Annotated in this window: 430 protein-coding genes, 5 tRNA genes, 1 other RNA gene, 12 pseudogenes, 2 riboswitches and 2 other annotated features (2 of these 452 cut by a window edge); of the genes and pseudogenes, 270 read left to right on the top strand and 178 right to left on the bottom strand. The window is 39.4% G+C overall.

Going from position 1 to position 461,373, the window contains the following annotated elements:
- Window positions 1–104, bottom strand: partial view of an NAD(P)/FAD-dependent oxidoreductase gene (locus AC6IZR_RS07150; protein WP_497848355.1) — the beginning only. 865 nt of this gene lie to the left of the window's left edge; only the first 104 of its 969 coding nucleotides appear in the window; it begins with the start codon at window positions 102–104; its stop codon lies beyond the left edge, outside the window.
- Between the two features lie 179 nt (window positions 105–283).
- Between AC6IZR_RS07150 and rpsU the strand changes: the two genes are divergently transcribed.
- Complete coding sequence (rpsU, locus tag AC6IZR_RS07145) at window positions 284–460, top strand: 30S ribosomal protein S21 (protein ID WP_000048054.1); 177 nt, start codon at window positions 284–286, stop codon at window positions 458–460.
- Window positions 461–561: 101 nt separating this feature from the next.
- Here rpsU and mscL read toward each other — a convergent pair whose 3' ends face one another.
- A complete protein-coding gene (gene mscL, locus AC6IZR_RS07140) occupies window positions 562–942 on the bottom strand; it encodes a large conductance mechanosensitive channel protein MscL (RefSeq protein ID WP_480993142.1) in 381 nt (126 codons plus the stop codon).
- 215 nt (window positions 943–1,157) lie between these two features.
- Between mscL and dnaG the strand changes: the two genes are divergently transcribed.
- From dnaG to AC6IZR_RS07070, 14 genes are all read left to right on the top strand, one after another.
- Window positions 1,158–2,936, top strand: coding sequence for a DNA primase (dnaG, locus tag AC6IZR_RS07135; protein ID WP_497848354.1), 1,779 nt, complete (start codon window positions 1,158–1,160; stop codon window positions 2,934–2,936).
- A 2-nt stretch (window positions 2,937–2,938) separates the two neighbouring features.
- Window positions 2,939–4,048 carry an RNA polymerase sigma factor RpoD gene (gene rpoD / locus AC6IZR_RS07130; protein ID WP_003014120.1) on the top strand — a complete coding sequence of 370 codons (1,110 nt, stop codon included), beginning with the start codon at window positions 2,939–2,941 and terminating at the stop codon, window positions 4,046–4,048.
- A 171-nt stretch (window positions 4,049–4,219) separates the two neighbouring features.
- The gene (locus AC6IZR_RS07125; protein ID WP_004220168.1) at window positions 4,220–4,549 is read left to right on the top strand and encodes a metal-sulfur cluster assembly factor; all 330 of its coding nucleotides are present in this window, start codon (window positions 4,220–4,222) and stop codon (window positions 4,547–4,549) included.
- A 171-nt stretch (window positions 4,550–4,720) separates the two neighbouring features.
- Window positions 4,721–5,428, top strand: a complete 708-nt coding sequence (locus tag AC6IZR_RS07120) for an ABC transporter ATP-binding protein (RefSeq protein ID WP_497848353.1) — start codon at window positions 4,721–4,723, stop codon at window positions 5,426–5,428.
- 9 nt (window positions 5,429–5,437) lie between these two features.
- On the top strand, window positions 5,438–6,232 hold the full coding sequence (locus AC6IZR_RS07115) for a hypothetical protein (protein ID WP_497848352.1): 795 nt from the start codon (window positions 5,438–5,440) through the stop codon (window positions 6,230–6,232).
- 103 nt (window positions 6,233–6,335) lie between these two features.
- Window positions 6,336–6,684, top strand: a transfer-messenger RNA (tmRNA) gene (gene ssrA / locus AC6IZR_RS07110).
- 10 nt (window positions 6,685–6,694) lie between these two features.
- Window positions 6,695–6,782 (top strand) — tRNA-Ser (locus tag AC6IZR_RS07105).
- A gap of 83 nt (window positions 6,783–6,865) precedes the next feature.
- The gene (locus AC6IZR_RS07100; RefSeq protein ID WP_480993139.1) at window positions 6,866–9,967 is read left to right on the top strand and encodes a DNA polymerase III subunit alpha; all 3,102 of its coding nucleotides are present in this window, start codon (window positions 6,866–6,868) and stop codon (window positions 9,965–9,967) included.
- Window positions 9,968–10,051: 84 nt separating this feature from the next.
- On the top strand, window positions 10,052–11,065 hold the full coding sequence (gene pfkA, locus AC6IZR_RS07095) for a 6-phosphofructokinase (RefSeq protein WP_021152956.1): 1,014 nt from the start codon (window positions 10,052–10,054) through the stop codon (window positions 11,063–11,065).
- 69 nt (window positions 11,066–11,134) lie between these two features.
- Window positions 11,135–12,640, top strand: coding sequence for a pyruvate kinase (pyk, locus tag AC6IZR_RS07090; RefSeq protein WP_013903352.1), 1,506 nt, complete (start codon window positions 11,135–11,137; stop codon window positions 12,638–12,640).
- 166 nt (window positions 12,641–12,806) lie between these two features.
- A complete protein-coding gene (gene lepB, locus AC6IZR_RS07085) occupies window positions 12,807–13,367 on the top strand; it encodes a signal peptidase I (protein ID WP_003006560.1) in 561 nt (186 codons plus the stop codon).
- A 99-nt stretch (window positions 13,368–13,466) separates the two neighbouring features.
- The gene (locus AC6IZR_RS07080) at window positions 13,467–14,108 is read left to right on the top strand and encodes an amino acid ABC transporter permease (protein ID WP_023917742.1); all 642 of its coding nucleotides are present in this window, start codon (window positions 13,467–13,469) and stop codon (window positions 14,106–14,108) included.
- Window positions 14,109–14,120: 12 nt separating this feature from the next.
- Window positions 14,121–14,750, top strand: coding sequence for an amino acid ABC transporter ATP-binding protein (locus AC6IZR_RS07075; RefSeq protein WP_497848351.1), 630 nt, complete (start codon window positions 14,121–14,123; stop codon window positions 14,748–14,750).
- Window positions 14,751–14,759: 9 nt separating this feature from the next.
- Window positions 14,760–15,587: an amino acid ABC transporter substrate-binding protein gene (locus tag AC6IZR_RS07070; protein ID WP_497848350.1), complete on the top strand. Its 828-nt coding sequence runs from the start codon at window positions 14,760–14,762 to the stop codon at window positions 15,585–15,587.
- Window positions 15,588–15,768: 181 nt separating this feature from the next.
- Here AC6IZR_RS07070 and AC6IZR_RS07065 read toward each other — a convergent pair whose 3' ends face one another.
- Entirely contained in the window at window positions 15,769–16,959 is a 1,191-nt protein-coding gene (locus AC6IZR_RS07065) for a cation diffusion facilitator family transporter (protein WP_150905788.1), read from the bottom strand.
- 152 nt (window positions 16,960–17,111) lie between these two features.
- On the opposite strand from AC6IZR_RS07065, the gene pcrA reads away from it, so the two are divergent.
- From pcrA to AC6IZR_RS07050, 3 genes are all read left to right on the top strand, one after another.
- Window positions 17,112–19,397, top strand: a complete 2,286-nt coding sequence (gene pcrA, locus AC6IZR_RS07060) for a DNA helicase PcrA (RefSeq protein WP_497848349.1) — start codon at window positions 17,112–17,114, stop codon at window positions 19,395–19,397.
- Between the two features lie 369 nt (window positions 19,398–19,766).
- A complete protein-coding gene (locus AC6IZR_RS07055; protein WP_201037173.1) occupies window positions 19,767–21,041 on the top strand; it encodes a DUF2130 domain-containing protein in 1,275 nt (424 codons plus the stop codon).
- 33 nt (window positions 21,042–21,074) lie between these two features.
- Entirely contained in the window at window positions 21,075–21,845 is a 771-nt protein-coding gene (locus AC6IZR_RS07050; protein WP_497848945.1) for an alpha/beta fold hydrolase, read from the top strand.
- Window positions 21,846–21,876: 31 nt separating this feature from the next.
- Here AC6IZR_RS07050 and AC6IZR_RS07045 read toward each other — a convergent pair whose 3' ends face one another.
- Window positions 21,877–23,193 (bottom strand): FAD-containing oxidoreductase, encoded by a 1,317-nt coding sequence (locus AC6IZR_RS07045; protein ID WP_497848348.1) that lies wholly within the window; start codon window positions 23,191–23,193, stop codon window positions 21,877–21,879.
- A gap of 181 nt (window positions 23,194–23,374) precedes the next feature.
- Here AC6IZR_RS07045 and truB point away from each other — a divergent pair, with 181 nt between their 5' ends.
- The 13 genes from truB to AC6IZR_RS06980 all read left to right on the top strand — a co-directional run bounded on the left by truB (window position 23,375) and on the right by AC6IZR_RS06980 (window position 35,842).
- Window positions 23,375–24,271, top strand: a complete 897-nt coding sequence (truB, locus tag AC6IZR_RS07040; protein WP_497848347.1) for a tRNA pseudouridine(55) synthase TruB — start codon at window positions 23,375–23,377, stop codon at window positions 24,269–24,271.
- A gap of 4 nt (window positions 24,272–24,275) precedes the next feature.
- A complete protein-coding gene (locus AC6IZR_RS07035) occupies window positions 24,276–25,196 on the top strand; it encodes a bifunctional riboflavin kinase/FAD synthetase (protein ID WP_497848346.1) in 921 nt (306 codons plus the stop codon).
- Window positions 25,197–25,367: 171 nt separating this feature from the next.
- Window positions 25,368–25,769 (top strand): Spx/MgsR family RNA polymerase-binding regulatory protein, encoded by a 402-nt coding sequence (locus tag AC6IZR_RS07030; RefSeq protein WP_021152971.1) that lies wholly within the window; start codon window positions 25,368–25,370, stop codon window positions 25,767–25,769.
- Window positions 25,770–25,781: 12 nt separating this feature from the next.
- A complete protein-coding gene (locus tag AC6IZR_RS07025; RefSeq protein ID WP_003003480.1) occupies window positions 25,782–26,060 on the top strand; it encodes a UPF0223 family protein in 279 nt (92 codons plus the stop codon).
- Window positions 26,050–26,820: an inositol monophosphatase family protein gene (locus tag AC6IZR_RS07020; RefSeq protein WP_497848345.1), complete on the top strand. Its 771-nt coding sequence runs from the start codon at window positions 26,050–26,052 to the stop codon at window positions 26,818–26,820. Before AC6IZR_RS07025 ends, AC6IZR_RS07020 begins: the two co-directional genes overlap by 11 nt.
- Window positions 26,821–28,125, top strand: coding sequence for an RsmF rRNA methyltransferase first C-terminal domain-containing protein (locus AC6IZR_RS07015; protein WP_497848344.1), 1,305 nt, complete (start codon window positions 26,821–26,823; stop codon window positions 28,123–28,125).
- 107 nt (window positions 28,126–28,232) lie between these two features.
- Window positions 28,233–29,099: a phosphate ABC transporter substrate-binding protein PstS family protein gene (locus tag AC6IZR_RS07010; RefSeq protein ID WP_049474794.1), complete on the top strand. Its 867-nt coding sequence runs from the start codon at window positions 28,233–28,235 to the stop codon at window positions 29,097–29,099.
- Between the two features lie 16 nt (window positions 29,100–29,115).
- The gene (pstC, locus tag AC6IZR_RS07005; RefSeq protein ID WP_014713132.1) at window positions 29,116–30,027 is read left to right on the top strand and encodes a phosphate ABC transporter permease subunit PstC; all 912 of its coding nucleotides are present in this window, start codon (window positions 29,116–29,118) and stop codon (window positions 30,025–30,027) included.
- Complete coding sequence (gene pstA, locus AC6IZR_RS07000) at window positions 30,017–30,901, top strand: phosphate ABC transporter permease PstA (protein ID WP_003006597.1); 885 nt, start codon at window positions 30,017–30,019, stop codon at window positions 30,899–30,901. The genes pstC and pstA overlap by 11 nt, the downstream gene beginning before the upstream one ends.
- A gap of 10 nt (window positions 30,902–30,911) precedes the next feature.
- Complete coding sequence (gene pstB, locus AC6IZR_RS06995; protein WP_497848343.1) at window positions 30,912–31,715, top strand: phosphate ABC transporter ATP-binding protein PstB; 804 nt, start codon at window positions 30,912–30,914, stop codon at window positions 31,713–31,715.
- Window positions 31,716–31,744: 29 nt separating this feature from the next.
- Complete coding sequence (gene pstB, locus AC6IZR_RS06990; protein WP_049496099.1) at window positions 31,745–32,503, top strand: phosphate ABC transporter ATP-binding protein PstB; 759 nt, start codon at window positions 31,745–31,747, stop codon at window positions 32,501–32,503.
- Between the two features lie 12 nt (window positions 32,504–32,515).
- Entirely contained in the window at window positions 32,516–33,169 is a 654-nt protein-coding gene (gene phoU / locus AC6IZR_RS06985) for a phosphate signaling complex protein PhoU (RefSeq protein WP_003003266.1), read from the top strand.
- Window positions 33,170–33,298: 129 nt separating this feature from the next.
- On the top strand, window positions 33,299–35,842 hold the full coding sequence (locus AC6IZR_RS06980; RefSeq protein ID WP_497848342.1) for a M1 family metallopeptidase: 2,544 nt from the start codon (window positions 33,299–33,301) through the stop codon (window positions 35,840–35,842).
- 532 nt (window positions 35,843–36,374) lie between these two features.
- Here AC6IZR_RS06980 and AC6IZR_RS06975 read toward each other — a convergent pair.
- Both AC6IZR_RS06975 and AC6IZR_RS06970 read right to left on the bottom strand, forming a co-directional pair.
- Window positions 36,375–37,652: a sensor histidine kinase gene (locus tag AC6IZR_RS06975; RefSeq protein ID WP_497848341.1), complete on the bottom strand. Its 1,278-nt coding sequence runs from the start codon at window positions 37,650–37,652 to the stop codon at window positions 36,375–36,377.
- Window positions 37,652–38,362 (bottom strand): LytR/AlgR family response regulator transcription factor, encoded by a 711-nt coding sequence (locus AC6IZR_RS06970; RefSeq protein ID WP_070666125.1) that lies wholly within the window; start codon window positions 38,360–38,362, stop codon window positions 37,652–37,654. Before AC6IZR_RS06970 ends, AC6IZR_RS06975 begins: the two co-directional genes overlap by 1 nt.
- 106 nt (window positions 38,363–38,468) lie before the next feature.
- Here AC6IZR_RS06970 and AC6IZR_RS06965 point away from each other — a divergent pair, with 106 nt between their 5' ends.
- Together AC6IZR_RS06965 and AC6IZR_RS06960 are read left to right on the top strand one after the other, a co-directional pair.
- Window positions 38,469–39,425, top strand: a complete 957-nt coding sequence (locus AC6IZR_RS06965) for an ABC transporter ATP-binding protein (RefSeq protein WP_497848944.1) — start codon at window positions 38,469–38,471, stop codon at window positions 39,423–39,425.
- Between the two features lies 1 nt (window position 39,426).
- Window positions 39,427–40,149, top strand: coding sequence for an ABC transporter permease (locus tag AC6IZR_RS06960; protein WP_371494573.1), 723 nt, complete (start codon window positions 39,427–39,429; stop codon window positions 40,147–40,149).
- Between the two features lie 141 nt (window positions 40,150–40,290).
- Here the strand turns inward: AC6IZR_RS06960 and AC6IZR_RS06955 are convergent, their stop codons facing one another.
- A complete protein-coding gene (locus tag AC6IZR_RS06955; protein WP_070666117.1) occupies window positions 40,291–40,824 on the bottom strand; it encodes a biotin transporter BioY in 534 nt (177 codons plus the stop codon).
- A 204-nt stretch (window positions 40,825–41,028) separates the two neighbouring features.
- On the opposite strand from AC6IZR_RS06955, the gene AC6IZR_RS06950 reads away from it, so the two are divergent.
- From AC6IZR_RS06950 to AC6IZR_RS06930, 5 genes are all read left to right on the top strand, one after another.
- Window positions 41,029–41,568, top strand: a complete 540-nt coding sequence (locus AC6IZR_RS06950; RefSeq protein ID WP_497848340.1) for a hypothetical protein — start codon at window positions 41,029–41,031, stop codon at window positions 41,566–41,568.
- Window positions 41,569–41,703: 135 nt separating this feature from the next.
- Window positions 41,704–42,384 (top strand): response regulator transcription factor, encoded by a 681-nt coding sequence (locus tag AC6IZR_RS06945; RefSeq protein WP_003011876.1) that lies wholly within the window; start codon window positions 41,704–41,706, stop codon window positions 42,382–42,384.
- Window positions 42,368–43,729, top strand: a complete 1,362-nt coding sequence (locus AC6IZR_RS06940) for a sensor histidine kinase (RefSeq protein ID WP_049515589.1) — start codon at window positions 42,368–42,370, stop codon at window positions 43,727–43,729. Before AC6IZR_RS06945 ends, AC6IZR_RS06940 begins: the two co-directional genes overlap by 17 nt.
- Before the next feature lie 29 nt (window positions 43,730–43,758).
- Entirely contained in the window at window positions 43,759–44,139 is a 381-nt protein-coding gene (gene gloA / locus AC6IZR_RS06935; RefSeq protein WP_497848339.1) for a lactoylglutathione lyase, read from the top strand.
- Between the two features lie 109 nt (window positions 44,140–44,248).
- A complete protein-coding gene (locus AC6IZR_RS06930) occupies window positions 44,249–45,631 on the top strand; it encodes a polysaccharide deacetylase family protein (protein ID WP_302692456.1) in 1,383 nt (460 codons plus the stop codon).
- A gap of 42 nt (window positions 45,632–45,673) precedes the next feature.
- Here AC6IZR_RS06930 and AC6IZR_RS06925 read toward each other — a convergent pair whose 3' ends face one another.
- Entirely contained in the window at window positions 45,674–46,759 is a 1,086-nt protein-coding gene (locus tag AC6IZR_RS06925; RefSeq protein WP_118095658.1) for a DEAD/DEAH box helicase, read from the bottom strand.
- Complete coding sequence (locus AC6IZR_RS06920) at window positions 46,756–47,736, bottom strand: Gfo/Idh/MocA family protein (RefSeq protein WP_497848338.1); 981 nt, start codon at window positions 47,734–47,736, stop codon at window positions 46,756–46,758. Before AC6IZR_RS06920 ends, AC6IZR_RS06925 begins: the two co-directional genes overlap by 4 nt.
- 127 nt (window positions 47,737–47,863) lie before the next feature.
- Between AC6IZR_RS06920 and AC6IZR_RS06915 the strand changes: the two genes are divergently transcribed.
- The 16 genes from AC6IZR_RS06915 (at window position 47,864) to AC6IZR_RS06840 (ending at window position 65,868) form a co-directional block, all read left to right on the top strand.
- On the top strand, window positions 47,864–48,574 hold the full coding sequence (locus AC6IZR_RS06915) for a glycosyltransferase family 2 protein (RefSeq protein WP_049472007.1): 711 nt from the start codon (window positions 47,864–47,866) through the stop codon (window positions 48,572–48,574).
- A gap of 1 nt (window position 48,575) precedes the next feature.
- A complete protein-coding gene (locus tag AC6IZR_RS06910) occupies window positions 48,576–48,911 on the top strand; it encodes a DUF2304 domain-containing protein (protein ID WP_049472006.1) in 336 nt (111 codons plus the stop codon).
- On the top strand, window positions 48,895–50,178 hold the full coding sequence (locus AC6IZR_RS06905) for a lipopolysaccharide biosynthesis protein (RefSeq protein WP_497848337.1): 1,284 nt from the start codon (window positions 48,895–48,897) through the stop codon (window positions 50,176–50,178). The genes AC6IZR_RS06910 and AC6IZR_RS06905 overlap by 17 nt, the downstream gene beginning before the upstream one ends.
- Window positions 50,162–50,944 carry a glycosyltransferase family 2 protein gene (locus tag AC6IZR_RS06900; RefSeq protein ID WP_497848336.1) on the top strand — a complete coding sequence of 261 codons (783 nt, stop codon included), beginning with the start codon at window positions 50,162–50,164 and terminating at the stop codon, window positions 50,942–50,944. Before AC6IZR_RS06905 ends, AC6IZR_RS06900 begins: the two co-directional genes overlap by 17 nt.
- Window positions 50,945–51,043: 99 nt before the next feature.
- Entirely contained in the window at window positions 51,044–52,018 is a 975-nt protein-coding gene (locus AC6IZR_RS06895; RefSeq protein WP_497848335.1) for a glycosyltransferase family 2 protein, read from the top strand.
- 56 nt (window positions 52,019–52,074) lie between these two features.
- A complete protein-coding gene (locus tag AC6IZR_RS06890) occupies window positions 52,075–53,001 on the top strand; it encodes a glycosyltransferase family 2 protein (protein WP_497848334.1) in 927 nt (308 codons plus the stop codon).
- Between the two features lie 65 nt (window positions 53,002–53,066).
- Window positions 53,067–53,918, top strand: coding sequence for a dTDP-4-dehydrorhamnose reductase (gene rfbD / locus AC6IZR_RS06885; RefSeq protein ID WP_023026990.1), 852 nt, complete (start codon window positions 53,067–53,069; stop codon window positions 53,916–53,918).
- 107 nt (window positions 53,919–54,025) lie between these two features.
- Window positions 54,026–55,174: a beta 1-4 rhamnosyltransferase Cps2T gene (gene cps2T, locus AC6IZR_RS06880; protein ID WP_497848333.1), complete on the top strand. Its 1,149-nt coding sequence runs from the start codon at window positions 54,026–54,028 to the stop codon at window positions 55,172–55,174.
- Window positions 55,171–56,112: a glycosyltransferase family 2 protein gene (locus AC6IZR_RS06875; protein WP_497848332.1), complete on the top strand. Its 942-nt coding sequence runs from the start codon at window positions 55,171–55,173 to the stop codon at window positions 56,110–56,112. Before cps2T ends, AC6IZR_RS06875 begins: the two co-directional genes overlap by 4 nt.
- The gene (locus AC6IZR_RS06870) at window positions 56,112–56,918 is read left to right on the top strand and encodes an ABC transporter permease (RefSeq protein WP_003003247.1); all 807 of its coding nucleotides are present in this window, start codon (window positions 56,112–56,114) and stop codon (window positions 56,916–56,918) included. The genes AC6IZR_RS06875 and AC6IZR_RS06870 overlap by 1 nt, the downstream gene beginning before the upstream one ends.
- On the top strand, window positions 56,918–58,141 hold the full coding sequence (locus tag AC6IZR_RS06865; RefSeq protein WP_049482481.1) for an ABC transporter ATP-binding protein: 1,224 nt from the start codon (window positions 56,918–56,920) through the stop codon (window positions 58,139–58,141). The genes AC6IZR_RS06870 and AC6IZR_RS06865 overlap by 1 nt, the downstream gene beginning before the upstream one ends.
- A 12-nt stretch (window positions 58,142–58,153) precedes the next feature.
- Window positions 58,154–59,503: a glycosyltransferase gene (locus AC6IZR_RS06860; RefSeq protein ID WP_061590797.1), complete on the top strand. Its 1,350-nt coding sequence runs from the start codon at window positions 58,154–58,156 to the stop codon at window positions 59,501–59,503.
- Between the two features lies 1 nt (window position 59,504).
- Entirely contained in the window at window positions 59,505–61,250 is a 1,746-nt protein-coding gene (locus tag AC6IZR_RS06855; RefSeq protein WP_497848331.1) for a rhamnan synthesis F family protein, read from the top strand.
- A gap of 10 nt (window positions 61,251–61,260) precedes the next feature.
- Window positions 61,261–62,748, top strand: coding sequence for a DUF2142 domain-containing protein (locus tag AC6IZR_RS06850; RefSeq protein WP_049471995.1), 1,488 nt, complete (start codon window positions 61,261–61,263; stop codon window positions 62,746–62,748).
- 23 nt (window positions 62,749–62,771) lie between these two features.
- Window positions 62,772–65,297 carry an LTA synthase family protein gene (locus AC6IZR_RS06845; protein ID WP_497848330.1) on the top strand — a complete coding sequence of 842 codons (2,526 nt, stop codon included), beginning with the start codon at window positions 62,772–62,774 and terminating at the stop codon, window positions 65,295–65,297.
- Between the two features lie 94 nt (window positions 65,298–65,391).
- Window positions 65,392–65,868 (top strand): EbsA family protein, encoded by a 477-nt coding sequence (locus AC6IZR_RS06840; RefSeq protein ID WP_049471993.1) that lies wholly within the window; start codon window positions 65,392–65,394, stop codon window positions 65,866–65,868.
- Window positions 65,869–65,877: 9 nt separating this feature from the next.
- Here AC6IZR_RS06840 and AC6IZR_RS06835 read toward each other — a convergent pair whose 3' ends face one another.
- The gene (locus AC6IZR_RS06835; RefSeq protein WP_003006690.1) at window positions 65,878–66,078 is read right to left on the bottom strand and encodes a ferredoxin; all 201 of its coding nucleotides are present in this window, start codon (window positions 66,076–66,078) and stop codon (window positions 65,878–65,880) included.
- Between the two features lie 45 nt (window positions 66,079–66,123).
- On the opposite strand from AC6IZR_RS06835, the gene AC6IZR_RS06830 reads away from it, so the two are divergent.
- The 16 genes from AC6IZR_RS06830 to AC6IZR_RS06755 all read left to right on the top strand — a co-directional run bounded on the left by AC6IZR_RS06830 (window position 66,124) and on the right by AC6IZR_RS06755 (window position 80,005).
- On the top strand, window positions 66,124–66,579 hold the full coding sequence (locus tag AC6IZR_RS06830; RefSeq protein WP_497848329.1) for an SAG1386/EF1546 family surface-associated protein: 456 nt from the start codon (window positions 66,124–66,126) through the stop codon (window positions 66,577–66,579).
- 14 nt (window positions 66,580–66,593) lie between these two features.
- On the top strand, window positions 66,594–67,274 hold the full coding sequence (gene cmk / locus AC6IZR_RS06825; RefSeq protein ID WP_031574170.1) for a (d)CMP kinase: 681 nt from the start codon (window positions 66,594–66,596) through the stop codon (window positions 67,272–67,274).
- Window positions 67,275–67,297: 23 nt separating this feature from the next.
- Window positions 67,298–67,428: a sequence feature (ribosomal protein L20 leader region), on the top strand.
- 16 nt (window positions 67,429–67,444) lie between these two features.
- Complete coding sequence (gene infC, locus AC6IZR_RS06820; protein WP_003003721.1) at window positions 67,445–67,975, top strand: translation initiation factor IF-3; 531 nt, start codon at window positions 67,445–67,447, stop codon at window positions 67,973–67,975.
- Between the two features lie 33 nt (window positions 67,976–68,008).
- On the top strand, window positions 68,009–68,209 hold the full coding sequence (gene rpmI, locus AC6IZR_RS06815) for a 50S ribosomal protein L35 (RefSeq protein ID WP_003003453.1): 201 nt from the start codon (window positions 68,009–68,011) through the stop codon (window positions 68,207–68,209).
- Window positions 68,210–68,258: 49 nt separating this feature from the next.
- Window positions 68,259–68,618 (top strand): 50S ribosomal protein L20, encoded by a 360-nt coding sequence (gene rplT / locus AC6IZR_RS06810; protein ID WP_000124830.1) that lies wholly within the window; start codon window positions 68,259–68,261, stop codon window positions 68,616–68,618.
- Between the two features lie 104 nt (window positions 68,619–68,722).
- Window positions 68,723–69,190 carry a deoxycytidylate deaminase gene (locus AC6IZR_RS06805; protein ID WP_049490930.1) on the top strand — a complete coding sequence of 156 codons (468 nt, stop codon included), beginning with the start codon at window positions 68,723–68,725 and terminating at the stop codon, window positions 69,188–69,190.
- Between the two features lie 168 nt (window positions 69,191–69,358).
- On the top strand, window positions 69,359–69,793 hold the full coding sequence (locus AC6IZR_RS06800; RefSeq protein WP_497848328.1) for a hypothetical protein: 435 nt from the start codon (window positions 69,359–69,361) through the stop codon (window positions 69,791–69,793).
- A gap of 708 nt (window positions 69,794–70,501) precedes the next feature.
- Window positions 70,502–71,731: an ABC transporter permease gene (locus tag AC6IZR_RS06795; RefSeq protein ID WP_497848327.1), complete on the top strand. Its 1,230-nt coding sequence runs from the start codon at window positions 70,502–70,504 to the stop codon at window positions 71,729–71,731.
- A 395-nt stretch (window positions 71,732–72,126) separates the two neighbouring features.
- On the top strand, window positions 72,127–73,317 hold the full coding sequence (metK, locus tag AC6IZR_RS06790) for a methionine adenosyltransferase (protein ID WP_497848326.1): 1,191 nt from the start codon (window positions 72,127–72,129) through the stop codon (window positions 73,315–73,317).
- Window positions 73,318–73,509: 192 nt separating this feature from the next.
- Window positions 73,510–74,769, top strand: a complete 1,260-nt coding sequence (gene murA / locus AC6IZR_RS06785; protein ID WP_201037148.1) for a UDP-N-acetylglucosamine 1-carboxyvinyltransferase — start codon at window positions 73,510–73,512, stop codon at window positions 74,767–74,769.
- Window positions 74,770–74,825: 56 nt separating this feature from the next.
- On the top strand, window positions 74,826–75,377 hold the full coding sequence (locus tag AC6IZR_RS06780; RefSeq protein WP_497848325.1) for a GNAT family N-acetyltransferase: 552 nt from the start codon (window positions 74,826–74,828) through the stop codon (window positions 75,375–75,377).
- Window positions 75,370–76,647, top strand: coding sequence for a CBS-HotDog domain-containing transcription factor SpxR (spxR, locus tag AC6IZR_RS06775; protein WP_497848324.1), 1,278 nt, complete (start codon window positions 75,370–75,372; stop codon window positions 76,645–76,647). The genes AC6IZR_RS06780 and spxR overlap by 8 nt, the downstream gene beginning before the upstream one ends.
- 20 nt (window positions 76,648–76,667) lie before the next feature.
- Window positions 76,668–77,528, top strand: coding sequence for a methionyl aminopeptidase (locus tag AC6IZR_RS06770; protein ID WP_049490935.1), 861 nt, complete (start codon window positions 76,668–76,670; stop codon window positions 77,526–77,528).
- Window positions 77,529–77,611: 83 nt separating this feature from the next.
- Window positions 77,612–78,583, top strand: coding sequence for a YihY/virulence factor BrkB family protein (locus tag AC6IZR_RS06765; RefSeq protein ID WP_497848323.1), 972 nt, complete (start codon window positions 77,612–77,614; stop codon window positions 78,581–78,583).
- Window positions 78,584–78,836: 253 nt separating this feature from the next.
- Window positions 78,837–79,301, top strand: coding sequence for a MarR family winged helix-turn-helix transcriptional regulator (locus tag AC6IZR_RS06760; protein WP_497848322.1), 465 nt, complete (start codon window positions 78,837–78,839; stop codon window positions 79,299–79,301).
- Entirely contained in the window at window positions 79,298–80,005 is a 708-nt protein-coding gene (locus tag AC6IZR_RS06755) for a B3/B4 domain-containing protein (RefSeq protein WP_497848321.1), read from the top strand. Before AC6IZR_RS06760 ends, AC6IZR_RS06755 begins: the two co-directional genes overlap by 4 nt.
- A gap of 25 nt (window positions 80,006–80,030) precedes the next feature.
- Here the strand turns inward: AC6IZR_RS06755 and AC6IZR_RS06750 are convergent, their stop codons facing one another.
- The gene (locus tag AC6IZR_RS06750; RefSeq protein WP_223325701.1) at window positions 80,031–80,474 is read right to left on the bottom strand and encodes a GtrA family protein; all 444 of its coding nucleotides are present in this window, start codon (window positions 80,472–80,474) and stop codon (window positions 80,031–80,033) included.
- A 28-nt stretch (window positions 80,475–80,502) separates the two neighbouring features.
- Window positions 80,503–80,609: riboswitch (PreQ1 riboswitch) on the top strand.
- Between AC6IZR_RS06750 and AC6IZR_RS06745 the strand changes: the two genes are divergently transcribed.
- The 4 genes from AC6IZR_RS06745 to pulA all read left to right on the top strand — a co-directional run bounded on the left by AC6IZR_RS06745 (window position 80,607) and on the right by pulA (window position 86,508).
- Window positions 80,607–81,116 carry a QueT transporter family protein gene (locus AC6IZR_RS06745; protein WP_003006740.1) on the top strand — a complete coding sequence of 170 codons (510 nt, stop codon included), beginning with the start codon at window positions 80,607–80,609 and terminating at the stop codon, window positions 81,114–81,116. It overlaps the preceding riboswitch by 3 nt.
- 85 nt (window positions 81,117–81,201) lie before the next feature.
- Window positions 81,202–83,160: an NAD-dependent DNA ligase LigA gene (ligA, locus tag AC6IZR_RS06740; protein ID WP_201037143.1), complete on the top strand. Its 1,959-nt coding sequence runs from the start codon at window positions 81,202–81,204 to the stop codon at window positions 83,158–83,160.
- 9 nt (window positions 83,161–83,169) lie between these two features.
- Window positions 83,170–84,132 (top strand): diacylglycerol kinase family lipid kinase, encoded by a 963-nt coding sequence (locus AC6IZR_RS06735; RefSeq protein ID WP_003006748.1) that lies wholly within the window; start codon window positions 83,170–83,172, stop codon window positions 84,130–84,132.
- A gap of 78 nt (window positions 84,133–84,210) precedes the next feature.
- Window positions 84,211–86,508 carry a type I pullulanase gene (gene pulA, locus AC6IZR_RS06730; RefSeq protein ID WP_497848320.1) on the top strand — a complete coding sequence of 766 codons (2,298 nt, stop codon included), beginning with the start codon at window positions 84,211–84,213 and terminating at the stop codon, window positions 86,506–86,508.
- Window positions 86,509–86,562: 54 nt separating this feature from the next.
- On the opposite strand, the gene AC6IZR_RS06725 is transcribed toward pulA, so the two are convergent.
- Window positions 86,563–88,722, bottom strand: a complete 2,160-nt coding sequence (locus AC6IZR_RS06725; protein ID WP_497848319.1) for an LTA synthase family protein — start codon at window positions 88,720–88,722, stop codon at window positions 86,563–86,565.
- Between the two features lie 230 nt (window positions 88,723–88,952).
- On the opposite strand from AC6IZR_RS06725, the gene AC6IZR_RS06720 reads away from it, so the two are divergent.
- From AC6IZR_RS06720 to AC6IZR_RS06580, 29 genes and pseudogenes are all read left to right on the top strand, one after another.
- On the top strand, window positions 88,953–90,116 hold the full coding sequence (locus AC6IZR_RS06720) for a class I SAM-dependent rRNA methyltransferase (RefSeq protein ID WP_497848318.1): 1,164 nt from the start codon (window positions 88,953–88,955) through the stop codon (window positions 90,114–90,116).
- A complete protein-coding gene (aroD, locus tag AC6IZR_RS06715) occupies window positions 90,113–90,790 on the top strand; it encodes a type I 3-dehydroquinate dehydratase (protein WP_049474751.1) in 678 nt (225 codons plus the stop codon). Before AC6IZR_RS06720 ends, aroD begins: the two co-directional genes overlap by 4 nt.
- Entirely contained in the window at window positions 90,780–91,649 is an 870-nt protein-coding gene (gene aroE / locus AC6IZR_RS06710; RefSeq protein WP_497848317.1) for a shikimate dehydrogenase, read from the top strand. Before aroD ends, aroE begins: the two co-directional genes overlap by 11 nt.
- Before the next feature lie 113 nt (window positions 91,650–91,762).
- Window positions 91,763–92,836, top strand: a complete 1,074-nt coding sequence (aroB, locus tag AC6IZR_RS06705) for a 3-dehydroquinate synthase (protein ID WP_497848316.1) — start codon at window positions 91,763–91,765, stop codon at window positions 92,834–92,836.
- A 6-nt stretch (window positions 92,837–92,842) separates the two neighbouring features.
- Window positions 92,843–94,009, top strand: a complete 1,167-nt coding sequence (aroC, locus tag AC6IZR_RS06700) for a chorismate synthase (RefSeq protein ID WP_497848315.1) — start codon at window positions 92,843–92,845, stop codon at window positions 94,007–94,009.
- Between the two features lie 16 nt (window positions 94,010–94,025).
- Entirely contained in the window at window positions 94,026–95,132 is a 1,107-nt protein-coding gene (locus AC6IZR_RS06695; protein ID WP_497848314.1) for a prephenate dehydrogenase, read from the top strand.
- A 100-nt stretch (window positions 95,133–95,232) separates the two neighbouring features.
- Complete coding sequence (locus AC6IZR_RS06690; RefSeq protein WP_497848313.1) at window positions 95,233–95,571, top strand: YlbF/YmcA family competence regulator; 339 nt, start codon at window positions 95,233–95,235, stop codon at window positions 95,569–95,571.
- A gap of 172 nt (window positions 95,572–95,743) precedes the next feature.
- Window positions 95,744–97,027 carry a 3-phosphoshikimate 1-carboxyvinyltransferase gene (aroA, locus tag AC6IZR_RS06685; RefSeq protein ID WP_497848312.1) on the top strand — a complete coding sequence of 428 codons (1,284 nt, stop codon included), beginning with the start codon at window positions 95,744–95,746 and terminating at the stop codon, window positions 97,025–97,027.
- Window positions 97,020–97,505: a shikimate kinase gene (locus AC6IZR_RS06680; RefSeq protein WP_497848311.1), complete on the top strand. Its 486-nt coding sequence runs from the start codon at window positions 97,020–97,022 to the stop codon at window positions 97,503–97,505. Before aroA ends, AC6IZR_RS06680 begins: the two co-directional genes overlap by 8 nt.
- Entirely contained in the window at window positions 97,496–98,350 is an 855-nt protein-coding gene (gene pheA / locus AC6IZR_RS06675) for a prephenate dehydratase (RefSeq protein ID WP_497848310.1), read from the top strand. The genes AC6IZR_RS06680 and pheA overlap by 10 nt, the downstream gene beginning before the upstream one ends.
- Complete coding sequence (locus tag AC6IZR_RS06670; protein WP_497848309.1) at window positions 98,347–99,660, top strand: LCP family protein; 1,314 nt, start codon at window positions 98,347–98,349, stop codon at window positions 99,658–99,660. Before pheA ends, AC6IZR_RS06670 begins: the two co-directional genes overlap by 4 nt.
- Before the next feature lie 62 nt (window positions 99,661–99,722).
- Window positions 99,723–101,081 carry a 23S rRNA (uracil(1939)-C(5))-methyltransferase RlmD gene (gene rlmD, locus AC6IZR_RS06665; protein ID WP_497848308.1) on the top strand — a complete coding sequence of 453 codons (1,359 nt, stop codon included), beginning with the start codon at window positions 99,723–99,725 and terminating at the stop codon, window positions 101,079–101,081.
- Between the two features lie 689 nt (window positions 101,082–101,770).
- The gene (locus AC6IZR_RS06660; protein WP_013903423.1) at window positions 101,771–102,493 is read left to right on the top strand and encodes a MurR/RpiR family transcriptional regulator; all 723 of its coding nucleotides are present in this window, start codon (window positions 101,771–101,773) and stop codon (window positions 102,491–102,493) included.
- A gap of 8 nt (window positions 102,494–102,501) precedes the next feature.
- Window positions 102,502–103,254, top strand: a complete 753-nt coding sequence (locus AC6IZR_RS06655; protein WP_013903424.1) for a MurR/RpiR family transcriptional regulator — start codon at window positions 102,502–102,504, stop codon at window positions 103,252–103,254.
- Between the two features lie 148 nt (window positions 103,255–103,402).
- Entirely contained in the window at window positions 103,403–104,833 is a 1,431-nt protein-coding gene (locus tag AC6IZR_RS06650) for a 6-phospho-beta-glucosidase (RefSeq protein WP_003003486.1), read from the top strand.
- Window positions 104,834–104,845: 12 nt separating this feature from the next.
- Window positions 104,846–105,148, top strand: coding sequence for a PTS sugar transporter subunit IIB (locus AC6IZR_RS06645; RefSeq protein ID WP_001020606.1), 303 nt, complete (start codon window positions 104,846–104,848; stop codon window positions 105,146–105,148).
- Between the two features lie 10 nt (window positions 105,149–105,158).
- A complete protein-coding gene (locus AC6IZR_RS06640; RefSeq protein WP_041818169.1) occupies window positions 105,159–106,472 on the top strand; it encodes a PTS sugar transporter subunit IIC in 1,314 nt (437 codons plus the stop codon).
- Window positions 106,473–106,485: 13 nt separating this feature from the next.
- Complete coding sequence (locus tag AC6IZR_RS06635) at window positions 106,486–106,806, top strand: PTS sugar transporter subunit IIA (protein ID WP_013903427.1); 321 nt, start codon at window positions 106,486–106,488, stop codon at window positions 106,804–106,806.
- 29 nt (window positions 106,807–106,835) lie between these two features.
- Window positions 106,836–108,230, top strand: a pseudogene (gene gtfA / locus AC6IZR_RS06630) (sucrose phosphorylase).
- 294 nt (window positions 108,231–108,524) lie between these two features.
- Complete coding sequence (locus AC6IZR_RS06625; RefSeq protein WP_497848307.1) at window positions 108,525–109,277, top strand: CPBP family intramembrane glutamic endopeptidase; 753 nt, start codon at window positions 108,525–108,527, stop codon at window positions 109,275–109,277.
- A gap of 88 nt (window positions 109,278–109,365) precedes the next feature.
- On the top strand, window positions 109,366–109,857 hold the full coding sequence (locus AC6IZR_RS06620) for a nucleotidyltransferase (protein ID WP_070666001.1): 492 nt from the start codon (window positions 109,366–109,368) through the stop codon (window positions 109,855–109,857).
- A 93-nt stretch (window positions 109,858–109,950) separates the two neighbouring features.
- Window positions 109,951–110,112: pseudogene (locus AC6IZR_RS06615) on the top strand (VOC family protein); the annotation flags it as partial.
- 21 nt (window positions 110,113–110,133) lie between these two features.
- On the top strand, window positions 110,134–110,457 hold the full coding sequence (locus tag AC6IZR_RS06610) for a TfoX/Sxy family protein (protein ID WP_070665998.1): 324 nt from the start codon (window positions 110,134–110,136) through the stop codon (window positions 110,455–110,457).
- Between the two features lie 245 nt (window positions 110,458–110,702).
- Window positions 110,703–111,131, top strand: coding sequence for an aminoglycoside 6'-N-acetyltransferase (gene aac(6'), locus AC6IZR_RS06605; protein WP_497848306.1), 429 nt, complete (start codon window positions 110,703–110,705; stop codon window positions 111,129–111,131).
- 120 nt (window positions 111,132–111,251) lie between these two features.
- Window positions 111,252–112,142 (top strand): aminoglycoside phosphotransferase family protein, encoded by an 891-nt coding sequence (locus AC6IZR_RS06600; RefSeq protein ID WP_227197513.1) that lies wholly within the window; start codon window positions 111,252–111,254, stop codon window positions 112,140–112,142.
- Window positions 112,143–112,259: 117 nt separating this feature from the next.
- Entirely contained in the window at window positions 112,260–112,877 is a 618-nt protein-coding gene (locus AC6IZR_RS06595) for a DNA alkylation repair protein (protein ID WP_013903434.1), read from the top strand.
- Window positions 112,878–113,559: 682 nt separating this feature from the next.
- Window positions 113,560–115,101, top strand: coding sequence for a streptosactin export ABC transporter GggC (gene gggC, locus AC6IZR_RS06590; RefSeq protein WP_227197512.1), 1,542 nt, complete (start codon window positions 113,560–113,562; stop codon window positions 115,099–115,101).
- A 143-nt stretch (window positions 115,102–115,244) separates the two neighbouring features.
- Complete coding sequence (locus tag AC6IZR_RS06585) at window positions 115,245–116,030, top strand: alpha/beta fold hydrolase (protein ID WP_414382320.1); 786 nt, start codon at window positions 115,245–115,247, stop codon at window positions 116,028–116,030.
- Between the two features lie 21 nt (window positions 116,031–116,051).
- The gene (locus tag AC6IZR_RS06580) at window positions 116,052–116,906 is read left to right on the top strand and encodes an ADP-ribosylglycohydrolase family protein (protein WP_497848305.1); all 855 of its coding nucleotides are present in this window, start codon (window positions 116,052–116,054) and stop codon (window positions 116,904–116,906) included.
- A gap of 104 nt (window positions 116,907–117,010) precedes the next feature.
- Here AC6IZR_RS06580 and AC6IZR_RS06575 read toward each other — a convergent pair whose 3' ends face one another.
- Genes AC6IZR_RS06575 through AC6IZR_RS06565 form a run of 3 tightly spaced genes read right to left on the bottom strand, consistent with a single transcriptional unit; the run spans window position 117,011 to window position 119,339 of the window.
- Window positions 117,011–117,727 (bottom strand): ABC transporter permease, encoded by a 717-nt coding sequence (locus AC6IZR_RS06575; protein ID WP_497848304.1) that lies wholly within the window; start codon window positions 117,725–117,727, stop codon window positions 117,011–117,013.
- On the bottom strand, window positions 117,724–118,539 hold the full coding sequence (locus AC6IZR_RS06570; protein ID WP_070577937.1) for an ABC transporter ATP-binding protein: 816 nt from the start codon (window positions 118,537–118,539) through the stop codon (window positions 117,724–117,726). The genes AC6IZR_RS06575 and AC6IZR_RS06570 overlap by 4 nt, the downstream gene beginning before the upstream one ends.
- Window positions 118,536–119,339: a MerR family transcriptional regulator gene (locus AC6IZR_RS06565; RefSeq protein ID WP_497848943.1), complete on the bottom strand. Its 804-nt coding sequence runs from the start codon at window positions 119,337–119,339 to the stop codon at window positions 118,536–118,538. The genes AC6IZR_RS06570 and AC6IZR_RS06565 overlap by 4 nt, the downstream gene beginning before the upstream one ends.
- A gap of 424 nt (window positions 119,340–119,763) precedes the next feature.
- On the opposite strand from AC6IZR_RS06565, the gene relB reads away from it, so the two are divergent.
- From relB to AC6IZR_RS06545, 4 genes are all read left to right on the top strand, one after another.
- Window positions 119,764–120,057 carry a type II toxin-antitoxin system RelB/ParD family antitoxin gene (gene relB / locus AC6IZR_RS06560; protein ID WP_049497549.1) on the top strand — a complete coding sequence of 98 codons (294 nt, stop codon included), beginning with the start codon at window positions 119,764–119,766 and terminating at the stop codon, window positions 120,055–120,057.
- Window positions 120,050–120,388, top strand: a complete 339-nt coding sequence (locus AC6IZR_RS06555; RefSeq protein ID WP_497848942.1) for a type II toxin-antitoxin system RelE/ParE family toxin — start codon at window positions 120,050–120,052, stop codon at window positions 120,386–120,388. The genes relB and AC6IZR_RS06555 overlap by 8 nt, the downstream gene beginning before the upstream one ends.
- A gap of 524 nt (window positions 120,389–120,912) precedes the next feature.
- On the top strand, window positions 120,913–121,299 hold the full coding sequence (locus AC6IZR_RS06550) for a hypothetical protein (protein WP_049487687.1): 387 nt from the start codon (window positions 120,913–120,915) through the stop codon (window positions 121,297–121,299).
- Between the two features lie 36 nt (window positions 121,300–121,335).
- A complete protein-coding gene (locus AC6IZR_RS06545; RefSeq protein ID WP_497848303.1) occupies window positions 121,336–122,091 on the top strand; it encodes an alpha/beta fold hydrolase in 756 nt (251 codons plus the stop codon).
- Window positions 122,092–122,253: 162 nt separating this feature from the next.
- Here the strand turns inward: AC6IZR_RS06545 and AC6IZR_RS06540 are convergent, their stop codons facing one another.
- Both AC6IZR_RS06540 and AC6IZR_RS06535 read right to left on the bottom strand, forming a co-directional pair.
- A complete protein-coding gene (locus AC6IZR_RS06540; protein WP_014713206.1) occupies window positions 122,254–123,039 on the bottom strand; it encodes a CPBP family intramembrane glutamic endopeptidase in 786 nt (261 codons plus the stop codon).
- Between the two features lie 4 nt (window positions 123,040–123,043).
- The gene (locus AC6IZR_RS06535) at window positions 123,044–123,931 is read right to left on the bottom strand and encodes a helix-turn-helix domain-containing protein (protein WP_485648269.1); all 888 of its coding nucleotides are present in this window, start codon (window positions 123,929–123,931) and stop codon (window positions 123,044–123,046) included.
- Window positions 123,932–124,343: 412 nt separating this feature from the next.
- Between AC6IZR_RS06535 and AC6IZR_RS06530 the strand changes: the two genes are divergently transcribed.
- From AC6IZR_RS06530 to AC6IZR_RS06455, 16 genes and pseudogenes are all read left to right on the top strand, one after another.
- The gene (locus AC6IZR_RS06530; protein ID WP_003003382.1) at window positions 124,344–124,544 is read left to right on the top strand and encodes a helix-turn-helix transcriptional regulator; all 201 of its coding nucleotides are present in this window, start codon (window positions 124,344–124,346) and stop codon (window positions 124,542–124,544) included.
- Window positions 124,531–125,049, top strand: coding sequence for a DUF3278 domain-containing protein (locus tag AC6IZR_RS06525; RefSeq protein WP_049487679.1), 519 nt, complete (start codon window positions 124,531–124,533; stop codon window positions 125,047–125,049). The genes AC6IZR_RS06530 and AC6IZR_RS06525 overlap by 14 nt, the downstream gene beginning before the upstream one ends.
- Window positions 125,050–125,133: 84 nt before the next feature.
- Window positions 125,134–125,574 (top strand): GNAT family N-acetyltransferase, encoded by a 441-nt coding sequence (locus AC6IZR_RS06520; RefSeq protein WP_497848302.1) that lies wholly within the window; start codon window positions 125,134–125,136, stop codon window positions 125,572–125,574.
- Window positions 125,575–125,760: 186 nt separating this feature from the next.
- Window positions 125,761–126,780: a DNA/RNA non-specific endonuclease gene (locus AC6IZR_RS06515; RefSeq protein WP_497848301.1), complete on the top strand. Its 1,020-nt coding sequence runs from the start codon at window positions 125,761–125,763 to the stop codon at window positions 126,778–126,780.
- A 119-nt stretch (window positions 126,781–126,899) separates the two neighbouring features.
- Window positions 126,900–127,076 carry a hypothetical protein gene (locus tag AC6IZR_RS06510; protein ID WP_003017298.1) on the top strand — a complete coding sequence of 59 codons (177 nt, stop codon included), beginning with the start codon at window positions 126,900–126,902 and terminating at the stop codon, window positions 127,074–127,076.
- Window positions 127,076–127,687 carry a Fic/DOC family protein gene (locus AC6IZR_RS06505; protein ID WP_497848300.1) on the top strand — a complete coding sequence of 204 codons (612 nt, stop codon included), beginning with the start codon at window positions 127,076–127,078 and terminating at the stop codon, window positions 127,685–127,687. Before AC6IZR_RS06510 ends, AC6IZR_RS06505 begins: the two co-directional genes overlap by 1 nt.
- A gap of 256 nt (window positions 127,688–127,943) precedes the next feature.
- Window positions 127,944–129,695, top strand: coding sequence for a glycoside hydrolase family 13 protein (locus AC6IZR_RS06500; RefSeq protein WP_497848299.1), 1,752 nt, complete (start codon window positions 127,944–127,946; stop codon window positions 129,693–129,695).
- Window positions 129,696–129,772: 77 nt separating this feature from the next.
- Window positions 129,773–131,121 (top strand): IS3 family transposase gene (locus AC6IZR_RS06495; protein ID WP_497848284.1). Its coding sequence is split into 2 segments (ribosomal slippage): window positions 129,773–130,214 and window positions 130,214–131,121, totalling 1,350 coding nucleotides; the frame shifts between segments, so codons are not numbered across the junction.
- Between the two features lie 94 nt (window positions 131,122–131,215).
- Window positions 131,216–131,755, top strand: a complete 540-nt coding sequence (locus AC6IZR_RS06490; RefSeq protein WP_497848298.1) for an RDD family protein — start codon at window positions 131,216–131,218, stop codon at window positions 131,753–131,755.
- Between the two features lie 61 nt (window positions 131,756–131,816).
- A pseudogene (locus tag AC6IZR_RS06485) lies at window positions 131,817–132,260 on the top strand (8-oxo-dGTP diphosphatase).
- A gap of 282 nt (window positions 132,261–132,542) precedes the next feature.
- Entirely contained in the window at window positions 132,543–132,854 is a 312-nt protein-coding gene (locus tag AC6IZR_RS06480) for a hypothetical protein (RefSeq protein ID WP_497848297.1), read from the top strand.
- A 196-nt stretch (window positions 132,855–133,050) separates the two neighbouring features.
- Window positions 133,051–133,827 (top strand): Ltp family lipoprotein, encoded by a 777-nt coding sequence (locus tag AC6IZR_RS06475; RefSeq protein WP_497848296.1) that lies wholly within the window; start codon window positions 133,051–133,053, stop codon window positions 133,825–133,827.
- Between the two features lie 201 nt (window positions 133,828–134,028).
- Window positions 134,029–134,916, top strand: a complete 888-nt coding sequence (locus AC6IZR_RS06470) for a DUF4300 family protein (protein WP_497848295.1) — start codon at window positions 134,029–134,031, stop codon at window positions 134,914–134,916.
- Window positions 134,917–134,919: 3 nt separating this feature from the next.
- Window positions 134,920–135,339, top strand: a complete 420-nt coding sequence (locus tag AC6IZR_RS06465; RefSeq protein ID WP_497848294.1) for a hypothetical protein — start codon at window positions 134,920–134,922, stop codon at window positions 135,337–135,339.
- A gap of 18 nt (window positions 135,340–135,357) precedes the next feature.
- Complete coding sequence (locus tag AC6IZR_RS06460) at window positions 135,358–136,113, top strand: CPBP family intramembrane glutamic endopeptidase (RefSeq protein WP_497848293.1); 756 nt, start codon at window positions 135,358–135,360, stop codon at window positions 136,111–136,113.
- Entirely contained in the window at window positions 136,110–136,859 is a 750-nt protein-coding gene (locus AC6IZR_RS06455) for a CPBP family glutamic-type intramembrane protease (RefSeq protein WP_497848292.1), read from the top strand. Before AC6IZR_RS06460 ends, AC6IZR_RS06455 begins: the two co-directional genes overlap by 4 nt.
- Window positions 136,860–136,908: 49 nt before the next feature.
- On the opposite strand, the gene AC6IZR_RS06450 is transcribed toward AC6IZR_RS06455, so the two are convergent.
- Window positions 136,909–138,257 (bottom strand): IS3 family transposase gene (locus AC6IZR_RS06450; protein ID WP_497848284.1). Its coding sequence is split into 2 segments (ribosomal slippage): window positions 136,909–137,816 and window positions 137,816–138,257, totalling 1,350 coding nucleotides; the frame shifts between segments, so codons are not numbered across the junction.
- 251 nt (window positions 138,258–138,508) lie between these two features.
- Here AC6IZR_RS06450 and AC6IZR_RS06445 point away from each other — a divergent pair.
- The 3 genes from AC6IZR_RS06445 to AC6IZR_RS06435 all read left to right on the top strand — a co-directional run bounded on the left by AC6IZR_RS06445 (window position 138,509) and on the right by AC6IZR_RS06435 (window position 141,958).
- Complete coding sequence (locus AC6IZR_RS06445) at window positions 138,509–139,180, top strand: ankyrin repeat domain-containing protein (RefSeq protein WP_497848291.1); 672 nt, start codon at window positions 138,509–138,511, stop codon at window positions 139,178–139,180.
- Window positions 139,181–139,360: 180 nt separating this feature from the next.
- Entirely contained in the window at window positions 139,361–140,869 is a 1,509-nt protein-coding gene (gene glpK, locus AC6IZR_RS06440; protein WP_497848290.1) for a glycerol kinase GlpK, read from the top strand.
- 324 nt (window positions 140,870–141,193) lie between these two features.
- Window positions 141,194–141,958, top strand: coding sequence for a (S)-acetoin forming diacetyl reductase (locus AC6IZR_RS06435; protein ID WP_445285087.1), 765 nt, complete (start codon window positions 141,194–141,196; stop codon window positions 141,956–141,958).
- 115 nt (window positions 141,959–142,073) lie between these two features.
- Here the strand turns inward: AC6IZR_RS06435 and AC6IZR_RS06430 are convergent, their stop codons facing one another.
- The 3 genes from AC6IZR_RS06430 to AC6IZR_RS06420 all read right to left on the bottom strand — a co-directional run bounded on the left by AC6IZR_RS06430 (window position 142,074) and on the right by AC6IZR_RS06420 (window position 144,090).
- Entirely contained in the window at window positions 142,074–142,316 is a 243-nt protein-coding gene (locus tag AC6IZR_RS06430; RefSeq protein ID WP_003016441.1) for a type B 50S ribosomal protein L31, read from the bottom strand.
- Window positions 142,317–142,476: 160 nt separating this feature from the next.
- Window positions 142,477–143,049 (bottom strand): lantibiotic ABC transporter permease, encoded by a 573-nt coding sequence (locus tag AC6IZR_RS06425; RefSeq protein ID WP_497848289.1) that lies wholly within the window; start codon window positions 143,047–143,049, stop codon window positions 142,477–142,479.
- Between the two features lie 96 nt (window positions 143,050–143,145).
- Window positions 143,146–144,090, bottom strand: coding sequence for a DHH family phosphoesterase (locus AC6IZR_RS06420; protein WP_497848288.1), 945 nt, complete (start codon window positions 144,088–144,090; stop codon window positions 143,146–143,148).
- A 124-nt stretch (window positions 144,091–144,214) separates the two neighbouring features.
- Here AC6IZR_RS06420 and AC6IZR_RS06415 point away from each other — a divergent pair, with 124 nt between their 5' ends.
- From AC6IZR_RS06415 to AC6IZR_RS06375, 9 genes are all read left to right on the top strand, one after another.
- Window positions 144,215–144,904 carry a hypothetical protein gene (locus AC6IZR_RS06415; RefSeq protein WP_497848287.1) on the top strand — a complete coding sequence of 230 codons (690 nt, stop codon included), beginning with the start codon at window positions 144,215–144,217 and terminating at the stop codon, window positions 144,902–144,904.
- Between the two features lie 116 nt (window positions 144,905–145,020).
- On the top strand, window positions 145,021–145,464 hold the full coding sequence (locus AC6IZR_RS06410; RefSeq protein WP_009730912.1) for a flavodoxin: 444 nt from the start codon (window positions 145,021–145,023) through the stop codon (window positions 145,462–145,464).
- Window positions 145,465–145,527: 63 nt separating this feature from the next.
- On the top strand, window positions 145,528–145,800 hold the full coding sequence (locus AC6IZR_RS06405; RefSeq protein WP_414391318.1) for a chorismate mutase: 273 nt from the start codon (window positions 145,528–145,530) through the stop codon (window positions 145,798–145,800).
- Between the two features lie 46 nt (window positions 145,801–145,846).
- Window positions 145,847–147,010: a chloride channel protein gene (locus AC6IZR_RS06400; protein WP_204372682.1), complete on the top strand. Its 1,164-nt coding sequence runs from the start codon at window positions 145,847–145,849 to the stop codon at window positions 147,008–147,010.
- 123 nt (window positions 147,011–147,133) lie between these two features.
- On the top strand, window positions 147,134–147,481 hold the full coding sequence (gene rplS / locus AC6IZR_RS06395; protein ID WP_003016418.1) for a 50S ribosomal protein L19: 348 nt from the start codon (window positions 147,134–147,136) through the stop codon (window positions 147,479–147,481).
- 42 nt (window positions 147,482–147,523) lie between these two features.
- Window positions 147,524–147,595 (top strand) — tRNA-Arg (locus AC6IZR_RS06390).
- Between the two features lie 1,565 nt (window positions 147,596–149,160).
- Window positions 149,161–149,448, top strand: coding sequence for a hypothetical protein (locus AC6IZR_RS06385; protein ID WP_230310769.1), 288 nt, complete (start codon window positions 149,161–149,163; stop codon window positions 149,446–149,448).
- 289 nt (window positions 149,449–149,737) lie between these two features.
- Complete coding sequence (locus AC6IZR_RS06380; RefSeq protein ID WP_497848286.1) at window positions 149,738–150,706, top strand: YdeJ family lipoprotein; 969 nt, start codon at window positions 149,738–149,740, stop codon at window positions 150,704–150,706.
- A 115-nt stretch (window positions 150,707–150,821) separates the two neighbouring features.
- A complete protein-coding gene (locus AC6IZR_RS06375) occupies window positions 150,822–151,634 on the top strand; it encodes a PrsW family glutamic-type intramembrane protease (RefSeq protein ID WP_497848285.1) in 813 nt (270 codons plus the stop codon).
- A gap of 280 nt (window positions 151,635–151,914) precedes the next feature.
- Here AC6IZR_RS06375 and mnmE read toward each other — a convergent pair whose 3' ends face one another.
- A complete protein-coding gene (mnmE, locus tag AC6IZR_RS06370; protein WP_049499157.1) occupies window positions 151,915–153,288 on the bottom strand; it encodes a tRNA uridine-5-carboxymethylaminomethyl(34) synthesis GTPase MnmE in 1,374 nt (457 codons plus the stop codon).
- Between the two features lie 400 nt (window positions 153,289–153,688).
- On the opposite strand from mnmE, the gene AC6IZR_RS06365 reads away from it, so the two are divergent.
- Window positions 153,689–155,037, top strand: a protein-coding gene (locus AC6IZR_RS06365) for an IS3 family transposase (RefSeq protein ID WP_497848284.1) whose coding sequence is annotated in 2 segments (ribosomal slippage) — window positions 153,689–154,130 and window positions 154,130–155,037 — 1,350 coding nt in all. Because the reading frame shifts where the segments join, the coding sequence is not laid out codon by codon here.
- Window positions 155,038–155,086: 49 nt separating this feature from the next.
- Here AC6IZR_RS06365 and AC6IZR_RS06360 read toward each other — a convergent pair.
- Window positions 155,087–155,575 carry a hypothetical protein gene (locus tag AC6IZR_RS06360; protein ID WP_049487983.1) on the bottom strand — a complete coding sequence of 163 codons (489 nt, stop codon included), beginning with the start codon at window positions 155,573–155,575 and terminating at the stop codon, window positions 155,087–155,089.
- A gap of 205 nt (window positions 155,576–155,780) precedes the next feature.
- Here AC6IZR_RS06360 and rpiA point away from each other — a divergent pair, with 205 nt between their 5' ends.
- The 9 genes from rpiA (at window position 155,781) to AC6IZR_RS06315 (ending at window position 163,637) form a co-directional block, all read left to right on the top strand.
- The gene (gene rpiA / locus AC6IZR_RS06355; RefSeq protein ID WP_497848941.1) at window positions 155,781–156,452 is read left to right on the top strand and encodes a ribose-5-phosphate isomerase RpiA; all 672 of its coding nucleotides are present in this window, start codon (window positions 155,781–155,783) and stop codon (window positions 156,450–156,452) included.
- Window positions 156,453–156,544: 92 nt separating this feature from the next.
- Window positions 156,545–157,756, top strand: a complete 1,212-nt coding sequence (locus AC6IZR_RS06350) for a phosphopentomutase (RefSeq protein ID WP_014713238.1) — start codon at window positions 156,545–156,547, stop codon at window positions 157,754–157,756.
- Window position 157,757: 1 nt separating this feature from the next.
- A complete protein-coding gene (locus AC6IZR_RS06345) occupies window positions 157,758–158,303 on the top strand; it encodes a DUF1697 domain-containing protein (protein ID WP_497848283.1) in 546 nt (181 codons plus the stop codon).
- Window positions 158,304–158,315: 12 nt separating this feature from the next.
- Complete coding sequence (locus AC6IZR_RS06340) at window positions 158,316–159,125, top strand: purine-nucleoside phosphorylase (protein ID WP_497848282.1); 810 nt, start codon at window positions 158,316–158,318, stop codon at window positions 159,123–159,125.
- 4 nt (window positions 159,126–159,129) lie between these two features.
- Window positions 159,130–160,362, top strand: coding sequence for a chloride channel protein (locus AC6IZR_RS06335; RefSeq protein WP_497848281.1), 1,233 nt, complete (start codon window positions 159,130–159,132; stop codon window positions 160,360–160,362).
- Complete coding sequence (locus tag AC6IZR_RS06330; protein ID WP_497848280.1) at window positions 160,359–161,072, top strand: type 1 glutamine amidotransferase; 714 nt, start codon at window positions 160,359–160,361, stop codon at window positions 161,070–161,072. The genes AC6IZR_RS06335 and AC6IZR_RS06330 overlap by 4 nt, the downstream gene beginning before the upstream one ends.
- 355 nt (window positions 161,073–161,427) lie before the next feature.
- Entirely contained in the window at window positions 161,428–162,138 is a 711-nt protein-coding gene (gene deoD / locus AC6IZR_RS06325) for a purine-nucleoside phosphorylase (RefSeq protein WP_497848279.1), read from the top strand.
- A complete protein-coding gene (locus AC6IZR_RS06320; protein ID WP_497848278.1) occupies window positions 162,138–162,905 on the top strand; it encodes a Gbs1250 family HEPN protein in 768 nt (255 codons plus the stop codon). Before deoD ends, AC6IZR_RS06320 begins: the two co-directional genes overlap by 1 nt.
- The gene (locus AC6IZR_RS06315; RefSeq protein ID WP_497848277.1) at window positions 162,906–163,637 is read left to right on the top strand and encodes an NAD-dependent protein deacylase; all 732 of its coding nucleotides are present in this window, start codon (window positions 162,906–162,908) and stop codon (window positions 163,635–163,637) included.
- Window positions 163,638–163,819: 182 nt separating this feature from the next.
- On the opposite strand, the gene AC6IZR_RS06310 is transcribed toward AC6IZR_RS06315, so the two are convergent.
- A complete protein-coding gene (locus tag AC6IZR_RS06310; protein ID WP_013903495.1) occupies window positions 163,820–164,728 on the bottom strand; it encodes a LysR family transcriptional regulator in 909 nt (302 codons plus the stop codon).
- Between the two features lie 243 nt (window positions 164,729–164,971).
- On the opposite strand from AC6IZR_RS06310, the gene AC6IZR_RS06305 reads away from it, so the two are divergent.
- The 21 genes from AC6IZR_RS06305 to AC6IZR_RS06205 all read left to right on the top strand — a co-directional run bounded on the left by AC6IZR_RS06305 (window position 164,972) and on the right by AC6IZR_RS06205 (window position 184,557).
- Window positions 164,972–166,408, top strand: a complete 1,437-nt coding sequence (locus tag AC6IZR_RS06305) for a DUF6688 domain-containing protein (protein WP_497848276.1) — start codon at window positions 164,972–164,974, stop codon at window positions 166,406–166,408.
- 185 nt (window positions 166,409–166,593) lie between these two features.
- Window positions 166,594–167,400 carry a dihydroorotate dehydrogenase electron transfer subunit gene (locus AC6IZR_RS06300; RefSeq protein ID WP_497848275.1) on the top strand — a complete coding sequence of 269 codons (807 nt, stop codon included), beginning with the start codon at window positions 166,594–166,596 and terminating at the stop codon, window positions 167,398–167,400.
- A gap of 9 nt (window positions 167,401–167,409) precedes the next feature.
- Window positions 167,410–168,348: a dihydroorotate dehydrogenase gene (locus tag AC6IZR_RS06295; RefSeq protein WP_497848274.1), complete on the top strand. Its 939-nt coding sequence runs from the start codon at window positions 167,410–167,412 to the stop codon at window positions 168,346–168,348.
- 179 nt (window positions 168,349–168,527) lie between these two features.
- Window positions 168,528–169,220 carry an orotidine-5'-phosphate decarboxylase gene (pyrF, locus tag AC6IZR_RS06290; protein ID WP_003011715.1) on the top strand — a complete coding sequence of 231 codons (693 nt, stop codon included), beginning with the start codon at window positions 168,528–168,530 and terminating at the stop codon, window positions 169,218–169,220.
- Between the two features lie 267 nt (window positions 169,221–169,487).
- Complete coding sequence (gene pyrE, locus AC6IZR_RS06285; protein ID WP_003014772.1) at window positions 169,488–170,120, top strand: orotate phosphoribosyltransferase; 633 nt, start codon at window positions 169,488–169,490, stop codon at window positions 170,118–170,120.
- A gap of 145 nt (window positions 170,121–170,265) precedes the next feature.
- A complete protein-coding gene (locus AC6IZR_RS06280; protein ID WP_497848273.1) occupies window positions 170,266–170,865 on the top strand; it encodes a hypothetical protein in 600 nt (199 codons plus the stop codon).
- Between the two features lie 56 nt (window positions 170,866–170,921).
- Window positions 170,922–171,413 (top strand): DUF3592 domain-containing protein, encoded by a 492-nt coding sequence (locus AC6IZR_RS06275; RefSeq protein ID WP_497848272.1) that lies wholly within the window; start codon window positions 170,922–170,924, stop codon window positions 171,411–171,413.
- Window positions 171,414–171,538: 125 nt separating this feature from the next.
- Window positions 171,539–173,041 carry a glycosyltransferase-like membrane protein gene (locus tag AC6IZR_RS06270; RefSeq protein ID WP_497848271.1) on the top strand — a complete coding sequence of 501 codons (1,503 nt, stop codon included), beginning with the start codon at window positions 171,539–171,541 and terminating at the stop codon, window positions 173,039–173,041.
- A gap of 278 nt (window positions 173,042–173,319) precedes the next feature.
- Entirely contained in the window at window positions 173,320–173,973 is a 654-nt protein-coding gene (locus AC6IZR_RS06265) for a uracil-DNA glycosylase (protein ID WP_497848270.1), read from the top strand.
- A gap of 9 nt (window positions 173,974–173,982) precedes the next feature.
- On the top strand, window positions 173,983–174,447 hold the full coding sequence (locus AC6IZR_RS06260) for an NUDIX hydrolase (RefSeq protein ID WP_497848269.1): 465 nt from the start codon (window positions 173,983–173,985) through the stop codon (window positions 174,445–174,447).
- An 11-nt stretch (window positions 174,448–174,458) separates the two neighbouring features.
- A complete protein-coding gene (locus AC6IZR_RS06255; RefSeq protein WP_497848268.1) occupies window positions 174,459–175,727 on the top strand; it encodes a dihydroorotase in 1,269 nt (422 codons plus the stop codon).
- A 14-nt stretch (window positions 175,728–175,741) separates the two neighbouring features.
- Window positions 175,742–176,584 (top strand): SGNH/GDSL hydrolase family protein, encoded by an 843-nt coding sequence (locus AC6IZR_RS06250; protein WP_497848267.1) that lies wholly within the window; start codon window positions 175,742–175,744, stop codon window positions 176,582–176,584.
- Window positions 176,553–177,185, top strand: coding sequence for a YpmS family protein (locus AC6IZR_RS06245; protein ID WP_497848266.1), 633 nt, complete (start codon window positions 176,553–176,555; stop codon window positions 177,183–177,185). The genes AC6IZR_RS06250 and AC6IZR_RS06245 overlap by 32 nt, the downstream gene beginning before the upstream one ends.
- 654 nt (window positions 177,186–177,839) lie before the next feature.
- Entirely contained in the window at window positions 177,840–179,402 is a 1,563-nt protein-coding gene (locus tag AC6IZR_RS06240; protein ID WP_497848265.1) for a 2-isopropylmalate synthase, read from the top strand.
- Window positions 179,403–179,414: 12 nt separating this feature from the next.
- The gene (leuB, locus tag AC6IZR_RS06235; RefSeq protein ID WP_497848264.1) at window positions 179,415–180,452 is read left to right on the top strand and encodes a 3-isopropylmalate dehydrogenase; all 1,038 of its coding nucleotides are present in this window, start codon (window positions 179,415–179,417) and stop codon (window positions 180,450–180,452) included.
- A 1-nt stretch (window position 180,453) separates the two neighbouring features.
- Complete coding sequence (locus tag AC6IZR_RS06230) at window positions 180,454–180,732, top strand: DUF1294 domain-containing protein (RefSeq protein WP_041826301.1); 279 nt, start codon at window positions 180,454–180,456, stop codon at window positions 180,730–180,732.
- Between the two features lie 24 nt (window positions 180,733–180,756).
- The gene (leuC, locus tag AC6IZR_RS06225; protein ID WP_497848263.1) at window positions 180,757–182,139 is read left to right on the top strand and encodes a 3-isopropylmalate dehydratase large subunit; all 1,383 of its coding nucleotides are present in this window, start codon (window positions 180,757–180,759) and stop codon (window positions 182,137–182,139) included.
- Between the two features lie 11 nt (window positions 182,140–182,150).
- Window positions 182,151–182,741, top strand: coding sequence for a 3-isopropylmalate dehydratase small subunit (gene leuD / locus AC6IZR_RS06220; RefSeq protein ID WP_118398047.1), 591 nt, complete (start codon window positions 182,151–182,153; stop codon window positions 182,739–182,741).
- A gap of 98 nt (window positions 182,742–182,839) precedes the next feature.
- Window positions 182,840–183,625 carry an L-threonylcarbamoyladenylate synthase gene (locus AC6IZR_RS06215; protein ID WP_003003291.1) on the top strand — a complete coding sequence of 262 codons (786 nt, stop codon included), beginning with the start codon at window positions 182,840–182,842 and terminating at the stop codon, window positions 183,623–183,625.
- Window positions 183,626–183,724: 99 nt separating this feature from the next.
- Entirely contained in the window at window positions 183,725–184,090 is a 366-nt protein-coding gene (locus AC6IZR_RS06210; protein ID WP_497848262.1) for a hypothetical protein, read from the top strand.
- 56 nt (window positions 184,091–184,146) lie between these two features.
- On the top strand, window positions 184,147–184,557 hold the full coding sequence (locus AC6IZR_RS06205) for a hypothetical protein (protein WP_497848261.1): 411 nt from the start codon (window positions 184,147–184,149) through the stop codon (window positions 184,555–184,557).
- Between the two features lie 58 nt (window positions 184,558–184,615).
- Here the strand turns inward: AC6IZR_RS06205 and plsY are convergent, their stop codons facing one another.
- The gene (plsY, locus tag AC6IZR_RS06200; protein ID WP_049473029.1) at window positions 184,616–185,260 is read right to left on the bottom strand and encodes a glycerol-3-phosphate 1-O-acyltransferase PlsY; all 645 of its coding nucleotides are present in this window, start codon (window positions 185,258–185,260) and stop codon (window positions 184,616–184,618) included.
- Between the two features lie 187 nt (window positions 185,261–185,447).
- Here plsY and parE point away from each other — a divergent pair, with 187 nt between their 5' ends.
- The 10 genes from parE (at window position 185,448) to AC6IZR_RS06150 (ending at window position 195,365) form a co-directional block, all read left to right on the top strand.
- Window positions 185,448–187,397, top strand: coding sequence for a DNA topoisomerase IV subunit B (parE, locus tag AC6IZR_RS06195; protein ID WP_497848260.1), 1,950 nt, complete (start codon window positions 185,448–185,450; stop codon window positions 187,395–187,397).
- A 19-nt stretch (window positions 187,398–187,416) separates the two neighbouring features.
- Entirely contained in the window at window positions 187,417–188,244 is an 828-nt protein-coding gene (locus AC6IZR_RS06190) for a hypothetical protein (protein WP_497848259.1), read from the top strand.
- An 87-nt stretch (window positions 188,245–188,331) separates the two neighbouring features.
- Window positions 188,332–189,150 (top strand): aminoglycoside 6-adenylyltransferase, encoded by an 819-nt coding sequence (locus AC6IZR_RS06185; protein ID WP_497848258.1) that lies wholly within the window; start codon window positions 188,332–188,334, stop codon window positions 189,148–189,150.
- 172 nt (window positions 189,151–189,322) lie between these two features.
- Window positions 189,323–191,776, top strand: coding sequence for a DNA topoisomerase IV subunit A (gene parC, locus AC6IZR_RS06180; RefSeq protein WP_497848257.1), 2,454 nt, complete (start codon window positions 189,323–189,325; stop codon window positions 191,774–191,776).
- A gap of 175 nt (window positions 191,777–191,951) precedes the next feature.
- Window positions 191,952–192,974, top strand: a complete 1,023-nt coding sequence (locus tag AC6IZR_RS06175; protein WP_497848256.1) for a branched-chain amino acid aminotransferase — start codon at window positions 191,952–191,954, stop codon at window positions 192,972–192,974.
- Window positions 192,975–193,209: 235 nt separating this feature from the next.
- On the top strand, window positions 193,210–193,440 hold the full coding sequence (locus tag AC6IZR_RS06170; RefSeq protein ID WP_003003589.1) for a DUF2969 domain-containing protein: 231 nt from the start codon (window positions 193,210–193,212) through the stop codon (window positions 193,438–193,440).
- A gap of 52 nt (window positions 193,441–193,492) precedes the next feature.
- A tRNA-Tyr gene (locus AC6IZR_RS06165) sits at window positions 193,493–193,573 on the top strand.
- A 49-nt stretch (window positions 193,574–193,622) separates the two neighbouring features.
- Window positions 193,623–193,694: transfer RNA gene (locus tag AC6IZR_RS06160), tRNA-Gln, on the top strand.
- 168 nt (window positions 193,695–193,862) lie between these two features.
- A complete protein-coding gene (gene rpsA / locus AC6IZR_RS06155) occupies window positions 193,863–195,062 on the top strand; it encodes a 30S ribosomal protein S1 (protein WP_003011990.1) in 1,200 nt (399 codons plus the stop codon).
- 231 nt (window positions 195,063–195,293) lie between these two features.
- Window positions 195,294–195,365: transfer RNA gene (locus AC6IZR_RS06150), tRNA-Arg, on the top strand.
- Between the two features lie 94 nt (window positions 195,366–195,459).
- Here AC6IZR_RS06150 and AC6IZR_RS06145 read toward each other — a convergent pair.
- Window positions 195,460–196,446, bottom strand: coding sequence for an L-lactate dehydrogenase (locus AC6IZR_RS06145; protein ID WP_414352836.1), 987 nt, complete (start codon window positions 196,444–196,446; stop codon window positions 195,460–195,462).
- 198 nt (window positions 196,447–196,644) lie between these two features.
- On the opposite strand from AC6IZR_RS06145, the gene gyrA reads away from it, so the two are divergent.
- From gyrA to radC, 4 genes are all read left to right on the top strand, one after another.
- Window positions 196,645–199,101 (top strand): DNA gyrase subunit A, encoded by a 2,457-nt coding sequence (gene gyrA, locus AC6IZR_RS06140; RefSeq protein WP_497848255.1) that lies wholly within the window; start codon window positions 196,645–196,647, stop codon window positions 199,099–199,101.
- A gap of 13 nt (window positions 199,102–199,114) precedes the next feature.
- The gene (locus tag AC6IZR_RS06135) at window positions 199,115–199,858 is read left to right on the top strand and encodes a class A sortase (protein WP_014713268.1); all 744 of its coding nucleotides are present in this window, start codon (window positions 199,115–199,117) and stop codon (window positions 199,856–199,858) included.
- Between the two features lie 170 nt (window positions 199,859–200,028).
- Window positions 200,029–200,307 (top strand): hypothetical protein, encoded by a 279-nt coding sequence (locus tag AC6IZR_RS06130; RefSeq protein WP_049474901.1) that lies wholly within the window; start codon window positions 200,029–200,031, stop codon window positions 200,305–200,307.
- A 54-nt stretch (window positions 200,308–200,361) separates the two neighbouring features.
- A complete protein-coding gene (gene radC / locus AC6IZR_RS06125) occupies window positions 200,362–201,045 on the top strand; it encodes a RadC family protein (protein ID WP_497848254.1) in 684 nt (227 codons plus the stop codon).
- Window positions 201,046–201,247: 202 nt separating this feature from the next.
- On the opposite strand, the gene AC6IZR_RS06120 is transcribed toward radC, so the two are convergent.
- The 6 genes from AC6IZR_RS06120 to AC6IZR_RS06095 all read right to left on the bottom strand — a co-directional run bounded on the left by AC6IZR_RS06120 (window position 201,248) and on the right by AC6IZR_RS06095 (window position 205,307).
- Window positions 201,248–201,895 (bottom strand): redox-sensing transcriptional repressor Rex, encoded by a 648-nt coding sequence (locus AC6IZR_RS06120; protein WP_024055729.1) that lies wholly within the window; start codon window positions 201,893–201,895, stop codon window positions 201,248–201,250.
- 129 nt (window positions 201,896–202,024) lie between these two features.
- Entirely contained in the window at window positions 202,025–202,240 is a 216-nt protein-coding gene (locus tag AC6IZR_RS06115) for a DUF4649 family protein (protein ID WP_049490891.1), read from the bottom strand.
- 1 nt (window position 202,241) lies between these two features.
- Window positions 202,242–202,589, bottom strand: a complete 348-nt coding sequence (locus AC6IZR_RS06110) for a DUF1831 domain-containing protein (RefSeq protein ID WP_009730974.1) — start codon at window positions 202,587–202,589, stop codon at window positions 202,242–202,244.
- A gap of 9 nt (window positions 202,590–202,598) precedes the next feature.
- A complete protein-coding gene (locus AC6IZR_RS06105) occupies window positions 202,599–203,711 on the bottom strand; it encodes a cysteine desulfurase family protein (RefSeq protein WP_497848253.1) in 1,113 nt (370 codons plus the stop codon).
- A 9-nt stretch (window positions 203,712–203,720) separates the two neighbouring features.
- Window positions 203,721–204,677, bottom strand: coding sequence for a ribose-phosphate diphosphokinase (locus tag AC6IZR_RS06100; protein WP_003007186.1), 957 nt, complete (start codon window positions 204,675–204,677; stop codon window positions 203,721–203,723).
- Window positions 204,678–204,749: 72 nt separating this feature from the next.
- Window positions 204,750–205,307, bottom strand: a complete 558-nt coding sequence (locus tag AC6IZR_RS06095) for a CYTH domain-containing protein (protein WP_497848252.1) — start codon at window positions 205,305–205,307, stop codon at window positions 204,750–204,752.
- A gap of 95 nt (window positions 205,308–205,402) precedes the next feature.
- On the opposite strand from AC6IZR_RS06095, the gene yjbM reads away from it, so the two are divergent.
- The 5 genes from yjbM (at window position 205,403) to mutY (ending at window position 210,155) form a co-directional block, all read left to right on the top strand.
- Entirely contained in the window at window positions 205,403–206,074 is a 672-nt protein-coding gene (gene yjbM, locus AC6IZR_RS06090) for a GTP diphosphokinase (protein ID WP_003003504.1), read from the top strand.
- Window positions 206,058–206,876, top strand: a complete 819-nt coding sequence (locus AC6IZR_RS06085) for an NAD kinase (protein WP_282188909.1) — start codon at window positions 206,058–206,060, stop codon at window positions 206,874–206,876. The genes yjbM and AC6IZR_RS06085 overlap by 17 nt, the downstream gene beginning before the upstream one ends.
- Window positions 206,873–207,766 (top strand): RluA family pseudouridine synthase, encoded by an 894-nt coding sequence (locus AC6IZR_RS06080; RefSeq protein WP_497848251.1) that lies wholly within the window; start codon window positions 206,873–206,875, stop codon window positions 207,764–207,766. The genes AC6IZR_RS06085 and AC6IZR_RS06080 overlap by 4 nt, the downstream gene beginning before the upstream one ends.
- 21 nt (window positions 207,767–207,787) lie before the next feature.
- Window positions 207,788–208,762: a phosphate acetyltransferase gene (gene pta / locus AC6IZR_RS06075; protein WP_021153149.1), complete on the top strand. Its 975-nt coding sequence runs from the start codon at window positions 207,788–207,790 to the stop codon at window positions 208,760–208,762.
- 247 nt (window positions 208,763–209,009) lie between these two features.
- The gene (gene mutY / locus AC6IZR_RS06070; protein ID WP_497848250.1) at window positions 209,010–210,155 is read left to right on the top strand and encodes an A/G-specific adenine glycosylase; all 1,146 of its coding nucleotides are present in this window, start codon (window positions 209,010–209,012) and stop codon (window positions 210,153–210,155) included.
- Between the two features lie 795 nt (window positions 210,156–210,950).
- Here the strand turns inward: mutY and AC6IZR_RS06065 are convergent.
- From AC6IZR_RS06065 to AC6IZR_RS06045, 5 genes are all read right to left on the bottom strand, one after another.
- Entirely contained in the window at window positions 210,951–211,298 is a 348-nt protein-coding gene (locus AC6IZR_RS06065; RefSeq protein ID WP_247923262.1) for a DUF6568 family protein, read from the bottom strand.
- 257 nt (window positions 211,299–211,555) lie between these two features.
- The gene (locus AC6IZR_RS06060; protein ID WP_497848249.1) at window positions 211,556–213,271 is read right to left on the bottom strand and encodes a phospho-sugar mutase; all 1,716 of its coding nucleotides are present in this window, start codon (window positions 213,269–213,271) and stop codon (window positions 211,556–211,558) included.
- A gap of 150 nt (window positions 213,272–213,421) precedes the next feature.
- Window positions 213,422–213,982 carry an ECF transporter S component gene (locus AC6IZR_RS06055; protein WP_497848248.1) on the bottom strand — a complete coding sequence of 187 codons (561 nt, stop codon included), beginning with the start codon at window positions 213,980–213,982 and terminating at the stop codon, window positions 213,422–213,424.
- Window positions 213,979–214,518, bottom strand: coding sequence for a phosphopantothenoylcysteine decarboxylase (gene coaC / locus AC6IZR_RS06050; RefSeq protein ID WP_497848247.1), 540 nt, complete (start codon window positions 214,516–214,518; stop codon window positions 213,979–213,981). Before coaC ends, AC6IZR_RS06055 begins: the two co-directional genes overlap by 4 nt.
- Before the next feature lie 10 nt (window positions 214,519–214,528).
- Window positions 214,529–215,206, bottom strand: coding sequence for a phosphopantothenate--cysteine ligase (locus tag AC6IZR_RS06045; RefSeq protein WP_497848246.1), 678 nt, complete (start codon window positions 215,204–215,206; stop codon window positions 214,529–214,531).
- A 175-nt stretch (window positions 215,207–215,381) separates the two neighbouring features.
- Here AC6IZR_RS06045 and AC6IZR_RS06040 point away from each other — a divergent pair, with 175 nt between their 5' ends.
- The gene (locus tag AC6IZR_RS06040) at window positions 215,382–217,052 is read left to right on the top strand and encodes a formate--tetrahydrofolate ligase (RefSeq protein ID WP_497848245.1); all 1,671 of its coding nucleotides are present in this window, start codon (window positions 215,382–215,384) and stop codon (window positions 217,050–217,052) included.
- Between the two features lie 68 nt (window positions 217,053–217,120).
- Here the strand turns inward: AC6IZR_RS06040 and AC6IZR_RS06035 are convergent, their stop codons facing one another.
- The gene (locus AC6IZR_RS06035; protein WP_497848244.1) at window positions 217,121–218,464 is read right to left on the bottom strand and encodes an MATE family efflux transporter; all 1,344 of its coding nucleotides are present in this window, start codon (window positions 218,462–218,464) and stop codon (window positions 217,121–217,123) included.
- A gap of 96 nt (window positions 218,465–218,560) precedes the next feature.
- On the opposite strand from AC6IZR_RS06035, the gene AC6IZR_RS06030 reads away from it, so the two are divergent.
- On the top strand, window positions 218,561–219,115 hold the full coding sequence (locus AC6IZR_RS06030) for a GNAT family N-acetyltransferase (RefSeq protein ID WP_003011957.1): 555 nt from the start codon (window positions 218,561–218,563) through the stop codon (window positions 219,113–219,115).
- Window positions 219,116–219,299: 184 nt separating this feature from the next.
- Here AC6IZR_RS06030 and AC6IZR_RS06025 read toward each other — a convergent pair whose 3' ends face one another.
- Complete coding sequence (locus AC6IZR_RS06025; protein WP_497848243.1) at window positions 219,300–220,328, bottom strand: YdcF family protein; 1,029 nt, start codon at window positions 220,326–220,328, stop codon at window positions 219,300–219,302.
- A gap of 135 nt (window positions 220,329–220,463) precedes the next feature.
- Between AC6IZR_RS06025 and brnQ the strand changes: the two genes are divergently transcribed.
- The 3 genes from brnQ (at window position 220,464) to AC6IZR_RS06010 (ending at window position 223,468) form a co-directional block, all read left to right on the top strand.
- A complete protein-coding gene (gene brnQ / locus AC6IZR_RS06020; RefSeq protein ID WP_003007219.1) occupies window positions 220,464–221,780 on the top strand; it encodes a branched-chain amino acid transport system II carrier protein in 1,317 nt (438 codons plus the stop codon).
- Between the two features lie 395 nt (window positions 221,781–222,175).
- Complete coding sequence (gene ccdA2 / locus AC6IZR_RS06015) at window positions 222,176–222,883, top strand: thiol-disulfide oxidoreductase-associated membrane protein CcdA2 (RefSeq protein ID WP_003007221.1); 708 nt, start codon at window positions 222,176–222,178, stop codon at window positions 222,881–222,883.
- A gap of 24 nt (window positions 222,884–222,907) precedes the next feature.
- Complete coding sequence (locus AC6IZR_RS06010; protein WP_497848940.1) at window positions 222,908–223,468, top strand: TlpA family protein disulfide reductase; 561 nt, start codon at window positions 222,908–222,910, stop codon at window positions 223,466–223,468.
- A 30-nt stretch (window positions 223,469–223,498) separates the two neighbouring features.
- Here AC6IZR_RS06010 and AC6IZR_RS06005 read toward each other — a convergent pair whose 3' ends face one another.
- The 3 genes from AC6IZR_RS06005 to AC6IZR_RS05995 are packed head-to-tail and all read right to left on the bottom strand — an operon-like array spanning window position 223,499 to window position 226,316.
- Complete coding sequence (locus AC6IZR_RS06005) at window positions 223,499–224,743, bottom strand: NAD(P)H-dependent oxidoreductase (protein WP_201089186.1); 1,245 nt, start codon at window positions 224,741–224,743, stop codon at window positions 223,499–223,501.
- Between the two features lie 18 nt (window positions 224,744–224,761).
- The gene (locus AC6IZR_RS06000; RefSeq protein ID WP_021153165.1) at window positions 224,762–225,367 is read right to left on the bottom strand and encodes an NADPH-dependent FMN reductase; all 606 of its coding nucleotides are present in this window, start codon (window positions 225,365–225,367) and stop codon (window positions 224,762–224,764) included.
- A 25-nt stretch (window positions 225,368–225,392) separates the two neighbouring features.
- Window positions 225,393–226,316: an FAD:protein FMN transferase gene (locus AC6IZR_RS05995; RefSeq protein WP_497848242.1), complete on the bottom strand. Its 924-nt coding sequence runs from the start codon at window positions 226,314–226,316 to the stop codon at window positions 225,393–225,395.
- Window positions 226,317–226,540: 224 nt separating this feature from the next.
- On the opposite strand from AC6IZR_RS05995, the gene nox reads away from it, so the two are divergent.
- The 15 genes from nox to ilvD all read left to right on the top strand — a co-directional run bounded on the left by nox (window position 226,541) and on the right by ilvD (window position 243,995).
- On the top strand, window positions 226,541–227,917 hold the full coding sequence (nox, locus tag AC6IZR_RS05990) for a H2O-forming NADH oxidase (protein ID WP_003001563.1): 1,377 nt from the start codon (window positions 226,541–226,543) through the stop codon (window positions 227,915–227,917).
- Between the two features lie 361 nt (window positions 227,918–228,278).
- Window positions 228,279–229,823, top strand: a complete 1,545-nt coding sequence (locus AC6IZR_RS05985; RefSeq protein ID WP_497848241.1) for a ClC family H(+)/Cl(-) exchange transporter — start codon at window positions 228,279–228,281, stop codon at window positions 229,821–229,823.
- 110 nt (window positions 229,824–229,933) lie between these two features.
- Window positions 229,934–230,806 carry an iron uptake system protein EfeO gene (efeO, locus tag AC6IZR_RS05980; RefSeq protein WP_497848240.1) on the top strand — a complete coding sequence of 291 codons (873 nt, stop codon included), beginning with the start codon at window positions 229,934–229,936 and terminating at the stop codon, window positions 230,804–230,806.
- Window positions 230,807–230,811: 5 nt separating this feature from the next.
- A complete protein-coding gene (gene efeB, locus AC6IZR_RS05975; RefSeq protein WP_049488783.1) occupies window positions 230,812–232,017 on the top strand; it encodes an iron uptake transporter deferrochelatase/peroxidase subunit in 1,206 nt (401 codons plus the stop codon).
- Window positions 231,995–233,680: an FTR1 family iron permease gene (locus tag AC6IZR_RS05970; protein WP_497848239.1), complete on the top strand. Its 1,686-nt coding sequence runs from the start codon at window positions 231,995–231,997 to the stop codon at window positions 233,678–233,680. Before efeB ends, AC6IZR_RS05970 begins: the two co-directional genes overlap by 23 nt.
- Window positions 233,667–234,386, top strand: coding sequence for a twin-arginine translocase subunit TatC (tatC, locus tag AC6IZR_RS05965; protein ID WP_201087620.1), 720 nt, complete (start codon window positions 233,667–233,669; stop codon window positions 234,384–234,386). The genes AC6IZR_RS05970 and tatC overlap by 14 nt, the downstream gene beginning before the upstream one ends.
- On the top strand, window positions 234,386–234,583 hold the full coding sequence (locus AC6IZR_RS05960; protein WP_497848238.1) for a Sec-independent protein translocase subunit TatA/TatB: 198 nt from the start codon (window positions 234,386–234,388) through the stop codon (window positions 234,581–234,583). The genes tatC and AC6IZR_RS05960 overlap by 1 nt, the downstream gene beginning before the upstream one ends.
- 714 nt (window positions 234,584–235,297) lie before the next feature.
- The gene (locus AC6IZR_RS05955) at window positions 235,298–235,915 is read left to right on the top strand and encodes an SAP domain-containing protein (protein WP_497848237.1); all 618 of its coding nucleotides are present in this window, start codon (window positions 235,298–235,300) and stop codon (window positions 235,913–235,915) included.
- Window positions 235,916–236,230: 315 nt separating this feature from the next.
- A complete protein-coding gene (locus AC6IZR_RS05950) occupies window positions 236,231–236,755 on the top strand; it encodes a hypothetical protein (protein WP_497848236.1) in 525 nt (174 codons plus the stop codon).
- Between the two features lie 30 nt (window positions 236,756–236,785).
- Entirely contained in the window at window positions 236,786–237,511 is a 726-nt protein-coding gene (locus AC6IZR_RS05945) for an alpha/beta fold hydrolase (RefSeq protein WP_497848235.1), read from the top strand.
- Window positions 237,512–237,693: 182 nt separating this feature from the next.
- Window positions 237,694–238,677 carry a GMP reductase gene (gene guaC, locus AC6IZR_RS05940; RefSeq protein WP_037607889.1) on the top strand — a complete coding sequence of 328 codons (984 nt, stop codon included), beginning with the start codon at window positions 237,694–237,696 and terminating at the stop codon, window positions 238,675–238,677.
- A riboswitch (purine riboswitch) is annotated at window positions 238,667–238,762 on the top strand. Its footprint overlaps the gene before it by 11 nt.
- A 90-nt stretch (window positions 238,763–238,852) precedes the next feature.
- Window positions 238,853–239,434 (top strand): xanthine phosphoribosyltransferase, encoded by a 582-nt coding sequence (locus AC6IZR_RS05935; RefSeq protein ID WP_003001484.1) that lies wholly within the window; start codon window positions 238,853–238,855, stop codon window positions 239,432–239,434.
- Entirely contained in the window at window positions 239,434–240,696 is a 1,263-nt protein-coding gene (locus AC6IZR_RS05930; protein ID WP_021153180.1) for a nucleobase:cation symporter-2 family protein, read from the top strand. The genes AC6IZR_RS05935 and AC6IZR_RS05930 overlap by 1 nt, the downstream gene beginning before the upstream one ends.
- Window positions 240,697–240,806: 110 nt before the next feature.
- Window positions 240,807–242,150, top strand: coding sequence for an MATE family efflux transporter (locus AC6IZR_RS05925; protein WP_497848234.1), 1,344 nt, complete (start codon window positions 240,807–240,809; stop codon window positions 242,148–242,150).
- A 126-nt stretch (window positions 242,151–242,276) separates the two neighbouring features.
- Window positions 242,277–243,995: a dihydroxy-acid dehydratase gene (gene ilvD, locus AC6IZR_RS05920; RefSeq protein WP_497848233.1), complete on the top strand. Its 1,719-nt coding sequence runs from the start codon at window positions 242,277–242,279 to the stop codon at window positions 243,993–243,995.
- Window positions 243,996–244,053: 58 nt separating this feature from the next.
- Here the strand turns inward: ilvD and AC6IZR_RS05915 are convergent, their stop codons facing one another.
- The gene (locus AC6IZR_RS05915; protein ID WP_001117401.1) at window positions 244,054–244,236 is read right to left on the bottom strand and encodes a 4-oxalocrotonate tautomerase; all 183 of its coding nucleotides are present in this window, start codon (window positions 244,234–244,236) and stop codon (window positions 244,054–244,056) included.
- 114 nt (window positions 244,237–244,350) lie between these two features.
- On the opposite strand from AC6IZR_RS05915, the gene AC6IZR_RS05910 reads away from it, so the two are divergent.
- From AC6IZR_RS05910 to AC6IZR_RS05870, 9 genes are all read left to right on the top strand, one after another.
- Window positions 244,351–244,935, top strand: coding sequence for a thymidine kinase (locus AC6IZR_RS05910; protein WP_129299271.1), 585 nt, complete (start codon window positions 244,351–244,353; stop codon window positions 244,933–244,935).
- Window positions 244,936–244,956: 21 nt separating this feature from the next.
- Window positions 244,957–245,436 (top strand): GNAT family N-acetyltransferase, encoded by a 480-nt coding sequence (locus AC6IZR_RS05905; protein WP_497848232.1) that lies wholly within the window; start codon window positions 244,957–244,959, stop codon window positions 245,434–245,436.
- A gap of 9 nt (window positions 245,437–245,445) precedes the next feature.
- Window positions 245,446–246,525 (top strand): peptide chain release factor 1, encoded by a 1,080-nt coding sequence (prfA, locus tag AC6IZR_RS05900; protein ID WP_003007273.1) that lies wholly within the window; start codon window positions 245,446–245,448, stop codon window positions 246,523–246,525.
- Window positions 246,525–247,355: a peptide chain release factor N(5)-glutamine methyltransferase gene (gene prmC / locus AC6IZR_RS05895; RefSeq protein ID WP_497848231.1), complete on the top strand. Its 831-nt coding sequence runs from the start codon at window positions 246,525–246,527 to the stop codon at window positions 247,353–247,355. The genes prfA and prmC overlap by 1 nt, the downstream gene beginning before the upstream one ends.
- On the top strand, window positions 247,348–247,959 hold the full coding sequence (locus tag AC6IZR_RS05890) for an L-threonylcarbamoyladenylate synthase (protein WP_195423222.1): 612 nt from the start codon (window positions 247,348–247,350) through the stop codon (window positions 247,957–247,959). Before prmC ends, AC6IZR_RS05890 begins: the two co-directional genes overlap by 8 nt.
- Before the next feature lie 38 nt (window positions 247,960–247,997).
- Window positions 247,998–249,254: a serine hydroxymethyltransferase gene (gene glyA / locus AC6IZR_RS05885; RefSeq protein WP_070586197.1), complete on the top strand. Its 1,257-nt coding sequence runs from the start codon at window positions 247,998–248,000 to the stop codon at window positions 249,252–249,254.
- 8 nt (window positions 249,255–249,262) lie between these two features.
- Entirely contained in the window at window positions 249,263–250,237 is a 975-nt protein-coding gene (locus AC6IZR_RS05880; protein ID WP_070586198.1) for a nucleoid-associated protein, read from the top strand.
- Entirely contained in the window at window positions 250,237–250,839 is a 603-nt protein-coding gene (locus tag AC6IZR_RS05875) for a lysozyme family protein (protein ID WP_023918108.1), read from the top strand. The genes AC6IZR_RS05880 and AC6IZR_RS05875 overlap by 1 nt, the downstream gene beginning before the upstream one ends.
- Window positions 250,840–251,077: 238 nt before the next feature.
- The gene (locus tag AC6IZR_RS05870) at window positions 251,078–252,088 is read left to right on the top strand and encodes a DUF1002 domain-containing protein (RefSeq protein WP_070586199.1); all 1,011 of its coding nucleotides are present in this window, start codon (window positions 251,078–251,080) and stop codon (window positions 252,086–252,088) included.
- Between the two features lie 399 nt (window positions 252,089–252,487).
- On the opposite strand, the gene guaA is transcribed toward AC6IZR_RS05870, so the two are convergent.
- A complete protein-coding gene (guaA, locus tag AC6IZR_RS05865) occupies window positions 252,488–254,053 on the bottom strand; it encodes a glutamine-hydrolyzing GMP synthase (RefSeq protein WP_003012033.1) in 1,566 nt (521 codons plus the stop codon).
- 128 nt (window positions 254,054–254,181) lie between these two features.
- Here guaA and AC6IZR_RS05860 point away from each other — a divergent pair, with 128 nt between their 5' ends.
- From AC6IZR_RS05860 to msr(D), 24 genes are all read left to right on the top strand, one after another.
- Entirely contained in the window at window positions 254,182–254,880 is a 699-nt protein-coding gene (locus tag AC6IZR_RS05860) for a GntR family transcriptional regulator (RefSeq protein WP_003016564.1), read from the top strand.
- Window positions 254,881–255,118: 238 nt separating this feature from the next.
- On the top strand, window positions 255,119–256,396 hold the full coding sequence (locus AC6IZR_RS05855) for a glycosyltransferase (protein WP_497848230.1): 1,278 nt from the start codon (window positions 255,119–255,121) through the stop codon (window positions 256,394–256,396).
- Entirely contained in the window at window positions 256,393–257,361 is a 969-nt protein-coding gene (locus tag AC6IZR_RS05850; protein ID WP_070586201.1) for an NAD-dependent epimerase/dehydratase family protein, read from the top strand. The genes AC6IZR_RS05855 and AC6IZR_RS05850 overlap by 4 nt, the downstream gene beginning before the upstream one ends.
- Window positions 257,345–258,172, top strand: coding sequence for an MBL fold metallo-hydrolase (locus AC6IZR_RS05845; protein ID WP_497848229.1), 828 nt, complete (start codon window positions 257,345–257,347; stop codon window positions 258,170–258,172). The genes AC6IZR_RS05850 and AC6IZR_RS05845 overlap by 17 nt, the downstream gene beginning before the upstream one ends.
- Window positions 258,138–259,403 (top strand): F390 synthetase-related protein, encoded by a 1,266-nt coding sequence (locus tag AC6IZR_RS05840; RefSeq protein ID WP_497848228.1) that lies wholly within the window; start codon window positions 258,138–258,140, stop codon window positions 259,401–259,403. The genes AC6IZR_RS05845 and AC6IZR_RS05840 overlap by 35 nt, the downstream gene beginning before the upstream one ends.
- A gap of 12 nt (window positions 259,404–259,415) precedes the next feature.
- Window positions 259,416–260,360 carry a 3-oxoacyl-[acyl-carrier-protein] synthase III C-terminal domain-containing protein gene (locus tag AC6IZR_RS05835; protein ID WP_070586204.1) on the top strand — a complete coding sequence of 315 codons (945 nt, stop codon included), beginning with the start codon at window positions 259,416–259,418 and terminating at the stop codon, window positions 260,358–260,360.
- Window positions 260,361–260,440: 80 nt separating this feature from the next.
- Window positions 260,441–260,773: a putative DNA-binding protein gene (locus AC6IZR_RS05830; RefSeq protein WP_003001435.1), complete on the top strand. Its 333-nt coding sequence runs from the start codon at window positions 260,441–260,443 to the stop codon at window positions 260,771–260,773.
- Between the two features lie 2 nt (window positions 260,774–260,775).
- A complete protein-coding gene (locus AC6IZR_RS05825; protein ID WP_031573261.1) occupies window positions 260,776–260,991 on the top strand; it encodes a hypothetical protein in 216 nt (71 codons plus the stop codon).
- Between the two features lie 17 nt (window positions 260,992–261,008).
- Entirely contained in the window at window positions 261,009–262,580 is a 1,572-nt protein-coding gene (ffh, locus tag AC6IZR_RS05820) for a signal recognition particle protein (protein ID WP_070586205.1), read from the top strand.
- Window positions 262,581–262,646: 66 nt separating this feature from the next.
- Window positions 262,647–263,414, top strand: a complete 768-nt coding sequence (locus AC6IZR_RS05815; protein ID WP_070665792.1) for an alpha/beta hydrolase — start codon at window positions 262,647–262,649, stop codon at window positions 263,412–263,414.
- A 105-nt stretch (window positions 263,415–263,519) separates the two neighbouring features.
- Window positions 263,520–264,503, top strand: coding sequence for an acetylxylan esterase (locus AC6IZR_RS05810; RefSeq protein ID WP_497848227.1), 984 nt, complete (start codon window positions 263,520–263,522; stop codon window positions 264,501–264,503).
- A gap of 428 nt (window positions 264,504–264,931) precedes the next feature.
- The gene (locus AC6IZR_RS05805; protein WP_490220077.1) at window positions 264,932–265,954 is read left to right on the top strand and encodes a hypothetical protein; all 1,023 of its coding nucleotides are present in this window, start codon (window positions 264,932–264,934) and stop codon (window positions 265,952–265,954) included.
- A complete protein-coding gene (locus AC6IZR_RS05800) occupies window positions 265,941–267,422 on the top strand; it encodes an LA2681 family HEPN domain-containing protein (RefSeq protein ID WP_497848226.1) in 1,482 nt (493 codons plus the stop codon). The genes AC6IZR_RS05805 and AC6IZR_RS05800 overlap by 14 nt, the downstream gene beginning before the upstream one ends.
- A 540-nt stretch (window positions 267,423–267,962) precedes the next feature.
- Window positions 267,963–268,562 (top strand): hypothetical protein, encoded by a 600-nt coding sequence (locus tag AC6IZR_RS05795; RefSeq protein WP_490220078.1) that lies wholly within the window; start codon window positions 267,963–267,965, stop codon window positions 268,560–268,562.
- Between the two features lie 286 nt (window positions 268,563–268,848).
- Window positions 268,849–269,550, top strand: a complete 702-nt coding sequence (gene pcfF, locus AC6IZR_RS05790; protein WP_037606813.1) for a lantibiotic protection ABC transporter ATP-binding protein PcfF — start codon at window positions 268,849–268,851, stop codon at window positions 269,548–269,550.
- 4 nt (window positions 269,551–269,554) lie between these two features.
- Window positions 269,555–270,295, top strand: a complete 741-nt coding sequence (gene pcfE / locus AC6IZR_RS05785) for a lantibiotic protection ABC transporter permease PcfE (RefSeq protein WP_049492839.1) — start codon at window positions 269,555–269,557, stop codon at window positions 270,293–270,295.
- Window positions 270,295–271,035 (top strand): lantibiotic protection ABC transporter permease PcfG, encoded by a 741-nt coding sequence (gene pcfG / locus AC6IZR_RS05780; protein WP_490220079.1) that lies wholly within the window; start codon window positions 270,295–270,297, stop codon window positions 271,033–271,035. The genes pcfE and pcfG overlap by 1 nt, the downstream gene beginning before the upstream one ends.
- A gap of 72 nt (window positions 271,036–271,107) precedes the next feature.
- Window positions 271,108–271,767: a response regulator transcription factor gene (locus AC6IZR_RS05775; protein ID WP_004252839.1), complete on the top strand. Its 660-nt coding sequence runs from the start codon at window positions 271,108–271,110 to the stop codon at window positions 271,765–271,767.
- Complete coding sequence (locus AC6IZR_RS05770; RefSeq protein ID WP_049497530.1) at window positions 271,758–273,125, top strand: sensor histidine kinase; 1,368 nt, start codon at window positions 271,758–271,760, stop codon at window positions 273,123–273,125. The genes AC6IZR_RS05775 and AC6IZR_RS05770 overlap by 10 nt, the downstream gene beginning before the upstream one ends.
- A gap of 527 nt (window positions 273,126–273,652) precedes the next feature.
- On the top strand, window positions 273,653–274,531 hold the full coding sequence (locus AC6IZR_RS05765) for an aminoglycoside phosphotransferase family protein (protein WP_490220080.1): 879 nt from the start codon (window positions 273,653–273,655) through the stop codon (window positions 274,529–274,531).
- A gap of 889 nt (window positions 274,532–275,420) precedes the next feature.
- Window positions 275,421–276,623 carry an Abi family protein gene (locus AC6IZR_RS05760; protein WP_497848225.1) on the top strand — a complete coding sequence of 401 codons (1,203 nt, stop codon included), beginning with the start codon at window positions 275,421–275,423 and terminating at the stop codon, window positions 276,621–276,623.
- Between the two features lie 1,000 nt (window positions 276,624–277,623).
- Complete coding sequence (locus AC6IZR_RS05755; protein ID WP_000873143.1) at window positions 277,624–277,794, top strand: hypothetical protein; 171 nt, start codon at window positions 277,624–277,626, stop codon at window positions 277,792–277,794.
- A gap of 385 nt (window positions 277,795–278,179) precedes the next feature.
- Entirely contained in the window at window positions 278,180–279,397 is a 1,218-nt protein-coding gene (gene mef(A), locus AC6IZR_RS05750) for a macrolide efflux MFS transporter Mef(A) (RefSeq protein ID WP_000417519.1), read from the top strand.
- 119 nt (window positions 279,398–279,516) lie between these two features.
- Window positions 279,517–280,980: an ABC-F type ribosomal protection protein Msr(D) gene (gene msr(D), locus AC6IZR_RS05745; protein ID WP_000420313.1), complete on the top strand. Its 1,464-nt coding sequence runs from the start codon at window positions 279,517–279,519 to the stop codon at window positions 280,978–280,980.
- A gap of 117 nt (window positions 280,981–281,097) precedes the next feature.
- Here msr(D) and AC6IZR_RS05740 read toward each other — a convergent pair whose 3' ends face one another.
- From AC6IZR_RS05740 to AC6IZR_RS05725, 4 genes are read right to left on the bottom strand one after another with little or no spacing between them, the layout of a single operon-like run.
- Window positions 281,098–281,397: a DUF5960 family protein gene (locus tag AC6IZR_RS05740; protein WP_001072467.1), complete on the bottom strand. Its 300-nt coding sequence runs from the start codon at window positions 281,395–281,397 to the stop codon at window positions 281,098–281,100.
- On the bottom strand, window positions 281,384–281,752 hold the full coding sequence (locus tag AC6IZR_RS05735; RefSeq protein WP_000567222.1) for a hypothetical protein: 369 nt from the start codon (window positions 281,750–281,752) through the stop codon (window positions 281,384–281,386). The genes AC6IZR_RS05740 and AC6IZR_RS05735 overlap by 14 nt, the downstream gene beginning before the upstream one ends.
- A 12-nt stretch (window positions 281,753–281,764) precedes the next feature.
- Window positions 281,765–282,100: a DinB/UmuC family translesion DNA polymerase gene (locus AC6IZR_RS05730; RefSeq protein WP_000806926.1), complete on the bottom strand. Its 336-nt coding sequence runs from the start codon at window positions 282,098–282,100 to the stop codon at window positions 281,765–281,767.
- Window positions 282,097–282,342: a hypothetical protein gene (locus AC6IZR_RS05725; RefSeq protein ID WP_001813542.1), complete on the bottom strand. Its 246-nt coding sequence runs from the start codon at window positions 282,340–282,342 to the stop codon at window positions 282,097–282,099. Before AC6IZR_RS05725 ends, AC6IZR_RS05730 begins: the two co-directional genes overlap by 4 nt.
- Window positions 282,343–283,242: 900 nt before the next feature.
- Between AC6IZR_RS05725 and AC6IZR_RS05720 the strand changes: the two genes are divergently transcribed.
- The 6 genes from AC6IZR_RS05720 (at window position 283,243) to xerS (ending at window position 291,942) form a co-directional block, all read left to right on the top strand.
- Window positions 283,243–284,511, top strand: coding sequence for a site-specific integrase (locus tag AC6IZR_RS05720; protein WP_490220082.1), 1,269 nt, complete (start codon window positions 283,243–283,245; stop codon window positions 284,509–284,511).
- A gap of 3 nt (window positions 284,512–284,514) precedes the next feature.
- Window positions 284,515–286,365, top strand: a complete 1,851-nt coding sequence (locus AC6IZR_RS05715; RefSeq protein ID WP_490220083.1) for a hypothetical protein — start codon at window positions 284,515–284,517, stop codon at window positions 286,363–286,365.
- Window positions 286,362–288,032, top strand: a complete 1,671-nt coding sequence (locus AC6IZR_RS05710) for a hypothetical protein (RefSeq protein ID WP_497848224.1) — start codon at window positions 286,362–286,364, stop codon at window positions 288,030–288,032. The genes AC6IZR_RS05715 and AC6IZR_RS05710 overlap by 4 nt, the downstream gene beginning before the upstream one ends.
- A complete protein-coding gene (locus tag AC6IZR_RS05705; protein ID WP_497848223.1) occupies window positions 288,025–288,738 on the top strand; it encodes a hypothetical protein in 714 nt (237 codons plus the stop codon). Before AC6IZR_RS05710 ends, AC6IZR_RS05705 begins: the two co-directional genes overlap by 8 nt.
- Window positions 288,739–288,746: 8 nt before the next feature.
- Window positions 288,747–290,594 (top strand): zinc-ribbon domain-containing protein, encoded by a 1,848-nt coding sequence (locus AC6IZR_RS05700; protein WP_118398346.1) that lies wholly within the window; start codon window positions 288,747–288,749, stop codon window positions 290,592–290,594.
- A 277-nt stretch (window positions 290,595–290,871) separates the two neighbouring features.
- Window positions 290,872–291,942: a tyrosine recombinase XerS gene (gene xerS / locus AC6IZR_RS05695; RefSeq protein ID WP_497848222.1), complete on the top strand. Its 1,071-nt coding sequence runs from the start codon at window positions 290,872–290,874 to the stop codon at window positions 291,940–291,942.
- Between the two features lie 180 nt (window positions 291,943–292,122).
- On the opposite strand, the gene AC6IZR_RS05690 is transcribed toward xerS, so the two are convergent.
- The 43 genes and pseudogenes from AC6IZR_RS05690 to ptcA all read right to left on the bottom strand — a co-directional run bounded on the left by AC6IZR_RS05690 (window position 292,123) and on the right by ptcA (window position 341,701).
- A complete protein-coding gene (locus AC6IZR_RS05690; RefSeq protein ID WP_497848221.1) occupies window positions 292,123–292,884 on the bottom strand; it encodes an ABC transporter permease in 762 nt (253 codons plus the stop codon).
- Between the two features lies 1 nt (window position 292,885).
- Complete coding sequence (locus AC6IZR_RS05685; RefSeq protein ID WP_497848220.1) at window positions 292,886–293,812, bottom strand: ABC transporter ATP-binding protein; 927 nt, start codon at window positions 293,810–293,812, stop codon at window positions 292,886–292,888.
- 223 nt (window positions 293,813–294,035) lie between these two features.
- Window positions 294,036–295,169 (bottom strand): hypothetical protein, encoded by a 1,134-nt coding sequence (locus AC6IZR_RS05680; RefSeq protein WP_497848219.1) that lies wholly within the window; start codon window positions 295,167–295,169, stop codon window positions 294,036–294,038.
- A gap of 70 nt (window positions 295,170–295,239) precedes the next feature.
- Window positions 295,240–295,866: a putative bacteriocin export ABC transporter gene (locus AC6IZR_RS05675; protein WP_497848218.1), complete on the bottom strand. Its 627-nt coding sequence runs from the start codon at window positions 295,864–295,866 to the stop codon at window positions 295,240–295,242.
- Window position 295,867: 1 nt separating this feature from the next.
- Window positions 295,868–297,877 carry a DUF1430 domain-containing protein gene (locus tag AC6IZR_RS05670; protein WP_497848217.1) on the bottom strand — a complete coding sequence of 670 codons (2,010 nt, stop codon included), beginning with the start codon at window positions 297,875–297,877 and terminating at the stop codon, window positions 295,868–295,870.
- Window positions 297,878–298,096: 219 nt separating this feature from the next.
- Window positions 298,097–299,086, bottom strand: a complete 990-nt coding sequence (gene lplA, locus AC6IZR_RS05665) for a lipoate--protein ligase (RefSeq protein WP_497848216.1) — start codon at window positions 299,084–299,086, stop codon at window positions 298,097–298,099.
- Between the two features lie 68 nt (window positions 299,087–299,154).
- On the bottom strand, window positions 299,155–300,861 hold the full coding sequence (gene lpdA / locus AC6IZR_RS05660) for a dihydrolipoyl dehydrogenase (RefSeq protein ID WP_021153221.1): 1,707 nt from the start codon (window positions 300,859–300,861) through the stop codon (window positions 299,155–299,157).
- A 39-nt stretch (window positions 300,862–300,900) separates the two neighbouring features.
- Window positions 300,901–301,944, bottom strand: a complete 1,044-nt coding sequence (locus tag AC6IZR_RS05655; RefSeq protein WP_021153222.1) for a dihydrolipoamide acetyltransferase — start codon at window positions 301,942–301,944, stop codon at window positions 300,901–300,903.
- Window positions 301,945–302,383: 439 nt separating this feature from the next.
- On the bottom strand, window positions 302,384–303,376 hold the full coding sequence (locus AC6IZR_RS05650) for an alpha-ketoacid dehydrogenase subunit beta (RefSeq protein ID WP_023026810.1): 993 nt from the start codon (window positions 303,374–303,376) through the stop codon (window positions 302,384–302,386).
- 16 nt (window positions 303,377–303,392) lie between these two features.
- Entirely contained in the window at window positions 303,393–304,361 is a 969-nt protein-coding gene (locus tag AC6IZR_RS05645; protein WP_070666546.1) for a thiamine pyrophosphate-dependent dehydrogenase E1 component subunit alpha, read from the bottom strand.
- Between the two features lie 219 nt (window positions 304,362–304,580).
- Window positions 304,581–305,747: an ATP-grasp domain-containing protein gene (locus tag AC6IZR_RS05640; protein ID WP_497848215.1), complete on the bottom strand. Its 1,167-nt coding sequence runs from the start codon at window positions 305,745–305,747 to the stop codon at window positions 304,581–304,583.
- Between the two features lie 21 nt (window positions 305,748–305,768).
- Entirely contained in the window at window positions 305,769–306,509 is a 741-nt protein-coding gene (locus AC6IZR_RS05635) for an esterase family protein (RefSeq protein ID WP_418620254.1), read from the bottom strand.
- A gap of 38 nt (window positions 306,510–306,547) precedes the next feature.
- Window positions 306,548–307,375 (bottom strand): alpha/beta hydrolase, encoded by an 828-nt coding sequence (locus AC6IZR_RS05630; RefSeq protein ID WP_497848214.1) that lies wholly within the window; start codon window positions 307,373–307,375, stop codon window positions 306,548–306,550.
- Between the two features lie 93 nt (window positions 307,376–307,468).
- Window positions 307,469–308,803, bottom strand: coding sequence for a methylenetetrahydrofolate--tRNA-(uracil(54)-C(5))-methyltransferase (FADH(2)-oxidizing) TrmFO (gene trmFO / locus AC6IZR_RS05625; protein ID WP_497848213.1), 1,335 nt, complete (start codon window positions 308,801–308,803; stop codon window positions 307,469–307,471).
- 154 nt (window positions 308,804–308,957) lie between these two features.
- The gene (locus AC6IZR_RS05620; protein ID WP_497848212.1) at window positions 308,958–309,662 is read right to left on the bottom strand and encodes a DUF3307 domain-containing protein; all 705 of its coding nucleotides are present in this window, start codon (window positions 309,660–309,662) and stop codon (window positions 308,958–308,960) included.
- On the bottom strand, window positions 309,646–310,323 hold the full coding sequence (locus AC6IZR_RS05615) for a SatD family protein (RefSeq protein ID WP_497848211.1): 678 nt from the start codon (window positions 310,321–310,323) through the stop codon (window positions 309,646–309,648). Before AC6IZR_RS05615 ends, AC6IZR_RS05620 begins: the two co-directional genes overlap by 17 nt.
- A gap of 106 nt (window positions 310,324–310,429) precedes the next feature.
- On the bottom strand, window positions 310,430–312,517 hold the full coding sequence (topA, locus tag AC6IZR_RS05610; RefSeq protein WP_414364437.1) for a type I DNA topoisomerase: 2,088 nt from the start codon (window positions 312,515–312,517) through the stop codon (window positions 310,430–310,432).
- A gap of 86 nt (window positions 312,518–312,603) precedes the next feature.
- Window positions 312,604–313,452, bottom strand: a complete 849-nt coding sequence (gene dprA, locus AC6IZR_RS05605; protein WP_195311533.1) for a DNA-processing protein DprA — start codon at window positions 313,450–313,452, stop codon at window positions 312,604–312,606.
- Between the two features lie 60 nt (window positions 313,453–313,512).
- On the bottom strand, window positions 313,513–314,442 hold the full coding sequence (locus tag AC6IZR_RS05600) for an ROK family protein (RefSeq protein WP_497848210.1): 930 nt from the start codon (window positions 314,440–314,442) through the stop codon (window positions 313,513–313,515).
- 3 nt (window positions 314,443–314,445) lie between these two features.
- Window positions 314,446–315,213: a ribonuclease HII gene (gene rnhB / locus AC6IZR_RS05595; protein WP_497848209.1), complete on the bottom strand. Its 768-nt coding sequence runs from the start codon at window positions 315,211–315,213 to the stop codon at window positions 314,446–314,448.
- Window positions 315,200–316,051 carry a ribosome biogenesis GTPase YlqF gene (ylqF, locus tag AC6IZR_RS05590; protein WP_414372884.1) on the bottom strand — a complete coding sequence of 284 codons (852 nt, stop codon included), beginning with the start codon at window positions 316,049–316,051 and terminating at the stop codon, window positions 315,200–315,202. Before ylqF ends, rnhB begins: the two co-directional genes overlap by 14 nt.
- A 115-nt stretch (window positions 316,052–316,166) precedes the next feature.
- Window positions 316,167–316,505 carry an ATP cone domain-containing protein gene (locus AC6IZR_RS05585; RefSeq protein ID WP_003001449.1) on the bottom strand — a complete coding sequence of 113 codons (339 nt, stop codon included), beginning with the start codon at window positions 316,503–316,505 and terminating at the stop codon, window positions 316,167–316,169.
- 177 nt (window positions 316,506–316,682) lie between these two features.
- Window positions 316,683–317,618 carry a 4-hydroxy-tetrahydrodipicolinate synthase gene (dapA, locus tag AC6IZR_RS05580; RefSeq protein WP_480992958.1) on the bottom strand — a complete coding sequence of 312 codons (936 nt, stop codon included), beginning with the start codon at window positions 317,616–317,618 and terminating at the stop codon, window positions 316,683–316,685.
- A 139-nt stretch (window positions 317,619–317,757) separates the two neighbouring features.
- Window positions 317,758–318,834, bottom strand: a complete 1,077-nt coding sequence (locus AC6IZR_RS05575) for an aspartate-semialdehyde dehydrogenase (RefSeq protein WP_497848208.1) — start codon at window positions 318,832–318,834, stop codon at window positions 317,758–317,760.
- Window positions 318,835–318,979: 145 nt separating this feature from the next.
- Window positions 318,980–319,531 (bottom strand): LemA family protein, encoded by a 552-nt coding sequence (locus AC6IZR_RS05570; protein ID WP_134974377.1) that lies wholly within the window; start codon window positions 319,529–319,531, stop codon window positions 318,980–318,982.
- Window positions 319,528–320,529 carry a DUF3137 domain-containing protein gene (locus AC6IZR_RS05565; RefSeq protein WP_371494929.1) on the bottom strand — a complete coding sequence of 334 codons (1,002 nt, stop codon included), beginning with the start codon at window positions 320,527–320,529 and terminating at the stop codon, window positions 319,528–319,530. The genes AC6IZR_RS05570 and AC6IZR_RS05565 overlap by 4 nt, the downstream gene beginning before the upstream one ends.
- Before the next feature lie 365 nt (window positions 320,530–320,894).
- Window positions 320,895–322,469 carry a cardiolipin synthase gene (gene cls / locus AC6IZR_RS05560; protein ID WP_497848207.1) on the bottom strand — a complete coding sequence of 525 codons (1,575 nt, stop codon included), beginning with the start codon at window positions 322,467–322,469 and terminating at the stop codon, window positions 320,895–320,897.
- A gap of 105 nt (window positions 322,470–322,574) precedes the next feature.
- On the bottom strand, window positions 322,575–323,084 hold the full coding sequence (locus tag AC6IZR_RS05555; protein ID WP_003015000.1) for a GNAT family N-acetyltransferase: 510 nt from the start codon (window positions 323,082–323,084) through the stop codon (window positions 322,575–322,577).
- A 112-nt stretch (window positions 323,085–323,196) separates the two neighbouring features.
- Window positions 323,197–325,224, bottom strand: coding sequence for a right-handed parallel beta-helix repeat-containing protein (locus AC6IZR_RS05550; RefSeq protein WP_497848206.1), 2,028 nt, complete (start codon window positions 325,222–325,224; stop codon window positions 323,197–323,199).
- 190 nt (window positions 325,225–325,414) lie between these two features.
- Window positions 325,415–327,193 (bottom strand): ABC transporter ATP-binding protein, encoded by a 1,779-nt coding sequence (locus AC6IZR_RS05545; RefSeq protein ID WP_023918195.1) that lies wholly within the window; start codon window positions 327,191–327,193, stop codon window positions 325,415–325,417.
- 14 nt (window positions 327,194–327,207) lie between these two features.
- Window positions 327,208–328,944, bottom strand: a complete 1,737-nt coding sequence (locus AC6IZR_RS05540) for an ABC transporter ATP-binding protein (RefSeq protein ID WP_497848205.1) — start codon at window positions 328,942–328,944, stop codon at window positions 327,208–327,210.
- Window positions 328,945–329,121: 177 nt separating this feature from the next.
- Entirely contained in the window at window positions 329,122–329,571 is a 450-nt protein-coding gene (locus AC6IZR_RS05535) for a hypothetical protein (protein ID WP_497848204.1), read from the bottom strand.
- Between the two features lie 108 nt (window positions 329,572–329,679).
- A complete protein-coding gene (locus tag AC6IZR_RS05530) occupies window positions 329,680–330,132 on the bottom strand; it encodes a hypothetical protein (RefSeq protein WP_003007432.1) in 453 nt (150 codons plus the stop codon).
- 149 nt (window positions 330,133–330,281) lie between these two features.
- Complete coding sequence (locus tag AC6IZR_RS05525) at window positions 330,282–330,725, bottom strand: hypothetical protein (protein WP_497848203.1); 444 nt, start codon at window positions 330,723–330,725, stop codon at window positions 330,282–330,284.
- Window positions 330,726–330,939: 214 nt separating this feature from the next.
- A pseudogene (locus AC6IZR_RS05520) lies at window positions 330,940–332,151 on the bottom strand (tyrosine-type recombinase/integrase).
- Window positions 332,144–332,392, bottom strand: coding sequence for a DUF3173 family protein (locus AC6IZR_RS05515; protein ID WP_003003182.1), 249 nt, complete (start codon window positions 332,390–332,392; stop codon window positions 332,144–332,146). The pseudogene AC6IZR_RS05520 and the gene AC6IZR_RS05515 overlap by 8 nt, the downstream one beginning before the upstream one ends.
- 96 nt (window positions 332,393–332,488) lie before the next feature.
- Window positions 332,489–334,420 carry a DnaB-like helicase C-terminal domain-containing protein gene (locus tag AC6IZR_RS05510; protein ID WP_497848202.1) on the bottom strand — a complete coding sequence of 644 codons (1,932 nt, stop codon included), beginning with the start codon at window positions 334,418–334,420 and terminating at the stop codon, window positions 332,489–332,491.
- Between the two features lie 285 nt (window positions 334,421–334,705).
- Window positions 334,706–335,629: a hypothetical protein gene (locus AC6IZR_RS05505; RefSeq protein ID WP_371608626.1), complete on the bottom strand. Its 924-nt coding sequence runs from the start codon at window positions 335,627–335,629 to the stop codon at window positions 334,706–334,708.
- 347 nt (window positions 335,630–335,976) lie between these two features.
- On the bottom strand, window positions 335,977–336,603 hold the full coding sequence (locus AC6IZR_RS05500) for a hypothetical protein (protein ID WP_497848201.1): 627 nt from the start codon (window positions 336,601–336,603) through the stop codon (window positions 335,977–335,979).
- Window positions 336,604–337,217: 614 nt separating this feature from the next.
- Window positions 337,218–338,009, bottom strand: coding sequence for a hypothetical protein (locus tag AC6IZR_RS05495; protein ID WP_497848200.1), 792 nt, complete (start codon window positions 338,007–338,009; stop codon window positions 337,218–337,220).
- 104 nt (window positions 338,010–338,113) lie between these two features.
- Window positions 338,114–339,226: an agmatine deiminase gene (gene aguA / locus AC6IZR_RS05490; protein ID WP_497848199.1), complete on the bottom strand. Its 1,113-nt coding sequence runs from the start codon at window positions 339,224–339,226 to the stop codon at window positions 338,114–338,116.
- 39 nt (window positions 339,227–339,265) lie between these two features.
- Window positions 339,266–340,624, bottom strand: coding sequence for an APC family permease (locus AC6IZR_RS05485; RefSeq protein ID WP_497848198.1), 1,359 nt, complete (start codon window positions 340,622–340,624; stop codon window positions 339,266–339,268).
- Window positions 340,625–340,687: 63 nt separating this feature from the next.
- Window positions 340,688–341,701 carry a putrescine carbamoyltransferase gene (gene ptcA / locus AC6IZR_RS05480; RefSeq protein WP_003016617.1) on the bottom strand — a complete coding sequence of 338 codons (1,014 nt, stop codon included), beginning with the start codon at window positions 341,699–341,701 and terminating at the stop codon, window positions 340,688–340,690.
- Window positions 341,702–341,924: 223 nt separating this feature from the next.
- Here ptcA and AC6IZR_RS05475 point away from each other — a divergent pair, with 223 nt between their 5' ends.
- Window positions 341,925–342,896, top strand: coding sequence for a response regulator transcription factor (locus AC6IZR_RS05475; RefSeq protein ID WP_485780921.1), 972 nt, complete (start codon window positions 341,925–341,927; stop codon window positions 342,894–342,896).
- Between the two features lie 1,130 nt (window positions 342,897–344,026).
- Here the strand turns inward: AC6IZR_RS05475 and AC6IZR_RS05470 are convergent.
- The 4 genes from AC6IZR_RS05470 to AC6IZR_RS05455 form a co-directional block, all read right to left on the bottom strand.
- Complete coding sequence (locus AC6IZR_RS05470) at window positions 344,027–344,818, bottom strand: hypothetical protein (RefSeq protein WP_083279696.1); 792 nt, start codon at window positions 344,816–344,818, stop codon at window positions 344,027–344,029.
- A gap of 215 nt (window positions 344,819–345,033) precedes the next feature.
- Window positions 345,034–345,609 carry a hypothetical protein gene (locus tag AC6IZR_RS05465; RefSeq protein ID WP_070465082.1) on the bottom strand — a complete coding sequence of 192 codons (576 nt, stop codon included), beginning with the start codon at window positions 345,607–345,609 and terminating at the stop codon, window positions 345,034–345,036.
- Window positions 345,610–345,619: 10 nt separating this feature from the next.
- Window positions 345,620–346,153, bottom strand: a complete 534-nt coding sequence (locus AC6IZR_RS05460) for a hypothetical protein (RefSeq protein ID WP_497848197.1) — start codon at window positions 346,151–346,153, stop codon at window positions 345,620–345,622.
- Entirely contained in the window at window positions 346,146–346,478 is a 333-nt protein-coding gene (locus AC6IZR_RS05455; RefSeq protein ID WP_497848196.1) for a hypothetical protein, read from the bottom strand. The genes AC6IZR_RS05460 and AC6IZR_RS05455 overlap by 8 nt, the downstream gene beginning before the upstream one ends.
- Before the next feature lie 352 nt (window positions 346,479–346,830).
- Between AC6IZR_RS05455 and AC6IZR_RS05450 the strand changes: the two genes are divergently transcribed.
- Window positions 346,831–347,175: a hypothetical protein gene (locus AC6IZR_RS05450; protein WP_497848195.1), complete on the top strand. Its 345-nt coding sequence runs from the start codon at window positions 346,831–346,833 to the stop codon at window positions 347,173–347,175.
- 301 nt (window positions 347,176–347,476) lie between these two features.
- Here AC6IZR_RS05450 and AC6IZR_RS05445 read toward each other — a convergent pair whose 3' ends face one another.
- Window positions 347,477–347,845, bottom strand: a complete 369-nt coding sequence (locus AC6IZR_RS05445) for a hypothetical protein (RefSeq protein ID WP_070465090.1) — start codon at window positions 347,843–347,845, stop codon at window positions 347,477–347,479.
- Window positions 347,846–348,357: 512 nt separating this feature from the next.
- Here AC6IZR_RS05445 and AC6IZR_RS05440 point away from each other — a divergent pair.
- From AC6IZR_RS05440 to AC6IZR_RS05415, 6 genes and pseudogenes are all read left to right on the top strand, one after another.
- Window positions 348,358–348,672: a hypothetical protein gene (locus AC6IZR_RS05440; protein ID WP_070465241.1), complete on the top strand. Its 315-nt coding sequence runs from the start codon at window positions 348,358–348,360 to the stop codon at window positions 348,670–348,672.
- A gap of 11 nt (window positions 348,673–348,683) precedes the next feature.
- Window positions 348,684–349,760 (top strand): ATP-binding protein, encoded by a 1,077-nt coding sequence (locus tag AC6IZR_RS05435; RefSeq protein ID WP_070465243.1) that lies wholly within the window; start codon window positions 348,684–348,686, stop codon window positions 349,758–349,760.
- Between the two features lie 286 nt (window positions 349,761–350,046).
- Window positions 350,047–350,361, top strand: coding sequence for a hypothetical protein (locus AC6IZR_RS05430; RefSeq protein ID WP_497848194.1), 315 nt, complete (start codon window positions 350,047–350,049; stop codon window positions 350,359–350,361).
- A gap of 211 nt (window positions 350,362–350,572) precedes the next feature.
- Entirely contained in the window at window positions 350,573–351,250 is a 678-nt protein-coding gene (locus AC6IZR_RS05425; protein ID WP_497848193.1) for a replication protein, read from the top strand.
- A pseudogene (locus AC6IZR_RS05420) lies at window positions 351,241–351,501 on the top strand (helix-turn-helix domain-containing protein). Before AC6IZR_RS05425 ends, AC6IZR_RS05420 begins: the two are co-directional and overlap by 10 nt.
- Before the next feature lie 65 nt (window positions 351,502–351,566).
- Window positions 351,567–352,783, top strand: a pseudogene (locus AC6IZR_RS05415) (site-specific integrase).
- A 350-nt stretch (window positions 352,784–353,133) separates the two neighbouring features.
- Here the strand turns inward: AC6IZR_RS05415 and AC6IZR_RS05410 are convergent.
- The 3 genes and pseudogenes from AC6IZR_RS05410 to AC6IZR_RS05400 form a co-directional block, all read right to left on the bottom strand.
- Window positions 353,134–353,331: a hypothetical protein gene (locus tag AC6IZR_RS05410; protein ID WP_497848192.1), complete on the bottom strand. Its 198-nt coding sequence runs from the start codon at window positions 353,329–353,331 to the stop codon at window positions 353,134–353,136.
- A 47-nt stretch (window positions 353,332–353,378) separates the two neighbouring features.
- Window positions 353,379–353,753: a hypothetical protein gene (locus AC6IZR_RS05405; RefSeq protein ID WP_049518570.1), complete on the bottom strand. Its 375-nt coding sequence runs from the start codon at window positions 353,751–353,753 to the stop codon at window positions 353,379–353,381.
- Window positions 353,743–354,063 (bottom strand): annotated as a pseudogene (locus AC6IZR_RS05400) (ATP-binding cassette domain-containing protein); the annotation flags it as partial. The pseudogene AC6IZR_RS05400 and the gene AC6IZR_RS05405, both read right to left, overlap by 11 nt.
- 279 nt (window positions 354,064–354,342) lie before the next feature.
- Between AC6IZR_RS05400 and AC6IZR_RS05395 the strand changes: the two are divergent.
- Window positions 354,343–355,209 (top strand): helix-turn-helix domain-containing protein, encoded by an 867-nt coding sequence (locus AC6IZR_RS05395; RefSeq protein ID WP_049518568.1) that lies wholly within the window; start codon window positions 354,343–354,345, stop codon window positions 355,207–355,209.
- Between the two features lie 747 nt (window positions 355,210–355,956).
- Here AC6IZR_RS05395 and AC6IZR_RS05390 read toward each other — a convergent pair.
- From AC6IZR_RS05390 to AC6IZR_RS05360, 7 genes are all read right to left on the bottom strand, one after another.
- Window positions 355,957–357,096 (bottom strand): AAA family ATPase, encoded by a 1,140-nt coding sequence (locus tag AC6IZR_RS05390; RefSeq protein ID WP_497848191.1) that lies wholly within the window; start codon window positions 357,094–357,096, stop codon window positions 355,957–355,959.
- Entirely contained in the window at window positions 357,097–357,885 is a 789-nt protein-coding gene (locus AC6IZR_RS05385) for a DUF6414 family protein (RefSeq protein ID WP_497848190.1), read from the bottom strand. It lies immediately after the preceding gene.
- A 14-nt stretch (window positions 357,886–357,899) separates the two neighbouring features.
- The gene (pezT, locus tag AC6IZR_RS05380; RefSeq protein WP_497848189.1) at window positions 357,900–358,667 is read right to left on the bottom strand and encodes a type II toxin-antitoxin system toxin PezT; all 768 of its coding nucleotides are present in this window, start codon (window positions 358,665–358,667) and stop codon (window positions 357,900–357,902) included.
- Window positions 358,667–359,143 carry a type II toxin-antitoxin system antitoxin PezA gene (pezA, locus tag AC6IZR_RS05375; RefSeq protein WP_462128475.1) on the bottom strand — a complete coding sequence of 159 codons (477 nt, stop codon included), beginning with the start codon at window positions 359,141–359,143 and terminating at the stop codon, window positions 358,667–358,669. Before pezA ends, pezT begins: the two co-directional genes overlap by 1 nt.
- 128 nt (window positions 359,144–359,271) lie before the next feature.
- On the bottom strand, window positions 359,272–360,882 hold the full coding sequence (locus tag AC6IZR_RS05370) for an ATP-binding cassette domain-containing protein (protein ID WP_497848188.1): 1,611 nt from the start codon (window positions 360,880–360,882) through the stop codon (window positions 359,272–359,274).
- 239 nt (window positions 360,883–361,121) lie between these two features.
- Complete coding sequence (locus AC6IZR_RS05365) at window positions 361,122–362,369, bottom strand: MFS transporter (RefSeq protein WP_313790550.1); 1,248 nt, start codon at window positions 362,367–362,369, stop codon at window positions 361,122–361,124.
- A 289-nt stretch (window positions 362,370–362,658) separates the two neighbouring features.
- The gene (locus tag AC6IZR_RS05360) at window positions 362,659–363,525 is read right to left on the bottom strand and encodes a helix-turn-helix domain-containing protein (RefSeq protein WP_497848187.1); all 867 of its coding nucleotides are present in this window, start codon (window positions 363,523–363,525) and stop codon (window positions 362,659–362,661) included.
- 397 nt (window positions 363,526–363,922) lie between these two features.
- On the opposite strand from AC6IZR_RS05360, the pseudogene AC6IZR_RS05355 reads away from it, so the two are divergent.
- Window positions 363,923–364,168: pseudogene (locus AC6IZR_RS05355) on the top strand (tyrosine-type recombinase/integrase); the annotation flags it as partial.
- Window positions 364,169–364,525: 357 nt separating this feature from the next.
- Here AC6IZR_RS05355 and AC6IZR_RS05350 read toward each other — a convergent pair.
- From AC6IZR_RS05350 to AC6IZR_RS05315, 8 genes and pseudogenes are all read right to left on the bottom strand, one after another.
- A complete protein-coding gene (locus AC6IZR_RS05350; protein ID WP_497848186.1) occupies window positions 364,526–366,100 on the bottom strand; it encodes an ATP-binding cassette domain-containing protein in 1,575 nt (524 codons plus the stop codon).
- A gap of 682 nt (window positions 366,101–366,782) precedes the next feature.
- Window positions 366,783–367,544 (bottom strand): ABC transporter permease, encoded by a 762-nt coding sequence (locus AC6IZR_RS05345; RefSeq protein WP_003002964.1) that lies wholly within the window; start codon window positions 367,542–367,544, stop codon window positions 366,783–366,785.
- A 1-nt stretch (window position 367,545) separates the two neighbouring features.
- The gene (locus AC6IZR_RS05340; RefSeq protein WP_497848185.1) at window positions 367,546–368,472 is read right to left on the bottom strand and encodes an ABC transporter ATP-binding protein; all 927 of its coding nucleotides are present in this window, start codon (window positions 368,470–368,472) and stop codon (window positions 367,546–367,548) included.
- A gap of 157 nt (window positions 368,473–368,629) precedes the next feature.
- A pseudogene (locus AC6IZR_RS05335) lies at window positions 368,630–368,770 on the bottom strand (ATP-binding cassette domain-containing protein); the annotation flags it as partial.
- 281 nt (window positions 368,771–369,051) lie between these two features.
- Window positions 369,052–370,182, bottom strand: coding sequence for a hypothetical protein (locus tag AC6IZR_RS05330; protein WP_497848184.1), 1,131 nt, complete (start codon window positions 370,180–370,182; stop codon window positions 369,052–369,054).
- Window positions 370,183–370,218: 36 nt separating this feature from the next.
- On the bottom strand, window positions 370,219–371,109 hold the full coding sequence (locus tag AC6IZR_RS05325) for a C39 family peptidase (RefSeq protein ID WP_049498805.1): 891 nt from the start codon (window positions 371,107–371,109) through the stop codon (window positions 370,219–370,221).
- A gap of 14 nt (window positions 371,110–371,123) precedes the next feature.
- A complete protein-coding gene (locus AC6IZR_RS05320) occupies window positions 371,124–372,257 on the bottom strand; it encodes a hypothetical protein (RefSeq protein WP_497848183.1) in 1,134 nt (377 codons plus the stop codon).
- A gap of 499 nt (window positions 372,258–372,756) precedes the next feature.
- On the bottom strand, window positions 372,757–373,605 hold the full coding sequence (locus AC6IZR_RS05315; protein ID WP_497848182.1) for a helix-turn-helix domain-containing protein: 849 nt from the start codon (window positions 373,603–373,605) through the stop codon (window positions 372,757–372,759).
- Window positions 373,606–373,775: 170 nt separating this feature from the next.
- Between AC6IZR_RS05315 and AC6IZR_RS05310 the strand changes: the two are divergent.
- From AC6IZR_RS05310 to AC6IZR_RS05295, 4 genes and pseudogenes are all read left to right on the top strand, one after another.
- Window positions 373,776–373,943 (top strand): annotated as a pseudogene (locus AC6IZR_RS05310) (hypothetical protein); the annotation flags it as partial.
- 47 nt (window positions 373,944–373,990) lie between these two features.
- Window positions 373,991–376,000 (top strand): DUF1430 domain-containing protein, encoded by a 2,010-nt coding sequence (locus AC6IZR_RS05305; protein WP_497848181.1) that lies wholly within the window; start codon window positions 373,991–373,993, stop codon window positions 375,998–376,000.
- Window positions 376,001–376,002: 2 nt separating this feature from the next.
- Window positions 376,003–376,638 (top strand): ABC transporter ATP-binding protein, encoded by a 636-nt coding sequence (locus tag AC6IZR_RS05300; RefSeq protein WP_497848180.1) that lies wholly within the window; start codon window positions 376,003–376,005, stop codon window positions 376,636–376,638.
- Between the two features lie 346 nt (window positions 376,639–376,984).
- Complete coding sequence (locus AC6IZR_RS05295) at window positions 376,985–377,347, top strand: hypothetical protein (RefSeq protein ID WP_455452555.1); 363 nt, start codon at window positions 376,985–376,987, stop codon at window positions 377,345–377,347.
- Window positions 377,348–377,591: 244 nt separating this feature from the next.
- Here AC6IZR_RS05295 and AC6IZR_RS05290 read toward each other — a convergent pair.
- Window positions 377,592–377,660 (bottom strand): annotated as a pseudogene (locus AC6IZR_RS05290) (peptidylprolyl isomerase); the annotation flags it as partial.
- A 1,164-nt stretch (window positions 377,661–378,824) separates the two neighbouring features.
- Between AC6IZR_RS05290 and AC6IZR_RS05285 the strand changes: the two are divergent.
- Complete coding sequence (locus AC6IZR_RS05285; RefSeq protein ID WP_455452553.1) at window positions 378,825–379,688, top strand: helix-turn-helix domain-containing protein; 864 nt, start codon at window positions 378,825–378,827, stop codon at window positions 379,686–379,688.
- Window positions 379,689–379,697: 9 nt separating this feature from the next.
- Here the strand turns inward: AC6IZR_RS05285 and AC6IZR_RS05280 are convergent, their stop codons facing one another.
- The 3 genes and pseudogenes from AC6IZR_RS05280 to AC6IZR_RS05270 form a co-directional block, all read right to left on the bottom strand.
- Entirely contained in the window at window positions 379,698–381,281 is a 1,584-nt protein-coding gene (locus AC6IZR_RS05280) for an ATP-binding cassette domain-containing protein (protein WP_455452551.1), read from the bottom strand.
- A gap of 512 nt (window positions 381,282–381,793) precedes the next feature.
- Window positions 381,794–382,480, bottom strand: a complete 687-nt coding sequence (locus tag AC6IZR_RS05275) for a LexA family transcriptional regulator (RefSeq protein WP_497848179.1) — start codon at window positions 382,478–382,480, stop codon at window positions 381,794–381,796.
- A gap of 8 nt (window positions 382,481–382,488) precedes the next feature.
- Window positions 382,489–382,686 (bottom strand): annotated as a pseudogene (locus tag AC6IZR_RS05270) (ImmA/IrrE family metallo-endopeptidase); the annotation flags it as partial.
- A gap of 641 nt (window positions 382,687–383,327) precedes the next feature.
- Here AC6IZR_RS05270 and AC6IZR_RS05265 point away from each other — a divergent pair.
- Window positions 383,328–383,558 carry a hypothetical protein gene (locus tag AC6IZR_RS05265; protein ID WP_045760127.1) on the top strand — a complete coding sequence of 77 codons (231 nt, stop codon included), beginning with the start codon at window positions 383,328–383,330 and terminating at the stop codon, window positions 383,556–383,558.
- A gap of 426 nt (window positions 383,559–383,984) precedes the next feature.
- Here AC6IZR_RS05265 and AC6IZR_RS05260 read toward each other — a convergent pair whose 3' ends face one another.
- Both AC6IZR_RS05260 and AC6IZR_RS05255 read right to left on the bottom strand, forming a co-directional pair.
- Window positions 383,985–384,356 (bottom strand): hypothetical protein, encoded by a 372-nt coding sequence (locus AC6IZR_RS05260; protein ID WP_003004846.1) that lies wholly within the window; start codon window positions 384,354–384,356, stop codon window positions 383,985–383,987.
- 141 nt (window positions 384,357–384,497) lie between these two features.
- Entirely contained in the window at window positions 384,498–388,337 is a 3,840-nt protein-coding gene (locus AC6IZR_RS05255; protein WP_497848178.1) for an SEC10/PgrA surface exclusion domain-containing protein, read from the bottom strand.
- A gap of 160 nt (window positions 388,338–388,497) precedes the next feature.
- Here AC6IZR_RS05255 and AC6IZR_RS05250 point away from each other — a divergent pair, with 160 nt between their 5' ends.
- The gene (locus AC6IZR_RS05250; protein ID WP_013903620.1) at window positions 388,498–388,824 is read left to right on the top strand and encodes a helix-turn-helix domain-containing protein; all 327 of its coding nucleotides are present in this window, start codon (window positions 388,498–388,500) and stop codon (window positions 388,822–388,824) included.
- A 69-nt stretch (window positions 388,825–388,893) separates the two neighbouring features.
- On the opposite strand, the gene AC6IZR_RS05245 is transcribed toward AC6IZR_RS05250, so the two are convergent.
- Window positions 388,894–389,313, bottom strand: a complete 420-nt coding sequence (locus AC6IZR_RS05245; protein WP_497848177.1) for a hypothetical protein — start codon at window positions 389,311–389,313, stop codon at window positions 388,894–388,896.
- Window positions 389,314–390,167: 854 nt separating this feature from the next.
- Here AC6IZR_RS05245 and AC6IZR_RS05240 point away from each other — a divergent pair.
- Both AC6IZR_RS05240 and AC6IZR_RS05235 read left to right on the top strand, forming a co-directional pair.
- Window positions 390,168–391,133 (top strand): site-specific integrase, encoded by a 966-nt coding sequence (locus AC6IZR_RS05240; protein ID WP_497848176.1) that lies wholly within the window; start codon window positions 390,168–390,170, stop codon window positions 391,131–391,133.
- Between the two features lie 152 nt (window positions 391,134–391,285).
- Window positions 391,286–391,549 carry a tryptophanyl-tRNA synthetase gene (locus AC6IZR_RS05235; protein ID WP_497848175.1) on the top strand — a complete coding sequence of 88 codons (264 nt, stop codon included), beginning with the start codon at window positions 391,286–391,288 and terminating at the stop codon, window positions 391,547–391,549.
- Between the two features lie 240 nt (window positions 391,550–391,789).
- Here the strand turns inward: AC6IZR_RS05235 and rplL are convergent, their stop codons facing one another.
- The 32 genes from rplL to AC6IZR_RS05075 all read right to left on the bottom strand — a co-directional run bounded on the left by rplL (window position 391,790) and on the right by AC6IZR_RS05075 (window position 427,405).
- A complete protein-coding gene (rplL, locus tag AC6IZR_RS05230) occupies window positions 391,790–392,158 on the bottom strand; it encodes a 50S ribosomal protein L7/L12 (RefSeq protein WP_003001622.1) in 369 nt (122 codons plus the stop codon).
- Window positions 392,159–392,232: 74 nt separating this feature from the next.
- Window positions 392,233–392,733 carry a 50S ribosomal protein L10 gene (rplJ, locus tag AC6IZR_RS05225; RefSeq protein ID WP_003016269.1) on the bottom strand — a complete coding sequence of 167 codons (501 nt, stop codon included), beginning with the start codon at window positions 392,731–392,733 and terminating at the stop codon, window positions 392,233–392,235.
- A 38-nt stretch (window positions 392,734–392,771) separates the two neighbouring features.
- Window positions 392,772–392,906, bottom strand: a sequence feature (ribosomal protein L10 leader region).
- A 61-nt stretch (window positions 392,907–392,967) separates the two neighbouring features.
- Window positions 392,968–393,762: a formate/nitrite transporter family protein gene (locus AC6IZR_RS05220; RefSeq protein WP_497848939.1), complete on the bottom strand. Its 795-nt coding sequence runs from the start codon at window positions 393,760–393,762 to the stop codon at window positions 392,968–392,970.
- A gap of 168 nt (window positions 393,763–393,930) precedes the next feature.
- Window positions 393,931–394,632 (bottom strand): glucosaminidase domain-containing protein, encoded by a 702-nt coding sequence (locus AC6IZR_RS05215; RefSeq protein ID WP_497848174.1) that lies wholly within the window; start codon window positions 394,630–394,632, stop codon window positions 393,931–393,933.
- A gap of 149 nt (window positions 394,633–394,781) precedes the next feature.
- A complete protein-coding gene (gene yihA, locus AC6IZR_RS05210; RefSeq protein WP_497848173.1) occupies window positions 394,782–395,384 on the bottom strand; it encodes a ribosome biogenesis GTP-binding protein YihA/YsxC in 603 nt (200 codons plus the stop codon).
- 11 nt (window positions 395,385–395,395) lie between these two features.
- The gene (clpX, locus tag AC6IZR_RS05205; protein ID WP_003001797.1) at window positions 395,396–396,628 is read right to left on the bottom strand and encodes an ATP-dependent Clp protease ATP-binding subunit ClpX; all 1,233 of its coding nucleotides are present in this window, start codon (window positions 396,626–396,628) and stop codon (window positions 395,396–395,398) included.
- Between the two features lie 208 nt (window positions 396,629–396,836).
- Window positions 396,837–397,346: a dihydrofolate reductase gene (locus tag AC6IZR_RS05200; RefSeq protein ID WP_070586774.1), complete on the bottom strand. Its 510-nt coding sequence runs from the start codon at window positions 397,344–397,346 to the stop codon at window positions 396,837–396,839.
- Between the two features lie 146 nt (window positions 397,347–397,492).
- Entirely contained in the window at window positions 397,493–403,948 is a 6,456-nt protein-coding gene (locus tag AC6IZR_RS05195; RefSeq protein WP_497848172.1) for a GEVED domain-containing protein, read from the bottom strand.
- Window positions 403,949–403,967: 19 nt separating this feature from the next.
- On the bottom strand, window positions 403,968–405,413 hold the full coding sequence (locus tag AC6IZR_RS05190; protein WP_497848171.1) for a CshA/CshB family fibrillar adhesin-related protein: 1,446 nt from the start codon (window positions 405,411–405,413) through the stop codon (window positions 403,968–403,970).
- Between the two features lie 202 nt (window positions 405,414–405,615).
- Complete coding sequence (locus AC6IZR_RS05185) at window positions 405,616–406,455, bottom strand: thymidylate synthase (RefSeq protein WP_497848170.1); 840 nt, start codon at window positions 406,453–406,455, stop codon at window positions 405,616–405,618.
- A gap of 90 nt (window positions 406,456–406,545) precedes the next feature.
- On the bottom strand, window positions 406,546–407,505 hold the full coding sequence (locus tag AC6IZR_RS05180; RefSeq protein ID WP_462128467.1) for an ROK family glucokinase: 960 nt from the start codon (window positions 407,503–407,505) through the stop codon (window positions 406,546–406,548).
- Between the two features lie 86 nt (window positions 407,506–407,591).
- Complete coding sequence (locus AC6IZR_RS05175; RefSeq protein WP_024055631.1) at window positions 407,592–408,110, bottom strand: hypothetical protein; 519 nt, start codon at window positions 408,108–408,110, stop codon at window positions 407,592–407,594.
- A 9-nt stretch (window positions 408,111–408,119) separates the two neighbouring features.
- Window positions 408,120–409,988, bottom strand: coding sequence for an ABC-F family ATP-binding cassette domain-containing protein (locus tag AC6IZR_RS05170; RefSeq protein ID WP_497848169.1), 1,869 nt, complete (start codon window positions 409,986–409,988; stop codon window positions 408,120–408,122).
- Complete coding sequence (locus AC6IZR_RS05165; RefSeq protein WP_462128465.1) at window positions 409,985–411,196, bottom strand: CCA tRNA nucleotidyltransferase; 1,212 nt, start codon at window positions 411,194–411,196, stop codon at window positions 409,985–409,987. Before AC6IZR_RS05165 ends, AC6IZR_RS05170 begins: the two co-directional genes overlap by 4 nt.
- The gene (gene dapB / locus AC6IZR_RS05160; RefSeq protein ID WP_277838709.1) at window positions 411,193–411,960 is read right to left on the bottom strand and encodes a 4-hydroxy-tetrahydrodipicolinate reductase; all 768 of its coding nucleotides are present in this window, start codon (window positions 411,958–411,960) and stop codon (window positions 411,193–411,195) included. The genes AC6IZR_RS05165 and dapB overlap by 4 nt, the downstream gene beginning before the upstream one ends.
- A gap of 10 nt (window positions 411,961–411,970) precedes the next feature.
- On the bottom strand, window positions 411,971–412,819 hold the full coding sequence (locus AC6IZR_RS05155) for a DegV family protein (RefSeq protein ID WP_462128464.1): 849 nt from the start codon (window positions 412,817–412,819) through the stop codon (window positions 411,971–411,973).
- Window positions 412,820–412,822: 3 nt separating this feature from the next.
- A complete protein-coding gene (locus tag AC6IZR_RS05150; RefSeq protein WP_003001888.1) occupies window positions 412,823–413,197 on the bottom strand; it encodes a DUF1149 family protein in 375 nt (124 codons plus the stop codon).
- 132 nt (window positions 413,198–413,329) lie between these two features.
- Complete coding sequence (locus AC6IZR_RS05145) at window positions 413,330–415,297, bottom strand: PTS fructose transporter subunit IIABC (RefSeq protein WP_497848168.1); 1,968 nt, start codon at window positions 415,295–415,297, stop codon at window positions 413,330–413,332.
- Window positions 415,294–416,205: a 1-phosphofructokinase gene (gene pfkB, locus AC6IZR_RS05140; RefSeq protein WP_462128462.1), complete on the bottom strand. Its 912-nt coding sequence runs from the start codon at window positions 416,203–416,205 to the stop codon at window positions 415,294–415,296. The genes AC6IZR_RS05145 and pfkB overlap by 4 nt, the downstream gene beginning before the upstream one ends.
- The gene (locus AC6IZR_RS05135) at window positions 416,202–416,945 is read right to left on the bottom strand and encodes a DeoR/GlpR family DNA-binding transcription regulator (RefSeq protein WP_003001800.1); all 744 of its coding nucleotides are present in this window, start codon (window positions 416,943–416,945) and stop codon (window positions 416,202–416,204) included. Before AC6IZR_RS05135 ends, pfkB begins: the two co-directional genes overlap by 4 nt.
- A gap of 227 nt (window positions 416,946–417,172) precedes the next feature.
- Window positions 417,173–419,494 carry a CAP domain-containing protein gene (locus tag AC6IZR_RS05130; RefSeq protein WP_497848167.1) on the bottom strand — a complete coding sequence of 774 codons (2,322 nt, stop codon included), beginning with the start codon at window positions 419,492–419,494 and terminating at the stop codon, window positions 417,173–417,175.
- A 138-nt stretch (window positions 419,495–419,632) separates the two neighbouring features.
- Complete coding sequence (trmD, locus tag AC6IZR_RS05125) at window positions 419,633–420,349, bottom strand: tRNA (guanosine(37)-N1)-methyltransferase TrmD (protein ID WP_003007469.1); 717 nt, start codon at window positions 420,347–420,349, stop codon at window positions 419,633–419,635.
- A complete protein-coding gene (gene rimM / locus AC6IZR_RS05120; protein ID WP_070675786.1) occupies window positions 420,339–420,857 on the bottom strand; it encodes a ribosome maturation factor RimM in 519 nt (172 codons plus the stop codon). The genes trmD and rimM overlap by 11 nt, the downstream gene beginning before the upstream one ends.
- A gap of 36 nt (window positions 420,858–420,893) precedes the next feature.
- The gene (locus AC6IZR_RS05115; RefSeq protein ID WP_070675480.1) at window positions 420,894–421,676 is read right to left on the bottom strand and encodes an alpha/beta fold hydrolase; all 783 of its coding nucleotides are present in this window, start codon (window positions 421,674–421,676) and stop codon (window positions 420,894–420,896) included.
- A gap of 75 nt (window positions 421,677–421,751) precedes the next feature.
- The gene (locus AC6IZR_RS05110) at window positions 421,752–422,084 is read right to left on the bottom strand and encodes a MazG nucleotide pyrophosphohydrolase domain-containing protein (RefSeq protein WP_003001737.1); all 333 of its coding nucleotides are present in this window, start codon (window positions 422,082–422,084) and stop codon (window positions 421,752–421,754) included.
- Between the two features lie 42 nt (window positions 422,085–422,126).
- Complete coding sequence (kphA, locus tag AC6IZR_RS05105; RefSeq protein ID WP_003001620.1) at window positions 422,127–422,366, bottom strand: RNA-binding protein KphA; 240 nt, start codon at window positions 422,364–422,366, stop codon at window positions 422,127–422,129.
- 20 nt (window positions 422,367–422,386) lie between these two features.
- Window positions 422,387–422,659: a 30S ribosomal protein S16 gene (gene rpsP, locus AC6IZR_RS05100; protein WP_003007475.1), complete on the bottom strand. Its 273-nt coding sequence runs from the start codon at window positions 422,657–422,659 to the stop codon at window positions 422,387–422,389.
- Window positions 422,660–422,782: 123 nt separating this feature from the next.
- Window positions 422,783–423,472, bottom strand: coding sequence for a pyrimidine 5'-nucleotidase PynA (pynA, locus tag AC6IZR_RS05095; protein WP_155124859.1), 690 nt, complete (start codon window positions 423,470–423,472; stop codon window positions 422,783–422,785).
- Window positions 423,472–423,966, bottom strand: coding sequence for a YkgJ family cysteine cluster protein (locus AC6IZR_RS05090; protein ID WP_003001664.1), 495 nt, complete (start codon window positions 423,964–423,966; stop codon window positions 423,472–423,474). The genes pynA and AC6IZR_RS05090 overlap by 1 nt, the downstream gene beginning before the upstream one ends.
- 309 nt (window positions 423,967–424,275) lie before the next feature.
- The gene (locus AC6IZR_RS05085) at window positions 424,276–424,920 is read right to left on the bottom strand and encodes a hypothetical protein (protein ID WP_497848166.1); all 645 of its coding nucleotides are present in this window, start codon (window positions 424,918–424,920) and stop codon (window positions 424,276–424,278) included.
- A gap of 154 nt (window positions 424,921–425,074) precedes the next feature.
- Window positions 425,075–426,901, bottom strand: coding sequence for a translation elongation factor 4 (gene lepA, locus AC6IZR_RS05080; RefSeq protein ID WP_031577086.1), 1,827 nt, complete (start codon window positions 426,899–426,901; stop codon window positions 425,075–425,077).
- Between the two features lie 66 nt (window positions 426,902–426,967).
- Entirely contained in the window at window positions 426,968–427,405 is a 438-nt protein-coding gene (locus AC6IZR_RS05075) for a GNAT family N-acetyltransferase (RefSeq protein ID WP_497848165.1), read from the bottom strand.
- A 195-nt stretch (window positions 427,406–427,600) separates the two neighbouring features.
- On the opposite strand from AC6IZR_RS05075, the gene AC6IZR_RS05070 reads away from it, so the two are divergent.
- Genes AC6IZR_RS05070 through pepT form a run of 3 tightly spaced genes read left to right on the top strand, consistent with a single transcriptional unit; the run spans window position 427,601 to window position 430,397 of the window.
- Complete coding sequence (locus AC6IZR_RS05070) at window positions 427,601–428,356, top strand: LexA family transcriptional regulator (RefSeq protein ID WP_497848164.1); 756 nt, start codon at window positions 427,601–427,603, stop codon at window positions 428,354–428,356.
- Window positions 428,353–429,174 carry a Cof-type HAD-IIB family hydrolase gene (locus AC6IZR_RS05065; protein WP_497848163.1) on the top strand — a complete coding sequence of 274 codons (822 nt, stop codon included), beginning with the start codon at window positions 428,353–428,355 and terminating at the stop codon, window positions 429,172–429,174. The genes AC6IZR_RS05070 and AC6IZR_RS05065 overlap by 4 nt, the downstream gene beginning before the upstream one ends.
- A 2-nt stretch (window positions 429,175–429,176) precedes the next feature.
- Window positions 429,177–430,397, top strand: coding sequence for a peptidase T (gene pepT, locus AC6IZR_RS05060; RefSeq protein ID WP_497848162.1), 1,221 nt, complete (start codon window positions 429,177–429,179; stop codon window positions 430,395–430,397).
- Window positions 430,398–430,434: 37 nt separating this feature from the next.
- Here the strand turns inward: pepT and AC6IZR_RS05055 are convergent, their stop codons facing one another.
- The 18 genes from AC6IZR_RS05055 to AC6IZR_RS04970 form a co-directional block, all read right to left on the bottom strand.
- A complete protein-coding gene (locus tag AC6IZR_RS05055; RefSeq protein WP_497848161.1) occupies window positions 430,435–432,174 on the bottom strand; it encodes an ATP-binding protein in 1,740 nt (579 codons plus the stop codon).
- Window positions 432,171–433,262 (bottom strand): carbamoyl phosphate synthase small subunit, encoded by a 1,092-nt coding sequence (locus AC6IZR_RS05050; RefSeq protein WP_497848160.1) that lies wholly within the window; start codon window positions 433,260–433,262, stop codon window positions 432,171–432,173. Before AC6IZR_RS05050 ends, AC6IZR_RS05055 begins: the two co-directional genes overlap by 4 nt.
- Window positions 433,263–433,386: 124 nt before the next feature.
- The gene (locus tag AC6IZR_RS05045) at window positions 433,387–434,310 is read right to left on the bottom strand and encodes an aspartate carbamoyltransferase catalytic subunit (RefSeq protein ID WP_497848159.1); all 924 of its coding nucleotides are present in this window, start codon (window positions 434,308–434,310) and stop codon (window positions 433,387–433,389) included.
- Between the two features lie 46 nt (window positions 434,311–434,356).
- Complete coding sequence (pyrR, locus tag AC6IZR_RS05040; protein ID WP_003001719.1) at window positions 434,357–434,875, bottom strand: bifunctional pyr operon transcriptional regulator/uracil phosphoribosyltransferase PyrR; 519 nt, start codon at window positions 434,873–434,875, stop codon at window positions 434,357–434,359.
- 261 nt (window positions 434,876–435,136) lie between these two features.
- Window positions 435,137–435,772, bottom strand: a complete 636-nt coding sequence (locus AC6IZR_RS05035) for a Pr6Pr family membrane protein (protein WP_497848158.1) — start codon at window positions 435,770–435,772, stop codon at window positions 435,137–435,139.
- A 224-nt stretch (window positions 435,773–435,996) separates the two neighbouring features.
- Window positions 435,997–436,332: a zinc ribbon domain-containing protein YjdM gene (locus AC6IZR_RS05030; RefSeq protein WP_003016288.1), complete on the bottom strand. Its 336-nt coding sequence runs from the start codon at window positions 436,330–436,332 to the stop codon at window positions 435,997–435,999.
- 128 nt (window positions 436,333–436,460) lie between these two features.
- Window positions 436,461–437,213 (bottom strand): HAD family hydrolase, encoded by a 753-nt coding sequence (locus tag AC6IZR_RS05025; protein WP_150906196.1) that lies wholly within the window; start codon window positions 437,211–437,213, stop codon window positions 436,461–436,463.
- Entirely contained in the window at window positions 437,188–437,592 is a 405-nt protein-coding gene (locus tag AC6IZR_RS05020) for a PaaI family thioesterase (protein ID WP_003016342.1), read from the bottom strand. Before AC6IZR_RS05020 ends, AC6IZR_RS05025 begins: the two co-directional genes overlap by 26 nt.
- 83 nt (window positions 437,593–437,675) lie before the next feature.
- Window positions 437,676–438,773 carry a hypothetical protein gene (locus AC6IZR_RS05015; RefSeq protein WP_497848157.1) on the bottom strand — a complete coding sequence of 366 codons (1,098 nt, stop codon included), beginning with the start codon at window positions 438,771–438,773 and terminating at the stop codon, window positions 437,676–437,678.
- Window positions 438,774–438,776: 3 nt separating this feature from the next.
- On the bottom strand, window positions 438,777–439,481 hold the full coding sequence (locus AC6IZR_RS05010) for an ATP-binding cassette domain-containing protein (RefSeq protein ID WP_497848156.1): 705 nt from the start codon (window positions 439,479–439,481) through the stop codon (window positions 438,777–438,779).
- Window positions 439,482–439,772: 291 nt separating this feature from the next.
- Window positions 439,773–440,243, bottom strand: a complete 471-nt coding sequence (locus AC6IZR_RS05005; protein ID WP_414333412.1) for an 8-oxo-dGTP diphosphatase — start codon at window positions 440,241–440,243, stop codon at window positions 439,773–439,775.
- Between the two features lie 26 nt (window positions 440,244–440,269).
- Window positions 440,270–440,701, bottom strand: a complete 432-nt coding sequence (locus AC6IZR_RS05000; RefSeq protein WP_414333410.1) for a hypothetical protein — start codon at window positions 440,699–440,701, stop codon at window positions 440,270–440,272.
- Between the two features lie 513 nt (window positions 440,702–441,214).
- The gene (locus tag AC6IZR_RS04995) at window positions 441,215–441,838 is read right to left on the bottom strand and encodes an NAD(P)H-dependent oxidoreductase (protein ID WP_497848155.1); all 624 of its coding nucleotides are present in this window, start codon (window positions 441,836–441,838) and stop codon (window positions 441,215–441,217) included.
- A gap of 93 nt (window positions 441,839–441,931) precedes the next feature.
- Window positions 441,932–442,429: a GNAT family N-acetyltransferase gene (locus tag AC6IZR_RS04990; RefSeq protein WP_497848154.1), complete on the bottom strand. Its 498-nt coding sequence runs from the start codon at window positions 442,427–442,429 to the stop codon at window positions 441,932–441,934.
- A 12-nt stretch (window positions 442,430–442,441) separates the two neighbouring features.
- A complete protein-coding gene (uvrB, locus tag AC6IZR_RS04985; RefSeq protein ID WP_497848922.1) occupies window positions 442,442–444,430 on the bottom strand; it encodes an excinuclease ABC subunit UvrB in 1,989 nt (662 codons plus the stop codon).
- 262 nt (window positions 444,431–444,692) lie between these two features.
- A complete protein-coding gene (locus AC6IZR_RS04980; RefSeq protein ID WP_497848921.1) occupies window positions 444,693–445,382 on the bottom strand; it encodes a hypothetical protein in 690 nt (229 codons plus the stop codon).
- Window positions 445,363–446,175 carry a hypothetical protein gene (locus AC6IZR_RS04975; RefSeq protein WP_497848920.1) on the bottom strand — a complete coding sequence of 271 codons (813 nt, stop codon included), beginning with the start codon at window positions 446,173–446,175 and terminating at the stop codon, window positions 445,363–445,365. Before AC6IZR_RS04975 ends, AC6IZR_RS04980 begins: the two co-directional genes overlap by 20 nt.
- 1 nt (window position 446,176) lies before the next feature.
- Window positions 446,177–446,887, bottom strand: a complete 711-nt coding sequence (locus AC6IZR_RS04970; protein ID WP_497848919.1) for an ABC transporter ATP-binding protein — start codon at window positions 446,885–446,887, stop codon at window positions 446,177–446,179.
- A gap of 158 nt (window positions 446,888–447,045) precedes the next feature.
- Here AC6IZR_RS04970 and AC6IZR_RS04965 point away from each other — a divergent pair, with 158 nt between their 5' ends.
- Window positions 447,046–447,717, top strand: coding sequence for a response regulator transcription factor (locus AC6IZR_RS04965; protein WP_070846492.1), 672 nt, complete (start codon window positions 447,046–447,048; stop codon window positions 447,715–447,717).
- Window positions 447,702–448,778, top strand: coding sequence for a sensor histidine kinase (locus tag AC6IZR_RS04960; protein ID WP_497848918.1), 1,077 nt, complete (start codon window positions 447,702–447,704; stop codon window positions 448,776–448,778). Before AC6IZR_RS04965 ends, AC6IZR_RS04960 begins: the two co-directional genes overlap by 16 nt.
- A gap of 102 nt (window positions 448,779–448,880) precedes the next feature.
- On the opposite strand, the gene AC6IZR_RS04955 is transcribed toward AC6IZR_RS04960, so the two are convergent.
- Window positions 448,881–449,819 (bottom strand): CPBP family intramembrane glutamic endopeptidase, encoded by a 939-nt coding sequence (locus AC6IZR_RS04955; RefSeq protein WP_497848917.1) that lies wholly within the window; start codon window positions 449,817–449,819, stop codon window positions 448,881–448,883.
- A gap of 262 nt (window positions 449,820–450,081) precedes the next feature.
- Between AC6IZR_RS04955 and AC6IZR_RS04950 the strand changes: the two genes are divergently transcribed.
- Both AC6IZR_RS04950 and AC6IZR_RS04945 read left to right on the top strand, forming a co-directional pair.
- On the top strand, window positions 450,082–452,262 hold the full coding sequence (locus tag AC6IZR_RS04950) for an amino acid ABC transporter substrate-binding protein/permease (RefSeq protein WP_049517815.1): 2,181 nt from the start codon (window positions 450,082–450,084) through the stop codon (window positions 452,260–452,262).
- Complete coding sequence (locus AC6IZR_RS04945) at window positions 452,262–453,002, top strand: amino acid ABC transporter ATP-binding protein (RefSeq protein WP_003007564.1); 741 nt, start codon at window positions 452,262–452,264, stop codon at window positions 453,000–453,002. Before AC6IZR_RS04950 ends, AC6IZR_RS04945 begins: the two co-directional genes overlap by 1 nt.
- A gap of 242 nt (window positions 453,003–453,244) precedes the next feature.
- Here the strand turns inward: AC6IZR_RS04945 and AC6IZR_RS04940 are convergent, their stop codons facing one another.
- The 6 genes from AC6IZR_RS04940 to AC6IZR_RS04915 all read right to left on the bottom strand — a co-directional run.
- Window positions 453,245–454,987 carry an ABC transporter ATP-binding protein gene (locus tag AC6IZR_RS04940; protein WP_497848916.1) on the bottom strand — a complete coding sequence of 581 codons (1,743 nt, stop codon included), beginning with the start codon at window positions 454,985–454,987 and terminating at the stop codon, window positions 453,245–453,247.
- Window positions 454,984–456,711 carry an ABC transporter ATP-binding protein gene (locus tag AC6IZR_RS04935; protein WP_497848915.1) on the bottom strand — a complete coding sequence of 576 codons (1,728 nt, stop codon included), beginning with the start codon at window positions 456,709–456,711 and terminating at the stop codon, window positions 454,984–454,986. The genes AC6IZR_RS04940 and AC6IZR_RS04935 overlap by 4 nt, the downstream gene beginning before the upstream one ends.
- A 116-nt stretch (window positions 456,712–456,827) precedes the next feature.
- A complete protein-coding gene (locus AC6IZR_RS04930) occupies window positions 456,828–458,027 on the bottom strand; it encodes an MFS transporter (protein ID WP_497848914.1) in 1,200 nt (399 codons plus the stop codon).
- A 78-nt stretch (window positions 458,028–458,105) separates the two neighbouring features.
- Entirely contained in the window at window positions 458,106–458,822 is a 717-nt protein-coding gene (locus AC6IZR_RS04925) for a DUF1003 domain-containing protein (RefSeq protein WP_497848913.1), read from the bottom strand.
- Window positions 458,823–458,890: 68 nt separating this feature from the next.
- Complete coding sequence (asnS, locus tag AC6IZR_RS04920) at window positions 458,891–460,237, bottom strand: asparagine--tRNA ligase (RefSeq protein ID WP_497848912.1); 1,347 nt, start codon at window positions 460,235–460,237, stop codon at window positions 458,891–458,893.
- A 148-nt stretch (window positions 460,238–460,385) separates the two neighbouring features.
- Window positions 460,386–461,373, bottom strand: the 3' portion of a protein-coding gene (locus AC6IZR_RS04915; RefSeq protein WP_254726764.1) for a pyridoxal phosphate-dependent aminotransferase. Its footprint extends 191 nt past the window's final position; 988 of the gene's 1,179 nt are visible here — the last part of the coding sequence; its start codon lies beyond the right edge, outside the window — the gene reads right to left on this strand; its stop codon occupies window positions 460,386–460,388.

Genomic DNA, 461,373 nt, shown 5'->3' with positions numbered 1-461,373 from the left:
GAATCAATCAGTTTGACTTTAACTTGGCGCATATTGCCATAAAAAGCAGCAAACAGACCAACTGGTCCGCCCCCAACAATCGTAATATCATAAATTTCTGACATGGTATCTCCTTCAGGGTTTTCTTTGTTTCCATTGTATCATAAAATAGGAAGAATGAAAAAGTCGGAAAAAAGAAATGGCATGAAGGTTAGGAAGGCTAGAAAAGTTTTAAAAGATCTTGACAGCACCTTTAAAGTGTGATAAAATAATTAAGATTTTAGGCTTGAAGGGAGTGAAAAATATGTCAAAAACAGTAGTACGTAAGAATGAATCTCTTGACGATGCTCTTCGTCGTTTCAAACGTGCGGTTACTAAAGCTGGTACTCTTCAAGAAACACGCAAACGTGAATTCTATGAAAAACCTTCTGTAAAACGTAAACGTAAATCAGAAGCAGCTCGTAAACGTAAAAAATTCTAATTGAATACAGAAACAGACTTCGGTCTGTTTTTTGTTTTTTATCATCCATCAAAGACAAAAAAACCGACCTTCTAGCTAGAAGATCGGATCTTTTTATCTGATTATTTGTTTGCAAGCAAGTCGCGGATTTCAGCAAGCAACTCTTCTTGAGTAGGAGCAGCAGCTTCTTCTTCGACAGCTTCTTCTTTTTTACCAAGGTTTTGTGCTTTTTCAGCAGCTTTAACGATAAAGAAGAGAACAGTTCCAATGACGATGAAGTTGATTACTGCGCTCAAGAAGCTACCGTAAGCAACACCGTTCCATGACAATTCAGCGATTTTATCAACACCAGCAGCTTTCAAAGCTGGGTTCAAAATAAGTGGTGTGATGATATCGTTAACAAGTGATGTCACGATGGCACCAAATGCAGCCCCGATAATCACTGCAACAGCAAGGTCAACAACGTTTCCACGAAGGAGGAAAGCTTTCAATTCTTTTAACATATCCTATATATGTCCTTTCATAATAATTTTTTACTACGATAGTATAACGGAAAAATATGCGACTGACAAGAAATATGCCTAATTTTTTTAAAATTAGTGATAAAGGTTGAAAATCTTTTCTTTTCTGTGTGAAATCGGTAGGAAAAAATTTACTTTTACTAACTTTTAGTATAAAATATAAAGTGATAATCTATGGTAAAATGGAGGCACTGTTTATGGTTGATAAAGAGCTGATTGCAGAAATTAAAAACAGTGTAAACATTGTTGAAGTCATTGGAGAAGTTGTTTCTTTGACCAAGGCGGGCCGTAATTTTTTAGGCCTCTGTCCTTTTCATGGAGAAAAGACTCCCTCCTTTAATGTCGTTGAAGACAAGCAGTTTTACCATTGTTTCGGATGTGGTCGCTCTGGAGATGTCTTTAAGTTTATTGAGGACTACCGTGGAGTTGCCTTTATGGATGCGGTCCAGATCGTAGCGGAAAAGGCTGGCATTGCGCTTCAGTACCAGGCAAGACCTGCCCAATCAGCGTCTGTCAATCCAAACCAAGAACTTTATGAGATTCATCAGGAAGCTAGTAAGTTTTATCAAGCGATTTTGATGACGACTAAGATGGGGGAAGAAGCGCGAAACTATCTGCATGAACGTGGTCTGACGGATGAGGTGATCCGACATTTTCAATTGGGCTTAGCACCAGCAGAAGGAAATTATCTCTATCGAAATCTCTCTGAGAAATTCTCCGAGAAAGTCATTACTGATTCGGGTTTGTTTACAGTCTCAGATGCAGGAACGGTTTTTGATGCCTTTCAGGATCGGATCATGTTTCCCCTGACGGATGATAGTGGACGTGTCATTGCCTTTTCTGGTAGGCTGTGGAAAATGACGGAGGATGGTAGTCATCAAGCCAAGTACAAGAATAGTCGTAGTACCCGTCTATTTAATAAAAGTTATGAACTCTATCATTTGGATCAAGCCAAGACGAGTGCCAAAAAGCAACATGAAATGTATATCATGGAAGGCTTTATGGATGTCATTGCGGCATATCAAGCTGGGATTGAAAATGCGGTCGCCTCTATGGGGACAGCCTTGACACCAGAGCACGTCCAGCACCTGTCTCATTTTACCAAAAAGGTCATCTTGACCTATGATGGGGATAAGGCAGGACTTGAAGCAACAGCTAAGGCCTTGGATGTCTTGCAGGATCTGGAGTTGGAGATCGTCCGTATCCCTGATCAGATGGACCCTGATGAATACCTCCAAAAGACGTCCCCAGAAGATCTAGCTACCCTCTTGAAGAATTCTCGAATCAGTAAGGTTGAATTCTTGATGCACTACTGGAAACCCCAGTATATTGAGAACTTGCAGGCGCAAATTGAGTTTGTCGAAAAGCTGGCACCGATGATCGCCCAGACGCGCTCCATTACAGCGCAAAACACCTATATTTATAAGTTGGCCGATTTATTGCCGGACTTTGATTACTTGCAGATTGAGCAAATTGTCAATAATAGTCGTTTGCAACAACGGCAGGAGGCTCAAAGTGGTGGACGATCTAAAACATCGTATTTTTCAGTGGAGCTCTTGCCGAATCGTGGGATGACGCGCTTGATCAAGGCAGAAAATCATTTGTTAAGTAGGATGAAGGATTTTCCAATGGTGCTCAATGATTACCGTTTGCGATCTGATTTTGCCTTTGACACGCCGGAGTTACAGATCTTGTATCAATTGCTCTGTCAAAATGGAGAAGTCACCTCTCAGGATTTATCTGAGCAGCCTGAAGGGGTCCAGCACGCCTGGTACCGCATGTTAGAAGAAGATTTACCAGATGAGATAGCAGATGGTGAGTTAGAAGAAGTAGAAGCGACACGGAATCGTGAGCTTCTTCGCAAAGAAAGTCAACAAATTGGAAATAAAGTGAAGGAAGCTTCCTCGACTGGGGATGCGGAAAGAGCTTTATTGGAACTCGAGCGCTTAATCGCTCAAAAAAGAAGAATGGAGTAGGAATGGCTAAAGAACAAAAAGATATTACAACATTGGACGTTCAAATTGCAGAATTTATCCGCAGTCATAAGCAAAGTGGGACTGCTACAGATGATGAAATTAATGATCAGTTGGTTATTCCTTTCACACTGGATGCAGATGGTATTGAAGATCTCCTGCAAAGAATTCAAGATGCAGGGATTTCGATCACTGATAAAGATGGCAACCCAAGTGCGCGTGTGTTGAACAATGAAGAAGAGCCAGAATTGTCAGATGAAGAATTGCTTGGAAGTAACTCAGCCAAGGTCAATGACCCAGTGCGGATGTACTTGAAAGAAATTGGGGTCGTTCCACTTTTGACCAATGAAGAGGAACAAGAATTGGCCATTCTGGTAGAACAAGGGGACCTGGAAGCCAAGCAACGTCTAGCAGAAGCCAACCTTCGTTTGGTTGTTTCCATTGCGAAACGTTACGTTGGTCGTGGAATGCAATTTTTGGATTTGATCCAAGAAGGAAATATGGGCTTGATGAAGGCCGTTGATAAGTTTGACTATACCAAAGGGTTCAAGTTCTCTACTTATGCTACTTGGTGGATCCGTCAGGCCATCACTCGTGCCATTGCAGACCAAGCGCGTACCATTCGGATCCCTGTTCACATGGTGGAAACCATTAACAAGTTGGTTCGTGAACAACGCAATCTCTTGCAAGAATTGGGACAAGACCCAACACCAGAACAAATCGCTGAGCGCATGGATATGACACCTGATAAGGTGCGTGAAATCTTGAAGATTGCTCAAGAGCCTGTTTCTCTTGAAACTCCAATCGGGGAAGAAGATGATAGCCATTTGGGCGATTTTATCGAAGATGAAGTGATTGAAAATCCAGTAGACTACACCACTCGTGTGGTTCTACGCGAACAATTGGATGAAGTCCTCGATACCCTGACAGACCGGGAAGAAAATGTTTTGCGTCTTCGTTTTGGTCTCGATGATGGAAAAATGCGGACTTTGGAAGATGTGGGGAAAGTCTTCAACGTGACCCGTGAACGGATTCGTCAGATCGAAGCCAAAGCCCTTCGCAAACTCCGCCATCCAAGCAGAAGCAAACCATTGCGTGACTTTATAGAGGATTAAAAAGATCCTGCGGATCTTTTTAACCCGAGCCAAGAAATTCGAAAGCGAGGAAGATCCTGCAGACCTTTTTAACGGTCGCCTAGAAATGAAGAAGCGACCCAGATCCTGCGGATGTTTTTAACCCGAGCCAAGAAATTCTATCGAGAGTAAAATAGCAAAAAAGGAAGTCATATGGCATATACAACTGAGCAAATTGAAGAAATTAAAAATAAAATCTTAAATGCTTTGGAAGAAGTAATCGATCCGGAGCTTGGGATTGATATTGTCAATTTAGGTCTTGTCTACGAGATCCATTTTGACGGTGAAACTGGAGCAACCATCATTGATATGACCTTAACGACCATGGGGTGTCCATTAGCGGATCTTCTGACAGATCAGATTCATGATGTTTTAGCAGAAGTAGAAGAAGTGACATCAGTGGATGTGAAGTTGGTCTGGTACCCTGCTTGGACGGTTGAAAAGATGAGCCGTTATGCACGGATCGCACTTGGAATTAGTTAACCATTCGATGCATCAAAATAAATCAGAGGTTGGGGTTTCCCTAACCTCTGATTTATTTATCCCTATTTTTTTGAACAAGCATTTACAAATTCTTAGCAAATTTTCAGATAAAGTTGCAATCATCAAGGGGACAGGGTATAATAGCATAAATAGAAAATAAAGGAGATTTACATGAATCAGTATCCTTTGGTCTACTTGGACCATGTGACAAAGAATTATGGGCATGAAGTTGCTCTCATGGATGTTAGTTTGAACATCCAACCTGGCCGTATTATTGGTCTTTTGGGTCCCAATGGTAGTGGGAAAACAACCATCATTAAATTGATCAATGGTTTGTTGCAACCAAGCCTTGGAAATATCTATATTCATGGGCAATTACCATCCCCAGCTTCTAAAAAAGTGGTTTCCTATTTGCCAGATACAACTTATCTGAATGAAAATATAAAAATTATTGATGCTATTAACTATTTCCAAGATTTTTATGCAGATTTTAATGTCCAACGAGCTTACCAATTGCTCAACGATTTGCATTTGCATCCAAATCAAAAATTGAACAGCCTTTCAAAAGGGAACAAGGAAAAAGTGCAATTGATTTTGGTGATGAGTCGTGAAGCTGACTTGTATGTTCTTGATGAACCAATCGGTGGGGTCGATCCAGCGGCGCGTGATTATATTTTGCGGACCATTATTCAAAACAGACGTCCAAACTCTTCTGTCTTGATTTCTACTCACTTGATTGCTGATATTGAGCAAGTTTTGGATGAGGCCATTTTCATCAACCAAGGAAGAATCCTCTTGCATGAAAATACGACTGTTATGCGCAATCAACACGGAAAATCAATCGATGAGATCTTCCGTGATCAATTCCGTGTTTATTAGGAGGAACCCATGTTTGGTAAATTATTAAAATATGAATTTAAATCGACAGCTAAGTGGTATTTATTGATCACCCTGATTGCACTAGGTTTGTCAGTGATTACAGGTGTTGTTGGTGGAAGTGCTACAAACGGTTTTGTGGATATGGAAACCAATAGTATGCAAATCATAACAGGGACTCTTGGGATTCTCATTTTTGGAGGAGTCATTGGTCTTTATCTTAGCAACTACTATATTATTATCCGTCGTTTCTATTCCAACTTATACGGACGTGAAGGTTACTTGACCTGGACCCTTCCAGCTAGCCCGCATGCGATCATTTTGTCTAAATTTGTGGGAGCTTTAGTAGCGAGTCTTTACTGCCTATTCCTTCTATTTTTTAGTGGTTTTATCACAATTATTGTGATGGGCGCTGTCATTGGACAAGACCTCTCTCCAGTATTTAGTATTATCGCTGAGGCTTTTAGTCATTCTATTGCTTATTGGATTATCGTTTGGTGGATTTTTACCACTGCTTCAGGAATCCTTTTATTCTATGTATCGATTGCACTTGGCCAACTCTTCCAAAATCGTCGTGGATTTAAGGCCATTCTGTTTTTCTTTCTTTTGTGCATTGTTTTAAGTATCATTGGTACAGCAGTCAATCCATTAAAAGATTCATATGCTGTCGGGTCTGCATTGGTTTATGGAAATATTGATGATTTTGGACCTAACTTCATCCCAGGTCTTATCTATGAAGTTATCAAGATTGTTTCTATGTACTTCACCATTCACTATATCAGCAAGTACAAGTTGAATCTTCAATAAGAACTGCAAATTGAGCAAGGAGCTTCCCGGTGGAAGCCTTCTTGTTCAATTTTTTTCTTTTGCATTTTTAGCTACATTTTGATATACTAATTGTATTCGTTTTGGGGTCGTTACGGATTCGACAGGCATTATGAGGCATATTTTGCAACTCATCTAGCGGATGTAAAACGCCAGTTAAATATAACTGCAAAAAATAATAATTCTTACGCTTTAGCTGCCTAAACACCAGCAGGCGTGACCCGATTCGAATCGCTCGTGTTTGATGACAGGTCTTAATTTTAGCGAGATACGATCTAGCTTTGTCTAGGAGTTAGATAAGAGATTGATAGACTCACAGGTACAGGGCTTGAGTTATGTGTCGTGTAGCTGTTAAAAGAAGACATAACCTATGGTTGTAGACAAATATGCTGGCAGGTGTTTGGACGTGGGTTCGACTCCCACCGGCTCCATATTTTTATTCATGGAAGATTACTCAAGAGGCTTAAGAGGCCGTGTTGGAAACGCGGTAGGCGTGTAAAAGCGTGCGTGGGTTCGAATCCCATGTCTTCCGTTGTTGAGACATCATTGTGTAGCAGTGGTGTTTTTTTGTACAAAAAAGAGTCCCAAAAATAGACAAGTGAGGGAGGAGAAAAAGTGATTGCACAGCTAGATACCAAATCAGTCTATACTTTTATGGAAAGCCTTGTGACCATAAAAGACTATGTCCAAGTGGCTAAAAGTATGGGGTATGACGCATTGGGAATCATGGATGTAGATAATTTGTATGGTGCCTATGAATTTATCGAAGCCTGTCAGGCCCAAAAACTCAGCCCCTTGGTCGGTTTAGAAATTGGACTAGAGGTTGACAATGAAACAATTCCGCTTCGGATGATCGCCTTGTCAACGAAGGGCTACCAGAATCTGATGAAGATGTCGACCGTCAAAATGATGGGGAAGAGCAATTGGGAGGATGTGAAGCACCTAACAGAAGAAGTAGCAGTTATTGTCCCAGCTCCTTTTGCTAGTGGAGACTTGCCGCTTGGTCTAGATTACTTCATCGGAGTTTTTGCGGATACGCCGGATCAAGAGTTTAGTCACCCTGTGCTTCCTCTTCATACTGTGCGTTTCTTTGAGGCTGGGGATGTGGAAGCCATGCAGATGCTGGCAGCCATCAAGGACAATCAAAGCTTGACAGAAACAGGGCCAATTGATCCTACAACAGTCCTAAAAACTCCTCAGGATTTAAAGAATGATTTTGCAGAGCGATTTCCGCAAGCTATCACAAATCTGGAAAAACTTGTCCAAGGAATTCAATATGACATTGATACCCAGTTGAAATTGCCTCGCTTCAATCCTCAGAAACCAGCTGTTGAGGAACTGAGAGAATTATCCCAAGCGGGTCTTCTTCGAAAGAACTTGACCAATCCGGTCTATCAAGAACGTCTGGAGCATGAATTAGACATTATTCACCAAATGGGCTTTGATGATTATTTCTTGATTGTCTGGGACCTTCTTCGTTTCGGACGGAGTCAAGGCTATTATATGGGAATGGGACGTGGGTCTGCTGTAGGCTCACTGGTAGCCTATGCCCTAGAGATTACAGGGATTGATCCTGTGGAGAAGAACCTCCTGTTCGAGCGCTTTTTAAATGTGGAGCGCTACACCATGCCGGATATTGATATTGATATTCCTGATATTTATCGTCCAGAATTTATCCGCTATGTGAGAGACCGTTACGGGAGTTACCATGCAGCTCAGATCGTGACCTTTTCAACCTTTGGGGCCAAACAAGCCATTCGAGATGTCTTTAAACGTTTTGGAGTACCAGAGTACGAATTAACCTCCATTACCAAGCGGATTGGCTTTAGGGATACACTGACGACAGCTTATGAACAGAATCTAGCTTTTCGACAAGTGATTCATAGTCGAGCAGAATTTGAACGTGGCTTTGAAATTGCCAAAAGAATAGAAGGCCAACCTAGACAAACCTCGATCCACGCGGCTGGTGTTGTGATGAGTGACCAGGATTTGACGGATCACATTCCTCTCAAGTACGGAGAAGATATGTTTGTCACCCAGTATGATGCCCATGCGGTTGAAGCCAATGGTCTGTTGAAGATGGACTTTTTGGGTCTGCGAAATTTAACCTTTGTTCAGAAAATGAAGGAAGCAGTTTATGAAAAGTATCAAGAGGAGATCGTGATTGAAGCCATTGATTTAGAAGATCCAGCAACCTTGGCCTTGTTTGCTGCTGGAGATACCAAGGGCATTTTCCAATTTGAACAGGCTGGAGCCATTCGCCTCTTGAGACGAGTGAGACCCAATCATTTCGAAGAAGTGGTAGCGACCACCTCTCTCAATCGTCCAGGGGCTAGTGATTACATTGACAATTTCGTCAAAAGAAAGCATGGCCAGGAAAAAGTTGACATTCTGGATCCAACTATTGAAGAAATCTTACGGCCCACTTATGGGATCATGCTCTACCAAGAGCAGGTCATGCAGGTTGCCCAGCGTTTTGCAGGATTTAGCCTGGGGAAAGCCGATATTTTACGTCGGGCTATGGGTAAAAAAAATGCGGCTGAAATGCATCAGATGGAAGACGATTTTGTCGCAGGTGCTCTTAAACTTGGGCATACGGAAGAAAAAGCTAAAGAGGTCTTTGCGATCATGGAAAAATTCGCAGGCTATGGGTTTAACCGTTCCCATGCCTATGCCTATTCTGCCTTGGCCTTTCAGATGGCCTATTTCAAGGTCCATTATCCAGATGTTTTCTTTGATGTCATGCTCAATTATTCGAGCAGCGATTATCTGACAGATGCTCTCCAGTTTGATTTTAAAGTCGCGCCATTATCCATCAACACCATCCCTTACAGAGATAAGTTCCAGGATCGAAAAATCTACTTGGGAATGAAAAATATCAAGGGACTCCCAAGAGATTTAGCATATTGGATCATTGACAATCGTCCCTTTGAAAGTGTCGAAGATTTTATTTTACGACTCCCCAATCAGTATCATAAATTGCCTTTGTTAACACCTTTAGTGGAGCTTGGATTGTTTGATATTTTTGAAAAAAATAGACGCAAGGTGCTTCACAATTTGCCGAATTTATTTGTCTTTGCTGATGAGCTAGGCAGTTTGTTTGCGGATTCTAACTATTCCTGGACAGAAGCGGAGGACTATAGTCAGGCTGAAAAATATGAGAAGGAAGAGGCCATTATTGGTGTCGGGCTCAGTACTCACCCATTGGTTGCGATTGGGCAAACGAGTCCCTATGAGATCCAACCAATTTCTCAATTAGTTCAAGGAGAGCAGGCACGCATTCTCATTGAGGTACAAAACATTCGAACGATTCGAACCAAGTCGGGCGATCTCATGGCTTTCTTACAAGTCAGTGATACAAAGAAAAAATTGGATGTGACACTTTTCCCTGAAACCTACAATCGATTTTCCTCCTTGATAAAAGAAGGCGGCTTTTATTACTTGACAGGGAAGATACAAGAGCGTGATGGGCGCTTGCAGATGATTCTAGCAGAGGCACAACTGGCAACCAATGAAAAGTTCTGGATCCAGTTGCTCGATCATCGTCAGGATAAAACGATTCTTTCTATCTTGAAAAAATATCCGGGCCCATATCCTGTGATATTACGCTATGAAGACGAGAAAAAAACTCTTCAATTGAGGGGCTATACAGTCCAGAAAAACAAAGAATTGGAAGATGAACTAAAGAATCTCGTTATGAAAACGATTTATCGGTAAAAACTGCGAAAAATACGAGAATTTTAGTCTTCTTTGTGTTATAATTACGTAGAATGTAAAAGAAAAAAAGGAGCAAACAACGAAATGAAACGTATTGCTGTTTTAACTAGTGGTGGAGATGCCCCTGGAATGAACGCTGCCATCCGTGCAGTTGTTCGTCAAGCAATTTCAGAAGGAATGGAAGTTTTCGGTATCTATGATGGATATGCGGGAATGGTTGCTGGTAAAATTCAGCCCCTTGACGCCTCATCTGTTGGAGATATTATTTCCCGTGGTGGTACCTTCCTTCATTCAGCTCGTTACCCTGAATTCGCACAACGCGAAGGTCAATTAAAAGGGATCGAGCAATTGAAGAAACACGGGATCGAAGGTGTTGTCGTTATTGGTGGAGATGGTTCTTACCATGGTGCGATGCGCTTGACTGAGCTTGGATTCCCAGCTGTTGGTCTTCCTGGTACGATCGACAACGATATCGTCGGAACTGACTTTACAATTGGTTTTGATACGGCAGTCACAACTGCAATGGACGCGATCGATAAGATCCGTGATACTTCATCTAGTCACCACCGTACTTTCGTTATCGAAGTGATGGGACGTAACGCTGGAGATATCGCTCTTTGGGCAGGGATTGCATCTGGTGCAGATGAAATCATCATCCCTGAAGAAGGATTCAAGATCGAAGATGTTGTTGAGAGCATCAAAGAAGGTTACGCAAAAGGTCGTACCCACAACATCATTATCTTGGCTGAAGGCGTGATGTCTGCAGATGAATTTGGTAAAGCGTTGAAAGAAGCTGGTGATGAAAGTGACCTTCGTGTGACTGAGCTTGGCCACATCCAACGTGGTGGTTCACCTACTGCGCGTGACCGTGTTCTTGCTTCACGTATGGGAGCACATGCAGTTAAATTGTTGAAACAAGGAATCGGTGGTGTAGCCGTTGGTATCCGTAATGAAAAAATGGTTGAAAACCCAATCCTTGGTAAAGCAGAAGAAGGAGCCCTCTTTAGCTTGACAGAAGATGGTAAGATTGTGGTAAACAATCCACATAAAGCTGATCTTGGTCTTGCCGAGTTGAACCGTAGCTTGTCTTCAATCTAATTTTATTTCATAAATTCGTTAACCTTGTCTTAAAAAGACAGATATATTTAAAAAGGAGTCATATATATCATGAACAAACGTGTAAAAATCGTTGCAACTTTAGGTCCTGCGGTAGAAATCCGTGGCGGTAAAAAATTCGGTGAAGATGGATACTGGGCTGAAAAACTTGACGTTGAAGCTTCAGCACAAAACATTGCTAAATTGATCGAAGCTGGTGCGAACACTTTCCGTTTCAACTTCTCACACGGTGACCACCAAGAACAAGGTGAACGTATGGCGACTGTTAAACGTGCAGAAGAAATCGCTGGTAAAAAAGTTGGTTACCTTCTTGATACAAAAGGTCCTGAAATCCGTACTGAATTGTTCGAAGGCGAAGCTAAAGAATATTCATACAAGACTGGTGAACGTATCCGCGTTGCTACAAAACAAGGTATTAAATCAACTCGTGAAGTGATTGCTTTGAACGTTGCTGGTGCGCTTGACATCTTTGATGACGTTGAAGTTGGACACCAAGTATTGGTTGATGATGGTAAATTGGGTCTTCGCGTTGTAGAAAAAGACGCTGCAAAACGTGAATTCGTTGTTGAAGTTGAAAACGATGGTATCATCGCTAAACAAAAAGGTGTAAACATCCCTAACACTAAGATTCCTTTCCCAGCACTTGCTGAACGCGATAACGACGATATCCGCTTCGGTTTGGAACAAGGTATCAACTTCATCGCAATCTCATTCGTACGTACTGCAAAAGACGTTCAAGAAGTTCGTGCTATCTGTGAAGAAACTGGTAACAGCCACGTTCAATTGTTTGCGAAAATTGAAAACCAACAAGGTATCGAAAACTTGGATGAAATCATCGAAGTTACTGATGGTATCATGATCGCTCGTGGTGACATGGGTATCGAAGTACCATTCGAAATGGTTCCAGTTTACCAAAAAATGATTACTTCTAAAGTAAATGCTGCTGGTAAAGTTGTTATCACTGCAACAAACATGCTTGAAACAATGACTGAAAAACCACGTGCTACACGTTCTGAAGTATCTGACGTCTTCAACGCTGTTATCGATGGTACTGATGCTACAATGCTTTCAGGTGAATCTGCAAACGGTAAATACCCACTTGAATCTGTAGCTACAATGGCGAAAATCGACATGAACGCTCAAACACTTTTGAAAGAATATGGTCGTTTGAATCCAGCTTCATTCGAACGTAACTCTAAGACAGAAGTTATGGCTTCAGCTGTTAAAGATGCTACAAACTCAATGGATATCAAATTGGTTGTAACCTTGACTAAGACAGGTCACACTGCACGTTTGATCTCTAAATACCGTCCAGATGCTGATATCTTGGCATTGACATTTGACGAATTGACAGAACGTGGATTGATGTTGAACTGGGGTGTTATCCCAATGTTGACAGATGCTCCTTCATCAACTGATGATATGTTCGAAATTGCTGAACGTAAAGCAGTTGAAGCTGGTCTTGTTAAATCTGGTGATGATATCGTTATCGTTGCTGGTGTACCAGTTGGAGAAGCTGTTCGTACAAACACAATGCGTATCCGTACAGTACGTTAATAGAAAATTATATCTAAAAGCCTTGCTGGTTGGTCCGAAAGGATCGACCGCGAGGTTTTTTCTTTTTCTTCTGGTGTGTGTTGATAAGAATTCTCACTAATGCTTACTTTCTCTTTTTTAAAGATCAAAAACATGGTATAATAAATAAAAAGGAAGGGAGACATACATGCCAAGGAGAGATTTAATTAGAAATGTCATCATTGTCGGTGTACTGGTTTTGGCACTGATTTTGCTTCGAATCTTTGTATTTCATCCATTTAGTATCAATGATAAAATGGCTAATGCTTCTGTAAAAACTGGAGATCTTGTGGTAGCGACTAGAAATGCTCAGGTAGATCGCAGTGATTTGGTCTTATACAAGGTCGGTGGAAAAGAATACCTTGGACGTGTCATTGCCAAAGAAAACGACGAAGTCAGCTACGTAGATGACGTCCTCTATTTGAATGGACAGGCAACACCAGAACCTTACCTGAATAAAATGCTGAACAAACACCTAGCTGCTCCAACGAGTAATGGGTATTATACGGATGATTTCTTCTTATCAGAGTTAAAAGGGACCAAGGCTGGTCGTGTCCCATCCGATACTTATCTGGTCTTAAATGATAACCGTGGAGATACAGAAGATAGCCGTGAGTTTGGTTATATCCATAAAAATCAGATCGAAGGAGTCGTGAATCTACGTCTCTATCCTCTCAATAAATTTGGATTTATAAAAGTAGAAGAATAGCCGAAAGGCTATTTTTTTTATAAATATCAAAATAAACTAGTTTTTTTTTCATTTTTGTGGTAAGATGTTCATTAAATAATTTTTTAGGAGGAGAATGCTATGCAGTATGCTTTGGAAATTTTACCAAGTTTGTTAAAGGGAGCAAGCCTCACCTTGCAAGTGTTTGCTTTCGTATTGATTTTATCGATTCCGCTAGGAATCGTTGTTGCTTTTTTGCTTCAGTTGCGCTCAAAGATCCTGCATGGACTCCTAACGATTTATATCTGGATCATGCGAGGAACTCCTCTTTTGCTTCAGTTGATCTTTATTTATTACGTCCTTCCAAGTATTGGGATTCGGATTGATCGCTTGCCTGCAGCTATCACAGCCTTCACTCTCAATTATGCAGCCTATTTTGCGGAAATCTTCCGTGGAGGAATTGTCGCCATTCCGACAGGTCAGTATGAGGCGGCCAAGGTCTTAAAATTGAGTTCATGGCAAACAATTCGCTATATCATTTTGCCTCAGGTGGTGAAGATCGTTCTTCCAAGTGTCTTCAATGAAGTCATGTCCTTGATTAAAGACACCTCCTTGGTCTATGCTCTGGGAATTAGTGATTTGATCCTGGCTAGTCGGACGGCAGCCAATCGTGATGCCAGTCTAGCGCCTATGTTTTTGGCGGGAGCTATTTATTTAATCCTCATTGGGATCGTGACCATCATTGCTAAGCGAGTTGAAAAGAACTTTTCATATTATAAATAGGAGGAGAAGCATATGTTAGAATTAAAACAAATTTCGAAACGGTTTGGGGATAAGCAGATCTTATCAGATTTCAATCTTCTCGTTCCTGAAAAACAAATCGTCGCCATTGTTGGTCCTTCTGGGGGAGGAAAGACCACCTTGCTTCGCATGTTAGCTGGTCTTGAAACCATTGACTCAGGTCAGATCATCTACAATGGTGAAAATTTGCCTCTGGATGCCTTAGAAAAACGAAATCTTCTCGGTTTTGTCTTTCAAGACTTTCAATTATTTCCACATTTATCGGTCATGGAAAACCTGATCCTGTCTCCTGTTAATACCATGAATGTGACCAAGGAAGAAGCGAGTAAAAAAGCCATGAGCTTACTGGAGCGTTTGGGACTTGAACAACATGCGGATGCTTATCCATTCTCTCTATCTGGTGGTCAGAAGCAACGGGTGGCATTGGCTCGTGCTACGATGATCGATCCAGAAATTATTGGCTATGATGAGCCGACTTCGGCTTTGGATCCAGAATTGCGATTAGAAGTTGAGAAGTTAATCTTGCAAAACCGTGAACTGGGGATGACTCAGATCGTTGTTACCCATGATATTCCATTTGCAGAAGCAATTGCGGATGTTCTTCTCAAGGTTGAGCCTAGATAGGAGGAGAGGATGAAACGAGTAATACCATGGCTGCTAGGTGTCCTTAGTCTCGCTCTTCTGACTGCCTGTGGACAAACAGTGAGTGATCCTAAAGTGGACAACTGGCAAAAATACCAAAAAGAGCAGTCCATCACGATTGGTTTTGATAATACTTTCGTTCCCATGGGCTTTGAACAAAAAGATGGAACCTATGCGGGTTTTGACATTGATTTGGCCAATCAAGTCTTTGAATCTTATGGGATTCATGTCAACTGGCAACCCATTGATTGGGATATGAAAGAAACGGAACTGAAAAATGGGACCATTGATGCCATCTGGAATGGCTATTCTGCAACAGATGAACGTCGGGAAAGTGTTGCTTTTACCAAGCCCTATATGAAAAATGAACAAGTCTTGGTCACTAAGAAAGCCTCTGGGATCCAATCAGTAGATGGAATGAAAGAGAAACGATTAGGTGCCCAGACCGGATCTTCCGGCTATATGGATTTTGAAGCCAATCCTAAAATCTTGAAAAATAAGGTCAAAAATCAAAAGGCTACCCAATACCAGAGTTTCAACGAGGCGCTGATCGATCTTCAGAATGATCGGATCGATGGCCTCTTAATCGACCGTGTCTATGCCAACTATTATCTGCAAACGGAAGGAATCTTAAAAGACTACAATGTCTTTCCTGTCGGTTTTGAGACAGAATCCTTTGCGGTAGGGGTGCGCAAGGCGGATAAAACCTTGAAGAAAAAAATTGATGAAGCTTTCGTAAAACTCTATCAAAAGGGCCAGTTCCAAAAGATCTCTAAGAAGTGGTTCGGAACGGATGTAGCAACAGACGACATCAAGTAAAAAAGAGAGTGGGACAGAAATCGGTAATTCGTTAGAATTCGATTTCGTCGTCCCACCTCCGCACAGTTGAGTAGGGCTGTAAAAGCTGATGAAATCAGCGTAGTAGAGCCCACTCAACCACTGCGTCTTGCTCGACAATCCAAAAATAATTGAGAGGCTAGGACTTTTGTCCCAGCCTCTTTTAGTCTGTTTTATTAGTAATTTGATGGAAAATCTTTTGCCAAGTTTCGTGGCGACGCCAGAGACTGGTATGGATTTGACCGTCTAGTTCATAGCGTATGAGTTTGGTTTTTTGACTGATGGACTCCAGTTCAAAGTTTTGGAATTGAACTTGGTCGCTTGCGAGAGCCTCTATTAATTCTGCCTTGTTGTGTTCGTGACCGGTATCGTCAATCAAGGTATAATTGTCCGCTAGCAATGTATCAAACTCTTGCTTAGCATAGAGGCGTTTTTCGTAGGTTAAGAGTTTCTTTTCAACGTTTTCGATCAACTCATCCTCAGGAATTGAGCTAGGTTCTACATGGACATCAATGTCAAAGACTCCAAATTCTTCTTTCAGGAGATCCTCGACTTCTTCTGTGATCGCATGGCTTTCATAGACGGAAAGATCGGGATTCATCTCCAAGACAACGTCCAGATAGATATTGCTTCCGTAGGTCCGTCCGCGTTGGTATTTCACACGCGCAATCTTAGGGAGTTTTAAAATAGCTTTTTCGTAATCTTCGAGGAGACTATCGTCAAAGCCATCTGAAAGACTAAAGGAAGATTCCATAAAGATATCGTAGGCTGTTTTGAGGATAAAGAAGGTGATGATGATGGCTACGATTTTATCGACAATTGGATAGTTAAAAGCACTAGCAGCGATCGCGATCGACGTTCCAAGAGATGTGACGACGTCTGAAAGATTGTCTTTTGCGGCTGCTTTTAAGGCTTTAGATTTGGCTCGTTTGGCTAAGCGAAGATTGTAGAAATAAACGCCTAGCATAACAAGGGCTGAAACCACTCCGACACCAGCGCCAAGTGGATCAATGCTAACTGTTTCATTGCTGAAGATCTTTTGGAGGGTATCGCGTAAGACATCAAAACCGACATAAAACATAATGATGGAGGTGACTAGACTAGCTAGATCCTCAATTTTCCAGTGACCAAACTTGTGATCACGGTCAGCAGGTTGGCGAGCGAGACGAATCCCAATGAGCAGGGCAGCATTGCTGATAATATCTGATAAGTTGTTAAATCCATCGGCTACCAAACTAGAGGAGTGAAGCAGATGGCCAGTAGCTAATTTTGCTGAAGAAAGTAGTAAATAGGCTAAAATACTGATGATGGCACCACGTTCGGCCAGTTTTAAGTTACTGTATGGTTTTTCCAAAATTTCCTCCTACAACCTCGGATATGAACCTGTTTTCTTTAAGCTACTATTATATCGTTTTTGGAAGGGAAATTCAAATGAGTCCTTTTTTAAAAGAAGCTAGGCCGGTTTTTGTGGTATAATAGAACGATTGAATGAATGAGGAGTATGAGATGAATCCTTTATTGAATGGTATGAATGATCGCCAAGCAGAGGCGGTCCAAACGACAGAAGGTCCCCTCTTGATCATGGCGGGGGCTGGTTCTGGTAAGACACGTGTCTTGACCCACCGCATCGCTTACTTGATCGATGAAAAAATGGTCAATCCTTGGAATATTTTGGCCATTACCTTTACCAATAAAGCTGCTCGGGAGATGAAGGAGCGGGCTTATCAGTTGAATCCAGCCACCCAAGACTGCTTGATTGCCACCTTCCACTCCATGTGTGTGCGTATCCTCCGTAGAGATGCGGATCACATTGGCTACAATCGCAATTTTACCATTGTCGATCCAGGTGAGCAACGGACCTTGATGAAGCGGATCTTGAAGTCCTTGAATTTGGATCCAAAAAAATGGAATGAACGGACCATTTTGGGGACTATTTCCAATGCCAAAAATGACTTGATCGATGAAGTGGCCTATGCCGCCCAGGCTGGAGATATGTATACCCAGATCGTCGCTAAGTGTTATGAGGCTTATCAAAAGGAACTCCGGCAGTCAGAAGCGGTAGACTTTGATGATTTGATCATGCTGACCCTGCGTCTCTTTGATCAGCATCCAGATGTACTGACCTACTACCAGCAGAAGTTCCAATACATCCATGTGGATGAGTACCAAGATACCAACCATGCTCAATACCAATTGGTCAAACTCTTGGCTTCTCGCTTTAAAAATATCTGTGTTGTTGGGGATGCGGACCAGTCTATTTATGGTTGGCGGGGAGCGGATATGCAGAATATCCTGGACTTTGAAAAGGATTATCCTGACGCCAAGGTCGTTTTGTTGGAGGAAAATTATCGTTCCACTAAAACCATCCTGCAAGCTGCCAATGATGTCATTAAAAACAATCGCCACCGCCGTCCGAAGAATCTCTGGACACAAAATGAAGACGGGGAAGAGATTGTCTATTACCGGGCTAATGACGAGCAGGATGAAGCGGTCTTTGTTGCTAAAACGATTGAAGAGCTGAGTCGCGAAGCTGGCTACAAGCACCGTGATTTTGCTGTTCTCTACCGGACCAATGCCCAGTCACGGACCATTGAAGAATCGCTGCTCAAATCCAACATTCCCTACACCATGGTAGGGGGCACCAAGTTCTACAGCCGGAAGGAAATTCGGGATGTTATTGCTTATCTGAACTTGATTGCCAACCTCAGTGACAATATCAGTTTTGAGCGCATCATCAATGAACCTAAGCGTGGAATCGGGCCAGGTACAGTGGATAAGATTCGTGACTTTGCTCAAATGCAAGAGTCTTCACTCCTGGATGCTTCAGCCAATATCATGCTCTCAGGCATCAAAGGAAAGGCAGCCCAAGCCATCTGGGACTTTGCCAATCTCATTCTTGATTTAAGAGAAAGATTGGACCAGCTGACCATTACAGAGTTGGTCGAAGAGGTCCTTGACAAGACAGGTTACATGACGGCCCTAACCAATCAGAGAAATTTGGAAAGTCAGGCCCGCATCGAGAATATCCAAGAGTTCCTGTCTGTTACCAAGAATTTTGATGAAAATGGTGAGACCGTCGAAGACGAATCGGGTGTGGAAACCTTGAGCCGTTTCTTGAACGATTTGGCTTTGATTGCCGATACAGACGATGGGGCTCAAGAAACTTCAGAAGTCACCTTGATGACCCTTCACGCGGCTAAAGGATTGGAGTTTCCAGTCGTCTTCTTGATTGGAATGGAAGAAAATGTCTTTCCTCTTAGTCGTGCGGCTGAGGATCCAGATGAGTTGGAAGAAGAACGTCGTCTGGCTTATGTGGGGATCACGCGGGCAGAGAAGGTTCTCTTCTTGACTAATGCCAATTCACGTTTGCTCTTTGGACGGACCAGCTACAACCGTCCGACGCGTTTTATCAATGAAATTAGCTCGGATTTATTGACCTACCAGGGCTTGGCCCGTCCAGTCAACACTAGCTTTAAGGCTTCTTATAGCAATGGAGGCGGAACGACCTTTGGAAAAGGCATGAGCCTGTCGCAAGCCCTTCAAGAGCGCAAGAGACAAGCAGCCCCAAGTGCTCTCACGTCATCAAGTCTCCCCTTTGGCAATAGCAACCGAGCGGGTGCCAAAGAAAGTGTCGCTTGGACCATTGGCGACATTGCCATTCACAAGAAGTGGGGCGAAGGGACTGTCCTAGAGGTCTCTGGTAGTGGCAATACCCAAGAGCTCAAGATCAACTTCCCAGAAGTGGGTCTCAAAAAACTCTTGGCTAGTGTCGCGCCAATTGAGAAGAAATAAGTCGAGATCAGGAAGCGAAGTTCACTGTTTCAGATTATAAACAAGCAACCTCTATTCAGAGATCTTAAGTTATTACTGAATGAGACTATTGAAAAAGGATATTTTGGAACTAGTTCAAAATAGATTGAGACTTTTCGCCGTGAGGAAAGCACCAGAAACGCATTGGTTTCTGGTGCTCGGTAGATTTGAGACGCAAGGCTCAAATCTAAGGTATGGAATCCCAAAGGGAGTCGCTACCGTCCGTCCTCACTTAAGGAAAGTCTCTATAAAAAAATGAATATTTACTTAAAACCAGCAAGCCTCGTTTGCTGGTTTTGATTTTACTGGTGGCATGATATAATATACTAAGAATAGAGAAAGAGGCATACTATGAACGAAATCAAGTGCCCCAACTGTGGGGAAGTCTTTACAGTCAACGAAAGTCAATACAGCGAACTCTTGTCACAGGTACGGACAGCAGAGTTTGACAAGGAAATTCATGAGCGAATTCGGCAAGAGTTGGCTTTAGCAGAGCAAAAGGCCCTTAATGAGCAGCAAGAGAAGTTAGCAAAGAAGGATCAAGAAATTGCTCAGTTACAAAACCAGATTCAACAGTTTGATACTGAAAAAGAATTGGCTAAAAAAGAGGTGGAGCAAACAGCTAGCCAAAGCCTGCTAGAGAAAGAAAAAGAAGTGCAAGCACTGGAGAATCAGTTGGCCACCTTGCGCTTGGAACATGAAAATCAGCTGCAAAAGACGCTTTCTAATTTGGAGAAGGAGCGTGATCAGGTACAAAACCAATTGCTCCTTCAAGAGAAGGAAAATGAACTGTCCCTAGCTTCTGTCAAGCAAAACTACGAAGCCCAGCTAAAGGCAGCCAATGAACAGGTCGAGTTTTACAAGAATTTTAAGGCCCAACAATCAACCAAGGCCATTGGGGAAAGCTTGGAGCAGTATGCGGAAAGTGAATTCAACAAGGTTCGCAGTTTTGCCTTCCCAAATGCCTATTTTGAAAAGGACAATAAGGTCTCTGCACGTGGGTCTAAAGGCGACTTTATTTTCCGCGAGTGCGATGAAAATGGGGTGGAGATTATCTCCATCATGTTTGAGATGAAGAATGAAGCCGACGGGACAGAGAAGAAGCATAAGAATGCCGATTTCTACAAGGAATTGGACAAGGACCGTCGGGAAAAGAACTGTGAGTATGCCGTTTTAGTAACCATGCTTGAGGCAGATAATGACTACTTTAACACAGGGATTGTCGATGTTAGCCACGAGTATGAGAAGATGTATGTGGTCCGTCCTCAGTTCTTTATCCAGATCATTGGGCTCCTGCGCAATGCGGCCCTCAATTCCCTTAAATACAAGCAGGAATTGGCGCTTGTCCGTGAACAAAATATTGATATTACCCACTTTGAAGAGGACCTAGATGCCTTTAAAGTAGCCTTTGCTAAGAACTACAATTCGGCTTCTGTCAACTTTGGCAAGGCTATCGATGAAATCGACAAAGCCATCAAGCGGATGGAAGAAGTCAAGAAATTCCTCACCACATCAGAAAACCAACTTCGCCTCGCTAACAACAAGTTGGATGATGTTTCCGTTAAAAAATTGACTCGGAAAAATCCAACCATGAAAGCTAAGTTTGATGCTCTGAAAGGAGAATAATCTTTGTATTCAGCTAAGAACGCTACCTTGTCCATGAATGGGAAAACCATGGACTATGTGATATTTGGAAAAGGAAAGGACGCTCTAGTAATTATACCAGGCTTGGGGGATGGGTTGCAGACCGTTAAAGGAAAGGCACAGCTCTTTTCTCTCTCGTATCGTCTACTTGCTAAGCGATATAAGATCTATGTTTTTTCTCGAATCAATGAGTTGAGACAGGGCTATACGACGCGGGATATGGCAGCAGATGTAGCAGAAGCAATGGAGACACTAAACCTAGATACCGCTTATGTTATGGGGATTTCACAAGGTGGAATGATTGCCCAATGGTTGGTGGCGGATTTCCCTGAAAAGGTACAAAAGATCATTTTAGCTGTGACCACTGCAAAACCTAGTCAACTTGCTAGAGAACGAATTGAGCATTGGCAAAAACTTAGTCAATCTGGAAATTTTAAGCATCTCATGCTGGATATTGCAAAGCATTCCTATACGCAAAAGAGCTATCAAAAGTGGCGGTTGCTTTATAATATTATGGGTCGCTTGGGGCGAATCAAAGATGAAAATAGAATAGCCATTCAGTCTCAGTCTTGCCTGGAACATAATAGTCGTGAGGTCTTAAAGGAAATTCAGTGTCCAACCTTTGTCCTTGGTGCGCTTGAAGATGATGTGATTGGTGTGGACGGATCCAAGGAACTGGCAAAAGCGATTTCGGATTGTCAACTCCTCATTCTTAAGCATTCTGGGCATGCTCTTTATGAAGAAAATAAAGCATTTCAAGAGGCTGTCTGTGGATTCTTAAACTAAAAAACGCTGGAAAAATTTCCAGCGTTTTTAGTTAAATCGCAAAGAGATCGTTTAGGTTTTCTGCCATGGTTGGGTGGGTAAAGATTTGTTGTGCGATGTAAGTATAAGGGATCTTGTTGTCCATCGCCATGGTGATCAGATTGATGATTTCGCCTGCAGCTTCTCCAAAGAGCGTCACTCCAAGAATTTCTTTAGTTTCTGGGTTGACCACGGCTTTGAAGGCCCCTCGAAGGTCTGCATTGACGTGTCCACGAGGCATGGCAGCAACTGGCAATTCTTTAACAGCAACTGGAAGTCCTTTGTCACGTGCTTCTTGCTCGGTCAAGCCGACTTGGGCAAGTGGAGGAGCAATAAAGAGTGTTGTCGCATAATTTCTACGAGTTTCAAGATTGTAGCTACCATCGCCTGTAAGATAGTTGAAGACGATGCGGAAGTCATCGAGTGACATGTAGGTGAATTGAGGACCACCATTGACATCCCCAACTGCAAAGACACCAGGGACGCTGGTTTCCAAATGACGGTTGACTTGGATCGCTCCACGATCAGTGACTTGGATATCTGTGTTTTCAAGACCAAGTCCAGCTGTGTTTGGTTTACGTCCTGTTGCGTAGAGAAGGATATCAAACTCGAAGTCTCCCTTATCTGTGACAACCGTTAAGCTGTTTTGGCCATCTTTGATTTCTTGGGTATGAACGCCTTGCAAGAATTGAATACCGTCTTCTTCAAGGTAGCCTTTTGCAAGAGCTGCAATGCTGGGCTCGATCCGTGGCAAGAATGTTTCAGAAGCATCCAATACCGTTACTTGGCTGCCCAAGGTATTATAGAGATGAGCAAATTCCAATCCGATAGGTCCACCGCCAAGGACGCCGAGGCGTTTAGGTAGGTTTTCCAAACGTTGAATGCCGGTCGAATCCACAGCAAATTTGCTTTCAGCTAATCCTGGGATTGGAAGAATAGTTGGCACAGCACCAGTATTAATAATAATGGTTTCAGCTGTCAATTCTTCCTTTTCATCTCCAGCTTGAATTTCGATGACCTTGTTAGAAACGAAACGAGCTGTCGCGTCGATAATATCTACACCAGTTCCAGCAATAGTTGCATAGTTCTTGCCGTTGAGACGAGTAGTGACTGCATTTTTCTCATTCATGGCTTGCTCAAAATCCAAGCCTTTTTCTGCTGCAACAATCAAGGTCTTGGTTGGAATACAAGCGATATTGATACAAGTACCACCATACATAGACTTGCTCTTTTCAATCAGAGCAACTTTTTTTCCTTGGCTTGATAATTTCGCTGCGAGTGTTTTACCAGCTTTACCAAATCCAATCACAATAACATCATACATTAACATATGTTACACCTTCTTTCGATTTCTATTGTATCAAACCCGTTTTAAAAAGTCTGAAATCTGCTACGGGATTTTTTAGGAGGTCATGGGAAGGGGGAAAGAGGGACAAAAAGTTTTGTTTCATGGTATAATGAAGGGTCGGTAGCCCGGATGGTCACACAAACAGTTAGAAAGAGCAAATCAGATGGACGGAATTATCAATGTAAAAAAAGAAGCAGGCATGACCTCACATGATGTGGTTTTTAAACTGCGAAAAATCCTGGGAACTAAGAAGATCGGCCATGGGGGAACGCTGGATCCGGATGTGGTGGGAGTGCTTCCGATTGCAGTTGGCAAGGCGACCCGGATGGTCGAATTCATGCAAGATGAAGGCAAGGTCTATGAGGGAGAAATCACTTTAGGATTTTCTACCACGACGGAGGATGCCAGTGGGGAAGTCATAGAGCGGACCCCAGTGGAAGCCCCTTTAGATGCAGAAGAGGTGGACCGCATGATTGCCCAAATGGTGGGAGAAATCGAGCAAGTACCACCTATGTATTCAGCAGTCAAGGTCAATGGACGTAAGCTCTATGAATATGCGCGGGCAGGAGAAGAAGTGGAACGCCCTGTCCGACAAGTAACCATTTATGAATTCACGCGCACCAGTAAGATTAGCTATGAAGAAAGTCTAGCCCGTTTTCGTTTCCGAGTCAAATGCAGCAAGGGCACCTATATCCGGACCTTGTCGGTGGACCTTGGTCAAAAACTGGGCTACGCCGCCCATATGTCTCATCTGACACGAACCAGTGCTGCCGGTTTGTCACTGGATGATGCCCTGACCCTGGAAGAGGTTGCTGAAAAAGTAGGGCAAGAAGATTTGAGCTTCCTTCACCCACTTGAAATTGGCACCGGGGATCTTGAAAAAGTAGAGCTGACAGTCGAAGAGGTTGGCGAAGTCCAAGTGGGACGCTTTATTCCTGTTGAGAGTGAAGCCAGAGAGTTAGCTGCTTTTTACCAAGGGAAATTGGTAGCCATTTTAGAAAAAAGAGAAGAACTTTACAAACCTCGAAAAGTTTTTCTAACAGAAAGTGTGTTACAATAAATTCATGAATATTCGTACGATAACTACTGCTAACCAGATCCATTTGGAGAATGAGACAGTTTTGGTTCTGGGCTACTTTGATGGCCTGCATCTGGGGCATCAAGAACTCTTTAAAAAGGCGCGTCAGATAGCAGGTGAAAAAGGCTTGAAGGTCGCTTTGTTAACCTTTCCTGAATCTCCTAAGTTAGCCTTTGTTCGCTACCAACCAGAATTACTGCTTCATTTGCAGAGCCCTGAGGATCGGTTCCAAAAATTAAACGAATTAGGAGTGGATGAGCTCTTTCTCATTGATTTTACGACCGATTTTGCTTCTAAAACAGCCAAAGAATTTGTCGACCAATTTGTCAAAGCCTTGAGAGCTCGGGTCTTAATTGCTGGATTTGATTATAGTTTTGGCTCTGATAAGAAAACTGCCTCTGACTTAGCTACTTATTTTGATGGGCAAGTGGAAGTCATTTCTCCTGTATTGGATCAGGGGGAAAAGATTAGTTCGACCCGCATTCGTCAAGCTGTCCTAGAAGGACGCGTCAAAGAAGCTGCCCGTCTACTTGGCCACCCTTTATCTAGTCGGGGAATCGTCGTGCATGGGGATGCGCGTGGCCGAACCATTGGCTATCCTACTGCCAATTTAGCGCAAATTGATCGGACCTATCTACCATCAGATGGGGTTTATGTAGTTGATGTTGATTTTAAAGGGCAGATCTATCGAGGCATGGCTTCTGTCGGAAAAAATGTCACCTTTGATGGAAAAGAGCTTCGTTTCGAAGTCAATCTCTTTGATTTTTCTGGAGATATTTATGGCCATACTTTGACCATTCATTGGTTGGATAAGATACGAGAAATGGTCAAATTCGATGGGATCGATCAACTAGTGGCTCAATTGAAAGAAGATGAAGCAATTTCACGAAACTGGACCAAGGATTAGGAGCTTACCTAATCCTTTTTTCTAGCTTTTTCTTGGAAAAAATGAAAGGGATTTCTTTTTTTCGCTGAAATTTAGAAAAATCGTCGAGAAATCAAAAAAGCGCTTTTCAAGCACCTAATTTTTTTGTATAATAGAGTCAGATAGTTATATATAAAAAAAGAAGTGAACCACATGATTACATTATTTTTATCGCCGAGTTGTACATCATGTCGAAAAGCTCGGGCTTGGTTAAAAAAGCACGATGTTCCATTTAAAGAACACAATATTATGACAAGTCCTTTGAGCAAACAGGAGTTGACAAGTATATTGGCCTTGACCGAAAACGGAACAGACGACATTATTTCAACTCGTTCAAAAATTTTTCAAAAATTGGATGTTGATGTTGAAGATTTATCGATTTCAGCCTTGATCCGTCTGATTGAGGAAAATCCAAGTCTCTTGCGGAGACCGATTATTTTAGATAACAAACGCATGCAGATTGGCTTTAACGAAGATGAAATTCGGGCCTTCTTGCCACGGAGTTATCGCAAACAAGAGTTACGCTCTGCCACTCTAAGAGCAGAAATAAACTAAGAAGTATGTCGAATGCAAAAAAATTATAGTTACCCACTGGACTTATCGTGGAGCACTGAAGAGCTTGCTTCAGTGCTTTCTTTTTTCAATAAAGTTGAAGAAGCCTATGAAAGTAAGGTAGAGGCCAAAGAATACATGGAAGCCTACCGCGCTTTTAAGAAGGTCGTGCCTAGTATCGGAGAAGAAAAACGTCTCGGACGGGAGTTCGAAGAAGTGAGTGGTTATTCTCTCTATCGTGCGACCCAGGCTGCAAAGCAAAAAGAGGAAGGATGGTTTTCTCTTGAAGAATAAGTTAGAGTTTGCCAAACAAATCGTTTTAGAGGCTGGAGACTACTTGCGTCTTCATCTCCATGATGACTTGATGATCTCAAAAAAGACTGGGCCGACAGATTTAGTAACCCAGATGGACCAACAGGTTCAAAAGGATTTGGTTGAAAAAATCACACATCGCTACCCAGAAGATCGGATTTTTGCGGAGGAAGATGGCCTTCGTTCACCGATTTCAGAAGGGTCCGTTTGGGTGATTGATCCCATTGATGGGACCAATAATTTTGTGACCCAAAAGGAAGATTTTGCGGTGATGGTGGCCTATTTTGAAGACGGAATTGGTCAGTTTGGCCTGATCTACGATGTGATGCGGGATCACCTTTTTTACGGGGGTGGAGAATTCCCTGTTTATCGCAATGAGGTTGAACTGACACCCTTTGTGGACCAACCTATGGAAAACTTTCTGATTGCTTCAAATGTCGGCATGCTTGAGAAAAATGACTGGGGCATGGCCGATCTTGGTATGGATTCTCTTGGCATTCGGGTCTACGGAAGTGCCGGTATTAGTTTTTCAAAAATTCTCTCAGGTGGGATTCTAGCTTATTTTAGCTACATCTGGCCCTGGGATTATGCTGCAGCTGCGATCATGGGGGAACAGTTGGGCTATACCGTTTTAAATCTAAATGGAGATAAACCCAATTACCAGTCAGTGGAACCGATTATGATGGTTCCAAAAGTGAAGTTAACAGAAATTCAAACCTATCTTAAGAAAGGGAGAAGTTAAATGAATTTTCCCAATGGTTTTAAAGAAAAATACCAGCATCTTCTAGGTGAGGATGCTGCTGCTTTTTTTGCGACCTTTGAACAAGAAGCAGTATCGGCCTTTCGGACTAATCCCTTGAAAGAAGCGCAAAAAGCATTTGATGATCCGATTCCCAATACCCCTTGGGGCCATTATGGAAAGGTCTCAGGAAAATCTATCGAGCACGCAACGGGCTTGGTCTATTCGCAAGAGCCAGCAGCTCAGATAGTGGCCCAAGTCGCCCAGCCGAAGCCAGGAATGAAGGTCCTGGACTTGGCCGCAGCTCCTGGCGGAAAGACGACCCAACTTTTGTCTTATTTGGACAATCAGGGACTCTTGGTCTCCAATGAAATCCACAGGGGCCGCTCGAAAATTCTTGTAGAGAATGTCGAACGCTTTGGTGCGCGAAATGTGCTGGTGACCAATGAGTCTGCCGATCGTCTGGCCAAAGTTTTCTCAGGCTTTTTTGATCTGATTGTACTAGACGCCCCGTGTTCAGGTGAGGGGATGTTCCGTAAGCAACCAGATGCCATGGACTATTGGTCCATCGATTATCCTCGAGAGTGTAGTCTTCTTCAAAGAGAGATTCTCGAGGATGCTCTCAAGATGTTGGTCCCAGGTGGTTCCTTGGTTTATTCAACCTGTACCTGGGCTCCTGAGGAAAATGAAGAGATCGTATCCTGGCTTTTGGAAAACTATGATCTGGAATTGGAAATTATCGAGAAGATCAATGGTATGGCAGAAGGCATTGACCATCCAGAAACGGCGCGCATGTATCCACATCTCTTTAAAGGGGAGGGACAATTTGTTGCTAAGTTCCGTTATCTAGGAGAGAATCGACCTGCCAAAATCCCTTCCAAAAAGGACCAATTATCTGCGGAGCAAAAGAAATGGTGGCAGGAGTTTGCTAAGAAACACTTGAAGATCACTCTAGAAGGTGTTCTCGAAACCTTTGGGGACGAACTCTACTTGGTTCCACTTGGTTTACCAGATTTGCGCAAAGTAAAAATTGCCCGAAATGGTTTGCACCTAGGGACCTTCAAGAAAAATCGATTTGAACCTAGTTTTGCCCTGGGCCTTGCTCTGAAACCGAGTGAGGTCAAAGAGACTATTTCGATCACGCCTGAAGACTTTGTTCATTATGTGGCGGGAGAGACGGTTCAATTGAGGGAAACGCATCCAAATGGATGGTACCAGGTCCTTGTCGAAGGCAATGGTTTGGGCTTTGCCAAAGTGACCGGACAGACCCTGAAAAATTTCTATCCAAAGGGGCTTCGTTTTAGGTAAAATGCTGGGCAAAGAACCCGTTCTATGATATAGTGGAAGTACAGGTTTTTTTGAAAAAAACTTGTCAAAATCATAAGTGAAATAGTGAAATATCAAGGAGACATGATTTGAAAAAGTCTAAAAAGCTGATCCTAGGACTAGCGACGATCGCATTAGCAGGAAGTTTATCTGCTTGTGCGTCTTGGATCAATCGCGGAGAATCCATCACTGCTGTCGGATCGACTGCCTTACAACCCTTGGTTGAAGGAGTAGTAGATCGCTACATTGAAGAACATCCTGGTAAGATTGTAAATGTACAAGGAGGAGGTTCTGGTACAGGACTTTCACAAGTTCAATCAGGCGCTGTGGACATCGGAAATAGTGACCTCTTTGCAGAGGAAAAATCTGGGATCGATGCCTCTAGTCTGGTCGACCATCAGGTAGCCGTAGCAGGAACAGCCATCATTGCCAATAAAAATATCTCAATTGACAATTTGACAACGGAGCAATTGCGAAAGATCTTTACGGGTGAATATACCAACTGGAAGCAATTGGGAGGTCCAGATCTTGAAATCACGATTGTGAACCGGGCGGTTGGTTCTGGTAGCCGTGCTGTCTTTGATGCCATTATCATGGATGGCAAACAACCCAAGCAGGCTCAAGAGCAAGACTCTAATGGAATGGTGAAAAACATCGTTTCTCAAACGCCAGGAGCCATCTCTTATCTGGCCTTTACCTACTTGGACAGCAGTGTCAAAACCATGAAGCTTAACGGTTATCAACCAACTAAAGCCAATGTTGTCAACAATAACTGGCCGATCTGGTCTTACGAACACATGTATACGAAAGGGAAACCCAATGAGTTGTCTAAAAAATTCATTGACTACATGATGACCGATGAGGTTCAGCAAAAAGTTGTTGGCAAGATGGGTTATATCCCGATCAATGACATGAAAGTAACCCGTGATTTAAAAGGGAATGTGTCAAAAAAATAACAGAATTAGGTAAAAAATGAACGAAGTAGCAAAAAAAATGCTGACGAAATCAAAAAACTCCCGCCTAGAAAAATTTGGGAAAACCATTACTTTTCTATGCATGAGTTTGATTGTTGTCGTCGTTGCCATGATTTTGATTTTCGTGGCCCAAAAAGGTTTATCGACTTTCTTTGTCAATAAAGTCAATATCTTTAGTTTTCTATTTGGGAGCTCTTGGAATCCTGCTGCAAAGGAATTCGGAGCCCTACCAATGATTCTAGGTTCCTTTATTGTAACCTTGCTTTCTGCCCTCTTGGCAACGCCGTTTGCCATTGGTGCAGCAGTTTTCATGACAGAAGTCTCTCCTAAAGGAGCTCGTTTCTTGCAACCAGCGATTGAGCTTTTAGTGGGGATTCCTTCAGTTGTTTATGGATTCATTGGTCTTCAAGTGGTCGTTCCATTTACGCGTAGTCTCTTTGGAGGGACTGGTTTTGGGATTCTCTCAGGGGTCTTTGTCCTCTTTGTTATGATCCTGCCAACTGTCACCTTTATGACGACCGATAGCCTCCGAGCTGTACCCCGTCATTATCGGGAAGCTAGTATGGCCATGGGAGCGACCCGCTGGCAAACCATTTGGCATGTCACGCTCAAGGCAGCTCGCTCTGGAATCTTTACAGCGGTCGTCTTTGGAATGGCGCGTGCCTTTGGGGAAGCCTTGGCTATCCAGATGGTGGTCGGAAACTCTGCAGTGGTGCCAACCTCGCTCACAACACCAGCTTCCACCCTCACCTCTATTTTGACCATGGGAATCGGAAATACCGTCATGGGTACGGTCAATAACAATGTTCTTTGGTCACTCGCCTTGGTATTGCTCCTCATGAGTCTTGCCTTTAACAGTGTGATTAAACTGATTACGAAAGAAAGAGGTAAGAAGAACTATGCACGCTAAACGAATGGATAAAATTGCGACAGGAGTGCTGTATGCTATTTCAGGGATCATCGTTGCGATTCTTGCCTCATTAATCCTTTATATTTTGGTCCGTGGCTTGCCCCATGTATCTTGGCACTTCTTGACTGGGAAATCTTCTTCTTACCAAGCAGGAGGAGGGATCGGAATTCAATTGTATAATTCCTTCTTCCTCTTGGTCATTACCTTGGTGATTTCCTTCCCACTTTCTCTTGGAGCTGGGATTTACCTTTCTGAGTACGCTAAAAAAGGGCGTTTGACCAATTTGGTTCGTACCTGTATTGAGATCTTGTCTTCCTTGCCATCTGTTGTTGTAGGTCTCTTTGGTTACTTGGTCTTTGTTGTCCAGTTCAAATATGGATTTTCGATCATTTCAGGGGCCTTGGCCTTGACCGTCTTTAACCTACCTCAGATGACCCGTAATATCGAAGATAGCTTGCAGCACGTCCATCATACGCAGCGCGAAGCAGGTCTAGCACTGGGCTTGTCTCGCTGGGAAACTGTGATCCATGTTGTGGTACCAGAAGCTCTTCCAAGTATTATCACTGGGGTCGTCTTAGCCTCAGGACGGATCTTCGGGGAAGCCGCTGCCTTGATTTATACAGCAGGTCAATCGGCTCCAGCTCTTGATTGGTCAAACTGGAACATCTTTAGTGTGACGAGTCCGATTTCGATCTTCCGTCAGGCTGAAACCTTAGCCGTCCATATCTGGAAGGTCAACAGTGAAGGAACCATTCCAGACTCGATCGAAGTCTCAGCTGGTTCTGCCGCCGTTCTTTTGATCTTTATCTTGATCTTTAACTTTGGAGCCCGCAAACTCGGAAGTTACCTCCATAAAAAACTAACATCTGCTTAAAGGAGAAGAAATGTCAAAATACAATTGGGATGAGAGACACATCATTACTTTTCCTGAAGAAAAGGTGGTCCTATCGACCAAAGATTTGCATGTCTATTATGGAACGAACGAGTCCATCAAAGGCGTCGACATGCAGTTTGAAAAAAATAAGATTACAGCCTTGATCGGTCCTTCAGGATCTGGGAAATCAACCTATCTTCGTAGTTTGAACCGGATGAATGATACCATCGATATTGCTCGTGTTACGGGTGAAATTTGGTATGAAGGAATCGATGTTAACCGTCCAGATATCAATGTTTATGAAATGCGCAAGCACATCGGGATGGTTTTCCAACGGCCCAATCCTTTTGCTAAATCGATTTACAAAAATATCACCTTCCCGCATGAACGTGCTGGGGTGAAAGACAAGAAGGTCTTGGACGAATTGGTCGAAACTTCTTTGAAACAGGCAGCCCTATGGGATCAGGTCAAGGATGATCTTCACAAATCAGCTCTAACGCTTTCAGGTGGTCAACAGCAACGACTTTGTATCGCGCGGGCTATTTCTGTGAAGCCAGATATCCTACTCATGGATGAGCCAGCTTCAGCACTTGATCTGATCGCAACAGCGCAATTAGAAGAAACCATGCTGGAGCTGAAGAAGGATTACACCATTGTCATCGTGACCCACAGCATGCAACAAGCAGCCCGTGCTAGCGATTATACCGGTTTCTTTTATCTGGGAAACCTCATCGAGTACGATAAGACTTCGAATATTTTCCAAAATGCGAAATTGCAATCGACCAACGATTATGTATCGGGTCACTTTGGATAAAGTAATATGACAACAAAAAGGAAAATAGAATGACAGAACCAATTTTGCAAGTCAAGGACTTGTCGGTTTATTACAATAAAAAGAAGGCTTTGAATAGTGTCTCTTTGGATTTTGCTCCAAAGGAGATTACAGCCTTGATTGGTCCTTCAGGATCAGGGAAATCTACCCTTTTAAAAGCCATTAACCGCATGGGGGACCTTAACCATGAGGTCACCACCACAGGGACCGTCCTCTACAACGGTCACAATATCTACGGACCACGGACCGATACGGTCGAATTGCGTAAGGAAATCGGAATGGTCTTCCAACAGCCAAATCCCTTTCCAATGTCCATTTATGATAATGTGACTTATGGGTTGATGATTAATGGTGTCAAGGATAAGGCTGTCTTAGATGAGGCAGTTGAAACCTCTTTGAAACGCGCTTCCATCTGGGATGAAGTCAAGGATCGCCTGCATGATTCAGCTATCGGACTTTCCGGTGGTCAGCAGCAGCGGGTCTGTGTAGCGCGGGTTCTTGCGACTAGTCCAAAGATTATTCTTTTGGATGAACCAACTTCAGCGCTGGACCCGATTTCAGCTGGTAAGATTGAAGAAACCTTATATGGACTAAAAGACCGCTACACCATGCTCTTGGTGACACGCTCCATGCAGCAAGCGAGTCGGATTTCCGATAAAACAGCCTTTTTCTTGGATGGCGATTTGATTGAGTACAATGACACCAATGAAATGTTCTTGAACCCAGCTAAGAAAGAAACAGAAGACTATGTCTCTGGTAAATTTGGATAGGAAGAAAATAAAATGTTACGAGTTCAATTTGAAGAAGATTTAGAGAAGTTGCATAACCAGTTTTATGCAATGGGAAATGAAGTGTTGAGTCAGATCAACCGTACGGTCCGCGCTTTCGTTACCCATGACCGTGAATTGGCCCGCCAAGTTATCGAAGATGATGCGGAGATCAACGACTACGAAGTGAAGTTAGAGCGCAAATCCTTTGAGATTATTGCCCTTCAACAGCCCGTTTCACAAGACCTTCGTGTCGTGATGACTGTCTTAAAAGCGGTCTCTGACTTAGAGCGGATGGGTGACCACGCAGTATCAATTGCCAAGGCAACCATTCGCATGAAAGGGGAAGTCCGTATTCAATCTGTTGAGGAAGAGATCAGCAAGATGGGCCGTGAAGTCAAAGATTTTGTCGAAGCGACACTAGATGTTTACCTCAAAGGCGATGTGGATTTGGCCTATGAAGTTGCGACACGAGACGAAGTCATCAACCATTACTTCGATAGCATCCAAGAATTAGCAACAGAAGAAATTCGGAAAAATCCAGAGTCCATCGTGACTGGACGGGATTATTTCCAAGTGATCAACTTCTTGGAACGTATCGGAGATTATGCAAAAAACATCTGTGAGTGGGTGGTTTACTTCGAAACAGGTAAAATTATCGAAATGTAAGATCATAAAGTCTTTTCGATATCAGACAGGCATTGTCATGCTTGTCTTTTCTTTTATCTTAACTTTGTGATAAAATAGTTTTATGAGGGCTTTTCATTGGAAAGCATGAAACATTTAAAGGAGGAAATTATGCAAGCAGTTGCACATTTTGTAGAAACATTCGTTCCAGAACATTACGAAGTGTTTTTGGATTTAAGTCGTAAAACCAAGACCTTTAGCGGTCGTGTGGTGATCACAGGTCAAGCCAAGGCGGACAAGATCTCGCTTCACCAAAAGGATTTGATCATCGAAACAGTAGAAGTAGCCGGTCAAGCCCGTCCATTTACGGTTGATAATGACAATGAAGCAGTCTATGTTGAATTGGAAGGAACAGGTCAAGTGACAGTTACTCTGACCTATTCTGGTAAGATCACAGACAATATGACAGGGATTTACCCATCTTACTACAGCATTGATGGCGTGAAGAAGGAAGTCCTCTCTACCCAGTTTGAGAGCCATTTTGCGCGTGAAGCTTTTCCAAGTGTGGACGAGCCTGAAGCCAAAGCAACTTTCGATCTTTCTGTGAAGTTTGACCAAGAAGAAGGAGAAATCGTTCTTTCTAACATGCCTGAAATCGATGTGGAAAACCGCAAAGAAACAGGTATTTGGAAGTTTGATACGACTCCACGTATGTCTTCTTATCTCTTGGCCTTTGCAGCTGGAGATCTTCAAGGAGTGACAGCTAAGACCAAGAATGGAACCCTAGTCGGTGTCTACTCTACCAAAGCTCACCCATTAGAAAACTTGGACTTCTCATTGGATATTGCCGTTCGTGCTATTGAATTTTATGAAGACTACTATGGCGTGAGGTATCCAATCCCTCAATCCCTTCATATCGCCCTTCCAGACTTCTCTTCAGGAGCGATGGAAAACTGGGGCTTGGTAACCTACCGTGAAGTCTACCTTCTAGTAGATGAAAACTCTACGGCCCAAAGCCGTCAAACAGTAGCCTTGGTGGTGGCTCACGAATTGGCTCACCAATGGTTCGGAAACCTCGTGACCATGAAATGGTGGGATGATCTCTGGTTGAATGAAAGCTTTGCCAATATGATGGAATATGTCAGCTTGGATGCCATTGAACCAAGCTGGAATATCTTTGAAGACTTCCAAACAACTGGAGTGCCTGCTGCCTTGAAACGCGATGCTACAGATGGCGTTCAATCCGTCCATGTGGAAGTCAAACACCCAGACGAGATCAACACTCTTTTTGACCCAGCAATCGTTTACGCTAAGGGTAGCCGTCTTATGCACATGCTTCGTCGATGGTTAGGCGATGACGCCTTCCGTAAAGGGTTGAAGATCTACTTTGAAAAACACCAATACGGCAATACTATCGGTCGTGACCTTTGGGATGCTCTTGGGCAAGCTTCAGGTCGTGATGTCGCAGCCTTTATGGATTCTTGGTTGGAGCAACCAGGATACCCTGTTGTTTCAGCTTCTGTGGAAAACGATACCTTGATCATCCGTCAAGAGCAGTTCTTCATCGGAGAAAGAGAAGAAAAAGGACGCAAGTGGGTTGTTCCGTTAAATAGCAACTGGACGGGTATTCCAGATACCTTGGAAACTGAAGTCTTAGAAATTCCAAACTACAGTGCCTTGAAAGCAGCTAACAGCGGAGCTCTTCGCTTCAATACAGAAAATACAGCTCACTATATCAGTGACTACCGTGGGGAATTGTTGGAAGACATCCTTGCTGACCTTGCTAGCTTAGATAGCACTTCGAAACTACAAGTGGTTCAAGAACGCCGTCTCTTAGCGGAAAGTGGTCAAATTTCTTATGCAAGCCTCTTGCCAGTGATTGAACACTTGACAGAAGAAAGTTCCTACTTGGTTGTTTCAGCTGTTTCGAGCGTCTTATCTGGAATCAGTCTCTTTGTGGATGAAGGAACTGAAACAGAAGCTGCCTTCCATGAGTTGTTGAAACGCTTGAACCGATACAACTTTGAACGCTTAGGTCTAGAAGCTAAGCCTGGTGAAACAGAAGAAGACGAAAAAGTTCGTCAGCTAATGATTGCTAATATGATCAAGTCCAATGATGAAGCTGCAAAAGCTCAAGCGAGCGCTATCTTTGAAGCACATGCAGATGATTTGGAAAAACTTCCAGCTGCCATCCGCCTGCAAATCTTGGTCAACCAAATCAAGCACCAGGAAACCAAGGAGCTTAGCCAACAATACCTGGATACTTATGTTAAGACAGTAGATGGGAACTTTAAACGCCAGTTGGCGGCTGCACTTTCTTATACCAAGGATGAGGAAACTTTGGAAGCTCTATTGAAGGAGTGGAAGAACAAGGATGTGGTGAAACCTCAGGACTTGGCTATGAGTTGGTACTACAACTTCTTACACGATGACTTTACCCAAGGAAGAACTTGGACTTGGGCGCGTGAAAACTGGGATTGGGTCAAGAAAGCCCTCGGTGGTGATATGAGCTTTGATAAGTTTGTCATCTATCCAGCTAACTGTTTCAAGACCCGTGAACGGTTGAATGAATACAAGGCCTTCTTTGAGCCTCAATTTGATGATATGGCGATCAGCCGTAATATCAAGATGGGAATTAAAGAAATTGCAGCTCGTATTGATCTTATCGAGCGGGAGAAAGCAGCAGTAGAAGCCGCTATCCTTGCGACAAAATAGATTGAAAAAAGATGCTACAGAATTCATTCTGTAGCATCTTAGAATGTAGACAACGTCATCTTTGAAACTTTCCTTAGGTGAGCACGGACGTCAGCGAACTTCTTTGAAGTTCCATGACTTAGTTTTGAGCCTAAGGTCTCAAAACTCCCGAGTGCCTGAAACAATTGTGTTTCAGGCACTTTTCTCACGGCGGAAAGTTTCAGTGTATATTTGATTGAGACTTAAAAAATATATTATTTTAATTTTTGGGGCATCATTTAGGTTGGTTAATGATAGTTTAACTACATCCTAATGGAATGGGAAAGAAGTCCTCTCTTTTCAATTTTTCCACCCCCGCATAGATACAACAGTCTGGAAGAGTGTTGGAGGTTGCAGATAAAGGAAATACTGTTTGCGTCACCTCAAAGCAGTGCTATGAGCAATCAACCAATGTGTCAAACTGTTATTTCTATCTAACATCAAAGGCTGGACAGATTTTGCCCAGCCTCTTTTTTATAAATGACCTGAATAAGACCTCAAAGGAGAAGAATCATTAGTTTACTGGACTTGGTAAGAGGATCTCCGTTCGATAATGGCCATTTTCTTTGAATCGTTTGATAGTTCCTTGGTATTCTTGTACTAGGGCATCAACGTTTCGTAAGCCCCAACCATCTCTTTGACGTGTTTTACGAGTCTCTTGTTCCTGTTCATTAAAGGTATTGTTGATCGAAATAAATAGATTTTGTTGAAAATAACGTATATTCAGAGACAATGTTCTCTCTGATTTATCAGTCAATCGAAGACAGGCTGAAATACTATTATCTAAACAATTTCCTAAAATAACAGCTAGAACATCTGGCTGAATAGATAACTCTTGTGGGATAAAGCAGTTAATTTCCAATTCAATTTCATCTTCCACATCGTGCAGTTTTTGATTCAGTAAATAATTAACCGTTGGATTTTTTGAGTAAAAGGTTTGTTTTCCTGAAATACTATCGGTTAACGATTGAAGGTACTCTCTAGCCTCATCAGGATTTTCTTCTAGAAGTGCCAACAGAGTTAAATGTTTATTTTTTAAGTCATGCCGAAGACTTTGCAATCGTTGGTATTCCTCTTGAGACTGTTGTGTTTCTCTTAATTGGAATTGAAGCTGTTCTTTATCTAATTTATTTTGATAATCAGCGTGCTGTTGTTGAGAAAGATGTAGGGTAAAATAAAGTGAGGAAAACGACAATACAATAAGAGACAAGAGTGAAATGACAGAAAGATAATCTGGTCCAAATACTTGCCCTTGAATAGCTGATACAGTAAAGGCAAAAATAATCGATAAAATCGGCACGATAAATAGATACAGCCAATTTCTTTTAGATGTTGCCATGCCTAACTTTTGATGTGTTCGGAATAACTGTCGAAGAACAAGTGTTATGACGGTTGAAAAAAGAAAATTAATGGCAAGGTAACCACTAATCAGTCCTAAATTTTTCGATACTTTTGACAGTGGAAGAAAAAGTTGGATAACTTGATTGAGGACAGCTCCTGCTAATAATGTCAGGCTTGTCTGTAAGAATATCCAAAAGGAAGAATCACGAAAGGAGTAGCCAAAATAGAGTCCTACAAGAGAGGATTCTACAATACTCAGAAAGAGATTGCTCACTAAAAAAACGCGACTTTCTAAAAATATAAACACAAAAGCCACATGAAGAAGAAAGCAACAACAAAGGAGTAAAAGTGTCTTTTTTGATTGTTTACTTTTGGATATTGACCTAAAAAATAAAACACTTGCCAGAAATAAGTCGAACAAGATACTAATGATCCGCAATCCTATTAGCATTAGAAATTCCTTTCACTGAGGTAGTTATAGTATTTTTCTTTAAAAGAAGACTGGAACTTACGACTAATTGGAAGTGAATGCTCCTCGGTTCCATTTAGCAAAATAGTCACTGTTTTCGCATCAAAATCTTTGATATATTTGGGATTTACAATATAAGAAGCATGAATTTGAATAAAATAATCAGGTAGTTTATCTAAAATGTCTTGAGTTTTCAGTAAGGACTTATAGGTATCTGCTAGCGTGTAAATAAAAACGGATCGCTTATCTTTCTCAAAATAGGTAATGTCACTTAAAGGAATAGAGTAACTTTGTTTTCCAAATGAGAAGTTAAAGATGATTTGTCCTAAATCTAGATAACGTAAAATTCTGTCTACTACCTTATTTAGTCTTTGAGGTTCAATTGGTTTTACTAAGTAATCAAAAGTCTGCACTTCAAAAACTTGTTCCATGTAATCACGATAGCTGGTCACAAAAATAATGGGGATAAAAGGATTGAACTGCCGAATTTCACGAGCAAGGTCAATTCCAGTAATTTGTGGCATATCAATATCCAAAAAGACACAATGAGTATCCCTTGTTAACTGCTCTAACATCTTTTGTGGATTGGTATATAGTTTTGTTTCTACAGGAACCTTGTCGTAAGAAAGTAAATACTGTTCTAACTGACTAGCATCTCTAGTTGAGTCATCACAAATAACGACGTTTAACATAAGTCCCCCTTATCAAATTGAGTTGGCTAATTATGACACTAAAATGGTAAATCATGACGTAAACCTTGGAAAGTCATATGTTTATTATACAATAATCTTATCAAAAATGAAGGAAGCTGGGAAAATCTTCTCAGTCTTGAGTGATGAGATGAAGACATTTGCGACACTGACTATTAGAGATTTGACAAAATCATTCGATAAGCAACATTTTGCTAATAATCATATTTCCTTAGAAATAGAAGCTGCTAAAATTACAGCTTTTTTAGGACACAATGGCGCTGGTAAGTCCACCCTCTTAAATCAAATGATTGGTTTTACCAAACCTGATCAAGGAGACGTTTGCTATGGAGATATTTCTTTTGTTCAAAATCGTAAACGAGCTCGCTCAATGATGAGCTATATGTCTCAACAGTATGCCCCACTTGAGAAATTGACGGTGGAACAAAACTTAGAAATGCTTGGAAGAATGAGAGGGTTAAACACCTTGGATTTGCAAAAAGAAATGGATCAGCTCTTAACCGAGTTGGCCATTAAGGAGTACCGGGCAAAACAAGGAAAGGACATTTCAGGTGGTTTAAAGCGCCTGACCTCTTTTGCAATGGCTTTAATCGGATCTCCGACCATCATTCTTCTTGATGAGCCGACGAACGATGTTGATCCAATACGTCGTGAAAAACAATGGCAATTATTACAGAAGCTAGCGCATAAAGGTCATACCATTATTATCGTGACGCATAATCTCTTAGAAGTTGAAAAATATGCTGACAACTATGCCTTATTTAACCATGGGAAGTTAATCAAATCAGGACCAGTTCAGCAAATAACCTATCAAAAACAGTATCAAATATCATTTGAGTTTAGAAATAAAGATAGCTTAGCTCTATTTCAAGATTACACCATTATCAATGGTTCGATCTGCCAGATTGAAATAGAAGAGAAGGAGTTAACGAGACTGCTACCAAAAATCACACAGGAATTGGATAGAAAGAATATTTTCAATCTGTCACTTACTCAGAAAAACATATCCATTTCAGATCTTTATAGAGAGGAGTTGACAAACTGATATGACTCAATTTTTTTACTTACTTCGTTGGAACTATCTTCGTCAAAAAGATCTATTTCTACTCTTTACGCTAGCTCAGGTTCTGTTATCCATTTCACTTCTTTTTGGTTATCCACTAGTGATAGGTGAGATTGATACGACAGCTGCCTACTATCTCTCTTCTGGTTCAGTTCTGATAGGAATTATTTCTATTGGCTGTACTATCTCATCACCTGTTATAGCAAATGCGAAGTCAGAAGGACATGTAGACTATGTACGAGCCCTTCCAATACCACGAATTCTGATTTCCTTAGCAGATCTTTGGATGTGGATGATTGCTATTTTACCTGGAGTGTTCTTTTCTGTTATACTGGGCTATTTTCGTTTTTCTGTCCGCTTAAATGTATCTATTCTGGCTGTTTTCATCCTATTTCTGATCTGTCTTACAATGATCAGTCTTGGATTTGCCATTGCGTATACTTTTTCTCCCAATATTGTCACGTTGATGTCTCAGTTGATTCTTATGATTGGTTTGATGTTTTCACCAATCATGTACCCTGCAAGTCGTCTTCCGGATTGGATAAACCATCTCTACCATATTTTTCCTTTTGTCCCTTCTGTCAACCTCCTACGAGCTTGCGTCTATAGTCATGGTCACGTCTCATTTTTTGACTTCACTATTCTGATTATCTGGATTTTGCTAACACAGTTACTGATCTTGAGAGTTCTTTATAAGGAAAAATAAAGGAAGGAGGTTAGATAGAAGGTTCTTCTATGAAACAGTCATCCATTTAAAAGGAGTTCAATTGAAGAGATATACCTACAACAAAAAGCAACAACTGTGTTCAGATGTTGCTTATTTTAGTATGTTCGTACCCTTTGTATCTTATTTGAAATACCAGTGGTGTTTGAGGCTGGCAAAAATCGCCTTGCTGGTGATCGTGATGATGATCAGTTTGATGAGGTCGGCAAGGATAAAGGGAGCAACGACTAAAGCAAATGCTTTTTGGATATCGGTATGCGTGACCAGCATAAAGCCGATAGCTCCAGCTACAAAGAGGAGAGCACTACTGAACAAATTAGCAAGGAAAATGGTCAGCACGCTGGATTTAGCATTTGTAAATAGAGACGTGATCCATGCTCGGAATGGGAAGAAGAGGAGGAAACCAGCAGTAGGGCCAAGGAAATGCGAAGCACCACTAGCACCACCTGCCAATACTGGGAAACCTAAGAAGCCTAGAAGTAGGTAGAGGCAGACTGTGACAAAGGCATGACTGGGTTTATAGATGGTCCCGATAATCCCGATCATGAGCGTTTGCAGGGTTAAAGGAATTGGACCAAATGGAAGGGTAAATTGAGATAGGACGGAGATCATAGCTACTCCAATGGAGATGAGCACTAAAGGAAAGATTTTCTTCATAACAGTTAACCTCTATTTTAATTTATGGTAACTATTCTACAATATCGGTTTCATCCTGTCAATACTCCCAGTCGTTTTAGGTTGTTTTAAGTAAAAATATAGGCCTGTTTAAGACTTCTAAAGTATAATCGCCTTACTTAAAGGATCGAGCTCCCTTTAAAATTTAAAAGACAAGTACTTGTAAAAAAGATAAAAGGTAAAAAGATGAATCAAAAAGAAACAAAACAAGTTGTCGAAACGCAAGAATCAAAAGAAAAAATGGTTGTCCTCAAACGAAGCCCTAAGTGGTGGATTGGCATGGCAGCAGTTGGTGGATTGTTGGTCGGTGCTGGAAGTGGCTTTGGTGTCGGTGTCATCGCCTCTCAATCTTCCAATAACCAACAATTTTCTCAACCGGTCCAAACGGGTCAGAACCAAGGATCCAATCAGCAACAAAATAGTCAAAATGGCCATGCTTCACAAGGAAACCAGCAAAATGGCGGCCCACAGGATGGCGGCCCTCAAGGCGGTGGTCCACAAGGTGGTGGCCAAGGACAAGGCGGCCCGCAAGGTGGCGGTCCTAGTCAGATGCCACAAGAAGGCAATGGTGGCCCACAAGGGAATGGTCCAGATAATGGCATGAACCAATCTGGCGGACAAGAAGGGAACCAGGGTTCCTCTAAAAAGTCCAATAAGAAGAATTCAAAAAATAAAAATAAGACGAGTGATAGTCAAAGTAACAAAGAAAACACGACAAACTCATAGGATTAGCCTTCCTCAGGCAGGCTGAATTTGATCATAAAACCAAGTTCTAAACTATAGGAAATGAAGGGAAGTCGTGTTATAATGGTTAAGAATAGATTAGAAAGACTCACTCACGAAAGAGAAGAGGATACGACAATGATTAAAATTCTATTGGTCGAAGATGACCTTGGTTTGTCAAATTCAGTATTTGATTTTTTAGATGATTTTGCGGATGTCATGCAGGTCTTTGACGGAGAAGAAGGTCTTTACGAAGCAGAAAGCGGGATCTATGATTTGATTTTGCTGGACCTGATGCTTCCTGAAAAAGACGGTTTCCATGTCTTGAAAGAATTGCGTGAAAAAGGCGTGACAACCCCTGTTTTAATCATGACAGCCAAAGAAAGTCTGGATGACAAAGGACACGGCTTTGAGCTGGGGGCAGACGATTACCTCACCAAGCCTTTCTACCTAGAAGAACTCAAGATGCGGATTCAAGCCCTCTTGAAGCGCTCAGGAAAGGTCAATGAAAACACCCTTAATTATGGCAATTTGAAGGTTAATTTATCCACTAATTCGACTTACGTGGACGATAAGGAAGTGGAACTTCTTGGGAAGGAATTTGATCTTTTGGTCTACTTCCTTCAAAACCAAAATGTCATCCTTCCAAAGACACAGATCTTCGATCGTCTTTGGGGCTTTGATAGTGACACAACCATCTCTGTTGTTGAGGTCTATGTTTCAAAAATTCGTAAGAAATTAAAAGGTACTGATTTCGTTGAGAACTTGCAAACATTGCGCAGTGTGGGGTATATCTTAAAAGATGCTAACCAGAATTAAGAAAACCGTCGGGGAAGATGATTTTTCCTACTTCATCCGATATTTTGGGCTCTTTACTTTGATATTCTCAGCCATGACCCTGATTATCATCCAGGTCATGCGCTCGAGTCTCTATACAACGGTCGATGAGAACCTCAAGACTCTCAGTCAGGATCCCTACTCACTTGTAGCGATTGCTTATCGAGACCAGCGACAGTCAAATACCAAAGGAGATGATAATGATCATGAGATGATGATCCCAGATCATGATAAATCAGAACCTAAAGGGGATGTCACATCCAATACCACTGTTGTTTTGCTCAATAAAAAATATGAAAACTTGACAACCGGTAATGGGTTTTTAAACTTCAAAACGGTGACGTTTGGTCGAAAGCTCCTCAACAAGGTTTCCCAGCTTCAAATTACAAATAGCTATGGGAAAAAAGAAAGTTACCGGGCCTATATGGCAGAGTTGAGTTTATCTGATGATGAAAGTGATAGTGATATCAAGTATGCGGTTGTCATGACCAATATCAGTCAGCTAGAGCAGACCAGTGAAGAGCACGAAAGCCAAATCGCCCTTGTCATGATCTGCTTCTGGGGAATCTCCTTATTTGCGAGTCTCTTCCTTGCCCGTCTTAGCGTTAAGCCGCTTCTTGAGAGTATGCAAAAGCAAAAGGCTTTCGTGGAAAATGCTTCCCATGAGTTGCGGACGCCTTTAGCAGTTCTGCAAAATCGCCTCGAAACGCTTTTTAGAAAGCCTGAAGCGACCATTATGGAATCGAGTGAGAATATTGCATCCAGCTTGGATGAAGTTCGAAATATGAAGCTCTTGACCACCAACCTTCTTAACATTGCCCGAAGAGATGACGGCTTGAAGCCGGAGATGGAAGACATCGAACCAAGCTTTTTCGATCAGACCTTCTCGAATTTTGAGATCATTGCGGAAGAAAATGACAAAATTTTCCGAGGAGACAATCAGGTGGACAAAGTCATTTGTTCTGATAGAACGCTCCTCAAGCAATTGATGACTATTCTCTATGACAATGCCTTGAAATATACCGATGAAGATGGCGAGATCCAGTTTGAAGTTCAATTGAAGGATAAAAATCTTCTTTTGAGAGTGCTGGATAATGGTCCAGGGATTCGAGATGAGGATAAGAAACGGATCTTTGATCGTTTTTACCGGGTCGACAAGGCCAGAACCCGTCAGAAAGGTGGTTTTGGTTTGGGGTTATCCCTCGCTAAGCAGATTGTAGAAGCCTTTAAAGGGACCATTCAAGTCAAAGATAATAAACCAAAAGGGACCATCTTTGAAGTGAAATTATCCATTAAGACGGAAAGTCGTAAAAAAAATCGTTCATAATCTTTAAAAAATAGAAAAGAGGAAAACCTATGAGTTCAAAAATGTTGCACACTTGCCTTCGTGTGGAAAACTTAGAAAAATCAATCGCTTTTTACCAAGATGCTTTTGGTTTTGAAGAAAAACGTCGGAAAGATTTTCCAGACTACAAGTTCGCGATTGTTTATTTGGCCTTGCCTGGAGATGACTATGAGTTGGAATTGACTTACAATTATGATCATGGTCCATATGTCATCGGAGATGGCTATGCTCATGTCGCCTTGAGTACTCCTGATCTAGAAGGTTTGAATGCGGAACACAAGGCTAAAGGCTATGAAGTGACGGAACCAAAAGGTCTTCCAGGAACGAAACCGAATTACTATTTCGTTGTAGATCCGGATGGATATAAAGTAGAAGTCATTCGCGAAAAATAAGAGGGATTAAAAATAAGGGCCGCTGTCGGCTACGACAGTCGCCCTCTTTTTATGAAACCATTTACAAAAAAGGAATGTTTTTTCGAGAGAAATTTGCTATAATAAAGTTATGAGATTAAAACACACGAAAACTATTTTATTAATCATTACAAATCTCCTTTTACTGAGTCTTTTGTATATTGGCTATCAAAAGATTCAAAGGGTTCGTGAACAAAAAGCCTATCAGGATCAGTTTGCTAAGGTTACCCAACTTGAGAAAAGCTCTGAAAAAGGGAAAGATGTTCAAGTTCAGGAAGGGATTTTAGGAACTTCTTATGTGACGGCTTATTATCCTACTAAGGATGGACAGCCTGTTGAGATTGTGAAAGAGAAGATCCAAGAAGACCTTCAGCGTCTAGGATCCGATGAAAAAACCAAAGAACCAAAGCATTTGACCTTCTACCATAGTGAAGAAGCAGAAGCGCCTTTTGTTGGTTATCACCCTATCCAAATCAAACGGGCTGAATACCAGTACAAAAAAGGGAAATTCATCAAAGATGAGACGGTGAAGTTGCCCCTCTTTTACTTAGATGATGAGAACAATCCTCTGACCCTGAGCCAAGTTTTTGCGGATCCAGATGGAGCCAAGCAGATCTTTTTGGAGGAATTACGGGGAAATCTAGCCTTTCGTCAGTTGGACGAGGAAAGCATTGATCAAATGGTTGCCCACTTCTCAGAGTTGGATTTGAGCCAATGGGAATTCCAATATGAAAAAGGAAATTTCACCATTCCATTTCCAACCAAGGTTAAGGGAGACGATACCTTCACTGTTCCCTTGTCTAAATTCTATGATGTGATTGATACCGATCGCTTGCTTCCTGATGATCTAGCTTCTTACGAATCCTATATAGAAGAACGCCACCGTAAGATGATTGCCCTGACTTTTGATGATGGACCAGATCCAACCACGACTCCTCAGGCGCTTTCTATCTTAAAGAAATACAATGCCAAAGCTACCTTCTTTATGGTCGGAAAAAATGTCAGTGCGAATCCGGATATTGCTAAGCAAGTCCGCAAAGAAGGTCATCAAATTGGGAACCATACCTGGGATCACCCTCAATTGCCAAAATTGAGCTTGGATAATGCCAAAAAAGAGATCTTGGATACCCAAGAAGCTATTCAAAAAGCGACAGGTGTGCAGACTAAGATTACCCGCCCTCCGTATGGAGCCATCAATAACGCCATCCAATACGGTGTCGACCAATCCTTCATTATGTGGGATGTAGATAGCCTAGATTGGAAGACACACAATACGACGGCCATTCTCAATGAAGTGAAAAAAGAAGTCAAACCGGGTTCGATTATCCTCATGCATGATATCCATCAAACCACGATTGACGCTCTACCGACCGTCCTTGACTACCTCAAATCACAAGGCTATACCTTTGTAACGGTGGATGAATTGTTGGATTATCAACTTGAAAGTCATCGCATTTATTACAATGGAAATTAACATAAAAATCCTCTGCAGTTCATTCACTAGCAGAGGATTTTCTTATTCATTTAAAAAGAGTTCTGAATTTTTTAAAACCAGTTCACGTACAGAAGCGTATTTTTTTAAGGATTTGAGTTCTTCTGGGTGGGTGATAAAGGTGATCACATAGCCATCACGCCCCATTCGTCCTGTTCGACCAGCACGGTGGGTATAGGTCTCTACATCACGGGGGATATCGTAGTTAATCACACACTCAAGATGTTCAATATCGATTCCACGAGCGACCAAATCGGTGGCCAGCAAGAGGGTCAGCTGATGGTCTTTGAAGCGTTCCAGAATAACCTTGCGGTATTTGACATTGACATCACTGGCGAGCGATACGGCCTCAACGCCCCGGTATTGTAGTTTTTCTTCAGCACTACCCAGATCAGATAGGCTGTTGAAAAAAGCCAGACCACGAAAATCTTCGACGTAGGCGAGTTTGCGGAGCAATTCGACCTTGTCCCGCTTATCCACTTGCATATAAAAATGTTGGATATTGTCCAAAGAAACTCCATCGACCGTAACGCGAAGAGTATTTTCCTCTAGTTGGTCTGGATCGACCTTGGCTGTGGCGCTCATGTAGATATATTGGTGGTCACGGGGAGCATAGTGGCTGATCTTGTCGACGAAGTGGTACTGAGAATCACTTAGTAATTGGTCGAATTCATCTAAAATGATGGTTTCTACATTCATCATTTTGATCTTTTTCAGCTTGATCAGTTCAAAGATCCGACCAGGAGTCCCAACCAAGATTTCGGGTCCTTTTTTGAGGCGTTCGATTTGCCGTTTTTGACTAGATCCTGAAAGGAAGAGTTGTGTCTGGAGCCCGAGAGGCTCTGCCCATTGTTTGGTGACATCAAAAATTTGTCCTGCTAACTCTGTGTTAGGAGCCAAAATCAAGAGTTGTTGGGCCTTCTTCGGTTTGAGTTTGAGCAAGCTCGGAAAGAGGTAGGCGAGTGTCTTACCAGTACCGGTAGGACTGATCCCGAGGACATTTTCTCCCTCATAAATTGGGGAGAAGATCTGTTCCTGAATTTCAGTGAATGTATCAAATCCGAGTGTTTCTAACTGGTCTTTCCAGCTTTGTGGAAATTGTTCTTTCATTCTTTTTCATCCTTAAATTGTATTCCAGCGCTTTGACGCATCTGGTAGAGGGTTTCATGGACCTGCTCAGCTGTTTGTAACCACTCAAGATAAGCAGACGGCTTTTGATGAGCGATGGCAAGGGCAAAGGCTTCCGCCTCTTCTTGCATTTGGTGTGGGCAGGGCTGGATCGGAAGGTCGATGACCTCTCCAGAATGGCTGACGAAGCGAGCCTGGTTGATGGCTGCTACAGCATTGAGAGTTAGTGTTCCAGTCTTGGTGTAGATTTCAGCAGGTAGATGGCTGGTGATATTTTTCCCTGCCTGAATAGCAACCTGAAAATCTGGATAAATCAAGACACCTTGACCATAGAGATCAACCGAATTGGGTAATTGCTGAGCGGTGTAGTGGCTGGAGAGTGGAGCTCCAAAGAAGCCAATGGCCAGGTAGAGGCAGTAGACTCCCAGATCCATCAAGGCTCCACCTGCATAGATATCTGAGAAAATATTGGGCATCTCACCTGCAAGAAGGGCAGGCAATTTGGAAGAATATTTGGCAAAGGTGAAGTTGGCGCCCAGTATTTCCTGGTTAGAGAGGAAGTCTTTAACTACTTGAAAGGCTGCTTCTTGATAATTTCTGGCAGCTTCAAAGAGATAGACCTGGTGCTCCTTAGCGAGCTTGACCAGTTCTTTCCATTCAGAAGGATTGGTCACAGCCGGTTTTTCAATGATGACATGCTTCTTTGCTAAAATAGCAAGCTTGGCCTGAGCGAAATGAAGAGAATTAGGGCTAGCAATGTAGACCACATCCAGCTCACTGTCTAAGAAGTCGATGACATCCGTGTAGCAAGAGATCACCCCATAAGGCTCACAAAAATCTTGAGCCGTCTTCATCTTTCTCGAATACACAGCCTGCAAGTGATAGTGGCCCGTCTGATGAGCAGCTGTAATAAATTCATGTGAAATCCAACTCGTACCAATAATTCCCAGCTTTAACATAAGGTGTCCTTCCGCAATCGATTCACTCTATTATACCATGAAAAGGGGGAGGGGACAGTATAAAGTAGAAAATATGCACTGATTATTGTATAATGAAGTGATATGCTTAGAAGGGAAAACAATAGGATTGAGAAATTCAGAATTATTGATCATTATTCCTGCTTATAATGAGAGTGGAAATATTGAAAAAACAATCAAGATGATTGAAGAACATACACCTGAATTTGATTATGTCATTATCAATGATTGTTCTACAGATCATACACTTGAAATTTGTCGCAATAACAACTTTAATGTTATCGATTTACCGATTAATTTAGGAATTGGTGGTGCTGTCCAGACTGGTTATCAATATGCAGTTAAAAATGGCTATCAATATGCTGTTCAAGTGGATGGAGATGGTCAGCATAATCCTGAATTTATCAGAAAGATGCTTCAAGTCCTTCAAGAGAAGAATGTGAACATGGTGATTGGCTCTCGTTTCATTGAAAATCAAGGTTTCCAATCCTCCTTCGCGCGACGGATTGGAATTTCATTTTTTGAAAAATTAATTAAGATTTTAACCGGTCAAAAGGTAACAGATCCAACCTCAGGATTGCGGGTGGCTGATCGAAAAGTGATTGAAGAATTTGCTAAACAATATCCAAGTGATTATCCAGAACCAGAGACGATTGTGTCCCTCTTAACCTCAGGCTATTCCGTTGCAGAAGTACCCGTATTAATGAACGAGCGAGAACACGGAGAATCATCGATTACATTCAGTAAGTCTGTTTACTATATGATCAAAGTGACAATGGCAATGCTATTGGCTAGAATTGGTGGAGGATATAAGAAATAACATGTTAAATATTTGGTTAACCCTTATTGTAATTATTTTTATCGTTTATATTCTACGCCTAGTTGCAAAGAAAGTCGTTGAACTGAGAAATGTCATTTCTTGGCTCATTCTTTGTTTGCTATCGTTGCCAGTCATTTGGTTTCCTAATTTGATTGGAGCAATATCTTTATTTCTTGGTATTCAGACACTAAGTAACTTTATTTTTTTATTAAGTACATTTTTATTAATATTTTTAATTTTTTCATTAACTCGTACTGTATCAAAACAATCAGTACAGATTAAGAAATTGTCACAAACGATTGCTTTATTAAGAAGTGAGAATGAAAATGAACAATAAAGTAAATAGGAGTATTTATTTTTGGAATTTTGCAGGAAATATAGCAGCAGCTGCAGTCTCAATATTGTATTTGATTATTGTCTCTCGTTATACTTCCGCAAGTGATGCTGATAATTTTAGTTTGGCTTATGCAATTGGAAACCTATGGGTTGTAATTGGTATTTTTCAAGTTAGAAATTATCAGGCGACTGATTTGAAAGAAACGTACTCGTATTTGGAATATTGGCTAACTAGGGTTATTACAGTTTGTTTAATGTTAGTTTCACTATTTCCGTATTTACTTTTTAGTGGAAATAATGTTGGAAAAGGGGATTTATTTTTAATTATAATCCTAACGGTGCTTTATCGTTCATGTGATGCTTTTTCTGATTTATTCCAAGGATTATTTCAACAACATGAACGTTTAGATATTGCAGGGAAATTAATGGTACTACGTTATGGTTCGAGCACAATCATTCTCCTAATTAGTTTGTTACTTTCAAATTCTTTAATTTTTTCTTTAATTTGTTTATGTTTTTTTAATGTTCTTTTTGTTTTTGGGGGTGATTACGTCCAATCCAAACAAATTAGAACGATACCTTTTAATCAGATTTCATATGCTACATTTAAGCGATCAATTAGTATCATGAAAACTTGCCTTCCCTTGTTTGTTAACGGATTTTTATTGGTATATGTTTTGAATTATCCAAAACAAGTGATTGATAAGTTGCTAGTCGAGGGTGTATTACGTGAAGGTGCTCAAAGGGATTTCAGTATTCTATTCATGCCTGTTTTCTTTATGAGTTTATTTGTATTAGCATTAAGACCGTTAATTACCGATTTGGCAAAACAATGGTCAGAAAAAAAGTTTCATACGTTTAATGCTATGGTTCGAAAGATTATTCTATTACTTATGATTTTGGGACTAGTAGTATCAATACTGGCCTATTTGATAGGGATCCCTATTTTGAATATTATTAGTGGTATTGATTTATCAAATTATAGTTTATTACTTACTATTCTAGTGCTTTCCGGCTTTTTATATTCTATAGCTTCTATCATAGGTGATTTTTTAATTATATTGAGGAAACAAGTCTATCTACTCTATGTTTATATCGCAATGGCGTTATTGACGAATATTCTTACGCCTTTAGCGATGAGGGAGTTTGGCTTGTTTGGAGCGGGGCTTAGTTTTGTTATTGTTATGTTGTTTTACACAATTGCTAGTTGGATTGTCTTTGTAACTATGAGAAGAAAGGAAATTCAAAAATATGACTCAGTGGAATGATCATACATTTGTAATCTGTGCTTACGGGGATAGTCCTTTTTTAGAGGATTGTATAAACTCGTTATTAAGCCAAACCGTAAAAAGTAATATCATTTTGTATACTTCTACTCCAAGTGTATTTGTTGAAAGTATTTGCCAAAAATATGCCATTCCGTTTAATACAAGTGTAGGTGGTGGGATTGGGAAAGATTGGAATAATGCCTTATCTTTTGTTACTACCCAATATGCTACAATAGCCCATCAGGATGACTATTATGAGCCAACTTATTTAATGGAAATTCAAAAGAGGATAACAAAACATAAGGATGCTATAATTCTTTATTCTGATTATTTTGAAGAAAAAAATGGTGAAGTTATTAAACCGACTTCAAATCTAAAAATCAAATCATTAATGTTAAAAACAATCTCATTATTCCCTAAAACTAAGTGGTGGAGAAATCGGATACTTGCTTTTGGAAATCCAATTTGTTGCCCTGCTGTAACTTATAATTTAGAATTGGTTAAGGGCTTTAGATTTGATGAGGAATGGAGAGTTAGCCTAGATTGGCTTGCATGGTATCATTTAGCTAAATTTGATGGTAGATTTGTATATGTCCCCCAAAAATTAATGTGTCATCGTATTCATGAAGATTCTGAAACGAGTAATACCATTAGCGATAATACTCGAACAAAGGAAGATTATATGATGTTTAAACTCTTTTGGCCAAAAGGATTAGCGAAGTGTTTAAATCGATTTTATAAAAAGAGTCAGGATACGAATGGTTAAAGATTGCACACTTGAGGTTAGATAATAAGATATAGGATCTATTATTTTGTTTATCTGCAAATTCTATGAGTAATATTTAAAAATATAAAGGATAAGATTGTGAAAGAAGCACCTAAGATTAGTGTCATTATTCCTGTATATAATGCAGAATTATATCTAAAAAGATGTATTGATTCAGTTTTGAATCAAAGTTTTAAATCGTTTGAAATTATTGCAATTAATGATGGTTCAAAAGATGGTTCGTTCAAAATATTGAATGAATACCAACAATTTTCTCCAAATATTAGAATTTTTAGTCGAGAAAATAAAGGTGCAGCCTATACTAGAAATGAAGGTATCAAGCTTGCAAAAGGTGAATTCATCATGTTTATCGATAGTGATGATTATATAAACCCAGATTACTTGCAGGTGTTTTATGATGAAATATCAAGTGGGATAGATGATGCAGTTATTGGTGGTCTTCAGAGAGTAAACCAAGATGGTAAACAACTATTTTCTATCCAATTGGGTAAAGATAAATGGTCGAAATATAGATCGATTTCACCATGTGCTCGCATCTATAGAAAAAAATTTTTAGTAGATCACGAACTTTCTTTTCCAGATATTCCGCTGGCTGAGGACTTGTTATTCAGCTTAACGGTATATACAAAATCTGAAAATATAAGAACTATCCCATATTGTGGATATAATTGGTTTTATAATGAGAATAGTGCCTCTAATACATTAAATAAAGGATTTAACCCAAATTTAGATATCAAGAATGTACTTGATAAAATTGCAGCGATTATCCCTAAAGATTTTTCTGAAACTAAATTAATTAAATTTTTTATAAAAAAATTTACTCTTTATTGGTTATTGGACGGTGGGAGACATTCTACAAGTGCAGAGTTTTTACGTCAATATAAAGAAATTAATGATTGGATCAGGATAAATGGAATGAAGTCCACTCTTTCTGTTTTTGATCGAGAAATTAGAGATGAGAGGTTTATGGTTAAACTAGCTATCTTTACAATGAACTTGATTGAAAAGCTCGGTTTATTAAAACTGTTTGCAAAACTGTATTGTAAAGGGTAGTTAGAAGATATACAGTTTACTGATAAGTTAGTAGCAGATGTTAATAGGAGCAATGAATGGTTATATCAGTTGTAGTCCCATGTTTTAACGAAGAAGAATCGATTCCATTGTTTTATCGAGAAATGGAACGTGTTCGGATGAAGATGGGAGAAAAGTTTGAATATATTTTTATAAATGATGGCTCTTCAGATGGTACGCTATCTGTTCTTCAAAAGCTACATGTTACAGATTCAAATGTGCACTACCTTTCTTTTTCTCGAAATTTCGGGAAAGAGGCGGCGCTGTACGCTGGACTTGAGCGTGCTAGTGGTGAATACGTGACCGTCATGGATGTAGATCTGCAGGACCCTCCTGAGTTATTGATCGAAATGAAGCAGAAGTTTGAGGAACAGCCGGATTTAGACTGTGTCGGAACGAGACGCGTAACCCGTGATGGGGAACCACCGATCCGCTCTTTCTTTGCGCGAATGTTTTATAAATTGATCAATCATATTAGCCAAGTGGAAATGGTTGACGGGGCGCGTGATTTCCGTTTGATGCGCCGTCCCATGGTCGATGCCATTATGGAGTTATCGGAGTACAATCGTTTCTCAAAAGGAATTTTTGCTTGGGTAGGATTTGAGACAGAATACCTCGAATATAAAAATGTAGAGCGCGTAGCAGGAGAGACGTCTTGGAATTTTTGGTCCCTCTTTAAGTATTCGATTGAAGGGATTGTCAATTTTTCGGATGCCCCATTAAACATTGCCTTTATTGGTGGACTTTTATCTTGGATCTTGGCCTTTATCATGGTGATTCTGATTGTGATCCGTACCTTAGTCTTTGGGGATCCTACTTCAGGTTGGCCATCCCTTATGACAGTGATTCTTTTCCTAGGAGGGTTCCAATTACTAACCATTGGGATTTTAGGGAAATATATCGGTAAGATATTCATGGAAACCAAGAAACGTCCAATCTATGTCATCAAAGAGAAAAGTAAGTAAAAAGCAGAAAACTTCTGCTTTTTTTGCTATAATGATAGGGAAAAAGCATTTGAAAGGAATTTAACATGATTTTAATTACAGGAGCAAATGGGCAACTTGGAACAGAACTTCGCCATTTGTTAGATGAACGAAATGAAGAATATGTAGCTGTTGATGTGGCTGAAATGGATATCACAAATGCAGAGAAAGTAGACGAGGTATTTGCGGAAGTAAAACCAACCTTGGTCTATCACTGTGCTGCCTACACAGCTGTTGATGCTGCGGAAGATGAAGGTAAAGAGTTGGACTATGCGATCAACGTGACTGGTACGGAAAATGTAGCAAAAGCGTCTGAAAAGCACGGTGCAACCTTGGTCTATATCTCAACGGACTACGTTTTTGATGGGAAAAAACCAGTGGGACAAGAATGGGAAGTAGACGATCAACCAGATCCTCAAACTGAATACGGTCGTACCAAACGTATGGGGGAAGAATTGGTTGAGAAGCATGTGTCTAACTTCTATATCATCCGTACAGCTTGGGTCTTCGGGAACTACGGTAAGAACTTTGTCTTCACCATGCAAAACCTTGCGAAGACTCATAAGACTTTGACGGTCGTTAATGACCAACATGGTCGTCCAACCTGGACCCGTACTCTTGCAGAGTTCATGACATATTTGGCTGAAAATCGTAAAGAATATGGTTATTACCACTTGTCTAACGATGCGAAAGAAGATACAACTTGGTATGACTTTGCAGTTGAAATCCTCAAAGATACGGATGTTGAAGTGAAACCAGTGGATTCTAGCCAATTCCCAGCTAAGGCAAAACGCCCTCTCAACTCAACGATGAGCTTGGCTAAGGCTAAGGCTACAGGATTCGTTATTCCAACTTGGCAAGATGCTTTGAAAGAATTTTATAAACAAGAAGTGAAATAAGATCAAATAGAAGCGACCCTCAAGGGTCGCTTTTCTGTTTGGATTAGGCAAAAAACCTAGAAAATGGTATAATTGAATAGACTGTGAATGATTTGAAAGGGAACTCTATGCAACATGTTTTTATTATCGGAAGTCGTGGGCTTCCGGCTCAATATGGCGGTTTTGAGACTTTTGTGGACCAATTGGTTTCGCATCAAGTGTCTCCAGATATCCAGTACCATGTTGCCTGCCTTTCTAATGATCAAGCCTATCATCATTTTGACTACAAGGGTGTGGATTGTTTTACCATTAAAGCCCCCAAGCTTGGGCCTGCGCGTGTCATCGCCTATGATATGATGGCCATCAACTATGCCTTGAAGATTATTAAGAAACAAGGAATTGAACAGCCGATTTTTTACGTCTTGGGCAATACAATCGGAGCCTTTGTGGCGCCTTTTGCGCGCAAGATCCATAAGATAGGCGGACGATTTTATATCAATCCAGATGGACTGGAGTGGAAGCGGGCCAAGTGGGCCAAGCCGATCCAAGCCTATCTTAAGTATTCTGAAAAGATCATGACGCGCCACGCTGACCTGGTGATTTCTGACAACCCGGGTATTGAGTCCTATATCGAGGAAGCCTATCCTTGGTCCAAGACGACCTATATTGCCTACGGAACGGACTTGTCTCCAACCAGCCTAAGCAGTCAGGATAATAAGGTCCGAGAATTCTATCAGAAATGGCAGACACAGGAGAAGAACTATTATTTGATCTTGGGCCGCTTTGTCCCAGAAAATAATTATGAGACCGCCATTCGTGAATTTATGGCCTCTTCCACCAAACGGGATTTGGTGATCATTTGTAACCAGGAAGGCAATCCTTATTTTGAAGAGTTGCGAGCTCGGACTGGATTTGATCAGGATCCACGCGTCAAGTTTGTAGGAACGGTCTATGATCAAGACCTGTTGAAGTATATCCGTAAAGAAGCCTTTGCCTATATCCATGGTCATGAAGTGGGCGGAACCAATCCTGGTCTCCTAGAGGCTCTCGCTCAGACGGATCTGAATTTAGTTTTAGGAGTCTCCTTTAACCAAACGGTTGCTAAGGATTCGGCTCAATATTGGACTAAAGAAATTGGGGATTTGGCGCATTTGATTGATCGGGTTGATTCTTTAGAAGATGTATCTGAATGGGGTCAACGAGCCAAAGCTAATATGAAGCAAAACTTTACCTGGGAAAAAATTGTAGGTGAGTACGAGGAATTATTCTTATCATGAAAGTAAATATCTTGTTGTCCACCTATAATGGTGAACAGTATCTAAAAGAGCAGGTCAAAAGTATCCAAGACCAGACCTATCAAGACTGGCAACTCTTGATCCGAGATGATGGGTCAACCGACGGTACGGTAGAGATTATTCAAGAGTTGGTGGCCAAGGATGAGCGCATTCGCTTTATCAACCAAGGAGCTATCGAAAATCTTGGTGTTATCAAGAGCTTCCATGCCCTTCTGAAATATGAAAAAGCTGATCTTTATTGCTTCAGTGACCAAGATGATGTTTGGCTACCAGAAAAGATTGCCCTTCAAGTAGCAGAAGCAGAGAAGCATCCTCAAGAAGTGCCTTTGCTGGTCTACACAGATTTAAAAGTGGTCGATGAAAATTTGAATGTGCAGCATGAGAGTATGATTCGCACCCAGTCTGATCATGCCAATACAGAATTGATTCAAGAGTTGACGGAAAATACGGTAACTGGTGGGGTAGCCATGATTAACCACGCGCTGGCTGACTTATGGACGGGTCAAGAAAAACATGCACTTCTTATGCATGATTGGTATTTGGCCTTGTTGGCAACTGCATTTGGGAAGCTCATCTATATCGATCGGCCAACAGAATTGTACCGTCAGCACAGTAGCAATGTTCTGGGGGCTCGTACCCTTAGAAAACGGGTTAAAAATTGGGTTCGCCCTCATATTCTTTTTGCTAAATATTGGAATCTCATTGAGTCCAGTCAAGAACAAGCAAAAAATCTATTGGATCTGCCTGTCAGTTCCCAAACTAAAGAAATCATTGAAAACTTTGTCACCATTATGGATGTTCCACTAAAAGAACGTTTGAGACGGATTCGTCAGTATGGTTACCGGAAGAACCGAGCTTTTCATACGGTTGTGTTTACCAGCTTGATTCTGACAAAGTTTGCATATCGAGGTAAAAAATAATGTTTGACGTTTTTAGTCAGAAAAATCGAATTTTATTACGAGAATTAATCAAAACAGACTTTAAATTACGCTACCAAGGATCAGCGATCGGTTATCTTTGGTCCATTTTAAAGCCCCTGATGACCTTTACGATCATGTATATTGTCTTCATCCGATTTTTACGTTTGGGTGGAGATGTTCCCCATTTCCCAGTTGCCCTCTTGTTGGCCAATGTAATCTGGGGCTTCTTTTCAGAAGCCACATCTATGGGGATGGTGTCGATCGTTAGTCGAGGCGACCTGTTGCGGAAGTTGAACTTCTCCAAACACATCATTGTCTTGTCTGCGATTTCAGGAGCAGCCATCAACTTTGTTATTAACCTTGTAGTGGTCTTGATTTTTTCATTCTTTAATGGAGTGACATTTTCTTGGACAGCTTTGATGGTGATTCCGTTGTTCTTTGAGTTGTTCTTGATGGCGACAGGATGCGCATTGATCTTAGCGACATTTTTTGTTCGTTTCCGTGACTTAGGTCAAGTATGGGAAGTACTCCTGCAAGCAGGCTTGTATGCGACGCCAATTATCTACCCGATTACCTTTATTGCAGACCGCAACCCATGGGCGGCTAAGTTGGTCATGATGAATCCCTTGGCCCAAATTATTCAAGACATGCGATACTTCTTGATTGATAAGGCCAACACCCCAGTCTGGCTTTTGGTGGAAAATAAGTTCTTGGTTCTGATTCCTTATGTTTTACCAATTCTTATTTTTGTCGCTGGCTTTGCTTACTTTAACAAACATGCTAAGAAATTTGCGGAGATTCTCTAATGACAGATAAACAAATTGCAGTAAAAGTAGACCATGTCAGCAAGTACTTTAAGTTGCCAACAGAGGCAACTAATAGTCTTCGAACTGCCCTGGTCAATCGCTTCAAAGGAATCAAAGGATACAAAGAACAACATGTTCTTAAGGATATTTCTTTTGAAGTAGAAAAAGGAGATTTTTTCGGGATCCTCGGAAGAAATGGTTCTGGAAAATCGACTCTCTTGAAAATTATTTCTGAAATTTATGTGCCAGAAAAAGGTACCGTCACCATCGATGGGAAACTGGTGTCCTTTATCGAGCTTGGAGTGGGCTTTAACCCAGAGCTGACTGGTCGAGAAAATGTCTATATGAACGGGGCTATGCTGGGCTTCTCGACAGCTGAAATTGATGCCATGTATGATGATATCGTAGACTTTGCTGAGTTGCATGAATTCATGAACCAGAAGCTAAAGAACTACTCATCAGGTATGCAGGTTCGTCTAGCTTTTTCGGTTGCGATTAAGGCCCAAGGGGATATTTTGATTTTGGACGAGGTTCTTGCAGTAGGAGATGAGGCCTTCCAGCGCAAGTGCAACGATTACTTCCAAGAGCGCAAGAAATCAGGGAAAACCACGATTCTGGTTACCCATGATATGGGAGCCGTCAAGAAATATTGTAACAAGGCTGTTTTGATTGAGAATGGTTTGGTGAAGGCTTTAGGGAGTCCAGAAAATGTTGCCAATCAGTACAGTTTTGATAATACAGCTCCTTTGCAACAGGGAGGAGAAGCTAATGGAGCAGGCAATTCCAACCAGGAAGAAAAAGTCTTGGTAGAAAATTTTCAGCTTCAGTTGTTAAGCTCAAACAAATTACGTCCTCAAGATCCTATTCAGTTCCAGATTGATTTTGATGTTCGTGAAGATATCAGGACCTATATCGCTCTGTCTTTAACGGATATTGATCGGAACATTTGGATCTACAATGATAATTCTATGAATCAACTGATGAGTGGAGCTGGACATAAAACGGTTCATTATACTTGTTCACTGCCAACTGTAAATGACTTAAAAATGAAATTGGAAGTGACAGTAAGGGATGAGGAAGGGCAGATGTTGGCCTTTTCAGATGCCACCCAGACTCCACTGATCTTTATCAATCGAGATGATATCGCTTTGGATGATAAATCAGCAATGGATTCGGCAAGTGGCTTAATCCAACGCAATGGAACATGGTCAATGACTGACTAGACTGAGGGAAATATGGAAACGACGCCTTTTGTTTCGATTATTTGTACGGTTTTTAATAAAGAGCCCTGGCTAAAGAAGACGATTGATAGCTTCTTAGCCCAACAAACAGAGTTTGATTATGAGATTATCTTGGTGGATGATGCTTCAAGCGATGGATCTCGTTCTATCATTCATGATTATCAAGCCAACTACCCTGATCTGATTCGTGCCTTTTATCAGGATGAGAATCAGGGAATTTCTAAAACCTGGGTCTCTATCTGTAAAGAAGCACGTGGAAAGTATATTGCCCGCTGTGATGGAGATGATTTTTGGTTAGATCCTTTAAAACTTCAGAAACAGGTTGACTTATTAGAAAGTGAACCTGATTGCAAATGGTCAAATACAGATTTTGATATTTATGATGAACAAGGAACCCTCGTTTCTAAGGCCGGCTTTGCCAAACATACGATTCCATTAGCAGATACCTATGAAAAGATGCTTGCAACAAGAGGGTTTACCATGGCCTCTACATGGCTAGTTGATAGAGATCTGATGTTAGAAGTCAATCAAGAGTTAGACTTAACAACATCAGATGATACTTTCAACCTCCAATTGGAACTCTTTCAACGGACTTCTTTAGCCTATCTGGATGAAGCGACAGTTGCTTATACCATTAATCAAGGATCGGATTCTCGTCCAACTGATTTCAGAAAACTAGAACGCCGATTTCATAAGTTGTTGAAAACACAACTTGAGTATCTTGATAAATATCCAAATGCCGATTATAAAGAGATGACGAAGATCCTTTTAGATCGTAATAATACTTATGAGATTCGTCTTTCCAAACCAATGGATTCTCTTTCACACATCGGAATGGAGTCTGTTACAATTTATTTTGGTGACGAAGAAAATACTTATTCGGAAGATCGTACCATGACCAAACTTCTTCAAAAAGAAGATAGTCTGGCAATCGAAATTCCGAAGGGAACTTCTGTTATCCGAGTTGATCTGTCTGAAAGTCCAAGTTATTACTCTGATGTTGAATTGAGAGATTCTAACGGAAAGGTTTGCTCGCCAGTTTATAGTAATGGTATCGTTACAGATAATTTGTTTCTTTTTAGTGAACCAGATCCTCAATTGATTTATGAAGTTGAAGAAGAAGGTGTGTATCAACTGAGCTATAAAATGATTTCTATAGATAATCCCTCTGCACCGGATTATATTGGAAAAGTTTTTGCTGCCGAAATGTTAGATTGTCAAAATAGTTTGAAAAATCTTGAGGCAGAGTTACAAGCTACGAAAGAAGCATATAATACAGTCATTCATTCACGCCGTTGGACCATTCCAACAAAGATCTTGAAATTCTTTAGAATAAGGAAATAATATGCAACGTTTACTTTTATATGTTCACTACAATAAGTTTAATTTTATTAGTGGGCATGTACTTTACCAATTAGAAAAGATTCGTCCCTTGTACTCACGAGTGGTCTTTATCTCCAATAGTAAGCTACCAGAAGATGTGAAGTCTAATTTAGTAGCACAGCATCTGGTGGACGATATTCTAGAGCGTCAAAATAGTGGCTTTGACTTTGCGGCTTGGCGGGATGGAATGAAGCCAGTCGGCTTTGACCAACTGGCTCATTTTGATTCGGTCACCCTCATGAATGACACCTGCTTTGGACCTCTTTGGGATCTAGAACCAATCTATCAGCGGTTTGAAAATGATAATGAAGTCGATTTCTGGGGAATGACCAATTACCGGAAAGACAAGGATTTTAACGAGCATATTCAGAGTTATTATCTTAGCTTTAAAAAACAGGTTATTGAATCAAGTACTTTCCATGAATTTTGGCAGGGAGTTCAAGACTTTACCAATGTTCAGGATGTGATCGATAACTACGAGACCAAGGTCACAACGAACTTCTTGGATGATGGTTTTCACTATAAGACGGTCTTTGATACCATTCATGAAGACACCACAGGAATGCTCTATCCAGACTTTTCTTACTATAATCCTACAGCGATTCTCAATCATAAGGTTCCTTTCATCAAAGTCAAAACCATTGCAAATAATGAAGGAATTATGCCTTATATTTTTGACGAGTTGGAGCGTGTATCGAACTATCCATTAGACTTGATCCTCAACCACATGTCTATGATTGATCGTCCGGACTATCCTTATCTCTTGTCTCGTAAGTACTTGAAAAACCAGGAATTAGCTGGAGAGTTCGGTAAAAAAGTTGCGGTTCATCTTCATGTCTTTTATGTGGAACTCTTGGAAGAATTTCTAGATGCTTTCCAAGCTTTTCATTTCGCTTATGACTTATGGATTACGACAGATGTAGAAGAGAAGAAGCAGGCTATTGAACAAATCCTTTCTAATCGAGCACAAGATGCGACGGTTGTGGTGACTGGAAATATTGGACGAGATGTGTTGCCAATGTTGCTCTTAAAAGAGCAACTCTCTCGTTATGACTATGTAGGCCATTTCCATACCAAGAAATCCAAAGAAGCAGATTTCTGGGCAGGTGAATCTTGGCGCAAAGAATTGATCGAGATGCTGGTCAAACCGGCTGATCAAATCCTAGCCAATATGGAAGCCAATCCAAAAGTCGGAATCACTATCGCAGATATTCCAACTTTCTTCCGTTACAATCGAATAGTGGTTGCTTGGAATGAGGCTCTTATTTCACCAGAGATGAATAAGCTCTGGGAACGGATGGGAGCTACCAAGACAATTGATTTCAAAAATCTCAATACTTTTGTTATGAGTTATGGGACCTTTGTTTGGTTTAAATATGATGCTTTGAAACCACTCTTTGATTTGAATTTGACAGCAGCAGATGTTCCAGCAGAACCTCTTCCTCAAAATTCGATATTGCATGCGATCGAACGTTTGTTGATCTACATTGCTTGGGATCAAAAGTATGACTTTAGGATCTCTCAAAACCCACATGTTCTGACACCATTTATTGATAATAAGCAATTGAACAATCGTGAAGATCTTCAACCCCATACCTTTGTGGACTTTAATCAAATTGGGGGGATAAAAGGAGCCTTGAAGTATATCGTAATTGGTCCTGCAAGAGCTGTGAAATATATACTAAAAAGAATGATAAAAAGAAAGTAGAGTAAATTATATGGGAGTTATTGATAAGACTAAAATTAGAAATATTTTAATCGCTATATTTTTAGTATTATTTTCAAGAGTGTTTTTGGCCAGTTTATTTCAGTTTACTATCAATCTCAAAATTATACTATTAATTATTAGTATTGTAATTTATTTTATTCTTTTTGATCCAAAAGATAAAAAGAAATTGCCAATTAATGCTTTTTTTCTGATAATTATTTTCGGTAGTGTAATTTCAGTAGTGAAACCAGTCCAATATGGATTAGATGAAGAGTCTCATTTACCAAACGTAATCAGTATTTCGGATAGTCCTATTTTTAAATATTCTAATGAGAAATTGGAAGATTATAATTCAGTTTTTAAATATGATGCACTAAGAAATCCTAGTAAAAAAGATAAAAATTATTGGTTCAATGTTGAGCATAAGGAAAGTAAAATTAAAGGAGTAAGAGTTGGATTTGATAATCCAGCCTTTATTCCTAGTGCAATTGGATGGAATATAGGTAGATTAATCTCTAAAAAAGTGTTTGTTTCCTATTATTTGGGAAGAATCTTCGAAGTCATAGCATATGCCATTCTAGTATTTATTGCATTAAAAATCAGCAAAGTTTATAGAGAAGCGATATATTTATTTTCTACATTCCCTGCAGTATTGTACATTATAGCAGGTTATCATTATGATTATTTATATTTTGGAGCAACTTTAATTAGTCTTGCTATATTGACAAATATTCTATCAGGTGAACGTAAAATTGATAGAAAATATGCTTTTGTATTTCAATGCTCTACATTACTATTTTCATTTGCAAAATTTCCGTTTGTATTAATTGGAAGTCTATTTTCAATATTGCCAAATAAGTATTATCAGGATAAATCAGTAAGAAAATTCAGTTCAATCCTGTTTGGTTTAAATTTATTCATTTCCTTTACATACGTTGGAATCATTAAATTGTTTGCTTCAGACAATGCTTTGTCAGGCAAAGGACCAGGACTATTATATTTTGTAACACATCCATTACCATTAATTAGAACTTTACTTTTAGCGCCATACGGTATTATTCATGATTTTGTTTCTGAACCATTGAAATATGTTTCAGAATCGTCTCCGTTTTTAATTGCAATTTCGATAGTTACTTTCTTTTTTGCTATGTTTGTCATTGCATTAAAAAATAAAATTGAAATGCCAACATTTTTTAAATATTATTGTCTTCTTTTACTTGCAGGTATTGCCTCATTAATAGTAATTGCTATTTCAGGAGATCCTAGGGTATACCACAAAGGTGATATTACTGTAGGTGGTGTACAAGGTCGTTATTATTATTTTATTCTGATGTTTTTGCCACTATTTTGTGGATCATGGTTTAGAAAATTATTTGGTTTTTTAGATATGACCATTCAAAATGAAGATTCGAATTTTGAATGTAGTTTGCAATATATGTTAGTGTATTTAAATATTTTAACAATTAGTATCGGAATATACACTCAATTGCAGGGATAAAAAATTTATAGGAAGGATAAAAAATGAAGAGAAAGAGGAAATTAGATTTAAGAGATTTTCTTTTTAAAATTTATAATAAAATAACAAGAACACAAAAGTACTGTATAGCTCTCTTTCTTTTATTTTTTATAGGCAATACTTTCTTAACACAAAATTTGATTTCTAAAGAGATCAAATCAACAGGATCTGTATTATTCTTAGTTAATCAGTTTGGGATTTGGTTTGGAATTGCCTTCTTAATTCTAGTTTTACTAATTTCACAATACGCTTTAAAATGGATTTTTTTCCTTAAAATTTTAGTTTCATACGTAATCTATTTAATACTATCATACTCGATTGATGTTTCGCTTAATATTAATAATCCTAGTTATAAGATTGATCATTTTGAAAAAAACAATTTTTGGCAATTTAATTCTCTAGTATTTATTTTGTCATTGTTAGTGATTTCTTATGTTTTGGGTCAGATCAAAAAATCATATGATAATAAAGCGAATAGAAAAAAATTAGAACCTATTGGGAAAATGTTCGAATATGTCTTGCATTCTAGCGTAGTTTGTTCGTTCATTTTTACTGATTCTAAAATTCTTTCTTTTTTGTATCGTACATCATGGTATGTATCTGGAAATTTTGAGAAATTAGGAGCAGGAAAGTACTCCTTGAGCCAATTTTGGATTTTAGAATTTCATTTGCTACTCTTAAGTTTTTTCCTGACTTTAGTTGGCTTGCTTTTTGTAAAAGGACAAGTTGATGTAGTAAAAAATAGGTCTAGTTTTTCGCTAGCTGCATTTACAAGTATTAGTCTTGCAATATTATTTAATACAGGAATTCAATTGGGTCTAGGCCATGGGGAACCTTTGGTTGGATACTCAATATTTCCTGGAGGTGTAATATTTCAGATATTGTGTTTATCTTATCTGTTTATTTTTCTATATATTATCTTTAATAGATATTTATTTACGACAATATTGATTTTATTTGGTGGGGTTCTGTTTATTGTTGCTAATGCTATAAAATTTAGTATGCGTGCGGAACCAATTTTGCCAAGTGATTTGGTCTGGGTATTTCAACCTTCTGTTTTATTTAGTTTTGTAGATGCTTCGATTTTAATGACTGTGAGTATTTCCTTAGTCATTTTTACGTTTATCTATATAATAGGACGGAGATATATTTATCCAGGTAGAATTATTCGTGCAACGATCTTAAGATTTGTTTTATTAGGACTTATGCTCTTATTGTCCATTAATGTTTATTCTATTTTTAAAAGAAAAGATAATGGAAAAATTATTGATGACGTTCCGATTATTACCTTGTTAAATAATTTCCAAGATACAAAATGGTTAGGAAATTCCATAAACGCTAGATATCGATCGTTGTCATATGTATGGTTGAATCAAATAACAACAGATCCAATTATAGAACCGAAGGGATATAGTAAAGAAAAAATCAAAGAAATTGAGAAGAAATATGATCAAGTAGCTTTAGAAATCAATAAAAATAGAAATGAGTTAATTGATAATCAAACGATTGTTTATGTTTTAAGTGAGAGTTTTGCTGACCCATCAAGAATTGAAGGGGTAAGTTTATCTAGAAATCCTATACCAAAAATTCAAGAAATTAAGGCAAAAGTTACAAGTGGATTAATGCAATCGGATGGTTATGGTGGTGGAACTGCAAATATGGAGTTCCAAACATTGACGGGGTTACCTTTTTATAATATTAATCCTACAGTTTCTGTATTGTACTCAGAGGTTGCTCCTAAAATGAAAAAACTAATTTCAGTTAGTGATTCATTTAATAATAAAGAAGTTATTCATTTCGAATCTCCAATTAATTATTCTAGAAATGTAATTTACAATAGATTGAAATTCAATAAATTTATAAGTATTGATGATAAAAAGAATTATGATTTAGGTTATCAAGAAGTACATATAAGTGATGAATCTACGTATAAGGCAGTATTAAAAGAGATGGATGCTAAAAAGAATCAGTTCTTTTCTGTCATTACAATTCAAAATCACTCCCCATTTATAGCAGGAGAACCTTCAGACTTAACAGCAACAGGCAGAGGTTTTTCAGATGATGAAAATACCAAGCTAACGAATTATTCACGTCTTTTAACCTTTACCGACACCGCCACCCAATCCTTCCTGGAAAGTCTTTCTAAAATCGATAAGAAGATTACAGTGGTATTTTATGGGGATCATTTGCCAGGTCTTTATCCTGAGTCCGCCTTTAAGAATAATCCGGAGAGTCAGTATCAGACAGACTACTTCATTTGGAGTAATTTTGATGCACCGAAATTGAACTATCCTTTGGTTAATTCAAGTGATTTCTCTGCTATGGTCTTTGAACAGACCAATTCAAAAGTTTCACCTTACTATGCTTTGTTGACAGAAGTGCTGAAAAAAGCAAGTGTCGATAAAAAGGCCTTAGAAGGAGAAGCGCAAGAAATTGCAGAGGATTTGAAAATGGTTGAATACGACTTGATTAGTGGGAAAGATTACCTTTCTAAAGACTTCTTTAAAGTTCCAACTAATAAATCCAATTAAAAGGAGAGCAAGCAGTTAAAAATCTTTGTGATTTTGGCTGTCTGGCTCCCTTTTTTTTGTTTTTTATGCTAAACTATTAGATGGGGGTACGCTCATGATTAAGATATTTGGAAAGGTCCATTATCATTGGCAACCGGACTTATCTATTCTTGTGACTTATTGGTCCATTGCAGTGATTCCGGTCTTTATTGGACTGGCCTTGATGTATGAGAGCTCTAGTGTGCCAACGCTAGTTTTGTTTTCGTTCTTTTTATTTATGGTCTTGCTCGCGATTGGGGTCCATCGTTACTTCACGATCTATGAGGATGGGATCTTGCGGATTATTACAGCTAATCCTTTTACTCCAATCAAGGTAAAGATTGACACGATCGAAAAGGTCGAAGTAAATAAGAAATCGATCAAGCTCATATTTAATGATGGTTCGCGCAGTCGGACATTCTGTATGCGCAAATGGCCGAAAAAATACTTTATCAATGCACTTGCCTTAAATCCTTATTTTAAGGGAGAAGTAATCCTGACGGACAATTTCATTCATGTGGATTACTACGAGATGTATTATGCAAACAAATAAAAAGCCCTCTTAATCTTTTAAGAGAGCATGAGTGGGGCATTCTTTAATAGCCTCGAGAACATCGTTTGTGACAGGGACTTCTTTTTCAAGGAGGTCGTCCTCTTCAGCAGCAAATTTAACGATGCCATTGTCATGGTAATCAAATAATTCAGAATAGGTCTGACAGAGACCGCAAGCGATGCAACGATCTGGAATTAACGTAACTTTCATACTTCTATTGTAATGATTTTTACGAGAAAAAACAAGGAGGAAGTCATGGCAAAAGAACCATGGGAAGAAGATATTTACGATGATGGAGAAGAAACATTGAAAAGAACGAGTAAGTTAAACGGAATCAAGGCAGATCGTCTATTGACGATTTTAGCCATTATTTTCTTTGTAGTAGTAGTGGCGATGGTCTGCTTGTTGATTTTCCTTTCAACAGGCGGCAGCAACAAATCAAAACAAATGTCTGGTTTCTACAATGGAGAGACTAAGGTTGAACAGAAATCATCAGCCCCTGCAGCACAAACTGACCAAGTGGCTAAAGACGATAGTTCAAAAGATGAGAACTCTGAAGAAGGTACAATCACTGTTCAAGCAGGTGAAGGGGAAGCAGCGATCGCTGCGCGTGCTGGTATTTCCATTGCCCAATTGGAACAGTTAAATCCATCTCACATGTCTACAGGATCATGGTATGCCAATCCTGGTGATGTCGTTAAGATTCAGTAGGAGTTGAAGACAGCATGAAACAAATTCAAATTGCCATTGATGGACCGGCTTCTAGTGGAAAATCCACAGTTGCAAAGATCATTGCCAAGGATCTAGACTATACGTATCTAGACACAGGAGCTATGTACCGTGCGGCGACTTATCTAGCTTTGCAAAACAATCTGACAGCTGAACAGGTTGATGACCTCTTAGCCCTTTTAGATCAGTATCCAATTAGTTTCGGTCGATCGGAAGAAGGAGAGCAGCTTGTCTTTGTAGCAGACGTGGATATTACCCACCCAATTCGCGATAACCAAGTGACCAACAATGTTTCATGGGTTGCAGCGCTTGCGCCAGTCCGTGAAAAACTTGTCGCTCTACAGCAAGAAATTGCAGCAGAGGGGGGCATCGTTATGGATGGACGCGATATTGGGACGGTCGTCCTTCCACATGCAGAGTTGAAGATCTTTTTGGTTGCTTCGGTTGAGGAGCGGGCAGAACGTCGTTATAAGGAGAATGTTGAAAAGGGCATCACAGCGGATCTTGAATTGTTGAAAAAAGAAATCGCTGAGCGGGACTATAAGGACAGCCACCGTGCCGTTTCTCCTTTGAAACCTGCAGCTGATGCCATTCATTTTGACACAACGGGTGTTGGAATTGCAGATGTTGTTGCCTTTATTGAAGAAAAAGCAAAAAAACTTCTTGACAAAGAATAAAAAACTTGATATCATATAAAAGTTGAGAAAAGCAGAAGTGAGAACTTCTCGCCTTGTGACGCAAGTTGCCTGGCCCCTACGGATCAAGTTTCAGTAATGAAATACATCATGTAGTTCGGGCCTGTTTTGCACAGGTCCGTTCTTTGTTTTTCTCGAATAATAAAAAAGAGGTGAAAACCATAGCAAAGCAAGACTTATTCATCAATGATGAAATTCGTGTACGTGAAGTTCGCTTAATCGGTCTTGAAGGTGAGCAATTGGGTATCAAACCACTTAGCGAAGCGCAAGCACTTGCGGACGACGCTAATGTTGACTTGGTTCTCATTCAACCTCAAGCTAAACCTCCTGTTGCGAAAATTATGGACTACGGTAAGTTCAAATTTGAGTACCAGAAGAAGCAAAAAGAACAACGCAAAAAACAAAGCGTTGTGACCGTGAAAGAAGTTCGTTTGAGCCCAGTGATTGATAAGGGTGATTTCGATACAAAACTTCGCAATGCTCGCAAATTCCTTGAAAAAGGAAATAAAGTGAAGGTATCCATTCGCTTTAAGGGTCGTATGATTACCCACAAAGAGATTGGTGCTAAAGTTTTAGCCGACTTCGCTGAAGCGACACAAGATGTGGCGATCATCGAACAACGAGCTAAGATGGATGGACGTCAAATGTTCATGCAATTGGCGCCAGCAACTGACAAGAAATAATCTGTCAGAAAGTTAAAAAAAGGAGAAAATATCATGCCAAAACAAAAAACACACCGCGCATCAGCTAAACGTTTCAAACGTACAGGTTCTGGTGGACTTAAACGTTTCCGTGCTTACACTTCTCACCGTTTCCACGGAAAAACTAAGAAACAACGTCGTCATCTTCGTAAAGCATCTATGGTGCATGCAGGAGATTTCAAACGTATCAAAGCAATGCTTACTCGCTTGAAATAATTGCGTATTCGTAAGTAAAGAATTCTAGGAAATATTGGAGGAAATATAAATGGCACGTGTTAAAGGTGGCGTTGTATCACGCAAACGTCGTAAACGTATTCTTAAATTAGCTAAAGGTTACTATGGAGCTAAACATATCTTGTTCCGTACTGCAAAAGAACAAGTAATGAACTCTTACTACTATGCATACCGTGACCGTCGTCAAAAGAAACGTGACTTCCGTAAATTGTGGATCACACGTATCAATGCGGCAGCTCGTTTGAACGGACTTTCATACTCACAATTGATGCATGGTTTGAAATTGGCTGAGATCGAAGTTAACCGTAAAATGCTTGCTGACTTGGCTGTTAACGATGCAGCAGCTTTCACAGCTCTTGCAGATGCAGCTAAAGCAAAACTTGGTAAATAATGTTTACAAGGCTGAGGAGTTTTCCTCAGTCTTTTTTTCTTGCTGATTTCATGCTATAATGAAAATAATCGTAACCGATATGAGGAGAGATGGAGGATACAAAGGTGACACACAATCGACTAGCATGGGATGAATATTTTGCAGCACAGGCCTTACTGATTTCGAATCGTGCGACATGTAATCGAGCTAAGGTTGGGGCTGTACTGGTAAAGGATAATAAGGTCATTGCAACCGGGTATAATGGATCCGTTTCTGGGACAGATCATTGTCTAGAGGATGGATGCCTCATGGTCGAGGGACACTGTGTCCGGACGATTCATGCGGAAGTCAATGCGATTTTGCAAGGAGCTGAACGTGGAATTCCAAAAGGCTTTACAGCTTATGTGACACATTTTCCTTGTCTCAATTGTACCAAGCAGTTGCTCCAAGTCGGTTGCAAGCGGGTCGTTTATATCCATCAATACCGCATCGATGAATATGCCGAATACCTCTACCGCGAAAAAGAAGTAGAACTGGTCAATTTACCAATTGAAGAAGTGAAAAGAGCTATTGCAGAGGCTGATTTTATTTAGGGAAGGCTTTTAGTCCATTTCATGATATGTTAGCAATCTAATTGGAAACCTGTCCAAATTAATGTTTAAGAGATAGCATTGAATAGATGGCTATCATGAAAAGAATAATGGAATCAAGTATAATGGTGTTAAAGGAAAAACATAAAAATATAAGAAAGGTAGGAGAAAATGATGACAAACCAAGAGAAACATCTTGAGGAAAATAAAGAACATAGTAAGATCAGTGAAGATCATCCCAATTCTATATTTGTTCAGAATCCTCCAAAAGAAAATAGCTTACATTCTATTCTTCTTTCAGTAACCTTTTACCTATCCATTATCTATCTTGTATTGTTTGTCTTTTTCTTTAATATTTTGGGATTTTTCATGTTGTTGATTTTTCTAACACCAAACTTCTTAGGTGTTGCTATTGGAACCATTTTACTTGGACTAGGGATGAAGAAGGGGAATAAAAGCCTCCTCTATACGAGTGTTGGACTCTATCTGCTGTCTATCATCTTGGGTTTTGAACTAGATTGGGAAATTTTTCGAATCGCTCCGTTACTGCTAGGTATTCTGGTTTTAATTGGAACACTCTTAGTTGAAGAAGAGAAAAGCTCTTAATTAAAAAATGGGTATGGTCTCAACTCTACTCAATAAAAAGTATTCGGGTCGATCAAAGAGATAGTTAAATCAGTTCTTCCACTCTATTTTTAAGCGCTATTATTTGAAAGAATAACTAAAAAGGTTAGGAGAAAGTTATGGCAGATCAACAGAGAAATCTTGAAGTAAATAAAGAAAATGAGGCAAAGATTCCGGAGGAAGCTCTTTCGCCTGTTGGTGAGATTGGTTCAGAAAAGAGAGTTGGAAGTTAGTTAACGCTATCTATTGCACTTGCTTTCACGATTATATACTGAAGATTATTTCTCCTCGAAGTAGCCGTATTAGCAGGATGGGCACCTGCCCTCTTGTTTTTCCTTGGGTTTCATCTCATTTGTTTCATCATTGCAACCATTCTCTTGTGGAATGGGAAAAAGATGGGCAATGTAACAACTCTTTACACGTCTGTAGGTATTTATTTTGTCTCAATGATTACAGCTCGTACTCCAGATTGGTCTAGCTTTTTCTTTCCTCCTCTTGTGATAGCTATACTGGTTTTTATTGGAACTGTATTGTTTAAAAATGAAGACTGATGATAGGGGGTAGGGTGTTCAATCCCATCTTTTTTATTTATTTAGTACTGATAACGCACTAAGAAAACGGTTACAAATTGTGTTATAATTTAAATAAATGAATCGTTAAATACTTTTCTTAGAAAGTGGAGGAGAATCTATGTCTAGAAAAAAATGGTATGGTATACTGCTAATTCTTGAAGCAATTCTTTATCTTGTTTCTTATGGTAGTAGTATAGTAGTGAACTATAGTTCCCAAAATTTAAATAGAAATACACCACTGTTCACCGTCTCTAGTATTTTTTCTATATGGAATGGAATGATTATTTGCTGGGTAATTTGGAGAATCATGAAGCAGCGTTTAAATGTTGAAGGATTGATAGCTGCTCTTCTCCTCTCAATTACCCAACTACTGATGTTTTTTTTACCACCTTTCTCCCCAACAAATCTGATGAACATTTCCTTTGTGCTAAATATCATTTGTTTAATATGGATTTGCTTGCTTATAAAGAATGTAGAAATGAGGGAGCTTTTAAACAATTGGAAAAGTAAAGATGGTTGGAAATCATCGATAGCTTATTTAGTATTATTTGTTGCCTCTACAAATATTTCTCCACTATTTATTTTGATTGGTATGGATAGAACGAGTGATATTTACGCTTTTACACTTCGATACATTTTAATGGAGTTAATGTTTCTACTTCTGATTAATGTTATGATCACAAGTACAAGTGAGAAACTTCAGAAAGTATTTTCTCTCTTGCTCATTTTATCTTCTCTTGTTGTGATAGGTGCAGTATACTCTTTCATCTCTCGTATAAGCTTTTACGGTCTCTTTTATCTTCTCTTATCGATTTATATTGCTTGTCGTGTTTTTAGTTTACTTGAGAAAGTTGCAGCTAGCTGGGAGTCCAAGGTGAAAGTACAAGATCTATCATCTATTGACACTAAACCAGAGATGGCGGACTTTCAAGTAGAAGGAGACATAGATGTAAACGATCAGTTGAATGCTGATATACAATCAAACAATGATAAAGAAAATTCGCCAAAGAGGATCATTCTTCATTCGTCTTGGTTATGGAGTGCCCTTATAATAGCAGTCTGCCACCTTGGTATTATGATTTTTCCTTTATTTTTAGGAAACCCCATGTATCTACTGATCTTATATATTGGTGCCATCCATTATATTTGTTTTATGATTGCGACTATATTACTTTTCATAGGTATGAGAAAAGGAAGTAAAGGATTCCTAAATGCGGCAGCTATCTTATTTGTTATTTCCATTATAGGTACGCCAGATCCTTATTGGATGGGTCCAAATATTTTATCATTTATTCTGGGAGTTTTGGTATTTATTGGAACTATATTATTGAAAATGGAGACGGATTAAAGTAGATAGGGTTGAAAATTTTTAAAGAACTGTTATCATTTAAGTAGGTGGTAGGTTTTCGAGTACCCATTGGTACGCGGACGCCTACCATTTTTGAAGATAAAAAAAGCACCGTGAGAGGGTGCTAGATCTTGCCTGCTGAACTCGTCAATTGATAGATATCCTACGGGGTATTTTTTGTGAACTTTTTAGGAACTTTGAGGACTGTTTAAATCAGTTTAACTGGGTAGGGCATAGACCGAAAAAGCTGATTTAATGGGCTTTTTGAAAAATCATTTTCCATATCATATGTAATGTGTTATAATGAAGTGTTATATGGTCCCGATAAGGTGGTAGAAATCTTCTATCAGTACTTTGTAACTCTATAACAATATTTTTTAAGGGGGGACATTTTTATGTCAGAACGTAAACTTTTCACGTCTGAATCAGTATCTGAGGGGCATCCAGATAAGATTGCAGACCAAATTTCAGATGCTATTTTAGATGCTATTTTAGAGCAAGATCCAGAAGCTCACGTGGCTGCCGAAACAGCTGTTTATACTGGTTCCGTGCATGTCTTTGGTGAGATTTCAACGACTGCTTATGTGGATATTAACCGTGTGGTTCGTGATACCATTGCAGAGATTGGGTATACTAATACGGAATATGGATTCTCTGCTGAGACGGTAGGAGTACACCCATCTTTGGTGGAACAATCTCCTGATATTGCCCAAGGGGTTAATGAAGCCTTAGAAGTACGTGGAAATGAAGATCAAGATCCACTTGACTTGATTGGAGCAGGAGACCAAGGTCTCATGTTTGGTTTTGCGGTGGATGAAACAGAAGAACTCATGCCATTGCCAATTTCACTCAGCCACAAGTTGGTTCGTCGTTTGGCAGAGCTTCGTAAGTCTGGGGAAATTAGCTATCTTCGTCCAGATGCCAAGTCACAAGTTACTGTTGAGTACGATGAAAACGACCGCCCAGTGCGCGTGGATACAGTGGTTATTTCAACTCAACACGATCCAGATGTCAGCAATGAACAAATCCACGAAGATGTAATTAACAAGGTCATCAAAGAGGTGATTCCAGCTTCTTATCTAGATGCTGAGACCAAATTCTTCATCAACCCAACGGGTCGCTTTGTTATTGGTGGGCCTCAAGGGGACTCAGGTTTGACAGGTCGTAAGATCATCGTAGATACTTATGGTGGTTATTCACGTCACGGTGGTGGTGCCTTCTCTGGTAAGGATGCGACGAAGGTGGACCGTTCCGCTTCTTATGCAGCTCGCTACATTGCCAAAAATATCGTAGCGGCAGGTCTTGCTAAGAAAGCAGAAGTGCAATTGGCTTATGCCATTGGGGTAGCTCAACCTGTCTCTGTTCGGATCGATACCTTTGGTACGGGAACAGTCGCTGAAAGTAAGCTTGAAAAAGCAGCACGTGAGCTCTTTGATCTTCGTCCTGCAGGGATTATTCAAATGCTGGATTTGAAACGTCCAATCTATCGTCAAACAGCGGCTTATGGCCATATGGGACGGACAGATATTGACCTTCCATGGGAACGTTTGGACAAGGTAGAAGCCTTGAAAGAAGCTGTAAAATAATTAGTTGAAATGGAAAAGTTAGGGTCAAGTTGATCCTAGCTTTTTTTCGTTTTGAAAATTCCTACAGATGGAAAAATAGGTCGATCTGTGGTATAATAGATGCAGTATTTTGAATACGTTGTCCCTTTTATTTCCGTTACAAAAAACGATAGTAAAAGGAAAAAGACTTGAAAGAGCTAATAAATTATTAAGATGAAAAAAATTGTAATAAATGGTGGTCGCCCTCTAAAAGGAGAGGTGACCATTAGTGGTGCAAAAAATAGTGTAGTAGCCCTGATTCCGGCGACCATTCTGGCGGATGATATCGTGACCCTTGATGGGGTACCGGATATCTCCGACGTGGCGAGTCTGATTGAAATCATGACCATCATGGGGGCTAAGATCGAGCGCAAAGAAGACAGTTTGGTCATTGATCCACGTGGGGTGAAGAATATGCCCATGCCATTTGGAAAGATCAACAGTTTACGAGCTTCCTATTATTTCTATGGCAGCTTACTAGGACGCTATGGTCAAGCAACGGTTGGACTACCTGGTGGGTGTGATCTTGGCCCACGTCCGATCGATTTGCATTTGAAGGCCTTTGAAGCGATGGGAGCCGCTATGACCATGGATGGCTCTAGTATGAAACTTGCGACTGATGGCAAGCCTCTTCAAGGAGCAAACATCTACATGGATACTGTTAGTGTCGGTGCAACGATCAATACGATTTTGGCAGCGGTCAAGGCTGAAGGTCGGACAGTGATCGAAAATGCTGCGCGGGAACCTGAAATTATCGATGTGGTGACCTTGCTCAACAACATGGGAGCCCATATTCGGGGAGCAGGTACGGATATCATAATCATTGATGGTGTTCCACAATTGCATGGAACGAGACATCAGGTGATTCCAGATCGCATCGAAGCAGGAACCTATATTGCCCTTGCAGCTGCTATTGGAGAAGGTATCCAGATCAATAATGTATTGTACGAGCATTTAGAGAGCTATATTGCTAAGTTAGAGGAAATGGGTGTGCGCATGACCATTTCTGAAGATAGTATCTTTGTAGAAAAGCAGACGGGCTTGAAGGCCATCCAGATCAAAACCTCTCCTTATCCTGGTTTTGCGACTGATTTGCAACAACCGATCACACCTTTGCTCTTAACGGCTGCAGGACGTGGGCGCATTGTTGATACGATTTATGAAAAACGGGTCAACCATGTACCAGAATTGGCTAAAATGGGGGCCACCATTTCGACCTTGAACGACCACATTATTTATGAAGGGCCAAATCAATTGACAGGATCCAGTGTGAAAGCGACGGATCTTCGAGCTGGTGCGGCTTTAGTGATCGCCGGTCTCATGGCTTCTGGAACAACAGAAATTACAAATGTGGAATACATCCTTCGCGGGTATTCAGATATTATTCATAAATTGACCCAACTTGGAGCAGACATCCAGTTGGTAGAGGAATAGTGACAGAACTTGGGATCTGATAGTGGCGGCTGGATACACGAACAATGGAGTTTGAAATGAATATTTGGACGAACTTAGCTGCCTATTCACTAATTGAAACACAAAGGTTGTATTTACGACCTTTTCTCTTTGAGGATGCGGAAGATTTTTATAAGATTGCTTCGAATCCTGATAACCTACAATTTATCTTTCCTGCACAAGCCGATCTTGCTGAAACTCAATATGTACTAGCCAACTATTTCATGAAAAATCCTTTGGGGGTTTGGGCGATCTGTGATAAGGAAACTAATCAGATGATCGGCTCCATCAAGTTTGAAAAGTTGGATGAAATTAAGGGAGAGGCTGAGTTAGGCTACTTTTTACGCAAAGATTTTTGGGGGAAGGGCCTGATGACAGAGGCGGTCAAAGAACTGATCAATTTATCGTTTGAGAAATTTCAACTGAAGGAGCTTAAGATTGTCACCCATGTTGAAAATGCAGGGAGTCAAAAGGTCGCTTTAAAGGCTGGCTTTCGTCTCTTCCGTCAATTCAAAGGGAGTGACCGCTATACGCGTAAAATGCGCGATTATTATGATTTCCGCCTAGGTAGAGGGGACTTCTATGAGTAAACACCAAGAGATTTTGGACTATCTCGAAAAATTACCGATTGGAAAACGGGTCAGTGTCCGCAGTATCTCCAATTTTTTGAATGTCAGTGATGGGACGGCCTATCGTGCCATTAAAGAAGCTGAAAATCAAGGAATTGTCGAAACGCGTCCTAGAAGCGGAACCATCCGTGTCAAATCGCAAAAGGCTGTACTAGAGCACTTGACTTATCGGGAAATTTTAGAAATCACCGGTTCTGAAATATTAGCAGGTGAGGAAGGTCTCGAAAAAGAATTTAATAAATTTTACATCGGTGCTATGACAGAAAAGCACGTCCTAGACTATGTGTCTGAAGGTGGGCTTTTGATCGTGGGTGACCGCACTAGCATCCAACGATTGGCTCTTAAGCATGACAATGCGGTCTTAGTGACGGGTGGCTTTGAGGTGAGTGAAGATGTGATTGAGCTGGCCAATCAGGTACAAATCCCAGTCATCCGAACTTCACACGATACCTATACCGTCGCTACTATGATCAATAAGGCTTTGTCTAACATGCAGATCAAGACAGATATCTTGACGGTGGAGCAGGTCTATCGGCCTTTCCATGAGTACGGTTATCTTTCTGAAACAGATACGGTAAGGGATTATTTAGATCTGGTTCGAAAGAATCGCTTTAGCCGCTTTCCGGTTGTCAATCAACACCAGATGGTAGTGGGTGTCGTGACCATGCGAGATGCTGGTGATAAGGCACCTCAGACGACCCTAGATAAGGTGATGTCGCGGACTATTTTTACTACTAATTTGTCCACCAGCATTGCGACCATTAGCCAGCGGATGATCGCTGAAGATTATGAGATGATTCCTGTGGTTCGTACTAACCAGACCTTGCTGGGTGTTATTACGCGGCGGGATGTCATGGATCGGATTAGCAAGGTGCAGTTTTCGAGCTTGCCAACCTTTAGTGAGCAAATCGGTCAAAAGATTCAAACAGAGAACGACTATTACCAATTCACAGTAGAGCCAAGTATGTTGGAGAAAAGTGGTGTTTTGGCCAATGGGGTCATGATCGAAGTGCTGATGAAGGTTGTTCGCAAGATGATGCAACACAGTGGGCGTAGCTTGATCGTCGAACAGCTGATCATCAATTTTTTACAAGCTGTGCAGGTGGACGATGTGATCCGCATTGAACCACAACTTGTTCGGCGAACCAGACGTTCAGCCTTGGTTGATTTTAGCTTGTATCTAGATTTGCAGCTGGTCGCAAAAGCAACCATTACCATTAAGATTAATTAAACAAGAGAAATGAGGAGACAATGATTACATTAAAATCACAACGTGAAATTGAAGCCATGGATCGTGCAGGTGATTTCCTTGCCAGCATCCATATTGGATTACGTGACTTGATCAAGCCAGGGCTTGACCTATGGGAAGTTGAAGAATATGTCCGTCGTCGCTGTAAAGAAGCCAATGTCTTGCCGCTTCAGGTCGGTGTAGAAGGTAGTCTCATGGACTATCCTTATGCGACTTGCTGTGGTTTGAATGACGAAGTAGCCCATGCTTTTCCACGTCACGTCATTCTCAAAGATGGGGATCTCCTCAAGGTAGACATGGTCTTGTCAGAACCACTGGATAAATCTGTTTTGGATGTATCGAAATTAGATTTTGATAATGTGGCGCAAATGAAGAAATACACTGAGTCTTATAGTGGTGGCTTGGCGGACTCTTGCTGGGCTTATGCGGTTGGAAATGTTTCGCAAGAAGTCAAAGATTTGATGGACGTGACCAAAGAATGTCTCTATAAGGGAATTGAGAAAGCGGTCGTTGGCAATCGCTTGGGGGATATTGGCGCAGCGATTCAAGAGTATGCGGAAAGCAAAGGCTATGGCGTGGTGCGTGATTTGGTCGGACACGGTGTCGGGCCTACTATGCATGAAGAACCAATGGTCCCACATTACGGTCGTGCGGGACGCGGTCTTCGCTTACGTGAAGGCATGGTCTTGACGATTGAGCCAATGATCAATACCGGTACTTGGGAGATTGATACAGATATGGAAACTGGTTGGGCCCATAAGACCCTCGACGGTGGCCTTTCTTGTCAATACGAGCATCAATTTGTGATTACAAAAGATGGTCCAGTGATCTTGACTAGTCAAGGTGAAGAAGGAACATACTAAGAAATAGAGAGGGAAGAATGGAGCTGAAGGCAAGTGTCTGGTTTCGCTCTTTGCTCTTTTTTAGTAAAATGGGGAGGTGACGAATGAAAAAGGTCCTACAAAAAGTACTGGGACAGCCATTTATAAAGGGCTTCGTGCGGTTTTATCAGAGTGCAGAGTCTGATATCACTAGCATTGCTGTAGCCTATTATTTGCTGATCTCCATTTTCCCTTTGATGCTGATTGCAGCCAATATTTTACCCTACTTTCATATTCGTCCCACTCAGATTCTTTTAAGCTTACAGAAAGTTTTGCCAGCCTCCTTATATCGAATAGTGGCACAGATGATTTCGAGTGTCTTGACCAAACCCTCAACAGGCTTACTGAGTTTCTCGATTATTTCTGCTTTGTGGATCTTCTCTCAGAGCATTGCCTACCTCCAAAAAGCCTATAACAAGAGTTATGGGGTGGAAAAGGAGCGTGGTATTATCTGGGGGCGACTCTTTAGCTTTCTGATCAGTTTTGCCTTGCAGGGCTTGTTTGGACTCTCGCTGATCCTTTCTATGTTTGGGAAAATGATCGTTCGTTATCTCTATCAGACCTTTTCATTTGATCGGACGATTTATGTGCGCTTACTGAATTTGACAGAGCCGACCATCTATCTCTTGCTTTTTGTCAGTCTGGTCTTGCTCTATTACACCCTTCCAAATGTCAAAATTCCGAAATTTAGATATGTATTGCCAGGGGCGACCTTTGTTGTTGCTGTCCTGTATGCGATCTTGAATATCTTTTGGAAATATGTGGATCGTTATGTGAGTCATTTCTTAGATGCTCGTTTCTTCGGTTCAGTCGTCCTAGCGGTCATCATGTTCTGGTTCGTCTTGGTGGCAAAAATCATGATTATTGGTTGTATTTTAAACGCCAGTATCCAGTTTGCTAGAGAAGCCAAGTTCCAAACGCGCAATGGAGAAATTGTCTCCAAATTAAAAACGGAAGAAGTAGCTTTTCGGCATAAAGAAGCTTCACAAACATTAAAGCGACGGTTACGCTTGAGAAAAAAAGATAAAATAGAATAAAGGATAGTGGGACAGAAATCGGTAATTCGTTAGAATTCGATTTCGTCGTCCCACCTCCGCACAGTTGAGTAGGGCTGTAAAAGCTGATGAAATCAGCGTAGTAGAGCCCACTCAACCACTGCGTCTTGCTCGACAATTCAAAAATAATTGAGAGGTTAGGACTTTTGTCCCAGCCTCTTTTTTTTATTATCCATTTTGTTGCATTTGCAACAAAAATATGTTATGCTATTGTCAATAGGAAAGGAGGAGTGAGATGAGTATTTTGCGTGAGATTGGCATCATTGCGCGAGCACTGGATTCTATAGCAAATATTGAATTTCGAGATTTGGATCTGGCGCGTGGTCAATACCTCTACTTGGTGCGAATTGCCGAGCAACCTGGAATGATTCAGGAAGAACTCTCTGAGCTCTTAAAAGTAGATCGATCCACCGTTGCAAGGTCTGTAAAAAAACTAGAAGAACGAGGCTTGATTCAACAGCGTCCAAGGGGTGAAAACCTTAAAATCAAGGAATGGGAATTAACTGAAAAAGGTAAGCAGATTTACCCCTTCATTTTAGGGGAGCATCTTTACTCTGAGACAACTGCCTTAAAAGGATTTTCCAAAGAAGAAGTCGCACAGTTAGAGGAGTATCTCATCCGAGTTCGAGAGAATATCACCTTGGATTGGGAGCTAGTCAAAAAAGGTCAAAAAAGAAATTATAGTGAGGTAAAGCAATGAAAGTGATAGTCGATCAAGCATTTTGGGATTTATTTCCAACAGCTAGCATTACAGTGATGTCCTTGTATGGTATTGATAATACAGTAGATGAAGCCAAGGATCCTTATTTCAAAGAATTGTTGGACAAGGGTACCAAGAGAGCATGGGAATTTATTGATGAAGACAACTATACCCAGAGTGAGTTCGTTCAAGAGTGGCGCCAAGCTTTTAGCAAGTTTAAAACAAAAAAAGGAGCCCGATCTTCCATCGAGGCACTCTTAAAACGGGTTCACCAGGGACGTGAATTCTATCCGATTAATCCTTTGGTGGATCTTTACAATAGCGTGTCGATGGCTTATGCCCTTCCTTGTGGGGGAGAAGATATGGATAAATTGGTGGGTGGACTCTCTCTAGGACAAGCGAAAGGAGGCGAACCTTTCTTTCCATTAGGTGCTGAAGAAGATGCGCCAGCTTTGGAAGGGGAGATTATCTACTACGACCAAGAAGGAGCTGTTTGCCGTTGTTTGAATTGGCGTGAGGCACAAAGAACTATGTTAACAGAAGATACCAAGGACGCTATTTTAGTCATTGAAGCCATCAATGAGGAGCAGGCCAAACGGGCACAAACAGCCATGCAGGAATTGAAAGATCTAGCTAAGGATTATTTTGGGGTTGAAGGCACCATCTATCAATTAAGTGCAGAACATGCAAGTATAGAAGTTTAAAGTAATAAGGCTTGAAACAATCGTTTCAAGCCTTGTTTTTATTTTTAAAGACAAAGAGTTTACTAAAGACGTAATTGAGGACCACAATGGCCACTTGTGCAAAGAGGGTTTCGATTAGATTGATCTGACTCTTGTTATTGTGGACAAATTGCCCGATAATTCCTGGGAATTGCTTGACAAAAATCTCGGTCAAGGCCATATCTAGAATAAAGGTCCCAGAGCGCGCAATCGCAAATCGGATCAAGCGCTGAAACCAGCCCTTTCTTTCTTGTTTAAAGACAATGGTATCGTTGGTCGCAAAGGCAAAGAGGATCCCAGCAATGTTTCCAATAGCTGTCGCTAATCGTTCGTCACTAGTCACATGATAGATGAAGAGGCGGGTTCCGACGGAAACAAGGGTTGTGGCAACTCCAAAAAAGAGATAGGATAAAATTTCATTATCAAAAAATTTTTTAATTAGTGTTTTCATAAATTCAGTCTACCATAAAACCTCAAAATATGCTATACTTGAAAGGTTGAAGAAATCAAACCTTCAACCCTTGGTGCTTAAGATCCTTTCGCCAAGCATATTACACGCGGGAAAACCGCTAAAGGAGAATAAATGAAACAGTTAACTGCTCGTGATATGGCACAAATTGCCATTGTTGCTGCGATTTATATCGTATTGACCATTACCCCACCTCTCAACGCAATGGCCTACTATGGCTATCAATTCCGTGTTTCGGAAATGATGAATTTCTTAGCTTTTTACAATAAGAAGTACTTGATTGCGGTGACGCTTGGTTGTATGATTGCTAACTTATTTAGTTTTGGATGGATCGATGTCTTTGTCGGTGGAGGTTCAACCTTTGTCTTCTTAGGACTTGGACTCATTTTATTTGGTCGATTCAAAAACAAGTTCTTGTTTGACGGTCTTATTCGCTTGGACCATTTCTTGTTTGCGATTTTCTTTTCCATCTCCATGTTTACGATTGCCTTGGAACTATACTACCTTCAAGGCCAACCATTCTTCTATAACTGGTTGACTATGGGATTGGGTGAATTCGCATCCTTGATTTTTGGAGCGATTGTGATCAATCAACTTTCTAAACGGATCGATTTTACAAAATAAGAAAAGGGAGCTTTGGCTCCTTTTTTTCATGCTAAGAATGCAGTAAATTCAAGGCTAAATTAAGATTTTATGATAAAATAAGAACATGAAAACCAGAATGAAAGAATTAGTGGAATTACTCAATCGATATGCTTACGAGTATTACACAAAAGACGCTCCATCTGTTTCAGATAGTGAATATGATCAATTATATCGGGAGTTGGTGGAACTAGAAACCGCACATCCAGATGAGATCTTACCAGAGAGTCCAACTCACCGTGTAGGTGGGGTGGTTTTAAAAGGCTTTACCAAATACCAGCACCAGTATCCCCTTTATAGTTTGCAGGATGCTTTTTCGCGTGAAGAATTAGAAGCCTTTGATCAGCGTGTCCGTAAGGAATTTCCTTCTATCAGCTATGTATGTGAGCTGAAGATCGATGGCTTGTCCATTTCCCTCACCTATGAAAATGGAGTCCTCGTAACGGGGGCGACACGTGGGGATGGTTCTGTCGGTGAGGATATTACAGAGAACCTCAAGCGGGTCAAGGACATTCCTTTAGTGTTACCAGAGCCAGTGAACATTACAGTTCGAGGCGAGTGCTATATGCCACGGGCTTCCTTTGATCGGGTCAATCAGATCCGTCAAGAAAATGGCGAGCCGGAGTTTGCTAATCCACGAAATGCTGCTGCAGGAACGCTTCGCCAATTGGATACGAAAATCGTGGCCAAGCGAAATCTCGCAACCTTCTTGTATCAAGAAGTGAGTCCAACTGATCAAAGCAGTCAGGAAGGCGTGCTTGAGAAATTAGCCCGCTTAGGCTTTGTCGTGAACCAAGAGCGAGTGCTGGCTGAGGATATGGAGCAAATTTGGGACTTTATCCAAAAAGTAGCTCAGCTTCGAGAGGATCTTCCCTACGATATCGATGGGATCGTCATCAAGGTCAATGACCTAGCTGTTCAAGAAGAACTAGGCTTTACCGTTAAGGCTCCTAAATGGGCTGTCGCCTATAAGTTTCCAGCTGAAGAAAAAGAAGCGAAAATCCTATCGGTGGATTGGACGGTTGGACGGACCGGTGTTGTCACGCCAACTGCCAATCTAACTCCAGTCCAGCTAGCAGGAACTACCGTTAGTCGGGCAACCTTGCACAATGTGGACTATATTGCTGAAAAAGATATTCATCAGGATGATACCGTCATCGTCTACAAGGCGGGTGATATCATTCCTGCGGTCTTGCGTGTTGTTAAAGATAAGCGAGTCTCTGATCAAGCATTAGCCATTCCAACTCATTGTCCAAGCTGCCAGAGTGAGTTGCTTCATTTCGAGGATGAGGTAGCCCTTCGCTGTATCAATCCGCTCTGTCCAGCACAGATTAAGGAAGGATTGAGCCACTTTGCCAGTCGGGATGCTATGAATATCACAGGCTTGGGTCCAGCTGTTGTAGAGAAACTCTTCGCCGCTCAGTTGGTAGAGGATGTAGCTGGGATCTATCGTCTGACAGTCGAGGATCTATTGACCTTAGAAGGCTTTAAAGAAAAATCTGCTGAAAAACTCTATGAAGCCATTCAAGCTTCAAAAGAGAATTCAGCTGAGAAATTACTCTTTGGTTTGGGGATCCGCCATGTCGGTAGCAAGGTTAGTCAAATCTTGCTCCAAGAATTCCATGACCTCGATCAATTGGCTACAGCTGATCCAGAACGAATTGCCAGCATTGACAGTCTCGGTATGGTCGTGGCTGAAAGCCTCAAGCGTTATTTCGCACAAGAAGGATCCAAGCGCCTATTGCAAGAGCTTAAAGAAGCTGGCGTCAATATGGACTATCTTGGTGAGAAAGTCGCTGCTGATGCGGCCCTATCAGGAATGACAGTCGTTTTGACTGGGAAGCTAGAGCGACTCACGCGTTCAGAAGCCAAGGCAAAATTAGAAAGTCTGGGCGCTAAGGTGACTGGATCGGTTTCCAAAAAAACAGATTTGGTCGTTGCTGGTAGTGACGCTGGTAGCAAGTTAACCAAAGCACAAGAATTAGGAATCCAGGTAGAAGATGAGGCCTGGCTTGAAAGTTTATAGAGGATCTTTATGGTAGAACGAATCAAAAAAGCCCGTTTAATTTATAATCCGACCTCTGGGCAAGAAATTATCAAGAAAAATATTGCGGAAGTCTTGGACGTACTCGAAGACGTGGGCTATGAAACCAGCGCTTATCAAACGACTCCAGAACCATTTTCTGCCCAAAATGAAGCAGAAAGAGCCGCTAAAGCAGGCTTTGATTTAATCATTGCCGCTGGTGGAGATGGTACGATTAACGAAGTGGTCAATGGGGTCGCAGGTCTGGAAAATCGTCCGCAGATGGCCTTTATTCCGACCGGTACCACCAATGACTATGCGCGTGCCTTGAAGATCCCGATGGGAGATCCTGTGGCGGCTGCTCGCATTATCGAAAAGAATCAAACCATTCAGATGGATATTGGTCGTGCCTATGGCAGCAAGTATTTCATCAATATTGCTGCAGCAGGAACCATGACAGAATTGACCTTCAGTGTTCCAAGTAGTGTTAAATCTCGCTTGGGTTACTTTGCCTATGTGGCTGAAGCAGCTAAAATGTTGCCGCGAAACAAGGCTCGAAAGGTGCGGATTGAGCACGACAATGGTGTCTTTGAAGGGCCAGCGTCTATGATTTTTGTGGCCTTGACCAACTCCATTGCTGGTTTTGAAAGTGTCGCGCCAGATGCTAAGCTTGATGATGGGAACTTTACCTTGATTATCGTAAAAACTGCTAAGCTCTTTAACATGTTGTCCTTGATGATTCAGGCCATTAATGGGGGCAAGCATGTGCACGATGAAAATGTAGAATATCTCAAGACCAAGAAGTTGACGATCGAAATGTTAGGGAAAAATGCTCAACCATTCCGCATCAATCTAGATGGGGAATACGGAGGAGATACTCCAGTTGAATTGGAAGTCTTCCATAACCACTTGGAATTCTTTGCAAATATTGATGAAATCAACAACGATGCTTTGGTTCACCCATCTGAAGAATAAAAACAAATAGTTGGAATCCATTACGTGTTTCACCAGCGGATGGTTCCTTCGGTATTAAATTGGAAATAGGAAAATGTTATGCGACAATACCATGTAAAGCTTCATTTTCATAAGCAAAAAGGAAATTATTTTGCTTATGATATGTGGCAGTGGCAGGATCAAGTAGAAGGAAAATCAGTCTCTTTCTCCAAGTTGGATTATTTTGGAGTGGAGGGAAATCTGGTATACGAGAGTGAGCATGCCTTGAACCGGGGCCATGTCCTGGTTAAAGAAGGGGATTGGCTCACTAAGACCCGTGATTTTGAAATCGAACTTTTACCAGAAGGGCATGTTCGAGAAGTGTGGATTCTCGATGGAGACGATACAGTCTATTATTCTTTGCAAGCTGCTTTGACGAGTCATGCCTACAGCCATCGTCAGCCTCATGCCTACGATATGGCAATGCGTCCTAGAGAGTTTGATGTTAAATGGGCGTATCAAGGCTGGCTTGGTCATCGTGAGGAAGAAGGGGAGCATTGCTTTAAATTGTGGGCTCCTACCGCTAAGAAAGTTGAATTGTTGCTTTATCAATCAACCGAGCTGGATGCGCCTATCTGGAAGACCATTCCGATGACGCGTGGCAAACAAGAGTCTAGCTACCACCCAGAAAATACCCATGGTGTTTGGATTTTAGATTTTCTAGGTAATTTAAGTGGCATGGCCTATCAATATCGTGTGCATTTTGAACACCATACTCAAGTGACGCGCGATCCTTATAGCATTGCAACGACAGCGGATGGGATGCGCTCTGCCATTCTTTCAAGAGCAGATCGTCAGTTTGATTGGGGTCCTAAAAAAGGCGCCGATGCGACTCCTTGGCGCTTGGACAATCCATGTCAAGCAGTGATTTATGAGATGCACCTTCGGGATTTGACCAAGTCACCGACATCAGGTGTGGACGAAGCCCTGCGTGGGACCTATCTGGGGGCTTGCCAAGAAGGAACCGTCAATAGCCATGGTGATGCAACTGCCTTTGATTATATCCGTCAGTTAGGAGTTAATGTCGTGCAACTGCAGCCCATCTCTGATCGCTTTAAACAGTACGACGAAGAAGGCCAGGTGACCTACAATTGGGGCTACGACGTTCAGAATTATTCTGCACCAGAAACTAGCTTTTCGACGGATCCATCCAATCCGAAACAAACCATGAAAGAGCTCAAAACCATGATCCGGGCTTATCATGAGGCAGGAATTTCCGTGGTCATGGATGTGGTCTATAATCATATCTACTCGACCGAGCATGGTCCTTTCCAAAATACAGTACCCGATTATTATTACCGGATGGAGCCAGATGGTCGCTTCCAAAATGGGACAGGTGTTGGGAATGAAACGGCTAGTGAGCATGAAATGTACCGCAAGTACATGATTGATTCTCTCACGTACTGGGTCAAAGAGTACCAGATCGATGGCTTCCGCTTTGATTTGATGGGGATTCACGATGTAAGGACGATGAATGCTATTCGGGAGGCTATGGATGCTCTGGATCCTCGCATTCTTCTTTACGGAGAAGGTTGGGATATGGGAACAGGTCTCGCACCAGAAGATAAGGCTAAGAAAGACAATGCAGCGCAATTGCCTCGAATTGGATTCTTCAATGATACGGAGCGCGATGCCATTAAAGGGGCTGAGGTTTATGGTTCCATCAAACGTGGCTTCGTCAGCAGAAAATCAACAGAGTATACCGTTGCGCGTGCTGTTTTAGGTAGTGCAGAGCTTGGCAATTATTTAAGTCCCAATCAGGTCTTGAATTATGTGGAGGCTCATGACAATTATAATCTCTATGACTTGCTTCAGACCCTTCATCCGAATGTAGAAGTAGCAGGCTTGGTCAAGCGCTCAGAGTTGGCTACGGCCATGAATCTGCTCTTTCAAGGCATGGCCTTCATGCAATTGGGTCAAGAATTCATGCGGACCAAATTGGTGGCGACAGGTCCTGATGGTGAGATCACCCCTTTGGATCGTGAACGGGCCATGAATTCCTACAATGCTCCAGATTTTGTGAATCAGGTCAATTGGGATCTGGTCAGTCAAAACAAGGAATCAATTGCCTATATCCGAAGCTTGATCAATTTGAAGACAAGTCTTCCTGTCTTAGAGCTTGAAAGCTATGATAAAATCTATCAACAAGTCTTTATCCAATCTGCAACTGATACCAGCGGTCTTGTCATCTATGAACTAACAGGAGACAAGAAGTACTTGGTCATCTTCAACGCCAGCGGACTTCCTTATTACCTCCAAAATTCAGACAAATTGAAATTGATGGTTGGGAATAGTCGTCATAAACGGCCATTTTATGTGGAGAATTTAACAGCTTCTATTTTTGAACTCCTAGACTAAGTTCTTTTTAAAGAAATCACAAAATCCCTGAGTTTTTAAACTCAGGGATTCTTTTTATTTAGAAGAACTGCTACTGGTCTCTGTTGAGGAAGAACTATCGTCTTCTGGGTGCAATTCTTTATAAGTCGGTGCCTTGAAGAGATCAACGGTAGACTGGTTGCCACGTTGGTTATAAAGGCTGGTTGATTTGTCACCTTTTTCCCTTTCAATCTTCTTCAATGCCTTGAAGGAATTGGTGTAGGAATAATCTTCTGGATTGACTTTTCCAAGATCATTGCCCTTGAAGAAGCGAAGGAGGTCACCGGTCTGGATGCTATCACTAATCTTCAATTGAAGGTTAGCAGCTTCCCTAATCTTGTCCAGTTCTTCCTTGGTTTTTTCGTCTGGGTTCGTGATTTCCTCACCTGTTTTAGTGTAATAGGTCCGGCCACTATAGCTTGTATACTCAGGAGTTACAAAGTAGTTAGCGGAGCGGAAGGCTACAATTTGATCATGATCTGGTGAGAGCATATCTTGACCAACTTGGAGGAATTTGTTGGATTCAATGCCCAGCAAATGTTCCAAGGTTGGGAGCATATCAATTTCGCCACCATAGGTATCAATGATGCCGCCCTTATCCATACCTGGAACGACTACCATATAAGGTACGCGTTGCAACATGGCATTGTCATAACTTGACCACGTTTCAGAGTTCTTACCAAGTAGAGGAGCAAGAGCTGGGTTACGAGAGTTTGAAATTCCGTAGTGGTCCCCATAGAGAACGATGATGGAATTTTTGTAAAGACCAGATTCTTTCAGGTAATCAAAGAATGCTTTGATCGAAGAATCTAGGTAGTTAGCGGTCGCAAAATAGCCATTGATGGTTTCGTCCTGAGTCTTAGCTAGAGGGAAGCCAAGATCATCTCCTGACAAGCTAGTTGTATAAGGATAGTGATTGGAAACCGTAATGAACTTCGTATAGAAAGGTTGTTGCAATCTTTCTAGGTATTTAATGGAATCCTTGAGCATGTATTTGTCATTAAGACCATACTGGAAGGAGTTGCTGCTGTTTTGTTTGGTGAAGTAGCTGGCATCAAAGAAGTAATTGTAGCCCCATTGTTTATAGGCGGTATTTCGATTCCAGAAACTTCCAGCATTCCCGTGGAAAACAGCGCTCGAGTTGTAACCATTTTTTGAAAGAATAAATGGTGCAGCCTGTTGGGTATTGGTTCCACCATAGTTCACCATAAAGGAACCTTGGTTGAGTCCGAAGAGGCCTGTTTCAATCATGGTCTCAGCATCAGACGTTTTCCCTGCCTTGACTTGGTTAAAGACATTTGAAAAGGCAAAGGTTTCTTTCGAGTGGTAAAGTGAGTTTAAGAAAGGTGTCACTTCATATTCTTTATCGTCTACTTTCAACTTGTAATCGATCAAGAATTGTTGGAAACTTTCCAAGTGAATGTAGATGACATTACGGCCTTTGGCCATTCCAAAGTACTCAGGATTAGGCTTGGCATAATGCTGTTGGATATATTCTTCCACCGGTTTTAAATCTGCTTCGGAGGCTTTGGAACGTTCTTTGTTGGCAGCATAGGTCTGATTAGCACTGTAACCTAGAAAGGCTGGTAAGCCTAGGGCACGAACGACATAGTAGTTTGAGAACCCACGAGTCAAGAGCTCAGGTCGGTCAATTTCTGCGAGGAAAAGGTTGGCCGAAAAGAGCATAGCCGATAAAGAGGTAACCGCAAAACTAGCTCGTTTATTGAAGGGACGATTGTCCATTCGAATCCATTTCTTAAAGAAGAAGAAAGCTAGAATAGGGAAATCTAGAATGTAGATCACATCCCAAGGGCGGAACAATTCTAAAGCAGCAGCTCCGAGACCGGCAGAAACCTTGCTGGAAGCCAACATGGTATTGACCGTTACGAAGTCTGTAAACTCTCGATAATAGATGGAGTTGGAAATCAACCAAATAAATAAGAGAAGGTAGATCCCAAAGGCCAAACTATAAAAGAGCTTGGTTCGTTTGATATAAAGTGCAAGACCAATGAAGAGCAGACTGATCGGCAATGGGTTGATCACTGCTAGAAAAATCTGATACGGTCCCTGAATGTCTAAATTAAAATCAACTGAATAGGCCCACATGGTTTTGAACCAGTAGAGCAACAGAAGGGTCAAGACAAATCCTAGTCTGGTACTCATGAAATTGAGTATCGAATTCGTAATTTTTTTCACAAAATGTTACTTCCTTGTCTTATTTCCTAAAAATTTTCATATACAAGTATACCACAATTTTATGGAGAAAGAAAAAAATGACTGTAAAGGAGAGGAAAGAAATAGGAAAGATCCGGCATTTTATATCATTTGAAGCTAAATGATGAAAGCTAGGATAAAACGGTAAAAAAAGTTCCAGTAAATAAAGCCTCTCTTTGTGAAAACTGCAGACTTTTGCTATAATAGAGGATATGAAAAAACTCACAGTCAGTCGCCAAGTCGCAACAAAAATCAAACAAGGACAATCCCTTCTTGAAAAGCAAGATTTTGAGTCACTTCCTGCTTTGAATCAAGCGGTTCAATTGCTTTCAGGAGATGGAAAATCCCTAGGAGTCGGATACTTATCTGAACAAAATAAAGGGATTGGATGGTTTGTTTCACAAGAGTTGGTCACTTTTGATCAAGACTTTTTTAAAAAGCTTTTCATCAAAGCCAAGCAATATCGTCGTTCTTATTATGAGGATGAGAAGACAACTGCTTTTCGTCTCTTTAACCAAGAGGGAGATGGTTTTGGTGGTTTCACGGTTGACTTGTATGGTGAGTTTGTTGTTTTTTCTTGGTACAATCCTTTCGTATTTCAGATCAAGGGAACCATTCTAGCGGCCTTTCAAGAAGCTTTTCCAGAAGTCCGAGGGGGCTATGAAAAGATTCGCTTTAAAGGCTTGGACTATGAATCAGCTCATGTCTATGGAGAAGAAGCTCCGCAAGAATTTTTGATTCTTGAAAATGGGGTCTCTTACCAAGTCTTTCTCAATGATGGCTTGATGACGGGGATTTTTTTGGATCAGCATGAAGTTCGAGGTAGCTTGGTAGAGGGCTTAGCTGCGAGCAAGTCCTTGCTTAATATGTTCTCCTATACGGCGGCCTTCTCTGTGGCTGCGGCAATGGGTGGAGCAGTTGAGACAACATCGGTCGATCTGGCTAAGAGAAGTAGAGAATTATCAGAAGCGCATTTTGTGGCAAATGGCTTGGCGTTGGATGCTCATCGTTTTGTCGTGATGGATGTCTTTGACTATTACAAATATGCCAAACGCCATGACCTAAGCTATGATGTGATCGTGCTTGATCCGCCTAGCTTTGCGCGGAATAAAAAACGGACATTTTCAGTCGCTAAAGATTATCATCGATTGGTCAGCGAGGCTCTTGAGATTTTAAATCCAGGTGGGACCTTGATTCTCAGTACCAATGCAGCAAATGTGACCAAAGATAAATTTAAAAAACAAATCGAAAAGGGATTTCAAGGTCGTAAGCATCGCTATGTAGCGGAATACGGACTTCCGGGTGATTTTCGATGGAACAAGAAAGAAGAAAGTAGTAATTACTTAAAAGTATTTACGATTAGGGTGGATGTATGAAGTTAGTTGTTTCGATTATGCCTCGCTCCTTAGAAGAGGCGCAACAACTAGATAGTTCGCGTTACGAGGATGCAGATGTTATTGAGTGGCGTGCGGACTTTTTAGAAAAAAGCGAGATCTTAACCGTCGCTCCTGCAGTTTTTGAGAAATTTGCTGGACGCGAGATTTTATTCACCTTGCGGACTCGAGCTGAAGGTGGAGGGATGGAGCTGACTAATGAAGAATATGTTGGGATCCTGAAAGATATTCAATCCATCTATCATCCGGATTATATCGATTTCGAGTATTATAGTCACCGTGAAGTCTTTGAAGAGATGTTGGAATTTTCAAATCTTGTTCTCAGCTACCATAACTTCCAAGAAACTCCGGAAAATATGATGGAGATCTTATCGGAATTGACCAGTTTTTCTCCAAAATTAGTCAAAGTATCTGTCATGGCCCACAATGAACAAGATGTTCTTGACTTGATGAATTATACGCGTGGTTTCAAGACGCTGAATCCTGAGCAAGAGTATGTAACCATTTCCATGGGCAAGGTCGGGAAGATTTCGCGCTTGACAGCTGATTTGACAGGCTCTTCCTGGTCTTATGCTAGAGTCGGAGATGAAAGCGCCCCAGGTCAAATTCCTCTTGAAAATATGAGAAGAATTCGGGAGTTATTAAATGAAGATTGACGGATATACTCGGATGGCAGCGGTCATTGCCCATCCCATTCGTCATAGTATCTCTCCTTTCATTCATAATCTAGCCTATGAATTAACAGCGACCAATGCTGCTTATCTAGCTTGGGATATTGCTGAAGAAGACTTAGAAAGCACCATCAGCCAAATTCGTAAGTTGGATATGATTGGAGCCAATATCTCCATGCCCTATAAGCAGAAGGTCTTTCCTTGCTTAGATGAAGTGGATGAGATGGCCCGAAAGATCGGCTCTGTCAATACCATTGTTCACCGTGATGGCAAGCTTAAAGGCTATAATACGGATGGGATTGGTTTCTTTCGCAGTTTACCGATGACCTTTTCGATGAAAAATGGAGTCATGGCGATCCTGGGTGCTGGGGGTGCGGCTTCTGCGATTGTGGCGCATGCCATTGCGCAAGGGGCAGCAGAGATCCATCTGTTTGAGCGCTCGGAAGGCTATGAGACTTCCAAACAACGCTTGGACCAATTAGGAAAGAATTTTCAGTTCGACTTGCAATTGCACTATATCAAGGATACAGAGAAACTTCAAACGATTCTAAATAAATCCGATTTGATCTTGAATGCGACAGGTGTGGGCATGGATGGTGAGTCCCTCCCCATTCCTGAGAGCATTCAATTTCCAAAAGAAGCGATTATTGCTGATATGATTTATTTTCCAGCTGAAACTCCATTTTTAAAATTGGGTCGCCAACAAGGCAATCAGACTTTAAATGGACTGGGAATGCTGTTTTATCAGGCAGAAAAAGCCTTTGAGCTAATGACGGAGAAGGATTTCCCAGCGGACGCAGTTTGGGAAGCTTTAAAAAATGAATACAGTCATTTTATACATTGAAAAAAACAAGACCTTTGTGTCTTGTTTTTTTCTTGCATAACTCCTTTTCAATGCAGACAAGGAGATGGATTCATGGTAAGATAAATAGAGAACATGCTGAAAAGGAGATTCCTATGAACGTATCGGTACCTATTCCAGGACATTCCTATGATATTGTGATTGAAAGAGGTGGTCTCAACCAGGTTGGAGATTGGTTGCGCACTCTTTGGGGCGATAAAAAAGTCGCTATTATTTCCGATAACCGTGTAGCTAAGTTATATGCGTCTATCGTAGAGAAGAGCCTTGAGAAAGCTGGTTTTCAAGTGGTGCGCTTTGAGTTTCTTCAAGGGGAAGCCAGTAAGAATCTAACCACTGTTTCAAAAGTTTATGAATTTCTAGCTACCCAGGGCATGACGCGCAGTGATGGAATCGTTGCTCTTGGGGGTGGCGTAGTTGGTGATTTGGCTGGTTTTGCTGCCTCGACCTATATGCGGGGAATTTCCTTTGTTCAGATCCCGACTAGCTTGACCGCACAGGTGGATTCTTCTATCGGGGGAAAGACTGGAGTCAACACAGCACTTGCCAAAAACATGGTGGGGACCTTTGCCCAACCAGACGGTGTGTTTATTGATCCTGAAGTGTTGAACACTTTAGGACACCGTGAATTGATCGAGGGAATGGGCGAAGTGATCAAGTATGGTCTCATCCAAGATACGGAACTTTGGGAAGAATTGGAAGCCATGGATGGTTCCATCGAGAGTATTTTAGAGCATGCAGAGAGCATCATTTCCCATTCTTGCCTGGTGAAGCGAGACCATGTTGTGGCAGATGAGTTGGACAATGGTATTCGACTGTATCTCAATTTTGGTCATACCATTGGGCATGCCATTGAAGCGACAGCTGGTTATGGACAGGTTATGCATGGGGAAGCCGTTAGTATGGGCATGGTGCAGCTCTCCCGAGTTGCAGAAGAAAAGGGCTTGATGCCGAAGGGAATCACTCAAAAAATCGAAGAAATGTGCCGGAAATTTGGCCTTCCTGTGACCTATGAGAACTGGGATAAAGAAGCCCTTTATCAAGCCTTGACCCATGACAAAAAAGCACGTGGGACTAGCTTGAAATTGGTGATTGTTCCAGAGTTGGGGCAAGCAGCGATTCATCAAATCCCTCTTCACGAAATGAAGGACTTTTTAGAAAGAAAGGAATAAGGTCGTATGAGATATTTAACAGCAGGAGAGTCCCATGGACCTCGACTAACAGCCATCATCGAGGGGGTTCCGGCAGGCCTTCCTTTATCTGAAGAGGATATTAATAAAGAGCTCAAACGTCGACAAGGTGGCTATGGTCGTGGTGCTCGGATGAAAATCGAGAGTGACCGGGTCGAGATCACATCAGGGGTCCGTCATGGCTTGACCATGGGAGGTCCGATTACTCTCAACGTGACCAATCTGGATCACCAAAAGTGGTTGGAGATCATGAATGTAGCACCGGTCAAAGAGAAAAAGAAAAATCTGCGTAAGATCACCAAGCCACGTCCTGGTCATGCCGATCTAGTCGGAGGGATCAAATACCGTTTTGACGATCTTCGTAATTCGCTCGAACGTTCTTCAGCCCGTGAGACGACCATGCGTGTAGCCGTTGGTGCGGTTGCGAAACGGATTTTAGAAGAAATCGGCCTTGAAGTGGCCAGCCACATTGTTAATTTTGGGGGAATTGAGATTGCAATTCCCGAGAATCTAACCGTTTCAGAAATCAAGGAAAAGGCAGCGAAGTCGGAAGTTTCGATCGTTGTGCCAGAACAAGAAGAAGCCGTTAAGGCCTACATTGACCAAGTAAAAAAAGATGGCGATACCATCGGGGGAATTGTAGAAACCTTGGTTGGAGGTGTGCCTGTTGGACTAGGATCCTATGTGCAATGGGACAAGAAATTGGATGCCAAAATCGCTCAAGGGGTGGTCTCTATCAATGCCTTTAAGGGAGTGGAGTTTGGTCTTGGGTTCGACGCAGGTCGCCTAAAAGGTAGTCAAGTCATGGATGAAATCATCTGGTCTCAGGACACTGGCTATACCCGTCGCACCAATAATCTTGGTGGTTTTGAAGGGGGCATGACCAACGGTGAGCCCATTCTAGTTCGTGGCGTTATGAAACCTATTCCGACCCTCTACAAACCTTTGATGAGTGTGGATATTGAAACCCATGAGACTTATAAGGCAACGGTTGAGCGCAGCGACCCAACGGCTCTGCCAGCTGCAGGTGTGGTGATGGAAGCAGTGGTCGCAACAGTCCTTGCTACAGAAGTGCTTGAAAAATTCTCATCCGATAACTTGGAAGAATTGAAAGAAGCCGTTGCTAAGCACCGGGACTTTACGAAGAATTTTTAAGAGAAAGAGTTTTCCTTTGGAGAAGAAAGTTGTATATATTGCAGGCTTGGGCTTGATTGGTGCATCCCTCGCGCTAGGCATTAAGAGGGCCCACCCAAATGTGACCATTCTTGGCTACAATCGTAGTGAAGCCTCTCGAACCATCGCTCTTGAAAGAGGAATAGTGGATCAGGTGACGGATGATTTCGCAGCCTTTGCCCCTTTAGCAGATATCATTATTTTGGCCCTTCCCATCAAGCAAACCAAGTCTTACTTAGAAACCTTAGCTAGCTTGCATTTGAAAGACCGGGTACTGGTGACAGACGCAGGCTCTACCAAGGCAGAAATTGTCGCACAAGCTGAAAAAGTGTTTACAGATAAGGATGTACGCTTTGTGGGAGGACACCCCATGGCTGGTAGTCATAAGACAGGTGCTGCAGCAGCAGATGCCACCTTATTTGAAAATGCCTATTATATTTTTACCCCTTCCAGCTTGACGACAGGGGGTGCCATGGAAGAGTTGAAAGAGCTTCTGAGTGGATTGGGATCTCGATTTATTGAAATCGATGCCGAGGAACACGATCGGGTGACTTCCCAGATCAGTCATTTTCCTCATATTTTAGCCTCAACTCTGGTCGAGCAGGCCGTAGCTTATGGGAAAGAGCATGAAATGACCCGCCGTTTTGCAGCTGGTGGCTTTCGGGATATGACCCGGATTGCAGAAAGTGAGCCAGGCATGTGGACTTCTATTCTCTTGTCCAATTCTCAAGCGATATTAGAGCGGATTGCAGATTTCAAAGAGCGTTTGGATCAGGTGGCTGAGACTATCCAAGCAGATAACGAGGAGGCCATTTGGTCCTTTTTCCAAGAAGGGCGGAAGCACCGAAAAGAAATGCAGATCCATCAGCGTGCTGGACGTGATAGTGCCTATGATCTCTTTATCGATGTCCCAGATAAAGAAGGTGTAATCCTCGAAATCTTACAACTCTTACAAGGGATTTCCTTGGTCAATATTCACATCAATGAAGAAAATCGGGAGGATATCCACGGGATTTTGCAGCTGACCTTTAAAAATGCAGAGGATCAAGAGCGGGCCCAAACATTGATTAGCCAGGCGACATCTTATACCGTTCTTGCTTGCTAGGTCTACAGAAGGATTTGCATCAAAAGGCCTGCTTCATTTTAGGAATATTGAAGGAAAAGCAGTATAATAGAAGTATCTTATCAGTAAAGGAGCCTAGAAAATGGCAAATATTTATGATGTAGCAAACGAACTCTCTCGGACTCTGCGAGACCTTCCTGAATACATGGCTGTCGTAGAAAGTAAGCAAGCGATTGAAGCAAATCCAGAAGCGAAAACGCTGTTTGACGAATACGTCGCTTTCCAAAATCAATTGCAAGGTTTGATGCAATCCGGTCAACTTCCAACAGAAGCTGTGCAACAAGAAATGAAGGACTATATGGAAAAAATCCAAGCAAGTCCGATTGTGAATGAATTTTTCACCAAACAACAACAATTGTCTATTTATCTTTCAGATCTTGAAAAGATCATCTTTGAGCCGATTCAAGATTTATACAAATAAGAACCACTACCAGAGTTGTCATTTCGACTCTGGTATTTTCGTTCGCCACTAGAGAAAAACAAGCTCAAAAAATGCTTGGAAACATTCGTTTTTTGTTCCAAATTTTTGATCAAAAATTGAATTCATGTCCTATTTATGATAGAATATGTGGAAAAGCACTCTGGAGATGGCAATGAAATTAAGAACCAATAGCAAGGGTCTAAAGGGAACCATTCGTGTCCCTGGTGACAAATCCATCAGTCACCGATCGATTATTTTTGGAAGTCTTGCAAAGGGCGAAACCAAGGTTTATGATATCTTGCGAGGCGAAGATGTGCTTTCTACCATCCAGGTGTTTCGAGATTTAGGAGTCTCTATCCAAGATGACGGGGATGTGATTCGGATTCAAGGAGTAGGTTTTCAAGGTCTTCAAGCCCCGACGTCTCCCCTTGATATGGGCAATTCAGGAACTTCTATTCGTTTGATCTCCGGTGTTTTAGCTGGTCAGGATTTTGCAGTGACCATGGTCGGAGACGACAGCCTTTCCAAACGGCCCATGGATCGTGTGGCGATCCCACTGCGTCAGATGGGAGTTGAGATTGCTGGTCAGGGAGATCGCGATTGCCCACCTTTACATGAAAAAGGGACCCATCAGCTCCAACCGATTCATTACCGTTTGCCAGTGGCATCGGCCCAAGTCAAGTCTGCTCTCATTTTTGCGGCTTTACAGGCTGAGGGTGAATCAACGATTATCGAGAAGGAAAAGACGCGTGACCATACGGAGGATATGATTCGCCAATTTGGTGGAGAGATCCAGGTGGATGGAAAAACCATCCGCATCCAAGGGGGACAAGAGTTCCAAGGTCAAGAAGTCATCGTTCCTGGAGATATTTCCAGTGCAGCCTTTTGGTTAGTGGCCGGCCTCATTCTGCCAGAGAGTGTGATCAAGATTGAAAATGTTGGTATCAACCAAACTCGGACAGGGATTCTCGATGTGATTCAAGAAATGGGGGGAGAGCTCACCATGGAGGATCGCGATGAAAAAGCGGTCTCTGCAAGCCTCACTGTCAAGACTTCGTCCTTAAAAGGGATTCGGATTGATGGGGAGTTGATTCCACGCTTGATTGATGAATTGCCGATTATTGCCTTACTAGCGACACAAGCAAATGGCCAGACCGTGATTGCGGATGCTGAGGAGCTTCGTGTGAAAGAAACGGACCGCATCCAGGTTGTAGCAGATAGTCTCAATGCTATGGGAGCCACTGTCGTGCCAACGGAAGACGGCATGATCATCACTGGACCGACTCCCCTACATGGAGCAGACTTAGAGACCTTTGGAGATCACCGAATTGGGATGATGGCTGCCATTGCTGCCTTATTGGTGAGTGAAGGAAATGTGATGCTGGATCGGGCAGAGGCCATTAACACCAGTTACCCTAGTTTTTTTGAAGATTTGGAGACCTTACTGCATGGCTAAAATTTTACTTGGTTTTATGGGAACAGGTAAAACGACCGTTGGTCGCATTCTTGATCCAAAGTTCCATGATATGGATGAATTAATTGTTGAAGAGATCGGTATGTCGATCAATGATTATTTCGCAGTGGAAGGAGAAGACGCCTTTCGTCGTCGCGAGGCTGAAATGCTGGAGCGTTTATTGGAAAATGAAGCGGCCATCATTTCTCCTGGAGGCGGGATTGTCGTCAACCCTCATAACCGTGCGCTCTTGGAAAAAAATCCTCACAACATTTATCTGCGGGTAGATTTTGAAACCTTGTACAGACGGATTCAAAATGACAAAGCCATGCAACGTCCCCTCTTTTTAAACAACACCAAAGAAGAATTCAAGAAGATTTTTGATGGTCGTTTGCCTTTGTATGAGGATATTGCTACCCATATTGTGGATGTCGAGGACAAAACACCTGAAGAAATTGCGGAGATCATTCGATGCTTGTAGGCTATCTTGGTCCCAAGGGATCCTTCACCCATGATGTAGCCACTCATAGCTTTCCAACTTCTGAACGCATTGCCTATCGGACGATCACAGATGTCATCAAGGCTTATGAAAATCAAGAGATCGATTTTGCGGTTGTCCCTGTTGAAAACTCGATTGAAGGCAGTGTCCATGAGACCATTGATTACCTCTTTCATCAAGGGACCATTCAGGCCGTTGCAGAAGTGGTCTATCCCATCAAGCAACAGCTCTTGGTTGCAAAGAAAGATCGGCCTATTCGAACGGTCTATTCGCATCCACAGGCCTTGGCCCAAGGGAAGGCTTTCCTAAGAGCCCATTATCCGGATGTAGCCATGGAAATGACGGCTTCAACAGCCTATGCGGCTCGCTATGTGGCAGAGCATCCAGACTTGGAAATTGCGGCGATTGCCCCTCTGGCAGCAGCTAGTGAGTACGGCTTGGAAGTCCAGGCCAAAGACATCCAAGAAATCGAGGACAATTATACACGTTTTTGGATTTTAGGGGCCAAAGAGCCCGCGGTCTCAGAAACATTGAACCCCTCCCTTCAAAAAGTTAGCTTGGCCTTGACCTTACCAAGTAACTTAGCAGGAGCCCTCTATAAAGGTTTGTCCACCTTTGCTTGGCGGGGGATCAATTTAACCAAGATTGAAAGTCGCCCCCTAAAAACAGCTTTAGGAGAATACTTTTTCATTATTGACCTCCTAAATGAAGCGCCTGATCTTTTGCAGTTTGCCTATCAGGAATTAGACAGTTTGGGCATTCAGACAAAAGTCTTGGGTCAGTATCAGGTCTATACCTTAAAAGAAAACGGAAGGAAGAAAAGATGAGTAACGAATCCAACTTTCTATCTCACCATGAGCGAAAGCGATTAGAGTACTTATACTCAAATTTTCATTATTTGAATGAACGAGAACAACTAGAATACAATTACCTGCTCAAGAAGAGCCAAGGAGCTTATGAGGAAGCAGAAGCCCTTCAACCTGAGGTAGACGCTACAGAAGAAGTGCAAGGTGAGATTGCTGAACCGATTGGGGATCTCCCTGTTTACCAGTCACGTAGCAAAAAGTCTAAGAAGAAAGCAGTTGCTACGACGAGCGATATACCTAAGAAACCACGGAAAAAGATCCGCGTCAAGCGGATTCTCAAGTGGCTTGCTCTCTTTTTCTTGCTCATTATCGGTGGCATGGTCTTCATGTTTGTGAAAGGCCTCAACAGCAAGCCGACAGGTCCAGATGCCAAACCGGCTGTCGTTGAGAAATTTAACGGCAAGAAGTCGCGAGATGGGGTCAATATCCTGATTTTGGGGACAGATGGTCGGATCGGTGAGAAATCGGATGAGACCCGGACAGACTCCATCATGGTGGTCAATGTCAATAACAAAGAAGGTAAGATCAAGATGGTCAGCTTCATGCGGGATACATTGGTCCATATCGATGGTGTCAGCCAGCAAAATATTCCAGAGTATGATGGCTACTACGACCAGAAGCTCAATACGGCCTTTACTATCGGGGAGCAAAATAACAACCAAGGAGCTGAATTGGTGCGTCAGATGCTCAAAGACAACTTTGACATTGACATCCAATATTACGCCATGGTCGATTTCAAGACCTTTGCGACAGCGATCGATACCCTCTTCCCAAATGGGGTCGAGATGAATGCGCAATTTTCAACGGTTGATGGCGAAAAGGTCAGTGAAGTAGAAGTACCAGATGATTTGAACATGAAAGACGGTGTCGTTCCGCAGCAAACCATCAAGGTTGGAAAACAACGGATGGATGGCCGGACCCTTCTCAATTACTCGCGTTTCCGCAAGGATGATGAAGGAGACTTTGGTCGGACCCGTCGCCAACAAGAGGTCATGTCCGCTATCATGCATCAGATCAAGGATCCAACCAAACTCTTTACGGGATCAGAAGCCCTTGGGAAAGTCTTTGCCATGACGTCTACCAATGTTCCTTTCTCCTTCCTATTGACCAATGGACTTGGACTAGTCGGAAGTGCTGGAAAAGGAATTGAACGAGTGACCATCCCAGAAAATGGGGATTGGGTCGATGCCTACGATATGTACGGTGGCCAAGGCTTGCTCGTTGATTTTGATGCTTATAAAAAGAAATTGTACCAAATGGGACTGAGATGATATAATAAGGGGATAGGAGTTTTGGACTCCACCCCTTTTAATTTGTAGAAAGATAGAAAACGATGTTAAAGAAAAATGAAATTGTAACGGTTGAAATTGTCGATTTGACACACGAAGGAGCAGGAGTGGCTAAGGTCGATGGCCTGGTCTTTTTTGTGGAGAATGCCCTGCCAGGAGAAGTTATCCGCATGCGCGTGCTCAAGGTCAATAAGAAGATCGGCTACGGAAAAGTAGAGGAGTACTTGGAAAAATCTCCTCACCGCAATGAAGAGCTAGACCTGGCTTACTTGCGAAGCGGTATTGCGGACTTGGGGCACCTAGCTTATCCTGAGCAGCTGAAATTCAAGGCCAAGCAGGTCAAGGATAGCCTCTACAAGATGGCAGGAATCTCTGATATCGAAGTACCCCTGACCTTGGGGATGGAGCACCCTGTTCAATACCGCAACAAGGCCCAGGTGCCTGTTCGTCGAGTCAATGGTCAGGTGGAGACAGGCTTCTTTCGCAAGAACTCTCATGATTTGATGCCGATCGAAGACTTTTATATCCAAGATCCAGTCATTGACCAAGTGGTCTTGGCTCTTCGAGATTTGATTCGTCGGTTTGATCTCAAGCCTTATGATGAAAAGGAACAATCTGGCTTAATTCGCAATCTTGTGGTCCGCCGAGGTCATCATTCAGGAGAAATCATGGTCATTTTGGTCACCACTCGTCCTAAGGTGTTCCGTGTGGACCAGTTGATCGAACAGCTGATCAAGCAATTCCCAGCCATCAAATCCGTTATGCAAAATATCAATGACCAGAATACCAATGCCATTTTTGGAAAAGAATGGCGTACGCTTTATGGTCAAGACTATATTACGGATCAAATGTTGGGAAATGCTTTCCAAATCTCTGGACCAGCCTTTTATCAGGTCAATACCGAAATGGCAGAGAAGCTTTACCAGACAGCCATTGACTTTGCGGAGTTAAAAGAAGAGGATGTGGTGATTGATGCCTACTCCGGAATTGGGACCATTGGCTTGTCCGTTGCCAAGCATGTCAAGGAAGTTTATGGAGTAGAAGTCATCCCCGAGGCCGTGGAGAATAGCCAGAAGAATGCCAGCTTAAATGGCATCACCAATGCCCACTATGTCTGTGATACAGCAGAAAATGCCATGAAGAATTGGCTCAAGGAAGGCATCCAACCAACCGCCATCCTGGTCGATCCACCACGCAAGGGCTTGACCGAAAGCTTTATCAAAGCAAGTGCCCAAACAGGCGCTGACCGCATCGCCTATATATCCTGTAACGTCGCCACCATGGCGCGTGATATCAAACTCTACCAAGAGTTGGGCTATGAATTGAAGAAAGTGCAACCGGTTGACTTGTTTCCTCAAACGCACCATGTGGAGTGTGTGAGCTTGTTAGTGAAACGCAATTAATCCTCAAAAGGTTCCCCGAACCTTTTGAGTCCCACAGACGCACCACGTCGAGTGTGTAAGTTTGTTGGTAAAACGCAGTTAATCCTCAAAAGGTTCACTGAACCTTTTGAGTCCCGCAAACACATCACGTGGAGTGTGTTGCTCTGCTCGTAAAAACCTAGAAACCTTTGAATGAAAGGGATAATGAAAAGCCTTGATTGCAAGGCTTTTTGTATTGGCGTGGGGAAGTATCAGAGTGAGAAATTTTTGGAATGAATAGAAGTGATAGCTAGAAATTATCAGTTTCTATTTCCATTTACCCTGTGGGTACGTGTTTGTTTCCATTGACAAGGAGTTTGTGGGAATAGAAACTACCCCACCTTACATATCTCCAGAATGGGCGATTGAAATTGAGACAATTTAATAGAGATAAGCTCTTGTTATGTTTCTTTTAAGTCAATAAACTAACAATACTCAAAGTATGCTCAAAAATATGATATAATCTAGGACATAAGGCAATACTGTTTTAAAGTATTTTCTCTTAACCATGTCTCGTTAGACAAATCTGATTCGTCTGGTTTTCTAATAGATTTTAATGCTGACTTGGTTTTATAGCCATTATGCTCTCCATTATTTTAGTGTAGAACACTTTGGTTATTAGTTTTTTGTTATATTGTAAGCAAATCAATAGAGATAGAAAAAGGGATTATATGTTTAGTTATGAGGTTGTAGCAAGTTTTAACGACATAGAAAATGCTATTTATACAACTATTTTAGAAAATGAAAATATATCCTCTATGACAATCAAGGAATTGGCCCAACTTGCACATGTATCAGTTGGATCCGTACAACGATTTTGCAAGCATCTAGGATTTGATGGATATAGCCATTTTAAGATTGCTTATAAAGAATATTTAAAAAATGAGCAAATTATTTTAAACAATCAAGACAATCATTCTTTGAAGCTATTCATTGATTATACTGAGCAAGATACTTTTTTGCAGCTGATTATGGAGGCTGTGGCAATCTTAAAGAACGTTGAACAGATTGTTTTTGTCGGAATTGGTTCCTCTGGAACTTTAGGTCGATATGGAGCGCGCTATTTTTCAAATATTGGCAAATTTAGTATGTGTATTGAAGATCCTTGGCAACCAGTGCTGCAAAACAGTATGGAAAAAACTTGTGTCATTGCCTTATCCGAATCTGGTGAGACTTCTCAAACATTGAAAATTGTACAAAAATTAAAGGAAAAAGGTTGTCCAGTTATTGCCATCACAAATACATTGGAATCAACATTGTCAAGGCTATCTGATTGCTCCATAACCTATCATGTTCCTCAATTATTTTTAAATGGGTTTAATATTACGACGCAGGTACCTGTTATTCTCATTATTGAAATGTTAATGAAACAACTATATACTACAAAAGCATAAGGGTGTCTATGATTTTATTTGATTATCATAAAGTAAAAGGGCTAAATAATAGTGAATTAAGCGTGTATAATTTTATATTGCAACATAGAGATAAAGTTGCTACGATGACTATCAGAGAGCTATCGACATCTATAAATCTATCGACAACAACCATCATTCGTTTTGCGAAAAAGATGGGATTTGATAGCTACAATGATTTAAAATATGCCTTGTCAAGGTCGGAAGATAAGGAAAATAAACATCGTCACTACTTTCCTATTGGTATTCCAGCAATACAATTTTTACAGACTAGTGTCCAAGATGAAGCTTTAAAAAAACAACTATCAGAGATAGCAGACTTGATCGTTCAAGCCAAACAAGTTATCTTTTTAGGGGTGGGTACTAGTCTAAGTTTGGCAGAATATGGCTCATATCTTTTTTCTGGAATCGGTATTCTTAGCTTTGCTATTACTAACCCATTTTATTCTCTGAAATTGCATCATTCTAATTTGGAGGATGTTTTGGTTATTGCTCTAAGTGTCAGCGGTGAGACAGAAGAAGTTCTAACTCTGGTACAGGGATTCAAAGAAAGAAATGCTAAGATTGTTAGTCTGACAAATACAGATATTTCCACTTTATCACAGCTATCGGATATAAATTTATCCTACTTTATGCCAGTTGCCTACGCAGATTCCTCGCTACGTTCCACTAATTTGACCACTCAGATTCCAGTTGTCTATTTTTTAGAATCCTTACGTTACCAAGTTTATTTAAAAAAATAGGAGTGAAAACTCTTGTTTTTTTTATGTAACAAATATTGTTCGACTGTACATTTATTTTCTATCTCAATATCTATTGTCAGCAGGTACAGTATGTCGTAAAATAGACTTGTTCATAGCGCTAGTACAAAATACAGAAAGGATTGGTAAAATGGCAAAAATACCAGAAGGCTTTTTATGGGGTGGGGCAGTTGCTGCTCACCAAATTGAAGGAGGGTATGATAAAGGTGGAAAAGGCATTTCGATAGCCGATGTGATGACGGTTGGAAGTGCTAGTCACTCTCGACAGATTACTGATGGCGTCTTACCTGACGAATATTATCCGAATCATGATGCAATAGATTTTTACAGAACCTATAAGGACGATATACAATTATTCGCTGAGATGGGATTTAAGTGTTTTCGAACTTCGATTGCCTGGACTCGTATCTTTCCAAATGGAGATGAAGAAGAACCTAACGAAGAAGGGTTGAAATTTTATGATGATTTATTTGATCAGCTGCTAGCTCATCAAATTGAACCGGTCATCACACTCAGTCACTTTGAAATGCCCTATCATCTAGTTACTAAGTATGGTGCTTGGCGTAATCGCAAGTTGATTGATTTCTTTGTTCGTTTTGCGGAAGTCGTCATGGAACGATATAAGGACAAAGTTAAGTATTGGATGACCTTTAACGAGATCAATAATCAAGGTGCAATTAATGTTCCTTGGTGCTCATGGACTAATTCTGGTGTCATTTATCAAGAAGATGAAAATCCAGTTGAGGTACTACAGCAGGTTATCCATTATCAGTCAGTGGCTTCTGCAAAAGTTGTACAATTAGGTCGGAAAATCAATAAAAATTTCAAAATTGGTTGTATGCTGGCAATGGTACCATTTTACCCGAATACATGTGATACAAAAGATATACTTGCTAGCCAGAAGGCAATGGAGCATCGTTTATTTCACTATGGAGATCTTCATGTTTTTGGAGAGCGTCCTTACTATATCGAGGCCTTTTGTCGAAAAAATAATATCAAACTGGATATTTTACCAGAAGATCTAGAAACTCTAAAAGAAGGTTGTGTAGATTATATTGGCTTGAGTTACTATATGAGTGATACAGTGACTGCTACAGCATCTGAGGAAACAGAAGAACTTTTCAAAGATGTTTATACTAAGAAAAATCCCTATATTGAATCAAGCGATTGGGGTTGGCAGATTGACCCTGAGGGATTACGCTATAGCTTAAATCTTTTATACGATCGCTATCACTGCCCGCTTTTTATAGTTGAAAATGGATTCGGTGCTTATGATAAGGTAGAGCCTGATGGAATCCATGATTCTTACCGCATTGATTACCTCAAACAACACATTGAACAAATGATGTTAGCGATTGAAGAAGATGGCGTAAATGTCATTGGTTATACCCCTTGGGGCTGTATCGATATTGTTAGTGCTGGTACAGGTGAAATGGAGAAGCGTTATGGCTTTATCTATGTCGATAAGAATAATAATGGCGAAGGAACTTTGCAACGAATGAAGAAAGATTCCTTTACATGGTATCAAAAAGTGATTACATCAAATGGAAACGAATTATAAGGAGTAATTAAAATGAATATTGGATTGTTTTGTGCAGCAGGTATGTCAACAAGTATTTTGGTTGAGCGTATGAAAGAAGCGGCTCAGAAAAAAGGGAAAGATGCAACAATTGCAGCTTATTCCATCAGTGAATTGGAACAAAGAGTTGGAGATATTGATGTGGCTCTATTAGGCCCACAGGTTGGTTTCCAACTTGAAAAAGCAAAAGAAATTTGTGCTTCTCACAATGTTCCTGTAGAAGTGATTGCAATGGCTGATTATGGCACTGCAAACGGTATGGCAGTTCTTAAACAAGCTTACATGATGAAAAAATAAGGAGAAGATGATGAAGGATAAACTGATTAAAAAGTTTGTTGATAGGATGATGGCCTTTGTCAATACCAAAGGTGTAACAGCGATAAAAGATGGTATTGTTTTCTCTATGCCATTGTTGATTGTTGGCTCCATCTTTCTTATCTTGGCCAATCTTCCAGTTCCAGCTCTAGCAACGATGTTAGAAACTAGTGGTATTACCCCTGTTCTCAATCAAGCAATTGGTGCAACCTTTAATATCAGTGCGATTGTAACAGTCATTGGGATTGCGTATACCTATGCTAAGCTAGAAAAACAGGAGCCACTTGGGGCAGGTGTCATTGCCCTAGCAGTTTTCTTGCTAATCCAGCCTTCCAGTTTGATTTCTAAAAATGGGGATGTAGTTGGTAACATTATTCTGAAGGATTGGACTTCCGGGAAAGGGATGATTGGTGCCATTATCGTTGGTTTGATTGTAGGAGCAAGCTATTCTTGGTTTTTGAAGAAAAATATCAAAATCAAAATGCCAGATGGCGTACCAACTGGTGTAGCCAACGCATTTTCAGCCTTGATTCCTGCTACTGTTATCATCACAGCGGCAACGATCTTTGTCGGACTTGTTGAACAATTGTTTAAGGTCACAACGATTGAAGTGATTTATAATCTTATTCAAACACCAATGCAAGGCTTGACTGACTCATTGTTTGGTGCGGTGCTTATGTGTTTCCTTGTACCATTCTTATGGATGTTTGGGGTGCACGGCTCAACTGTAGTTGGTGGCATCATGAGTGGCTTGCTACAGGCGAATGCTTTGGAAAACCAAGCCATTTTAGATAAGGGCCTTGAATTAAATCTAGCCAATGGTGGTCATATTGTGACGATTCAATTTTTTGATCAATTTATCAATGTTACAGGTGCCGGGATTACGATTGGTTTGGTAGTTTACATGGTTGCATTTGCAAAATCAAAACAACTAAAAATTCTTGGACGTCTTGAAATGGTTCCAGCCATCTTTAATATCAATGAGCCGGTGCTCTTTGGTTTGCCGATTGTAATGAATCCAGTTTTAGCAATTCCCTTTATATTAACGCCTATTTTATCTTGTATCATCCAGTATTCAGCGATTTATTTTGGACTGACACCTATGTATGGTGCCGTTCAAGTTCCGTGGACTTGTCCTCCAATTATTTCAGGATTTATCATCGGTGGTTGGAAAACAGCCTTGTTGCAAACACTTATTTTGGTTATGTCTTTCTTTGTTTATTATCCGTTTATTAAACAGATGGATAAACAAGATTTACAAGCTGAAATACAAGAAACAAGCGATTTAGAAGACGAAGATTGGTAAGAGAGGTATTAAAATGGACGAAAAAGTACTCGAAGTGTGTTTTCAAATTATCACCTATGTAGGAACAGCAAAATCTATGTACATCGATGCTATTCAATTGGCTAGGCAGGGTGAATTCGAGCAGGCTAAAGATAGAATTAAACAAGGCGAAGAAGCATATGTACAGGGACACAATGCTCACCACTCACTTTTGACAAAAGAAATGAATGGGGAATTAAGCCAAACAGGTCTACTTCTGATGCACGCTGAGGATCAGTTAATGAGTGCAGAAGGTTTTCGAACGATTGCTGAGGAATTTATAGCAGTCTATAAACGCTTTGAGGAAGGTAAATAGAGCAAGTTATGAAAGTAAAAAATTAAGCAATGTTAATTACCTATTCAGACAGTCTTGGAAAAAATCTGAAAGACTTGAAGTAGGTCTTAGAAGGCCCTTTGAAAGATGTGGTCGGTGGTGTCCACATTCTTCCCTTCTTTCCATCGTCAGGCGACCGCGGGTTTGCACCCATGGACTATAGCAAGGTTGATGAGGCTTTTGGAGATTGGAGCGATATTGAGGCACTCAGTCAAGACTACTACCTCATGTTTGATTTCATGATTAACCATATCTCAGCCAAGTCGCCTTATTTCCTTGATTTCCTAGAAAAGAAAGATGAGTCTGCCTATGCGGATTTGTTTATCCGCTACAAAAACTTTTGGCCAAACGGTGAGTCGACTCAGGAAGATGTAGACCTGATTTACAAACGGAAGCCACGTGCTCCCTATCGCATTGCCAAGTTTGCTGATGGTAGTGAGGAAAAAGTTTGGTGTACCTTTGATGAGCAACAGATCGACCTCGATGTGACAACAGAAACAACTCGTCGCTTTATTCAGGAAAATCTGGAACAGCTAGCGGACCACGGAGCTTCCATTATTCGCTTGGACGCCTTTGCCTACGCCAATAAGAAAATCGGCACCAACTGTTTCTTTGTTGAGCCAGATATTTGGGAAACGCTTCATTTTCCGCGTCAGCTATTGGCACCAAAAAGAGTGGAAATTCTTCCAGAAATTCATGAACATTACACCATTCAGCAAAAAATCGCTGAGCAAGACTACTATGTCTATGACTTTGCCCTTCCGATGCTGGTTCTTCATGCTCTTTATTCAGGTAATGTCAACCGTCTTGTTCACTGGATGGAAATCTGCCATCGGAAGCAATTTACAACCTTGGACACGCACGATGGTATCGGAGTGGCCCATGTCAAGGACTTGCTGACAGATGAGGAAACAGAGGCGACAAGAGAAGCCCTCTATGCCCAAGGAGCAAATGTCAAAAAGATTTACAGCTCAGAGGCCTACAACAATTTGGATATTTATAAGATAAATTGTACCTACTATTCAGCTTTAGGAAATGATGACCAAGCCTATCTCTTGGCACGTGTGCTTCAATGTTTTGCACCAGGTAGTCCGCAGATTTACTACGTTGGCTTGTTGGCAGGAGAAAATGATATCGAATTGCTCGAATCAACCAAAGAAGGCCGCAACATCAACCGTCACTATTATGATTTGGAAGAAATTGAGCGAGAAGTTCAACGCCCAGTTGTGCAGTCCTTGTTCAATCTGCTCAAATTCCGTAATACCAGCGCAGCATTTGATGGAGAGTTTGCTGTTGACATGGAAGACTCTAATACTATCCACATCAGCTGGACCAATACCGATGCCAATACAGTGGCAGAATTAAGAACTAATCTAAAAGATAAATCATTTGAAATTACAGAGTAAATAGATAGTGATAGAACATCGATTTATCTATAATAGAATACAAAAGAGTGGTGGAAACGTTTGATTTCCTCACTCTTTTTGTTAGCTAGTTAGTAACAAAATAGTACTTAAACGTAAACTATGAATTATATTCTGTTGTGACGATAATTGTTCGAGAATATTTGTAATAAAAAACAGGAACAATCAATTAAACTGCTCCTATTTTTGTGATAGAATATGGTTAGTTATAAAGCGAGAACAACTAAGAAGTAGTAAAAATATTAGATATAAATTAATCAAGATAAGGAAGATAAAATGACAGAAATTGATAAAAAGAATTTAAAAAATTATCTTTGTTTTACATTTGGAATTACTTATATAGCTTGGGGGATTCTTGCCATCTTTACGCAATCTCATATTTTTGGATTAGAAACAATTATAGGAAGAACATTACATATAGTAGGTGCACTTGGACCAGCTATTGCAAGTGGCTTTTATTTGAAAAGGAATAATATAAAATTTCAACATTTTCTATTTAGTAAGAAAGGAAATAGTAGTATTTATTTCATTATTCATTTGTTAGCAATTTTGATACTATTTTCTGTATCTTCCTTAGAATTAAACGGAGTATCCATTTATCTGATGCCATTATTCTTTATACAACTAATTTTTTTTGGTGGTGGACATGAAGAATTAGGATGGAGTGGAATATTACAGCCGTTACTTGATAAAAAATATACTTATTGGCAATCTAATTTGATTGTAGGTTCAATCTGGGGAATTTGGCATCTGCCTTTATGGTTTATAGTTGGAGAAAGTCATCAAGGATTTCCTTTCATTTTATTTTTTATATATACATTATTTTTAAGTTTTGTTTTAGGGCTTTTTTACCGTCAAACGAAATCTGTGGGATACTGTATATTATTTTATGTGTTCGCAAATTTGTTAAATCTCTATTTTGTGTTAAAAATTAATCTTATTTTTATTATCATTTTTATTGGTTATTTGATTTATACAATATTGGCGAGTAATAGAATTAGTAAGGAAAAGAATTTGTATCCAAAATAACTGGATATACTCTAGAAAATGAAGATGATTTTGTTCAAGGTAATAAAGTATAAATAACGAACATTTATATGAAAGGTTTAGAGTATACATGAGTCTCTTATTTGAAGAATTTAAAACCATTTGTTTCCATTTAAATCGAGTCGGAATTACACCGACACTGATGGGTTCTTTGGGATTGGAGTTTAGAACGAAAGAAAATTGGGAGCCGTCTGACATTGACATTCATGTGCCTGGTGACCCTAGAGGTTGGGAAGCACCTGATTATCTCAGAATTTATGACTGGGATAAGATAATGAAAGTGATGAAAGACTTAGGCTACGTCTTAATAGATATTCATGAGCATGAATTCAAAAAGGATCGAGTGAGTATTGAATTTGGAAGTATCGATTCCTTACCTGATTTTGCAGGAGTCTCGGAATCGGATATAGAGCTTATTCACATTGAAGGCATCACTTTTCGTCTTCCAAGTCTGGAGCAGTATCTAAGTATTTACAAAGCTTCTTCTCAAGACTCCTATCGAAATGATCACAATAACAATAAGGATTTTAAAAAGATCGAGTGGCTGGAAAGACATTTGTAAATTATCATATGAAAAGTAGTAAGTTGTAAGACTGGCTGCTATGTTATTTTTATTATCATTTTATTGCTTATTTAATTTATACTATATTGGCTAGTAATAGAATTAGTAAAATCAGGTGGAAAAATTGTAAAAGAGCCACAGGGACTTTTCTGGGGTAGATATCAAGCATATTTTTCGGATTTAGATGGATATTATTGGGAAGTTTCTTGGGGACCCAATTTTCAATTTGATGAAAATGGACTATTGAAATTTTAGTAATTAAGTGAGATAGCAAAAATGGCTTCAAGTAAAGAATATTTAGATTTCATTTTAGAACAATTGTCTGAGTTGGAAGAAATATCATATAGAGCAATGATGGGTGAATATATAATTTATTATCAAGGGAAAATCATGGGTGGGATTTATGATGATAGATTTTTAGTGAAGCCTGTCAAAACTGCAATAGCGTATATGCCGAATGTAGAATACGAATTGCCGTATGAAGGTGCAAAGGAAATGCTATTGGTAGATGATGTTGACAACAAAGAATATTTAACCGGCTTATTTAATTCAATGTATGATGAGTTACCTGCACCAAAACCAAAGAAAAAGAAATTATGAAATCTCAGTTTATCTAGGTTATACCATTTAACGATAACCTTATGCTATCGTTAAAAAGTTTATAGAACAGACAAGACTATCTAGCATAATTAGTGTTCACTCGTTTCATGTTGAGGTCGTACCACTGCTCTTCCAATCTGAGACAGTCGAAAAGTAGAAGGGGATGGTATTGGTATCAATCAATGAGTAACAAAGTAACAGCATGATTCGTAACATTTGCTTGTAATTTGCGGAGGAACATCAGTATGGATGGAATAACAAAAGATTCTATAAAAACGGCTAAACTAATGAAACAATTATGGCCCCAATTGACAGATAAAGAAGCTATTGATGAAGTAAAAAAATATACGAATGGCAAAAATACTGCAATCTTTACAGAAGTTAAAGGTGATACAATTGTAGGGTTAGCACTATGTTCACTCAGATTTGATTATGTTGAAGGTTGTAAATATAGTCCTGTTGGATTCTTAGAAGGAATTATTGTCGACGAGGAATATCGTTTACAGGATATTGCTAAACATCTCTGTGCAAAATGTGAGGAATGGGCGAAAAATAAAGGATGTAAGGAATTTGCAAGTGACTGTACTTTAACGAATACGGATTCTATAAGATTTCATCTCAATATTGGATTCCAGGAGGCAAATAGAATTATTCATTTTAAGAAAAAATTATAATTTCAGAACGTGGTCAAAATTTATATATCTTTAGGAAGTGTAAAAGAATGGACGGACTACGAATTACTTTTCATTAGTTAAGAATATAGTAATGTTGTAAAGTTAATCGAGGAGTTATTGATGGATTTTAGTGGTAAGATAGCCATAAATAAAGGGTGGTCAGATGATAAAAAATATTGTGTGACAGATCAAAAACAGCAAAAATATTTCTTGCGTGTTTCTGATAAGGAGAAGTTAGATTCTAAAAAATTTGAATTTGATATGATGGAGAAAGTAGCTTCTCTTGGAGTTCCGATGTGTAAACCGATTAGCATAGAACTCTGCGATGACGAAGTACATTCTTTACATGAATGGATAGATGGGAAAGATGCTCGAGAAACCATTTTAACTGTTTCGAAAGAACAACAATATACTTATGGAGTAGAAGCAGGAAGAATCCTTCAAAAAATTCATTCACTCTCTGTTACAGAAGTTTGTGAAGATTGGGAGGTCTTTTATAATCGAAAAATTGATGACAAAATCTCCAAATACAAAGAATGTCCCGTTCAGTACGAAAATGGTCAGATTTTTATTGATTATTTAAATGCAAATCGAGAATTGTTAAAAGATAGACCTCAGGTTTTCCAACATGGAGATTATCACATCGGGAATTTCATGATTGGTGAAGATCGTAAAATTTATGTCATTGACTTTGATCGATTTGATCTGGGAGATCCTTGGGAGGAATTCAATCGTATTGTATGGTCTGCTCAAGTCTCTCCCTCTTTTGCGTCTGGTATGATAGATGGATATTTTGATCATAAGGTTCCGGATTTATTTTGGAAGCTTCTCGCTATCTATATTCTAAATAACATAGTTGGTGCTTTGCCATGGGCTGTTCCTTATGGAATTGACGAAATATCAGTAATGCAACAACAAGCTAAGGAAATTTTGGAATGGTATAATGATATGAAGCAAATCATTCCTAGTTGGTATTTGATTGAGAAAAAGCTGAATAATAAAAGAGTTTAAATATCAATTTGAAAAAATGTCAAGATTATTTGCTCATATTATAACGAATTCAATTCTTTATTAATACCTATCGAGAATTATCTTGAAACTTGGAATGTTGTTTTGGGGTCAAGTTACATGAAAGAATATATTTTAAATTTAGAAAAAGAATTCTCTTTAATAGAAAATGGATTTAAAGAAGAAGAGAAAAGAGCTCTTGCTGATTATCTATCAAACGATAATGTGTATACCAAAGAATTAGCATTTTTAGCTTTTAAATCCAATGTATATCAAGTTAGAATGTACAGTGTATTTCTCTTTGGCCATTTGTCATCGTATGAAGAAATTTTGATCTTTATGAGGGATGAGGTTTCAAAGGATGACAATTGGAGAGTTCAAGAAGTATTAGCAAAAGCATTTGATGAATTTTGTAAGCAAACAGGTTATGAAAAATCTCTTCCGGTTATTGACGACTGGCTACAAAATAATAATCCAAATGTCAGAAGAGCTGTTACAGAAGGTTTGAGAATATGGACGAGTAGACCATATTTCAAGGATAATCCAGATGAAGCTATTAAACGAATCGCAACATTAAAAGAAGATTCTAGTGAATATGTTAGAAAATCAGTCGGTAATGCTTTGAGGGATATTGGCAAAAAATTTCCAGAGTTGATCAAAGAAGAACTTGATAGTTGGGATGTTAAGAGTAAAGAGATTCAAAAAGTTTACAAGTTAGCAAGTAAATTTATTAAGTGACAATTATCAGCTATAAAGCTTGAAAAATGCTAACTATAAAATAGTTTCATTCTAAAGTTTAATTTTAAACAACAACTTAGTCATTTTCGTTCTATAATATAGAAGTTTACTAGCACCATACGTAGAGTGTGTGAGTTTGTTAGTGAAACGTAGCTAATCCTCAAAAGGTTCACTGAACCTTTTGAGTCCGCACATGCGAGAAGGTGCCCTGGGGTATAGCTGTCGTAGAGTAAGGAGTGTACGACGAAACGGTAGGTAAAAGCGTAAAAACCTTGTAATGAAAGGGATTGTAAAAAGCCTTGAGGTCAAGGCTTTTCTCGTGTACATAGGAAATATTAGAGAAAGAGTATAAGTTTAGTATCTTGGTTTGATAGATGGAATTGTTAGGATTCAATTTCCATTTACCCTTTTATTTTTCTATGTTATAATATTTTAGAGTAGACATAATCAGCTTTTAACTCTTCTCTTAGATTGATAAATTCGCTCAATCATATAATAACAAAGCCAGACTAGTCACTTTATTCTATAATAAAGATGCTTTCCTGCACCACGTTGCATCTGTAGTTCTGCTGGTAAAGCATAAAAATCTTTGAATGAAATATTTTTAAAGTGTTTGTATCCCAGCAAAGAGTTAAAGAGCGACTATCTAAGTTGGTAAATAACTTCAGGAGGTTTATACGTTATGCTTAGATCTTATGTAACCAAGAAGCACTTATTCTTCTATTTTATAGCGATTATGATTACTTGGCTGGAGGCTATTATTACACCAGCTTTGATTCAGTATATTGTCTCCAGTTTTACCAATCACCAGTTGCATTTGCTATGGCAGGTCTTGTTTTGGGGGATTGTTGGAAATCTGATTCTCTTGCTGGGTTTGGCGGGGAAACGTTATTACTACGCACGAGTGCTGACAGACTTCAAGTCGGGTATTAAGAAGGGGATCTTTCAGACTTTCTTATATAGCCGTCGGATAGCGGATGAAGAAGTTTTGTCAGACTTGGAAAATGATGTAAAACAGCTAGAAGATAATTATATTGAGCCGACTGTTATTATCATTTCTTCTTTGGGATTTACAACCGTCTCTATCTGTTACGCTCTTTGGACTAACTTTTATCTTGGCTTGCTCTTTATCATTTTTTATTCGATACCTGTACTTTGTAGTGGAATTGGCTCTAAACGTTTGGATGAAATTACGAAGGAGAAGTCCTTAGCTAATCAAGCCTATGTCTCTCAAGCAACCAATATGATCGCAGGTGCTCGTTCCATACGGTATTATCGGGGACAAAGTTTGTTTTACAAACTGTTCTCCAAAGATTTGCACAAGGCTCTAAAGGAAGAAATCGCCTATGAAAAGCAACGGACCATAAATAGTCTCTTTATCAATGGAATTGATGCTTTTTGCTCTGTTGCGCCTATTGTCATTGGTGGTTTCATGACCTATTATAACTACCTATCTGCAGCCAGCTTTGTAGGAATTTACCTCGTATCGTATAATATTGGCTATCAATTTCAGGAGTTATCTTACTTTATCAATACTAGAAAATCAGCCAAGTCTCTCTGTTATAAATATCAAAAATTGCTGGGGGTAGACTTGGATATGCCTTCTGTTCTCGAAGGTTCTGTCTTTCCTATCCAGTTAGAGAAAGTCAGTGTAGAGCGTGATGGTCAAGAAATCCTAGCCTCGTGTGACCTTACTATTGAGGAAGGTGAAAAGATTGCCATTATCGGAGAAAGTGGGTCTGGAAAAACAACCTTACTGAACCTAATCTATGGTGAAATTGAGCCTAGTCATGGTCGGATTCGCTACCATGGGCAAGAGCTAACCTCGGATGAACTCTATCAGGCAGGAGCTTACATTCTCCAATCTAGTCATATCTTTGATGGTTTAAGCCTAGAGGAAAATATTGCTTTGGGACAAGAACTTGATATTGTAAGGATGGACGAAATCCTGCAACAAACTGGTTTGAAAGATCTTCAAAACAAAAACCTTAGCAACCAGACTCTGTCAGGCGGTGAGAAGCAGCGCTTGGAAATTGCCCGTGCTCTCTATCACAATCGCCAATTTATCCTAGCTGATGAGGTCAAAGCCAATCTGGACTTTAAAAATCAAGAGAAAATCAGTCACCTTCTCTTCTCCCTCCCTCAAGCACTCGTAGAAGTGATTCATCACTATAGTGAAGAGGACTTGAAGCGCTATGATAAGGTGATAAAACTGGAGAAATAAGTGGAGGTATAGATTTCAGAAAGGAGTGGTAGGTTCATTCTTTTTTGTGGCATAGATAATAAAAACTCTATCTAAAAATATCATTACAATTACGTCAAACGAGGGATGTATCTAGTGAAAGTCTCACAGTAAGGAGTTTAAATATGAAATTCCATGAATTTGGTAATAGGAATTTGCCTCCTATCTTACTGATACATGGCGGTGGCAGTTCTTGGTGGAATTATCTTCGTCAAGCACGGATTTTGTCAGAAGACTACCGTGTTATTCTACCCAATTTGAATGGCCAAGGTGAAGAGTATCAACTCGATTATGTTTCTACTGAAGATTCTGCTTTGGAGATTCTAGACTATATCAAAGCAAACTGTGGTGGGAAGGTGTTTGCGATCGGTGGCGTTTCTCTTGGTGGTCAAATTGCCATGGAACTTTTGTCCTTAGACAGCGAGATAGCTGATAAGGCTATTATTGACGGAAGCCTTTGTATTCCTCAACCAAGGTTAGCTAAAATCAGCATCTTTCTAGTAGCTCTATTTGGTAAACTGATGTTCAGTAAATTCTCTTGCAAACTTCAATTAAGCATGATGAACAAACTCTATCCTAAACTGGCTTATCCAGAGGAAATAAAAGCATATTATTTGGAGGATCTGCCAAGGACACCTATCAAAACATTGGTGACCATTTACAAAACCTATATGGGGCGCTACAAGCTGAAGGAGACAATTTCTGCTAGTAAGGCGCAGGTTCTGTATATCTACGGTGAAAAAGAATTGAACTGTGTGAAAGCATCGGCGAAATTATTTCAGCAGCTACATCCCAACACGATCCTGTATGAAGCAAAGGGGTATAACCACGGCTATTTATCGGCTTATCTACCTCAAGAGTGGGTTGATTTGGTTGAGCCGTTTTTAAAGAGTGATCCATTGGAAATCTGATATGCTGTAAGGAGGAATCTTATGCTAGGAGCAATAGTAGGAGACATTGTAGGTTCTGTTTACGAATGGGGCAATATTAAAACGAAAGACTTTCCATTATTTCGTGAGGATTGTTTTTTCACTGACGATACGGTTATGACATGTGCGGTTGCTGAAGCTATCATGAACGGTGGTCAGAAGGATGACTTTATTGATGCTATGAAGAAATATGGTAGAATGTATCCCGATGCTGGGTACGGGCCTAGGTTTAATACATGGATTCAAAGCAATGATTGCTCCCCTTATAATAGCTTTGGCAATGGCTCAGCCATGCGTGTTTCTCCTTGTGCTTGGGTCATGGATTGTAGTTTCTGTGCCAGAACAGGAGCTTGGCCGTCCAGAAGAGCTCTTGCACGACTTTCTGCAGAGGTGACTCATAATCATCCAGAGGGTGTCAAAGGGGCAATGGCGACGTCTGATGCTATCTTTCTGTGTCGTTATTACTTTGGAGGCTACTGTGGCGACTACGAGCAACCAATCAATGATCATCCTACAGAGTGTAAAAAACGCATCAGGGAATATATAGAGAAAGAGTATGGGTACAATCTCTCTCAGTCTCTAGATGACATTCGTCCTACTTATCATTTCAATGAAACCTGTCAGGATACGGTACCTCAAGCCATCATTGCTTTTCTTGAAAGTACAGATTTTGAAGATGCGATTCGAAATGCCATCTCTCTTGGTGGGGATAGTGATACTCTTGCTGCCATTACCGGGAGTATAGCAGAGGCCGCATATGGTATTCCTGATTGGATTAAGGATAAGACCTATACCTATCTTGATGAGCCCTTAAAGGATGTCCTCAGACGATGGGAGCAAGAAGTTTCAATAACATAACAGAGATTAGATAAAAACAACCAAAAACACTAAAGCGACGGGATAAGTAACAATTTCGTCGCTTTTGTTTAAAATTTAATGTTGCTATGGATTTATTCAGGCACCTAGTTAGATTTTTGCTGATTCAAGAGGAGGATACAAGTCATTACTGAGATACAGGATACAAGAATCAGATACCAAAGATTTTCAAGACCAAAACCATGATTGACCATCAATCGGAATCCCCAAAAGGCTGGGAAAAGACGCCCGATTGCTTGAAGAAAATCAGGTAGTAAGTTGCTAGGAAACATGATTCCTGAGAGCATAATTGAGGGTAAAAAGACAAGTTGCGCTATCATGGTAAGCTTTGCTTGATTTTTTACAGTAAGGCCCAGTATACTTCCGATACTTAACGATACGAAAATGTAGATGCCCAGCGCGAGAAAGAATAGGGGAAGTTGACTCGGTAGACTTGCTTTAAATAAAATTGGAGCAAGTAGTAGGATCACTATGCAAGTCATTATCAAATGAACAAAGGCAGAGAGAACTATGGTCACCAATCCTAAGTGAATAGGCACACCATTTGCTTTATAAATCTTTTTTATGTCGCTTCCGTATGTTTCAATCAAGGAAGGCGGTAAGCCGAGAAAGGCCCCCATGGAAACACTCATGACAATCATTGACTGTATGAGTGTACTACCCATTTCAGGCATAACGGAAGTAAAAATACCACCTATGAGAAGAAAGAAAATAAGCGGTACAATATAGTAAGTAACCAAGAGAGACTTACTTCGTATGTCCAATTTCCACTGTAATGCTAGGCTATATAAGAATCCATTCATTCCGACCCCCTCCTTGCCATTTCGATGAAATGCTGCTCCAGTGTACCACGATCCACCTTAATATCCAATACCTGGATATTTTTCTGTTTGCATTCTTCCAATAATGAAATCAAAGTGTCCTCGATCGTATCTGTTTCAAAAGATTCCTCTCCGTCCCGGGTCTTTAAATGGATGAAATATTTTCTTCCCAACCTGTCTGTCAGTTCTGAAGGAGTACCACAAAAGACAATCTTTCCACTATTCAAAATAGCAATGCGGTCACATAAGGTTTCAACTTCGGCCATATCGTGGCTTGCCAAAACAATTGTCTTGCCCTGTGATTTGAGATTTCGGATTTGTTCATGGAGGGATAGTCTTCCTTCAACATCAAGTCCCGCTGTCGGTTCATCGAGAAAAATAATATCCGGCTTACTGATAAGTGCAAGAGCAAGATGTAATCTTCTTTTTTGACCGGTGGATAATTCTATGTATTGCGACTCCTTCATTTCTTTTATGCCAAGGGCCTTTAGCATAGCATCATCAATGTATGTATGATTCCATTTTGCAAAGAGCTTTATGGCTTCCATTGGTTTGATGTGGGCGGGTAGAGAGGAGGACTGTAGTTGAATTCCGGTTTTCCCGTTTACAACGATAGTGCCTTCGTCATATTTTCTCAGACCTTCGATACATTCAAGCGTGGTTGTTTTACCAGCTCCGTTCACTCCGAGCAGAGCAAAGATTTCTCCTTGTTTGATTTGAAAATCGAGACCTCTAAGAACCATATTGCTACCATAACTTTTCTTTAATCCAGAAACCTCTATTGCGTCTTTCATGGTTCTACCTCCTCAAAGGGATTGGTTCCAAGCTTTGAAAAATAGACTTGTAAAGCAGGCCCTAAATAATCATTAACGATTTTTTGCTTTTCTTCCCAAGCGTTTGAGGCGGTATCAATATTCCCAACCTCCATCAACTTCGGAAGCATGCTCATATCACCATTTGTAAACTCCATAATCAAGCTCCAGTATTCTTGCACAACCTGCTGGCTTTGTTCGCTTTCAACTGGCACGTTTTCTTTTTGAAGCTCCACGATTTGATCACTTAGGCGGTTCAACCTATCCATAAAGTCTTGTCCGCTTTTCTTGTCAAATCGACTGCGTATCTGGTCGAGCGTATCATCATCAAAGCGCTTAATGAGAGAGTAGGAGTCATTCTTCATCTGTAGATTGACAATAATGTCTGCATATTTCTTAAAATTGACCGTTTGTATTTGTAAAACTTCTACCTTTAACTGCTCTATTGCGATCAAAGAATCCTTAAGTTGCTCTATATTTTTACGAAGAACATCTGCCTGCTCAGTAAGAGCTTTAGCAACATCATCAGGTGTTTTTAAAGAGATCAAACGGCTCTTTATATCCTTGAGAGAAAAGCCTAGTGATTTTAAAGATAGAATCTGATGGAGTAGCACTATATCTTTATCGGTATAAAGCCTGCGACCTCCCTCACTTTCTGCCGATGGGGAAAGTAGCCCCTCTTTATCGTAATATTGTAGAGTACGGATGGTAACGCCCATTTTCTTAGCAAGTTCCCCAACTGTCATAAATCCTTCCGGAATTGCTCTATATTTAGCCATAATTACTCCCCTCCTCATACCTATTATACATCGTTACGTAACGTCATGAACAAGATTATTTTAAAAAAATTTGATTGAAAAAGACCTTTTCATTTTCGAGAAAAGAAAGAGAGGTCATAGATAAAATGAAGCATGTGACAAAATATTGACATAATTCCTCCCCTTTAGAATATTATTGATGAGTATGTGTCATGATTTAGAAAAGCAAAGCACAATTACAAGATGATCAATAGCAAACACAAGGTGATAGACAGAACAATCTATCACCTTTTTCTGTTTAAAACTATTTGTCGCTAGTCATAAACTCAGCTCTCTTATCTATCTCACCTTATATTCGGTGAAAGAAGAATCTATTTTTCACTTGAATCCCTTCTCTTTTGTATGGTAGAATGTATATACAAATTGTATGTACAAAGGAGAGGTAGAAATGGCAAACACGAAAGCAGTGAATTTTCGCGCAGATGCGATGTTTTACCAGAAAACAAAAGAAGTACTTGCAGATGAAAAAATTTCTGTGTCAGATGTCCTGAATGCAGCACTTCGAAAAATTGCCAACGGGACTGTGGATCCAAGAGAATTTGTTTCAAGTGATTTGCAGAACACGCAGTATCAAGTGGCTTTTGAGGACTTAAAGAAGGAGATTTTAGTGGGGCACCAGGAAATTGCTCAAGGAAAAGTCACTTCTGTAGCCGATGTGAGAAAGGAATTTGGTCTTGACTAAGTTGAAACGCTATCAGGTCTTTCTTGCAGATCGAGCTAAGCAGGACTTGCGTGATATTCACGACTATATTCTTGTGAATTTTTATAGCCAGCAAGCTGCAGATGGCAAAGTCGATTTGCTATTAAATGCTCTTGAGACCCTAGAACTGTTTCCAGAAGCGTGTCCACTGGTATCAAGCCGGGGGTATGGTGAGATGACGAATGATGGAAAACCCTATCGTTATATGCCAATAGAGAACTATCTCGCATTTTATTATATGGAGAAGCATACAGTGTATGTTGCTCGTATCCTAAGTGCAAAGCAGGACTGGGCCAAGATTTTTTATAAGTAGGATGAGGAACTTTGTGTTGCACTTCATTTTACAACGTGGCTCTTATAAAAAAATAAGACTGAAACCAAGGTAAAAACTATATGGTTCAGTCTTTTATCCTATTTATGTAGTATAATGAAGGGAGTAGGAGTTCTCCTTTTTAATAGATTTTTTCCAAGCTGATATTAGTCATTCTATTGAGTTAAAATCTAGATTAGAGATAAGAAAGTTAAGTGAATTCGAGAGATTGTTTCTTATTTTATTTTAGAGAATTATCTTATCAGGGAACCATTTCCCTACACTTGGATGACAGGGCTTTTTTTAGGTGTGGGATCTCTCTATCTGTCTATACTTTGGGTGATCCTTTATTTTAGTGCTTTTGTCATCGAAGAGGCCCAAAGGAATATCTGGCTATGGATTGTTATCGGTATAGTTGTTATGGCATCTATAGTAGCAACTCCAATAAGAAGATACTACTTTGATTTATAAGTCATTTTTAATTTTAAGTCAGTTTCTGATGGCAATTATGTAGAAAGAGGAAAAGCATGAAGCAATCACTTGAATTTTTAAAAGATAGAATCACTGATAAGATGCCTTTAGAGGATATGGTAGAAATCTTTGAAGATTTGTGTAGCGTTCCTATTGAGGATGAGATGATTTTATTTGAGACTGGGGTATATTCAGCTATATCTAATAAACCCTTGTTTCAACTATCGTTAGTAAGGCAAGCTCCAAATGAAGATGAAGAGTTTTATCAAGTTCACCTTGATATTTTCTATGAAGCTAGTGAAGATAATCAAATCTTCAGTGAAGCGACCTGGGACGAAGATATCGAGGAAAATATTTTTGATTATATTAGAGCCTCAGATGTATTTGCTTATGCTAAAAAGCAAGAATACCTAGCAGTCAATATTTATCTGGATGAAACTTAAGAAGAGTAGTAAAGGAAGGAAATCTGGTGGGAAAAAATGAACATTCTTGATCTTAATTCTAATCAGAAGGAGACGATATTATTAATCCATCCAATGTTATCTTCTGCACAAGGGATGAAATCGCTGATTGCAGATCAGATGGGACAAGAGTATAGATATATCATTCCGGATTTATCTGCACATGGGCAATCAACTTCGACCATTTACGAATCGGCTCTTAAGGAAAGCCAAATGATTTATGAATATTTAAAGGATCATCATATTAAAGACTTGAGTTTAGCGTTCGGTGCTTCCTTGGGTGGAGTCGTTTTACTAAAATTATTGAAATATAAGGATATCGGGTTTGGTAAGGTTGTTTTTGAGGGGGTAAGTTTATGGACAAAATCAGCTTTGCTTGATGTATTTACTAGGTACCTATTGCTAAAAAAACATAGAAAAGCTATACGCAACAGAGATCTAGCTGTTCGAAAGATGGTTTCACTTTATGGAGAAAAAGGAGTGATGATGGCAGATTCTTTCATTGCTATGGATGAAGAAAGCATCAAACATATTTCCCATGATTGTGCATTTGTGGATTTGCCCAACCTTACGCCAGAGGAACAAAAAAGTTGTGTATTCTTTTATGGTTCAAAAGAATTCGACTTGATAGCTGCTAAAAAAGTTCTCCCCCAAAAGTATCCTCAAGCCAAATTTCATATTTGGCAAGGATATGGTCACTGTCGCAAGATCACTGAAAATCCTAGAGCCTACTCTATGATTCTGCGAAATGAAATATTTAGTTCGAACTGTTGATTGGGTAAGCTTGTTACTGAAACAGTAATAGAGTGAAATAGCGATAGATTAAATAATGACTAAACTAAGGAATTTGCAAGTGATTTTATTTTAAAAGTTAATTGTTGGCTTTTTCTCAGAATGGGCTTAAAATTTTGTACGGTTAATGGAGGATTTTTCTCATTATAATCTCTCCACAGTTTTATTTCGTATATGAATTGCAATCGGTGTGATAAGTAGGTATAGTAAGGTCAAAATGATAAAAAATCCGATATCAGCATCCAAAAATACATAAACGATGTTAAAGCCAAAATGCATGAAAATAGAATAAATCAGATTATTATATTTTTCCAAAATAATATTCATACAAATAGTAATAGATGTAATCACAACTATATTAGCAATAATATAAGGAACGGCCCGCCAGTCCGTAAATTTTGAATCTACAACCCACAGAAGTGTATGCCAGAAACACCAGACTAGGCCTTGGTAAATAGAAGATTTTAAAAAATGATATTTTTTATTAAATTCTTCTCTCATATAACCACGCCACCCTAATTCTTCACCAGTCGGACCTGATGTAAATGATAAGAATATACTTAGTGGCAATGATACGGTTCCTAGATTGATGTAGGAGAACATTGTTTTTTGGGTCATAAGTGAGTAGAGGAAGAGTGATAAAATACTGAGCCCAAATGTAAGACCAAATGAAGATAGAAGTGGGAGTAACGACACTTTAGCAGAGAAACACCGCTTAAGGAAAGTTGTTCTTTTCTCATCAGTCCTGAAATACTTCCATCCAAATAAAAGAAGGTATGATGGAGACCATGCGACGATATTTCGTACAATCCACATGATAACAGGTGGAACCTTAAATATTAAACTTGCAGGAGCTGCTACAAAAATAATGAGTGCCCAAACAAGTACATAAGAACTGATGATGTATCTTTTTAAATAATTTACATTCATTTAGTTACCCTCTTTCTTCAGTTGTATAGATAACTAGTTCACTCTTAATACCATTCAATTCAATTATATTATCTGCATCGGGTGAATCGAATGATTCAGTTTTTTGCCCATTTTTTTCATAATAAATATTTGTTCCAATCCCTTTGGTAACAGCAGTAAATAGGCTGTTTTCAGGAATACGAATTCTGGATGTTGCTGAAATCTGGTTAATGTCAATTTCACCGTTTAATGAATGACATAATACTTCCATATCAAGATTACAATTTATTTTTACTTTACCTGAAATATCTTCTAGGGTAATACGAGATGTTTTAAGGTCGAGTTCGATATTGTCACATTCTAGGGAGTGAATTTCTACAGACTCTGAACGAACCGCGCATTCAATGTGACTAATATAGCGAGTTGGGATTTGCACAAAGATACTGACCGTTTCTTTAGCCGTTGCCTCTGTTACACCATTGTAACGTTTTACATCTAGGTCAATTCTTTTTCTACTATCATCAATTTTTACTTTAAAATCATTTTGAAGTGTAGAAAGAAGATTAGATACCAGACGAACTCGAATCTTTTCTCCCTTGTATCCGGACAATACAAACTTTTCTGCGCCTCCAAATTTCATATCATAGCTCTTGATCTTATCGATATCATACTCTGTGATACTCTCAAAAAGATATTCGCTTGTCTTAAGACTAGTTCTTTCATTGCAGATTAGCTCATCGATAGAGATGTTAAATAGGTTTGAGATGGATATCATATTCTCGATATCTGGAATTCCAGCACCTGTTTCCCACTTTGTTACAGCTTGTCTTGATACACCGATTTTTTCAGCTAAAAGTTCTTGTGACATCCCTACTTGTTTACGTATGGATTTTAATTTTTCAGCAAATGTCATGTTGTATGACCTCCTCTATATTCTATGATGTAATTTGTCATAAAGTAGCAATATGACTGATTTTAGTATAGAATAAACGATGATTACAGCACAAGCAAGTAGAGGTTGCATTTTCATTATTTTTGCTACTTTGCGTGGCATTTATCGTTTTAACGTTGATTTTTAGCATTATTTTAGTTATTTTACCATACATTCAAATAATAGAATTAAAAATAATATTTTGAAATCTGAACTGCACCCCAAAAGTTAGACAGAAAAAAATCTAACTTTTGGGGTGCAGTTCAATTTTTTTTTTTTAAATTGAGAAAATATTTTTAGAAAACGATGTCAAATATAGTTGACATTAAACAACTAATATTGTAAAATAAATGTATCAAATATATTTGACACATTTGTGATTAGGAGGTGCCAAGTGAACCGGGTGAAGGAATACAGAGTCAATCTTGGTCTTTCTCAATTGGCTTTGGCAAAAAGTATTGGAGTTTCCAGGCAAACGATTAATATGATTGAGAATGGGAAGTATAACCCTTCTTTAGATCTCTGTATCAATCTGGCAAAAGAGCTTGGGACGGATTTGAATTCTTTATTTTGGAGGATCGATGATGATGAATAAAAACTGGCAATTGAAATGTGTTAAAGCCTTCTACGATATTACAGGTGAGCTTGACGAATACAAGGAAAAAGAATTGAGTACCTTTGGGAACAACATGTACATGCTCTTTATGTCGGGGATTATCCTTGGATTCCTGCTCAGTTTCATGTTCACTACAGATTGTGTCGGTGTGATCACGTTTTTAGTATTTTGCTACTCTCTGTACCAACAAGAGCAGGTGATTCATCGTTTGGAACTCGATATCTATGAGGTTTCAGAAGATGAAGTAGGAGAGGCGAAGAAAAAAATGCTAAAAAGAACTTTCCTTCAAACTTTGATTGTGATGGGACTGGCTATTTTTGTTGCTATCGGTCTTTGGAGAACAGGATTGCTACAAGAAAATAAGATAAGCTTTGAAATGTATTTCACTTTTATTTTCCCTCTTGTCATTGGGCTGATTACCATTATCAGTTTCTTGAGTAGTTTCATTGCAAATAGAAGAAAAATCAAGGTGATTCGGGAGTAGATCCATCAGAGATAAGACTGGATATTTATATTAAGATTAACTAAAAGTAAATGGAACCCATTATGATGAAAGAAATGAGTAAGTATGAATAGAATAGTAGACGATCAGATAGTACTTATTCCCTATTATAGGAATGATGAGATCTCCCTTCTTTGGTATCAAGATAGTGAGGTTTGCAAACAAGTGGATAATACTGATCAGATTTACGATGTAACAAAACTTCATAAAATGTATGATTACCTATCTTCACATGGTTCTTGCTATTATATCCAATATGAGGGAGTGTTAGTTGGAGATGTGACACTTCAAGATAATTCAGAGCTTTCTATAGTGATCAGCAAAGAGTATCAGAATTTACAGATCGGAAGACGATGTGTTTCTGAAATGATACAGTTGGCCAAAGAGAAAGAAATGGTTAAGGTAACTGCTCAAATTTATCCTTTTAATACTCAAAGTCAAAGAATGTTTTTGGCTTTGGGATTTCAGAAAGTAGATGAAGAGTGGTATGAATATAAGTTGTTTTAGAATAGCTGTGTATTATTTTATGTATTAAAATAATAGTCAATATGTTATACACTAAAGAATATTAAAGTAAAAATAAACTTATTAAAAAATCTAATTGACATAGGAGAAGAAATTGCCTATCTTCTATGTTTGTAACCGCTTTTTTCTGCTATAATATCACTAGATAGAAATGTGGGAGTTTCAATCATGGTTACAAAACGATTTTTGAAAAATGTTATTGTTGCGATGGTCTCGGTTTTTATGTCCTTGGCCATTGTTCAAGGGGCTCAAGCTCAGCAAACGGGCCTCGATTACCAGAGACTTCATCTACTGCCTTTTAATGGCAGTAAGCAGCTTGTACTGGGGGATTTTGATCATTTAGGTCGTGCGACCTCAGCCCATATTCAGCTGCAGGACAAGGATGAGCCAAAGAAAAAAAGAGAACCACGTCTCAACTATAATCCGGTTGGCTGGCACAATTATAAGATTGCTTATGGAAACAAAGGGAAGAAGGCCTGGCTGTTCCATAGAGGGCATCTGATTGGCTATCAGTTTAGCGGTCTGACCGATGAAGGGAAAAATCTGGTTCCTCTAACTGCCTGGACCAATACGGGGAATTATAAAGGGACAGCGGATAGTAATGTGGAGGGCATGCTCTACTACGAGAAACGACTCGATAGCTGGCTGGCCACCCACCCCAATTATTGGCTGGATTATAAGGTGACGCCTGTCTATACGGGGGATGAATTGATCCCTCGGCAGGTGACCTTGCAATATGTAGGAATTGATCGAGATGGCAACCTTCTGCCTATCCATCTAAGTAGTCCCAAAGAGTCGGTAGATGCTTATGGGATCACCACTGTTACCTTGGATAACTACTCTAAGAATGCGACTATTGACTATCTGAAGGGGACAGCCAAGCCATCTTTAGTGCCGACGGAACCAAGTAGTCAACCACAACCAGCCAGTCCTTCTATAGAGACGAAACCAAGTCAAGCCCCTCAACCGAGTCAGCCAGCAGTGCCTGCACAGCCAGTTCAACCTGTAGAGCCTTCACAGCCAACTCGTCAACTAGCTCCAGTTGTTTATGTGGCCAGAAATGGGAGTGCTGATGTTTATTGGTATTCTAAAGATAGCATGCCACGAAATACCAACTTTGCGAAAGTAGTTGAAATGTCAGAAGAGCAAGCGCTCAGTCTTGGAAAACGGCATACAAGTAAGGAATGAGTATCAGTCATTTAGATGATGAGAAAGCCCAATCGCTGGGCTTTTTGTGTAGGGTAAGTTCTAAATAGGAGAACTAAAATGATTGAAAATATGCTATAATAATAGGACGGAGGTAGAATATGACCTTAGATGTAGATAAAGAAAAAATGATGATTATGGGTGTGATTTTTGACAACAAAAAGGTTTTTAAGAGCGTCTGGTTTGCTCTTAGCACCAATATGATTGAAGGATGGCATCCCACGGTAGAAGACGTGGAGCGACTGAGAGAAGAGGCAGTTGCATTAGGAGTTGGATAATGGTCAGAAAAATATATGATGGGTATGATTATATAGACCCTGATAATTTATACACCTATCCCCATTCATCTGTTCTCATAAATAAATTTAATGAGAAAAATGATAATAAAGCACGAGAATTAGAATATCGTTTAGTAGCAAGCCAAAGTTTAAAACTGTTTATTAATCCAATTGAAGTAAATACTGTTTCAGATATTTTAAAGATTCATAAGTTTCTTTTTGAAGGAATGTATACTTGGGCAGGTCAATACCGTCAAGTAAATATCTCTAAAAGTGGAAATGCTTTTATGCCAGTTCAGTCTTTTGATATGGCAGAAAAATTTTTAAATACTTTGCTTTCAAACTATTTACTTAACGCAAATAATAAAATTGAGATTTGTAAAAGTTTAGCTGAGATATTAGATAATCTAAATTATTTTCACCCATTTCGAGAAGGAAATGGTCGTACTCAACGAGAAGTTATCCGTTCTTTAGCTTTGATGAAAGGCTATGAATGTGAAATTTCAATTGGTTTAGATGATGATATCTATCACTTATATATGGATGGAACAGTTTATGGAGATATTAGTAAGCTCGAACAACTGTTCAATAAACTATTAACAGAAATATAGATCTGTAGTATATTTTAGTAGGAAACAGTATAAAGTGATGCTTATAAGGTAAAGTCATTGCTTCAACAAAAATTTTTAAGCCCAATCGCTGGGCTTTTTGTGTGCATTACAATCTTATAAAGTTAGTAGTCTAAAATTATCTCTCTCAACATATTGCAAACCTTTTCATAAAGTTGTATACTAATAAATGATTTTATGTAATCGTTTGCATAAAACGGTAAATGATGAAAAGAGAGTATAGTAGGAGACGAGACAGATGGAATTAACAGCGATTTACCACCGGCCTGAATCAGAGTACGCCTATCTTTATAAGGATGGCCAGCTCCACATTCGCATCCGGACCAAGAAAGAAGATATCAAACGGATTGTCTTACACTATGGGGATCCCTTTATTTTTATAGAAGATCTTTATGAGGCAACTAAGGAAATGGACAAGGTGACGACAGACGACCTCTTTGATTATTGGCAAGTGTCGGTATCTGTCCGCCATGCTCGGATCCAGTACCTCTTTGAATTAGAGGACACAGCGGGAGAGAAGATCTTGTACGGAGACCGGGGTGTGGTAGCCTACACCAAGGAGAACTTGGACTTCGTCATGAACGGTTTTAAGCTTCCTTTTATCCATGAGATTGATGGTTGCGCCGTCCCGGATTGGGTGGCTCAGACAGTTTGGTACCAGATTTTTCCTGAGCGTTTCGCAAATGGGAATCCATCCATTTCCCCAGAAGGTGTCCGTCCTTGGGATGCGTCAATTGCCCCTACCATGTTGGATTTCTTTGGTGGAGATTTGCAGGGAATCATCGATCACTTGGACTACTTGCAGGAGTTAGGAATTACAGGGCTCTACCTTTGCCCGATTTTTGAATCGCCGAGCAACCACAAGTATGATACCATTGATTATTTTGAAATTGATCGACATTTTGGAGATAAGGAAACCTTCCGCCAGCTGGTGAAAGAGGCTCACGTGCGTGGGATGAAGATCATGCTGGATGCTGTCTTTAACCATATTGGCTATGAATCACCCCAATGGCAGGATGTGGTCAAACACGGGGAGGATTCGATTTATAAGGACTGGTTCCATATCAAAGAGTTCCCTGTCTCCTCAGACAATCTGTGGAATAGTCGCGACTTGTCTTACCATGCTTTTGCCTTTGCGGGCTATATGCCCAAGCTCAATACGGCTAATCCAGAGGTGAAGGCCTATCTCTTAAAGGTTGCGACATACTGGATTGAAGAGTTTGATATTGATGCTTGGCGACTGGACGTGGCCAATGAAATCGATCATCAATTCTGGCGAGATTTCCGTAAGGCGATCTTGGCCAAGAAGCCAGACCTCTATATCCTCGGGGAAATCTGGCATTCGTCCCAACCATGGCTCAATGGTGATGAGTTTCATGCGGTGATGAATTATCCCCTTTCTGAAAGTATCAAGGATTATTTCCTGCGGAGCCATAAGGAGACGCAACGCTTCATTTGGGAGATCAATAGCCAGTCTATGTACTACAGGCAACAAATCTCTGAGGTCATGTTCAACCTCTTGGACTCCCATGATACAGAGCGCATCCTGACGACGGCCAAAGGCGATCTTCAGTCCGTCAAGTCTGCCCTCGCCTTCCTCTATCTGCAACGCGGAACGCCTTGTATCTATTATGGAACGGAGCTAGCCCTCATCGGTGGTCCAGACCCAGATTGTCGCCGTGTTATGCCTTGGGAGCGCGTGTCAGCGGACAATGATATGCTGACCTTTATGAAGGACTTGATCCAGCTCAGAAAAGAAGTAGCGGGCGTTATCCAGCATGGTAAAGTGACTCTGAAAGAAGTAGAGCCAGATGTAGTAGTAGTAGAATGGCAGCATGAAGGCTATCTTCTCAAAGCCTACTTTAACCACTCGAAGACAGACTTTGTCTTAGAAAGAGGACAAGTAGATCTGATCAGTCTGGGGAGCGTCTCTGGTGAACAATTAACCATCCAACCAAATGGATTTGTTATTTATAGGGAAGAGCAGTAAGAAAGAAGCCTGGAATCGAGTGAACTGCACCCCAAAAGTTAGACAGAAAAAAATCTAACTTTTGGGGTGTTTTTATTATGAAATTAACTTATGAAGATAAAGTTCAGATCTATGAACATAAAAAACAAGGGCGAAGCTTCAAAGAGCTTTCAAATCAATTTGGGATAAACATTTCTAATCTTAAGTACATGATTAAATTGATTGATCGTTATGGAATAGAAATCGTCAAAAAAGGAAAGAATTGTTACTATTCTCCCGAACTAAAACAAGAAATCATTGATAAAGTTCTGCTTGAAAGTCGTTCACAAATAAAGGTATCTCTAGATTATGCTCTTCCAAGTGTTGGAATGTTGCATAATTGGATAGCACAATATAAGAAAAACGGGTATACTATTGTTGAGAAAACAAGAGGAAGGATACCTAAAATGGGACGTAAGCCAAAGAAGAAACCCGAAGAGATGACAGAACTAGAACGTCTTCAAGCAGAAAATGAGTACTTGAGAGCGGAGAATGCGGTTCTAAAAAAGTTGAGAGAACTCCGATTGAGGGACGAAAAAGAGCAAGAAGAAAAACGGAAATTGTCCGAGGATTGGTAACAGAGTTTGCTTTAGAGATTCTTCTAAAGATTATTAAGCTTGCCCGTTCAACTTATTATTATCATTTAAAACAGCTCGATCAAAGCGATAAGGATTATGATGTTAAAGTTGAAATTCAATCTATTTTTACTGAGCATAAAGGGAATTACGGCTATCGTCGAATGACTCTTGAATTGAGGAATCGTGGTTTTGTAGTGAATCATAAGAAGGTCCAACGTCTGATGAAGGTCCTTGGTTTAAGTGCTCGTATTCGTCGTAAACGGAAGTATTCTTCATACCAAGGAGAGATTGGTATGAAAGCAGATAATCTTATTCAACGCCAATTTGAAGCAACCAAGCCAATGGAAAAGTGCTACACAGATGTGACCGAGTTTGCCATTCCAGCAAGCAATCAAAAACTTTATTTATCGCCAGTTTTAGATGGTTTTAATAGCGAAATTATCGCCTATAATCTTTCGACTTCACCGAATTTAGAACAAGTGAAAGCTATGTTAGACCAGGCCTTTACTGAGAATCATTACACAAATACAATTCTTCATAGTGATCAAGGATGGCAGTATCAACACCAGTATTATCATCGTTTTTTAGAGGATAAAGGAATTCAACCGTCCATGTCACGTAAAGGAAACAGCCCAGACAACGGCATGATGGAATCCTTCTTTGGCATTTTGAAATCGGAAATGTTTTATGGTTACGAGAATACATTTAAGTCACTTAACCAATTGGAACAAGCTATTGTAAACTATATTGACTATTACAACAACAAACGAATTAAGGTAAAACTAAAAGGACTTAGTCCTGTGCAATACAGGACTAAATCCTTAACTTAAATTATTTGTCTAACTTTTTGGGGTCAGTACAAGAGATTGCGGGCTTCTTTTTATAAATAGTATCTTTATTCGCACCCTTATATTATAATAGGAGATGAGAAAGAGGGAGACGGTGATGAAGATGTCAGTAATCAATCCTATTTCGTTTAAAAAAAGAATGACAGAATTTCTGTTTGATTATCTTTTCATTCTAGCTTATTTAGTACTTCTGTTTTTAGGTTCGATGCTTATTTACATCATCTTTTTTAATGGCGTCCCAAAGTTTACAGAGATTCAGTCGCAGTGGCTTGTATTTTTCACCTCTGTTTTGCCAATTACGCTCTTGTTCACATTCTTGGATTATAAAAATGATGGCAGTTTTGGGAAGGCAAAAGCGGGACTTGAACTGGTCTACCAGAAAAAAACAGTGCAGGCTAGCTTGATCAGAAACGTCATCAAATTTTTACCTTGGCAACTCGGTCATATGGGCACGATTCATGGCTTCTATAGTAATTTTGATGTGTTATTCATTGTCCTTTCTATTTCAGCGACTTTACTCGCAGTTTTGCTACTAGCAATGACGATGTTTAGGAAAGATAAGAGCCATCTAGGAGACCTGCTAGCCCATACGCAAGTCCAACAAAAAGAAGAATAGGGTAGAGTTTGTTTATCCTATCCTTAAAGAAAAAAGACAAACATAGTTAGAAAGTATTTGTATGAATGAGACCGTAGAGTTTACAAATCTTTGTATGGTAAGAGACGGCGATAGAGTTCTTGTTATTGATCGTAAAAAAGAGGACTGGCCAGGCATTACATTTCCTGGTGGTCATGTCGAAGTGGGAGAATCATTTACGGAAGCAGTAATCCGTGAAGTGAAGGAAGAAACTGGCTTAAGGATCGCTTCTCCCCAGATGTGTGGAATGAAAGATTGGGTGTAAGACGACATTCGTTATGTAGTTCTCTTTTATAAGACAGAAAAGTTTGAAGGAGACTTAATATCCTCTGAAGAGGGGGAAGTCTGGTGGGAGGACCTGAAAGAATTACCAAATCTAGACCTCTCCTTAGATATGGAGGATATGCTTCGTATCTTTCTTGAAGAAGACCTGTCTGAATTTTTCTACTACCAAGATGGAGAAGACTGGAAATACGATTTAAAGTAAATTCGAATGCTGATTCTTAAAAAAATAACCTGATCCAAGTGTAATAGAGCAAAGTCCCAAATTGAAGGTGATGAGTGACCTGCTCAAGAAATATGATCGAAAATGGGACAATGATTGTGTCAAAGAGCACCATGCTAGCATGCTCAGTCTATTAAAAACGGAGATAGAAAAGTACAAATAGGTATTGACTTACCCTTGCTCTATTTTCCGAAATCCTTTAGTTGTACTTTCCCCTTCATAGGTGTATAATGTGGCCTTAGATAAACAAATGAGGAGTTTACTATGGAATTAAATGATTTTACAGAAAAAGAACAAGAACAAATCAACCAAGGTTTAAGTACGGCTGAGATTTCTGATAAGGAAGCGGCGAAGAAATTGCTCGCCCTTGTGCCGCAAGAATGGATCAAGCGCATTCCTTTCTTTGTCAGAGGGCATGCGACGACCAAGACAGTTGAGCGTGTAGCCAAGCAATACCCTGAACTCTATGCCGTGGCGAAACGTCAAGGAGAACTTCCTGAAAAAGAAGGAGAAGAGCTCCGCAAGATTATGACAGGCATCTTTGAAGAAAAGATGAACAAACATAAGATTAAATAATCTTTTATAATACTTTGTTTTTTATCTCACAAATAAACGAGTGATTGCAGTTGAAATGTAGTCACTTTTTTATTTACTAGCCATAGAGACTTTTACACTAGTAAATAAAAATGAACAATATTTCATGATATAATACTAATGAAAGCAGTTCCAGAGGGATGAAAATTTCATTGGAGAAAAACAAGTAAAGGTAGTCATGATGAAAAAGTTTTTGATATTTATTTTTACAATTTTTGGATTATTTGCAGGAATGCTAGCTCTTATAGTAATTGATTATGAAATAAATTATAACAAATGGATAAATTCACGTTCAGGATCACAGTTGACTAATCCTGTACAAAAATACTCTTCTTCAAGTGATGGAAATAAGGATGATTTTGAATCATCAAAACAAGAATACGCTACTTCAAGTTCTAGTACGCAGAATTATGATTATAAAAAATACTCTTCTTCAAGTGATGAAAATAAGGACGATTTAGAATTATTATTTAATTTGCTTGTGAAAAAACTTTTTCATCCAACTTTAGTAGAAGAAGAATTTAAAAGGGCATATGCAACAGCTAAGCAACTGTCAAAGGATTCTCCTATTTCGAAGCAGGCTATCAAAAATAAAATAAAGATTTATAATTATTCAGAAGGAGCTAACCAGTACGCTATATATAAGCTTAATATGGACTGGAAAGAGCAGGCTGTTTTAGCAGCAAAATCACTTCAAAGGTATCGTTATTCAAAAGAAAAATTAGTTTGGCAACTTATAAATGTTGAACTATTTACTCAAGAAGAGGCTGACTATGCTGAAGAACATGTTAATTTCGATTGGAAGGAGGACGCTGTGAAAGAAGCGGAATCTTATGCAAACGGTCGCAAGATTACGAAAGAAAAGATATTAGAAATACTTGTTGAAAAAAGAAAATTTACTCAAGAAGAAGCTGAGTATGCAATAGAACATGCAAAAATAGATTGGTCGAATTAAACAATAATTTTAATTTTGATTTTTGTAACATATTGAAGAGCTGGACAGTTTGCCAGCTCTTTTTTGCTACTTATAAACTTTTCTCATTTCGTAAAAAATAGTTGGAGCAAAGCCAGTTTTAAACTATAATAGAGGAAAAGGATTATCGATATGAAAAATTTATAGTACAAACATTTTAATCAATAGAGAAGGAACCACTTTATGAAACCATCTAAAAAAATCATGCTCCTTACTAGCTGTGCCTTGGCGATTTTTGCTTTAGCGGCTTGTGGTAGCAACCAAAAGCAATCTAAGGAAAAGAAGGAAAGTTCTACTGTGCAGAAATCTAGTTCAGACAAAGAGCGCTACAAGGGCACCTACAGCAACCTCAACAGCAAGGCGAGTGTCGAAGAAGTGCGGACTCTCTTGTCTGCTTATTTGGATCAGGACAGTGTAGATAAATTTTTGGGTCTGGTAACAGATTACGATAGCATTGTCGGCTCGGTCGGCTTGACGGGTGACTTCAGCACCTTCAAGAAAACAGACTACAATGTTGAGAAGATCAGTGACTTGTGGACCAAGAAAAAGGGCGATTTCGTCGGGACTAACTGCCGGATCAATAGCTATACTCTTCTGAAGAATCGCATCGAGATTCCTAAGATGAAAGCTGATAGTGAGCTCTTGTTCGTGGACAATGATGCGATTGAAAAAGGGAAAGTCTTTGATGAGGCTGACAAGGAAGCCTTTAACATTCTGTATTCACGGGTTCCGACAGAGGCTACAACGGATGTCAAGGTCCATGCCAAGAAGATGGAAGAGTATTTTGCCAATTTCAAGTTCAATGAAAATGCGCGCATGCTTTCTGTCATCGTTCATGACAACCTAGATGGTAACACACTATTTGTCGGGCACGTCGGTGTCTTGGTTCCTGCCAAGGACGGCTATCTCTTTGTCGAAAAGCTGACCTTTGAAGAACCCTATCAAGCCATCAAGTTTGCGACCAAGGAAGATGTCTACAAATACTTAGAGACCAAGTACCAAGACTACACAGGCGAAGGTCTGGCTAAGCCCTTTATCATGGATAATGAAAAATGGGTTGAGATGAAGTAGAGGATGAAGGACAGCGTGTTAGAATTTAGAAAGATAATGGAGTATGCTCCGATTCTATTTGTGCTCGTTTTCTTGCTCGTTTTCACTCTTCTCCTTTTCCTGAGAAGAAGGGCAATCGTGAAACGTAGTGGAGGTCCCTTCTTTGCTCCCTTCCATATTAACCGTGGAATCTTCTATATCCATGTCGCTCTGTGTTTCAGTCGGCGAATGATCCCACTGAAAGAGATCAAGCAAATCACCTATGCAATTTTTCGTGGACGATCTGGTGGCGGGGCTCGCTATGCTTTTTATATCGAGCTTAGAAATGGAAAGACTATTCCCATCTTTTTTGGAAAAAGCAAGCGGAATGAAGAGCTGGTGGAGAAGCTCAAACGAAATGCTGGTAGGTATGGGTTTAAGGTAGATAGCACTGGTAATTATTGAAAGAAAAAGGAATCACGAATGAATAGAAAGCAAGCCCTTTCCATGTATTTGATAGGGACCTTTGGTCAAGTATTAGGAGTTAGCCTTCTGGTGTGGTTTTTAAGAGCAGGAGGAGTCAAGGTTGATTTTACATCATCATTTGGGATCATCGCTATTATTGTAGGTGGCTTGTCATTAGCTTTGTGGGGCAGTCTTGCAAGCATTAGTTACCATCAATCTTGTTTCAAACAAGTTCTAAAAGATTTTTTTCAAGTCAAAGACAGTTTAGCAAATTATTGTTTGGTGCTTGTTTTCTTGCTGCTCGACTTTTTCCCCTTTATCTTTTGTGGTAAGATCACCAGTCAATCGTTGATCTTGCCAGTAGTACTCTTTTTTAAGGCTCTTCTTTTTGGTGGAGTTGAAGAAATTGGCTGGCGTTATTTCTTTCAACCAACTTTGGAGGAAAAAATACCTTATCTTTCAGCTACTGTGATCACCTTTTTAGCTTGGTCTAGTTGGCATCTACTATACTTTTATATCGATGGTTCTTTAGCTGTCATTCAATTGTTTCCGTTTTTAGTAGGTCTGTTAACTAACTGCTTTATCTTGTCGGCCTTGTATCATAAAACGCAAAATTTATGGATCTGTGTCATGACCCATGCCTGTATCAATTCCTTGTCTCAGATGATAGCGAATGAAGAGGTATGGCTGTCTATCGTCAGTAAAATTCTTATTATTAGTTTAGCAATCATGATTGCAAGAAAGAAGTATGTAACTGTAAAGGAAGAAAAATGAGCAAATTTATTTCAAAACAATCAGTCGCTATTTGGTATGCACTGACTGCCCTCTTTGCTACATTTCTAGTGGGGCAAGTGATCCTTTTCTTTTTCCCAGATAGGAGTAGTTTGGGTGCCTCACTACTGTTTATCCTAATGAACTTGATTCCCATGATGATGGCTGCTGTCTTTTCTCTTGTGTTGAGGGAAGTCAAATCCTTGGGTGAATTTTTCAAGAAGGTCTTTCTTCAAAAAGAAAGTCCCCTATCCTGGATCCTAGCTTTCTTCATCCCCGTCATCTATTATGGGATCTCCATCCTGCTCATGAATGTTCGCTTTACTGGGAACTCCCTCTTGGCCTTCTTTCTTTATTTCCCCTGGACCTTATTATATGGCGGTCTAGAAGAAGTCGGTTGGCGTTGGTTTTTACAAGAGCATCTTTCCTTTAGCAAGCACTTTATAACTAAAATGATGGTTCTTTCCCTTGTCTGGTTCCTCTGGCATATTCCTATCTATCAACTCCCTTGGATTACAGCAGGTTCGTCCAACTATCTCATCTTTTACTTGATGATTTTAGGGAATACCTTCCTATTTGGAGCTCTCAAGGAGTACTCGAAAGGTGCTGTTCCTTGTATCCTCGCTCATATGCTGATCGATAGTCTGGCTGTCCTTATGCTGGTTCAGAGTTCTATTACTCAGATTATCCTTCTAGTTATTTTCGAAATCCTATTATCCTCTTGGCTAGTGGCTATACGAAAATCATAAAAAAGCCTTCAATCTCTCTGTACTGACCCCAAAAAGTTAGACAAATAATTTAAGTTAAGGATTTAGTCCTGTATTGCACAGGACTAAGTCCTTTTAGTTTTACCTTAATTCGTTTGTTGTTGTAATAGTCAATATAGTTTACAATAGCTTGTTCCAATTGGTTAAGTGACTTAAATGTATTCTCGTAACCATAAAACATTTCCGATTTCAAAATGCCAAAGAAGGATTCCATCATGCCGTTGTCTGGGCTGTTTCCTTTACGTGACATGGACGGTTGAATTCCTTTATCCTCTAAAAAACGATGATAATACTGGTGTTGATACTGCCATCCTTGATCACTATGAAGAATTGTATTTGTGTAATGATTCTCAGTAAAGGCCTGGTCTAACATAGCTTTCACTTGTTCTAAATTCGGTGAAGTCGAAAGATTATAGGCGATAATTTCGCTATTAAAACCATCTAAAACTGGCGATAAATAAAGTTTTTGATTGCTTGCTGGAATGGCAAACTCGGTCACATCTGTGTAGCACTTTTCCATTGGCTTGGTTGCTTCAAATTGGCGTTGAATAAGATTATCTGCTTTCATACCAATCTCTCCTTGGTATGAAGAATACTTCCGTTTACGACGAATACGAGCACTTAAACCAAGGACCTTCATCAGACGTTGGACCTTCTTATGATTCACTACAAAACCACGATTCCTCAATTCAAGAGTCATTCGACGATAGCCGTAATTCCCTTTATGCTCAGTAAAAATAGATTGAATTTCAACTTTAACATCATAATCCTTATCGCTTTGATCGAGCTGTTTTAAATGATAATAATAAGTTGAACGGGCAAGCTTAATAATCTTTAGAAGAATCTCTAAAGCAAACTCTGTTACCAATCCTCGGACAATTTCCGTTTTTCTTCTTGCTCTTTTTCGTCCCTCAATCGGAGTTCTCTCAACTTTTTTAGAACCGCATTCTCCGCTCTCAAGTACTCATTTTCTGCTTGAAGACGTTCTAGTTCTGTCATCTCTTCGGGTTTCTTCTTTGGCTTACGTCCCATTTTAGGTATCCTTCCTCTTGTTTTCTCAACAATAGTATACCCGTTTTTCTTATATTGTGCTATCCAATTATGCAACATTCCAACACTTGGAAGAGCATAATCTAGAGATACCTTTATTTGTGAACGACTTTCAAGCAGAACTTTATCAATGATTTCTTGTTTTAGTTCGGGAGAATAGTAACAATTCTTTCCTTTTTTGACGATTTCTATTCCATAACGATCAATCAATTTAATCATGTACTTAAGATTAGAAATGTTTATCCCAAATTGATTTGAAAGCTCTTTGAAGCTTCGCCCTTGTTTTTTATGTTCATAGATCTGAACTTTATCTTCATAAGTTAATTTCATAATAAAAACACCCCAAAAGTTAGATTTTTTTCTGTCTAACTTTTGGGGTGCAGTTCACTCATCCAATTTCAGTGGGAGGTTTTTTTATATGGTGATAAAATAAAACTTTTTAGCTAATGACGCATTCCAGCATATAGGACTTCATAAAGAAGTCCATAAAATGGTATAATCAGTTTAACGAAGAAACTAGAGGTAGGACCATAGTTTTAACACAGTCTGATATTTATTTACTAGGTAAGGGGGAAAAGACCATGCAAAAAACTTTTCAGTTATTGCGAAGAGGAGATATCGAAGGAGTCCGTCAAATATTGGATAAAAAGCCTGAAGAAGTCAATGCTGTTTCGGGTGACAAACCTAAAAGAGATCAAGGCCAATCCCTTCTTCAAGTCGCTATTAAATCGGGACATTTAGATATTGCGGACTTACTCATTGATAGAGGGGCAGATCTTAACTTTATTGAAGAACCGACAGAGCTGAATCCATTTTGTCAACCGGTCATCCAAACTGCTGGTGGAAGAGCTGTATTTGACTGCAGGCGCATGATCAAACGTTGGAATGGTCAATATGAGATGTATTCGTCTAAGGAAAAGGCTGACCAATCCTTCAAGGTTTTTAAAAAAATGTTAGAACTTGGAGCAGATATCTCTCAGAAGGATAGTCATGGGGGAACTTTATTGCAAAATATTTTAATAGAAACCAAGGAAGTTCTGCCATCTTATTATTGGAAAACAAAAGAAACGAGCGATAATGTCCTCATTACGGATGAATTACGTCATGATTTAAATCGTATTTGTGATCTCCTGATTCGTTACGGTGTCACATCGGAAGAGATTTCTGCCTATCATAAGATTCCTCTAAAAGAACTTTACCAAGACAGCCCAACCATGGAATTTTTAAATCGGTTGGATCAGAGCAGATCATAAGCATTTGAAATACTAGGAAGAGCCTTAGGGCTCTTTTAATTTGATCTGATAGAGTTGGAAGCAGAAGGAAAATTTAGACTGTAATTTATTAAAAAAATAGATACACATCCTAGATGAAATAGAGTATACTAGTTTATGAAAGAACAAGATGTTTAAGTACCTAATTTAGGAGGACAGTTTATGTCACCAGAAACCTATATCATGGCGATTGACCAGGGAACCACTAGTTCGCGGGCCATCATTTTTAATAAAAAAGGCGAGCAAGTTAGCTCTAGTCAAAAGGAATTCACTCAGATTTTTCCGCAGGCTGGTTGGGTGGAGCACAATGCCAATGAGATTTGGAACTCTGTTCAGTCGGTGATCGCTGAAGTCTTTATTGAAAGTGGCATCAAGCCCAATCAAATCGAGGCGATCGGCATTACTAATCAACGGGAAACGACAGTTGTTTGGGATAAGAATACGGGTCTTCCTATATACAATGCTATTGTATGGCAATCACGGCAAACTGCTCCACTAGCTGAAGAGCTCAAAAACCAAGGCTATGTAGAAACCTTCCACCAAAAAACAGGTTTGGTCATAGATGCTTACTTTTCAGCAACTAAAGTTCGTTGGATTTTGGATCATGTTAAAGGAGCACAAGAGCGTGCGGAAAAAGGAGAATTGCTCTTTGGGACCATTGATACTTGGCTGGTCTGGAAGCTGACGGATGGAGCAGCCCATGTGACAGACTATTCCAATGCTGCCCGTACCATGCTCTACAATATCAAGGAACTGAAATGGGACGATGAAATCTTAGAAATCCTCAACATTCCTAAAGCCATGCTTCCTGAGGTGCGTTCAAACTCTGAAATCTATGGCAAGACAGCGCCTTTCCATTTCTACGGTGGACAAGTACCGATTGCGGGGATGGCAGGAGACCAGCAAGCCGCCCTCTTTGGTCAATTGGCTTTTGAACCTGGTATGGTCAAAAATACCTATGGAACTGGTTCTTTCATCATTATGAATACGGGTGAAGAGATGCAGTTGTCAGAGAATAACCTGTTGACGACGATTGGTTATGGGATCAATGGCAAGGTCTACTATGCCCTTGAAGGATCTATTTTTATCGCTGGAAGTGCCATTCAATGGCTCCGCGATGGCCTGCGTATGATCGACAGTTCACCTGAATCTGAGGCCTATGCTCTGAAGTCTCAGAACCAGGATGAAATCTATGTGGTTCCTGCCTTTACTGGTCTTGGAGCACCATATTGGAATCAAGAGGCGCGTGGTTCTGTCTTCGGACTTACCCGGGGAACGACCAAGGAAGACTTTATCAAAGCAACCCTTCAATCCATTGCCTATCAAGTACGCGATATCATCGACACCATGCAGGTAGATGCCAAAACTCCTATCCCTGTCCTAAAAGTAGACGGAGGAGCAGCGAAAAATGATTATTTAATGCAGTTTCAGGCAGATATTCTTGGAATTTCGATTGCCCGCGCGAAAAACTTGGAAACAACGGCTTTAGGAGCGGCCTTCCTAGCAGGTCTGACCGTAGGCTATTGGAAGGACTTGGAAGAATTAAAATCTCTTCATGGAGCAGCCCAAATCTTTGAACCCAAGATGGATGAATCTCGTAAGGAAGAGCTGTACAAGGGGTGGAAGAAAGCAGTCAAAGCCACTCAAGTATTTGCGGAGTCTGATGACTAAAGGTATCAATCAAACGAATAGTTTAAGAGAAGTCTTCGAAAGAAGGCTTTTTATGTAGCTTTCAGAATAGGACAGTTATCTGTTTTGGCTAAAAGCCATACTCTATTTCACGCTTTCGTTCACTTATCACTAAATAAAAATATCATATAAATAAACTATTTTTTTCAAAAAACAGGCTAGAGTTTGAAATATTTTTCACAAAAGAGTATACTGTTAGCATAGTTTTGTCGGATATTTATAATAGACCCCATCAAAACTAGTTGTCAACCCTTGCTGTTCTGATAGGAACGTTTGCTGGTATCGTTGATACCAAGGAGGAATCATATGTCTAAAGTAGCTATTGTCACAGGTGCTGGTCAAGGAATCGGTTTTGCAATCGCAAAACGTTTGGTGCAAGATGGCTTCAAGGTCGGAGTATTGGACTACAATGCTGAAACAGCTGAAAAAGCAGTTGCTGAGTTGTCAGCAGATAATGCTTTTGCAGTCGTAGCTGATGTGTCTAAAAAAGAAGAAGTGGGTGCAGCTTTCCGAAAAGTTGTTGACCATTTTGGTGATTTGAATGTTGTCGTAAACAATGCAGGTGTTGCGCCAACTACACCACTTGATACGATTACAGAAGAACAATTTACACGTACATTTGCTATTAACGTTGGTGGCGTGATCTGGGGTGCACAAGCAGCTCAAGCTCAGTTCAAAGCACTGGGTCATGGTGGGAAGATCATCAATGCGACTTCACAAGCAGGGGTTGTCGGAAATCCAAACTTGACTATTTATGGTGGGACCAAGTTTGCTGTTCGTGGGATTACGCAAACCTTGGCGCGTGACTTGGCGGATTCAGGAATCACTGTCAATGCTTATGCACCAGGTATCGTTAAGACTCCAATGATGTTTGACATTGCTCATGAAGTTGGTAAGAACGCGGGCAAAGACGACGAATGGGGTATGCAAACATTCGCTAAAGATATCACTTTGAAACGTCTTTCTGAACCAGAAGATGTAGCAGCAGCGGTTAGCTTCCTTGCTGGACCTGATTCAAACTACATCACAGGACAAACCATTATCGTGGATGGTGGAATGCAGTTCCATTAAGATGAAAAAAGAGGTTGGGATCAAACATCCTAACCTCTTCTTTTGTGCATTCACAATAGAGGAAACGGAGATCAAAAAAACCACTCCCGAAAGGGAAGTGGTTCTGTGTTGGTTCTTATTTGAGACCGTATTTTTTGTTGAAACGATCCACACGTCCATCTGCTTGAGTGAACTTTTGACGTCCAGTGTAGAATGGGTGTGAGTCTGATGAAATTTCAACACGGATCAATGGGTAAGTTTCACCTTCGAATTCAACTGTTTCGCTAGAGTACTTAGTTGAACCGCTGAGGAACTTGTAACCAGTAGTAGTGTCCATGAAGACAACAGGGCGATATTCTGGATGGATATCTTTTTTCATTTTGCAATATTTCCTTTCTGCCATGGTCTCTTTCCGAGCCATAGATTGTTACTAAGCTAGTTTACCAAATTTCCAGGATCTTGACAAGTATTTTCACTAATTTTATTTAAATTAATGATCAAAAAATCACCCTGGCTAAGCCAAGGTGAATCTAATCTTATTATTGTTCAGATTGATTTGGATCTTTTGGTGCTTCTACTGGTTGGTCAGCTTGTCCCTCAGTGTGTTCGTGTGATTCTTTTTTGATTTCATTTACAGCAGTTTTTACAGTAGAAGTTGTCACGCGTCCAACAGATTGGGCAAATCCTTTACCAGATTCAGCAAGTTCTTCGAATGTTCCTTTAGTGATTTTACCACCTGACATCGCCAAGAGACCAGTCACAACAATAGCGATGCTTGCAATTAAAGTGAGAATCAAACCAAATCCGATTGAAACCAATCCACCTAACTCAGAGGTATACTCACTTCCCTTGAAGGTTGCAAACAATGAAACCAATGTAGAAATAAAACCTGCAACAATGATGATAGTTGAAAAAGTTTTATTTAAAGGGGTATTGATGTTATTCAAGCAGGCAAGAACGATAGAGCCAATAGAAAGGACGATTACAATCCATCCGCTATTTTGGATTCCAGAAATGCTAATAACTCCAAAGACAGTGGTATACCATGGCAAAAAAGTACCAAGAATTGCTACCGCAGCAGAGATAATGATAAACAATCGATTTTTTTCCATAATAGGTCTCCTTAAAAATTGTATTAGCTTTATTTTACCATAAGAAAGATCAAATGAAAACCCCGTGACTAAGATAAAAAGGCTGAGAAACCGTTCTCAGCCTTCGTTCGTGCGAGCCACTTCTTGTAGCTCTTTGTAGATTTGGTCGTTTTCTTCAAGGGAGTAGGAGTTAGCTCCACTGGCTAGTGGATGGCCACCACCATTATGACGTTTGGCAATTTCGTTGATCACTTTTCGTTTGCTACGCATCCGGACACGGAAGTGACCGTCGGCCTGCTCGACAAAGATAGCCCAAACAGATACGGTATCAATGCGTCCAGGAGCTCCGACGATTGCAGCAGTCTCTGAATCACGTAGATCGAATTTCTTCAAGAGCTCTTGTGTCAAGGTCACACGCGCAGCGCCATATTCATCGATCTCTAGATGATCATAGACATAGCCTTGAAGCTTAGCTGTCTTAAGGTTGATCGTATCCATCTGCCGAGCAAGTGCTGTAAAATCAAAGGGAATGCTGCGAAGGGTTGCAGCAATCTCAAAGGTCCGAGTCGAAGTAGCAGGATAAAGGAAGCGACCTGTATCGCCGACAATCCCAGCATAGAGAAGACGCGCAGCACTTACAGGAAGTTCAAGATCCAATTCCTTAGCAAAAAGTGCGATTAACTCACTGGTAGAGCTAGACTCAGTATCGACCCAGAGCAGATCCCCATAAGCATCGTCGTTTGGGTGGTGGTCAATCTTAATCAGGAAATTACCATTCGTATAGCGCTTATCATCGATGCGGGGAGTATTGGCTGTATCACAGACAATCACCAAAGCTTCAGCATAGTCCTCATCCTTGACTTCATCCATTTCAGCAAGCCAAGTCAAGGTCGGTTCATCATAGCCAGTTGCCAAGACCCGCTTTTGAGGGAAGTGCGCACGCAGGAGATCCCGCAAGCCCACCTGGCTACCAATCGCATCTGGATCCGGATTCTGATGACGGTGGATAATAATCGTGTCATAAGCTTGAATCTTTTCAAAAATTTCATTCATTACGTTCATACATTACCTCATTTTCTCTGTCAATTTTAACATAAGAAAGGCCCATCCAGCAAGCGTTTATCACTAATTAGGAACTATGGAAGCGGTTTTACATTAGTTCAATATTTTGGTAGAATGGATGGATATGATGAAAGAAATCAAACAATCAGCTAAAAGAAAACGATGGTTAGAATTTCCAAAAACAATTGTAGTAGTGTTGATCGTAATGCTTATTGCAGTATTCCTAAGTAGTTGTAGTAACAATCAACCGGCATTGAATGTTTTAAAGAAAAAGCAATTTATTATGATTAAAATGGGAGATTCTACCGATGAGCATTTTGAGGTTGGGTTGGACCTTGAGAAAAAGGAATATTACTATAATGATGAAACTGCAGTGAAAGACGATACAGTTTATGGTGGATATAAAGAGGACTGGGATCGTAAACAGTATTACAAATCTGCTGTAAATGAAGAATTATCATCAGTTCTATTAAGTAGAAAAATTACTACTGATGAAATTAAGAAGTCCAACTATCAAATTACTGGCTCACCGAAAAGATTTGTGGATGAAAAATTGATGAAAGAGGAATATCCGCCAGAATTTGAGGCGATTTATTTAAATAAAAAACTTCAATTCACCAAGGTTTGTATCACCTACAACAAAGAATTTCTACCAACAAAAATTGAGTGGTACTATAAGGGTGAAGAAGGACTAAAATGGTACACTTGGCGCACATATTCGTATCCCTTCAAAAATAAGTCTGATTTTGATAAGAGATTGGATGAAGAAATCGAAGATATTAAAGCAATTCAAGAAGAAAACGAGGGCGATTAGGTTGAATCGGTCCAATTTCTTGAAACGTGTCCCTTCTTTCACCTTATCGGGAAAGGTTTCGTGCAAAATGCTTGAAAAAATGGTATAATACGGAAAATAGATTTTGGGAGGAAATTATGACTGTAGCGAAAATTGTTTTTGCTAGTATGACTGGAAATACTGAAGAAATCGCCGATATCGTAGCGGATAAATTCCGTGATCTTGGTGTCGAAGTAGATGTGGATGAGTGTACAACTGTGGATGCGGAGGATTTCCTTGAAGCAGATATCGCGGTGGTAGCGACTTATACCTACGGCGATGGAGAGCTTCCAGATGAGATCCAAGATTTCTACGAAGATTTGGCTGGCCTTGATCTCAAAGGCAAACTTTACGGTGTTGTAGGATCAGGGGATACCTTCTACGATGAATTCTGTAAAGCAGTTGATGATTTCGACCGTTGCTTCGCTGCGACTGGTGCTGAAAAAGGCTCTGAGTGTGTCAAAGTTGATTTGTCTGCAGAAGACGAAGACATTGAAAAATTAGAAGCCTTTGCAGAAGAACTTGTAGCAAAAGCAAATTAATGACAAAGAGGCTGGATCGATGGATTACAGCCTCGATTTATATCCAAAATAAAGAGGAGACACATGGATTTAGATCAGATTCGTAAGGACATTGACCAGATCGATCAAGAGCTTGTAGCCTTGCTGGAAAGACGGATGGTCTGTGTCGGTCAGATTGTAGAATATAAGAAGCAACAGGACTTACCTGTGCTCGATCAAGGAAGGGAAAGAGAGGTGCTTGAGAAAGTCGGCTCTCTCGTGACGGATGAGCAATATCGTGCAACCATTCAATCCCAGTTTCAAGATATGATGAAGCGCTCGAGAGACTTCCAAGAGGAGGTGAGGGCGCGTGACTAGTCTATCGATCAAGCAAAAAGCACAACAGTATGTGGTCCTAACAGGGATGGCTCTTTTCATTGGTCTCTTGGTTGGTGCCATTGATATGATTTTTGGACAAGGTCTTCTCCTGATTGGAGATTTTCGAAGCCAGCATTGGCCTTTAATTCTTTTTCTGGCCTTAGCGGGGCTTGTCATCGTTTATCTTTATAAACGTTTCGGTGGCAAGGCTTCAAAAGGGATGGGCCTTATTTTTGAAGTCGGACACGCGCGTGAGGAGAATATCCCCTTGGTCTTGGTGCCTTTGATTATGCTGACGACCTGGATGAGTCATCTCTTTGGCGGTTCGGTTGGTCGGGAAGGTGTAGCGGTCCAGATTGGAGCGACCCTTTCGCATCGTTTTGCCCGTCATATCAAGATTCCAGATGCTTCGCGTATCTTTCTCATGACCGGGATGGCAGCCGGTTTTGCGGGGCTCTTTCAGACGCCACTCGCAGCAACCTTCTTTGCTCTTGAAGTCTTGACAGTTGGGGAGTTGCAGTTGATGGCTCTCTATCCTGCCCTCATCGCTTCGATTGTGGCTAGCTTTACCTCGCATGCCCTTGGTTTAGAGAAATTTGCAGTGCCACTAAGAGAAACGCTGAGCTGGACACCAGAGACCTTGATCAAAGTTGCTCTTCTTGGCTTGGCTTTTGGCCTTGCTGGGAAACTCTTTGTGGTTAGCCTTTCCTGGTTGAAGAAAACGGTCGCTCAAGTTTTGCCTAATCCTTATATCCGGATTGCGCTTATAGGGGCTGGACTTAGCTTGGTCCTCTTGACCCTCCAGCTGACCAAGGTCGGCACATACAGTGGACTAGGTACCAATCTGATTGATGTGGCTTTTCATCAGGGCAGTGCGCAGAGTTATGACTGGATCTTGAAGCTCCTCTTTACCGTGGTGACGATTTCAGCTGGATACCAAGGAGGAGAAGTGACCCCGCTCTTTGCGATCGGAGCTACACTTGGAGTCTTTCTTGCTCCGATGTTAGGTCTACCTGTCTTAGTCGTGGCCGCTATCGGATATGCTAGTGTCTTTGGCAGTGCGACGACGACCTTGCTCGCACCGATCTTGATCGGAGGAGAAGTCTTTGGCTATGCCAATCTTCCTTTCTTTGTCATTGCTTGTGCCATCGCCTATTGCCTACCAAAAGAGTGGAGCATTTATTCTGGTCAAAAAGTTGCGAAAAAGTAGAGAAAAGAGCTTTACAAACCTGAAATTATCTGATATGATAGTTTCTGTGCGTAATGGAAGCACAAAAATACAGTTTATCCGCTGGGGGAGGTCCCTCAAGATTGACGAAGATAGGAGAATAAAATGAATCCATTAATCCAAAGCTTGACTGAAGGTCAACTTCGTACTGATATCCCTGCATTCCGTCCTGGTGACACTGTTCGTGTACACGCGAAAGTTGTCGAAGGAACTCGTGAACGTATCCAGATCTTTGAAGGCGTTGTTATCGCTCGTAAAGGTCAAGGACACACTGAAATGTACACTGTTCGTAAAATCTCTAACGGTGTCGGTGTTGAACGTACATTCCCAGTACACACTCCACGTGTAGAAAAGATTGAAGTTGTACGTTACGGTAAAGTACGTCGTGCGAAATTGTACTACCTTCGTGCATTGCAAGGTAAAGCAGCTCGTATTAAAGAAATCCGTCGTTAAGACGAACAAGGAGGCGGGAGTGATCTCGCTTCTTTTTTATCGGTCCCCTTAGTTCAATGGATATAACAACTCCCTCCTAAGGAGTAGTTGCTGGTTCGATTCCGGCAGGGGACATAAATTTATGACGATGAGGGATTTTCTAATTGAATAGAAATTCCTCTTTAGAGACTTTCCTTAGGTGATGACGGACGTTAGCGAACAAAAACTAAAAATTTATGTACAATTGACTAAACTAGAGCTAAATCATTGATATAACTGAATTAGAAGCATAAAGTACATTCTTTAAAAAATGTACTTTTTTTGTGCATTATTCTGGATTGGTATTTTGTATATTTTATAGTTCATCATATTATCAAATCTAAGAAATTGATTTGTACATTTTTTTCAATGATAATCAATGTATAATAAAAAATTAAAGTTCGAATTCTGAAACTACTTTCACATATGAAAAATTGAATCTAAATTGCTGTAGGCCTATAATAAAGATAGGAATAAAAAGAAATCTTCCTAGAAAGGAGTATACTGTATCATATGTGACAGTATTATTAATAAATCATGAAAAAAATAATTACTATAGTACAGTGCATCTTGTTCCCCGTGTCTCCTTACATAGCTAGAGAACTATGCTTGATGAGTAAAAATCTAGTCGATAATATGTTCCTTACATTCTTTATCATGCTTACAATTTCTTTTTGGCTTGGTATTTGGAAGTTAGGAGATCTTGCGGGAAATCCAAAATAGAAAGTAATAAGTTGTGCTAGAGATGAGATTTCTATTTATTTTAATTATTTCTATGCCTTATTTCTTTTATTTTAATTGGAAGGATAAGCCTAAACAAAAAAATAAGTCCTTTTGCTATCTTTATAAATTTTATATGATTTACTTGTGGTTTATCCTCATAATTTCCATAATGGCTATCGGTATTTTATCCCTTGGAGTAGTAGCTGGTATGGGAGAAAAACTTACGTTCGATCTCTCTGTTTTATCTTTTTTAGGTGTAGTTTTATTTAGTTTATATATTTTTAGTATTCTAAAAGAGATAAAGGACTTAAAGCAGATAAAAGATAAGTAAATATGAGAGAATTAGTTAACTAGCTTAAGTAAAACATAACACGGCCATGATTCATGAGCCGTGTTTTTGTATGAATGTACATTTGAAAAATTTATAGTTTCAGTTTCATTGTCAAAATGTACAATTTAAAAATTTTTAGTTTTCCCTTAAATAAAGTACATAATTGACAATGATTAGCTCAAAAAAATTTTTTGGTTACTAGAAATCGTAGAAGTTACGTGACTAATTCTTGAGCCTAAGGCACTTTTTTCACAGCGGAAAGTCTCTACAGAAAATAAATGAGAAATGTTTTATAAAAAGGAGCTTATCTACCTTCTAAAGAAGCTCGTGAATGCGAGTTAATTTGTCAATTTAAAGTTAAAAATAGATGGAATATCTCCATATAATGAATTGATTTTTGAAGGAGTAAGGAGTAAAATATAGTTAATATAATGATTGATTAGAGATAAATAAAACAAGGCATAAAAAAGGCACCGAATCGGTGCACACTTTTTCAAGTTGGATACGGACAAAGCCTTATTTTAACTTGCTGTGTTGTTTCGAATGGTCCCAAAACTTATTTTTTGTATGATTATATCAGAATATTTTAAAAATGAAGGGGTTTTCTATGGAAAGTGATGTGTTTTTTGATTATTACTTAAAATCACTTAGGTTTTATTTTCGTGATAGGTGTGAGGATATTGGATTTATAAAGTTTTTTAAAGATGAAAACAATAGTTTTATTACCATAGAGGATTATGCTTTAGAAGCATTTGTAGTATTGTCAAATATTTTGAGTAAAGATAGAATTGTGTTTTCTTGTGGAATTATTTATAGTAAGGGGGTAGTTACTGGAGTAGAAGTGTGTATGAAAGTATCAGAGTTAGAAAGATTAAATAAATTGTATAAGATATAGTTTTGAAGAATATTAAAAAACATAAAGGAAACTGTTTATGTGGGATGTGTGGAGTTGATAGTTTCAATGTTTCCTAGTTGTAGAGCTGCATTGTTTCGAACGGTCCCAAAATAAGAAAAATAAAAAAATGATGGTCTAGGAGCTCGATACATTGAGCTTCTTTTTCTTGAGAAATTCAAATCATAATTTTACAGACTTTTATGTCATTAATTGATTCTCCCTCTCCACTTTTTCTTTGACTCTCCTTTCTTATTTTTCTAAAATAGTAGGTATGTGAAGGGAGATTGATATGAAAAAAGGTTTGGTAATTGTGCTTTCTGCTTTGGTCTTGGCTTCCTGTGGTCGTCCTCAGAGGACGGTGATGCCTAAGAGTTCGGATACCCAGCAGACCAGCACTTCGGAAAAGAAACAGTCTGGTATGGACTTAAAAGCCATCAAGGCTAAGGACTACTCGAGTATCAAGGGGACTTGGATCGATGGTCGTGGCAATGAGCTGGTCTTTGATGACAAAGGCTTGGTCAGCGAGGATGTTGAGCTTGATGCATCGAGCTTTAAGCAGAAGGACCAGATTGCTGAGATGACGGTTAGTGCTAAGTCGGGTGTTGGAGGCTACGGTCTTTTGCTCCTTCCAAAAGGTCAGAAAGCGGGCAAAGACGATGTTTCGGATAAGTCCAAGGATCGGATCTGGGCTGGTCAGTCACCAGCTTATGGCGATGATGACAATTTCTACTATCGCAAGAAAGAGCAACCGAAAGTTCGGGAGCAAGTAGATACAGACGATAGCAGTAGTACGACAAAGACCAGTAAGGCCAAGAAGTGGAATACTCGTTCGGATAGCGAGGTTAAATCTTCGAAGAAGGCGGATAAGAATGATTATCCAGGCTACACAGATGCTCAGGTCGAAGCTGCGCGTGTCTGGGCTTATGTGATCAAGAACGTGCCATCAGAATTAAATATATCAAATAGTGCAGCTGGAACAAAGATTTATAATGGTGGCTTGGGCGTTGATTATCCCAAAGATGTGCGTCATCTATTTGGTTCTTATTCAGCTGAAGGAAATATCACTTATGCATCCAACGGTGATGGGACGGTGACGATCTATCCTGTTCCGAGTCATTGGCAACAGTCTGCGGATGAGCTCAATAGTGAAGAGTTTATGACGCAATTTACCCAAGGGATCTTGGACCATGCTGAAACGGTGACATTGCCTGATGGGGATCCAGACATGATTCGCCAGATCCTAGCCGTATTGAAGTAGGAGCTGGATTTGAGAGATCAGTTTATTGTTTTTTTGAGCTGATCCTGTTACAATGATAGTACACGGAAAAGACTGGGCTTCCAGCCTTTTTCATTTCACCATAGAAAGGTCTTTTATGAAACGCAAATCGATTTTGTTTCTGTATTTACTCTTGCTAGCGATTGGGCTGGCCTATGAGACCCAATCGCTGACGGAAGGCTGGATGTCTGGCAGTCAGTACGGGATTGTGGGACTTTCAACCTTGATCCTTTTGGTCTATGCGCTTCCTGCTGTCTGGGCTCTCTTTCATTTTTCCAAGGAGTGGAAGTTGTCTTGGGTACCGGTTCTCTTTTCTTTATTAGGTGGGGGCTTTGTTGCCGGTTGGTTGTCTAGCTTTGCCAATACCTATTTCCATGACATGATTCAAGCGATCGCTCCAAATAGCGACTTTTGGAACCAGTACGAGAGTGCCATCGCTGCGCCTCTCTTTGAGGAACCCTTTAAGTTGATTCCGATCTTCTTTGTCCTCTATTTGTTCAGTGTTCGTCGCATCAAGTCGATCTTCCTCTTGGCGATTGCCTCTGGTCTTGGTTTCCAGATCGTGGAGGACTTTGCCTATATCCGTCAGGATCTGCCGGAAGGTTTCTCTTACACGGTGTCAGGGATTCTCGGTCGTGTGGCCAATGCGCCCATGTCTCACTGGGTCTACACAGGACTTGTCATGCTGGGACTCTTCTTGATTGTCCAAGCAAGCAGAGGACGCAAGGATTTACGTCTAGCAGGCTGGGGATACTTAGTAGCTGGATTTGGACTCCATTTTGTTGGCAATTCACCCTTCTCACAAATCGTGACCGAGTTGCCGATTGCGATTCCAGTCTTGAATGCTACGGGGCTCTTCCTGATCTACCAAGCTTATCAGACCGTCGAGCGATTAGAACAAGCAAAATAAGAACAAAAAATGCGTATGTGTGCAAACATACGCATTTTTGTTATTTTGGACATACTTTTGTATAAACTGAGTGATCCGATAGCTGTAAAATAAATGCTATTTTGGAAGATATATTTGAGACTTTCCGCTGTGAGAAAAGTGCTAGAAACAATCATGTTTCTAGCACTCGGGAGTTTTGAAACGTTAGATTCAAAACTAAGTCATGGAACTTCTTCGAAGTTCGCTGACGTCCGTACTCACCTAAGGAAAGTCTCTAAGAGTATAGGATCTTAAAATAGATTTATTTACCAAGACAGAACTGGCTGAAGAGTTGGGTGATGAGCTCATCTGGAGCAGCATCCCCTGTGATTTCTCCAAGGATTTCCCAGGTGCGTGTGAGGTCGACTTGAAGCAGGTCGACCGGCATACCGAGGGCCAAGCCTTCGTTGACCGCTTGCAGGCTTTCAACAGCTTTTTCGATGAGAGAGATGTGACGAGCATTCGAAAGATAAGTCGCATCTTGCTCAACCAGCCCAGCATTTTCGAAGAAGAGGGCGTTGATCCGGTCTTCAATTTGATCGATGTTTTGATTTTTCAGAACGGAAATCTTGATATGATCTTCCGGCAGTTGGTCGATTTCGATCTTCTCTGGAAGGTCGACCTTGTTGAGAAGGATAATGCGGTTGCTGTCTTGAGAGATTTCAAGGAGTTGGCGATCTTGATCAGTCAAGGGTTCACTTGCATTGAGAACGAGGAGGACTAGATCGGCTTCCTTGAGGGCTTTTTTCGACCGCTCGACACCGATCTGCTCAACGATGTCTTCGGTTTCCCGGATCCCGGCCGTATCGACTAGTTTGAGGGGAACGCCGTTGATGTTGACGTATTCCTCGATAACGTCACGGGTGGTTCCTTCGATATCGGTCACGATGGCTTTTTCTTCGCGAAGAAGATTATTGAGGAGGCTCGACTTGCCGACGTTTGGACGACCGATGATAGCAGTAGAGATCCCTTCACGCAAGATCTTACCACGACGGGCAGTCTTGAGGAGGTTGGTCAAGAGGGCTTCAAATTCACTGGTCTTTTCACGGATGATCTCAGTGGTTGCTTCTTCGACATCATCGTACTCAGGATAGTCGATATTGACTTCGACCTGGGCCAGGGTATTAAGGATTTCTTGGCGCGTGTTGTTGATCAGGTCAGACAGGGAACCGTCTAGTTGCTTAACGGCGATGTTCATAGCCTTGTCGGTCTTAGCTCGGATAATGTCCATGACCGCCTCAGCCTGGGTCAAATCGACCCGCCCATTTAGGAAGGCCCGCTTGGTAAATTCCCCAGGCTCAGCTAATCGAGCGCCTTCGCGGATCACCAATTGCAGGATTTCATTGGTCACCGCAATCCCACCGTGGGTATTGATCTCGATGATATCCTCACGGGTGAAGGTCTTCGGCGAGCGCATGGCTCCAACCATGACTTCGTCGAGGATCTCGTTCTTGTCTGGATCTACGATATGACCGTAGTTGAGGGTGTGGCTAGCCACGCTGGCCAAATCTTTCCCTTTGAAGATCCTTTGCGCAATGGCAAAGCTGTCTGTCCCGCTCAAGCGGACGATCCCGATCGCCCCCTCACCAAGAGGAGTGGAGATGGCAGCGATGGTATCAAATTCTTTAGTAATCATGTCATTTCTCTTTTCCTGTAGATTCATCTCTATTCTATCGTAAAGTCAGCGGACGGGCAAGGTTTTAAAACTTTTGAAAAGTAAACTTTTATCTATTAAAAAATATTAAGAGAACTTAATTGAAGAAAAGTCATTAAAAAAACTTTCCTTATGTGAGTTCGGACGTCAGCGAACTTCTTCGAAGTTCCATGACTAATTATTGAGCCTATTGTCTCAATAATTCCGAGTGCCTGAAACTGTATTGTTTCAGGCACTTTACTCACGGCGGAAAGTTTCATAAATAACTTAAATAATTGATAAGATTAAATTGTTCTTATTTTGATAAAAAACACTTGCTAAGCATTGAACTGCACCCCAAAAGTTAGACAGAAAAAAATCTAACTTTTGGGGTGTTTTTATTATGAAATTAACTTATGAAGATAAAGTTCAGATCTATGAACATAAAAAACAAGGGCGAAGCTTCAAAGAGCTTTCAAATCAATTTGGGATAAACATTTCTAATCTTAAGTACATGATTAAATTGATTGATCGTTATGGAATAGAAATCGTCAAAAAAGGAAAGAATTGTTACTATTCTCCCGAACTAAAACAAGAAATCATTGATAAAGTTCTGCTTGAAAGTCGTTCACAAATAAAGGTATCTCTAGATTATGCTCTTCCAAGTGTTGGAATGTTGCATAATTGGATAGCACAATATAAGAAAAACGGGTATACTATTGTTGAGAAAACAAGAGGAAGGATACCTAAAATGGGACGTAAGCCAAAGAAGAAACCCGAAGAGATGACAGAACTAGAACGTCTTCAAGCAGAAAATGAGTACTTGAGAGCGGAGAATGCGGTTCTAAAAAAGTTGAGAGAACTCCGATTGAGGGACGAAAAAGAGCAAGAAGAAAAACGGAAATTGTCCGAGGATTGGTAACAGAGTTTGCTTTAGAGATTCTTCTAAAGATTATTAAGCTTGCCCGTTCAACTTATTATTATCATTTAAAACAGCTCGATCAAAGCGATAAGGATTATGATGTTAAAGTTGAAATTCAATCTATTTTTACTGAGCATAAAGGGAATTACGGCTATCGTCGAATGACTCTTGAATTGAGGAATCGTGGTTTTGTAGTGAATCATAAGAAGGTCCAACGTCTGATGAAGGTCCTTGGTTTAAGTGCTCGTATTCGTCGTAAACGGAAGTATTCTTCATACCAAGGAGAGATTGGTATGAAAGCAGATAATCTTATTCAACGCCAATTTGAAGCAACCAAGCCAATGGAAAAGTGCTACACAGATGTGACCGAGTTTGCCATTCCAGCAAGCAATCAAAAACTTTATTTATCGCCAGTTTTAGATGGTTTTAATAGCGAAATTATCGCCTATAATCTTTCGACTTCACCGAATTTAGAACAAGTGAAAGCTATGTTAGACCAGGCCTTTACTGAGAATCATTACACAAATACAATTCTTCATAGTGATCAAGGATGGCAGTATCAACACCAGTATTATCATCGTTTTTTAGAGGATAAAGGAATTCAACCGTCCATGTCACGTAAAGGAAACAGCCCAGACAACGGCATGATGGAATCCTTCTTTGGCATTTTGAAATCGGAAATGTTTTATGGTTACGAGAATACATTTAAGTCACTTAACCAATTGGAACAAGCTATTGTAAACTATATTGACTATTACAACAACAAACGAATTAAGGTAAAACTAAAAGGACTTAGTCCTGTGCAATACAGGACTAAATCCTTAACTTAAATTATTTGTCTAACTTTTTGGGGTCAGTACACATTATGAATTGCTTATTTTATTTACTAATCATAGCAAGATTAAATAATAAATTTTCAGTTGTTGAATCATCAGAATAATCATTTGATTCCTGGTATTGCCCGAATTTTGATATTGTTTGCCATCCATCAGCTTTTAAATATGTACTGGTTGAATTGAAAACTTCATCAGCTAATGAATTAAATTTATCCTTTTTAAAATAAACTAATGAGGCGGCTATACTACCATCCCAAGCCCTAAAAACAACATCTTTATCTGGTTTTGAATCAGCATGGATAACATCGTAAATTGAATCATTAAAGTTTTGAATTGCATTTTCATCACTGATAGAGCTATTTAAATCAATGCTAACAATATAAATGTCATTTTCTGAATCATATTTAAAGTCAGTGAAATCTGTAGTGGAGATATAATCTTCAAATGATTTTGGTTCTGAGGAGTTTTTTGAACAAGCAAATAAAAATAATAGTGCAGAAAATATTGTAAGAATGTAAATAATTTTTTTCATAGTTCTCACCTGTTTATTAATAGTTATTAATTTATTTAAGTATAACAGATTTTAAAAAATATAACAACATAATATCTTCTATCGTAAAGTCAGCGGACGGGCAAGGTTTTGCTTTTAGAACTAAAACTGGAAAGGTTTTCAAATAATTAGTGAAATCTCTTTCAGAATATGCTATACTGTAATAGAATATAAAAGGAGGTCTATGATGGTAAACCTAAAAGAACAGGTAGGAATTAAAGCGGCTGAGTTTGTCAAAGACGGCATGATTGTCGGTCTCGGTACAGGGTCAACTGCTTATTATTTTGTGGCTGAATTGGGTCGTCGCATCAAGGAAGAAGGCTTGCAGATCACAGCTGTCACAACTTCGAGTGTGACCTATGATCAGGCTGAAAGTTTAGGCATCCCGCTCAAGGCTATCGACGATGTCGAAGTGGTCGATGTGACAGTGGATGGCGCAGATGAAGTGGATCCTCAATTGAATGGGATCAAAGGTGGCGGTGGTGCTCTCCTCATGGAAAAAATCGTCGCAACCAATTCTAAAGACTGCATTTGGATCGTGGATGAATCCAAACAAGTCTCAACCCTTGGGGCTTTCAAACTTCCAGTGGAAGTAGTACAATACGGGGCTGAAAATCTTTTCCGTCACTTTGAGCAAAAGGGCTACCATCCTGCTTTCCGTCTCGCAGATGATCAACGCTTTGTAACCGACCAAGGCAACTTCATTATTGACTTGGATCTCAAGGTGATCGAGGATGCACAAGCTCTAGCCAATGAACTGGATCACACCGTCGGGGTTGTAGAGCACGGTTTATTCTTGAACATGATTTCAAAAGTGATTGTAGGGACACCAGATGGCCCTGTCATCATTGAAAAATAGGTTTCTCCAAAGAGGGGCCGGATCTAACACGGCTCTCTTCTTATAGGGATTTGGTATAATATAGCTAGTTTAATAAAGGAAAGAGGCAGTATATGTCGAAATTTAAACGCATGCACTTAGTTGTGCTGGATTCAGTTGGGATCGGTGCTGCACCAGATGCCAATAACTTTGTCAATGCAGGTGTTCCAGATGGAGCATCTGATACATTGGGCCACATCTCTAAAACCGTCGGCTTAAATGTACCAAACATGGCGAAAATCGGTCTTGGAAATATTCCTCGTGAAGTACCATTGAAGACTGTGCCAGCTGAAAGCAACCCAACTGGTTATGCGACAAAATTGCAAGAAGTCTCTCTTGGGAAAGACACCATGACTGGTCACTGGGAAATCATGGGGCTCAACATTACAGAACCTTTTGATACCTTCTGGAATGGTTTCCCTGAAGAAATTTTGACTAAAATTGAAGAATTCTCAGGACGTAAGGTCATCCGTGAAGCCAACAAACCTTATTCTGGTACAGCGGTCATCGATGACTTTGGACCACGTCAAATGGAAACTGGTGAGTTGATCATTTATACGTCAGCTGACCCTGTTCTTCAAATCGCAGCTCACGAAGACATCATTCCTTTGGATGAACTCTACCGTATCTGTGAATACGCTCGTTCCATCACTTTGGAACGTCCAGCTCTTCTTGGTCGAATCATTGCTCGTCCTTATGTTGGGGAACCAGGCAACTTCACACGGACAGCCAACCGTCGTGACTTAGCTGTTTCACCATTTGCGCCAACTGTTTTGGACAAGTTGAACGAAGCCGGTATCGATACTTATGCAGTTGGTAAGATCAACGATATCTTCAACGGAGCTGGTATCAACCACGATATGGGCCACAACAAATCAAATAGCCACGGTATGGATACCTTGATTAAGACCATGGGACTTCCTGAGTTCCAAGAAGGGTTCTCATTTACCAACTTGGTAGACTTTGATGCTCTTTACGGTCACCGTCGCAATGCTCATGGCTATCGCGATTGCTTGCATGAATTTGACCAACGCTTGCCAGAAATCATTGCAGCGATGCGTGAAGATGACCTCTTGATGATCACTGCAGACCACGGGAATGACCCAACTTACGCTGGTACAGACCATACGCGTGAATACATTCCATTCTTGGCTTATAGCCCATCCTTCAAGGGCAATGGCGTGATTCCAGTCGGCCATTTCTCTGATATCTCTGCGACGATTGCAGAGAACTTTGGTGTTGAAAAAGCCATGATCGGTGAAAGCTTCTTAGACAAATTGAACTAAGATGACACGCTTCGCTCTCCTCGTAAGAGGGATCAATGTTGGCGGGAAAAACAAGGTCGTGATGGCAGAGCTTCGAGAGGAGCTTCAAACGATCGGGCTGGATGGGGTAGAGACCTACATCAATAGTGGCAATATCTTCTTTGAATCTGCTGGTTCTAAAGCAGAATTGGTAGATTTGCTGGGTCATTTCTTTCGTGATCACTATCCCTTTATCCAGTCTTTTTCTCTCTTTTCAGCTGAGGACTATGCGCAAGATCTCGCTGCTCTACCAGCATGGTGGCAGGAGAATCTGGCCCGCAAGGATGTTCTCTTTTACACAGAAGGCCTTGATCAGGATGCTGTCTGGGAGCTGGTCTCCTCTTTTTCGCTCGGTGATGAAATCATCCATCGTGGAAGCCTTGGGATTTACTGGGGTAAATACTCAGAAGAGACCTATACAAAGACAGCTTACCACAGACAAGTCCTCAAGATGCAGGATTACCGTCTGTTGACCATTCGCAATGCCAATACATTTGACAAAATTGGCCAATTTTTAAGGAAATCATAAAGGAGATATGCAATGACATTATTAGCAAAAATCAATGAAACAGCTGCTTTTTTGAAAGGCAAAGGAATGGAAGCGCCTGAGTTTGGCTTGATCCTTGGATCAGGTCTTGGAGAACTGGCTGAAGAAATTGAAAATCCAGTTGTAGTAGACTATTCTGAAATTCCAAACTGGGGTCGTTCAACGGTTGTCGGCCATGCTGGTAAATTGGTTTACGGTGAGCTTGCTGGACGTAAAGTCTTTGCCCTTCAAGGACGTTTCCACTTCTACGAAGGAAACCCATTAGAAGTAGTGACTTTCCCAGTTCGTGTCATGAAAGTTTTGGGTTGTGAAGGGGTTCTTGTCACCAACGCTGCTGGTGGTATCGGCTTTGGTCCTGGTACTTTGATGGCTATCACAGACCATATCAACATGACTGGTCAAAACCCATTGATCGGTGAAAACTTGGATGATTTTGGTCCACGTTTCCCTGATATGTCGAAAGCCTACACACCTGAATACCGTGAGACAGCTCATAAAGTAGCTGACAAATTGGGTATCAAATTGGATGATGGGGTCTATATCGGTGTGACTGGTCCAACTTATGAAACTCCAGCTGAAATCCGTGCGTTTAAGACACTTGGCGCAGATGCTGTCGGAATGTCAACCGTTCCTGAAGTCATCATTGCAGCGCATTCTGGCTTGAAGGTTCTTGGTATTTCATGTATTACCAACTTTGCGGCTGGTTTCCAAGAAGAGCTCAACCACGAAGAAGTAGTGGAAGTGACAGAGCGCGTCAAAGGCGACTTCAAAGGTTTGCTAAAAGCGATCCTTGCTGAACTCTAATCCAATGAAAGCACGACTCCAAAGTCTGCCCTACGGACTGAGGGTACTTCTAGCCACCTTATCATTAGGGATCGGGACGGGTCTGGTCGGAATTGCCTGTCATTATCTACTAGAAGGGGTGCAAGGGCTGGCCTTTGGCCAAGCTAGTTCAGATTTGCTCCAGCAATTTCAAGAAGCTGGAGGTCTCCGTAGATTTCTGGTTTTGTGTGTGACTGGGTGCTTGGCAGCTGGCTTCTGGTATGTTCTGCAAAAGCGTTATCAAATCCTGTCTATTCGCCAGCAAATTGACTTAGCAGGAGACAGGGAACCAGCGCCCTTAGCCCACCTCATTCATGCAGGGATGCAGGTGGCAATTGTCGGAGCAGGCGCATCGGTCGGAAAAGAAGGAGCCCCACGTGAGATCGGGGCTCTTCTAGCTGGTCGCTTGGCGAAGGGTTTTTCTCTAGCTCTTAAAGAGCGAAAAGTCTTGATCGCCTGTGGTGCTGGAGCTGGTTTGGCTGCGGTTTATCAGGTCCCCTTTGCCAGTAGCTTGTTCGTCTTTGAGACCTTAGGACTCGCCTACAGTTGGCAAAACCTTCTACTGGTTTTGACCAGTACTTATCTGGCCACCTGGGTCGCTCAGCCCATTGTTGGTCAGGAGGCCATTTATCACCTGTCCGCTGTCTCATGGTCGGCTAGCAGTTTCTTACAGGCTATTGTGATTGCTTTCTTAGTCACTCCCTTGGCTCTGGCCTTTGCTTTCCTCGCCAAGCGGGCTAGTCACAAACGGCGGAAAGATGGGACGATTCTTTGGGCTCTTCCTCTAGCCTTTCTAGTGCTGGGGAGCCTAGTAGCTTTTTTCCCTATCTTTATGGGAAATGGCCAGGTACTGGCGCAAGCCCTCTTGTCTAGCCAGTCGATTCCTTATCTTCCACTGACTCTTGCAGTGAAGGGGCTTCTGGTTTATCTCCTCTTGCGCAATGGTGCTTATGGAGGGACCTTGACACCATCATTTGCCTTAGGAATAGGGTCTGGCTACTTAGTGACTTTATTGATGACAGTTGTTGGCATTCATTTAGATCCTGCTCTAGGGATGCTACTTGGAGCGACAGTCTTTTTAGGTACGACCCTAGAAGCTCCTCTGACAGCCATTGCCCTGAGCCTTGGATTTACAGGCCAAACTTGGAATTTGACAATCCCGCTTGTACTAGCGGCTGGTTTGTCTTATGTGATTCGAAAAAGATGGGAGAAGAAATGATGAAGGTACATTTTGTACTGCATGAAACTTTTGAAGTGCCGGGCGCTTATCTAAAATGGGCACAGGAGCGTGGCCATCAAGTGACCACGACCAAAGTCTATGAGAATGAAGACCTACCAGAGACAGTGGATGAGATCGACTTTTTGATCATCATGGGAGGACCTCAATCGCCAGATGAAGATCGAGAGGCTTTTCCATACTACGATCCTCAGGCAGAGATCGAGCTAATTCAAAAGGCCATCAAGGCTGATCGTTATATTGTTGGGGTCTGTCTTGGTGCCCAGCTCTTGTCTGTTGCCTATGGAGCGAAGTATGATCACAGTCCGGAACGTGAGATTGGTGTTTTTCCTGTGACCTTAACGCCTGAAGGACTCAAAGATCCGCATGTCGGTGAGTTTGGAGAAACTCTTGAAACTGGTCACTGGCATGGTGATATGCCAGGATTGACAGAAGATGCTGTTGTTCTTGCGACCAGTCAAGGGTGTCCACGTCAGATGATTCGCTTCAGTCCTAAACACTATGCCTTCCAAGCCCACTTGGAATTTGATCCAGAAGCAATTGATCTCTTGATTGCTGCAGACGGTGAAGATGTTTTGGAAGAACAAAGTCAAAATCTGACCTTTGTTCAAAAACCCGAAGCCATTCGTGCTTACGATTATCGAGAAATGAATGCCAAACTCTATGCGTTTTTGGATTCATTAACAAATTAAATATAAAAATGAAAGGTAGAGCATGTGTTCTAATTTGAACACGAGCGGAAAGCTCTCCTAATTACTCAATAAAAAAAGAAAGGATGGGTTAACCGTATTCGCTGAACTGAATACGGGCGGAGAACTGTGTAAAAAAGATAAACTGTCTAGCATCTGTGATGCGTCGTCAGTTTCCTATTTTTACTTTGCCACTTTAACGCCTATTCTAAAAAATAAAAAAGAAAGGAAGAGCATGTGTTCTGATTTGAACACGAGCGGAAAGCTCGGAAAATAGATAATCTGACTGAGAAATCAGGATTTCTCGTCAGATTCCTAATTTTCAGTCGCTTTCTGGTCGCTCTTTGTATCATAAACTATGTCTATCCATATTGCTGCTAAGCAAGGTGAAATTGCTGATAAAATTCTTCTTCCTGGTGATCCTCTTCGTGCGAAATTTATTGCTGAGAATTTCCTTGAAGACGCTGTTTGCTTCAACGAAGTCCGTAACATGTTTGGTTACACGGGTACTTATAAAGGTCATCGTGTTTCTGTTATGGGAACTGGAATGGGGATGCCATCCATCTCTATCTATGCGCGTGAGTTGATCGTCGACTACGGCGTGAAGAAATTGATCCGTGTAGGAACGGCTGGTTCTTTGAACGAGGATGTGCATGTTCGTGAATTGGTCTTGGCACAAGCAGCTGCAACCAACTCAAACATCATCCGCAACGACTGGCCTCAATACGATTTCCCTCAAATTGCTAGCTTTGATCTTTTAGACAAGGCTTACCACATTGCTAAAGACCTTGGTATGACGACTCACGTCGGCAATGTTTTGTCATCAGATGTTTTCTATTCAAACTATGGTGAAAAGAACATCGAGCTTGGTAAATGGGGTGTCAAAGCTGTAGAAATGGAAGCAGCAGCCCTTTACTATCTTGCTGCTCAACACCATGTTGATGCGCTTGCTATCATGACGATTTCAGACAGTTTGGTTAATCCAGATGAGGATACAACTGTTGAAGAACGTCAAACTACTTTCACAGACATGATGAAAGTTGGTCTTGAGACCTTGATTGCAGACTAATGGCAAAATTCCTTCATGATGAATGGCTCTACGATCTCCAAAATTATCACTACAGCCGGGCTCTGCGCTCTATCAAACAGCAGGAAGAAGTACCGGATTTGTTGGTGAGCTTACTGCAGTTAATGGCGGAGCGTCGAGAGCTCAATATCCAACCCGTCATGAATCAAAAGTTGAGAACCGAGTTGCTAGAGGCGACTGGTTTTCAGCTTTTTTGGCATGAGGATCCAGAAGATGAGCAGTTGGCCAACTACCTCTATGACTTAGAGGCGAAGTTGCGAAATGAGCAGATTATTGACTTTGTTCGTGCCGTTAGCCCAGCCATCTATCGGATCTTTATGCGATTGATTCAGTTGAAAATTCCTGATATTACCAACTATATCCATAACTCCAAAGAATCCAGTTATGACCGTTGGAAATTTGAGAGCCTGCATGCGTCTGACAACCCTATCCTGCAGCAATTCCACAGCGAAAGTGTGGTCAATTCATCCAGTTTGACGGAGTTGATTGTGCAGTTGGACTTACCAGATAGCGTCAAAGTTGCGGCCCAACAATTGCGGGAGTTAGAAAAATCAGTTCGCAATCCCCTGGCCCATTTGATCAAGCCCTTTGATGAGGAAGAGCTCCACCGGACGACTGGTTTCTCTTCTCAGGATTTTATGAAGAATTTGATTGACCTTGCAAGCTACACAGGCATCCATTATGATCAAGCTAACTTTTATTTTGATCAGGCCAATGCTGTCATGGAAAAGCTACTAAAGGAGAAGTAGATGGATAAGATTGCTCAACTACAGGAGATGATTGATCAGAGTCAACGGATCGTGTTTTTCGGAGGAGCAGGAGTTTCCACGGAGTCAAATATTCCAGATTTTCGAAGCTCAGACGGTGTTTATAGTGTTCAGGTAGGGCGGCATTTGACAGCTGAGCAATTGGTCTCCCATACCATGTTTGAGCGCTATCCTGAGGACTTTTTCGACTTTTACAAGAAGTACTTGCTCTACCCAGATGCCAAGCCCAATGTTGCCCATCGCTATCTCGCGCGGCTTGAAGAGACTGGTAAGCTCAAGGCAGTGGTGACACAAAATATCGATAGTCTGCATGAAATGGCAGGTTCTAAAAAAGTTTTGAAGCTCCATGGCAGTGCCGACCGTAATTATTGTACGGGTTGCCAGCGATTTTATGATTTGGAGGCCTTTCTAGCTTTAGAAGGCCCGGTTCCACACTGTCTGGACTGCGGCAAGGTGGTCAAACCTGATGTGACCCTCTACGAGGAGCCTCTCGATATGGACGTCTTTAGCCAAGCAGCCCAAGCTATCCAAGAGGCTGATCTGCTGATTATCGGTGGAACCTCACTTGTGGTCTACCCAGCAGCCAGCTTGATCCAGTATTTCCAAGGAAAGAAGCTGGTTGTCATCAATAAAACCAGTATCCCACAAGACAAGCAAGCAGGCCTGGTCATTGAAGGGAAAATTGGGGAAGTATTTTCACAATTAAGACAATAAAAAGAGAGTGGGACAGAAATCGGTAATTCGTTAGAATTCGATTTCGTCGTCCCACCTCCGCACAGTTGAGTAGGGCTGTAAAAGCTGATGAAATCAGCGTAGTAGAGCCCACTCAACCACTGCGTCTTGCTAGACAATCCAAAAATAATTGAGAGGCTAGGACTTTTGTCCCAGCCTCTTTTTTACTTATCAAACTTCACTTCCTCAAGCAAGTATTCGATGAATTTCTCTCCCATTTTTGAGAGGGCTGTTTTTTCATGTTTAATGTAGACCAGCTCGATCGGGTCTTCGATATCAAGGGGAATGGAGACAATGTTATTTCCGTTGAGATTGCTGTTGAGGATCCCGGTCGCAATGGTGTAGCCATCCAGACCAATCAAGAGATTAAAGAGGGTCGCCCGGTCACTGACGACGATGGATTTCTTATGATGCTCTTGAGAGAGGATCTCTTCTGAGAAGTAGAAGGAGTTGTGGGTTCCTTGGTCATAGCTAAGGTATGGGAAATCTTCCAGATCAGACAAGTGAACGATCTCCTTCTTGGCAAGAGGATTGGTCTTGCTGACAAAGATATGAGGCTGGGCTGTAAAGAGGTGGGTAGCAACCAGGTGATTATCATCCAACATCTTAGAGAGGACATCTCGGTTGTAGCTATTCAAAAAGAGTACGCCAACCTCGCTACGGAAGTTCTTGACGTCATCGATGATCTCCCAAGTCCGCGTCTCCCGTAGGAAAAGCTCGTATTTTTCCATGTCGCTTTTCTTGAGGAGTGAAACGAAGGCCTCAACCACGAAGGCGTAGTGCTGTGAAGAGACACTGAAAAGCTCACGAGAGCCCACAGGATTTTTATAGCGCTCGGACAAGAGGTCAATCTGCTCCACCACCTGGCGGGCATAAGAGAGGAACTCCATCCCATCGCGGGTCAATGTGATTCCTTTAGGATTCCGGATAAAGATTTCAATTCCCATCTCATTTTCCAAGTCCTTGACGGCATTGGAAAGGCTAGGTTGCGTAATGAAGAGTTGTTTTGCGGCCTCATTCATAGAGCCGGTTTCGACGATTTTGATAATGTATTGTAATTGTTGTATTCTCATGCTTTTATTTTAACATAAAAAAGCGCGTTTTTCCCGTAAAATGTGGTCTTTCAAGGACTGTATCAGAGAATAAAACAGGCTGAGGTAGGTAATAGAAATTAGGCTAGATCAAATAGTTAAAAAATAGAAGATTGGAAACAAAATCTACATCTGGGGACTGATTTTGATGGAAAAATACAGTTTTGCCTTGCTGAAGGTAAGATCTGATTGATAGAATGGTAAAAAATTGATTGAGGAGATCTTATGAAAAAACTCGTTTCCTGGTATAAGAAAAAGGATAAGGAATTGGAAACCCATTTCACAGCTGGTCTGTTGCAGATCAATTTTGTGACCAATGCTCTGATTCTATTGGCCTTTTACATCTATTTGGTTATTAGTCAGTCGCTCTACGCAATAAAGGATCCATTCATTCAATTTAGTGTTTGGGAGGTCATTGCCTTCACCATGGAGATCTTTCCTTACGGTTTGACTCTTGCCCTCTTTGTCCCCAATATTTTTGTCATCATTTATGGGATTGGTCGGTGGTCTAGCCTCCAGTTCAAAGAATCTGAGGAAGAAGCTCTCAAAGATCCAGAACTGTTTGAGGATAGAGGGCCAAAAGAAGGAGAAAGGACAAGAGAAGATGACGCATTCCTTATGAAGGAAAAGCAGGAATCACCTAGTCCTAAGCCTGTCAAAAAGAAAAAGCAACAGCCTACAATTGTTCTTTGGTTTGGTCTCTTTGGTTGCTTTCTCGAAGCGATTTTCATTTACATCGTCAAGGAGATGACTTTTTACGATTGGAGTGAGCCTTTGATCAATTCTCAGAAGCATGCCCTGATCTGGTCTGGCGCCTATCCGACCTTCTTCACACTGGCAGCTCTTACTTTACTAGCCTTGATTATCTATTCCTACCGGGATGCGAATTCACTCTCGCCGTTAGCAAATGTCTTCTGCATCAGTGGCATTCTAGGAGGAGTGGTTCTTCTCTTAGTTTTTGATAATCAACTGCAGGTAGCAAGTTTTCACACCTTTTTCTTACTGATCTATTCCATCCATCTTTTATGGGTTCGCATCAGGGAGTGGCAGGAAGATCGAACAGAGATAAGCTATGAGAATCGTCTGTTTCAATGGCTCCATCAGCTCTTAAACAAGTCGCGTAACTGGCCATGGCTAGCAGTTCTGGTTGCCCTTCCGACCCTTGCCCTTGTTGTCCTCGTTCTCATGCTCTTTGGGCAGCAGCCGGATTCCATGATCAAGGCCTGGACCAATACAGCTGACTGGGCCTTCTCACAGAAGATCCCCCCTCAGAATCTTATCATTGATGAGCACTATCTCTGTACGGTTGCGGCTGGTGGGCATGAAAAAGTTGTCAAGCCCCAGCGGATGGGCATCCGCCACGGTCATCCAGTCGTTGTCAATCGCCAGCTCTGTATTGCCAATGCCTTTGAACAGGTACTAGAAGAAAAGACGCCGCGATTCCATCGCTTCTTGCGTCGCAATTATGACCGCTATGGCTATCCCTTTGCTAAACACATCAAGAAGAAATTGGCTATGGACCTGATTTACTACCTAATGAAACCCTTGGAATGGCTCTTTTTACTGGTTCTTTATCTAGTCGATCGTAAGCCTGAAAACCGAATCGCCATGCAATACATCAAACCGATTCCAGAAGATTTTGATCCCAAGAAAGCTTCCTAAGTCACCAATTTCTACTTGACAAGTGACAAGGAGCGCGATATAATGAGACAAATTTAACCTTTAAGAGGTCCAGAGAGGCCTGCAAGGAAAGACAGAAAAAAGATCAGCGGACGGAGTCTAGCTGATCATTTGTAGGACCTTGCTTTTGCGAGGTCTTTTTTGCTGAAAGAAAGAAGAGGAAATCAATGGTCAGTGACAGTTGTAAAAAACGCTTTGGCAAAATCATGATGGAGGAGATGGAGCTGGTCGCTCAAGAAGAGATCGCTCCCCGCATCTATTCTATGATCTTGAAGGGGGAAATGGTGGCGCAAATGCTGCCAGGTCAATTCCTTCATATCCGCGTCCCTGATGGGTCCAAGCTGCTTCGCCGTCCGATTTCAATTTCTGAGATTGATCCTGAGACACAGACGTGTCGCTTAATCTACCGCATCGAAGGTGGGGGGACAGCTATCTTTTCCCAATTGCCAATCGGTAGCAAACTCAGTGTCATGGGGCCTCAGGGAAATGGCTTTGATCTCACCAATCTCGGCCAAGGTCAGAAAGCCTTGATCATTGGTGGCGGGATCGGTGTTCCTCCCTTGGTTCAAGTGGCCAAACAACTTCACCAACAAGGGGTGGAAGTTGAAGTGGTTGTCGGCTTTGCGACCAAAGAAGCCGTCATTTTGGAAGAAGAGCTTTCTCAGGTGGCTCATGTCACTGTAACGACAGACGATGGAACTTATGGCACTAAGGGCTATGTCTCTACGGTAATTGATCAGATGGACCAGGAGTTTGATGCTATCTATTCTTGTGGAGCCCCTGGCATGCTCAAATATGTCAATACCAAATTCCATGACCATCCTCGCGCCTATATTTCTATGGAATCGCGTATGGCTTGTGGGATGGGGGCTTGCTACGCCTGTGTAGTGCATCTGGAAAATGAAAGCCAAGCAGCCAATAAGCGCGTGTGTGAAGACGGACCGGTCTTTGAAACCGGTACGATTGTGATGTAGGAGGACCTTATGACAGCAAATCGACTAGCCGTATCCTTACCCGGTTTAGACTTGAAAAACCCGATTATTCCGGCATCTGGTTGTTTTGGTTTCGGTCAAGAATATGCCAAATACTATGACTTAGACCTGCTTGGATCCATCATGATCAAGGCGACAACCGCTGAGGCTCGCTTCGGAAATCCGACACCACGTGTTGCTGAGACGCCTGCCGGCATGCTCAATGCTATTGGTCTCCAAAATCCAGGCGTAGACGTGGTCCTAGCAGAGAAACTCCCTTGGTTGGCACAACATTATCCCGACTTACCGATCATCGCCAACGTAGCTGGCTTCTCCAACGAAGAGTATGCGACGGTATCAGGCAAGATCTCGCAAGCGCCAAATGTCAAAGCGATTGAACTCAATATCTCTTGTCCAAATGTAGACCATGGGAATAATGGTCTCTTAATCGGGCAGGTTCCTGAGTTGGCCTATGCGGCTGTGAAAGCAGCGGTAAAAGCGTCCTCAGTCCCTGTCTATGTCAAGTTAACGCCTAGTGTGGCAGACATTACGCAGGTCGCAAAAGCAGCAGAGGATGCAGGGGCGACTGGCTTGACCATGATCAATACCTTGGTTGGGATGCGCTTTGACCTCAAGACTGGTAAGCCCATCATTGCCAATGGAACCGGAGGCATGTCTGGTCCAGCCGTTTTCCCAGTTGCTTTGAAACTCATTCGCCAGGTTGCCCAATCCACTAAACTTCCGATTATCGGAATGGGAGGTGTGGATTCAGCAGAAGCAGCCATTGAAATGATGATTGCAGGGGCCTCTGCGATTGGAGTTGGAACCGCTAATTTCACCGATCCTTATGCATGTCCAACCATCATCGAAGATCTGCCACAGGTCATGGATCGCTATGGCATTGACACCCTTGAGAACTTCGGTAAACATGTACGGGAAAATCTACTGTAAATCCTTGACTTTTCCCAAATATCGTACTACAATAAATAAAAACCTTTAAAGCAGTCCAGAGAGGCTCCTAAGGTCTAGACGGTGAATCATGGTGGTTGTTCCTACCTAATTTTCGTGTAACCTTGCCTCGGGCAAGGTTTTTTTGTAGATAAAATGATCAATCAAAAAAGGAGTAATCCATGCGTGAAGAACGTCCTATTATCGCCCTTGACTTCCCAGCTTTCGAGGATGTCAAACACTTTTTAGAGCATTTTCCAGAAGACGAAAAATTATTTGTAAAAATCGGAATGGAATTTTTCTATGCAGTTGGTCCTGAAATTGTACATTACCTCAAAGGGCTTGGACACAGCATTTTCCTTGATTTAAAATTGCATGATATCCCAAATACAGTCAAATCAGCCATGTCCGTACTGGGGACTTTCGGAGTAGATATGGTGACAGTTCACGCAGCCGGTGGTGTAGAGATGATGCGCGAAGCCAAGGCAGCTCTTGGTGAAGGGGCTAAGTTGGTAGCCGTGACCCAGTTGACTTCGACCAGTGAAGAAGACATGCGTGATTGCCAAAACATTCAAACGACGGTCCAAGAATCAGTAGTTAATTATGCCCGTAAGGCCCAAGAAGCTGGCTTGGACGGCGTGGTCTGTTCAGCCCATGAAGTGGCATTGATCAAAGATGCCACTTCATCAGACTTTGTCTGTGTCACACCAGGGATTCGTCCTGCAGGAGCTGAAATCGGCGACCAAAAACGGGTTATGACACCACAAGAAGCCCATAAAATTGGATCAGACTATATTGTTGTTGGACGCCCAATCATCCAAGCAGAAAACCCATGGGACGCTTACCATGAGATTAAGAGACAGTGGAATAGTTAAGAACGTCTAAGAAGCTGAGCTTCAAGACGTTCTACGGAAAGTCAGATGGGACCTTTCCTAAACTATTCACTAACTTAGTTGAAAGAAAAATATCGTTTCTTTCAACTAAGTGTCGGAATACGTGTCGCTACTAAAAGTGAAACTTTTGTAGCTCTACGGGAAGTCCTATAGGACCTTCCCTAACTTACTCACTAACCTGTAAAGTTGTTCTTTAAATCTGTTTTGGATTTAATTCGTATATGATTAAAATCGTAAAAAGGAGTTATCATGTCATTAGCTAAAGATATTGCCAGCCATCTTCTAAAAATTGAAGCCGTTTATTTGAAACCAGAAGAACCTTTTACTTGGGCTTCAGGGATCAAGTCCCCTATTTATACGGATAACCGCGTGACCCTTGCTTATCCAGAAACTCGTACCTTAATTGAAAATGGATTCGTGGACAAAATCAAGGAAGCTTTCCCTGAAGTCGAAGTGATTGCGGGGACAGCAACAGCAGGTATTCCTCACGGAGCGATTATTGCGGACAAGATGAACCTTCCTTTTGCTTACATCCGTAGTAAACCAAAAGATCATGGTGCTGGAAACCAAATTGAAGGCCGTGTACCACAAGGTCAAAAGATGGTGGTAGTGGAAGATTTGATTTCTACTGGTGGTTCTGTTTTGGATGCTGTTGCAGCTGCGAAACGTGAAGGAGCAGACGTCCTTGGTGTGGTAGCGATCTTTACTTACCAATTGGAGAAAGCTGATAAGAAATTTGCGGAAGCTGGCGTTCAACTCGAAACCTTGTCAAACTACACAGAATTGATCCATTTAGCTGAAGAACAGGGCTACATTACTTCTGAAGGTTTGGAACTGTTACGTCGTTTCAAGGAAAACCAAGAAACTTGGCAAGACAAATAATAGGATGGAAGCGTTTCTAACGCTTCTTTTTTATACTCTTTTCACTAGTTGGTGGTTAACTTGAAACCCAAAGTAAAATCCTGTATGATAGTAGTAATTGTTTTTAATAGAGGAAGGATAAAAACTATTTTCAAGGGAGAAGAAGATGACAAAAAAACATTATTTGCAAATGAAGAAGCAGGCTCGGGTCTGGTTTACCTTCAATATCATCATCAGCTTGATTGCTATTACAGGAGGAATTTTAGTGATCATTAGTAAATCACGTCATATCCCATATTTACTAATGTGCTTGGGAGCACTGACCTTGATGAACCAAGTCTTGGTTACCCCTGCTTTCAACGCTAAAAAAGAAGCTGAGGAAGCACATCCAGAGTGGAAGGAATTATCCACTAAAGATTCTAAAATACCTGTGGAAGATCTGCAGAAAGGGCTTCTCGTATCAGCTCTAGCTCTTCTGATTGTCATTATTGGTTTTTTCATGTTCTATCGTGCTCTTCCGACAACAGATGCAGGAACTGAAGTAATCAAAACCTATCGCGAGATTCAGTCTGTTCCGGAAAGTTCAACAGATAAAGAATCTAGCACGTTCTCTAATTTAACACCACAGGATGTTCAAACTTTACAAGAATTGAAAGAAGAAATCGAATCCAATGCCCCATCAGATTCAAATTCACTAGATATAAATAAAGCAAAAGATCTTGCAGAAAAAGCACAGCAACAGAATTGGTTGAAAAGGGGAGAATAAGATTACTTTTCAAGTGGTTTGAAATCAACTAGTTTTTGTGAAAGGGTAAAAAACAAATGACAGTAACAACATTCTGGCTTAGTTTGGTCATTCTGACCCTTGTTTTCTTGATCATGCTGCTTATCTTTTACACCTTGTATCGTCGTGAAATTAAAGTGAAAACAGAATCAACCGCAAAAATTATGGGAGAAGTAGTTGCTTTTGATTCCAAAAATCAACTGCTTATTTCTCTGCCTGTGGTGGAGTATCAGGTCGGGGGCGAAAGATACCAAAAGACATTCACATATGCTTATTTTAGGGAGACTTCTTCCAAATTTAGGCAGGCCAATGTTTTCGATAAAACCTATGTTCTTGGAGCCGGCAAAAATCTGGATTTGCGGATGATATTCCCAATCGGGTCTCCCATGACAGTCTTTTATAATCCAGTCGACCCACAGATCGGTTTTGTCGAACGATATGCCGGCTTAGTCGGTTTCTATAAAATCGGAATGATTCTAACGGTTGGGATTTATCTTGGGTTAGTATGTATTTTAATCCTAGTATTTTAGGTCTGTTAGTTAAGGTTAAGAGTTAAAAATTGGTTGGATAAAATGAATGTATCCATAATTACCATTTTACAGTTGTTGATCACACCAAAACAGCAGAAATGCTGTTTTTTTGATATAATGGACCTATGTTATCGAAAAGTAAACGTATTCTATTTGGAATGCTTCATGTTGTCATGTTGCTAGTGATGGTCCACTGGTTCTTGATCAGTGTGACCTATCTGAGAGAGATTTCATGGCTAGCCATTTTAGGTGCTGGGTTGCTATTTCTGCTAGCCTGGCTGAAACGCGATGGGCTAAAGAGTGCCTTTGCTTGGTTGACTCGGCATAAAAAAGGCTTCTTGCTTGGAGCGGTTGTCTTTCAGTTGATTGTTATGGTCTGTGCGGAGCTCTTTATCCGTCGGGATGCTGCGGTTGTTTTCAAAGGGGCTTTTGATCTTCTTAAGCAATCTTCCATCACCAACTACCTCAGTCGCAATCCCAATAACATTCCGCTCTTTCTTTACGAGAAGTTTTTCTATGTCTTATTTGGCTCTAGCGGTCTGTGGGTCATGCAGGCTCTCAATATCTTCTATGTCAATCTGGGTGCAGTCCTCTTGTACAAGCTGTCCCAGAAGCATTTCAATCAAAAAACGGCTGATCTGGTCTATCTCTTCTATGTGAGCTTGATCTGTTACTCGCCTTATTTCTATTCCATGTATACGGACATTCCGCCACTTCCTTTGATCGCTCTTCAGTTATGGTGGGCTTTGGATCTATTAAAGGAAGATCAAGCAGTCTCCTGGAAGAAGATTGTTGGCTTGGGGATCTTATCTGGCGTATCCATGTTGATCCGTCCAACGACGATTATTGTCATGATTGCCTTTTGGGCTGTGCTCTTTTTCAGAGGAAATTGGAAGGCCTTTGGAAAGATTGCTACGGTGACGGTCATGACGACGGGCTTTGTCTTTGCAGGATTGAATACAGCGGTCAATCATCAAAGAGTTGTACCGATCTTGAAACAAGAAGGGCTGGCAAAAGGACCGCTCTTGTTTATCAATCTGGGCTTGACAGATATGGGGCACAACCAAGAAGATATGAAAGAAGGTTTGTTGGCCTATATCGATGAGGATAAGCGCTCGGATTACAACAATGGCCTCTTTAAAAAAGAAAATGTGATCAAAGAAATCAAACGCCGTCTCAAGGAATACGGACCGTTCGGTTTGATCGGGCATATCTACTACAAGCAATCCTTGACGGTAGCAGAAGGGACCCTCGGTTGGCTTTACCGAGATGTAGAGTATGAGAAGACGCCTTTTATCAATCCTCTCTATGCACCTCTTACTAAAAATAATGGTTTGGCAAAATGGGTGCGGACCTATTTCCTCAGCATTGATCGACCGCAGTACAAGTATTATGAATTTGTCAAGCAGCTGATCTGGATCGTCCTATCGGCTGGTTTGGTTGGAGCTTATCTCAAACGTCGAGATACAGATGATTTTAACTTCCTTTCCTTAGCGGTCTTTGGTGGTTTGCTCTTCTTAACCATCTTTGAAGGTGGGAAGACCCGCTACCTCATCCAATTCTTACCGCAAATTTTACTAGTCGCTTCGATCGGTCTAGCAGGATTTACCAAGAAAGAAAATACATAAAAGCTCTCGCTTGTTTGACAAGCAGAAAAAGAGAGTGGGACAGAAATCGGTAATTCGTTAGAATTCGATTTCGTCGTCCCACCTCCGCACAGTTGAGTAGGGCTGTAAAAGCTGATGAAATCAGCGTAGTAGAGACCACTCAACCACTGCGTCTTGCTCGACAATCCAAAAACAATTGAGAGGCTAGGACTTTTGTCCAGCCTCTTTTTTATCCAGTGGATCTGCGCCAAATGTGGTATAATGGAAGGTAAGAATTTATTGGATATCGGAGAGTTTCCATGCAGCATTCACCCTGGCATGAAGCCATCAAGTCCCATCTTCCAGAAGGGTATTTTCACCAGATCAATGACTTTATGAATGAAGTCTATAGCAAAGGAGTGGTTTATCCACCGCGTGACAAGGTCTTTAAGGCCTTGCAGACGACAGAGATGGATCAGGTCAAGGTCTTGATCTTAGGCCAAGATCCCTACCATGGACCGGATCAAGCGCAGGGCTTAAGTTTTTCTGTTCCGGATCATGTACCAGCGCCGCCTTCTTTGCAAAATATTCTCAAAGAATTGCGCTCAGATATTGGAGAGAAGCGGTCGCATGATCTGACCTCTTGGGCGGAGCAAGGGGTGCTCTTGCTCAATGCCTGTTTGACGGTTCCAGCTGGTCAGGCCAATGGCCATGCAGGACAAATTTGGGAGCCTTTCACAGATGCTGTGATCAAGGTGGTCAATGAGTTGGAGGAGCCTGTTGTCTTTATCCTCTGGGGATCTTATGCCCGTAAGAAAAAGCCTCTGATTACCAACGATCGACATTTGGTCCTTGAATCAGCTCACCCAAGTCCTTTATCGGCCTACCGAGGATTCTTTGGTTCCCAACCCTTTTCAAAAACCAATCAATTTTTGAAAGAGGCGAGACGTGAGCCGATTGATTGGTTAAGATAGGAGAAAGAAATGCCACAATTAGCAACGATTTGTTACATTGACAATGGGAAAGAATTTCTCATGTTGCATCGTAATAAAAAGCCCAATGATGTCCATGAAGGCAAATGGATCGGAGTTGGTGGAAAATTAGAACGCGGGGAAACTCCACAGGAGTGTGCGGCGCGTGAGATTTTTGAGGAGACGGGCCTTAGAGCCAAGCCAGTTTTGAAAGGGATCATTACCTTTCCGGAGTTTACTCCAGATTTGGACTGGTACACCTATGTCTTCAAGGTAACAGATTTTGAGGGAGAACTGATCGAGTGTAACGAAGGGACCTTGGAGTGGGTACCTTATAATCAAGTCCTCTCAAAACCAACCTGGGAAGGGGACCACACCTTTGTCGAGTGGTTGTTGGAGGATAAACCCTTCTTTTCTGCAATGTTTCGCTATGACGGCGACCGCTTGTTAGAGTCGTATGTTGATTTTTATGAATAAAGGAGAATGCAATGGTTGTCATTAAAAATGGTCGCGTAATGGATCCCAAGACTGGCTTGGATCAAGTGTGTGATCTTCGCATTGAAGGAAAGAAAATTGTAGAGATCGCTGAAAACCTCCCAACGGATGGACAAGAAGTCCTTGATGCTACTGGTCTGGTTGTAGCTCCTGGTTTGATCGATGTGCACGTGCATTTCCGTGAACCTGGTCAAACCCATAAAGAAGACATCCATACGGGTGCCTTAGCAGCAGCTGCGGGTGGTTTTACCCGAGTGGTCATGATGGCCAATACCAATCCGACCATTTCAGATATTGCGACCTTAGAGGAAGTCTTAGCTTCTGCAGCCAAGGAAAATCTTCACATTCATACGGTTGCGACAGTGACCAAGAACTTTGACGGTCAACACCTGACAGATTTTGAAGGACTGCTTAAGGCCGGTGCAGTAGGATTTTCAGACGATGGAATTCCCCTTCAAAGCACTAAGGTTGTCCGCCAAGCCTTGGAAGAAGCTAAGCGTCTAGGGACCTTTATTAGTCTTCATGAAGAAGACCCTGAGTTGAATGGCATTCTTGGTTTGAATGAGAACATTGCCAAGGAACACTTCCATGTCTGTGGTGCGACGGGTGTAGCCGAATATTCAATGGCTGCGCGTGATGCCATGATTGCTCATGCGACAGGTGCTCACCTCCATATCCAACACCTTTCCAAGGAAGAAAGTGTCAAGGTGGTGGGATTTGCCCAAGGATTAGGAGCTCATGTGACAGCAGAAGTGGCACCTCAACACTTTTCGAAAACAGAAAGTCTGCTCTTGACTAAAGGAAGCAATGCTAAGATGAATCCACCCCTTCGCTTGGAATCAGACCGTCTAGCAGTGATTGAAGGCTTGAAGTCAGGCGTCATCTCCGTGATTGCGACGGACCACGCGCCTCACCATGCGGATGAGAAGAATGTCCCTGATATTACCAAAGCACCATCTGGCATGACTGGGCTTGAAACTTCGCTTTCTCTTGGTTTGACCTACTTGGTGCATGCTGGCCATTTAAGCTTGATGCAATTGCTTGAAAAGATGTCCTATAATCCAGCACGTCTCTATGATTTTGATGCTGGCTATATCGCAGTGGATGGACCGGCAGATTTAACCATCTTTGATCCAGAAGCAGATCGTCTGGTATCGGATCATTTCGCTTCAAAAGCTGGAAATACACCATTTGTGGGCGAAACATTAAAAGGGAAAGTTGCTTATACAATCTGTGATGGACAAGTGATTTTTCAAGGATAAGCGATCGTATTTATATGAATTTTAAAAAAATGATGCAAGGCTTGGTTTTCTTTTTAACCAGCCTTCTTGTCTTTGTCTTTCTATTTCGTGCTTTGCTACCAACTGCATCTCCTCGCATGACCAAGCCCAAAACAGCTGCGAAAGAAATCACCTATACTTATGTAGCTCTAGGGGATTCACTGACCGAAGGAGTAGGGGATAGCACCAAGCAAGGGGGATTTGTCCCCATCCTTGCCCAAAGCCTGTCTAATGAAAATGACGGCCAGTACCAGCCTGTCAACTATGGAGTAGCTGGAAATACAAGTGCTCAGATCTTAGATCGACTCAAGAAGCAAACAGATCTTCAGAAGGATCTCAAAAAGGCGCGTGTCATGACCTTAACGGTTGGGGGAAATGATCTGCGCAAAGTCGTTGTCGATCATCTGAGTGACTTTTCCCTATCGGATATCCAAAAGCCGCTCAAGAGTTATACAGTGAACCTCAAAGAAATTATTACAAAGGCCAGAAAGGACAATCCCCATCTTCCTATTTATGTAGTGGGGATCTACAATCCTCTTTACCTGAATTTTCCTGAATTAACCAGTATCCAGACGGCTGTAGATCGTTGGAATGAGACGACGGAAGAAACCATCGCGCAATTTGATCAGGTCTATTTCGTTCCGATCAATGATCTGCTCTATAAAGGAATTGATGGCAAAATGGGCGTATCAGAAATCAGTGACGGGAAGACAACCGTTATCAATGATGCCCTGTATGAAGAGGATAGCTTTCACCCTAACAATACGGGCTATGAAAAGATGAAACAAGCAATATTGGAGAAAATCAATGCCACGAAGAAAACTTGGAGTCAAAAATAATCCCATCAAAGAGAAGGTCACCTTCCTTCAAAAAATCAATATTTGGAAATGGTTGTTTTTAGGCTTGGTCAGTCTTCTCTTAGCCTTTGCTTTAGTCGTGCAAGGACGCTTAGCGACGCCAAGAGAAGATGTTAGTCAGCTTCATCAAACAGTTGGCACCAAAGATGTCAAAGTTGGAACTATGACGACAACTCGTGATCAACTCAATGACACCATCAAATCGCTTCTGAAAAAATATAAGCTGTCCGACTACAAGGTCTATGCGGACAATCAGCAAATCCTATTAGAAGGGCAGTTGAGTCTCTTAGGGAAGGATTATCCCTTATACATTTACTTTCAACCATCCAAATTGGAAAATGGGAACATTCTCTTGACGGTGAAGGATTTTTCAGTTGGAACCTTTCAAATTCCACAAAGGATGGTCTTGCAGCTCTTGAGTAAAAATAAAAATATCCCAAAATTTGTTCAGATCTCACCCAAGCAGTCTACCATCACCATTGTATTGCCAGAAATTGACAATGACTTTGGAATCTATGTTAAGGCCAATACCATTGACCTCTATAATGACAAGATCGTTTTTGATTTGTATCAGAAGAAGTAGGGCGGAAGAGGCTATTCAAATTGAAGTCAAAGTCATCTTAAAAACTTTCCTTAGGCTCAATAATTCCGAGAGAGTGGGACAGAAATCGGTAATTCGTTAGAATTCGATTTCGTCGTCCCACCTCCGCACAGTTGAGTAGGGCTGTAAAAGCTGATGAAATCAGCGTAGTAGAGCCCACTCAACCACTGCGTCTTGCTCGACAATCCAAAAACAATTGAGAGGCTAGGACTTTTGTCCCAGCCTCTTTTCTCACAGCGGAAAGTTTCATTACATGATGTATTTGAATGATCCTAATTGTTAATATCATTATAATTTTTTAATAACACCTAGGTTTTCTTATGTAAAAACAGGCTGTCTATAGACTAAGTAGAATCAAAAGCTTTATTTTGTTCTATTCAAAAAATTCAGAATATTACGGAAAATTCTTGACATTGCTTTTTCCCTATGCTAAAATACTAAACAAGACATTGAACAAAGGAGAAAGTCAAACATGAAAACAGCTAAGTTTATTCAATTTGCTTTGTTGTTGAGGTATAAGGGCTAGTGCAGAAGCATTAGTCCTGTTTGGCTTACCAAGCGGGCAAAAACATCTCGCTTGGTTGACCGAGTGAGATGTTTTTCTTTATATCCACTACATAGAAATGAGGAGACCCTATGCGTAAAGTTGAATTTTTAGATACCAGCCTTCGGGACGGTGAACAGACTCCAGGAGTTAATTTCTCTATCAAAGAAAAGATTGCCATTGCCAAGCAATTGGAAAAATGGGGTATTTCTGCTATTGAAGCAGGTTTTCCTGCAGCTAGTCCGGATTCCTTTACTGCTGTTCAAGAGATTGCCAAGGTCTTGACCAAGACAGCCGTGACAGGTTTGGCCCGTTCTGTCAAATCAGATATTGATGCTTGTTATGAAGCCTTGAAGGATGCTAAGTATCCACAAATTCACGTCTTTATCGCAACCAGTCCGATTCACCGGGAGTTTAAACTCAACAAGACTAAGGAAGAAATTCTTGAAGCCATTAAAGAGCACGTTTCTTACGCTCGCTCAAAATTTGAAATTGTTGAATTCTCGCCAGAAGATGCGACACGGACCGAATTAGATTTCCTCTTGCAAGTCGTACAGACTGCAGTCGATGCTGGTGCTAGCTACATCAATATTCCGGATACAGTTGGTTTCACGACACCAGCAGAGTACGGTGCCATTTTCAAATACTTGATTGACCATGTCAAGACAGATCGCGAGATTATCTATTCCCCTCATTGCCATGATGACCTAGGTATGGCAGTGGCGAATAGCCTCGCCGCTGTTAAAAATGGTGCCCGTCGTGTCGAAGGAACCATCAATGGAATCGGGGAACGGGCCGGCAATGCGGCACTTGAAGAAATAGCGGTTGCTCTCAATATTCGCGAAGACTATTTCCAAGTTGAGAGTCCGATTGTCCTCAATGAAACCATCAACACTTCTGAGTTGGTCTCTCGTTACTCTGGTATTCCAATTCCTAAAAACAAGGCGGTTGTTGGTGGCAATGCCTTCTCACACGAGTCTGGGATTCACCAAGATGGGGTCCTTAAAAATCCACTTACTTATGAAATCATCACACCTGAGTTGGTGGGAGTTAAGAGCAACAGCCTTCCGCTTGGTAAATTGTCCGGTCGCCATGCCTTTGTCGAAAAACTGCATGAGTTGGGACTGGAATTTACAGAAGAAGACATCAAGCCATTGTTTGCTAAGTTCAAATCTCTGGCAGACAAGAAACACGAGATCACCGATGCCGATATCCGCGCCCTTGTTGCCGGTACAGCAGTGGAAAATCCAGAAGGATTCCAATTTAACGATCTCCGCTTGACAACCAATGCAGACGAAACGATTACAGCAGCGGTTAGCCTCCGCAATGAAGAAGGGGAAGTACTTGAATTCCTTGCTAATGGTCAAGGGTCGGTTGAAGCAATCTTTAATGCGATTGATAAATTCTTCAACCAAACTGTTCGCTTGACATCTTATAATATCGATGCAGTGACAGATGGGATCGATGCCCAAGCCCGTGTCTTGGTATCCGTGGAAAATGTTGATACAGATACGATTTTCAATGCCTCTGGTTTGGACTTCGACGTATTGAAAGCCTCTGCCATCGCTTATATCAATGCCAACACGCTGGTTCAAAAAGAGAATGCGGGTGAGATGGGACGAGCTGTCTCCTACCGTGATCTTCCACAAGCCTAAGAGGAACTGAATATGACAAAGAAAATTGTAACACTTGCAGGAGATGGGATTGGCCCTGAGATCATGGCAGCTGGACTAGAGGTTCTTGCAGCCGTTGCTCCCAAAATCGGCTTTGATTATAGTTTAGAAGACAAACCTTTTGGGGGTGCTGGGATTGATGCCGCTGGCCATCCTCTTCCCCAAGATACTCTAAAAGCAGTTAAAGGAGCGGATGCTATTCTTCTCGCAGCCATCGGGAGTCCTGAGTATGACAATGCTCCTGTTCGTCCTGAACAGGGCCTGCTCGCTATTCGAAAGGAATTAAATCTCTTTGCAAATATTCGTCCTGTACGAATTTTTGACGCCTTGAAACACTTGTCTCCTTTGAAACCAGAGCGTATCGAGGGTGTCGACTTCGTGGTCGTGCGTGAATTGACAGGTGGGATTTATTTTGGAGAGCATATCTTGAAAGAAGATACAGCGCGAGATATCAATGATTACAGTGCTGGAGAAATCCGTCGGATTATGCGCCAAGCCTTCAAGATTGCCCAAGGACGTGGCAAGAAAGTCACCAGTATCGATAAGCAAAATGTTCTGGCAACGTCTAAATTGTGGCGCCAAGTGGCAGAAGAAGTTGCTAAAGAATTTCCAGATGTGACCTTAGAGCACCAGCTTGTCGATAGTGCGGCCATGATCATGATTACCAATCCAGCCCGCTTTGATGTCGTAGTGACAGAGAATCTATTCGGAGATATCTTATCTGACGAATCGAGCGTCCTTCCTGGAACACTAGGCGTGATGCCATCTGCCAGTCATTCTGACCAAGGACCAAGTATGTACGAACCGATTCATGGTTCAGCACCAGATATTGCAGGTCAAGGCATTGCCAATCCGATTTCCATGATCCTGTCCGTTGCCATGATGCTCCGAGACAGTTTTGGAGAAACAGCAGGTGCAGAAATGATCGAAGAAGCCGTCAATCAAACCTTGAATCAAGGAATTTTGACGCGAGATCTAGGTGGTCAGGCTTCTACTGCAGAGATGACTGCAGCCATTATTGGGAATCTCTAAGATGACTTGGAGAGACCGCTGTTTAGTGCTAATCGCAATTTGGAATAGTATCGTATTTCTGACCTATGGCTTAGATAAACGAAAAGCTATCCAAAGCAGGTGGCGGATTCCTGAAAAGGTCCTGTTACTCGAGAGTTGGCTGCTTGGTGGATTCGGAGCTCTACTAGGTGGATATCTCTTTCACCACAAGGTGCGGAAATGGTATTTTCAAGCTACTTGGTGGGGCAGTAGCCTTCTTTTAGCAGGTGCCCTCTTTCTAATCCTTCAATGGATTTCCTAACAAGAAGATAAATGGAGAAAGACGATGAGTGGAAAATCTATCTTTGATAAACTTTGGGACCGCCACGTGATTACGGGAGTGGAAGGGCAACCCCAACTCATGTATGTGGACCAACACTACATCCACGAAGTGACGAGTCCGCAAGCCTTTCAAGGATTACGGGATGCAGGACGCAAGGTCCGACGACCAGATTTAACCTTTGGAACCTTTGATCACAATGTTCCAACGGTCAATATTTTTGATATTCGAGATGTGATTTCAAAAGCCCAGATTGATAAATTAGCTGAGAATGTGGTGGACTTTGGGATTGATCATGCTGCCCATGGTTCTGCTAAGCAAGGAATCGTTCATATGGTGGGCCCTGAAACCGGTCGGACCCAGCCTGGGAAATTTATTGTCTGTGGAGACAGCCATACCGCAACCCACGGAGCCTTTGGTGCCATTGCCTTTGGGATTGGAACCAGTGAAGTGGAGCATGTCTTTGCTACCCAAACCATCTGGCAAGTCAAACCAAAGAAAATGTTGGTTGAATTTACCGGAACCCCACAAAAAGGGATCTATTCAAAGGATTACATCCTAGCTTTGATAGCGCGCTACGGTGTTGCTTGTGGAGTTGGCTATGTCGTAGAGTATCGGGGAGAAGCAATTGATCGCTTGACCATGGAAGAACGCATGACCATCTGCAATATGTCGATCGAGTTCGGGTCCAAAATGGGGATCATGAATCCGGATGAGACGACCTTTGACTACCTCCGAGGACGCGAATGTGTGCCAGATGATTTTGAGGACGCAGTAGCTGATTGGAAGACTTTGGTTAGTGATGACGATGCCGTTTATGATAAGGTCATCCGTTTGGATGTATCTGATCTTGCTCCAATGGTGACTTGGGGGACCAATCCTTCTATGGGAGTGGACTTTGAGACTCCTTTTCCAGAGATTCGAGACATGAATGATGAACGGGCTTATCATTATATGGATCTCAAACCTGGCCAAAAACCAGCAGACATTGAATTAGGCTATATCTTTATCGGTTCTTGTACCAATGCGCGTCTCAGTGATTTGGAGTTGGCAGCCAAGTTTGTGAAAGGCAAAAAAATTGCACCAAACTTAACTGCTATTGTGGTACCTGGCTCTCGTCCGGTTAAGCAAGCCGCTGAAAAATTAGGCTTAGACAAGATTTTCATGGATGCGGGCTTTGAATGGCGTGATCCAGGCTGCTCCATGTGTCTAGGAATGAACCCAGACAAGGTTCCAGATGGGGTCCACTGTGCGTCAACTAGCAACCGAAACTTTGAAGACCGCCAAGGATTTGGGGCTAAAACCCATCTCTGTAGCCCAGCAATGGCCGCTGCAGCAGCAATAGCTGGTCGCTTTGTCGACGTGCGCCAAATGCCAGAAGTCCAGTAAAAGGAGGAAGCATGGAGAAATTTACCATTTATACAGGAACAACAGTTCCTCTGATGAACGATAATATTGATACCGACCAAATCCTCCCCAAGCAATTCTTGAAGTTGATTGATAAGAAAGGTTTTGGGAAATACCTCATGTATGCTTGGCGCTATTTGGATGACCAATATACTGAGGATCCAGATTTTATCTTTAACAAGCCAGAATACCGCAAGGCGACCATTTTGATTACTGGTGACAATTTTGGGGCTGGTTCCTCTCGGGAACACGCAGCCTGGGCTTTAGCTGATTATGGCTTTAAAGTCGTTATCGCCGGATCCTTCGGAGATATCCATTACAATAATGAGCTCAATAATGGCATGCTGCCGATTGTCCAACCACTAGAGGTTCGTCAACAATTGGCAAGGTTGAAGCCGACAGATCCAGTGACAGTAGATTTGGAAGAGCAGAAGATTATCTCGCCTGTTGGAGAGTTTCGCTTTGAGATCGATCAAGATTGGAAACACAAATTGCTCAACGGCTTGGATGATATCGGGATTACGCTTCAGTACGAAGACTTGATTGCAGCTTATGAGAAGAACCGGCCAGCTTACTGGCAATGATAAAATTGTATACTTAATTACGAATTTTCTGAAAATATATTGAATTTGAGACTATTTTTTGATACAATACTTAAAAGAATAGAAAAGGAAAGAGACTTATGACAAAACACATTCAATGGGACGGACAACTTTCACAAGAAGGATTTGATATTCTTAAAGGAGAGGGCGGCTGTATCGTCTGCCCTACCAAAGTTGGCTACATCATCATGACCAGTGACAAGGCTGGCTTGGAACGTAAATTCGAAGCCAAAGAACGCAACCGCAACAAACCAGGTGTGGTTCTTTGCGGAAGCATGGATGAACTTCGTGCCCTTGCGCAATTGAATCCTGAAATCGAAGCCTTCTACCAAAAACATTGGGATGAAGATATCTTGCTTGGTTGTATCCTTCCTTGGCGTGAAGATGCCTATGCAAAATTGCAAGCTTTCGGAGATGGACGTGAAGAACTCATGACAGATGTTCGTGGAACTTCATGCTTTGTCATCAAATTTGGTAAAGCTGGTGAGCAAATCGCCAAAGAAATGTGGGAAAAAGAAGGTAAAATGGTTTACGCTTCTTCAGCCAACCCTTCCGGTAAAGGAAACCGCGGGAAGGTCGAAGGAATCGGTGAGCGCATCGAAGGTGCCGTGGACTTGGTTATCGAAGCCGATGATTATGTAGCTTCTATCCAACCTGACAAGACCATTGAAACTCGCTATGAACAAGGCGTGATGGTCTCTATGGTTGATGCCGAAGGAAAGCTCATCCCAGAACAAGGAGCAGGTAGCCGTTCTGTCAATACTTGTCCAGTCGTCATCCGTAAAGGATTGGATATCGATAAGATCATGATGCACTTATCTGATCATTTCAACTCTTGGAACTACCGCCAAGGGGAATACTATTAAGAAATAGAAAACAGCATTCCGTTTGGAATGCCTTTTTTGCGAAAGGATAAAAGATGGTATAATAGAGTCAAACAATGTTCCAATAAAAGGGGAAGTGGTATGGTCTCCAGAAAAGCATTTATCGATAAAGCCAATCAGGAAGGTTTTTCCTTCAACATCCAAATCCCATGGTGGACGTACAATAACTTCAAGTCATTAGTTTGGAGAAAAAGGCTCTCTGAGGAGCAACTCTATCAGATCTTTCTTTTACTTTGTAGAGAGGTAGAAGACCGGCAAATGAAAGTAGTAGCGGATAAGAGGAAGTATCAGACTGGATTTTATGTAGCCGCATGTAATGGTCGGGAGTTCCGCTTTGAGTTTGCTTTTAAGAAGAACCAACAACTAAGAGTTTATAATCTATTTGAGACTGTCAATGGTCGTAAGAAACTAACCTTGATGGATCTGCTTGATTACATAATGGATTGACTATGAATAGAAACAATCATTGTTTACGTTAGATTGACAAAAGAAAGAGTGGTTCTATGATTTCAAGAGATGCATTTTTAGAAAGAATCAATCAGGAGGGCTTCTCATTTAGCATTGAAATTCCTCGCAGAAGTTTTTCGGATTTTACATCATTAGTTCGGAGAAGAAGAATTTCAGAAGAAGACCTCTATCAGCTGTTTTATAACTATTGTCAGGAGCTAGAAAACTGTCTAAAAGAAGCGGGAGATAAGCGACGCTTGCTCTTCAATAAGTTTCCAGTTAGCCCCGTTCATGATAAATATAATACGAAATTTGATATAGTGGCACCCAACGGACGCGAATTCCGCTTTGAGTTTGTATTTAGCAATGACAATCGTTTAAAAGTTTATCATCTTATAGAAACGGTTAATGGTCGTAGGAAAAAAACACCTATGGAAATACTGATGGACCTAGTCGATGCTTTATAATGAGGATCTGTTCAAAAGTATAAGGGGGATCCAACCCAAAAAAACTAGAGCGCATGCTCTAGTTTTTTGGTTGTTGATGGGTGATGTTCTTTCCCCAAGGGATGAGATTTTCTTTTTTCTCTTTGATCCGTTGGATATTGTCCTTGTGTCGAAGAATGATCAAGGTCGCTAAGGCCAAAACAATGACTGTAAAAAGCGGATCATAGCTGTGCAAGATCCATCCAGTCAAAGGGAGAAGGAGGACCGAAAGAATGGCGAGTAGCGCAACGGTAACACTCGAAAATGAGATCATACTGGTTAAATACAGGCTAGCTACAAAATAAACAGCTAAAATGAGTAGCAGGATAGGCGAGAAACCAAGTAAGACACCAGCACTCGTCGCCACTGCTTTTCCACCCTTAAATCCAGCAAAAATTGGGAAAGTGTGCCCCAAAACAGCTAAGAGACCAAAGACCATCGGCGAGATCCCCTGAATTCCAAAGAAAGTCGGAAGGAGAACGGCCAAAGTTCCTTTCAAGAAATCAATCGCAAAGACGATGATCCCAGCTTTCTTCCCTAAAATCCGAAAGGTATTGGTCGTTCCAGTATTGCCCGAGCCATGTTCCCGTAAATTAATATGGAAAAAGATTTTCCCAATCCATAATCCCGAAGGAATGGAGCCTAACAGATAGGCTAAAATTAAAACACTTATTTCTTTTATCATACTCTCATTATATCAAAAAGCCATCGATAGAAAAAGCAATTTTTGGAGTTCAAGTGTGACATCTGAAGAAAGTGTCCAGCCAACATTTTGTACTGGAATGTGAAAATCTCCATATAGAGAGAAAAAATTTTGCAAAATTTCCTAAAAAACTGTAATATAGAAAAGATGAACAAACAGGAGGTTCCTTGTGGCAAAAAAGGAAATCAATATTAATAATTATAATGACGATGCCATTCAGGTACTAGAAGGGTTGGATGCGGTCCGTAAACGTCCAGGGATGTATATCGGATCGACCGACGGAAATGGCTTGCATCACATGGTCTGGGAGATCGTGGACAATGCGGTCGATGAAGCCTTGTCTGGCTTTGGATCACAAATCGATGTCACGATTAATAAAGATGGTTCTCTATCGGTAGAAGACCAGGGACGTGGAATGCCGACCGGGATGCATGCAATGGGTAAACCAACCGTTGAGGTGATCTTTACGGTCCTCCACGCCGGAGGGAAGTTTGGTCAAGGAGGCTATAAGACATCTGGAGGTCTTCACGGAGTGGGATCTTCTGTCGTCAATGCCCTTTCTAGCTGGCTAGAGGTAGAAATTACGCGTGATGGAGCTGTCTACAAGCAACGTTTTGAAGATGGGGGAAAACCAGTTACGACTCTTGAAAAGATCGGCTCTGCTCCCAAGTCTAAGACAGGGACCAAGGTCACCTTCATGCCAGATCCAACCATCTTTTCAACGACGGATTTCAAATTTAATACCATTGCTGAGCGAATCAAAGAATCAGCCTTCTTGTTGAAGGACGTGACGCTGACGCTGACCGATCTCCGTAAGGAAGAAGACAACCATGTGGCCTTTCACTATGAAAATGGTGTCCAAGATTTCGTAGAGTACTTGAACGAAGACAAGGAAACGTTGACACCTGTTCTCTACTTTAGTGGCGAATCAGATGGTTTTCAGGTAGAAGTGGCCATGCAATACAATGATGGCTACTCAGATAATATCTTGTCCTTCGTTAATAATGTCCGCACTAAAGATGGGGGAACCCACGAGACAGGTCTGAAGACAGCCATTACCAAGGCTATGAACGACTATGCAAGAAAGACAGGGCTCCTCAAAGAAAAAGACAAGAATCTGGAAGGATCAGACTACCGTGAAGGTTTGTCTGCTGTTCTCTCGATCCTGGTTCCAGAAGCTCATTTGCAGTTTGAAGGACAAACCAAAGACAAATTAGGAAGTCCCTTGGCTCGTCCAGTCGTCGATAGCATTGTTTCTGATAAATTGACCTTCTTCCTCATGGAAAATGGGGAGTTGGCCTCTAATCTCATTCGTAAGGCTATTAAAGCCCGGGATGCGCGTGAAGCCGCTCGAAAAGCGCGGGATGAAAGCCGAAATGGTAAAAAGAGCAAAAAAGACAAAGGACTTTTGTCTGGTAAATTGACACCAGCCCAGTCTAAAAATCCTAAGAAAAACGAACTCTATCTAGTCGAAGGAGACTCAGCCGGCGGTTCTGCCAAACAAGGACGGGACCGGAAGTTCCAGGCGATTCTCCCCCTTCGTGGGAAGGTTCTTAATACTGAGAAGGCCAATATGAGTGATATCCTCAAGAACGAGGAAATCAACACCATGATCTACGCCATCGGTGCTGGAGTTGGGGCAGATTTTTCTGTGGAAGACGCCAACTACGATAAGATCATCATCATGACCGACGCGGATACGGATGGTGCCCACATTCAAACCCTCCTCTTAACCTTCTTCTATCGCTATATGCGCCCTTTGGTAGAAGCAGGTCATGTCTACATTGCACTTCCTCCTCTTTATAAGATGTCGAAAGGCAAAGGCAAGAAAGAAGAAGTAGCCTATGCTTGGACAGATAGCGAATTAGAAGAGTTGCGTCGGACCTTTGGCCGTGGAGCGACCCTTCAACGGTACAAAGGGTTGGGTGAGATGAATGCGGACCAACTTTGGGAAACCACCATGAACCCAGAAACCCGCACCTTGATCCGTGTTACCATTGATGACTTGGCGCGTGCAGAACGTCGTGTCTCCGTCCTCATGGGCGATAAGGCAGCACCACGTCGTAAGTGGATTGAAGACAATGTCAAGTTTACGTTGGAAGAAGCGACAGTGTTTTAAGGATAGTATAGGAAATATTATGGCGAGACAGAATTATTTTGATATTTTGAACCGTATGGAATTTGATCCACAGAGAGAGTTAAAAAATTTGATGGATTTACTGGAAATGGAGAGAAATTTCAAGAGTATCTATTATGAAACAAGTTTAAATAGTGCGATTTCTGATAATTTCTTAGATTATCCTAATCGTTCAACCTTTACCAATTATTCACAAATGATAAAATTTGTTGGATCGAGTATCCATAATACAACTGAACAACTATTTGTTTTCTCTGAGTTCTTAGTTGATATTTTTTGTAATCTTGCAGAAAAATTTACAAAGAAAGAGAGTGAGTTTATTCAAATTATATTTGATAATATTAAAAGGTTTATAGAATTATCAAATCATGAATTGATTACATTGGATAATGGTAACAAAATCATTGTTGAAAAGAATGTATATGCCTCAGAAGCTTCTCAGATTGTATCTGAAACTAGTATTGAGGAGGCGATAAAGGTCTTAGAATATAATCATTTTTCAAATAAGGGAAATATTCAGCGTAAGAAAGAAATACTTATTGCTTTAGCGAACTACCTTGAACCGGTTAGGAGAGAACTAAATAATTCTGAAGAATTAAAAGATATTTTGAAGGTCAACAATCAAAAGGTTATCGCGTTTGAAAAACTTTTTGAAATGTATAATAATTTTGGTTTAAGACACAATAATTCAAATCAATATCATCTTGATTTGACTGATGATGAACTGGAACAATGGTACGATGACATCTATACTTCGACTTTATTTGTTATTTTAAGCATGGATGAATCTAGAATTTTGTCGAAATTAAAAACTTTGAGAGAAGAATAGCTAAATCTTTTATAATTAATTAACTATTTTAACTTGAGAAATAGTATGCTAATATACAGGAATATCAAATGAGAAACAGGTATTAACATGAGAACTGACCCCGAAATGTTGAATCTAATTTTACACACAGCAAAAACTCTCCAAGTAGAGGCTGTCGCCATGTCCGGTTCACAGACAAATCCAAAAGCACCAAAAGATGAGTTTCAGGATTACGACGTGGTTTATGTTGTGGATGACTTAGATACTCTAACAAGCAATCTTGCTTGGCTAGACCAGTTTGGAATGCGTCTGATTGAACAGCACAATGTTCTTGGACACCGACGACTTTACCTCATGTTCTTTGAAGATAGGAATCGTATTGATTTAACCCTCTGCCCCAAAGAGTACATTCAAGAGTGGGTGGACAGCGAAGCAAATTTTGAAGTTATAAAGGACGACAAAGGCTTGTTTGAAGCCTATCAGCCTAATCTAAAGCGCTACTGGACCGCTCCTCCTACTGAAGAGGAATTTGCAGCCGCCTGCAATGAATTTTGGTGGGTATCGGCATATATCGTAAAGGCCATTCGAAGAAATCAGCTTATCTATGCGACCGACCACCTCTATGGCATTTGTCAGCAAGAATTGCTTAAGGTCTTAGCTTGGCAGGTGACAAGCGATAGGGGAATAGTTGATATCGGAAAGAACTACAAGTACCTCTTCCAGTATCTACCAGCCGGGCAGGAGAAGGAGTTCTCAGCTTTGCTTGATTTATCTAGTTTCGATAAAATCATTCAGTCTTTATTTGCTACCATGGGGCTATTCAATCGAGAAGCTCAAATTCTGGCTCAAAAGATGGGGTTTACTTACGATATGGAAGTTGCAGAGAAAATGATTTCTTATGCTAAAGAGAAGTTTTCTAATCATTAATGAATCTATTTTAAACTAAAAAAAGGATCATTTGGTTAATTGGTGTGACTGAATTCCTTTTTCTAAAAAATCTACTCAACATTCTTTGAAAGGAGTTGAACACGCCCTAAGTGCTGTGTGAAATAGATAAATTTTCTATTTTCCTTTGCATCTTTCGGGTGTTGTACCCTATATGAGTAATATTCAAAATATGTCTTTAGAGGACATCATGGGAGAGCGCTTTGGTCGCTACTCCAAATACATTATTCAAGAGCGGGCCCTGCCTGATATTCGGGATGGTTTGAAACCTGTTCAACGGCGGATTCTTTATTCTATGAATAAGGATGGCAATACCCATGACAAGGGCTACCGCAAGTCTGCCAAGTCTGTCGGTAATATCATGGGGAATTTCCACCCTCACGGGGACAGTTCCATCTATGATGCCATGGTCCGCATGTCTCAGGACTGGAAGAACCGTGAGATCCTTGTGGAAATGCACGGAAACAATGGTTCCATGGACGGTGATCCACCAGCGGCCATGCGTTATACCGAGGCGCGTTTGTCTGAAATTGCAGGCTATCTTTTGCAAGATATCGAAAAGAACACAGTGCCATTTGCCTGGAACTTTGACGATACGGAAAAAGAGCCAACTGTTTTGCCTGCCGCTTTTCCAAATCTCTTAGTCAATGGGGCAACAGGGATTTCAGCTGGTTATGCGACAGATATTCCGCCACACAACCTTGCTGAAGTCATCGATGCTGTGGTCTACATGATCGACCATCCATCTGCCAAGGTAGACAAGCTCATGGAGTTTCTACCTGGACCAGATTTCCCAACGGGTGCCATTATTCAAGGGCGAGACGAGATCAAGAAAGCCTATGAAACCGGTAAGGGCCGGGTGGTTGTCCGCTCTAAAACTGAGATCGAGCAGCTAAAAGGCGGTAAGCAACAAATCGTTGTCACCGAGATTCCTTATGAGATCAACAAGGCTGTTTTGGTCAAGAAGATCGACGACGTCCGTGTTAACAACAAGGTGGCTGGTATCGCAGAAGTTCGGGATGAGTCTGACCGAGATGGTCTTCGCATTGCGATTGAGTTGAAGAAAGATGCCAATGCAGATTTGATTTTGAACTACTTGTTCAAGTATACTGACTTGCAGGTCAACTACAACTTCAATATGGTGGCAATTGACAACTACACACCACGTCAGGTGGGGATTGTGCCAATCCTGTCTAGCTACATTGCTCACCGTCGGGATATCATTGTCGCTCGCTCGCGCTTTGATAAGGAAAAGGCAGAACGCCGCCTCCACATCGTAGAGGGCTTGATCCGCGTCATTTCTATCCTTGATGAAGTCATTGCCTTGATCCGAGCTTCTGATAATAAGGCAGATGCTAAGGAAAACCTCAAGGTCAGCTACGATTTCACGGAAGAACAAGCAGAAGCTATTGTTACCTTGCAATTGTACCGCTTGACCAATACAGATATCGTCACCTTGGAAGAAGAGCATGCCAGTCTCAAGGAGCAAATAGCGACCTTGGCAGCCATCATTGGGGACGAACGGACTATGTTTAACCTCATGAAGAAGGAGTTGCGTGAAGTCAAGAAGCTCTTTGGTAATCCGCGTCGCAGTGAATTGCAAGACACTGCTAAAACGATCGAGATTGATACAGCCAGTCTCATTGTTGAAGAGGAAACCTTCGTTAGTGTGACCCGTGCTGGTTACATTAAACGGACCTCTCCTCGTTCCTTCAATGCTTCGACAGTGGAAGAAGTCGGTAAGCGGGACGACGATGAGTTGATTTTCGTAGAGCCTGCTAAGACCACTCAGCACCTCTTACTCTTTACCAACTTGGGGAATGCCATTTATCGACCAATTCACGAATTGACAGATACCAAGTGGAAGGATATCGGAGAGCACCTCAGTCAGACCTTGACCAATTTCGAGCAAGAGGAAGAAATTCTCTTTGCGGAGATTGTGGATCAGTTTGAGGGAGTAACCTACTTTGCGGCAACTCAACAAGGACAAATCAAGCGCTTTGAACGTAAGGAATTAAGCCCATGGCGGACTTATCGTTCTAAATCGACTAAGTATGCTAAGCTAAAAGATCAAGACGACCGTATCGTAGCAGTAGCGCCAGTTGTCCTTGAAGACATCATGATTATTACCAAAAATGGGTATGGGTTGCGCTTCAATGTTGAAGAGGTCCCTGTCGTAGGAGCCAAAGCAGCAGGTGTCAAAGCCATTAACCTCAAAGACGGAGATCAAGTCGCTGCCGCCTTTAAGTCGACGACTCCAAGCATGTACATTCTGACTCAACGAGGTAGTCTCAAACGGATGTTACAAGACGATATTCCTGTGACCAGTCGGGCTAAACGGGGACTACAGGTCTTGCGTGAGTTGAAAAATAAACCACACCGCGTCTTCAAGGCAGGTCCAGTCTTCACTGACCAGGGAGATTTTGATCTCTTTACGAGCCAAGATGAAGTGGCAGAACAAGATCAAATTCTTCAGATCACTTCTACAACAGGGCAGGTGACAGAAATTGATTTGACGCAATTAAGCATTTCTGAAAGAACAAGCAATGGATCCTTTGTCAACGATACCATTTCGAATCAAGTAGTTTTTTCAGCTACCATCAAATAAAAGAAAGCGTCGGTCCATTCTAGGACGTACTTTCTTTGAAAATAAATTTTCTGAAAATTGAAAATTTCGCTTGAAATTCTCATGAAATGGTGTACAATAGTGTACATAGATTGAGAAACTGAATCGACCTGCATCAGATCGACTAGGAATAGAAAGAATTAAAAGGAGCATTATCATGACAGTATCACTTGATTGGGAAAACCTTGGCTTTTCATATATGAAATTACCTTATCGCTATTTGGCATATTATCGCAATGGAGCTTGGGAAAAAGGGGAATTGACAGAAGATGCGACTTTGCATTTGTCCGAATCTTCTCCAAGTTTGCATTACGGTCAGCAAGCCTTTGAAGGGTTGAAAGCCTACCGTACAAAAGATGGAAGCGTCCAATTGTTCCGTCCAGATCAAAACGCTAAACGTTTGCAACGCACGGCTGATCGGTTGCTGATGCCTCAAGTTCCAACAGATATGTTTGTGGATGCTTGTAAGGCAGTCGTAAAAGCCAATGAAGAGTATGTTCCACCATATGGTACAGGAGCTACCCTTTACCTTCGTCCTCTTTTGATCGGTGTTGGAGATATTATTGGCGTAAAACCAGCAGATGAGTATATCTTTACTATCTTTGCCATGCCTGTCGGTAACTACTTTAAAGGTGGTTTGGTTCCAACGAACTTCTTGATTCAAGATGAGTATGACCGTGCTGCACCACATGGTACAGGGGCTGCTAAAGTTGGTGGGAACTACGCAGCTAGTATGTTGCCAGGTAAGATTGCCCATGATCGTAACTTCTCTGACGTGATTTATCTCGATCCAGCGACTCACACCAAGATTGAAGAAGTTGGTTCTGCAAACTTTTTTGGTATCACTGCTAATAACGAATTTGTGACCCCATTGAGTCCTTCTATCTTGCCATCGATCACCAAGTATTCTTTACTTTACTTGGCAGAACACCGTCTTGGTATGACACCAATTGAAGGGGATGTCTTTATCAATGACTTGGATCGCTTTGTAGAAGCAGGAGCTTGTGGTACCGCAGCTGTCATCTCTCCAATCGGAGGTGTTCAACACGGGGATGACTTCCATGTCTTCTATTCTGAAACAGAAGTAGGTCCTATCACACGGAAGCTTTATGACGAGTTGACCGGTATCCAATTTGGTGATGTCGAAGCGCCAGAAGGATGGATTGTCAAAGTCGATTAAACCGAAAGAGTCTGAGACAAAAGTGTCCAGGCTTCAATGAGAAACAGCCTTAACGAAGGACGCAGTAGCTAATGTTACTCTTCATTCGCTTTTAGGAATAGAAGGGTGACGAATGACTCTTGCGGGGGTGGGATAAAGAAGGAATTTCTAACTAAATTCTTTCTGACCCACTCCCTTTTCTCTTGCGTCATCAAGAGAATTTTTGTAAAATAGAAAAAGTGAAAAGAGGGTTGAAATGAGTAAAAAAGATAAGAAAATTGAGATTCAAATCGTTGATAGTAAAGTAACCGTCGGAAAAGACACTTTTGATGGTTTCACTTTGTCCATTGGCAAGAAAACGATTGGTGAAATTGCAGACATGGCTGGTCAATTTGCCATTATCAAAAATGGAAATGTGGATTCTCTTTACAAAAAACTTGAAAAAGCCGTTGAAATTTTAATAGAAAATTATAATTTGAATAAATAAGGGCTTGCAATCATAGTAAATCAATGGTATAATAGATCCTGTTGATTTATATGGAGAGATAGCGAAGAGGCTAAACGCGGCGGACTGTAAATCCGCTCCTTCGGGTTCGGGGGTTCGAATCCCTCTCTCTCCATTAGTGTTCATTGTGACGATGATAAAGTGACTAATGTCAGCGCTCTTTTTGGGGTATAGCCAAGCGGTAAGGCAAGGGACTTTGACTCCCTCATGCGTTGGTTCGAATCCAGCTACCCCAGTTCTTAGGTAATATCAGATAAGTGATAAAATATCTATCCAGGTATTTTATTTCTTTATAGGATGAGTCGTTAAAGATTGTAGTTGATCTCATTGCGAGTGCTTGCTTAGGAAAAATAATTATAAGTATGTCAAGTTTTAGAAAACTTGATTGTTGGAGGATTTTTTAGATGAATGAATTTGAAGATTTGCTAAACAGTGTTAGCCAAGTTGAACCAGGTGACGTTGTTACTGCTGAAGTATTGACAGTTGACGCGAACCAAGCTAACGTTGCAATCTCTGGAACTGGTGTCGAAGGTGTCTTGACTCTTCGCGAATTAACAAACGATCGTGATGCTGACATCAACGACTTGGTAAAACCAGGTGAAACACTTGAATTGCTTGTTCTTCGTCAAGTAGTTGGTAAAGATACTGATACAGTAACTTACCTTGTATCTAAAAAACGTTTGGAAGCTCGCAAAGCATGGGACAAATTGGTTGGACGTGAAGAAGAAGTTGTTACTGTTAAAGGAACTCGCGCTGTTAAGGGCGGACTTTCAGTAGAATTTGAAGGACTTCGTGGATTTATTCCAGCTTCAATGCTTGATACTCGTTTTGTACGTAACACTGAACGTTTCGTAGGTCAAGAATTTGATGCTAAAATCAAAGAAGTAGATCCAAAAGAAAACCGCTTTATCCTTTCACGTCGTGAAGTTGTTGAAGCTGAATCAGCTGCAGCACGCGCAGAAGTATTTGGTAAATTGAACGTTGGTGATGTCGTAACTGGTAAAGTTGCACGTATCACAAGCTTCGGTGCTTTCATCGACCTTGGTGGTGTTGATGGATTGGTTCACTTGACAGAATTGTCACACGAACGCAACGTATCACCTAAATCAGTTGTAACTGTTGGTGAAGAAATCCAAGTGAAAGTTCTTGACTTGAACGAAGAAGAAGGTCGTGTATCACTTTCATTGAAAGCTACAACACCTGGACCTTGGGATGGCGTTGAACAAAAATTGGCTGCTGGTGATGTTATCGAAGGAACTGTTAAACGTTTGACTGACTTCGGTGCATTCGTTGAAGTATTGCCAGGTATCGACGGACTTGTACACATCTCACAAATTTCACACAAACGTGTTGAAAATCCAAAAGATGTTCTTAAAGTTGGACAAGAAGTAACTGTTAAAGTTCTTGAAGTAAATGCTGCAGATGAACGTGTATCACTTTCTATCAAAGCTCTTGAAGAACGTCCAGCTCAAGAAGAAGGCGAAAAACAAGAAAAACGTCAATCTCGTCCACGTCGTCCAAAACAAGAAAAACGCGACTTTGATCTTCCAGAAACTCAAACTGGATTCTCAATGGCTGACTTGTTTGGCGATATCGAATTGTAATATTTAAAAGAGGCTGGGACAAAAGTCCTAGCCTCTCAATTATTTTTGGATTGTCGAGCAAGACGCAGTGGTTGAGTGGGCTCTACTACGCTGATTTCATCAGCTTTTACAGCCCTACTCAACTGTGCGGAGGTGGGACGACGAAATCAAATTCTAACGAATTACCGATTTCTGTCCCACTCTCTTTTTTACTTGTAAAATTTTTGAAAATTTGATATACTATAATAGTTGCCACCCTTAGTGTAATGGATATCACGTAAGATTCCGGTTCTTGAGATGGGGGTTCGATTCCCTCAGGGTGGAAAGAAGAAAAGGTTGAGAAGTCTCTCAGCCTTTTTTATTTTATGTTCATAGCTCAAAAAAAGACTCTCAAATTTGAGAGTCTTTTCTAATTGAATTAGTTGATAGATGCTTCTTGGAATTCAGGTTTTTTCCATGCTTCATCAATGATTGCTTGCAATTCATCAGCAGAAGCTTTCATTTTTTGTTGTTCCGCATCGTTCAATGGGATGTTCACTGGACGAACAATACCGTGTGCACCTACGATGGCAGGTTGACCGATAAAGACGTTGCTAACACCATATTGACCTTCTTGGAATACAGAAAGTGGAAGTACTGCATTTTCATCATCAAGGATTGCTTTAGTGATACGAGCAAGGGCAACAGCGATACCGTAGTATGTAGCACCTTTTTTGTTGATGATAGTGTAAGCAGCGTCACGAACACCTTCGAACAATTCGATCAATTCAGTTTCTTGAACGTTTTGAGTGTCCTTAAGGAATTCTTCAAGGTTTACACCAGCGATGTTAGCGTGTGACCATACAGCGAATTCTGAGTCACCGTGTTCACCCATGATGTAGGCGTGTACTGAACGAGCGTCCACATCCAATTTTTCAGCCAAAGCTTGACGGAAACGAGCTGAGTCAAGAGAAGTACCAGAACCGATAACACGTTCTTTAGGGAATCCAGAGAATTTCCATGTAGAGTATGTCAATACGTCAACTGGGTTAGCAGCTACAAGGAAGATACCGTTAAATCCAGATTTCACAACTTCTGTAACGATTGATTTGTTGATCGCAAGGTTTTTACCAACAAGGTCAAGGCGAGTTTCACCTGGTTTTTGAGGAGCACCTGCAGTAATTACAACAAGGTCAGCGTCTGCACAGTCAGCGTACTCAGCCGCATAGATCTTCTTAGGTGAAGTGAAGGCAAGGGCGTGGCTAAGGTCAAGCGCATCTCCAACAGCTTTTTCGTGCAATTGAGGAATTTCGATAATTCCAAGCTCTTGTGCAATTCCTTGGTTGACAAGTGCAAATGCATAAGATGAACCTACGGCACCGTCACCGACAAGGATAACTTTTTTGTGTTGTTTAGTCAAATTCATGAGTCTAAACGTCTCCTTCATATTTTTTTGAGATAGATTCTCATACGTCTTCATTCTACCACTTTTGAAAGTCTTTGTCATCTGATACAGTATGAATCCTTGATGTAAACGTTTTTACGTTTGTGTTCCTAAGAAGAAAAATAGGCTAAAATGTGTTATAATAGTATGGTGAATTAAGTAAAGAGAGGCATTTTTTGAATGCAGGATAAGAATCTAATTGATGTGAATTTAACATCAGAAATGAAGACGAGTTTTATCGATTATGCCATGAGTGTTATCGTTGCTCGTGCCCTCCCTGATGTTCGTGATGGTTTGAAACCTGTTCACCGTCGTATTTTGTACGGAATGAATGAATTAGGTGTTACACCAGATAAACCACATAAGAAATCAGCCCGTATCACAGGGGATGTTATGGGTAAATACCACCCACACGGGGATTCCTCTATTTATGAAGCCATGGTTCGGATGGCGCAATGGTGGAGTTATCGCTACATGTTAGTAGACGGTCATGGAAACTTTGGTTCTATGGACGGTGATGGTGCCGCTGCACAACGGTATACAGAAGCCCGTATGAGTAAGATCGCTCTTGAAATGTTGCGGGATATCAATAAAAATACAGTTGATTTCGTTGATAACTATGATGCCAGTGAGCGCGAACCTTTGGTCTTACCTGCACGTTTCCCTAACCTTCTCGTCAATGGTGCTACAGGGATTGCCGTTGGGATGGCTACCAATATTCCTCCACACAATCTGGGAGAAACCATTGATGCAGTGAAGCTGATGATGGATAATCCTGAGGTAACGACCCGTGAACTCATGGAAGTTCTTCCTGGTCCAGATTTTCCGACAGGTGCTTTGGTCATGGGGAAATCAGGTATCCACAAAGCCTATGAAACAGGAAAAGGCTCAATTGTTCTTCGTTCTCGTACAGAAATTGAAGTGACCAAGAGTGGCCGTGAACGGATTGTTGTTACTGAGTTCCCTTATATGGTCAATAAAACCAAGGTTCACGAGCACATCGTTCGCTTGGTGCAAGAAAAACGGATCGAAGGGATTACAGCTGTACGTGATGAATCAAACCGTGAAGGGGTTCGTTTTGTGATTGAGGTCCGCCGAGATGCTTCGGCTAACGTTATTTTGAACAACCTCTTTAAGATGACACAAATGCAAACCAATTTTGGTTTCAATATGTTGGCGATCCAAAATGGTGTTCCAAAGATTCTTTCTCTTCGACAAATTTTAGGGGCTTATATTGAGCACCAGAAAGAAGTGGTGACTCGACGGACCATCTTTGATAAAGAAAAAGCGGAAGCACGTGCCCATATCTTAGAAGGTTTGCTCATTGCCTTGGATCACATCGATGAAGTGATCCGGATTATCCGCAATAGCCGGACAGACGCTGAAGCACAAGCTGAATTGATGGCTAAATTCAAGCTTTCTGAACGTCAAAGTCAAGCCATTTTGGACATGCGTCTTCGTCGTTTGACCGGTTTGGAACGAGACAAGATCCAAAGTGAATACGATGATTTGGTTGCCTTGATTGCTGATTTGGCTGACATTTTGGCGAAACCAGAACGTGTGGCCACCATCATCAAGGAAGAACTGGAAGAAGTCAAACGCAAGTTTGGCGATGCTCGTCGAACTGAGTTAATGGTCGGAGAAGTCCTTTCTCTTGAAGATGAGGACTTGATTGAAGAAACAGATGTCTTGATCACCCTTTCTAACAAAGGCTACATCAAACGTCTGGACCAAGCGGAATTTACGGCTCAAAAACGTGGTGGACGTGGGGTTCAAGGAACTGGTGTCAAAGATGATGACTTTGTCCGTGAACTGGTCTCTACGAGCACCCATGATCATTTGCTTTTCTTTACCAATAAGGGACGTGTCTATCGTTTGAAAGGTTATGAGATTCCAGAATATGGCCGGACAGCCAAAGGGTTGCCAATCGTCAACCTCTTAAAATTGGACGAAGGTGAATCGATTCAAACCATTATCAATGTGGAGCAAGACCGCAGTGACGAAGCCTATCTCTTCTTTACGACGCGACAAGGTTTGGTCAAGCGGACCAATGTGGCTGAATTTTCAAATATCCGTCAGAACGGTCTCAAAGCTCTGAATCTGCGCGATGAGGATGAATTGATCAATGTCTTCCTTACAGATGGCAATGCTGACGTCATTATCGGTACCAAGTATGGTTATTCTGTCCGCTTTAACGAGGCTGTGGTCCGCAATATGGGACGTTCTGCCACTGGTGTACGTGGTGTGAATCTCCGTGAAGGAGACAAGGTTGTTGGGGCTAGCGTCGTTACGGATCAAGATGAAGTATTGATCATCACTGAAAAAGGGTATGGTAAGCGGACAATGGCTAGCGAATACCCAACCAAAGGCCGTGGCGGTAAAGGAATCAAGACAGCCAATATTACAGAGAAAAATGGTCCCTTAGCTGGTCTTTTAACCGTTAAAGGGGATGAAGATCTGATGATCATTACCGATACAGGAGTCATGATCCGCACAAGTGTTGGGAATATCTCTCAAACGGGTCGTTCAACGCAAGGTGTCAAAGTCATGAGACTGGATCAGGATGCGAAAATTATGACCTTTACAACAGTCCAACCCGATGAAAAAGATGAAGAAGTAGTGGAAGAAAACGAATAGATAAGGGGACAGCATGTCACGCAAAAGAAAAAAGAAAAAGAGTTTACGCAATACTCTTATCAACATCGTTGCAACACTTTTGATTATTCTCTCGCTTCTCTTGATTTTCAATGCTCCGATCCGAAACATGATTATGGTTTGGCATACCAACCAATATCAGGTTAGCAAGGTCGATAAAAAAACCATTGACAAGAATAAAGAAGTGAAGACGAGCTTTGATTTCCAACATGTCCAGTCACTCTCGACGGAAGCCGTCATCAATGCCCAATGGCAAGCTCAAAAGCTACCAGTAATTGGGGGGATTTCGATTCCTGAATTAAACATGAACCTTCCGATCTTTAAGGGGCTTGAAAATGTAGCCCTCTACTACGGAGCAGGGACCATGAAGGAAAACCAAGTCATGGGGCAAGGCAATTATTCTCTTGCTAGTCACCATGTATTTGGCCTAACTGGAGCAAATGCCATGTTATTCTCACCATTAGAGAAAGCCAAGGCGGGAATGAAGATCTACATCACGGACAAAGAAAAAATCTATACTTATGTCATCTCGTCAGTTGAGACAGTGACTCCAGATCGTGTAGATGTCATTCAAGATCGTGAAGGCGTTAATGAGATCACTTTAGTGACCTGTGAGGATGCTGCAGCGACTTACCGTACGATTGTAAAAGGAAATTTGGAAACCTCTGTTGACTATGACAAGGCTCCAAAAGACATCCTGGATTCATTCAGCAAGTCTTATAATCAAATGCAACTTTAAGAAAATAAAGCCCGAGACAGAAATGTCTGGGCCTTTTCTATGTAGGAGGCTGGGAGAAATTCTTGTAAAATTGTAAGAGATTGGTAATATAATGTAAGGAACTTGTCATAATATTAAGGGAAAATCAGTATATAATAAGAGGAGAAAGAGTATGATAAGGAGGTAGAATAGTGACGAAAGAGCGAATTTATCATCTCTTGCATCATTTCTACAATCTCTTAGTAAATGATTTTCCACGAAATGGTTTAATTACGAAAGGAATCTACGAAGTAGAGCAGGTCTACCAAGCTTTAGAGGCCATTCCTCAGAGCCAGGAGTACTTGATCCGCTGTGAAATTCAACAGTTTTTAAAGGAGCTTGAACAAGTTCAAACAGGTTATCAGATCCGCTTTAATAAAGATGAAGTCTTAGTGTTAGATGATTTGAAGGAAGAAATCGCCTGTAAATAATGAAAGGTTGTCGTTTTCTCCATTTATTACGAATTAATAAGTGAGGAGGAAATTATGTACGACATATCATTTATTGAACCATCTTTGCTTCCTAGAGAACGTTTGGTTTCTGAAGGGGTAGATAAGCTGAGTCATCAAGAATTGTTATCCATTCTCTTACGGACAGGCAATAAGCAAAAAAGCGTTTATGAGATTGCACAAGGTCTTCTGAGTTCGGTTAATAGTTTAAAGGAGTTAAGTCAATTAACCCTAGAGGAACTACAGGAAATCTCTGGCATTGGCCGGGTGAAGGCCATCGAACTTCAGGCTGTGATTGAGTTTGGACGAAGGATTCATAAAGACGAATTGATGACTTCCGAACAGATTATGAGCAGCCAGAAATTGGCCCATAAAATTCAACAGGAAATCGGCCATAAGAAACAGGAGCACCTGGTTGCTCTCTATTTAAATACGCAGAATGAAATTATTCATCAGCAGACCATTTTTATTGGAACCGTGAATCGAAGTATTGCGGAGCCACGTGAAATCCTGCATTATGCACTAAAGCACATGGCAACCTCTATCATCTTGGCTCACAATCATCCATCTGGTGCCGTATTTCCCAGTAAAAACGATGATGAAGTAACTCATCGAGTCTTAGAGGCCTGTGAAGTGATGGGTTTAACCTTATTGGATCACTTGATTGTATCTGAAGAAAACTATTATAGTTACCGTGAAGAAACCGATTATTTGGTATAAAAAAGAGAGTGGGACAGAAATCGGTAATTCGTTAGAATTCGATTTCGTCGTCCCACCTCCGCACAGTTGAGTAGGGCTGTAAAAGCTGATGAAATCAGCGTAGTAGAGCCCACTCAACCACTGCGTCTTGCTCGACAATCCAAAAATAATTGAGAGGCTAGGACTTTTGTCCCAGCCTTTTTTCTTTTTAATGTATAAGTCTTTATTCTTCGTTTTTTCGCATGAAATAAAGGAGTGTTTGCAATTCACTGGTGAGATCGACATATTGGACGACGACATCTTTAGGGACTGTCAGATGCACTGGTGAGAAGCTGAGAATTCCCTTGACACCAGCATCTACCAAAAGGCTAGCCACTTCTTGAGCCTTGACGCTTGGAACAGTTAGGATGGCTGTTTGAATGCCTTCTTGTTTGAGCTTTTCTTTAATGGAGGAAATACCGTAAATGGGAATTCCGTCCTTACTTTTGGTATTGATCAGTTCATGATCGTCTAGATCAAACGCCATGACAATTTTCATCTTATTGCGTTCATGGAAGCGATAGTTGAGGAGTGCACTTCCCATATTTCCGATCCCCACAATAGCGACATTGGTAATGGCATTGTCATTTAAGAGATCCGCAAAGAAGTTCATCAGTTTTTTTACGTCATAACCAAATCCACGTCTTCCTAATTCACCAAAATAAGAGAAATCTCGGCGAACAGTAGCAGAGTCAATCCCAATTGCATCAGCAATTTGCTTGGAATTGGCGCGTTCTATTTTTTCAGAGTTAAAGCGTTTAAAAATGCGGTAGTAGAGCGATAAGCGTTTTGCTGTTGCGCGTGGAATTGGAGTATTTTTATCATGTTTCACAATATCACAACCTTTCCCTCTTATTGTATAGGAAGATTGTGAAAAAATCAACTATCTAGAGCGGTTTTTCAAAAATATTTTTGTCTAAAGAAAAAGCTGATGGCAATGGAGAGTTCCATCAGCATCAGCTTAGTTTTCAGCTTGTTCTACCTTTTTCAAAAAAGCATAGAGTCCATCGACTCGTCCTGTATAGGGGAGCTTTTCCCCCTTGTATTCAATGGATACGATTGAGTAAGAGTCAGGCAGGGTTACACAGCCTGAAAAAGCTAGGATACAGGCTGCAAGGTCAGGATAAGTAGTCGTTCGTTCTACTTGGTAGGCGTCGATATAAGTTAAGGTTACCATATTAGGCCTCTGTTTTGTTGAAAATTTCTCTTTCGACAAGACTATCCATTAGGAAATAGAATTTTTGTTGGATAATGTCATTTTCTGGATTTTTAAAGATATTAACCAGGCGAAGCCCAGACTTGTCTGTAATATTGATCTTAAAACCTGTCAAATCTTTATTAAAAATGATTTTAAGTAGGAAGCCTTCGCCGCTATTTGGAACGGCTTCGAGCAAACGATTTAACTCGTAATTTCCAACCTTTGTAACAGCAAATGTATTGTCACGTAAGGTATATTTTTTAACATTTGGGTGTAGACTATAGGTATATTTACAGTCTTTCAATGAAACACTTGTTTCAAAAGCCATATTGTTCTCCTATGATAAAATTTCTTTAAGTTTTGAGAGGAAGTCTTGAACTTCCTCTACGGTATTGAGTTCTGAAAAACTAATTCGAAGGGATTCTTTTAGGCGTGAGCTATCTTTTCCATAGAGTGCCTCAAGGACATGGCTGGGTTGAACTGTACCAGCGGTACAAGCAGAACCTGTAGAGACAGAAATGCCAGCAAGATCGAGTCGCATCAATAATAAATCATTTTGGACACCCGGAAAGCCAAGATTCCAAACAAATGGAAGATGACCGTCATTCGCATTAACGTAGTAGTCGTAGGCTGCTAAACCATTGACTAGTTCTTGGCCGAGTTTTTGAACCTGGTGGAAATTTTCTTCTTGATGAAGTGTAGCTTGCTGAAGCGCGGTTGCCATCCCGACAATAGAAATAAGATTTTCCGTGCTGGCTCTCATCTTACTTTCCTGATCCCCACCATGGATGAGATTATCAAAATCTGGGGTAGCCGCATAAAGGAAGCCAACGCCCTTTGGTCCATGGAATTTGTGGGCAGAAGCACTGAGAAAATCAATTCCCAACTTTTCGGGATAGACAGGGACCTTTCCGATTGCTTGGACAGCATCAACGTGAAAGACAGCTGGATGATCTTTTAAGAGTTCTCCGATTTCTTTAATCGGTAGAAGATCGCCTGTCTCGTTATTGGCAAACATGGTAGAGACAAGAATGGTATCCGGTCTAAGTGCCGCCTTGATATCACTAGCCTGAATGCGTCCATCTCTTGGTTGGACGATCGTCACTTCAAATCCGAAACGTTCTACAAGGTATTCGATGGGTTCTAGAACTGCATGGTGTTCCAAAGCGGTCGTAATGATGTGTTTGCCATCTGCTTGGTGTTTCAAGCAGTAGCCTTTTATAACGGTATTATTACTTTCTGATCCACCTGAGGTGAAGAAAATACGATTTGGAAGAGTATGGAGGGACTGAGCAATTTGCTCGCGAGATTCTCGGAGGAGTTTACTAGCCATCCGTCCATGAGCATGAAGGCTCGATGGATTTCCAAAAGTGGTCTTCATGGTTTCAGACATTTTATCAATGACTTCAGGTAGAAGGGGAGTTGTTGCGGCATTATCAAAATATATCACATTAAGACCTTATTTCTTGTGGTAGGCAAATAGAGGACTAACAGGTTTTCTTTCTTGAATGCGAACAATAGCTTCAGCGATCAGTTCGCTAGCTGTCAGATAGTTAATATTTTTGGGAGTTGGTCCATTTGGAGCAACAGAATCGGTTACCAAGATTTCTTTGATCGGAGCTTGGTCTAATAACTCGACAGCACCTTTTACAAATAAACCATGGCTTGATACAGCATAAATTTCAGTAGCACCTTCGCGTTCGACAATTTTTGCAGCTTCTGAGAATGTCTTACCAGTATTGAGGATATCGTCAATCAAGATCGCTTTCTTATCTTTGACATCCCCGATAATATAGCCATAATCACGGTTCGCATCATCTTGCTCGTAATCAATGATCGCAATCGGTGCATCAAGATATTCTGCTAAACTACGAGCGCGTTTGACACCTGAGTTTTTAGGGCTGACGACTACGACATCAGGACCAGTTAGACCTTTATTAATGTAGTGTTCTGCAAAGAGTGGAATGGTAAAGAGGTTATCCACGGCAATATCGAAGAAACCTTGAACTTGCACTGCGTGGAGATCCAGTGTGACGACACGATCCACCCCAGCTTTGACCAACATGTTTGCGACAAGCTTAGCAGTGATTGGTTCACGAGGAGCAGCAGTCCGGTCTTGGCGGGCATAACCGAAGTAAGGCATGACCACATTGACAGTATTTGCGCTGGCCCGTTGGCAAGCATCCACCATAATTAATAGTTCCATCAAGTGATTGTTGACAGGGAAACTGGTTGATTGAATGATATAAATATCATATCCACGAACACTTTCCTCAATATTGACTTGGATTTCACCATCTGAGAATTGACGGGATGAAATTTTCCCAAGTGGAACCCCAGCATGATCCGCGATTTTTTGCGCAATCTCTGGATTTGAATTGAGAGAGAAGAGCTTCATATTTTTTTTATCTGACATGTGATTCCAACCTCATTTAGATTTTTGATCTTAGCACTATTTTAGCAAAAATTTGCGATAATTTCAGCTATTTTACAATCTTTCCGCCAATCTGGCGATTTTATTTTTTGCAGCTTTGTAGACGATTCCATGCTCTTTGATGAACTGATGGAAATTTTCTTCCTGCTCAGCAGTTTCGACCTCGATTTCCAACTCATAATCTTCAGTGTCTAGATAGAGACTGTGGTCTAGTGCCACTAGGCCTGCAGCTGTTTCTTTTTCGAATCGTTCTGTTGTAAGGCTTCCCCAGACAGCGAGTTGCTCAATGGCGATTCCTTTTGACACCAAGAGGTTTTTGATTTCTCCGTCAGGAAACTGTTGGTGTTGAAGGATCGCCTCGGTTTCTTCTGGGCTGAGGTCTTGATTGTACTCGAAATGGCCAACTGCCTCAGGAACCTTGAGAGTCAACTCAGCCTGATCTGTGAAAGTACGCACCCGCAAGGCCATTTTTTCTTTACGAATGAGCTGGTCGGGTGTATCGATATAGTGATTGGTTTGGACAACCAATTTTGTATCAGCAAAAAGTGGAAGGAGGGATTGGTATTCCTCCTTATCTAGCAAGGTTTTGTATTCAATTTCTAAATGGTTCATTTTGTGGTCCTTTGCTTTTTTTCGAAAGCGATTCATGATATAATAAGAGATGTGTTTATTGTATACAAAAATGGTTCAGATTACAAGGTGGTAGGATGGCAATTGATTGGGAAAACTTCTTAGATCCGTATATCCAAGCAGTTGGGGAATTAAAAATCAAACTGCGTGGGATTCGTAAGCAATATCGTAAGCAACAAAAGCATTCTCCAATTGAGTTTGTCACAGGACGGGTCAAGCCGATTGAGAGCATCCGTGAGAAGATGATCCGAAGAAATATTTCTGAAGAAAATCTAGCTCAGGATATGCAAGATATTGCTGGTCTTCGCATCATGGTCCAGTTTGTAGATGATGTGGATGAGATCCTAGAGGTTCTGAGACAACGGCAGGATATGCGCGTGGTCCAAGAGCGAGATTATATCCGCCACAAGAAATCAAGTGGCTACCGGAGTTACCACGTCGTGGTCGAGTATCCGGTCGATACCATTGATGGAAATGAAACGATCTTAGCAGAGATTCAAATTCGGACCTTGTCCATGAATTTTTGGGCAACCATTGAACACTCGCTCAATTATAAATATAAAGGAGACTTTCCAGACGAGATCAAAAAACGCTTAGAGACGACAGCAAACCTGGCCTATCTCTTGGATGAAGAGATGGGGGCAATTCGGGATGCGATTCAGGAGGCTCAAGCCCTGTTTGATCCACTTCATCGTAAGTTAAATGATGGCGTTGGAAATAGTGATGACACAGATGAAGACTACAGGTAAAAAAGTATCCATTATTCGCAATCGCAAGCGTCAAAGTGAAGAGGTTTTTCAGCAGTTGCGCTACAAGCTTCGGAAAAATAATTTTATTTTGACGGAGAAGCACCCGGATATTGTGATTTCAATTGGTGGTGATGGGATGTTGCTATCGGCCTTTCACAAGTATGAACACCAGTTGGATCGGGTGCGATTTGTTGGCGTCCATACCGGACATTTAGGATTCTATACAGATTACTTAGACAGTGAAATCGATAAGCTGGTTGAGAACTTAAAATATGATACTGGAGCTAAGGTTTCCTACCCTATTTTGAATGTCAAGATTACTTTTGAAAATGGGGAAACCCGTACCATGAGAGCGTTGAACGAAGCAACGATTAAGAGAAGCGACCGGACCATGGTTGCTGATCTCACGATTAATGGTGTGGATTTTGAGCGCTTTAGAGGAGACGGGATTACCGTTTCGACTCCTACAGGAAGTACGGCTTACAACAAATCCTTGGGAGGAGCAGTCCTTCACCCGACTATTGAGGCGCTACAGATCGCTGAGATCGCCAGTCTCAACAACCGTGTTTATCGTACCTTGGGTTCTTCTGTCATTGTCCCTAAAAAGGATAAGATCGAGATTACACCGACAAGACCTGGCTTCCACATTATCTCTGTTGATAATTCAACCTATTCTTACCGTAATATTGCAAAGGTAGAATATCAGATTGACAACCATAAGATTAATTTTGTGGCAAGCTCCAGTCACACCAGCTTCTGGAATCGGGTCAAGGATGCCTTTATCGGAGATGATAGAGAATGAGATTTGAATTCATTGTCGATGAGCATGTCAAGGTTAAGACCTTCCTGAAAAAGCATGAGGTTTCTAAGGGTCTCTTAGCAAAGATTAAGTTTCGTGGTGGCCAGATCCTTGTCAATGGACGTCCGGAGAATGCGATCTATTTGTTGGATATTGGGGATCACTTGGTTATCGATATTCCGGCAGAAGAAGGTTTTGAAACCTTAAAACCTATGGATCGGCCTTTGGATATTTTGTTTGAAGATGATCATTTTTTGGTCTTAAACAAACCCTTTGGCATTGCCTCTATTCCAAGTGCGATTCATTCCAATACCTTAGCCAATTTTGTAAAAGGCTACTATGTGAAACAAGGCTACGAGAATCAGCAGGTCCACATTGTCACTCGCCTGGACAAGGATACTAGTGGCGTTATGCTCTTTGCCAAACATGGTTATGCTCATGCTCGATTAGATAAGCAATTGCAGTCTAAAACGATTCAAAAACGCTATTATGCCTTGGTCAAGGGATCTGGGAAGCTTGATCCTGTCGGAGAGATTATTGCTCCGATTGCGCGTGATGAAGATTCTATTATCACCCGAAAGGTAGCTAAAGGTGGCAAGTATGCTCATACTAGCTACCAGGTTGTTCAATCTTTTGGGGATATTCACCTAGTGGATATTCAGTTACACACAGGTCGAACCCATCAGATCCGTGTTCATTTTTCCCATATTGCTTTTCCACTCTTGGGAGATGATCTCTATGGCGGGAGTTTAGAAGACGGCATTGAGCGCCAAGCCCTTCATTGTCATCGTCTATCCTATTATCATCCATTTCTAGAGGAAGAATTGGTCATAGAAAGTCCACTGCCTCCAGATTTCCAAGCTGTATTAACACAGCTTCAAACTAGTTATTAATTATTAAAAGGAGTAAAACTCATGGAAGTTTTCGAAAATCTCAAAGCCAACCTCGTTGGTAAGAATGCTCGTATTGTATTACCAGAAGGTGAAGAACCTCGTATCCTCCAAGCGACAAAACGCATTGTGAACGAGACAGAAGTAACCCCTGTCTTGCTTGGTAATCCGGATAAAATTCGGATTTATCTTGAAATCGAAGGGGTTTTGGATGGATATGAAGTCATCGATCCTCATTCTTATCCAGGTTTTGAAGAAATGGTAGCTTCCTTGGTAGAACGTCGTAAGGGCAAAATGACTGAAGAAGAGGCGCGTCAAGTCTTGAAAGACGACGTTAACTATTTTGGTGTCATGTTGGTTCACATGGGAATTGTTGATGGGATGGTATCTGGTGCGATTCACTCAACAGCCGCAACTGTTCGTCCGGCCTTGCAAATTATCAAAACTCGTCCAAATGTAAAACGGACTTCAGGAGCTTTCCTTATGGTTCGTGGATCTGAACGTTACTTGTTTGGGGACTGTGCCATCAACATCAATCCAGATGCTGAAGGATTAGCAGAAATTGCCATCAATTCAGCTATCACTGCCAAGATGTTTGGTATTGATCCAAAAATTGCTATGTTGAGCTATTCAACAAAAGGATCTGGTTTCGGTGAAAGTGTTGATAAGGTTGTTGAAGCGACTAAGCTTGCTCATGAACTTCGTCCAGACCTTGAAATTGACGGGGAATTGCAATTTGACGCAGCTTTTGTCCCTGCAACTGCAGCCTTGAAGGCTCCAGGAAGCAAGGTGGCAGGTCAAGCTAATGTCTTTATCTTCCCTGGTATTGAAGCAGGTAACATTGGATACAAGATGGCAGAACGTCTTGGTGGCTTTGCGGCGGTAGGTCCAGTTTTGCAAGGGTTGAACAAACCTGTCAACGACCTTTCTCGTGGATGTAATGCAGATGACGTTTACAAATTAACCTTGATTACAGCAGCTCAAGCTGTAGAACAATAAGTAATGCATTTAGAGAGTAGGACAGAAATCGGTCATTCGTTAAAATTCGATTTCGTCGTCCCACCTCCGCACAGTTGAGTAGGGCTGTAAAAGCTGATGAAATCAGCGTAGTAGAGCCCTACTCAACCACTGCGTCTTGCTCGACAATCCAAAAATAATTGAGAGGCTAGGACTTTTGTCCCAGCCTCTTTTTCTTTATAAAATCAGAATTTCTAAACTCTAACTCATTCTATGGTATACTAGGAATATGTTAGATTTAAAAGATTACGGGATTACCATGTGGGAGGAGGAAAAAATCGCCTCTTTCCGAGAAAAGTTATTAGCCTGGTATGATGCCCATAAACGGGATCTCCCCTGGAGAAGGGCCCAGGATCCTTATAAAATTTGGATCTCAGAGATTATGCTCCAGCAGACACGTGTCGATACGGTGATTCCTTATTATGAGCGTTTTTTAGACTGGTTTCCGACGGTCGCTGATTTGGCTCAAGCCCCCGAAGAAAAACTCTTAAAAGCTTGGGAAGGATTGGGGTATTACTCACGTGTCCGCAATATGCAGAAGGCTGCCCAGCAGATAATGGAAAATCACGGAGGAGTGTTCCCATCAAGTTATGAGGAAATATCTAAACTGAAGGGAATTGGGCCTTATACAGCTGGTGCCATTGCTAGTATTGCCTTTGGATTACCAGAGCCAGCAGTGGATGGCAATGTCATGCGTGTCCTAGCCCGCTTGTTTGAGGTGGACTACGATATCGGAGTCCCGACTAATCGCAAGATTTTTCAAGCCATGATGGAATTCTTGATCGATCCGGCCCGTCCGGGTGATTTCAATCAGGCTTTGATGGATTTGGGGTCCGATATTGAATCGCCAGTCAATCCACGGCCGGAAGAGAGTCCTGTTAAGGAATTTAGCGCGGCCTACCAACATGGGACCATGGATCGTTATCCCATCAAGGCTCCTAAGAAGAAACCACTACCTGTCTATCTCACAGCTTTTATTATCAAGGATAGTCAAGGTCGCTACTTGCTGGAGAAAAATGAGCGAGAAGGGCTTTTATCAGGTTTCTGGCATTTTCCCTTGATCGAAGTGGATAGCCTATCTGAGAACCTAGGCCAATTATCACTACTGGATAGTAAGAGGGAAGTAGAGAGTAACCCAGAAATTATTTCTTTTGAACAGGACTATGACTTGGCCATTGATTGGCAGGACAGATCGTATCCTATCGTTCAGCATATCTTTTCGCATCGCAAGTGGCAGGTTCAGATTCGATACGGCCTAGTAAAAGAAGGAGAGCAGCCAGCAAGTGAATCGACTGTTTGGTTAACACCAGAAGAATTTTCGGACTATCCTTTTGCTAAACCCCAGCAAAAGATCTGGGAAGCATTTAATAAATGAACGTTCATTTTAATTTAATATAGAGCATAAGTTTATGAAGAAAGAATAGGATTATGTAAGTTATATGGATTATATACCAGATTATTCAGATAAAAATTTTATAGGACCTCGTAGTATATTTGCTAGTATCATCTTTTTTATATTAACTTGTTTTAATTATTTTATGGCTGGCGTATATTATTATATGATTTACAAATTATATTCTAATCATGTGAAAATCAGCTTTATCATTATTTATTTATTTATATTTTACAATTTATTTTGGTTAACTCGTGAGTTAAATTTTAAAATACTTCACTGGCTTGGTTACCACGCCTCGCCAAAATATTATGGAAGTTTTAAAAGCAGGTTTCCTTTATTCAATAAAATAACGAAAACATATAAAATGCATTACAGAAGAAGATCAAAGAAACACCAATTTCTATTCTTATGCAGTTATTTGCTTTATTTAAATTTTGTGCCGATATGTTTCTTTCTTTATTTTTATTTTATAAGGTACTATACAGTTATGAACTATACAACTGACTTTAATAATGTAAATAAAATATATCTTACTATCTTCTTAATCTTGATATTTGCTACCATATTCATAAATGAATTACTATTTGAAAAGTACAGAAAATGGTTTACAAAACACTTTAATCTTGATGGTAGGCTAGAGGAGCATGAATTTCCAATATTTTTCTTAAAATGAAAAATAGTCTACTATAATAGTTTGATGAAAAAAATTCTAAAAGTTGGACAATTTTTATGGTAAATGAAAATTAGCTAGAGATTATTCTCTAGCTAATTTTTTTATAAATGAGCGAATGCTTTGATTTCTTCTTCAGACATAGATGAGTCGCAACGAACACTGACTTCACCGGCTTCGATATGTAAAAATCCTGGGACAGTTGGGATACCGTAGGTTGAGCGGAAGGCTTGTAACGCATCTAGCTGACTTGGTTCTTCACTATTGATGAAGTAGATATGAGCTTTTGTTTCAGCTACGACAGTTGCTAACTTAGCAGCAAATTTCCGGCAGTAAGGACAAGTCTTGCGTCCGATAAAGAAGGTCGCTGTTTCTTTTTGATCGATCGCTTCTTGCGCACGCGTGACAGTTGTCACTTCAAGATCTTTAATATCTTCTAAAAATTGTTCCATGAGATTACCTCGCTTTCTTCTATGTCTAGTATGCCATATTTTCTATAAAATCGCTGGTATTTGCTACGAAAGAAAGAGAGAGTGGGAGAGAAATCGGTAATTCGTTAGAATTCGATTTCGTCGTCCCACCTCCGCACAGTTGAGTAGGGCTGTAAAAGCTGATAAAATCAGCGTAGTAGAGCCCACTCAACCACTGCGTCTTGCTCGACAATCCAAAAATAATTGAGAGGCTAGGACTTTTGTCCCAGCCTCGTGTTTTAGCCTACGAAAGCATTGATTTCTGCTTCGATATTTGCAATTTTTTCTTTGGCATCTGCTTCAGATTCACCAACTGTAGCGATGTAGAATTTGATTTTTGGTTCTGTACCTGAAGGACGAACGGCAAACCATGAATCATCAGCCAAGATGTATTTAAGCACGTTACTTGGAGGAGTTGTCAATTTTTCAACGCCGTCAGCAGTAGTAGCTGTTTGTTCCAAGAAGTCTTCTGTCATAGCAATGTCTGTATTGTTAAATTGTTTAGGAGCATTGCCACGGAATTTATCCATGATTTTCTTGATTTCAGCAGCTCCGTCCACACCTGAAAGGGTAACAGAGATGGTTTTTTCTGCGAAGTAACCGTATTGTTTGTAGATTTCTTCGATACCATCTGCCAAAGTTATACCACGTGAACGGTAGTAAGCAGCGATTTCAGCAACGATAAGAACGGCTTGGATAGCGTCTTTGTCACGTACGAATGGTTTGATCAGGTAACCGAAGCTTTCTTCGAAACCAAGCATGTAAGTATGGTTGTGTTGTGTTTCAAATTCATGGATTTTTTCACCGATAAATTTGAAACCAGTCAAGACGTTAAACATTGTTGCGCCGTAGCTTTCTGCAATCTTAGTCACCAACTCAGTTGATACGATGGATTTACAGAGGGCAGCATTGGCAGGAAGTGTACCAGCTGTTTTGTGAGCTTCAAGAATGTATTTAGCGATAATTGCTCCGATTTGGTTACCTGAAAGGTTGAGGTAAGAACCGTCTGGTTGGCGGATTTCAACACCAAGGCGGTCAGCATCTGGGTCAGTTGCAACCAATACATCAGCGTCTACTTTGCGACCAAGTTCTTCAGCAAGAGCAAAGGCAGCTTGGTTTTCAGGGTTTGGAGATTTAACAGTTGAGAAGTCAGCATCTGGAACAGCTTGAGCTTCAACAACTTGAACAGCTTCAAATCCAGCTTGGGCAAGAGCACGACGAGCCAACATTTCACCAGTACCATGAAGTGGAGTGTAGACAATCTTCATGTCGCGACCGTATTCATTGATCAAGTCTTGGTTGATGTTAACGCCTTTCACTTCTTTCAAGTATTCAGCGTCGACGTTTTCACCGATAACTTCAATCAGGCCGTTAGCTTTGCTTTCTTCAAGGTCAGCCAATTTCACAGAGAATGGATTTTCGATAGCACGGATGTAATCTGTCAATGCATCAGCATCTGCTGGAGGCATTTGTCCACCGTCTTCACCGTAAACCTTGTATCCGTTAAATGGAGCAGGGTTGTGGCTAGCGGTTACCATGATTCCAGCAAATGTGTGGAGGTGACGAACGGCAAATGACAATTCCGGTGTTGGACGAAGGCTTTCAAATACATACGATTTGATACCATGTGCAGCCAAAACTTGAGCAGATTCAAAAGCAAACTCAGGAGAGAAGTGACGGCTATCGTAAGCGATCGCAACTCCGCGTTTCTTCGCTTCCTCACCTTTTGAGTCGATCAATTGGGCCAATCCTTCAGTTGCTTGGCGAACAACATAGATATTAATACGGTTGGTACCAGCACCGATTAATCCACGCATACCAGCTGTACCGAATTCAAGGTTGGTATAGAAGGCATCTTCTTTTGTTTTTTCATCCATTGCGACCAACTCATCACGAAGGTAAGCTGGTAATTCAGCAAAGTCGAGCCATTTTTGGTAGTTTTCTTGATAGGTCATGCAAGCGTCTCCTTTTTGCTTATAATTTAATCGCTTACATTATAGCAAATTTTTTCAGAAAATTCTAGCGATAATTGTAAATCTTTTCAAAAAAATAGGGTTAATTCACCATCAAAAAAAGCCAAGATAAATTGGTCTTGGCTTTGAAGGTTATTTTAATTTTTCAAGAGATGGAACGACAGCACTGGTAATGAGTACTGTCGCAATGACTTCGATGAGAGAGTTGGTAGATACAATCAAGGCTAGGAAATGTTGAATTCCCCCTCCAAAACTGTTACCAAAGAAGAAGTAAATCCCACTTAGAACGAAAACAGTATTGGTCATAGAGCCGACAATTCCAGCGATCACAAGTCCAGTACGATTGCGAATCCAGCGATAGACGAAGTAAGGAGTTACCCCGATGAGAATCCGAGGGACTATGGCAATGATAAGGGAGTATAGATTCCCGTGAGGGACAAAGGGACTAAAGAGATAGCTGGCTGGTGTTAAAACCAAGGTATTCATAGTGAGACTAAAGAGTCCCATGAGGAGTCCTAAGATAGCTCCAGTCCGTGGACCGTATATGATGGAGGCGATCACGACAGGAATATGAACCAAGGTTGGTTGAATTCCTGATGGAACGAATTGCAGAATGAAGGACGTTACAAAGTGAATGGTGATCATCACCGCAAAAAAGATGGCAATTCGTGAAATAGAAGATGACTTTCTCATAAATAATTCTCCTTAACAGCTTCAACAATAGTTTCTACAGTCGCTAGAGCTCCAGAACCTTTGTCCCCACAAGCAAGAACAGCATCACGAGGTTGGATAATCTGGTAACCGTAGTCTTGTAAGAGTTTTAGATTTCGTTGGGTAGCGGGATGTTCTAGCATTTTTGTATTCATAGCAGGGGCAAGTAATTTTTTAGTTCTTTGTGGCAAGGCTAGAGCTGTGCTTGTGACCATATTATCTGCCAGTCCCATAGCCAATTTAGCAATGGTATTGGCACTGGCTGGCGCGACAAGAAAGAGGTCAGTTTCTTCCCCAATGTCGATGTGCTCGATCCGCCGTGGATCGTCTTCCATCATAACATCTAGCCCTACTTGATTTTTTGAAAGAACTTGCAAGGTTAAAGGGGTGATAAATTTTTGGGCTGAAGGAGTCATGAGGACCTTCACTTCAAATCCCAATTTGGTTAGTTGGCTGGTAATATCAGCAGCCTTATAGGCGGAAATACTACCGGTAACCGCTAAAGTAATGTGTGTCATATGTTCCTTTTTATTTGATATAACGTAGGATAGCCTCTGCGATTTCTGTTTTCGTAGAAGCTTCTAGGACCTGATCGTCTGTCACTAGATAGGCTTGATGCTGACCGTTTTGAATCTTGGTCAGATCATTGGCAACGATCATGCTGGCATGATTTTTAACGAGGCTTTCACGCGCTACCTGGATCAACTCTTCAGAAGAAACGTCGACTAATAGCTTAAAGCCGATCAGTTGAATAGCAGGGTTCCATTCTTTGACGAGCGAGATAATCTTGGGATTTTTCTTTAGAAAGAGCACCTGGTATTCTTCTTTGGAAGAAATTTTCGCTTCCTGATTTTCGCGATGGATAAAGCTATGAAGGTCTTGAGCTTTCTCAACTTCCTCAAGGCCTGTCATGTAAACAGGTGTGTAGTCTGAAACAGCCATAGCGTGAATCAAAACCTGATGATGAGGGACTTCTGTTTTCATTTGTGCGACTAGTTCTTCGACATTCTGGATCAATAGAAGACGAAGCTGTGGGTGAGGATCAGGTTTAAGCGCGGTAGGCGTTGTGATCAAGGTCACCTGATGTCCCTTAGCAAGAGCCGTTTCTGCAAGGATTTTCCCTAGGCTCCCAGTGGAATGATTGGTGATCGCACGAACGCTATCAATGGCTTCGCTTGTCCCGCCAGATGTAATTAAAATATGCATATGCTTATTTTACACAAAAAAGATACGTAAGTAAAGTTCTGAAGCTATTAGGATTAGCTATGTGTCGCCATAAAATTTAGATAAAAAACGAACGTTCGATTCAAAAGGTGGAAAAACTATGTTATTTTCGCGAATTTTAGGTATAATAGATCTATCAAATATAAAGGAGTCCCTTATGAAAACAGATATCGAAATTGCTCAAAGCATTGAACTCCAACCGATTGTGGACGTTGTTAAGAAGATTGGTTTGGTTGACGATGATCTTGAATTGTATGGAAAATACAAGGCGAAATTGAGCTTTGATAAGATTCGTGAAGTTGAGAAAAATCCAGTAGGAAAACTTATCTTAGTCACTGCGATCAACCCAACTCCAGCTGGAGAAGGGAAATCAACCATCACCATTGGTCTAGCAGATGCTTTGAATAAAATCGGTAAAAAAACCATGATTGCCATTCGCGAACCTTCTTTAGGTCCAGTTATGGGGATTAAAGGTGGTGCTGCTGGTGGTGGTTATGCCCAAGTTCTACCGATGGAAGATATCAACCTTCATTTCACAGGGGATATGCATGCGATCACAACGGCTAATAACGCTCTCTCAGCATTGATTGATAATCATTTGCACCAAGGAAATGAGCTAGGAATTGACCAACGTCGGATTATCTGGAAACGGGTAGTGGACTTGAATGACCGCGCTCTTCGTCATGTTTCTGTCGGTCTTGGCGGTCCTTTAAATGGGATTCCGCGTGAAGACGGTTTTGATATTACGGTTGCTTCTGAGATCATGGCCATCCTTTGCTTGGCGACAGATATTGAAGATTTGAAACGTCGTTTGGCCAACATTGTAATTGGTTACCGCTATGATCGTAGTCCAGTTTATGTCCGTGATTTAGAAGTAGAAGGGGCTCTTGCCTTGATCCTCAAAGATGCGATCAAGCCAAACTTGGTTCAAACCATCTATGGTACACCTGCCTTTGTTCACGGTGGTCCATTTGCCAATATCGCCCATGGATGTAACTCTGTATTAGCAACGACGACAGCTCTTCATTTAGCTGACTATACGATTACAGAAGCTGGTTTTGGGGCTGACCTTGGTGCTGAAAAATTCCTCGATATTAAAACTCCAAACTTGCCTACATCACCAGATGCAGTCGTAATCGTAGCGACACTCCGTGCCCTTAAGATGAACGGTGGAGTGACTAAGGATGCTCTGACAGAAGAAAATGTAGAGGCTGTTCGTGCTGGTTTTGCCAATTTGAAACGCCACGTTGAAAATATCCGTAAGTTTGGCATTCCTGCAGTGGTTGTCATCAATGAATTTATCACCGATACAGAAGCAGAAATTGCTGCTTTGAAAGAATTGTGTGCTGAAATTGATGTACCAGTTGAGCTTGCGAGTGTATGGTCGAATGGTGCGGACGGTGGAGTTGACCTTGCTGAAACGCTAGTCAAGACTATTAAAACAAGTCCAGCTAACTACACACGCTTGTATGATAACAACCTTTCTGTTGAAGAAAAAATTGAAAAGATTGTTACAGAGATTTACCGCGGTACTAAGGTGAATTTTGAGAAGAAAGCCAAGACACAAATTGCCCAAATCGTGAAAAATGGATGGGATAAGTTGCCAATCTGTATGGCCAAAACACAATATAGCTTCTCAGATAATCCAAACGCCTTGGGAGCTCCTGAAAACTTTGAAATCACTATTCGTGAAGTGGTTCCAAAATTGGGAGCAGGCTTTATTGTCGCTTTGACTGGGGATGTCATGACCATGCCTGGCTTACCAAAACGTCCAGCTGCTTTGAATATGGATGTGGCTGCTGATGGAACAGCCATCGGTTTGTTCTAATAACTAGATATCTAAAAACAACTTCTGTTCAAATGAGCAGAAGTTGTTTTGGTCTTGTTAATCAATCACTATTCAGTAAGGAGTTGGTACCTGATTTTTCGATAGATTATGATGAGCTGTAGGGTCATGGGAATCCAGATAAGGGGTTCGCAGAGAATGACCCCCATGTAGCCGGTGTGAGGAATAATCCACAGAACGAAGAAAATTTTTCCAAACAATTCAATAAAACTGGATGTGAGTGGGGTTAATTTTTTACCCATTCCCTGTAGGGCATTTCTCAGGATGATGAGACTCGCCAAAATAGGATAAAAGCAAGAGCTGATCTGGAGATAAAGACTGGCATTTGCAATGAGATCAGGATTTGTCGAGCCGGAAATAAAGCTGGTTAAAGACGGACTTGTGAAGAATAGAAGAGCAGCAACCAAGACAGACCAAACCCAAGAAAGAAGGTTGGCAATGGTAACGCCTTTTTTGATCCGCTGGAATTGCTCTGCGCCAAAATTCTGCGAGATAAAGGTTGTGATACTTGAGGCGATAGCTGTAATCGGTAAAACGGCAAAGGACATGATACGACGGGCTGCGATCTGTGCACTGATAATGGTTGTTCCAAGCTGATTAATAGCGGATTGGAGGATAACCGTTCCAATCGAAACGATGGAAGTCATGAGGCCCATGGCAAGGCCCTGACTTAGCAGATCCTGATAAAGCTCCTTGTCCCAAACAAAATCCTTGCGATGCGGGAGCAGAAAAGGGACCTTCTTACGAATATAGAGAAGACAAAGAAGGGCCGAAATACCCTGGGCAATAATGGTCGCAATTCCAGCGGATTGGACTCCGAGATGGAGTTGGGTAATAAAATATAGATCGAGAAGAATATTGAGAATGGCAGCGATAATCAGGAAGTAGAGTGCCGCTAAGCTATCGCCAACCGCTCTAAGAAGTCCAGCGCAAAGATTATAGGCAAAGGTCACAGCCACACCATTGACAATAGTGGAGATATAGAGATAAGACTGAGACACAATTGCTGATGGGGTTCCTAAAAATTGGAGCATGGGAAAAAGTCCGACAGCACCAATGAAGATCACAAAGAGACTGAGGATGCCACCAATAATAGCAGTTGCGGCGACTGATTTTCGTAATTGGTCTTCGTTTTTGGCTCCATAATTTCTCGCGATAATGATGCCCATCCCATTTCCAACACCGACAGCAAATCCAACGATCAAATCAAAAATAGCAGAGGTTGCTCCAACGGCAGCCAATGATTTTTGACCTAAAAAACGCCCTACAATCATAACATCCGAGGTATTGTAGAGTTGTTGAAAGATATTGGACAAAAGAATAGGAAAGGCGAAACTCAAAAGAGCGGGTAAAATAGGACCATCTATGAGGTCCACACGTTGAATTCTTTTCATAGTGTCATTATACCAACTTCAGGAACCAGCGACAAGCTTCGATAGTTGAAGGCCCTTACTTTTTTTGGTATAATCAGGGCAGAAAAGGAGGCTTTTATGAGCTTAACCAGTCAATTAATCACGGAAACGTTCCCAGATCTGGACAAGGTCGAGAGGCTGAATATCGAGGCATTTCCAGAAGAAGAGCGAGTTCCTTTGTCGGAATACCTGCGTTATACGGACAATGACGATGCTAATTTTTTTGCTTTTTATAACGAAGAAGAATTTGTAGGATTTGCTTTTTCTATCTATAATCAGAAAGTTTTTTATGTTAGCTTCTTTGCCATTATGCCCCACCTACGTAGCCACGGTTATGGTCAAGAAATCATTGAAAAATTGGTAGAATTTTACCAAAGAACCATGATTCTTGAAGTGGAACGATTGGATGAAGAATGTGACAATCTAGAGCAACGCCAGTCTCGGATGGATTTCTATAAGCGAAATGGATTTAAAACTGCCAATGCCTTTTTAGAATACGAAGGACTGAGCTTTGAAATTCTCTATCGGGGTGATCACTTTGACGAAGAGGCTTATCGCGATATTTTCCGTAAACTGCAGGAAGAAAATTATTTCGATTTCCGCATTAAATATAGACGCTTTAGTGACCACTAGACAAGAAGGAGGCTGGGACAAAAGTCCTAGCCTCTCAAATATTTTTGGATTGTCGAGCAAGACGCAGTGGTTGAGTGGGCTCTACTAGGCTGATTTCATCAGCTTTTACAGCCCTACTCAACTGTGCGGAGGTGGGACGACGAAATCGAATTCTAACGAATTACCGATTTCTGTCCCACTCTCTTTAGTTTAGATATTTAATGAAGAACTCAATTAGTTTCATGATTTGTGTAAAGAACCAAGGCAGAAACAGAAGAGCTAGGAAGGAAACATGCCATTTCCAATAGAGTGAAACCAAGCCAACGGTTTCTCGAATCCAAGCGGATGGGAGATAGTAAAAGGCTGTTCTTGAACCGATACTTCGACCGGGTATTTTCAATCGTCTCATAAAGACACCTGCACGGAGCGCGTGAAAAGAATTGGTTACCACAAGGACTCGCTTGCCAAGCCCCTCTTCTTCAAGGATACACTTGCTAAAGGTCAGGTTTTCAAAAGTAGTACGAGAGCGATTCTCGATGAGAATGGCGTCTTCTGGAACCCCGTGTTCCATCAAGTATCCGGCCATAGCTTCTGCCTCAGCGATCAGCTCATCTGACCCTTGACCACCAGAAACAATCAACTTTGGTCGTTTCTTGAACTGCTCATAGACGGCCTTTCCCTTCTCAAGACGCTGGGCCAAGAGTGGGGGAATCTTTTCTCCAATCAAACCTGAACCAAGAATGATAATGGCGTCTGGCTCTTTGCGAACTGGAAAGAGATTGCAAAAGGTCCCATAGGATATATAAGAGAGGTAGAGAAAGGTCATGTAAAACAGGGCAAAGTCAGTCAGATAGATGAGGATGTCATTCCCTGGGAAATAGGGTAGAAAATGTAGTGCCAAAGCTCCGATAATAAACAGCCCATAGAGCAGCGAGAGGAGGTTGGCCAGTCTTTTTCCTTCAAAAAGCATCATTTGACGGCCGTTAAAAAGGAGAAAGATAGATGAGAAAATAATGCTGAGAAAAACGAGGATGGAAATCACAACAAAGACAATCATTGCAATTTGTTGATTAAACCATAGCTCAGTTCGAACGACTAGTAAAAATGCAGAAATCAGTAGAAGAAGTCCTAGGTTTATCGAAAAGAGATAAGCATTGAAAAGCCTTCTGCGATCACTCATAAAGAACAATAAAAAGATAAGAGCTGGAAATAACCAGAATAGATATAGATACATGTTTTACCTCTCGTAAAATCTTACATCCATTGTACCATAATGACTGATAGAAATAGCGGATTGTTCATGCAAATAAGTTGCATTCTTCAAATGAATTTGATAAAGTTAAGATTATCGTTTTTTTAAGGAGATCGTATGTTACGAAAAGGTTCCCTGACAGGTTTATTACTGTTTGGTATTTTTTTTGGTGCTGGAAACCTGATTTTCCCGCCGACTCTTGGTGCTTTATCGGGTAATCAATTTTGGCCAGCAATTGCTGGGTTTGTCCTTTCAGGCGTGGGAATTGCCATTGTGACCTTGATTATCGGGACACTCAATCCCAAAGGTTATATTGATGAGATTTCTCGTAAGATTTCACCTGTTTTCGCAATTGTATACTTAGTTGCGCTGTATCTTTCGATTGGGCCTTTCTTTGCCATTCCAAGAACGGCGACGGTATCTTTCGAAGTGGGGACAGCCCCCTTATTAGGTGGAATGAATGCCAGTTTAGCACTTTTCATTTTTACCCTGGTCTACTTTTTGCTTGCCTTTCTGATTGCTTTGAATCCATCTAAGATTCTAGATCGAATCGGTCGTATTTTGACCCCGATCTTTGCGATTCTCATTTTGATCTTAGTCGTTCTTGGAGCTCTAAAATACAGTGGGCATGCTCCAATGGTGGCTACAAAAGCTTATCAGGCATCTGCCTTTGGGCAAGGATTTTTAGAGGGGTACAATACCTTGGATGCCTTGGCATCTGTTGCCTTTAGTGTGATCGCAGTGACTACTTTGAATCAACTTGGATTTTCAAGTAAGAGAGAATACATCAAGACTATTTGGTTGGTTGGAATTGTTGTAGCCCTTGGTTTTAGTGTGCTGTATATCGGTTTAGGATATCTGGGGAATCATTTTCCTATTCCAGCTTCTGTTATGGCATCTGATAGCAATAAAGGGGTGTATGTATTATCAGAAGCTACCAAAGCGATCTTTGGTCCGACTGCTCAGATTTTCCTAGCAGGAATGGTGACGGTAACTTGCTTTACCACAACTGCTGGTTTAATCGTCTCTACCAGTGAATTCTTCCATAGCACCTTCCCTAAGGTTTCTTACAAGGTCTATGCAAGTGTCTTCACTCTGATTGGTTTTGCGATTGCCAACCTTGGCTTGAATACCATTATTGCTTTCTCATTGCCAGTCTTGATGATTCTTTACCCAATCACCATTACCATTGTATTGCTTGTGATAGTGAATAAATTTGTGGCTCTTTCAAAACTAGGAATGCAACTGACTATTTTCTTGGCCAGCTTGGTCTCTCTTGCAAGTGTTCTGGCAAATACCTTTAAAATTTCACTAGTAGAAAAGGGGATTGCTTTGCTTCCATTTGCGGCTCAATCTCTTCCATGGTTAGTGCCAGTAGTCATCGGGATTCTTTTATCGCTCGTATTACCAAATAAACAAACGGCAGAAGAATAAGTTATATTAGAAACTCTAAAGTTTTGTGCTTTAGAAATAGATTGAAGATAATATCCTCTTAGAAACTTTCCTTAGGTGAGTACGGACGTCAGCGAACTTCATAGAAGTTCCATGACTTAGTTTTGAATCTAAGGTTTCAAAACTCCCGAGTGCTAGAAACATCACTGTTTCTAGCACTTTTCTCACGGCGGAAAGTTTCAATGTATACTTGAATGTGCCTTATATATTCTTTTAGTTTTTCACCACAACTTAGACTCTAAAGTTTTGTGCTTTAGGGTTTTTCTTTTGAAACTAGTACCTAAATCCAAAATATAGCAAAAGAACGTAGCAGAAATTTTTATTATAGGTCAATCAATGTTATACTGAATGTAGCATATCAATATACGGAGTGAACTATGAATCCAATCATTTTTTCATTGACAGTTTTTCTTGCGGGTATTCTGTCTTTCTTTTCTCCCTGTGTCTTTCCTTTGCTGCCGGTTTATATTGGAATCTTGCTAGGAAGTGATCAGGAAAAGGCTATCCGATTGTTCGGGAAAAAAATTCGCTGGCATGGCTTGCTGAAAACCCTTTGTTTTATTGCAGGTATTTCTGTTATTTTCCTCCTCATTGGTTTTGGAGCGGGCTTGCTTGGAAAGATCATGTACACCAATTGGTTCCGTTATCTGATGGGAGCCCTCATCATTATCCTTGGTCTTCATCAAATGGAAGTCTTTCATTTTCATTTCCTTGAAAAGCAAAAATCAGTAGATTTTGGAGCCAACAAACAGAAGAATGAATTGTTTTCAGCTTTTCTCCTTGGTCTTGGCTTTAGTTTTGGTTGGACGCCTTGTATCGGCCCTGTATTGGGATCAGTTCTTGCTCTAGCAGCATCAGATGGGCAAGATGCTCTTATGGGAGCTATTTATCTCCTTGTTTATACCTTGGGAATGGCTCTTCCGTTTTTACTGTTGGCCTTAGCATCTAGTCTGGTCCTACCTTACTTTAATCGTCTCAAACCCCATTTGTTGTTGCTGAAGAAAATCGGCGGAGCCATCATTATTCTGATGGGAATTCTCTTACTTTTGGGACAATTGAACAGTTTGTCATCTATCTTTTCATAAAATAATCCGGAGGTTTAACGCATGATGAAAGGTTTTAAATACGCTTGTTTCTCAGTACTTTCTCTAGCTTTGCTGTCAGCTTGTTCCATGGATCAATCCAGCGAGAGTAGTATGGGCAATCAGCCAACAATGAATACAACAACGACTAAGAATCCTTTGGTAGGAAAAGACGCTAGTGACTTTGAACTAAAGGATATGAAGGGGAATACGGTCAAACTTTCAGACTATAGAGGCAAAAAAGTCTATTTGAAATTTTGGGCAACCTGGTGTGGACCTTGCCGGCAAAGTATGCCCGAATTAGAGAAATTGGTCAAGGATACGGATAGAGATTTTGAGATTCTCACGGTTATGGCACCGGGAATGCAAGGGGAAAAAACAGAAGAAGAGTTCGTCGAATGGTTTGCCCAACAAGATTATCCATCAGTGCCCGTCTTGTATAATCCAGATGGCTCTGCCTTTGCGAACTATCAAGTACGTTCCATTCCTACAGAAGTCTTCATTGATAGCCAAGGGAAGATTGGTCATGTGCAGCTAGGGGCAATTTCAAACGAAGATGCTAAGAAGATTATCAAGGAGTTAAAATAAAAAAATGAAGCACGTAGCTTCATTTTTTTATTAGTTGCTTGCACCAGAAGTGGCATCAGCATCTCCGTGGCCTCCGTCACCATGTCCTCCAGCATCAGAAGCACCAGAAGTTGCATCTGCATCACCATGACCACCAGCAGGAGCAAATGGTCCGCTACCACCTACAAGGCGTTGACCTGTTGTTTGCAGGTACCAGTCTAACCATGGTTTGAAGTTGAAGACAATTTCATTGATACCAGCGTAAGAACCATCTTCATAATACATAGCTTGGTAGTTGTGGGTGTTGATCACGCCTTCAGGAGATCCTGGAACAATGGTTCGAACATATTCTTGGTTTCCGTTGCGAAGAGTGCCGATTACCCATTCAACGTTTTTCATACGTGCTGGTGGAAGGGATCCGTGAACGGTTGACATTCGGCTACCAGATTGAGGTGGCACGCGTTTGGCAAACATGGTATCTGGATCTTGATGAGCATTGTTGTAGTAGAGGAATTGGTTGTTATCATCGGCATATGTCAACTCAAATGGCATGGCCTTCAAGAACATATTAATTTGGTCAACGGTTAGGATACCGTGGTCAAGTTTGACATAAGTATCTCCAGAAACAGCACCTGTAAGTTCAGCTACTTTTTCAACCCAATCTGGATCATCCGGATCGATCTCAGTAACAGTTGTAGCAATTGGATGATTACAATCTAAATCTTCTGGTTCAATTGGTTTTGGTTTTTTCAATTTAGATACAACCTCAACGTATTTCATAAAATTATCCAAGCAGGTTTCGAGGAATTTGACGGTTCCTTCGTTGATGATATTGCCGTTTTCGTCAAAAGCTTCTTTTGCTTTTCCAAGAAGGAATTCATTACCTGGAAGAGTATAAGCATTGACACCTGGAGCATCAAGGATCTTGCGGAGGTGAACCTGAGCACGTGATGTCCCTTGATCATAGTAGGAAGCACCAACGATCATTACTGGTTTGTTTTCAAATGGATGCACCTCAAAAGATAGCCATTCAAGAACAGATTTAAGAGCAGCAGAGATCGTATGGTTGTGCTCTGGAGTAGCAATGATGACACCATCTGCTCGAGTAATTTTATTGTACAAAAGACGTAATTGGAAACTTTCGTCCCATTTTTCATCTTGGTTAAACATTGGAACTTCATCGATTTCAAGAACTTCCAATTCAAATTTGATCTTAAATTGGCGGCGAATGAATTCCAAAAGTTTACGGTTATATGATTGATCGTAGTTCGATCCTACAAGTCCAACAAATTTCATTCTTTTCTGTCTCCTATCTTACAAGTTTTCCCAGTCAAATTCTTCAGCATCTTTTCGAAGCAATTCTTGGGCGTTGCGCAATTTGTCTGTGATTTTCACAAACACACGGAAATCATCAAAGATGGCATCTAATTTTTGAATGACATCTAAATCCACCAAGTCTCCATTTTGATCAAAGGCTTGCAATGAATGAGAGAGCAAGAATTCATCTGGCAAAACAGTCGCTTTAATTTCTGGAGCATTTAAGATTTGGCGAAGTTGGAGTTGGGCGCGTGAAGATCCCAACGTACCGTACGAAGCCCCAGTAATCATGACTGGTTTATTCAACAATGGGAAGACTCCGTATGAGAGCCAAGCGAGTGCACTCATCAAGACTGCTGGAATAGAGTGGTCGTATTCTGGAGTCCCAATAATGACCCCATCAGCCTCCTCAATTTTTGCAACAATATCCAAGACAGCTTCAGGTACTTGTTTGTCGGCTGGTTTGTTAAAGACAGGGATATCTTTAATTTCGACCAATTCGATCTCAGCCTTATCAGCAAAATGTTTTTGCATATATTGAAGCAGTTGACGGTTTGTAGAACGTTTGGAGTTAGTCCCCACAATCGCAATAAGTTTTATCATGGAAAATTCCTTTCTGATAGGAGAATTATAAATAAGATTGAAGCCCACTTGTATAGGCGATCTTGCCTGATTGAGAAACCAATAAGGTATCTATACCAGGAAGTGATTCAACAGTGTTGAGGATAAAAGCAGGAGATTCCCCGAACAAGCGGGTAGTCCATATCTCCCCGTCTACGGATCGATCAGATATGATGGTGATACTGGCTAAGTCTGTCTCGACCGGATAGCCCGTCGCGCTATCAAAAATGTGGTGAAACGACTGGCCGTCAACTTCTAAATGACGCTCGTAGATGCCAGAGGTGACAACAGATTTATCCTTGACGGAGAGGACCAGTAGGTGCTGACCTCTTTTTTCGACTGGATTTTGAATACCAATCCGCCAAGGCTGTTGTTTGATGGGGTGTTGACCGACAGTGAGGATATTTCCTCCGAGATCGATCAAGGCATCTGTAACTCCCCGACTCTTTAAAAAGGTCGCAATGCAGTCTGCGCTATAGCCCTTAGCCAAGGCTCCTAAATCAATCTTCATTCCAGGACGCATTAGAAAGACCGTATGGTTTTCTGGGTCGAGCTGGATTTGGTGAGGATCGATTTTGGCCAGGGCTTGATCAATTTCCCCTTGCTGGGGACGTCTAGCATCTGAAAATCCAATTCGCCAGGTCTGTACAAGAGGACCAATGGCGATGTTTAAATGGCTGTCTTGAGCTTGACTATGCAAGGTACCTAATGCAATCAGTTCAAAAAGATCTGGATGAACTTGGACAGGAGCAATACCAGCTTGGTGATTGACCTCCATGAGTTCAGAACTTGCATCATTAGCACTGAAGCGATGTTCGTAGGAGCGAAGAAGTTCAAAGCAGCGGGCTAAGAGTTCATTCGCTTGTGGGTGACAGATCGAAACAGTGATGGTCGTACCCATCAACCGTTCGGATCGACTACTTAGGTCCACTAAAAATCTATCCTTTCCTATTTTCACTCACTTACAGTATATCAAAAAGATATCGTTTTCACAATCCTTTCAAGCATATTGTTTGACATTTTTTGAAACATGTGAAGTGTGATTTTCTGGAAAATTGAAAAAAAGATCACAAATATTGAGCAAATATCTTGTAACCGATATCATTTTTATGATATACTCAAGAAGTAAATTAAATTAAAGGTAGGATTTATTCTATGAGTAAAATCGTTGTTGTTGGGGCTAACCATGCCGGAACAGCTTGTATCAACACTATGTTAGATAATTTCGGAAATGAAAATGAAATTGTGGTTTTTGACCAAAACTCAAACATTTCATTCCTTGGATGTGGGATGGCGCTTTGGATCGGTGAGCAAATCGATGGTCCTGAAGGTCTTTTCTACTCTGACAAAGAAAAATTGGAAGCAAAAGGCGCAAAAGTCTACATGAATTCACCTGTTCTTTCAATTGACTATGACAACAAAGTGGTGACTGCAGAAGTTGATGGAAAAGAACACAAAGAATCTTACGAAAAATTGATCTTTGCGACTGGATCAACACCAATCATTCCTCCAATTAAAGGAGTTGAAATCGTACCTGGTAATCGCGAATTCAAAGCAACTCTTGAAAATCTTCAATTCGTTAAATTGTACCAAAATGCTGAAGAAGTCATCGAAAAATTGAAAGACAACAGCAAACACTTGAATCGTATCGCCGTCGTTGGTGGTGGTTACATCGGTGTTGAACTTGCTGAAGCTTTCGAACGTCTTGGTAAAGATGTTGTCTTGGTGGATATCGTGGACACTGTCTTGAATGGCTACTACGACAAAGACTTCACTGACATCATGGCGAAAAACTTGGAAGACCACAACATCCGTTTGGCACTTGGACAAACAGTTCAAGCGGTTGAAGGAGATGGTAAGGTAGAACGCCTTGTAACCGATAAAGAAACCTTCGATGTAGATATGGTTATCTTGGCTGTTGGTTTCCGTCCTAATACAGCTCTTGCGGATGGTAAGATCGAACTCTTCCGCAACGGTGCTTTCCTTGTTGATAAGAAACAAGAAACGTCACTTCCAGGTGTATACGCAGTTGGTGACTGTGCGACTATCTTCGATAACGCTCGTAACGAAATGAGCTACATCGCTCTTGCGTCTAATGCGGTTCGTTCAGGTATTGTCGGTGCCTACAATGCGACTGGTCATGAATTAGAAGGAATCGGTGTTCAAGGTTCTAACGGTATCTCTATCTATGGCCTTCACATGGTTTCAACTGGTTTGACTCTTGAAAAAGCGAAAGCTGCAGGCTTCAATGCCACTGAAACTGGCTTTAACGACCTTCAAAAACCTGAATTTATCAAACACGATAACTACGAAGTTGGTATCAAGATCGTCTATGATAAAGACACACGTCAAATCCTTGGAGCTCAAATGGTATCACGTGATAGCGCCATCTCAATGGCTATCCACATGTTCTCGCTTGCGATTCAAGAACACGTGACGATTGATAAATTGGCCTTGACTGACTTGTTCTTCTTGCCACACTTCAACAAACCATACAACTACATCACAATGGCAGCTTTAACTGCTGAATAATAGCTAAAGTTCTATTAAAAACTTTCCTTAGGTGAGTACGGACGTCAGCGAACTTCTTCGAAGTTCCAAGACTAATTATTGAGCCTAAGGTCTCAATAATTCCGAGTGCCTGAAACTGTATTGTTTCAGGCACTTTTCTCACAGCGGAAAGTTTTGACTTTTCTTTATTCGTTCCATAATAAATAGAACATATTTATATTTCTTTTTTGAATTTCTTAACTTATTTTACTTGATAAAATGGTTTGTCTACATTCTAAACAAAACTAACAAGGGTGGTTTTGTTTTTTTCTGTCTTTACATGTATTCAGAGGCAGTGAAATAAGGTATAATGAATAGGATAAGAGTTTGAAGGAGTTAGGGAATGTCTGCAAAAGAAGAAGCTTTTAAAAATGAATTTCAATTTGCATCTAGTTCAATTGTGGCCCATATTGTCAGAGGTGTTCTGGTTGGGATCGTTGTGGGCTGCATCGTCTCAAGTTTTCGCTTTTTGATCGAACATATTTTTCATTTCGTTCAAGGTGTTTACAAGGAGATGTCTGGTCAACCACTCTATTTGCTGGCGATGCTGTTGGGGTATGGGGTGATCGTACTGCTTGCTGGTCGCCTCATTCGCACCAATCGGGATATCAAGGGATCAGGAATTCCGCAAGTCGAAGCGGAGCTTAAGGGCCTCTTGGCGGTGAGCTGGTGGGATACCTTGTGGAAGAAGTATATTCTAGGTGTCTTGGCCATCGGAAGTGGCTTGATGCTTGGTCGTGAAGGTCCTAGTATTCAATTAGGGGCAATGGGTGGAAAAGGAGTGGCCCATCATTTGAAGGTCAGCCCGGTTGAGGAGCGGTCTTTAATTGCAAGTGGGGCTGCTGCTGGTCTTGCAGCTGCCTTTAATGCACCTATAGCGGGGCTCTTATTTGTTGTTGAAGAGGTCTACCATCATTTTTCACGTTTCTTTTGGATTTCGACCTTGGCTGCTAGTTTGACTGCTAATTTCATTTCACTCAATGTCTTTGGTCAAACACCAGTGCTTCATATGCCTCAAAATATTCCACCACTCCATCTGTCTCAGTACTGGATTTATCTTTTTCTTGGAGTCTTTTTAGGGGCAGCAGGGTATGTCTACGAAATAGTGGTCCTTAATATCGGTCGACTCTATCGTTTGCTAGAGAAGATTTTCCATGTTCCTTCTAATTATTCTTCTTTATTTGCCTTTGTCTTGATTCTTCCAATCGGCTATTTTCTTCCTCAAATTCTTGGTGGTGGGAACCAATTAGTCTTGGATTTAGCTCGAGTACCGTATACAGTGCTGACCATCCTTCTTTATTTTGCGATCCGTTTCATCTGGAGTATGTTGAGCTATGGTAGTGGCTTACCAGGTGGCATCTTCCTGCCCATACTAGCATTAGGATCACTTTTAGGGGCCATCGTTGGAACCTTCCTCCAAAACATTGGCTTTATCTCTCAAAATCAGCTGCCTCTTTTCATCATTTTAGGAATGAGTGGGTATTTTGGAGCTATTTCAAAAGCACCTTTAACAGCGATGATCTTGGTAACAGAGATGGTCGGTGATATTCGCAGTTTAATGCCCCTAGGTATGGTGACCTTGCTGGCTTATATGATCATGGATCTCTTCCATGGAGCGCCAGTCTATGAAGCCATGCTCGAGCAATTGTTGCCGGATAAGGCGCAAGAAGAAGGAGAGTTGACTTTAATTGAGATCCCTGTATCAGAAAAGATTGCAGGTAAGCAAGTTCATGAACTGCACCTCCCTCAAGATATCTTGATCACCACGCAAATGCGAAGCGGTAAGAGCTATACGGTCAATGGCGCGACTCGCTTGTATCTAGGGGATAGCATCTTTGTGGTGGTTAAAGAATCCGAAATCGGACGGGTCAAAGATATTCTTTTGTAAAAGACAGATTTTTAGAAAAGTTTTTCTATTATTAAATTTTCAGACAATTATTGAAAAATGAGAAAATATCTGGTAAAATAAGGGCAAGAACAAATGAGGAGAGGTCTTTCATGAAAAAATATAGTCTACTCTTATTGAGTGTTGCTCTTTTAGCAGGGTGTGCAAATTCTACTAGCAAACAGTCGAGTCAAAAGACGCAAACCAGCTCAACGGTGCACTTGTCAAAGGCTGACCAGAAGACCTTGGACAATGCGACAGCTGAATACAAAGACTTTGTTGAAATGCAAATTGACCAATTGCTCAAGGATACAGAAGGATTCCGAGCTACCCTAAAAGACGGGAATTTGGAAGAAGCCAAAAAGCAATACCCCTTGATCCGTATGGCCTATGAACGTTCCGAACCGATCGCTGAAACTTTCGGAGAATCGGATGTCAAGATCGACTACCGCTTGGTGGATTATGTGGATGAAAATAAATCAGAAGATGGCTGGTCAGGTTTCCACCGGATTGAGCGTATCCTTTGGGAAAACAATACTACAGATGGAACAGACAAATATGCTGACCAACTGGTGAACGATATCAAGGAGTTGAAAGCTAAAATTGCTACAGTAGAAGTCACACCGGATATCATGTTGACCGGAGCTGTCGATTTGCTCAATGAAGTGGCAACGCAAAAGATTACAGGTGAAGAAGAAGTCTTCTCTCATACAGATCTTTACGACTTCCGTGCCAACATTGAAGGGGCTGAAAAGATCTTCTCTCTCTTTAAACCTTTGATTGAGAAAAAAGATGCTAAATTGGTTAAAACCTTGGAAGCAGAATTCAAAAATGTCAATGCTCTATTGGACAAACACATGACAGATGAATCAAACTATAAGTCTTACACAGATTTATCCAAGGAAGATACCAAGGAATTGGCAGAAGCTGTGACCAAACTTGGTGAACCTTTGTCTCAAATGGGTGTGATTTTAGATGGGAAATAAGAAACATGGCTGACGAAAAATTTTTAGATAAAAAAATGGACCGTCGTGAATTTCTTAAAAAAGCAGGTATTGGAGGGGCTGGTCTAGCGCTAGGTCTCTCTGGTGCATCTGCTTTTTTCGCTAATCAAGACAGTTCCAGCAAAAAAGCTTATGATGGTGATGAAGACATCTCCTTTTATGGTAAGCACCAAGCAGGGATTACGACGGCCATGCAGAAGGCTTGCTACTTGGTTGTGTTAGATCTTCATACGACGGACAAAAAGGAAGTCATCCAACTCTTTAAAGACTGGACTGATTATAGTAGTAAATTAGTCGAAGGAGAGTTGGTCAAAAAAGATGGGTCCAATGCCCTCTTGCCTCCAACAGATACAGGGGAAACAGTGGGACTCAACCCCTATCGCTTGAGCCTGACTTTTGGGGTTTCAGCTTCCTTTCTAAAGAAACTGGGCTTGGAGGCCAAACGTCCCAAACTCTTTCGTGATTTGCCCCCATTTCCAAAGGAGCAGTTGCAAGACAAATATACAGGTGGCGATATCGTCATTCAGGCCTGTGCAGATGATGAGCAAGTTGCCTTTCATGCGGTACGAAATCTGATTCGTAAGGGTCGCAATACCATCACCATGAAGTGGAGCAAATCAGGTTTTGCGGCTATTGGTGACCGAAAAGAAACGCCGCGCAACCTCTTTGGTTTCAAGGATGGAACAGCAAATGTCACGACTGAGAAGGATTTTGACAAGGTCGTCTGGACTGACAGCAAGGACTGGATGAAGGGTGGTTCCTATATGGCCCTTCGCCTAGTGCAAATGCACTTGGAAACTTGGGACCGAACCAATTTGCAGGAGCAGGAAAATACCTTTGGTCGCTACAAGGAGTCCGGTGCTCCCTTTGGTAAAACCAACGAGTTTGATGAAGTAGATTTATCAAAACTACCAGTTGATTCACATGTCCGTTTGGCCAAAGAAGTCGATCGACCGATTTTACGGCGGTCTTATTCCTATTCGGATGGTATCAATGAACAGACTGGACAATTTGATGCTGGGTTGATTTTTATCGCCTTTCAAAAGGATCCGAACAGCTTTGTCAAAATCCAAACCAACTTGGGCGCAGTGGACAAAATGAACGAGTACATCACCCATATCGGAAGTGGACTCTTTGCTTGCTTTGCAGGCGTTGAGAAAGGAGGGTATCTTGGTCAAGCACTCTTTGAATAAATTCTTGATCTTGTTCGGCCTTCTTGCCTTGTTCTGGACTCATCCAGTGGCTGCGGAGTCTTATAGCAATCTCTTTATCAAGATCACAGATGCAACAACCGCTGTACAAAATAAGGACCAGGAAAAGGCCAAGGAATTAATCGCTGAGATTCAGGCTGATTTTGAATCCAAAGACCACCATGATTCCAAGGCAGGAAAAAAAGTTAGCCAAGCCTTAGCTATAAAAGGGGAGGTAACTAAAGACGATCTCACCAAGATCTCATCAGCCTTGCTCGCTTTTGAAAAAGAGCAAAATCCGGTCGATTTAGAGGCGGAAAAAGACAAACTCGTGAGTCGCCTCGCTCCTTACTTTAAGAACCTACAAGAGGCCATTACAGCTAAGGATCTGGATAAAACCCGTCAAACCTATGCAGATCTCAATAACACATGGACGCGAAACGAAGCGGTGGTAAGAGATCACAGCACAGCCTACTATGGCAAAATCGAGACGGCCATTTCGCTCTTACGCAGTAGTATTGAAACAGAGCCTACCGATTTTACCAACATCCAGTCCTCTTATGACGACCTCAAAAATGGGATTGATGCCTTTGTAAAAGGAGAGGCCATTAGCAGTGCCAGTACGGATTTGACGCTGAACGATGGGATCAAGCTTTTGGAGAAGGCGCAAAGCCAATTCCAAGCTGGGGATGAAAAGTCTGCTGCAGCGACTATGAAGCAGTTCATCACGATCTGGCCAACCATCGAGGGAGATGTTAGCACGACCAATCCAAGTCTCTACACGCGCGTAGAGAGTGAATCCCCGGTTATAATGGTCAAGGGGAAAGAAAAGGCCTATCAAGAGAAATTACAAGCTTTGATCCGAGACTTGTCTGCGATCGATACGACAGCTTCTTACAACGCTTTTGATGCCATGTTGATTCTTCTGCGTGAAGGAGTAGAAGCGCTTCTGATCGTCATGGCGCTTGTGACGACCCTTAAGGCCGCTAAGATGAGGAAAGGCCTCAAATGGGTTTACGGTGGAGCTATTGCTGGTGTTCTTGCCAGTGCAGCGATCGCTCTTGTTTTGCAAGTAGCTTTTCCAGCCGTTACTTCGGGGTCTAACCGGGAAATCATTGAAGGTGGCGTTGGGATTTTCGCTGTAGTCATGATGATTCTCATCGGAATTTGGCTCCACAGCAAGTCCTCTGTCAAACAGTGGAATGCCTTTATGGACCGTCAAATGAAGACCGTAACGGCTACAGGAAGCTTTGTGTCGATGTTTGCTCTCAGTTTCTTAGCAGTCTTTCGTGAAGGGGCTGAGACTATTCTCTTCTATGTCGGGATCATTCCGCGGATTACAACCGCGAATTTCTTACTGGGAATAGGGATTGCCATAGCCGTTCTCATCATCATTGCAGTGGCCATGACCAAGGCCAGTCAAGCTATCCAACCTCATCGAATCTTTTTCATTCTGACGTGGTTGATTTACGCTTTGGCCTTCAAGATGCTCGGTATCAGCATCCACGCCCTGCAGTTGACCAATATCCTCCCTAGCCATTTGGTCAATGGACTTCCAACCATCGATTGGGCGGGCATCTATCCAAGCTGGGAAGTTCTTCTTCCTCAGTTAATGTTTGTGGCTCTGATCGCCCTCATCACGGTGAGACAACATGGCAAAGAGTAGAGCAGATGAAATGACCATTGTTGAGCACTTGGTCGAATTTCGAAAACGATTGATCGCAGTGGTCTTATGTTATATTATCGTCTTCATCGTAGCCTTTGTATTTGGAGGAGAGCTCTACCAAGCCTTGACGGCTAGCCTGCATCAAAAACTGCTGGTGCTGGGACCGAATGATATCCTCTGGATCTATGTATCGCTGGCCAATCTCACAGCCTTTAGCCTGACCTTGCCCTTTATTGTCTACCAGATCTGGCAATTTGTAAGGCCGGCTCTGAAGGAGAAGGAGGCGCGTGCAATCTTTGCCTACATCCCAGCTAGCTTTATTTGCTTTGTGCTGGGGCTTGCATTTGGTTATTTCTTTGTCAGTCCAGCTATTTTAGAGGTCTTGATGCGTTTAGGAGAAGGGCTGTTTGATACCCAATTAACAGCACAAAATTATTTAACCTTCTTATGGCACACCACCTTGCCTTTAGGGGTCTTGTTCGAGTTACCAGTTTTGGTCGCTTTTCTGACCTCGATTGGGCTCTTGACACCACAGTTTTTAATAACCTACCGACGATACGCTTACTTTGTCCTGCTGGTCTTAGCCGTCGTGCTAACCCCTGCAGACTTTATCAGTGACTTGGCCATGACACTCCCTTTGATTCTCTTATTTGAAGTTAGTGTCGCAATCAGTAAAGTCATCTATTCAAGAAAAAGGAGAAACTAATGGGAATTTTACGTGATATTGGAGCACCAGGTTTGATCATCATCATCCTGGGCGCCCTCTTGATTTTTGGACCAAAACGCCTGCCTGAGTTGGGCCAGTCCATCGGCAAAATGTTTGCTGAATTTAAGACTGCTGTCAATAAAGGCAGTGAAGAAACTGATCAAGACACAAAAGAAGATAAGAAAGAAAAAGAATAATCAGACAATTTTCAAAATTCTATTGAGTTCGTTTGCATAAAAAGGTATAATAAGACAAGGACTTGCAATCGATGAAGGAGGAAACTATGATTATTACGATTTTGTCACTCATTTTCTATTTTAGCTATATCGGATTCTTATGCTGGTTAGTCGTAAAAATTGTCGAAAAATTATTCAATTTCTTATTGAACCGTTAATAAAGAAACAATCCATTTCACCCTATGTGAGTGGATTTTTTGTATCCAATTCAGTTAGAAAGATTAAAATAAAGAGGCCTTAACGGTCTCAGATTGAAGATAAAGTCATATAAAAAACTTTCCTTAAGTGAGTACGGACGTCAGCGAATTTCGTAGAAGTTCCATGACTAAATCAAGGATACAAAGGGTGTCTGCAGATAAAGTCAAAATAGGAATTTAGAAAGCAAGTGAAACAACACAACAAAACCATCGTTTTACTGACTGTTTTGTTTATTGCTATGCTTTCCATTTCAATGTTTTTATATCTTTCAACTTCTAGTATTTCTTGTTACTAGTGATGGACTATATCGTTTGTTTTTCTTATCTATTTTATAAGAAAGTTAAGCTTAATAGAAATACAGTAATTACAAGATTGTAATATTTTCTGTTATAGCTTTATGTGGCATGGGTATAAATTGAAATGACTTTTATTATCTATGGTATAATGAGATAAATTTGGAGTTGTAGAGGTGAGCATTTGGAAGAACATAGACCTGATTTTAGAGATATAAAATCATTTGAAGAATTTAACAGATACTACTGGTATCGAGAAGAGCTTTCACAAATTTGTAAGTACCTTGGATTAGAATACAGATGTACAAAAAAAGAATTAAATCATATTATAGAACAATATTTTAAGGGAAATAGAGTAGAAAAATTTTTGAGGAAAAGGAACAAAAATCAAACCGAAATAATAACCCTAAATACATCATTACTTGATTGTGGTTTTTCCTTTAATCAGAAATTTCGTGATTATTTTTCAGCTGTAACAGGTGTTAATCCATTTAAGTTTAATGCTGATATGGCAACTGCTTGGCGAAAAATAAAACGGGACAACAACATAAATTTTACAATCCAAGATATGATTAAAATATACTATGGAGAGTCAGACTACGCCAAGTATGATAATTCAGCTTGCCAATGGAATCAATTTCTAAAAGACTTTTGTGCAGATGAATTTAGCAATCATTACTCCAACAAGTTAAAAGTTGCGGCTATCCTTTGGAAAGAAGTTAGAGATTCAAAAAATAAAAAAATTTATTCACGGGGACTTCTAAAAGAATATAGCTACAAAATAGAGGAGTACTGTAAGTAAACAACTTCAAGTTTGTCGAACGGAATATAAAGTATTAAAGACGATAGCACTTTGTTTTTGCAGAGTGCTTTTTTGTTTTATAGAATATAAGAGAATGTGGGATACTTGCTTTCTTTGCTAGATGATCGAGCAGAGAAAATTTTTATTAGATATGACATCAGTCAGCTAAACCCTTTAGCTGGCTTTTTTTGATAGCGACTCGGTCGCTAACTTGCTTGTCAAAGTATAATTCGGTATCATGGATATATAATGCTTGGTAAGTAAGCCCTATTGTCAGTTCGGAACAAGTAGATAGGAGAAGAGGAGAAAAAACTAGTGGATAAAGACCAATTGATAGAGAAACCAGAAATAAATATTGTTAGGGTTATTGCAAATCATCAGTTTAACTGGTATATTTGTTCAAACGATATGTGGACAATGGATATCGATAAATATATTCAGGCATACCAGGAAGCAGGTCTGGATGTTGATTTCTCCTATTTACCTGAGATTCAACAGAATCTTCATGTGATTACAAGAAGCAATCTTGAGAGCTACTTAGAAATGTATAAAGATGATTGGCTGAAGGTGACGGTTGAAGAATTGATCGAAATGATCAAACGCTCAATGGATTGTGAGGACTTACATTCAGAGATTATTTTTGAAGGAAAAGGTTTACTCCCGAATCTTTTAATCGATTTTGATAAAGAGGAGTTTTATTCAAACCATCTGGGAATGAAAAACTACGAAAGATATTTGCCGAACGGATGGAAGATTTTTTCAGGGAAATTCGATCATTTGATCCCCAAAGAGGAGCAATATTGGATTGAAAAGACTAGCGCGAACCAATTAAGGAATTAATTATAAAATATAAAGGAAGAGACAAAACACATGCAGTATTATTTTATCGGTGGCCTAGGTAGCAATAGCTACTATCTGGCTCCACTTATTGATGAGCTAGGCTTTCCTGTGACCTTTCTAGATCCCTATAGGGAAATGATTCAGAAAGAAAACGATCTTCGTGCTTGGTTTCAAGGTAGGATTGGCCAGGCGGAAGAGATCTGTTTATTGGGGCATTCCTTGGGTGGAGATTTGGCTCGTTATCTGGCTGCTGAGTTTCCTCAGATTCAGGCTTTGGTTCTCATTGATGGGGGGTATCTGGATATGGAAAAGATCCTGCCTCTTGAAGAAGAACTAGAAGGAACGTCGTCCTTCATGCAGCAGCAAGTCTTTGCAACTTTAGAAGAAGCCGTGTTATCAGAACTTGGTGATGGAGCAGATCCTACGCCTATAGAGCGAAAAGCAGTTGAGGCTAGCTATCGCTGGAATCCAGCAAGTGAACAATATGAATTAAATCTGGATCTCGAAAAGGTCATGGCTTTATTGCGTCTACGGCGTCAGATCAAGACTTACCAGATTCCACTGGCCGACCTGCCTGTCCTTTTTATTGGACCTCGGTACCAAGAAGAACCCGAATGGAGAAAAGATGCTCTGAAGCAACTAGATCCCCAGATCAAGCAAGTCTTGCTAGAAGGTTTGGGGCACGAACTGTATACAGAGGCGCCTGAAATTGTAGCTAGAGAAGTGAACAATTGGCTCCAAAATGTTCATAAATAAAACCTGTTTCTCTGTTTGAAACGGGTTTTTGTCTTGTAATTTCCGAACGTTGTTTCCTATAAAATCATTCCCGTTGCATTAAGTCCGTATCTTTGGTATAATCTATCAAGGAAACGTCAAGAGACGTAGCGATGCGCTTGCGCATAGGTAGGTCAGTTTTTAGAAAAGAGATTTTTCAATCTATGTTAAATGAATTTCCTATTTTCGACTATGAAGATATCCAGTTGATTCCCAACAAATGTATCATCAATAGCCGCTCAGAAGCAGATACAACCGTTCAATTTGGAAACCATACCTTCAAGCTTCCAGTTGTTCCAGCCAATATGCAGACGATTTTGGATGAGAATGTAGCAGAGCAGTTGGCGCGTGGTGGATACTTCTACATCATGCACCGTTTTGATGAAGCGGGTCGGATTCCTTTTGTCAAACGCATGCATGATCAAGGTTTGATCGCTTCCATTTCGGTTGGTGTTAAGGAATACGAATATGACTTTGTGAGTCAATTAAAGGCAGATGCGCCTGAGTACATCACTATTGATATCGCACACGGTCATGCGGATAGTGTCATTCGGATGATTCAACACATCAAGAAAGAATTGCCAGATACCTTTGTCATTGCCGGAAATGTTGGAACACCTGAAGCTGTTCGTGAATTGGAAAATGCGGGAGCTGATGCGACTAAGGTCGGAATCGGTCCTGGTAAGGTTTGTATCACCAAAGTTAAGACTGGATTTGGTACAGGTGGTTGGCAGTTGGCTGCTCTTCGCTGGTGCTCAAAAGCAGCTCGTAAGCCAATCATTGCGGATGGTGGTATTCGGACCCATGGTGATATAGCCAAATCGATTCGTTTCGGGGCGTCTATGGTTATGATCGGTTCTCTCTTTGCAGGACATATCGAAAGTCCTGGTAAAACAGTAGAGATTGATGGAGAGTCTTTCAAAGAGTACTATGGATCTGCTTCAGAGTACCAAAAAGGCGCTTATAAGAACGTCGAAGGGAAGAAGATTTTATTGCCTGCCAAGGGTCATTTGCAAGACACCTTAACGGAAATGGAACAAGATTTGCAAAGTTCGATCTCTTATGCAGGAGGCCGAAAATTAGCAGATTTGAAACACGTTGACTATGTGATCGTTAAGAATTCTATCTGGAATGGCGATGCACACTAATTGAATTACTTATTTATTTCACGAATGGGCGTGATGTTTCTACAAGGTGCCGGAACACCTAACAATAAGTAAGTCGGGATTATTTCTCTTTTTAGAGAGATTTCAAGGCTTGCTTAGCAGGCCTTTTTGTGTTTTATGAATGAAGTAGAGGATTTTTAAAAAAGTAGGAGGAAGTATGAAATTACTTGAAGAGCGCATCTTAAAAGATGGCAATGTTTTAGGTGAGAATATCCTCAAGGTGGATTCCTTTTTGACCCACCAAGTGGATTTCAAATTGATGAAAGAAATTGGTCAGACTTTTGCGGACAGGTTCAAAGATGCTGGTGTGACGAAAGTCGTGACCATTGAAGCATCTGGGATTGCACCAGCCCTTTATGTAGCTGAAGCCTTGGATGTTCCCATGATCTTTGCTAAGAAGGCGAAAAACATCACGATGAATGAGGGCATCTTGACGGCTGAGGTTTATTCCTTTACCAAGCAAGTGACCAGCACCGTTTCAATTGCGGGTAAATTCTTGGATCCATCAGATAAGGTTTTGATCATTGACGATTTCCTTGCAAATGGCCAAGCAGCCAAAGGCTTGATTCAAATCATCGAACAAGCTGGTGCTCAAGTCGAAGCGATTGGGATCGTGATTGAAAAATCCTTCCAAGATGGACGGGGATTGTTAGAAGAGTTGGGATATCCAGTTGTATCCCTCGCACGTTTGGACCGTTTTGAAAATGGTCAGGTTGTATTTAAGGAGGCAGACATCTAATGCAAAAACAAGAAAGCCATTCACAGGCGGCCATTCTAGGCTTGCAACACCTTTTGGCCATGTATTCGGGATCTATTTTGGTGCCGATTATGATCGCAGGAGCTTTGGGCTATAACGCTCATCAACTAACCTACCTCATCTCTACAGATATCTTCATGTGTGGGGTAGCAACTTTCCTTCAAGTGCAGCTCAATAAATACTTTGGGATCGGTCTTCCGGTAGTCCTTGGGGTTGCCTTCCAGTCTGTGGCACCTCTCAGCATGATCGGGGCTAGCCATGGTAGTGGGGCCATGTTTGGTGCCTTGATTGTTTCAGGGATTTATGTCATCCTTGTCTCTGGTTTCTTCTCTAAGATTGCCAATCTCTTCCCATCAATTGTAACGGGATCCGTTATTACAACCATTGGTTTGACTTTGATTCCAGTAGCGATTGGAAATATGGGAAATAATGCGCCAAAACCAACCGTTCAAAGCTTGATTTTGGCTGTGGTGACTATTCTCATCATTTTAGTCGTTAATATCTATACGACTGGTTTTATTAAATCCATTTCAATTTTGATTGGTTTGATCGTAGGTACTGCCATTGCGGCTTCTATGGGCTTGGTAGACTTCACACCTGTGACGCAAGCACCAGTCGTTCACGTTCCAACACCTTTCTTCTTTGGAGCTCCTAAGTTTGAAATCACCTCAATCTTGATGATGTGTATTATCGCGACGGTTTCCATGGTTGAATCGACTGGTGTCTATCTTGCTCTTTCTGATATTACCAAAGATCCAATTAATAGCACGCGCCTTCGCAATGGTTATCGTGCTGAAGGGCTGGCTGTTCTCCTCGGTGGTATCTTCAATACCTTCCCTTACACTGGATTCTCACAAAACGTTGGCTTGGTGAAATTGTCTGGTATCAAGACTCGTCTTCCAATCTACTACGCGGCTGGTTTCCTTGTACTTCTAGGTCTCCTTCCTAAGTTTGGAGCTTTGGCACAAATCATTCCAAGTCCAGTTCTTGGGGGAGCGATGCTGGTCATGTTTGGTTTTGTATCGATTCAAGGGATGCAGATTCTTGCGCGTGTTGATTTTGAACACAATGAGCACAATTTCTTGATCGCTGCTGTATCGATTGCTGCAGGGGTTGGTTTGAACAACAGCACCCTCTTCAATGGCCTTCCAACAGGATTCCAAATGTTCTTTGCTAACGGAATTGTCGTTGCCAGTGTCTTGGCGATCGTTCTCAATGCTATTTTAAACCGCAACAAACACTAATCTCACATGAACCGGAGGTCCTTGGATCTTCGGTTTTTTTGACTTTTAAAGAAACATATAGTAGAGTGGAAGAGGAGAAAATCTAGTTTGATGAGAAGAGAGTTAGAATCATGTATGTAACCTATCACTTTAAAGAGCGCTTGCGCTTGTTTTTGAGTCTATTTTTGCCGATTTTAATCTACCAATTAGCCAATTATTCAGCCAGCTTTGTCGATACAGCCATGACTGGTCAGTACCGGACCCTTGATTTGGCTGGTGTTTCTACAGCTACCAGTCTGTGGAATCCATTTTTTACTTTCCTGACAGGGATTGTCTCTGCACTGACGCCGATTGTTGGGCATCATTTAGGCAAGGGAAATAAAGAACGGATTGCTGGCGATTTTTACCAATTCCTCTATATGTCATTTGGTATGGCCATTCTCTTAATAGGCTTTGTCTGGGGGATTGCGCCCATGATTCTCAAGCAGATCGGTTTGGAAAATGTTGTTGCCCAAATAGCCATTCGCTATTTATATTTCCTTTCTCTGGGAATCTTACCTTTGTTGCTCTTTAGTATCGTGCGGACCTTCCTCGATACTTTGGGAATGACGCGTCTATCCATGTACTTGATGCTCTTGCTTTTGCCTCTCAATGCTTGTTTTAACTATATCCTGATCTATGGGGCATTTGGTTTTCCTGAAATGGGAGGAGCAGGAGCAGGACTTGGAACCTCTCTGGCCTACTGGGTCTTGCTGGCTATTGCGGTTTTGATCTTGTGCAAGCACCCTAAGGTAGCACCTTTCCAATTGTGGAAGCCGCAGCCTTATGATTTTAAAGGGATGAAAGAAGTATTGCGCCTTGGGCTTCCAATCGGTGGAATTGTTTTTGCAGAAGTCATCATCTTCTCGCTGGTTGGTTTGTTAATGGCAAAATTCCCATCACTGACCATTGCGAGCCACCAATCAGCCATGAATTTTTCAACCCTGATGTATGCTTTCCCGGTTAGTATCTCCAGTACCATGGCGATTATCGTTTCTTATGAACTGGGAGCAGGAAGACCAGAAGTGGTCAAACAATATTGTCGTTTGGGCCGGCTGACAGCCTTTGGCTTTGCGATTGTCACTCTCGTCTTTCTCTATACATTCCGTTTACAACTAGCTGGGCTATATGGCAAGGATCCAGTCTTTGTGCAACAAACAGCTATTTTCATGACCTATAGCCTCTTTTTCCAAGTAGCAGATACCTTCGCAGCACCCCTTCAAGGGATTTTGCGGGGCTATAAGGATACAACCGTTCCATTCTTATTAGGTGTCTTTAGTTATTGGTGCATCTCTATCCCGCTAGGGATTTTCCTTGACCATGTGACCAACTTGGGTCCCTATGCTTATTGGATCGGCCTTATTTCTAGCCTTGTCGTGAGTGGAATTTGTTACCAACTTCGGCTCTGGCAGATCGAAAAAAAACAAACAAACTAAAATGAAGTCTGGGAAACCAGGCTTTTTGTGTACCGTGAATATTATAAATTTTCTGAAAGTTCTTGACAATTGATGTCAAAGTGGTAAGATTAGGAGGTAGAAATGAAGAGCTAGAAGGAGAACAAGATGAGAAGTGATATGATCAAAATGGGGATCGACCGAGCACCAGCGCGTGGTCTCCTCTATGCAACAGGGCAAGTAAAATCAGCAAAGGATATGCAAAAGCCCTTTATTGCCATTTGTAACTCCTATATTGATATCGTTCCAGGGCATGTTCACCTGCGTGAATTAGCAGATGTTGCCAAGGAGGCTATCCGCGAGGCTGGTGGGATTCCTTTTGAATTTAATACCATCGGGGTCGATGACGGGATTGCTATGGGCCATATCGGGATGCGTTATAGTTTGCCATCTCGCGAGTTGATCGCAGATGCTGCTGAAACGGTCATCAATGCCCACTGGTTTGACGGTGTTTTCTATATTCCCAACTGTGATAAGATTACACCAGGAATGATTTTGGCAGCCATGCGGACCAATGTACCAGCCGTATTTTGTTCTGGTGGACCCATGAAGGGTGGCGTTGACATGACAGGGCATCAGGCGACGCTCTCAAGTTTGTTTGAAGCTGTAGGTACTTATCAAGCTGGTGATATGAGCATGGATGAGCTGGATTTCTTGGAAAAAAATGCCTGCCCAACCTGTGGTTCTTGCTCTGGTATGTTTACTGCCAACTCCATGAACTGTTTGATGGAAGTATTAGGTCTTGCTCTTCCAGGAAATGGTACCATCCTAGCTGTTTCAGATGAACGTCGGGAATTGGTTCGCCAAGCGGCCAAACAGTTGGTAGAGAATATTAAAAAGGATATCCGTCCACGGGATATCGTGACCAAAGAAGCCATTGATGATGCCTTTGCGCTCGATATGGCCATGGGTGGTTCTACCAATACGGTGCTTCATACGCTCGCTATTGCGCGTGAAGCAGGGATTGACTATGATCTCAAAGATATCAACGAGATTGCCAAGAAGACACCTTATCTTTCTAAAATTGCACCTTCAAGTGTCTACACTATGCATGATGTGCATGAAGCTGGTGGTGTTCCAGCCATTATCAATCAGTTGATCAAAAAAGGTGCCATTAAGGGTGATCGTATCACAGTTACTGGTAAAACCTTGAAAGAAAACGTAGCTGGTGCTGAAATCAAAAATGAAGAAATTATCCACCCAATCGAACATCCGATTTCACCTGTAGGTGGTTTGTCGATCCTCTACGGAAATATCGCTCAGGATGGAGCTGTTATCAAGGTCGGTGGGGTCGATCCGTCTGTGACTACTTTCCGTGGTAAAGCTATTTGTTGCGACTCACAAGATCAAGCCCTTGAGTTAATTGACAATGGAACAGTTAAGAAGGGCCATGTCGTTGTCATTCGTTACGAGGGTCCTCAAGGTGGACCTGGTATGCCAGAAATGTTGGCACCAACCTCTAAGATTGTCGGACGCGGTCTTGGTAAGGATGTGGCTCTGATTACGGATGGTCGTTTCTCAGGAGCTACTCGTGGAATTGCTATTGGTCACGTTTCTCCAGAAGCAGCAGAAGGTGGGAATATCGCCTTAATTGAAGATGGGGATGAAATCGTGATTGACCTACCAAATCGTACCCTTGATCTACTTGTCGATGATGCAACTCTTGCTGAACGTCGCAAACATTTGAGACCTTTCAAATCAAAAATCTCCAGCGGTTGGTTGCGTCGCTATACAGCCTTTGCCAAATCAGCCAATGTCGGCGGAACCTTGATGAGTGACGAAGAATTCGAAGAACGGAAAGCAGAACGTCAAGCCCAAGAAAAATAAGAAAAAACCTTTCCTGCTATGTGATATCACAAGCAAGAAAGGTTTTTTAGTGGAACGATTATTTGGTGCGCATTTCACCTTGAGGGAAGTAAGTTCCTTCAGGCATATCGTTAATGATGACGTGAACAGCTGACTGAGGAGCACCAGTATTGCGAACAACAGCTTCGGTTACTTCCTTGGCCAAGGCTTTCTTTTGTTCCAAGGTGCGTCCTTCAAATAGGTCAATTCGTACAAATGGCATATGGCCACCTCCTAAATTTTATATAGGACTATTTTATCACATTTTGGGATACAAAGCTTAGCAAAATTATGGTAAAATGATAATGAAACACATTTTAGAGAGAACAGAAGGAAAATGGCACAATTATATTATAAATATGGGACCATGAACTCGGGGAAAACCATTGAGATTTTGAAGGTGGCCCATAATTATGAAGAGCAAGGCAAGAGCGTCGTCATCATGACCTCGGCAATCGATACACGAGATGGAGTAGGAGTGGTTTCTAGTCGGATCGGTATGAAACGAGAAGCCGTTGCAATTGAAGACGATACGGATATCTTTGGCTTTATTAAAAGCCAAGCAATCAAACCTTACTGTGTCTTAATCGATGAAGCTCAATTTTTGAAACGCCACCATGTCTATGACTTGGCAAGAGTCGTGGATGAATTGGATGTGCCGGTCATGGCTTTTGGCCTCAAAAATGATTTTCGAAATGAACTCTTTGAAGGTTCCAAACACCTCCTCTTGTTAGCCGACAAGATCGAGGAGATCAAAACCATCTGCCAATACTGTTCCCGCAAGGCGACCATGGTCTTGCGTACCCAAGCGGGTAAACCTGTCTATGATGGAGAGCAGATCCAGATCGGTGGACACGAGACCTATATCTCCGTTTGCCGCAAGCATTATTTTAATCCAGACATACCAACTGAAAGCGTCTAGAACGTTTTAGAGAGGATAATAATGTCTATTTGTTTAAAAGATATTACAATAGAGAATTATTTTGACGTTTTAAATCTAGAAGTTCATCCAAACCAATGGAATTTTATTGCATCCAATTCCATTAGCTTAGCTGAAGCCTATGTATATGATAAAAATGGTGATTTTATAGCTCCCTTAGCAGTTTATGATAAGGAAGTATTAGTTGGTTTTGTTATGATTGCCTATGACCAGAAAATTGGGATCAGCAAGGGAAATTACTTGTTATTTCGTTTTATGATCGATAAACGATTTCAAGGTTTAGGCTATTTTAAACCGACTATGGATGCAGTCATTGACTTTGTTCGAACAGAGCCAGCTGGAAAAGCAACAAGTCTTTGGTTATCTTATGAACCGGAAAATAATCAAGCGAGATCTTGCTATCTCCATTATGGATTTAAAGAAACTGGCGAAGTCATAGAAAACGAAATTGTAGCAATCTATGATCTAACAACCAAGAATTAAGGAGCAAACATGAATATCTATGATCAACTACAAGCTGTAGAAGACCGATACGAAGAGTTAGGAGAATTACTGAGTGACCCAGATGTGGTCTCTGATACCAAACGCTTTATGGAGCTTTCAAAAGAAGAAGCTTCCACTCGTGATACGGTGACAGCATACCGTGAGTACAAGCAAGTCCTTCAAAACATTGTTGACGCTGAGGAAATGATTAAGGAAGCAGGCGGCGATGCAGACTTGGAAGAAATGGCCAAGCAAGAGCTAAAAGATGCTAAGGCTGAAAAAGAAGAGTACGAAGAAAAACTGAAGATCTTACTTCTTCCAAAAGATCCAAACGATGACAAGAACATTATCTTGGAAATCCGTGGAGCAGCTGGAGGAGACGAAGCCCAGTTATTTGCTGGCGACCTCTTGCAGATGTATCAAAAATACGCGGAAAGCCAAGGTTGGCGCTTTGAGGTCATGGAAGCCTCTTACAATGGCGTTGGCGGGATCAAAGAAGTAGTGGCCATGGTTTCTGGTCAATCGGTCTACTCGAAACTCAAGTATGAATCTGGTGCCCACCGGGTACAACGCGTTCCTGTGACGGAAAGCCAAGGTCGTGTCCATACTTCGACTGCCACAGTTCTGGTCATGCCAGAAATCGAAGAAGTTGAGTATGACATTGATCCAAAAGACCTTCGGATTGACATCTACCACGCATCTGGTGCGGGTGGACAAAACGTCAACAAGGTTGCAACAGCCGTTCGTATCGTCCACTTGCCAACCAATATCAAGGTAGAGATGCAGGAAGAACGGACTCAACAGAAGAACCGTGAAAAAGCCATGAAGATCATCCGTGCGCGTGTGGCTGACCACTTTGCCCAGATTGCCCAAGATGAGCAAGACGCTGAGCGGAAGTCAACTATCGGTACTGGTGACCGTTCAGAGCGGATCCGGACTTATAACTTCCCTCAAAACCGTGTGACTGATCACCGGATTGGCTTGACCCTTCAAAAACTGGATACTATCTTATCTGGTAAATTAGATGAAGTGGTCGATGCTTTGGTCTTGTATGATCAAACACAAAAACTAGAAGAGTTGAATAAATAATGTTGTTGGGATCATTATTAGCCCAGTATGAAGAAGAATTAATAGCCGTTGGAGAGGAAGCAGAAAGCCTCTCCTTCGCGTATCGAGCTTTAAAAAACTGGACCTTTACAGACTTTGTTCTTGCCTTGCAAAAAGAAGTGGAAGTAGAGGATCAGGACTTGCTTCTATCCATCTTTGAGCAGTTGAAACATCACATCCCTGCCCAATATATTATTGGGAGCGCAGAATTCTATGGCCATGTTTTTACAGTTGATGAGCGCGTGCTGATTCCACGCCCAGAGACTGAGGAGTTGGTCGCTCTCATACTTGAGGAAAACGATGGGGAAGCCTTAAGAGTTCTGGATATTGGAACAGGAAGTGGTGCCATTGCCATTAGCATAGCCCTTGCTAGACCTAACTGGCAGATTCAAGCTAGTGATGTGTCAGAGGAGGCCTTAGCCCTAGCTCAAAAAAATGCCCAGCAGTTAGAAGTAATCCTTAATTTTAAGTATTCTGATGTTCTGGATCATCTAGAAGGTCCATACGACTTGATTGTTTCCAATCCACCCTATATCTCACGTAATGATCTAGAAGAAGTCGGAGCCAATGTATTAGGCTCTGAACCTCACTTAGCTCTCTTTGCAGACCGTGATGGATATGCTATCTACGAAAAGATTGCCCAGCAAGCACCAAGTGTTTTAACACCAGACGGAAAGATCTATCTAGAAATTGGCTATAAGCAAGGAGCCAAAGTAAAAGAGCTCTTTCGAGAAGCGTTTCCTGACAAACGAGTTCGAGTTCTGAAAGACCAATTTGGACAAGAAAGAATGGTAGTAGTAGACAATGGATAACATTGAGAAAGAATTAGAAGCAGGCCGTGCGGTTATTCTGCCAACTGAAACAGTCTATGGTATTTTCGCTAAAGCTTTGGACCAAGAGGCAGTTGATTATATTTACGAATTAAAACGTAGACCTAGAGACAAGGCTCTGAATTTAAATGTAGCCGATGAAAAAACGATTCGAATTTATTCGAAAAATCAACCCAGCTATTTAACAAAACTGATTCATTCATTTTTACCTGGGCCTCTAACTATTATTCTTCAAGCGAATGAAAAGGTACCTAACTGGATTCATTCAGGATTGGATACAGTTGGTTTCCGTATACCGGCTCACCCAAAGACATTGGATTTAATTCGTAAATTCGGCCCTTTGGTTGGTCCCTCGGCCAATCTTTCAGGTCATGCAAGTGGAACAAAGTATAGGGCTATTGTAAGCGAATTTGATCAAGTGGTTCCTGGTATAGAGGATGATGACTTTCTGACAGGCCAAGATTCAACTATTTTGGATATCTCTAGTTCCAAATCCAGGATTTTGCGGCAAGGTTCTATTACAAAAGCTGATTTGCTTGCACAAGTGCCGGAGCTTTCTTTTGAGGAAGATGAACTTCCTCAGTGATAATGTACATAAATAATTTTTTATAAAGGAGTAGACCGATGATTTTTGATAAAGAAGATTACAAAGCTTATGATGCAGACCTATGGAATGCGATCGCTAAAGAGGAAGAGCGTCAACAAAACAATATTGAGTTGATTGCTTCTGAAAATGTTGTCTCTAAGGCAGTGATGGCTGCTCAAGGGTCTATTCTGACAAATAAATATGCCGAAGGCTATCCTGGTCGTCGTTACTATGGCGGGACAGATGTGGTCGATGTGGTCGAAAGTCTCGCGATCGAACGGGCCAAAGAAATCTTTGGCGCTAAATTTGCGAACGTTCAACCGCATTCAGGAAGTCAGGCAAACTGTGCTGCCTATATGGCCTTGATTGAGCCTGGTGATACCGTCATGGGGATGGATCTAGCTGCCGGTGGGCATTTGACGCACGGAGCTTCTGTGAGCTTCTCTGGTCAAACCTATAACTTTGTGTCCTATAGTGTAGATCCTGAAACAGAGCTCTTGGATTTTGATGCCATCCTAAAACAAGCCCAAGAAGTGAAGCCAAAACTCATCGTTGCTGGTGCCTCAGCCTACTCTCATATCATTGATTTCTCTAAATTCCGTGAGATTGCAGATGCAGTAGGAGCTAAGCTCATGGTTGACATGGCCCATATTGCTGGTCTCGTGGCAGCGGGTCTTCATCCAAGTCCAGTTCCTTATGCCCATATCACGACTACGACCACTCACAAGACCCTTCGTGGACCTCGTGGAGGTCTGATCTTGACCAATGACGAGGAATTAGCTAAGAAAATAAACTCTGCTATTTTCCCTGGTATTCAAGGAGGACCGTTGGAGCATGTCATTGCAGCCAAAGCTGTCGCTTTCAAAGAAGCGCTGGATCCTGCCTTTAAAGAGTATGCAGCTAACGTGATTAAGAACAGTCAGGCTATGGCTGATGTCTTCTTGCAAGATCCTGATTTCCGTGTCATTTCAGGCGTAACAGAGAACCACCTTTTCCTTGTCGACGTCACTAAAGTCGTTGAAAATGGGAAAGTGGCGCAAAACTTGTTGGATGAAGTCAATATCACCCTCAACAAGAACTCTATTCCTTATGAAACCTTGTCTCCATTTAAGACCAGTGGGATTCGGATTGGTGCAGCAGCTATCACCGCTCGTGGTTTTGGTGAAAAAGAAAGTCGCACCGTTGCTGAACTGATGATCAAAGCGCTTAAGAATGCGGACAAGCAAGAAGTATTAGACGAAGTACGTAGCCAAGTCAAAGCCTTGACAGACGCCTTTCCACTTTACGAGGACTAAACCATCTTATGGATATTTACGTAAAAAAAGCCATCATTCATCAATTTAGCCCTGACGATACCGATCTCTATCTAGCAGATAAATTTCTCAATATCACACCTAAAATCGAGGAATACTTGCGTAAGAAGATTGAACGGGTCTACTCTGATGAAGCCAGGACCGGTATTTTCGAAGAGGACAATCCTTTTCTTGAGATGATTTCAGATGACCTATTAGAAACTTCGGTAGCAGTAGCGAATCGTTGGAAGGAAGAATTTGTCGTCTCTGAGAATCAAAAAACCAACGATTTGGTGTTCATTCAATTCTCAAAAGAAGGGGTGGACCATTTTGCCTTTCTTCGGATTGCCTTACGGGAAACCCTGACGCATCTTGGTGGTGAAGTGGATAATCCGATTAAGCTGACGCAAAATAATCTACCTGGTTTTGGCACTGGTGCTGATGAGGCCTTGGTCATCAATCTTCAAAGTCGCAAATACCACTTGATTGAAAAACGGATCAAGTACAACGGGACTTTCTTGAACTATTTTTCTGAGAATCTGTTGCAGACGCAACCCAAGATCTCTCCTAAAAAATCGATCAAGGCACTAGAAAAAACAGCCCAGAAGATTGCGGAAAGCTTCAACACAGATGATTTTCAATTTCAATCAAAGGTTAAATCAGCTATTTTTAACCATATTGAGGAAGAAAATAAACTCTCTCCTGAGAAATTAGCGGATGATCTCTTCGATGACAATCTGACTGCTCGCTTGAGTTTTATTGACCAAGTTAAAGAAGCTGTACCAGAGCCTGTCACCTTTGAAGAGATTGATGCAAGTCGCCAGTTGAAGAAGTTCGAAAATCAGAAATTGTCATTGTCAAATGGAATTGAACTGATCGTTCCGAATAATGTCTATGAAGATGCCGAATCTGTTGAATTTATTCTAAACGAGAACGGAACCTATTCTATTTTGATCAAAAATATTGAGGATATACAGAGTAAATAATGATTAAACGTATAGTGAAGATCTTCTTATTCATCTTACTAATATTTGGAATCTACAAGGGGGTTCAGATCCACCATGACGTCAAACAAGTCATGCAGTACCGCTCCCTGGTTAGAGAAGTCCTTGCTGAAGAGGACACCACGGCCAATGAAAATCTCATTCTTGCTATGATCTATACTGAGACCAAAGGCAGAGAAGACGATGTCATGCAGGCGAGTGAGAGTGCAAGTGGTGAGACCAATACTATTAGTGATAATAAGGCCAGTATTCGCCAAGGAATTCAAACTCTTTCAGATGAGTTAAAAGAAGCTAAGAAAAAAGGCGTTGATAGCTGGACTGCAGTTCAAGCCTATAATTTTGGGAAAGACTACATCGATTACGTCGCAAAACACGGTGGAACAAATTCCTTAGAGTTGGCCCGCGCTTATTCGCGGGATGTGGTAGCGCCAAGTCTTGGCAATGTAACTGGTGAAACTTATCTTTACCTCCACCCTATCTCTCTTTTAAACGGGATGGAACTCTACATTAATGGTGGCAATATTTATTATTCCCGTTTGGTAGAAACCAATATGACGATTATGAAGTTATTTTCATGGTTTTAATCATTTTCCAGAGAGCCGATTGGCTCTTTTTTTAGCTGATCAGTTCTGCCTCCGATTTTGAGGGATAATAAAAATGTCATGCATTCTTAAAAGAACTGTAAGCTAGTTTTAAGAAATCAACTGTATAATGAAAATCGAAGTGGGTAATCTCTTTATTTACTTCTTTTTTCATCTCTAGTGAGGTGAAAAAGGTAATATGAGATGCCCAGAGTTGATTTGAGTTAGAAAGAAGAAAAAGATGAAATTAAAGAAGATTGCATTGTTTGTAACGACGACTTTGGCCTTGTTTACCGCTATCCCGCGAGTTTCCGCAGATAGCAATGTGCAGAAAGTCATTGATGAAACCTATGTCAAGCCAGACTATGTTTTGGGCTATTCGCTGGACCAAAGTCAAATCGAACAAACCTTAAGTCTCTTGAACTACGATAGTTCGAAAGATAAAGAGGAGTGGAAGACCATGACACCAGAGGTTTATTCTTCGATTATGAACGTTGCCAACGATGATAGTTTGGAACTTTATTCCTCTGTCAAAATTCAAAAATTAGGCAAAAATAAGCCACTAGAAGTCAATATCGTGACACCTCAAAATATCACCAAGGTCACTGCAGATATGTATCGTAATGCAGCCGTTACACTTGGATTGGAGCATGCTCAAATTACAGTAGCTTCCCCTATCCAAGTGACCGGAGAAAGTGCCTTGGCTGGGATCTATTACTCGCTTGAGAAAAATGGTGCCAAAGTTTCTCAAGAAAGCAAGGATCTAGCCCAAGAAGAGTTAAAGACTCTATCCGGAATCAATGAAGAAAACGCGGGTAAGAAAAACTTCGATGCGGATAAGTTAAACGTAGCATTGACCGACATTAAAACAGCAGTAGCCAATGCCAAACAGAACAATCAGGATTTAAGCAAGGATGATATTCGAAAGATCGTCGAAGAAATCCTGAAAAATTATAAGCTGGATACAACTGTGACAGGTGATCAGATTAATTTGATCGTGAATTTCGCAGTCAACCTCTCAAAGAGTAGTGTTATCAGTAGCAAAAGCTTTACTAAAACCTTGTCGGACTTGAAAGATAGTATCGTAGACAAGGCAGGCGATACCTTTAATAATATCAATCTCAATTTTGATACAAATGCTATTCTAAAAGACAGTGGAAACTTCTTCACAAATGCGTGGAATGCCATTGCTGGCTTCTTCGGAGCCATCTGGAATGCCATTGTCAAATTCTTTAGTGGTTTAGTTGGCTAAAAATAGCACGAAAGCACTGCAGACAATAAGTCAGAGTGCTTTTTGTGTGTTTAATGATTCTTATATTTTATAAGACATTTTTAGGGTTGCTAAATTCTAATTTTAAGCTAGTGAAAAAAAGGTCCCCTGGACCTTAAAACTCGCTTTGCTAATTTTTGGCTCGTGAAAAAAAGGTCCCCTGGACCTTAAAACTCGCTTTGCTAATTTTTGGCTCGTGAAAAAAAGGTCCCCTGGACCTTAAAACTCGCTTTGCTAATTTTTGGCTCGTGAAAAAAAGGTCCCCTGGACCTTAAAACTCGCTTTGCTAATTTTTGGCTCGTGAAAAAAAGGTCCCCTGGACCTTAAAACTCGCTTTGCTAATTTTTGGCTCGTGAAAAAAAGGTCCCCTGGACCTTTTTTTTATTCCCACTCTACAGTTGCAGGTGGTTTGCTTGTGATATCGTAGACGATGCGGTTGACGTGGTCAACTTCGTTTACGATACGGACTGAGATTTTTTGGAGGACTTCCCATGGAATCTTCGCAAAGTCAGCTGTCATTCCATCGATAGAAGTGATAGCACGAATGGCAATCGTGTAGTCGTAAGTACGGCCATCTCCCATAACCCCTACTGAACGAACGCCAGTGTTGACTGTGAAGTATTGCCAGATATCGCGGTCAAGACCAGCTTTGGCGATTTCTTCACGGAGGATAGCGTCAGATTCACGAACGGTTTCGAGTTTTTCTTCAGTGATTTCTCCCATAACACGGATAGCAAGACCTGGTCCTGGGAATGGTTGGCGCCATACGATGTGGTCTGGCATACCAAGCTCAGTACCAAGTGCACGAACTTCATCTTTATAAAGAGTGTTGAGTGGCTCGATGAGTTCAAACTGCATATCTTCTGGAAGTCCACCCACATTGTGGTGAGACTTGATGGTTTGAGCAGTATCCGTACCAGACTCGATCACGTCAGTGTAGAGAGTTCCTTGTGCCAAGAATTTCACATCTTTGAGTTTACTTGCTTCGTCATCAAAGACATATACAAACTCATTACCGATGATCTTCCGTTTTTTCTCAGGATCAGACACACCAGCCAATTTATCAAGGAAACGTTTAGCAGCATCTGCTTTGACAATGTTCAAACCAAACTTGCCACCAAGCATATCCATCACTTGATCGGCTTCCCCTTTACGAAGAAGACCGTGGTCTACAAAGATACAGATCAATTGGTCGCCGATGGCTTTTTGAAGGAGAACCCCAACAACAGAAGAGTCAACACCACCTGAAAGACCAAGAAGGACACGTTTGTCTCCGACGGTTTCACGGATTTTTTTGATCTGCATGTCAATGAAGTTGTCCATGGTCCAGTCACCTTTAGCCCCACAGATGTTCAAGGCAAAGTTACGCAAGATGTCATAACCGTGAACAGAGTGACGAACCTCAGGATGGAATTGGATTCCGTAGATTTTCTTGTCTGGATTTTCAATCGATGCAAATGGACAGTCAGCAGAAGTACCAGTGCGGATAAAGTCAGCCGGAATTTCTGTAACAGCATCCCCGTGGCTCATCAATACCAATTGTTTGTCTGGTGTGCCGGCAAAAAGAGCAGAAGATTCTGTCAAAGTCAATTCAGATTGACCGTATTCGCGGTTACCAGCATCACCTGCAGGAACGACCTTCCCACCCAATTTATGGGTTAACAATTGCATCCCGTAACAGATTCCAAGAATTGGAATACCGAGTTCAAAAATTTCAGGATCGATATCAAAAGAACCTTCCTCGTATACAGAGTTTGGTCCACCTGAAAGAACGATCCCAACTGGATTGATTGCACGAACTTCATCAGCAGAAATCTTATGGCTCTTCAACTCTGAGAAGACTCCAATTTCACGAATCCGACGTGAAATAAGCTGATTGTATTGGCTACCGTAGTCAAGCACGATGATTTTTTCAACATCATGCAAATCAGTTGATAGGTTTGTCATCTTATCCCCTTCTTAAAGAAATTTACTTTCCTCTATTCTAACACAAAAGCCTTGTCTTTACCAATCTCTGATTGAAGAATTAGGAATTTTACGCTACAATAGAGATAACACAGAGAAAGAGCAAGGTTATGATTCCAGCTTACATTCAAATCCATGATCAGATTAAGTCTGAGATTGATCAAAAAATATGGAAAATCGGGGAGCGTCTTCCCAGCGAACGCGATCTAGCTGAGAAATTTCAAGTGAGTCGGATGACGCTTCGTCAGGCCATTACCCTTCTGGTTGAAGAAGGAGTGCTTGAAAGACGAGTAGGAAGTGGCACCTTTATTACCAGCACGCGCGTCCAAGAAAAAATGCGAGGCACAACCAGTTTTACAGAAATTATGAAATCGCAAGGCAAGGAACCTTCTAGTCAAGTGATTTCTTACCGGAAAACCATTCCTAGCCTCCAAGAAGTGGACAAATTGGGCATCGATAAGACCGAAACCATCATTCGGATGGAGCGGGTCCGGTATGCTGATGGGATCCCTGTTGTTTATGAAGTGGCCTCTATTCCAGAGAAATTTATTAAGAATTTCAATCGCGAAGAGGTTACCAGCCATTTCTTCCAAACCTTGGAACGTCATGGCTATAAGATTGGAAAATCGCATCAGACAATCTATGCTCGATTAGCCAAAGATAAGATTGCGGACTATTTACAGATTTCAAAAGGACAGGCTATTTTAGGTCTGACACAGGTTTCCTATTTTGAAGATGGGACGGCTTTTGAGTATGTAAAAAGTCAGTATGTCGGTGAGCGGTTCGAATTTTATTTGGAAAATAACTAAGCTCGCAATTCACAGTAATAAAAAAACTCTTCAAATGTTTGGGAGACTTTCTCTCTTTGGCATTTGGGAGCTTTTTTTTGGTTGAAGTCATTCTTTCTAAATAGTGATAGTACGGTCAAAAATAAAAGATTTAAAAAAATTTAAAAAATTTTTATTTTTTCTTCAATTTTTGATTTTTTTACGAATTAATAGATAGAAGCTAGTTTTAGATCTAAAAAAAGATATAAGGCAGGAAAAAATGAAAAAAATTAAAATCGATGTGGTAGCTGTTCCCTTGAGTGGGCATCTGTACCCAACTTTAAATCTCGTTAAACCCTTATTAGATGATCCTTCGATGGAGATCCGGGTTTTCACAGGACCTCAGAAAAAGGCCGTTACAGAAAGTCTTGGCTTCACTGTCGTTCCGATTCTAGAGGACAAAGTAGAAGAATTTGAACGTGCGGCGAATAACGATAAGAAACTCAATCTCTTTTCAGCTTATCGGCAATTGTCCAAAAGTCTTGATTTGATTAATCATGTATCAGATCAATTGCTAGAGGAGTGGTGCGTCAATCGTCCAGATATTGTCATTGCTGATTTTATCACTCTATCAGCTGGCTTTGTGGCAGAAGAGTTAGAAATTCCTTGGATTACCACAATGGCAACCCAATTTGTAATCGAAACTCCTTATGGTCCTCCTTGCTTCTTCGGAGGGATGGGAGTCGCGCGCACGAAGAAGGAAGAGAAGATACAGGCACTATGCCGTAAACTCACGCGCATTGGAAAATACTGTGGCGCTTTCCTCTTATGCAAACGCTTAAAACGTTACAATTTCAAGTTGTACAATCAAAATGGAGTGGAGACCATCTACTCTCCTTATGCTATCTTTGGAATTGGTATGATGGAGCTGGAGTTGAAAACACACTTCCCTCATCAATATGCCTGGCTTGGCCCTTTGGGGACTTCTATTGAAAAAGCAGAAGATTATCCTTTAGATCTCAGTCCTTACGAGGACAAGACGAAGGTACTCGTGACATGTGGAACCCAGTTGCCTTGGGCAAAAGAGAACTTGCTCCAGCAAACCCAGCAGTTGGCCAAAGACCATCCAGAATGCCACTTTTTCGTCACCTTAGGAGATGGGGCAAAGAAATTCTCTGAAGAAGAAGTAGCGCCAAATGTGACGGTCGTCTCTTATCTACCTTACAAAGAATATATTCCGCAGATGGACTATGTCATTCACCATGGAGGAGCTGGAATCTTTTATCAGTGTATTGAATTTAAAAAACCAGCCTTGATCTTGCCACATGATTATGACCAATTTGACTATGCGATTCGAGGAGTAGAAGCAGGAATTGCTTTTCAAGCTCATCGCAATCGCACCGAAGAGATTCAAGCAGGTTTTAAGGCTCTATTAGAAAAAGAATCTTGGGAAAAGTTAGAAAGACTAAACAAACTTTCAAAAACCTACAAGCCGTTGGATACCTTGGAGTTTGAGATTCAACGATTATTAAGACGTGGAACGGATGGGAAACTATGAAAATTCTTGTAACAGGTGCGACTGGCTTCCTTGGAAAATATGTGATCGATGAGTTGTTGGCTCACGATTATTCCATTGTAGCCTTTGGCCGAAACGAAAAAATTGGTAAGGCTATGGAAAGTGAGCGCGTTCAATTTGTGAAAGGGGATTTGAGCTCTATTGAGGAATTAAAACAAGCCTTTCAGTCTGTTGATGCTGTGGTTCACGCTGGAGCTTTATCCACTGCCTGGGGACCTTGGAAGGCCTTCTATCAGGCGAATGTAGTTGGTACTCAAAATGTCCTTGACTTGTGCCGTGAATATGCGGTAAAACGCTTGGTTTACGTATCTTCTCCCAGTATTTACGCAGCTGGAAAAGACCAATTAAACATCAAGGAAAGCGATGCTCCAACAGAAAATCACCTCAACAATTACATCCGAAGTAAATTGGCGTCTGAAAAACTTTTTTCTGACTATCCGGATGTGCCAAGTATCATCTTGCGTCCTAGAGGATTATTTGGTGTGGGGGATACCAGTATTTTACCTCGTGTCTTACGCCTCAGTCGAAAAATTGGAATTCCTTTGATTCGAGGAGGAGAGCAGCTCATGGATATGACCTGTGTGGAAAATGTCGCCCTAGCCATTCGCTTGGCTCTGGAAGCAAAAGAAGCTCACGGACAAGTATATAATATTACAAATGGGGAACCAAAGACCTTTAAGTATTTGATCGAAACCACACTAAAAGGATTGGGAGAGCCGATTCGCTATCGGAAAATTCCAGCAGGTCTTGTAGCAGGTGTGGCTTATAGCCTTGAAGGGGTGTATCGATTCTTTCATCTGAAAGCTGAACCCCCGTTGACTCGCTATACCTATTATCTCCTTCGATATAGCCAAACTCTCGATATTCAAAAGGCCCAAACAGAACTTGGCTACTATCCAAAAATGACCATTGAAGAAGGGATTGACAACTATGTCCAACATGATTAAGCGCATTGATTATTTCCCAGCAGGCTATTGTAGTAGTCATTCTGGTCTCTTATTTAAAGGGATTCCGAATGAAAAAATGCAATTTCCAGCAGGTGTCTTTTTGATTCATCACCGTGAAAAAGGCTATATTTTGTACGATACCGGCTATCACTACGAGATTAAGAAAAAAGCTCGGTATTTCTGGTACCGTCTAGCCACCCCAATGCAGATGAAAAAAGAAGACCAGATCGATTATTTATTGCAAGAGCGTGGGATTGATCCAGCAGAAATTACTTATGTGATTCTTTCTCATTTGCACCCTGATCATCTCGGTGGAGCAGCCCTTTTTCCAAATGCTCATTTCTTTGTCAGTCAGGAAGTCTATGAGGTGTACCAAAAACCGAAATTTAAAGATCTAATTTTTAAAGAGTTTTTGCCAGCTGATTTCAAGGATCGGGTGACTTGTCTCAAAGCAAATCAAAGGCATCCTGCTTTCCCTTACCGCCCGACTGCGGATCTTTTTGGGGATGGGAGCATTCTTGTTTCGTCCATCGATGGGCATGCGAGAGGGCAAGGCTGTCTTTATCTGGATGAGCTCAAGCTCTTTATTGGAGCAGATCTTTCTTGGGGAGTAGACCTCTTGCCTTACTCATGGCAAATGCGACTGATTCCTTCCTTGGTTCAGGATGATAAGAAGGCTTATCTTAAAGGAGCTGATTTGCTGGAAACACTCTTGCAAGAGGGTATTCAAGTTGTTGTCAGCCACGACCCGCAAGAACGGATTGAAAGGATTTTAAATGAAAAAAACAGTCTTTCTGAAAACCTTTATTGAAACCAGATGGTGCCACCGATTCCGTTCAAAAGAGGCCTTGAAGCGATACCAAGATAAGCAATTGGCACGCTACCATGCATTTATCACTTCTCAATCTCCCTATTTTCAAACCCATTCTCCCGAATCCTTTGGAACAATGGATAAAACCTTCATGATGACACATTTCAATGAACTCAATACCCTAGGGGTGGATCGAGATCAGGCTTTAGAAATGGCGATTCGCGGAGAACAGACGCGAGATTTTACTGAGATGAATGGAGAATTAGCAGTAGGCTTGTCTTCTGGGACTTCAGGCCACCGAGGAGTTTTTGTCACCACAGAAAAAGAAAGAAGCATGTGGGCTGCAGCGATCTTAGCCAAGATGCTGCCAAAAGGAAAACTCTTTGGTCATCGCATTGCCTTTTTCTTACGAGCGGACAATGAACTCTATCAAACCATTAATTCAGGCCTTATCCGATTGGAATATTTTGATATTTTCAAGGATAGCAAGGAGCATTTAGAGCGTCTCAAAGACTATCAACCAACCATTGTAGTCGCACCAGCTTCGACCTTGATTGAGTTAGCTAACTATGTCAGCAATCAGCAACTTGAGATTCAACCTGTCAAGGTTGTCTCTGTCGCAGAGATCCTAGAAGATCGAGATGCTCAGACCATCGCCAAAGCTTTTCAACTAGAGAAGGTTGATCAGGTCTACCAAGCGACAGAGGGATTTTTAGCTTGTACCTGTTCAGAAGGCAATCTACATTTTAACGAAGATATTTTGTATGTCGAAAAAGAGTATCTTGATGATAGCCGCTTTTATCCGATTATTACGGATTTCAAACGAACGAGTCAACCCATCTATCGCTACCGACTCAATGATATTCTGGTGGAAGAAAAGTCCCCTTGTCCTTGTGGCTCCATCTTTACTCGAATCGCAAAGATCGAAGGACGATCAGATGATATCTTCTATTTCAAAAAAGAAGATGGCAGTAGCCAGATGATCTATCCGGATTTTATTCGACGGTGCATTCTCTTTGTCGAAAATATTCAGGACTATCAAGTAACTCAGTTGGCAGATGGATCCATTACCATTGCCTTGAGTCACCGGACAGAGTCTATGGAGCAAGCGATCTTTACTCAATTTGAACTCTTAGCTCAGCAAAAACAATTCATTCTCCCAAGTATTCTATTTATCGATTACCAATGGGACTCAACACGTAAATTAAAACGTGTTCAACGACTTCAATAAAAGGAGAATCCTATGACTACCGTAAAAAGACATTTGCAAATTAAAGGCTATGGAACAGCGCTTCCAGCTCATACAGTAACTTTCAAAGACCAGACTCGTTACCGCGTGAAAGAAGGAGAAGAAACACAGATTGATCTTGCAGCGCGTGCGATTGAGGCAGCTTTAAAACATGCAGGACTTGATATGACAGACATCGACTGCCTGATTTCTGCTAGTGCGGTTGGTGTTCAGCCCATTCCTTGTACAGCAGCTCTTATACATGAGCGCGTGGCCAAGGGACTGACGATTCCTGCTATGGATATCAATACCACTTGTACCAGTTTTGTATCAGCTTTGAGCACTGTTTCTTATCTGATTGAAGGTGGTGAATACCAACGGGTTCTGATTGTATCCAGTGAAGTAGGAAGCCTAGGGCTTAATCCCAAACAAAAAGAAAGCTTTGAACTGTTTAGCGATGGCGCTGCAGCCTTTATTTTTGAAGCAACAAAGGAAGATAAAGGAATCATTGCCAGTATGCAACGTACCTGGTCTGAGGGAGCCCACGATACCGAAATTCGTGGTGGTTTGACAGCTTATCATCCGAAATTGTACTCTGAAGCAACCAAGACTGATTTCATGTTTGACATGAAAGGGAAGAAAATTCTTTTGCTTTCTGCCCGTGTTATTCCAGAAATGTTCCAAAAATTCCAAGAAAAATCAGGCATTTCTAAAGATGCTGTAGACTATATTATTCCCCACCAAGCAAGTCGCGCTTTGCCACTCGTCATGGATAAATTGGGAGTTAGCAAAGACAAGTACCTCAATATTGTCAGTGATTATGGAAATATGGTTTCGGTAGCCGTGCCTTTCGGCCTAGCCTATGCACTGGATCATGGCTATGTGAAGGAAGGAGATACCATCTTCTTGATGGGAACTGCAGCAGGGATGACGGTCAATATGTTGGCACTGAAACTTTAATGATGAATCCTCTTACTTCAAGCTCAAAAAGCATCAAGTCCCGCTAGTCTTTAGCGGGCTTTTTTGATATAATGAAAGGTATGGAAATTGAGAAAACCAACCGAATGAATGCGCTCTTTGAGTTTTATGCAGCGCTCTTGACGGACAAGCAGATGAACTACATCGAGCTTTATTACGCAGATGACTACAGCTTGGCTGAGATTGCAGAAGAGTTTGGAGTGAGCCGTCAAGCTGTTTATGATAATATCAAGCGGACGGAGAAAATCCTAGAGGATTATGAGATGAAATTGCACATGTACTCGGACTACATTGTACGCAGCCAGATTTTTGATCAGATTTTAGAACGCTATCCGGAAGATACTTTTCTACAAGAGCAGGTTGAAATTTTATCAAGCATTGACAATCGGGAGTGATTATGGGCAGTCTCGTCATTTATCAAGGAATACCTTGCAAACTATTAGTAGCAGAGGAAGTATTTCCTACTCGACTACAGATTATCTCGCCCAATGATATCTCCAAAGCTATGCAAATAGGTTTTAGCTGTTGGGGATATCCAAATGAAATCATGAAAGAAGTCACACCCGAAGAACTAGAATGTTTGCAACATTTCGAACGATTTCCACTGAATTGAAAAAATAGGAGAAAATAATGGCATTTGAAAGTTTAACCGAACGTTTACAAAACGTCTTTAAAAATCTTCGTAAGAAAGGGAAAATCTCTGAAGCGGATGTCCAAGAGGCAACCAAAGAGATTCGTATAGCCCTCTTAGAGGCCGACGTTGCCCTTCCTGTTGTAAAAGACTTCATCAAACGGGTCCGCGAACGGGCTGTAGGGCATGAAGTCATCGAAACCCTCAACCCTGCCCAACAAATCGTGAAGATTGTTGATGAAGAATTGACAGCGATTTTAGGTTCAGAAACAGCAGAAATTATCAAATCTCCAAAGATTCCAACCATTATTATGATGGTCGGTCTTCAAGGGGCTGGTAAAACAACCTTTGCGGGGAAATTAGCTAACAAATTGGTCAAGGAAGAAAACGCACGTCCTTTGATGATTGCGGCCGATATTTATCGTCCAGCAGCCATTGACCAGTTGAAGACCCTTGGTCAACAGATCAATGTCCCTGTCTTCTCACTTGGTACAGAAGTCCCTGCAGTAGAGATCGTTCGTCAAGGTTTGGAGCAAGCAAGAGCCAACCACAATGACTATGTCTTGATCGATACGGCTGGTCGCCTGCAAATCGATGAAAAACTCATGGGCGAGTTGCGGGATGTCAAAGCCCTTGCCGAGCCAAATGAAATCCTCTTGGTTGTCGATGCTATGATTGGTCAAGAGGCAGCCAATGTGGCGCGTGAGTTCAATGAACAGCTCGAAGTGACCGGGGTCATCTTGACCAAGATCGATGGGGATACCCGTGGTGGTGCAGCCCTTTCTGTCCGTCAGATTACTGGGAAGCCAATCAAATTCACTGGTACTGGTGAAAAAATCACTGATATCGAAACCTTCCACCCAGACCGTATGTCTGGTCGGATCCTCGGTATGGGGGATATGCTGACGCTGATCGAGAAGGCTTCTCAAGAATACGATGAGAAACGCTCTCTTGAACTCGCTGAAAAAATGCGGGAAAATACCTTCGATTTCAATGACTTCATCGATCAATTAGACCAGGTTCAAAATATGGGACCAATGGAAGATCTGCTCAAGATGCTTCCAGGTATGGCCAACAACCCAGCTATGAAGAACCTCAAGGTTGATGAACGAGAAATTGCTCGCAAACGTGCGATCGTATCATCCATGACCCCAGCTGAACGGGAAAATCCAGATCTCTTGAATCCAAGCCGTCGACGTCGGATTGCTGCTGGTTCAGGAAATAGCTTTGTCGAAGTCAATAAATTCATCAAGGACTTTAACCAAGCCAAACAGATGATGCAAGGCGTCCTCTCTGGCGATATGAACAAGATGATGAAACAAATGGGGCTTAATCCAAATAACATGCCGAAGAATATGCCTGGTGGAATGCCTGATATGTCTGCCCTCGAAGGTATGATGGGACAAGGTGGCATGCCTGACTTGTCAGCTCTTGGTGGAGGCGCTGGAATGCCTGATATGAGCCAAATGTTTGGTGGTGGTCTCAAAGGAAAAGCCGGCGAATTTATGATGAAACGGGCGATGAACAAGATGGCCAAACAAATGCGCAAGAATAAGAAAAAACGGAAATAATCGTTTCTAATATGGGCCTGGAACACACTGTTCTGGGTTCTTTTAGAAACTACTACTAGAGAAAACATGTTAAAAAAACTATTTCAACAAGTCATTCGTTTCTTTGCAAGATTGTTTTCTTCGCACAGCAAGCCCTTTGAATTCCCAAAAGGGTCAAAGAAACCTCCGATCAGACCGATTATCTTTGTACCTGGGAGTTCAGCCAGTATCCAGCGATTCAATGGAACCATCCGCATGCTCCATCGATTTTCTAGAAAAAAGCAAAGTCTTTTAAAAATAAAAGTCAACAAAGATGAGTCTATAGAGATGGAAGGAAGACTGAATACGAAAGAGCCGAATCCGATGATTGTGATTGGCTTTGAGAACAATCGAGATGGCTACAGCAATATCAAGCAGCAAGTTGAATCCCTTAAGATAGCTCTAACCTACCTTCTTGATCACTATCATTTTTCAGAGTTCAAGGCAGTAGGGCATTCTAATGGTGGACTGGTTTTGACTGGTTTATTGGAAAGTGGCTTTTTAGAGAAAAAGAAGGTAACCGTCAGCAAGTTGGCTATTATTGGCAGTCCTTACCAATTCAATCAAGAAATGTTTGACGATTTTCAAAAATGGAAGCATCGCCTGGGAAAAGAAGTACAAGTCCTTAATTTTGTCGGTAGCTTTGCTGGAAAATCAGATGGCATCGTCCCTCTTTCTAGCGCACAAGCAGCACAATCTATTTTTGACAATCAGGCCTATACAGAAGTGAATTTAAACGGTCGTAAGGCTCATCATTCAGCTTTACCCACTAATCCAGATCTAGTGAAACAATTAAGTCTATTTTTGAATCTATAATTAAATTACATAATTTCGGTTATGTAATTTTTATTTGTCTCTTGCAATCCTTAAGTAAATATGGTACATTTTTGGTAGCGATTACACATGCTTAAGGAGGATTTTATGAAAGATCCCAAATTATTAGAAACAATGAAAGATTACAAGGGACGGGATGAGGTTCCCGCAGATTTTGATGCTTTTTGGAATCAAGCCCTAGCAAAGATTACTGAACTGCCAGAATACAAGCTCGAAGAACGAGATTTCAGCATTCCAAATGTGATTTGTTATGAATTAACCTTTAAAGGAACCAGAAATGGCCTTGTCTATTCAAGAATGATCCTCCCAAAAACGGATCAAAAGGTTCCCGTTGTTTTCCATTTTCACGGCTATATGGGCCGTTGTTGGGATTGGTCCGACATGCTGGCTTATACAGTAGCTGGCTATGGTGTTGTATCTATGGACGTAAGAGGGCAATCAGGCTATTCAACGGACGGAGATCGCTCACCACTTGGGAATACGGTAAAAGGACAGATTATCCGTGGAGCCGTGGAAGGTCCGGACCAGCTCTTTTATAAAGATATCTACTTAGACCTTTACCAGTTAATTGAAATTGTAGCCAACCTTCCTCAAGTAGATGACAGCAAACTTGCCAGCTACGGAGCCTCTCAAGGTGGTGCCCTGGCCCTGATTGCTGCTGGATTAAATCCCCGAATCCAACGAACAGTCGCCATTTATCCATTCTTATCGGATTTCAGACGGGTATTAGAGATCGGAAATACCAGTGAGGCCTATGACGAGCTTTTCCGTTATTTCAAGTTCCATGATCCATTCCATGAAACGGAAGATCGTTTGATGCAGACTTTGGCCTATATTGATGTGAAAAATTTTGCCCATCGTATCAAAGGACAGGTTCACATGATTACAGGTCTAGATGATGATGTCTGTTATCCTGAAACGCAGTTTGCCATTTATAATCGATTAGAAGGTCCAAAAGAGCATTTAATCATGCCAGAATATGCCCACGAAGCTATGAATGTTCAAGTCAATGATCGAGTCTATAATTGGCTCTGTGGTAGCAAGATTCCATTTCGATATGTAGAAAAATAAGTTAGAAAAGAAAAACAATCAGTAAATCCATGAGATTTGCTGATTGTTTTGTGTTTAAAAGGGATCTAGTATAGAAAGGGATACAAAACAGTCCTATAAAAACTAAAAATTTATGTACAATTGACTAAACTAGAGCTAAACCATTGATACAACTGAATTAGAAGCATAAAGTACATTCTTTAATGAGTGTACTTTATTTTTATTTTGTACATTATTCTAGAGTGGTATTTTGTATGTTTTATAGTGCATCATATAATCAAATCTAAGAAATTGATTTGTACATTTTTTACTCAAGTAACAGTAGAAGGAGTGACGGTTCAATTGTACATTTTATTTAAAATATTTATGGCTATAATAATAGTATTTGAAGCATAGATAAAGTAGATACAGTGGTATAATAGTGTCAAAAGACTTTCAGGAGAAATGAGATGAGATCGCATACAGTTATTCTAGGCGCTGGTGCTACTATTGCAGCAATTCCAGATGGTGATAAAAATGGGAAAAGCTCTTCAGTTATGAATGGATTGCTAAAAAAACTTAATTTAGAAGAAATTCTTGCCGGTATTGAATTACAGACAAAGAGCGAAAATTTGGAAGATATCTATTCAGAATTATTTGAGAGAGAAGAGTGCTCTGAAATAGTTAGGAAGCTAGAAGAAAGACTCTATGATTATTTTGCTTCGTTGGAGTTACCTGATGAACCAACAATTTATGATCTTTTAATATTAAGTTTAACTAATAAAGATTGCATAGCTACGTTTAATTGGGACCCTTTACTTATACAAGCTTATGTTCGCTGTTCAAAAATTACTCTGAACCTGCCACAAATTCTTTGTTTACATGGGAATGTAGCTGTCGGTTTTTGTGAAGAACATACTGAGTTTGGAACAGTAGATTACTATTGCCCAACATGTTATAAAAAATTAAATCCAACAAAATTATTGTATCCCGTAAAAAACAAAGACTATTCTTCCGATGGATACATAAATTGGTGTTGGAAAGCATTAGATTACTTTGTTGATCATTCATATATGTTAACTATTTTTGGATACAGTGCTCCTAAAAGTGATGTAGATGCTGTTAATTTAATGAAAAAAGCATGGGGAAATATTGAAGACCGACCACTTGAAGAAGTTTCCGTAATAGATATTATAGACGAAGAGACTATGCTAAATACATGGAAAGACTTTATTCATAGCCATCATTATAGGTATTCAAATTCATTTTTTGATTCTTACTTAGCAAAATTTCCAAGAAGAACTTGTGAAACCGTATTTGCAACATTTTCATTAAATGTTCCTTCTGATGGTAGTAGAGGATTTAAAGAGAATTTTAATTGGGACATGATAAAAGAGTTTTTATCTGATATGTTAGTTGAAGAACAGGAAAATAAAGGAAAATCAAATTTAAAATCGAGATATTTAGTTTGGGGTGAAGATGTTAACAAATAATCCAATTAATCATAGTGTACTTAAATTGTCAATGGATTTCGATAATGCTTTTAAACATAAAAATATAGAGGAAATCTATAGACTAATAGAATTTGGAAAAAATATGGAAAACACTATTGATGATATTTCCAAAATTCAATTATTTTATTCTATTGGGACAGCATACGCTGATATATTTGAACTAAGTGATAACTTAGTTTTCAACATAGATACCGATTTTACAGTTCAACAAATTTATTACTTAAGAAAAGCTATAGAAATTTCAAATAACGTTGATATAAATTCTGAGAACAGTAGGTTTGTTTTCCCATTATTATGTTCACTTTACACTAATTACGCAAATTTATTAGATGCTTGTGGTAGAAAGCAGTTAGCTATTAAGATGTATTGTAAATGTATACAAATCAATCCAAGATTCACAATGGCTAGTGGTAACTTGGCTATTTGTCTAGATCATTATCGTAATTTTTTGAATGATAACGAACACCTCCACTTTATTAAAAAAATTAAAAATTTAATAGAAACAAGCATAACTGTTTCAGATCCAAACAGAGTTGATTATGCAGAAAAGCGATTTATTGAACTTTACGAACAATATCTTAATTATAAAGACTTAGATGAATGCTCTTGTAAAACCATCGATTATAATCCTAATTCACAAAAGTATCGCGAATGGTGTTGGAATAACGGGCTGTATCTTAATCCACTTAATGACTTACAAGCTGACGATATAAATAGATATGATGATAATCTTTTACTACCAAGTTTATTATTTCAATCGGATAAAGATTTAAACAAATATATTTCTATGTTTAATCAAATTAAGCAAGAATATGTTTATGCGCGTTATCTCTGTTTTAATAGCATTGAAATTGATTCGGTTCATTATGCTGATGAGAATGTTGATCTTATTGATTGTCTAGAATACGTACAATATTCTATCCGAGTAGAAGGATTAAAAGCAGCTTTTAAAACACTATATTCATTATTAGATAAAGTAGGAATGTTTATAAATGAATATTATTCTTTAAAAATTAAGACTCGACAAGTAAATTTTCATTCAATTTGGAGAACAGATAGCAATTTAGGTAAGTTGTTGGATAAGAATATTGGTCTATCATCTATATTTTGGATATCGAAAGATTTTGATAATGGTAATAATTCTTTGACAGCAAATCCACACGCAAAGCTATTAAAAACTATTAGAAATTATTTAGAGCATAGGTTTACTAATATTACATTGAATTTTATTGATGGAAGTGAAGATAATAATGAAACTAGACTGTATCTAACTGAATTTGAACTTCAAGAGTGTACATTAGATTTATTAAATCTTGTAAGAGAAGTTATTTTTTCACTCAAAAATGCCATTCAAATAAGTGAAAATGAAAAACAATCTACTCTAAGCAGTGAAGTTGCTTTAATTCCGATAAATTATGAAGAAGTAGATTCGGAAGATAAATTATAACATTGAGCATACAATTTATAGTCGTTATAAAAAGCAATAGTCTAAATTCATTTAACTAATCGACTTAACTAGAGCTAAACCATTGATAAAACTGAATTAGAAGGATAAAGTACACTCATTAAGCAGTGTACTTTATTTTTGTTTTGTACATAATTTGTTGATTGCTTAATCAATACTACATCTCTATCAGGCAATTCAGACTCCATTTAGTCCTCTAAAACCCACGTTGAGGCGGTATCACTGCTTGTAAAAAATTAGAAACCTTTAAACGAAAGGGAGAATGAAAAGCGTGAAGGTAGCTTCTCTAATCGAATAGAGGGTAAGAATCAGAGTAATAGTTCAAGTATGGCTTCTGGATACTATAGTCTGACATGCTATCAATCTATTTCAGAAGCTGGACAAATTGTAATAACTTTCCTTGAAGGAATTGAGGTAGATTTATAAGAGACTGTGACTGGGAAGTTGCAGTCTTTTTAGGGGTTTAATGATATAATGAAATTATAAATGTGGATATTGTTTAAATTCTCTGGAGGACGCATAATGTTGAATTTAGTAAAAGGACACCAAGTTAGCTTGATAGAAAACCTGTTTGAATCATTTACAAAGTTAACTGAACATCATTTGATGGCGAATGTACACGCAGAAAAAATATTAGAGGTTTTTCAACATTTTATTGCGATTCATGACGAGCCCTTGTTTTTTATTTTGGAATTGCCTGTCAGTATTGATAGAGAAAAAGTGATAGCAAAGAATATTATCAAGGAATCCCATAAGGATGTTTATTATATTGATGGTTGTTCAAGAGAGGAATGCCTAGCACTGTTGATTAGATACGGTGATTTGCTTATTAATGATGGACTTAGTCAGTTTGGATTTGGTGGTCATAAAAGTCATGATGAGATCATGCTTGATAGCTATAATGTTGTGACAATTTATAGTAAAGAACTATCGAAATTTAATGACTTTTTTGAGCCTCATAATATTCAATTTGTTGAAGAACTAGTGACAGCTTGGAAAACTTTTTCTAAGACCTCCCCAGGAATCTCTGAAATCTATGAAAGTAATGGAAAAACTGTTTATGATTTGCCTGAAGAATTAGCTGAATGGGGAATATATTTAGCTGAAACTCGAACAGAATAGGTATAACTATAGATTAGAAAGAGAATATTTCAATTCCTTAAAATTTTATTTAGAGCAAAGGTGGATATTGAAGTTGTAAGATAAATAATGATTATTTATGGCAGAACTCTGGTTCTGCCTTTTTTATTTATGAAGTATATGAAATATGGCATAAAAGACTAAAGAAAAAATGCAAAACGTTTAATAAATTAGAATTTTCTTGCTACTTTTTGAAAAATATTTTTTCCTTACAGAATCCTTAAAAATATTTTTTATACTATTTACAAGATTAAAGGAGGAACAAAATATGAGCAAATATATTTTGGAAACAAATGAGCTAACAAAAGTTTTTGGAAAACAAAAAGCTGTAAATAATGTGTCATTAAAAATTGAGGAAAATTCAGTATATGGATTACTAGGACCTAATGGTGCAGGTAAATCTACGACATTAAAGATGATTACAGGTATGTTACACAAGACGTCAGGTGAAATTATGTTTGAAGGACATGAATGGAGTAGAAATGATTTATCAGATATTGGTGCTTTAATCGAGATGCCACCCTTATACGAAAATTTAAGTGCAAGAGAAAATCTAAAAGTTAGAACATTATTACTTGGATTACCTGATGCAAGAATTGATGAAGTTTTAGAAATTGTAGATTTAAAAAATACCGGAAAAAAGAAAAGCGGTCAATTTTCTTTGGGGATGAAACAAAGATTAGGTATTGCAATTGCTTTATTAAATAATCCTAAACTATTGATACTAGATGAACCGACAAACGGATTAGATCCATTAGGAATTCAAGAATTACGAGATTTAATACGAAACTTTCCAAAAAAAGGAATAACAGTAATTCTGTCTAGTCATATTTTAGCAGAAGTGGAACAAACTGCTGATCATATAGGAATTATACATGATGGAGAATTAAAATATCAAAACACAATTAATCATAATGAAAATTTAGAAGAACTTTTTATGGATGTTGTAAAGAATGGAAAGAGGGTGTAGCTTAATGAAAAATTATATTTTTGCAGAAAATTTGAAACATAAACATAGCTTTTTGTTGAAGATATTACTAATTGCCCCGATTATAGCTTTACTAAATGCATTTGTATTGATGCCATCATATTTTAGCATAAACGCATACAATTGGTGGTATGTGATTTTAATGCCGGCAACTTTCGCTTTAATACCTGCAATGATGCATAGAAAAGAAGAGAGAAAATTAAACTACCGAGCAATTTTTCCACTCAATATTGATTTAAAAAAGATATGGATTTCAAAAATATTAACAGCTTCAATTTATCTAAGTATAACTGCTATTTTGCATATGCTAGGAGTATTTGTTTTTCAATTTTTCATTGGAGAACAATTAACAGGAAACTATGCATTCACGACATTATTATTCGCAAGTGTATTATTGGTTATAACTAACATATGGCAAGTTCCATTTTGTTTTTTCCTGGCTAAAAAGTTTGGGTTTATAGCAAGCATTGTAGTAAATGCTGTATTAGGTCTTGTGTTAGGAATTTTGTTAGCTGACGGTTCTATGTGGATTTATTGCCCTTATTCTTGGGGGATTAGATTGATGGTACCCGTTATGCGTATTTTACCGAACGGTATCCCAACAGAAGTATCAAATCCAATGATTTTAAACACATCCTTACTTGTTCCTTGTATTTTATCAATATGTTTGTTTACATTATTGACTTTCATTACTGCAAAATGGTTTTCTAAGCAAGAGGTGAAGTAATGATGAATATATTAAAATCAGAGTTTTATAAATTGAAGCATACTTGGATTCCATGGGCTCACTTTATCTTACCTGTTTTATATGCTCTAATATTTTATTGGGCAGCAACATTTACAAGTCTAAAAAATTTTTCTGATATGGATATCATACTGAATTATTTTGTGCTTTTAGGTGCTATCTTACCAATAATATTTGGTGTTATCACATCTAAGGTTGTTGACATGGAAGCAAGTGCTGGACGATTTCAAGTGATTCTATCAACTACAAAATCCAGAAGTAAAGCTTATAGTGGAAAACTTATAATGCTCTTATTGAGTTTCCTATTTTCTATAAGTTTAGCAGTTTTTATATTTGCAATGCTATTTGGTAATCAAGGGAGTATGGCTTGGTTAATTGAATTATTATTAGTTTTTATAGGATGTTTATCTACATATATGATTCATTTATGGGTATCACTTATGTTAGGTGGTGGTGCATCTATAGGATTGGGATTTGTGGAAACGTTGATTGCTTTACTTTCAATAACAAGTTTAGGTGAAAATATTTGGTATTTTTTACCTTGTACTTGGGCATCGAGATTATCTGCAACATATATTGTTGGAAGTGAATTGGCTGATAGCTCATATTTAATTAAAGAGTTTACCATGTGGGGCTATGTAGCAATACCTATTACAGTAGTCATTTTTACTGGCTCTTTATTATGGTTCAATAGGTGGGGTGGAAAGTCAATCAGTGAATAATAGCTCTAAATGTATTTGTAAATGGAATATGGTATAATAATAAAATATTTATAAATATGGAGGTGGTTTGGTATGGCAAGAATTCTTGCTATAGATGATGAATTAGATATGCTGACTCTAATCAAGAATATTTTAATAAAAGGAGATCATATTGTTGATATTTACCAAACCACGGTAGATATTGATGAAAATAGTTTGGGGAAATATGACTTAATATTACTTGATGTAATGATGCCAGAGGTTGATGGAATCAGCTATTGTAAAAATATACGTAGCAAAGTGGATTGTCCGATTATCTTTTTAACTGCAAAAGCAATGGAAACGGATATAGTAGATGGCTTATTAAGTGGAGGAGATGACTATATTACCAAACCATTTGGTGTTGGTGAATTGTTAGCAAGGGTAGAAGCTCATCTGAGAAGAGAACAAAGAGAAAAACATTCGAGTTTAAACCTAGGGAATATAAGATTTGATTTATCCTCCAATCAAGTATTTGTGAAGGAGGAAGAAATTCATCTGACAAAGTCTGAATATCAAATTTCGAAGCTTTTAGCAAAGAGAAAGGGACAAGTTTTTTCAAGAGAACAAATATATGAAATGATTTTTGGATTTGATGGGATTGGTGATTCTTCTGCCATATCAGAACATGTAAAAAATATTAGAGCAAAGTTCTTAAAATTTGGTGAAAATCCAATTTCTACAGTTTGGGGGATTGGTTATAAATGGAATTAATTAGAAAAGGACAGTCACTCAAAATAGTATTTCTTAAATACTTAATGACTGTTGGAGTTGGTTTAGGATGTGCCATCGTACTAGCTTTATTAACTTTTACAGCGTTTTATAGTGTTGGTTTGATTATTCCGGCTAACCATACAGAAAATTTATTACAAGAAAATAAATATAAAATTTTAAATAAAATAGACTTTGATGAAGCATTGATACCTAAAGGAGCTAGCTATATGTTTTTATCGCCAGATGGTGAAGTGATAAAAACTAATATGGATGAAGCTATTCAACTGAAAGCTAAGAATTTTCACAATCATGAGGGATTTTCAACTCCATCTTCTTCATTTATAGAATTTAAAAGGAATGATGGATATGTATTAATCCATTATTCACTAGAGCCACACTACAATAATGATTGGATGGAAAAATATTTCCCTAGTGTAGATTTACTATTAATATTTTTATTAATCATTTTCTTTTTAATGAGTGCATTTGTGGCTACTCTAATCTGGGCAAAACGAATAACAAGGCAATTATCGCCAATGCTAGAGGCATCAGATAAAATCGCCAACCAAGAATTAGACTTTGAAATAGGAAGTTCAAATATCAAAGAATTTAATGATGTCTTAAATAGCCTTGATATAATGAAAAAAGCCTTAAGTGATTCATTAAGAGAAAATTGGATTAAAGAAGAGAATAAGAGAAGTCAGATATCGGCATTAATGCATGACTTAAAAACTCCGGTTTCTATTGTCCAAGGTAATGCTGAATTGTTAAAGGTAACTGATCTAACTGATGAACAAAAAGATTATGTAGAGTACATTATAAAAAATTCAACACGTATATCAGATTATACAAAAGCTCTGATGGAGATGAATCAGTCAATTAAATTAAACTCGTTGAATTTAAAAAAAGTAAAGGTGTCAGAAATAATCGAAAGAGTTAGTGAAATAGCGAGAGAGATTACACTAATACATGACCGTACTATATCTAAATCTATTAATTGTGAAGATTCAGATGTAATGATAGATGTACAATTATTTGAAAGAGTCATTCAAAATATATTTAGTAATGCTATTCAATATTCACCAGACAAATCCAACATTGAATTACTAATAATGACTACAGATAAGATACTTTCAATATCTGTGATAGACGAAGGCCCAGGATTTTCTAATGAGGATTTAAAACGAGGAACGGAGCAATTTTACCGTGGAGATAAGAGTAGACATTCAGCTACAAACTATGGTTTAGGTTTATATAATTCTTGGAAAATAATGATATTACATAATGGACGCATCATATTAGAAAACAACACGGATAAACATGGTGCAAGTGTAAAGTTAGAATTACCATTACTATAATAGAACAGGAATTGTTTTCAAATGGAATTTATTAAAAATATATCCTTTTTGCTTTTGGTGTAGAATAGAAAATTTACTCCGCTATCAAGCAAGAATCGTACATAGTAGAAAGCTAAATGAACTTTGATAACTGAACAAATTCTAAAAGTTAACTTATAAATTTCTAGAAGGAACGGAAGAAAATCTGTGTTTAACTGCAACTAGTAAGTTGCAGTTTTTTATTTTGAATAATGATATAATAGGATAAGAAAAAAATGAAAACGCTATATATTTGAAAGTTGATTAGGAAACCAGGAAGTATGGAAACAATCGATATGATTATTAAATCATCAACTGAATTTTATAACGATTTAGTTTATCAGCTTTCAGATACGGTGAGACACATTTTAATTTTATTATTAGGGAAAGCAACTAGATAGCGCATTATTAAGATATTTTTACATATAGGAAACTAAAGTGTAGACGAACTGGATGGGTTACTAGTGAAAACTGCAAGTAGTGCTGGAAAGTGAATCGGAAAGGGCTTGATGAATTTTATTAGTAAGATAGCCATAAATAAAGGCTGGTCAGATGATAAAAAATATTGTGTGACAGATCAAAATCAGCAAAAATATTTCTTGCGTGTTTCTGATAAGGAGAAGTTAGATTCTAAAAAATTTGAATTTGATATGATGGAGAAGGTTGCTTCTCTTGGAGTTCCGATGTGTAAATCGATTAGCATAGAACTCTGTGATGACGAAGTGCATTCTTTACACGAATGGATAGACGGGAAAGATGCAAGAGAAACCATTTTAACTGTTTCAAAAGAACAACAATACATTTACGGAGTAGAAGCAGGAAGAATCCTCCAAAAAATTCATTCACTCCCTATTACAGAAGTTCGTGAAGGTTGGGAGGTCTTTTATAATCGAAAAATTGATGACAAAATCTCCAAATACAAAGAATGTCCCGTTCAATATGAAAATGGTCAGACCTTTATTGAGTTTTTAAATGCAAATCGAGAATTGTTAAAAGATAGACCTCAGGTTTTCCAACATGGAGATTATCATATCGGGAATTTCATGATTGGTGAAGATGGAGAAATTTATGTCATTGACTTTGATCGATTTGATCTTGGAGATCCTTGGGAGGAATTCAATCGTATTGTATGGTCTGCTCAAGTCTCTCCCTCTTTTGCGTCTGGTATGATAGATGGATATTTTGATCATAAGGTTCCGGATTTATTTTGGAAGCTTCTCGCTATCTATATTCTAAGTAACTTAGTGGGAGCACTTCCCTGGGCTGTACCTTACGGAGTTGAAGAAATAGCAGTAATGCAAAATCAAGCTAAGGAAATTTTAGAATGGTATGATGATATGAAGCAAATCATTCCTAGTTGGTATTTGATTGAGAAAAAAGCTGAATAATAAAAGAGTTGATTAAAGAAGAATTTGGTAGTTGGGACGTTAAAAGTAAAGAGACTCAACAAGTTTACAAGTTAGCAAGTAAATTTTTTAAGTGACAATTATCAGCTATAAAGTTGAAAAATGGTAACTATAAAATAGTTTCATTCTACATTTTAATTTTAAACAACAACTCAGTTACTTTCGTTCTTTAATATAGGAGTATACTAGCACCACATATTGAGTGTGTAAGTTTGTTAGTGAAACGTAGCTAAATCTCTCGCTTTTTTATTTCAAAGCTCCAGTGGAGCTTTGAACTCCCAAACCTTTTGAGTCCCACAGATGCATTATAACGGGGCTGTAGCATTGATGTCAAAACTTTCACCTCCTATATAAACAAATTCTATCCAACGTTTAAAAAGGATCAGTAGCTGATAATATATAGCGGTTTGCATCGTGACGACAAGTAGGTGGATTACGATTATTTGTAATTTATAAAATCTATGATGAGAGGTACGTGATTAGAGGTATCAAGTAATTTTTATTTTGCTAGAGCAAGCAACAAATCTTCTTCATAAGGACTATGCTAAGCAGATGTATCAGATACTAGATTTAGATAAATTTGAATGAGTTATGATGAATCAACTTCTAGACCACATCAGCATTTAAGAGGATAGGAAAATTAGAGTACCCTTCACAGAGGGAACTGAGGTACAGTTATAGAAAAAGAAAGGCTGTAATAACAGCTGGAAAACATTTTCGTTACAGCCTAATTTGCGTTTTTGTGGTATACTGAAATTGTTGAATGACTTTGAAAGTAAACAAGAAAAATAACTATTAAGGCTTTTATATTTGATAGTTATATTTTCGAAAATATAATATAATCAAAGATATTGCAGATGGATAATAAAATATGACTAGAGAAAAAGCGTTTAAAACTATTGAAGAGCAGATTTTGATTCAACGGGGCAGGAATTTGAAGATTACCGATGAGCCAGGGATGGTAAGTTTTATTCAGCAGAAAAATTATTTTAATTCTATAAATGGTTTTGAAACTATTTTTTTGGAGACCTCTAACCCTAAAAAATATATGAAAAGAGTCTCTTTTAAAGATTTTGAGAGAATATACACATTGGATAGAAATATAGCTAAGTACCTATTTCAAGAAATCGAAAAGATTGAGGTTGAACTGAAGTCGAGAATTGCATACGAATTTTCAAAAGTTCATTGCAATAATGGTATTGCTTCTAACTTAAAGTATTTAGATATCAATTGTTATGTGCTACCGATAGCACACAATCGAAATTCTTTTACAGAGTATTTTTATACTCATGGAGATAATAAAAAAACGCATTCTTTTTTTAGAGTGCATACTATTTCTGCCAAGATTAAAGATGTAATGTTTACAGGTAAAATTAGTACCTCTCATACTCGTAACGGAGATGTATATTACAACCTAGAAGGTGATTTTGATGGAATAGTTGATGACCTTAAAATAAATCAATATCGAGGGAGATTTTCAATAAAAGCTTCTAATACTCCTAGTAATATTTCTTCATTAAACGGTTCTATGAATGTGACGATTCAAATTAATAACATAGAGGGAAGATTTTTTGAATTATCTTATTCAGACTTCTGTAAAATTAAATATCCATATATTTCTAGCTATAAAAATCCTCCGCTTTGGGTTATTATTGATACACTAATGTTGAATGACTTGCTGGTTTTATTCCAAGGATTAGACATTGCTATACAAAATAAAATTATGAGTGAGATGGGATTTGATTCCTCTATTAGTGGGAGTCGAGAAAAATTTATTAACGCTTGTGAAATACTGCGTGAGTTGAGAAACCAATTGGCACACTTTGGTCTCATAACCAGATATAGGACGGGAAATAGTATTCTAATCAATAGACTTTTTATCTCTGATTTGTTACTTACTCCTAAAAGGAATAATAGAGTTTTAAAGTTTTATCAAGGTTTAAAAATTTTAAATTTTTTTAATAGATTCTCTCTTAAAAGGATTGATCGAGCTATTCAATCATATTATTTAAAAAATATGTTACTATTGAAGTTTGATATTAATAAAAATTTTTTTAATAGAATTGGCAAGTAAGTGTTGCAAAAAGTTGCTGGTTATGATAGAATAATATAGTTATATTTTAGTGCCACGACGGCGTGAAATCCTTGAAAGAGGTTTTCAAAAAGTCATAAGGGGGAAGGTTAATAAACTTTCCTCCTTATTTTATTTATTTAGATAAGTTGAAAATAGTGTTGAAGATGTTTGATTTCTGAAGTACCTTGAATTGTATAGAGTTTACATGCAGTTTAGAATTTCTGATTTATTATCCAGAGGATAGAACCGCTTATTGAAGATATTTTAGAAAGTTAGTCATTACCAAAGTTAATATTTATTTCTACAGTATAATTCTAAAATCACTTTTTTTCTCTTTCGTCTATTAGTATAGAAAAAAGCTAACACTACATGTGGAGTGTGTGAGTTTGTTAGTGAAACGAAACTAATCCTCAAAAGGTTTCTCAAAACTTTTGAGTCCCACAGACGCATCATGTTGAGGCGGTAAGTTTGCTAGTCAAGGAGTAAAACGACGAAGATTAGCATTTACTTCCGCCCATGCGATAGCTGTCCGTGATTGACAAGTGCTAGCACGCAGACAGAACGGAGATAGCGAACCGCTGAGTGTGTCGCTCTGCTCGTAAAAGCTTAGAAACCTTTGAACGAAAGGGATAATGAAAGCCTTGATTGCAAGGCTTTTTGCTTTATGGTGGGTAAGTATCAGAGTGAGAAAATTTTTGGAATGAGTAGAAGTGATAGCTAGAAATTATCAGTTTCTATTTCCATTTACCCTGTGGGTACGTGTTTGTTTCCATTGACAAGGAGTTTGTGGGAATAGAAATGTACCCACCTTGTTTGAATCAAGTGAAGTGTAGTTGAAGGAAATCTGTTGAAAGCAATACTTCATTTTACCGAATAAGTAATAATTTAGGCAACTTCAAATCGATTAAAAAAAACTATTTTAAAGGTTAAGAGTAGACAAAAATTGTCCACTCTTTTTTGCAAACTCAATTTATCAATAAATGAAATGAGGGAATGTAAAATGAAATATTTTGAGGTTGAGTTAGAAAATCCTGATGAATTTTTAAAACTACAAACAGAAGATTTTGTGAAAGCTAATCGCTTGCTACTAAGGAAGATAATCCAGAGCGTTACAGTCTATGAAGAAAACTTCGTCATATCCTTTAAATCTGGCATCGAATTGGAAGTATGAGTCTCATTCCATAACTTTTATATTGAACATATCATCTTGTTGTGTTATACTATAAATTGATATAAACAAAGATGTAGGAGGAACCGAAACTATGACAGCCTCAATGCGTTTAAGATAAGCTGGCAATAAAAAAAGCAGAATCTATACCCGATGATAGGCTTTTTTGTTGTGCTTATTTATACGATATTGAGCATTCATTAGTTACGGTGAGGATATTGGTTATTTAACTATACCTTTATTTAACTATGTCTTTAATATGAATGTTTCCAAATTGTATGTATGCAGACCAAAAGCCACATTGTGGGGTTTGGCCTGCATTTTTTATTGCCTAGAATGCTATTCAAAATAGAAATTCAAGCAAAATAATATGCAGGAGATAATATAAATGGAAAAATACAACAATTGGAAACGAAAATTTTATGCAATATGGGCAGGGCAAGCAGTATCATTAATCACTAGTGCCATCCTGCAAATGGCGATTATTTTTTACCTTACAGAAAAAACAGGATCTGCGATGGTCTTGTCTATGGCTTCATTAGTAGGTTTTTTACCCTATGCGATTTTGGGACCTGCCATTGGTGTGCTAGTGGATCGTCATGATAGGAAGAAGATAATGATTGGTGCCGATTTAATTATCGCAGCAGCTGGTGCAGTGCTTGCTATTGTTGCATTCTGTATGGAGCTACCTGTCTGGATGATTATGATAGTATTGTTTATCCGTAGCATTGGAACAGCTTTTCATACCCCAGCACTCAATGCGGTTACACCACTTTTAGTACCAGAAGAACAGCTAACGAAATGCGCAGGCTATAGTCAGTCTTTGCAGTCTATAAGCTATATTGTTAGTCCGGCAGTTGCAGCACTCTTATACTCCGTTTGGGATTTAAATGCTATTATTGCCATCGACGTATTGGGTGCTGTGATTGCATCTATTACGGTAGCAATTGTACGTATACCTAAGCTGGGTAATCAAGTGCAAAGTTTAGAACCAAATTTCATAAGGGAGATGAAAGAAGGAGTTGTGGTTCTGAGACAAAACAAAGGATTGTTTGCCTTATTACTCTTAGGAACACTATATACTTTTGTTTATATGCCAATCAATGCACTATTTCCTTTAATAAGCATGGAACACTTTAATGGAACGCCTGTGCATATTTCTATTACGGAAATTTCCTTTGCATTTGGGATGCTAGCAGGAGGCTTATTATTAGGAAGATTAGGGGGCTTCGAAAAGCATGTATTACTAATAACAAGTTCATTTTTTATAATGGGGACCAGTTTAGCCGTTTCGGGAATACTTCCTCCAAATGGATTTGTAATATTCGTAGTTTGCTGTGCAATAATGGGGCTTTCGGTGCCATTTTATAGCGGTGTGCAAACAGCTCTTTTTCAGGAGAAAATTAAGCCTGAATATTTAGGACGTGTATTTTCTTTGATCGGAAGTATCATGTCACTTGCTATGCCAATTGGGTTAATTCTTTCTGGATTCTTTGCTGATAAAATCGGTGTAAATCATTGGTTTTTACTATCAGGTATTTTAATTATTGGCATTGCTATAGTTTGCCAAATGATAACTGAGGTTAGAAAATTAGATTTAAAATAAACAATATTGGAGGAATATTTATGTATCTTATTTTCATGTAACTCTTCCTGCTAAAATCGCAGGGTTTTCCCTGCATACAAGCAAATGAAAGCATGCGATTATAGACAGGAGGAAATGTTATGGAATTAATATTAAAAGCAAAAGACATTCGTGTGGAATTCAAAGGACGCGATGTTTTAGATATAAATGAATTAGAAGTATATGATTATGACCGTATTGGTTTAGTAGGAGCAAATGGTGCTGGAAAAAGCACTTTACTCAGGGTACTTTTAGGAGAATTAACTCCCCCAGGATGTAAAATGAATCGTCTGGGTGAACTTGCCTATATTCCCCAGTTGGACGAAGTAACTCTGCAGGAGGAAAAAGATTTTGCACTTGTAGGCAAGCTAGGTGTTGAGCAATTAAATATACAGACTATGAGCGGTGGTGAAGAAACAAGGCTTAAAATAGCACAGGCCTTATCGGCACAGGTTCATGGTATTTTAGCGGATGAACCTACGAGCCATTTAGACCGTGAAGGAATTGATTTTCTAATAGGACAGCTAAAATATTTTACAGGTGCACTGTTAGTTATTAGCCATGACCGCTATTTTCTTGATGAAATAGTAGATAAAATATGGGAACTGAAAGATGGCAAAATCACTGAGTATTGGGGAAACTATTCTGATTATCTTCGTCAGAAAGAGGAAGAACGTAAGAGCCAAGCTGCAGAATACGAACAATTTATTGCGGAACGTGCCCGATTGGAAAGGGCTGCGGAGGAAAAGCGAAAACAGGCTCGTAAAATAGAACAGAAGGCAAAAGGTTCTTCAAAGAAAAAAAGTACTGAAGACGGAGGGCGTTTAGCTCATCAAAAATCAATAGGAAGTAAGGAAAAAAAGATGTATAATGCTGCTAAAACCCTAGAGCACAGGATTGCGGCCTTAGGAAAAGTAGAAGCTCCGGAAGGCATTCGCAGAATTCGTTTCAGGCAAAGTAAAGCATTGGAGCTCCATAATCCATACCCTATAGTCGGTGCAGAAATTAATAAAGTATTTGGGGATAAGGCTCTGTTTGAAAATGCATCTTTTCAAATTCCGTTAGGAGCAAAAGTGGCGTTAACTGGTGGTAATGGAATCGGAAAAACAACTTTAATCCAAATGATCTTAAACCATGAAGAAGGAATTTCTATTTCGCCTAAGGCAAAAATAGGTTACTTTGCACAGAATGGTTACAAGTACAACAGTAATCAGAATGTTATGGAGTTTATGCAGAAGGATTGTGACTACAATATATCAGAAATTCGTTCAGTGCTAGCATCTATGGGGTTCAAACAGAACGATATTGGAAAAAGTTTATCTGTTTTAAGCGGTGGAGAAATTATAAAATTGTTGCTTGCTAAAATGCTCATGGGTAGATATAACATCCTAATAATGGATGAACCCAGTAACTTCCTTGACATACCAAGTTTAGAGGCTTTGGAAATACTAATGAAGGAGTACACCGGAACTATCGTGTTTATCACCCACGATAAACGATTACTCGAAAATGTAGCAGATGTAGTTTATGAAATTAGAGATAAGAAAATAAATCTGAAACATTAAATTTAAGGTAGTCGCTGGTCAGTATAGTCTGTTCTGGTTGGCGACTCCATTGTTAAAGAGTATAAAGACTTTAGATTTTATGAATATTAAAAATAGGAACAGTCAATTGAACTGCTCCTATTTTTCTGCTAAATATATTGTAGTTTTCTTATATGTATAATGATAGATTAGCGGATTCTCATCTACGGTACTTACTTCAAATATGAAGAAGTGATCGCGGTTATCTCTGGACTTTTCCTTATTGAGGACAAAGTAATTCTTACGTGAAGTCGCCATTGTTTTTAGGATATCATCAGTTAGGAAGGTCAATGGAATATTCATGTTAGAGTAGCGGTAGAAGTCACGTTCAAAATCTTGGTAGCTCTCGCTATAATAGTCCATTTGTAGGTGATTACGCTGAAACTCAAGCTGATTCATAGAGCACCTCCTCGACAAGTTCAATACTAATAATGTCTTTTAATTTCAAATTGATGTGACCTGTTGTAGTTTTTATCAAAATGAAATCTTTGGTCAGACTTGGTATTGTTCCAGTGTAGGAAACACGCTTGTTTTTTTCAATCACTTGAATGCGTGTGCGTAGCTGCCCGGCGTATACTTGACTGAGGAGTAATAATTTCTTCTCTAGTGATAAGTCAGACATGTACGTTACTTTGTTTGTATCATCAGAGAGTGCTGATGCATGTTCAGATAGGAAAAAGCCCATCCATTTTTGCATCTTTGTATCCTGGTACTCTCTTGCTGATTGAAATGGTAAATATGAACGGTCAATCATATCAAATCCTTTCTATGCAGAGGCAAGGGTATTTTTATCAAATTGAATCGTAAAACCTTGAATTCCCCCACCTGTGTAACATTCTTTAAAGCGATTGATTACCTCAGTATAGATTATCACAGATGAGCTTGTTGGCTTAATGCTAAATGTAAATTCCAATGGTAATCGGTTTTCAGATTTAGCATGTACTAGTCGTATCGATATTTCAGTTGTTTTGAGTTTTCTCTGACGAAGTTTTGAAGTTGCTGTTTCAACGATTCCATGTAAAAATCTTTCAAGCATTTCAATATCATTACATCCTTTGCTACGGATTTCTGAAAATTGTACTGTATTTTTTTCTTGTTTCATTTTAATCCCTCCAATCCACCCGCGGAATGACCACCGATAAGTTTACTGCGTTCAATATTTCTGGAACCTTCAGTTAGGACGGTTCCTTTTTGTATGGCTAAAAAACCAAACTGTTCTCTGACAACATCAATAGCTGTCTGAAGTCTATTATCTTTTTCAATTTGTTCTACATCATCAAAGAGTGATAGTAGAGTATAGCTTTCATCTACGAAGCCACTATAAGATACACCAATTTGTCTCACTGCACCAGAGGTGTATTTTTTCGGAATAATACAAGTACATGACTCACCATTGTTTTGGGGAGATTTGCGGGTTCAATTTTATTCTGAGCATTTATAGATTTTTTCATCTCAGTCCTAGAATAGCCAATATGAATAGAAACGACAGTAGTCAATACTAGGGCTACTGTTCCGTTCCACAGTATCATTTAAAAATCATTTTCACACCCTTTCGTCTATTAGTATAGAAGAAAGCTCTCAGCACATGAGGAGAAATCATGAGGGATATTATCAGTTGAATAAGTAAGAGTATAATCTACATCTCCAAAGTAGGAGTGGCTAGTTCCAGCAGAAAGACCTTCATAGGTTTTATAACTGAATAGATCGACTTACTTTGTTGTCGAATTTTTCCTGTTCTTCAAGTAATTCTGAGGAATAGACGACAACTTTAAAATCAAATAAGCTAAAAACGCTCTAAAATCATTAAATTGATATTAAAGTGTTTTTATTGTCAAAATATACAATTGAAAAAATTTCCAGCTTTTTTAAAATCACTATCTCAGATGACAATTTAATCAAAATATGATATAATACAGAAAAAGTAAAAATAACAAAAGTAACTTACAAAAGTAAAAGAAAAAAAGTAAATAGATAGCCACGGCGGATATTCCTTTCATCGTTTAGAAGGAGTTGCTGTGGTTATCGTTGTTGCTGAGCTAATTAATTGCTCTTATTACTTTGATGAAGTTACTTTTATTATTGAATTAATTTAAATAATAATAACGATCAATGAAAGTACTCATCGATATTCCCTTTATGCAGTTTAGAGCACAAAGGAAAATGGTACTGATTTGATCGTTTTTTTATGTATTGACATCCTAAACCCCAGTCAGAACCTTCAGTCATATTAAACAAGGAGATAACATGAGATTTGTTGTATATAAACATTCACTGGTTTTAGGTGATAACAACATCGTGACAAAGCAATTTATCGTTCTGAAACACGATGACGGCAACTTACAATTTACTGATTTTCATCGTTATGTTAAATCTACTTCAAGAATCAAGTCGATTTCAGATGATGGGAATAAACGCTTTTCTTACGTTGTTAAGTTTCTTAATTTCATATTTGGTACTCTTGGACTTAAAAGTGTAGATCAACTTACACTTGAGATGGTCAGAGAGTTTTTTACGCTTTATGGATTATCTCAGTTACCTGAAGATAGCGGGAAAAGAAAGAAAAGCACTGTTGAAAAATGCGTAAATGCAATTCTCGACTTCTTAACTCTTTATTTAAGTGAGCGAGAGGGAAAGGCTAAGTTAAAAGCAGAAGAATTGTATACTACGACAACTTTTACGAATAGTAGAGGACGTGTTATAAAGCGTAAAGAACCAAATTTTGAAATCTACGTGGATGATAGCAACACTGAGAAAGCTATTTTTCGCGATATGCCAAATAGGGCTTTTGAGATGTTGTTTTCTCACATTGCACACTATCATAAGGATTTACTCATGGTTGTGGCCTTGGGGGCCTTTGTTGGCTTAAGACCATCAGAAGCATGTAACGTAAGACGTGAAGATAGTCCTCTAGGACCAGGTATTTTATTTCACCAAAGTGATGGTCAAGTATTTAAGATTGAGATCGATCTACGAAAAGAAATACCTCTTAGAAGCGATTTAAAGCCGACTGGACGGATTAAAAAGGAAAGACTTCAAGCAGTACCTTATATCTTCTTGGAGGTCTTTTTAGACACTTATAACGACTATATGAGTTATCTGGAAGGTAAGAAGTATGAGAAGGACTATGGGCCATTAAATCTTAACAGACGAGGAAAAGCATTATCATACGATGTATACTATCAACGTTTTCGTAAGATTATTCGTGAAGAGATGATCCCAATCTTCTTAAAGTCCGATGATGCAGAGGTTGTTTTCTTCGGTCAACTTTTACAGGAACATAATATTTCCCCACATATTTTCAGACACTGGTACACGACACAGTTAGTCTTATCTGGGGTTTCTGAGATTAGTGAACTCATGTCTGCAAGAGGTGATAAATCTCCTGAGAGTGCTTGGGTTTACCTGCAAAATAAAGGTGAAATCGCAAAACAATATGGTCAAGTTAATAATGGTGTTTTTGACTATATGAATTGGCGAGCAAATGAACTTTTTGGTGATAAGTTAGAAAGGTAATGTATGACTTATTCAATTAAATTTTTGATCGAAAATCTGTTAAGTGAACTCGGAAAAAACGATATACAGTATAAAGGAAAAATTAGTAAATTTCTAGTTGATAACAATTGGTTTAATATTGAGATTGATTTGGATAACTATTCTATCTCAGATAAAGATGCTCAATTATTAACAGAAAAAATAACCAATTATCTTATTGGGCCAACTGGTTTAGTAGGAATTCAACCTATATTTAAACAAAAATTTCCATTGACTTACAAATATTTTCAGCAATACTCAGAAGATAGCAACTTATCTAAGGAAAACATCTTTTATGTTCAAGATTTTCTTGCTTATTATCTAAAAAGAGATTTATTTCTCTGTAATGATAATGAGATTGAATTGTTGGTTGAAGAAGCAGTATATGCACTTGAAAAGCAAAAAGGCGAAGTTTTTATTGATTTTTTAAAGTGGTTAATGAATAAAACGAGATGTAACTATCACAAAAGATACGAATTTACACCTCGATACACATTAGAACAGGAGACTAACGCTTATGAGTTAGACGAATATTTAGAATTACTGTATTTTCTTTTTAATGACGATTACATTAGAAAAGAAGATATGCTTTATAAAGCAGCAATCTCAAAAGACTACGCAGATACATGGCTATTTCTAGCACTTCATTTTATATGTGCGCTACGTGGAACAGATTTAGAACAACTTGGGCATCCACAACTTCCTAGAACACCAAAAGAAGTTCTAAAATCAGTTAGAAGTGGGGATTGGAGTAGCAGTGAGGCAAGAAGAACTCTTTTAAGTATTACAACTCGTTTAACTTATTTAAATATTACTCCAAACAAAACAAAGGGAACTAAAAATATTAGTCAGATTAAATTTCAGGTCCCTGAGAGCTGTCAGGTATTGATTGGAACGTTGTTAGCTCTCTGCGAAGCACATTATCAGTTGAATAAAGATAATAATAATGAACCTTTAATTCGACAAATAAAAGAATATAAACGAATTAGCCGATATATGGGGAAAGAAATTGGAGACTTATTTCTTGAAAGGAATTTTAGTTCTAGATCTGCAAATAAATCCTATCTTCAAACTGTTGCCATGTTAGCAGATGATGTTTTACAAGAAAAATCTGAGTTAAATATTAAAGGCTATTTTTTAGCTGCATTAGCCCGTAGCCATAAAGGTTCATTCGACGAATTTGCTCAAACCACAACAACGTACCTAAAAGATGCCCAACTAAGCCAGCTTAAACCAGAAATGGTTGCGAGAGAACTATTTGAACGAGGTGTTTTATCTATGATTCCATCAATGCTCCTGACGATTGTTACTAGAGGAAAGTATAAAGAATTAAGTCCTAGTCAACAAACTCAGATGATTAAACAGTTAGATTTGACACCAAATGAGATCGAAAAAACATTGGCTTTAAGTATTCAGGCAGAAGTGAAATCGCAAAAGGCATTAAAAATTTTGGTAGAAGAAGAAGCAGAACCTAATCAACTTCTTACTATTTGTCATCGTATAGGAAACGGTGAAGCCTTCTCAAAACAAGGTGAAAGCATGTGTCTTTTGTCTGCTCTTGGAAAAATTTGTCCATATGACGATAGGCAACATTGCATCGGTTGTCATTATGAACTACAAACGAAATCTACTTTATTGTTATTAGTAGGAGAATTCAACCGTTTGAACAAACAATACTCTAGAGTTCGTTCTGATTTAGAAAAAGGAAAAATTCGGAGTATTTTAGAAGAACAAATAAAACCTTGTTTAACTGAAATGTTGCAAGCTTTATGCGAGCAATATGGAGAGGACGTATTACATGATTACGAAGAAATAATAAAGGAGTTAATAAATTGAACAATCAAGCTAAACTTTTTAAAATTGAAAATTATTTTGAACCTTTTGACCGTGATTGTGTTTTGCGAGCAAAAGAAGTTTTCGATGATTATTTTGAAAAAGGAATTATTCTAAGTTATGATTTTGATCATAAGAAATGGAAAACTACAAATGAATATGACAATATTAGCCTGTTTTTTAACATTTCTGATTTTCAATATAGGAGATTTTATCAATCAATTTTTCAGTTGCCTTATAAGGAATTTATCGATTACTTAAAAAGTTTTATTGTTTTCTCAATGAAACAACATGTTTTAAGAACTTTACAGCAAATTCTAATGGATATTAAACGTATTATTAAAAATACAACCAAAGATGCGTTTTTAGATTTAGAAAATATCTCTGTAAAATTTCCTGGTTTATGTATTGACTTTTTCTCAAATCTTCCCTGTTCAGATGATAGTCAACTAAATCAACTATTGGAGCAATTAGATAATAAATTAACTATCAACCTTCAAAAAAGGCAGAGGTCAAAACAGCAAAGACAATTAGCGCAATTTCAATCCTATTTTACCTTTAATGACATTTTAAATGATTATTGGTCTCAAACATTATCTAAAAAAGAGCGTCTATTTTATTATCCATTGTATCTCTGGTGGCAGATTACAGCGATTTTACCTTTAAGGCCAAGAGAATTTCTTTTAATACAAAGAAACTGTTTGACCGAGAAAGATGGAAAATATTTTCTCACATTAAGGAGAAATATAATCAAGGGAAGGGATCGACTTGTTGCACATAAAATTTCTGAAGATTATACTTTGAATACTTATGAGATTACTAATTCATTAGCTTCTGAAATAAAGACTTACCTCATTCTTACGGAAAATGATCGTTCTACTAAATTAGATACATTATTTGTGACTGACCCCCATTATAACCGTTGGGGTCGTCGAACAGGTGTTAAAAACCGATTTTTAACTTACACTAATCTCAATACTATTTTGAGGTATTTTTTTAATGAGATTATTTCTCAAGAATACGGTTATCAAGTTAATTATTTTAGTTTTCCAACTAGATTAGATGAAAACGAGATTAATTTGATTCATATTGGGGATACGAGACATATTGCAATGATCAATTTAATTGCAGAAGGGGCTAGTCCTGTTACAGCTATGCTTTTAGCTGGTCATGAAGATGTGACAACTTCATCTCACTATTTTTCAAATTTAAGCCAATTTATTGAATGTCGTAGTTATCAAATGTATCGTAAACTAACGAGTAAAAATACGAATTACGCTATAAGTAAGAGGCAGCCATTTTACACAGCACAAGGACAATACATCGATTTAGAAAATAAAGGACGGTGTTACTCACCCCGCTTTGCGAAAGGTGATTATTCAGATTGTCTGAAAGTTATTAGTGAGCATGCAGAACTAGGTGCTTGTACGAGCTGCCCTTTTTACCGTAAAGCAGGTAAAGATTATTTTTCAATGGATAAAACATTTAAAAAGTCAGTTGATGAAAAAGCTATGGTTGTAAATGAAGCGATTAGAAAAGTTAGACAAGGGAAAGGTCATATTGAAGATATTGGAGAAGCTTTGTTGAAATTAAAAACAGTTAGCAATACCTATCAAGATTACTTAAATGCTAAACAACTATCTTTAGAGGAGAAGAAGTCTAATGGCTAGAAAGAAATCAATTACTGATGATGAATTGATTCATTTGTTTGAACAGTATTTAATTTCCCAGTGTTCCTGTGATTTAAGCTTGGTAAAAATTCCTCGGTTCGGTGACTATGTGAGGAATCATGGCTATCAAAATGTTGCGGATACAACCATTAGGCGTAACAAAAGATTCAGGAATTTTTTAAAAGAAAGTGAAATTAAATACCAAGATGAAAATTATGAGGCTGTGATTACTTACAAGACCATAGATCCTGACAATTTTATGGCAAAAAATCGTGCTCCAGGTGCTATGAAAAGAGCATTGGTGGAAATTAGCCAATACTATAAGAAAATAGCAAACATTGCGGCCAGCTATAAACAAGAAGCAGATAAGTTACGTCGTTCAAATTCTGAACTACAGTCAACTAATGAAGATTTAAAACAGAAGCTACAAAGAGAAAATGAGTTAAGTGATGAGAATCAAAAACTATTACAAATAATCAAAACAAGTGTCTATCCAGAAATTGCGAATGAGCTTTTAAAAGAAGAAGGATTGTTAAAATATTCTCAAAAGGTTATCAGTGAGGATTTCCTAGCAGACAATATCATCACCGCTGATTCAGAAATAGATTTACATTCTGGTGGTCTTATTGAACAAGAAAATCCTCAAAAATCAACTAAAGTGGTTTCTATTAAAAACTTACTGGACAGCAAAACTAATTATAAATGAGGAAAGAAATGAACAAGAAAGTTAAAGATAATCCAGCTATTTACATGTACTGGGATCAAAAACGAAATGTTCTTGACCCAAAAAAATTGTCGTCAAATAGTTTAAAATATGCCTATTGGTCTTGCCCTTATTGTCAACATCATTGGGAAGCGAAAATCATTGATGTGCAGCTTGACAGTTATGAATATCTTAGGTGTTGCCCCCATTGTGGACTAGGTGAACGTTCCATTGATGAAAATGAGAGTGTACTTCAGGTTTATCCCGATTTCAGAAATTATATAAACTACAGCATTGAACAAGATGAAGAATTAGATGAGAAACTTCTTACTTTGCCGTTCAATAGTAAAAGAAAATTCAATTTTAAATGTCCGACGTGTCAATTAAGTTGGAAAGATTCTGCAACAAATAAGAGGTTATTTCAACTGACAAGCGGGGATTTATTTCATTTTGGCTGCAATGAAACTACCTATCATTGCGATTACAAATCAGTTTATCCAAATTTAGCTAAAATCTATAGCGATCATTTAAACAAATTTAAATTTAACGAACTGAAGCTAAATTACAATATAACAGTACCTATTCATTGGGAATGTGATAAGTGTCATTGCAAATTTGAATTATCTATTGATAGATTATTGAACCGAATTAAAAGAAGTGGTCATTACTGTTTGGAGTGCCATTCTTCATTTGAAGAGTTGTTGGATAAAAATTTTGAGGTTTCTCCTCTATCTTTTTTGAAATCCTCCATGCTCAAGGAGTGGTCTGAAAGGAACAATATTGTACCTAATCAAGTTGATGCATTATCTAATGTTCATGTGTTATGGGAATGTACGAATTGTCACGGAGAGTATTCATGTTCACTATTTGAAAAAACAGATAGGTCTTGTCCATTTTGTTCAAATAGAGAAAAACTTCAGGATTTTAATACACTAAATGAAACACATCCCTATTTGAGGGAATTTTGGGACCTCAGTAATGAAAGGGATTTTTCCGAATATTGGTTTAAGTCAAATAATGTAGTTAGTTGGGTTTGTCCTTGTTGTAAAATCAACTTTCAATGTAGCCCAGCCGAAATGATCAGTCGAACCGATTTAGAAAATCAAAACTTTCAAACATGTCCTAATCAATGTGACTGGAGGACTGAGGTATTTAAAAATAATATTTTCATCAAAGAACCAAAACTCATCAAAGAATGGAGCGATAAAAATAAAATTCCTATTCATTTAGCTCAGACAACAATAGAAACGAAAAAATATTGGTGGGATTGTTCAAAGTGTCACGGGACATATCTATGTTCTATCCCAATTCGAAGAGAAGTTTATCATTGTTGCCCTTACTGCAACAATGATAAGCCCCTGAAGGGGTATAATACATTTGATTATTTGTACCCTGAACTAGCAAAATTGTGGGCACCAAATAATAAAGTCTCAATAGATAGTTTTGTTCCATTATTAACTGAAAAAAGGTTCTATTTATGGCGCTGCAAAGAATGTAACTTTGAATTTCATGAGCGCTTCAGCATTATATTAAATAAGTATTTAAGCTCCGAGACAAAAGATCTTAAAGAATTGTGTCCATTTTGTGCAGAATTAAAAGAAAAACAAGATAATATCTCTTTTGACGATTTGATGAATGAGTGGGACTATCTTAATAATCTAATTCTAGGAGATCCAGAAAGAATCCCAAATAATACGCAATTAAGATTTTGGTGGATTTGTAAGAATAATCCAGAGCATCGTTATAGAATGGCTATCGTAGATAAGATAGCAAATGTAAAACGATCTATTGAGCCGTGTATGTTTTGTAAAGGGCGCAGACGAAAAAGAGAACATTTTGTTCCTTATAAGAAAATTTAAAAAAAACAGGTTCAAATTTGAACTTGTTTTTTGTCATAGATTTTTATAAAGTACATTATTTTAAAAGATTGTATTTTTAGTTTTCAAGTAGATAACATACAGAATTTAAGTATACGAAAGATTAAGTTTTCACGGGAATAAAGTACATTTTTTCCTCAAAATTTTTTTCCGGTTAAAATCATTAAACCCTATAACATCTTTCCGAAAAACTATAATTTTCTTGAAAAATATATCTGGCTATGCTATACTACTAGTATAGAAAGATTTGGAGAAAAACATGAAACGCGAAATCTTATTAGAACGGATTGATAAACTCAAACAAGTCATGCCCTGGTATGTATTGGAATATTATCAATCAAAATTGGCCGTTCCATACAGTTTTACAACCTTGTACGAATACTTAAAGGAATATGATCGATTTTTCACCTGGGTCTTGGAATCTGGTATATCGGATGCTGACACCATGGCCGAGATCCCTTTAGACGTTCTGGAGCACATGACCAAGAAAGACATGGAATCCTTTATTCTTTACTTACGTGAACGTCCTCTGCTCAATGCCAATACGACAAAAAACGGGGTTTCCCAAACAACGATTAACCGTACCCTTTCTGCACTGTCCAGTCTCTATAAGTATTTGACTGAGGAGGTTGAAAATGAGCAAGGGGAACCTTATTTCTACCGTAATGTCATGAAGAAGGTTGCTACTAAGAAAAAGAAAGAAACCTTGGCGGCCCGGGCTGAAAATATCAAGCAAAAACTCTTTTTAGGGGATGAAACTGAGGGATTTTTGAATTATATCGATGGGGAATACCCTAAAACACTCTCAAATCGCGCCTTATCTTCCTTTAATAAGAATAAAGAGCGAGATTTAGCCATTATAGCACTCCTTCTCGCCTCTGGCGTCCGTCTCTCTGAAGCCGTTAACCTAGACCTTCGTGACCTCAATCTTAAGATGATGGTCATTGACGTCACTCGAAAAGGTGGAAAACGAGACTCTGTTAATGTTGCTGCCTTTGCTAAGCCTTATCTAGAACAATATCTCGCTATTCGAGACAAACGTTACAAGACAGAAAAGACAGATACAGCCCTCTTTCTGACCTTGTATCGAGGTGTTCCGAACCGAATTGATGCTTCTAGCGTTGAAAAGATGGTCGCTAAGTATTCAGAAGACTTCAAGGTCCGCGTGACGCCCCACAAACTGCGTCATACACTAGCAACGCGTCTCTATGATGCAACCAAATCACAGGTTTTGGTCAGCCACCAGCTGGGACATGCCAGCACACAAGTTACCGACTTATATACGCATATCGTTAATGATGAGCAGAAAAATGCTTTGGATAGTTTATAAAATTACATAACGTAAATTATGTAACAGCTATTCTATTAGAAAAAGAGCGTAAGATTTTTTTATGGAATCTTACGCTCTTTAATTATTTAGTTTCTTTAACTTCATTTATTTGTATGATTTCTTACTCCAATTGGAAAATCATTTTTCCAATTATTCATGAATTTGATTTTGAAGCAATCTTTAGAATTCTTTGTTTTCAAACAGTTTAATAGAAATGTAAAAAATTACAATTGAATAAATAAAAGTTAAAAGTAGTTGAATGGTGTAGCTAATTATCGAAATATTCCTTAAAACAGGGTTTAATATATTCAATACTCCTAATGGGCTAAAAGATAATAATAAGTTATTTTTGTCTAATAAACTTCTTGAAATCACTTCTCCTAAACCTCTTAACAAAACAACTCCAACTAGGGTACTCGATAAAGAATTTGTTATCAAAAATAAACAAATAATTGTAGTACTATAAAAAATAGTTGTAAAAAACGTTGTAATAATTTGAATGAATCCGGCCGTAAAAGTAAGCATATTATCTGCAGATGAAGAGTAAGCTCCAACTTTAAAAAATCCAAATAATAATGTTGTCGCTATAAAAGATGTTAGACATAAAACAACTAAAATTAGGAATGAGAAAAAAATAGATGCAAACAATTTTGAAAACAAAATTTCTACTCGTTTAACCGGTGTGACTAACAATGATTTAATTGTTTTTTGCTGAATTTCTTGATAAAACGGTACTAATGCTACTATAACTCCTACTATCAAAGCAAATATCGAAAATGTATCGCTGGAGGTTTTAAAAACATTTCCAAATGAAGATTCTGGTGCAACCATTCTTAGATACAGTATCAATAGAGAAATGACACAAACAAACCCTCCAAAAACATAGAAAATCTTTTTCCCAGCAAATAATTTGAACAACTCAATCTTTATTAATTTAAGCATATCAAACCTCCATATCTCTCTGCATTTTGATAAAAATATCCTCAAAATTATTTTGTTTCTCAGAAAAATTTATGATGGAGATATCCTGACGTAATAACTCTGTGAGTAGTTTCTCCTTTACCTCTTTCATTGATTCTATATCTAAAGATAACTCAAGTTGCTCCATTCTCTCAGAGAAATCAATGTTTAAGTTATTTAAGATAGACTTTGTAAGTTCTATGTTATCAGTTTTCAATAACCAAACATTCTTTATAGATCCAAGTGATAAAAATTCTGTCTTTTTCCCTTGGAATATTACTTTCCCTTGATTGATAATTGTAACTGTATCCACTAACTTACTTAATTCTTCCAATGAATGACTCGAAATTACAATCCCAACTCCTTTTTGGGACAACTCAATGAGTAAGTCTCTAAACTCTTTAATTCCTATGGGATCTAATCCATTGAATGGTTCATCTAATAATAAGATAGTTGGCTGATGTATTAATGCTTGAGCAAGACCCAAACGTTGTTTCATACCTAATGAAAAACTAGATACTTTACAATCCACACTATCCTCTAAACCTACCAAACGCAGATAGTTTAAAAGATCTTCTTTTGATAAGTTTACTTCATCATAAAGACTCGAAATAAGCATTAAACTCTGTCTAGCTGTTAAAGATTCATAAAATGTAGGGTATTCAATAATTGTACCAATACTATTCAAATAGTCCTTTGATTTCCCATCAATTGATTTCCCATTGATTTTAATTTCACCAGATTCTTTTTTTACTAAACCTAAAATCGTCTTGAATATTGTAGTTTTCCCAGAACCATTTTGTCCAATGAGGCCCATTATTTCGCCACTCTGCAACTCAAATGATAAATCTTCAATTACTTTCTTTTTGTTATACGATTTATTTAGACCAATAATTTGTAATAGTGCCATTTCGTCTTCCCTTCCTTATTCTTAATCGCTCTGCACTTCTGCTGTTTTTTATTGGTGCAGTGTTTCGTGTATTCCTTAGATAGTTGTTGGTGAAGAGAAAGTTACTTTATAAGAGATGGAAGAAATTGTTTGGCTTTATTTTTGTATATCTTTACATCCAGATAAACAAAGAAAATTCAGAAATACAATGAATAGACAAACTTTCTTATGATTTTTCTCCTTTCTACCATTCTTGATAGCGCATTACGGAGTTTTCATTTCGATCGATTTCACCTTTTGGAATCTCACTATTCTTCTTTTTGAATTGAATCCATAGAATTCCTTTATCCGATAGTAAAATGGGGCCATGATCATATAAATAATGAATCCGATGCTTTAAATCCCACAAATAATATTGAGATTTAACGCGTTCCTCACTTCTTCTTTCTCCCATATAAGTGAGATAAATATTGCGATATATGGAGGTTTCTGCTTGTGAAGTAGAAAATATCTTTTTATGGTTTTTATTTTCGAAGGTAAACGAAGCATCTTTATTATTTGCAACCAAGTATAGAAGATTGTGCCCATTCGTCATTAAATCGACATAATAGCGGTGATCATCCCTTGTTTGATCTATAACTTTTTTCTGCCCATCACTTAAGGAGTAGGCTACAATTTTTGTGGTTAAAGCTGTGTTATCAATTTGGACATAATACAAGTGATCTTTAAATACAGTCGGAAAACCGCTATTTTCTGATTCAATCGTCTGATGAGTCCCTGTTTCAAGGTCAAATTCTTCAATTTGATATAGGCTATCGCCTACTTCATAATTTATAAAGAGTTTCTGGTTGGATCGAGCTACTTGAGTAACTGGAACAGTTCCGATAGGTCTCCTATCGATCAGTGTCGTTAAAGATTTGTCTTTTATCTTCCAGAGATAGTAAATCCCTGTCTGATTGAGTTGATCATACTCTTCAAAAACAACAATATCATGATCTACATAGCTAACAGCTACATGAGTCAGATTAGATGTCTTTTCAACATCTTTTATCTTTTGAAAGTCCTTGGTATGTAAATTCATACTGGCAAGATAATTCTGATCTTCGTGTCCTTGGTCAACAGCCTCGCCATAAGCAATCCCATCATTTGACAGTGCGGTAGGTGTAAAGATTTTCCCATCTGGATAAGGAATAGAAATAGAATTTTTTAATAAGTCTTCTGCCTTTCTTTCCTCGAATCCTATTTTCCTAGACACATTGGTACTACCGGAAGGAGATTTTTTTTGTGGTCCTACAAGAGTGCAGGCTGATAAGAGAATGATAATACCAACGATGATAAAACTTAAAAATTTTTGTTTGTCATGATCTTTTGTCTTCATCAGCTCTTACCTCATGAATAGCTAACTATAAAAGATAATACAGAAGATCCTACCATTCTTCAGCCATAGACTAGTTGAGTTTTACCACTTCGTCAGCTTGTTCCCAAATCACTGGATTATGGGTTGCAATAATGATTATACGCTTTTGATTCTTTAACGTTAACAGCAAGTCCATCACCTCTCGAGAGGTTTCTGGATCAAGTGCTGCAGTTAGTTCATCCGCTAAAATCAAAGGTGGATCCTTTAAAATAACTTTAGCCAATGCAACACGTTGTGCCTCTCCCCCAGATAATTCATAAATCTTTTGATCCAGAGCAAGGTAAGCCAATCCTACTTTTTTTAGCACTTCTTCTTCTTGCTGCTTCTTCTCTTTTTTCGTTAATTTTTGCCCAATCAATCCCAAATCTAAATTTGTAGCGATAGTCTCGTTTTCAAGCAGGCCAAAGTTTTGAAAGAGATAGCCTAATTCATGCTTAAAGAAGTGATGCTGTTTGATTTGTTTCAGTTCTTGCCCTTGATAGCTTATACTCCCTTTTTCATAAGGCTCTATCTTCGCCAAGATATTGAGCAAGGTTGTTTTACCACACCCACTATTTCCGATCAGAGCATAGACCTTACCTTCTGTAAATTGCAAGCTCAAATCTTGAAAGACCGTTCGTTGGCCAAATGATTTGGTTAAATGTTCTACGCTAATCATATTAGGCTCCTTTCAGTACAGTGGCTAACAAGTGGTCTTCTTTATGAGACCGGTACAGGAGAATGAACCAAGCATTAGTAATAAATAGAAAGAGAGTGACAAGAGCAATCCACCATTCTTGAGTGAGAAGGAATACCAAGAGGCTTCCTAATAGCAAGAGGCTACTTTCTGAGAGCAAAATCATTTGGTGAATGTTTACAAATCCCAGACCTGCAATCTTCTTCAAGAAGATTTGTTTTCTAAACTCTTCAAAATATAGGAAATTCATAGTGTTAAAAAGAAGAACAGAGGTTGCTATACCAAAGACTCCTCCTGCAATCGCCATGAGATTTTCTATTTGTATTTTTTGGGCCATTTGCTGGTAAACGTCCACTGCATAGTCGTACTGACTAACACTTTTTTCAAGATCATACTCAGCAACAAGCTTCTTACTATTCTCAAGTCCATTAAAATAAAGGTAGGGATTTAGATGGGTGAAATATGGATTCTCATAGCCTCCAAAACTTTCAGGTTGTATAACCACTAAAACAGGATCTGTAAAGAATTGTTTATAGCTGATTGGTGTGTTGTTGTAGATAAAGCGTTTTTGATGATTCGGAATATACGTTACCTGCGCCTTCATTGATAAGGTGATATTTCCTTGATCATCTCGAGGAGATAGATAATCTTTATATCGTTTGATCATCTCCTCTTCTCGACCTTTTAATTTTTCTGGAAGCAAGAGACCAAATTCTCCTGCTTGTAAGTGATTTAAGTGATTTTTCTCTTCAGGAGATACTGGAACACCTTGGATTTCGAGGTAATTTGGAGTTACATAGAGAGTTCGTGCAAGTGGATCGTAATCTGTGATTGAAAACTCTTTACCTGTACTAAGATCCGTCATAACTCCTTTTGAACTAAAAGATACGAGATTATGATAAGCTAAAAGACCACCATTTTCAATACCAGACTCGATGAGCTTAGACCATTTTGCTCTGTTCTCAATTTGCGTCTCTTTGTTTGTTTTCTGTGAAAAATCCTCCCGAGTGACACCAATTTGAACCCAGTTCGACTGTTTAGACCAAGCCTCACTTCCCTCTTGATAAGTCAGCCAGATAGAGCCATAGATGCTGACACGATGAATTGAGAGACCAATGACAGTGATTGCAAGAAATTGACAAATAAAGAGGAAAACCAAAATGCGCTTTAATGGAACTTTCCCTTTTAGAAGGGTGACTAAATGCATTGTTTGAATACTATATGCAAAAATGAAGGATAAGATGGCAGATAAAATAAGTAACATCCCATTGTAAATGATACTACTTGAAATGATGACGGAATAGGTAAAAGGTGTTAATTGGAAAGAATAAATCAAAACCGCACCCATTATACTTGCGACAATACATCCCAAAAGCAACTCTATACTATCATCTTTTAAGGAATGTCCAAAAAGCTGCAAGCGTCTCATTCCTGAGATATATCGAATCCCAGCGCTTCTCATTTCAAGTGTTTTTTGTATAATAGTCAAAGCGCTAAAACTAATGATAAAAATAACCAAGGCAAGTGATTGTGAACCTGAGCCAAAAAAGGCAATAAAGGTCTGCAGAGGATTTGGTTTCTCTATAAAAGTTTGTGAGAAACCAAGAGTATGAAGCGTTTGATCCAGCTTTTCAGTTTCTAATTCACCTGATAATACATAATAATTCACTACCAGGCTTTCATTGGCAGCCAGTTCTTTCTTCTCTCTTTTAATTCCAAGAGGAAGTTTTCCCTCTCCGTAGATTTCATAGGTGAAAACAACCTGCCCTTTAGAATCTGTTCTTTGTATCTGACGGGCAATTATACTATGATTTTCCCTTGCCAAACGGTCTAAACTAGAAGATAAGTCTTCATATGTGACGCTCTTTTCTCGTCTCAGCACACCTACTACCGGAAGACTGCTGTGGATAACCGTATTTGGAGAAATAAAGGCAATCCAAATCAAAAAGCTAGAGATGAAAAGGTTTGATAAAACAATAAAGACACGTTTCATATCATCACACTTTCTAAAGCAGAAAAGGAAAGTAATACCTAGCTAGTCAATTAATTTCGTTGTTTAGTGGTTACTGAGTATTAAAAAATCATATTTATATTTTTGTAATCGAATACATTTTTCCACCTTTACTATACTACAAAATCCTTAGTAAAACAACTATTTCTATGTGAAACTAGTTTCAAAAAAGAGACCCGCTTCTGCGAATCTCTTACGACTTTATTCCACCACTGCTTCAGCAATTTCTTCTGCAGTGATACCTGCAAAGTAACGACCTAGGTTAATGGTTCGAAGGGCTTTGAGGACGTCTTCACGTTCGTATTTAACGCCACGAAGAACCTCTTCTACTGCTGCAACGTCTTCGATACCGAAGAAGTCACCGTAGATCTTGATGTCTTGGATTTTTGATTCAATGACATTAGCGAAGATTTCCACCTTACCGCTTGGGAATTTTGTGCCACGACGGACATTGTATTCAGGAGACTTTCCATAGTTCCAATCCCAGGTACCGAACTTGGTTTCCTTGATACGATTAATTTCAGCCAATTCTTCATCCGAGAAGACATATTCTGTCATCTCAGGGTATTCTTTCTTCATGTAGTCCAAAAGTAGGTCCCGGAACTCTTCAACCGTGATTTTTTCTGGCAACTCATCGATGATATTGGTCACACGAGCACGGACTGATTTAACCCCTTTGGACTCAAACTTGTCTTTAGATACCTTGAGAGCATTGGCAAGGACTGACAAATCAACGTCAAAAAGAAGGCAACCATGGTGCATGATCCGACCATTGATGTAAGCTTGGGCATTTCCACAGAATTTCTTGCCATCAATCTCTAAGTCGTTACGACCCGTGAATTCAGCCTTAACCCTAAGTTGAGCCAAGGTGTTGATCACAGGAGTTGAGAAGCTCTTGAAGTCAAAGGCCTTGTTTTCATCTTCTTTTGAAATGATGGTGTAGTTGAGGTTGTTCAAATCGTGATAAACAGCCCCACCACCACTGATCCGGCGAACCACTTCAATCCCATGCTCCCGAACGTAGTCGCGATTGATTTCTTCGATGGTATTTTGGTGGCGACCGACGATAATGGATGGTTTGTTAATCCAGAGAAGGAAGATTTGATCCTCATCTAAAAGGTGTTTAAAGGCATACTCTTCCAAAGCAATATTAAAAGTAGTATCATTTGAATAATTAATAATGTATTTCATAAGATTCCTTTATATACGATAGAGACTGGTCCAGCATTTGCTGTCCAGCCATTCTATCATTTCAAATACTATTTCTTCTTAGGTGAGTGAACTGCCAAGCCAAGTACATCCGCAAAGGCTTCGTACATCACTTCTGAGAAGGTTGGGTGACCATGAATAGTCTTGAGCATTTCTTCTACAGTGATTTCCATCTCAATGATGGTTGAAGCTTCGTTGATCAATTCAGCAGCTGCTGGACCAATGATATGAACCCCAAGAACTTCACCGTATTTCTTGTCTGCAATAACCTTAACAAAACCTTGAGCCGCATCAGATGCAATGGCACGACCGTTCGCCGCAAAGTTAAACTTACCGATTTGAACATCGTATTTCTCACGAGCTTGTTCTTCGGTTAAACCAACAGCCGCCACTTCTGGAAGGGTGTAGATAGCTGCAGGCGTCAAGTTCAATTTGGCAACAGCATGGTTTCCTTTAAGGGCGTTTTCAGCCGCTACTTCACCCATACGGAAGGCAGCGTGAGCCAACATCTTAGTACCGTTGATATCGCCTGGCGCATAGATACCTGGAACAGATGTTTCCATGTATTCATTGACCTTGATCCGTCCACGATCCAATTCAAACTCGACTTCACCGATTCCTTCAAGATCTGGAACACGGCCGATTGAAAGAAGGGCTTTATTCGCGATGATATCATCTTTGCCTTCAACCTTGATACGGAGTTTACCATCTTCTTCAATGATTTCTTGCAATTTCGTATCCGTCAAGATTGTCATACCCTTACGTTCAAGGATTAAACGAAGGTTCTTAGATACTTCCGCATCCATAGCTGGAACGATACGGTCCATCATTTCGATGACTGTTACTTTTGAACCAAAAGTCATGAAGGCTTGACCAAGTTCGATACCGACAACCCCGCCACCGATGATCACGAGGCTTTCTGGAACTTCGTTCATTTCAAGGATGTCATCACTGGTCATGACAAGGGATGATTCCATACCAGGAACGTTAATCTTGCTGACTTTAGAACCACCAGCAAGGATGATTTTCTTGGTTTCAAGCAATTCAGAACCATTGACCAAGACATTCTTATCCTTAGTGATAGTACCGATACCCTTATGAACATCCACTCCGTAGCTACGAAGAAGTCCTGCAACTCCACCGACGAGGGTATTTACGACCTTGTTCTTGGTTTCAAGAACCTTATCCATATCTACTGAGAAACTTGGATTTTCAATGATAATACCACGGTTTGCCGCATGACCAATATTTTCGATAATTTCAGCGTTGTGGAGGTAAGTCTTAGTTGGGATACATCCGCGGTTCAAGCACGTTCCACCAAGTTCAGATTTCTCAACAAGAGCAACCTTACCACCTAATTGAGCTGCCTTAATAGCAGATACGTAACCAGCAGGACCCCCACCGATCACTACGATATCATAAGCGTCATCACTCTTATTGTCATCGTTTGAAGCACTTGCTGCAGCTGGTGCTGGACTTGCTTCTGGTGTTGCTGCTCCAGCTGTAGGGATGTTTTCCCCTTCTTCACCAAGATAACCGATTACTTCTGTTACAGGAACAGTTTCTCCATCCCCTTTCAGGATAGCGATCAAGTAGCCATCTTCTTCCGCTTCCAACTCCATGCTGACTTTGTCTGTCATGATTTCAAGGAGAACTTCTCCTTCTTTTACAAATTCGCCGACTTTCTTATTCCACTGAACGATTTGTCCTTCGGTCATATCTACGCCGGCTTTTGGCATAATTACTTCTAAGGCCATTTTATTTCCCTCATTTTCTTGTTTCTATTCTCTCGTTGATTAGACCAACATTGAAATCGGGTCTTCAATCAAGGCTTTCAAGTCTTTCATGAATTTGGCACCAGCCATTCCATCGACAACGCGGTGGTCAATGGTCAAGCCCAAGCTCATGATTGGACGAATGACAATTTCACCATTCACAACAACTGGTTTTTCAACCGTTGAACTAACCCCTAGGATAGCAGAGTTTGGTTGGTTGATAATCGGTCCAAATGATTGAACGCCAAACATCCCCAAGTTACTGATGGTAAAGGTTGAATTTTGCAATTCACTTGGAGCAAGCTTACCATCCAAGGTACGTCCGATAACGTCCTTGAAGGCTACGACCAACTCTGACAAGGTCATCTTTTCAGCATTATAGACAACCGGGGTCATGAGACCATTGTCCATCCCAACTGCCATTGCCAAATTGACATAGTTGTGAGTGATGATGGTTTTGCCATCATCTGTCAATGACGCATTGATGTATGGATGTTTCATCAAGGTCTTAACCACTGCTAGAGAAAGCAAATCTGTTACAGTGACTTTCTTGCCAGTGGCCTCCATAATTGGATCCAATACCTTCTTACGAAGGGCCAACATTTGAGACATATCAACGTCATAGTTCAAAGTAAAGGTTGGTGCTGTCAAGTAAGATTCCACCATCCGTTGAGAGATCACCTTCCGCATTGGTGTCATCGGAATCCGCTCGATCTCACCATAAGGTGTCACATTATCTGGAACTTCTTCCACTTTCTCAATTTGAGCAGGTGATTTAATCGTATCGTTTTCGATATTTTCAGGAAGGAAGGCTAAAACATCCTTCTTCATAATCTTACCACGATGACCAGTTCCTTGGATTTCTTGCCAAGCAATATTATGCTCTAGTGCAATTCGTTTTGCAAGTGGTGAAATGCGAACCACATTTGTGTCTTTATAGGTTTCCACGTCTTCTTTGTGGACACGACCGTTTGCGCCTGAACCAGAAACATCATAGAGGTTGATCCCAAGATCATCCGCTAATTTTCTAGCCGCAGGAGTCGCTCTTAGCTTATCATCAGCCATGACCTCTCCTATTCTATTATAAGATATCAAGGACGTAGAGGACAAAGAAAAAATAGGAGATTGACGCTGTGTTCGATGAACACAAGGAAATCTATCTTTTTTTCACAGTCCTCCGTCCGGATTCAGTTATAAGATACTAAGGGCGTCAAAAGTCACAGTGAAAATAGGAAACTTGACGAAGAAACTTTAGTTTCTAGGTAAGTTTATCTTTTTCACACAGACTTTAGCCCGAGTTCAATTTTATGATGCAAAGGGCGTTTAAAAGCGACCGAAAAATAGGAAATCGACGCAGACTTCGATGAAGTCAAGGAGATTTATCTTTTTTCCGAGCTTTTAGCCCGTGCTCTAATCTAAGAAATTAAGGACGTAGAAGACTCTGCACCTAAAAAGTACAAAGTTTCTCGTCTAATTAATTTTTTTACATAATTTATGTTATGTATTATTCTTTGTTATATGTTTTACGAATGGCATCTTTGATGCTTTCAACTGTTGGAATCATTGCATTTTCAAGGTTTTGTGCGTAAGGCATTGGCACATCTTCCCCCGCACAACGGCGGATTGGTGCATCCAAGTAATCAAATGCTTCTGATTCAGAAATAATAGCTGAAATTTCACCAATATAGCCACTTGTTTTGTGGGCATCATTGACAAGGACTACTTTTCCTGTCTTCTTGACAGAATTAATAATAATCTCTTTATCGAGTGGGACCAAGGTCCGTGGATCTACTACTTCTACTGAGATGCCTTCTTCTGCCAATTCTTCAGCTGCCTGCATAACACGACGAAGCATTTTTCCATAGGTTACGACAGTGACGTCAGTTCCTTCGCGTTTGATTTCTCCGACACCAAGTGGAATCGTATAGTCTGGATCCACTGGCACTTCCCCTTTTTGGTTGAATTCTGATTTATACTCAAGAATGATTACTGGGTTGTTATCACGGATCGATGACTTGAGAAGTCCCTTCATATCTGCTGGAGTTCCAGGAGCAACAACTTTCAAACCAGGAATATGAGTAAACCATGATTCCAAGGATTGGGAGTGTTGAGCTGCAGATCCAACTCCATTACCAGCAGCACAGCGGACTGTCATCGGGACTTGACCTTTACCACCAAACATGTAGCGAGTTTTAGCAGCTTGGTTGACAATAGCATCCATGGCAATTACTGAGAAATCCATGAAGGTCATATCAACGATTGGGCGAAGTCCAGTCATGGCTGCACCTGCTGCTGCACCTGAAATCGCGGCCTCAGAAATCGGACAGTCACGGACACGTTCTGGACCGAATTCCTCAAGCATTCCTACTGAAGTTCCGAAGTCTCCACCGAAAACCCCGACATCTTCTCCCATCAACAATACATTTTCGTCGCGACGCATTTCCTCAGACATAGCAAGGATAATGGTATCGCGGAAAGACATTAATTTAGTTTCCATAATTCTCTACTCCCCCTTAGTCTGCGTAAATATCTTCGAAAGCTGATTCGAGTGGAGGGAATGGGCTTTCTTCCGCAAATTTCACTGAAGCTTCCACTGCTTCTTTTACTTCTTCTTGGATCTGATCCAATTCTTCTGCGCTCGCAATCTCATTTTCAAGGAGATACTTGCGAAGGTTTTCGATTGGATCTTTCTTCTTCCACTCTTCGACTTCTTCACGTGTTCGGTATTTACCAGGGTCAGATGAAGAGTGACCAAGCCAACGATAGGTGACACTTTCAATCAAGACAGGGCCTTTACCAGAGCGAACATGGTCGACTGCCTTCTTAAATCCTTCATAGACATCAATAACGTTGTTCCCATCAGGAATAAACATACCAGGAATGCCATAAGCAGCACAACGCTCATGGATATGCTGGATATTGGTCATTTTCTTGATATCGGCAGAGATTCCGTAACCGTTATTGATACAGTAGAAAATTACTGGCAGATTCCAGATGGAAGCCATATTGACTGCTTCGTGGAAGACACCTTCGTTGGTTGCGCCGTCCCCAAAGAAGCAGACAACAATCTTACCAGTCTTTTTCATTTGTTGAGTAAGAGCTGCACCTACTGCAATTCCCATACCACCACCAACGATCCCGTTGGCACCAAGGTTACCAGCATCCAGATCAGCGATATGCATGGAGCCGCCTTTCCCCTTACAAGTACCGGTATACTTACCAAGGATTTCTGCCATCATGCCATTCAAATCGATTCCTTTAGCAATGGCTTGTCCGTGTCCACGGTGGTTAGATGTCAGCAAATCATCGTCGTTTAAAGCCAACATAGCGCCAACGTTTGCTGCTTCTTCCCCAACAGAAAAGTGCGTCATTCCTGGCACTTTCCCTTTTTTTACTAACTGTGCAATTTTTAAGTCCATGCGACGGATTTCTTCCATTTTACGGAACATTTCCAATAAGAGACTTTTATCTAATGTTGCCATCATTTCGCCTTTCTTAGCATTTATTCATTCTCTTTCATTCTAGCCAAAAATGAAAGCACTGTCAAAAATAATGCTCATATGATTTCACAAACTTTATTCCTTGGAAGAAGGTTTTATAAGCTTTTTAAAATCCAAATACAATATTTCACAATCTTTTCTCTTCTTCCTTTGCTATACATATAAAAAAACCGATAGGATCCTATCCTACCGGTCGTTATCTTATGATTGGCGTTGGCCAAAGTCATGAATCATTTGTTCCAATTCTTCACGACTAGGTGTTGTAAGCATATAGAGGTAATCTCCCTGAAGTTCCGCAAAGGCTGCAGGCATATCTTTCTTGACACGGAATTGATCATGGTATTTAGCCAAAACTTCTTCCTCTGACAGAGTATAAGCTGCATTGGCACGACGAGAAGTTGCCAAGCAATAAAGGGGTTCAAACTCAGAAGCTGGGAAGGGTTCCCCTGCTACGATGGCAGCATAGCCACGGTACAAATCAATCGAGTGAGCGTAGTTGTAGACATCGATGGTAAAGCCACCTGCAGGGCGATTATTGTACTCGATCGCAATATAGTCATCCCCATCGCGGAAGAACTCAATGTGGAAGAAACGTTCCTTCATGCCAAAGGCTTTGACAATCGCTTCCCCGTATTGACGCAATTTTGGATCCATCTCTTTAAGAACATAATAAGAGTTATCCATCTTGTAGAGCATCAAATCGAGCGGCGTATAGGCATAGTCAAAAGTAGTCGAGAAGACAATATTACCATCACGATCGACCAGACCATCAAAGGTACAAATCTCGCTAGAAGTGACGAATTTCTCAAAGAAGTACTCGGTATGGCCATCCCATTCAGCTTTGAAATGGTCCACATCTTCTGCTGTTTCGATCTTGAAGGTCGCTGCTGCTCCTACCCCATTGTCGGGCTTAGCAATCAATGGCAAGCCAATCTTCTTCACAGCCTTATCAACGTCTTTTTCTGTTTTAACTACTGCACCAGGTACGACTGGGACTCCAGCCTTCTTGAAGAGTTTCTTCATTTCTGATTTGAACTTGGTTTTCTTCAGATCTTTTGGCTTAGCCCCGAAGACATTGAATTGCTCCCGAAGCGCCGCATCCAATTCCAACCAATACTCATTGTGGGATTCGATACGATCAATTGGGCCATGTTTGTAAAAGAGAAAGGCTACTGCACGCTTCACTTCATCCAGATTTTCCAAGTTTTCAACACGGAAATATTCTGTTAAGCTGTTGCGCAAAGGCTCATCTAACTGTTCATATGGCTCTTGACCAATTCCCAAGACAGTGATCCCTTTATTAGCCAGTTCGATTGTAAATTGTTGGAAGTTTTGTGGGTAATATGGTGAAATAACGATATAATTCATTGAGGTCTCCTCCCTTTTTACTTATAGATACATTTGGCCTAGGAAATATGGCATTTGTTTGCGCCACCATTCCCAATCGTGGGCGACATCATGTCCCCATTCAGCGAACCATGCAGGAATATTTTTGTGATCAAAGGCTTCTTTCAGTTTGTAGAAAGATGGAAGTCCATCTTGTTCCCAAGCTCCTAAACCAGTACAAATAACGATTTCGGCCTGACGGTAACGATCGATAAACCAGCCATCATTTTGGTTCCAAATATAATCAGATGGAGAATTTTGGTAAATGGCTTCATCGCCTCCAAAATCACCAACAAAGAAACGAGCGTCATAGACACCACTCAAGGCAATCACTTTGTTGAAGACATCTGGATGTTGCAAGAAGAAATTAAGCGCGTGGTAAGCTCCCATTGAGCAACCAGTTGTCATCATCGGATCAAACCAGCCTGTTTTGTGTTTGATAAAAGGAATGGCTTCTTCAATCACATAACGTTCATACGCTCGGTGCATTTCTGCTCGATCGTGAGGATTCTTCCAATTACAAAGCCAGCTATCACTATCCACACTAGAAAGGGTAAAGAATTGAACCCGTCCTTCTTCGATAAACTGAGCACAAGCATCAATCATACCAAAGTCATAGTACTCGTTATGGCTTCCACCTGATGAAGCGAAGACCACAACAGGAATACCAGCATGTCCATAGCGGTTCAGATACATTTCACGGTTGAGTTGGCCACTCCAGTGGCTTAAATGTTCAATATTCATAAGTTTCCTCTTTCCTTTATTTCTTTATTTACAGTCTATTAATCCCATTTTTCTGCCAAAAAGCGAAGGCATTCTGGTAAATGTTCAGCCCAAGCTTCTTCATGGTGAATAGCACCGGATTGAATCCGAATGGCAATATGATTGAGATCGACCCCTTGTTGGATGACGTCGTGATAATAACGAAGAGATGAATCGATATAGGATTGCTTGATGTTCCCTGCCATCAAAGTTTTATCTGTATCATCCGCCTCTTCAGTCCCCACATAGATGTAGATCCGTTGGTCTGCATATAATTTTTTGCGTTCGATATAATGATTGAAGGCATCTTGGTGCAGCCAGTTAGCGGATGAAAAGACACCTAAACAACCAATTTGATCTTGGTACTCTAAGCCCAAGAATTGGGTAATATTTCCCCCCAAGGAAGAACCAATCATGGCCGTATGTTCTCGATCAGCAAGAGTCCGGTATTCTTGGTCGATAAAAGGTTTCACCACCTCCATGACAAATTCGCCGTACTCAACTCCCTTGCCACCAAATTGCATGCCAGGAATATTGGATTCCTTGTACTTCCAGGCAGAGTATTCGTTCATGCGTTGGAAACCATCATTATCGATCGCAACAACAATCATGCGACTAATATCTGGATTCCGCTTAATGGCTGGAATGACTTTCCAGGAATGACCCGCATAAGCTTCCTTGCTGTACAAAACGTTTTGCCCATCGTGGAAATAAACCACAGGGTAACGTCTATCTGTATCCGTTTCATAATTCTTAGGTAATAAGACTCGCACACGACGGAGTTTTCCGGTATAAGGCACTTTCAACTCGTGTGTCTTCATATCTAAATAAAAATAGGATTTGTTCATTGTCAGAAAACTCTCTATATTCTAAATTTTATTCATTATACCATTTTTAGAAGAAAAAGTCTGGATTTTCTCCAAACTTTTTCCTTTATTGGGTTATTTTTCCATAAACTGAGCCAAATCTTGTAAAGAACGTTCGGCAATTTTCTCATAACGTTCCTTTTTATCCCGAATGCGTGGTCCTTCTAGCTCTTTGATAATCCCGAAGTTGACATTCATGGGTTGGAAATGCTTGCTGTCGGCATGAGTGATATAGTGAGCCAGACTTCCGATGGCTGTCGTTTCAGGGAAAATCGCTGCTTCTTCTCCTTTGAAAAGGCGAGCTGCATTGATTCCAGCTACCAAACCTGAGGCAGCTGACTCCACATAGCCTTCTACCCCTGTCATTTGACCTGCAAAGAAGAGATTAGCTTGTTTCTTAGAACGATAAGTTTGTTCAAGCAGATTTGGAGAATCCATGTAGGAATTGCGGTGCATGACGCCGTATCTCACAAACTCCGCATGTTCCAAACCTGGAATCATTTGGAAAACCCGTTTTTGCTCACCCCATTTAAGGTGAGTTTGGAAGCCGACGATATTGTATAGGCTAGCTGCCGCATTGTCTTGACGTAACTGAACAACTGCATAGGGTGTCTTAAACTCCCCATCACGTGGCCCTTTGTAGTCATCTGGATACTCGAGTCCGACTGGCTTCATAGGACCATAGAGCATGGTTTTGATGCCTCGTTTAGCCATGACTTCAATGGGCATACAACCTTCAAAATACTTTTCTTTTTCAAAAGAGTTGAGCGGGGCTTCTTCTGCATTAACCAAGGCATCGTGAAAATCCATAAATTCTTGTTTGGTCATTGGGCAGTTGAGATACGCCGCTTCTCCCTTGTCATAACGAGACTTGAGGTAAACCTTGTTCATATCGACAGTATTGACATCGATGATTGGAGCTGCTGCATCATAGAAATAGAAACCATCGCCACCATTAAGGGCATGGATCTTTTCTGCCAAGGCATCGCTGGTTAGAGGCCCCGTTGCGACCACTGTGATGGCATCTGTCGGCAATTCAGTAATTTCATCACGAATGACTTCAATAAGAGGATGTTGGGACACCTTCTCCGTCACCCGGCTAGCAAAACCTTCTCGGTCCACAGCAAGTGCTCCACCGGCTGGTACACGAGTCGCTTCCGCTGCTTCAAGGATGACAGAACCCAGACGGCGCATTTCTTCTTTGAGGAGCCCGACAGCATTGGTGAGAGAATCCCCACGAAGAGAGTTGGAACAAACTAGCTCCGCAAAGTTGTCTGTTTTATGTTGCGGAGTGGATTTGACCCCCCGCATTTCATAAAGCTTGACCGGAATTCCCTGTTGGGCAATCTGATAAGCTGCTTCGGAGCCAGCAAGGCCAGCACCGATCACATTGATATAAGATTGAGACATGACACTAATACCTCTTTGGGTATCCAAACACTCTGCTGGACTGTTTGACACCCACAAATCTTTCTAATTTTCTACTTGGTCCATTATACCAAAAAGCCAAGTAAAAAGACAGGGAGGCTTTTCCTTCCTGTCTTAGACTTTACTATTTATTTTCTTATAGACACAACCAAGCTGCTAAGAGGGCAGATAGGATACTGAACAAGGACCCGATCAAGTAATACTCCGCAAAGGCTGGATTCTCCGAAATTTTATTATAGCGGGCGATGGATTTGGCTGTAAATACTAGGCCGATAGAAGCAAATTGCCCATAGACCAGACAGGCACCAATCACCAAACGCTCTAAAAAGCCAATCATGGAACCAGCCCCAGTGATCGTATCCATTTTCTTCTTGCTGGTGGGTTGATACTTGGTAAACAGAATTTTAAAGGCAATATTGCTCGGTTTCCCAACTAGGAGGACATAAAAGATTAGATTTAAAGTGTCCAGAGGCAGATAGGTCGAACCATTCTTCGCTCCTAAAAGGACTAGATACGTCAAGATACCAATATGCAAGACTTGATCCAAGGCAAAGGTCCATGCGGTTGGTAATTTCAATTGCTTCTGCACGATCGGTTTTAAGAAATCTATTCCAGCATGAGTCAGTAAAATGACCAAGCAAATCCACCACAAATCTAAATGAAAGAGCGAAACAATGAACAAAGGCAAAGCCACATACAGAATGTGAAGTCCGAGCACCTTCTTATCCTGATCCTTGCGATCCGCCATCTTCTGACTTTGAAAATAATAATCCGATAACAAATGACAAATCAACAAGAGGATCAAATATGGATTCGTTACGATACTAGACAATCCGCTCATGGGCCTCTCCTTTCTCTAAGCTATGAATACAAGCTAGTGTTGCTGCTCGTCCCCGTAAATAAACACGAATACTGCTACTCTTTAAGCGCTTGGACAGGGCACTTGGGTTAAGCCCTAGCGATTGGGCCAAATCCTGCTGGCTAAAGTTTTCACTATAGACAGCTCTCTTTAGCAGATTGAGTAGGATCTCTTCCTGACTCTCTCGCCAACCCGAACGTATGGCTTCTCCGGAAGCGATGAGCGCATTCACCAATGAGTCCTGGCTGTCATTACCGCTCAAAAAATAGATCTGGGTGTTGCCATAATCATTTTTCTGATGGACCAGATTAATAGCTGCACGAGCATTCCAATAGGCTGGTCCATCTGCACCGATACTTTGCAGAGGATCAATATCCGTTACAATCTCCCCGAGGCCAATGCCGAAACGAAGTTGAGTCGGTTTTAGTTCTGAACGCAGGGTATCGATAATTTGAAAAACGGGAGCCTCTACTTTCAAAAGCGCCTGAAACTCATCGCCCAAAGTTAAGGTAAAAGCCGATGCTAGGTAGCCTTTAAAAAGCTCATTGATCTTTTGAAGCGTTTTTTCTAACTGTTTTTGAAGGTCAAAACGTTCTTGTACAATTTTGGAATCAATCACATCTGCAATCAAAGCAAGATACATAAGCCCACCTCCTTATGTCTATTATAACGAAAATACTAAAAAATGTCTATTATAACAGACATTTGTAAAAATTGCCGTTATAATAGACATTGAAGCGTTTAAAAACTTATTTCACTTTTTCTTCTTCGTAGTCGCCATTGCTACATACAACTTGTTTGCCACCGCCACGAACTTTTTTCTCAACTAAGTAGTGGCCACATTTTGGACAATCCCGACCGATTGGTTTATCCCAAGAGGTAAATTCACACTCTGGATAGCGATTGCATCCATAGAAGATACGGTTGCGCTTGGTTTTACGCTCGATGATTTGTCCCTGATGACAGTCAGGACACTCCACGCCTATTTCTTTGACAATAGCTTGGGTATGACGACAATCTGGGAAATTACTACAAGCATAGAACTTACCAAAACGTCCTAATTTAATCACCATCGGGCTGCCACAGACTTCACAATCAAAACCAGCTGGTTCATCTTTGATTTGGATTTTTTCCATCTCTTCTTCAGCCTTTGCGACTTCTTTAGAGAATGGTTTGTAGAAGGCATCAATGACCTTTTGCCACTCTTCCTTTCCAAGTTCGACATCATCGAGTTTCCCTTCCATCTCCGCTGTGAAGGTCACGTTGACAATATCTGGGAAGAATTCAACAATCAGTTTATTGACGATCTCCCCTAACTCTGTTGGTTCAAAGCGTTTGGCTACCAGCTTCACATAATAACGTTTTTGAATGGTCTCAATCGTCGGTGCATAGGTTGAAGGACGACCAACACCGTTCTCTTCCAAGGTCTTAATCAAAGTCGCTTCAGAATATCGAGCAGGTGGTTGGGTAAAGTGTTGCTCCGGCTTGCTATTGACTTGCTTAACGATATCGCCTTCTACCATATCCGGCAACATCTTGTTCTTATCTGAATCGTTATAAATCGCCAAATAACCATCAAACTTCACCTGGCTCCCGTTTGCCGTATACTGAACCCCATTTTGACCTAAACGGACATTCATGGTATCAAAGACAGCTGCTGTCATTTGACTAGCTACAAAGCGGTTCCAAATTAAGGTGTAGAGCTTGAGCTGGTCCTTGTCGAGGTACTTGGCAATGCTCTCAGGAGTATTGAAGACGCTGGATGGACGGATCGCTTCGTGGGCATCTTGGGCACCAGAAGCATTCTTCACACGGCTTCCATGCTTAGAGTATTTCTCATCGAAGCGATCCACGATAAAGTTCGCTGCCTCATTTTGCGCAACCGGACTAATCCGTGTAGAATCGGTACGCATATAGGTAATCAAACCTTGAACACCAGAGCCAATATTGATTCCTTCGTACAATTGCTGAGCTACCATCATGGTCTTGCGTGTACGGAAGTTGATCTTATTGGCAGCATCCATCTGCATAGAAGAGGTGGTGTATGGAAGTGGCGCATTTCGACGACGTTCTTTCTTTTCCACTTTTTCAACTGTAAAACCTTTGCCATCTAAGCGTTCAAGAACAGCTCTCACCTCTTCATTGGTGTTGAGCTTCATCTTCTTGCCATCAATCCCATAGAAGCTGGCTTGGAATTGCTTGGTCCCTTTTTTGAAGACACCATCAATGGTCCAGTATTCTTCCGGCTTAAAATCATTAATTTCATTTTCACGATCAATGATTAATTTGAGGGCAACAGATTGCACGCGTCCTGCAGAAAGTCCTTTTTTGACCTTTTTCCAAAGAATAGGCGAGATAGAATACCCTACAATCCGGTCCAAGACCCGACGTGCTTGTTGGGCATCGACCAAGTCCATATCGATTTGGCGCGGTTCTTTAAAGGCATTTTTAACGGCATCCTTGGTGATTTCGTTAAAGACCACACGGTTTTTTTCTTTGGCATCCAAGTTCAAAATATGCGCTAAATGCCAAGAAATAGCTTCTCCTTCTCGGTCCGGGTCACTTGCGAGAAAGACTTGTTTGGCTTTTTTAGCTTCTTTTTTCAAATCATTGATCAAGGGACCTTTTCCGCGAATATTGATATACTCCGGTTCATAGTTATTGTCGAAGTCAATCGACATCGTAGATTTTTTTAGATCCCGAATATGGCCAACACTAGCCATGACTTTGTAGTTACGACCAAGGTATTTTTCGATTGTTTTGGCCTTCGCAGGAGACTCCACAATCACCAAGTTTTTCTTGGTTGTACTACTTTTCTTTTTTGTTTTTGTTACCACGTTTTATCCCTCTGTATTGTATAAATCTCATTGAGTTTAATACATTTTAAGAAAGATGTCAACTAGGAACTTCTCCTATAGGAAAATCACAATTCGTATTTCAATTCATCAAGAATGTCCTGGCCTGATGTGACAAGCTTTGCGCCTTCTTGAATCAAGTGATGGCAGCCTGCAGATTTTCCATCTAAAATATTTCCTGGAATAGCAAAAACGTCTCTCCCTTCTTCCATAGCACGCTCACAAGTAATTAAACTACCTGAACGGAGTCGAGCCTCTGCCACAATCACAGCCTGACAGAGGCCTGCAATGATGCGATTTCGCTCTGGAAAATGAAACTTAAGTGGTGCCTGCCCTGGACCATACTCGCTCAAGATCAGATGGTGTTCCCCCATATGCGCCTGCAGTCTTTGATTGCTCTTAGGATAAAAGACATCCAGTCCCGTTCCAATAACTCCGATGGTTTTGCCACCATTGCGGATACTAGCATAATGCGCGGTCGCATCAATCCCCTTAGCAAGTCCGCTAACAATGACCAATTCATTCCCAAGTTCCTTAATAATCTTCTCTACAGAACGAACCCCTTCTCGCGTGGTCTCACGAGCTCCAACGACTGCAATCTTCGGTCTGGTTAACAGCTCCAAATCTCCTTGGTAAAAAAGGAGTACAGGAGGATTGTAGATCTGTAGCAATTCCTCAGGGTATTCAGAATCAAAAATGGATAGAGATGGGAACCGTTCAAACTCCTTGTGTAAATGGTCTTCATCCAGTTGCCGGTATTTGTCTACAAAATGAATGATACTGCGACAGCGAGCGATCCTTGCTATCTCTTCTAAGCTTGGTAAGACTTGGCCTTTTCTACAGTAGTCCAAAACTCTTAAGACTTGCTCATTTGATAAACCGGCTTCTTTTAATTTAAAGATTTCAAATTTCTCCATGGTCACCTTCTACTTCCTCTCACTTATTAATTCGAAAAAGAAAGGAAAAAAGCTCTATTTCTAGAACTTTTTTTGATGTATAGAAGAATAAAAGTAAGATGCGGCACCAATCAAGTTGCTTTCATTATGGAAGCGAGCCGCTTGAATGGGCAAGGCCTCAAATTGTTTATGCCCTTTTTGAGAGAGCAGGTCATGGTATTGTCGACTGATCTCATCGATCAGTAGTGGTTGACTACTAATACCCCCTCCAATCGTCACCTTCTCAAGCAAGAGCAAAGATTGAAGATTAAAAATCAGAATAGCAATATCATGACAATACTCCTGAAACAAGGATGTCAGCTCCTCATAGCCTCCTTGATCAAGAGCTTTGAAAACAGCTATACCGTCTGTCTTTTCTAGTTTCAAAATGTGACTAGCCTTCTCAACAAATTGAACAGCTGAACCGGTGTTTTCCAAAAGATTGGAAATGCCTTGCAAAAAGAGTCCGCGATGAAAGCGGCGATTTTCTGGTGTTCTTTCTGCCTTATCAATAGACCGAATGTATTCTGTCAGTTGCCAACCTTTCAATAGGTCACCGTTAGAAAGAAGAGCAAGACCAACTCCAGTCCCTAAGACCAAGGTCGCACCGCAAGGACAATCTTTTAGATTACCAAGCCTTGCTTCCGCTAGACCAGCGGCTTCTCCATCATTAAGAACAGTGACTAGCACTTGAAATGTTTGTTGCAATCTACTAGCTAGAGGAATGCCTCGCAAATATGGAATGAGACCACCTCGAAAGACAAAGCCAAGGCTCTTTTGGATCTCACCAGGGCATGAAATGGCGATCCCCTCGATTTCTTCCCTTATGGGTGTAATGATTTCTTCTAATCCTTGCCAAAACTCTTCAATCGTAAGTGGTGTTGGGATCTTGTCTGTATGAACCAATTGATAGTCCGCATCCATCAGACCATATTTTATAAAGGTTCCTCCGATATCGATGGTAAATAGCATGACCTAATCCTCACACATTGATTTGACGGGTTCAAATGAACGCCGATGGATAGGCGTCACTCCCAGTTGGTCGAGGCCAGCCAGATGCTTAGTAGTCCCATAACCAGCGTTCTGCGCAAAATCATAACCCGGATATTCGCGATCAAACTCTTCCATCATCTGATCCCGAGTCACCTTGGCTACGATAGATGCTGCAGCAATGGATAAGGAGTTGGCATCCCCTTTGATGATACTAGTTTGGGAAATAGGAAGATCTAACCTCATGGCATCAATCAAAAGATGTTGGGGTTGAGGATCTAGCTGACCAATGGCCTCCATCATGGCTAGCTTCGTAGCTTCATAGATATTAACCTGATCAATCACTTGATTGGCCTTGACGCCGATTCCGATCGCAATGGCATTTTGGAGCACAGCCTCATAGATTTCCTTGTGTTTGGATTTTGGAATCTTTTTACTATCGTTGAGTCCTGGAATCTTACAAGCTTTCGGCAAGATCACGGCAGCTGCAACAACTGGACCCGCTAATGGGCCGCGTCCCACTTCATCCACACCTGCAATAAGATCAATCCCTTGAGCATAAAGTTCTTTCTCATAGGCTAGCATTTTTTCCAAACGCAAGTCTTCATCCACTTGTTTTTGGAGTTCGCGTTTTCGTTTGCTGATAGCCGCTTGAACGCCTGCTCGACCATCAAGGATCAACTCTTCAAATAAGGGATGATCTAGCTCGTCAATCATTGCTAAACGCTCTTTAACTTCTTTAATCGTTGGCATCTATTTCACCTACACGATCAAGGGTATACCGTCCCAATTTCCCATCGCGAACATCTTTGACAAAGAGTTGGTAAAAACGGTCGTAATCCTCACGAAATCCTAATTTCTGGGTCATTTCCATAATGATTTCAGGAGCTTCTTGTTCCAGATCCATTTGTTTAAAACGTTCCTGCAAAACAGCTGGATAGTGCTTTTTGAAATAGTTAAGACCAAAGATGGTCACTTCATCCATTGGAAGCAACTGGTCTTTGATGGCGCCTGTTAAAGCGAGCTTTAAGGCCACTTCTTCATCTTCAAACTTGGGCCAGAGAATTCCTGGAGTATCCAATATTTCGAGGTCTTTATTGGTTTTCAACCATTGTTGCCCCTTGGTCACCCCTGGTTTATTTCCAACAACAGCAATCTTTTTCCCTGCTAAGCGGTTCATCAAAGTTGATTTCCCAGCATTAGGAATCCCGATGATCATGGTCCGAAGGGTTTCAATCTGAATTCCCCGTTCCTTTTGACGAGCAATTTTATCAGCCATCAAGCTCTTAGCAGCATCTGTGACCTTCTTAACTGTAGATTGCTCTTTGGAGTTGATAGCCAAGGTTTTGATCCCTTGAGACTCAAAATAGTCCTGCCATTCTTTTGTGGCGACAGGATCTGCCAAGTCTACCTTGTTTAAAATCATTAATTTGGGCTTATCACCAACAATTTTCGTTAACATAGGATTTTGGCTTGATAGGGGCAAACGAGCATCTACCAGAACTGTCACAAAATCCACGAATTTTAAATTTTCTTGTACTTGTCTTCTAGCTTTGGACATGTGTCCAGGAAACCATTGTATAGTTGCCATGTTCTCCATTCCTTTCCAGTTCAATCTCTTCTATTATACCATGTTTTCTAGAATTCTCAGACTTAAATGAGAATACAAAAAAATGAAGCTACCGAAGTAACTTCTATTTTATATTCTAGCGAATTTGCTCAAAATGCAAATGCACGGCGATATGATCACCATAGCCACTTCGTTCCAAATCACGTTGCAAGCGATACGAAATGTAGTGTTCAGCAATGGTAATATAACCCGCTCCCAGCAAGCGTTGTTCTACTAATGATTGGATCATGCTGATGGTTGCGCGTTCTACTTGTGCTTCATCCAAATCCATAGCAACTTTCTTAGTCACTTGAGCTAAGTTTTGTCGCAAATCATCTGTCAAAACATAGACAACTTGCGCAGCTTTCAAAATAGCTTGGTAAATCTTATCTGGGTTGAATTCAACCACTTCTCCACTACGTTTAATGACTTCCATCGGAGTCTCCTTTTTGTTTAAATTTTCATGAATACTTCATTTCCCTTAGAAAGAAATGAAGACCTACTACTTTATTATATAATTTTTTTACAAAGAATCAAAGGTCTTTCAAAAAATAGATTCATTGATTGGGAAGTTAAGTTATTTTTATTCAAACATATTTTCTACAATAAAATATTAGTAATCTGGTCTTAAAACTCCCGTAATGATCTCTTTGGTTGCATGGTAATCCCCATCTACTACAACCTTGATGATACGTTTCGCTTCTTCTGCCGGTGCTGGCACCAATGGCAAACGAGTTGGCCCTGCGTCAAAGCCCATATAGTTTAAGACAGCTTTGACAGGAGCTGGACTCGGATATGAGAAGAGAGCATTGACTTTAGGGATAAATTGACGTTGGATAGCCGCAGCCTTTTTAATATCGTTGTGTTCAATCGCTTGGAACATCTCATGCATTTCATCTCCATTTGTATGAGAAGCCACTGAGATCACTCCATCAGCCCCAAGGTTCATCGCATGGAAAGCATCTCCATCTTCCCCTGTATAGACGAGAAATTCTTCTGGCTTGTGTTCAATCAAATAGGCCATATTAGCAAGAGTTGTACACTCTTTGACCCCAATGATATTTGGGTGTTCTGCCAAACGAAGCATGGTTTCAGGCGTCATTTCCACAACCACGCGCCCTGGAATATTGTAGATAATAATCGGAAGATTGGATGCATCTGCAATCGCTTTAAAGTGTTGATACATTCCTTCTTGGGATGGTTTGTTGTAGTAAGGGACGATAGCCAATCCTGCCGCAAAGCCACCAAAAGCATCCACTTCTTTAACGAACTCAATCGAGTCGCGGGTTTCATTGGTTCCGACACCAGCGATCAAAGGAACTCGACCATTGACAATCTTTTGAACCGCCGCAAAGAGTTGCAATTCCTCATCGTGGGTCAAAGTTGGACTTTCTGCAGTCGTTCCAGCTAAGAGAATCCCATCTGTATGATGAGCCAAGAGGTGCTCGATCAAGGCAGGAAGAGCGTCAAAATTAATGCTCCCATCTTCATGGAAGGGGGTGATAAATGCAGTGATGATTTTACAATCTTTTAAATCATTATAAGACATTGAAAAACCTTTCTCTATATAAGAAAGAGGCTGGGGCATGCTTGCCTTTGCCTCAAGATCTGTTCATAAAACAAGTTGATTCGTTAGAAAGCTGAGGAAGAAATCAAACTCTTCGAGTTGCTGATTTCTGTTTCGCTCCCTACTTCAACTCAAATTTCAATTCAGCTGTTGGACGTACGAGTCCACGTTCATGAAGGGTTTCTGCGATTTGGACTGAGTTCCAAGCAGCTCCTTTAAGGAGGTTATCTGAAACAACCCACATGTGGATTCCTTTTTCAGCATCCAAGTCTTTACGAATCCGTCCAACAAAGGTATCTCGTGAACCGACCGCATTAACCGCTTGTGGGTAGATTTGGTGAGCAACATCGTCTTCAAGGACAGCACCTGGGAAGGCAGCAATCGCAGCTTTCACTTCGTCAATTGGTGCCACTTCTTTTGTTTCAATGTAGACTGACTCTGAGTGAGCTGACAAGACTGGAATCCGCACACAAGTTGCTGAAACGGCAATGCTATCGTCTTCCATGATTTTCTTGGTTTCATTTGTCATCTTCATTTCTTCATAAGTATAGTCATTTTCTGTGAAGACGTCGATTTGTGGAAGAGCGTTGAAAGCAATTGGGTAATGTTTTTTATCACCACCACATGGCAAGATTTCTGCTTTGACATCGCGTGGGTTGACCCCATCATTCAAGACTTCCTTCAACTCACGTTGGGTTTCAAGAATAGCTCCCATACCAGCACCTGAAACAGCTTGGTAAGTAGACACGATGATACGGTCCAAGCCCCATTTTTGACGAACTGGCTCAAGCGCTACCATCATTTGGATGGTTGAACAGTTTGGACAAGAGATAATTCCGTTGTGAGCATCAAGCGCATGTGCATTCACTTCAGGAACAACCAATGGGACATCCGGATTTTGACGGAAATAAGAAGTGTTATCAACCACTACTGCGCCTGCTTTCACCGCATAAGGTGCATATTTGGCAGATGTTGAACCACCAGCTGAGAAAAGAGCAATATCAACGCCTTCAAAAGCATCTTCAGTCGTTTCTTCGATGGTCACGTCTTGCCCTTTAAATTGCAAGACTTTTCCTGCAGAACGTGCTGACGCAAGGTAGCGAATTTTATCGATTGGAAGTGTTGATTCTTCCAACATTTTGATCATTTGAGCACCAACGGCACCTGTAGCACCGACAACAGCAACTGTGTATCCCATAGTAAATCCTCTTTCAAAATTTTCTAAAAATTGAGTATTTGTACTATTATACAATTTTTTGGCATAAATGAAAAGTACCAACAGTAGGAAAAAATCCTGATAACAAGACCAGGACTTTTGATGGTTATTAATCATAAATAGCTTTTTAGTTAAGATCATAGTTCAAATCACTTAAATCTTTCTTACCTTGTGTTTCTTCAGTAAGAAATGGAACTTGATGGATCCCCTTTACACCTGCTACGATAGACGCCGGAAATGAAACAATTTCTTGATTGATGTGGCTAATATTACTGTTGACAATTCGCTTCGCTGCAGCAAGATCTTCATTTTCATCAGCAATTTCCTTTTGCAAGGCCAAGAATTGGTTAGAAGACAAGAGCTCTGGATAGTTTTCACCCACTGCACGAATTTGTGCCAAGACATCGTTTTGATTGGTTATGACTTGGTTGGATTCTTGAATGCTCGCTCCTTGGCGTAAAGCAACTAAATCGGTAAAAAGGTCTTGTTCATGTTTTGCATAAGCTTTCGCTACTTTTAGCATTTCCGAAATGGTATCATAGCGTTTTACGAGGACGATATCGACCGTTCTCTTTGATTCTTCAATGGTCACAAGATAACGATTGAGACGATTTCCTACACTAATAAACCAAATAGCCAATAGGCCAACAAATATGATTAAGCCGATAATGAGATTCATGATGTTTCTCCTTCAAAAATTGCTGTTATTTCTTTAATTAAATCCAGTTCTTTGCATAATTTATGATATTCAGATACCAAGGATAGCTGATCAATATCTTCCGGTTTTTGGGGAGTCGGAAAGATATAGCGATCGGTATACAAAGAAATAAATAGTTTCTTATCTTTCAAAAATACACACATGGCATTTTGAGAAATTTGTCGATCAAACCATTCCAACATCTTAGGGGTGAGAAATTTACGGGCAGACAGTTCATCTGTACAGTAGATATTGTAATTCTCGTTATTGCGAATATCCTCGGTTTCAATCTGAACTTCATCTCCTCTAGCTCCAGGATAAACCCCATTCACCTCCCTCTTAAATAGAAAGGATTTCTTGGTTGGCACAACCCGAAGATGACCGGAGAAATTGATCGGTAGACATAAAGAGAACACTTGTCCAAGGAAATCTGTAACTTCCACATGTTCCGTCCTCGTATGTCCATTGGACGTCCGGTAACGAGTCTCCGTATGATGGGCATAGAGATTTGAAACCGTTAGCTCTTTATCATCATGAAACGATAGTTCTTTGAAACATAGAAAATCAGTCGACCGAGGACATAAATGCGAGAGAGCTTCAGAAGGGATGGAACCGTCCTCTTTGATCGAAGCATTAGGAAAAACTTCCTTTAATACAGGCGACAGGATATCATCAAGATAGATCTCATCGTTCGATCGAATTCGATCCCCAAACAAGGCTTTTCGTTTTTTATATTGTGGCCAATAATACAAACCAGCAACTAAAAGGATGAACGGAACAGCTGCAAAACGCAATAAGATGAGAGACAGTATGGCGCAAATAATACCAAAAGATCGCAAAACATTCCACTGAAGATTGTTCTTCATCTGTTCTCGGATCAATCCGATGGCATCCTGAAATTGTTTGGAGGTTTCAAGCTCTTCAATTTTATGCGAATAGTCTGTAGATGCTGGATCATTAGAATGATAGAAATCTCCCAATCAACTCAACTCCTTTCTGACATTAGGCACTTTACTATATTATAACACCAACGTAACTTTGTAGCAATTGTATTATAATAGTTTTCAATTCTTTGAAGAAACAAAAAAATCCTGATCCGAAGATCAGGATTCGAGGCACCTTTCAGTGAGAGCAGCCGGTTCACACAACTACTCAAGGTCCGCTCCTGCGTTACAATTGAATGTAGACCTCCTCAGCGCAAAAGGCTCCTAAGAGCCAATCGACTCATCGCATGAGACTATTATAGCATACTAATCGCTAGAGTCAAGAAGTAGATTTCATCAAGTAACGACTTGCTAGCTATTTGTTTAAAATATTATAGCATTCAAATAAGAAGAAACTCCATCTACATCAAAGGTCCAATCAAAGAAAAGAGATAACCACCTAGACGATGTGCTATAGGCATTTTTGACAAACTTTCCAATGTTACTTCCTCCGAGAGAGACTGGGTTCTCTCAAAATCTTGTTCAATGTTAAGCACTTCCGGATTCTTATAAAGATATACCCCATCTTCAAAATTTTGATAGAGACTTCGGTAGTCTGTATTAATGGTTCCTACCACAGCTTGTTTGTCATCAGATACATAAACTTTAGCATGGACAAAGCCTGGGGTATAACGGAAAATACGGACGCCAGCATCCAAGAGCACTTTAAAATAGGTCGTCGCAATATCAAAAGCATACTGTTTATCTGGAATCCCTGGCATAATGATCCGAACATCTACTCCTCGTTTGGCCGCAAAAGTCATGGCTCTAACCAATTCGTCATCCAAAATCAAATAAGGGGTCATGATAAAGACATAATCAGTAGATGTATTCAGAAGATGTAAATAAACATTTTCGGCAACCTTGTGGTAGGTCAGCGGTGAATTGCCATACGGAAGAACCAAGCCTTGCCCCTTCCTTTGTTGAGGTTTTTCTTGTAGATAGCGCTCCATATCCCTTTTATCTTCTATTCCAGTCACTGACCACATGGTCAAAAAGAGAGCTTTCAGTGTTTGAACTGCTGAACCATCTAATCGAAGGGCCGTGTCCTTCCAATGACCAAAGCGTTCTCGTTTATTGACATACTCATCAGCGATATTAATGCCACCAGTATAAGCAACTTGACCATCAATCACTGTAATCTTTCGATGGTCTCGGTAATTGTAATAGGTTGATAGAATAGGCTTGACTGGTGAGAAGGCTTGAGCTTTAATGCCAACCTTGTGCAATCGCTCGATATAATCGTAGGACAAGGTAGTCATCTCATTCATCCCATCAAACATGACACGAACGTCCAGACCCGCCTTTGCCTTCTCCTCTAAAATTGCTAAAATCTCACCCCACATGATCCCTTCGTCAATGATGAAATATTCCATGAAGATAGAACGTTCCGCCTTTTTCAAATCCTCTAATAAGGCTGGTAACATGTCATCTCCAAGTGGAAAATAGGTAACCTCTGTGTTTCTGTAAATAGGAAACTGGGCTGGACTATGCTCCAAAAAATAAGCTAATTTCTGTAATTGGCGATCACTTTGGGATAAATAATCAGCAACTCCTGGATCGGTGCTTAGATAGTCAGATGCCTGCACTGTGGCATTCTCAAGCCGCTTCTTCAAGCGTCTCACACCCAAATCAGCTAACGAAAAGTAAAGCAGAGCCGTCCCAAAAATTGGAAAGAGGGCAATGATAATCACCCAGGACAGTTTGGAACGAGAATCCATGGAACGATTGAGCAAGTAAAAGAAGGTAAAGACACTCAACAAGTGTTCCCATAAGATAATGGATGGTAAATGCTCTTGTAGGCTGAGATATGAAAAGACAAGAAAGGCCAATTCCAGTAAGAAGAACAGGAGAATGGGAACCTTTCGGTTAAGTAGAATTTTGGTCCATCTGGAGGGCTTTTGAGGTAACAGTCTAGCACTTTGTTCTTGAGTCATAAAAACCTCTTTCGTATAAAAACATCTTCTATGCTGAATAATTTATGGATTGTTTCAAGTGATATGGAGTTTTCATTTCATTTAGCTACTACTCCTTAACAGCTCTTACTTGATTTTTCTCACCGGCCCTTCGATCGTCTTTTGCATCCAGACGATATCATGCCATTTGTTAAACTTATAGCCAATCTTTGGGAAATGAGCCACTTGGACATAGCCCCGCTTTTCATGCATGGAAATGCTCGCTTCGTTCGGGACTGCGATACAGGCCAGAAAGCGTAAGTAGCCTCGTGCTTGTAGCTCTTCTTCTAAGGCCGTATAAAGGGCCGATCCAATCCCTTGTCCACGCGCTTCTTTTGCTACATAAATAGATAATTCAGTGGTCCAATCATAGGCAGCGCGTGCATAATAGGTCGAGGCATAGGCATACCCCACAACTTTTCCATCCACTTCTGCGACCAAATAAGGAAATTGAGTCAGCGTTTTTGTGATGCGACTTTCAAATTCCTGGACAGTCGGCACATCAACCTCAAAGGTAATAGCTGTCTCTGTCACATAAGGTTGGTAAATCGCTCGGATAGCTGTTGCATCGCTGAGCTGAACGGGTCGAATCATCATGGTGGCCTCCTAATTAGATTATACCTAGTATACCGATATGCCTTATCACTGTCAATGAAGGACTAGCAGCAAGCAAAAAATCCTGGAATTGTATCCAGGATTTCCATTCTTCTTAAACCGTTTGACTTAACCCCATCATCCGGTAAAGGAATAAAGCGTTCGGAGCCTTCAAAAAGCTCTTTTGCTTAGAATTTGTTGCTTTTAAGACATAGTTAGGTTTGACTGTTTTAGTAACTGTCTTTGCTTGTTTAAGATTCAGACCGGTTTGTTTTTTAGACGGTTGAACTTTCGATGGTTGAAGGAAAACTTTCACTGTGCTTACTTGAAGTTTTTTTTCTTTCACTCTCAAGGCTTGTCCAGCTGCTTTTGAAGCAGAAGCAGACACTCCTCCTTCAGTCGCTTGAGTGAGTTGCGCTATTGTCTGATTGTTTCTGACTTCGACATGGTTTAGGATACCTCCATTTGGATTGAGGTGATCAGTCACACCTGTATCAAATGGCGCTACAAATACATTGTCCTCAATGGTAACATTTTTAATATCTCCATAGCGCGTTTCAACATCAATCGATCCACGATGCTTGTTGTAGATATCGCTCTTCGTTCCTGTACGCTCCAAGAGATTATGGTGAACCCGAATCCCTTCTTCATTCAGATCAAAGTTATGGCCTTTAAAGACAGTCGTCAAGCGAATTCCGGCATCACCGATATTGTCTTTAATCCGATTGTAGGCGATCTCATGGCCTTTCCCACCAAAGATTCCAATACCCCCAGCGCGCCAACCGAGTTCAATCGTATTGTGCAAGAATTTATTATTTTCTGCTACTGCTGATTCTGTCCCATCCGCAATACTTGACCAGCTGGCAAGTCCGTCATCTCCATTCCCACGGATACTAGAATTGCGGACAATCGAATTCTTAGTCCCTTGTGCAAAGTTGACTCCGTCAGCCAGGTTATTGCGCAAACGGACATTTTCTACTACTAGACCATCTGTGTACTTCATATCATTTTTGCCAGCATAATCGCCAATCCACATGCCGACTTCAAAATGTTCAGCCCAAATATCGTGAATATGAGAATTCTTCCCTGGCGTTCCAGAAATGGCCTTGTACTGAGCATTTTCACCATAGCGTGAACGAAGGTTGGAAGAAAGATAGACATCGCTAAATTCAACATGGTTGTCTTGGTGAAGGAAGTCAAATCCACCGCCACCAGCTTGGTCACTAGTAAAATGCAGTTGGGTATGCCAGATACCGGCCCCTGAAATCTTCATATCGGAAGCATCGATACCGACTTTTCGATTGAGATTAAATCGCCCAGCTGGGATATAGACATTCTTTCCGGTTTGTTTGGCTTCATAAATCGCATCATAGAGGGCCTGGCTATCATCGGTATCATCATTTGGTGTAGCTCCTTTTGAAACAATATTGATAGCATTGTCCCCTTGAGCAATCGGGTCTGGAGCTTGCTCGAATTCCACAAAGTCAAGGCCATAATGGACGTCATCTGACCTGTTTTTCACCAGTGAAACCACATCTCCTTTTTGAAGTTGAATGCCTGGAAGGAGGCTGTGTACTTCATCAAATTGGAACCGAGCGCGTGTATCCGCCTGGGCACTATCATGAATACCTTTGTCATTCAAGTACTGCCAGTTAGACGTAGACGAAAGATCCAATTGTTTTACACTGTGACCATTCACCTGTACATCGAGTTGTCCACTGGCTCCATCTGGTACCGTGTAGCGTACAGTTAAGGCATTAGCTGGTTCATTGACCTTAAAGGAGACACCATCTCCCATTTCTTTTAAAGCGACATAAGTCTGATCAGAAGCTTCAATAGCTGTTGATTGACTGTCTTGAGACTGCTCTACCTCTGCTTTTCCAAGGAGGTTCCCTTTGTCTGCCTCATAACGGGTGTAAGGCATGGATGCTCCATATTGGCTGGTATCTACTTGAGAGCTTGCGGGATCAGAGGTTGTCGCTTCTTGCCCTTGTGTTTGGACTAGTGCCTGCTCTCCAGCTTGATCAGCTGCCACAGATTGTCCAGTCAAAAAACAAGCCCCCATGATCGCAATCACGACAGAAAAGACTCCAAGCTTAGACTTGCGAATGCCAAAAATGATATCTTTGTTTAAATGATTCATCACACATTTCTCCTTTTATTTTTTACAACGATTCTATCCTAATAAAAATTATCATGACAAACAAGGTGAATTGTGTGAATATTCTGTATCAATTTGTTGCAGAAATGTTAACCTTTTTATGTAGTAATAAAAGTGAGTAAGAAAAAAGAGGATGAGAATGCTTTCTCAAACCTCTTTTGATGACACAAGCTTATTCCGCTTTTTTATTTGAAAATTGACTATTGTAGAGCTCATAGTAGAACCCTTTATCTGCTAACAAGGATTGGTGATTTCCTTGCTCGATGATTTGGCCATCTTTGAGGACAAGGATTTTATCTGCTTCTTGAATGGTAGACAAGCGGTGAGCAATAACAAAGCTAGTCCGCCCTTTCATCAAATTCTTCATCGCTTTTTGAATCAAGAGCTCTAAACGCGTATCGACAGAAGACGTCGCTTCATCCAAAATCAAGATTTTAGGATCCGCTAGGAGCGCACGCGCAATGGTTAGGAGTTGCTTTTGCCCTAGAGAAATATTGCTAGACTCCTGGTTCATTTCCATATTGTAACCACCAGGGAGTGTCCGGATAAAGTGATCGACATTGGCTGCCTTTGCGGCTTCAACAATTTCTTCATCCGTTGCCTCGAGATTACCAAAGCGAAGGTTTTCTTTGATGGTTCCTTCATATAACCAAGCATCCTGAAGCACCATTCCGAATTGCTTGCGGTAATCTTGGCGTGACAGATGGCGAATATCATGACCATCCACTGTAATCGATCCCGCAGTCACATCGTAAAAGCGCATCAGCAAATTAATCAAGGTTGTTTTCCCTGCTCCAGTCGGTCCGACAATGGCCACCATTTCACCTGGTTTGACTTCTAGGTTGAAATCACGGATCAAGGGTTTGTCTGCTACATATTGGAAATCCACGTTTTTAAAGCTGACTTGCCCTGTCAAATCTCCAGAGAGGGTTTCTGTCACATCTGCTACTTCATCTGGCTCATCCATGACTTGGAAAATCCGGTCTAAAGACGACTTAGCACTTTGTAGCTGTCCTGCCAATTGGGTCAAGTTTTGAATCGGTTGGTTGATCTGCCAAACATATTGAACGAAGGCCTGCATATTCCCGACAGTCAAACGTCCTGCTATCACTTGCAAGCCACCAAACAAAGCGATAATGAGATAAGTCAAATCTGAAATCCCATTTAAAATCGGCATCATTAAGCCAGAAATGAAATTAGCCTTGAATCCTACTTTTTGAAGGTGATGGGTAATATCATGAAACTCTTCCTGAGAAGATTTTTCCCGAACGTAGAGCTTAAGTACATTAAATCCTGTTAAATTTTCTTGCACAAAGCCGTTCATTGCTCCCAAAACATCTGCCTGCTCTTTAAAGTAAGGTTGAGATTTTTTCATGATAAATCGAGCACTGAAATAAGTGATCGGAATGGACAAAATGACCACTAGCCCCAGCTGGATGTTTAAGTACAAGACCATGCTGATGACAAAGAGCAAGGTAAAGATAGCATTAACGATTTGTAAGAAGGACTGTTGCAAGGCATTCGAGACGGTTTCGACATCGCTAGTAAAACGTCCTAGCAAATCTCCAAATTGATGCCGGTCAAAATAAGAAACGGGAATGTGATTGATTTTATGAGACAAATCATTTCGCATATCCTGAACGGTCTTTTGAACAGCATTGGTCATGAAGTAGTTGGAATAATAAGACCCCAACTCATAGAGGACCCCACGGAATAGATAGAGCGTCATAATGATCGCGATATAGGAGGTGTTAAGACCAGCTCCCGCAAGGCCTTTTGCTATATCCATGAGATTTTTTGTCAACTCAGTAATGGCAAGCCCCAAAACAAAGGGTTCGACAACACTCATGACGACACTCAGGATTTTTAAGAAAATGGACAAGCAAACTTCCAAGCGATAGGCTCTCAAATAAGTCCATAGTCTACTAAAACTGTTTTGTTCTTGTTTCAATCTGCTTCTCCTTTCTATTCCTCTGTTAATGATGGACTATCGAGCTGCGAATTGGCAATTTCACGATAGATCTCATTGCTTTCCATCAATTCATCGTGGGTTCCTCGACCAACGATCTCCCCTTGGTCCAAGACAATAATTTGATCCGCATCCATAATGGTTCCCACGCGTTGCGCTACGATCAAGACGGTCGCATCTCCTGTAACTTCTTTGAGACGCTTCCGCAAAGTGGCATCCGTCTTGTAGTCTAAGGCAGAGAAGGAATCATCAAAAATAAAGACATCTGGATCTTTGACAACGGCACGAGCGATGGATAAGCGTTGTTTTTGACCACCTGAAAGGTTGCTACCACCTTCTGCCAAATGGGTATCAAAGCGTTCCTCACGACTGTCGATAAATTCCTTGGCTTGGGAAATTTCAGCCGCTTGTTCTAGCTCTTGTACAGAGGCATCTTCTTTCCCATAACGAAGGTTCTCAGCAATGGTTCCTGTAAAGAGCAAGGCCTTTTGCGGAATAAAACCAATCTTTTGGCGAAGGGCTTTCAGATTGTAGTCACGGACATCCACGCCATCCACCAAAATTTTCCCAAGCGTTACATCATAGAATCGAGGAATCAACTGCACAAGTGAAGATTTCCCAGAACCGGTCGAACCGATAAAGGCAATCGTTTCGCCAGGTTTGGCTTGAAAGGAAATGTTGTGAAGAACTGGACTCTCTGTCTCACCCGGATAAGCAAAGGTAACATTGTCAAATTCCAAATAGCCACGAGATGCTGTTTCTGTTACACCATTCTCATTTGGATCGATCGAAATGGGCATGTCCATGATTTCCTTGAGCCGACGACTAGAAACCGCAGTCCGAGGATACATAGTAAAGAGATTGGCTAAAAAGAGGAAAGATAAGAGCGCGTGGAAGCTATACTCAATAAAGGCAACCAGATCCCCAATTTTCAAACTACCGTCATGAAGAGGATCCAAAGCAAACCAGACAATCGCCACAATCATAGCAATGATGATCTGCACAAACAGGGGTTCTGTCAAACCAGTTAGTTTGAACAATTTATTCGAGTTTTCCGCATAGACTTCATTTTCAGCCGCAAATTTGTCCTCTTGGAATTCTTCGCGGGCAAAGGCACGAATCACACGAAGTCCAGTCAAATTTTCACGAGCAAATTGATTAAGATGGTCCAGGGTCTTTTGTTGCTTCTCAGAAAGTGGACGTGTCTTAACTGCTACATACCAGACGACGACAGCAAGAAATGGTACAGAAACCGCTACAATCCACGCTAAAGAAGGACTGGTCGTCAGAATCAAGATAACGCTGGAAACCATCATCAAGGGAGTGATGACACCCATCTTCAACATAGAATCCGCAAACTGCATCAAAACAAAGGCATCTGAAGTCAAGCGAGTGACCAGTGACGATACCCCAATTTGCTCATACTCGCGATGCGAGTACTCCTGTAACTTAGCATAGAGGTCATTGCGCATATCTCGGACCATGGTGGTCGTTAGCTGGCCAACCGCGTAAGACAAGATAATCCGCCCCACAATCCCAAGCAAGATAATCGCAAACATGACCCAGCCCCAGAAATACAGCCGATCCACATCATGCGGGTTAATCCCTTCATCAATCATGCGAGCTAGAATCGTTGGCAATCCCAAATTGACAATAACAAACAGGACCGCCGAAAATAGATTCAGAGCTAGCCACTTGGGATACTTTTTCAAGTAAGACCAAATATATAGCATAGATGATTCTCCTTTTCCATAAATAATTTCCTTGATCACACAGAAAAGAGGGAGCGAGACGAAATCATTTTCAAAGAAAATCATTCCTGCCCCAGTCCCATCTGTAGTCTCATTCATTATACCAAACTAGTCATAAAAGTAAAGCAAAAGAGCAGGTTTCCCCGCTCTTCATATGCATTATTTCGTGCGTTTGAGTTTAGCATTTTTAAGAATCATAAGATCCCCTTGGTTGCTATTACTTAACTTAGAAAGATCAAATGTCAAATAGTCACCATCGACCTTGTATGTAATCTTTTCTCCTCTACCATCATTTGACGAGATTGTTTTCTCTTTTTGATTGATTTTGACATCATAAGATCTCTCATTCTTTTGACCAGCGACTTCACCCGCGATGCTGAGGGTTCCTTTAGAATCTTTGATCTTAATAGAAACTTCAAAATTAATAACGTCTCCAATAGACTCTAATTGACTACCTGATAAGCCTTGATCTTCAAGAATTTTCTTGAGTTCTGTTTTTGATGGTTTGTAGACATAAGTCCCATTATCACTTTTGGCACCACATGCCACCAAGAGGACGGCTGCAAAAACTGCAACGAAAGCTAAAAGAATACGTTTAATAGTTTTCATAATCAATCTCCTAATGTATTTTATAATGAGATTTTACCACTATTTTCATACCGATTCAAGATATTTTAAAGAAGAAAAAGAGCAGATCCCCTCTGCTCTTCTCTTGTATTATTTTGTACGTTTGAATTTAGCGTTTTTGAACATTTCCAAAGCAGCTTCATGACCTGAACTCTTTTCACCAGATAAATCAAAAGTGAACACATCGCCTGAAACTTTGTATTTAACCTTCTCACCTTCACCTGTTTTAGATTGAAGAGTTTTCTTTTGTTGGTCAACTTTCATATCAAATGATTGGTCAGTCTTTTGTCCCATCATTTCACCTTTAATTTTAAGGCTACCTGTTTTATCTTTAATGGTCACTGAAACTTCCAATTTAACATTGTCAATCAATGCATCTACACTTGAACTTGGAGCACCTTGTTCTTCAAGGATTTCCTTCACTTCAGTTTTTGATGGTTTGTAGACATAAGTCCCGTTATCACTTTTGGCACCACATGCCACCAAGAGGACTGCTGCAAAAACAGCTACTACAGCCAAAAGAATACGTTTAAAGTTTTTCATAACTTCTCCTTTTTAGTTAGATTCACCCTATTATATCAACAATTCAGACACACGGCAATGAAATATTACAAATGTAATACTCTTGTAATATATTTATCAACTAATATGTAACGATTAAAGAGGCAGGATCCGTACCTACGTTCGCTAAATTATTTAACTTTTTTAAACTTAGCCATTTTTATATAGTTTACAAAAATATCAGAACTACTCGAGTTTGATTCTTTCACATCCATAAAGGTTAGCATATGATTAGAAATTTTATACGTCATCTTTGTCCCACTGTCGTCATTCTTCATTACAAATATTTTGTGTTTTTGGTCAACCTTAAAATCATAGGATTGATTGGTATTTTGAACATTTGATTTTATTTGAACCTTCATAACGCCTTCTTTTTCCTTAATGATAATCGAAACCTTAAATTTATAATCATCTGTAATGATATAAGCAAGTTGACTTGGTAGCATCTCCCTCACTTCTTCTGTTGTGGGTTCGAATACATAAGTCCCATTATCACTTTTTGGACCACAGGCTACCAAGAGGACTGCTGCAAAAACAGCAACAAAAGCCAAAAGAAACTGTTTAAAATTTTTCATACCTTCTCCTTATTTCATAGAATATCCCTATTATAGCAACAATCTTGTCGTATCTCAATGAAATATTTGATGATACAGGGCTTGTAAAAGTCACGAAAGAAAGAATGCACGAAAAAACCGAGGGCTAAACCTCGGTTTTCATTTTGATTGGAAACTCGATTATTTAAGAGTAACTGAAGCGTCGTTGCTTTAGTTGTTCTCATACAGCTAATTTTCACTCGGTTTCTTTACTTGGCGGGATTGTGGCGGGATTTGCAGTTAGTCCCAGCTCTCCTAACACCTCTGTTATTTCAGCACCGCCAGTAACAATCTGTCTATCATAGAAATGAGAATACGTGTTTAGTGTTGTAGCTTTGTCCGTTCTTCCTGAACGAGCCGAAACATACAAAACATCTTTTTTTAGAACGTTTATCATAAATGAATCATGACTATGACGTAGACCTTTCCCAGTAATAACCGGAACCTTAGCCACTAGTGCATGCCTTTTTAACATTCGACTTAAGGTAGATTTGTTCATTGGAGAGTTAAACCGTGCTAATACGAAATTATCTTCTCTATTATACACTTGTACCATTCTCCAATTTTACAACACTTTAACAGTTTCGTCATCTATTTCTAAGAAACGCATTCCTGCCCTAGTTTTTGTCTGCTCTTTTCGAACGTATTTCCCATTCCCTTGATATTCTAACGTAGACTGAATATGAATAACCTTATTTTCAAGGTCTATGTCTGACCACTTTAAACTAAGACCCTCAGATACACGCATCCCCGTCATAAAGTAAAGCCAGATAGCCGTGTAAAACTGCCTTTCTTCATAAACCGTCTGATCAAAAGTTTTTAATACCTTATCAAGTTCCTCTACAGTCCAAAATTCAGTTTTTGATTTTTCTCCTTTAGGATTGTCTAACTTGCGACAAGGATTACTCTCGATGTATTCCAAGCGCTCTGCATAATTTAAGCACTTCTTCAGTTTACACCAAAGTCCTTTTGCGTAATTTGGAGAGTAGTCTTCCATTAAAGATAATCTAAAATCTTCGCATTCCCGAACATTGATTTCAGACAATTTCTTGTCAGCAAAAACTTCAATAAAAGTCTTATACTGAGGATAAGCAGTTTGATAGGTTACGGGCTGAACAGTTTTCTTATAATAAGGCAAATAAACATCTTCCATAAATTTTGAAAATGGAATATCTAATTGTGGCCTATTTGCACTGGCACTAGCTATTTTAGCATTGTATTCAGTTCTTATCCTACAGACTTCGTCAAAGGCTTGCTTTTCTGTTTTAAAATCAATTCCAAATTGATCTTTATAAGATTTAACCCTAAACCTCTTTCGGTCACCCGTAGACGGATCTACACTGAATTCAACCTCATAGTAGATTTTTCCTTTCTTATTTCGACTTACGCATTTATATTTTTTACTCATTTTGTTCCTTTCTTTCAGAAAGCAACTTAAAGCCGAGTAATTCTTCTACAATATACGTAGGAGCTAAATTAAGACGAGAATTATCAAATGGTGATTTACTTAATTCTACCACATTATTCGATAAAGCTCTAGATTCTTCAAATTGTCGAACAGCAATTAACTTTGCTTGTTTTATAATATCCCGTGCCGTATGTTCAGGAAAACCTAATTTCATTAATTCTGTATGATTTATTGTTTGCATTATCTCTTCCTTCTAATTCTTAATTACAGAGATTTCCATCTTTTGATAAGGCTTAGAATAGTTCAACAAATTAGATCATTAACCAAAAGCCTTAAACTACTTTTCTTTAAAATAATTGTACATCGCATAATAGTCAAATTCCATCTTAATGCCAGTTCTTCCATTACGATTTTTTAAAACCACTAACTCAATCTCTCGTGGATTTCTCGATTTAGCTTCATTAACATCAAAATTTCCTTGACCAGTCCCCTTTAGTTGAAGTCCAATCAAAACATCGCTAGAATACTCGATTGCTCCGCTCTCCTTGAAAGACTGCATACTTACAACAGATTTGTAGTTTTCTCTATTAAAAGAAGAAATAGCAATTACTGGTGTTTTAAAGTCTCGGCTAATCCTTTTCAATTCTATTACCGATCTATCTGTGTTTTGTTTTTCAGTTAATCGTTCATTCACCGGGTATAGAATCTGTAAGTAATCAATAATAACGACAGGTGCTTTTCCAGTATATTTGAGATGATTTTCAACAGTTTTCCGAATTAGCTCCACACCAATAGGTCCAGTACCTTCGACAATGTAAATATTTTTGCAGTACTGCGAGTAATTTGCTACAGCTTTTTTAATCAAATCCTTCTCTGGGTTGCTGTAACCTGAATATCTACTCCCCTCAGTAATTCCTCGTGCTGTTTTTGCATTTCTGATATCACTATTAGAGGCAATAGATTCGATAACAGTGTGACGACTAATACTTTTACTAATTATTTCCCACCTAGACATTTCAATACTAAAAATCAAAACATCTGTTCCCTGTGCTGCAATTTGATCAGCAATCTGAGTTACAAATGTTGTCTTTCCAAGGGAGGAAATTGCACCAACACAATACAAGCCTTCGTAAAGACCACCTTCTAACAGATCATCTAAACCTTCAAAATTTGTTTTAATACATGAAGTATTTGAACCATTCGTAATATCATTAAAAAACTTCGAAAGATGATTAGCTGTTGAATATTCAAGATACCGCTCTTTTTCACTTTTTGTTTGATTGATTGCATTTTCTACCATTTTGTTAAATACTCCTTTATTTTTCACTAACATATCGTTAGGATCTTTTACATCATCAATAGTTAATTTGAAAGAAATAAATTTAATTTTCTTACTTCTAAATTGCTCTGCTAATTTTAGTTCAGCCTCTCTCCCCTTTTCGTCTTGGTCCAATGAAAGAATGAATGTACGATCAATTTTTAGATCAGAAATAAGATTAATTAATTTATTTATATTTCCAATACTGCCAAGTGCTACTGCCTTTCCACCAACTTCAACGATGCTCATGGCATCTATTTCGCCTTCTACAATAAAAATGGGATCCGTAGATTTTTTGAAGAGTTCGCTTTTATTAAAAATATCGCTCCCTCCCACCTTCTGTTTCATATAGCTCAATTGAGTTCCGGGTACAATTTCCCTTGTATCACGAGCAAAATAACAACTTTCACTTAAAGGAATAATTAACCGAGGTGTTTCAGGAACATTAGGATTAGTCACTTTGGGATGCTTCCATTTTTTTACGTAACCAACTTTAAACCGTTGGACTGTTGAAAAACTCAACCCTCGTTTAAGAAAATAGTCAGTTTCACAGAGATGCTTTGTGGCCTCATTATAAAAGCTTAAATAATTATCTTTTTTCTCTTCTTCCTTTAAAGGAAAAACAGCATTGGAATTCAAATATTCACTCCTCTGGTTCTTTAATTCATCACATTCAGTTGATAGATTAAACAATTCTCTGACACGCTTCAATTGATCCTTAAATTTATCAATTCCTTCTACATAGCCGATAAGATCAAAGATATCTCCACCTCTATCGCAAGAGAAACATTTCCACTGGATTTCATCGTAAATGTGAAAAGCACCAGTTCTGTTTCTTCCTTCACCACTGTGGCAGAGGGGGCAAATATATGCTCCCTTACCACCTTTACGACTTGGTTTAGAGATTTGTTCAATGTATGCTTTCAAATAAGATTTTTCTTCTTCAAACATTTTTTTCTCCTTTTGTAGTTTCCAGTAAAAAAATAAATCCGGACTTTTTTTCTTACAGGCAAAATTATAGCATTGCCTTCAATATGAAAATTGAAGGCATATGCTGCTTATTAATATTATTAGTATTGAAAATCAGAAATACTAATAATATCAGTGATACCAAGGATCAAAATTTTTTTAGCAAATTCAACATACCCCAATTTCTAATTCAACATACCCCAATTTCTAATTCAACATACCCCATAAATCCTGATTTAATCGAAGCAAATCGATAAATCAGTGAATTTAAATCCCTGAAACCTTAAAATGAATCCTAAATTTCTGAAATTCAAAAAATGAGTTCATTCCTAACTGTTCATCTGATAAAGGTTCACAATTTGGATTACAGTATTCCCAACTAACTAGGATTTTATAATCGATTAGTTTATCAAGTGAATTAGCAAAGCTCTCTTCAATTCTTGAACGCCAACCACCTTTTTTTAATCTTACTTCTTCTATAGGAGGAATTTGGGGACATACATTTAATAAAGCTTCAACGGAAATAATTTCATTAGTCTTTTTTCTTCGATTATTTTTGTTACTTTGATGATAGACTAATTTCTTTGCAAGAGAATAAACATTTTTACTACGTTCATCAATTTTAAAAAGTTCGAGAGGAAAATTTGTCACATAAGATGTGATTAAATATCTAACGAATTTTTCAGTCAATTGAACTGTAAAAATTCCATTTTCGCATTTGAATTCCTCAATAAATTTTATATCATTGAATACAACATGATGTGCACCTCTCTTTTCTTTAGTACTGATAGAAAGATCCTTGAGCAAGCATAATGCTTCATCAATGATACAACGTACATTCTTTTTCGTTGAGATACTTGCTGGTTTAGATTTCCCTAGCAGTTCTGAATACTGTTTAATTGAAAATTCAACCAAGCAGTTAACAGCATCTTCTTCACTTAGTCTATATTTATTCTTCTTACCAATAAGAAAAATCAATAAATCCAACATCTTCAATACTCGAAGCTTGAAATAATCTTTGTTATCGTCAAAGTTTTCAATATGAATCGTACCAGTATCTAAATGAATCGATGTTCGATTAGTGATCGGATCCCTTACTTTGTTAACTGTTTTCAAATTAACAGAAGTTAGCGAATTTATAGTCGGTGCATTTAAAATCTTCTCGATTTTCTCTTTTTTATCTACAGGCATTATATAACCTCTTTTTTATTTATTTGAAAAGACTTTTGAGAGCAAAAAAAGAGTTGTAGCTGATGCTACAACTCTCTTGCACTCAATAAATTTTCTTTTCATACTTATAGTCTGCCATTTTTTGATGAAAGTAAAAAAAAGAAAAATCAAAAAAAATCGCTTTTTCTACCAAAAATTGCTCAATTTTCTATTAAAATCTAAAAAGGACACTTTACAAAGTGCCCTTTAAAATAGCGGAAATAGCGATATTTTAAGGATTTTAATACACATTATAAGATCTTCCATATAGGATTAAAATTTTTTTGAAAAAATTTTTTAATTAATTTTATCTAATGACATTAGATAGGTTATAACCCTAAACGGTCAGAATCCCAATTTCCATAATCATCGTATCCAAAACTATCAGGATCCATTGCATCAATTCCAGCCTGCTCAAGTGAATTACTGCAGAAATTACAATAATAGAAACCAGTTTCTGGATCGCTAAATTCCCAATCAATATCATCTTCATCAAAGTCGTTTCCACATTCAGTACAAACATATTGTCCTACAAATCGATGCATCTCTCTAAATTGCTGCTTTTGTTCATCCGTTCCTCCTCGAACGAAGATTTTACCATTTTTACTATGGCAAAAATGACAGTCTGGAGATTTTCTGTTTTGAGGATATTTTTTATTATTTTTAATTTGTGGTTCCTTCAACACAACCTGCTCATCATTTATAGTACTTATATAGCTTGACTCATTTATATTAGATTCAAAACTTTCATTATAATCATACTCATTCTCATATATTTCTTTCCTATTCCTATCTTCATTTAAAACTTCAACAACACTTTTTAAGATAGTAATAGCTGCATATTCTATAATTTCTACACGATTATCTTTAACCCACTTAAAACTTTTTTGACTCACATCAACCGTTTTGTCTACTATCGCTTGTGACAAATCCTTCATCCCATTTATAAATTTCATCTTTCTCCAAACCCTTCTAAATATAAAATTTTAACGAAATAGTATATTCCTTAAGACTTTTCATTTTATCATGCTTTTGTCTCTTAATAATTGTTGGATTTTCAATTTGCTTTTTCCACATCGCAATTCCCTTTCAGTTCGATATATAAATTATAACTCACTTTTACATATTAAGTAATCACTTTTGAGATATTTAGGTCCCGAAAATAGAACTGACATATAATAACTAATCTACATCAAATATAAAATAACACAATTTTAGATTTAACTAAAGTATATTAAAATAAAAATGACATTCAAGAAAGTCATCTTGAATGTCTATATAAGTTAGTATTAGCTTATTTATTAACGTTTTAAGAAATCTGATTCTTTACAAACTTCCTTAAGGCTTATTTTGTCAAAGTTTTATTTTAGGTTGTTTCGAGATCACTTGCTTCCAACATCACACAGATTTTTCTTTTTTGACTTCAAAGTAATTTTATGAATTTAATTAAGATAGAGAGTTTTCATTTTGTTTCTAACACTATCAAGAAACTTAATACTACTATAATTTTTGGATTATTTAACTATTACTAAAGTCTAACCCCTTGTTTATATAAACACAAAATAAATTATTAAACTTTTGTTATAGCTGTTTCTACTATTGTTCCATCATCAATTATCAACAATTCTACAAAAGAAATTGCTAAATAATTTATATCTAAATCATATCTTTTTTCAATTTTATTAGTATATTCTATATTCTCCTTAAAAATAATACTTTTTTCTTTATCATATATATAAACACTAATTATAGCGCTATTAGAATATCCATTTAATAAGCAATCAATGGTTAATGTCTTTTTATTTAAATTTTGACTATTTCCTAATACAGCATTAAAATCATATACATGTAGTTTAGGAGTACTATAAATAATACTCTCCGAAATTTTGTCTAAGATTGAATCTAGCATCACATTATTTTTTTGTTTTTCTTCTTCAATAGAGCATACCTTAATTATAAGTTCATTTTCATCCAAACGTAGTAAATTTGTAATTTCAAACTCTATAGACTGTTCAAGTCCCTTTGAAAATCCAACAAAGCACCCATTCATCCAAATATACACGGGCAGATTGAAGCTTTGCATTTTCAAGATAATATTTTTAGTAATTAATTTATCTTCACCTTTAAAATGATTAAACAAAGTTACCAATGTAGATTCGTCATCACCATTTTTTTCATTGAAATCTGATTTCATGAAAGTCCAATTATTGTTTAAGTGCATCATATCTATTTGAAAATAGTCTAGTTGATTTATACCTACATATTTATCAAAATAATAATGCTCAGAATGTTCAGGCAACTGATTGACTCCTGTTATGGCAGAATTTTTCAACCAGCTATAGTCTACTTTAATATTTTTCATCTCTAATACCTCTTAGTAAAACAAATTTATTTTCACATTCCTCCATCTAACTTAATGCTATATATTAGAAAAAACAGAGTCTGCTTTACCAGACTCTGCATATGTTATTTCGTTGCTGGTTGTTGCTGTGTAATACAGTGAATATTACCACCACCATATGCAATCTCTGTAGTTTCAACTCCAACAACTTTACGATTAGGGAACATTGCTTGCACTTGTTCAACCGCTAATGCATCATTCTCATCACCATATTGAGGAAGAATAATTCCTCCATTCACTATTAAGAAATTCAAATATGATGCGATTGCAACTTCTCCTTCCTCTCTTGGAATAGCCCCTTCAGAAAAATCAATCGTATCTGCATCTTTTAGATAGCATGGCTTCTTAGTAACGCACATTTTATGTACTTTTAATTTTCTGCCTTTTGCATCTGTTTGTTCACTTAGGAATTCAAACGCAGCTTTTGCTTCCTTATAGAAAGGATGGTTTTCATCTTCAGTGTAAATACATGCAACTTCTCCAGGTTTTACAAAACATGCTACATCATCAATATGACCATTCGTTTCATATGGGTCAATACCATCTTTCACCCAAATTACTTTTTCACAATTCAAATAATCTTTTAATTTTTGTTCAATTTCTTCTTTTGACAAATGTGGGTTTCGACTTGGATGAAGAAGACACATTTCAGTAACCATCACTGTACCTTCACCATCAACGTGAATTGATCCACCTTCTAAAACGAAATCCTCTGTTTTATAAGAATCAGTATTTGTTAATTCACAAACTTTTCTTGCAACAAGCGCATCTTGATCCCAAGGGAAATAGAGTCCATCGACTAGACCTCCCCAAGCATTAAATTCCCAATCTACTGCACGACGTTCACCTTTATCATTTATAAGAAATGTAGGACCACAGTCGCGAATCCACGAATCATCATTTGTCATCTCAATTACTCTGATATTTTCGCAATTAAGAGCAGATACACGAGCGATAGCATTTTCAAATTGAAGAGGTGGTACACAAAGTGAAACTGGTTCAAATTCACTAATGGCTTTAGCAACATCTAAAAATGCTTTTTGAGCAGGTTTGGCTCCTAAACGCCAATTATCATTTCGCCATGGCCATAACATCCAAATTTGTTCTTGTTCTTCGAATTCTCCTGGCATTCGAAATCCATCTACTTTAGGGGTTGTCCCCACAATACGCTTAGACATCTCAAGTCCTCCTTTTATTGTATTGGTATTTAGTTACTATCATTTTTTGATTTTTTTCACACGAATAATAACTTCACCTAAGATAAGACAAATTAATGAACCGATAGTTACAGGCAATTTATCAGCTAATGTTACTTCATCAAAAGATAATGGGAATGCTGTAAATAAAAGCGAAATCAAAATCATAACAATTGGAATTACAACCATAATTTTTAAAATAAAATCACTTCCTCCTACTTTAAAAGGTCGAGGAGTTTCTGGATCTATTTTTCTTAACTTATAAAATGCTGGAAAAACTGGTATATAAGAAAGCAGGAACATAACAAGGTTTAATGAGAAGAAGGCCCAAAACAAATCCTGATTTGGTAATATTGGTGCAATGACTACTACAAATGTCGCAACAAAACCATTTGCTAAAGCTGATCCAATTGGCATGTTATTCTTTTTACTACGTTTTGCAAAAAACTTTGGCATATCTCCGTTTTCTGCAGCATAACATGCCGTGTTATTCACTCCTAATGACCATGAAATCATATTTCCAAAAAGAGTTAGTAAGAATAGAAATGCCATTAAAATTATAAACCATCCATTTTCTGATCCGGTCAAAAGTTTAAAGCTGTCCATCATACCACTACTAGTAGAAATTTTATCAACAGGAATCGCTACACCAATACCAAATGCAGAAAATATATAAATAGCCGCAATAACTAAACCTGCAACAATTATAGATTGTGGTATTTGTTTTTTAGGATTCTCCATATCATCTGCACACGTACAAATAACCTCAAAGCCAAGTAGATTAAAAATAATAACAGAAATAAATGATAGACTGTTTAAATCAAATGATGGTAAAAGTGAATCCAACGTAATTTTATTAGCCATTCCTTTTGTAAAGGCAATATATAATCCCAAGACTCCCACTAATAGAGCTAATATCATTTTTATAATTGCCGCACCATTGAGGATCCATACGCTATCACTTGCAGGATAAAAGCTTATCCATATAATTAACCAAATAAATACAAGTTCAATTAATAATGTCCAGAACGTTGAAAACTCAACTCCTGTTATCGTTGTCAACAACCCAGGAGTCATAACAGCTAGTGATGCTAACCACAATGGAAAATTAATCCAATAATACCAGGAGGTCCTTGAGCCCCATCTATGTCCAAACGCCTTCGTCACCCAATCATAGATTCCACCATCACCTATATAAGTAGTACCTAATTCAGCTGAAATCAATCCGTATGGTAACAAAAAAGCAATTAATAAAAATAACCACCAAAAGAATTGAGAATTCCCAATCGCTGCAACTGGAGCTGCAGCTTCTGCAACAAATACTACACATATTACAGTTAATACTGTAGTAAACAAACTAAATTTTTTCTTTTCTTCCATTTTTTTCTCCTTCCTTTAAGAGGAGAGTTATAACATCGTTAATTTTAAGCAAATTGACCCTTTTTATTTTAAAAATGATTCCAGTTCTGCTTTAGCTACAGATTGTTTTTCAAGGTCATATGGATGTCGTTTCTCAAAATCACGAAGTAGATAAACTAAGATACCTCGCATTGAAGTTAAACGATTTTCCGCCTCATCAAAACAAACTGAATTTGGGCCATCCATCACTTCATCAGACACTTCTTCGCCACGTGTAGCAGGTAAACAGTGCATGAATTTACAATTTTCTCCTGCTTTTGCCATCATCTCTGAATCAACATGATATTTAGGATAGAAAATCTTCATACGTTCTTCTTCTGATAATTCCGCTTCATATAGGCCATACCATACATCAGTGTATAAGAAATCTGCACCAGTAATTGAATCTATATCATCAGTTACCAAATATTTACCACCTGATAGTTTACAAATTTCATCATATTTTGACTTATGCATATCATTTAATTGGAATCCCTTCGGACCGAAGTGAACAAATTCCATACCCATTTTCAATGTTATTAATCCTAAAGAGAAGCATACTTGAGTTGCATCTCCTACAAATACTACTTTACAATCTTCTAATTTTTTTCCTTTCGGCAAGTTTTCAATAATCGTAATCAAATCTCCCAATTCTTGTGTAGGATGATTATAATCACTCATACCATTAATTACTGGTACTTGAGAAAATTTTGCTAAATCAACCACACTCTTATGACGCTCAACACGTGCCATTATAATATCTGTTAAGCGAGAAACCACGGTTGCTGTATCTTCTAGTGTTTCGTGTCCTCCTAGTTGAATTTGACCGGGTGCCAAATATTGTGCGTGCCCTCCAAGTTGAGTCATAGCGGTTTCAAAAGAAATCCGTGTTCTTGTAGATGATTGTTGAAAAATCATACCTAGAGTTTTATTTTTCAACAAAGGTGGGTAATACCCATTTTTAATACAAGCTTTAATCTTAAGAGATAGCTCAGCCATTTCTAAAAGTTGCTCTTTAGAGAACTCTTCTGTTGTAATATAATCAATTTTATTGCTCATAATTGAGACCTCCTGTGTTGTTATGCTTTAATGATATTGCAAAATTTTATAGTTTGCGATAAACTTAAAGGTGTAAACCCTCTTTTTTAAAAGTTTAAGTACTAAACCCAGTATTTATGCTTTTAAAAATGTAATGCTATTTTAAATATAAACTCCCTATTTTATTGCTTTTAAATAAAGTTTAGAGTTTTAATTAGTTTCACAGAATAAATGGAGGCTAAATATGATTGAAATAGTTTATATATACAATGTATTTTTAATTATACTGTATACTTTGACCCTTGGTATTGTATTGACCTATTCTTTAAACTCAGAAAAGGATAAAAAATACTTATTTTTTGTAGTCGGTTTATATCTTGTTTTTTTTATTTTTGATAATCTGATCCTATCAATGACAGAAATAATTAAAGATTTCGGAAACACATATAACCAACACTTCCTGGGAGTTCCATTTGTTAAAACTGTCATATATCTTGTTAATAATATTTGTCAGTTTTGGATAGTTGCTAGACTGAGGAAAGAAACACCTTTATTAACGCACTATTGCTTTATTTCTATTACTTTCATATGGATGGCTTTCCCAATTCTAAACAATTCTCCATTAAGAGTTTTTATGTACTATTTACCCAATCAGCTTCTTTTGATTTATACTGGTATATATGCGAGACGAAATCTAAAATCTTTGAATATTAGTAGTCGAAATAAAAATTACTTAAAAACTATTTCAAATATCGGAGTGCTATTTGGCATTCTAATTATCTTAGAAGATTTATTTGTAATTTTTAATATAGATTCGTATGACTTGTTGAATCTGCGAATTCAAAATAGAAATATGTGTGAAGACATGTTTACTATTGCTGTTTGTTATTTAATAATCAAATATATTCTTTCTGATTGGAAAGCTATTTCGAATGTAGAAGAACAATTAAGTTCATTTGATAAATCCCAAAAAATTGACAACCCCAGTACACTAGATCTATTCTCTGAAAAACTTCATTTAACTGAACGTGAAAAAGAAATTCTTCCTTTACTTCTTGAACACAAAAACAATCAGGAAATTGCGGATCAATTGTTTCTTTCAGTTGGAACCGTGAAGACACATGTACACAATATTTTTTTAAAACTTGAGATCACTAGACGAAATCAACTTTTCGAAGTATATAATTCCTTTAAAAACGAACATCCTGAACAATAATTGTGTCATAGCCACTACTATAAAAGACAGAATAAAAGACATCTGATTTAATCAATCTCAGATGTCTTTTTGATTATTCCAATTAAAAAATACAAATTAGATAATCATTAGATAATATAAAAAATCATCTCGTATATAACGAAATGCTAATGATTTGAGTTAACATAAATGAATATTATCATTTAGATAACTGGCTAACTTTACAAACTTATTCAAGACTGATTTGACAAGGTTCTATTTCAGTATATCATAGAATAACATGATACCAACATTCAATAATTACTTTCCGAAAAAGACCTATTTCCCTGAAACTTTTTTATTTGCTTATAATAGACATTTCTAGATATTTCCATTATATAGTGGTTGCCATCCAATCAAGCATCGCTTCGCTTGTTTTCTTTGGGAAACTGTGCATAGCATATCTCTACGCGACTAAAGTCGCTAGAGCTATCCTAATTACGCACCGCCAGTTCTCATAGATAAAAACACCTTGCAAGATGTAAAATGTTTTCGCTTGTATTCTGCTTTCCAGCAACGAATTAACGTATAGAGGCAATTGACTTCGTCGAATTGCAGCCGTATTTGTAAGTAGCTAAAGCCACAACAACTACGTCAACTGCCACAATTTAGTATGAAAACATAAAAAGAACACCTCGAAAGGTGTTCTTTGTAAATATTGTAATTCTTTCGAATTAACGTTTACTAAATTGTGATGCTTTACGAGCTTTCTTAAGACCTGGTTGGGGCACCACTTATTTCATCTAAATTCAAAGTGCTTTAAAATCAACGCTTTTATGAGTGTTCAAAAAAGAAAATTTCAGCTAATTTCAATCAATTTCATCAAAATAAGGTGAACTTTCATTAAAAATAAACAAAAATCGAACCAGAATATCAAAAGTTTACCTTATTTGGTTTTTCAGAAGTGAAGTAGGGATTCACTACTCGTCAATAAACGTTAGGAACCTTGTTTTTATGCGATTCTCGAAATTTTAAATTTCAGTACATTACAAAAAAATCAACCGAATCACTATCTTTATTTAAAATAAGCATACTAATTTCAACAATAAAAAGCAAGAGGGGCTTCATAATGAAGCTCCTCTTTTTTACTATCATCCCAATACCTCTTATTTCTATTGAACTCTTGCATTGACTGTTTTTAAATCTAATTCATCCTGACCAAATAGTAATCTAATTATGATTTGAGTTGGATTTTCAACATTATTTAGGACACAAACAAGTTCTGTTCTAATATTTGGTTTAAATTGTACTCCTTCGATTGACTCTTGAAGGTTTGGATTTTGTTGAATACGATTACGTATCTCCTCATAAGGAGTTGCTCCCCAACAACTAACTGGTTCAGCTCTTTCAATAATCATTCTAGGGATATAGTCTGGCACAAATTGTTCTGGTAAAATACATAACCCTCCATTCCTAATAAAAGATTCTAGCATCTTATCAAAAATAGCAGTAGGTGTCCCATCACTTTTTAGTCCATTAAACCCTATTAAGTCACCAACTTTTTTAGCAATATCCGACTGATTCTCATTTATAAATATAGATAATTCTTCATTTTCAGGAAGCCCTTCTCCCCTTTGATAAATACCCTGCCAATTATTTTGATTTCCCTCATAATTTGGACATTTATTTCTTCTTTCTATATCGTAGAACAGTCCTTCTATAGGATTTCTTGTATGTGCTGCATAATATTTTCCAGTTCTACTTTGAGTATTATTATTTTCCCCCCCAATAAGTTGAATCGAAGAACCACAAGTTGGACACAATGCATACCTTTTGCTATTTTGATAATATGGTATGTTTTTATTTGTTTTCTCTTCAAATTCATCAATATGATAAGTTCCACCATCGATTAATTTAAAATATTTCATCACTATTTCCTCAATAAATAATCCATCTAATTTCATTTCGTCTTTACCAAATTGATAAGATTGACGACATCTTCATAACGTCCTACCGCATTATCGATATCTTGTAAATTCGTGCTAACTTTTGATTTCTTACGGGCGGAGATTTTGATAAGGCTTTGTCAATCTCTGGATTAACACTTTCATTTTGTGCCACAAACTCCAGGTCGTAAGACGTTAACCACTTTTCAACTTCACGTTGGATCTTTACTTCTTTACTCTGTTTCGTTGCCTTTACCAAAGCCTTCCAAAATGTTCTTCAAATTAGCTCTCTTAATTGCCCAGTGAGTCCTACTTAATTCCCAATTTTCTATTTTTAATTCTGATTGATGAAGTTCGACCTGATTTAAATCAATTTCACATTCTTTCTGAAAAACAAATTGTGTATCTTTAACCTTTTTATCTATATCTTCTAACTTTCCGAAAAAACCAATTTTTATATCTTGGTTCACATCGCTATACTCTGGTAAAAATAAAGCTGGTAAACTTCTTATTTCAGTAATATCTTCTAGTGTAAATTTATTGAATCTTTGTTTAATTGCTGTATTCGTGTGTTCAAAAATCCTATCGTTATTTAGACTAAAAGAATTCGCTTCAAACTTTTCACCGTAAATTATAAATAGGTTATAGTACTCATCAGAAGAGAGTATCTCGCGTACAGGTGTAACATTAACGATATGATTCACATTGTTTGCTTGCTCAATGTTATAGATTCTATCTGCATTTTGTTGTAGTAGTTGTTGGGGAAATTCTGACGGCAAATTACCCTGTCTTTTTAGTGAGTTTGTCAATGTATTCTCCTTAATTTAGATTTTCTACATGTTCTATGTTATAGATATTATTAGCATACTGGTTGATAACTTTAGGATTATTCAACACTTGTTTTGTTATTGAGTCATCACTTTCAACTTTAGAATTAAACTCTTCCTCAACCTCAACGTCTGATTCTTTGATATACTCTTGTTCCTCAACATCTTCCACATTTGGATTATATCGAGTTATTTCTAAATCGTTTATATGTTGTCCAAGTTCTGCATTATTGAATTTCCAAGGGGTTCGCTCTCCGCCTTGAGAATACCAAGCTTCAAATGTTGGTTTACCGAGAGTATTATCTAATTTACTGACAAAAATATATCTCATTACATCTAATAAGAATGACTCAATTTCAATTACTTCAACTCTTAATAAATCTTGCTTACATGACGACTCATTAGGGGAAATTTTAAAATCTTCCGAATCCTTAACCGTTTCATCAGTACAAATAGTTTCAACAACTGCCGAAACAAGCCACTTCAATTTTCGTTCCGAAAACTTCTCATTTATAAATTCAGACATACTTTCCAGTGTGTCTTTTTTTATTCTGTTCAACAGAATCTTTAAATAAATTAATGAACCTCGAATCATCAAAAGGTAAATACTCTGTTTTAGAAATAATACATTTTTTATAATCAGAAACATTCTTTTTAAACGTGTTTCCGTAAGGCATTTGCTGATTTTCTCCTGTAAAAATATCAACAAAAGACTTCATAATATCAGTTTCGGATAATTTATCAGTTCGTTCTTCCAAGCATCCACGCCGAACCCTACTTTTGGTTTTTCTAGCTTCAAGCATTAGTCCAAACAGAATTCCTCCTGTGATCCGTGGGACAGTTTCAGACATTTTTTTACTCCTCGTAACTAATTTAGTAACTGTATCTACTTTATAAACTTTATCTACAATTGCAAATAACGCAATCTACTTCATAATAAAGGGTGAAGATAAAGCAAATGTATATTCGATACTATTATATCAAATTTCACAAGCGTTTTCTTCAAAAGAATAATATTAGTCCTAACTGGTGCGCACCAAATGGACGGATAGAAACAAATATGAAAACTCCGACGATGACGGTCGAGTTCTGCATATATCTGTTTATCCGTTTTTTTGGTGTGCCTTTTTGCACACATCGGTATTCAGTGTAGCTCATAAAAGTTTCTTTCCGTCCTAGAAATGGACTTAGAAAGAGGCTATTATGCCAATAAGAACATTCGAAGACCGTCTCACTCTACAGGATTGTATAGATATCAAAAAGTGGGATAAGATATTGAAAAATGACGATAAGTCATATGAGAACGCTAAACGAAGAGATAGATACCATAATCTTGGAAGTTTAGATGCGAACATTTCTAACGAAGGACGTGAAACAGATAAATATGATTTTATCGCTAGTGACTCGTTAGATGGTGAACAAGCTTATATCTATAACGAACTATTAGAAGCTGTGCATAATTATATATCTGCCCTTCCTACGAATGACCAAATTATTATGGTTGAAAAACTAAGAGATAAGCCAACCCTCATCGTCTACACTATCTAAAATTGTAGAATGTAGCGACAAAACTGTAACAGCTCACTTCAAAAATTTCAAAAGAGTTACAAAACTCTTAAAAGACTACAGATAGTCTATAAAACTGGTAATCAGACTGATTACCAGTTTTTATATTCAAAAAATAGAATTATATTTGTAATCTAAAATATTATATATTTTAGGGATATACTTTATTTAAATAAAATTCAACAATTATATAAATGTAATTTTTGTATGGATCAAAAACTAATAAGAAAAGAGTTCCACTTATAAATGGAACTCTTATAAACTAGCTTATTGTATTTACTTTCTAGTTATTCTTTAGTGCTTCTTTAATTTCACCAATTGTCGCTGAAACAGTTTTATCTTGAAATGATTTTACTTCTCTATTGCCATCTTTATCAATAGTTTCAACTGGACTACTGTAATCATCTGTTGAGCTCGTCGTAAAACCACCTGATTTATCCGCAATAATTAATTTGTCATCAGGTTGGTTTGAGAAATATTCATTAATTTCTTTTTCAGACTTATTTTTTAGAAGGTTCTTATAAATTTCAATTGTTTGATTTTCTTTTTGTTGAGCTCCTAACGAATTAGCAATAACAGGGTTTAATAAAGCATACGAAATTAATCCTACAGTCAAAATAGTTAACGTTAAAGGTAAAAATTTTTTAGTCATTTTTAAGACCTACTTTCTTTCTATTTATTAAGAGTATACTAATAAGCTGTTTTCTTCTTTAAAATCGTTATATTTTTGTTAAAATCCTTTCTGGATAGGCCTCCATCCTATCCAACCTCATTATATTATTGCTTTTGTTAGAATTCAATTTATTGTATGTGAAACTAGTTCCAGAATATTTTTTAATTTTATCGAAAATAGACATATATGATTTTCTGTTTAGATACCAATTCTGATTAAAAATAATGTATTTTATGATTCTATTTCTGTTGTATCAACGTTTTAACTCTTATTAGGTCATTTGTTTTAAATTATTTAGTTTTCTACTTTCGAAATCTTTGAACATAATAGAATAAAATTAAAACTTTCTAAAAAACTCCGAAATTCACCTCCTGAATCTCCTATAAGATAGAAAGGAAAAAATCAACAAGTCCAGCTCATGACCTCAAACCGAGCATGTCACCAATACTTTTTATCACAAAATAGAATATACGAGGTATCTCAAAATGAAAATGAAAGCAAAATTCCGCAATGGCGGATACTCAAATCAAACAGCAGAACAATACGTTAGCCTTCAAGATCCAATCTACTTGCTTTGTGATGAGCTTGAAGCACAACAAAAGTATGAAGATGGAAAACCGACGGGTGAAATTGTCGCATATAAGGCTTGGTTTGGGCAAAAGGGATTACCACCATTTCAAGTAAAATTCCTTGAAGAACCTGAACTCCCTGAATATCTTTCCCTTATCACCTTTGACAACTTGCAAGCATGTGAGGTCAACTATAACGTTTACTTTAGAGCTAATGGATTTAAAGAGGTGAAATAATGGTTCCAGCTATCACACAAAAAGAGTTGGAACAATACCTATTACAGAGTCTGAACATGGCTTTGGGCTCTGTATTACAAGGGGAAACTTCTTATACCAACTCTTTTGACATTTCTGTCAAAGAAAACGGATTTATCTTCATTCCTCGTCTTCCATCAGGATTTGTCATTGATGACGAACTGTACCGAAAGATTTTCTTAATCGCTAATGCGTCTCTCTACCCACAATACACGCTATTAAAACAAAATTCTGCCTACTTTATTGCACTGAAAACAGACGATATTCATATTCAACGTGGACTGTTTTTTCCTTGGCAGAAAGGTGTTTCTGAGCGGCTAATCATTCCAGACCTAGAAAAATTCACATTATCGCTAAAAGGTAATGATATCCCTATTATGGCAAATCTAATGATTAACTATGATAAAGTAACTTCTATGGCTATTGCTGGGAACTCAGGTAGTGGTAAAAGCTATGCATTAACTTATCTGTTAAGTATACTGAAAAACATTTCCGACCTGATTATCGTTGATCCTAAATATGATACCCCATCACGGTGGGCAAAGCAGAATCAAATTAGTGTCATCCACCCTCAAGAGAATCGTTCCAAATCCGACTTCGTATCAGAAATTAACGAAAGTTTAAGTCAGTGTTTGACAATAATTCATAAACGACAAAGGATTTTATTTGATGATCCACATCATGAATTTCAACATCTAACTATTGTTATTGATGAGGTGCTTGCTTTATCAGAAGGAATCAACAAAAATATCAAAGATTCCTTCTTCTCTCTGTTATCTCAAATTGCTTTATTAGGGCGATCAACCAAAGTTCACTTGCTTCTTGTAAGTCAGCGTTTTGATCATAGTACAATTCCTGTATCAGTCCGTGAACAATTTAATGTATTGATTCAGGTTGGTAACATCAACCAGAAAACAGTACAGTTCTTATTTCCAGACCTCGATCCAGAAGGTATTGTTATTCCGATCGGAAAAGGAACAGGGCTTATTCAAATCATTGATAACGAGCATCCTTATCAGGTCTTACCCTTGCTGTGTCCAACATACTACACAATGAAAGGTATTTTATAACTTATGCAAACAACACATTTTCAGAAAGTTTTTAATCTCGGTTCTCTGCTGTTTCTTACAGCAATTTTAGGTGCATTCTGCACAGTCTGCTTCGGGTTTAGCATGAATTCATTACAGGAGATTGATTATTTAGTCTTCTTTTATCGTTTTACTAGCGTAATTTTCGCAATTAGCTTATTTACTTCGCTTATGAGCTCTGTAATTCTCTTTTCCTCATCAGTCGTGAAATCAAGGACCGGCAAAAGAAGATAACCTATATAACCTGTGGCAATCAATTAAACAAACCTTGTCGATCCGTACTTTTCTACATCAAAGCGAACTCTCAGAAGCCGTAACTACAACTGAACAAGCAAAATTAACACACTACAACCCTATTCATAAACGTTTTAACAAAGCAGTTGATAAATCTATTATAGATGTTAGAAAAGATACAATCATTCTGATGATTCGTATTCCAAAGACTCAGCAAGCAAAGAAGATTCTAGACGATATGAATACAATGATTATCGAAGAAGTTGCTAGATACAATCCTGATTATTTCTTCTCCCCCTCAAATCCAGATAAAAAATGGGCATACTTTGTAGGAACTAAAAGACAATAGCTTAATGGCGCTGTGGCCCACGTAGTGGAAGCCAAACAGCGCCGTTTTTTAATTGCAAAATTTAGGATTAAGTGGGGTGACTACGACCCCCACTTAATCCAATAATCAATAATCAGAAAAAAATTAAATTTTCTCAAAAACTCCGATTTATGCCCTCCCAATCTCCTAATAGATAGAAATAATAAAAAATTGAAAGCGAGGAATTTTACCTATGGCAAAAGAACAACGTTCAAATAAATGGGCTTTTCTATTCTATCAGGAAAGTGCGCCCGAAAACTATTTAGAAATTCTCGAAGAAATTCATGTTCCATTTGTTCTGTCACCGTGGCATGATAAGGACGTAAACAAAAAAACTGGAGAGTTTAAGAAAGCACATAAGCATGGAGCATTCTATTTCAGCTCTCTCAAGAGCTATTCTCAAGTTTCGGAACTTATCAAAGACAAACTGAATGGCCCTGCACATGTTGAACCTGTAATGTCCCCCAAAGGGATGTACGACTACTTTGTCCATGCAGAAAATCCTGAGAAAAGTCAGTACAATATCGAAGATATTGAAACTGGATGCGGATTTGAATTAGATAAATTCCTCATCAGCAATAATAATGATGAATTTCTATCAACCATTATTGATGTGATAGACAAGAATAATTTCACAGAATTTAATCATTTGGTTAGGTATGCGAGAGAAGAAAATCCGACCTTATTAAGGCTTATCGTTGACAAAACATACTTTTTTGCCAAGTATTTAGATTCACGAAGGTATAGCACAGACAAAAGCAAAATCACTTCATCAGAAAATTCCTTGACGAATACTCCTAATGAAACTAGAAACATCATATCAAGCTCCTACTTCAATAGAATTATAATGGAGGAAAAGCTATGCAAGTAATCTTACCAGATGAACAAATTCATCAAATTCAACTTTTACTCTCTAATCTTATAAGGAAAGAAATCAGTGAGCAATTAGACAAGAGTGGTATTGAAAGCCCCTATTTGAACAAAAACAGACTTGCGACTATTTGGGAATTTCCAACAATACTCTTGATTCATGGATTCAAAGGGGCTTCCATCCATCAAAATCGGAAAACCATTAGATTCCACAAGGACGCTATTGACAGCTGGCTAAACGGCAACAACTAGAAAAATCAAGATTTTTATTTTATAATGGTCATGATATTTTCTGGTTCGATATAAAGGAGAATATCATGACTATCAGTAAGACAAAAAACGGAACTTACCGCTTAAAAGTCTATATTCCAATAGAAGCACGAATGCCTCTTGGAATCGTTAATAATAACTATTATGATAAAAGATTCAAAACAAAAAAGGAGGCAAGACAAGCAGAGATAGACTTACTTACGAAGTTAAACCAAATTGAAGATAATATGTTTTCAGGACTAGGAAAAGAAGATATCCTTTTCTCAGACTTCTATAAGAATATTTGGTGGGAATCCTATAAAGCAGGTCAAACTACATCTACTTTGAAACCACCAAGCAGGTCAACAATCGCTAATACCAAAACATGTTTTGAAAAGCATATACTACCACTTCTTGGCAACTATACGATTCAATTTTTAAACCAAAATAAACAGGTTATTCTAAATTTGATGACCTCAAAAGCTAACGAATATGCAAACTTCAAAACTTTACGAAGTTACGTTATTTCTATTTTTGATTGGGCGGAAGAACTTGAATATATTGAAGCAAATAGAGTTGCAAAAACTTTAAGACGAATTAAGGCTGTCAGAAAAATTCAACTTGCAGAATCAAAACGTGATGAAGATTTATACTTAACTCATGAGCAACTCCAAGAATGGTTCTCAGCTTTTAAAGAAGATTTAGAAAATGATAAAATATCACTCAAAGATTACGTCCTTTTTATCTCACTTTTTTCCTCGGAGATAGAAAATCAGAAACATATGCTCTCCAGTGGAAACATGTCGATTTTTCAAAATCTCAAATTCAGTTAATTCAGGCTTTAGATAGATACGGACAAGTAAAATCTACCAAAGGAAATAAAAAAACTATCTTCTCTATTTCTAGTGACTTACTTCAGCTTCTTACCTCTTGGAAAGAACAACAAAAATATGAACTAGCAAAGTTTGGCATCATCAGTAATACAGAACAATTCATCTTCACTTATATAGATACCAAAGGTAATATCAATAAACCTTTACATTCTGACTACCTCAATAATAAGATGAAAACTATCAGAAAGCGACACCCAGAACTTACACACGCTACGCCACACAAATTACGGCATACGGGAGCAACACTCGCTAAACAGGCAGGTATGAGTTTAGAAGCCATTTCCGAAGCCCTAACTCACAGTGACAAAGGTACAACACAGATTTATGTCAATACTTCTAATGTAGTCCCTATGGCAGTTGGCGAATTTGCCTTAAAGTCTTTAAAACAATAAGGTAAAAATAAGGTGAACTTTGAGGTGAACTTTTTCAAAAAACATAAAAAAAGCACCCATGAGGTAAACTCTTGAGTGCTTTGAAACGTTGATATAATCGTATTGATTAACGTTTTGAGAATTGTGATGCTTTACGAGCTTTCTTAAGACCTGGTTTGATAAGGTTAAATTTCATACAGTTAAATAATAACTTTATATCAACTTTCAATAGCCAATTTCTGCGCTATTATTTCATAAAATTTATATAAGTTTCATTAAAAAAGGGAAATTTACATTTCTGTTTGTTATAGATAATTAAAATGATTTCAATCGTATCAGGCTATATAAAATAATCCACTATTACACGCTGGTTACATTTTAAGAGAAGTTTGGAAAAATTCAGGAATATATGATATTTTATTTGAATCTATTTTTCTTTTAATTTCTGAAATTTTCCAAACTTCTCTATTCGTAATCATATAAGAAAGATTACTAACATTTTCAGCATATACTTTTCCAACCCAAAGAAAACATACTGATAATATAACTAAGCGAAATAATAATTTCATTTTCCACTCCCCTCTACGATGAAATTTATAAATTTATAACGTCAAACCTAAACAATCTCCATAATAAGATAATAAATAAGAACCGAAAACAGTGTTATTATTACCCCAACAATGACCGTATATAATATTATTTTTGTTTGACTTAAACTACTTATAAAGTTTTTTACCCTTTCATCTGATTCTATCATTTTATACTCTTCGGTAGTTTTATCCTTTAATAAATCCGATACAGTATTTAAGTTGTTTTGCTTTTTAATTTTCTCAATCTCGAGCGACGTCTTTACAGTCCAAAAGAATAAGATTGCATAAATTATAAATCCTATTTTCCCAAAAATCATAACAGATGGAAAAATACTAAAACATGTTACTGCCATTAAAACTATAAATTTTTTAGTAAGATATGTACTTCTATCATTTTTCATTTTCAAGCTCCTTTATTTTATAATAGAGGCTGTTGTAATAAGGGCAATTTTTAATTAATCTACTGTGTGAATCAAAGCCTTCGATTTTTCCATTTCTAACAATTAATATTTTGTCAAACTTATCAACTAAAGAGATTCTGTGCGAAACAACCACAACTGTACAATTTATTTTGAAAATCAACTCCATCATTTGTTTTTCAGACAATACATCCATAGAACTCGTTGGTTCATCAAAAAATATTATTGATGGTTTTGAAATAAGTGTTCTTATTAGAGATATTTTTTGTCTTTGTCCTCCAGACAGATTATTTCCATTTTCTTGAAATCCCTTTCAACTGAATTATATAACATTAATTTTTATAAGTCAACATATTTTAGGTTGTTCGTGTTGTTTTATTTATTATATCTCATTTGAGATATTTAATTGAACATTTAAATTACTTATTCTTAGTGGTTATTGTTTTGAATTTTAACTTTGTATAACACTATAACTGAATTTTAATCTTTGACAATATATCTGTTATGAGATAGAATAAGTTCTAGTAATTAATTTAGCAATTTCAATATAAAAATTCAAACGAGATTTAATATGCAATCAATAGGTAATAAAATTAAAACAAAAAGAAAGTCACTAGGACTATCTCAAAAAGATTTGGCTGATGGAATTTGCGAACAAAGTCTAATTAGTAAAATCGAACGAACAAACTATTTTCCTTCCGCTGATGTTCTTTATAACTTATCACAAAAACTTCAGGTGGATATAAATTACTTTTTCGATGAGTCGTATGAGACTGTCTCTGATTTACGAAACTTTATTGCCATGTCCTCAAAGCTTTTAGAACATAGAAATTACAATGATTTAGAGTATCTTTACAACCTTGAAAAAAGCAATCAAAATTCATTTAATGAGGATGAACAATCTTATTTAACATGGATTGAAGCTATTATACTCTTTTACAACTATGATCAAAAAGATAGTGCAATTGAGCTACTTAAAAATCTCATTGACTCTTTTCTTGACTATAAAAAAAATATTTATTTAAAAGCTCTGAATACTCTAACAAATTTCTACTCAAATATAGGCTATAACGAGGAATATGAAAAAAATTACAAGCAACTTCTTCAAATCTATTCAACAAAAGATTTCCAATTAAAAGAGGATATAGAAGGATATATCCGGTTAAAATATAATTTTGCACATCATTTAACGATTAACGGTCAATTACTGGATGCTTTAGAAACAGCATTAGAAACCATAGATTTTTGTAAAAATAATAATACAGCATATCAAATGCCTTCTCTACTCCTTCTCGTTGCTAATTCTTGTGAAAAATTTCTATCTAAAGAAGAGATTTTACAATATTACACTGATGCAAAAACACTAGCTAAATTATACGGAAATGATGTGCTCTATCTTAAAATAAAAAATTACCTAATCAATTACAATAGTGATTGAATTCTTTTTAACTAAACTGAGCTTCATTATCTTAATATTTTCCAATACTAAAATAATAGTAGCATTCAGATTAGTCTTTAAAAACATTATAACAACCGTTTTCTTGTATAACTAGGTGAGGTACTTATTCATTCGTTTCCTCGGGTTCACTAGTTTATGATGGATCTAGACCCTTTCGATAATTGTGTTTAGGTTCCAGAAGATACTAGTACAGAATTTGAAGTTAGCTTTTACAGAGGTGATATAGGGGTTCACTACACGTCAATAGATGTGAGAAACCTTGATTTTAAGCGATTTTTGAAATTCTAAATTTCACTACATTGCAATATAAATCAACCGAATCACTACCTTTTTCACTACCTTTTTTGAAATAAAAATAATGATTCGGATATTTAAAAGAAGAGGAACTTTAGTGTGAAGTTCCTCTTTTTGTTATTTGTTCTTTTACTTATAAATTGTAATACCTGTTTTGAACACCTCGTATTTGAATGAATTTCAATATATGCTTAATATCAATGTTTCCACATGTTTTTAAGAAAGAAATATTTCATCTAATTTGAATAACTTTCAATTGAATGGTGTGAATTATACCCTAAAAATAAACGAATTGAGCTAGATTTCACCAAAAAGTTCACACCATTTGAATTGTTATAACTTTATACATTTTATAATGGATACAAATTCATAATGAAATTAAACGATAAATTTCTACAACAATTGTTTCAAGGTAAAAATTTCAGTGAATAGTCATTCTAAATTATCACGTTTTAGTAATTCTTCAAAAATGATTTGAAACACATCTTTCTCAATAAAACTCTTTAATAATCTTATATTTTCAAAAGAACCCACATGTTTCCTATACGTTTCTTTCAAACCATAATTCTCTATAATTTCCTTATCTGCTTCTGATAATTGAGAGATCACATCATCAAAAATATTATCAACTACTCTAAGCAGTTCAATTTCTGTTAAATTTTTAAATTCTATCTTTAAATCAATCCTAGAAAAGATAGGAAGGCCAAGTTTTTCAGCAATTTCTTGATCATTACTAAAATTTGTTGTTAAAATAAATATACAATTAGAAACATCTACCAAGTAATTTATATCTTCCAACTCTCCCTCATCAAACATTTGATAAAAAACATTGTATAAAGCGCTATTTACCTTATCAAATTCATCAATTAATACAACATTGGTTTCTCTGGATAATAAATCTTTAGCTAATGAATTTTTACCGTGAGTATCTCCGAATATATATTTGTACGCTTCCTCAGTTTGCATCATCGAAAACTGTATTCGGGTCAATTTTCCATTAAAATATTCGCTCATTGTTTTAGCTAATTCAGTTTTACCAACTCCTGAATTTCCATAAAATAACAAGACAAGAGGAGACTTATTTGTTAGGGCACTTTTCTTTAGTAGACCAATTGAAATATCTTTTTTAGCTTGCTGTTGGCCCACAACATTAGAAGAAATCATATGATTATAGAAATCAATAATTTCCTCATTATCTATCCCCTGATAGTTTGAGTAGTATTCTTCTATAATATTTTCAAACTGAACTCTCAAGGAAGTCTCTACTCTCTTGGGAGGATTTTGTATATAAAGATGTTGAATGTCATGTCCTAGAAGTACAATATTATTGAAATTTGATATCACGTGATCCATTACAGAAGCATAATCATCAGCAAAAATAACAACATTTTCAATTTGTTTTTTGCCAAATCCATCTGGAGCATATTGTGAGGCATTTATATCATTGGCTCTTACAGTAATATTATATTGTCGAATAAGCTCCATAAATGGAGTAAAGTCTTCAACGCCTCTCTCATTTAATAATTTATTGAAGTCTCTCTTAGAACCTTTAAAAAGTATAATACTATCCATTTAGTTCACTCCTGCAAGTATTACATCATAAACTGGATATTTCTGTTCTGAGCAAGTCCTATCATTTTCTAAAATTCCGGTAAAAGATAGATTTTGCTGTTGTAAATTAAACTGTGTCTCCAAATTCAAATCACTAATAGTCGTTGCTCCGACTTTTATTGAATAAAGTTTAAGAGTCATTTTTGTTAAATCATGAATTCGATAATTATTTTTAAAAGAATTGATATTAAAACGGAAAATCCTCTCAATTTCGTGTTCTTTATTATATCCTATAAGTTCAAAATAACCTTTAATCTCTCTAATTCCAGAATTAAGTTTAGAAAATGACATTGATACATTTTCCAGCCCTTCTATACTTTGGGAACCTTCCATCATTTCTGAAATTGGCGCAATCATAGCAAAATAAGACATCGAATTCTTACTTATTTCTAAAGTATAATTTTCTGTAATATCAACAAGAAAATTCTTCTTGCGTAACTCTACAGTATCTAAAAAATCATACAATAGAGAATTTTCAAGTATTGTCTTTGCTATTTTATTTCCTTGAACTCCCCCTGAACTAGCTGCGGAAAAAGTAACTGAGCCACTTAATCCTGTCATTTTTTCAAAAATTGTTTTTAAAGCACTATTTTTACCAATTGTTCCTTCAGCATCAACTTCCGCACCCGTTTCACCTTGAAATGTTGTCATAAGTTCAGTTGTTTTCGTTAATTTTCCCTTGGATTCAATCTGTAAAAAATCCATTGCTGATGATTCATCGAAATAAATTACTTTTTTTAATGTACTCATAAATTAACCCTTCGTCACTTATCAATTTCCCCCAGCTCTCTCAACCGTTCCTGTCCCAACTTCAACATCTCTTCCTCCACTTTACTCCATTTTCCGAAGAGGCATTCGTGTAGAACTTCTGCTGCTGAGATTTGATCTACTTGCGAATCATAAACACACGATTGATCTCTTTGGTAAATTTGAATTTGATTAAATAGCTGATCATTTTCTAACTCTCGTAAGTTATCAACTAAATGTTCTACAATTCCATCATGGTGTGCTTTAGGAGTTGCTCTAGCTTGACTAGGATCTATAGCATAGAGCTCTTCATAACGTATCAAAGTACTGAGATAGGACAATTCTGGCTTGGTCGCTATTAGTGCAAGTGAGACTTGGTAACCTTTGGTTGTCAATAATTGTGCAGTTTTTCTAGGGACTTCTGTTGTTCTCAAGGTGCCCTCGATTAACAAATGATAACCTTGTTTACTCAACTCATCTACAAGATATTCAACCATTTGTCCCGCGAATACTTTGGTATAATCCACACTATCTTTACCGAACTTTTCCTGTAGACTAAGGTAATTCGGATGAAAAGAGCGATAACTATCTCCATCAATGATAATGATATTTCCTTGAAATTCCCTTTGTTTAATACGATGAATCGTTGTTTTCCCAGCACCACTCTGTCCACCGAGCAAAATAGCCTTAGGATGAGATGAGGTTGTTTTTCCACGAGTTAAAGAACGAACGAGTCGTTTGGAGGCTCGTTCAAAATCACCTTGACTAAATTCTTCTAGTTTCATTAAGCCACCACCAGATGAGTAGCTTGTTCTAGCATACGTTCAATGCCATCCAAATAGCCATTAAACCGCTCTATATCCTCAAAACTTGCAACAAGATAAATCCTCGTGTTAATCAAATCAGACAAATCATCGCTCATTAGAACCCAAGGATTAGAAGTATCATCAAATGCAATGCCTTGTTCATCTTGAAAACGATAAAGTTGCGCTAAGATATTCGCCCCTCGTTCTTTAATCACTTCAATTTTAAGAGTTAACTGATAATCTTCTACTGGTGTGAGCATTTTTTCCTCCCCTACGATATCGATATAAGAAACATTAAATTTCTTGCAGATACGATCTATTAATTCTGTCGAAACCCGACTTGCCCCATTTTCATAACGACTCAGACTATTTCTAGAGATGCCAACAATCTTTGCGAACTCAGGCTGGGTTAGGTCATGTGTTTTACGTAACGCTTTAATATTTTCTCCGATCATGAGAGCCCTCCTTTTATTTATTTCTATTATAGCATTAATAATTTAAAAACGCACCAATATTGGTACGTTTTTAAATCTGGTAGATGAATCTTTCTTCAATCTAACCTACTGATTTCAGTAGGTTAAAACTAATCCAAATATATAATTTTATCAAAAAGAGATCTTATATTTTCATCTAGATGATGGCTTACAAAAATAACAGTTTTTTCTGTCATTGAGAATAGATGTTTCTCAATTTGATACCGTCTTTCTTTATCAATCGCATCAGTTGCCTCATCAATAATTAAAATTGGTTTTTCTTCAAGATAAGCTCTAGCTAGACTAATTCGTTGCTTCTGTCCACTAGAAATATCTTGGCTAATTTCCGATAAAGTAGTTTCCAATCCATGACTCAATCCATTAATCCAGTCTCTTAAATAAAATATTTCCAATGCTTTTTCGATTTTTGAATCTTCTATTTCACGGCCTAATGTCAAATTAAATAAAATGGATTCGTTAAAAATATGATCTTCCAAACTAACATAAGAAATATTTTCATGAAGATCCTTGAAATTCATATTTTTTGAATCGATATTATCATAGAAGATGCGGCCTTTCGAAATTGGGATTTCACCATTAATAGCATTTAATATAGTTGATTTTCCTGAACCAGATGACCCTGATATTGCATACTTCTTATTTTTTTCAATTTTAACATTTAAATTATCTAAGACAATCTTACCATCACGTTCAATAGTTACCGATTGAAATTCTACTTTATCTATAAATTTCTTCCAAGTTTGTTTATTAACATTACTTTCATGAATACTTTGGTCACCTTCCAATTCAAATTTTTCAAATATTTTGTTTACAGTTTTAAACTCAGCGTAATTTGCCGTTAAGCCTGTTAAGCCAGCAAAGATAATTGATGAAAAATATTGAGAAGAAGATACAGCTCCAATCGGAATTAATCGGTTAAAATATAAGACTCCTGCGTGAGTCAACATGGCAATTTGACTCACAAAACTAGTCCCATTTTGAACAGACATAAGCCCACCAAAGGTTTTTGAATATGAAACTCTGGACTTCGAATATTTTTTTGAATAAGATAAGATTTTTACCATTAAAAAATGAAGTTGATTAGCATTGGATAACATTCGAAATCCACTTAAAGAATCATCAATTGCTTTAACTAATTCTTCATTCTTCTCAGTAAAGTAAACAGCTTTATTCTCCATTTTCCTTGTAAATATTTTAGGGAGATTTACCATTAGAATGAAGAATATCAAAATTGTAAACAATAATGAATAATGGAAACTAAAAAAGGCAATAATTGCAAAAATGATATTTAATGCTTGACTAATCATTAATTCAAGTGTTTCAAAGCCAAGATCTCGAATAGTATTAAGATCATTTGTCAGCCATGAGGTATAGGCGCTAACACTTTTTGAGCCAAAACGAACCACACCCTTACTTTCAATACTTTTTACAATATCTTTACGTATTTCGGTACACATTTCTTGTATGGCTTTTTCACTTGCCTTTGAGTTTTGATATATTTGCAATACCCATATTAAATTTACAGCTAAAATCGCTCCACTTAAATACAAAAATCCCTGTAAATCAAAATTTACAATTGTAGAAATTGCTTTAGCACTCAATATACCATTTAAATAAACACATAATGAATTAATAAAAATCCAAAACAACCATATAGAATTACTTCGTTTGCATCTAATTAAATAAGTTTTTAATGTCATATCCCAGTCTCACTTAAAAATTCCAAATATTTCTTCACCAATTATTTTTCTTTGATATTTAATTGCAATATAAGATAATAAAATTCCTACTAACTTTTAGGGTGCCGTTCAGAGTAGTCGATTTCTATCTATTTCCTTTATTTTTAACTTGAAATTTTCTAGCTTTTTTTAAACTTCCATTATTCTGTTTCATAGATATATTTTTAGACCGCTGATCAACTTTATGTTCTTTTTTAAAATTATTCTGCATAACTTTCTGGTTCATTTTCTATTCCCTTACTTTCCTTAAATGGATTGTTAATAAATAACAAATAAAATCCTACTAATACCGTAAATATATTTATCGTTATCCCTAGAATATGTATATCCGAATAAAACTGGGGAACTATTAAGAATACAATTGAAAATAAAGCATATAAGCTTGAATTAGTGGAATAGATTAACCCCATATTTTCATAGTTATATTCAGAATAAATCATTTTTTCAAACATATTACCAGATATACCAATAATTATAAAGGATAATCCAAATAGCAAAAGCTTAATCAATGGAATTGGTATTACAAATACTAAAAATAAAAAGAAGCCCGATACAATATAATCAATAAAGAAAAACTTTTTATATGATATTTTTATCCTAGGTGCCACAAAAGCACCTGTCAAATCTGCTAATCGTTGTACTGCCAATACTAACCCAAGATACTGAATAGGAATTCCTTCCGATACAAGATATAAGGGGGCTAAAGTTAAAAGTAGATCTGTTCCGCCACTTAAAATTGACTCTGTAATTACAATAAAAGAGGCAAATTTTGATTCTCGAAAAGCAGAAATTGTGTCCAAAAGTTGAAAAGTTGATTCACTTTCGCTTTCTATATTTTCAGACATACCATCTGACTTTTTTTTATCAGGTATATCTAACCTGATTTTCAACATAAAGTATATCGCAGCTACAAAAAATGGAATACTCATATTGAAAACAACAAAATATGACAACACTCCTAACAGTAACGAGGCAAACAGGTTACTAATAATATCTAACACATTTGAAGCCATATACTGAACATCTATAGATTTGTTTATCGTTTCTTCATCATTTTCTAATGTTTCTGGAACAATCTTCATTTGTAATGTGTTGAGTAGATTTGTTGATAAACTAAACAAAAAATTAAAAATATAAAGATAAAAAACTTCAAAGCGATATCTTAAGCATAGAATAGTAATGAAAATTATAAAAAGTTGAAGAACTTGAAAAGTTACTAGCCAGACTTTATCTCTTTGAATTTTATTTACAAAACTTCCATAAAAAACGGCAAGTAAGTTAGGGATAAAACCTATTAGAGTAAATAAAGATAACTGACCAGCTTCAATATTATAAACTTTGATTAACCCAATCGACAATGCAATGAAGTAAAAACTATCTGCAATGTTTCTAGAAGATCTACCTAATATCAAGTTTTTAAAGTTACTACTGAATTTTTCTAATATCATGTTTGTATACCTCGAAATTCATACAATCTATTTGGATATAATTTGTTATTTTTAATAATTCTGTCAAGGAATCCAATACTTTGTAGGAAATAATTGCTACTGCCATATACGATATCGGTGAAATTACACTGTATGGTGTCTTACTATTAATTTTCTTGCATTTATTTTAGCACTCCGTCATCATGTTGTAAATATCTTTTTATAAACTTTTTTTATTTTTTTAAAAATAAATCATTTTTGTATCTATGTGATATTAAAAAAAACAATGCTCAATTGAACATCATTTTCATTATTCTGTCATATTTGCAATGTAATGTTCGACTTTCAAAGCCATTGATATATTTTCATCCAATTTATAAAGAAAATGTGCTGTCTCAAAATATTCTTTTACCGAAATCTTAGAAGAAAAGTCCTTACTTACATTTCCCATCAATAAATACAAATCAGCTAAAAGATAAGTTGTTCTGTAAGCCTGACACTGCTTTATAGTAGTTGTGATTTGAGTAATAGCTTTTTCAATATTATTCTGCAACCATAGATATCTACAAACGTTATAATTGAACTTAATAAATAGTTCTAACTCTTCAAGTGTATTTAAATTGAGTTGATTTACTTGATACTCTAATGTTTCTCGAATCTCATCAAATCGCGTTAAATCTCCAATATCGTAATAAAAATTGAATAGAGTATTTGAAATTTGGAGATAGTTCATATCAGAAATACTTAACTGTGACAGCACCTTCTCCAATCTTTCAACTGCCTCCTCTTGTTGCCCATAGAAATAAAAATCTATCAGAGATTTTATCCACTCCATATAAAATTTATCTGCTAGAGATAAACGATGAGACTTTACATTTTCTAATTCATATATATATTTCAAAGACTCATAATTTCTATTTATGATAAATGTATGTGCTAATTTCTTAAACTCTGCTAACTCATCAACCTCTTCAACAATCTGCTCATCAAAAAAATAATCCATACTAACTTTTAATTTCTTAGCAAGTGCATGCAAAAAATCCGCCCCAGGAGTGAACTCTCCACTCTCTAATCGACTAATTTGCCCCTGTTTACAAATGCCTTCGGCCAATTCTCGCTGGGACAATTTTAATTCTTTTCGTCTATTTTTTAATCTGGTTGCTAATAATGTACCCACGTTTGGATATTCCTTTTCTAATTGGTTTTGACTTCAATTTTAATTGTAACATGATTAAATTAAAAATTCAAATATATGTCTAGAAAGATACAAATTTTACATAAATGGTGTCAAATGTTTTTTGATCTACCTCGTCTTCTTTTGAAAATAATCTACTCAAATAATTTCTAGATTGTCAAATTAAGTTAAACTTTTCATGTAACTCAGAAAAACATATATGGGATTTGAGAGTTCAAGTAATTCCTAAAAGTCTTTGAAATTAAAAACGCATAATATCAGGTATTCAAAAAACTGATATTATGCATTTTATTTTAGTCTAAATTAGGGAAATTATTTCCAGATAAAGTTTTTGGCAAGTCTCTTATCTGTTTAAGGTACATCTCCCCATCGAAATTAGCGAGCTACACTTATTAAACGATCAAAAGAGTTAGGTTTACCTAATTATGGTTTTCACATATTCCGCCATACTCATGCGTCTTTAATGCTCAACGCTGGAGCAAATTGGAAAGAACTGCAAGAACTTATGGGACACAGATTTATTTCAATCACAATGGATATCTATGCGGAATTAGATCCTAACCGAAAGAATGAAGCAGTCGATATTTTAATAGAACGACTTGCACAAATTAAAAAAACTAATTAGAGACTATTATATTTAGCTATAATAAATCATTTTACAATTAATGTAAATTTTATATTGCTACTATAAAATTTTAGGTATACAAAGATCTATAGATACTTTATTTGTAAGATTAATTTTATAACATTACTACAGTTAAAAAAATCCTACATTATAGTTTCAATTGTAAAAAAACTCATTATTGATACCGGAATGTTCTCAGAGATTTTTCAACTACTTTTGTACATTGTAAGTCAAATACAAAATTACCTACTTAATAATATTTTTTACAACTACAGTTAACAAATATATTAAGATTAGTAGTGAGGAAGTTTCCGACTAGAGAGAGTACTCACTACTTTATCTTATCATGAAAATAATTCAATTTTTTCTTAGTTCAATGACTTGATCGTATCGACTTTCATTATCAATATGGTGAGCGATTTCTAACACCATCATCGGTAGTGAGAAAATCAAGTCTCGAACCATCTGGCTATTTTCTACGTCAAGAGCTGCAGTTACCTCATCTGCTAATAAAATATCCTTTTTACGAAGAAGGAAGCGGGCTAGTTCAATCCGGACTCGTTGTCCGCCTGAAATATTTTCTCCGTTATTGGTGATTACAAAATCAAGTCCATCAGTTAGTTCATGGTCGAGTTTGACCTGTCTCAAAACAGTCTCCAATTCTTGATCTGAAAACTCTTGTCCCAAACTAAGATTGTAGCGAACAGTATCATTAAAGAGGAAAGGTTGCTGACTGATGATACCTACCTGACGAATAAAATAACTTGTTTTTGCTCCATCCCTTGTCCGACAAGAAATCGTCCCATCATCCGCCTTTTCTTCCCCTGTGATCATTCGAAAGAGGGTTGATTTCCCACAGCCACTTGGCCCTTTGATGAGGACTTTTTCGCCTTGTTGAATGGTTAGATTAAGATCGCGTATAATCTCTCTACCGTTATAAGATTTACTTAAATGAGAAATTTCTAGTTCTTCTACTTGTGAGATCGAATGATTGTCCGATTCACTATCATCTGCTCGATTTAAAATTCCGAAAATCTTTTCTGCCGTTGTTTTGGCTCCTTGTACTTCAACCACATCATACATGATATTTTGTATAGGACCTACCAGTTGACCAGCGGCAATATACATTGCAACCAGGCTAGCCACTGAAACATGATGACCCTGCATGGCAAGGAAGAACCCCAATACCAAGGGGAGTACTTGGCTAAGAAAGACCATGAAACCATTACAAAAGAAAACAATATTATGGGTAAAAGCAAACTTTTGAATGGCTCGTTGATAACGAAGATTGATATTCCAGACGCGCTGAGAATTTTCAGGCAAGGCTTGATTCATCCGCAAGGTTTGAGCCCCTCGAATACTATCAGAGATTTGGTTATGAACGGCTGTTCTTCCCTGAGACATTTCATCCCCTGAATTCTTTAGCTTATTATTCATTAAGAATTGTGGAATGGGACGTAAGATCGTGAAGAAAACAAAAATAGAACCCAATAAAACATTTTGGGCAATGATATAGATCGCTGTAATCAGTGCTCCAAATCCCCAACATGAAATAGACATATAGCGTTCAAAAAAGTTATCTCCTAGAAATTCCATATCCTGTGTCAGCATGGTAATCTTTTCATCTTCACTATATTCTCTGTCTTCCATTAACTTCTGAAACAATGCCGTTCGGATATTCATGTGAATTTCACGTCTAAAGACATTATTTGCATGATTACAAAATAACATTAGACTATACAAAGCGAAATAGACAGAAAAACCAAAGAGGGCAAATTTCCAAATAGAAGAATAGGTAAGGTTATTTTGATCTATCGATAGTGCTTTGGCAACAACCAAGGGTTGCCCCAAAGCGAGACCCCCATTTGCCAGTGCCCCAATAATGGTTAGGTATTTTGTTTTTTTATCAAGATATTTAAAGATATTAATCATAAATCTCTCCTAGAAAATAGAACCCTATGGTTGAGAAATATCAGATGTAATCATTAAATCTTATTACATATTATTCTTTGTGATATATTTTACATGCTCATTATACATCTAAAAATAAGTCTGGTCAATGAATATTCAAAAAATTAGAAATGATTAAATCTTTAATAACTAATATTTTAAGTTAAGCCTTTGAAAATGCTCTACTTGTCTGTCTGATGAAAATTTACTTTAGTCAATCTTTACAGAGGTGAAATAGGGATTCACTACACCTGAATAGATGTGAGAAACCTTGATTTAAAGCGATTTTTGAAATTCTAAATTTCACTACATTGCAATATAAATCAACCGAATCACTACCTTTTTCACTACCTTTTTTGAAATAAAAATAATGATTCGGATATTTAAAAGAAGAGGAACTTTAGTGTGAAGTTCCTCTTTTTGTTATTTGTTCTTTTACTTATAAATTGTAATACCTGTTTTGAACACCTCGTATTTGAATGAATTTCAATATATGCTTAATATCAATGTTTCCACATGTTTTTAAGAAAGAAATATTTCATCTAATTTGAATAACTTTCAATTGAATGGTGTGAATTTTACCTTAAAAATAAACGAATTGAGCTAGATTTCACCAAAAAGTTCACACCATTTGAATTGTTACTGTTTTGTACTTTTTATAGATTTAGAATTCTTTGTTTTCAAATAGTTTAGTGTCAATGTAAAAAATTACTATTGAATAAATAACAGTTAAAAGTAGTTGAATGGTGTAGCTAATTATCGAAATATTCTTTGAAACAGGGTTTAAAATATTCAATACTCCTAATGGGCTAAAAGATAATAACAAGTTATTTTGGTCTAATAAACTTCTTGAAATCAGTTCTCCTAAACCTCTTAACAAAACAACTCCAACTAGGGTACTCGATAAAGAATTTGTTATCAAAAATAAACAAATAATTGTAGTACTATAAAAAATAGTTGTAAAAAACGTTGTAATAATTTGAATGAATCCGGCCGTAAAAGTAAGCATATTATCTGCAGATGAAGAGTAAGCTCCAACTTTAAAAAATCCAAATAGTAATGTTGTCGCTATAAAAGATGTTAAACTTAAAACAACTAAAATTAAGAATGAGGTAAAAATAGATGCTAACAATTTCGAAAATAAAATTTCTACTCGTTTAACTGGTGTGACTAACAATGATTTAATTGTTTTTTGCTGAATTTCTTGATAAAACGGTACTAATGCTACTATAACTCCTACTATCAAAGCAAATATCGAAAATGTATCGCTGGAGGTTTTAAAAACATTTCCAAATGAAGATTCTGGTGCAACCATTCTTAGATACAGTATTAATAGAGAAATGACACAAACAAACCCTCCAAAAACATAGAAAATCTTTTTCCCAGCAAATAATTTGAACAACTCAATCTTTATTAATTTAAGCATATCAAACCTCCATATCTCTCTGCATTTTGATAAAAATATCTTCAAAATTATTTTGTTTCTCAGAAAAATTTATGATGGAGATATCCTGACGTAATAACTCTGTGAGTAATTTCTCCTTTACCTCTTTCATTGATTCTATATCTAAAGATAACTCAAGTTGCTCTATTCTCTCAGAAAAAACAATGTTTAAGTTATTTAAGATAGACTTTGTAAGTTCTATGTTATCAGTTTTCAACAACCAAACGTTCTTTATAGATCCAAGTGATAAAAATTCTGTCTTTTTCCCTTGGAAAATTACTTTCCCTTGATTGATAATTGTAACTGTATCTACTAACTTACTTAATTCTTCCAATGAATGACTCGAAATTACAATCCCAACTCCTTTTTTAGACAATTCAATGAGTAAGTCTCTAAACTCTTTCATTCCTATGGGATCTAATCCATTGAATGGTTCATCTAATAATAAGATAGTTGGCTGATGGATTAAGGCTTGAGCAAGTCCCAAGCGTTGTTTCATACCTAATGAAAAACTAGATACTTTACAATCCACACTATTGTCTAAACCAACTAAATGCAGATAGTTTAAAAGATCTTCTTTTGATAAGTTTACTTCATCATAAAGACTAGAAATAAGCATTAAATTCTGTCTAGCTGTTAAAGATTCATAAAATGTCGGATATTCAATAATCGTACCAATAGTATTCAAATAGCCCTTTGATTTCCCTTCAATTAGTTTCCCATTGATTTTAATTTCACCAGATTCTTTTTTTACTAAACCTAAAATCGTCTTGAATATTGTAGTTTTCCCAGAACCATTTTGTCCAATGAGTCCCATTATTTCGCCACTCTGCAACTCAAATGACAAATCTTCAATTACTTTCTTTTTGTTATATGATTTATTTAGACCAATAATTTGTAATAGTGCCATTTCGTCTTCCCTTCTAGTTAATAACGTTTATATTCAAAAATACTATTTATTTACTTATCTAAGGGAAATCCATCATAAATGATTCTTCCTTTATCCATAACAATAAATCTATCTACAAATTTCATGAAGCTATCTTCATGAAAAATACTTATTATTATCATGTTTTTTTAATTGAATTTAAATATTCAAAAACTTTTTTCTCGGATTCTTTATCAAAACTACTTGTCGCCTCATCTAATAATAAAATTTCAGGATTACTTAGTATAGCTCTAGCTAATCCAACTTTTTGTTTTTGACCACCAGATAAGTTCTATCCATTTTCTAGAAGAAATAGCCCTAGCCCATTTCCCTCTGATGTAAGTTCAAATAAACCAAATTCGATACAAATCCTATTGATTTCTTCATCTACAATCATTGAATTTTCCAAAGTTAAATTATCTCTCAGTGTCCCTTCAAATACATAGGGATCCTGACTAACGTATGCTAACTTACTTCTTATATAAAGGAGAGAACCAATTTAGTCATCTCCAGATTGTAACTTTTTATCAAGCCACTACAGTTGACAATGAGTCTTTATTATTAATTTGACCCTAAGTCTTTTTCTACGATTCTTAATCCGATTGGAAAATCATCTTTTCCCAATTTTAATTTCTGTTTCTCAATCAACTTAGCATCCTTGAGACTATATTGTAATAAATGTTGATCAGTAGCTAGATACAACATATTTTCATTTGAAATTGTAAAAGAATTTATTTCCTCTGGTGTTTCACCTGAATTGTCATCCAACACAATCGCTTTTATAGTTTCATTTTGTAAATCAAGAACAGATAAAATATTCTTTCCTTCTACCTCGTGCTTGACGACAAGGTAATGATTATCTGGACTTGGATAAAGCATATTAGGATAAGGATTGGGTAAGGTAAATAATTTCCTTTCTCCAGTGTGCAAATCGACTGACAACAATTGGTTTCCTGCCACCTTCTCAAGAGTATCTGTATCACGAATTGCAGAGATACTTACGAATGCCCTATCTTTGACAATTGCCAAGCCTTCTAACATTTCAACCTTTTTACCATCTGAAGTTAATCGAATTCTATCTTTTTCTTTCCAATGCTCTTTTTCATTTAGAACTATTAAGTCTGAATCCAACACGCCTTCTGGACGATTTCGTTTTGGATCTTGATAAGCAATCTCAGCATATACGTTAGAATTATTTGCAACAATCTGACTCGAAATTGCTGTCATTTGGTTAAATTTTTTCTGAAAAACTTGCTTTCCATTAAGAGAAAAGACTGTTAATATTCCTGAGATTGCATCTGTTTGAGCAGTATAAAAGTAATTAGAAGAGATACCTGATCCCATCATTGCATAATTCTTAGTATGATTTTTCCTCATCTCACCTTTAGAAAAATCAATTGAAATGATATTTTGATGATCTATTGGTGCAAAATCATCACCTTCAGTTACGATCATCTTATCACCACTGTTTAAACACGAAAACCAGAGATTAACATACGTTGCTACATCAATTTTTTCTACTCGATGTAACTCAAGCTTATTCTCTTTCTTAGTATATGATTGAATACTTTTTGAGGTGACCAAGTAAAGATTCGATTCTGGATCAACTTGAAACATTGGTGTTTGGACCTTAGAACAAGAAAGCAAAAGGAAGAATAGAAATAAAATCCCAAAAAGATAAGAGCGTTTCATAGGTTATCCCTCCTATCCATTTCACGACTCACTTTCTCACCAAGCATAATTTTTCTCACCGCATGTGACCATGGCTGCTAATAACTCCTCTGGTGTCAGTTTCTTCAAGCCTCCATAGTTTGGATCCTGTACATGTGTATCGGGGTCTAGATAATAGATTGCTGAGATGTCCTTACCATCTGCTGTCAATTCATAGCCTACTCCAATCACATTATGTTCCCCACTTTTTCCAGGATAGATTTGTGCTACATTGAAGGTGTAATAGAGAGGATACCCATCATCAATATCTTTGCGAACACGTTCTTTAAAGAGCCGGATATCTTCAGAACCTGGACGAGCATCTGTTACAGTAACCAGTCGATAACCTGCTTGGTTTCCACTTGGTTCTGGATAGCCAAATAGATTCTGATTCAAGACGCGAATGGCATCTCGATTATGCGTCCCATAGGGATTATAAGTCCCCATTTCCTTAGCTAATTGATGTTGAGAGACGCTAACTCCTCGACTAGCCAGCATCATATGGACTGTCGCAGGAGCACAGAAATACCATTCTTCTTGAAGTTTTAAAGAAATAGGCAATAGTTTTCGGATTCCTTGATTCTCTTTTGACGATGTTTCTTTTTTGACCGACTGAGAAGGTTGAGTATTCTCTTTCAATGAAGCTTGTTCCTGTTTTGAAGATGGCAATGTTTCCTGACCACCGGCTTCCGTATTGCCTTCCTTAATTTTTAATCGCTCTGCTACCTCTGCTGGCATTGGAGGATTAGGTTCTGTACGCTCCTTTGTTTTTACACTAACTGTTGTTGATGAGGAGGATGTAACCTTACGAGAGCTGGAAGGACTTGTTTGGCTTTCTTTTGGTGTCTCTGTACAGCCAGATAAACCAAGCAAAGTCAGAAGTACAAGGAATAAATGAACTTTTCTCATGATTTTTCTCCTTTCTACCATTCTTGATAGCGCATTACGGAGTTTTCATTTCGATAGATTTCACCTTTTGGAATCTCACTATCTTTCTTTTTGAATTGAATCCATAGAATCCCTTTATCCGATAGTAAAATGGGGCCATGATCATATAAATAATGAATCCGATGCCTCAAATCCCACAAATAATATTGAGATTTAACACGCTCCTCATTTCTTCTTTCTCCCATATATGTGAGATAAATATTGCGATATATGGAGGTTTCTGCCTGTGAAGTAGAAAATATCTTTTTATGGTTTTTATTTTCGAAGGTAAACGAAGCATCTTTATTATTTGCAACCAAGTAAAGGAGATTGTGCCCGTTCGTCAATAAATCGACATAATAGCGTTGATCATCCTTTGTTTGATCTATAACTTTTTTCTGCCCATCATTTAAGGAGTAGGCTACAATTTTTGTAGTTAAAGCTGTATTATCAATTTGTACATAATACAAGTGATCTTTAAAGACAGTCGGAAAACCGCTATTTTCTGATTCAATCGTCTGATGAGTCCCTGTTTCAAGGTCAAATTCTTCAATTTGATATAGGCTATCGCCTACTTCATAATTTATAAAGAGTTTCTGGTTGGATCGAGCTACTTGAGTAACTGGAACCGTTCCAATAGGTCTCCTATCGATCAGTGTCGTTAAAGATTTGTCTTTTATCTTCCAAAGATAGTAGATCCCTGTCTGATTGAGTTGATCATACTCTTCAAAAACAACAATATCATGATCTACATAGCTAACAGCTACATGAGTCAGATTGGATGTCCTTTCAACATCTTTTATCTTTTGAAAGTCCTTGGTATGTAAATTCATACTGGCAAGATAATTCTGATCTTCGTGTCCTTGGTCAACAGCCTCGCCATAAGCAATCCCATCATTTGACAGCGCGGTAGGTGTAAAGATTTTCGCATCTGGATAAGGGATAGAAATAGAATTTTTTAATAAATCTTCTGCCTTTCTTTCCTCGAATCCTATTTTCCTAGACACATTGGTACTACCGGAAGGAGATTTTTTTTGTGGTCCTACAAGAGTGCAGGCTGATAAGAGAATGATAATACCAAGGATGATAAAAGTTAAAAATTTTTGTTTGACAAGATCTTTTTTCTTCATCAGCCTATACCTCCTGACTTAAGGATTACTTCATTACCTATTTATCTACAATAAAAAGATAACGAACGATTTTAAAATTGAAATCTTTTTTTCTTTCTAGAATAATAATACACAAAATAAAAAAGCAAATGTCAAATTGTCTCTTATATACACATTTTATACTTAGATAAATGAACTCAAAATATTTTCCTCAGTATTTATTGGTTCAAACTATGCTAAAAAAGTCTTCTGAACGGAAATCTCTTTATTTGATAATTGAAAATAATTGTATTTCATATTAAAATCACCTCAAATATTAGATGAACTCTAACATTTGAGGTGCAATTCAAAATTATTATTTGTTAAATTAAATGATCATTTTTTCAAATATTGCTTAACTAGCTGATCTAACGGGATAATGTGTAGGTTGCCATCCCTTACCCAATAACCATTGAGCATGGATACAACAATATGTCGATTATATCTTCAAACCGTTTTATGACTAAATCCATTTAGAAACTCATTCCTTGAAAAAACGATTCACATCTGACTGACATGCTTCCAATAGTGTTTGTTCATCCGTTAATTCGAGTAACTGCAAGCCTTCATCAACTAGCTTTTTATCACTTAAACAAATTCCAAGTGTCACTTTAGCATTTCCTAGAAAATCATATCGCTTACTTTTTTTTGCCGTATCTAACAATAGATAACTGATCCTCGTACATTTCTCCATCAAACCATTCCACAGAAAAATACTAGCTAAATTTGAGAGTAATTTATACTTGGTGGGAAGAATCTCTGTATAATCAGAGTAATCATTGAGCCTATCTATCACTTCATCACAGATAGAAATCACTGTTTCTAGTGGAAGTGTAAATAAAATAACGACAATTAATTTGAGGTCACTATGATACCAGACATCCTGATTTTTAATTTCGTTCCATGCTTCCGTGGCCATCATTCTTACCTTTTCATTTGGACCAGATTCTCGTAAACAAAGAATGACCTCTACTCTCTTTAGTATATTTGACACAGGAATATCATTAGGATATTTTTTTAAATAAGCTACACTCTTATTCTTCAGTTCCAATAATTTATCATTTGATTGGTAGGCATTGTTATCTTCTGCCAATAAGATAATTTCTTCTCTATCGGAATGGTGGTAAGAATGACATATATATCGAAATTCTTCGAAATCTAGGCCAACTTGCTTTAGAAGATGCTCCATCAACTCAAAACTAGGCACTACTTGGTTCGATTCAATACGCGACAAGTGCGCTCTTGAAGTGTAATCCTGGCAAACTTCCTCTTGACTAATATGTTTTGATTTCCGTATTTTTTTATAGATCGTACCGTAATCCCAACGCATAACAACTTCACCTCTAATTATGTGTATAAATGTTACATTTTTACACTTCGTTATGTATTTAGTATATCATATATATAGAAGAAGGAGGTGCAGATATGCAAAAGAAAATCACTATTTATTTTTTGTATTAATGCTTTCACAATCCAAATAACTGGGGTGCATTTTCAAATTATTACCATGATTACAAATATCACCGGTCAAGCGTAACTCGTGCAAGAGATAGTAAATCATCATATGCTTACGCTCCTTCTCATCAGACCTCAAGAGCTTTTATAAATAGAAATTTTGGTGAAACAGTATATTTTAATTACGGATTTAAAAAAATTCATAGCTCATAGAAAAGATTATATTACTATTCATGAAAATTTTAGAAAGTGAGTAAAGTATGAAGCGCTTATTTGTCATCCTTTCAAATATCTTTATAACAAGTTTTCTACTTTGGATTTGTTTTTCAACCTCATATGTGGTTATTCACAATAGTTTTCCAGCTATTGGTATTCTTTCCCAGAACAAAGAGGTATCAAAAGATCAGGTAAAATACAGTTTAGATCAATTAGCAAATGAAACAGACAGTGTGATTGGTGAACAAATTGAAACAATAGACGATAAAGGTAAGGTTCATTTTTCCTATGCAATATTTGGATCTGGCCATATCCCAAACGGCCTTGTTAAAGCTAGTGAAGAAGATTTTTACAATAGTGGCTTATTGTCCAATTATTATATTTTATCTGGAAATCTCACTCTAGATAGATTAAATCATGAACTTCAATCATTGGGTTTCACACAAACATTTGTTTCATATCCAAATATTTTTCTTAGCTTATTTACGTATATGGGAAATGGTAGTCAATTACTCGTTTTGGTCATTTTTCTACTAACTTTTATAGCCTTAATGATTATTCAAAAAAACAAGGAAATGCGAACAGTTGGGATTCGATATATTTCTGGATTGCACCTAACTCAGATTTTTGGAAACTCAATTATTAGTGATTGTGGAGATTTACTTTTAGGGATAATTACAGTGGTTTTTCTTGGAATCTGTGGTGTAAGTCTATTCCATATCACACCATTTTCTATTCCAGTTATTTTTTCAGCTAGCATAACTTATAATTTGTTACTTTTGTTCCTTTCTATACTCTTTAGCTTTCTTTATGTTTTAAGTATTAAAGCGGTACATTTGGTTTCTTTACTCAAAGGAAAGTTACCTTTGAAACAGATTATGGGTATTCTTTACTTGGGGCAATTGGTTGCTTTTCTTTTAATAGTACTTACCATTCATAGAACAAGTATCTATTCAACTATTTGGCAATTGCATCAGGCTGGAGATACAGCATGGTCAAATCAAAAAGATTGGGTATTGCTTTCAACAAATAGGGAGTTTGGGGCAGAGGCTAGAAATCAGGATAGTAGAAAAATGTTGGAAGAACAATGGAAAAACTTCATAGAAACTGGCATTCAGAATGGAGGAATGCTTGTTCAGCATCCACTTGCATCATTCGATCTAAAAGGTCTGTCTTCACATCCCTTAATGGGAAAAATGTCGATAAATGACTACAATCCGTATGCTAATAGCTTATATGTGACTCCTAATTATCTAGATGTTCAGAATGTAGAATTAAATGAAGAAGATAAGAAGAGCATTAATAGCCTTGGAGAAGGAGAATTTGGACTACTATTGCCTGAAAAATTAAAAGATCAAGAAGATAAATTGCGTCAAATTTATGAAGATTTCCTAGCGATTCGAAACGATAAGGGAAATAAAATTCAACAGGCTATGAAAGCTCGTGTTTTCTATATTTCAAACAATAAGAAGCGTTTCGTATATAATTCTACACCAATCTCATATCAACAATTTCTAAGTGATCCTATACTTATTGTCCTTAAACCAAGCTCTTTTGGAAAAAATCGAAATGATTTCTTCACTTATCCATCTGATTATCTGTATTTTAAAGGTTTGGATGCCACTAAAAAACTAGTTGAACAAGGTGGAATAAAGAAATATATCAGTCAGTATGATCTTGCCTATTATGTTTATCGTGGTATGAGTCACAACATTCAAGTTGAAATATTGACAATCATTGCTGGTGGTTTTCTCGGTATTGCTACCTCAATTCTACTCTTTAATACAATGACAATCCTCTACTTTGAAGAATTTCGTAAAACTATTCTTATTAAGAAAATATCAGGATTAAATTTTTTTGAGTTACACCAGAAATTTTTTATCTGGCAAATAGTTATCTTCATTTTGGGAGGGGCTATTGGTCTTTTGCTAACAAATAAACTTTGGGTAGTCTTTCTAACCTCTTGCGTCTTTGGTTTGAATTCTATTTTAATACTAATGCATCGTTCTCGTAAGGAAGATAGGATGGCTAGTATTATATTGAAAGGAGCATAGAAATGATTAAGATCCATCAACTAACAAAAACCTTTGGGGACCGGACGGTATTTAGTGATTTGAACTTAAATTTTGATGCAGGTAAAGTCTATGCTCTTATCGGAAATAGTGGTTGTGGCAAAACAACCTTACTAAATATGGTAGCCAAGCTAGAACCTTATGATCGAGGAAGTATTCAATATAAAGGAAAAGATTTACGAAAGATTAAACCAACAAACTATTTCAGAAATGAACTAGGTTATCTCTTCCAGAATTTTGGACTAATCGATAATAAAACTGTTTCAGAAAATTTAGATTTGGGATTAATTGGTCATAAATTAGACAAACAAAAAAAGAGAGAGACTAAAGAAGAAGTATTAGATAGAGTAGGACTATCTTATATTCAACTAGATCAAAAAATATATGAGCTTTCTGGGGGAGAAGCACAACGTGTAGCCTTGGCAAAGATCATTTTAAAAGATCCTCCTCTAATTTTGGCAGATGAATTAACTGCCGCTCTTGATCCTGAGACCTCACAAGAGATTATGGACTTACTCCTAACATTAAAAAACAAGGACCGTCTGATCATTATTGCAACACATAATCCAACCATTTGGAAACAAGCTGATCAAGTGGTAAGCCTAAAAAATAGTCAATGAAGAATAGGGAAATAGCACAGATTTTCATTACGTTACATATTCATTTCCTGACAAAACATCCCGAAAGTTAAGTGCACCGAAATAGTTAGATTAATAATTTATCCAAAGGATTTAGTTCTGTATTGCACAGGACTGAGTCCTTTTCTACTATTTGTATAGAAGTGTATACATTTTTAATCTATAGTCGTAGAGATTTAGTAAAACTATAGCCCAATATAGATCTTTTCTAAAATTTACTAATGTCTGTTATAATGGACATTATTTGAAATTTCCATTATAACAGACATTGATACAGTTTTGTATTATTATTTTGGTAAAATTAAAATTATAGAAGGAGGCTAAAACTATGAGAAAATTAATAGGTTTACTACTACTTTCATTATCAATCATTTCGCTAATTGCTTGCACTAAAAATAAGCAACAATCTCTGGATGGCGAATACTATTGGATATCAAGTGAAAGAAATGAATTGGCATTTACTATTAAAGGAGATAATGCTTCCATAGAGCATGGAGAAGCCAACAGCTTTACCATTAACAAAAAAAAGAATACGATCGAATTAACTGGACAAAATATTGCAAGTCGAACAGAAGAATATTCATTTAAAGATGGGGTCTTTTCTGTTGATATTAGTGGAGTTAAGCACGACTACTATCTTAAAGATAGCGAAGAATATAATAACGCACTAAAACAATATGGATATAAATAACATCATTCACACCTATTTTCCCGAATAGGTGTTTTTTTGTGCTAAATAGATTCCTTCAAAAAACTTTTAAGCTTATTATTAACCGAAAGTCAAATCTATTTTTTGTTCAAATTTTGGTCATAGTTTGGTCAAAGAAACAAAATATACCATCCTATTTTAAAAAACCGAATTGTGATGATTGCCGATAAACAAACACTTTGATTTTTCTTTTTATTTCTTTATTCTTCTTATCATGCAAGATTCAGAGAATAAAGCTAGTTGCAGCCACTGCTCCAACACTAATTAAGGCTTTAGTTTTGACTTTATTTAACATCTTAGACCTTCTTTCTAAAAAACTAGGTCAAGAATAACAAAAAAGATTTGTAAGTTTTATCACATCACAACGAAAGGTAATTCCTACATTTCTGGCGCAAAATCGTACAGTTCAGAGAAAAAATTAAAACCAGCTGTCCTTGGGGTATAATAGACTTATTGGAAAAAATAAAGTGCCATACTGTACTATGCTATACTATAGTTACGAAAACTATTTACGAAAAACCATGCAACTAACTCCTGAGAACTTTAAATTATTTATTAGTGTCAAAAAGGATACCTTCCCAACAAAGATATCCTGTCTAGATACAACTTATAAATCCAAACACTGTAAAGGAGGAGGCACAAAAACTTTAAGTCTAGAAAAACAGTTAATTCTGAACTTGCATTATTTATGCTATTAATCAACTCAACATCTTCTAGTTTTTTGATTTTGGTCTTGGACTAGTGATAGTCACTGAACATTAACATTCGTAGAATACACTCTTCATTCCTCAAGTCTATTTGACTTAGAAAACTTAAAATCAACAAGTGTCACTATAGCTATTGATGTCACAGAAAGTCCTATTTCAATGTCCTAAAAGAAACCAAAGTAAGAATTATCCTGGAAAAAGATATACACCATAAAGACACAATCATAATCGATTTAACGACACTTCGTGCCTGTCAATTAGTTTTTTGAGATGGTCATACACATGATTTTACTCTTTTTAAAGAAAGTATAGGTCAAGTTTGTCAGAGCAATTACTTGTTTTTGTTATTTAGATACTATGAATATTCATGAGATATCTTTTTTCCTTTAAAAAGTTCTAAAAAGCATGTATCGACTGTAGAGGATAAGAAGTTTAATAGAGATAGTTGTAATACGTATTAAAATTGAGCGTTTAAATGCTAAGTTTAAAACTTTTCAATTTGTGGAATCATCAACTATGAGTTAAAATAATTTACGAACAGAGGCTTTCCAAAAAACTTGATATCATACGTTTTATTGTGGAAATATTTATTTCATTTTCTCCTAGTATTGAATTTTCACACACTCATTAATTTTATTGATATAATCCAATAATAATGATAATATCAAATAATAATAATAAAAAGATTTGATAGTATTTTTTCATAATCTGTCACGCTTTCTAATGATTTTTTATGGTAAATGGAGATAAATATGATTATAGGTGAAACTTATAGAAAAATACGAGAAGGAAAAGGTATTTCTATTTCTTCATTAGCAGGTGCAGAAATTTCAAAGTCTCAAATATCTAGATTTGAATTAGGAGAGACAGAAATCTCATTTTTTAAATTATTATATCTACTTGAAAAAATAGGTGTAACACTAGAAGAGTTTTTGCTTTCATGTAATAATTATCAGCCTTCAGACTTCAATACCTTGATACGCTTAGTTCAACAGGCTGCATACAATCAAGAAATCAAATCATTACTTAATATGGTAAGCAAAGAGATGGAACTGTTTAGAGAAACCAAATCTCATTATCATAAGTTAAACGCTATTTTCATTGAAAGTATTATCTATGGAATTGATAATACTCATCAATTGAGTAATCAAGACACCTCTTATCTTACTAATTATTTATTTTCTGTTGAAAACTGGGGATATTACGAAATTCTTATTCTTGGAAATTGTTGTCGAGCAATATTACCAAATTTATTATTTAGATATGCCAAAGAGGCGCTCAAAAAAGGGAAGTTGTATGGTTCTATACCTAGAAATAGACAATCTCTCATTCAACTACTTCTCAATTCTTTGATTATAATGATTGAGAACGACTTATATGAGGAATCTTTATTTTTAAAACAGGCTACGAAGAATATACTAGCGGATTCCACAGATTTTTTTGAACAAACTATTTTGCTGTATTTAGATGGATATTTGGAACTGAAATTCTATCATAATCAAAAATCACTTTTAAAAATCGAAGAAGCTTTAAAAATTTTCGAACTCTTCAATAAAACAATCTACAAAAATTACAAAGAATACTTTGAGAAACACATCATTCATTTAGTAGACTAGGCCATTTATCTATAGGGTAATAACGTGATCAAACTCTTCCAATATTTCTGGATTTTGATCATGAGTAATGACAATAACAATTGCATCTTTAATGGATAGAATGTAGTCCATCATTGCTTTGGCTTTTATTGGATCAAGGTTGCTTGTAGGTTCGTCAAAAATATATACAGAATATGGTTTGGCTAAAAACCTAGCTAAATCAATTCGTTGCTTTTCTCCTTCTGAAATGGTTTGATTTGATTGAGATAGACTCTTATTAAGGAAGTCTTCACTAAATCCTAAGGCTTTTCTTAATTTTTCAGTTAAATAAAGGTTTCTGGACAGTTTGATATTCTCTAGGATATTTCCTTCAATCAGAAAATCATTTTTTTGAACAAATGCAATATCTTTATATAACTCCTCTGAGGGAATATCAATATTCTGTTTTCCGTTGATTTTTATTTCCCCATCATAAAGATTTTTGGAATAATAGTTTAGTATTAATTTTACTAAAGTTGTTTTCCCAGCTCCTGAAGCACCGATAATCGCATAGCGCTTACCTTTTTTAAATTCATAGGAAAAATGATCAAATAATATTTTATTTTCAATTTCATAATGTAATTGGCTAATAGAAATGGTCGAAATGTTATCACAATCAATTGTCCTTGTTTTATGGAAAATTTCATGATTTTTCTCATATAAATTTTCTTGGATATTATCAATAATGGACTTGCTACTGCTGATTAAATTTTTATTGTAAAGAATAGATTGTAATGGAGCAAAAACACCGTTTAATAATTGAATACTTGCTACTAATAATCCAATAGTCAGTAAGTTATTTCTTACAAAAAAGATACCAGCAACCATACAGGATAGTTGAGAGCCAAAACTTAGTAAAATTCCAGTAGTTGAAGCTAAGTCTTTTAAGAATTGATATGTTTTTCTGGACTCTTCAAATTCTAAACTGATTTCCTGAATTTTTTCTTGGGTCCAGCTTTGAATATTTAATAACTTAATTTGTTCAAAACCATTAATAAAGTTTGTCATTTTTGACAAATAGTGATTATTTTGTAGAGAATAATTATTTGTTGATTTAGTCATTAACTTTCCAGGAATTTGTGATAGAAAAATCGTTATACTCGACAATAAAAGAAAGACTAATGCTAATCGCCATTCTATATAAATAATAGCAACCACACTCATGATAAGGCTCCCTAAATTTGCAATTAGAGAGATTTTAGGGATTAATAAATTTTCTTGAATAAGGTCACTGTTTTTGGTGATATTATTTAAGAAATCTGAATGGTTACGGTTGTCAATTTGGTTAAATTCACGTGATAAATAATGTAATAAGAGACGCCTTTTTAGATCTAAAATAACTTTTTTTACATATTGGTTTTTAAGATAGGAATAGGAACAAGAAATCAAGAACCACAGTAAAATCGAACTTACACAAATAGTGATATGAAAGAGTAATCCACTATTTGAATTAGATATACTATCAAGTATTCTTCCTAATTGGAGAGAGAAGAATGTCATTAAAAGAGCACTTGTCAGACTTAATAAAATAATCAAGAAATATAGTAATTTATATTGTTTCATAATCTGGTTCATATCTTACTCCTTAAGTAACTCTGATGAGAATATTATAATCCAAATATGAAAATCAGAAACAAACCTCCCGTATTTGGGACGCACTGAATAGTTTACACTAAATATAAAAAAATTATAAAATAATTATTTTTTAAAATAAGAGGAGAACTCATATTTTTATTTATACTCAATGAAAATCAAAGAGCAAACTAGTAAACTAGCCGCAGGTTGCTCAAAACACTGTTTTAAGGTTGAAATGGAACTGACGTAGTCAGTATCCTAAATTAGAACGACTGGAATTGGGCTAAAAATTTCAAAACAAATTGTTGATTTGCATCAGGGCTCTATTTCGTTTGCTAGTGTCCAAAATGAATTCTTTGAAAGTATCATTTCACTTCCGATTTTCAACATTACCAATTAGATAAAAAAATGGAGAAGAACCATTAGAGTCTTCTCCATTTTATTCATCTTTTCTTCCACTTATACCCTGTCTAGAAAAAATAATACACTATTATTATTTTACATTAACAATATCACTGTTCAACAGGTAAGAAATTCCCTACAATAATCCCTACAATTCTAGGATCTTCATCATACGAAAGAAAAATATCTCGATATTTTGGATTGATAGAAACTAACCGTAAGCCCTGTTCTTCCTGATAAACTCTTTTAATGTATGTCTGATTGTTGCAGACTACGGCATAAACTGCACCATCATAATCAAATCCTGTCTCACGAATGAGAGCCACAGAACCATTTTGATATTTGGGTTCCATTGAGTCGCCAGAAATCCATGAGGCGAAATCGTGGGCTAGTTCTTCATCAAAATAGACAGTATCATAGTTTTGATCGTTATACACCGATGAACCGATACCAGCAGACATTTGTTCGTAAACATGGTATTCGTATAGTTTTTCTGACATTGAAACAATGTTCTTACATTTTTCTTTTTGAACTAGGCCTCTGACATAACTAAGTGCTTGATCCTTTCCTTCATCTGATAAAGTATTATATAGTCGGACGATCTCAAGCTCTGTAAAATAACCTTTTGGTACTTTTAGAATCTGCTCCAAAAGCTTTACTTTTTCTCTAGACGGTTGTTTTACTCCACGCTCCCATGCAGAATAGGCTTGATAGCTGACTCCCAACTGATCAGCAATATCTTTTTGAGTCATTTTTAGCTCTTTTCTGCGAGCCTTTAGTTTTTCTGGTTGGTACATCGTTTCCCTCACATTAATAGTAATTTCAATTCAGCTTTTTGTTTTGCCTCTTTGTCAGTTAGCTTATTTTTATCCCAAACATAAGCTATAGATTTTCCTCTATCATAAATGAGCCATACTTTTAGATTGTCACGGCAAGTCTTTATTGTTTTCCAATTCTTTTGATCTAGAAGTTCAGGATACTCTTGACTAGTTACGAAGCCTCTTAGTTAATTTAAATCAGGCCTTTGCTTTCTATGTTGGATTTCCCACAAGATCTCCCTACAACTTTTAGATTTCATAATTACTTAGTTTTTGTTAAGAATTAACGGATTAAGTTTCATGGGTATATTTATAACTTTTTGTCATTGGCAAATAAATTATATCAGGACCTTTTACTATGATATTGGCCACTTATACAATTACATACGATAACATTATAGTTTATTTTATTTGACTTTAATGCATAACAATGTTATAATGAAAGCGAATTCAATAAATAGATTATTTAGGTTAGAAGGGATGTGTCCATAGATGAACAAAAGAAGCTTCAAAAAAATGTCTCTAATATTTATTTTAGGTATCATTGTAGGTCTATTCTTAATCCCATTACTTAGACCACTTATAGTTGATTGGCTAAAAACTATATTTGGTTAATAGTAACGATAACCTTATTTAACAAAAAAGTTTTCCCTTTTATTTTTTAATAGCATTGTTTTGACAAATTAACTTTCACGTTTATTATCGGTAGAAATTGGTTTGAGAATTTAGCACTTTGATGACCTTAGATCATTATAATCCTACAAGTACAGGTATGACTTTTAGTTTTAGATATTCTCATTAGTTTAATTAAAGGAGGGACTGTGTTATGGTAACTAAGTATTACAAGTATATTCCTTGGTTGGTCTTAGGAGCTATTGGATCTTATGAGTCCGCAACTTATTTTGGACATAGTACATTTGATATACTGTATTTATCTATTGTTTTTATGATTGTTTACGTAGCTTTGTTCATTCTACACGAAAAATATCTGAAATATAAATATAAAGAAATATTTACACAGATTATGAGCAATCCTGAAAAAGATCATCATCCCTAGTAAGATATAGCATAATAAAGCCCTAGCAACCAGATTGTACTGACCCCAAAAAAGTTAGGTAAATAGGCTATCCAAAGGATTTAGTTCTGTATTGCACAGGACTGAGTCCTTTTCTACTATTTGTTAAGTATATCAAGGTATTTGATGAAAAATAGTTTGAGTTCCATTTGTCAAACGAAGGAAATTGTCTTATTATTATTATTTTTCCACTAAAAATTTCAAAATTCAAGTATGGCTTACAAACTTAATAGTGAAAGATTTTGTTTACTACTACATTTACCCTTTTAACACTATTTCTATTTTTCGATCCATTAAGCTTATTAAAAACAATAAAAAAGACTTAGAATCATGTTAACAATAACCTTAATTCTAAATCCTTTTATTATTTATCTTCTAACTATATTTAAGATAGATACTTAAATTATATTACTGTTTTTCAAAAGTTCCGTCTGCTACACGAAAATCACTGTTAACAGTTTCAATTGAATTAAATTGAATCTTTAAATATTTTACTTCTTTTTCATCTTTTCCAGGTAATTCAGCTTTAGCACTCGCTGCACTAGAAACCTTTAATTTGACGTATTTCCCAGCGATTTTCCAAGTTCCATCTCTAGATTCGTCTTTATTATTTGTTACTTCTAGTGTTTTATCGCTATTGAAAACGATAGTTGAATCGTGTTTACTATCATACCAAGTACCAATAATTTGCTTCTCTGGTCCTGAATTTTGATTCAAGAAAAAGAATACTCCACCGGCAACCGCAAGTACTAAAACAACTAAAGCAATAATTTTTTTCATTATTTTTCCTCCTATAAATATCTAAAGATATTTATTATTTTTTTCATATACCTAGTTTCACTAAAATCATTAGTAAAAAATCAAATTTTGAATGATAAACTTTTATTCATTACTACAATAAGAAATACTTACCAGCTTTTATTAATCACGATGTTTCCGTGATACTGAAATACCAAAACTACAAAGAACAATTCCCATTGCAAACACTAACCAATTCTCAATTGAACTTGTATTAGGCAAGGCTCTATTTGCACCATATTTAGCTTGATTTCCAGCATAGCTATATACTCGTTCATTAGAAGTACTTTCTGGTATACTCTTTTCTAACGCAGGATTCAGAGAAATCATCTTGTGATCTACTTTATCGTTAAAGACTTCGCTTTGTCTTGTACGAGTATTTAAATAGGCTTCCCTAACTGCTTCATATTGCGCAGTTGCATACAATTGATCTTGTAGAAGTGTTTTAAGTTTAGCTTCCTCTCTTGCTACATTCTCAAGTACTAAACGGTGCTCTTCAACTGCATTGTCATATGCTTCTTTTGCTTTTTTCAAATATACATCAGCATTTTCAAGATGATCTAAAAGTGTTTCTAAAGCACCTAAGTGAGTATTTAATTTAGAAATTTCATCCTTAATTTGACTTTCTTTAGCTTTTAACTCTTCAACTTTATTCTGACGGTTTCTGAGTTCTGCTTCATCCGTAGCTTTTGCAGCTTTAAGATCTGAAAGTACTTTAAGTTCTTTATCCAATTCTGCACGCGCATCTGCTAAAACTTTTTGTTTTGTTTGAATATCTGCATTTAGATTTTCAACTGCTGATTGTGCTTTTGCATAACGAGTCTTGGCAGCAACTAATTGTTTAGAAGCTTCATCTAGATTCTTTTGTGCAAGAGGTGTCTTATCAGAGATTGAGTTTAATCTTGCAATCGTTTGACGTGTAGTATTTAAGGCTGCCAAATGTTTTTCATGAATTTTAGTTACTTCATCTAAATTGTTTCTTGCTGTCTTATCTGCTGCTATTGCTTTTTCAAGCTCCTCTTTTGCAGTTTCTAATGCTTTTTGCTTAACTTGAAGGTCTGCATTTAAGTTATCTAAAGATGTTTGAGCTTTGATATATCTTGTTTCAGCTTCTTCTTTTTGTTGTTTCGCATTGTCGTATTTCTTCTGTGCATCTGGAGTTTGATCAGGAACTGACATCAATTCTGCTACTAGTTTTTGAGTTTGCTTCAGATTTTGATTTGCATTTTGATTTTCTACTTTTGCTTTTTCAAGATCAGATTTAGCTTTTACTTCTGCTGTTGTGGCCTGGTCTAAATCATCTTTTGTATTTGCTAAAGCTTGACGCTTGCTTTGAATATCAGCATTTAATTGATCAAGTGCATCTTGAGCTTTATTAAATTGGGTTTGTGCTTCATTATAATTTTGTGTAGCGGTTTCCAATTTACTAGTAGCTGCAGGTGTTTGATCAGGAGTAGCTTTCAGAGCATCTAATTTTGCTGTCGTTTCTTTGAGAGCTTTTGTACTTTTATCGTTTTCTGATTTAGCTTTTTTCAAACGATTCTGTGCAGAATCATTTGCCGTATTTGCTGTAGTCTGCTTAGCTTTAGCAGCTGTTAATTCATCTTCCATTTTTGAAGTATCAAATGGAGTAGCTAAAGGTTTAGCAATCCCTTTATCATAATAATCGTCAACAGTTACAAAATGGTATTCACCAGTTTGTTCATCTTTAACATATTCAAGATGTGCATCTTGACCTTTGAATTCAATAAAGTGCATGCGTCCAACACCACTTGGTGTGAAACTATTTGCAGCTCCAATTGCCCGAATATTTGTAGGAGCTTTCTGCCCAATCATAAGTTTCATATGTCCAAAATAAGCATGAACATCATTTGTCATAAAACTAATTACAGCATCATATACCTCACGATACAATTGAGACATTGTTGCTTTACGAGTTTCTTTAGCTTCTGAATAATACGCACCATAACCAAGCAAAGTATTATCATAGCTCATGTTTTCTCCAGTCCATACGATGGAATCTAATCCATCTTTCGCTAAAGCAGTATCGCTGTGACTTGTGCTATATGGTTTATTTTCTTCAGCATAGGCTTTTGCAATGTTATTGACACCCTGAACAGATTCTTCAGTGACAATATAATGATGACTACCCCAAACTTGGTCTTGCAGATTGTTGGCGAGAAGTGCATAATATTGGCTCAAAGCTTCAATTTGCTTGTCAGTTAAATTGTCTAAATCTACGACTGAATCATCGATCGGCAAAACAATATCCTTGTTTGACCATTCCTTTATGAATATATTTTGGTGTTCAGGGGAATATTCTGTTAATGCAGTTCCAAAATCATATTTACTATCTTTGAACCATTTTTGAATAACGTCGTTTAAGGCATTTTTATTTGCGTCTGAGTCATCAGCAAGATAAGCCTTGTAGGCATCAATGACATCCTGAGGCAATTGAGGAATAGTGAGATTTTTAATTGCTGCAATTTGTTTATTGAGGGTTTCAACTGCCTGATCAGCCTTCTCTTTATTTTCTTTTGCTTCCTGAGCTGCTGATGTAGCACTCGCTAACTCATTTGAAGTTTCATTTACTTTCGCCTCTTCTTGTTTTTTCTTAGTAGTTAAAGTTGAAATTTCCGAAGCTTTCGTAGCATCATTTTCTTTAGCTTTTTTGAGCTCTTCTTCTGCACTAATCTTACTATTTTGTTTATTTGCTAAATCATTTGCTTTGCTATCACGATTTGCAATTGTCTGGGCAAGTTGGGATTCAGAAGCATCAAGATTACTTTGAGCTGAAACCTTATTTTCTTGAGCTTTCTTTAGATTCTCTTGTGCTTGTTTTTGTTTTTCCTCAGCAGATGACAAGTTTTTCGCCGTTTCTTGGCTTTTCTTTATTTGATCTGTTTCGACAGACTTTGCATTTTTTAGTGCAGTAGCTTTTTTATCATCCGCTTCTTTGGCACGATCGAGTTCCTGTTTTGCTGTATTTTCAGTTGCTGTTTTAGCATCTAAATTTTTTTTAGCAGCATCACGTTCTGCTACAATTTCTTCAACGCCAGTACCGTCTAAAACTTTCTGAGCAGTTTCTTTCTCTTTTTGAGCCTTCACTAATGCACTCGCTGCTTCTTCTGCAACCTTTTTAGCATCTGCTAATTGTTTAGAAGAAAACTGACTAGCACTAAGTTGCGTTTTTTCATCAGCTGAAGCTTTACTGAGTTCTTCAGCTTTATTTTTGTCTTCGCTAATAGCATTTTCCAAAGCCTTTTTCGCAGCTGATTCTGCTGATTCTTTTTCAGCTACATCACTTTTTGCTTTGTCTCTTTCAGCAATGATTTCCGATGCTCCAGTACCATCAAGATTTTTTTGTGCAGTTGCTACTGCTTCCTCAGCTGTCGAAACTTTCTTTTCTTGCTCTGAAATTTTATCTTGATCTTTTTTAATAACATCTGATTGCTGATTACGTTCTTTCTCAGCTTCTAGAACTTTATCATATGCATCTTTTTGTGATGTTTCCTTTTTCTCAATATCAGCTTTTACTTCTGATATTTCATTCTTGGTTTTTTCAATTTTTTCAGGCGTAGCTGATTCTTTATTTGCTTCAGCATTCTTTAAGTCAACATTTGCCTCGGAAACTTTTGATCCAGCGACTGCTTCTGAAGTCTTAGCGTTTTCTAAAGCACTTTCTTGATTTGAAACCGATTGATCCGTTTCTTCCTTGATCGTTCTTGCTTCTTCTACAACTTCAGAAGTTGGCGTTTTCGTTACAGTTGCAACTCCATTATGTACAAATACTCCGTCTACTTGTTTTATATTTGTAGACGAAGGAGTTGTCGATCCAGTACTTAATGTTGACTCATTTGGCTGAGTTGCAGTTACTTCATCCGCTTGTACAACGGAAATTCCCGCAAAAGCTGTAGCTATTGATACAGCAGATACAGTTGCTTTGATCGTTTTCTTTTTCATAATTCCCACCTTTATGATAGAGTATTGAGCAAATTATCACTATATAATTATAAACAACCGAATTATACTATATTTTAGCAACTTTGTAAAGTTGTAACCAACCTTTTAAGAACTAGAACCTAACCTTATAAGGCTGTAAAATAGTCTTAAGAGGTGAGCAATGTCAGAATTACAAAAGTATATAAGCAAACGAATACGGATTCTGCGGACCCAGTCAGGAATGACTCAGGAACAATTAGAAGAAAAAGCAGATCTTGGTACCAATTACGCGTATAAGTTAGAAAATTTAGAGCCCAATATAAAAATTAGTACTCTGGAGAAAATTATAGATGCGTTGAATGTTGATCTACAAACTTTTTTTGATTTAACACTTAAAGAAGAAAGTACTGACTTAGCACAGCTTATCGACACTATCAAATCTTTACCAGAGTACAAACAAAATAAAGTCATTTCAGCTATTAACACAATTATTAACGAGACAAAATAAAAAGAGTGGAAAAGGATAAGTATAAAAACGATTCCTTTCCCACTCTTTTTGTGCGTAAAAATATGGTTATTAGCTATTGGAGCCTGCGATTCTTGGGTAACCAAACGTCATATCGAGCTCGTCTTCCTCGTAATTCTTGATCAATTCCCAGAAATCTGCAACTGATAACGCTGCAACTGATTCATGCCAATTGAATTTAAAAAACAAATCTAAGAGAAATTTAATTACTTGGTGAACTTTGGCTGTATGTTCTACAGTATCAAATGTAATCAAAATTTTCTCACACAATGGATCAATCAATTCAATTTCAATGCTATCATTTACAAAATTGAATGACACTTCTTGATCTTGATCATTCAAGATTGAAATATACTGATCCTCATCAAATGTTGAATAAAACATTCTAATATTAACTTCTTCATTGTGATTAATTAATTCTGAAATATATTGTTGACTTGTAAAAACTACATACTTTTTATATGTTTTCATTTAGTTTTCCTCCAAATATTATTTTTAAATAAGATTTTTCATTCGTGAATTTTCACGGTGGCCTTACTCTCTTTAATATTATTATTAAACGATTGTTCCTGGGCATCTACTACCTCCTTTATTGAAAAATAAAAAAAGACAGTTCACCACTGCCTTTTTTTATCTATACTATTATTATGCCATTTTTCTGTAAAAATAAAAAAATGATTTTTCAAAAAAGTACTATAGAAAGCTCTTGGTCCCAAGGGATATTTTTTTTGTCTAGGTTTTTGGAGTGCAGTTCAAAATGAGTGTTTTTTTCTTTTTTTTTATTTTTATCAAAAAATGGCATACTATTATTGTAAGTTAAATTGAGTAAGTAGAGCTATTACCATTAGTCATATGGTGAGAAAGTTTGTTACTGGGCACGGTTAACGTACTTATCTCTCATATGCTAGTCATTGCAAAGGAAAAAACTAAGAAAAAAAGAAAGAAAATCTAAATGGTTATTCTTTACTGAATAACATGAAGTAAAGAATAACCATTTAGTAGATAAAAAAGTAAAGAAAAACGTGTTTAAGGTAAAATAAAAAAGGTAAAAATAAAAGTAAATACTAAAAAAATAACTAGTTTAGCAAAGCAAAAGAATAATGTAAAAAAAAGTAAAATAGAAAAGTTTTATAAGCTCGAACAAGCAATGACATCTTTATGATCCTTCCAAACATAGATCACGGTGAGTACTGAAAATCTATTGCAAACATTAAACTTCAAGAGTTAGCCTCGATGGGAAGTATCAAAAGCATACCCAGCTTATTAAAAAAGGGTGGGAGGCAGTTTAACAATAATATGTAATTATTTTAGAAAAGGAATGTATAATGCCAAGAAAAAAAAATTCCCTCAAGCATGATTTATTTATTGCAGCTTCAAAAAATATCACAAACAATCGAACAAGGACAAGCTATAAAAGAGCAATTACTCGCTTTACAAAGTGGGCTAAAGAACACAATATTAAGAAAAAATCAGATATTACTGAAGAAGTGATTCAACTATATCAACTAGATCTAAATGATGATCCAAAACAATACTCTGTTGCTACCATTCATACTTATTTAGCACCTGTTTGTAAATCAGTTGATATCAACATGAATCGCATTAGAAAAGACAAGCGTTCCAGCGACAAAATTATTCGAGGTCGTGTAAAATCAAAAAACTCACAAGGTAAACATCAAGAAACAGACTCTCGCTTCTCTCGGCTGGTTAATTTTCAGCGGGCAGTTGGGATTCGTAGATCCGAATTAAAAAAATTAAAAGGAAAAGATATTCGAAAAGATAATAATGGCAATTACTATGTTTTAGTTCAACGTGGAAAGGGAGGAAAATTTCAACCTCAACTTATTCTTCCTCAAGATATTCCAGTCGTCCTCGATACCTTTAAAAATAAACAAGAGGATGATTATATCTTTACAGATATGGAAATGAATAATCTAATCAATCTACATGGGATGCGAGCCGAACATGCAAGAGAGTGTTATTACTTCTACTTGAAGAAACTCCAAGATAATCCTAATTTCAAGATGAATTTAAAAAATGTTTTAATAGAACGTTGGGAAGTTGGCCACCAAAATTTAAGAAATAAATCATTAAAGAAAATTGAGAAACAAAAGAAAAACTTCATTAATGAACTAAGAGATGAACCTTATAAAATTCGTGGATCAAACTATAAAAAAGCCTTAAATTCAGCCCTGCCTACAAAATATAATCGTTTAGCTTTGATGGCGGTCTCGGTCTTCCATCTTTCCCACTGGCGTCTATCCGTTACAGTGACCAACTATATTCTTTAAAGTATCTCATTTTCGACTAAAAATTCAAGAAAAAAAACGGAAAAAAACAGTTTTTCTGCGTTTTTATGGCATACTCAAAATATAGGCTGTTGTATAGCTAACAGTTTTAACATATTTTTCTGAAATACTATAAATTTAAAAGGAGTAAAAGAATGTCAATTAAAAATCATTTGCAAAGAGAATTCAAAGGTTCAAATTTTGAAATTCGTGAAAAACTAATAACAGATACCTACTTCACTAGCTTTTTAGACTACGTGAGTTTCCCTGAATCAATCTCAAAATTAATTGAAGAAGGCTATGCTGATAGAAGAAATCAACTAGATGAATACATTGATTTTGCACTTCATCATATTTTAATTACTTTTCAAAATAATATTATCCAAGCTACTGATCTTGGTTTAGCTTGGGTCTGGTAGGCATATGCACCAGTTGAAGGCAATGATTGGATTTAGGTTAAAATAGCACTATAATTTCTGCATATCATAAAACTAACAAAAGAATTATAGTGTCTATTTTGTTGTAGAAAAAAATCCCCGCCAAGATCTAACTTGGCGGGGATTTGGTGGGGAATAACTCCCCTATTTAAGATTTAAATCACCTTTAGCAATTCTTAACCTTAATATACTAGGCTTTCGCATTCAATTTGCGTTACTCTATTATTTAAGAGTAACTGAAGCTCCAGCTTCTTCCAATTTACCTTTGATTTCTTCAGCTTCAGCAGCTGCAACACCTTCTTTGATGACACCAGGTGCACCATCAACAAGTTCTTTAGCTTCTTTAAGACCAAGACCAGTGATTTCACGTACAACTTTGATAACGCCGACTTTCTTGTCGCCTGCAGATGTCAATTCGATATCGAATGAATCTTTAGCAGCACCAGCGTCAGCAGCACCAGCTGCAGCAACAGCTACAGGAGCAGCTGCAGTTACACCAAATTCTTCTTCGATAGCTTTTACAAGGTCGTTCAATTCAAGGATTGAAGCTTCTTTAATTTCAGCAATAATGTTTTCAATGTTCAATGCCATTGTTATTTCCTCCAAATAAGTTTTAATTATATATTTTTATTTTTTGTAGCTAGGCTACGCTGCGTAGCTTAAGATTAAGCTGCGTCTTCTTTGTTGTCTGCAACCGCTTTGACTGCAAGAGCAACGTTGCGCACTGGCGCTTGAAGTACAGAAAGGAGCATAGAAAGAAGTCCTTCGCGGTTTGGAAGAGTTGCAAGTGCAAGAATCTCTTCTTTAGATGCGACAGCGCCTTCGATTGCACCACCTTTAATTTCAAGTGCTTCAGCGTCTTTAGAAAAATCGTTCAAGATTTTCGCAGGTGCGATAACATCTTCATTTGAAAATGCTACTGCAGATGGTCCAACGAATACAGATGCAAGGTCTTCAAGACCAGCTTTTTCAGCTGCACGACGCAAGATTGAGTTTTTGATAACTTTAAACTCAACTTCGCTTTCGCGAAGGTTGCGACGGAGAACTGTATCTTGCTCAACTGTCAAACCGCGAGAATCTACAACGACGATTGATGCAGCAGCTTTCATTTTTTCAGCTACTACGTCAACTAGTTCCGCTTTTTTAGCAATAATTGCTTCACTCATTAGTGTGTTCACCTCCGTAATTATTTTGCTTGGGGAATTTTTCCAAAAGAAAAACGCGCCCAAACCTAGACACGAAAGTACAATACGCTTCTTTTAATTGATACGTTTTGTCCTCGGTAGGATCTTTATGAGTCGAGCTCCCCTACTGTCTTAGGCAGTTTTTTCAAACCGTAGATTAGTTTATCACATATAAAAAAAGAATGCAAGTACTTTTGCAAACTTTTTTTATATTTTTTAATCGTTGTAGAGACTCTTGATATTATTCAACCAAGCATAGGCCAGTCCCATTAGGACTCCTCCTCCTACCCAGTTGGCAAAGAAGGTGACGCTATAATGGCGTAAAATATTTAAAAATTCAAAATGCGGCAATTGACTAGAAACTGAATTAAAGCTCAATAATGAGAAAGAAGCAAAGTTTGCAGCCAAGTGTTCATTGGTCATAAAGACAAACATATAAATAGCAGAAAGGGCTAAGAGCACCTTGGCTGTTTCATCTTTGAAATATAGATAAGAAAGAATAGCAATATTTACAAAGATATTGGCAATAACCCCTTCAAAGAAAACCACTTGATTGCTTCGTTGGAGTTTATTTTCTGCTACCGTGGCTAGGAAACCTTTTGGGTCGATATGTGCAAAGGCAGTTGTTTGATTGAAAAGAAAAGCGACGATTAAAGCACCAATTAAATTAAAGAAGGTACAATAAAGAAGAATCTCCAACGCTTTCTTCCAGTTAATTTTCTTTAGATAGGTCCCTGCCGTCAAATACATCATATTCGAGGTGGTTAATTCCGCATTTAAGAATAAGAGGTAAACCAAGCCCCAAGCAAAGATGAATGGAAATAGAAAACGACCAGATCCAGGTAAGAAGGTATTCAACAAGTCTGCGGCAACTGCACCGACTGCAGTACTTAAAGTAAGAAAACCTCCAGCAAAAATAGAACGAACAGCATACCGAGTTTTGGACTTCTGATAAAGGTCCTCTTTCTTATTACAAGCAGCTCCTACTTTTTGAATGAAAATTAGATTCAGACATAAAAATCTCCTTATAAAATGTTTGTGAATAAAATCATTATAGCATAGAAAGAGGCCTTTGAAAAGGTTTGCAATACAAATTTTGAAAAACAAAAAATTCGATTTATTTCGCTCGTATATCAATAACATCTACAAAAAAAGCAGACCATGCCTACTTTTTTTGTATCAATTCAAACGATTAGCCCAAGCAATATCCAAATTAAGGATTTCTTGAGAAGTAAACTGTTGACGATAAGGATTGTATACCGTACCTGTAATACCACCTTGAACATTAGGTGAATCATATTGAGTCAAATTATAAGTTTCAATGATGTGGTTTAGTTTTGCGTAGTAACTTGTATCGGTAGCATAAACCCCAGTCAAAGCTGCTGTTGCATCTTGGTAACTAGATGTGTTGCTTTTCCAAGCCCCTGCAAAATGTCCTTGTTTCAAAACAGCTACATAGTCTTGTAATGATTCATAATAAGACGGATAAGAACGGAATGCATCATTAATTGTATAAGCATTTCCTGCACCATCGTCTTCCCACGTTTGCATTACGGCAGATTGACCATCGTAACTTCCTTTAATACCAAAGAGATTGTAATGTGGATAAGAAGCCAAGCCCGACTGACCTGATCCACTTTCAAGGATGGCTTGGGCAATCATTACAGAGGCATAAAGGTCATTCTCTTGACCGAGCTGACGCGCAGATTCTCCAATTTGTGAAATAAAAGCTTCTGTAGGATCTGAATACGTTTGGTAAGTTCCATCGTTTGCACCAACTGACGTTACGTGCTCACTCATAGCAGCTACAAATGTCCCCACTGCTAATACCGAAACAATCAAACCAAACAATTTCGTCTTATTTCGTATTTTCTTTTTCATTATACAATTTATCTCCAATTGATTTTTTATCATCTTTTATCTTTATATAAATTATACCATATAAAACGACAAAGAAAAGGAAGATTTTATTACACTTGTGTTACATTTGCGATATAAATCCAAAACAAAAATGACATTTTCATGTCATTTCAATTTATTTCGTTAAATGCATTTTCCAGAATTGCATCCCAAGACTTCTCTAAACCTTCTTTTGTAACAGAAGAAAAGACAATGAACACATCTGAAGAATCAAAATCTAGTTTTTTCTTGATGATCGATTCGTGTTTATTCCATTTTCCACGTGGAATCTTATCTGCCTTGGTAGCAACTAAGATCACAGGGATCTCATAATATTTTAAGAATTCATACATCTGGACATCATCTGCTGAAGGTTCATGACGAAAATCGACCAGGCTAACGACTGCTTTTAAGTTCTCCCGGCTGGTGAGGTATTCTTCGATCATCCGCCCCCACTTCTCGCGCTCTTTTTTTGAGACACGTGCATAGCCATAACCAGGTACATCCACCAAACGGAGTTTATCATCGATATTGAAGAAATTTAGCAATTGGGTTTTTCCTGGTTTCCCAGATGTTCTGGCCAGGTTCTTTCGATTTAAGAGAGTATTAATAAAAGAAGACTTGCCGACATTGGATCGACCGGCAAGTGCAACTTCTGGAATCTCATCTTGAGGATAATGACTCTTATTTGCAGCGCTTAAGAGGATATCCGCATTATGTGTATTAATTTCCATATTTTATCTTTCTAGGCTGTTTCGAGAATTGGTTTTTCAGTTCCATCTACAGCTTCTTTTGTGATTCGGACAAGTTTGACATCTTCTTGACTTGGAATTTCAAACATGACATCCATCATGGTTTCTTCGATAATCGAACGAAGTCCACGAGCTCCTGTTTTTCTTTCGATGGCTTTATTAGCAATCTCTTGAAGGGCTTCATCATCGAATTCCAATTCAACATTATCATAAGAAAGCAAGGTTTGGTATTGTTTTACCAAGGCATTGCGTGGCTCTTTCAAGATACGGACAAGGTCGTCAACTGTCAATTGCTCTAGAGCAGCAAAGACAGGAAGACGTCCGATCAATTCTGGGATAATCCCGAATTTTTGAATATCTTCTGCAACGATTTCTTGCATGTAAGAGCTTGATTCATCAATGGCTTTATTGTTCTTACCAAAACCGATGACTTTTTCACCGAGACGTTGCTTAACAATTTCTTCGATCCCGTCAAAAGCCCCACCTACGATAAAGAGGATGTTCTTGGTATCCACTTGGATCATCTCTTGTTGAGGGTGTTTACGTCCCCCTTGAGGTGGGACACTAGCGACAGTTCCTTCTATAATCTTCAAGAGAGCTTGTTGCACTCCTTCACCAGAGACGTCACGTGTGATAGAGACATTTTCACTTTTCTTAGCGATCTTATCAATTTCATCGACGTAGATGATGCCTCGTTCTGCACGCTCAATGTTGAAATCAGCTGCTTGAAGAAGTTTCAAGAGAATATTTTCAACGTCTTCACCCACATAACCGGCTTCTGTCAAGGCTGTTGCATCTGCAATAGCAAATGGGACATTCAAGCTACGTGCTAAGGTTTGGGCCAAGAAAGTCTTACCTGAACCAGTAGGGCCGATCATGAGGATGTTTGATTTTTGCAATTCAACATCTGTCTCATCTTCGCGCGTATCGTGGAAGTTGATACGTTTGTAGTGGTTATATACCGCTACAGCAAGAGCACGTTTGGCACGATCTTGACCGATCACATAGTGGTTCAAGATATTGAGCAATTCGATTGGTTTTGGAACTTCGCTAAGGTCTGCAAGAACTTCTTCTGCTAGCTCCTCACGGATAATTTCTTGTGCTAACTCTACACATTCATTACAGATAAACGCATTGTTTCCTGCAATGATTTTTTGGACTTCATCTTGACTCTTTCCGCAAAATGAACAATAAACCATCATATCATTATTTTGATTCGTTGGCATGTATTTCCTCTTTCTGTCATTTTCTGTTTCTATTTAGTTTAAAATAAGGTCATGTAAAAGGCGTGAATGGAATTCACAAGATTGGTAAAAGCATTTAGTAAGAATAAAATAGCGAGGCCAAACCGTTTTTTACGAAAGGTTTGTAAGGCACAAATCAAACAGATGACACATAGGACAGCTGTAAAAAAACCAAAGACACTTCGCTCCATTAGTCTAAATCCTTTCTCTTATAATAGTTGACCGTAAAATCATATGGGTTCTTCTCATCTTTCGGATGATGGACTTGACGGACTCTTTCATAGCGGTTCTCTTCAAATTTTGGTGCCAATGTATCTCCATCAATATCCGCATGAATCATGGTCTGGATCAATTCTTCTAACTGGTCAGAAAAGAGCTTTAAAATCTGACTGCCACCGATAATATAAAGATTCTTCTCTTGGTTCTGGTACCAGTCCAAGACTTCTTCTTTGCTGTGCATGACGAGTACAGAATCGTTTTCAGGATCATAGGCTTGATCTTGCGTTAAGATAATGCTGGTCCGACCTGGTAGAACCCGTTTTTTCATACCATCAAAAGTCACTCTTCCCATGAGAATGGCTCGTCCCATGGTTGTTTCTTTGAAATGCTGAAGCTCCGCTGGCAGATGCCAAGGCATCACTTGGTCCTTTCCAATAATGCCATTTTCAGTCTGAGCCCAGATACCAATTATCTTTTTCATTCTCTCATCCTTTACACTGATACTTCTATTTTATCAAATTTTCTTATAAAAGACTGATTTCAACTATCTAGTTTGGAGGATATTTTTTCAAATACAAACAGAAAAAACCGCGAGATTTTCGCGGTTTTTCTTAGCCACAAGTTAGCTTAGTCTTCTTTTTTGCGTTTGGCAAATCCAAATAATGACAGACCTGCTAAAGCACTAAAGATTGCAAGACCAGCAGTAGAAGATTCTTTTGTTCCTGTGTTTGGAAGTTGTGCAGTAGGATTTTGTGGATCAATATACTTCACTTCTTCTTTCGTTTCTGGAACGACAGGAATCGTTGGTTCTTCTGGTTTTGGTTGTGGAGTAGGTTGTGGTTGTGGTTCTGGTGTTGGTTGCGGTTGTGGAGTAGGCTGTGGCTGTGGCTCTGGTGTCGGAGTTGGATCCGGCATTGGAGTTGGTGTCACAGTCTTCTTGTAGATATGTTGAGTGTTTCCATCTTTATCTACAACAGTATTCACGAAGTCATAACCAGGGATATCTTTCTTCGGTTGTTCCCCATCTTCTGTTGGGTTACCTGGGATTGGATCCCCATTTTCGTCTACATATGAAGTCGTAACTTTTTCATAGACGTGTTCTGTATCGCCATTAGGCAATTTCTTCGTTTCCACAAAGCGGTAACCTGGAATTTCAGCTTTTGGTTCTTCTCCATCAACTGTAGGATATCCTGGGATTTCCTTACCTTCTTTATCAACAAACTTAGTGATTGGAAGGACAGTTGGTGTGTAAGTTGCAGAAGCTTTGGTTCCATTCACATCTTCGCGAACCACTGTTACAGCTGGTGCAGTTCCAGTGAATTCAGGTTCTGGAGTGAATGTTACTGTTCCGTCTGCTGCCACTGTGTAAGTACCAACACCTGGAATGGTCTTCGTAGTTGAACCATCTTCAAAGGTTGCTGGAACTTCGTCATTCATTGGTACACGGCTATCACCTTCAGTGAAAGTTGGTTTGCCTGTTTGGGTTTGACCCTTCTTACCAATTGAAGTAACTGGTTCTGCTGTTGGTGTAACTGGGGTTACCGTTGGTGTGTAAGTAGCGGTAATTGGTGTGCCGTTCTTATCAACACGTTTCACGGTTACGCCTGTACCTGTTCCTGTGAATGATTTTTCTGGTACGAAGGTTACTGTTCCGTCTGGAGAAACTGTGTAAGTTCCTTCACCTGGAATGGTCTTCGTAGTTGATCCATCTTCAAAGGTTGCTGGTGTATCATCATCCATTGGGATTGCAGGGTTACCAGGTGTGAAGGTTGGTTTACCAGATTGTGTTTGACCTTGGATGTCTGTAGAAGTTGCAGGATCAGCTGTTGGAGTCACAGGAGTTACAGTTGGCGTGTACTTAGCTTTCACGACTGTACCATTCTTATCTTGGCGTTGAACCACGATACCTGATGCAGTTCCGACAAATGATTTCTCTGGTACGAAGGTTACTGTTCCGTCTGGAGAAACTGTGTAAGTTCCTTCACCTGGAACAACCTTAGTCGTTGAACCATCAACGAATGTTGCAGGTACATCATCATCCATTGGGATTGCAGGGTTACCAGGTGTGAAGCTTGGTGTACCTGTTTGCGTTTGACCTTGGATGTCTGTAGATGTTGCAGGATCAGCAGTTGGTACAACTGGAGTGATCTTCGGTGTGTAAGTTGCAGTAACTGGAGTACCGTTCTTATCAACACGTTTCACGGTTACGCCTGTACCTGTTCCTGTGAATGATTTTTCTGGTACAAAGGTTACTGTTCCATCCGGAGCAACTGTGTAAGTTCCTTCTCCTGGAATAACTTTTGTTGTTGAACCATCTTCAAAGGTAGCTGGTACATCATCATCCATTGGGATTGCAGGGTTACCAGGTGTGAAGCTTGGTGTACCTGTTTGCGTTTGACCTTGGATGTCTGTAGATGTTGCAGGATCAGCAGTTGGTACAACTGGAGTGATCTTCGGTGTGTAAGTTGTCTCAGCAACAGTTCCGTTTGTATCTTTACCTTGAACCTTAACTGGAACCACATCATCTGAGTATGATTTATCCGTTGGTGTGAAGGTCACAACACCTGTTTCTTTATCAACAGTGAAGGTACCGATCACATCACCTGCTGGTGATTTCGCATCTACTGATGCTGCTGGCTGACCATTTTCATCAAGAAGAGTAATGGTATCCTTGTCGATTGGTGCAACTGGGTCACCTTCAGTGAAGGTTACAGTTCCAGTTTGAACCACACCTTGAGGTGCTTCTGATTCAGCTGGAGTTGCTGTTGGAGTTACTGGTGTTACAGTTGGTGTGTACTTAGCTGTAACTGGAGTACCGTTCTTATCGACACGTTTCACCGTTACGCCTGTACCTTCTCCAGTGAATGATTTTTCTGGAACAAATGTTACGGTTCCGTCTGGAGCAACAGTATATGTTCCTTCACCTGGAATAACTTTAGTTGTTGAGCCATCTTCAAATGTTGCAGGTGTATCATCATCCATTGGAACATTTGGATTACCTGGTGTGAAGGTTGGTGTACCTGTTTGCGTTTGACCTTGTTTGTCAGTAGATGTTGTATCTTCTGCAGTTGGTGTAACTGGTGTTACGGTTGGTGTATATGTCGCAGAAGCTTTAGTTCCGTTCATATCTTCACGAACAACAGTTACCGCTGGTGCAGTTCCGACGAATGATTTTTCTGGTACGAAAGTAACTGTTCCATCTGCTGCTACTGTGTAAGTACCAACACCATCTACAGTCTTCGTAGTTGATCCATCATCGAAGGTTGCTGGAACATCATCGTTCATAGGCACACGGCTGTCGCCTTCGGTGAATTTAGGTTTACCAGTTTGAGTCGCACCTTGGATATCTGTTGATTCAGCTGGTGTTGCTGTTGGAGTTACTGGTGTCACAGTTGGTGTGTACTTGGCTGTGATTTCAGTGCCGTTCTTATCCACGCGTTTCACTGTTACGCCTGAAGCAGTTCCAGTGAATGATTTTTCTGGAACGAAAGTTACGGTTCCATCTGGAGAAACAGTGTAAGTTCCTTCACCATCTACTGTCTTAGTGGTTGAGCCATCTTCGAAGGTCGCTGGTGTATCTTCATCGATTGGAACATTTGGATTTCCTTCGGTGAAGGTTGGTTTACCAGATTGTGTTTGTCCTTGAATATCTGTCGATGTAGCATCTTCAGAAGTTGGGACAACTGGAGTAATCTTCGGTGTATAAGTTGTTTCTACTGTAGTTCCATTTGTATCAGCTGCTTGAACCTTAACTGGAACAACATCACCTGAGTATGTTTTATCCGTTGGTGTGAAGGTTACAACACCTGTATCTTTATCAACTGTGTATGTACCGATCACGTCACCTGCTGGTGATTTCGCTTCTACTGATGCTGCTGGTTGACCATTTTCATCAAGAAGAGTAATCGAATCCTTGTTAATTGGAGCTACTTCATCACCTTCAGTGAAGGTTACAGTGGCAGTTTGAACAAGACCTTGAGGTCCAGTAGATTCAGCAGGTGTTGCAGTTGGAGTTACTGGAGTTACAGTTGGTGTGTAAGTTGCAGAAGCTTTAGTTCCATTCTTATCTTCACGAACAACTGTTACTGCTGGTGCTTTACCTGTGAATGATTTTTCAGGAACAAAGGTTACAGTTCCGTCTGCTGCTACTGTGTAAGTACCAACGCCATCAACTGTCTTAGTAGTTGATCCATCATCGAAGGTTGCTGGAACATCATCGTTCATTGGCACACGGCTGTTGCCTTCAGTAAATTCAGGCTTACCTGTTTGAGTTTGACCTTGTTTACCAGTTGAAGTAGCATCTTCAGCTGTTGGTGTTACAGGCGTTACAGTTGGTGTGTAAGTTGCAGAGGCTTTAGTGCCGTTCATGTCTTCACGCACAACTGTTACCGCTGGTGCAGTACCAACAAATGATTTTTCTGGTACAAATGTAACTGTTCCGTCTGCTGCTACTGTATAAGTACCAACGCCGTCAACAGTCTTGGTAGTTGAACCATCATCAAATGTTGCTGGAACATCATTGTTCATTGGCACACGGCTGTCGCCTTCAGTAAATACAGGTTTCCCTGTTTGTGTAGCACCTTGGATATCAGTTGTTTCAGCTGGTTTCGCAGTTGGTGTTACTGGAGTTACAGTTGGTGTGTAGGTTGCAGAAGCTTTGGTTCCGTTCTTATCTTCGCGAACAACCGTCACTGCTGGAGCAGTTCCAGTAAATGATTTTTCAGGGACAAAGGTTACAGTTCCGTCTGTTGCTACTGTGTAAGTACCAACGCCATCTACTCTCTTGGTAGTTGAGCCATCATCAAATGTTGCTGGAACGTCTTCATTGATTTCTACTGTTTTCTCAACGCCATCAACTGTTACGGTTCCACCCTTGAATTCAGGTTTACCTTTTTGAGTTGCACCTTGAATGTCAGTTGTTTCTGCTGGAGTTGCAGTTGGAGTCACTGGAACAATTTCAGGTGTGTAAGTTGTATCTACCTTGATACCGTTTGAGCTTTCAGCTTGAACCTTAACAGGTGTTACTTTACCTGTGTAAGATTTGTCAGTTGGTGTGAAGGTTACTTGTCCAGTTGCTGGATCAATTGAGTAAGTACCAATTTCAGTTGTACCATCAGCAGCATAAGCTGGTGTGCTTGTTACTTCATTACCATCCTTATCCAAAAGTGTGTAGCTGTTATCTTTAATCGTGATCGCTTTATCTTCACCGTTGACTTGAACAGTTTTTCCTGCAAAGGTTGGTGTTCCAGTTTGTGTCGCACCTTGGATATCTTTAGATGTAGCTGGATTAGCTGTTGGAACAGCTGCTACAACTGTTGGTGTGTAACTTGCATCAGATGTGATGGTTGCTGTCTTACCGTTCGCATTGGTAATCGTTGCAGTTGCCTGAACTGTCACACCAGTTGCAGTTCCAACGAAGTCTTTTTCAGGTGTGAAGGTCACTGCTCCTGTAGTAGGATCGATTGTATATGTACCTTCCCCTGCTACTGTTACAGTTGTTTCATCAGTCAGTTGACCAGTTGCTGGATCCACCAATTTCTTGCTTGTGATTTCAGCAGTCTTATCGTTACTCAAATCAAAGGTTGGTGTTTGGGTTTGAGGAACATTTTGAATATCCGCAGAAACCTTGTCTGTAGGAGTCACTGTGATTGGAGTAACCGTTGGTGTGTACTTAGCTGTCGCTGTCTTAAGGTATTCATCACGGACGGTACCGTCTTTATCTCTTCCGACAGGAGCTGTCACTGATACGGTAACACCTTGATCTGTACCTGTGAATCCTGGTTCTGGAACAAAGGTTACTTTACCAGTAGCATCGTCAATGCTATATGTTCCTTCGCCTGCTACTGTTACAGAGGTTGCATTGGTTACTTGACCAGTCGCTGGATCCACCAATTTAGCAGGGTATTCCAAACTTGGAGTAACAGAGATCTTTTCGCCATTAGCATTCGTTGTCGTTGTGTTAAAGGTTGGTGTACCTGTTTGAGTCGCACCTTGGACATCTGTCGAAGTCTTATCTACTCCTTCAATATCAGTTGGTGTAACAGTTGGGATATAAAGACCATCCATGGTATTCAAAACAGTATCAACGTTAGCTTCATCAGCTGGGAATTTTGTTGACCAACCAGTGTCATAGCCGTTGTTATCTGTACGACGGATCGAAATACCATCCGCTGTTCCTAAGAAGTGATCTTCCGGAATGAACTCAACATCCACTGAAGTCCCGTTTGGTGTGATCTTGTATTTCCCTTGACCAGGCACAGCATAGTAGCCATCTGCTCCTGGTGTGACGACTTGACCTGTACGGTTGTCCACCATCTGTGGAGCTACTGTTTGGTCAATCTGAGCCTTATCTGTAAGACTATACTTATAGAGACCACGAGCCGTAAAGGCTACAGTAGAGCTTTGTTTTTCGCCTTGAAGGCCCGTTGTTTCTTTGACTTCCCCTTTTGGTGGGTGAGTAACCTGAGTTCTGAAGTCTTCAACTTCCCCTGAGAAAGCCATTCCTGTCGGACTCTCGATTTGATCAGCATCCTTAGCAATTCGCAAGCGGACGCCTAGTTCATTGACACTTGGATCGATATAGGTTTTGCTCTTAGTGAAACTTAGGGTAACGGTTCCATCCTTGGTAATAGTAGCCAAGTCAGAGCGTTCGTCTTCATCAAAGGTTCCGTTTTGGTTAAAGTCAATCCAGCCATAAATATGCGCTTTAGGCGCCCCACCTGTGTGAGCTTCCACCGAAATAGTGTAGTTTCCTGGACGAGTGCGGTCCATCTTGATCATCTCATTGGTTGTCCCTTTGAGCTCAGCTGGGAGCAATTGATCAACTCCTTCGTCAGCCGTAGTTGCCTTATCATCACCAAACCAGTCGAGGGTATTGTTTTCATCCATATCTGGACTCAAGTGACCAAGATACGGTTGATTTACTTTAGCTCCCGTAACACCGTCTACAGTTGCGATAGAGTGGATAGCCTTCCCATAAGACGCTGGTGCATCCCCTTCATCAAGTGGGAAGAATCCAAGCATGGCTGATTGTTTACCTGAAGATGCGATATACAAGCCAACTTCGGACGCTCCTTTTGTCATGACAAGAGGAACTGCAACACTACTTGCAGAAATATTTGGCCCGAAGACCCCCAGTTGTTAAATCGGCACTTCCAAAGTACTTCCAAGCAACTGCTTTTTTATCTGGCCCCACTTGATCTGAACGTCGAATTAGATCAAGGTTCGTCCTATAGAAACTCAAACCATCTATAACAGTGGAAGGATTTGAGCCAAATAAATTGTCTGTATCTTGTGGAATAAAAGTTTTGGTATTTTTATTTCCATATTTATACCACTCCCCAATGTGTTGCCAACCTTCTCCGTTTGTGGTGAACATAACCAATTCACTGGGGTTAGCGGACTCACCATCTGCCATGACAATGGCAGGTTTTACAGCTTTGCCACGGAAGGTCGCAGATATTTCAAACTGAACACCAATATTTCCGCCTTCAAACTCGGAACTGATGGTCGTTTTTTTAGTGCCAGTATTGATGCCTTCACCTCTTATTTCTGTCCAACGGTTTTGAGCTTCGGCAATAATTTTAGCTTCTTCACCAGCACTAAAAGCTGCTTTCGTTGCAGCTGTATTAGTCGCATTCATATAACCATTTCTGGCATTTGGATCATAGGTAGCCTTTTCAGCTTCAGTCGCTCCTCGTTCTTCAAGACGTTTTTTATAAAGTTCTGTCGCCTGGAAGGGTTTTAAGGATTTAACCTTGATCTTGACCACATAGCCAGGCATGATTTCCTTGGTGTAGGTCGCGCCGACCTGGAGAGCAAGTTCCCCTTTCGATGTTGTCGTCGTTCCTGTCCAGCTAGCTGTATCGCCAAAGTCCAACCAAGCGATTTGGCTGGCCAAGTCTGTAGCTTTGATATTTGTTGTAAAGCCTGGTTTTTCTACCTTTGGAGTTGAAGTGGCATCTTGGACATCATCCGCGATGAGGTTTGGATCGTTTGCGTCACCCAATGCACGGCGATTACGGCGTTTACCAGAAGTTTGTGCTGTCTCTTCAGTGGCTAGTGTATTGTTTGTTGCTACACCTTGTCCAGCTGAAAGAGTTGGTGTTTCTTTTTTAGCTGCACTTGTTGAAGTTGCTCCTGCGGCATTGTTTGCTGGTGTAGCAACTGATAAGCTTGGTGTTTCAGAAGCTGTTGATGTTTCTGGAGCAGTTGAGGCAGCAGATGCTGCTGTGCTCGCGCTTGAAGCGACACTTGTAGATGCTACGGCAGTTGATGATGCTGGTGCAGTGACGACTGGGTTTGCATCATAAGTCGATGTAGCTGGTGCAGTTGATGCTGCTGAAGTAGCTGTAGACGTTGCGGACGCTTCTGACGCTGTTGCAACTGCTGCTACACTTTCACTTGTCGTATCTGTCTTTTCTTCTGCGGCTGCACTTGCGGCTGTCCCAACCATGACAAGTGTTCCGAGAAGGACAGAGCAAACACCCACATTCAATTTACGAATTGAGAATCTGCTAATACGATCATTAAATAAGTCTTTCCCCATCTAGTGGACCTCCATATTTATCCATAAATTAACATTCTTTTTTAAATTGTTTAGTTTTCCCCAAACCTTATCTATTTTAACAAAACCCGAACAATATTCAAAACATTTTGACTGAAAAATGAGTAAAAAAATTTAGCTTATATACTTTTACATACAAAAGTATATAAGCTATAGATCAAGCTACGGAAAAAGTGTAATTTTTTTAAATCGCAAGATCAAACTTCAACTGTGGCTTCACTGGATCATAATCGACCAATTCAAAATCTTCTGGTTTGATATCAAAGAAATTGGTCCCGTCTGGCACATTCAAGACCAAGCGCGGATGGCAATCAGAGGGCTCGCGACGGAGCAATTCCTCTGCTTGTTCAAATTGGTTGTCATAGATATGAAGGTTATTGATGAAGTAAAAGAACTTCCCAACCTTCCAGCCAAAGTGCTTAGCAATCATCATCTGTAGGGCTACATACTGCATGGCATTGATATGGTGAGCCACCAACATATCATTCGAACGCTGGGTCAAGGTTGCATCTAGATAGATCTCCCCATCCACGCGCCGCACATCAAACATGGTCTGAAAAGCACAGGGCAAGAGTCCGTCGGTCTCCTCAAAGGCATCATAATCCCAGAGGGAAATAATATTGCGACGATTCCAAGGATTGGCCTCTAATTGCTTGAGGATCTTATTCGTAATGTCATGCTTTTTGACGACAGCTCCGTAGCGTTGTCCAATCGTCCGGCTGTCTCCCACTTCCCAGTCATTCCAATAATGGACATTGTACTTATCTTCTAAAAGATCCAAGCTATTCGACTGATCCTGGTAGATCCAGAGCATTTCTTTGATAGCTGATTTAATCGCGATGGGACGAAGGGTGGTAATGGGAAACTCCCCTTTTGCGAGGTCGAATTCCATAAAGGCTCCCGTGATGTACTTGGAGTTGGCAGTTCTACCATCCTTGTACTTGGGACGGGCTTGCTCTGACCAGACTCCTTCTTCCATGATTTTTCGAATGTTTTCTTTAAAAATTGTATCTGCTTTTGTCATATACTCTCCTTGAATCCAGTTTTGTCTTCATTATATCACAGGAGACAGAAAAAAAGGAGATCCCAGCACGAGCCAGATCTCCATTTCATCTTATTGTAATACAAGGGATGCAGCACCGATCACACCGGCGTCATTTCCCAAAGTAGCAAGTGCCAATTGAGTAGATTCACGCACTTGTGGGAATGAGTTTTCTTCAAAGACCTTGCGCACACCATCCAAGAGGAAGTCTCCAGCAGCGGAAACCCCACCACCGATAACGATCTTAGATGGGTTCAAGGTTGAACCGATGTTGGCAGCAGCAAGTCCAAGGTAACGTGAGAAGTTCTTGTAGACGATCAAAGCAAGAGCATCGCCTTCTTTTGCCAGGTCAAAGACCGTTTTAGCCGTTACTTCTTCTCCGTTGTCGATCAAGACTTTCAATTGAGAGTCCCCTTCGTACTCATCGGCATAACGACGAGTCAAATTGACGATACCAGTTGCAGATGCAACCGTTTCAAGACAGCCTTTTTTACCACAGGTACATTGGATTGGATCATCAAAGTCAACAGTGATGTGACCAAGTTCCCCAGCAGCTCCACGTACACCGTGCAAGAGACGACCTTCAGCGACGATGCCGCCGCCAACACCAGTACCAAGTGTCATGAAGACAACATCTGGTTGGTTTTCACCAGCCCCTTTCCAACGTTCACCCAAAGCAGCAACGTTGGCATCATTATCAATAAAGAATGGAATATGAAGGACACTTTCGATCTTTTCTTTGACTGGTTGAAGGGTCTTCCAGTTCAAGTTGTAGGCACCAATAACTGTACCTTTTTCACGGTCAACGACACCAGGTGAACCCATTCCAATTCCTTGGAACTCAGAAGCATCAAGCTCAAGCATCTTCAAACGATGCGCGATGGATTCGATCATATCATCTACGATATGGCTACCTTCATCCAAGATATTTGTTTTAATAGACCATTTTTCTTGAACTTCCCCATCCAAAGTGAGGATAGCAAACTTAATTGAAGTTCCTCCAAGGTCAATCCCAATAATTTTTTTAGACATCTGTAACTCCTTTCAAACTTGTAAACACTTACAGTTCTATTATATCAGACTTTTTATCAAACGCAAAGGTTTGCACGTAACTTTTCTTAACTTTTTAACAAGAGACTAAAGGATTGAAATCCTAGAATGAGGAAAATCAAGCCAATAATATTTAATAGAAAAACGCTAATCGAAAGCGGACTAACAATTAAGAATAAACCGATGAAGAGCTGCAGCAAGGCAAAGAAAATATAACGTTTGGACAGTTCTTCAACCTTCCTCGAGTAGAAATTGGCTTTTCTGAAGTTCAAAATCGAACGATAGATGAGCCAAATTCCTAAGGTAACTGGAAAGACAATCGGCAAGGTCTTATAGCCATAGAGCAGTAAGTAGACCGCAAAAACCAAGGCGACCATACTGTGAAAGAGCTGTTGCTGCTGAATGATACCAGCTTGACGCAATCGGTAATAGCGTGAAAAACGCGAAAGGGAGATTAAAAAGAAGCCACAGGAAATCAACCAGCTAAACGAGCCGATGTGCTCAATTGGATTGATAAACAAGACAATACCGATAATGGTAAAAATAGTAGCTGAAATCCCAAGGGATATCCGGTTTAATTGATTCATAGGGCCTCCTTATTCATCTAATTCGCTCAGGTATTCATAGCGATCGTATTTCTCAAGCAATCGCTCATTTTCCTGATCCAGTTCTTTTTGAAGGGCTGACAATTTGCCAAAGTCAGAACCGTTTTCATTCATCTCCACTTCAATCTCTGTGATTCGACTTTCAATGGCATCGATGTCTGCTTCAATGCTCGCCCACTCCTGCTTCTCCATGTAACTCATGCGCTTCTTCTCTTCTTTTGGTTTAACAGGTTTCTCTTTTTCAACCTTGTGACTGGCCGTTACTTGAGCTGCTTCAAAGGCTTTTTCATCCAGGTAATCCGTATAATTGCCAAAGAACTCCCGAATGCTCCCATTTTCAAAAGCCAGGATCTTGCTTGCGACCTTGTCCAAGAAATAGCGGTCGTGGCTAACGGTAATGACGGGACCTCCAAAGTTTTGAAGGAAGTTTTCCAAAACCGTCAAGGTTGCGATATCCAAGTCATTGGTTGGCTCGTCCAAGAGAAGCACATTGGGTTTTTCAATCAAGAGTTTTAAGAGAAAGAGGCGCTTCTTCTCACCACCGGAGAGTTTTTCAATCAAGGTTCCGTGCATGGAACGTGGGAAGAGAAATTGCTCCAAGAGATCTGCAATCGATGTCGTCCCAACGGTTGTCTTCACTTCCTCAGCAACTTCCTGGAGGAAATTAATCACGCGCTTGCTCTCATCCAAACCATCAATCTGTTGTGAGAAATAAGCCACCCGAACGGTTTCTCCGATGATGACTTGCCCTGACTGAGGCTGGAGGCGCTCTGCGATCAGATTGAGTAGGGTGGATTTGCCGACGCCATTATCCCCGACGATCCCGATGCGGTCCTTATTTTGGACTAAGAGGTTAAAGTCCTGTAAAATCGGCTTGTTTTCAAAAGCAAAACTCACATCTTTAAACTCGATGACTTTCTTTCCGATCCGGCTGGTCTCAAAATTCATCTCCAAATCCGTCTGGCTGCTTTGACCAGACAAGTCTTGCTTGAGATCATGGAATCGATTGATCCGCGCCTGTTGCTTGGTCGCACGCGCCTGGGGTTGCCGCCGCATCCAGGTTAACTCCTGCTTATAGAGTTGCTGCTTCTTATGAAGAAGGGCTGCATCACGCTCATCTTGCTCAGCCTTTAATCGGACATAATCCTGGTAATTGCCCTGATACTCGATCAAGCCAGCTCGATCCAACTCAAAGATCCGCGTCGAGATATTATCCAAGAAATAGCGATCGTGGGTAATGAAAAGCACGGTTTTCTTAGAGTTCTTCAAGAAATTGGTCAACCATTCGATGGTATCAATGTCTAGGTGGTTGGTCGGCTCATCTAGTAAGAGCAGATCGTGGTGAGATAGCAAAACCTGCGCCAGTTGCACTCGACGACGCAAGCCCCCAGATAGATCCCCAACTTTGGCGTTCAAATCTTCAATTCCAAGTTTGGAAAGGACCGTCTTGACCTGACTCTCGATTTCCCAAGCATTGAGCGAATCCATCTCCGCCATGACCTTCTCAAGACGGGCTTGGTTCTCTTCTCGGTATTCCGCCATCAAGTATTCATAATCGCGAATGAGCTGCATTTCACGCAAATCACTAGATAGCACCGTATCCAGAACCGTCTTTTGATCATCAAAGTCTGGTTCCTGCGTCAAGTAGCCAATCGTATAATCACTCTTGGCAGAAAAAGGACTCACATCTCCATCAAAGCCAGAGCGACCTGACAACACATCTAACAGCGTGGTTTTCCCAGTTCCATTTACCCCGATCAATCCGATCCGATCCAAGTCATGAATGATAAAGGAAATCTCACGAAAGACGGTCTTATCTCCGACAGATTTGGTTAATTTATCGACAATAAAATCGCTCATTTTTCCTCCTCTTTTGCTTGCTGGATATAGGCGATGATGGCCTCTTTTTCATTGGCCAGTTCCCCATCGACAATGGCATATTCAATCTTTGTCAACATCTCTCCTAAAGCTGGTCCTGGTTGAAAACCATATTCTTTGATCAGCATACCACCATTGACCACCACTTCATGCTTGTCATGAATGGTCAAGCTATCATAAACGCGCTCGATGGCCAAATAATCCACACTCAAGGCATACCCTTCCCGGAGCTCTTCAGCTAGTAGCAACAAACGCTTCTCGTACTTGTAACATGCACGCTTGTCTAGACTTCCTTTTTCTCGGAGCTTTAGAATCTCCACGATCTGCTCCACCGTCTTGGCAAAGTCTCTAGAGGTCTTCCATTTTTTAAAGAATTTTGGAATATCTTGAATCTCTAGTGCTAAGACCAAAGCAGCCCAGGCTTGCTCAGAAGTTGAAAAGGTATATTCCAGCTCTATGTCAAACAAACGCTCGATCGCTTCTTTGCGATCCTTCATCTCTGGCAGATAGTGATAGGCTCCACATGCTAGCATAGCCTCCAAGCCTTGTCTCCAGTATGGAGAAAGCAAGAGTTTATCAAACTCGATGAAGGTACGCTCTACTGAAATCTTCTCAAGTAAGGGAGCACACTTCTTCATGGCATCAAAGGTCGCCTCTTCTAATACAAAGCCGAGACTGGCTTGAAAACGAAATCCTCGCATGATCCGGAGCGCATCTTCGTTAAACCGTTCATGAGGAAACCCAACCGCCCGAAGGACCTTGTTTTCTAAATCTTCTAGTCCATGAAAGAGGTCAACAATTTCTCCTTTTTCATTTAAGGCAAAGGCATTAACCGTAAAATCACGACGCTTGAGGTCTTCTTCTAGCGAGCGCACAAAAGACACGGAACTCGGACGACGATAATCTACGTAGACATCCTCCGTCCGGAAAGTCGTAATTTCATATTCTTGACCATTTTCAAGGACCAAGACGGTCCCATGTTCGATACCGACATCTACTGTGCGATCAAAAATCGCCTTGGTCTCTTCTGGGTATGAGGATGAAGCGATATCGACATCGTGAATTGGACGATCCAAGAGGGCATCTCGGACAGATCCCCCTACAAAATAAGCCTCAAAACCAGCTGCTTTAATCTTCTCTAATATTGGTAAAGCCTCCTGAAACTCAGAAGGCATCTTTTCTAATCTCATAGTAAGTGTTCCAAACCATAAACAAGCTCATGACGCTTGACAACTTCTTTAATTCCTAGATTTACTCCTGTCATGAAGGAAACACGATCGTAGGAATCATGACGGAGAGTCAACCCTTCGCCTTGGCTACCAAAAATCACCTCTTGGTGAGCGACTAGGCCAGGCAATCGAACCGAATGGATGCGCATCCCTTCAAACTCTGCTCCTCTTGCTCCAGGCATCAACTCTTCTTCATCTGCTGCACCTTGCTGGATCTTCTCGCGCTTCTCAGAGATCAACTCAGCTGTCTTAATTGCTGTTCCACTCGGTGCATCTTTTTTCTTATCGTGGTGCAATTCGATAATTTCCACATTCGGGAAATACTTGGCTGCTTGCGCTGCAAATTGCATCAAGAGCACGGCTCCGATGGCAAAGTTCGGCGCGATCAAGCCACCCAAGCCCTGTTCACGTGAAAGGTCTGTCAATTCTTGGATCTGCTCGGGAGTGAATCCAGTCGTTCCCACAACAGGCGCAAAGCCATTCTCAATTGCAAAGCGAGTATTCTCGTAAGCGACCTTGGGCATGGTAAAGTCCACCCAAACATCTGCCTCTAGACCCGCAACATCTTCTTTGCGGTTAAATACAGGGACTCCTGCAACCTCTGTCTCATCAGTAAATGGATCGATCAAGCCGGCTAATTCTAGCTCAGGATCTTCTGAAACCATCTTGTAGGCTGCTTGTCCCATTCTTCCTTTGAAACCTGCGATAATGACTTTAATGGACATAGAATTCTCCTTAAACGATGGGGATATACCCGACTGCTAAGCTATGGTCACCTAAGTGCGTCCCAATCACCCCTCCAAAGGTAGCAAAAGGAATATCACCTTCCACTCCTTCTTCAATGAGCAGTTGGCGAAGTGCTTCTGCTTTTTCAGGGACATTGGCATGGATGACAAAGACTTGGTAATGACCATCTGCGATATCTGATACAACAATCTCTACCAAGCGTTTCATGGCTTTCTTTTCCGTCCGGACTTTCTCAAAGACCTCAATCACGCCTTCATCATTAAAATAAAGTATAGGCTTGATGCTTAAGAGGTTCCCAAGAATAGCAGCCCCATTTGACAGACGACCACCTTTAACCAAGTGGTTCAAATCATCCACCATGATATAGGCAGAGGTTCCATCAATCTGGTGTTGGACATTGGCAACAATCTCATCGAAGGAACGACCTTCACCAGCCCATTTTAAGCAGTCTTCTGCCATCATTCCTAGAGGAGCACTGGTGATTTTTGAATCCGGAAATTCGACGGTCAAGCCTTCGAATTCGTCCTTCAAATATTGGATATTTTGGTAGAAACCAGAAATACCAGATGACAAGAAAAGACCGATAGCATGTGTATAGCCCTTAGCTGTCAAACCAGATAAGACTTCTTCTAACTCTGCCACACTCGGCTGGCTAGTCTTTGGCAATTCCTTAGACGCAGCCATCTTTTGGTAGAACTCATCGTGTGTCAGGTTCTTCCCTTCAACATAAGACTCCCCATCGATATAGATCGGGATCTCTAAAATAAATAAGTCGTCGTGATGGAGTACGTCTTGCGTTAAATAGGCAGACGAATCGGTGATCACTGCTAATTTCATTGATTAAAACTCCAAATTAATACCCGGTAAATCGAGGGCAATTTCTGTGACTTCATAAGTCAAACGGTTGAGCATATTCAAGCAAGGGCGAGCCAATTCTTCCACTTCGTCTTTGCTGAATTCACTTGGTTCATTGACATAACGGCCAAACAAGTGGTTGATTTGAGTGATGGTTCCGCTGATCACAAAACCGTCAAAAACGATCATGTAGCTCAAGATCACAATCAAAGAAGTCGTGTTTTGTTCTTGATCACGATTGATCAATTGAAAGTTTACATCTACTTTTGTTTCAGGGATGCCATTTTCTTTTTCCCACTCAAAATTACGAGCGTCATAGTGGTATTGGCTGACAAATTCTTTTTCACGTTGAATATCCATTTTTATTCTCCTAAAAATATGCGATAGGCTTATTATATCATAATTCAGCTCAAGATACCAACGTAGAATGAGGTGATTTTTTCGCTAGTACAAAAAGAAAAGGTTGGAAATTTCCCAACCTTTTAATCATGTTTAGTTTTTAGGTTTGCGAAGCAATCCGAACAAGATACCACTTACGACTGCACCGATCAATACGAACAAGATGTAAAGAAGTGGGTTTGATGTAAGAGCGATAACGAAGATTCCTCCGTGAGGAGCCATGAGTTTCAAGCCTGCAAGACCAACAAGAGCACCTGTCAATGCTGAGCCTGCGATGAAGCTAGGGATGGCACGAGCTGGGTCAGCTGCACCGAAAGGAATGGCACCTTCTGTGATGAAGGAAAGACCCATGACAATGTTTGTCAAACCAGAATCGCGTTCTTCTTGTGTGAATTTATCTTTAAACAATACAGTTGCTACGAATACTGCCAATGGAGGAACCATACCAGCTGCCATAACAGCTGCCATAACAATAGAACCACCTGAAGCAACAGATTCAGCAAGTGTACCTGTAGCGAAGACATAAGCGGCTTTGTTAACTGGTCCACCCATATCTACAGCCATCATACCGCCGACGAGAAGTCCAAGAAGGACAGCTGAGCTACCTGACAAGCTTGAAAGGAAGTTGTTAAGACCAGTATTAATAGCAGCCATTGGAATATTGATGAGGAACATCAAGAATCCTGTCAAACCAACACCAAGCAATGGCAAGAGAAGGATTGAACGGATACCATCGAGTGAACGTGGAAGACCTGCAAGGGCTTTGCGAAGTAAGAGAACAACTCCACCTGCAAGGAAACCACCTACCAAAGCTCCAAGGAAACCTGATGATACGGCTGCTGGTAATTCACCTTTAGCAGCACCGTAGGCGATATTTCCAAATGCTGACCCTGAGCTAGCAATAGATCCAGCGATAAACCCTGCTACAAAACCAGGTTTTTCAGCGATTGAGAATCCAATGTAACCTGCAAGTACAGGAAGCATGAAGCCAAAGGCTACACCACCAATTGTTTTAAATTGTGCTGCTAATACATGATAAGAACCAAGACTAGACAATTGATCTTGAGGAACACCAAGAACTTGGTCAATCAAGAAGGCTAGGGCGATCAAGATACCACCACCGATAACGAATGGAAGCATTTGAGAAACCCCACTCATCAAGTGTTTGTAGAAGGCTCCACCCAAGCTCAATTTTTCTTGGCTAGCGCTAGCTTGGGCAGCATTTTCAGCGTGGAAGACATCTGCTTTGCCGTCCAAGATGGTTTGGATCAATTCTTCTGTCTGACGGATACCAGCTGCGACTGGTTTAGAGATCAATTTTTTGCCATCGAAACGAGCGATTTCAACTGCTTTATCTGCTGCAATAATGACCCCTTCAGCTTTTGCGATTTCTTCAGCTGTCAAGCGGTTGCCGACACCAGATGCCCCGTTGGTTTCAACGCGGACCGTAACACCCATTTCTTCCCCTTTTTTGATGAGGGCTTCTTCTGCCATGTAAGTGTGGGCGATACCTGTTGTACATGCTGTAACAGCAACGATGAGAGGTTTGTCAGATGAAGCTGCTTCTTTGACCGCTTCTGCTTTTTTCGCTTCTTCAGCTGCAGCTTCTTGCTCTTCTGCATCAAAGGCTGCGATCACTTGATCAGGAGTCCTTGCTTGGCGAAGTTTGTCTGCAAAACCTGGTTTCATCAAGTACTTAGACAATTCAGCAAGGGCTGCCAAGTGAGTGTCATTTGCTCCTTCTGGAGCTGCGATCATGAAGAACAAGTCAGTTGGTTGGCCATCAAGCGAAGCATAGTCCACACCCTTGTTTGATTTTGCAAACAAGACTGTAGCTTCTTTAACTGCTTCATTTTTGCTGTGGGGCATGGCAATTCCGTCACCCAAACCAGTTGAAGTTTGTGCTTCACGGTTCATGATTCCAGCCTTGAAGGTGTCAAAATCTGTCACCACGCCATTGTCAACGAGCGATTGAACCATCTCATTGATTACGCCCTCTTTATCTGTTGCTTGAAGATCAAACAACATAACGTTTTTATTTAAAACGTCTTGAATTTTCATATTTTTTCTACCTCTACTTTTTCATAAGTTTCTTTTATATAGTCAGCTGTCGCCAAATCATCTGAGAAGGTGGTCGCTGTTCCACAAGCTACGCCCCATTTGAAAGCTTCGATGACGTCTCCCGTCGTTGCGAGCTTCCCAGTGAAGCCTGCTACCATGGAATCTCCAGCCCCTACAGAGTTCTTCACTTGACCCTTGATTGGTTTTGCGAAGTAAGTTCCGCTTGGACTGACGAGGAGAGCACCATCACCCGCCATGGAAATAATGACGTTTTGTGCTCCTTTGGCTAAAATTTCTTTAGCATAGCGTTCAATTTCTGGCAATTCCGTCAAGGTAACTCCAAAAATATCTCCCAACTCATGGTTGTTTGGTTTGACCAATTGGGGATTGAACTCCAAGGAATCAATCAAGGTTTGCCCTTCAAAGTCGCAAACCACTTGCGCACCTGTCGCACGAGTTCCTGCGATCAATTGTTTGTAAACGGCATTCCCAAGTGAAGATGGGGCAGATCCTGCAAAGACTACCACATCATCTGCTGTTAAGCTCGATAAGATGTTGAGCAATTCTTGCAACTGAGCTTCTGTTACTTCTGGGCCATTCCCATTGATCTCTGTTTCCTCATCAGCTTTGATCTTGACATTGATCCGTGTATCTTGGTCTACTGTCACAAAGTTGGTTGAAATGGCTTCGCTAGTCAATACGTCTTCAATGAAGCGTCCAGTGAAACCACCGATAAATCCAGTCGCTGTGTTCTCGATATCGAGACGTTTCAAGACACGACTGACATTGATTCCCTTACCACCGGCGAATTTATCTTCCGAAGCCATCCGATTGACCGCTCCAGTCTCTACATGATCGAGACGGACAATATAGTCAATTGCTGGATTCAGTGTTACTGTATAAATCAAACCTCTATAACCTCCGTTTTTTCTTTTAAAACCTTTAATCGTTGCGGTTCACATTGATTGGTGATAATCATGGCTCGCTTGATAGGAGCCACTTTGACAAAGGATGTCACCCCAATTTTCGAATCATCCGCTAGGATATAGGTTTTTTTCGCATTTTCGATAATCGCACGCTTGACAGATCCTTCTTCCAGGTCTGGAGTGCTGTAAAATTCATCATCGATTCCATTCATTCCAAGAAAGGCCTTATCAAAGTTCAACTGACCGATCTGATTGAGCGCAATCCCTCCGATACTAGCATCTGTAGAAGATTTTACCTTTCCGCCGATGATGACCGTTGGAACATTTCGCTCGACCAACTTGGTCGCATGGTGAATCGAGTTGGTCACCACGGTTACCGTTGGATTGACAATTTCTTGTACCAAAAGTTCATTGGTCGTCCCAGCATCGATAAAGATCACGTCATGATCTTTAATCAATTCCGCTGCTTTTACCGCGATTTTTGACTTAACTTGAATGTTTTTGATAGATTTTTCTTTATTGCTTTCTTCCTCTTGAAGAAAATGCAGGCTTTCCGCACCGCCGTGAACCCGGCGAAGTTTACTTTCAGCTTCTAATTCATCCAAGTCACGTCGAACCGTTGATTCAGACGTCCCCAGCTCTTGTACAAGGGTTTCTAAGGAAACAAACTTTTCCTTCAGTACCTTCTCGAGGATGAATTGTTTTCGTTCAGACTTAAGCATTTCTCCTCCTTTTGCAATCGATTACAAGGACTATTATACTCCATCTCCAAAAAATGTCAACACTTTTTGTCATTTTCTATCATTTTCTTTCAAGAATTCTAAAATTGTACAAAAAAGAGCAGGAAAGAACTCATTTTGTTAAGCGAGTTCTTTTCCCACCCTCATATATCTTCTTTTAAGAGTTTAAGCAATAAAGTGTCTAAGCATCCACTCTATCTTCGTATGTCTTAATCATTTTTTGATGATTGTTTCTTTTTCTTGAAACCAAACAATCCAGCAAGTAGCCCGACGGCAACACCTGTTGTTGCTACTGCATATTTGGAGGAATCAGATCCAGCCACAGCTTGGCTGTTTTCTTTTTTCGGTTTGATTTCTTCTACCTTGGCTTCTTGTTTTGGAGCTGGAGTAGCTTTTGGTGCTTGCACTTGTGGACTATTGGTAGTTGTTGGAAGAACCGTTGGTCTATCCGAGAAAGTTGTTGGATTGCTTGAGCGGATATCCATTGGCATATCTGCTGCTTCTAAAATAGCTGGATCCATTCGTGACGCTAGATCTTCATATTGGGAATTCAACAGTTCCACGACACTTTGATAAGATTGAAGAGTTGTGAATTCTGCTTCCAATTTTTCTTTTTTATTTTCCAAATTAGCCACCGCAGCAGATAAAACTGATTGGGCTTTGACCAATAATTCTGGAGCGTTTTTAAAGTCAGAAAGACGTTTTTCAGCAGCAACCAGACGTTCTTGCGCCGCCTTCAAGCCCTCATGCGCTTCTTGAACGACTTGGGCTTTTTCTGCTTCTTCTGCTTTTAAACCATCTAATTTCTCACGCGCAGCTGCCAACAAATCTTTCGCTTTTTGAAGGGCTGCTTCTTTTGGTTGGATCGCTACTTCAATCCGACCTCGAGATACATCAAGAGTCGCCTTCGCCTTTTCAACCGCATGGTCCTTGCTAACGAGAAGAATCTTGTAATTTTGGATGGTCTTTTGGACATTGGCCATCTCTACTGCCACATTCGAATTGGCATGGCGGGCATCTTCTAACTTACCTTGCAAGATAATGATTTGAGACTCTTGATTGGCCTTGTCCAGCTTGAGATTAGCGACTTCATCAGATTTTGCTTTCACATCTGATCTTGTCGTCGTGGCCCCAGCTCCCTGACGCAATTGGTAAGCGAGTGCACTGGTTGACACTGCTGAATTGACCGGGCTGTGTAAGAAAGCTGCTTCTGACATGGCATTACTTGGGTCATAAGCGACTGATAAAGCTGTCGCTTTGTTGTCTACCATTTGGAGGTAGTGACCAACCTTAGCAAAGGCCTCAGCACCAATCTTCATATAGATATCGTTGGCATCGATTTGAGTTTCGTCTGTTGGTAGACCATATTGAGCCGCTACTTCTTGATAAGCCGCTTTTTCATTGTACCAAAAGTCAACCGCACCAGCAGGTGAGAAGCCATAAGCGATGTTCTCGTTTGGCAAATACTTAAACATATGCCAGTTGGCTTTTTTGAAGTATTCCAACTGTACTTGACTGGCTGGAAGGGAATAGGGATCCAGTTCCAATTCAGGCAAACCGGCATTGCGACGATAAGCGTTGATAGCATCAGCAATTTCAAGTGCTCGGAGGTTAGCTTGCAAGGATCCAGACTCTCCAACCGTTAAGCCGTCTTCTTCACGACCACGTTTGTAGAGGGCTAAAGCGCTCGCTGCAGCTTCATTGCCATTGTCTGCTAAGTGTTGCAAATAACCTTCATAAGTCGCTTGACTCAACTGAACTGGGCTATTGGCCGCTGCTTGTTCTAAGGCTGCCAATTCTGCTTCCTTGGTAGCGATGACCGCTTTCAAATCTGTTAGACGCGTTTGAGCCAGTTGAATGTCGTTCTCAATTTGAGCCACAGTATCTGAGCCAGTTTGCTGACTCGCTTGCAAGGTTGCAAGATGATTCTGAGATTCTCGGATACTTTGCTCGACTTGACTTTGCTCCAACAAAGCCTGGTTGAGTACATTCTCATCATTTGAAATCGGTGCTTTGGCTTGGTTCAATTCATTTTGTGCTACATCGACCAAAGATTCCTGAGCAGTAACCTGATTTTCCTGTTGACGAACAGCCTCTACGACTTGGTCATGAGCAGCTTCTGCTTCTCGAACCTTATTTTCTTCAATAGTCACATAGGCTTGAGCCACCTTGACGTCATTTTCTGCATTCTGAACTTGGGCATCCGAAGTCGTTGCGATGAGGTTTTCCGCATCCGTCACTTCTGCTTTCTTTTCTTCCAGTTCTTGTCCAGCAGCCTTGACTTCTGTTTGAGCATCGATCACTTTTTGCTCTTGGTAGTGGACATCTTTCACCACTTGCCCTTTTTGAGCTGTGATTTGCTTCAACTCATCAACTGTAATTGGTTTTTCAACTACTTCCGTGCTGTTGGTTTCTGGATTTTCATTTTGCTTGACCTCTTCGGCATTTGCTTTGTGATGAAACATACCAGATAGGACTGTTGTTGCAGCAATCCCAGTCGTGAAAACCGATTTTCCTAATTTCTTTCCCATTAAACTCACCCCCAAAACTTAATCATTTTCTTGAAGTTTCTCTACCCCTTAGCATACCACATTTTGTTACCAATAACTAGTAGGTTTTAAAAGTTTTTTTCATAAATTTTTGAGGCAAAAGAAAAACAGCTGACGCTGTTAGTCTTCTTGTTTAATTTGTTCCAACATCTTCTCTTCTTCTGCTGTCAACTCATAGTTTTCTAGCAAGTCTGGACGACGTTCTAAGGTCTTTTTCAAACTCTGATAGAGGCGCCACTGACGGATATTTTCATGATGGCCACTCATAAGAACATCTGGAACTGTCATTCCTCTGTATTCATAAGGCCGGGTGTATTGAGGATACTCTAAGAGACCAGAGGAGAAACTGTCATCCTGGTGACTGGATTCTTTTCCGATCACCTCTGGAATCAAGCGGACTGTCGCATCAATCATGGTCATGGCTGCTAGCTCACCGCCCGTTAGAACATAATCTCCCAGAGAAATCTCATCTGTCACCAAGGTCTTGATCCGTTCATCGTAGCCTTCATAGTGGCCACAGATAAAGATCAATTCCTCTTCCTGAGCTAATTCTTCAGCATAGGCTTGGTCAAAAGTCCGACCAGCAGGGTCCAGTAAGATCACGCGTGGATTCTTCTTCTCAATGGCATCAAAGGCATCAAAAATCGGTTGAGCTCGTAGAAGCATGCCTTGCCCACCCCCATAGGGTTCATCGTCCACATGGCGCGCTTTCTCCGCATTTTCACGGAAATTATGGTAGTTGATCTCGAGAAGTCCCTTTTCACGCGCCTTGCCGACGATAGAATGCTCCAAAGGCGAAAACATCTCTGGAAAGAGGGTTAAAATATCAATCTTCATCGTCTAACCCTTCTAAGATGTCTACATCCACACGATTTCCAGGGATATCGATATTTAAGACGACTGGTGGGATATAAGGCAAGAGAAGATCTCGTTTGCCTTTTCGTTTCACGACCCAGACATCATTGGCACCTGGTTGCAGGATTTCCTTGATCTGACCGATTAGCTGGTCATTTTCATAAACATCAAGGCCGATGATCTCATGGTAATAAAACTCGCCATCCTCCAAATCTGTCAAGTCTTCTTCTGCAACCTTGAGGCTAAATCCTTTGAATTTCTCGATGGCATTGATATGGTACATATCCTTAAACTTGATGATATCGAAGTTCTTGTGCTTGCGGTGACTGGCAATGGTCACCGTTTGGACAAACTGATCCTTCTCATCAAAGAGAGCCAACTCTGCTCCCTTTTTAAAGCGCTCATCCGCAAAGTCTGTCACAGACAAGACCCGCATCTCTCCTTGTAATCCTTGGGTATTAACAATTTTCCCAACGTTAAAGTAATTCATTTTATTCACTACATTTCTCTTTTAATTAATTTATCTCTACAGTTCTCTAATAAGAGCTGCAATTTTTTCCGATTCTGACCAGTGTAGATAGTGGTGGTTTCCACCTAGAATGAGTTTTGTATTAGAATTCCAATATTCTGAATCTCTGTACTCTTTTTCTCTATACGCCTGACAAAATACGAAAACAGGAATATTATCTGCTAAGGACAAACTATCAAAATCTTCAGCGGTAATAGTTACAGATATCTGAAATCCAGGAACTTGCTTTTCCAATTCTAAACCCTTTTCTTCCATCAATTCCCAAATCAGTCTATCAGTTTCAGGTTCAAATGTTGCTTGAGTTAGTCCCTTAAAATAATTTTCCGGACCACATTCTTCAATCATCCTCATTTGCTCTTCCATTTCTGGATAAGGATTTTTTGAAAAATCAGCAAACATTATTTTTTTTGTTGTTGGTTCAATTGCTATCAAAGCTTGACACTTAATTGGTTTACTCATTAACTTTAAAGCCAAAACACCACTTAAACTATGAACACAAAGTATGTAATCAGAAATTTCCAACCCTTTCAGGATTTCGAATACCGCTTCAACAAGATTATCCAAATTAAATCCTGTTTGACTATGAATCGGACTCCTACCTGTATTCGGAAAATCAATCGTTAAGTAACCTATTGAAGAAGGAAGTTTTTCAAGTATTGGTAGAAAATTTTCATAACTCGGTATCAAACCAGCACCATTTAAACAAACTAGTACTTTATTTCTCTTTTCATAAGTAACAGAGAGACAACCAATCTTTGTAGTTACTTCAAATCGGTTCATATCAAAACAACCCTTTCTAAACAACAATTCACTTAACATTCTTAGGTTTTATTTTATCACGTTCAGAGGATTTTCTCAAATGCTCTTTTCTGCTAGAAACTGCTCCAAATCTTGTTCATGCTGATACTTGATGGCTGCCTTCTTGTCTTTTTCAAAAATGGTCTTCGTTAGGTCGATATGGTTAATAGCTGCAATTGCCACTGTGTAGTGAATGATATCTGCCAACTCCTTTGCCAATTCCTCGTTTGAATCTTGGACCCCCTCTTTTCTACCTGAACGTCCATTTAAAACCTCAGCGACTTCTCCAACTTCTTCTACTAGTTTGATAAAAAGTCCTTCTTCTGTTCTAGATTGTTGATAATGATCAAGTAAGTATTCCTCTAGTTGTCTGACTGTTAAATCTCTCATTCCTTCTCCTTGCAACAAAAAAACGGGACAAAGCCCCGCCTTTTATTTTTCGTCAATAACGATTCTTACTTTTTTATCTTCAGTTGGGACAGAGTAGACAATCGTTCTTATCGCAGAAATGGTGCGACCTTTCCGACCGATTACACGACCAACATCGCTAGGATCAAGGTCAAGGTGATACTCCAAGAATTCAGGAGTATCTTCGATCTTGATGGTTAAAGCATCCGGTTGTGAAATCAAGGGTTTCACAATTGCAATAATGAGATTTTCAATCGTATCCATACATCAACCTACTTAAAAAATTATTTTGAGAATTTAGAATCGTGGAATTTCTTCATCACACCAGCTTTTGAAAGGATGTTGCGAACTGTATCTGAAGGTTGAGCTCCATCAGCCAACCATGCAAGAACGCGATCTTCTTTCAAAGTTACTTGGTTTTCTTCAACAAGTGGATTGTAAGTTCCAACTGTTTCGATGAAACGTCCATCACGTGGTGAACGTGAATCTGCTACGTTGATACGGTAGTAAGGTTTTTTCTTAGAACCCATACGAGTCAAACGAATTTTAACTGCCATTTTTATAAGTCTCTTTTCTATATTTTAATTTTCGGTGAAATAGACAAGCTATTTAGCACATGATCTATTATAACACATTTTATAGACCTGTCAAGAAAAAAACTTGACAGTATTTAAAAATTTTTATTTTATCAGTAAATCGGCGATTTCTTGATAGTTGCTAACGGTATAAGTCGGCACTACTTGGCTGGTATTTGCCTTGTGATCAGGATTATACCATACGGTATCAATCCCCGCAGCATTTCCTCCTGCGATATCTGCTGTCAAAGAATCTCCGATCATAAGGGTCTCTTCCTTGCTGAACCCTGGAATCAGTTGGCCAACTTTGTCAAAAAAAGCAGGTTCTGGTTTCTGAGTATGAAGCTGTTCAGAGATAAAGACCTCTTTGAAATAAGAAGCAATTGTAGAATGAGCTAAGCGTCCTTCTTGAATGGCAGTCACTCCGTTCGTTGCACCATAGAGCTGGTAACCTGCTTTTTCAAGTCGAGCCAGTAAGTCCTCCGCACCGTGGAAAGACTGCCCCTGAAGACTGATGTAATCTTGGTAGCGAAGAGCCATCTCAGCCCCATCAACCGTGATCCCAAAGTGGGCAAACCCAATCGCAAACCGACTATCCACGAGCTCTTGCTTGGTTAATTTCTTTTGTTCCAAATCCTTCCAGAGCCCTTGGTTCATGGGTTTGTAGTAATCCTTAAAGGCCTGTACATCTTGAAAATTCATGTCTTCTAACATCTGCGTCAAGGCTGTTTCTTCAGCAGATTCAAAGTCCAACAAGGTATGGTCCAAATCAAAAAGTAAAAATCTATATGCCATTACAAACGATCCTTCAATTTTTCTACAAATAAATAAGCCGCTGGGCAAGTGAGGGTATTCTTGATGGTTAGATGGTTGATCTGATAAATCTTCTTGCGATCGGTGTGAGGGAATTCCCGACAAGCTTTTGGACGAACATCATAAATGGAACAGAGATTGTCCCCACCAAGAAAGGGGCAAGGCATGGATTTAAAAACCTTGTCCCCATCTTCGTCAACTTGAAGAAATTCTGCCTCAAAAGCAGGAAGTTTCATCTTGAAATATTTGGCGATCCGCGTGATATCGGCTTCCTTAAAATCGGGCCCTAAGGTCTTGCAGCAATTAGCACAAGCCGTACAATCGATTTCTTGGAAAACTTCATCGTGGATTTCTTGCGCTATTTTATCTAAATTCTTAGGTGGCTTCTTCTTGAGATTCGCCAATACCTTGCGGTGCTCCTTTTGCTTTTGGAGAGCTAACTGATGGTATTTTTCAATATCAATTTCCTGTGTCATCCTCTATTTCCTCTTCTAAACAATAGAAGCATTATACCACAAAGACTGTGAAAAAGGGAGTGGGACAGAACTCCGAGAAATTTATAGAGGTTGAAAAGGTTCCCCAAACCTTTTCAATCTTCCCACCCCCGCATAGCTCCAACAGTCTGGGAGACTGTTGGAGGTTGCAGACAAAGGAAACTTCGTTCCCCTCATTAAGCTATCTTTGGAGCTTAAAAAGCGAACAAAGATGCCAATCAAAAACTGCGTCATACTGTTATTCTTATCAAACATCGAAGGCTGGATAGTTTAAGTCAAACTTCCTCTTCATCAATCGGTCACGGCACCTGTTCCGTCTAGGCTCCAAGTGTTTTCGACATAAGGAGTAAATTGAGTTATTGTTTTCTCAAATCCTTCAACAACAATCAAATAAACCTTATCATCTTTTTGGAATACCCAACCAGCAACCTGCAGGCCTGACTTGAGAAAAATATGTATTTTAAGCGACTCATTTCCTCCAACAGTCGTCGTAGATTTTGTCATTTTCTCAACAATTTTATAATCATTCCACCTACTCTCCAATCTTTGAGCTATTAGCTCTGCATTAAATTCCACTCCTTCAGGGACATTTGCTTTTTCTCTAGTGGCAGCATTTAAAACAATAATATTGAAGGCGTTTTTATCTGTATACTGAATATTATCTCCGACTTGGATACTATCATTCTTTTTCCAGTCACTTGGAATATTGACATAGCCATAATCTGCTGATCCAATTCGTTTCGTTTTCACATTCCCCTTATCACTATCTGGAATTTTTTTCTCTACATTACTACTTGAATTTGTTGTCTCTCTCACCACATTAGCGGAACTAGATGCTACCGATGATTTACTAGACTCTTTCTTTGGACTAGTACAAGCAGAAAGGCTTACAACAGACAAAAACGTAACAGACGCGAGTAGGAACTTTTTTTTCATATTCTCTCCTCAATGATGTATTTTCTTTCCACTAGTCTACCATGAAAGTGGGTATTTTAAAATAGGATAAGTGTCACATCTGATCCAACCTTTCTCATTCAGTCTATTTCTTTTGAACATAAAACAAAAGTGCCCTTTTGAGGCACTTTAAATGTTATTCTTCATCCATTGACAAGACAGATAAGAAGGCTTCCTGTGGTACTTCTACAGATCCAATGGCCTTCATCCGTTTCTTACCAGCCTTTTGTTTTTCAAGAAGCTTACGTTTCCGTGAGACGTCCCCACCATAACACTTGGCCAAGACGTTCTTACGAAGGGCCTTGATATCTGTACGGGCCACGATCTTATGACCGATGGCTGCTTGGATAGGCACTTCAAACTGTTGACGAGGGATAATCTTCTTGAGTTTCTCAACGATTAACTTACCACGTTCATAGGCAAAATCCTTGTGAACGATAAAGCTGAGGGCATCGACAGTATCGCCATTAAGAAGGATATCCATTTTAACCAATTTAGAAGGACGGTATTCAGACAACTCATAATCAAAGCTCGCATAGCCACGAGTAGAGGATTTCAATTTATCAAAGAAATCAAAGACAATTTCCGCCAGTGGGATTTGATAGATGACATTTACCCGATTTTCATCGATGTAATCCATGGTCACAAAATCCCCGCGTTTCCGTTGGGCTAATTCCATAACCGCCCCGACAAACTCTTGTGGCACCATGATTTGGGCTTTAACATACGGTTCTTCGATCGAAGCGATCTTGGTTGGATCTGGGAACTCAGAAGGGTTGGAGACATCCAGTGCTTCTCCATCTGTCAAATTAACCTTGTAGATAACAGACGGTGCCGTCATAATCAAGTCAATATTGAACTCACGCTCCAAACGCTCCTGGATAACGTCCATATGAAGGAGCCCCAAGAAACCACAACGGAAACCAAAACCGAGGGCTTGAGAAGTTTCCGGTTCAAATTGAAGACTGGCATCATTCAATTGCAATTTTTCCAAAGCTTCACGAAGATCATTGTATTTGTTAGATTCAATTGGGTAAAGACCAGCAAAAACCATTGGGTTCATTTGCTTGTATCCATGTAGTGGCTCACTTGCCGGATTGGAAGCTAGGGTCACCGTATCCCCGACACGGGTATCCGCAACGGTCTTGATAGAGGCCGCTATATAGCCAACGTCTCCAGTTGCAAGGAAATCGCGTCCAACTGCTTTAGGAGTAAAAATCCCAACCTCGGTGACATCAAATGTCTTACCATTGCTCATGAGTTGGATCTTATCGCCTGGTTTGACCATTCCATTGACCACTCGGACCTGAAGGATTACCCCACGATAGGCATCATATACAGAGTCAAAGATCAAGGCTTGAAGAGGGGCTTCAACATCACCCGTCGGTGCTGGAACTTTCTCAACGATCTGCTCCAAAATCTCTTCAATCCCGATACCAGCCTTGGCAGAAGCTAAGACTGCCTCACTAGCATCCAACCCGATGACATCTTCTACTTCTGTGCGCACCCGTTCTGGATCTGCAGCTGGCAAGTCGATTTTATTGATAACTGGCAGGATTTCCAAATCATTGTCCAAAGCAAGGTAGACATTGGCTAGTGTCTGAGCTTCAATCCCTTGAGCAGCATCTACTACGAGAATGGCACCCTCACAGGCAGCAAGCGACCGCGAAACCTCATAGGTAAAGTCCACGTGTCCTGGTGTGTCAATCAAGTGAAAGATATAGGTTTCCCCATCTTTAGCCGTGTAGTTCAACTCGATGGCATTCAGCTTGATGGTAATCCCACGTTCCCGCTCCAGGTCCATACTATCTAAAAGTTGGGCTTGCATCTCCCGACTAGACACGGTTTCGGTTTTTTCTAAAATTCGATCGGCCAAGGTTGACTTTCCATGGTCAATATGGGCGATGATCGAGAAGTTCCGAATCTTCTCTTGTCGTTTTTTTAATTCTTCAAAATTTGGCATAATCATCTTCCTAGTAAATTTAATCGTACTCCTCATTATAACAAAAAAGATAGGCCTTTGCCTATCTTAATTCATTATTTTCAAAAATCGCTTCTGCGTTTTATTTCCCTCATAACCTAAGCGTTCGTAAAAGATATGGGCTTCTTTTCGATGAGATGCAGAATTTAAACGGATAAAAGCAGAATGCCTGCTTTTGGCAAGTTCTTCAACTCGCTCCATCAATTGGCTACCGATCCCATGTCCTTGCGCAGAAGGGAAAACCGCTAGACCTAAAATATTTAGACCGGCGTCACTATAAAGACTTTCATAAACCTCTGCTTCGACATAACCAAGAATATTACCTGTTTGGTCCTCTTCATAAACAAAGCAAAAGTGACCCGAGTCTGGCAGATTGAATTTTTCGATCTGAGCCGTCACTTTCTCAAGGGTAGAATCATACCCCAATGCTTGGTGACACAAATCTCGAATTTGACCTGCATCTTCGACTTGAACGCTACGAATCATACCCCAACCTCCATGAATTCTTTGATTTTATCTTAGACCTTTTTCCTCAAAAAGTAAAGGAAAAATAAATAAAATTTCAATGAAAAATACGATTTATATCAAATCAATCTTTTTTCACATTTATCAGGGATTTCTATTTACTTTTTCGATTTAATTCATTATAATAGAAAAGGTAAATACAAGGAGGTGAGTACGTTGGCCAGAGGTCGTGGAAAAGCAAGTCCTCAAAACAAAGAGGCATTACGGATTATATCGGAAAAGATCAGAGAATTACTGAAAGAACAAGGAAAAAAGCAGATCGAATTATCTCGTATTACTGGAATCCCTGCAAGTACCTTGACTGGATATGTAAAAGGAACTTCTCTTCCCGTTCCTGAAAATTTGGAGAAGATTGCTGCCTTTTTTCAGGTAGCAGTTGCTGAAATTGACCCTCGATTACGAAATGATTTTGTGGTCATTGATTCAGAGATTGAGAGATTGTATAAACAGCTCGATGAGGGAAATCAAGAAAATCTCCTTTCTTATGGAAAAAGTCTCTTGACCCATCAGAAAGAAAGACAGAAGATTGAAAAGCAATACCACTCTTATTCTGTCTATGATTCTTTCGCATCTTATCAAAATCAGAAACAAGCTGATATCGTCTGGTTTGATCAAAAGATCCCTTACGATTTGGCTTTTTGGATTCATACGGATTCCCTAGAGCCCAAATATGAAAAAGGGGCCGTTGTATTAATCAAGCAAACCTACTACGATCAGGCAGGGGCTATTTATGCCATTGATTTTGATGGGCAAACTTTGATCAAACGTGTCTTTCGTGAGTCCAACGGGGTACGACTCGTTTCCCTCAATAAGAAATATAGTGATCAGATCATTCCACTAGATGAGGAACCTGGGGTGATTGGAAAAGTGATTGATGGCTTTGTGCCTCTTGATTTGGAGGAAATCAAATGATTCAATTAATTGCGATTGACTTGGATGGAACCCTCTTACATGAGGATAAGTCTCTCTCTAAAAGCAATATTGAAGCTCTCCACCGGGCCCATGAAGCCGGCTATGACATTGTGATCTGTACTGGGCGCCCCTTAGCAGGTGTACGGCCCATCTTTGAAGAGATTGGTCTACCTTATGGTAACTACTATATGATTATCAATAACGGGTGTACAACCTTGTCTACTAAGAATTGGAAAATCATTGGTAAGGAAGAATTGAGCCTTGAGGACATGCACCGCTTGCATGTTTTGACGAAAGATACAGACGTCCAGCTAACCTTATTTGATATGGATCACTACCTAGTGGTTGCACCTGAAGCCAGTGAACTGGTCACGATGGATGCGGGCATTGTTAATTCTAAACCGACACTTATCTCAGAAGAAGATCTACCCAACCTTTTTCCTATTTTTCAAGCCATGTATGTAGGAGATCCTTCTGCTATTGATGGCTTCCAAGCTCAGCACGAGGCTGCATTAGAGGCCGATTTTAACACTGTTCGTTCACAGGATATCCTGTTTGAAATCCTGCCAAAAGGCGCGAGCAAGGCTTCTGCTCTTCAAGCATTAAGCCAAACATTAGGCTACAAGAAAGACCAGGTCATGGCTCTTGGAGATGCAAACAATGACCTTGAAATGCTACGTTTTGCTGGTTATAGCGTCGCTATGGGAAATGGCAATGCTGCTGTCAAGGAAATCGCAGATTTCATCACCCTGACCAATGATGAGGATGGCGTGGCCCATGCTATTCACAAATTAATTGAAACTGAAAAAGGAGAATGATCATGAAATACCAAAATTTGTTGGACCGTTTTATTACCTATGTAAAAGTTAACACACGTTCAGATGAAAATTCTACAACCACTCCAAGTACCCAATCACAAGTTGATTTTGCAACAAACGTCTTGATCCCTGAGATGAAACGCGTGGGCCTTCAAAACGTCTACTATTTGCCAAACGGCTATGCTATTGGAACACTTCCAGCTAATGATCCAAGCTTTACACGCAAGATTGGATTTATCTCTCACATGGATACCGCTGACTTCAATGCCGAAAATGTCAATCCTCAAATCGTTGAGAATTATGATGGGGGTGTCATTGCCCTTGGTGACTCTGGTTTCACACTCGATCCAGCGGATTTTGCTCATTTGAACAACTACAAGGGACAAACCTTGATCACAACGGACGGTACCACTCTTCTGGGTGCAGACGATAAGTCAGGTATCGCTGAAATCATGACAGCTATTGAATACCTGACAGCTCATCCTGAAATCAAACACGGAGAAATCCGTGTCGGCTTTGGTCCAGATGAAGAAATCGGAGTCGGGGCAGATCAATTTGATGCAGAGGATTTTGACGTAGACTTTGCCTATACTGTCGATGGTGGTCCTCTTGGAGAGCTTCAATACGAAACCTTCTCAGCAGCTGGAGCTGAAATCACCTTCAAAGGACGCAATGTCCACCCAGGTACAGCCAAAGGTCAAATGATCAACGGTCTTCAATTGGCCATTGATTTCCATAACAAACTCCCTGAAGGAGCACGTCCAGAATTAACCGAAGGCTATGAAGGCTTCTACCACTTGATGAATATCGATGGAACTGTCGAGGAAGCAAGTGCCAGCTACATCATTCGGGACTTTGAAACTGAAAGCTTTGAGAAACGCAAAGACCTTATGAAATCTATTGTCGATCAGATGAATGCTGAACTCGGTAGCGAACGCGTTCTCCTCACCATCAAAGACCAGTATTACAACATGAAACAAGTGATTGAAAAAGATATGACGCCAATTACCCTTGCTAAGGAAGTCATGGAAGATCTTGGAATCACTCCAATCATTGAACCAATCCGTGGTGGTACAGATGGATCTAAAATTTCCTTTATGGGGATTCCAACACCAAATATCTTTTCCGGTGGTGAAAATATGCATGGTCGCTTCGAATACGTTAGCCTCCAAACCATGGAACGCGCAGTTGATACCATTATCGGTATTGTGACCAAAAAATAAGAAACAAAAAAGGATTCGGATAGTTTGTCCGAATCCTTTATTGTCTATCAGAAAGCTTGATAATATCTTTGACCTGATCAATGGTCTGAATCAGGTGAAGGCTTGTCTCATTGATCGGAAGATAATAGACTTTATCTGCCAATGATTCTGTAAAAGGACGATTCGTGAGTAAGATCACCTGTTGTCCTTTTTCTTTCAGCTCTTTCACCTGCTTTCTCACCTTTTGGTAAAAATACTCATCACAGATTTCTAGATCATCCACCAAGACACAAGCAGCGTCCAAACCCAATGATTCATTGGTTCCATTCTGGGTCAGATAATAGGCTGCTCCCACTTTGACCTCATATAAGCCAGCTGATGGTTCAACTGGAAGAAAGGCTGGTTTGTTTTCAGCTTCTGCTACTTTTTCCATTTCTACAAGGTTGGCCAGAACCTGCAAATAAACAGGTGCTAATTTACTCAAATCCAAGAGTTCCTCAAACTCAAAACCACGTTTCAAGGCTTCTAAGATATAGAAGAGCCGGTGGGGCATATGACGAGCAATTTTCTGGATTAATTCATCATCGCTCATTTCCTCAGGAAGGATGGTCAGCAAGTTCTTATCTTTAATGGTTTCTAGGGCTTGTTGATAAGCCTCATCGATTCTCTTCCCAAATCCATAAACTGCCCCATAAGAGTGAATTTGGGTATTGAGGCGGGCATTTTTAGCAGCATCAGAAAAAATCGGAATCTTAAAGAAAATATAATCCAAACTCGGTTCGTAAACAGCCTTTAGATCTTTTAATAGGGGATGAGGCAAATGCTCGAGAGACCGCCCTAATTGCAGCTGAACTCCTTGCTCAAACAAGGAATAGCCCAAGCCCATTGAGGCCAGCGAGATACTGTCTGAAGCAAATGGATTAACTTCTAGGATATAAAAAGCATAGCTCGTCGGATCTAGAGCAAACTTGATCGAAATGGCTCCTGTCAGCTTCAAATAGCGACTGATGTGGATCGCTGCTTCACGAAGATTTTGAAACTCCCGGTCAGTCAGGGTGACCGCTGGCATAAATTGATAAGAGTCACTAGAGTGGATCCCGACAGGATCAATGCTTTCAATAGAGGCCGCCAGGTAGTGATTGTCTTCGCGATCGCGCATGACGACAAAATCCAATTCCTTAAAGCCATAGGTCGAAAATTCTAGCAAACACTGCTGACTTGGAGAGACTGAAAGTCCTGTTTCTACTGCTTCGCACAAGTCATCCAGGTTATGAGCAATCTTTCGCCCCTGCCCTTGCTTACTCGCTACCGGCCAGATCATAATAGGAAATTGAATGCCTTCAGAAAACTCGATGGCTTCGCGAACAGAACCAACTAGTGCGGAAGCGGGTACCTGATAGCCCAACTCTTGAAAGAGGCGTCGTTGATCCGCCTGCTGATAAAAGGTCCGGTAGCGTTGGAGGCTCGGTCCGATAATCCTAATCGATGCGTCTTTGAAAAATCCAGTTTCTTCCAAACGAAACAAGAGGTTCAAAATCTGTTTATCCGCAAAGGTTAGGAGCAAACGAGATCCTGTATAGGAAAGAAGAGTCGTCCTAAGAGCATCCAACTTGAGCTTACTGACTACAACCTGTTCTCCAGCTTCCTGTGTGATAGCATTTTCTTCACCCAGATAAAGGACAAGAGCATTCCCGTCCTTGTCATTGAGCTTTTGTGCTTCATTTACCGCAGCCAAGAGGCTAATATCCTGATAAGAATCTCCACATAGGAGAAGCAATTTCTGGTTTTGTTTCATCATTCCTTCTCCCTTCTACTTTCGTGAATTTTGGCATCAATCAATTCTAAAAATTCATCGTAAAAATAGAGATTTTCCCTTGGCCCTGGACTCGCATCCACTTGGAATTGAACCCCTAAAATCGGTTGGTAACGATGGCGAAAAGCTTCGATACTATGGTCATTGACGTTTTCATGCGTGACCAATAAATCATGGGGTAGGCTATCGCGTGCGATACTATACAAGTGATTTTGACTCGTTATCTCGATTTTTCCTGTCGCAATTTCACGAACAGGAATATTTAATCCGAAGTGTCCAACTTCCATGGGAGCTAGCTCCGCTCCATAAGCTTGAGCCAGTACCTGTGCTCCCAAGCCCATGCCCCAGATCGGAATTTGACCATTGATTTTTTGGATCAAGCGACAGAGTTTTTTCACCTGATGGGGATCTCCAGGCCCACTGGATAAAATAACGCCATCGGGCTGCTGTTCCATCAGTTCATCATATGAGATGTCATAGGGATAGACCGTGACATTACAGTCCCTTTGACTCAGCTGGCGTAAGACAGAGTGCTTGACCCCTAGATCGATCAAGGCAATACTCTTTCCAAAACCTGGTACAGCATAGGCTGTTTTTGTCGAGACTTGACGCACTTGGTCTTTGGGAAGGACCGTTGCTCGCAACTGATCCAGGATATGGTCGATCGAATCCCCCTTGTTAATGACAGTCGCCTTCATCCGTCCATACTTGCGGACAATTTTTGCCACCTGTCTCGTATCAATCCCTACAATACCAGGGATTTTTTTTCGCTTCAAGAATTCATCCAAGGTCATCTGCTGCCGCCAATTACTTGGCATTTCCACCAAATGCTGAACGACTACTGCCAAACATGTCGGCGTAATCGATTCAGAATCATCTCTATTGATCCCTGTTGCGCCAATAACTGGAAAGGTAAAGGAGAGGATCTGGCCACTAAAAGCCTGATCCGTAATCAATTCTTGATGGCCTGTCATGGCAGTCGTAAAGACCAATTCACCAGTCACATATAAGTCTGCACCAAAGGCTTCCCCTTCAAATACAGTCCCATCCTCTAGGACCAATAATCGTTTCATCGAACCCCTCCCTTCTTTTACACTAATCCAATTTTATCATAGTTCCTCAAAAAAAGGAAAGTCAGATTCCATGTAGCTCTCTACTCTGTCCTCTTTCTTTCCTTTCAATGAATTGTCAGTTATCTTATTTTGCTCCGCGACCTTTAAGGACGGCTTCAATGATGGCCATACGGACAAAGACACCATTTGTCATTTGTTCTACGATACGTGATTTAGGAGCTTCTACCAAGTGGTCCGCAATTTCAACGTCACGGTTGACTGGTGCTGGGTGCATCAAGATCGCAGTATCTTTCATACGGTCATAACGTTCTTGTGTCAAACCGTGAAGACGGTGGTAGTTTTCTTTAGAGAAAAGTGATTCGTAATCATGACGTTCGTGTTGCACACGCAAGAACATCATCACATCTACTTCATCAATAACTTCATCGATAGTGACGAAGGTTCCATAGTCTTCAAATTCCGCACTTCTCCATTCGTCTGGACCTGCAAAGTAAAGAGTTGCTCCCAAACGTTTCAAGATTTGCATATTTGATTTTGCCACACGTGAGTGATCCAAGTCCCCAGCGATACAAACTTTCAAGCCATCAAAGTGACCGAATTCTTGGTAAATAGTCATCAAATCAAGCAAGCTTTGGCTTGGGTGTTGACCTGAACCGTCCCCACCATTGACGATAGAGGCTGTGATCGTTGGGCTTTCAACCAATTCTTTGTAGTAGTCCACTTCAGGGTGACGGATGACGCAGACATCTACACCAAGAGCTGACATGGTCAAGATGGTATCGTAAAGTGTTTCCCCTTTGTTCACAGAGCTCGTCTTCACATCAAAGTCAAGGAGATCACATCCCAATTTCAACTCTGCCACTTCAAAGGCTTTGTGGGTACGAGTTGAAGGTTCAAAGAAAAGGTTTGAGATGATGTGTTGGTCTTCGTAGGCTACTTTAGCTCCGTTTTTGAACTCAATCCCACGTTTGATCAATGCCATTACTTCTTCATTGGTAAGAGTTTCCATTGAGACAAGGTTTTTAAGAGCGATTTGATTTTCAGACATGTTGATTCTCCTTTTATAATGTGAATGCAAATAGTTTACAATTTGTTTAAGCTTCTTTGATGAGGACGCGGTCTTGGCCGTCTAGCTCCACCATCTCGACAATGATTTCCTCTGACTTACTTGTCGGGATATTTTTCCCAACAAAGTCCGGACGAATCGGCAACTCCCGATGCCCACGGTCGACTAGAACCGCCAGACTCACTCGAGCAGGACGACCGTGACTGACCAGATTGTCAATGGCAGCGCGAATCGTGCGACCTGTATAGAGGACATCATCGATCAAAATGACTTCTCTATGAGCGATATCAACTGGTAAGACCGTCGTATCTTCTGTCGCCTTCATGTCATCTCGGAAAGGCTTGGTATCTAGTTCTGCTACAGGGACATCGATTTGTTCCAGCTGAGAGAGGCGTTCTTGGATCCGGCGAGCGATGTAAACACCACGCGTCTTGATCCCCACCAGCACAATCTGGCTCAAATCTTTGTTTCGTTCAATGATTTCGTAGGTGATCCGGGTAATGGCCCGTTTCATCGTCAAATCATCAACGACTTCTTTGGTTTTCATTCAGTCCTCCTTAGTTGTAAAAGAAAAACCTCCTTTTTCAAGGAGGTTCAGCAAATGAATGGTCTAAGAGGATAGAGTCTCGCCCTATGTCCTAGCCATTGTTTTTCACAGTCTCCTTGCCTGCCTCACGGGACAGGATTAAAGGATTTATTTAATTGAGATAACTATATCACAGTTTCAAACGACATGCAAGAAAAAACTCAACATTTTTCAAAAAAATTTAAAAACAAGACTTTTCGTCCGAATAATGTTCGGTTTTTACTAAGAAACAGCCGATTTCCGCTTGATAATTTTAATCCCATAGAGTACATAGCCAGCTAAAAGGTAAGCGATAAAGATGATCACCACCCATTTGCCAACAAATGCCCAGCCGTATTTATTAACATTGATAAAGAAATAGGCAAAGGGACTATCTTTTGCACCTGGAATTGGCCACTTCAAGACCAAACCATTGAGAAGGGCAAAGAGCATGTACGCCAGGGGAATCAAGGTCCAAAGGAAGGGATCGAGTCTACGGTATTGCTTGGCTTTATCAATCACTAGGGTATCAAAGAAGAACATCAGAGGAACGATGTAATGACAAAGGAAGTTTTCCAAACGATAAAACTTCTCTGGTGTCGCAAGAGGCGCCAACATAAAGTGGTAGATGACACAGGTGATCATAATGGACATGGTAACTGCGCCTTTCATACGAAGGTAGCCCTGAGTCTGGGTCGAACGCCCTCGAACCATGCGCCAAACAATATCTCCCATAAAGAACATAACCAACATGTTGGATAAAATGGTGTAATAGAGCATCATGCCAAAGCCACCATGCTTGGTCAGTTGCAGATAAACACCGAGTACACTTAAGATAAACAATAGAAAACGATAGCTAAATAATAGTTTGAATTTCATAGTATTCTCCTGAAAGAAAAGGGGCTAGACCCTTCAGTTTAATCAGGAACTTTCCTTAAGTGAAGACGGACGTCAGCGAACTTCTACGAAGTTCCATGACTTAGTTTTGAACCTAAAGTTTCAAAACTCCCGAGTACTTGAAACAATACTGTTTCAAGTACTTTTCTCACAGCGGAAAGTTCCATTTTAAACTTAAACAACTCTATTAATTTGTGTACTGTTCTTTAGATCTTCTTCACAAATTCTGATTTGAGTTTCATTGCACCGAAGCCATCAATCTTACAATCGATGTTGTGGTCTCCTTCCACGATACGGATGTTTTTCACGCGCGTTCCTTGTTTCAAATCCTTTGGTGCACCCTTCACTTTCAAATCTTTGATCAGGGTCACTGTATCGCCATCAGCCAATTTGTTTCCGTTGGCATCAATCGCTACGACACCCTCTTCTTCTTCGACCTCAGCTGGGTTCCATTCATACGCACACTCTGGGCACACCAAGAGCGCTCCATCTTCATAGACGTATTCAGAGTTACATTTTGGACAGTTTGGTAAGTTATTCATTTTTATCTCCTTATTCAAATTAACTTTCATAGTATACCATGAAAGCGAAAATTTGACAAATTCTGTTCGACTGTAGGAGTTTCAAGAAAAAAGGAGGCGACTTGGCCTCCCTACATAGATGATATTTCTCAATCTTCCTGCAATTCTTGAATATCTCGAATCACGCGCACACCTGCTTGATTCTTCTCGCGCAGTTCAGCATCAGAGTATGGGAAGGTATTGATCAAGATACTCTCCATCCCGATACTTTGGGCAACAGCGACATCTGTCGTAAAGTCATTCCCTACCATGACCGTTTTCTCAGGGTTCAACTGGTGTTCTTTCATCACTTCCAAGAGAAACTCTGGCTGAGGTTTACGAATACCTGCGTCAGACGACAAGTAAATGGCATGGAAAAGCTCTCTCAAACCAACCAAATCAATCTCCGGATTGGTAAAATCTGCTTGGGCATTGGATAAGAGAAAGATTCGGCAACCTGCAGCTTTCATATCCTCTAATACTTCTTTCGTATGAGGATAAAGCTCCAACCGCTTGCGAGAAAGGACACGGAAAGTTCGCGCAATCAAACGCCCCCACTCTTTGAGGTGGGCAACACTATCCCCACTTGGATGACCTTCTAAATACAATTGCACAAAAATGACCGTCAGATCAATCTCTGGGTAGGCAACTTGTTTTTCCTTGGCCAAGTCTTCTTCGGCTTGTTGCACCAACTCTTTATAACGCAGTCGCAAGCCTTCTCCTGTGTAGCTTGCCCCGTAGGATTGGTAGATCTGAGCCATAGTATCCCATAAAATTGGACTCGACTCATCGGTTTCGATGTCGACCAAGGTTCCATAAAAATCAAAAATATAGTTTTTAAATGCGTACTTGTGCGGACTCATCTCTCACTCCCGTAACAAACATCGTAAAGGTTGCCTTGCAGACATTGGCCCCGTCTTGATTGGTAATATCGACATCCACAACTCGAGTCGTCCGTCCACTGTGGACACATTCACCATGGATCGTGAGGACATCCCCCAGACGCCCTGCTTTCAAGTAATTGATCGAGGATTGCAAGGTTACCCCATCGACACCTTGAGAAACAACAACCAAACCACTGACTTGGTCACACAGGGTAAAGAGATAGCCTCCATGCGCATTTCCATAATAATTGAGCGATGATTCTACGACCTTGGTTGTCACCACTACATGGCCATCTCTCATCTTTTCGATTTCATAATTTTCAAATGCAGCAATTGCATCAAAGTGAAAATCTTTCATATACTTGCCACCTTTTCTAGCATCTTTTCAACTCCTCTATCATACTACAATTAAGAAGCAGATACAAGCAAAGGGGCAATTCCTTAGAAGCAGAAAAGGAGACTCCAACTAAGTAAGAAGACGATACTAGGAACAATGTATTTTCTTGGGTGCTTCCAACATTCTCTCTTTAAATTCCATTTTCTTAAAGGGAAATAGATTTCAATCAGTAAGTGCAAAACAGCTTCCACTACTGCTAGAATCATCACTCCTAGCAAAAATAGGATCCCCAAGTCAGGCATGACCACCATTTTTAATAACAGAGCAACAAATAGATTCACAGATAGGAAATAGGTCAGCAATACACGGTAATACATCAAGTAAAAGAACCGACTCTTAGGTAGGGACTTAACATGATCAATCAAATCTTTATCAGCAGAAATGAGAGTGGTTAATGGCGTATTGACAGAAGCAATCGTTAACAGGATGATGATTTTTAAAGGAGCATCATAATCCTGTATCAGAATGAGAAGGAGGAAGATGAGAGTAAAGACAAAATTGATGGAAAAATAGCGCTCTTGAAACAAGGAAATCCAAAAATAATTTCCACTTCTTCTCTTTGAAACGAGCAGCTGATCATTTTTTGAAATCGCGATCAAGTCCTCATTTTTAAAAATAAAGACAGTAACGAGGGCTGAAAGTAAGATCATATAGGACACTTGTTGGACCCATAAAGAAGATGCTGTAAGAACAGTCGTTACAGAAATGAGTACTCCTCCTAGAAGACTTAGCCTTGTATTGAACTGGATAAAGATATAAAACACACTCAATACCACCAGTAAAGAAAGGAGGACGAGCTTAAAGGATTGTAGCAGGTCTAACCTGACTCCTAAAAAGAGGATCAATAACAGCACGCGCTCTAGTAAATTGAGAAGAAAGGTTACCGTCAGAAAAGACCCTTTAAAACGATTGAGAGACAAAGGAAGCTGGTAGTAGGCCTGGACCCTCTCCATCGAAAAGTAGGAATACAGCAATTGAAAGGTTGATAGAGCAGTAACAATAGCCGTACTGATCAGCAAGACTTGAAAACTCGAAGAAAATTTGGCCCCAACAAGATGGTAATAAAGAGCAAAGGCTAAGGAAGTCAAGAACAAGAAGAGCCGATTTTTGGATACCAAATCTCTAAAAATTGCTAGTAGCATGCTCTACCCCCTTTGACGATTGACGTCATGAAACCAATCTTCTAAATTCGATTCGATCGCGTCTAGGTGACCATCTTCAATAGAATAAGCTGTATCACAGACCCGAACGATACTCTCTGCGATATGCGAACTCATCAGAATAGAGCCTTCTTCTTTATACTGCAATAGCAAACCATATAGAAATTCTGTCGCATCAAAATCTAGGCCATCAAATGGTTCGTCCAATATAAGGAGGGTAGGTTTGAGATAAAAAGCTGTGATCAGGAAGACTTTCTTCTTGTTTCCCGTTGACAAACTGCCGATGTCGGTGTTGAGAAACTCTTCAAAATGAAAGCCTGAAATCAAGTCCTGCAATAACGTTTCATCTCTCTTTCGATGATACAAACGACAGACAAAATTAAAATAATGAACAAAATCCCAGTTTAAAAAACTATTGTTTTCAGTAAAAACTGTATAGGTACGGCTCTTATAGTAATTCGTATGAAAAGAGGTCGCCTTGTCTTCTATGGTAACAGTCTCAACTGCATACTGCCGATGATCAAAAACACTACTTAAAGCTTTTAGCAAGGTTGTCTTCCCAGCTCCATTTCGACCAATCAACCCTACTACAGAATGATTGGGTACAAGCAAATTCGTGTCTTTTATAATGGGCTTGTCTTTTTTATACCAAACGTTTAGCCCATTGATGTTTAAACACTCACTCTTCATCGACGCACTCCTTTATATAGGTAAGAAGCCCCAACTAAAAGCAACAGCAAAGCGTACAACCATTCCCTTTGAAAGGCAAAGACTAAGGCACCGATCAAGAAGCAAATTCCTATAAGGATTCTAAATTGTAATTTCATATCTTGCCTTCTTTCTATTCACAGTATGAAAGATTACAATTGTATTTTATGCTTATACTATAGTACTTTTTCTGAGCAGATTCAAGTACGAATGGAATATTCTTTCTTCTTTCACCTTACAAGCAAAAAAAGCTAGATACCTCTAGCCCTTTGCTTAAAATCTTAATTTTTCCCAATCATCGTCTGTCCGTTTGCGATAATAGAACTCAGACAAGTCCGGGTCTTCCATCACTTCTAGCAGAGGAAGCATGTCGTAGGACAAGTCCAACTTTTCTAATTGGTCTTTCTCAACCCAAGAAACTTCTCCTTCCTCAGATGATCTGAGCTGGCCTGAGAATCTTGTTGCCTTGTAGCAAAAGACAATATAGCGACCTCCATCGTCTAGTGGCCAGTCTTTGACTGCGACGAGTTTTGGATCTGCAATTGTCAGTCCTGTCTCTTCGTAAACTTCACGAATGACGGATTCTACTAGACTTTCTCCTTCTTCGATATGGCCTCCAGGAAAGGCATAACCAGACCATTTCTTGTACCGCTCTGGTGAACGGTATTGGAGGACTACTTTATTCGTTGAACAGTCTTCAATCAGACATAGATTTGTTAAAATGGTAGATGTTTCGCGTGACATAAATTTCCTTTCTATGATATTAACAATTAATCAACATAAACATTCTTTTGTATCTCTTCTTTCATGACAAAGGGATTCACCAGCTCATGGTATTCATCGAAGGCATCTAAAAGGGTGCCTCTATGAAAGACAATTGACTTCTCTTTTAAATAATATTCCGAGTGAATCGTAACCGGACCATGGCCATCAAAGGTAAAGAACAACTCAATGAAATATACTAGAATCACCATAGCAAAGAGACTCAAAAGAACACTAACAAGGTTCTTCCAATTTGGAGTATGTTTTCGATAGAAACGATACCAAATGTGACTAATAGCCGTCACTGCTCCAAGATACAGCCAGGGATTCCAAAGAAGTGGAGTAAATGCGTAGCCAAAGAATCCTAAAAGAAAATTAGCTAGCATGAAAAGTAAAAGAATAAGATACAGGATCCTAAACAGGTACAAATACTTTCCCATAATTGATCTCTCCTATGTAAACATTGGTTCAAAGCTTAAAAAAACAATAATCTTCTTATCTTAGATTATGATCAACAGAATATGGACTGCCAACCGTAGCCAATGATCAATTAGAGGCGTATCCGGATCACTTTTTTTGCTGTCTAATAATAGACTTAGTGATAACAATAGTAATGCAAGGGCAATAACAATTTTCAGAGATAGCATCATGCCGCCAAGAACAAGAGAGGCTAGAAAGCCAAAAAATGGCAAAGGGGAAAATAGAAATGCCAAAAAACTGAAATACATCTTAATCAATGATAAAACCAATAAACCATAGACGACAATCTTCGTAAGAATAGAGACTCTTTTACCTTCTCTTTTCATTTTTGATAGTGAATAAATGACATAGATCATATAGATAAAAAGTAGCATATTGAATCAGTCCTATGTTTTATAGATTATGTTAATAGTTTAACCAAAACCTATTCCAAATACAACTAAAGACACTAATTAGAACAAACTAACTTTTGATCAGAGTTTCTTCACTTCTGCTGCTACCTTTTGGAGATGGTGTTGCCGCATGCTAGCGGTGTTGACATCCCGACCGACTTCTCCCAAGATACAGACGCGCTTAGTTTTAATCCCACAATGGTTCAAGACGGCATTCTTCAAAACAGAGATACCATAACTATCTGGAATGTTGAGAGGGCCTGAAAAGATCTTGTACCACCAGGTAGGTGCCATCGAAGTTGCATAAATACTGGCTGTTTTCCCTTTGAGCAACTTCTTGAATTGCTTGCCTCTCAGGTAATTCCAGATGAAGCTTCCCTGATCATTGGCCGAGTAGGCAATCCCCGGTGTAAAGACCCGATCAATCCAGCCTTTCAGAAGGCTCGGCATACTACTCCACCAGATGGGATAGACAAAGATCAGGTGATCCGCCCACTGGATCCATTCTTGTGAACGAAGGATAAAGGGATCTTCCTCCATCCGTGTTCGATAACCATAACGTAAAACAGGATCAAAATCCTCTTCATTGAGACTAATCACTTTAAGCTCATGGCGATTTGAGTTAATAGTTTCAACAATGGTTTGAAAAATAGCCTGACAGTAACTTTCCTTATCCGGGTGCCCGTTGATGACTAAAATTTTCATTCGTCTTCTCCTTCATTTCTTTGGTTCATTCTATCTCTTTTATTTTTTTACTTGATTAATTGATAATGATTCAAAGATTGATAGATAGGTCCTTTAGGAATTATTATTTGAAGAACACATCATCCGCAACTCCTTAACAGGTTTTCCAAGTTCAAGTATTTTTTCTTGACCATCAAAAGTAAAACCCATTTTTTGATAGAAAGCAATGGCTCGCTTATTATCTTTCAATACCCATAAATAAATCTCAGAGAAATGATCGAGAGCAGCAAATGCAGCATGCATTAACTGTTCACTCACACCTTTTCCATAGTAATCTTTTAAAACATATAAGGCAATGATTTCACCAGCTTGAATGGTCTCATCACGAAAATTTCCATAGCTGATAAATCCAACAACTTTCTTTCCATCCATCGCAATCAAGGTGTTTTCTGGATACTTTTGACTAAAGAAACGACATTTATCTAACGTCATTATCTCCTGAAATTCCGCGGGTAAAAGATTGTCATAAGCCTCTCTCCACGTTTGCCAATGAACGAGAGATTTTCCTTCTATCTCTTCAGGAGTTTCCATTGTTTTAATGATAATCTTCATTCTTCCCTCCTACTAATCCAAGGCCTTGACTTCCAACATCATATCGCGGATTTGGGCTGCCAACTCGAAATCAAGCACTTCGACGGCTTCTTGCATTTGGCCTTGCAGTTTCTTGATCAGTTCTTTGCGCTCTTGCCGGTTGAGACTGGTGATATCCACTTCCTTATCCTCTTCCTTGGCCACAGCCTTGGTAACAGAGATCAGGTCACGGATTTCCTTCTTAATGGTTTGTGGCACAATGCCATGCTCTTTATTATAAGCCATCTGGATTTTCCGACGACGGGCCGTTTCATCGATGGCTTTTTGCATAGACTGAGTCATGGTGTCCGCATACATGATGACGTGACCCTCGCTATTACGTGCAGCACGACCAATGGTCTGGATCAGCCCCCGTTCGTTACGGAGGAAACCTTCCTTATCCGCGTCGAGAATGGCAACCAGGCTGACTTCCGGTACGTCTATCCCTTCCCGAAGAAGGTTAATCCCAACCAAGACATCAAAAACGCCCAAACGCAAATCACGGATAATCTCTGTCCGCTCCAAGGTCTTAATGTCCGAGTGCATGTATTTGACCTTGACCCCCATTTCCTTGAAGTAATCGGTCAAGTCCTCTGCCATCTTCTTGGTCAGGGTGGTAACAAAGGTCCGCTCTCCACGTTCTACACGCGCATTGATTTCACCCAAGAGATCGTCCATTTGACCCATAGTCGGACGCACTTCCACCTCAGGATCGAGTAGACCTGTCGGACGAATGATCTGTTCGATGATAGTATCAGTTTGCTCCATCTCATAATCACCCGGTGTCGCAGACACATAAACGATCTGGTGGACATGGCTTTCAAACTCCTCCCGACGCAGTGGCCGGTTATCCAAGGCAGACGGCAAACGGAAGCCATAGTTGACCAGCATCTCCTTGCGCGAGCGGTCTCCATTGTACATGCCTTTGATCTGTCCCATGGTCATGTGGCTTTCATCAATCATAATGAGGAAATCTTCTGGGAAGAAGTCAAGAAGGGTGTAGGGAGGCTCTCCTTCACTCCGGCCATCCATGTGACGGGAGTAGTTTTCGACGCCATTGGTGTAGCCCATCTCCCGTAGCATTTCAATATCGTACTCTGTCCGTTGTTTCAACCGTTGAGCTTCCAAGAGCTTGCCTTCTTTTTCAAAGACTTTTAACTGCTCCTCAAGTTCCGCCTGAATCTTGGCAATGGCTACTTCCATATGGTCGTCATTGGTCACGAAGTGAGTGGCTGGGAAAATAGCCAAGTGATCCACATCTCCCAGAACCTGGCCCGTCAGAGCTTCAATCTCACGAATCCGCTCAATCTCGTCCCCGAAAAACTCAACGCGAAAGGCATGCTCATCACGCGAAGCAGGGAAAATTTCAACCACATCCCCACGAACACGGAATTTCCCCCGTTGAAAGTCGATATCATTGCGCTCAAACTGGATATCCACCAGGTCATTGAGCAGTTTATCACGAGAAATCTCCAGACCTGGACGCAGACTCACCACGCTATCGGCATATTCCTTAGGTGACCCCAAACCGTAAATACATGAAACAGATGCTACAACGATGACATCGTTGCGCTCTAAGAGGGCTGATGTCGCGGAGTGACGAAGCTTATCAATCTCATCATTGACCGAGCTATCTTTTTCGATATAGGTATCGCTCGATGGCACATAGGCTTCTGGCTGGTAGTAATCATAGTAAGATACGAAGTACTCGACCGCATTTTCAGGGAAAAATTCCTTAAACTCCCCATAAAGCTGGCCTGCTAGGGTTTTATTGTGGGCGATGACCAAGGTCGGCTTATTGACTTGGGCGATGACCTGGCTCATGGTATAGGTCTTCCCCGTACCAGTCGCCCCCATCAGGATTTGCGCCTTCTCACCACCCTCGATGTTATCCACCAACTGTTCAATGGCCTGCGGTTGATCCCCAGACGGTTGGTATTTGGATACTAGTTTAAATTTGTTATCAGTTACTCGATTAATCATCTCTTTGTCCTCACATATATAGACCTTATTTTACCATAAATCACTAGAATTCTCTGAGATGAGGAATGAAAGGGAAAACAACATATTACAAAATAATTAATTGGACACGCATTAGAGTGAAAACTAAACAAGACTCTCGCAATTACTTCGAAAGTCTTGTCTTTTATTCTAAAACAATGCAATACGTAATAAACATCAGTGTCCATGATATACAAAATTAACAAGGTTTGCTGATCGGTATCATTTTTACGAAATCAATTTACTACTTAACTTCTTGATTCTTTACCAAGAGGTAGAGAGTTGCTCCAAGTGAGCATACAAGTCCAATAACGTAAGTACAGAGTTGCAAAGAGGAAACTCTCCCTAATATTGTTTCCGCAATAATATTATAAAATAGATAACTAGTCACTGGTTCCACTACTCTTTCTATGAATGGTTGTACCAAAATAGGAAATAGCAGCAAAATAGCTAAACTCCCCATTGGACTTTTGAAAAAATAACTTAAGAAGTAAGAAATTAAAAAATATTGGATGGAGCCAATCAAATAGAAACTGAAAATTTCTAAATTGACACCATTTTCGCTACTTAAAAAATGAAACCATATAAGTAGTACAATGAAATATAAGGTTGATTGTAGTACTACATCACATAACTCTACGAACAGGATCCTAATTGAACTTAAGATCCTTTTTCCACTTACCAAATAAACCAGTTTTGTTTCGTGAGATTGTAACTCAACAAATGCATTAACACACCCAATACTAACAGAGAGCATTGATGCAAAAACAAGAGCTTGCTTTATAGATAATTGTACAACAGTATCATTGATTGAAACTGGTAAAACACCTAAGAGACACACAAAACCTATCAAAAGTGACTGTATAGCTATCTGGTACTTTACGGGTTTTAAACTATATTTTTTGACGATAAGACTAAAAGATATTCTTGCCATTCTTCCTCCTCATTCGAATCATTTCTACAAGCATTATGAATACCAAGAACAAGATTCCTTCTACTACTAAAAGTGTAAATCCATATAATTGGCTCGTTTGAGTCCCTTCAATTCGGCCAAAAGCAAATGACTTTGCTCCAATTAAAGGCAAGAGATTTTCTATTTTAGAGGAAAGTCCTCTTAAAATACCTGATAAAGTGATTACCAATAATAAAACATCTGCAATTAATGAAGTCATTGATTTTTTCGTTACTATTACGAAAAGTAAAGCTAATAAAGTAAGAACGATCGCAAATATCATAACTCTTACCGTAACATCTAAAAACAAAGTAAATTCTAAATAATTCTTTAAAGTTGAATCTAGAAAAACGAGTAAAATAATAGCGTTTACTATAGAAAATATTAAAGTAGCAAGTAACGATAAGACAATCGAACTTGCAATAAACCCAGTAAGACGAACTTTCCAGTTTGGGATCAACAACTGAGTAAAATTATCATCACCAAATTGGTAATGGGTTGAATAAACAAGTGAAACTAAGATTGGTAAGAAAATAACACTTGCTTGGTAGGGTGAGGATAAGAGAGCATCCCTGACTGTATAGACTGGATTCGATGATAGCATAGATGGATCAAGGTTAACAGCCTGTCCATTTCCTTCTACTAAAGCATTTATCACCTGGATATTTTGAATTGAAAAAAATATGCTGACTCCAAAAATAAGAAAAAAAGTGAATTTAAAAGTAGGTAAACTACAATATTTATAGAGGTCACTAAAAAAGGAACGCTTCAACATATTATTCACCTTCTTTCCCTTTGAGTGCCTTAAAATATGCCTCCTCAAAAGATCCAAACTGTTTCAAAATGTCTTTGGTAGGAGCATCAATAACAATCTTCCCATTAGAAATCCCAACCAAATGATCTACAGTTAATTCTAACTCACTCATATAATGACTTGTCATTAATACAGACTTACCTTCATTGACAAAAGACTGCAAAAAATTGCGTACCCAGCGTATTCCTTCTGGATCTAGTCCATTGATTGGTTCATCTAAAATTAAGATGTCAGGATTTGCTAATAAGGCTGTTGCTAAACCAAGACGTTGCTTCATTCCTAATGAATAGTCTTTTACTTTTTTATTTTTAGCTTCACTTAACCCCACCAACTCTAAACATTCGTTGCACCTATTTTTGTCAACGCCACAAGCCAAGCCAATCCACCGAAGATGCTGAAATCCTGTTCTAGTTGGATAAGGTTGACAACTATCTAGGAATGATCCAACAATACAAAAAGGATTATCTCCCAATTGAGAGTATTTTTTCCCATCGATCAACGCCATTCCCATTTGACTATTTTCTAAACCAAGCAAAATTCTAATTAAAGTTGATTTTCCAGATCCATTCGGTCCAATCAATCCAGTAATCTCACCTTTTTTGGCTTTGAAAGACACGTTTTGAAGGACAATTTTATTATTATATTCCTTATGTAGCTTTTGAATTGTTATCATTCATTCTTTTTCCTTTCTAACTTTTAGTGAAATTCCACCTTCACTTGGAGCAAGTATAACAGGAGAAAATCAGGAAATTATCAGAATAATTATTTTCTTCATTTCTAACAAATTGCATTCTAGATTTGCTATAATATGCACATATAATCGGAGGAACTATGAAGTATAAAATTTTAGCCATTGACGATGATGAAAAAATCTTACGATTAATAGAGAATGCATTAAAAGCCAACAACTTCCACGTGGAAACTCGTAAATATATAGAAGAAATCAATATCTGCGACTTTACTGGATTTGATCTAATTTTACTTGATGTCATGATGCCTATTTCTGGTTTAGAAATCTGTCGTTCCATTCGTTCACAAATTACCACTCCAATCCTATTTCTAACCGCTAAAGATTTTGAAGAAGATTTACTAAAAGGAATTCAAGCTGGGGCAGATGATTACATCACAAAACCATTCAGCATTAAAGAATTAATTGCAAGAATTCAAATGCATCTTCGTAGAGAAGAAAGATCACATCATGCCTCTAAAGAAGAGATGGATTCAAATATAACTTTTTATCGAGATAGTCAAGAAGTTTATTATCAATCAAAGAGAATTTCATTAACTAAGCGAGAGTTTGATTTACTTTATCTTTTAGCAAAAAATGAGAACCGAATATTTAGCATAGAAGAGCTTTACAATTACCTCTATCCTGTAGACTCTGATGCACAACTACGATCCATTACTGAATACATCTATCAAATCAGACAAAAATTTAAGATTCATCAAATTGATCCCATCAAAACAGTATGGGGAGGAGGATACAAATGGAAAAAGAATTGACAATCAAGCAACTCATTAAGCGTACCTACCTTAAAATCATTTGGCAATTTCTTCTATGTCTGATACTTTTTTACATAGTTCCAGCTCTTCTATCTTCTGTATCTGGAATTAATGAGAAAAATGTCAATCGCTTTGCTTTATTTTTTAGCGTCAGTTCTTGGATTTATCTTTGCATCATTTTAATTTTTATCATTGTAATAAATATTAGACGATTATTAACTGAGATTCAAACAGAAATGAATATGGTTTATCATAGTGGTCTATACTTCACAAAAAATGAACATCACCATTTGCAGATTAAAGAATTTATTGAAACAAATGATCTGATCGAAAAAATGCAATCTGATATAAAAAATAGGATTGAAAATGAAAAAGAACAAAAAAAAGAACTCATGTTTCAAGTATCTAGCGCTGCACATGATCTTCGAACTCCTCTAACCGTCATCAGAGGAAATGCTGAATTCCTACAATCTACCAAACAAACACCTCAAGTAATGGAATGTCTAAAAGATCTTGAGCAAGCAAGTATTCAGTTAAACGATTATTTTAACAACTTTATCCAATATTCCAAAACTTTTTACGACCATGATATCCAACTTGAAAATATATCAATTAAACAAGTAACTCATCAATTGAAAGAACAGATCACTCCTTTACTCCCTAGAAATACGAATTTTGTTTTTTCAAATACAGTAACTCCATCGACACAAATTGCAATTCATTCCAATCTATTTTTCCGAGCAATCACAAATATTATTAATAATGCAATACAACATCAAAAAGAAAATGATGCAAAGATCCAGCTAACAATGTCACAAGAAAATAATCGATTAGTTCTAACCATATGGAATAATCAATCTAGTTTTTCAAAAAATGTATTACAACATGCTGGGAATCTTTTCTATAAAGAGGACCAAGCAAGAACACCGTCTCAAGAAAGTCACTTTGGACTTGGTTTATCTTTCGTGAAACGTGTCATGAAACTTCATAATGGAACTATGCATTTAGAAAATATTCATAATGGTGCACAAGTGAAACTAATCATTCCCATTATTATATAGAAAAAGCCGAACTCATCATTATGTGTTCGACTCAAAACGCAGACAAACGTCATTTTTGGTGTTTGTCTTTTTCATATATGACTTTCAGACATTACAGAGAGGTTAGTCAGCAAACTTTTCTTTCCTCTCCCCTAAGCGATAGACAATCACTAGGGATAAAAGAACAACCATAGTGGTAATGATCGATCCTTCTGCTCCAAATTCTCCTCCGGTCAGCCAGTCAGGTCCTGATCCTATGGTAAAGCTAAAGATAGACGCATCTGCGCCCGTCCCACTGACTTGAAAACCAAGGAGATTCCCTTGTACATAGTTCCAAGTACCGTGTTGAGCGACCACTAGCCAGATACTATCGGTGTAGACAAGGAGCAAACCAGCTAGCACTCCATCAAGGACAATATTTAGTACAGATAAGAAGGTCACCCCTGAATTTCCCAGATGGAGAAAGCCAAAGAGACTACTAGAAATCGCGATCGCTAAAGGCAAATTACTTCTTGCAGCAATTCGAGTCAGGAGCCAACCCCGCGTCGCTACTTCTTCCGTTCCTCCTTGAAGGAGCCAAAACGGGAATAAGCCTAGAATAAAGAGGATGGGTTCTAAACTTAATTCATTAAGCTCAAAAGACCCTATTCCACTTAATTGGTAGACAAGCGCGATCACTCCCATTTGAACAAGGGAAAACATGATCCCCCAACCTAGATACTTAAGCCAATTCCTTTTTACAAAGCCTAAGATTGATAATGCATTCTTCTCTATGACCTTCACCCAAAAAATAAAGAGGAACAGAATGATTACAAAACTGAAGAGCTCATAATAGAGAAAATAATGGTAGAAAAATTCTTGAATACTTGCTATCCCATTTCCTGGTGAAAAGAAGTCTACTAGAAAACCGATCACTAAGGAAAATGGCCCCACAAGTTCACTACCAATCCAAAGTCCTCCTTCTATAAAGAGGAATGCTAATAATACATAGAATAGTATAGAAATAAGAACTGGCCATGGGGTGTTAGTTTTTATATCCTGAATCATCTTTCCTTTCTTCATGATCAACCTCCATTTATCTGATAGTTCCATTGTAGCAAAGAAAATCTAGAGCTGCAATATCGTCTCATGTTAGAAAACCTAACATGAAAACTGGATTTTTCTTGCAAAGCAAACTATTTTCTGATATAATAGCTTTTGTAGAAAAACATAAGGCCATTCATACTCGATTTGGTATGGATGATTTGTTTTTTTAAGGCCATCCTTTGGTCAATGTGCTCATGGGTCAAATCCCCAAAGAGAAAAGAATTATAAGGAGACAGAAATGAAGAAAAAATTACTAGCATGTTTGCTTTTCTTATTTCCATTCGTTGCATTCGCTGGTCATGCTCATGCTGAAACGATCAAGGTCGTTTTCGATACAGCGTATGCACCATTTGAATTTAAGGATTCAGATCAAACCTATAAAGGAATTGACGTAGAGATCTTGGACAAGGTCGCTGAAATCAATGGCTGGGATTTGGACAAATCCTTCCCTGGATTTGATGCAGCGGTCAATGCAGTTCAAGCTGGTCAAGCGGATGCCATCATGGCAGGGATGACCAAAACAACAGAACGTGAAAAAGTCTTCACCATGTCTGATACTTACTACGATACAAAAGTTGTCATTGCGACTAAAAAAGCTGACAAAATCACTAAGTACAGCCAATTAAAAGGGAAGACAGTCGGTGTTAAAAACGGCACTGCAGCCCAACGCTTCCTCGATAAAAATAAGGACAAGTACGGCTACAAGATCAAGACTTTTGATACCGGTGATCTCATGTACAACAGTTTATCAGCTGGTGCGGTCGATGCGGTGATGGATGACCAACCCGTCATTCAATATGCCATTCAAAAGGGTCAGGACCTAGCTATCAATATGGACGGGGAAGCAGTCGGTGGCTTTGCCTTTGGAGTTAAAAAAGGTGGAAATCATGAAAAGTTGATTACTGAATTTAACAAGGCTCTCGCTCAAATGAAAGCTGACGGGACACTTGATGAGATCATCAAGAAATGGACAGGTGAAAGCCAATCATCAAGTAACAGTGCCGTTCCAGAAACCACCACTCCTGCTGGTCAAAAAGCAACTCCTAAAAAATCAAAATATAGCATTTCAAGTGATTCTTCCTTTGCACCATTTGTCTTCCAAAATGGAAAAAACAAATACACAGGAATCGATATGGACTTGATCAAGGCTATTGCTAAAGACCAAGGATTTACCATCGAGATTGACAATCCTGGATTTGATGCTGCGGTAAGTGATGTTCAATCCGGCCATGCGCAAGGAATGATCGCAGGGATGACTGTTACAGATGCTCGGAAAGAAACATTTGATTTTTCTGAACCATACTACACGGCCAATTCTATTCTAGCCGTTCAAGAAAGTAGCAAGATTGATTCTTATGATGACCTTAAAGGAAAGACAGTCGGTGTTAAAAACGGTACTTCCTCCCAAAACTTCCTTGAAGAGAACCAAAAGAAATATGGTTACAAGATCAAAACGTTCTCTGACGGAGCTTCTATGTATGACAGTTTGAATTCTGGTTCTGTTGCAGCGATTATGGATGACGAACCTGTTATCAAATACGCTATTAAACAAGGACGCAAATTCAAAACACCTATCGAAGGAACTCCAAGTGGTCAACTAGCATTTGCCGTTAAAAAAGGAGAAAATCCTGAATTGATCGAAATGTTCAATAACGGGCTTGCAAACTTGAAGAAAAGTGGCCAATACCAAAAGATTCTTGATAAATACCTTAAATCAGATAGCAAATCTACTTCAAGTACAGCCGTAGATGAAACAACGATTTGGGGCTTGCTCCAAAACAATTACAAACAATTGTTAAGCGGTTTGGGTGTGACTCTAGCCCTTGCACTTCTCTCTTTCGCGATTGCTATGGTGATCGGTGTTATCTTTGGGATGTTTAGTGTTAGCCCTTATAAATGGCTCCGCTGGACAGCAGAAATCTTTGTCGATGTTATTCGTGGGATCCCATTGATGATCCTTGCTGCCTTCATCTTCTGGGGAATTCCAAACTTGATTGAATCTGTCACAGGTCATCAATCCCCAATCAACGACTTTGTTGCAGGTACCATCGCCCTCTCCCTCAATGCTGCTGCCTATATTGCAGAAATTGTTCGTGGGGGGATCCAAGCTGTACCGATTGGACAGATGGAAGCCAGCCGAAGCCTGGGAATCTCCTATGGCAAGACCATGCGTAAGATCATCTTGCCACAAGCAACCAAACTCATGCTTCCAAACTTTGTTAACCAATTCGTCATTGCCCTGAAAGATACGACTATCGTTTCTGCGATCGGATTGGTAGAACTCTTCCAAACTGGTAAGATCATCATTGCTCGAAACTACCAAAGTTTCAAGATGTATGCGATCCTTGCCGTCTTCTACCTCGTGATTATCACCTTGCTAACACGATTTGCAAAAAAATTAGAAAAGAAGGTTAACTAATGGCTAAATTAAAAATTGATGTCCATGACCTCCACAAATACTATGGTGAAAATGAGGTCTTAAAAGGAATCTCAACAAAATTCTACGAAGGGGATGTGGTCTGCATTATTGGACCGTCCGGTTCTGGTAAATCGACCTTCCTTCGTAGTCTCAATCTCCTCGAAGAAGTGACAAAAGGTCAAATTACCGTAAATGGATATGATCTAACCGATCCGAAAACCAATGTTGATTTGGTCCGTGAAAATATCGGGATGGTTTTCCAACACTTCAACCTCTTCCCTCACATGAGCGTCCTTGAAAACATTATGTTTGCGCCAGTAGAGCACAAACTGATGACCCGTGAAGAAGCTCAAAAAGTCGGAATGGAATTGTTGGAAAAAGTTGGACTCGCAGATAAAGCCGATGCCAATCCGAACAGCCTTTCCGGTGGTCAAAAACAACGTGTGGCCATTGCCCGTGGACTCGCCATGAATCCAGATATTATGCTCTTTGACGAACCTACTTCTGCCCTTGACCCTGAGATGGTTGGAGATGTATTGAACGTTATGAAAGAGTTGGCAGAGCAAGGCATGACCATGATCATCGTTACCCACGAGATGGGATTTGCCCGCCAAGTAGCCAACCGCGTCATCTTCACAGCAGACGGTGAATTCCTCGAAGACGGCAAACCAGACCAAATCTTCGACAACCCACAACACCCACGCTTGAAAGAATTCTTGGATAAGGTTCTAAACGTTTAAAAAATAGTGGTTTTTGAAGCATCTAGCAATTTTGCTAGATGTTTTTTTAGACGAAAAAAGAGGCTGGAACAAAAGTCCTAGCCTCTCAATTATTTTTGGATTGTCGAGCAAGACGCAGTGGTTGAGTGGGCTCTACTACGCTGATTTCATCAGCTTTTAAAGCCCTACTCAACTGTGCGGAGGTGGGACGACGAAATCGAATTCTAACGAATTACCGATTTCTGTCCCACTCTCTTTTCATTTTAACTAATCTGTTGCTGTGCTGTCTGCATTTTGTAGTAAACACCTTGCGCTTGCATTAGCTCTTCATGAGTACCATGTTCAACAATGTCGCCATCCACCATGACAAGGATCATATCGGCATTTTGAATGGTCGATAAGCGGTGAGCGATGATGAAGCTGGTCCGTCCCTTCATGAGCTGATTAAAGGCATCTTGAATCAAGACCTCAGTCCGAGTATCGATGGAGGATGTAGCCTCATCCAAGATCAAAATCTTAGGAACTGAAAGGAAAACACGCGCAATCGTTAAGAGTTGGCGTTGACCTTGAGACAAAGACTCTCCAGCATCTGAAAGATAAGTATCATACCCTTGTGGCAACTGCCGAATGAAGAAATCTGCATTGGCCGCTTTGGCTGCTTCTATGACTTCTTCTCTAGTTGCATCTGGACGAGAAAAGGCAATATTTTCATGAATGGTCCCAACCTTGAGCCAGGTTTCTTGCAGAACCATACCAAACTGTTGGCGGTAAGAAGCACGGGTGTAGTCCGTAATTGGCACCCCATCAATCGTGATCTCTCCAGAATTAACAGGGTAGAAACGCATGAGCAGATTAATCAAGGTCGACTTTCCTGCTCCTGTAGGTCCTACAATGGCAACCTTACTGGCAGCTGGAACCTGAATAGTTAAATCTTTGATCAAGGTCCGACCCAAATCATAGCCAAATGTGACGTGTTCAAAACCAATCGCACCTTTAACATCCTGACTTTTCAGGACCCGTTGCCCCGTCTCTTCGACCTCAGCTTGATCCAAGACGCTGTACAAGCGCTCTGCGCAGGCAAGGGCACTTTGGAGTTCTGACAAGACAGAGGAGATATCATTAAAGGGCTTGGTGTATTGGTTGACATAATTGAGGAAGGTCACCAATTGACCAACAGTAAAGTGAGATCCCGAAATAATGCGTACAGCACCAAATCCAGCCACTACTGCATAAATCAAGGCATTCACAAAGCGAGTGGCAGGGTTGACAGTTGAAGAATAAAAGACAGCGGATTGGGAATAATTGGCATAGCTTTCATTCGTCCCCTTAAAAGCCGTACGGAATTGATCCTGAGCATTAAAGGACTGGATCAAACTTTCCTGGGTCAAGGACTCTTCGATCAACTGAGTTTGAAGACCACGCGCCTTGGTCTGCTTTTGGAAAAGCGTATAAGAACGCTTGGCAATAAAACGAGCAATCACCAGGGATAAAGGGGTCAAGACCAGAACCGCCAACATCATAAAGAAATCCAATTCTGCCATGGTCACGATGGTGACAAGAATGGTTAAGAGGCCAACAAAGAACTGGTTAAAGACCATCAGAAGACCACTATTGAGTTGCTCTACATCGGTCGTGAGGCGACTGACAAAGTCCCCGCTCCCTTGTTTATCTAGATAAGACAAGGGCAATCGGTGTACTTTTTCCATCACTTCTGCTCTTAGGCTTTGGCTAAACCGATAGACCAATTGATTGTAGACAAGAGGATTGATCCATTGGATCAGGGTATTAGCCACAATGACCAGAACCATTTGGATCAAAACGGGCCATAAGACTGTCATTCCTTGAGGATTGATGACTAAATCAACCGCATGTCCGATCAGGATCGGTAACCAAACCGTTAAGGCCACTTGAGCAATGGTTCCAAGACTAGCTAGGATCAGGAGCCCGGGATGGTGAGCAAAATCTCTAAACAGACGTTTTAAATAACTGGAACGTTTTTGACTCATGCTTCCTCCCTCCCGTGTTGTGAATAATGAATTTCTTGATAAATCTCATTGGTAGACAAAAGGAAATCATGATTTCCCAGTCCTACTTGATGTCCCTTGTTCAAGACTAAAATCTGATCAGCAGTCTTGAGACTATTGGTTCGTTGAGATACTAAGATCAAACTCGTATCACTCAATTCTTCTTTAATCGATTTTAAGAGACGAGCTTCCGTCAAATAATCCAAGGCAGAAGTTGAATCATCCAAAATCAAGAAAGGAGCCTTCTTCAAAAGGGCACGCGCAATGGTCAACCGTTGACGTTGGCCTCCTGAGAAATTTCGACCAAAGGCTTCCACTGGCTCATCGAGTTGTCCTTCTTTTTCACGGACAAAATCAGCTGCCTGAGCTGTTTCTAGGGCCCACCACAAATCATCATCCGATAGATTTTCTTCCATCCCTAGTAAGAGATTCGAGCGGATAGTCCCTCTAAAGAGCTCTGCCTTCTGTGGAACAACAGCTACCCAGTCCCGCCACTCCTTGAGAGTTTTAGGAGAGTGAGCTTGATGATAGAGGGCTAATTTTCCTTGACTCACAGTATACAAATGACTCAATAACTGAACCAGGGTAGACTTCCCAGATCCTGTACCACCGATAATTCCCAACATCTGTCCATGATCCAGATCAAAGGAAATATCTTCTAGAGCTGGGCTTGAAGCCGTTGGATAAGTGAAAGTAACTTTCTGTGCGCTGATCGCTTCTTGCTCTCTTGCAGTTTCTTCTGGCAGAGCTTCTAAGAGGTCTTCTTCCTTCAAATCAAAAATCTCTTGAACACGCTTAGCTGAAATATAGCTGACATTTAAAGACGTGACCAGCATCGCCAGTTTGATCAATTCTGTTAAAATTTGTAATAAATAATTGACCAAAGCGACCAACATCCCTTGGGTTAAAAGACCAGCAGAGATATTCAATTGTCCTTGCCAAATGACACAAACCAAGGTCGTATTGACCACAAGGAAGGTCAAGGGACTGACCAAACTAGACCAGATACCAGCGCGAATTTGCCAGATCTTGTAGTCCTGATTGACCTCTCTAAAGTCCTCTAATTCACTAGACTGTTGTCCAAAGGCCCGAATCACCCGCATCCCTTGAAATTGCTGACGCGTCACTGTGACCATTCGGTCTGTGATTTTCCGGATCTTGGCAAAAAGAGGATTGACAATCCGAGACATGATCACAATAATCAAGGTTAAAATCGCCACCATCCCCAAGAACCAAAGGGTTAGTTTAGGACTGATGGTGAAAGCCATGATGATAGAACCAAAGACAATAATCGGTGCTCTCAAAAAGAGGCGCAAGAATTGGTTGATCCCAACCTGAATTTGATAGGTATCAGAAGTGAGACGGGTTACCAAACTAGAAGTCCCGATCCTATCGCGCTTGTCCTTTGGAAGTGATAAGATCTTCTCATACAAATCCTTGGTCATCTCGCGGGTAAAGCCGACAGCTGCTTTAGAAGAAAAATACTGGGCCGTAATAGCTACGACGACACCAAAGCTCGCAAATAAAAACAAAACACCGACCGTCATCACCACTGCGCTCGTTTCCTTTTTCGGAATGACCTGATCGACTAAGTGGGCGATGATTAAGGGGACACACAATTCAAAAATAGCTTCTAAAAGCTTAAACACGGGCCCTAGAAAAGTTTCCCATAGATAGCCCTTAAAATACTTCAATAATGATTTCATACAACTCGATTCTTTTTAAATAGGATATACCTATTTTACCACAATTATAACTGACAAAAAAACTCTCCCTGCAGAGCAGAGAGAGTTGAATACTGACCAGATGAAGGTCAGAAATCTTATTCCTTCTTTGTTACCTTGCTTAAGATCTTGCCCATTTTCCCCAACCCAATCATTAGTAGTGGGAAAGAAAATAGTGTTATAAGGCCTAATACAAGAAAGACTGCTACAAAGCCACAGCTATCAATGAACCAACCAGTCAGTGGGAAAATGACAATCATAGATAGACTAAACATCATGGAATTGATACTCAGCATGGTTGCTCGTACACTTGAAGGTAGATAGGCTTGTAAATCATTGTAGTAGATGGGTTGATAAACGGCATAAAGGGCATTGGTCAAGAGATAGACACTCAGATAGGCGAATGGGGTCTTTACACCTACTAAAAGCAAGGCCAACCCTGTCAGTGCAACTAGAATCGGAAAGACTTGATTACTATTCCATTTTTTCCCGATTTGACTGGCCAAATAAACCGCTAGGAGATTGAATCCACTACCAATTAACATGATGAGCGAAACTTGCCAACTAGCTAAGTCACTAATTTTCTGTTGGTAGTAAAAATAAAACATACACATGATGGTCCCTACCAACTGATAGGTGAGCATCCAGTAAAACAAGACTGTTTTTTCCTGCCATTCTTGTTTCACTACCTCCAATATCCGCTTTAAGGTCAAATGATTTCTTTCATCACTCTTGCTCTCTGGCTCTTTCATCAGAAAGATCAAAAGAATGGAAAGCAAGGAAAGCCCAATAGCAATATAATAGGTCCAAGCCAATGCTCCGTGAATAAAGAAGCCTGCCACAACTGTACCTAACGTTCGGGTGACTTCGGCCACACCAGACAAGAAGCTAGAAATCTGAAGATAACGGTCTTTTTGACCTGCTTCCACCGCTGAATCAAATAAGAAAGCGGTACTGGTCCCCGAGTCAAAATTATAAGACCAAGCATTGACCATCATGGCAATGGCATAGATCCAAAAATTCCCCTGACCAAATAAAATCAAGATAGAAGATCCAATACTGGACAAGCGAGCCAAATAGAGATTGGTCTTGTAGCTAAAGCGATCAGCTAACATACCAGATGGGATCTCACACAAGAGACTCGTCCCATGAAAGATACTCTCTAATAAACCAATCTGAAGCAAAGAAAGACCATTTTGAATAAAAAAGAGAATCCAAAAACTGGTAATTCCAAAATAAGATGTAAATTCCAAACCTGCTAGGAGTGAAATATTGCGTTTGTAAGTTCTTTTAAACATTGTTTTTCCTCTTTCAATAGATTATATGAGTGTTTCTAAAAGACTTACTTAGATTTGCCTACATCTTCTCCACCTCCTTCATTTTTCTTGATTCATTTCTTGACGCAGCTGGGCCACTTGATTAGACAAGGACACCAACAATTCGGTTTGCAACTTTTGAATTTCCAGTAAATCCGTCTGGTCTTGTTGCACCATATGGTCAATTTTCGTATGCAGTAAGCGAATTTCCCGTTCAGACTCCATATTGACGTTAAAGTCATTTCGCGCTTGCAGGCGATCATAATCTGCTGCCCTGTTTTGGCTCATCATGATCAAAGGAGCTTGAATCGCCGCAATCGTAGAAAGTGCTAGATTCAGCAAGATGAAAGGATAAGGATCAAAATTCCAGCCAAAGGGATGCAAGACATTGATCAACATCCAGATAGCCATCATCATGATAAAACTAATGATAAAAGTCCATGAACCACCAAAGCGCGCAACAGAATCCGCCACCCTCTGACCGAAGGTATAGCTGGCTGTCAAGCGGTCTTCAACGTTAAAGGGACGCTCGCTTTCAGGCATGACAGCTGTCACCTGCTGTTTAATGGCTTCGTTTTTATCATTGGCACGCTCAATAATCTGACCTAGATAATCCATACAATATTGGCTCAAATTTTTATACGTGATAAAATCATCCATTTGATTTTCAGGATAGGAAGTCTTGAGCATCTGTTGAATGCTATGATCTAGATCTGCGATCAAAGCCCCCTGACCATCCTCGTATTCTTTCCCATCGATGATGTCTATTTTCAGCATTGAGTTTCCTTTCATAGTTTTTTGAAGCAGATAAAAGTGAAAAACGCCTAATGGCGTTTTTACGTCTATTAAGGTTTGATACGATGCAACATACGTGGGAATGGAATAGCTTCACGAATGTGTTTTGTACCAGCCGCGAAAGTAACCATCCGTTCAATCCCAATACCAAATCCACCGTGTGGAACTGTACCGTATTTACGAAGGTCAAGGTAGAATTCATATTCTGTGCGATCCATGCCAAGAGATTCCATCTTCGCAACAAGGGCGTCGTAGTCTTCCTCACGCATCGAACCACCGATGATTTCTCCGTATCCTTCTGGTGCGAGCAAGTCTGCACAAAGCACTCGCTCTGGATTTCCAGGAACTGGTTTCATGTAGAAGGCCTTGATAGCTGCTGGGTAGTTCATGACAAATGTTGGCACACCAAAGTGGTTTGAAATCCAAGTTTCATGTGGTGAGCCGAAGTCATCACCATGTTCCAAATGCTCATAATCCGCATCTTCATCATTTTCATGCTCTTGCAAGAGATCAATGGCTTCATCATAGGTGATCCGTTTGAATGGTTCAGCAATGTATCGTTTCAAGAGCTCTGTATCACGCTCCAATGTTTCCAAGGCTTGAGGAGCACGGTCCAAAACGCCTTGAAGAAGAGCTTTGACATAAGCTTCTTGCAAGTCAAGTGATTCATCATGTGTCAAGTATGAATACTCAGCGTCCATCATCCAGAACTCAGTCAAGTGACGACGAGTTTTTGATTTTTCGGCACGGAATACTGGACCAAAGTCAAAGACGCGACCAAGGGCCATAGCACCAGCCTCAAGATAAAGCTGTCCTGATTGGCTCAAGTAGGCCGGTGTTCCAAAGTAGTCTGTTTCAAACAATTCAGTTGAATCTTCCGCCGCATTTCCTGAAAGAATTGGGCTATCAAACTTCATGAAGCCGTTCTTATCGAAGAACTCATAAGTTGCATAGATAATAGCATTACGGATTTGCATGACAGCGACTTGTTTGCGTGAACGAAGCCACAAATGGCGGTTGTCCATCAAGAAGTCTGTACCGTGTTCTTTTGGAGTGATTGGGTAATCTTGTGATTCACCGATCACTTCAATATCTGTGATATCGAGCTCATAACCAAATTTAGAACGCTCGTCTTCTTTAACAATCCCTGTCACATAGACAGATGTTTCTTGGCTCAAGCGTTTGATGGTGTCAAATTTTTCAAGACCCACTTCTTCTCCGAATTTTTCGATAAAGTTTGGTTTGAAAGCTACACCTTGGAAAAAGGCAGTTCCGTCACGCAATTGCAAGAAAGCAATTTTTCCTTTTCCTGATTTGTTGGCCACCCAAGCACCGATGGTCACTTCTTGACCAACGTAATCTTTTACTTCGATGATAGTAATCCGTTTTGTCATCATTCATCTTCCTTTTCTCGTTAAACTTGTCCGAAGACATTATCTTCTTAATTGTATCATAAAAAGGCTTTCAGTGCTAGATTCTACCTGTGAAAACCAGATTTTTTTTAAAGAAAAAGATCCTCAGCTCATTACTAAGGATCTTGTAATTTTATTTTTCCATAAAGGCCTTGAGTCGGCGAACAGCTTCTTTGAGGGTATCCAAATCTGTCGCATAAGACAAGCGTACATTTTCAGGAGCACCAAAGCCAGCTCCTGTTACCAAAGCAACCTCTGCTTCTTCCAAAATCGCTGTGGTAAATTCCGTCACATCCGTGTACCCCTTCATCTCCATGGCCTTCTTGACATTTGGGAAGAGATAGAAGGCTCCTTGAGGTTTGATGGCTTCAAAACCAGGTACTTCATTCAACAAAGGATAAATAGTATTCAAGCGCTCTTCAAAAGCTTGACGCATGATCTCAATAGAAGATTGATCTCCTGTAAGGGCTTCGATTGCAGCATATTGGGAAACGGTTGTTAAGTTGGATGTTGTTTGGCTAATCACCTTGGCCATGGCTCCAATAATCTCTGGATCACCCACTGCAAAACCAACCCGCCAACCGGTCATAGCATAGGTCTTAGAAACTCCGTTAATAACGATGGTTTGCTTGCGAATCGCTTCTGACAAGCTAGAAATGGGCGTAAAGGTATTGCCATTATAGACCAATCGCCCATAGATATCGTCTGCCAAAATCAAGATGTCATGTTCGACAGCCCAATTTCCGATTGCCTCGAGTTCTTCTTTACTGTAGATCATTCCTGTTGGATTGGATGGCGAGTTCAGCAAGACAACCTTGGTCTTGTCTGTCCGTGCTGCATCCAGTTGCTCTACCGTTGCCTTGAAGTGATTTTCTTCTGTTGTTTGGAAAGTAACAGGTGTGCCTTCTACCATCTTGACCTGGTCTACATAAGAAACCCAGCAAGGGGTTGGAATGATGACTTCATCACCTGGATTGATAACAGATGTAAAGAAAGCATAAAGAATAAACTTGGCTCCAGTACCAACCACTACTTCATTTCGGTTCACTGCATAGCCATAAAATTCCTTCATATAGTCGCTAATGGCATCCTTCAATTCTGGAAGTCCAGATGCAACCGTA

This window comes from Streptococcus mobilis (assembly GCF_059727625.1).
Note: the sequence above shows the minus strand (reverse complement) of the source record. Positions and strands in the feature narration are given on the sequence as shown.

Bases quoted from the DNA above. Each gene is read 5' to 3' on its own strand.
- rpsU (WP_000048054.1), top strand. From the start codon at position 284: ATGTCAAAAACAGTAGTACGTAAGAATGAATCTCTTGACGATGCTCTT.
- mscL (WP_480993142.1), bottom strand. From the start codon at position 942: ATGTTAAAAGAATTGAAAGCTTTCCTCCTTCGTGGAAACGTTGTTGAC.
- dnaG (WP_497848354.1), top strand. From the start codon at position 1,158: ATGGTTGATAAAGAGCTGATTGCAGAAATTAAAAACAGTGTAAACATT.
- rpoD (WP_003014120.1), top strand. From the start codon at position 2,939: ATGGCTAAAGAACAAAAAGATATTACAACATTGGACGTTCAAATTGCA.
- AC6IZR_RS07125 (WP_004220168.1), top strand. From the start codon at position 4,220: ATGGCATATACAACTGAGCAAATTGAAGAAATTAAAAATAAAATCTTA.
- AC6IZR_RS07120 (WP_497848353.1), top strand. From the start codon at position 4,721: ATGAATCAGTATCCTTTGGTCTACTTGGACCATGTGACAAAGAATTAT.
- AC6IZR_RS07115 (WP_497848352.1), top strand. From the start codon at position 5,438: ATGTTTGGTAAATTATTAAAATATGAATTTAAATCGACAGCTAAGTGG.
- pfkA (WP_021152956.1), top strand. From the start codon at position 10,052: ATGAAACGTATTGCTGTTTTAACTAGTGGTGGAGATGCCCCTGGAATG.
- pyk (WP_013903352.1), top strand. From the start codon at position 11,135: ATGAACAAACGTGTAAAAATCGTTGCAACTTTAGGTCCTGCGGTAGAA.
- lepB (WP_003006560.1), top strand. From the start codon at position 12,807: ATGCCAAGGAGAGATTTAATTAGAAATGTCATCATTGTCGGTGTACTG.
- AC6IZR_RS07080 (WP_023917742.1), top strand. From the start codon at position 13,467: ATGCAGTATGCTTTGGAAATTTTACCAAGTTTGTTAAAGGGAGCAAGC.
- AC6IZR_RS07075 (WP_497848351.1), top strand. From the start codon at position 14,121: ATGTTAGAATTAAAACAAATTTCGAAACGGTTTGGGGATAAGCAGATC.
- AC6IZR_RS07070 (WP_497848350.1), top strand. From the start codon at position 14,760: ATGAAACGAGTAATACCATGGCTGCTAGGTGTCCTTAGTCTCGCTCTT.
- pcrA (WP_497848349.1), top strand. From the start codon at position 17,112: ATGAATCCTTTATTGAATGGTATGAATGATCGCCAAGCAGAGGCGGTC.
- AC6IZR_RS07055 (WP_201037173.1), top strand. From the start codon at position 19,767: ATGAACGAAATCAAGTGCCCCAACTGTGGGGAAGTCTTTACAGTCAAC.
- AC6IZR_RS07050 (WP_497848945.1), top strand. From the start codon at position 21,075: ATGAATGGGAAAACCATGGACTATGTGATATTTGGAAAAGGAAAGGAC.
- AC6IZR_RS07045 (WP_497848348.1), bottom strand. From the start codon at position 23,193: ATGTTAATGTATGATGTTATTGTGATTGGATTTGGTAAAGCTGGTAAA.
- truB (WP_497848347.1), top strand. From the start codon at position 23,375: ATGGACGGAATTATCAATGTAAAAAAAGAAGCAGGCATGACCTCACAT.
- AC6IZR_RS07035 (WP_497848346.1), top strand. From the start codon at position 24,276: ATGAATATTCGTACGATAACTACTGCTAACCAGATCCATTTGGAGAAT.
- AC6IZR_RS07030 (WP_021152971.1), top strand. From the start codon at position 25,368: ATGATTACATTATTTTTATCGCCGAGTTGTACATCATGTCGAAAAGCT.
- AC6IZR_RS07025 (WP_003003480.1), top strand. From the start codon at position 25,782: ATGCAAAAAAATTATAGTTACCCACTGGACTTATCGTGGAGCACTGAA.
- AC6IZR_RS07015 (WP_497848344.1), top strand. From the start codon at position 26,821: ATGAATTTTCCCAATGGTTTTAAAGAAAAATACCAGCATCTTCTAGGT.
- pstC (WP_014713132.1), top strand. From the start codon at position 29,116: ATGAACGAAGTAGCAAAAAAAATGCTGACGAAATCAAAAAACTCCCGC.
- pstA (WP_003006597.1), top strand. From the start codon at position 30,017: ATGCACGCTAAACGAATGGATAAAATTGCGACAGGAGTGCTGTATGCT.
- pstB (WP_497848343.1), top strand. From the start codon at position 30,912: ATGTCAAAATACAATTGGGATGAGAGACACATCATTACTTTTCCTGAA.
- pstB (WP_049496099.1), top strand. From the start codon at position 31,745: ATGACAGAACCAATTTTGCAAGTCAAGGACTTGTCGGTTTATTACAAT.
- phoU (WP_003003266.1), top strand. From the start codon at position 32,516: ATGTTACGAGTTCAATTTGAAGAAGATTTAGAGAAGTTGCATAACCAG.
- AC6IZR_RS06980 (WP_497848342.1), top strand. From the start codon at position 33,299: ATGCAAGCAGTTGCACATTTTGTAGAAACATTCGTTCCAGAACATTAC.
- AC6IZR_RS06975 (WP_497848341.1), bottom strand. From the start codon at position 37,652: ATGCTAATAGGATTGCGGATCATTAGTATCTTGTTCGACTTATTTCTG.
- AC6IZR_RS06970 (WP_070666125.1), bottom strand. From the start codon at position 38,362: ATGTTAAACGTCGTTATTTGTGATGACTCAACTAGAGATGCTAGTCAG.
- AC6IZR_RS06965 (WP_497848944.1), top strand. From the start codon at position 38,469: ATGAAGGAAGCTGGGAAAATCTTCTCAGTCTTGAGTGATGAGATGAAG.
- AC6IZR_RS06960 (WP_371494573.1), top strand. From the start codon at position 39,427: ATGACTCAATTTTTTTACTTACTTCGTTGGAACTATCTTCGTCAAAAA.
- AC6IZR_RS06955 (WP_070666117.1), bottom strand. From the start codon at position 40,824: ATGAAGAAAATCTTTCCTTTAGTGCTCATCTCCATTGGAGTAGCTATG.
- AC6IZR_RS06950 (WP_497848340.1), top strand. From the start codon at position 41,029: ATGAATCAAAAAGAAACAAAACAAGTTGTCGAAACGCAAGAATCAAAA.
- AC6IZR_RS06945 (WP_003011876.1), top strand. From the start codon at position 41,704: ATGATTAAAATTCTATTGGTCGAAGATGACCTTGGTTTGTCAAATTCA.
- AC6IZR_RS06940 (WP_049515589.1), top strand. From the start codon at position 42,368: ATGCTAACCAGAATTAAGAAAACCGTCGGGGAAGATGATTTTTCCTAC.
- gloA (WP_497848339.1), top strand. From the start codon at position 43,759: ATGAGTTCAAAAATGTTGCACACTTGCCTTCGTGTGGAAAACTTAGAA.
- AC6IZR_RS06930 (WP_302692456.1), top strand. From the start codon at position 44,249: ATGAGATTAAAACACACGAAAACTATTTTATTAATCATTACAAATCTC.
- AC6IZR_RS06925 (WP_118095658.1), bottom strand. From the start codon at position 46,759: ATGAAAGAACAATTTCCACAAAGCTGGAAAGACCAGTTAGAAACACTC.
- AC6IZR_RS06920 (WP_497848338.1), bottom strand. From the start codon at position 47,736: ATGTTAAAGCTGGGAATTATTGGTACGAGTTGGATTTCACATGAATTT.
- AC6IZR_RS06910 (WP_049472006.1), top strand. From the start codon at position 48,576: ATGTTAAATATTTGGTTAACCCTTATTGTAATTATTTTTATCGTTTAT.
- AC6IZR_RS06905 (WP_497848337.1), top strand. From the start codon at position 48,895: ATGAAAATGAACAATAAAGTAAATAGGAGTATTTATTTTTGGAATTTT.
- AC6IZR_RS06900 (WP_497848336.1), top strand. From the start codon at position 50,162: ATGACTCAGTGGAATGATCATACATTTGTAATCTGTGCTTACGGGGAT.
- AC6IZR_RS06890 (WP_497848334.1), top strand. From the start codon at position 52,075: ATGGTTATATCAGTTGTAGTCCCATGTTTTAACGAAGAAGAATCGATT.
- rfbD (WP_023026990.1), top strand. From the start codon at position 53,067: ATGATTTTAATTACAGGAGCAAATGGGCAACTTGGAACAGAACTTCGC.
- cps2T (WP_497848333.1), top strand. From the start codon at position 54,026: ATGCAACATGTTTTTATTATCGGAAGTCGTGGGCTTCCGGCTCAATAT.
- AC6IZR_RS06875 (WP_497848332.1), top strand. From the start codon at position 55,171: ATGAAAGTAAATATCTTGTTGTCCACCTATAATGGTGAACAGTATCTA.
- AC6IZR_RS06870 (WP_003003247.1), top strand. From the start codon at position 56,112: ATGTTTGACGTTTTTAGTCAGAAAAATCGAATTTTATTACGAGAATTA.
- AC6IZR_RS06865 (WP_049482481.1), top strand. From the start codon at position 56,918: ATGACAGATAAACAAATTGCAGTAAAAGTAGACCATGTCAGCAAGTAC.
- AC6IZR_RS06860 (WP_061590797.1), top strand. From the start codon at position 58,154: ATGGAAACGACGCCTTTTGTTTCGATTATTTGTACGGTTTTTAATAAA.
- AC6IZR_RS06855 (WP_497848331.1), top strand. From the start codon at position 59,505: ATGCAACGTTTACTTTTATATGTTCACTACAATAAGTTTAATTTTATT.
- AC6IZR_RS06850 (WP_049471995.1), top strand. From the start codon at position 61,261: ATGGGAGTTATTGATAAGACTAAAATTAGAAATATTTTAATCGCTATA.
- AC6IZR_RS06845 (WP_497848330.1), top strand. From the start codon at position 62,772: ATGAAGAGAAAGAGGAAATTAGATTTAAGAGATTTTCTTTTTAAAATT.
- AC6IZR_RS06840 (WP_049471993.1), top strand. From the start codon at position 65,392: ATGATTAAGATATTTGGAAAGGTCCATTATCATTGGCAACCGGACTTA.
- AC6IZR_RS06835 (WP_003006690.1), bottom strand. From the start codon at position 66,078: ATGAAAGTTACGTTAATTCCAGATCGTTGCATCGCTTGCGGTCTCTGT.
- AC6IZR_RS06830 (WP_497848329.1), top strand. From the start codon at position 66,124: ATGGCAAAAGAACCATGGGAAGAAGATATTTACGATGATGGAGAAGAA.
- cmk (WP_031574170.1), top strand. From the start codon at position 66,594: ATGAAACAAATTCAAATTGCCATTGATGGACCGGCTTCTAGTGGAAAA.
- rpmI (WP_003003453.1), top strand. From the start codon at position 68,009: ATGCCAAAACAAAAAACACACCGCGCATCAGCTAAACGTTTCAAACGT.
- rplT (WP_000124830.1), top strand. From the start codon at position 68,259: ATGGCACGTGTTAAAGGTGGCGTTGTATCACGCAAACGTCGTAAACGT.
- AC6IZR_RS06800 (WP_497848328.1), top strand. From the start codon at position 69,359: ATGATGACAAACCAAGAGAAACATCTTGAGGAAAATAAAGAACATAGT.
- AC6IZR_RS06795 (WP_497848327.1), top strand. From the start codon at position 70,502: ATGTCTAGAAAAAAATGGTATGGTATACTGCTAATTCTTGAAGCAATT.
- metK (WP_497848326.1), top strand. From the start codon at position 72,127: ATGTCAGAACGTAAACTTTTCACGTCTGAATCAGTATCTGAGGGGCAT.
- murA (WP_201037148.1), top strand. From the start codon at position 73,510: ATGAAAAAAATTGTAATAAATGGTGGTCGCCCTCTAAAAGGAGAGGTG.
- AC6IZR_RS06780 (WP_497848325.1), top strand. From the start codon at position 74,826: ATGAATATTTGGACGAACTTAGCTGCCTATTCACTAATTGAAACACAA.
- spxR (WP_497848324.1), top strand. From the start codon at position 75,370: ATGAGTAAACACCAAGAGATTTTGGACTATCTCGAAAAATTACCGATT.
- AC6IZR_RS06770 (WP_049490935.1), top strand. From the start codon at position 76,668: ATGATTACATTAAAATCACAACGTGAAATTGAAGCCATGGATCGTGCA.
- AC6IZR_RS06765 (WP_497848323.1), top strand. From the start codon at position 77,612: ATGAAAAAGGTCCTACAAAAAGTACTGGGACAGCCATTTATAAAGGGC.
- AC6IZR_RS06760 (WP_497848322.1), top strand. From the start codon at position 78,837: ATGAGTATTTTGCGTGAGATTGGCATCATTGCGCGAGCACTGGATTCT.
- AC6IZR_RS06755 (WP_497848321.1), top strand. From the start codon at position 79,298: ATGAAAGTGATAGTCGATCAAGCATTTTGGGATTTATTTCCAACAGCT.
- AC6IZR_RS06750 (WP_223325701.1), bottom strand. From the start codon at position 80,474: ATGAAAACACTAATTAAAAAATTTTTTGATAATGAAATTTTATCCTAT.
- AC6IZR_RS06745 (WP_003006740.1), top strand. From the start codon at position 80,607: ATGAAACAGTTAACTGCTCGTGATATGGCACAAATTGCCATTGTTGCT.
- ligA (WP_201037143.1), top strand. From the start codon at position 81,202: ATGAAAACCAGAATGAAAGAATTAGTGGAATTACTCAATCGATATGCT.
- AC6IZR_RS06735 (WP_003006748.1), top strand. From the start codon at position 83,170: ATGGTAGAACGAATCAAAAAAGCCCGTTTAATTTATAATCCGACCTCT.
- pulA (WP_497848320.1), top strand. From the start codon at position 84,211: ATGCGACAATACCATGTAAAGCTTCATTTTCATAAGCAAAAAGGAAAT.
- AC6IZR_RS06720 (WP_497848318.1), top strand. From the start codon at position 88,953: ATGAAAAAACTCACAGTCAGTCGCCAAGTCGCAACAAAAATCAAACAA.
- aroD (WP_049474751.1), top strand. From the start codon at position 90,113: ATGAAGTTAGTTGTTTCGATTATGCCTCGCTCCTTAGAAGAGGCGCAA.
- aroE (WP_497848317.1), top strand. From the start codon at position 90,780: ATGAAGATTGACGGATATACTCGGATGGCAGCGGTCATTGCCCATCCC.
- aroB (WP_497848316.1), top strand. From the start codon at position 91,763: ATGAACGTATCGGTACCTATTCCAGGACATTCCTATGATATTGTGATT.
- aroC (WP_497848315.1), top strand. From the start codon at position 92,843: ATGAGATATTTAACAGCAGGAGAGTCCCATGGACCTCGACTAACAGCC.
- AC6IZR_RS06690 (WP_497848313.1), top strand. From the start codon at position 95,233: ATGGCAAATATTTATGATGTAGCAAACGAACTCTCTCGGACTCTGCGA.
- aroA (WP_497848312.1), top strand. From the start codon at position 95,744: ATGAAATTAAGAACCAATAGCAAGGGTCTAAAGGGAACCATTCGTGTC.
- AC6IZR_RS06680 (WP_497848311.1), top strand. From the start codon at position 97,020: ATGGCTAAAATTTTACTTGGTTTTATGGGAACAGGTAAAACGACCGTT.
- pheA (WP_497848310.1), top strand. From the start codon at position 97,496: ATGCTTGTAGGCTATCTTGGTCCCAAGGGATCCTTCACCCATGATGTA.
- AC6IZR_RS06670 (WP_497848309.1), top strand. From the start codon at position 98,347: ATGAGTAACGAATCCAACTTTCTATCTCACCATGAGCGAAAGCGATTA.
- rlmD (WP_497848308.1), top strand. From the start codon at position 99,723: ATGTTAAAGAAAAATGAAATTGTAACGGTTGAAATTGTCGATTTGACA.
- AC6IZR_RS06660 (WP_013903423.1), top strand. From the start codon at position 101,771: ATGTTTAGTTATGAGGTTGTAGCAAGTTTTAACGACATAGAAAATGCT.
- AC6IZR_RS06655 (WP_013903424.1), top strand. From the start codon at position 102,502: ATGATTTTATTTGATTATCATAAAGTAAAAGGGCTAAATAATAGTGAA.
- AC6IZR_RS06650 (WP_003003486.1), top strand. From the start codon at position 103,403: ATGGCAAAAATACCAGAAGGCTTTTTATGGGGTGGGGCAGTTGCTGCT.
- AC6IZR_RS06645 (WP_001020606.1), top strand. From the start codon at position 104,846: ATGAATATTGGATTGTTTTGTGCAGCAGGTATGTCAACAAGTATTTTG.
- AC6IZR_RS06640 (WP_041818169.1), top strand. From the start codon at position 105,159: ATGAAGGATAAACTGATTAAAAAGTTTGTTGATAGGATGATGGCCTTT.
- AC6IZR_RS06635 (WP_013903427.1), top strand. From the start codon at position 106,486: ATGGACGAAAAAGTACTCGAAGTGTGTTTTCAAATTATCACCTATGTA.
- AC6IZR_RS06625 (WP_497848307.1), top strand. From the start codon at position 108,525: ATGACAGAAATTGATAAAAAGAATTTAAAAAATTATCTTTGTTTTACA.
- AC6IZR_RS06620 (WP_070666001.1), top strand. From the start codon at position 109,366: ATGAGTCTCTTATTTGAAGAATTTAAAACCATTTGTTTCCATTTAAAT.
- AC6IZR_RS06610 (WP_070665998.1), top strand. From the start codon at position 110,134: ATGGCTTCAAGTAAAGAATATTTAGATTTCATTTTAGAACAATTGTCT.
- AC6IZR_RS06600 (WP_227197513.1), top strand. From the start codon at position 111,252: ATGGATTTTAGTGGTAAGATAGCCATAAATAAAGGGTGGTCAGATGAT.
- AC6IZR_RS06595 (WP_013903434.1), top strand. From the start codon at position 112,260: ATGAAAGAATATATTTTAAATTTAGAAAAAGAATTCTCTTTAATAGAA.
- gggC (WP_227197512.1), top strand. From the start codon at position 113,560: ATGCTTAGATCTTATGTAACCAAGAAGCACTTATTCTTCTATTTTATA.
- AC6IZR_RS06585 (WP_414382320.1), top strand. From the start codon at position 115,245: ATGAAATTCCATGAATTTGGTAATAGGAATTTGCCTCCTATCTTACTG.
- AC6IZR_RS06580 (WP_497848305.1), top strand. From the start codon at position 116,052: ATGCTAGGAGCAATAGTAGGAGACATTGTAGGTTCTGTTTACGAATGG.
- AC6IZR_RS06575 (WP_497848304.1), bottom strand. From the start codon at position 117,727: ATGAATGGATTCTTATATAGCCTAGCATTACAGTGGAAATTGGACATA.
- AC6IZR_RS06570 (WP_070577937.1), bottom strand. From the start codon at position 118,539: ATGAAAGACGCAATAGAGGTTTCTGGATTAAAGAAAAGTTATGGTAGC.
- relB (WP_049497549.1), top strand. From the start codon at position 119,764: ATGGCAAACACGAAAGCAGTGAATTTTCGCGCAGATGCGATGTTTTAC.
- AC6IZR_RS06550 (WP_049487687.1), top strand. From the start codon at position 120,913: ATGAAGCAATCACTTGAATTTTTAAAAGATAGAATCACTGATAAGATG.
- AC6IZR_RS06545 (WP_497848303.1), top strand. From the start codon at position 121,336: ATGAACATTCTTGATCTTAATTCTAATCAGAAGGAGACGATATTATTA.
- AC6IZR_RS06540 (WP_014713206.1), bottom strand. From the start codon at position 123,039: ATGAATGTAAATTATTTAAAAAGATACATCATCAGTTCTTATGTACTT.
- AC6IZR_RS06535 (WP_485648269.1), bottom strand. From the start codon at position 123,931: ATGACATTTGCTGAAAAATTAAAATCCATACGTAAACAAGTAGGGATG.
- AC6IZR_RS06525 (WP_049487679.1), top strand. From the start codon at position 124,531: ATGATGATGAATAAAAACTGGCAATTGAAATGTGTTAAAGCCTTCTAC.
- AC6IZR_RS06520 (WP_497848302.1), top strand. From the start codon at position 125,134: ATGAATAGAATAGTAGACGATCAGATAGTACTTATTCCCTATTATAGG.
- AC6IZR_RS06515 (WP_497848301.1), top strand. From the start codon at position 125,761: ATGGTTACAAAACGATTTTTGAAAAATGTTATTGTTGCGATGGTCTCG.
- AC6IZR_RS06510 (WP_003017298.1), top strand. From the start codon at position 126,900: ATGACCTTAGATGTAGATAAAGAAAAAATGATGATTATGGGTGTGATT.
- AC6IZR_RS06505 (WP_497848300.1), top strand. From the start codon at position 127,076: ATGGTCAGAAAAATATATGATGGGTATGATTATATAGACCCTGATAAT.
- AC6IZR_RS06500 (WP_497848299.1), top strand. From the start codon at position 127,944: ATGGAATTAACAGCGATTTACCACCGGCCTGAATCAGAGTACGCCTAT.
- AC6IZR_RS06490 (WP_497848298.1), top strand. From the start codon at position 131,216: ATGAGAAAGAGGGAGACGGTGATGAAGATGTCAGTAATCAATCCTATT.
- AC6IZR_RS06480 (WP_497848297.1), top strand. From the start codon at position 132,543: ATGGAATTAAATGATTTTACAGAAAAAGAACAAGAACAAATCAACCAA.
- AC6IZR_RS06475 (WP_497848296.1), top strand. From the start codon at position 133,051: ATGATGAAAAAGTTTTTGATATTTATTTTTACAATTTTTGGATTATTT.
- AC6IZR_RS06470 (WP_497848295.1), top strand. From the start codon at position 134,029: ATGAAACCATCTAAAAAAATCATGCTCCTTACTAGCTGTGCCTTGGCG.
- AC6IZR_RS06465 (WP_497848294.1), top strand. From the start codon at position 134,920: ATGAAGGACAGCGTGTTAGAATTTAGAAAGATAATGGAGTATGCTCCG.
- AC6IZR_RS06460 (WP_497848293.1), top strand. From the start codon at position 135,358: ATGAATAGAAAGCAAGCCCTTTCCATGTATTTGATAGGGACCTTTGGT.
- AC6IZR_RS06455 (WP_497848292.1), top strand. From the start codon at position 136,110: ATGAGCAAATTTATTTCAAAACAATCAGTCGCTATTTGGTATGCACTG.
- AC6IZR_RS06445 (WP_497848291.1), top strand. From the start codon at position 138,509: ATGCAAAAAACTTTTCAGTTATTGCGAAGAGGAGATATCGAAGGAGTC.
- glpK (WP_497848290.1), top strand. From the start codon at position 139,361: ATGTCACCAGAAACCTATATCATGGCGATTGACCAGGGAACCACTAGT.
- AC6IZR_RS06435 (WP_445285087.1), top strand. From the start codon at position 141,194: ATGTCTAAAGTAGCTATTGTCACAGGTGCTGGTCAAGGAATCGGTTTT.
- AC6IZR_RS06430 (WP_003016441.1), bottom strand. From the start codon at position 142,316: ATGAAAAAAGATATCCATCCAGAATATCGCCCTGTTGTCTTCATGGAC.
- AC6IZR_RS06425 (WP_497848289.1), bottom strand. From the start codon at position 143,049: ATGGAAAAAAATCGATTGTTTATCATTATCTCTGCTGCGGTAGCAATT.
- AC6IZR_RS06420 (WP_497848288.1), bottom strand. From the start codon at position 144,090: ATGAACGTAATGAATGAAATTTTTGAAAAGATTCAAGCTTATGACACG.
- AC6IZR_RS06415 (WP_497848287.1), top strand. From the start codon at position 144,215: ATGATGAAAGAAATCAAACAATCAGCTAAAAGAAAACGATGGTTAGAA.
- AC6IZR_RS06410 (WP_009730912.1), top strand. From the start codon at position 145,021: ATGACTGTAGCGAAAATTGTTTTTGCTAGTATGACTGGAAATACTGAA.
- AC6IZR_RS06405 (WP_414391318.1), top strand. From the start codon at position 145,528: ATGGATTTAGATCAGATTCGTAAGGACATTGACCAGATCGATCAAGAG.
- AC6IZR_RS06400 (WP_204372682.1), top strand. From the start codon at position 145,847: ATGGCTCTTTTCATTGGTCTCTTGGTTGGTGCCATTGATATGATTTTT.
- rplS (WP_003016418.1), top strand. From the start codon at position 147,134: ATGAATCCATTAATCCAAAGCTTGACTGAAGGTCAACTTCGTACTGAT.
- AC6IZR_RS06385 (WP_230310769.1), top strand. From the start codon at position 149,161: ATGGAAAGTGATGTGTTTTTTGATTATTACTTAAAATCACTTAGGTTT.
- AC6IZR_RS06380 (WP_497848286.1), top strand. From the start codon at position 149,738: ATGAAAAAAGGTTTGGTAATTGTGCTTTCTGCTTTGGTCTTGGCTTCC.
- AC6IZR_RS06375 (WP_497848285.1), top strand. From the start codon at position 150,822: ATGAAACGCAAATCGATTTTGTTTCTGTATTTACTCTTGCTAGCGATT.
- mnmE (WP_049499157.1), bottom strand. From the start codon at position 153,288: ATGATTACTAAAGAATTTGATACCATCGCTGCCATCTCCACTCCTCTT.
- AC6IZR_RS06360 (WP_049487983.1), bottom strand. From the start codon at position 155,575: ATGAAAAAAATTATTTACATTCTTACAATATTTTCTGCACTATTATTT.
- rpiA (WP_497848941.1), top strand. From the start codon at position 155,781: ATGGTAAACCTAAAAGAACAGGTAGGAATTAAAGCGGCTGAGTTTGTC.
- AC6IZR_RS06350 (WP_014713238.1), top strand. From the start codon at position 156,545: ATGTCGAAATTTAAACGCATGCACTTAGTTGTGCTGGATTCAGTTGGG.
- AC6IZR_RS06345 (WP_497848283.1), top strand. From the start codon at position 157,758: ATGACACGCTTCGCTCTCCTCGTAAGAGGGATCAATGTTGGCGGGAAA.
- AC6IZR_RS06340 (WP_497848282.1), top strand. From the start codon at position 158,316: ATGACATTATTAGCAAAAATCAATGAAACAGCTGCTTTTTTGAAAGGC.
- AC6IZR_RS06335 (WP_497848281.1), top strand. From the start codon at position 159,130: ATGAAAGCACGACTCCAAAGTCTGCCCTACGGACTGAGGGTACTTCTA.
- AC6IZR_RS06330 (WP_497848280.1), top strand. From the start codon at position 160,359: ATGATGAAGGTACATTTTGTACTGCATGAAACTTTTGAAGTGCCGGGC.
- deoD (WP_497848279.1), top strand. From the start codon at position 161,428: ATGTCTATCCATATTGCTGCTAAGCAAGGTGAAATTGCTGATAAAATT.
- AC6IZR_RS06320 (WP_497848278.1), top strand. From the start codon at position 162,138: ATGGCAAAATTCCTTCATGATGAATGGCTCTACGATCTCCAAAATTAT.
- AC6IZR_RS06315 (WP_497848277.1), top strand. From the start codon at position 162,906: ATGGATAAGATTGCTCAACTACAGGAGATGATTGATCAGAGTCAACGG.
- AC6IZR_RS06310 (WP_013903495.1), bottom strand. From the start codon at position 164,728: ATGAGAATACAACAATTACAATACATTATCAAAATCGTCGAAACCGGC.
- AC6IZR_RS06305 (WP_497848276.1), top strand. From the start codon at position 164,972: ATGAAAAAACTCGTTTCCTGGTATAAGAAAAAGGATAAGGAATTGGAA.
- AC6IZR_RS06300 (WP_497848275.1), top strand. From the start codon at position 166,594: ATGGTCAGTGACAGTTGTAAAAAACGCTTTGGCAAAATCATGATGGAG.
- AC6IZR_RS06295 (WP_497848274.1), top strand. From the start codon at position 167,410: ATGACAGCAAATCGACTAGCCGTATCCTTACCCGGTTTAGACTTGAAA.
- pyrF (WP_003011715.1), top strand. From the start codon at position 168,528: ATGCGTGAAGAACGTCCTATTATCGCCCTTGACTTCCCAGCTTTCGAG.
- pyrE (WP_003014772.1), top strand. From the start codon at position 169,488: ATGTCATTAGCTAAAGATATTGCCAGCCATCTTCTAAAAATTGAAGCC.
- AC6IZR_RS06280 (WP_497848273.1), top strand. From the start codon at position 170,266: ATGACAAAAAAACATTATTTGCAAATGAAGAAGCAGGCTCGGGTCTGG.
- AC6IZR_RS06275 (WP_497848272.1), top strand. From the start codon at position 170,922: ATGACAGTAACAACATTCTGGCTTAGTTTGGTCATTCTGACCCTTGTT.
- AC6IZR_RS06270 (WP_497848271.1), top strand. From the start codon at position 171,539: ATGTTATCGAAAAGTAAACGTATTCTATTTGGAATGCTTCATGTTGTC.
- AC6IZR_RS06265 (WP_497848270.1), top strand. From the start codon at position 173,320: ATGCAGCATTCACCCTGGCATGAAGCCATCAAGTCCCATCTTCCAGAA.
- AC6IZR_RS06260 (WP_497848269.1), top strand. From the start codon at position 173,983: ATGCCACAATTAGCAACGATTTGTTACATTGACAATGGGAAAGAATTT.
- AC6IZR_RS06255 (WP_497848268.1), top strand. From the start codon at position 174,459: ATGGTTGTCATTAAAAATGGTCGCGTAATGGATCCCAAGACTGGCTTG.
- AC6IZR_RS06250 (WP_497848267.1), top strand. From the start codon at position 175,742: ATGAATTTTAAAAAAATGATGCAAGGCTTGGTTTTCTTTTTAACCAGC.
- AC6IZR_RS06245 (WP_497848266.1), top strand. From the start codon at position 176,553: ATGCCACGAAGAAAACTTGGAGTCAAAAATAATCCCATCAAAGAGAAG.
- AC6IZR_RS06240 (WP_497848265.1), top strand. From the start codon at position 177,840: ATGCGTAAAGTTGAATTTTTAGATACCAGCCTTCGGGACGGTGAACAG.
- leuB (WP_497848264.1), top strand. From the start codon at position 179,415: ATGACAAAGAAAATTGTAACACTTGCAGGAGATGGGATTGGCCCTGAG.
- AC6IZR_RS06230 (WP_041826301.1), top strand. From the start codon at position 180,454: ATGACTTGGAGAGACCGCTGTTTAGTGCTAATCGCAATTTGGAATAGT.
- leuC (WP_497848263.1), top strand. From the start codon at position 180,757: ATGAGTGGAAAATCTATCTTTGATAAACTTTGGGACCGCCACGTGATT.
- leuD (WP_118398047.1), top strand. From the start codon at position 182,151: ATGGAGAAATTTACCATTTATACAGGAACAACAGTTCCTCTGATGAAC.
- AC6IZR_RS06215 (WP_003003291.1), top strand. From the start codon at position 182,840: ATGACAAAACACATTCAATGGGACGGACAACTTTCACAAGAAGGATTT.
- AC6IZR_RS06210 (WP_497848262.1), top strand. From the start codon at position 183,725: ATGGTCTCCAGAAAAGCATTTATCGATAAAGCCAATCAGGAAGGTTTT.
- AC6IZR_RS06205 (WP_497848261.1), top strand. From the start codon at position 184,147: ATGATTTCAAGAGATGCATTTTTAGAAAGAATCAATCAGGAGGGCTTC.
- plsY (WP_049473029.1), bottom strand. From the start codon at position 185,260: ATGATAAAAGAAATAAGTGTTTTAATTTTAGCCTATCTGTTAGGCTCC.
- AC6IZR_RS06190 (WP_497848259.1), top strand. From the start codon at position 187,417: ATGGCGAGACAGAATTATTTTGATATTTTGAACCGTATGGAATTTGAT.
- AC6IZR_RS06185 (WP_497848258.1), top strand. From the start codon at position 188,332: ATGAGAACTGACCCCGAAATGTTGAATCTAATTTTACACACAGCAAAA.
- parC (WP_497848257.1), top strand. From the start codon at position 189,323: ATGAGTAATATTCAAAATATGTCTTTAGAGGACATCATGGGAGAGCGC.
- AC6IZR_RS06175 (WP_497848256.1), top strand. From the start codon at position 191,952: ATGACAGTATCACTTGATTGGGAAAACCTTGGCTTTTCATATATGAAA.
- AC6IZR_RS06170 (WP_003003589.1), top strand. From the start codon at position 193,210: ATGAGTAAAAAAGATAAGAAAATTGAGATTCAAATCGTTGATAGTAAA.
- rpsA (WP_003011990.1), top strand. From the start codon at position 193,863: ATGAATGAATTTGAAGATTTGCTAAACAGTGTTAGCCAAGTTGAACCA.
- AC6IZR_RS06145 (WP_414352836.1), bottom strand. From the start codon at position 196,446: ATGAATTTGACTAAACAACACAAAAAAGTTATCCTTGTCGGTGACGGT.
- gyrA (WP_497848255.1), top strand. From the start codon at position 196,645: ATGCAGGATAAGAATCTAATTGATGTGAATTTAACATCAGAAATGAAG.
- AC6IZR_RS06135 (WP_014713268.1), top strand. From the start codon at position 199,115: ATGTCACGCAAAAGAAAAAAGAAAAAGAGTTTACGCAATACTCTTATC.
- radC (WP_497848254.1), top strand. From the start codon at position 200,362: ATGTACGACATATCATTTATTGAACCATCTTTGCTTCCTAGAGAACGT.
- AC6IZR_RS06115 (WP_049490891.1), bottom strand. From the start codon at position 202,240: ATGGTAACCTTAACTTATATCGACGCCTACCAAGTAGAACGAACGACT.
- AC6IZR_RS06110 (WP_009730974.1), bottom strand. From the start codon at position 202,589: ATGGCTTTTGAAACAAGTGTTTCATTGAAAGACTGTAAATATACCTAT.
- AC6IZR_RS06100 (WP_003007186.1), bottom strand. From the start codon at position 204,677: ATGTCAGATAAAAAAAATATGAAGCTCTTCTCTCTCAATTCAAATCCA.
- AC6IZR_RS06095 (WP_497848252.1), bottom strand. From the start codon at position 205,307: ATGAACCATTTAGAAATTGAATACAAAACCTTGCTAGATAAGGAGGAA.
- yjbM (WP_003003504.1), top strand. From the start codon at position 205,403: ATGGCAATTGATTGGGAAAACTTCTTAGATCCGTATATCCAAGCAGTT.
- AC6IZR_RS06085 (WP_282188909.1), top strand. From the start codon at position 206,058: ATGAAGACTACAGGTAAAAAAGTATCCATTATTCGCAATCGCAAGCGT.
- AC6IZR_RS06080 (WP_497848251.1), top strand. From the start codon at position 206,873: ATGAGATTTGAATTCATTGTCGATGAGCATGTCAAGGTTAAGACCTTC.
- pta (WP_021153149.1), top strand. From the start codon at position 207,788: ATGGAAGTTTTCGAAAATCTCAAAGCCAACCTCGTTGGTAAGAATGCT.
- mutY (WP_497848250.1), top strand. From the start codon at position 209,010: ATGTTAGATTTAAAAGATTACGGGATTACCATGTGGGAGGAGGAAAAA.
- AC6IZR_RS06065 (WP_247923262.1), bottom strand. From the start codon at position 211,298: ATGGAACAATTTTTAGAAGATATTAAAGATCTTGAAGTGACAACTGTC.
- AC6IZR_RS06060 (WP_497848249.1), bottom strand. From the start codon at position 213,271: ATGACCTATCAAGAAAACTACCAAAAATGGCTCGACTTTGCTGAATTA.
- AC6IZR_RS06055 (WP_497848248.1), bottom strand. From the start codon at position 213,982: ATGAGAAAGTCATCTTCTATTTCACGAATTGCCATCTTTTTTGCGGTG.
- coaC (WP_497848247.1), bottom strand. From the start codon at position 214,518: ATGACACACATTACTTTAGCGGTTACCGGTAGTATTTCCGCCTATAAG.
- AC6IZR_RS06045 (WP_497848246.1), bottom strand. From the start codon at position 215,206: ATGCATATTTTAATTACATCTGGCGGGACAAGCGAAGCCATTGATAGC.
- AC6IZR_RS06040 (WP_497848245.1), top strand. From the start codon at position 215,382: ATGAAAACAGATATCGAAATTGCTCAAAGCATTGAACTCCAACCGATT.
- AC6IZR_RS06035 (WP_497848244.1), bottom strand. From the start codon at position 218,464: ATGAAAAGAATTCAACGTGTGGACCTCATAGATGGTCCTATTTTACCC.
- AC6IZR_RS06030 (WP_003011957.1), top strand. From the start codon at position 218,561: ATGAGCTTAACCAGTCAATTAATCACGGAAACGTTCCCAGATCTGGAC.
- AC6IZR_RS06025 (WP_497848243.1), bottom strand. From the start codon at position 220,328: ATGTATCTATATCTATTCTGGTTATTTCCAGCTCTTATCTTTTTATTG.
- brnQ (WP_003007219.1), top strand. From the start codon at position 220,464: ATGTTACGAAAAGGTTCCCTGACAGGTTTATTACTGTTTGGTATTTTT.
- ccdA2 (WP_003007221.1), top strand. From the start codon at position 222,176: ATGAATCCAATCATTTTTTCATTGACAGTTTTTCTTGCGGGTATTCTG.
- AC6IZR_RS06010 (WP_497848940.1), top strand. From the start codon at position 222,908: ATGAAAGGTTTTAAATACGCTTGTTTCTCAGTACTTTCTCTAGCTTTG.
- AC6IZR_RS06005 (WP_201089186.1), bottom strand. From the start codon at position 224,743: ATGAAATTTGTTGGACTTGTAGGATCGAACTACGATCAATCATATAAC.
- AC6IZR_RS06000 (WP_021153165.1), bottom strand. From the start codon at position 225,367: ATGATAAAACTTATTGCGATTGTGGGGACTAACTCCAAACGTTCTACA.
- nox (WP_003001563.1), top strand. From the start codon at position 226,541: ATGAGTAAAATCGTTGTTGTTGGGGCTAACCATGCCGGAACAGCTTGT.
- AC6IZR_RS05985 (WP_497848241.1), top strand. From the start codon at position 228,279: ATGTCTGCAAAAGAAGAAGCTTTTAAAAATGAATTTCAATTTGCATCT.
- efeO (WP_497848240.1), top strand. From the start codon at position 229,934: ATGAAAAAATATAGTCTACTCTTATTGAGTGTTGCTCTTTTAGCAGGG.
- efeB (WP_049488783.1), top strand. From the start codon at position 230,812: ATGGCTGACGAAAAATTTTTAGATAAAAAAATGGACCGTCGTGAATTT.
- tatC (WP_201087620.1), top strand. From the start codon at position 233,667: ATGGCAAAGAGTAGAGCAGATGAAATGACCATTGTTGAGCACTTGGTC.
- AC6IZR_RS05960 (WP_497848238.1), top strand. From the start codon at position 234,386: ATGGGAATTTTACGTGATATTGGAGCACCAGGTTTGATCATCATCATC.
- AC6IZR_RS05945 (WP_497848235.1), top strand. From the start codon at position 236,786: ATGCAGTATTATTTTATCGGTGGCCTAGGTAGCAATAGCTACTATCTG.
- guaC (WP_037607889.1), top strand. From the start codon at position 237,694: ATGTTAAATGAATTTCCTATTTTCGACTATGAAGATATCCAGTTGATT.
- AC6IZR_RS05935 (WP_003001484.1), top strand. From the start codon at position 238,853: ATGAAATTACTTGAAGAGCGCATCTTAAAAGATGGCAATGTTTTAGGT.
- AC6IZR_RS05930 (WP_021153180.1), top strand. From the start codon at position 239,434: ATGCAAAAACAAGAAAGCCATTCACAGGCGGCCATTCTAGGCTTGCAA.
- AC6IZR_RS05925 (WP_497848234.1), top strand. From the start codon at position 240,807: ATGTATGTAACCTATCACTTTAAAGAGCGCTTGCGCTTGTTTTTGAGT.
- ilvD (WP_497848233.1), top strand. From the start codon at position 242,277: ATGAGAAGTGATATGATCAAAATGGGGATCGACCGAGCACCAGCGCGT.
- AC6IZR_RS05915 (WP_001117401.1), bottom strand. From the start codon at position 244,236: ATGCCATTTGTACGAATTGACCTATTTGAAGGACGCACCTTGGAACAA.
- AC6IZR_RS05910 (WP_129299271.1), top strand. From the start codon at position 244,351: ATGGCACAATTATATTATAAATATGGGACCATGAACTCGGGGAAAACC.
- AC6IZR_RS05905 (WP_497848232.1), top strand. From the start codon at position 244,957: ATGTCTATTTGTTTAAAAGATATTACAATAGAGAATTATTTTGACGTT.
- prfA (WP_003007273.1), top strand. From the start codon at position 245,446: ATGAATATCTATGATCAACTACAAGCTGTAGAAGACCGATACGAAGAG.
- prmC (WP_497848231.1), top strand. From the start codon at position 246,525: ATGTTGTTGGGATCATTATTAGCCCAGTATGAAGAAGAATTAATAGCC.
- AC6IZR_RS05890 (WP_195423222.1), top strand. From the start codon at position 247,348: ATGGATAACATTGAGAAAGAATTAGAAGCAGGCCGTGCGGTTATTCTG.
- glyA (WP_070586197.1), top strand. From the start codon at position 247,998: ATGATTTTTGATAAAGAAGATTACAAAGCTTATGATGCAGACCTATGG.
- AC6IZR_RS05880 (WP_070586198.1), top strand. From the start codon at position 249,263: ATGGATATTTACGTAAAAAAAGCCATCATTCATCAATTTAGCCCTGAC.
- AC6IZR_RS05875 (WP_023918108.1), top strand. From the start codon at position 250,237: ATGATTAAACGTATAGTGAAGATCTTCTTATTCATCTTACTAATATTT.
- AC6IZR_RS05870 (WP_070586199.1), top strand. From the start codon at position 251,078: ATGAAATTAAAGAAGATTGCATTGTTTGTAACGACGACTTTGGCCTTG.
- guaA (WP_003012033.1), bottom strand. From the start codon at position 254,053: ATGACAAACCTATCAACTGATTTGCATGATGTTGAAAAAATCATCGTG.
- AC6IZR_RS05860 (WP_003016564.1), top strand. From the start codon at position 254,182: ATGATTCCAGCTTACATTCAAATCCATGATCAGATTAAGTCTGAGATT.
- AC6IZR_RS05855 (WP_497848230.1), top strand. From the start codon at position 255,119: ATGAAAAAAATTAAAATCGATGTGGTAGCTGTTCCCTTGAGTGGGCAT.
- AC6IZR_RS05850 (WP_070586201.1), top strand. From the start codon at position 256,393: ATGAAAATTCTTGTAACAGGTGCGACTGGCTTCCTTGGAAAATATGTG.
- AC6IZR_RS05845 (WP_497848229.1), top strand. From the start codon at position 257,345: ATGTCCAACATGATTAAGCGCATTGATTATTTCCCAGCAGGCTATTGT.
- AC6IZR_RS05840 (WP_497848228.1), top strand. From the start codon at position 258,138: ATGAAAAAAACAGTCTTTCTGAAAACCTTTATTGAAACCAGATGGTGC.
- AC6IZR_RS05835 (WP_070586204.1), top strand. From the start codon at position 259,416: ATGACTACCGTAAAAAGACATTTGCAAATTAAAGGCTATGGAACAGCG.
- AC6IZR_RS05830 (WP_003001435.1), top strand. From the start codon at position 260,441: ATGGAAATTGAGAAAACCAACCGAATGAATGCGCTCTTTGAGTTTTAT.
- AC6IZR_RS05825 (WP_031573261.1), top strand. From the start codon at position 260,776: ATGGGCAGTCTCGTCATTTATCAAGGAATACCTTGCAAACTATTAGTA.
- ffh (WP_070586205.1), top strand. From the start codon at position 261,009: ATGGCATTTGAAAGTTTAACCGAACGTTTACAAAACGTCTTTAAAAAT.
- AC6IZR_RS05815 (WP_070665792.1), top strand. From the start codon at position 262,647: ATGTTAAAAAAACTATTTCAACAAGTCATTCGTTTCTTTGCAAGATTG.
- AC6IZR_RS05810 (WP_497848227.1), top strand. From the start codon at position 263,520: ATGAAAGATCCCAAATTATTAGAAACAATGAAAGATTACAAGGGACGG.
- AC6IZR_RS05805 (WP_490220077.1), top strand. From the start codon at position 264,932: ATGAGATCGCATACAGTTATTCTAGGCGCTGGTGCTACTATTGCAGCA.
- AC6IZR_RS05800 (WP_497848226.1), top strand. From the start codon at position 265,941: ATGTTAACAAATAATCCAATTAATCATAGTGTACTTAAATTGTCAATG.
- AC6IZR_RS05795 (WP_490220078.1), top strand. From the start codon at position 267,963: ATGTTGAATTTAGTAAAAGGACACCAAGTTAGCTTGATAGAAAACCTG.
- pcfF (WP_037606813.1), top strand. From the start codon at position 268,849: ATGAGCAAATATATTTTGGAAACAAATGAGCTAACAAAAGTTTTTGGA.
- pcfE (WP_049492839.1), top strand. From the start codon at position 269,555: ATGAAAAATTATATTTTTGCAGAAAATTTGAAACATAAACATAGCTTT.
- pcfG (WP_490220079.1), top strand. From the start codon at position 270,295: ATGATGAATATATTAAAATCAGAGTTTTATAAATTGAAGCATACTTGG.
- AC6IZR_RS05775 (WP_004252839.1), top strand. From the start codon at position 271,108: ATGGCAAGAATTCTTGCTATAGATGATGAATTAGATATGCTGACTCTA.
- AC6IZR_RS05770 (WP_049497530.1), top strand. From the start codon at position 271,758: ATGGAATTAATTAGAAAAGGACAGTCACTCAAAATAGTATTTCTTAAA.
- AC6IZR_RS05765 (WP_490220080.1), top strand. From the start codon at position 273,653: ATGAATTTTATTAGTAAGATAGCCATAAATAAAGGCTGGTCAGATGAT.
- AC6IZR_RS05760 (WP_497848225.1), top strand. From the start codon at position 275,421: ATGACTAGAGAAAAAGCGTTTAAAACTATTGAAGAGCAGATTTTGATT.
- AC6IZR_RS05755 (WP_000873143.1), top strand. From the start codon at position 277,624: ATGAAATATTTTGAGGTTGAGTTAGAAAATCCTGATGAATTTTTAAAA.
- AC6IZR_RS05740 (WP_001072467.1), bottom strand. From the start codon at position 281,397: ATGAATCAGCTTGAGTTTCAGCGTAATCACCTACAAATGGACTATTAT.
- AC6IZR_RS05735 (WP_000567222.1), bottom strand. From the start codon at position 281,752: ATGATTGACCGTTCATATTTACCATTTCAATCAGCAAGAGAGTACCAG.
- AC6IZR_RS05730 (WP_000806926.1), bottom strand. From the start codon at position 282,100: ATGAAACAAGAAAAAAATACAGTACAATTTTCAGAAATCCGTAGCAAA.
- AC6IZR_RS05720 (WP_490220082.1), top strand. From the start codon at position 283,243: ATGAGATTTGTTGTATATAAACATTCACTGGTTTTAGGTGATAACAAC.
- AC6IZR_RS05715 (WP_490220083.1), top strand. From the start codon at position 284,515: ATGACTTATTCAATTAAATTTTTGATCGAAAATCTGTTAAGTGAACTC.
- AC6IZR_RS05705 (WP_497848223.1), top strand. From the start codon at position 288,025: ATGGCTAGAAAGAAATCAATTACTGATGATGAATTGATTCATTTGTTT.
- AC6IZR_RS05700 (WP_118398346.1), top strand. From the start codon at position 288,747: ATGAACAAGAAAGTTAAAGATAATCCAGCTATTTACATGTACTGGGAT.
- xerS (WP_497848222.1), top strand. From the start codon at position 290,872: ATGAAACGCGAAATCTTATTAGAACGGATTGATAAACTCAAACAAGTC.
- AC6IZR_RS05690 (WP_497848221.1), bottom strand. From the start codon at position 292,884: ATGCTTAAATTAATAAAGATTGAGTTGTTCAAATTATTTGCTGGGAAA.
- AC6IZR_RS05685 (WP_497848220.1), bottom strand. From the start codon at position 293,812: ATGGCACTATTACAAATTATTGGTCTAAATAAATCGTATAACAAAAAG.
- AC6IZR_RS05680 (WP_497848219.1), bottom strand. From the start codon at position 295,169: ATGAAGACAAAAGATCATGACAAACAAAAATTTTTAAGTTTTATCATC.
- AC6IZR_RS05675 (WP_497848218.1), bottom strand. From the start codon at position 295,866: ATGATTAGCGTAGAACATTTAACCAAATCATTTGGCCAACGAACGGTC.
- AC6IZR_RS05670 (WP_497848217.1), bottom strand. From the start codon at position 297,877: ATGAAACGTGTCTTTATTGTTTTATCAAACCTTTTCATCTCTAGCTTT.
- lplA (WP_497848216.1), bottom strand. From the start codon at position 299,086: ATGAAATACATTATTAATTATTCAAATGATACTACTTTTAATATTGCT.
- lpdA (WP_021153221.1), bottom strand. From the start codon at position 300,861: ATGGCCTTAGAAGTAATTATGCCAAAAGCCGGCGTAGATATGACCGAA.
- AC6IZR_RS05655 (WP_021153222.1), bottom strand. From the start codon at position 301,944: ATGGCTGATGATAAGCTAAGAGCGACTCCTGCGGCTAGAAAATTAGCG.
- AC6IZR_RS05650 (WP_023026810.1), bottom strand. From the start codon at position 303,376: ATGGAAACTAAATTAATGTCTTTCCGCGATACCATTATCCTTGCTATG.
- AC6IZR_RS05645 (WP_070666546.1), bottom strand. From the start codon at position 304,361: ATGGCAACATTAGATAAAAGTCTCTTATTGGAAATGTTCCGTAAAATG.
- AC6IZR_RS05640 (WP_497848215.1), bottom strand. From the start codon at position 305,747: ATGAATTATATCGTTATTTCACCATATTACCCACAAAACTTCCAACAA.
- AC6IZR_RS05635 (WP_418620254.1), bottom strand. From the start codon at position 306,509: ATGAATATTGAACATTTAAGCCACTGGAGTGGCCAACTCAACCGTGAA.
- AC6IZR_RS05630 (WP_497848214.1), bottom strand. From the start codon at position 307,375: ATGAACAAATCCTATTTTTATTTAGATATGAAGACACACGAGTTGAAA.
- trmFO (WP_497848213.1), bottom strand. From the start codon at position 308,803: ATGTCTCAATCTTATATCAATGTGATCGGTGCTGGCCTTGCTGGCTCC.
- AC6IZR_RS05620 (WP_497848212.1), bottom strand. From the start codon at position 309,662: ATGAGCGGATTGTCTAGTATCGTAACGAATCCATATTTGATCCTCTTG.
- AC6IZR_RS05615 (WP_497848211.1), bottom strand. From the start codon at position 310,323: ATGTATCTTGCTTTGATTGCAGATGTGATTGATTCCAAAATTGTACAA.
- dprA (WP_195311533.1), bottom strand. From the start codon at position 313,452: ATGGAGAAATTTGAAATCTTTAAATTAAAAGAAGCCGGTTTATCAAAT.
- AC6IZR_RS05600 (WP_497848210.1), bottom strand. From the start codon at position 314,442: ATGCTATTTACCATCGATATCGGAGGAACCTTTATAAAATATGGTCTG.
- rnhB (WP_497848209.1), bottom strand. From the start codon at position 315,213: ATGCCAACGATTAAAGAAGTTAAAGAGCGTTTAGCAATGATTGACGAG.
- ylqF (WP_414372884.1), bottom strand. From the start codon at position 316,051: ATGGCAACTATACAATGGTTTCCTGGACACATGTCCAAAGCTAGAAGA.
- AC6IZR_RS05585 (WP_003001449.1), bottom strand. From the start codon at position 316,505: ATGGAAGTCATTAAACGTAGTGGAGAAGTGGTTGAATTCAACCCAGAT.
- dapA (WP_480992958.1), bottom strand. From the start codon at position 317,618: ATGTCTTATAATGATTTAAAAGATTGTAAAATCATCACTGCATTTATC.
- AC6IZR_RS05575 (WP_497848208.1), bottom strand. From the start codon at position 318,834: ATGGGATACACAGTTGCTGTTGTCGGTGCTACAGGTGCCGTTGGTGCT.
- AC6IZR_RS05570 (WP_134974377.1), bottom strand. From the start codon at position 319,531: ATGAATCTCATTATCGGCTTAATCATATTTGTTGGCCTATTGGCTATT.
- cls (WP_497848207.1), bottom strand. From the start codon at position 322,469: ATGACTCAAGAACAAAGTGCTAGACTGTTACCTCAAAAGCCCTCCAGA.
- AC6IZR_RS05555 (WP_003015000.1), bottom strand. From the start codon at position 323,084: ATGATGATTCGACCCGTTCAGCTCAGCGATGCAACAGCTATCCGAGCG.
- AC6IZR_RS05550 (WP_497848206.1), bottom strand. From the start codon at position 325,224: ATGAATCATTTAAACAAAGATATCATTTTTGGCATTCGCAAGTCTAAG.
- AC6IZR_RS05540 (WP_497848205.1), bottom strand. From the start codon at position 328,944: ATGCTATATATTTGGTCTTACTTGAAAAAGTATCCCAAGTGGCTAGCT.
- AC6IZR_RS05535 (WP_497848204.1), bottom strand. From the start codon at position 329,571: ATGAAAACTATTAAACGTATTCTTTTAGCTTTCGTTGCAGTTTTTGCA.
- AC6IZR_RS05530 (WP_003007432.1), bottom strand. From the start codon at position 330,132: ATGAAAAACTTTAAACGTATTCTTTTGGCTGTAGTAGCTGTTTTTGCA.
- AC6IZR_RS05525 (WP_497848203.1), bottom strand. From the start codon at position 330,725: ATGAAAAATTTTAAACAGTTTCTTTTGGCTTTTGTTGCTGTTTTTGCA.
- AC6IZR_RS05515 (WP_003003182.1), bottom strand. From the start codon at position 332,392: ATGCAAACAATAAATCATACAGAATTAATGAAATTAGGTTTTCCTGAA.
- AC6IZR_RS05510 (WP_497848202.1), bottom strand. From the start codon at position 334,420: ATGTTTGAAGAAGAAAAATCTTATTTGAAAGCATACATTGAACAAATC.
- AC6IZR_RS05505 (WP_371608626.1), bottom strand. From the start codon at position 335,629: ATGCCTGTAGATAAAAAAGAGAAAATCGAGAAGATTTTAAATGCACCG.
- AC6IZR_RS05500 (WP_497848201.1), bottom strand. From the start codon at position 336,603: ATGAAATTTATAAATGGGATGAAGGATTTGTCACAAGCGATAGTAGAC.
- AC6IZR_RS05495 (WP_497848200.1), bottom strand. From the start codon at position 338,009: ATGAAAAATATTAAAGTAGACTATAGCTGGTTGAAAAATTCTGCCATA.
- aguA (WP_497848199.1), bottom strand. From the start codon at position 339,226: ATGTCTAAGCGTATTGTGGGGACAACCCCTAAAGTAGATGGATTTCGA.
- AC6IZR_RS05485 (WP_497848198.1), bottom strand. From the start codon at position 340,624: ATGGAAGAAAAGAAAAAATTTAGTTTGTTTACTACAGTATTAACTGTA.
- ptcA (WP_003016617.1), bottom strand. From the start codon at position 341,701: ATGAGCAATAAAATTGATTATATTACAACAGAAGAGTTCTCTAAAGAG.
- AC6IZR_RS05475 (WP_485780921.1), top strand. From the start codon at position 341,925: ATGATTGAAATAGTTTATATATACAATGTATTTTTAATTATACTGTAT.
- AC6IZR_RS05470 (WP_083279696.1), bottom strand. From the start codon at position 344,818: ATGAAATTAGATGGATTATTTATTGAGGAAATAGTGATGAAATATTTT.
- AC6IZR_RS05460 (WP_497848197.1), bottom strand. From the start codon at position 346,153: ATGTCTGAATTTATAAATGAGAAGTTTTCGGAACGAAAATTGAAGTGG.
- AC6IZR_RS05455 (WP_497848196.1), bottom strand. From the start codon at position 346,478: ATGTCTGAAACTGTCCCACGGATCACAGGAGGAATTCTGTTTGGACTA.
- AC6IZR_RS05450 (WP_497848195.1), top strand. From the start codon at position 346,831: ATGCCAATAAGAACATTCGAAGACCGTCTCACTCTACAGGATTGTATA.
- AC6IZR_RS05445 (WP_070465090.1), bottom strand. From the start codon at position 347,845: ATGACTAAAAAATTTTTACCTTTAACGTTAACTATTTTGACTGTAGGA.
- AC6IZR_RS05440 (WP_070465241.1), top strand. From the start codon at position 348,358: ATGAAAGCAAAATTCCGCAATGGCGGATACTCAAATCAAACAGCAGAA.
- AC6IZR_RS05425 (WP_497848193.1), top strand. From the start codon at position 350,573: ATGGCAAAAGAACAACGTTCAAATAAATGGGCTTTTCTATTCTATCAG.
- AC6IZR_RS05410 (WP_497848192.1), bottom strand. From the start codon at position 353,331: ATGAAATTATTATTTCGCTTAGTTATATTATCAGTATGTTTTCTTTGG.
- AC6IZR_RS05405 (WP_049518570.1), bottom strand. From the start codon at position 353,753: ATGAAAAATGATAGAAGTACATATCTTACTAAAAAATTTATAGTTTTA.
- AC6IZR_RS05395 (WP_049518568.1), top strand. From the start codon at position 354,343: ATGCAATCAATAGGTAATAAAATTAAAACAAAAAGAAAGTCACTAGGA.
- AC6IZR_RS05390 (WP_497848191.1), bottom strand. From the start codon at position 357,096: ATGGATAGTATTATACTTTTTAAAGGTTCTAAGAGAGACTTCAATAAA.
- AC6IZR_RS05385 (WP_497848190.1), bottom strand. From the start codon at position 357,885: ATGAGTACATTAAAAAAAGTAATTTATTTCGATGAATCATCAGCAATG.
- pezT (WP_497848189.1), bottom strand. From the start codon at position 358,667: ATGAAACTAGAAGAATTTAGTCAAGGTGATTTTGAACGAGCCTCCAAA.
- pezA (WP_462128475.1), bottom strand. From the start codon at position 359,143: ATGATCGGAGAAAATATTAAAGCGTTACGTAAAACACATGACCTAACC.
- AC6IZR_RS05370 (WP_497848188.1), bottom strand. From the start codon at position 360,882: ATGACATTAAAAACTTATTTAATTAGATGCAAACGAAGTAATTCTATA.
- AC6IZR_RS05365 (WP_313790550.1), bottom strand. From the start codon at position 362,369: ATGATATTAGAAAAATTCAGTAGTAACTTTAAAAACTTGATATTAGGT.
- AC6IZR_RS05350 (WP_497848186.1), bottom strand. From the start codon at position 366,100: ATGATTAATATCTTTAAATATCTTGATAAAAAAACAAAATACCTAACC.
- AC6IZR_RS05345 (WP_003002964.1), bottom strand. From the start codon at position 367,544: ATGCTTAAATTAATAAAGATTGAGTTGTTCAAATTATTTGCTGGGAAA.
- AC6IZR_RS05340 (WP_497848185.1), bottom strand. From the start codon at position 368,472: ATGGCACTATTACAAATTATTGGTCTAAATAAATCATATAACAAAAAG.
- AC6IZR_RS05330 (WP_497848184.1), bottom strand. From the start codon at position 370,182: ATGAAACGCTCTTATCTTTTTGGGATTTTATTTCTATTCTTCCTTTTG.
- AC6IZR_RS05325 (WP_049498805.1), bottom strand. From the start codon at position 371,109: ATGAGAAAAGTTCATTTATTCCTTGTACTTCTGACTTTGCTTGGTTTA.
- AC6IZR_RS05320 (WP_497848183.1), bottom strand. From the start codon at position 372,257: ATGAAGAAAAAAGATCTTGTCAAACAAAAATTTTTAACTTTTATCATC.
- AC6IZR_RS05315 (WP_497848182.1), bottom strand. From the start codon at position 373,605: ATGCGTTGGGATTACGGTACGATCTATAAAAAAATACGGAAATCAAAA.
- AC6IZR_RS05305 (WP_497848181.1), top strand. From the start codon at position 373,991: ATGAAGCGCTTATTTGTCATCCTTTCAAATATCTTTATAACAAGTTTT.
- AC6IZR_RS05300 (WP_497848180.1), top strand. From the start codon at position 376,003: ATGATTAAGATCCATCAACTAACAAAAACCTTTGGGGACCGGACGGTA.
- AC6IZR_RS05295 (WP_455452555.1), top strand. From the start codon at position 376,985: ATGAGAAAATTAATAGGTTTACTACTACTTTCATTATCAATCATTTCG.
- AC6IZR_RS05285 (WP_455452553.1), top strand. From the start codon at position 378,825: ATGATTATAGGTGAAACTTATAGAAAAATACGAGAAGGAAAAGGTATT.
- AC6IZR_RS05280 (WP_455452551.1), bottom strand. From the start codon at position 381,281: ATGAACCAGATTATGAAACAATATAAATTACTATATTTCTTGATTATT.
- AC6IZR_RS05275 (WP_497848179.1), bottom strand. From the start codon at position 382,480: ATGTACCAACCAGAAAAACTAAAGGCTCGCAGAAAAGAGCTAAAAATG.
- AC6IZR_RS05265 (WP_045760127.1), top strand. From the start codon at position 383,328: ATGGTAACTAAGTATTACAAGTATATTCCTTGGTTGGTCTTAGGAGCT.
- AC6IZR_RS05260 (WP_003004846.1), bottom strand. From the start codon at position 384,356: ATGAAAAAAATTATTGCTTTAGTTGTTTTAGTACTTGCGGTTGCCGGT.
- AC6IZR_RS05255 (WP_497848178.1), bottom strand. From the start codon at position 388,337: ATGAAAAAGAAAACGATCAAAGCAACTGTATCTGCTGTATCAATAGCT.
- AC6IZR_RS05250 (WP_013903620.1), top strand. From the start codon at position 388,498: ATGTCAGAATTACAAAAGTATATAAGCAAACGAATACGGATTCTGCGG.
- AC6IZR_RS05245 (WP_497848177.1), bottom strand. From the start codon at position 389,313: ATGAAAACATATAAAAAGTATGTAGTTTTTACAAGTCAACAATATATT.
- AC6IZR_RS05240 (WP_497848176.1), top strand. From the start codon at position 390,168: ATGCCAAGAAAAAAAAATTCCCTCAAGCATGATTTATTTATTGCAGCT.
- AC6IZR_RS05235 (WP_497848175.1), top strand. From the start codon at position 391,286: ATGTCAATTAAAAATCATTTGCAAAGAGAATTCAAAGGTTCAAATTTT.
- rplL (WP_003001622.1), bottom strand. From the start codon at position 392,158: ATGGCATTGAACATTGAAAACATTATTGCTGAAATTAAAGAAGCTTCA.
- rplJ (WP_003016269.1), bottom strand. From the start codon at position 392,733: ATGAGTGAAGCAATTATTGCTAAAAAAGCGGAACTAGTTGACGTAGTA.
- AC6IZR_RS05215 (WP_497848174.1), bottom strand. From the start codon at position 394,632: ATGAAAAAGAAAATACGAAATAAGACGAAATTGTTTGGTTTGATTGTT.
- yihA (WP_497848173.1), bottom strand. From the start codon at position 395,384: ATGGAAATTAATACACATAATGCGGATATCCTCTTAAGCGCTGCAAAT.
- clpX (WP_003001797.1), bottom strand. From the start codon at position 396,628: ATGCCAACGAATCAAAATAATGATATGATGGTTTATTGTTCATTTTGC.
- AC6IZR_RS05200 (WP_070586774.1), bottom strand. From the start codon at position 397,346: ATGAAAAAGATAATTGGTATCTGGGCTCAGACTGAAAATGGCATTATT.
- AC6IZR_RS05195 (WP_497848172.1), bottom strand. From the start codon at position 403,948: ATGACAAAAGGAGCGTCCGAAGTTGGCTTGTATATCGCATCTTCAGGT.
- AC6IZR_RS05190 (WP_497848171.1), bottom strand. From the start codon at position 405,413: ATGGGGAAAGACTTATTTAATGATCGTATTAGCAGATTCTCAATTCGT.
- AC6IZR_RS05185 (WP_497848170.1), bottom strand. From the start codon at position 406,455: ATGACAAAAGCAGATACAATTTTTAAAGAAAACATTCGAAAAATCATG.
- AC6IZR_RS05180 (WP_462128467.1), bottom strand. From the start codon at position 407,505: ATGTCTAAAAAAATTATTGGGATTGACCTTGGAGGAACTTCAATTAAG.
- AC6IZR_RS05175 (WP_024055631.1), bottom strand. From the start codon at position 408,110: ATGAATCAATTAAACCGGATATCCCTTGGGATTTCAGCTACTATTTTT.
- AC6IZR_RS05170 (WP_497848169.1), bottom strand. From the start codon at position 409,988: ATGAGCGATTTTATTGTCGATAAATTAACCAAATCTGTCGGAGATAAG.
- AC6IZR_RS05165 (WP_462128465.1), bottom strand. From the start codon at position 411,196: ATGAGATTAGAAAAGATGCCTTCTGAGTTTCAGGAGGCTTTACCAATA.
- dapB (WP_277838709.1), bottom strand. From the start codon at position 411,960: ATGTCCATTAAAGTCATTATCGCAGGTTTCAAAGGAAGAATGGGACAA.
- AC6IZR_RS05155 (WP_462128464.1), bottom strand. From the start codon at position 412,819: ATGAAATTAGCAGTGATCACCGATTCGTCTGCCTATTTAACGCAAGAC.
- AC6IZR_RS05150 (WP_003001888.1), bottom strand. From the start codon at position 413,197: ATGGATATTCAACGTGAAAAAGAATTTGTCAGCCAATACCACTATGAC.
- AC6IZR_RS05145 (WP_497848168.1), bottom strand. From the start codon at position 415,297: ATGAAAATTCAAGACGTTTTAAATAAAAACGTTATGTTGTTTGATCTT.
- AC6IZR_RS05135 (WP_003001800.1), bottom strand. From the start codon at position 416,945: ATGCTTAAGTCTGAACGAAAACAATTCATCCTCGAGAAGGTACTGAAG.
- AC6IZR_RS05130 (WP_497848167.1), bottom strand. From the start codon at position 419,494: ATGGGAAAGAAATTAGGAAAATCGGTTTTCACGACTGGGATTGCTGCA.
- trmD (WP_003007469.1), bottom strand. From the start codon at position 420,349: ATGAAGATTGATATTTTAACCCTCTTTCCAGAGATGTTTTCGCCTTTG.
- rimM (WP_070675786.1), bottom strand. From the start codon at position 420,857: ATGAATTACTTTAACGTTGGGAAAATTGTTAATACCCAAGGATTACAA.
- AC6IZR_RS05115 (WP_070675480.1), bottom strand. From the start codon at position 421,676: ATGAACCGATTTGAAGTAACTACAAAGATTGGTTGTCTCTCTGTTACT.
- AC6IZR_RS05110 (WP_003001737.1), bottom strand. From the start codon at position 422,084: ATGAGAGATTTAACAGTCAGACAACTAGAGGAATACTTACTTGATCAT.
- kphA (WP_003001620.1), bottom strand. From the start codon at position 422,366: ATGGATACGATTGAAAATCTCATTATTGCAATTGTGAAACCCTTGATT.
- rpsP (WP_003007475.1), bottom strand. From the start codon at position 422,659: ATGGCAGTTAAAATTCGTTTGACTCGTATGGGTTCTAAGAAAAAACCT.
- pynA (WP_155124859.1), bottom strand. From the start codon at position 423,472: ATGGCATATAGATTTTTACTTTTTGATTTGGACCATACCTTGTTGGAC.
- AC6IZR_RS05090 (WP_003001664.1), bottom strand. From the start codon at position 423,966: ATGACACAGGAAATTGATATTGAAAAATACCATCAGTTAGCTCTCCAA.
- AC6IZR_RS05085 (WP_497848166.1), bottom strand. From the start codon at position 424,920: ATGAAAAAAAAGTTCCTACTCGCGTCTGTTACGTTTTTGTCTGTTGTA.
- lepA (WP_031577086.1), bottom strand. From the start codon at position 426,901: ATGCCAAATTTTGAAGAATTAAAAAAACGACAAGAGAAGATTCGGAAC.
- AC6IZR_RS05075 (WP_497848165.1), bottom strand. From the start codon at position 427,405: ATGATTCGTAGCGTTCAAGTCGAAGATGCAGGTCAAATTCGAGATTTG.
- AC6IZR_RS05065 (WP_497848163.1), top strand. From the start codon at position 428,353: ATGATTCAATTAATTGCGATTGACTTGGATGGAACCCTCTTACATGAG.
- pepT (WP_497848162.1), top strand. From the start codon at position 429,177: ATGAAATACCAAAATTTGTTGGACCGTTTTATTACCTATGTAAAAGTT.
- AC6IZR_RS05055 (WP_497848161.1), bottom strand. From the start codon at position 432,174: ATGATGAAACAAAACCAGAAATTGCTTCTCCTATGTGGAGATTCTTAT.
- AC6IZR_RS05050 (WP_497848160.1), bottom strand. From the start codon at position 433,262: ATGAAACGATTATTGGTCCTAGAGGATGGGACTGTATTTGAAGGGGAA.
- AC6IZR_RS05045 (WP_497848159.1), bottom strand. From the start codon at position 434,310: ATGTCTGAAAATCAAATCGCTCTTAAAAACCTTGTCTCAATGGAAACT.
- pyrR (WP_003001719.1), bottom strand. From the start codon at position 434,875: ATGAAAACCAAAGAAGTCGTTGATGATTTGACGATGAAACGGGCCATT.
- AC6IZR_RS05035 (WP_497848158.1), bottom strand. From the start codon at position 435,772: ATGAAATTCAAACTATTATTTAGCTATCGTTTTCTATTGTTTATCTTA.
- AC6IZR_RS05030 (WP_003016288.1), bottom strand. From the start codon at position 436,332: ATGAATAACTTACCAAACTGTCCAAAATGTAACTCTGAATACGTCTAT.
- AC6IZR_RS05025 (WP_150906196.1), bottom strand. From the start codon at position 437,213: ATGAGTCCGCACAAGTACGCATTTAAAAACTATATTTTTGATTTTTAT.
- AC6IZR_RS05020 (WP_003016342.1), bottom strand. From the start codon at position 437,592: ATGAAAGATTTTCACTTTGATGCAATTGCTGCATTTGAAAATTATGAA.
- AC6IZR_RS05015 (WP_497848157.1), bottom strand. From the start codon at position 438,773: ATGCTACTAGCAATTTTTAGAGATTTGGTATCCAAAAATCGGCTCTTC.
- AC6IZR_RS05010 (WP_497848156.1), bottom strand. From the start codon at position 439,481: ATGAAGAGTGAGTGTTTAAACATCAATGGGCTAAACGTTTGGTATAAA.
- AC6IZR_RS05005 (WP_414333412.1), bottom strand. From the start codon at position 440,243: ATGTCACGCGAAACATCTACCATTTTAACAAATCTATGTCTGATTGAA.
- AC6IZR_RS05000 (WP_414333410.1), bottom strand. From the start codon at position 440,701: ATGGGAAAGTATTTGTACCTGTTTAGGATCCTGTATCTTATTCTTTTA.
- AC6IZR_RS04995 (WP_497848155.1), bottom strand. From the start codon at position 441,838: ATGAAAATTTTAGTCATCAACGGGCACCCGGATAAGGAAAGTTACTGT.
- AC6IZR_RS04990 (WP_497848154.1), bottom strand. From the start codon at position 442,429: ATGAAGATTATCATTAAAACAATGGAAACTCCTGAAGAGATAGAAGGA.
- uvrB (WP_497848922.1), bottom strand. From the start codon at position 444,430: ATGATTAATCGAGTAACTGATAACAAATTTAAACTAGTATCCAAATAC.
- AC6IZR_RS04980 (WP_497848921.1), bottom strand. From the start codon at position 445,382: ATGGCAAGAATATCTTTTAGTCTTATCGTCAAAAAATATAGTTTAAAA.
- AC6IZR_RS04975 (WP_497848920.1), bottom strand. From the start codon at position 446,175: ATGTTGAAGCGTTCCTTTTTTAGTGACCTCTATAAATATTGTAGTTTA.
- AC6IZR_RS04970 (WP_497848919.1), bottom strand. From the start codon at position 446,887: ATGATAACAATTCAAAAGCTACATAAGGAATATAATAATAAAATTGTC.
- AC6IZR_RS04965 (WP_070846492.1), top strand. From the start codon at position 447,046: ATGAAGTATAAAATTTTAGCCATTGACGATGATGAAAAAATCTTACGA.
- AC6IZR_RS04960 (WP_497848918.1), top strand. From the start codon at position 447,702: ATGGAAAAAGAATTGACAATCAAGCAACTCATTAAGCGTACCTACCTT.
- AC6IZR_RS04955 (WP_497848917.1), bottom strand. From the start codon at position 449,819: ATGAAGAAAGGAAAGATGATTCAGGATATAAAAACTAACACCCCATGG.
- AC6IZR_RS04950 (WP_049517815.1), top strand. From the start codon at position 450,082: ATGAAGAAAAAATTACTAGCATGTTTGCTTTTCTTATTTCCATTCGTT.
- AC6IZR_RS04945 (WP_003007564.1), top strand. From the start codon at position 452,262: ATGGCTAAATTAAAAATTGATGTCCATGACCTCCACAAATACTATGGT.
- AC6IZR_RS04940 (WP_497848916.1), bottom strand. From the start codon at position 454,987: ATGAGTCAAAAACGTTCCAGTTATTTAAAACGTCTGTTTAGAGATTTT.
- AC6IZR_RS04935 (WP_497848915.1), bottom strand. From the start codon at position 456,711: ATGAAATCATTATTGAAGTATTTTAAGGGCTATCTATGGGAAACTTTT.
- AC6IZR_RS04930 (WP_497848914.1), bottom strand. From the start codon at position 458,027: ATGTTTAAAAGAACTTACAAACGCAATATTTCACTCCTAGCAGGTTTG.
- AC6IZR_RS04925 (WP_497848913.1), bottom strand. From the start codon at position 458,822: ATGCTGAAAATAGACATCATCGATGGGAAAGAATACGAGGATGGTCAG.
- asnS (WP_497848912.1), bottom strand. From the start codon at position 460,237: ATGATGACAAAACGGATTACTATCATCGAAGTAAAAGATTACGTTGGT.